This window comes from Streptomyces sp. NPDC101165 (genome assembly GCF_044768135.1).
Classification (GTDB): domain Bacteria; phylum Actinomycetota; class Actinomycetes; order Streptomycetales; family Streptomycetaceae; genus Streptomyces.
The window spans coordinates 110761-456415 of the sequence record NZ_JBIWPG010000002.1; the positions used below are offsets into that span (position 1 = coordinate 110761).

Sequence of the window (345655 nt, forward strand, 5' to 3'; positions counted from 1 at the left end):
GTAGGTCCCTGCGCCCGCCGCCTCCGGGATGTGCACCCCGGCCGTGAGCAGCAGCTCGCCGCCCAGCAGGTACGGGTACGGGTCGGCCATCTCCGAGGTGTGCGCCCAGTGGATCACGATGTCCGGATCCGAGGGCCCGGCGATCTGGCGCAGCGCGAGATCCTCGCGGGCCAGCAGGGCCGAGAGCGGTACCGGTGGGGTCGGTGGGACGGCTGGGGTGATCGCCTCCGGCATGGTGTGCATTCCCTCCATCCCGCCCCGTTCGTATGGATGAAACGTACACTTCGCAGTCGCCTTGCGGCCACCTAGTGTCAAGTCAGCACGGCAGCCGCGGGTACGGGCGGATGTCCCCGCGATCCGCTGCCGGCACCTCCACCCCCCATGTATCTGCACGACACGCCACTGACAGTGCGCGAAGGAGGGCCCCACATGGCCGTTGACTACACAGTGATCGTCCTCTACTTGGCCGGCATGCTGGCCATGGGCTGGTGGGGCATGCGCCGCGCCAAGTCCAAGAGCGAGTTTCTGGTGGCGGGGCGTCGCCTCGGGCCCGCCATGTACTCCGGCACCATGGCCGCGATCGTCCTCGGCGGCGCGTCCACCATCGGCGGCGTCGGCCTCGGCTACCAGTACGGCCTGTCCGGCGCCTGGATGGTCTTCACCATCGGCCTCGGCCTGCTGGCCCTGTCGGTCTTCTTCTCCGCCCGCATCGCCCGCCTGAAGGTCTACACCGTCTCCGAGATGCTGGACCTGCGCTACGGCGGCCGGGCCGGTGTCATCTCCGGTGTGGTCATGTGGGCGTACACCCTGATGCTCGCCGTCACCTCGACCATCGCCTACGCCACGATCTTCGACGTGCTCTTCGACATGAACCGCACGGTCGCGATCATCCTCGGTGGCTCGATCGTCGTCGCGTACTCCACGCTCGGCGGCATGTGGTCCATCACGCTGACCGACATGGTGCAGTTCGTCGTCAAGACCATCGGTGTGCTGCTCCTGCTCCTGCCCATCGCGGTGGTCAAGGCCGGCGGCTTCTCCGAGATGAAGGCCAAGCTGCCCACGTCGTACTTCGACCCGCTGGGCATCGGCGGCGAGACGATCTTCACGTACGTGCTGATCTACACCTTCGGCATGCTGATCGGCCAGGACATCTGGCAGCGCGTGTTCACCGCCCGCAGCGACAGAACGGCGAAGTGGGGCGGCACGGTGGCCGGAACCTACTGTCTGGCCTACGCCCTCGCCGGCGCCGTCATCGGTACGGCCGCCAAGGTCCTCTACCCCAAGCTCGGCAGCCCCGACGACGCCTTCGCGACCATCGTCAAGGACGAGCTGCCCGTGGGCGTCCGCGGCCTGGTGCTGGCCGCCGCCCTCGCCGCCGTGATGTCCACGTCCTCCGGCGCCCTGATCGCCTGCGCGACGGTCGCCAACAACGACATCTGGTCCCGGCTGCGCGGCGCGGTGCGCCGTGACGGCGACGAGCACGACGAGGTCAAGGGCAACCGCGCCTTCATCCTGATCATGGGCGTCGCGGTGATCGGCACCGCGATCGCGCTCAACAACGTCGTCGAGGCCCTGACGGTCGCCTACAACCTCCTGGTCGGCGGCCTGCTCGTCCCGATCCTCGGCGGTCTGCTGTGGAAGCGCGGCACCGTGCAGGGGGCGCTGGCCTCGGTGATCGTCGGCGGCCTCGCCGTGATCGGCCTGATGGCGGGCTACGGCATCCTCGCCAACGAGCCCGTCTACTACGGCCTGCTCGCCTCCCTCGCCGCCTACGTCGCCGTCTCCCTGGCGACCAGGCCCACCGACGAGGCCGTCCTCACCACCTGGCGCGAGCGCCTCGCGGGACGGTCCCCCGAACTCGTGTCCGAACCGGTCCCGGCTCACCAGTAGAGTCATATGGAAAGCAGTACAAGCGCGACGAAGCGCAAGAAAGAAGGCATTTCACCATGAGCAGCAACGAGACGCCCCGCGGCCCCGTCGACTCCTCCCGCATCCCGCGGTACGCCGGACCCGCGACCTTCGCCCGGCTGCCCCGCCTCGACGAGGTCGGCACCGCCGACGTCGCCGTCGTGGGCGTGCCGTTCGACTCCGGCGTCTCGTACCGGCCGGGCGCCCGCTTCGGCGGCAACGCCATCCGCGAGGCGTCCCGGCTGCTGCGCCCGTACAACCCGGCGCAGGACGCCTCCCCCTTCGCCCTCGCCCAGGTCGCGGACGGCGGCGACATCGCCGTGAACCCGTTCAACATCAACGAGGCCGTGGACACCATCGAGGCCGCCGCCGACGAGCTGCTCGGCACCGGCGCCCGTCTGATGACCCTGGGCGGCGACCACACCATCGCCCTGCCCCTGCTCCGCTCGGTCGCGAAGAAGCACGGCCCGGTCGCCCTGCTCCACTTCGACGCGCACCTGGACACCTGGGACACCTACTTCGGCGCCGAGTACACCCACGGCACCCCGTTCCGCCGCGCCGTCGAGGAGGGCATCCTCGACACCTCCGCCCTCTCCCACGTCGGCACTCGCGGCCCGCTGTACGGCAAGCAGGACCTCACCGACGACGAGAAGATGGGCTTCGGCATCGTCACCTCGGCGGACATCTACCGCCGCGGCGCCGACGAGGTCGCCGACCAGCTGCGCCAGCGCATCGGCGACCGTCCGCTGTACATCTCCATCGACATCGACTGCCTGGACCCGGCCCACGCGCCCGGCACCGGCACCCCGGAGGCGGGCGGCATGACCTCCCGCGAGCTGCTGGAGATCCTGCGCGGGCTGGCGTCGTGCAACCTGGTGTCGGCGGACGTCGTCGAGGTGGCCCCCGCGTACGACCACGCGGAGATCACGTCGGTGGCGGCCTCCCACACGGCGTACGAACTCACCACCATCATGAGCCGCCAGATCGCGGCGGCGCGGAAGGACGCGTAAGCGCAGTGACTCACGACCACGACCTGGTACTCCGCCCGACGGCGGCACAGATCTCGACCGCTCTGAACCCGCCCCCCGGGCGCAACGGCGGAGACCTGGTCGTGGAAACGCTGGCCGGTCTCGGCGCGACGACGGTCTTCGGGCTGCCCGGCCAGCACGCGCTGGGCATGTTCGACGCCCTGCGCCGCTCGTCCCTGCGCTATGTGGGCCTGCGGGTGGAGAACAACGCGGGTTTCGCGGCGGACGCGTACGGCCGCATCACCGGCGAGGCGGCCCCGCTGCTGCTCTCGACCGGCCCCGGTGCGCTGACCTCACTGGCCGCGCTGCAGGAAGCCGCCGCCGCCTCCGCCCCCGTCCTGGCGATCAGCAGCCAGATCCCGACACCGGGACTGGGCGGCGGCCGCCACGGCTATCTGCACGAACTCCCGGACCAGGCGGCCTCGTTCCGGGGTGTGGTGAAGTCGGTCCACACGGTCCGCACCCAGTCCCAGATCCCCTCGGCCATCGCGGCGGCCTGGCAGTCGGCGCTGACGGCCCCGCACGGCCCGGTGTGGGTGGAGATCCCGCAGGACGTGCTCCTCGCCGAGACCGCCCTGCCGGTGGTGACGGCGATGGACGCGACCCCGCAGGACCTGGTCCCGCGCCCCGAACTGACGGCGGTGGCCGCGGACCTGCTGTCCCGTGCCGCCCGCCCGGCGATCATCGCGGGCGGCGGAGTCGTACGCTCGGACGCCTCGGGGAAGCTGAAGGCGCTGGCGGAGAAGCTGGACGCCCCCGTGGTCACCACCTTCGGCGGCAAGGGCGCCTTCCCCTGGAACCACCCCCTCTCCCTCCAGTCCTGGCTGGAGGACCGCCACACGACGGACTTCCTCGAGGACGCGGACGTCCTCCTGGTGGTCGGCTCGGGCCTCGGTGAACTCTCCTCGAACTACTACACGTTCAAGCCTCGCGGTCGAGTGATCCAGATCGAGGCGGACCTCGGCAAGCTGGAGTCCAACCACCCGGCCCTCGGCATCCACGCGGACGCCCGCCTGGCCCTCCAGGCCCTGCTGGAGACGGTGGAGGAGCGCACGGACGAGTCGGTGCCGGAGCGCGTACGCGAGGTGCTCTCCCGGGTCACGGCCCGCATCGCCGCCCAGGAACTGACCCTGGAACAGGACGTGCTGGCCTCGGTCCGGCGCGCCCTCCCCGCCGACTCCCCGTCCTTCTGGGACATGACGATCCTGGCCTACTGGGCATGGTCGGCCTTCGACGCGCAGGGCCCGAACACCATGCACTCCGCACAGGGCGCCGGCGGCCTCGGCTACGGCTTCCCGGCGGCGCTCGGCGCGGCCGCCGCGGACCCCGGCCGCCCGGTCCTGGCGGTCTCGGGCGACGGCGGAGCCCTCTACTCGATCGCCGAGCTGGCCACGGCGAGGCAGTACGGCCTCCCCGTGACCTGGCTGATCGTCGACGACGGCGGCTACGGCATCCTCCGCGAGTACATGACGGACGCCTTCGGCGAGGCAACGGCCACGGAACTGACCCGCCCCGACTACGTGGCGCTGGCCGAGTCCTTCGGTGTCCCCGGGGTCCGGACGACCCCGGAGACCCTGGAGGAGGACCTGGCGAAGGCACTCGCGTCCCCCGGCCCCTCGGTCGTCGTACTCCCCGCCGTCCTGCGGATGTTCGCACCGACCCACCTGGGTTAGGGCGCCGACGGACTAGTCGGAGTTCTCCCGGACCAGCACCCCGGGGCCGTCGGGCGTCACGACCGGAACCCACGCCTCGTCGACCTCGGCGAGGCGGGTCAGCTCCTCGTCGAGGCCGCGTCCGAAGAGGGGGATCAGGTAGCCCTCCTGCGCGTACCGGACGCCTCTCCGCCGCCACTATGAGGAACGCCCACTGCAGCCACAGGGCGCCTCACTCGTCGTAGATCTCTCCGGTACCCGCGTCGAGGACCGTGTTCATCGGGTCGCAGCTGCCGCTGTCCTTGTCGGGCTTGCAGTGTGTGTCCACGACACTCACGGACCACACCACGTGCCAGGGGCCCTGCCAGCCCTTGGCGCGTTCGGTCCTCAGCTCGTCGGCGTGGATCCTCAGAGTGTGGAGATCGGCACCGTTCTTCTTCCACTCCTTGGCGGCGATCTCCTCGGCCTGCTTCGCCGACAGCAGCCGGGCCGGAAGGTCCACGTGCTCGGGGCCGAAGTCGACCAGCATCTGGGAGACGCGGCCGGAGCGGTTGATCTGCACGTCGAGGCTGCGCGGCATCGCCACCCCGCGCTCCTTGAACCGCCATGACGTGCGCCACCCGAACTCGGCTTTCCTGCCGACCGATTGCGTCTCGTGGAAGGAAGCCGCATCGGCCCAGGGGTAATGGGCCTTCATGTAGGAGCGGGCGATGCCGTACGCGTCCTCGGCGTCGTGGGGCGTGGCGGCGCCGGGGACCGGGAAGCTCGCCGGTGTCGGGGGCTCGGAGTCCTCGAAACTCACGCTCAGTCGGCGTCCGCCGGGCCACATCAGGTCCGCGGGGAACGCGTCGGCGATCTGTATGGACATCCAGCCGTTGTAGCCGTCGACGCCAGGGCTCACGCGTACCTCGCCCACGTGGTACCGATCGCCGAAGGCCTGACGGACGACGCGCTCGGCGGTCTCCCGCTCGTCGCCGTGCGCGTCACGCACGCTGGAACCGTCCACGTGGTTCGCGGTGATCGCGGTCTGGAAGACGACCGGCCCGGCCACGGCGCACACCAGCGCCACGATCAGCGTGGGCTTGGCCCACGCACGCCACGCGACCCGGCCTCGCACCAGCACCAGCCCGGCAGCCACGCCCAGGACACCGCCACCGGCGTTCATCTCCACGTCGGCACTGTCACAGATACCGCTCACGAACGGGGCGAGGGCCTGGGCGAGTTCGATGAGACAGGGCAGTGCGAGGACACCGACGAGCACGGGAAGCGGACGCCGCAGCGCCAGGACACCGAACAGGCCGAGCGGGACGAACATGGCCAGGTTCCACAGACCCTGCGTGGTGTACAGCGGCTCGGTGATCTCATGGTTGATCACACACTCGGCCCGTCCCGCCTCGCCACCACGCAGCGCGAGGGTGACGCCGAGGACACCGGTCAGACAGAACGCCAGTGGCAGCCACCACACCGCGTGATCCACTTCGCGGCGACGGGCCACGGCCCACGCGGCCGACCCTACGACAGCGGCGACGACGGTGAGCCCGGCCAGGAACCCCATGTCGTCGCCGAAGACAGCTTCGAACAACTTGCTCTTTCCCCCGTGAAGCGCCTCCGGTCTCGCCGGCGGCGCGCGCTCCGACGACCTGGTCAGGGTCTCGGGCGTCAAATTGACCAAACCTTCGAAATCGACCCTACCCTGCGGAAGTTGACCCCGACCCGCCTGGGCGGAGGGGCGGGGTGAGCGGCCGGGGGGCTACGGCCGGGTTCCTCGGGCGACGACCGGGCGGCCACCGTCGTGCGGCAGGACGACGGTGAACCGCCAGGGGCCGTCGTCGACCTGGGCCAGGCCGACCGGCTCGGCTGCGTCGAGCGCCCGGGCTGCGGCCTCCGCGCCGTCGCACAGCGCGTCGATCTCCACGTAGTGCCGCGCCAGGCTCGCGGCCGGACCGTTGATCCACAGCACGACCTCCGCGCCGGTGCGCAACGCGGAGAGCAGGTCGTCACGGATGCTTCCCGGGGCGGCGGCCAGAACCCGGTCGTGCAGACCTTCCTGCGCGGACGGCTGTGGCCGGGCCGCCGCCACGTGCCGACGGCACTCCGGGCACGCGCGGCGGTCGTGGGCGATGAAAAGATGCCGGCCCGCGGCTGCCCGGGATCAGCAGGCGCCGGGGCCCACCCCGTCGATGCGGCCGCCGAAGTCTCCGTAGTACTGGGAGCGCCAGTCGCCGTTGAAGACGTCCCGCTTCTCGGTCGGGTCCCAGTTGATGAAGCAGGCGCGGGTGGAGGCGACGAAGGAGCCCACGTTGTCATGGAGGTTGGGCGGCATGTCGCGGTAGCCGCTGCGGGCCGTCCACTCCCAGTAGTCCCCGCCGAAGCCCTCCCCGCTCCAGAAGCACACCGAGCCGTCGGGACAGGAGGGAGCGGCGGCCTGGGCCGCGGCGGTCTGGGTGGGCAGGAGGAGGGCGGTCAGGGCGAGAGCGGCGGCCAGGGACCAGGAGCGAAACTTCACGAGCCTCTCCAAAAAGGGGAGTTGGGACACCTCGGCGGTCGTGCCGAGCTGCCGCCATGCTCCTGTCCCGCAACGGGGACACGCCCGGACCCAAGATCGACATCACTGGTGTGGGCGAATAAATAGGACTATTGGCGCTGTACGTTTTCCCGCTCGGCCGAACGGCCCCTGACCGGGGGACGGTCAGGGGCCGTTCGACTGTGGAGCCGTGCCGCTCGTGTCAGCTGACGCCCGAGGGGTCCAGTCGGTAGAGCGTCGACTGGTTGCTCTGAGAGGAGGACTTCGAGGAGGCGGAGCCGGAGGACGCGGAGCCGGCGGACGACGACTTCGATGTCGTGCTCTTGCTGTACGCGCTCTCCTTCACCGCCGTACCGTGCTTCTTCACCCACGACGTCACCTCGGAGCTGAGGTTGCTGCCCCCGCCGGGCCCGCCGCCCATGCCACCGCCGCCGACCTGGACGTAGTGCAGCTCGCCCTTCTTCACCAGCTCCTTGAGCTTGGCGACGGTCATCGCGTTGTCGCTGCCGGTGAAGCCCCACATGGAGATGACCGGCACGTTGCTGCTCAGCTCGATCTGCGCGGCACTCTGCGAGTTGGACACCGCGAGCAGCCACTCGGCGCCGTCCTGGTGCTTCTTCAGGTACGAGATCAGCTCGCTGTCGGCCCCACCCATGCCGCCGCCGGGCCCGCCGCCCATGCCGCCACCGCCGAAGCCACCGCTGCCGCCGGGCAGTTCGCCCTGCCCGGTGCCGCCCTCGGCCGTGCCGCCGCTCGTACCGGTGCCGCCCGGCGGGGTGCCGCCCATCTGGCCGTTGCCCCCGGGAGCCTGGCCGCTCTGGCCGTTCTGCCCGCTCGGGGTGCCGGGCAGCTCGCCGTTCCCGCCGCCGGGCATCATCTCGCCGCCGCCCGGGAAGCCGCCGCTCGCCCGGCCGTTCCGGCCGCCCTGCTGAGCGCCGCCCGGCAGCTCGCCGTTGCCGGGGCCGCCGTTGCCGCCCCCGCCCGGCCCACCGCCGAAGCCGCTCCTCGTCGACGGCCCCGCCGTCGGGTTCGTACCGCCCATGCCGCCACCGCCCATGCCGCCACTGCCCGACCCGGCCGGCACCGACCAGGCGTACGCCGCCGGACCGGCCACCGCCGCGACGACCGCAGCGACGACGGAAGCCGCGAGGAGCCGCGCCCGGTTGCCGCTCCGGAAGAGGAGCAGGCCCACGATCGCCGCCGCCATGACCACACCGATCACCGGCCACAGCCAGGTGTTCCAGCCGGAGGCACGGCGCAGCAGCACGATCGCCCAGAGGGCGGTGACGCCGAGCGCGACCGGGAGCACCCATGCCCACCGCCTGTCGTCCCGGAACGCGCGCAGCAGCATGACGCCGCCGCCCCCGCACAGCGCCGCGATGCCGGGCGCGAGCGCGGTCGTGTAGTACGGGTGCATGGTGCCCTCGGCCATGCTGAAGGTCAGGAAGTGCAGCACGGTCCAGCCGCCCCACAGCACCAGCGCGGCGCGGGTGAGGTCGGTGCGCGGGGCGCGGCCGCACAGGATCAGGCCGGCGACGAGCGCGACCGCGGAGAAGGGCAGCAGCCAGGAGATCTGCCCGCCGAGGATGTCGTTGAACATCCGGCCCAGGCCCGCGGAGCCGGAGAAACCGCCGCCTCCGCCGCCCCCGCCCCCGCCGTTGCCCTCGCCGCCGAGGACCCGGCCGAGGCCGTTGTAGCCCATGATCAGGTTCCAGGCCGTGCCGTCCGTCGAGCCGCCGATGTAGGGGCGCTCGGAGGCCGGGACGAGGGAGACCGCCGCCGCCCACCAGAAGCTGGACACCGCCAGGGCCACGCTCGCGAGCAGCAGGTTGACGATCCGCTTCACCAGCGGCAGCCGGGTCGCGTACAGGTACACCGCGAAGACCGCCGGCAGCGCGATGTAGCCCTGCAGCATCTTGGTGTTGAAGGCGAGCCCGAAGCAGACCGCCGAGCCGAGCAGCGGCAGCAGGCGGCCGCCCGTCACCGCGCGCAGGGCCAGGGCCGCGCCGCCGACCATCAGCAGGACCAGCAGCGTGTCGGGGTTGTTGTCCCGGTTGATGGCGACGGTGATGGGCGTCAGCGCCAGGACCAGCGCGGCCAGTGCGGCCGCCCCGTGCCCCCACACCCGCTTCACGGACGTGTGCAGGATCCAGATCGTCGCCAGCGCGGCCACGATCATCGGCGCCATCATCTGCCAGGTGCCGAAGCCGAAGACGCGGCAGGACAGACCCATGACCATGAGGGCGAGCGGTGGTTTGTCGACGGTGAGGAAGTTGCCCGCGTCCAGCGAGCCGAAGAACCACGCCTTCCAGCTCTGCGTACCGCTGAGCACGGCCGCGCTGTAGAAGCTGTTGAGGCTGGAGCCGGAGAGGTTCCAGGAGTAGAGCACCGCCGCCAGGATCATGATCGCGATCAGGGCGGGCAGCGACCAGCGCGGCGCGGCGGCCGGAGCCGCCGCCGCGGGCGGCGGTTCGGCGGTCGCGGTCGTCGGGTGGGCGAGGGGATCGGTGGCTGAGGTCACGGCCGCATCGTGTCGAGCGGGGGTGGGTGAGCGCTGTGCCCCGCCTTGCTCTTCCCTGTGAATAGGCAAAGGGCGGGTCAACCCCGAACGCGTGTGCAACTTTCGGTCGCCTCTGCGTGTCAACACGGGTATGAATCCCCGCACATTCAGTCGCGCCGGTGCGCTCGCAGCCGCTCTCGGCGCCGTGGTGCTCATACCGACCGTCACCGCCGCCACTCCGGCCGCGGCGGCGCCTCCCGCCGTCAGCTGCACGTCCAGCAAGGCGGGCCTCGCCACCAAGCTGCAGAAGGACATCACGACGGCGCTCGCGAACCGCAAGGGCACCGTCGCGGTCGGCCTGTACGACCGCTCCACCAAGACGACCTGCACCCTGCGTGCGACCAGCGCCTACGACTCGGCCAGCACGGTCAAGGTCACCGTCCTCGCCACGCTGCTGTGGGACGCGAAGAAGCACAACCGGTACCTGACGAAGACCGAGCAGTCGCTCGCCACGGCCATGATCACCCAGTCGGACAACGCCGCGACCAGCACGCTGTGGAAGCAGCTGGGCCTGACGAAGATCAAGGGCTTCCTGTCCGCCGCCGGCATGACGAAGACCACGCCCGGCGCGGACGGCTACTGGGGTCTGACCCAGGAGAACGTCACCGACGAGCAGAAGCTGCTCAAGCTCGTCACGGCCAAGAACACCGTGCTGAGCGACAACTCCCGTGCCTACATCCTGAAGTTGATGGGCCAGGTCATCTCCGATCAGCGCTGGGGCACGCCCGCCGGTGCGCCGTCCACCGTGTCCGTGCACGTCAAGAACGGCTGGCTGCAGCGCTCCACGCACGGCTGGCGGGTCCACAGCCTGGGCACCTTCAACGGCGCCGGACACGACTACATGATCAGCGTGCTGACGCAGGACAACAGCACCATGGACTACGGCGTCACCACCATCCAGAACGTCGCCAAGGCCATCCACAAGGACCTGGTGCCGACGACGTCCAGCACCGCCCGCTACACCCCGACCAGCACGCCGAGCGAGGCGTTCGTGGCGGTGCCCCCGCGGGGCTGACGCTTCACAAGACGGTCTCCCGCCGGTCACCGGACCGTCCTGCGGTGGCGCGCATGCGCCTGAGAACCGTACGCGCGACCCTCACCGCCGGCCTGGCGGCGGTCACTTGCCTGACCGCCGCCGGGCCCGCCGGTGCCGCCAACTCCGCGGACGGAAACGCCTGTTCGCCGACCGTCTCCATCGACCGCTTCTCCGACGGGCTCGACAAGACGACGTACCAGGGGACGTTCGTCGGCAACTTCTCCGCGCTCGCGGTGGACCGGGACGGCTCCCTCGTCGCGCTGGAGGACCGCTCCTCCCTCTTCGGCCTGGACCCGAAGACCCTGCAGCCGGCCTCGGCCGTCCACCTCGCCGACGAGAAGGGCGCCGACCTCGACTCCGAGGGGCTCGTCATCGATGGCGACGGCACCCGGCTGATCTCCTCCGAGACCGAGCCGTCCGTCCGCCGCTACTCCCCGGACGGGAAGATCCTCGACCGCCTCCCGGTCCCGTCCTCCCTCCTGGTCGCCCCGGCCGGCCGCGCCACCGCCAACCAGACCTTCGAGGGCCTGACGATGCTGCCCGGCGGCCGCACCCTGCCGGCCTCCATGGAGTACTCGATCTCGGGCGACACCACCGGCATCGTCCGCTTCCAGACCTGAACCCGCCACCACGGCGGCTTCCGGCTCGCCGCCCAGTACGCCTACCGCACCGACGCCGGCCTCGGCGTCCCGGAGGTCCAGGCCACCCCCGACGGCCGCCTCCTCGTCCTGGAGCGCGGCTTCACCCCGGGCGTCGGCAACACCGTCCGCCTCTACGAGGCCGACCTGCGCCACGCCACGGACACCAGCACCGTCGAGATCCTTACCGGCCGGCCGGACGTACAACTGATGAGGAAGACCCTCCTCGCGGACATCGCCACCTGCCCGACCCTCAGACGACCCGGTTCTACTACCTGCGGGTACGTGTCTGACGTCCGCGTTCGTTTGTTGCAGAGGGATGAAATCCGCCCCTGTTGACGTTGGAGCCTTCCGGAAGACCAGATCTCAACGGGAGGCACCGGCGTGGCAGCGCAACGGGGATGGGCACGACGGCTGGCGGCCTACGCCTGGCGGTATCCGAAGGACGTCCTCCTCGCCCTCGGATCCTCCCTGGCCGGCATGGCCGTGCTGGCCGTGGTCCCGCTGATCACCAAGGTGATCATCGATGACGTCATCGGCGACCACAGCCGGTCCATGGCTCCGTGGGCCGGCGCGCTGCTCGGCGCCGCCGTCCTCGTCTACGTCCTCACCTACATACGTCGCTACTACGGCGGCCGGCTCGCCCTCGACGTACAGCACGACCTGCGGACCGAGATGTACGACACCATCACCCGCCTCGACGGCCGCCGCCAGGACGAGCTGTCCACCGGACAGGTGGTCGGCCGGGCCACCAGCGACCTCCAGCTGATCCAGGGCCTGCTCTTCATGCTCCCGATGACCATCGGGAACGTCCTGCTCTTCCTGATCTCCCTGGCGATCATGGCCTGGCTGTCGCTGCCGCTGACCCTGGTCGCCCTGGCCGTGGCCCCGGCCCTCGGCTGGATCGCCCGGCGCAGCCGCAGCAGGCTCCACCCCGCCACCTGGTACGCCCAGGCCCAGGCCGCCGCCGTGGCCGGTGTGGTCGACGGCGCCGTGAGCGGCGTACGGGTGGTGAAGGGCTTCGGGCAGGAGGAGCAGGAGACCGGGAAGCTGCGCGAGGTCGGACGCCGCCTCTTCGCCGGACGCCTGCGGACCATACGCCTGAACAGCAAGTTCACGCCCGCGCTCCAGGCCGTCCCGGCCCTCGGCCAGGTCGCCATGCTGGCCCTCGGCGGCTGGCTCGCGGTCCGCGGGCACATCACCCTCGGCACCTTCGTCGCCTTCTCCACCTACCTCGCCCAGCTGGTCGGCCCGGTCCGCATGCTCGCCATGGTGCTCACCGTCGGCCAGCAGGCCCGCGCCGGCACCGAGCGCGTCCTGGAGCTGATCGACACCGAGCCGACCCTGAAGGACGGCACGAAGAACCTCCCGGCCGACGCGCCCGCCACCGTCGAGTTCGACGACGTGTCCTTCGGGTATGCGCACGAGCGGCCGGTGCTCGACGGGCTCAGCTTCGAGATCCGGCCGGGGGAGACCCTGGCCGTCGTCGGTTCCTCCGGCTCCGGCAAGTCCACCCTCTCCCTGCTCCTGCCGCGCTTCTACGACGTCACCCACGGTGCCGTCCTGATCGGCGGGCACGACGTGCGCGAGCTGACCATGGACTCGCTCCGCGCGGCGATCGGACTGGTGCCCGAAGATTCGTTCCTCTTCTCCGACACCGTCCGCAACAACATCGCCTACGGCCGCCCGGACGCCACGCAGGAGGAGATCGAGGCCGCCGCCCGCGCCGCCCAGGCGGACCGTTTCATCGCCGAGCTGCCCGAGGGCTACGACACCAAGGTCGGCGAGCAGGGCCTGACCCTCTCCGGCGGCCAGCGCCAGCGCGTCGCGCTCGCCCGCGCCCTGCTCACCGACCCGCGCCTGCTGGTCCTGGACGACGCGACCTCCGCCGTGGACGCCCGCGTGGAACACGAGATCCACGAGGCGCTCAAGCACGTCATGGAGGGCCGCACCACCCTCCTCATCGCACACCGCCGCTCCACCCTGGGCCTCGCCGACCGCATCGCCGTCCTGGACGGCGGCCGGCTCGCCGACCTCGGCACGCACGAGGAACTCCAGGAGCGCTCCGCCCTCTACCGCCGTCTGCTGACCGACCCGGACGAGCTGGGCGGGGTCTCCCCGGGCCACGCCCGCCCGGCCCAGCAGCAGGAGGACATGTCCGTCCGCGAGGAGCTGGACGCGGAGTTCGACGCCGAGCGCGGGGTCACCCCGCGACTGTGGACCGGCGACCGTGAGCCCAAGGATCTGGCGCTCTCCGGCACCCCGGCCACCCCCGAGCTCCTCGCCCAGGTCGAGGCGCTGCCCGCGGCCACCGACACCCCCGACATCGACGAGGCCCGCGCGGTACGCCCCGAGGATTCGTACGGCCTGCGCCGTCTGCTCCGCGGCTTCGGCGGGCCCCTGCTCGTCAGCCTGCTGCTGGTCGCCGTGGACGCGGGCGCCGGCCTGCTGCTGCCGGTGCTGATCCGGCACGGCATCGACCAGGGCGTCACGAAGGCGGCCCTCGGCGCCGTGTGGGCGGCCTCCCTGCTGGGTCTGTGCACCGTGCTGGTGCAGTGGGCCGCGCAGATCGGCGAGACCCGGATGACCGGCCGTACCGGCGAACGCGTCCTGTACTCGCTGCGCCTGAAGATCTTCGCCCAGCTCCAGCGGCTCGGCCTCGACTACTACGAGCGCGAGCTGACCGGCCGGATCATGACCCGGATGACGACGGACGTCGACGCCCTCTCGACCTTCCTGCAGACCGGCCTGGTCACGGCGTTCGTCTCCGTCGTCACCTTCTTCGGCATCATGGGCGTCCTGCTGGTGCTCGACGTCCAGCTCGCCCTGGTCGTCTTCGCCACCCTGCCCCCGCTGATCGTCGCCACCTTCTTCTTCCGCCGGGCGAGCGTGAAGGCGTACGAACTCGCCCGTGAGCGGGTGTCGTTGGTCAACGCCGACCTCCAGGAGTCGGTGGCGGGGCTCAGGATCGTGCAGGCGTTCCGGCGCGAGCGGGACGGCGGGCGGCGGTTCGCCGAGCGCAGCGACAGCTATCGCCAGGCCCGTATCCGGGGCCAGTGGCTGATATCCATCTACTTCCCGTTCGTGCAGCTGCTGTCGTCGGTGGCCGCGGCGAGCGTCCTGATCGCGGGCGCGGGCCGCATCGAGGCGGCCACGCTCACCACCGGCGCCCTGGTCGCCTACCTCCTCTACATCGACCTGTTCTTCGCCCCGGTCCAGCAGCTCTCCCAGGTCTTCGACGGCTACCAGCAGGCCACGGTCTCGCTGGGCCGCATCCAGGAGCTGCTGCGCGAGCCGACCTCCACGAAGTCGGCCGACGAACCCCTCGAAGTCCTCGCCCTGCGCGGCGACATCGCCTTCGAGGACGTGCACTTCGCGTACGGCGCCGCCGACGAGGCCGAGGAGGCCCTGACCGGCATCGACCTGACGATCCCGGCCGGCCAGACCGTCGCCTTCGTCGGCGAGACGGGCGCCGGCAAGTCGACGCTGGTCAAGCTGGTGGCCCGGTTCTACGACCCCACCTCCGGCCGGGTCACGGCCGACGGCACCGACCTGCGCACCCTGGACATGACCTCGTACCGGCACCGCCTCGGCGTCGTCCCGCAGGAGGCGTACCTCTTCCCGGGCACCCTCCGCGACGCCATCGCCTACGGCCGCCCCGACGCCACCGACGCCGAGGTCGAGGCGGCGGCACGGGCGGTCGGCGCGCACGAGATGATCGCCACGCTCGACGGCGGCTACCTCCACGAGGTCGCCGAGCGCGGCCGTAACCTCTCGGCCGGCCAGCGCCAGCTGATCGCGCTCGCCCGCGCCGAACTGGTCGACCCCGACGTCCTCCTCCTCGACGAGGCCACAGCAGCCCTGGACCTGGCCACCGAGGCCCAGGTCAACCTGGCCACCGACCGCCTGGCGGGCCGCCGTACGACGCTGGTGGTCGCCCACCGGCTGACCACGGCCGCCCGCGCGGACCGGGTGGTGGTCATGGACCGCGGCCGGGTGGCGGAGGACGGCACCCACGACGAACTCCTCGCTCTGGGCGGCCGGTACGCCGACCTGTGGCGGACGTTCGTGGGCGCGTCCGAACCGGAGGAGCCGGTGGGAGTGACCCGCTGAGGCAGGCCTCCGGTCGCCCGTCCTCCTGACGGCCGTGCAACCATCCGACACATGTCGTGCGTCCGTACATCAGTACGGTCATCGGCCATGCATGACGGCGGTACGGGGAGGACGACAGTGGACAGTGGTGCGATACGCCGACGCCTGGCGATGGGCGCGGCCGTTCTGGCCGGGTCCATCGGGCTCGCACTGGCGGTGCCCGGCACCGCCCTCGCGGCGGTGGACCGCTCCTGCGCCGGGCGCGAGGTGAGAACCATGCCCTTCAGCACCGGTACCGTGCACGTCTTCAAGCGCAACGGCTACGTCTGCGCCGTCACCATCGCCCGGAACCCCGGCGTCCAGCGTGTGATGTCGGTGAGCCTGCAGGCCCGCGGCAACCGCCCGGTCGTGGACAAGGGCCGGTTCAAGCACCGCGCGGGCCCGGTGACGGTCCACGCGGGCCAGCGCTGCGTGTGGGTGAAGGGCACGGTGGGGCGGGATTCGGTCAGCTCTGGCTGGATCCTCTGCTGACCCATGCCCCGAATTCTGTGCTGATCGCGAACACCACTCAATTCCCCCTGGTGTGACGGCAGTTGCTCCGATAGTTTCCGGCGCACATCTGTCTCACAGGGGAGAGTGCGCATGCGCAAGGCGCTCAGATGGCTGCTGGCGCTCGCGGTGTTCATAGGCACGCTGAGCACAGCGGGCGCGGCGACCGCCGCACAGTCCGAGCCCACCGACATCAAGGACCGGCTCCTGTCGATACCCGGCATGAGCCTGATCCAGGAGAAGCCGTACCCCGGCTACCGCTACTTCGTACTGAACTACACGCAGCCGGTCGACCACCGGCACCCGGACCGCGGCACCTTCCAGCAGCGCATCACCGTGCTGCACAAGGACGTGAGCCGCCCCACGGTCTTCTACACCAGCGGCTACAACGTCTCCACGAACCCGTCCCGCCGCGAGCCCACCCAGATCGTGGACGGCAACCAGGTCTCCCTGGAGTACCGCTTCTTCACGCCCTCCCGCCCCGATCCGGCCGACTGGTCCAAGCTGGACATCTGGCAGGCGGCGAGCGACCAGCACCGCGTCTACGAGGCGTTGAAGCCGATCTACTCCGCCAACTGGCTGGCCACCGGCGGCTCCAAGGGCGGCATGACGGCCACCTACTACGAGCGCTTCTACCCCCGCGACATGGACGGCGTGGTGGCCTACGTCGCCCCCAACGATGTCGTCAACGACGAGGACTCGGCCTACGACCGCTTCTTCACCACCGTCGGCACCAAGGAATGCCGGGACCGCCTGAACGCGGTCCAGCGTGAGGCGCTGGTCCGCCGGGAGCCGCTGGAGGCGAAGTACGCCCAGTACGCCGCCGACAACCACTACACCTTCGACACCATCGGCGGCCTGGACAAGGCCTACGAGGCGGTCGTCCTCGACTACGTCTGGGGCTTCTGGCAGTACAGCCTGCTGAAGGACTGCGACTCCATCCCGGCGAACGCGGCGGCTGCTTCCGACGAGGCGATCTGGGACTCGGTCGACACCATCTCGGGCTTCTCGGCCTACACCGACCAGGGCCTGGAGCAGTACACCCCGTACTACTACCAGGCGGGCACCCAGCTGGGCGCTCCGACGATCCACTTCCCGTACATCGAACGGAAGTTGATCCGCTACGGCTACCAGCCCCCGCGCAACTTCGTGCCCCGCTCCATCCCGATGCGCTTCCAGCCCGGGGCGATGCGGAACGTCGACAGGTGGGTCCGCCACCACGCGCAGCACATGCTGTTCGTCTACGGCCAGAACGACCCCTGGGGCTCGGAACGCTTCCGCCTCGGCAAGGGCGCCCGTGACTCGTACGTCTTCACGGCGCCCGGGCTGAACCACGGGGCGAACGTGGCGGGCCTGGTGTCCGACGAGAAGGCACTGGCGACGGCCCGGATCCTGGAGTGGGCGGGCGTCGCCTCGCCCGCGGTCGAGAAGAACCCGTCTGCGGCGAAGCCGCTGGCTCGGTTTGACGCGAAGCTGGATGCGCGGGGCGTGGACAGGGAGCCGGCGCTGCGTCCGTGACGCGCCGGTCCGACAGCTGATGACGGCGGGGTCGGCGTGGCCGACTCCGCCGTCGTGGCCAGGGGGGTGGGCAGGCGAGGCCTGCTGATCGGTCTGGGAGGCCGCACCGGGAAGACGTCACATCCTCCGGGCGCACCCCACCGGCCGCCCCCCGCCCAACTCCACGTACAGCACGGTCGACCCGGGGCACTCGGACCGCACAGCGACCGCATGTGTGATCTCGTACTGCGGTTTCCGGTGCCCCGACCCGTCGCACGCCGTCTCCCGCACCTGACCGTCGCCCGAGTCGTAGACGCAGTCGCCGGGGATCGTGCGGGGGCCGCCGCCGGCGCCCGGGTCGCCGGGGTGCGGTGGCTCCAGGTTGCGCATGCAGGCGTAGCCCCGGGGGATCGCGCCGTCGCCGTCCTCGTCGTCCTGCGGTCGCTGTTCGCTGATGTGCAGGACGAAGTCGGCGGTCGGCGGGCACAGGGGGCCGTCGGTGGTCGTGCCGTCGTAGCGGGCGGCGACGCGGGCGGCGGCCCGCTCGCTGGTGCAGGGGACCTCGGTGAAGCTGGTGGTGCCGAAGGAGCTGCACTCGCCGACCGCGAGGAACTGGGCGCCGTAGCCGGAGGGGAGGGCGGTGGCGGGCCGGGCGTTGCCCACCGGGGCGTCCGCGTGGCTCTGGCAGCCGCTGAGCAGGGCGGCCAAGGTGGCCGCCAGGGCGGCGAGGGCAGGGGTGGGCGGCAGGAGGCGGTACGCCACCCTCGCGGCACCCTTCCCGCGCATCGCCAACCCCCCAGACACCCCCCTGTCCAGGTATCGCCGACATCCCAGACCCATCTGTCCGGGTACTGCCGATCCCCGGACACCCCCGCCCAGCGTGGCCCCGGTGCTGGGGCCACGTCAGGCGAACCGTAGGGTTTCAGCCCATTGGGTGTGTTGTGCCCGGTGTGTGATGTACGGCTAGTACGTCAGTCCGTGACCGAGGGGATACAGCACCTGCGTCGGATCGTCCGCCCGCTGCACCGGCACCGGGAGCCTGCCCCGTGGGTTCACCCGTCCGGCGATCACCCGTGCGGCGGCCCGCAGTTCGACGTCGGTCCAGGAGTAGGTCGCCAAGTAGGCCTTGGCGGAGCGGAGCTGGGCCACGTCGTAGGGGTTGCGGATGGCGACGGCCACCACCGGGGTGCCGGTGGCCACCAGCTGCTCGGCCAGGGTCTGCTGGGTGCTGCCCGCCGTCACGTTGTACGTCCCGACGACCACCGCGTCCGCGTCCCGCGCCGCCGCCACGGCCTTGGCGATGGTCGTCTCGGAGGGTGCGGTCCCGGTGGACAGGGCGGTGGCGGTGAAGCCCAGTTCGGTGAGGGCGGTGGCCAGGACCGAGGTGGGCGGGCCGGTGGTGCCGGACGGGGAGGCCGGGTCGGCGCCGACGACCAGGATCCTGGGCTCGGTGCGGGGGTTCAGCGGGAGGGTGTCGTCCTCGTTGACCAGCAGGGTTGTGGTTCGTTCGGCGATCCGGTCCGCTGTGGCCAGGTGGGATTTCGTGCCCACTGCGCGGTCGACGCCGGACCGGGGGACGTACGCGCCGTCGAGCAGTCCGAGGCGGGCCTTCAGACGGAGGATGCGGAGGATCGATTCGTCCAGGCGGGTCTCGGTCAGCTCACCGTTCCGGACCGCGTTCAGGACCGCGTGCCAGGCCACGTCGATCGAGGGCGGGTTGAGGAGTTGGTCGACGCCGGCCTTCAGGGCCAGCACCGGCACCCGGTCGTCGCCGTACTTGGTGCGCACGCCCTCCATGCCGAGGGAGTCCGTGACCACGACCCCGTCGTAGCCGAGTTCGCCGCGCAGGATGCCGGTGAGGATCGGGTGGGACAGGGTGGCCGGGTCGCCGGAGCCGTCGAGGGCCGGGAACTGGATGTGGGCCGTCATGATCGAGTCGATGTCCGCGGCGATCGCCGCCCGGAAGGGGACGGCGTCCAGCTTCTCCCACAGGTCGCGGCTGTGCGTGATGACCGGGAAGCCGGTGTGGCTGTCGACGGCGGTGTCGCCGTGCCCCGGGAAGTGCTTGGCGGTCGCCGCGACCCGGGAGGTCTGATAGCCCCTCACCTCGGCCGCCACCAGGGCCGCCACCGCGTCCGGGTCGGCCCCGAAGGACCGTACGCCGATGACCGGGTTGGCCGGGTTGACGTTCACGTCGGCGTCGGGGGAGTAGTCCTGGTTGATGCCCATCGCGCGCAGTTCCGCACCCGAGATGCGGCCGAGGGTGCGGGCGTCGGAACGGGAGCGGCCCGCGCCGACCGCCATCGCGCCCGGGAACAGCGTGGCCGGTTTGCCCACCCTGCACACTATGCCGTGCTCCTGGTCGGTGGCGATGAGCAGCGGCAGGCCGCGGGGCAGCGCCAGGGAGGCCTGCTGGATGCCGTTGGACAGGTCGGCGATCTGGTGCGGGTCGCGGGTGTTGTGGGCCCAGGTGAAGTAGATGATCCCGCCGACCCGGTACTTCTCGATCAGCTCGGCGGCCGTGCGGACCCCGATCTCCTTGAGGTTGGCGTCGATGTCGGCCTGGTCGGGGGCGGTGGCGGAGTGGCCGTAAACCCGCATCACGAAGAGCTGGCCGACCTTCTCCTCCAGGCTCATGCGGGAGATGAGGGTGCGGAGTGTGCGGTCGTTCGAGGTGGCGGCGTGGGCGGCGCCGGCCGGTGCGGTCAGCGCGGCGGTGAGGCCCGCGGTCGCGGCGAGGACGGTCCGTCTGGACGGCCGTGCGGTGTTTCCCGTGCTTCCCGTGCGTCCCGTGCTGGTGTCGTGCACGTGCGCTCCTTCCAGAGGAGAACCGCTGAAGGAAACTTCCGAGGAGTCACCAATATCCGGGAAGTTTCTTTCCGTCAAGGGACTGCACAGTAAGCCAGGATGGGGCCGCCATCGGCGCTTGGGAGGGGGGCGCGCCGATGACGGTGGGCTGTCGGGCGTGATGCGGCGGAGAGGGTGCGTCGGCGTTCGCGGCCTGCGGCGAGGGCCGACACCGCACCACGGACTCGTCCGGCAGCTTGCGGGTTGGACGGGTGGCGGGGGCGGCGGGTTCCCGTGCCGGGGGTCAGCGCAGCCCGTGCCGGTCGGCCCAGGCGGAGACGGCCGCCGCGATCTCGGCCGGCCGGTCCTCCGTGGCGTGGTGGCCGGCCGGGCCGCAGTGGACCGTCTCCAGACCCGCCAGGTGGGTGGCGCACCACTCGGCCGTCTCCGGGCCGATCAGCAGGGTCGGCGAGCCCTCGAAGGTCAGCAGCAGCTTGGGCACGTCGGGGCTCTTGGCCAGCCAGGCGCCGTAGGCCTCGATACGGGCCACGAGGTCGGCGGGTTCGCCGCCCAGCGGCAGCTGGCGCGCCCAGGAGAGCAGAGGGCGGCGGCTGTCGCGGGTGGGGTAGGGCGCGAGGTAGACCTCCACCTCGGCGTCGGGCAGGGGAGTGAGGACACCGCCGGTGTAGGCCTGCCGGACGAAGAGGTTCTCGTCCAGCATCCGCTCGCCCTCCGCCGAGCGGATCGTCTCGGAGCGCTTGCGGGCCTGCGGGCTCAGCTCCTGCCAGGCCATCGGCTTGACGATGGTCTCGAAGGAGGCGATGCCGCGCACCCGCTCCGGGTGCCGCGCGCCCCAGTCGAAGGCGAGCGCGCCGCCCCAGTCGTGGCCCACCAGGACCACGTCGTCCAGGCCGAGCGCGTCGAACCAGGCGTCCAGGTGGCGGGCGTGGTCGTCGAACCGGTAGGCGAGGTCCGGCTTGCCCGAGCGGCCCATGCCGATCAGGTCGGGGGCGAGCAGACGGCCGGCGCCGATGCCGGGCAGCACCTTGCGCCAGGTGTGGGAGGAGGCGGGGTTGCCGTGCAGGAAGACGAAGGGAGTACCGCTTCCGGACTCCTCGTGATGGATGGCCGAGTCGAGGACTGGAGTCGTGGGCATGCCGATACTGTACATAGATATTATGTCCATGGCTACTATCTGGCCGGATCGCCCACGCCGCACGCGGTCCAGCCCCTGGACATTCCGCCCCTCCGTCCGTGCGACGGACCATCATGACGGCCATGCCCGCAGTCGACATCCCCGGTTCCAAGTCCATCACCGCCCGCGCGCTCTTCCTCGCGGCCGCCGCCGACGGCGTCAGCACCCTCGTACGCCCCCTGCGCTCCGACGACACCGAGGGCTTCGCGGAGGGCCTGGTCCGGCTCGGCTACCGGGTGGGCCGCACCCCGGACGCCTGGCAGGTGGACGGCCGACCGCAGGGCCCGGCGCTCGCCGAGGCCGATGTGTACTGCCGCGACGGCGCCACCACCGCCCGCTTCCTGCCCACTCTGGCGGCCGCGGGCCACGGCACCTACCGCTTCGACGCCTCCCCGCAGATGCGCCGGCGCCCCCTCGGCCCGCTCACCCGGGCCCTGCGCGACCTCGGCGTCGACCTGCGGCACGAGGAGGCCGAGGGCCACCACCCGCTGACCGTCCGGGCGGCCGGGGTCGAGGGCGGCGAGGTCGTGCTGGACGCCGGCCAGTCCTCCCAGTACCTCACCGCGCTGCTCCTGCTCGGCCCGCTGACCCGGGGCGGCCTGCGGATCCGGGTGACCGACCTGGTCTCGGTGCCGTACGTCGAGATCACGCTGGCGATGATGCGGGCGTTCGGCGTCGAGGTGGTCCGGGACGGCCAGGTCTTCGAGGTCCCGGCCGGTGGCTACCGGGCCACCACCTACGCCATCGAGCCGGACGCCTCCACCGCGAGCTACTTCTTCGCCGCGGCCGCCGTCACCCCGGGCCAGGAGGTGTCTGTCCCGGGCCTCGGCTCTGCCGCCCTCCAGGGCGACCTGCGGTTCGTCGAGGTGCTGCGGCGGATGGGCGCGGAGGTGGACGTGGCCGCGGACCGGACGACCGTACGCGGCACGGGAGTTCTGCACGGCCTGACCGTCAACATGCGCGACATCTCCGACACCATGCCGACCCTTGCCGCGATCGCACCCTTCGCCTCCGGCCCGGTCCGCATCGAGGACGTGGCCAACACGCGGGTCAAGGAGTGCGACCGGCTGGAGGCCTGCGCGGAGAACCTGCGCCGGCTCGGCGTGGACGTGGCGACCGGCCCCGACTGGATCGAGATCCGGCCCGGCACGCCCCTGCCGGACGTCGGGATCAAGTCGTACGGCGACCACCGCATCGTGATGTCCTTCGCGGTGACCGGACTGCGCACGCCCGGGCTGTCGTACGACGATCCCGGCTGCGTGCGGAAGACGTTCCCGGGCTTCCACGAGGCGTTCGCGGCACTGGGCGCGACCACCTGACGGGACGGTGGCCGTTCCTGCTGGACCGGAGGGAAGGGCTCGGAAATCATCGGGCGCATGACCACGCGCTCGTATCTCGTCCTGCACGGCTGGCAGAACCGCCGGCCCGAGGACCACTGGCAGCACTGGCTCGCCGACCGGCTCACCGCCCTCGGGCACCGGGTCACCTACCCGCAGCTGCCCGACCCGGACGACCCGGACCTCGAGGTGTGGCTCGGTGAACTGGCCCGGCACCTGGAGGAGTTGGACGACTCGGGGGACCGGGTCGTCGTGGCGCACAGCCTTTCCGCCGTGCTGTGGCTGCACGCCGCGGCCCGGGGCATGAAGGAACAGCGGCACGCGGACCGGGTACTGCTCGTCGCGCCGCCGTCCGGATCCGTTCTCGTCCGGTACCCGGAGGTGGCGGGCTTCGCGCCTCCCGCCCTCGACTTCGTCCTGCCCGGCCGGACCCGGCTCGTCGCGGGTGACGACGACCCGTACTGCCCCGAGGGCGCCGACCGCCTCTTCGGCGCGCCGCTCGGCATCCCCAGCGACGTCGTCCCGGGCGCCGCTCACCTCGACCTGGACGCCGGTTACGGCTCCTGGCCGGCCGTGCTCGACTGGTGCCTGGCCGGCTCGGCACCGCTCACGGCACGTCCGGAGCAGTAGTACCGTCCGTCAGCTCGGCTCCCCCGGAGCGCAGTTCGGGAGTCGACGCCGCGACCGCCCCCACCGCCAGGACGCACATCAGGCCGCCGGTGACCAGGGAGGTCGCCCCCGAGCTCCAGCCGGCGACCAGGCCACCCCGGACGTTGCCCAGGCTGGGGCCCGCCTGGCCGACGATCGCCTCGGCCGCCGTGACCCGGCCGAGCAGCGCGTCCGGGGTGAGGGTCTGCACGATCGTGGACCGGGAGACGACCGACGTGGCGTCCGCCGCCCCGGCCACGACGAGCAGGGTGAGGCCGATCCAGGGGTCGGTCGACAGACCGAAGGCCACCAGGGCCGCACCCCAGGTGCCGGAGGCGCACAGCATCACCGTGCCCGGCCGGCCGAGCCGGGTCAGCGAGCCGGACAGTGCCGTGGCCGCGACGCCGCCCACGGCGAGGGCCGACAGGAGCAGGCCGAGGGTGCGCGGACTGTTCCCGAACCGCTCGGCGTTGACCAGCGGGAACAGGCTGACCGGGAAGGACAGCACAGTGGCGGCGAGGTCGGTGATCAGCGCGCCCCGCACCACCCGGTGCCCGGCCAGGAACCGCAGCCCGTCCAGCACCCCGTGCAGCCCGGCCCGCGACGGCTCGCCCTCCGGCGGCAGCGCGGGCAGCCCGAAGGCGCCGTAGAAGGCGACACCGAAGCTGAGCGCGTCCAGCAGATAGCAGGCGCCGACGCCCAGCCAGCCCAGCAGCACACCGGCCAGGGCCGGGCCGAGCAGGAACATCGCCTGGCCGGAGATCTGGTTCAGGGCGAGACCGGCGGCCACCTGGTCCTTGGGCAGCAGCCGCGGCACGAAGACACCGGCCGCCGGGGCGCCGAGCGCACCGAAGCCCGACTGGACGGCGACCAGCGCGAGCACCGCCGCCACCGGGACATGCCCGGTGAAGCCCTGCACCGCCAGCAGCAGCGAGCAGACGGACTGGCCCACGGTGGCCGTCAGGAAGATCCGGCGCCGGTCGGCGCGGTCCACCCGGGCCCCCGCGAACAGCCCGAACACCACCAGCGGCAATGCCTGTGCCAGCCCGACCGCACCGGTCCACGCCGTGCTGCGGGTCATGTCCCACACCTGGTACATGACCGTCACCAGGGTCATGGACCCACCGAGCAGTGACACGGTCCGCCCGGCCAGCAGCCGCCGGAAGACGGGCGAGGTACGCAGCGGCCGCACGTCGATGAGCGAGCGGGCGAGGCTCATGAGAGGGAACGGGGGCAGGGGAGGGCACGGAGTGCGGGCTGCGGAATCACCGGGGGAGGGTATGCGGGGCCGCTACGGCCCGGCCAGCGAATTATCCGGGGCCGGGGCCGGCCGGACACCGTTGCCCGGAGCCGGTCCGCCCCGCTCCGCCGAACGGGCTAGGCAGCCTCTCCCAGCAGCCGTACGAGGTGATCCCGGCCCGCGCTCAGCAGGCCCGGAAGCGGGGCCGCCGACTCGTACCACCGCTTCTCGTACTCCCAGCACAGCCAGCCGTCCCAGCCGTGGCGGGAGAGGACGTCCACGCACTCGGTGAGCGGGAGGACGCCCGCGCCGAGCGGGAGCGGGGTGGTGTCCTCGGCCGAGGCGATGTCCTTGACCTGCACGTATCCAAGATGCGGGGCGAGGGCCGCGTAGCTGTCCGAGGGCTGCTCGCCGCCCAGCCAGGTGTGCATCACGTCCCACAGCGCGCCCACCTGCCGGTGGCCGACCGGGCCGAGGACACGGATCGCGTCGGCGCCGGTGCGGTGCGAGTCGTGGGTCTCCAGCAGGATCCGCACACCGAGCGCGGAGGCGTCCTCGGCGGCGGAGCCCAGCCGCCGGGCCGCGACGGCGTCGGACTCCTCGCGGGGCCGGTCCGGGTCGGCGCCGGGGAAGACCCGGACGAACGGGGCGCCCAGGTCGTACGCCAACTGCAGGAGTTGACGGATCTCGTCCAGGACGGGGGCGTCGTCGCCGGGCGCGGCGACACGCGCGTACCCGGCGAGGCCCAGCACCTCGACCCCGGCCCCCTTGAACAGCGCGGCCGTCTCGGCCCGCTCGGCGGCGGCGAGGCCGGGGTGCACCGGCTCCTCCGGATGGGTGCGCAGTTCGACGCCGTGATACCCGTGCGCGGTCGCGAGCGCCAGGACCTCAGGGACGGGCAGGCCGGGGACACCGAGAGTGGAGAACGCCAGCTTCATGCTCGGACCCTACTCGTCACACGCCCGATCCGTGCAGATCCAACCGCCAGTCCTGCCCCACCAGATCCTTGCCGAAGGAGCGGTGCGGCCGCTCGGCGACGAGCACGAAGCCGTGCCGCTGATAGAGGTGCCGGGCGCTGCTGAGCACGTCGTTGGTCCACAGCACCAGGTCGCGGTAGCCGACCCCGCGCGCGAAGCCGACCACGGCCCGCACCAGCCGGTCGCCGATGCCGTGCCCGCGCGCGTCGGGCTCCACCAGGAGCAGCCGCAGCCGCGCGGTGGCCGGAACGTCGTCCCGCACGCACATCACGCACCCCACCGGACGCCCCTCCAGCTCGGCGATCCACACCCGCTCCAGATGCGGGTCGTGGTCCTGGGCGAAGTCGGCGACGATCTTCGCCACCAGCCCCTCGTAGTCGGCGTTCCAGCCGTACTCGGCCGCGTAGAGGGCGGCGTTGCGCTGCACGATCCAGCCGAGGTCACCGGGTTGCGGCTCCCGTAGGACGACCTCACCCGGCGTCGCCTTCCCGCCCCCGAGGATGCCCCGGATGGTCCGCATCGCCTCCGCCAGCCGGGGCCGGTCCTCCTGGGCCACGGTGTCCAGCAGCGTCCCCACCGTCTCCCGCGCCCGCTCGTCCAGCAGCGCGGCGGCCTCGCGCCCGGCCGCGGTGAGCGTGACGCTCCTGCGGCGCGGATCCGCGGCGCTCGGCCCGCGCTCGATCAGCCCCGCCTCCTCGAACTTGTTGAGGATGCGGCTCAGATAGCCGGCGTCCAGCGCGAGCCGGGTGCGCAGGTCGGCCGCGTCCAGATGCCGGTCGTGCGCGAGTTCGTACAGGACCCGGGACTCGGTGAGGGTGTACGGCGCGTACAGGTGACGGCCGTAGTCGAGGGCGCCGATGACGCCGGTGTAGAACCGGTTGAAGGCACGGACGTCCTGGACGGTCATGATCGCCCCCGAATACTTGACTCAGTCAGAGATGCCGTTCCTCCGAGGCTAAGCCCGCAGCACCGCGCCGTCCACCGTCTACGACCGGGCGGCGGGCCGGAACACGTTGACCTGCACCCCGGTCTTCCCGGTCGCCGACGACACCAGCTCCCAGCTCCGCCTGCCCCCGTCCGCCGGGAAGATCGACTTGCCGCCGCCCAGCATCACCGGCATCACCACCAGCTGCAGCTCGTCCACCAGTCCCTCGGCCAGCAGCGCCCGCACCAGCGTGGGGCTGCCCATCATCGCCAGATCCCCGCCCTCGGCGGCCCGCAGCTCGCGCACCTTCCCGACCGCCTCCGCGACCGGCACCCGCACGGAGTTCTCCCAGGTCAGCTCGTCGTCCCCGAGCGTGTCGGAAACGACGTACTTCCGCAGCGAGTTGAGCCGGTCGGCAAACGGATCCCCGGCCCGCTCGGGCCAGGCGGCCGCCATGTTCTGATAGGTACGACGCCCGTACAGCAGCGCCTCCGCCTGCTCCAGCCCCGCGGCAAAGGCCCCGCCGACCACCTCGGGATCGAAGAAGGGGTGCGACCAACCCCCGTGCGCGAACCCGCCGTCGGTGTCCTCCTCGGCCCCGCCGGGGGCCTGGACGACACCGTCGAGGCTGATGAATTCGGTGACGACGAGACGCATGTCGATACTCCTTGGCCGGCGTCCTGGTGGCTTAAGGCTGTAAAGACCATCCCCGCCGCGGAAACTCATCGGCGTGCACATGCCGGACTCAGAAATGTGCCTCCCGTACCGCGACGGCGTCGACCCCGGCCGCCCGCAGCTTCCGCGCGAGCAACTCCGTCTCCGGGAGCGTCCCGCCGTACTCCCCGGCCGCCACCTGCTCCACCAGGGCGCGGATCTCCGTCAGCCCGACGCCGAGTCGCTCCCGAAGCACGCGCATGACGGCCGGCCCGTGCGCCGAGGCGCCCAGCCGCAGAACGGTCCGCCCGTGCTCCGTGAGCATCCGCTCCCGCATCCCGGTCGGCAGGTCCCTCCCGCACCCGGCCGTCCCGCTCCCGCAGGCCGGGCACGCCGTCTCGGTGTCCCACCGCAGCGAGTCGTCGTCCAGCAGCACCTGAACGCCGTGCCACCGCGCGGTGGCACGGCAGGACGGGCAGGGCACCGGGCCCTCGACGGATTCGACGATCACCGGCACCCTTTTCGCTCAGCCCCGCGGCACCCCGGTGGACCCCCGTACCATCAACTCCCCCCGCACCGAGGCGATCCCGCCCGGCGGCGGCTCCTCCCGCCCCATCGCGATACGACCAGCCCGAGCCCCCGCCTCCGACAGCGGCAACCGCACCGTCGTGAGGGAAGGCACCGCGTCGATGCTGAACGGCAGGTCGTCGAAGCCGGCCACGGACACGTCCTCGGGGATCCGCAGCCCCGATTCGCGCAGCGCGGCACACGCGCCCAGTGCGACGGAGTCGTTCGCGGCCACGATCGCCGTCAGGGAGGGGTCCCGGCGCAGCAGCTCCAGTGTGGCCTCGTGACCGGACCTGCGGTCGTAGCGGCCGTGGACCGTCCAGCGAGGGTCGTCTTCTATGCCCGCCGCCGCCAGCGCGGCCCGGTGGCCCTCCAGGCGGTGCCGGGTGGTGGTCCGTTCCTCGGGGCCGGCGATGTAGCCGAGCCGGCGGTGGCCGAGGCCGATGAGGTGGTCGGTGAGTGCGCGGGCGCCCCCGCGGTTGTCGAAGGTCAGCGCTATGGCCTCGGTGTCCGGCGCCGGCGGCCGCCCGCACAGCACCACCCGCGTCCCGGCCTCCGCCAGCTTCCGCAGCTTCGCCGCCACCGCCGCCGCGTGCGGCGCGTTCTCCACGGCCCCGCCGGTCAGCACCACCGCCGCGGCCCGCTGCCGCTGCAGCAGGGTCAGGTAGGTCAGCTCGCGCTCCGGCGAACCGCCCGTGTTGCAGACGACCGCGAGGCGTTCGCCGCCCGCCCGGCCGCCCGGGCCCCCGATCTCCCCCTGGATCGCACTCGCCATGATCCCGAAGAAGGGGTCGGCGATGTCGTTCACGAGGATGCCGACGAGGTCGGAGGTGGCCGCGGCGAGTGCGCTGGCGGGGCCGTTGAGGACGTAGTCCAGCTCGTCCACGGCCCGCAGCACCCGCTCCCGCGTGGAGGCGGCCACCGGGTAGTTCCCGTTCAGCACGCGCGACACCGTCGCGGGGGAGACCTGCGCGCGGGCCGCCACATCCGCCAAGGTCACCGTCATCTGTCGTCCTCCGGTCGCGCATCTGATCGCGCATTGGTGCTCATACGTCCACGTAGACAGGCCGCGCCCGGCCACGGTTCCGTGCGGTGTCGAGCAGACCATAAGGCCAAGGCGCCGAGTTGTTCGCCCCCTCGAACAACTCGAAGAGGACACGGTCTTGTACAGACCACAGTTCAGAGGCTAGCTTCTCTGGATAGAAAGCGCTTGCTGCGCTGCGCTGGACGCTGACGACGCTGCTGATGCCGACCCGGGCGCCCGGCGCCCACGAAGGGGACTGACGTGACACGCAAGACGGTGCGTATCGCCATGAACGGCGTGACCGGGCGCATGGGCTACCGCCAGCACCTCGTCCGGTCGATCCTCGCCCTGCGCGAACAGGGCGGCCTCGACCTCGGCGACGGCACCGTGCTGTGGCCCGAGCCGATCCTGCTCGGCCGCCGCGAGCACGCCCTCAGGGAGATCGCCGACCGGCACGGCCTGGAGCACGTCTCCACCGACGTGGACGCCGTCCTCGCCGACCCGACCGTCGACGTCTACTTCGACTCCCAGGTCACCTCGGCCCGCGAGGAGTCGATCGGGAAGGCGATCGCGGCCGGCAAGCACATCTACACCGAGAAGCCCACCGCCACCGGACTGGAGGGCGCCCTGGAACTGGCCCGCCTGGCCGACGGGAAGGGCATCAGGCACGGCGTCGTCCAGGACAAGATCTTCCTCCCCGGCCTCCGCAAGCTGAAGCGCCTGATCGACGGCGGCTTCTTCGGGCGGATCCTGTCCGTCCGGGGCGAGTTCGGCTACTGGGTCTTCGAGGGCGACTGGCAGCCCGCCCAGCGCCCCTCGTGGAACTACCGCGCCGAGGACGGCGGCGGCATCGTCGTCGACATGTTCCCGCACTGGGAATACGTGCTCCACGAGCTGTTCGGCCGGGTGACCTCCGTCCAGGCCCTCGCCACCACCCACATCCCCCAGCGCTGGGACGAACACGGCAAGCCCTACGACGCGACCGCCGACGACGCCGCCTACGGCATCTTCGAGCTGGAGAACGGCGCGATCGCCCAGATCAACTCCTCCTGGGCGGTCCGCGTCAACCGCGACGAACTGGTGGAGTTCCAGGTGGACGGCACCGAGGGCTCGGCGGTCGCCGGCCTGCGCAACTGCCGTGCCCAGCACCGCGGCGCGACCCCCAAGCCGGTCTGGAACCCGGACATCCCCGCCACCGAGGTCTTCCGCGACCAGTGGCAGGAGGTGCCGGACAACGCCGAGTTCGACAACGGCTTCAAGGCCCAGTGGGAGCTGTTCCTGAAGCACGTCTACGCCGACGCCCCGTACCACTGGGACCTGCTGGCCGGCGCCCGCGGCGTCCAGCTCGCCGAGCTGGGCCTGAAGTCCTCGGCCGAGGGCCGCCGCATCGACGTACCGGAGATCGCGCTGTGACCATCCGACTCCCCGGCCCCGCCGGCGTCCTGCGGACGTACGAGTCCCGGACCGAACCGCTCGCGCCGACACCTGGCATCCCCTTCACCTCCCGCACGGTCTTCTCGGCCGCCCACGTCGTCGCCGACCCGTACGCCGACGTGTCCCCCGACTCGCCCGCCGCCGTCGACTGGGACGCCACCCTCGCCTTCCGCCGACACCTGTGGTCCCACGGGCTCGGGGTCGCCGAGGCGATGGACACCGCCCAGCGCGGGATGGGCCTTGACTGGGCGGGTGCGGCCGAGTTGATCCGCCGGTCCGCGGCAGAGGCGCACGGCGTGGGCGGCCGGATCGCCTGCGGCGTCGGCACCGACCAGATCGCCGGCGGCACCCCGGCCGAGATCCGCGCCGCCTACGAGGAGCAGCTGGCGGTCGTGGAGGAGGCGGGCGCGCAGGCCATCCTGATGGCGTCCAGGGCACTCGCGGCCGCCGCCCGTGGCCCCGAGGACTACCTGGAGATCTACGGCCATCTGCTCCGCCAGGCCGCCGAGCCGGTGATCCTGCACTGGCTGGGCCCGATGTTCGACCCCGCCCTGGAGGGCTACTGGGGTTCACCGGACCTCGACGCGGCCACCGGCACCTTCCTGGAGGTCATCGCCGCGCACCCGGACAAGGTCGACGGCATCAAGGTCTCGCTGCTGGACGCCCGGCGGGAGATCGACCTGCGCCGCCGCCTCCCGCAGGGCGTGCGCTGCTACACCGGGGACGACTTCGACTACCCCGAGCTGATCGCGGGCGACGAGAAGGGCTTCAGTCACGCCCTCCTCGGCATCTTCGACCCGCTGGGCCCGCTGGCGGCCGAGGCGGTACGGGTCCTGGACACGGGGGACACGGACGGTTTCCGCGCCCTGCTCGATCCCACGGTCGACCTGTCCCGCCACCTCTTCCAGGCCCCGACCCGCTTCTACAAGACCGGAGTCGTGTTCCTGGCCTGGCTGGCGGGCCACCAGTCCCACTTCACGATGGTCGGCGGCCTTCAGTCGGCCCGCTCCCTGCCCCACTTCGCCCGCGCCTACGAACTCGCCGACGGTCTCGGCCTGTTCCCGGATCCGAAACTGGCCGAGGAACGTATGAAGAACCTGCTGTCGCTGTACGGGGTGAACCAGTGAGCACCGGACTCGAACGCTTCTCCATCAACCAGATGACGGTCAAGCAACTGTCCCTCCCCGAACTGGTGCACGCTTGCTTGCGGTTGGGCGTGCCGGGAGTCGGGCTGTGGCGCGAGCCGGTCCATTCGTACGGTGTGGAGGCGACCGCCAAGCTGGTCCGTGACGCGGACCTGACGGTGACGACCCTGTGCCGGGGCGGTTTCTTCACGGCGGTCGACCCGGCCGAGCGGGAGCAGGCCCTGGCCGACAACCGCCGGGCGATCGACGAGGCGGCCACGCTCGGCACGGACACCCTCGTCCTGGTCTCGGGCGGCCTGCCCGCCGGCTCGCGCGACCTGCACGGCGCCCGCGAACGCATCGCCGACGCACTGGCGGAGCTGGGCCCCTACGCAGAATCCCACGGCGTACGTCTCGCCATCGAGCCCCTGCACCCCATGTACGTGTCCGACCGCTGCGTGGTCTCCACCCTCGCCCAGGCCCTGGACCTCGCCGAGCGCTTCCCTGCGCACCAGGTCGGCGTGGCCGTGGACACGTACCACATCTGGTGGGACGACCGGGCCCCCGCCCAGATCGCCCGCGCGGGCGCGGCCGGCCGCATCCACACCTTCCAGCTGGCCGACTGGACCACCCCCCTGCCCGAGGGCGTCCTCAACGGCCGCGGTCAGATCGGCGACGGCTCGATCGACATGCGGGAGTGGAAGGGGTACGTGGAGGCGGCCGGTTACACCGGGCCGATCGAGGTCGAGCTGTTCAACGAGCGGTTGTGGGCCCGGGACGGGCGGGAGGTGCTGGCTCAGACGGCGGAGCGGTTCGTGACGCACGTCGCCGGGTGACACCGGATCTCACACCGTGCCGAACCACGCCTCCGCGAGCGAGGGCAGCGTCTCCTCGGCAGGTGCGGGCAGTTCCTTCAGGTACCAGGGGAGATCGCTGTACACGTGCAGCAGCGTGTACGCGAGCAGGTGGGACGGGTCGAAGGCGTGGCCGTACGCCCCGGTCAGCCGGGCCAGCAGCTCCGGATCGGCGCGGGTGACGAACAGGCCGACGCCCACGAAGTCGTACGCACGGTCACCGATCATGGCCGGTTCGAAGTCGAAGAGCCCGGTCAGGCGCCAGCCGTCGGGATCGACGAGGAAGTGCTGCCGCATGACCTCGGTGTGCAGCAGGGAGCGGTGCGGGGTGCGCGGCAGGGAGACCGAGGCGAGGAAGTCCGGGATCTGTTCCAGCCAGGCGTCCGGCAGCCGTTTGGCGCGCTGCTGTGCCACGGCACCGGCCCTCCGGCGGTCCACGAAGGTGCCCCAGTCTCCGGGGCCGAGGACGTCCGTGAGGGGATCGGGGTCGAGGGCGTGCAGCACCGCCAGGGTCTCACCGATCTCGGTGACGAGCCGCTCGCGGTGGCTTCGCGGCACCCGGTCCCACGCTTCGGCCAGGTTCTCGCCACGGAGGCGGGACATCAGGACGTACCGCCAGCCGTTCTCGTAGACGCCGAAGCCACGCACCTGCGGTGTCGGCACCGGCAGTCGGCCCTGGAGGTGGGCGAGGACGCGCCCTTCGGCGGCGCCGTCCCCCGCGGAGGCTCCGGGGAACAGCTTGAGAACGTGCTCGTCACCCACGGCGTAGACGGGCTGTGAGCCCTCCGGGAACCGGGTCAGCGGTGCGCCGGCCAGACCGAGGCGGGCGCAGAGGTCCTCCACTCCCGGGCGCATCACCGTCTCGTCTGGGACGACCGCGTCCCACTCCTCGTCCGTTTCCACCGGAGGCAGCATGACCGGGACCGTAGGCGGACGAGTTCCGGGGAGCAACGGAATTTCAGGGCCCTGTTCCAGGGCCCGGCAGGGCGGAAAAATCTCGCGGGGCCGTACAACCCTTTCCCCACCAGGTGTGTCGTACCGTGCGTCAGGACTTCCGGGGGGATCCCGGGGGGGATCTGGGGGGGTTCTGATACGGAGGGGAAAGCCGAGGGGGCGTACCCGGTCGACGGACCGGGTACGCCCCCTCGAAACGTCGGGCGTCGATGGCTTCAGGGCCGCAGACGTCAGGGCCCGGGAAGTGCCCGTCCAGCAGTGCGGCCGCCGCCGGATTCGCGCCCCGTACCTCCTCCTCCGCTGCCGTGGCCCCTTCCAGCACCAGCTCGGCCAGCGCCCCGGACAGGCTTCTTCACCGGGAGCCGACCTCCGCGGCCGTCGGGTACGACTCCTGGGCGCCCCGCTTCGTCACCGCCGCCGCACCGACGCGGGCCGCGTAGGCCGCGGCCTCGGCCAGGGCGGAGCCCGAACCCAGCTTCCAGGCCAGGGCCGCCGTGAACGCGTCGCCCGCCCCGGTCGTGTCCACCGCGTCCACCTTCACCGACGGCACCCGGGTCACACCGGAGGAGTCGGCCACCAGCGCCCCCTCCGCGCCCAGCGTCACCACCACCGAGCGCGGCCCCTTGGCCAGCAGCAGCCGCGCCCAGTCCGCGGGGTCCTCGCTCACGCCCAGGTCGCCGAGGAGCACCCGTGCCTCGTGCTCGTTGACGATCAGCGGGTCGCAGGCGGCCAGCACCTCCGTGGGCAGCGGGCGCGGCGGGGACGGGTTCAGCACGAACCGGCTGCCCTCGGCGAGGTTCCGTACGACCTCCACGACCGTCTCCAGCGGGATCTCCAGCTGCGCCGACACCACCCGCGAGGTGAGGAGGAGGCTGACGGCGGCCCGGACGTCGGCCGGGGTCAGGCGGGCGTTGGCGCCGGGGGACACCACGATGCTGTTGTCGCCGGCGGGGTCGACGGTGATGAGCGCGACGCCCGTCGGCGCCCCGCCCACCAGTACGCCCACCGGGTCCACCCCGGCCGCGCGCTGCGAGTCGAGCAGCAGCCGGCCGTGGGCGTCGTCGCCGACCCGGGCCAGCAGTGCCGTTCGTGCCCCGAGCCGGGCGGCCGCGACCGCCTGGTTGGCGCCCTTGCCGCCCGGGTGGACGGCGAGGTCGCCGCCGAGCACCGTCTCGCCGGCGGCCGGCCGCCGCTCGACGCCGATCACCAGGTCGGCGTTGGCCGAACCCACGACCAGGAGGTCGTAGTCGTACATGGAATTGACTCCCCTGAGAGATGACCCGCTACGAGCCCGAGCAACGGCCCGGGGCGGGCGGCCGCCACCAACTGTGCACGACCTCCGGCCCGTTCGCCGTAGCCGCTGTCTTCGTCAGCCGCTGAGCGTCTCCGATCAGCTGAGCGATCCCATGTGAACCGTAGGGTCCGACACGGGTTCTGCCCACCTGGGCGGGGCAGCATGAGCGTGGAGGTGGAATCCCGCGCCGAGTGCTGCTCCTCGTGGTTCCGCCGGGCTTCGAGTCCGTCGTGATGACCACGGGATGCCGTCGAACACGGCCGGCGCGATGTCGTCCGGGACGTGCAGCCCGTGCGCGGATCGGGTCCAGGGCACCGAGTGCCATCAGGGGGGCCGGGGCGAAGAGGACCTCGGACGGCGATTCCGACGCCCACGGCATTCTTCACCCTGGCCGAGAGGGCTGCGATCACGGGTGCGCACAGCGACAACGCGTCGTTGTCGCACCCCACCGGTACCGTCGGGTCATGTCCAACCAGGCGGGGAACTCCACGGGTGAACGGCGGCTCGCCGTGCTCGAAGGCGTGCTCGAGCGGATCACGTACGCCAACGAGGAGAACGGCTACACGGTCGCCCGGGTCGACACCGGCCGAGGCGGCGGCGATCTCCTCACGGTGGTGGGTGCGCTGCTCGGAGCCCAGGTCGGCGAATCCCTCCGCATGGAGGGCCGCTGGGGCTCCCACCCCCAGTACGGCAAGCAGTTCACGGTGGAGAACTACACGACGGTCCTGCCGGCCACCGTCCAGGGCATCCGCCGCTACCTCGGATCCGGCCTGGTCAAGGGCATCGGCCCGGTCTTTGCCGACCGCATCACCCAGCACTTCGGCCTGGACACCCTGCAGATCATCGAGGAGGAGCCGAAGCGGCTGATCGAGGTCCCCGGCCTCGGCCCCAAGCGGACGAAGAAGATCGCCGACGCCTGGGAGGAACAGAAGGCGATCAAGGAGGTCATGCTCTTCCTCCAGACCGTCGAGGTCTCCACGTCCGTCGCGGTGCGGATCTACAAGAAGTACGGCGACGCGTCGATCTCGGTCGTGAAGAACCAGCCGTACCGGCTGGCCGCCGACGTCTGGGGCATCGGCTTCCTCACCGCCGACAAGATCGCCCAGTCGGTCGGCATCCCGCACGACAGCCCGGAGCGGGTGAAGGCGGGCCTCCAGTACGCGCTGTCCCAGTCCGCCGATCAGGGCCACTGCTTCCTGCCCGAGGAGCGGCTGATCGCGGACGCGGTCAAGCTGCTCCAGGTCGACACCGGGCTGGTCATCGAGTGCCTCGCCGAGCTGGCCGAACCGGCGGAGGAGGGCGCGGATCCCGGGGTCGTGCGCGAGAAGGTGCCCGGACCCGAAGGGGACGCGGAGCCCGTCACCGCCGTCTACCTGGTGCCCTTCCACCGCGCCGAACTCTCCCTCTCCGCCCAGCTGTTGCGCCTCCTGCGGACGCCGGAGGACCGGATGCCGGCCTTCCGGGACGTGAACTGGGGCAAGGCGCTGGGCTGGTTGGGGTCCCGCACCGGAGCCGACCTCGCCCCCGAGCAGGAGGCCGCCGTCCGGCTCGCGCTGACCGAGAAGGTCGCCGTGCTCACCGGCGGGCCCGGCTGCGGAAAGTCCTTCACGGTCCGCTCGATCGTGGAACTGGCCCGCGCCAAGCAGGCCAAGGTCCTGCTGGCCGCCCCCACCGGCCGCGCCGCCAAGCGGCTCGCCGAACTGACGGGCGCCGAGGCCTCCACGGTCCACCGGCTGCTGGAGCTGAAGCCCGGCGGCGACGCGGCCTACGACCGGGACCGCCCGCTGGACGCGGACCTGGTCGTCGTGGACGAGGCGTCGATGCTGGACCTGCTGCTCGCCAACAAGCTGGTGAAGGCGGTCCCGCCGGGGGCCCATCTGCTGTTCGTCGGTGACGTCGACCAACTGCCCAGCGTCGGCGCGGGGGAGGTGCTGCGCGATCTGCTGGCCGAGGGCGGCCCGGTCCCGGCCGTGCGGCTCACCCGGGTCTTCCGACAGGCCCAGCAGTCAGGGGTGGTCACCAACGCGCACCGCATCAACGCCGGGCAGCATCCGCTCACCGACGGCCTGAAGGACTTCTTCCTCTTTGTGGAGGACGACACCGAGGAGGCCGGCCGGCTCACCGTGGACGTGGCCGCCCGGCGCGTGCCGGCCAGGTTCGGGCTCGACCCGCGCCGGGACGTCCAGGTGCTCGCGCCCATGCACCGCGGCCCGGCCGGCGCCGGCACCCTCAACGGCCTGCTCCAGCAGGCCATCACGCCCGGCCGGCCCGACCTGCCGGAGAAGCGGTTCGGCGGCCGGGTCTTCCGCGTCGGCGACAAGGTCACCCAGATCCGCAACAATTACGAGAAGGGGAAGAACGGCGTCTTCAACGGCACCGTGGGCGTGGTCACCTCGCTCGATCCGGTCGACCAGCGGCTGACGGTGCTGACGGACGAGGACGAGGAGGTTCCGTACGAGTTCGACGAACTGGACGAACTGGCACACGCGTACGCGGTGACGATCCACCGTTCACAGGGGAGTGAATATCCCGCCGTGGTGATCCCCGTCACCACGGGAGCCTGGATGATGCTTCAGCGGAACCTCCTGTACACGGCGGTGACACGGGCGAAGCGACTGGTCGTCCTCGTCGGTTCACGCAAGGCGATCGGGCAGGCGGTGCGCACGGTCTCGGCCGGACGGCGCTGCACGGCACTGGACTTCAGGCTTCAGGGCTCCTGACCGGCCCCTGAGCAGGGGCGGCGGCAGAGGCGGAGAGCCGCATCACAAAAAATGATCGATCAAACGAGTCGCAAAGGTCACAGAGCACTTCCAGATGCCGGTCGGAGGGGGCAGGATGAGCAGGTTGGCGGCACTGAGTGCCGCCAATAGGCCCAATGGTCGACCCCGAGTGCACTCTCCTGAGCCAAATGGGGGATGGTAGAGACAGTCAGGGCACCTCGAAGATGAGGCACTACGTCGGTGAGGGAAGACGTGAGCGACAACTCTGTAGTACTGCGGTACGGCGACGGCGAGTACACCTACCCGGTGGTCGACAGCACCGTCGGTGACAAGGGCTTCGACATCGGGAAGCTCCGCGCCCAGACCGGTCTGGTGACTTTGGACAGCGGTTACGGCAACACGGCCGCCTATAAATCCGCCGTCACCTACCTGGACGGCGAGGCGGGCATCCTCCGCTACCGCGGCTACCCCATCGAGCAGCTCGCCGAGCGCTCCACCTTCCTCGAGGTGGCGTACCTGCTCATCAACGGTGAGCTCCCGACCGTCGACGAGCTGAGCACGTTCAAGAACGACATCACGCGGCACACCCTGCTGCACGAGGACGTCAAGAACTTCTACAAGGGCTTCCCGCGCGACGCCCACCCGATGGCCATGCTGTCGTCGGTCGTCTCGGCGCTGTCCACCTTCTACCAGGACAGCCACAACCCGTTCGACGAGAAGCAGCGCAACCTCTCCACGATCCGCCTGCTCGCCAAGCTCCCGACGATCGCGGCGTACGCGTACAAGAAGTCGATCGGTCACCCGTTCGTCTACCCGCGCAACGACCTCGGCTACGTCGAGAACTTCCTGCGCATGACCTTCTCGGTCCCGGCGCAGGAGTACGACCTGGACCCGGTCGTCGTCTCGGCGCTCGACAAGCTGCTGATCCTGCACGCGGACCACGAGCAGAACTGCTCGACCTCCACCGTCCGCCTGGTCGGCTCCTCGCAGGCCAACATGTTCGCGTCGATCTCGGCCGGCATCTCCGCCCTGTGGGGTCCGCTGCACGGCGGCGCCAACCAGTCCGTCCTGGAGATGCTCGAGGGCATCCAGGAGACGGGCGGCGACGTCGACTCCTTCATCCGCAAGGTGAAGAACAAGGAGGACGGCGTCCGCCTGATGGGCTTCGGCCACCGGGTCTACAAGAACTTCGACCCGCGCGCCAAGATCATCAAGGCTGCCGCGCACGACGTCCTCTCCGCTCTCGGCAAGTCCGACGAGCTGCTGGACATCGCGCTCAAGCTGGAGGAGCACGCGCTCTCCGACGACTACTTCGTCTCGCGCAGCCTCTACCCGAACGTGGACTTCTACACCGGTCTGATCTACCGCGCCATGGGCTTCCCGACCGAGATGTTCACGGTCCTGTTCGCCCTCGGCCGCCTGCCGGGCTGGATCGCCCAGTGGACCGAGATGATCAAGGAGCCGGGCTCCCGCATCGGCCGCCCGCGCCAGATCTACACGGGCGTGGTCGAGCGCGACTTCGTTCCGGTCGAGGAGCGCTGACACCTGCCGGTGAGGGGCGCCGTCGTCTTGGTGCCCCGCCGGTGGGCCCCGCGTGCTTGTTGATGTCGGGCGCGCCTGCCGCGCTGAACGTACTGAGTGTGAGGGCCTGCCCGTCGGGTGGGCCCTGAACCAGTGGTGAGCGGGTCGCGAGGCGAGCCGCTGTCGAGCAGGAAACCAGAAGGCGCCCTGAGCCGTCAGTCCCCCCACGGGCCGACGACCAGGGCGCCTTCCCATGTCCCGGTGCGGATTCCCCCCACGGGATCCGGCCGGGCGCTCGGAGAGGACAGCGCCTGAATCGCTGTCTGAGCACAACGAGCAAAACTCGTCGTACTCCAGTGATGCGGTGCGATCTGCCGGGACAACGCACGCTGGGAGGGCCGCTCAAAGCTTCCCGGTGTGCGTGCCCCGGCAACGCATCTCTGAGGAAGTCCCCCAAGACATCCCCAGATGCCAGTCAGCGCCCCCCAAGACGCTGTTCTGACATCGCCAACTTAGACCTTCGAACCCCTTCGATGGTTACGTTCGCATCACTGTGATCTGCGTCTCTTGCATATGTCCCTTAGGTGCGCAAGAGCCCCGATACGGCGATCGAGGCCCAAGCGTAAGGATGATGCGCGAGCCTTGTGAAGAGCTTATGTGAGGCTCGCGCCCGACTCTAGAGGGACTCTTACTTCAGCTCCACCTAACCCCCGGTAACACGGGGGTACTTCAGCGGAATCGGCGCAGTCGCAGACTGTTGGTCACCACGAAGACCGAGGAGAAGGCCATCGCCGCCCCCGCGATCATCGGGTTCAGCAGGCCCGCGGCGGCCAGCGGCAGCGCGGCCACGTTGTAGCCGAAGGCCCACACCAGGTTGCCCTTGATCGTGGCGAGGGTGCGCCGGGAGAGCCGGATGGCGTCCGCGGCGACCCTGAGGTCCCCGCGGACCAGCGTCAGGTCGCCGGCCTCGATCGCCGCGTCCGTCCCGGTGCCCATGGCGAGCCCCAGGTCGGCGGTGGCGAGCGCGGCCGCGTCGTTGACGCCGTCACCGACCATCGCCACGGCGCGCCCCTCGCGCTGCAGCCGCCGTACGACGTCCACCTTCTCCTCGGGGAGCACCTCGGCGATCACCTCGTCGATGCCGACGGTGCGCGCGACCGCCTCGGCGACCGTCCGGTTGTCCCCGGTGAGCAGCACCGGCGTGAGCCCGAGGGCGCGCAGCTCGCGCACCGCCGCGGCGCTGGTCCCCTTGACCGCGTCGGCCACGGCGAGGACTCCGCGGGCCTGTCCGTCCCAGCCGACCGCGACGGCCGTACGGCCCTCCTGCTCGGCCTGGCGTCCGGCCCGGGCCAGCTCCTCCGGGAGCGCGTCGAACAGCCGCCCCACGACCACCTCACGGCCTTCCACGCGGCCGCGTACACCCCGCCCGGGGACGTTCTCGAAGTGCTCGACCGCGGGGAGGGCGCCGGCCTTCCCCATCTCGGCGCCTGCGGCGATCGCCCGCGCGACGGGGTGCTCGGAGGCGTGCTCCAGGGCTCCGGCGAGCCGCAGCACCTCCTTCTCGTCCTCGCCGTCGGCGACGTACACCGCCTGGAGCGTCATCCGGCCGGTGGTGACCGTGCCGGTCTTGTCCAGGACGACCGTGTCGACGCGGCGCGTGGACTCCAGCACCTCGGGTCCCTTGATGAGGATGCCGAGCTGGGCGCCCCGGCCGGTGCCGACCATCAGCGCGGTCGGCGTGGCGAGGCCGAGCGCGCAGGGGCAGGCGATGATCAGCACGGAGACGGCGGCCGTGAACGCGGCGGAGGTGTCCCTGTCGGCCGCCAGCCAGACGCCGAAGGTGCCGAGCGCGATGAGGATGACGACGGGGACGAAGACGGCGGAGATCCGGTCGGCGAGCCGCTGCACCTCGGCCTTGCCGTTCTGCGCGTCCTCGACCAGCTTCGCCATCCGGGCGAGCTGGGTGTCCGCGCCGACCCGGGTCGCCTCCACCACCAGCCGGCCGCCCGCGTTGACCGTGGCGCCGGCGACCTGGTCGCCGGGGCCCACGTCCACGGGCACCGACTCGCCGGTCAGCATGGCCGCGTCCACCGCGGAGAGGCCCTGGACGACCGTGCCGTCGGTGGCGATCTTCTCCCCGGGCCGTACGACGAACCGGTCGCCCACGGCCAGCGAGGCCACCGGCACGCGCACCTCGTGCCCTTCCCGCAGGACGGCGACGTCCTTGGCGCCCAGCTCCATCAGGGCCTTCAGGGCCGCCCCCGCGCGACGCTTGGAGCGGGCCTCCAGATAGCGGCCGAGGAGGATCAGCGCGACGACTCCGGCGGCGACCTCGAGGTAGATGGTGGAGGCCCCGTCCATCCGCGAGACGGTGAGGCGGAACTCGTCGTGCATGCCGGTCATGCCCGCGTCGCCGAAGAACAGCGCCCACAGCGACCACCCGAACGCGGCCAGCGTGCCGACGGAGACGAGGGTGTCCATCGTGGCGGCGCCGTGCCGGGCGTTGGTCCAGGCGGCCCGGTGGAAGGGCAGGCCGCCCCAGACGACGACCGGCGCGGCGAGCGTGAGGGAGAGCCACTGCCAGTTGTCGAACTGCAGTGCGGGGATCATGGCGAGCAGGACGACGGGGGCGGCGAGCAGCACGGAGACGAGCAGGCGGTGCCTGAGGGCGGTGAGTTCCGGGTCGTGCCCGGCGGTCTCCCGGACCTCGGGTTCGGGCTCCGGCGGTGCGGGCTCCTCGGCGGTGTAGCCGGTCTTCACGACGGTCGCGATCAGGTCGGAGACCTGGACGCCCTCGGCGTAGCTGACCTTCGCCTTCTCCGTCGCGTAGTTCACGGTGGCGCTCACGCCGTCCATGCGGTTGAGCTTCTTCTCCACCCGTGCGGCGCAGGAGGCGCAGGTCATCCCGCCGATGAGCAGCTCGACCTCGGACGTGCTGCCTATCTCGCTCGCTGTCTCTGTGGTGGTGCTGGTCATGTCCGGACTCCAGACATCGGACCGGACCGTGCGGATCCAGTATCAGCTGGTCGGCGCGGCCCGGTCGGTGAAAGTTCTCGGGGCTCGCGCCCGGGATGCGGGGCGGGCCCGGTCGATCGGGTCGTGCGCTCAGGCCCTGCCGGCCAGCTCGAAGCCCGCCTCGTCCACGGCGGCGCGGACGGCCTCGTCGTCGAGCGGGGCCTCGGAGATGACGGTCACCTCGCCGGTCGACGCGACGGCCTTGACCGAGCTGACGCCGGGAATCTGGGAGATCTCGCCGGAGACGGAGCCCTCGCAGTGGCCGCAGCTCATGCCGGTCACCTTGTAGACAGCGGTGACGGAGCCCGAAGTGTCGGTCTGGGCGGTCATGTCGTTACTCCTCGTCGTGGCGTGCGGGGCCGGCGGGGCCCACGGGGGAGCCCCACGTTTCTCAGACTATACCCCTAGGGGGTATTTCTCCAAGAGGTGCCCCGGCGTGCCAGTGACCGCACCCACGTGATGCCGAGCACCGCGACGAGCAGCAGACCGCCGACCGAGAACAGGGTGAACAAGTGCTCCTGCGCGGCGCTGGGCCGCGGGATGTACCCCTGTGCGAACAGCTCCGGTGCCAGGCCGGTGCCCGGCAGCCGGGCCACCAGCCAGATCGCGATGCCGTGGGTGGCGTCCCACAGAGCGTGCAGCACGGAGACGCCCAGCCAGGCGCCGACGACCGGCGCGGCGAGGCGGAAGTGCCCGTTCGGGCGCCGGTGGGCCAGCAGGACGCCACCCGCGACCGCCGTCCACAGGCCGTGCCCGAAGGGGGCGAGCACCCCGCGCAGGAACTCCGTCTCCACCAGTGTCCTGAGGTCGATGCCGTCGGCGGAGGCGGCTGCGTCGAACGCGTACCCGCAACTCTCCAGGGCCGCGAAGCCGAAGCCGACGGCCGCGCCGAGCACCAGTCCGGCCCGCATCCCACGGATGCCGGGCTGCCGCCGCAGCACGAACACCAGCGCGCCGAGCTTGGCCGCCTCCTCGATCAGGCCGACGCCGGTGAACATGCTCAGGGAGGGGCGGAGCAGGTACGACTCCATCAGTGAGGCGCCGAACACGCCGAGCGCGCCGCCGGCCAGGAAGCAGCCGAGGACCGCACTGACGCCCAGGTCCCGGCCGTGCCGCTCGTACGCCCACAGCACGAAGGCGACGGGGACCAGGAAACCGCCGAGCAGGACGAGGGTCGGCAGCAGTGTCGTGGTCCGCGTCGCGTACGTCACCAGCGCGGTCAGCGCCCACAGAGTGAGCCCGCCGACCAGGCAGCGCTTCCACAGGCCGGCGCCGATGCGCGGGTACGGCGGCGGGGGCTGCTGGGGACCGGGAATGCGGGCCCGGGGCATGCCGGGCGGCGGCGAGTGGGTCACGTCGGCCCCCTAGAGCTCCTGCTGGGCGATCTATCCGCACTCTAGGCAGATGTTCCCAGGGGTGCAGTCCGGGGACCGCCGTGGAGTCACCTGGCGCCGAGCCGGTCGCCCACCAGAGGCTGCAGGTAGCGGATCAGGACGTCCTTGATCTCCTGGACGTAGGCCGCCTGCTCGGCACCCTCGTGGGCGAGGACCAGCTCCAGGCCCGCCTTGTAGACGCCGAGGCAGACGTGGGCCGTGCGCGTGACGTCGGCCGGATCCGCCTCGGGCAGGAGGGAGCCGAGCAGGCCCTCGATACGGCCGATCACGGTGGCGTGCAGCTGGTCGTGCGCCTCGGCGATCCTGCCGGGTACGTCGGGGCCGTGCATCAGCGCGAAGAAGACCGGGTGCTCGGTGTTGAAGGCCATGAACCGGTCGACGGCCGCGCCGATGGCCTCCTCCAGTGGCGTGGCGGGGTCGACCGGGGTCAGCACCTCGCCGTACGTCTCCTGCATCTCGTGCATGAGCCGGTCGCCCAGCTCGACGGCGAGCGCCTCCTTGTTCGGGAAGAACTGGTAGAGCGTGCCCGGCGAGACGCCCGCCTCGCGGGCGATGGCGTTGGTGCTGGCGGCGGTGTAGCCGGTGGTGCAGAAGACCCGGGCGGCGGCCTGGAGGAGCTGCGCGATACGGCGTTCACCGCGTGCCTGACGACGGCGCGGCTGCTCCTTCTCCGAGGTGTCGGACACGCGTTATCCCCAGCCCTTCGAAGGCGATTGACAAACGCGAGCGGTCGCTCGCATTCTTGAGAAACGCGAGCGATCTCTCGTGTTTGCCAGTTTATGGCAATGACCGATCCATGCTGCCTGCCTGCACAGACATGGGTCAGGGTGAAGGGGACACCGCACGATGACCGAAGTCAACAAGGCGCCGCACCCGGGGGACGGACCGCCCCGCGTCGGGGGCTGGACACGTTTCGTGACCGCCCGCCCGCGCCTGTCGCTGCTGGTGGCCCTGGTGCTCACCGCGCTCGCCGTGGTGGCCGGCAGCGGCGTCGCGGACCGTCTGGGCAGCGGCGGCTGGGAGGACCCGGCCGCCGAGTCGACGTACGCGACCAAGGCGCTGGAGCGCGAGTTCCCCGGCTCCCAGCCCAACCTGCTGCTCCTGGTGGACTCCGGCCGCGCCTCCGTGGACGACCCGGCGGTCGCCGCCCAGGCCCGCGACCTGGCCGAGCGGCTGGCCACCGAGCAGGGCGTGACCGGCGTCGGCTCCTACTGGCAGTCGAAATCGCCCGCCCTGCGCGCCAAGGACGGGCACGAGGCGCTGATCGCCGCCCGCATCACCGGCGACGAGAACGCGATGGGCAAGACTCTGGACCGCATAGCGCCCCACTACCGGGGCACGCACGGCCCGCTCCAGGTGAAGGTCGGCGGCATCGTCGCGGTGCGGCACGAGATGCAGACGATCATCAAGGAGGACCTCACCCGCGCCGAGATGATCGCCCTGCCCATCACCCTGGTCCTGCTGGTGATGGTCTTCGGCAGCGCGATCGCGGCCCTGCTGCCGCTGGGCATCGGCATCGTCGCCATCCTCGGCACGAACGCGGTGCTGCGCGGCCTGACCTCCTTCACCGACGTCTCCGTCTTCGCGCTGAACCTCACCACGGCCCTCGGCCTCGGCCTCGCCATCGACTACGCCCTGTTCATCGTCCGCCGCTACCGCGAGGAACTCTCCACCGGAGCCGACCCGTTGACCGCCGTGGGCACGACCCTGCGCACGGCCGGCCGCACGGTCCTGTTCTCCGCCCTCACCGTCGCGGTCTCCCTGGCCGCCATGATGGTCTTCCCGCAGTACTTCCTTCGGTCCTTCGCCTATGCCGGCATCGCCGTGGTCCTGCTCGCCGCCGCGGCCGCGCTGATCCTGCTCCCGGCAGCCCTGCTCCTGCTCGGCCACCGGGTCAACTCCCTCGACCTGAGCCGCCTCTTGCGCCGCGGTCGCGAGCCGAAGGCTGCCGGTACCGAAGGCACCGCCTGGGCCCGCGCCGCCACGCTGGTGATGCGCCGCGCCCCGCTCTTCGCGCTCGGTACGACCGCCCTGCTGGTGCTCCTCGGAATGCCCTTCCTGGGCGTGAAGTTCGGCACCGCCGACGACCGTCAGCTGCCCTCGGGCGCCGAGTCGCACGTGGTGCAGCAGCACATCCGTGACGGCTTCCCGGGCACCCCCGGCGGCGGCCTGGAGATCTTTGCCGAGGGCAAGGCCACCCAGACCCAGTACGCGGACTACAAGCAGCGGGTGGCCGCCCTGCCCGAGGTGGTCCGCGTCGACGGCCCGCTGGTCAACGGTGACACGGCCTACTTCACGGTGCAGCCGAGGGGCGAGGCCGTCGACAGCGCCGCCCAGAGCCTGGTCGGCGACCTGCGCTCGCTCAAGGCCCCTTTCGACACCAAGGTGACCGGCACGGCGGCCGTCCTGGTCGACTCCAAGCACGCGATAGGTGAACGCCTGCCCTGGGCCGGCGCGTTCATCGCGATCGTCACCCTGCTGCTGGTCTTCCTGCTCACCGGCAGCGTGCTGATCCCCCTGCAGGCGGTGGTGCTCAACGCGCTCAGCCTGACGGCGATGTTCGGCGCGGTGGTCTGGGTGTTCCAGGACGGCCACCTCTCCGGAGCGCTCGGCTTCACCAGCCCCGGCTCGATCGAGACCACCCTGCCGGTCCTGATGTTCTGCGTGGCCTTCGGCCTCTCCATGGACTACGGCGTGTTCCTGCTCTCCCGCATCAAGGAGGAGTACGAGCGCACCGGAGACCACAACGAGGCGGTCCGCCACGGGCTGCAGCGCACCGGCGGGCTGATCACCGCGGCGGCGGTCATCCTCGCGGTGGTGATGGTCGCCATCGGCACCTCCAGGGTGACCAACACCAAGATGCTGGGCCTCGGCATCGCCCTCGCGGTGCTGATGGACGCGATGGTCGTGCGCAGCCTCCTGGTCCCGGCGATCATGCGGCTCACGGGCCGCGCGACCTGGTGGGCCCCGGCCCCCCTGCGCCGCTTCCACCAGCGGTTCGGACTCAGCGAGGGCGAGCGGGCCGTGGCGGCGGAGGAGGAGAAGGAGCCGGCAGGGGTGTGAGGCCCGTGGCTTCCATGGCAGGGTGACGCGTATGAGAGCCGTGGTGTTCGAGCAGTACGGGGAGCCGGCCGACATACGGGAGGTGCCGGACCCGGAGCCCGCCGAGCACGGGGTGGTGGTGCGGGTCGAGGCGACCGGGCTGTGCCGGAGCGACTGGCACGGCTGGATGGGGCACGACCCGGACATCAGGCTCCCGCACGTGCCGGGGCACGAACTCGCCGGTGTCGTCGAGGCGGTGGGCGCCCGGGTCACCGGCTGGCGGCCCGGCGACCGGGTCACCGTGCCGTTCGTCTGCGCCTGCGGCACCTGCTCCTCCTGCGCGGCCGGCGACCAGCAGGTGTGCGAGCGCCAGACCCAGCCCGGCTTCCACCACTGGGGCTCCTTCGCCCAGTACGTGGCCCTCGACCACGCCGACGTGAATCTGGTCGCGGTCCCGGACGGGATGGCGTACGCCACGGCTGCCGCCCTCGGCTGCCGCTTCGCCACCGCCTTCCGCGCGGTGGTGCAGCAGGGCCGGGTGGCGGCGGGGGAGTGGGTCGCGGTGCACGGCTGCGGCGGGGTCGGGCTGTCGGCGGTGATGATCGCCGCGGCCTCGGGAGCGCGAGTGGTCGCCGTCGACCTGTCGCCCCGGGCCCTGGACCTGGCGCGGAAGTTCGGGGCGGCCGAGTGTGTGGACGCGACCGGCGTGCCCGACACCGCGGCCGCCGTCCGGGAGCTGACCGGCGGTGGTGCCCATCTCTCCCTCGACGCCCTCGGCTCGCCCGCCACCTGCGCGGCCTCCGTCGACTCCCTGCGCCGCCGCGGCCGGCACGTCCAGGTGGGCCTGCTGCCCTCACCGGACGGCACCACTCCCGTCCCGCTGGCCCGCGCCATCGCCCTGGAGCTCGAACTCCTCGGCAGCCACGGCATGGCCGCCCACGCCTATCCCGGCATGCTGGAGCTGGTCGGCTCCGGGGTGCTGCGCCCGGACCTGCTCATCACGCGCACGATCGCGCTCGACGCGGTCCCGGAGGCCCTGGCGGCGATGGGGACGGCGCCGGGCGCGGGCGTGACGGTCATCGAGCCGTGGAGCTGAGCGCCGCCCACTCACGGTCCAGGATCGACATGATCACCTCGTCGGTCCACTCGCCGTCCTGCCGCTGTGTCTCCCGCCGGACCCCCTCGACCACGAACCCGACCTTCTCGTAGACGTGCAGGGCCCGGCGGTTGTGGGCGTAGGCGCCCAACTCGATCCGGTGCAGGCCGAGTTCCCCGAAGCCGTGGGCGACGATCAGCCGGGTCGCCTCGGTGCCGATGCCGCGGCCGCGGCCCCGGGGGCCGATCAGCGTGCGGAAGGTGCAGCTGCGAGCGGCCGGGTCGTACTCGTACAGGACGACCTCGCCGAGGACTTCGCCGGTCGCGGGGTCGGTGACGGCCAGGTCGAGACGGTCGGAGGCGGTGGCCCGGGAGCCGTACCAGGACCGCACCCGCTCCGGGGTCAGGTCGGACGGCTCGTAGGTGAAGCGGACGACCTCGGGGTCTTCGATGATGTCCCACATGACCTGGGCGTCGGCCTCGGTGAAGGGGCGCAGGACGGTCTTGTGGCCGGTCAGGACCGGTTTGACGGAGAAGCTCATGTGGCGACTGTGCCCCACGCGGAAGGTGGGGCACAGGTGATTTTCCGGAGGGCGAGGTCCCGAGGCCAGGCCCGAAAGGCCAAGTCGAAAGACGAGGTCCGAAAGGCCGGGTCCAGGAGGTCAGTCCGCTCTTCTGCCCCGGTTGCCCGGCCGGGAGGCGACCCAGGCGCGGACGGTGTCGGCGTACCAGTAGGGCTTGCCGCCCTCCACGTGGTCGGGCGGAGGCAGCAGGCCGTGCTTGCGGTAGGACCGTACGGTGTCCGGCTGCACCCGGATGTGCGCCGCGATCTCCTTGTAGGACCAGAGCCCTCGGTCGGTCATGAGTTGCACCTCCCTGCGCGCGCCGCGGCGGCGGCCGGGGGGCGGCCGTCGGGGGAGCCGGGCGCTGCGCTGGCGATCACCAAGCCTGTGCCCGGTGAACGACGCAGAGTGACTGCAGGAAAGCGGCTGTTGACCTGGTGTGACCGAGAACCCGCATAGGCGCGACATGTGTGACAGGAAGAGGTTGTTTGTGACACGCCCGCAGCAAAAGGACTGCGCCGGCCCGAACGCCCGGCCGGGCCGACGCCCGCCTGCGGGAGGGTGGACCGGGACCCTTCCCCAATTCTCGGCTTCGCCCGAACCGGGGATACCCCTATCGCCGAGCCCGGTCCGCCGGTCTCCCCGCACCTCCGACGGCTCCTCGCTCCCGGCCGGGCTGCCGGATCCCCCGTGGCCGGCAGCCGAGCCGTCGACGGTCCCGCTTCCCCCGGGAACCGACCGGCCGGGCGATCAGCGTGCCCCTACCGGCTGCCGCGGGTATTGGGAAAAACCGCATTCCGGCCGGGCACGAGAGCCAGGCTCGTCACCTCGCCCGCCATCCGGTCCGGCACCGAGCGCGCCGCAGGCAGGCGCCGGGCCGCGAGGAACTCGCCTGGCGTGCAGCCCGTCATCGCCTTGAACTCGCCGCTCAGGTGCGCCTGGTCGTAGAACCCGCACAGGGCCGCCGTCTCCGCCTGCCCGCGCCCCGCCGTCAGCAGCCGCTTCGCCCGCTGCAGCCTGAGCACCCGGGCCGCGGCCTTCGGCCCGAGGCCGATCTGCTCACGGAAGCGGTTCTCCAACTGTCTTACGCCCCAGCCGACTTCCTCGGCCAGCCGGGGAACTGGGATCGCGCCCCGGCTGTGCCGCAGCAGCGACCAGGCGCGCACCACCCGAGCGGAGCCGGGAACGCCCGCCCGGGACCACCGCAGCAACACCTCGTCCAGCAGGGCGAACCGCTCGGACCAGCCGGGCAGAGCGGCGAGGGCGGCGGCCAGTTCACCCACTCCGGTGCCCAGCGGATGCGGTAACTCGTCCGGATCCAGGGACCGGTTGGCCAGTTCGTACTGGGGCGTGCCGAACAGCGTGAACGCGGCCCAGGGTGCGAGCAGAACCTCGATGCCGGAGAGCCGCCCCGCGTGTTCGCCGAGGGCCGGTGTGGTGGTCAGCCCGTTGACGACGGAGACCAGGGTCGCCGGGGCCCGCCCGGCCCGCGAGATCCGCACGGGCTCCTCGAAGCCGAGCAACAGCGTGGCCGCCCCGATCGGCGTCTCCAGCCGCCGCCGCGGCCGGTCGAGGGCCATGCATATCCCGCGATAACTGATCACACCGGGCCGCAACGCCGGATGGGGCTGTGCGGGAACGACCTCCCACGAGACCCCGTCCGCCATGCGCCCTCCTGCGCTGAGCCGAAGGGCACTCATACTACGAGCAGCAAGGACAACCTCCCAGGGGCGCGGGGCCGTCTCCATACGCGGCTCCGCCGCGTGGGCGCGACAAGCCGCATACGACCTGCACACGCACACGCACAGAACCCGGCACCCCCGTAGGCGCTCTCACGCCCCGCACGACCGAAGAAACGCCCGGGTCCGCCGAGCGATCGGCAGCGGAGCGTCCGGCTCGCAGGGGTACATGTCCTGCTCGACGATCCCGAACAGATCCACGCCCAGCTTCTGCGCGGCCTCCAGCACAGGCCCCAGCGCAGGCACCCCGGACGGCGGCTCACACATCACGCCCTGGGCGACCGCCGGCCCGAACGGCGTCCCCTTGGCGCGCACGTCCGCCAGGATCTCCGGATCGACCTGCTTCAGGTGCAGATACCCGATCCGCTCGCCGTACGTCTCGATCAACTCGACGCTGTCCCCGCCGCAGTAGGCGTAGTGCCCGGTGTCCAGGCACAGCGACACCAGGTCGGAGTCGGTGCCGTCGAGGAAACGGGTGACGTTCTCCGCGCTGTCGATGTGGGTGTCGGCGTGCGGGTGGACCACGATCGACAGGCCGTAGCGCTCCCGCACCTCGTGTCCGAGCCGCTCGGTCAGCGAGGTGAGATTCCGCCACTGCTCGGGGGTCAGCGTGTCGGGCTCCAGCACCTCGCCGGTCTTGTCGTCCCGCCAGAAGGACGGGATGACGACCAGGTGGCGGGCGCCCATCGCCTGGGTGAGGGCGGCGATGCCGGAGACGTGCGACCAGGTCTTGTCCCAGACCGCCGGGCCGTGGTGCAGGCCGGTGAAGACCGTGCCGGCCGACACCTTCAGGCCGCGCCGGGCGGTCTCCTCGGCGAGTACGGCCGGATCGGTCGGCAGATAGCCGTAGGGGCCCAGCTCGATCCACTCGTAGCCCGAGTCGGCGACCTCGTCGAGGAAGCGCTGCCAGGGGACCTGCTGCGGGTCGTCCGGGAACCAGACGCCCCAGGAGTCGGGCGCCGATCCGATCCGGATACGGGAAAGTGAGGAGGGTGACAACGACGTCATGGCCGTCAGCGTGCGGGGCGACGGAAAGCGGTGTCAAGGTCTGGTCCGAATGTCTGGACAAAACATTGACAGGGCTCGGCGGACAGGACTAGAAAGCCGGGGAGAGCCGTGACGAAGGGAAGCCGATGGCGTACGACCTGATCACCATGGGGCGGATCGGAGTGGACCTCTACCCGCTGCAAACCGGTGTCCCGCTCGCCCAGGTGTCGTCCTTCGGCAAGTTCCTCGGCGGGTCGGCGACCAACGTCGCGGTGGCCGCTGCCAGGCTCGGCCGGCGGACCGCCGTGATCACCCGCACGGGCGACGACCCGTTCGGCGCCTATCTGCACGAAGCCCTGCGCGGCTTCGGCGTCGACGACCGCTGGGTCACCCCGGTGCCCGGGCTGCCCACGCCGGTCACCTTCTGCGAGGTCTTCCCGCCGGACGACTTCCCGCTGTACTTCTACCGGCAGCCCAAGGCGCCGGACCTGGAGATCGACGCCCACGACCTGGACCTGGACGCGATCCGCGAGGCAGGCATCTTCTGGGTCACCGGCACCGGCCTGAGCGAGGAGCCCAGCCGTACGGCGACCCTCGCGGCTCTCGCCCACCGCGCGAAGTCGGGCACGACGGTCTTCGACCTCGACTGGCGGCCCATGTTCTGGAGCAGTGACATCAGCGGCTCCCGCCGCGGGCCTGCGTCCGCCCGCCCCTTCTACGCCGAGGCGCTGCGCCACACCACGGTCGCCGTCGGCAACCTGGACGAGGTGGAGGTCGCCACCGGCGTGCGCGAACCCCATGCCGCGGCCCGCGCGCTGCTGGACGCCGGGGTCGAGGTCGCCGTGGTCAAGCAGGGGCCCAAGGGCGTCCTCGCCGTCAACAGCAAGGGCGAGTCCGCCGAGGTCCCGCCGCTCCCCGTCGACGTCCTCAACGGACTCGGCGCCGGTGACGCCTTCGGCGGCTCCCTCTGCAACGGCCTGCTGGAAGGCTGGGACCTGGAGAAGATCATGCGACACGCCAACGCGGCCGGTGCCATCGTGGCCTCCCGCCTGGAGTGCTCCTCCGCGATGCCCACCCCCGACGAGGTGGCCGCCGCGCTCGAGGCCGGAGCGGTCCTGTGAGGGCGGGCAGGGTGGCAGGCACCCACCACGAGGGCGGGGACGGCAGCCGGGCGCCGCGCGTCGACGTCGCCGAGCTGGTCCACACCCGCACCCATCACCCCGAGGCGATCGCCGAGGCCGCGCTGCGCCGGGCCCGCCGCCCGCTGCTGAACGAGAACGGCCGGCTGATGATCGTGGCCGCCGACCACCCGGCCCGCGGCGCACTCGGCGTCGGCGACCGCAAGCTCGCCATGGCCAACCGCGCCGACCTGCTGGAACGTCTGTGCCTCGCACTGTCCCGGCCCGGCGTCGACGGCGTCCTCGCCACCGCCGACATCCTGGACGATCTGCTGCTGCTCGGCGCCCTCGACCACAAGGTCGTCATGGGCTCCATGAACCGCGGCGGCCTGCAGGGCGCCAGCTTCGAGCTGGACGACCGCTTCACCGGGCACCGGCCCGAGGACATCCAGCGCCTCGGCTTCGACGCCGGCAAGCTGCTGCTGCGCATCGACTACGACGACCCGGGCTCCCTGACCACCCTGGAGTCCACCGCCCGCGCCGTCGACGCGATGGCCGCGCACCGGCTCCCGATCTTCGTGGAGCCGTTCATCAGCCGGCGCGGCCCCGACGGACGGCTCCGCAACGACCTGAGCGCCGAGGCGGTCACCAAGTCCATCGCCATCGCCTCGGGCCTCGGCGGCTCCTCGGCCTACACCTGGCTGAAGGTGCCGGTCACCGAGAACCCCGACGACATGGCCCGGGTCATGGAGGCCTCGACCCTGCCGGCCGTGCTGCTCGGCGGCGACATCGGCGACTCGCCCGAGGAGCAGGTGGCCGCGTACGAGAAGTGGCGCGGCGCACTGCAACTGCCCACCGTGCGCGGCCTGGTGGTCGGCCGCTCGCTGCTGTACCCGGCGGACGGCGATGTGACCGCCGCCGTGGACACCGCCGTAGGACTGCTGTGAGGGCCGTATGACCAGCATCGACCTGCACCTGCCCCGGGGCGCCACCGCGAACGCCCAGTACGCCGTCGACATCGACCCGAAGCGGGCCGGCTGGACGCACAGCAGCCTGCGCATCGTGGAGTTGTCACCGGGCGGTACACATACGTTCACCACCGGGGACAGTGAGTGGATCGTGCTTCCGCTGCACGGCGGATGTACCGTGCGAATCGCGGAAGAAGAAATCCAACTCCTGGGCCGGGAAAGCGTGTTCGCGGGGGTCTCCGACTTCGCGTACGTGCCCCGGGACGCCCAGGTCCTGATCGCCTCCGGCGCGGGAGGCCGCTTCGCCCTGGCAGGAGCGAAGTGCGAGCGACGACTCCCCGCCCGCTACGGCCCCGCGCCGGAGGTCCCCGTCGAGGAGCGCGGCAGCGGCACCTGCGCCCGCCGGGTGCGCAACGTCGCCTCTGCCGACTCCTTCGACTGCGACAAGCTGATCGCCGTCGAGGTGATCACACCCGGCGGCAACTGGTCCTCGTACCCGCCGCACAAGCACGACGAGCACCGGCCGGGCGAGGAGTCCGAGCTGGAGGAGATCTACTACTTCGAGATCGACGGCCCGAACGGCTTCGGCTATCAGCGCGTATTCCCCTCGCGCGAGGGCGGGACCGACGTCCTCGCCGAGGTCCGCTCCGGCGACGCCGTCCTCGTCCCCGACGGCTGGCACGGCCCGTCGATCGCCCAGCCCGGGCACGACATGTACTACCTGAACGTCATGTCCGGTCCGGGTGAGACGCGGGAGTGGCGGATCTGCTTCCACCCGGATCACAGGGAGGGTTACCGATGACGACCTCGACGACGAGGCTCACGGTCGCGCAGGCACTCGTCCGCTTCCTCGCCGCCCAGTACACGGAATGCGACGGCCGGCGGCAGCGGCTGATCGGCGCCACCTGGGGCATCTTCGGCCACGGCAACGTGGCCGGCCTCGGCCAGGCACTGATCGAGTACGCGGACGTAATGCCGTACCACCAGGGCCGCAACGAGCAGTCCATGGTGCACGCGGCGGTCGGCTACGCCCGCCAGTCGAACCGCCTGTCCACCCACGCCGTGACCACCTCCGTCGGCCCGGGCGCGACCAACCTGGTCACCGGCGCCGCGCTGGCCACCATCAACCACCTTCCGGTGCTGCTGCTGCCCGGCGACGTCTTCGCCACCCGCCCCGCCGACCCGGTCCTGCAGCAGCTGGAGGTGCCGTACGCGGGCGACGTGTCGGTCAACGACACCCTGCGCCCGGTGTCCAGGTACTTCGACCGGATCACCCGGTCCGAGGCCCTGATCCCGAGCGCCCTGCAGGCCATGCGGGTCCTCACCGATCCCGTGGAGACCGGCGCGGTCACCCTCGCCCTGCCGCAGGACGTGCAGGCGGAGGCGTACGACTGGCCCGAGGAGTTCTTCGCCGAGCGCGTGTGGACCGTGCGGCGCCCGGGCGCGGACCCCACCGAACTCGCCGAGGCCGTCCGGGCGGTCCGGGCCGCGAAGCGCCCGCTCGTCCTCGCGGGCGGCGGAGTCCACCACAGCCGTGCCGAGGAGACCCTCGCCGAGTTCGCGGAGGCCACCCGGATACCGGTCGCCTCCACCCAGGCCGGCAAGGGCTCGCTGCGCCACGACCACCCGCAGGACGTCGGCGGCGTCGGCCACACCGGCAGCGCGACCGCGGACGAGCTGGCCCGCACCGCGGACCTGGTGATCGGCGTGGGCACCCGCTACACCGACTTCACCACCGCTTCCGGCACCCTCTTCGAGAACCCGGACGTGCGTTTCCTCAACCTCAACATCGCGCCCTTCGACGGCCACAAGCTGGCCGGGCTGCCGCTGGTCGCGGATGCCCGCAGCGGCCTGGGCGAGCTGACCGAGGCGCTGGTGATGCACGAGCACCGGGTCGCCGACTCGTACGTCACCGAGTACACCGAGGACAAGGAGCGCTGGGAGCAGCGCGTCGACGCCTGCTTCGAGGCGGACGAGCCGGACATCAGGCCGACCCAGCCGCAGGTCCTCGGCGCCCTGGACGCCCTGGTGGACGAGTCGGACATCATCATCAACGCGGCCGGCTCGCTCCCGGGCGACCTGCACAAGCTGTGGCGGGCGCGCTCGTACGACCAGTACCACCTGGAGTACGGCTACTCCTGCATGGGCTACGAGATCCCGGCCGCGATCGGCGTGAAGCTCGCCGCGCCCGAACGGAACGTGTGGGCGCTGGTCGGCGACGGGACGTACCTGATGATGCCGACGGAGATCGTGACCGCCGTGCAGGAGGGCATCGCGATCAAGATCCTGCTCGTGCAGAACCACGGGTACGCCTCGATCGGGGGTCTGTCGGAGTCCGTGGGCGGCGAGCGGTTCGGCACCGCCTACCGCTTCACCTCGAACGACGGCACCTTCACCGGTGCCCCGCTGCCCGTCGACCTCGCCGCCAACGCGGCCAGCCTCGGCATGCGCGTGCTGCGCGCGAAGACCGTACGGGACCTGCGCGCGGCGCTCGCCGAGGCGCGGGCCGCCGACACTGCCACATGTGTCTACGTGGAGACCGAAACGTCCGACACTGTGTCGGGCGCGCCTCCGGCGCAGGCCTGGTGGGATGTTCCTGTGGCCGAGACCGCGACCCGATCGTCCGCGGTCAAGGCACGTGAGCTGTACGAACGGCACGTCTCGACCCGACGCCGCCATCTGTAAAAGGAGTTTCTGGGCATGACGAAGATCGTCAACCACTGGATCGGCGGCAAGACCGTCGAAGGCGCGTCGGGTACGTACGGGCCGGTCACGGACCCGGCGACCGGCGCGGTCACCACCAAGGTCGCGTTCGCGTCGGTCGACGAGGTGGACGCGGCCGTCGCGGCGGCCAAGGACGCCTTTGTGACCTGGGGCCAGTCCTCGCTGGCCCAGCGCACGTCCATCCTCTTCAAGTTCCGGGCGCTGCTGGACGCCAACCGGGACGCGATCGCGGAGCTGATCACCGCCGAGCACGGCAAGGTGCACTCCGACGCCCTCGGCGAGGTCGCCCGCGGTCTGGAGATCGTCGACCTGGCCTGCGGTATCAACGTGCAGCTGAAGGGCGAGCTGTCCACGCAGGTCGCGAGCCGCGTCGACGTGGCGGCCATCCGTCAGCCGCTCGGTGTCGTCGCGGGCATCACGCCGTTCAACTTCCCGGCGATGGTCCCGATGTGGATGTTCCCGATCGCCATCGCGACGGGCAACACCTTCATCCTGAAGCCGTCCGAGAAGGACCCGTCGGCGTCGATCAAGATCGCCGAGCTGCTGGCCGAGGCCGGTCTGCCCGACGGCGTCTTCAACGTCGTCCACGGCGACAAGGTGGCCGTCGACCGCCTGCTGGAGCACCCGGACGTCAAGGCCGTCTCCTTCGTCGGCTCGACCCCGATCGCCCGCTACATCCACACCACGGCCTCCGCCAACGGCAAGCGCGTCCAGGCCCTGGGCGGCGCCAAGAACCACATGCTGGTCCTGCCGGACGCCGACCTGGACGCGGCCGCCGACGCCGCCGTGTCCGCCGCCTACGGCTCCGCGGGCGAGCGCTGCATGGCGATCTCCGCCGTCGTCGCGGTCGGCTCCATCGGCGACGAGCTGGTGGAGAAGATCCGCGAGCGCGCCGAGAAGATCAAGATCGGCCCCGGCAGCGACCCGGCCTCCGAGATGGGCCCGCTCATCACGAAGGTCCACCGCGACAAGGTGGCGACCTACGTCGAGGGTGCGGCGGCCGAGGGCGCCGAGGTCGTGCTCGACGGCACCGGCTACACGGTCGAGGGCTACGAGGACGGCCACTGGATCGGCATCTCCCTGCTCGACAAGGTGCCCACGTCCGCGAAGGCCTACCAGGACGAGATCTTCGGCCCGGTGCTGTGCGTGCTGCGCGTGGACACGTACGAGGAGGGTGTGGCCCTCATCAACGCCTCGCCGTTCGGCAACGGCACCGCGATCTTCACCCGCGACGGCGGCGCCGCCCGCCGCTTCCAGCTGGAGATCGAGGCCGGCATGGTCGGCGTGAACGTCCCGATCCCGGTCCCCGTCGGCTACCACTCCTTCGGTGGCTGGAAGGACTCGCTCTTCGGCGACCACCACATCTACGGCAACGACGGCACGCACTTCTACACCCGCGGCAAGGTCGTCACCACCCGCTGGCCGGACCCGTCCGAGGCTCCCGCCGGCGTCGACCTCGGCTTCCCGCGCAACCACTGAGGGCTCCACAGCCCCTTGTCAGGCCGTCCGGATACCGGACGGCCTGACATTTTTTTGACGCCCTAGCTGCGATTCTCGTTCTGGCGGGATCAAACGGATGGCGAAGGGATTGACGATAAATGACCTTGGAAAGCAAGGTCGGATTCCGTTACAGCTTGATGGATGCATCTACAGGGCGCCACAGCCTACGAAAGTGATGCCGCGTGAGCCTTGCGTGAACTACGAATTCCGAAGGTAAACAGCCATTGACGCGGCGGTTTTCGTCGGGGTTCTCTATGCAGCGCCGGGAGCGGACGAGACGAACGCAAGACGAGCCGCCGGAGGCGATAGCGCTCCCGACCCCACCCTCAGTCGCACGAGTCGATCGGAACCGCCGCATGACCGACACGCTCCGCCCTGTCGAGACAGCCGTCATAGACGCTTCCGGGGCCCCTGGCAGTCCCCAGAAGCTCAAGCGTTCCATCGGCGTCGTCGGCGGCACCCTGCTGACGCTCTCGTGCGTCACGCCCGCCTCCACGCTGTTCGTGGTCGTCCCCGACCTCTTCGGCTCCCTCGGTACCGCCACCGCCCTGACGATCGCCATCGGCTCCCTCCTCTGTATCGCCGTGGCGTTCTGCTACTCCGAGCTGGGCACCCTCATCCCCAGCGCGGGCGGCGAGTACGCGATGGTGTCGACGATGGCCGGGCGGCTCGCGGGCTGGCTCGTCTTCGTCCTGTCCCTGCTGGTCGTGATGATCGTCCCGCCGGTGATCGCGATGGGCACGGCGGACTACCTCGCCCCGATCGCGCACCTCGACCCGTCGATGACCGGCGCCGGCGTGATGCTGCTCGCCACCCTCGCGGGCCTGCTCGACCTGCGCGCCAACGCCTGGATCACCGGCATCTTCCTGGTTCTGGAGGTCATCGCCGCCGGTGTCGTCGCCCTCCTGGGCTTCACCCACAGCCACCGCGGGGCCGGCAGCCTGGTCTCCATGCAGGTGGCCGGCGAGAACGGCCACACGAACACCGTGACGGCCATGCTGGTGGTCTCCGGGCTCGCCATCGCCCTCTTCGTCACCCAGGGCTTCTCGACCGCCGTCTACCTCTCCGAGGAGCTGGAGCACCCGCGCCGCAACGTCGCCCGCACCGTGCTCGCCACCCTCGCGATCTCCACCGTGATCATCCTGGTCCCGGTCGCCGCGATCACCATGGGCGCCTCCGACCTCAAGGAGCTGACCGGCGGCGACATCAGCTCCATGGTCACCGCCTGGTCCAACTCCGCGGTCGGTACCTTCGTCAGCCTCTGCGTGGCCCTCGCGATCATCAACGCGGGCATCGTCATGGTCATCCAGAACTCCCGCGTCCTGTTCGCCTCCGCCCGCGACAAGGCCTGGCCCGAGCCGGTCAACAACGTCTTCTCCAAGCTCGGCCGCTTCGGCTCCCCCTGGGTCGCCACGCTCGCGGTCGGCGTCCCCGGCGCGCTGCTCTGCTTCGTCAACCTGGACACCCTGTACGGCGTGACGGGCGTCTCGGTGACCGGCATGTACCTGCTGGTCGCGGTCGCCGCCCTGCTGGCCCGCCGCGGCTCCCACAAGCACACGCCGGCTTGGCGGATGCCGCTGTGGCCCGCGATGCCGGTCGTGCTGATCGCGGTCCTCGGCTACATCCTGACCCAGCAGGAGGCGAGCTACCTGCTGTGGACCGGTGGCATCACCGCGGCCGCCACCCTCTACTGGGTCTTCTACCTCCGCCCGCGCCGGGAGACCCGCTGGCTGGTGTCGATCCCGGAGGACGCGCAGGCGTAACGAACCCGCTCGACATCCCCGCGTCCTCGCAGCCCGCACCGTGCCGGGCGGCGAGGACGTCGTCGTACCACGCCTGAAGTACACCGGGGCGGACCCGTACTCCCCAAGGAGGGCCCCGGGTTCAGCCCGGCGGCCGCATCCGTTGTCGGAGGCGGACCGTACCGTTGAGGCATGGATCTTCACCAGCCCCCGGAGGGGCGCGCCGGGGTCGAGGGGGTGAGCACGGTCGCCCCCTCGACCCCGGCTGAGGCGCCCCTCCGGGGGCGAATGGGGCAGGGCAGGCCCGCGTTGCGCGGGCTGCTGAAGGGGCCGCGGCGGCTAATGGCTGCCGCGGCCGCCGTCGTGGTGCTCGCCGGCGCCGGCACGTGGACGGCCGTCGCCTCCGACGACGCGCCGCCGGTGCACCGGAGCGACCGGGTCATGACCATGGGCGACGGCACGCGCATCGACACCTCGTACTTCACGGGCACCGCCGCCGGCCGCCGCCCCGCCGTGCTGCTCGGGCACGGCTTCGGCGGCAGCAAGGACGACGTACGGCAGCAGGCCGAGGACCTCGCCCGCGACGGGTACGCGGTGCTGACCTGGTCCGCGCGCGGCTTCGGCCACTCCACCGGGAAGATCGGGCTGAACGACCCGAAGCACGAGGTCGCCGACGTCTCCCGGCTCATCGACTGGCTGGCGAAGCAGCCCCAGGTACGCCTCGACAAGCCGGGCGACCCCCGCGTGGGCGTGGCCGGCGGCTCCTACGGCGGCGCGATCTCCCTGCTCGCCGCCGGACACGACCACCGCGTCGACGCCATCGCACCGGCCATCACCTACTGGAACCTGGCCGACGCCCTGTTCCCGAACGGCGTGTTCAAGAAGCTGTGGGCCGGCATCTTCTTCAACACCGGGGGCGGCTGCGCCAGGTTCGAGCCGGAGCTGTGCCGGATGTACGACCGGGTCGCCGAGTCCGGCACGCCGGACGCGGCCGCCCGCGAGCTGCTGGAGCAGCGCTCGCCGTCCGCGGTCGCCGACCGCATCAAGGTGCCCACCCTGCTGGTGCAGGGCCAGACCGACTCCCTGTTCACCCTCGCCCAGTCCGACGCCGCGGCGAGGGCCGTCAGGGCGAACGGCGCGCCGGTCGACGTCGACTGGATCGCCGGCGGACACGACGGCGGCGATCTGGAGAGCGGCCGGGTGCAGGGGCGGGTGCGGGCCTGGTTCGACCACTACCTCAAGGGCGACACGTCCGCCGACACCGGCCCGGCCTTCCGCATCACCCGCACGGGAGGCGTCGACGCCACCGACGGCGCCGCCCAACTGCGCGGCGCGAGCGCCAAGAGCTATCCCGGCCTGCACGACCACCGGCGGACCATCGCCCTGACCGGCCGCGAGCAGCGCTTCGCGAACCCGGCCGGCGCCAGCCCGCCCGGGGTCTCCGCCCTGCCCGGCCTCGGCGGGACCGGCGGCCTCGCCCAGCTCTCCGCGCTCGGCGTCGGCATCTCCCTCGACTTCCCCGGCCAGTACGCGAAGTTCGACTCGGCACCCGTGACCGCCGACCTCAGGATCACCGGCTCGCCGACCGTGACGGCCCACGTCACCTCCACCGGCGAGGACGCCGTCCTGTTCGGCAAGGTCTACGACGTCGGCCCCGACGGCACCCAGCAGGTGCTGCCCGCCCAGCTCGTCGCCCCCCTCCGGGTCACCGGCGCCCGCACCGGCAAGGACGTCACGATCACCCTCCCGGCGATCGACCACGAGGTCCAGAAGGGCCACCGGCTGCGCCTGGTCCTCGCCTCCACCGACCTCGGCTACGCCTCACCGGCCGCCCCGGCCACGTACACCGTCGCCCTCCGGGGAGACCTGAGCGTGCCGACGGCGCCCGCCGTCACCACCGCGGCGGCACCCCTGCCCGCCTGGGTGTGGTGGCTGCCTCTGGCCGGAGCCGCGGGTGCGCTCGCCCTGCTGTTCACCGGCCGCCGCCGTACGGCCGCCCCGACGCCCGACCCGGCACTCGCCGAAGTTCCGCTGCAGATAACCGACCTGAGCAAGCGGTACGCCAGGTCCGCCGACAGGTACGCGGTGCGCGAGCTGTCCTTCCGCGTGGAGAAGGGCCAGGTCCTCGGCCTGCTCGGGCCCAACGGCGCGGGCAAGACCACCACCCTGCGCATGCTGATGGGCCTGATCAAGCCGGACGGCGGCGAGATCCGCGTCTTCGGCCACGCCATCCGGCCCGGCGCGCCGGTGCTGTCGCGGGTCGGTGCCTTCGTGGAGGGCGCGGGCTTCCTGCCGCACCTGTCCGGCCGGGAGAACCTGGAGCTGTACTGGCGGGCCACCGGCCGCCCGCCCGAGGACGCGCACCTGGACGAGGCCCTGGAGATCGCCGGCCTCGGCGACGCCCTCGCCCGCGCGGTGCGCACCTACTCCCAGGGCATGCGCCAGCGCCTCGCCATCGCCCAGGCCATGCTCGGCCTGCCCGACCTGCTCATCCTGGACGAGCCCACCAACGGCCTCGACCCGCCACAGATCCGCGAGATGCGCGAGGTGATGATCCGCTATGCGGCCGCCGGCCGCACGGTGATCGTCTCCAGCCATCTCCTCGCCGAGGTCGAGCAGTCCTGCACCCACCTGGTGGTGATGGACCGCGGCCGCCTCGTCCAGGCGGGCCCCGTGGGCGAGATCGTGGGCTCCGGCGACACCCTGCTGGTCGGCACCGGCACACCCGTGGAGGAGCCGGTCGTGGAGAAGGTGGCCGCGCTGCCCGGCGTCGCCTCCGCCGTGCGCACCGAGGACGGGCTGCTGGTCCGCCTCGAACCCGGCGGCACCGCCGAGCGGCTGGTCGTGGAGCTGGTGCGCCTGGAGGTGCCCGTCGCCTCGGTCGGCCCCCACCGGCGCCTGGAAGACGCCTTCCTCACCCTGATCGGAGGTTCCGCATGAGCACGCTCGCCGAGCGCACCGAGACGGCCTCCGGCTACCGCGCGGGCCGCACCCTTCCCCTGCGCGTGGAGCTGATCCGCCAGCTCAAGCGGCGCCGCACGCTGATCATGGGCGGGATCCTGGCCGTCCTGCCGTTCGTGCTGCTCATCGCCTTCGCGATCGGCGGCGACCCGGCAGGACGCAACGGCCGGGTCACCCTGATGGACACGGCCACCGCGTCCGGCGCCAACTTCGCCGCGGTCAACCTGTTCGTCTCCGCGGGCTTCCTGCTGGTGATCCCGGTCGCCCTGTTCTGCGGGGACACGGTCGCCTCGGAGGCCGGCTGGTCCTCGCTGCGCTATCTGCTGGCCGCGCCCGTGCCCCGGGCCCGGCTGCTGTGGTCCAAGCTCGCCGTGGGGCTCGGGCTGAGCCTCGCCGCGATGGTGCTGCTGCCGGTCGTGGCCCTCGCGGTCGGCACGGCCGCCTATGGCTGGGGCCCGCTGCAGATCCCCACCGGCGGCGCGCTGGACTCCGGTACGGCGGCGCAGCGGCTCGTGGTGGTCGTGGCGTACATCTTCGTGTCCCAACTGGTCACCGCGGGACTGGCGTTCTGGCTGTCGACCAGGACGGACGCCCCGCTCGGCGCGGTCGGCGGCGCGGTCGGCCTGACCATCGTCGGCAACGTCCTGGACGCGGTCACCGCCCTCGGCCACTGGCGCGACTTCCTGCCCGCGCACTGGCAGTTCGCCTGGGCCGACGCCGTCCAGCCGCACCCCGAGTGGTCCGGCATGATCCAGGGCACCGCGATTTCCATAACGTACGCCCTGGTGCTGTTCGCCCTGGCCTTCCGGGGTTTCGCCCGCAAGGACGTGGTGTCCTAGGTCACCGGAGGATCACCCGCCGGTCTCGACGGGCCCTCGCCGTGGCCGGTTCGAGACGCATCCGCAACACCCTGGGGCGCACGTTCCGGCACCCCGCGCCGTCACAGTCGGCAGAGGTCGCACAAGCCGACGTCAACCGACGCAGGGGGAACGCGAGATGGAGCGGAACCGGACACAGCGAGCACGACGGATACGCGGCACGCTGCTCGCCCTCACGGCGGCGGGCAGCCTGCTGCTGACGGCCTGCGCGGCGGGCGGCACCGAGGACCACACCAACAGCGCCGACAAACACGGCCTGCCCGCCCCCGCCCCCGGCCGGCACGACCGGGGCGACGCCAAGGGCTTCGAGACGGCCCCGTCCGACGACCACCTCTCCACCTTCGCCCTCGACGTCGACACCGCCTCCTACACCTACGCCCGCCGCACCCTCGCCGACGGCCGCACACCCGACCCGTCGACGGTCCGCCCCGAGGAGTTCGTCAACAGCTTCCGCCAGGACTACCGCCGCCCCGACGGCAACGGCTTCTCCGTCACCGTCGACGGCGCCCGCACCGCCGGGCCGGACTGGTCCCTGGTCCGCGTCGGCCTCGCCACCCGGGCCGCCGAACCGACGCAGAAGCGCCCGCCGGCCGCGCTCACCTTCGTCGTCGACGTCTCCGGCTCCATGGACGAACCCGGCCGCCTCGACCTCGCCAAGCAGTCCCTCGACACCATGACGGACCGGCTGCGCGACGACGACTCGGTGGCCGTCGTCACCTTCAGCGAACACGCCGAGACCGTCCTGCCGATGACCCGTCTCGGCAGCCACCGCGGCGAGGTCCACGACGCCATCGACGGCCTGGAGGCCCAGTCCTCCACCAACCTCGGCGCGGGCGTCGAGACCGGCTACGCCACCGCCGTCGAGGGACTGCGCAAGGGCGCGACCAACCGGGTCGTCCTCGTCTCCGACGCCCTCGCCAACGAGGGCGAGACCAGCCCCGACGCGATCCTGCGCCGCATCGACACCGCTCGCCGCGAGCACGGCATCACCCTCTTCGGTGTCGGCGTCGGCAGCAACTACGGCGACGCCCTCATGGAACGCCTCGCCGACAAGGGCGACGGTCACACCGCCTACGTCTCCGACACCGACGGGGCCCGCGAGGTCTTCTGCGAGCAACTCCCGCAGAACATCGAGCTGACCGCCCGCGACGCCAAGGCCCAGGTCGCCTTCGACCCGGACACCGTCGCCGAGTTCCGCCTCGTCGGCTACGACGACCGCAAGGTCGCCGACGACGACTTCCGTGACGACCGCGTGGACGGCGGCGAGGTCGGCCCCGGCCACACCGTGACCGCCCTGTACGCGGTGCGCACCAAGCCGGGCGCCGACGGCCACCTGGCCACCGCCACCGTCCGCTGGCTCGACCCCACCACCCGGGCCCCGCACGAGGAGACCGGCGCCCTGGAGACCGGCGCCCTCAAGGACTCCGTCTGGGAGGCGAGCCCCCGCTTCCAGGTCACGGCGGTCGCCGCCTACTTCGCCGACGCCCTGCGCGCCGGCGGCACCGACCACGGTCCCGCCCTCCCCGGCGCCCCCGGCCTCACCCGCCTCGCCGCCCGGGCGGCCACTCTGGCCGACGTCACCGAGGACCAGGACGTCCAGGCCCTCGCCGACGCGATCCGGGAGGCGCACGACACGGACACCGGGGACTGAGACACCGCACGTCCCATTGACCCTTCCTTACTTCGGAGTAAGTTGACGTCCCGGCAGGCAGGTTCGAGCCACCACCGGGAGCCGTCATGGGCGTACGCAGGGATCTGAAGCGGGCACAGCGGCGCACCGACCTGGCGGCCCGTGGCTCGGCCGAGATCGTCAGGGACGGGACGGGCGCCGTGCGCGAGGTGCGGGCGGCGCCCCTGGCACCGCCGCTCGCCGTCGGCTCCCTGGCCGATCTGCCGTTCGCGCACGCGGCCGAGACCCCGGACGCGGTGCTGCTGCGCCGCCGTACCGAGGGCGCCTGGCGCCCGGTCACGGCGGCCGCCTTCGCCGCCGAAGTCACCGCCGTCGCCAAGGGGTTGATCGTCGCCGGACTCGAACCCGGCGGCCGGGTCGCCGTGATGTCCCGCACCCGCTACGAGTGGACCGTCCTGGACCTCGCGATCTGGGCGGCCGGCGGCCAGTCCGTGCCCGTCTACCCGACCTCCTCCGCCGAGCAGGTGGAGTGGATCGTCCGCGACTCCGGCGCCCGGTACGTCGTCACCGAGACCGCCGAGAACACCGCAACGGTCACCACCGCCACCGCGAACCACCCCCGGCCGCCACGCCTTTGGCAGCTGACGCCGACATCAGCCTCCCCCACGCTCGAACCTGGCTCGCGCGGGGGGACCCCCATCGCGGCGGGGGGCGCGGTCGCCGACCTCACCGCCCTGGGCCGCGATCTGTCCGACGACGAGGTCGCCAAGCGGCGCGCCGCCCTGACCCCCGACACCATCGCCACCCTCTGCTACACCTCCGGCACCACCGGGCAGCCCAAGGGGTGCGTCCTCACCCACACCAACCTGCACGCCGAGGCCGCCAACACCCTCGAACTGCTGCACCCGGTCTTCCAGGCCGTCACCGGCCGGACCGCCTCCACCCTGCTCTTCCTGCCGCTCGCCCACATCCTCGGCCGCACCCTGCAACTCGCCTGCCTGATGGGCCGGATCGAGACCGGCCACTTCCCGAGCGTCAAACCCGACGAACTCCGGCCCGCGCTCAAGGAGTTCCGGCCCACCTTCCTGGTCGGGGTGCCGTACCTCTTCGAGAAGATCCACGACACGGGGCGCGCCACCGCCGAGAAGATCGGCCGCGGCGCCTCCTTCGACCGCGCCGAACGGATCGCCGTGCGCTTCGGCGAGGCGTACCTGAGGAAGTTCCTCGGCACCGGCAAGGGCCCGGGGCCCGGCCTGTACGCCGCCTGGGCCCTGTACGACCTGCTGGTCTACCGGCGCATCCGCAAGGAGCTGGGCGGCCGTATGCGGTACGCCATCAGCGGCGGCTCCCCGCTGGACCGCGACCTCAACCTGTTCTTCCACGCGGCCGGGATCGTCGTCTACGAGGGCTACGGCCTGACCGAGACCAGTGCGGCCGCCACCATCGTGCCCCCGCTCGGCCCCCGCCCCGGTACGGTCGGCCTGCCGATCCCCGGCGTGTCCGTGCGCATCGCCGACGACGGGGAGGTGCTGATCAGGGACGGGGTGGTCTTCGGGTCGTACTGGAACAACCCGGCGGCCACCGACGCCGTCCTCGCCGACGACTGGTTCGCCACCGGAGACCTCGGCTCCCTGGACGAGGACGGCTACCTCACCATCACCGGCCGCAAGAAGGACATCCTCGTCACCTCCGGCGGCAAGAACGTCTCCCCGGCCGTGCTGGAGGACCGGCTGCGCAGCCGCTCGCCGGTCGGCCAGTGCGTGGCCGTCGGGGACAACCGGCCCTTCGTGGCGGCCCTGATCACCCTTGACCCCGAGGCGGTCGCCCACTGGCTGGCGGTGCGCAGGCTGCCCCCGGACACCCCGCTGACCGAGCTGGTCCATGACGAGCGGTTGCGGGCCGAGGTGCAGAAGGCGGTCGACTACGCCAACCAGGCCGTCTCGCGCGCCGAGTCGATCCGCGCCTTCGCGCTCGTCGAGGGGGAGTTCACCGAGGACAACGGACTGCTGACCCCGTCCCTGAAGGTGAAGCGGCACGCCGTGACGGCGGCCTACGCCGAGCGGATCGAGGAGCTGTACCGGAGGTAGCGCACGCGAGCGGCGGGCCACCGGAGGAACCGGTGACCCGCCGCTCGGGAAGTCTGCTCAGCTGTTGGAGTTGCCGTTCGCCGACAGCGCCGAGATGTCGTCCAGGATGTGTGAAGCCGGCTCGTCGCCCTTGGCCTGGGTCGAGTTCTCCGTGCACTGCTGGTTCTGCGGCGCCGACAGAACCGGGATGTCCTGGACGCCGACGTTCGCGATGAGCGCGGCCACCGACTGGACGTTGACCTTCGCCGGCAGGCCGACGCAGGGCTTGTTCACCGAGCTCTGGACCAGCGACAGCTGCGGGCTCTGGTCGCCGAGCGTGCCGGAGTTGCCGAACGAGGACTGGGCTTCGTTGCCGCTCAGCGCCGTGGTGCCGTGGTCGTTGCCGGTGGCAAGGGCCTGGGGAGCGGCCGCACCCGCGAGACCGGCGACGGAGGCGGCGACGGCCGCGGTTGCCCACAGCTTCTTCATGTTCGTTCCCTTTCGAAAGGCGGACTCCGGGGAGGAGTTGCGTGACCGTCAACTGCCCTGGCCGCGCCGGAGTTGCGGGCTTTGCCTCGATTGGAGCAGCGCAGTCCGATGAGGTAATGAACGCCCTGCCTTTGGTGCATCCGGGTGGGCCGGAACAGGCCGACGGGCCGCCGAGAAGTCGGCGGCCCGTCGGGGAGGGCCCGTGCAGGGCCGGGGTGATCTCCGGATCAGTTGTTGCTGGTGCCGTTGGCGGACAGCGCGGAGATGTCGTCCAGGATGTGCGAGAGCGGCTCGTCACCCTTGGCCTGGGTGGAGTTCTCCGTGCACTGCTGGTTCTGCGGCGCGGAGAGGACCGGGATGTCCTGAACACCGACGTTGGCCAGCGCCAGGATGGACTGGGCGTTGACCTTGGCCGGCAGTCCGATGCAGGGCTTGTTGAACGAGCCCTGGATGAGCGCCAGCTGGGGGCTCAGGTCCCCGCTCGTGCTGGAGTTGCCGAACGACTGAACGGCGTCGTTGCCGCTGAGGGCGGTGGTGCCCGTGTCGTTGCCGGTGGCGAGGGCCGGCGACGCAGCGGTGGCGGAGAAGCCGACGACGGAGGCGGCGACCGCGGCGGAGGCCAGAACCTTCTTGATCACTTGCAATTCCCTTCTGGAGAAACCCCGTCCATCGGAGCGTCCTGGTCAACTGCCCATCACGCGATGGGTTGCTGTCCTTCACTCTGATGGCCTACACGCGGACCGTGAAGCATGCGCAAGGGGTGAACGGCAGGGGAATTCCACCGAATCCACCGAGCTGAACGATCCGATCGGGTGATGCCCCGCAACCAATCGGTTCGGGCGCGGTTGATGCGGGGCAGGAACGTGCGTCTTGGCGAGCAGTGAGGAAAGGAAAGCGAAATGCTGAAGAAGGCAATGGCCGCGGCGGCGGTCGCCGCGTCCGTGGTCGGCATGTCGGCGGCGATGGCCCCCCAGGCGCTTGCCATCGGCAACGACACGGGCACCACGGCCCTGAGCGGCAACGAGGCCCAGGAGGCCTTCGGCAACTCCACCACGGGCGGAAACATGAGCCCGCAGGCCACGCTGGTCCAGAGCTCGCTCAACAAGCTGTGCGTCGGCCTGCCGGCGAAGGTCAACGCCCAGTCCATCCTCGCTGCCGTCAACGTCGGCGCGCAGGACATCCCGGTCCTGTCCGCGCCGCAGAACCAGCAGTGCGCGGAGAACTCCACCCAGGCCAAGGGTGACGAGCCGCTGTCGCACGTCGTGGACGACGTCTCCGTTCTGGCGGGCAACGGCACCGGCAACGGCTGACCCGGTCCGGTCCGAATGGCCGCTCGGATGGCGCGCGGAGTTTCCCGCCGCTGCCCGGGCGGCTTTCGCCGTCTTTCGCGGCCCTTCTCGAAGGAGCGTTTCTCCACGTATACGCCAACATGTCAATTCTCTGGAGGCGTTCGAGTGAATTCCAGGACGACTCGCGTTCCGCAGTTTCTTCCGCTGTCTATCCCTCGTTTTACAACCTGCCGGTCATGGTGCGAGCCGTTCAGGCTGTGCTCGCTCGGTCTTCGGCCGTCATAGGGGCATGACCGCAGAGAAGGGAAAGTCCATGAAGAAGAGCGCTGCCGTCGTTGCCGGCGCCATCCTGGCCCTGGGCGGGGCGGCTCCCGCGTTCGCCGACGCCGGTGCCACCGGTGCGGCGTCCAACAGCCCTGGTGTCCTCTCCGGGAACGTGATCGAGGTCCCGGTTCACGTGCCGGTCAACGCCTGCGGGGACTCGGTCGACGTCATCGGCCTGCTGAACCCGGCGTTCGGCAACGCCTGCGTCAACGGCTGACGCACGTAACGCAACGCACCAGCCACCTGCTGTGCCCTGGCCGGCCTCGGACCGTCGATCCTTCGATCTCTTCGTCCCGAGGCCGGCCTTCCCACTTCTTCGAGCAGGAAGACAACGAGATTGCGACAGACCCTCAGCAAGGGCATGGTCGTGGCCGCCGCCGCGACAGGCATGCTGTCCTTGTGCGGCAGTTATGCGCTCGCCGACACGGGCGCGCAGGGCGCCGCCCAGGGCTCGCCCGGCGTGCTGTCCGGCAACACTGTCCAGGCGCCGGTGAACGTCCCGATCAATGTCTGCGGCAACTCCGTGGACGTGGCCGCCGCGCTGAACCCGGCGTTCGGCAACTCCTGTGCCAACACACACGGTTCGACGAGCGACAACGGCACCGGCGCCCAGTCTTCGCGTAGCGGCGGTGACCACACGACTCCGTCCACGCAGGGCGGCGGCAGCCACACGGCCCCGTCCACGCAGGGCGGCGGTGGCCACACCACTCCGCCTCGCCATGCCGACGAGGATCACAAGACTCCGTCTCCGCACGGCAACGGCGGTCACAAGACTCCGCCTTCGTACGGCGGCGGTGAGCACTCGACCGCGCCTCCCTACGGCGGTGGCGGTCACCCGACTCGGCCCCCCTACGGCGGTGGCGGTCACTCGACTCCGCCTCCCTACGGCGGTGGCGGTCACTCGACTCCGCCCCCCTACGGCGGGGGTGAGCACTCGACTCCGCCTCCGTACGGTGGCGGCGATCACACGCCTCCGCCCCCCTACGGTGGCGGCGACCACACGCCCCCGCCCCCCTACGGCGGTGGCGACCACCACCCGGGGCAGCCCAGCATGGCGCACACCGGTGGTGACGCGCGGGCCATGCTGGCGACCTCGGCCGCCAGTGCCGCGCTGATCGCGGCCGGTACGGTTCTGTACCGACGCGGCCGGACGTCCTCCGGTCGGTAGCGCGCGGGGTGCCGGACCCCAGTGCCCGGCACCCCGCGTCCCTGCCACACGCAGGCGCCCTCCGCAGTGGCGCCGTACCGCATCCTTCAGTGCCGCACCGTCTCCGGCACTTCGCCACGCCGTGCGGCCGGGATCCGCCAGCCCGCCGGCCCCGCGCGCAGCCGACGCCGTACCCCGCGCACCAGCGTGCCCGCCGTGAAGGTCGCGCCGTGCACGAAGCGCATCGCCGGGCCGAAGCCCGAGGCCGTGACCGGACCGGCCAGGAACAGGCCGGGGTACGACGACTCGAAGTCCGTCCCCACCTCCGGGGCGCCGTCGGCCGCCGTTGCCAGCAGCGCGCGCAGCTCGGGGGAGAGCAGCCGCAGCCGGTCGCGGCCGACTCGGAACCCGGTCGCAGCGATGACGTGCCCGGTCTCCAGCGTCCGTGTCCCGCCCCGCCGGGCCACCGTCTCCAGGCGCAGCCCGCCCGGCACCGCACGCGCAGCCGCCACCTCCTGGCCGAGCAGCACCTCCACCCGGCTCTCCACCCGCTCCCGCACCCACCAGGCCCCGGCCGGGCCGAGCGCACCGGCCGCGACCCGGGTCCGGGTCCGCTCCGGGAGCCGCCGGTACAGGCCCGGTTGCTCGGCGTAGAACCAGTTCCGCCAGCCGGGGCCGAGGCCGCTGTGCGGGGCGCGGGCGGTGCGCCACCAGGGGCGCTCCCGGGGCGGCGGCACGTCGTTCCAGCGCAGCCGGTCCGCGCGGGCCAGCACCCGTACCCGGGTGCCCTGTTCGGCCAGCAGCGCGGCCGTCTCCAGGGCCGCCTGCCCGCCGCCGATCACGGTGACGTCCCCGTCCTGGAAGCGGCCGAGGTCGGCGTGGTGGCTGCTGTGGGAGAGCAGCTCCGGCGGGAGGCCGCGCAGCGCCGCCGGGATCTCGGTGAACGGCAGCACGCCCACGGCCACCGCGACGGTCCGTGCCGCCAGCCTCTCGCCGTCCTCGGTGACCACCTCGAACCCCCCGTTGCGGGGAGCCACGCGGGCCACCGTCCGCTCGTCGAGCACGGGTACGGCGTTGCGTGCGAACCACAGTCCGTACTCGGCGAATACGGCCAGCGGGATCGGCTCGGCGTGACGGGCCGTCATGCCGCGGAACGCGCAGAACACGTCGAAACGCCAACGGCCCTCGGGATCGGAGAGGTTGGACGCCCACGGCTCCGACTTCAGGAACATCCCGCGGGGCATGTGGTCACGCCAGGACGCCATGGGTCGCCCGAAGACCCGCACGTTCAGCTCGGCCGCCGCGGCGTGCGAGGCGATCGACAGACCGTACGGGCCGGCGCCCACCACCAGCAGGTCGTACATCAGCAACTGCTCGCTTTCTGGTCGTCGGAGAAGCCGTCGGAGAAGTCGTCGGTGAGGTGCCGGGCGGCCGGCCGGTGCTGCCGCAGGCGCCCGGCGAGGCGGTCCGCCACATGCCGGCCCCACAGCGTCCACAGCGCCCGGCCCGGCGCCCGGTCGTCCGGCGCGTGCCAGGCCAGCTCCCGCTCCCCGGACGCCCGCCGCAGCGCGTGCAGTGGCGCGTAGTTCTCCACCACGAACTCCCGCCCGGGCAGCGGCACCCCGTCCGGCAGCGGACGGTGCGTCAGGTCCAGGTGCAGGGCGCGTACGACGTCCAGGCCCGCGCTGTCGGCGAACAGCCGGAACTGGGCGCCGGGGCGCGGGTTGAAGTCGAGCAGGTGGTAGCGGCCGGTGCTGCCGCAGCGACGGAAGTCCAGGTCGAAGATGCCCCGGTAGCCCAGCTCGCCGGTGAGCCGCTCGGCCAGCGCCTGCACCTGCGGGTTGGGCGTCCACCGGCCGACCGCGGTCAGGCCCGCCCCGCGCGGCCAGGCCAGCTGCTTGCGGCCGGGCCCGCCGGCCCGCACGGCTCCCGAGCGGTCGGCGTACCCGTGGACGAACCAGTCGCGGTCCCGGCCCGGCGGCAGGTAGGTCTGCAGCAGCAGACTGCAGCGCGCCTCGGTGGAGCGCAGGTACAGCTCCCGGGCCGGCCGTGCGGAGTTCACCACGACCGTGGAGCGCAGCCCGATGCCGGCCGGGACCAGCCAGGGCCGGCTCCACTTGGCCACCACCGGCAGCCCCAGCCGCCGGGCGGCCGCCGCCGCGTCCTCGGCGCTGTCCGGGACCAGCGTCACCGGATGCGGGATGCCGGCGGCCGCGCACACCCCGGCCAGCTCCGCCTTGTCGGCCACCCGCCCGGGCAGCGCGCCGGGCTGCTGCGGCAGCAGGTAGGCGGGCGCCAGCTCCTCGCGCAGCCGGCCGGCCGCGACGGCGCTCGCGTCGTCCATCGGGATCAGCACCGCGGGCAGGGCGACCCGGGCCGCCACCCGGCGCAGCGCGGCCGCGATCTCACCCGGGGAGGTGCCGGGTGCCGGCGGGGGATGGATCCGGTGTACGTACCGCGACCTGCGCACCGGGCTTTCCGCGCAGTCGGCGACGAGATGTACCTCCACGCCCGCCCGGCCGAGCGAACGCACGGCGCCCAGGGTGCCGTGGTGAAAGGGATTCCGGTCGATCCGCAGCAGCACCGCGGGGACCCGTTCGTCCAGCAGCGACACGGGCTCTTTCCTTTCGGTTCGTTCGCCCGCGCGGGGGTCCGGGCCACCTGAACGCCGTAGCCGCACTGGCGGAGGTCATGTCGATGTGACTGAGTGTCAATAACAGGAAATGGGCGAGAAAAGAGAGGGAGGGGCAGGCATGGCTCCACAGCGGCCGAGGGCCCGGTTCCGGCGGCTGACCGTGCTCACGGCGGTCGTCACCGCGTCGGTCACCCTCGGGGCCGCTGCCGCGCCCGCCCCGGCGCCCCCGCCCTTCGGTGCCTTCCTCGACTCCGGGCCGGCCGGGGTGACCCGCATGGCCGAGCTGAGCGACTGGCTCGGCGGCACCGAGCTGAAGGTCGCGCACACCTATCTGCCCGGCGGCCGCTGGGCGGACATCGAAGGCCCGCCCGGCTTCCTGGACGCGTGGGCGCAGTGGCGGCGCAGGAAGGCGGACCGGACCCTCGTCCTCAACGTGCCCATGCAGGAGCGCAACGAGGAGCACCTGTCCGACGACCAGGTGCGGTCGCTGCTGCGGCAGGGCGCGGACGGGCAGTTCGACCGGCACTTCCGCACGCTGGCCGAGCGGCTGGTGGAGCTGAGGGTCCCGGACACGGTCATCGTGCTCGGCTGGGAGATGAACGGCATCACCTACACCCACCGCTGCGGACCGGACCCGGCGGCCTGGAAGGCGTACTGGAAGAGGATCGTCAGGACGATGCGCGCGGTGCCGGGCCAGAGGTTCCGCTTCGACTTCACGCCGAGCCGGGGCCGGGACGCCGTTCCGTGGACCGAGTGCTATCCCGGGGACGACAAGGTCGACATCATCGGAATGGACTCCTACGACCAGCCGGCCGGAATGTCGTTCGACGAACAGGTGAAGGAGCCCTACGGCCTGCAGCGGCAGGTGGATTTCGCGAAATCCCACGGCAAGCCCGTCTCGTATCCGGAGTGGGGACTCTTCCGCAACGGCGACAACGCCGAGTACATGCGGCGCATGCTCGCCTGGATCGACGACCACCGGCCGCTGTACAACACGCTGACGGACTACTGCCCTCACGGCGTGTGGCAGTGCTCGGACAACCCCAAGTCGTCCGAGGCCTACCGTTCCGCCCTGTACGGCCGCTATCCCTGATCGCGTCTCCTCCACCGGCGCAGCACCTCCTTGCCCCGCCGCCGGGCGGCCGCGTCGCACAGCGCGGCCGACAGCAGCGGGGCGGTGCGCCGCCGGGCCAGCAGGAGCCGTCGGCTGACGACCGGTTCGGGACGCCAGTGGTGTTTGTACGGCTCGTCGCCGCGCAGCAGGCTCAGCGTGCCGCCGGTGTGTGCGGCGCTCTCGGCGCACGCGTCCAGCAGCATCACGGCCACGTCCGCCCTGCGTTCCCTGAGGCCCGGATGGGCGCCGTACAGATAGCCGCCGGCCAGGCTCCGGGACAGCAACGTCAGGTCGACCGCCACCACGTCGGCGCCGATCCGGAACTCCGTCACGACGGCGTCGCCGGAGCGGACCATCGACCCCACCGCGCGCACCAGGTGTTCCCGGAAGCGCGGATGCAGATGCTCCGTCGTCACCTTCCGCCCCTGCCACTGCAGCCGGTGCAGCTCCAGCAGCCGGTGCAGCGCCGCGTCCACGTCCTGCGGACCGACCACCCGCCGCTCCACGCCCAGCGCCCTCAGCTTGCGCAGCTTGGCGCGCACCCGCTGGGCCTTGTGCGACGACAGCCGGCCGACCAGGTCGTCCATGGGCACGGCGGGCAGCTCCAGGCACACCGAGTCGTCGACCGCGCGGCGCGGCCCGCTCCAGCGGTCGTAGACGCGCTCCACCGCGCCGCCCGGCCGCACCTCGCGGAAGTCGATCAGCGCCGTGCGCGCCGCCTCCCACAGGGCCTCGGTGAGGGCGTCGGCCGCGCGCCCGCCGCCGGCGTCGTCCAGCAGCACGTCCCCGTAGTCGGAGATCGCCCCGCCGAGCGGCACCAGCGCGGGCAGCGGGCGGCGGACCAGCATCAGCGGTGCTGCGGCGACCAGTTCGCCGCCGGCGCGCACCAGCAGCAGCCTGAGCCGCCCCGTGCTGCCGTACGACCGCCACCACGAGTGCAGCCAGGCGTGGTTCTGGAACGGGGTCGCGGTGCCGCACCGCCCGTACAGCCGCCCCCAGTCCGGGGCCAGCTCGGCGAAGGCGTCCCCGTCGGTGACGAGGCCGGCGGTGTACGTCGGGGACGCCGTGTACGTCGCCGTCACAGCTGGCCGCGCGCATCGGCGGCGACCGCGGGTCCGGGCACCGAGGCCGGGCGCAGGGGCTCCTGCTCCGGCCGGCGCCCGGGCCGCCCCAGCAGCACCAGCCCGCCGAGCAGCCCGCCCGCGCTCGCGCCCACCGCGGCGGTCACCCCGGCCGACGCCGAGGACGGCGCGGTCGGCGGCAACGCGAGGGAGAACTGCACGAGTTCGACGTCCGTGTCGGCCTTGGCGGCGTTGGCGTGCCGGGTGAGGGCCCGGGCGACCGCGTCGGCCATGCCGGCGGCCTGGGCCGGGCGGGCGGAGGTGGCGGACACGGCGACCATCGGGGCGTCCGGTGAGGTGGCGGTGCGCACGCTGTCGCGCAGGGTGTCCACGGGCACCCCGGCCGCCACCTGCGCGTCGCCGAGCACCGCGAGCTGGGTGGCGACCCGGCCGTAGGCCTGGGCGAAGCCGAGCGCGGAGGCGGTGTCGGAGTGCTCGGTGGGTACGGCGATGACGTAGCTGGTGGCCGTGTACGTCGGCGTCTTCAGCACGCCGTACGCGCCGCCCAGCAGACCGCCCGCGAGAACGCCGGCCGCCACCAGCGACCAGGGCGGCAGCCTGCGGGCGCGGGCGAAGCGGTCCGGGCGGGGGTACCGGGTGCGGTTCTCGGTCATGGCGAGGTGACTCCCTCGGAGGATCGGGGCTGGGGAAGGGGGCGGGAGAGCGCCGTCGCGTAGACGTCCATGAGCCGGTCGGCGCTGCGGCTGATGCAGTAGTGGCGGGCCGCCTCGGGGGCGGTGCGCGGGCCGGGGCCGGCCGCGCGGACCTCGGCGAGCGCGCGGGCGTAGGCAGCCGCGCCGCCGGGGACCCGCAGGGCGTCCGGGGCGGCCTCGGGCGGCAGGTCCTCGAGCGCCGGGCAGGAGGCGTAGCGCACGGGCAGCCCGGCCGCCAGCGCCTCGACGACGGCCAGCCCGAAGGCCTCCTCCGGGGACGGCGAGGCGAGCACGTCCATCGCCGAGGCCAGCGCGGGCAGGTCCGGACCCCGCCAGTCGTCGCAGACGTACGGCCGCTCGCCGGCGAACAGCACCCGGTCGGCGACCCGGGCCTCGTCGGCGGTCCGCCGCAGGGCGCCCTCCTCACCGCCCCCGCCGACCAGCAGCAGCCTGCAGTCGCCGGGGAGTTCGGCGAGGGCCCGGATCAGGACGTCGAAGCGTTTGCCGGGGTGGAGCCGGCCGATGCCGCCGATGACGAACGCGTCCTCGGGCAGCCCGAGCCGGGCACGGGTGCGCTCGCGTCGTACGGGGTCGAAGCGGAACCGTTCCAGGTCGATACCGTTGGGCACGACCTCGATGCGCGGCCCGGGCACGCCCCAGCGGGTGAGCCGCTCGGCGACCGTGGGGGAGGCGGCGACCGTGGACCGGCCCAGCCGCTCACCGGCCAGATACAACGCGCGCACACCCGCGGTGAGCGGCCGGCCCTCCATCTGCGAGTCGCCGAGGGAGTGTTCGGTGGCGACGACCGCGCGGACCCCGGCGAGCCGCGCGGCGATCCGGCCGTACAGACAGGCCCGGTAGAGGTGGGTGTGCACCAGGTCGTAGCGGCCGTCCCGGATGATCCGGGCCAGGCGCGGCAGCGCGCCGAGGTCACGGTTGCCGCTCATGCCGAGGTGCACCACCCGTACGCCGTCGGCGGCCAGCCCCTCGGCGACCGGCCCGGGGTTGGTCAGCGTCACCACGTCGCACTCCACCGGCAGCTGCCGCAGCAGCAGCCGCAGTTGCTGCTCGGCGCCGCCGACCCCGAGCCCGGTGATGATGTGCAGCGCCTTCATCGCAGCCCCTCGACAGGACGGCGGCGCAGCCGGTGCAGCCGGTGCTTCAGGAACAGGCGTACGGCGGTGTCGTTCTGCCCGACGTGCACCCGCGGCAGGGTGTACGGGCCGCTCAGCGCGCCCGGGTCGATGGCGCAGGCGTAGCCGTAACCGGCCTTCCGCACGGCGTCGACGGCCCGTCGGTCGACCGCGCCGTACGGGTAGCAGAAGCCGGTGACCGGGGTGCCGGTCACCTTCTCCAGCAGCGCGCGGCTCTCGGCGGTCTCGGCGCCGAGGGTGGTGTCGTCGGCGCGGGTGAGGTCGACGTGGGTGAGGCCGTGCGAGCCGATCTCCACGCCCGCCAGGGCGGCGTGCCGGACGCCGGCGGCGGTGAGCAGCGGCTTGCGCGGGCCCAGCGGGTCCCACGCGTTGTCGCCGCCGAGCCGGCCGGGCGGCACGAACAGGGTGGCCGTGCACTCCCAACGGGCCAGCACGGGCAGGGCGTTGTCGAGGAAGTCGGCGTACCCGTCGTCGAAGGTGAGCCCCACCAGAGCGCGTCCCTCGCCCCGGGCGCGGGCGGCGAGCAGCTCGGCCACCGACACGCCCCGCAGACCCCGGCCGCGCAGCCAGCGCAGCTGCCGGTCGAGTCGGCCGGGCGTCACCGTGACCCGGTACGGGTCGTCGGCGCAGTCGCCGACCGAGTGGTACATGGCGATCCACGGGACGGAACCGGGTCCGGTGGCACCGGCGCCGAGCGGGGACTCAACGGAGGACGGCATGGGCGAGCCTTCGGGCGAGGGTGCGGAGGAACTGGAGTGCGGGCGCACATCCCTGGGCGCCCAGGGCCCGGCCGAGCAGGACGAACACCACCGTCACGGTGGCGCCCCCGGCGAGCAGACCGGCGAACGGGCCGGCGGGCCGGCTCGCGACCAGCGCCCCCGCCGGCGCGGCCACCACGGCGGCGGGCAGCGGCCGGCCCACCTCGCGCAGCACACGCCGGACACGGATCGGCACGCTGCGCGGGCCCGTGCCGGACAGCAGCAGGGCGGCGGTGAGCGTGATGCCGACGGCGTTGGCCGCGGCGATCCCGGTGACGCCCCAGGAGCCGACCGTCCAGGCGCCGAGCCAGGAGGTCACGGCGATGCCGGCGGTCATGGCGGCGACCGGGTACCAGGTGGCGCGGCCCGCCGAGAAGTAGGAGCGGACCAGCACCCCGGTCAGCGTCTGGCCGAGCAGCCCGAGCGCGTACACCCGCATCACGCCCGCGGTCGCCGCGGTGTCCTCGGCGGTGAACGCGCCCCGCTGGAACAGGAGGCGGACGAGCTGCGGGGCGCAGGCGACGACGGCCGCGGTGCCGAGCAGCACCAGGCAGCAGGCCACCGCCAGATCGCGCTCCACCCGGGTCCGGGCCCGCTCGGTGTCGCCGTCGGCTAGCGCCCGCGCCACCAGCGGGAAGGTGACCGTGCACAGCATCATCGACAGCGTCATGGGAATCTGCGCGATCTTCTGCGCGTAGTTCAGGTGCGAGATGGCCCCGGCGGGCAGGTTCGAGGCGAGGAACCGCTCGACGAGCACCTGCGACTGCCGGCACAGCGCGAACAGCAGCACGGTGCCTATCAGCACGATGTCCAGGGGCTGCGCGTCGGCGACGTCCCCGGATCCGGCCGTACGGCGGTTGCGCAACTGCCTTACCAGAGAAGGTACTTGGATCGCCACCATCAGGCAGCCGCCCGCCGCGACCCCGAGCGCGGCCGAGCGCACTCCCCAGCGGCCGCCGAGGGTGAACATGGTGGTGACGATGCCGATGTTGTAGACGACGTAGATCGCCGCCGGGATCAGGAAGCGCCGGTGGGCCCGCAGCGCCGCGCTGCAGTACCCGGCCAGCCCGAAGCTGAGCACACAGGTCGCGGTGAGCCGGGTGCAGTCCACGGCGAGCGCGGGGTCGCGCAGGCCGGGTGCGAGGACTCCGACCAGCTGCGGGGCGGCCGCGGCCAGCAGCGCGCCCACCGCGGCGAAGGCCAGCGCCAGCCGGGGCAGGGTGCCGGCAACCAGCGAACGGACGGGGTCGCCGGGGGCACCCTGGGCGCGCCGGGCCAGGGCCATGCTGAACGCCGGGATCAGCGCGAACGCCAGCCCGTCCTCGATGAGCAGCGTGGCCGCGAACTCCGGCACGGTCCAGGCGACCAGGAAGGCGTCGGTGTCCCGCCCGGCCCCGAACAGCCGCGCCAGCGACTGGTCCCGGACCAGCCCGAGCAGCGCCCCCGCGACCGAGAGGGAGGCCGTGACCAGGGTGGCCCTGGCGAGGAACCTCCGCGTGGGCGGGGCGTGTTCGGGGCCGGTCTCCTCGGACGGGACGGTGCGCGCGGCGGACCGGGCCGACGGCAGCACCACCGCGCTGTCGCCGCCGTCCGGACCGGGCACCGTACCGGTCCCTGGGCCGGTCCCCGGGCCGGACCCCGGGGAGGGGATCGCCGTCATCGGAGCGCGGCCTCCCCGGCTACGGCTTCCCGGGCACCGGTGCCCGCGGCGCGCTCGTCGGCGCCGGCGGCGTCAGCGCCCACCAGAGCCCACCACGCCACGAGCCCGAAGCACACCGCGGTCAGGACGGTCGACGGGCCGCCGATGTCGGCGTAGGCGAAGTCCACCAACTGCCAGACCAGCAGCCCACAGGCAGCCAGGGCACACTCCCCGACCCGGCCCGCACGACGGGCCCGCCCCAGGCCCCGCAGCGCGCACACCAGCAGGGCGAGCCAGCCGCCGACCAGGCCGAGCAGCCCGATCAGGCCCTGCTCACCGAGCACCAGCAGGTACATGTTGTGCGGGGACAGGAGCGGCTGCCTGCGGTAGGCGGCGCCCGCGCCCTCCGTGTCGCTGCCCCAGGACAGCGCGAGCGAGGCGTGCCCGTCGCGGTACTCGGGGAAGCCCTTCAACCCGACGCCGGTGAGCGGGTGCTGCCGCCACATGTCGGTGGCCGCCGCCCACATGGTGTACCGGTCGGTGACCGACTGGTCGGGCGCGTCGGTGACCTGCGTGATGCTGTCGATCCGCTCCTGCAGCATCGCGGTACCCACCCCGAGACCGCCCACCAGGACCACGCCCGCGGCCATCACGGCCGCGCCGACCCGCAGCGCCCGGCGCGCCCCGGCCAGCACCAGCTGGACGGTGAGTGTCACGGCGGTGGCGATCCAGGCGCCCCGGCTGAAGGACAGCGCCAGCGGCACCAGGAGGGCGAGGGCGCAGGCGGCCGCGATCCCCCGCTCGCGCACCCGGGTTCGGCCGAGCGCCAGTCCCACCGCGCACACCAGCCCGAAGGACACCACGGTCGCCATGCCCATCACGTCCTGCGCCCCGAACGTGCCGACCGCGCGGATGTCCTCGCCCTGGTAGGAGGCGCCGGTCCCGGTGGCGTACTGCTCGACGCCGACCGCCCCCTGCCACAGCGCGAGCCCCATGAACGACCAGGCCAGCAGCCGGAAATCCCGCCGGTCGCGGATCAGCAGCAGGACGGCGGCGGGCACCAGGACGAAGATCTGGAGGTAACGGCCGAGGCCGCTGATCCCGGCGCCCGGCGACACCGCACCCATCGCGGCGAGCGCGAGGCCGGGCACCGGCAGACCGAGCACCACGGCGGCCGTACGGGACAGCGGGCGCCGCCGCTCGCGCAGGAGTCGTACGACGCAGTGGCCGACGACCAGGGCGGACAGCGCGTCGGCCGGGCCCGCGCCGCCCTCGCCGCCGGGGGAGAGGGGCAGCGCGAGCAGCGCGACCACGGCCACCACCGGCAGCACCGGGGACGGACCGCGCCGGCGGCCGAGCGGCAGGGCGAGGCTCATCGGTCAGCTCCCCGTGGAACGCACGAGCGCGGCCGCGGTGCGCAGCAGGATGCAGATGTCCTGCCACAGCGACCAGTCGTCGATGTAGGCGTTGTCGAAGCGGGCCCGGTCCTCGATGGAGGTGTCGCCGCGCAGGCCGTTGATCTGGGCGAGACCGGTGATGCCGGTGCGCATGCGGTGACGGGCCGCGTAGCCGGGATGGACCCGGCTGAACTGGCTGACGAAGTACGGCCGTTCGGGGCGCGGGCCGACCAGGCTCATGTCGCCCCGGAAGACGTTCCACAGCTGGAGCAGCTCGTCCAGCGAGGTCACCCGCAGGAAGCGGCAGAAGCGTGTCATCTCGCGCTCGCCCGCCACACTCCACCGGGTCGCCGCCTCGTGCTCGTCGACCGGGCGGTGGGTGCGGAACTTCAGCAGGGTGAAGGGGCGCCCGTCCTTGCCGATGCGCTCCTGCCGGAAGACCACCCCGGGCCCGACGGTGAGCCTGAGCACGACCGCGCACACCAGCAGCACCGGGCTGACCAGGACCAGCAGGATCCCGGACAGCATCGCGTCCAGCAGCCGCTTGCCGAGGCTGCCACGCCGCCGGCCGCCCAGGTCCAGACGGCGCACGGAGAACCCGGCGAGCTGGTCGCGCATCTCGTACGACGGGCAGTCCGCGTCCACCTCCCACACCGTGCAGCCCGACTCGGCCAGCGCCCGCAGCAGCGGACCCTGCCGGGTGTGCACGGCCGGGTCGACGGTGAGCACGACCCGCACCCCGTTCTGGATGAGCGCCCGCTCCACCGCCTCGCCGTTGGTGAGCACGGGCAGCCCGCCCCTGCCGTCGGGATGCTCGGTCACGACACCCACCGGCCGGACCCCGCAGCGCGGGTGCCGCAGCAGCGCGGCGGCGACCCGCTGGGCGGTTTCGGCGGGGCCGACGACCAGGGCCGTACGCGGGTGGCGCGCCAGCACCACGCGGCGCCGCCAGTACACGCAGCCGCGCGCCGCGCAGGCCGCCGCCGCGTGCACCGCCCAGCCGAGCAGCAGGGCGCGGGCGGTCAGCGCGCGGCCGGGGCCGTGGGCGGCGAGCAGGGCGGCGAGGGAGAGCCAGGCGACCGCGATCCGGCCGCAGAGGACGGGCAGTTCGTCGAGCACGCCGGGCAGCGGCCGGGGCGCGGGCGGGCGCAGCAGCATCGCCCCCGACACGAGCACGACGACCGGCAGCAGGCGGCGGCCCGCCTCGTCCAGTGTGACCGCGCCCGCCAGCGCGGCGAGCAGGTCGGCGGCGAGCAGCGGCAGGGGCGAGTCGGGTCGCGCGGGCCTCCGCCGTGCGGGGAACCGGAAGCCGCCGGTGGGGCGGGCCGGCCTGACCGAGACGGGCGAGAATCCGTGGCCCCGTGGCTGCGCGCCGGGGGAGGGGACGGTGCTTTCCGCAGTCACGAGTGGATGGACTCCCTGCACTCGGAGGGCACGGACGGGCGTGCTTCCTTGTTCGCCGTCGGGGCGCCGAGAAGCGCGCGGTAGAGGTCCGCGACCTGCTCTGCGGTCTGCCGTACGTCGTGCGTGGACCGGACGTGACGGCGCCCCTGGTCGCCGAGCGACGCGCGCAGCGGAGCGTCGGACAGCAGCGCGGCGACGGCCTCCGCCAGTGCCTCGGCGTCCTGCGGCGGGACCAGACAGCGGGCCGCGAGCGTGGGCGGCAGGCTCTCGCGGGCGCCGTCCACGTCGGTGACCACGACGGGCCGCCCGCAGGCCAGCGCCTCCAGCGGGGCGAGGGCCATGCCTTCCCAGCGCGAGGGCAGGACCACCAGGTCGGCGGCCCGGTACCAGGGCACGGGGTCGGTCACGGCACCGGTGAAGTGCACGGAGGGGTGGGCCTGTCGGACCAGCGCGGCGCGGTCGGGGCCGTCGCCGACCAGCACCAGCCGGGCGTCCGGCACCGCGCGCAGGATGTGCTCCCAGGCCCGCAGCAGCACGTCCTGGCCCTTCTGCCGGCACAGCCGGCCGACGCAGACGACGAGCGGCACCGCCGGGTCGAGGCCGGGCAGCAGGGCGGCGCGGTCGCGGTCGGGTGCCGTGGGCACGGGGGAGGAGCCGGGTGCGGCGGGGGCTGCGGAGAAGCCGGGTGCGGCGGGGGCGGGGGGAAAGCCGGGTGTGGCGGGGGCGGGGGAGAAGCGGTCGAGGTCGATGCCGTTGGGGATCACGGCGTACGCGGCGCGCACCCCGGCGCTCGCTCCGGTCGTGCGCTCAGCCTCGCTGACGCACACCACCCGATCCGCCCACCGCGTCCCCCACCGCTCCCAGCGCAGCGCGAGGGCGGCGGCGGCCCCGCCGACGGCCTCGAACGACCAGGCGTGCGGCTGGAACACGGTGGGTATGCGCCCGCGCACGACGAGCCGGGCGGCGAGTCCCGCCTTGGCGCTGTGGGCGTGCACCAGTTCGGGCCGTACCTCGTCGATCAGCCGTGCGAGCCGCCGCACCTCACCGGCCAGCCCCGGACCCGGCGACCGCCCGGCCCGCCACTCGCGCACGTCGGCGCCCAGGTCCCGCAGGCCCGCGGCGAGTTCGCCGCCGGGACAGCCGGCCGTGACCTGCAGACCGGCCGCGAGCTGGGCCCGCACCAGGTCCCGTACGACCCGGGCGACCCCGCCGTCGACGGGTTGCGCGAGATGCAGGACCCGCGGCCGGAAGTCGGGTGCTGACTGGTGCATTTCGCGGGTTACCTCGCTCACGGGGGGCGCTCGGGGCATACGGGTGGGTACGCGTGTCATGCCCGCGCATCCACGGCGACGGAAGAGCGCGCCGGCCCACGACGCGTCCCGGCTGGGAAACGAGCCGGAAGCCCGGCTGGTCACCGCCGCGTCGCGGCCGCTGCGCGCGACGGTCATGGAGAAACCCGGACATATGTGCTGGAATCGTGAAGGTTTCTTTCTTGCGGGATCACTCCATTGGCGGCACAACCCCAAGGGGTGCCGTGCGTTGACACAGCGCTGGGCATTCCGCCCGGATGTTCGTGTCGATTTCAAGGAGCACCTCTCCATGTCGCGTATCGCGAAGGGTCTGGTCCTGACCTCCGCCGCCATCGCGGCCGTCGCCGGCGGTGCCGGTGTGGCTGCCGCCGACTCCGGCGCGCTCGGCACCGCCGCCGACTCGCCGGGTGTGGCGTCGGGCAACGTCGTCGAGGTTCCGGTCCACGTGCCGGTGAACGTCTGCGGCGACACCGTGGACGTCATCGGTCTGCTGAACCCGGCGTTCGGCAACCACTGCACCAACGACTGACGTCGGGACGCAGCCCTTCGGCCGGCCGTCCGCCCGCGTTTCGTCCGCGGGTGGACGGCCGGTTCAGGTCTCCCCCGGATGGTTCACTCCGGGTGGTCGAGCGGTTGCGGAACGTCATGGCAGGTTCAACGGTGGGCTCAGGCCCCTGCCCCACCGAAAGGAACCCCCATGCGTGTGCTGCCCCCGCGGCGTCTCGCGTCCACCACCCTCTGCGCCGCCCTCCTGGTCGGCGTCGCCGGCCCCGTCGCCGTCGCCGCGGACTCGGCCCGGGAGCGCACCCACGCCGGCTCCCACTCGGCGGTCCCCGGCGCCGATGCACTGCTCGCCCAGGTCAGGTCCCTGCGCAATGTCGACCCCGTGCTCAACCCGGTCGTCGACCTGCTCGACCAGTCCCTCCAGAAGGGCCGGCTGACCCCCGACCAGGCCCGGAAGCTCGGCGACGCGGCCAAGAAGGCCATCGCCGAGGCCGCCGCGGCAGCCCCGACGACGCCGGCGACGCCCACCACCCCGGCGACTCCCACGGCCCCGGCCACGCCCACCACTCCGGCGACTCCCGCGGCCCCGGCCACACCGAATACGGCCGCCTCCCCGAGTGTGTCGGCCTCTCCGAGCCAGCCCGCCGCCCCGTCGCTGCCGGCCAGCCCGAGCGTGGGTGCGCCGACCGTGCCCGCCGCACCGAGCACGCCCGCCGCCGCGGCCGCGCCCCTGCTGACCACGTTCGCCAAGAGTGACGTCAAGGTCCCCCAGGCCCGCGACCTCACCGGCGACCTGCAGAACGCGATCGACGCGCTGCTCCAGGCCGTCACCTCCAACGTCGACGCGGTGCTCGCCACCGTCACCGGAGCCGTGAGCGACCTGATCGACCTGATCACCTCGACCCTCGACGGCCTGCCCCTGCCCCTGCCCCTGCCCCTGCCCGTGCCGCTGCCCAGCCTGCCGGCGGAGCCGGCGCTGCCCACCGGGTGATCCGCGCGACTCCCGCTGCCTCGGCCGTCGTGTCCGCCGTATCCGTCGGGCACGACGGCCGAGCGCTGTTCACCGGCGGGAAGGGGATCTCATATGTCTTCTCGGTGCGGAGTTTCCGGCCCGTAGGGCTCTCGTTAGGCACGGCGTCAGAACTCCCTGGGGTGACCTGAGTTGCCGAAGAAAGGATCAGGATGAAGTCCCTGAAGGCTGCCGCTGTCGTTGCCGGTTCCGTGGCCCTCGCCGGCGTCGCCGCGCCCGCGTTCGCCGCCCACAGCACCGCCGACCTCACGCCCACCAGCCTCAACGGCGCCGTGAACACGCTCTCCAAGGGCGGCCTCACCCTGAACGACGTCATGCCGCTGCAGCACCAGTCGGACGCGCTCAACACCGAGAACAAGGACTCCGTGCTCAGCACCGTCAAGGGCGCCACCGGTGCCCTGAACCAGCGCAACCCCCTGCTCGGCGGCCTGCCCCTGCAGAGCTGAGGTTCGAGGCCCCTTCCCTCGATCGTGTGGAGCGGCCCCGGGCGCTGGTCCGTAAGAGTGAGAAGCCGCCGGGCCGCGCCACACCCCGTCGATAAGGTCGCGCGGTGACCTCAACCTCAGGCGAAGCCCGCCCCTTCCGCGCCGCCGCCCTCGGCACGCTCGTCGTCCTTCCCTGGAGCGGCGAGGCACCCGACGGCAGCGACATGCCCTACCTGCTGGCCTACTCCCTCGGGGACGCCGAGGGCGGTCCGGAGGCCACCGCCGCCGCGGTCGAGCAGCTGCTGGAGGGCAACGGCCTGCCGGTCGGCGGCGACCTGGTCGACGGCACCACCAAGCCGAGCCTGCCCGTCACCCTGCTCGTCGAGGCCGGCCAGGCCGTCCTCAACATGCCGCAGCTGGTCGCCCAGGCCGACGCGCCGCCGGAGTGGCTCGCCGCCGTCGCCCATCGCGGTCACGCCTACCTCGTCTTCACCACCCGTGCCTGGCCCGAGGGCGAGCCCGGCAAGCCCGTCGAGCCCGCCGCGCTGGCCGCCTTCGCCGGTGCGGACGAGACCCTGAAGGCCGCCGCGCACATCGTCCTGCCGGCCCGCAGCCTGCGCCGCTGATGCCCCGGACCCTGGCCGGCGGCAGGGGGTTCGGGCTGCTGCTGGTGATCACCGGGGCGGCCGGACTGCTCGCCTCCTGGGTCATCACCCTCGACAAGTTCAAGCTGCTGGAGAACCCGAACTTCGTCCCCGGGTGCAGTCTGAACCCGGTGGTGTCCTGCGGCAGCGTGATGAAGAGCGTCCAGGCCTCGGCCTTCGGGTTCCCCAACCCGATGCTGGGCCTGGTGGCCTACGGCATCGTCGTCTGCGTCGGCGTGAGCCTGCTGGCAGACGCCCGGTTCCCCGGCTGGTACTGGCTGTCGTTCGAGGCCGGGTGCCTGTTCGGCGTGGGGTTCTGCACCTGGCTGCAGTTCCAGTCGCTGTACCGGATCAACGCGCTGTGCCTGTGGTGCTGTCTGGCGTGGGTCGCCACGATCGTCATGTTCTGGTACGCCACCTCGCTCGTCGTCGGAAACGGCTTCCTGCCCGCCCCCGGATGGCTCAGGACCTTCTTCGCGGAGTTCACCTGGCTGCTTCCGCTCCTGCACGTCGGTGTCGTCGGAATGCTCGTACTGACGCGATGGTGGGACTTCTGGACCAGCTGATGAATGAACGAGCTGATGAATGAACAGCTGACGAGTGACCAGCTGATGAGTGACGAGCCGACAATTGCTGCACCCAGGCGAAATGTGCGCTGACGGCGTTTCCGGCTCGTTACGCGGTACGGACGTCGAACCCTCCGCATCCTGAAAGGGCCCGTACCTGCCATGAAGTCGACCACCCGAGGAACCCTTGCCGCAGTCGTCACGGGCGTCGCGGCCGTCGTAGGAGCCGCCGGCCCCGCCGCCGCGGTCGGTGCGGTCCCCGTCCCCGTGCCGCTGGAAGGCGTCTCCGACTCCCTGAACATGGAGGTGCCCAAGGCCGGTCTGGAGGTACCGCTGCTGACGCCGGGCGCCCCCGAGGCGCCGCGGTACGTCACCGGCCGGCTCCTGCCCGAGCGGGCGCTGCCCCAGCTGCCGGTGACCGGTGCCCTGCCCGGCGCGGACCTCAGGACACCCGTGCCGCACGTCCTCGGTGACGGCTTCGACCACGTCGGCGTGGGCACTCCCGCCTCCGACCTGCACACCCTCGGCCCCGGCCTGGCACTGGACGCCCCCCTGACCCAGCCCGACCCGGACAACTTCGGCCTCCCGGACCTCAAGCTTCCCCAGGCCGGCGTCGTCGCCCCGGCTCTGCGGACCGTCCCCGGCGCCGCCCTGGGCGCGGGCCCGGGCCTGTAGCCGGCGACACGAAGGCTGTCGTACCCACCGGATGGCTCTGTGCCGGTGACCCCGTCCGCGTCCCGACGGTTATCCGTACGGACATCTGATCCCGGACGAGGAGAGAGCGATGGTCGTGGGTGCCGATGGCGTAGCGGTGGGGGCGGAGCAGCAGGTCAGAGTGGGTGCGGGGAGAGTGACGCGGAGGGAGATGACGCGCGGGCTGCTGGCCTCGGCCGCTGCCCTGGCGCTGGCGCCGGTCGTCGCAGCCTCCCGCCCGGTCCCCTCGGCGGAGGGCCCCGAGGGCAGCTCCTTCGACGAGACCTACCGGGGCCGCCGCATCCTGGGCGTCCTGGTGCCGCTCGCCGGCCGCGCCACGCCCCAGAGCGAATGGCAGGTCACCGTCGACGGCCGCCCGCTGCACCTGATGCGCCGGGCCGACGGCACCTGGCTGAGCATGGTCGACCACTACAGCTCGTACCGCACCCCGCTGGAGGCGACCCGCGCCGCCGTCGACGAGATGGGCCCCGGCCAGCGGCTGCGCGACCTCGCCCCGGGCCCGGTCGGCGGGGTGCCGGGGACGGACCACCTGCACATGGGGAGTGCGCATGGCGTACGTGCGTAAGGACGTCAGCACGCTCACCGGCACCGAGCGCCGGCGGTTCGTGAACGCCCTGCTGGAGCTCAAACGGCGCGGTGAGTACGACGAGTTCGTCCGCCAGCACATCGAGTACTACACCGCCGACGGCGAGGACGGCCTGCGCACCGCCCACATGGCCCCCTCCTTCCTGCCCTGGCACCGCAGGTTCGTGCTGGAGCTGGAACGGGCGCTGCGCCGCGTGGACTCCGCGGTGACGGTGCCGTACTGGGACTGGACCCGGGACCGTACGACGACGTCCGTGCCCTGGACGAAGGACCTGCTCGGCGGCAACGGGCGGCGCTCCGACCGGCAGGTGATGACCGGACCGTTCGCCTACTCGGCGGGCCACTGGCCCATCAAGGAGGGGGTCACGGACGGCAGGTTCCTCACCCGGGACCTGGGCCGTTCCGCCGCCCCCATCGCGCTGCCCACCAAGAGCGAGCTGAAGTGGGCCCTCGACGACCCCGTCTACGACGTCCGGCCCTGGGACTCGACGGTCACCCGGGGCTTCCGCAACAAGCTGGAGGGCTGGGGGACCGGCAGCGGCAGCGTCTCCTGGCGCAACCACAACCGGGTGCACCGCTGGGTCGGCGGCGCGATGCTCGGCGGTGCCTCCGTCAACGACCCGGTGTTCTGGCTGCACCACTCCTTCCTGGACCTGCAGTGGTACCGGTGGCAGCGCGCCCACCGCAGCCCCCGCTATCTGCCCGCGGACCCGCCCGGACCCGCCGACCCGCAGCACCGGCGGATCGCCTCCCGGCACCAGAAGCTGCCGCCCTGGAACGTGACGCCGGACGGGCTGGAGGACATGAGCCGGATCTACCGGTACGCGTGAGCCGTGCGACGGCATGGAAAGAGCCCTGGCGCTCGAGGTGCCGGGGCTCTTCCCTGTGTGCCGGCTCAGTTGCCGTAGCCGCTGGGGGTGCCGGGGGTGCCGGGGGTGGTGGGGGTGGTGGGGGTGGTCGGCGTGGTCGGCGTGGTGGGGGTGGTCGGGGTGGTGGGGGTGGTCGGGGTGGTGCCCGGGTTGGCGCAGTTGTTGCCGAAGGCGGGGTTCAGCAGGGCGATGACGTCGACCGTGTTCCCGCACAGGTTCACGGGCACGTGGACGGGAACCTGGACCACGTTGCCGGACAGGACACCGGGCGAGTCGGCGGCCGCGCCCTGGGCACCTGCGTCGGCCAGGGCCAGACCGGCCCCGCTGATCACCACGGCACCGGTGCCGAGAGCGACGGCGGCTGCCTTCGCGATGCGAGACATCACGTTCTCCTTTTATTGCTCGGTGAGTGCGGTGGCAGGACCAGCCACCGCGCAGCCCCTTCAACGGCGCGGCCCGGGGCTGGTCACGGCGATCAGTGGGGGATCACTCTTTCCACAGGGCGTTGACGCGGGCCGGTGTTAATGAGGGGCGCCGGGTGCGGCCGTCCCCCTAACCTCCGGTCATGACCACCGACACCGGTGCCGACGTCGGCACCGACACGACCGAGCGGGCCCGGCAGCTGATCGGGCTGCTGGCCGAGAAGAGCCGGCTCCGCGCCCTCGCCGCCGTGGCACTGGGCGCGGACAGCCCCGAGCGGATCGCCGAGGTGGCCGGACTGTCGGCGAAGGACACGGCGCTGGCACTGCTGCGGCTGCGCGAACAGGGCGTGGTGACGGACGGCGCGCAGGGCGGACAGGCCGTCTCCTACGGCCTGTTCCGCGAGCTGGCCCGGCAGGAGCGGCCGACGCCACGGGCCGGGGACGGGACGGACGCCGTCCTGGACACCTTCGTACGGGACGGGCGCCTGGTGCGGCTGCCCGCCCAGTGGACCCGGAAGAAGCTGGTATTGCGGCACATCGCCGAGCGGACCTTCGAGCCGGGCGTCGAGTACCCGGAGCAGGTCGTGAACGAGCGCCTGCGGGCCTGGTGCGAGGACTCCGACGAGATCGACCATGTGACGCTCCGGCGTCATCTGGTGGACCTCCACCATCTGCACCGGAGCGAAGGGATCTACCGGCGTCCGGAGGCCGATTGACGGAACGTCAAGCGGAGTTGCCCGTTGCCCGCATCGGTCCGGCCGCCGTGTGGCGCGGCCTCAGGGCAGCCGTCGTACCGGGGAACCCGTGAGGTAGGCCTGGATGTCCTCCACCGCCTGACCGTAGTACGTCGCGTAGTTGGCCCGGGACACATAGCCGAGGTGGGGCGTGGCGAGGAGGCGGGGTGCGGTGCGCATCGGGTGGTCCGCGGGCAGTGGCTCGACGTCGAAGACGTCGACACCGGCGCCCGCGATCCGTCCCTCGTGGAGCGCGGCCAGCAGGGCGTCCTGGTCCACGATCGCCGCGCGGGAGGTGTTGACCAAGTAGGCGGTCGGCTTCATCAGGGCCAGTTCGGCGGCGCCGACGAGGCCCCGGGTGCGGTCGCCGAGGGCCAGGTGGACGGAGACGAAGTCGGCGGTGGCCAGCAGGTCCTCCTTGGAGGCGGCGAGTTCCACGCCCACCTCCGCGGCCCGTTCCTCGGTCAGGTTCTGGCTCCAGGCAGCGACCCGCATGCCGAAGGCGAGCCCGACCTGCGCCACCCGGCCGCCGATCTTCCCCAGTCCGAGCAGACCGAGCCGGCGGCCGTGCAGGTCGGCGCCGACGGTGGACTGCCAGGGCCCGCCGGAGCGCAGCGTCCCGCTCTCCTCGACGATCCCGCGGGCCAGGCCCAGCAGCAGGGCCCAGGTCAGCTCCACGGGAGGCGTCGACGCACTCGCCGTACCGCACACGGTGACGCCGTGCGCCTCGGCGGCGGCGTAGTCGATGACGCTGTTGCGCATCCCCGAGGCGACGAGCAGCCGCAGCCGCGGCAGACGGGCGATCAGCGAGCCGGGGAACGGGACGCGTTCGCGCAGGGTGACGACGATGTCGTAGTCGGCGAGTGCCGTGGCAAGGGCGTCCTCGCCGTCGAGGTGCTCATGCAGTGCGACGACCTCCACCTGACCCTCGATCACCGACCAGTCGGCCGACTCGGTGGCCACACCCTGAAAGTCGTCCAGGACCGCGCAGCGAAGTCGCACGTCGTCCCTCCCTTCCCCGCGGCGACTGTACCGGCAGGTCCGGAGCCGGAGCCGGGCGCCCTACACCAGCCAAACGGAACGTGAACTGTTTCTTTCCGCCTGGTGTACAACTCTTCACCCTCTTCTTACGTCGAACTGGTGAACAGCGGCGTTTGCCCCACCACGCGCCTGCCATCCGGGAAGAGGAATCCTGCTCATGATGATCCGTCGGTTGTGTGGTGTCCTGCGCGTGCGCGGGGCGGCCGACCTGCTCCTCGTACTCCTGCTCGGTGCCGGCTTCGCCGCGCTGCCCGTCTTCGCGCTGCTGCCGTCCCTGTGGGGCTTCGCCGCGGCGTCGGCGGTGACGTATCTCGCGGACGAGGTGCTGCATTCCAGGGCTCCGGGCTTCGTGCGCAGGCTGGCGACACTGCAGCTCACCCGCCCGCTGCGGTTCGCCGTCCGCACGGTGATGCTGCTCGCGCTGGCCAGCCGGATGGACGCGCCGGACGAGGTGCTGGTCGCCGCGCTCGCCGTCTTCAGCGCCCACTTCGCGATGATGATGCTGTACACGGCGGTGCATCACGCGATCCGCCGGCGCCGGGTGCTGCCACTGGTCGTGCGCAACCTCGACATGAGCGGGCTGCCCGTCCCGAAGCAGCCGCCCGCCGTCCTCTACCGGCGCTTCCTGCGCAAGCTCCTCCACCTGGACCTGCCGGCCCACGCCGGCCTCCTCGCCGCGCTGGCCGCCGGGACCTGGGGACCTGCGTACATAGGCTTCGCGCTCACCGTCGGTGTCACCGTGGCGGGCGTCCTCGCGCTGCTGGGCCAGTACCGCAGGGTCCGCCGGATGCCCGCCCGGGACGAGGTGTTCGCCGAGGTCAACCGCCAACTCGCCGGATACCGCCCCGAGGTGGCGCTGTACTTCAGCTTCGCCTCCGTCTCCCGGGACTTCATGTACCAGGTCAACATGTGGATCGAGACGCTGGAGCAGCTCGACCTGCGCCCGGTCATCATCCTTCGGGAGCGTGCCTCGTTCCGCTATCTCAGCCGCACCTGGATCCCGGTGGTCTGCGTCCCCAAGGCCGACGACCTGGCCGAACTGGAGCTGTCCGGCGTCCGGGTCGTCCTCTACCCGGGCAACGCGGGCAAGAACGTGCACATGCTGCGGGTGGCCGAGGCCAAGCACGTCTTCATCGGCCACGGCGACAGCGACAAGCTCGCCAGCAGCAACCGGGTCAGCAAGGTGTACGACGAGATCTGGGTGGCCGGCCGCGCGGGCCGCGACCGCTACCAGCGCGTCCGGCACGCCATCAGCGACAGCGCCATCGTCGAGGTGGGCCGCCCGCAGCTCTCCCCGATCCGCCTGCACGCCGAGCACACGCCCGGCCCGCTCCCCGTCGTCCTCTACGCGCCCACCTGGGAGGGCTGGAGCGACGACGACTGCCACACCTCGCTGATCCCGATGGGCGTGCCCCTGATCGAACAGCTCCTCTCGCAGGACGTCCGGGTCATCTACAAGCCGCACCCGCTCACCGGCAAGCGCTCCGCCGAGGCGGCCGCGGCCGACAAGGCGATCCGCGAGCTGCTGCGGGCCGACAACGAGCAGCGCGGCGCCGCGGAGGCGGAGGCCGCGGTCGCCGCCGCGAAGCCCCGGCTGCAGGAGATACAGGCCCGCCTCGACGAACTGGCCGGCCGGATCGGCGGCGACGACGCCGAGCAGCTGCGCGAGGCCCGGGTGCCCGACCGCGCGGGGGCGGCCGAGTGGCAGGAGCTGCGCGCCGAGTGGCACCGGATCTTCTGGGAGAGCCGGGGCCCGGTCCGCCACAACGTGATCCTCAAGCAACTGCCCGCCCTCTACGAGTGCTTCAACCAGGCGGACATCCTCATCAGCGACGTCTCCTCGGTCGTCGCCGACTTCGTGGCCAGCCTCAAGCCGTACGTCCTCACCAATGCCCACGACCTGCCCGACAACGAGTTCCGGGCCGCCTACACCACCGCGGGCGGCGCCTACCTCCTCGACCGCGAGTGCACCCGCCTCCCGGAGATCCTGAACGCGGTACGGGCGCCGTACACCGACCCGATGACTCTCGACCGCCGCACCCTCAAGGAATACGTCCTCGGCCCGGACCACCCAACCTCCATGGAGCGCTTCAACGCGGCGGCGAACGCACTGGCGGCGCTGGCGGCGGCGGAACGCACGGAAGGGGACGAGGGGGACACGGAACTGGCGGCCTGAGTGGAGGCCCAGCCGTATTCGAGACGTCCCCGGGGCGCTCACCGCGTCGCACACGAGGCCGTCGGTGACGGCCGGCAGCAGCCGCGCCTCGACCTCCGGGTCGGGCCGCGGCCCCGGTGCGCCACGGGCACCGCGCTCAGCACCTGCCGCAGCTCGGCATGGGTCGCGGCCACGGCCCGATAGCCTGGCGATCATGGCGGATTGGGAGATACGGCCGGCGTCGATGGCGGACCTCGAGCCGCTGGCCGAGCTGCGGGCCGTGGTGATGCGGGCGGATCTGGAGCGGCTCGGGCGCTACGACGAGCGGCGGGTGCGGCAACGGCTGCGGGACAGATTCACGCCGGCGCACACCTGGGTGATCGAGGCGGGCGGCGTGTTCGCCGGCTGCGTCGCGCTGCGCCCGGCCGAGGACGCCCACTGGCTGGAACACTTCTACCTGGCCCCGCACCTGCAGGGCAGCGGCATCGGCGGGGCCGTACTCCGTGAGCTGCTGGAGCGGTGCGACCGTGACCGCACCCTGGTCCGGCTGCAGGTGCTGCAGGGCAGCCCGGCCCGGCGGCTGTACGAGCGGCACGGCTTCACCCTCGAGACCGAGGACTCGGTCGACGTGTTCATGCTCCGCGAGCCGGCCCCGGCCGCGTCCTGACCCTCCTGGGCGCCCCTGAGCATCCTGAGCTGCGAAAAGCGTCGGCACCGGGGTCGCTCAGTGGCAGCTGAACGACTTGTTGGTGAGACTCGTGCTCAATGTGCAGGTCTGACCGCGCACCGAACCGTCCGTCCGGTGGAAGGTCAGGTCCCAGGTCCCGTTGTTGTGGTGGAGTTGCCCGTAGCCGAAGACTCCCCCGAGGCGTGGCGGAGTGGCCGTGGGAGCCTCTTCCTGGGTGCGCGCATTGTGGACGGTCTGCCCTGGCGTGCCGATTTGCTGTCTCATGGCGTTGCTGTCGATCGGGCCGTCGTCCAGCGGTCCGCCCGAGGAGCCCACGGTCAGCTGGGGCGGGCGGCGGGTGTTGAAATCGAGCATCTGGTAGAGATGGATGTGCCCCGACAGCGCCAGGCGCACATTGTTCGCCAGCCGACCCAGAGAGGTGTGGGCCACGGCGTCGTCGAGGACATGAGTCGCCCATTCCACCGCGCCCTGAGCTTGACCGGCGGCTTTCACCATCCAGACCGGCTTGTGCGTGACCACGAAGAAGTCCTCGGAAGAACGCTGCTGCGCAGCCTGGTTCACGATGTCGAACTGCCGGGCGTAGGTGTTCACCTGCGCCGTGCCGCTGTCGTCGGCGGACGACGAGTCCACGGAGACGAGGTTCAGGGTGCCGGCGCGGATCGTCGCGGGCGGCGGGAAACGGCTGCACGATCCGTTACGGAGTTCGTCGGCGAGGTAGCGGAACCACGCGTCGCCGGCGCCCCCTGGCTGCGTGCAGTCTTCGTGGTTGCCCCGAGTCAACGCGACGGGCGCTGCGGCCAGTAGCGCTTCGGCGGGCCTGAAGAAGTCGGCCACGACACAGGCCCAGCTGCTCGCGTCGGTGCGCATCGTGCAGCCCGGGTTCCTCGCCTTGTCGTCCGCCCTGCCGGGGTCGTTGCGGTAGAGGTAGTCACCGGTGTGGATCACGAGATCCGGCGCCGCGCGGGCGACGCTGTCCGCGATCGGCTTGAAGGGCCAGGCGGTCGCACAGTGCTGTGCCGGGTCTGCCGGGTTCACCGGGAGCTCGCAGCCGGTGTCGCCGATGACATCGATCGTGCCGGGACGTGTGGTCGTGGTCCACGTCGGCAGGGGCAGGTGGCCGCCCGTGGGATGGAGCGTGGCCGCCTGGACCGTCCCCGGCAGAAGGTGCGCGTTGGAGGCCCCGAGGGGCACCGGCGTCTGACTTCCCGACTCGCAGACCGTGGTGGGGAAGTGCGCCCCGACGGGGGTGCTCACCCGCTGCAGGGGGACCGTCATCTGCGTCCCCAAGGTGTAGCGCACGCTGGGACACGTCTGACTCGTGTCGGTGGACACGTAACGGATCTGGGTGCCATGGCTGGTCAGTTGGGTCCACGCCCAGGCCTCGCCACTGGACCCCGTGCCGGGGGGAGGGGTGGGTCTGGGGGGAGGCGTGCGCCCGGGTGGCGGTGGCCCTGCACCGTCCGGCGCCCGTGGGGGAGTCGTCGTGGCCGAGACCGCCGTGGCCGAGACCGCCGTGGCCGAAACCGCGGTGACCAGCACGCTCGCCACGGCGAGGGCGACGATCCGATGCTTCATGTTCTGGTTCCTCCGTCGCACTGTCCTGGGCGCTGACACCTCTCGTCACCGAGGGTCACACCGGGAATCGTCACCGACGCCTTCGAGCTGTGCACCAGCACGAGGACAAACGGGTTAGGCCTGGCACCGGCCGCATACACCTCGGTCGTCCTTTTGGCACGTCACGAGATCCAGTGACGTGTCCCGGGGACGGCCGGCTGTGCCAATGGAGGGCAACGCACGGGCGGACCGGCCGCCCGGCGGTGTGAGAGGAGGACAGCCATGACTGCCCTGAACGGACTGCGCAGGATCATGCTGGTCGCCGTCACGAGTGTCGCGGCGCTGATCGGCGCCGGATCGGCCTTCGCGGCGACCGGGACCAGTGCATCGGTCCCCGACCCCTCAAAGGCCAGGGTCGCGCACAACAGCTACGTGAGGAGCGTGCTCGGCGGTACGAGCTCGCACGCGATGTACTACTACAACGTGGGCGGGTGATCCCATGGCGGCGGCTTCCGGCCGGCTCTGCCCTGAGGCGTCCGGGTTCGGGAACAGGCTTGCCTTCGGGCGGGACGCCCTGGGTTTTCTGCTCCGGCAGCGGGAGTGCGGGGACCTGGTCCGCTTCGACGACAGTCTGTACATCGTCAACTCGCCGGTCCTGGTGGAGCACGTGCTGAAGAACACCAACGGCACCTACGCCATCACCAAGGACCTCTTGGGTGAGGAGACCGACGGAAGCCGCGCCTCGGCGGATCTGGCCCGGTGGATGCAGGCCCGTCGGCTCGCCGGGCGGGGACTGAACCGCGGTGGTCTACGGGCCGCCGGAGACGGGATGGCCGCTGTGGTGGCCCGGCACGCCGAGGGCTGGCGGGCCACCGGCAGGATCGAGGCGACAGCAGCACTGGAGGAACTCAGCGCCCGGCTGATCGCCGAGTTCTGTCTGGGGCCCGAGCCCGGCAGGGTGCCCGAACTCGTGGCCCGGCTCCAGGACGCACGGCTGCCCGCCGCCGTCGCAGGAACCGGCCGGGTCTCCTTCCTCCGCAGACGGCGGCTGCGGCAGGCGGCACGCGACCTGGCGGCGGAGGTGTCACGCCTGGTCGCGGCACGTGACCCGGGAAGGGCGGGGGCGACCCAGGTGGGCGGCGCGACCCCGGTGGTCGCCGATCTGCTGATCGAGGCGTGCACCGACGGCGCCCTCACCTTCGACGGCGCGGTCAGTGTCGTCGTCGCCAACCTGTTCGCCGCGCACGAGACCACCGCCGCCGCACTGGCCTGGCTGTTTCTGCTGCTGGAGCGGCAGCCGCGGCTGCACGGGCGCGTGGTGGACGAGGTCGACCGGGAGCTGGGCGGGCGGCTGCCCACGGCGGCCGATCTGCCGCGGCTGCGGGTCACCGAGGCGGTGGTGAAGGAGACGCTGCGGATGTATCCACCGCTGTGGTACTTGGAGCGGGTCCTGGAGGAGCCGGACGTCCTCGACGGGGTTGCGCTGCTGCCGGGACAACGAGTCGCGGTCAGTCCCTTCGCGCTGCACCGGGATCCGGCGCTCTACGACGAGCCGTTGGCCTTCCACCCGGACCGCTGGATCGACCGCGCCGCGTCCCCGCGGGTGCCCGGATACACGTATGTGCCGTTCGGCGGTGGGCCGCGCATGTGTCTGGGTGCGCACTTCGGGACAGTCGCGATGGTCATCGCCACCGCCACGGTCCTCAGCCGCTACCGGCTCTCTCCGGCGCCGGACTGCACGCCCGTGTTCCACACCCGCACCATCCTGCAACCCAAGGGGCTGGTCCTGGACGTCACCGACCGCTGGACACCCATCCGCCCATGGCGGAACCGTGCATGCCGTGTTTGATGTCGTGCTGTGTCGTGGACACAGCCAAGCCGAGAGCCGACTCCTGTCTCCCCTGGGCGGTCTCCGCACTGTTCGGAGCCGCTATGGGCTGCGTCGCCTGGTCGCTGACCGTCTGGGCGCGCGCGTACTGCGACGCGGGTTACGACGCCGGCGGACGCCTGGAACTCAACTTCTTGCTCCCACTGGTCGTAGGAGCCGAAGCGCTCGTCGGGCTCGTGGCGTGGGCCGCCGGCCGACACCTGGTGCTTCGCGCGCCGACGGCGGTACGCGTCTCACTGCCGACGCTGGCGGTGGTTGGTGCGACGGTGGGACTGGCATGGTGGCTCTTCGCGACCCGAGGGACGCTGGACGGCTATCCAGGCGACTCCGGCCTCTGCCCCGTGAGCAATGTCCCGCCACAGTGGCCTGACTGGATCCCCGCCTGATCAGCCACAACCGACCTGCGGCGGCTGCGACCTGCGGCCGCACAACGGTGAGCATCGCATGAGGAGTTCGCCCCGGGGCCGGACCGCGTCCGCGTCCTACCTGTCGTGTTCGTCAGCCGTCTTCGAAGACGAAGAGCGGTTTGGCGCCGTGCGCGGGTGCTTCGGCGAACGCGATGGCTTCAGTGAAGTGTTCGAGCGGGAAAGGCCGGCCTTGGGGGATGCTCAGCACTTCATCAGCGACGAGACTTCGCACCTCGGACAGTGCGCGCAGCGCATCCGCAGGTGAAGCAGTGCCGAACCAGCGGTTCAACCAGAAGCCACGGACTGTTTTGGTCTCGTAGATGACCGAGCGTGCCTGCAGCGGGATCGTCAGCGCTGCCGGGTCGGTCTGCCGATGGGTGGAGAGAGCGCCGTAGACCACGACCTCTCCTCCCGGAGCCAATGCCTGGGACACCTGGGCACCCACGTCGCCCGCGACACAATCGGCGGCCTTGCGCACACCGGCCGGCCCTGCGAGCTCAGCCACACGCTGCAACACGTCCTCGTCCTCAGTGCAGATGACCTCGTCACCACCGAGCGCTTTGATCTCCTCAACGGCAGCGCGCCGCCGCACGACATTGATCGTGCGCATCCCCAGATGTCTGGCCAGCTGAATGACGAGCCGGCCGACGGTGGAGCCCGCGGCCGTCTGCAACAACCACTCACCGGGCTGTACGTCGAGTTCGCGAGTCACCAGGAGCAGCGCGGTCAACGGGTTGACGGCGAGTTGACAGGCGCTGGAGTCGCTCAGACGGTCGCCGACCGGCAGGAGCCTTCGTGCATCGGCGACCAGGTATTCCTGCCAAGTACCGGCCACCTGCGGCCCGGGTACCGCCGGGACGGCAACGGCCACCACGCGCTCGCCGATCTTCAGTCCCTCGGTGTCCGGGCCCAGGGCCTCAATACGGCCCACGCATTCCATGTGACCCCCGACAGCGGGGAACTCGGGAGAGAAACCGTAGCGGCCCCGCAGCACATGCAGATCACTGGCGTGAATCGGAGTCGCCTTCACGCGGATCAACGCCTGGCCGGCCTCTGGCGTGGGAACAGGCCGGGATTCCAGCCGCAGGACATCGGTCGGCTCGCCCACCATTCCGGCTACGAGCGCGCGCATGGATCGTGGCATGAGTGACCTCGTCTCTCAGCGCCCGACGAACTCGGCGGGCGCTCTGGACAGGACCAATGCCGGCGCCGGCGTCCCCTCTGGGCCTTCACCGACTCGCCCAGCATGATCATGTGAGCGCGCATGCCCTGCGAAGCCCGCCGCACGCACCGCACCCGAGAGCCCCTGGTGTCCCCGACATCACGCTAAGCGCCACCGACAGGCCCTGCAATCCAGCGTCCGACCGCCCCAGCCACAGAGGAGTCCCCCACTTCACTGCTCTCTTCCCCCTGCTTGCGTCACGTGGCCGGAGGGCCGAAGACCGTTCCTTGCGTCTTCGGCCCTCCGGCGGGGTGCGACGGCTGTGCCGGCTACGACGACGGGTGGCAGAGGGTGTGGTCGGCCTCTGCGTCACGGCACAGCCTCCAAGGCGGGCTAGCGGTGGCCGAAGTAACGGTCGTGATCCCGGTGCCGGTCGCTGTACCAGCCGTGGTGCCGGCCCTGGTCCCGGTCCCAGCCCCGGTCCCAGCCCCGGTCTCCGTCCCAGCCCCGGCTCCGGTCCCAGCCTCGGTGCCCGTCCCAGCCTCGGTCCCCGTCCCAGCCCCGGCCCCGGTCCCAGCCCCGGTCGCCGAAGTGATCGTCGTGGTGGTGGCCGCTCCGGTAACTGTGCGAGTAGCTCATCCCGTTGTCGCGGTCATGGTCGCCTCCGGCTGCCAGGGCGGGCATGGCGGCCGCGCCGATGAGGGCGCCCGAAGCCACAAAGGTGGCGATCAGGCGGACCGTCGTACGAGAAACAGACATGAATCTGTCACCTCACGTTCGTGCATACCGACCCTGGTCGGGGCCGGGCGTGCAATCCGGAATTCCCGGCTCGGTGCCGAGGTCCCACACTGTGGCCCTCCACGGCGACACCAGGTCCACGAAAGGATTCGCGTTACAAAGAGCGGATATGTCCGTAACTCTCCCTTGTATGGACCATCGGTACCGGGGGAGGGGTCCGGGTGCCGGGCTGTCCCGGCTCCGAATCATGCTGCGAGCAGGAAAGAGAGCAACTGGCGGTCCGTGACGCGCTCGGCGGTCTCGCCGCCTCAACTCCTTCGAACGGCCCAATGGCTTCCGTAACGACGGGGGGCCTCTGTTCGGGGGACCCGCCGCGGTCGGCGGCGATCCGGTCGATCGGTGGCGGGGTGCCGCCCCCCGCCAGGACTCGAACCTGCGGCCAGGCGCTTAGAGGGCGCCTTCGACACGAGCCATTCTCATCGTGCTGGCGGTGGGGTGGTGCATGCGGATGAATTTCACCTGAGGCGCGATCCAGATTTTTCGGAGTTCGGCGATCTGCGGATGTCGAGAACGTGCCACCGGCTCCGTCCCGGGGACATCAGCGGCCACCATCGGCCGCACGAGGAAGAAGGAGAAACCGGCATGGCGATTCAGCGGATGGACAACGTCGGCATCGTCGTCGAGGACATGGACGCCGCCATCGCGTTCTTCGTGGAACTCGGTATGGAGCTGGAGGGCAGGGCGGAGGTCGAGGGCCTTTTCGCCGACCGGTGCACCGGACTCGACGGCGTCCGCTGTGACATCGCGATGCTCCGGACCCCGGACGGTCACAGCCGGCTCGAGCTGGCGAAGTACCGCAGCCCCGCGGCGATCGGCGCCGGGCCGCGCAACCGGCCGCACAACATTCTGGGCACGCACCGCGTCATGTTCGCCGTCGACGACATCGAGGACACCGTTGCCCGCCTGCGCCCTCATGGCGCCGAACTCGTCGGCGAGATCGCCCGGTTCGAGGACAGCTATCTGCTCTGCTACCTCCGCGGCCCGGAGGGCATCATCGTCGGACTGGCCGAGCAATTGGGCTGAGAAGGAGGAACCGAATCATGCAGCCGAACGAAAGGCATGAGACGGACCTCGGAGCGAGGTGGGGCGGCGATCACTAGTGTGACCTGCGCGTTCCCTGTTCTGAGCGCGCATATGAGTCGCCTTCCGTCGTGACTCCTCACGTGCGGGTCGTTGCGCAGTTGCCTGCCGCCTCGTGATGAGGGCGTTTCACCGCTCGACGTTGGTGCCCATCGGGCACGTGAAAGTCAGAGGAGGCGCCAAGTCCAGCACCACGGAGTCCAGTGGCCGGCGGGCCTCTCCTCGCGCCCTGCCACGCGCTTGATGACCACTTGCTGATCCGTGAGGACGTGCACCTGGTCGCCGGGGGTGAGCATCAAGGGGTGGTCGAGCACGTAGATCGCATCTGGATCGAACCGCAGCTCGTTCAGAAGGATTGCCCTTTCGGCTGTCACCGGCTCACCCTGCAACCTCATGGAGACAGGATGGCGCATCCGAGTCGGGTGGGCACCGCCTTGTGAGTTCGGTCCACGTCCGTAGCCACCCGGTGGCCGTGGGCAGGCAAGGGGACTGGGAGAGCCGGACCGAGGCCAAGGTGCCGGCCCCGGCGGAAAATCTGGCACGAGAGTGGCACGCGAGGGGCCGTCTGCTCCTGACAAGTGGGTCTACTGATCACCGGCCGAGCCAGTCCGCCGTCGCGACCTCATTCAGCGTCCTTCTTCCCGGCCCGGGCCTCGGCGTTCCTGCGTTCCCGGCCGCGGTGGACGGCGCCCACGACGACCTTGATGGCAAGGCCGAAGATGATCAGATCGGTGAGCATCTGCACGGTGACCACCAGCCGCGCCACATCGGACTTGGGCGTGATGTCGCCGAATCCGACGGTGGAGAACACAGTGACGGTGAAATACAAGCTCTCCGTATGGGAGAGATACCCGCCGAAGCTACCGGACGACTGCGCGGCCAGCGTGACATAGGTGGCCGCGAACAGCAGCAGGAAGAACGGGATGCTGCGGGCCAGCGTCTCGACGGCCCGCATGCCCGGATGGGGGGCACGGAGGATCGAGCGGACCTGGCCGACGATCAGGACGACGAATACCGCCAGGCCGACGAGGAGCACCGTGACGGAGGTAGCCGTGGCGAAGCGGTCCAGAGGCAGCAGGTAGTACAGGGCCACCAGTGCGGCGACCGAGCCGACCACACGCAGCGTGCTCCAGACGATCTCGCGGGACGAGGGCCGGGCCTTGGCCTGGTCCCGGCGTGCCGACCCGTTCTGCGCGGTCATGACGCCCGACGCATCTTCGCGTTCGCGGCGCGGACGGACACGCCGCGCTCATGCCGCTTGCTCCCCCTGGCGCCACGCGAATGTGCCGCGTGCTCGTCTCGTGAATCGCCCCGAGCGTCGTGTGTCGTCCGCATGGTGCGCCCTCCTGGCGGTGATCACCGGGATCGGTGATCAGCTGGAGCCCCTCACGCGGCAGTAAGACATGCGTTCGGGGGTGCGGTTCCCTATCAACTGTGGCACCGCTCCCCTGGCCCGATGTAGGGCCGGAAGATCCCGGTGGTGAGAGACAGTGGCGTGCTCGTGCTGCTGGCAACCTACGCCCGGTGCGTGGAGGGGCAGCTGCCTGATGTGAAGCGGCGGCTCGAAGCTGCCGGAGATCTTCCCGAGCTGCCGGACATCGGCTGACTCTCGCGGGCGAGAACTTCGACACGTATTCGACACGGCCACCCGCGAAAACCCGGTGACAGCCGGACGGCCCCGGAGCCTTCCCCTGATCGTCGGGGGAATGCCCGGGGTCTTGTCGTGTCTAGCGAAACGTGCCCTGAACAGCAAAAAGCCCTCCCGAGCGGGAGGGCGAGGGGTGGCGCCCCCGGCAGGACTCGAACCTGCGGCCAAGCGCTTAGAAGGCGCCTGCTCTATCCACTGAGCTACGGGGGCCTGGTGCGGGACAAGGATAAAGCTCCCCGTTCCTTGACCCGGTTGCTTCGCCTCCGTGGCTCGATGTGGAGGTTCGGTGAAGCGGTCCTGATAATCGCAGGCAGGTACGAATCGTGCACCGCTTTTGGCCCCTGACGCACAGGGTGTTGTGCACTCGTTATGCCTGGACTGTGCCCGTGTCCCAGTCATCCCTTACATCCGATGTGTTCCATCGGCGCGCTGAGATGTCCATATGCTTCAGAATTCCCCTAAAATTGGGCATTCTTCGCATGTGGTGACCTTGGACGTAGGGCCTCAGCTGCTCGACACACTCTCCGCGCTGCGCGACCGTGTCGACGCCGCACGCTTTCCGCTGCCCCTGGCCGGGGCCCCACGCGCGCGTGCGAACCGCGAAGAACTACTGGCGCAGCTAGACGACTATCTGCTGCCCCGGCTGCGGGAACCCGAGGCGCCCCTGCTGGCCGTCGTCGGCGGCTCCACGGGGGCGGGCAAGTCGACCCTCGTGAACTCCCTTGTGGGGCGCCGGGTCAGCGAGGCGGGCGTGCTGCGGCCGACGACCCGCACACCGGTGCTGGTCTGTCATCCGGAGGACCATCACTGGTTCAGCAGCATGCGTGTCCTCCCCCACCTCACCCGCGTGTGGGTGCCGGACCAGGAGGCGGGTGACGACCTCCTGCTCTCCGGCGAGAACCGCGCGCGCGTGCTGCGCGTGGAGACCGCCGACACCCTCCCGCGCGGGCTCGCCCTGCTCGACGCGCCCGACATCGACTCCCTGATCGCCGACAACCGTGTCCTGGCCGCCCAGCTGATCTGCGCCGCAGACGTCTGGGTCATGGTCACCACCGCCGCCCGCTACGCCGACGCCGTCCCTTGGCATCTGCTGCGCACCGCCAAGGAGTACGACGCCACCCTGGTGACCGTCCTCGACCGCGTGCCCCACCAGGTCGTCTCCGAGGTCTCCCGTCAGTACGGCGCCCTGCTGACCAAGGCCGGCCTGGGCGACGTACCCCGCTTCACCGTGCCGGAGCTGCCGGAGTCGGCCTGGGGCGGCGGCCTGCTCCCGGCCACCGCCGTGGCAGCCCTGCGGACCTGGCTCGTCCACCACGCCCAGGACGCCACGGCCCGCCAGCGTGTCGTGGCCCGTACGGCGTACGGCCTCCTCGACTCGCTGAAGTCGCGCCTGCCCGAGCTGGCCAGTGCCGCCGCCGCCCAGTACGCGGCCGCCCTCCGGCTCACCTCCGCCGTCGAGACCGCGTACGACAGCGAGCAGGCGCGGGTGCGCGGCCGGCTGCAGTCCGGGGCCGTGCTCGCCGGGGACGCCCTCAAGCGCTGGCGCGCCTTCCCTCTCGACTGCACTCCCGGTGAGCTGCTGGACTCCCTCGTGGAGAGCCTGGCCGCGCTCCTCCTGTGCTCCGTCACCGCCGCCGACGAGCGCGTCGACGAGGCCTGGCGGCGCGAGCCCGCCGCGGGCGCCGCCGGGCTCGCAGGCCGGGATCCCTCCCTGGAGAACGCCGAGCACCGCATCGGACTCGCCGTACGGCGCTGGCGGCGCGAGTTGGAGGAGTACGCCGAGGACGAGGTACGGGAACTCGAACGCAGCATCGCGCCCGACGCCGAGATCGTCGCCGCCCTGGTCGCCACCGCGCTGCTGGGCGGGCGCCGGGCGCGCAACGCGGGCGAGAGGCTCGCCGAGCGGATCAGCGCCCACGGCGCGCTGCGGCTGCGCGACCGGGCCGGACGCCTGCTGACCGAACACGTCGACCGCGTCATGCACGCCGAACGCGAGCGGCGCCTCGCCCCGCTCGACGCCCTGGACGTCCAGGCCGAGCCCCAGGCCGAACTCATCGCCGCGCTGTCCGTACTGCAGAAGGAGAGGTGACCGGTGACCGCCGTCACTGACCACGACCACACGGACCACATGGATCACATGGAACGCATGGAACACGCGGAGGGGGCCGGGGGAGTGGAGCCCGGCCTCGGGGGCAAGGGCGAGCTGGGCGACAGCCTCCCGTCGGCGGGCGGCGGTTCCGGGGACGGCCTTCCGGGACAGGGCGGCACGGCTCCGGAGGGGCACAGTGCCGAGGCGGGTGCCGGCACGGACGCCGAAGCCAAGACCGAGGCCGAGTCCGGGGCCGGGGGCGATGCAGGGGCCGCGGAACGGGACGCCGAGACGGACCGCGGGCTGCACGCGCGCGTACCCGAGAAGCGTACGGAGAGCGACCCGCACGTGCGCGTACCGGAGAAGCGCAAGGAAAGTGAGCCCCCCGCGCGCGTACCCGAGCCGAACGGGGACGGGGAGCCGCACGCGCGCGTGAAGACCCCCGAAGCCGATGCCGGCAGTGGGCCGCGCACCCGCCCCAAGGGCGGCGGCACGCCCGACCCGGACCCCGGCCAAGCCTCCGACGCGGACCGCGACTCCGACCCCGACTCCGAATCCGAGGGCGCCTGGGACGACGGGCTCATCGCCCGGCGCGTGACGGAGAGCACCGCCGCCGCCCTCGCCGGCGAGCGTGCCTCCGTACTGGACACCCCCTCGCGCAACGCGAGCAGTCACATCCCCGCGCCCCTGGCCTACGACGGCCCCCTGCGCTCCCGTCTCGACGCCCTGCGCGAACTCGTCGGCCTCTCCCGCACCCGCCTGGACACCCGCACCCTCGCCGAGGCGGGCCGGGTGCTGGACGAGGCGACCGCCCGCCGCAAGCTCTCCGGGCGGCACACCGTCGTCGCCCTCGCGGGCGCCACCGGCAGCGGAAAGTCGCAGCTGTTCAACGCGCTTGCCGGAGTGGCCATTTCGGAGACCGGCGTTCGGCGCCCGACCACCGCGGCCCCGATCGCCTGCAGTTGGAGCGACGGCGCGGCGAGTCTCATCGACCGGCTCGGTATCCCGGGCCGGCTGCGCAGGCGCCCCGTGCAGAGCGCGGAGGCCGAGGGGCAGCTGCGCGGGCTGGTCCTGATCGACCTGCCCGACCACGACTCCGCGGCCGTGGAGCACCGTACGCAGGTCGACCGGATCCTGAAGCTGGTCGACGCGGTCATCTGGGTGGTCGACCCCGAGAAGTACGCGGACGCCGTGCTGCACGAGCGCTATCTGCGTCCCATGGCCGGCCACGCGGAGGTCATGTTCGTCGTCCTCAACCAGATCGACCGGCTGCCCGGGGAGGCCGCCGACCAGGTGCTGGACGATCTGCGCCGGCTGCTCGACGAGGACGGCGTCGCGCTCGGCGAGTACGGCGAACCGGGCGCCACCGTGCTCGCGCTGTCCGCGCTCACCGGCGACGGCATCATCGAACTGCGCGAGGCGCTCGGCGAGTTCGTGACGGAGCGCGGCGCGCCGGCCCGCCGGGTCGCGGCCGACGTGGACGCCGCGGCGGAGGAGCTGCGGCCCGTCTACGCCACCGGCCGGCGCGTCGGCCTCAGCGAGGAGCATCGGGAGGAGTTCGCCGCCCGGCTCGCGGCCGCCGTGGGCGCCACCGCGGCCGGCGAGGCCGCCGAACGCGCCTGGCTGCGCAACGCCAACCGCGCCTGCGGCACGCCCTGGCTGCGGCTGTGGCGCTGGTACCAGGACCGTGGCGGACCCACGACCGGCCGGGTCCGGGTGCGCGCCCAGACGGACGAGGAGGCCACGGCCCGCCAGCGGGTCGAACAGGCGGTCCGTACGGTCGCCGACCGGGCCTCGGCGGGGCTGCCGACGCCGTGGGCGGCGGCGGTGCGCGAGGCGGCCGCACGCGGCTCCCAGGGGCTGTCCGAGGCGCTGGACGAGCTGGCGGCGCGGGCCGGGATGCCGCCGGGACGGCCGCCGCGCCCGGGGTGGTGGCCGGTGGCCGTGCTGGTCCAGGCGGTCATGACCTTGCTGCAGGTCGTGGGCGGCCTGTGGCTGGCGGGCCAGATCGCCGGGTTCATGGCACCCAACCTGGGGGTGCCGGTGCTGCTGATGGTGTGCGGGATCGTCGGCGGGCCGCTCGTGGAGTGGGGCTGCCGGATGGCGGCCAGAGGGCCGGCGCGCCGGTACGGCTTGGAGGCGGAACGGCGGCTGCGGGAGGCGGCCTCCAGCTGCGGCCGGGCCCGGGTGCTCGATCCGGTGGCGGCGGAGCTGCTGCGGTACCGCGAGGTGCGGGAGCAGTACGGGCGGGTGGTCCGGACCGAGGCCGGGGTGGTGTGAGGCCGGGCGGGGGCGGGTGCGGCCGGCCGGGGGTGGGCGAGGGGGCCGGGGAGCACATGGGCCACTCGTACGGGTGACGAGAGTTTCCACAGGCGGGTGGCCGTCCACAGCGCTCAGCGGGCTCGGCCCGGCGGAGGCAGTCTGGTCCCACGGCGATCGCGCCGCACGTCCGGCGAGTGGAGGGCGGGCGGCGCAGGCGATCGGCGTGGCGCGTGCCGGCGTACCCGGATCGGGTGCGCCGGCACGGCAGACGCAGCCGTACGGGAGGGGCCCGTACGCGTGTCCGTCCGGTCGAAGGGCCGGACGAGGGAGGGGTTCACGATGAACGAGACCGTGGTGTGCGTGGTGGGCAACGTGGCGACGCAGCCGGTGTACCGGGAGCCGGCGGCGGGCCCGTCGGCGCGGTTCCGGCTGGCGGTGACCTCGCGGTACTGGGACCGGGAGAAGAACGCCTGGACGGACGGGCACACCAACTTCTTCACGGTGTGGGCCAACCGCCAGCTCGCCGTGAACGTGGCGGCGTCGGTGGAGGTGGGACAGCCCGTCGTCGTCCAGGGGCGGCTGAAGGTGCGCTCGGAGGTGCGCGAGGGGCAGCAGAACTGGGCGTCGGCCGACATCGACGCGGTGGCCATCGGCCACGACCTGGCGCGGGGCACCGCGCTCTTCCGTCGAGGGGCCAGGCCGGAGGCGTCGGCGGCGGTACGTCCGGAGCCGAACTGGGAGACACCTCCCGCCGAAGCCCCGGCCGATGATCCGGCCCAACAGCGCCCGGAACCAGCGGCGGTGACATGACGTGAGCCGAGCCGCCGGCTCCGTCGACCGCTCCATCGACCGCTTCACCGGCGCTGCCGGCGCCCTGGCCTGCGTCCGGACCGAGCTGCGGCTTGTCGGCACGTCACTCCGAACACCCCCACCGAATCGGTGGATTTGTCGATAAGCCCAGCTCGTATCTCGTCCAGGCGATAACGATTCCGGATCGGATCGGCTATCAGACGATCTGACCGGCAAGGCGAGGTCCGCGTGATCCATAGGATGCCGGGCATGCCCCTCGGGGCCGCCGATTCTGCTGGTGGGACCGTCCCCCACGTCCAACGGGTCCTGCTCGAAGGGGAATTCTGTGCTTGCTGCGTTCTCTGGGTTTCCTCGATCCGCCCAAGTGGCCCGCCTCGGCGCCGTGACGCTGGTGTCCGGCCTGGTGGCGGCGAATGTGCTGGCCGGCTCCGGCGTGGCCGCGGCAGACGAGAGACCGGAGACCCAGGGCGGTGCGACGGCCACGATCAACGGTCTGAAGACCTACGGCGAGGCCGTGATCCACGAGGACGGCGGCGACCAGCGGGTGGCCGCGGGCCTGTTCGAGATGTCCGTGGACGACGGCGGCACCCTGCAGACGTACTGCGTCGACATCCACAACCCCACCCAGCGCGACGCCCGCTACCAGGAGACGCCCTGGAGCGGCACCTCGCTGGGCACCAACAAGGACGCCGGCCGGATCCGCTGGATCCTGCAGAACTCCTACCCCCAGGTCAACGACCTCGCCGCCCTCGCCCGGAAGGCGGGCGCGAGCGGACTGACCGAGCAGGACGCGGCGGCCGGCACCCAGGTGGCCATCTGGCGCTACTCGGACGGGGCGAAGGTCGACGCCGTCGACCCGCAGGCCGAGAAGCTCGCCGACTACCTGGAGAAGAGTGCCCGCGGCAGCGCCGAGCCGCAGGCCTCGCTGACTCTGGACCCGCCCGCGGTCTCCGGCCGCCCCGGTGATCTGCTCGGCCCGGTGACCGTGCACACCAACGCGGACAGCGTGACGGTGGGCCCGCCCACGGACCTGACCGGCAGCGGGGTGCGGATCATCGACAGGACCGGCAAGGTGATCACCTCGGCGAAGAACGGCAGCGAGCTGTACTTCGACATCCCCGAGGGCGCGGATGACGGGTCGGCCCAGCTGAGCGTGCAGGCGTCGACCACCGTGCCGGTGGGCCGTGCCTTCGCCTCCGAGAGCCGCAGCCAGACCCAGATCCTGGCCGGCTCCAGCGAGTCCACGGTCTCCGCGACCGCGAGTGCCACCTGGGCGGACAAGGGCGCCATACCGGCGGTGTCGGCCCGGAAGAACTGCGCCAAGGGCGGCGTGGACATCACCACGGCCAACAAGGGCGACCAGCCCTTCACCTTCGAGCTGATGGGAGCCGAGCACACGATCCCGGCGGGGGCCACCCGCACGGTGACGGTCCCGCTCCAGGAGGACCAGCCCTACGACTTCACGATCACCGGCCCGAACGGCTTCAGCCACCGCTTCACCGGCGTCCTCGACTGCCGGACCCAGGGCGCGCTGACCACCAAGAGCACCCAGACCCTCAGCGAGCCCAGCCCCGCCACGGTCGGCGGCAACACCACCCCGCCGGACACCGACCTCGCCGCCACGGGCGGCTCCGCGATCACTCCGATGATCGCCGGAGTGGCCATCGGTCTGGTGGTGATCGGTGGGGCTGCCCTGGTCATCCTGCGGCGCAAGGAGACGCCCACGGGGGAGTGACGGACCCCGCGGTCTGCCGCGCCCGCCCGGCGACCTGCGGCAGGATTGAGCCGTGCCAACCAAGTCGGACAAGATCGAGCTGAGCGAACACGAACTTCGTGAGATCACGGGTTACGCGGCCGAATGTGCGCGCAGGGCGCTGTCGATCTTCGAAGGAAGCCTTCCTGCCGACACCCGCCCCCGCGACGCCATCGACGCGGCGGACGCCTTCGCCGGGGGCGGCCGGCGCACGGGGGCACTGCGGCAGACCGCCTGGGCGGCGTTCAGAGCGGCTCAGGAGGCCGCTTCGCCCGCGGCGGTCGACGCGGCCCGAGCGGCCTGCCACGCGGCCGGTGCGGCGTTCCTCCATCCCCTGGCGGACGCTCATCAGGTGAAGCACATCCTCGGTGCGGCGGCGCATGCGGCGCGAGCCGAGGAGCTGGCATCCGAGGAACCGGCATCCGAGGACCTGCCCGTCGCCGCGGGGACGCTTGAATGGGCGCGTCGTCACGCACCGGCGGCGGTCACCGAGGTGCTCGGCCGGCTGCCCGCGGCGCCTCCCGGAGGCGGGCGAGTGGGAGAGTTCATCCGCGATCTCGACGCCGCCCTCCGCTCCTGAGAAACCCCCAGGTCAGGGCGATCTGCCCGATCGGACTTCCCCACAGGGTCGGTCGCCGGAGCAAAGCGGGAGAGTGTTCCAGGCCACCCCCGCGGCAAAAGAAGCTGACACACAGGTAAAGTCCGACCACCTATTTGGAGAACATCCGTGTGCATCGGCTTCCAGTCCGCGGTCGTCTGACCGCGCCGGTCAGCAAGTCAGTGCCCAGGGATGTTGAGTTGCCTGGAGCCCGCGAAGTGTCATCGCCCCTGCCCGCTCGGTTGCGTACCGCAGCGGCACGCCTCCTCCTGCCCACGGTGCTCGCTCTGTCGTACGCCGGCCTGGCAGTCGGCGCCTTCCTCCCGAGTGTCCCCCTGCTCGTGGCCTCCGCCGTTGCCGGACTGCTGGCTGACATGGCCATGCACCGTTGGCAGCGGAACATGGCCTCGGCCCTCGGGAAGCTGCACGCGACGGTGTTCGTGCGCCAAGTCGTGCGGGATCTTCTGCTGGTGGCCGGCCTGATCCGGATCGAGGACCAGGACTACGAGACGAAGTACCTGGCTCTCGTCTGCGGTCTGCTGGTCTTCTACTCCCTGCACTTCGCCTGCCAGGCGCTCGCGATTCTCGTCCGCCGGTCCCGCACCCTGCCCGTGGTGACCCGGAACATCGACGCCTCGCCGCTGCGGCTGACGCCCGCCCCTCCGGCGCTGCTGATGAACCGCGCCGGGCAGCGGCTCCTGATGTTCGGTCTGCCCTCGACGGCCGGCCTCCTGGCCACCGCGGCGGGCGCCTCGGCCTGGGCCGCCGCCGCGGGCATCGCCGTGTCCGCCGCCTTCGTGGTGGTGGCCGTCGGCATGCTGCTGGTGCGGCTGCTGCCGGCCCGCAGGCCGGCGACGAGCGAGCAGGCGCTGGAGTGGTTCGAGGCCTGGCTCGCGGAGTACCAGCCGACGGTGGGCATGTACTTCTCCGGCGGTACCAGCTCGGCCTACCAGGCGAACATGTGGCTGGAGCCGCTGGCCCGACTGGAGGGCCGTCCACTGATCGTGCTCCGTGAGCGCTTCATGGTGCGGAAGATCGCGTCGACCGACATCCCGATCGTGTGTCTGCCCAAGGTCGCCGACCTGATGCGGCTGGAGCAGTCCACGCTGAAGATGCTGATCCACCCGTCGAACTCGGGCAAGACCTCGCAGGTGCTGCGGATCCCCACCATCAAGCACGCCTTCGTCAACCACGGCGAGAGCGACAAGCTGTCCAGCTGCAACCCCTACGCGAAGGCGTACGACGAGGTGTGGGTGGCCGGTCCCGCGGCGCGCGAGCGGTACGCCCTGGCGAACGTGGGTGTCGACGACCGGGACGTCGTGGAGATCGGACGCCCGCAGCTGGACGCGATCGCGCCGTACGCCGGTGCGCCGACGGACCCGTACACCACGGTTCTCTACGCCCCCACGTGGGAGGGCTGGGACGGAAACCCGGGCAACACCTCGATCATCGAGGCCGGCGAGAACATCGTCCGCGCGCTCCTGGCCGACCCCGGGGTCCGGCTCCTGTACAAGCCGCACCCGCTGACCGGTTCGGTCGTTCCCCAGGCGGGAGCCGCGAACGCCCGGATCCAGGAGATGATCCGCGCCGCGAACGCCGTCCGCGCCGCGGAACACGCCGGTGAGCGACCGGCGCCCTCCGCGGCGGCTGAGCTCGCCGACCGGACCGCCGAACTCGACCGGCTGACCACGTCCTCGTTCCGGGCGAGCGCGGACGACGCGGAGCGGATGACGCTCCAGTCGGTCCCGGAGCCCGGCCGGGCCGAGGCCGTGGCCGCCGCGACCGCCGCCTGGGAGACCGCGTTCTGGGCCTCGTTCCCCGCGTGGGAGCACCAGATCGTCACCGGGGCGCGACCGAACGTCTACGCCTGCTTCAACGTGGCCGACGTGCTGGTCAGCGATGTCTCCAGCGTCATCTCCGACTATCTGGAGAGCGAGAAGCCCTACGCCGTCGCCAACACCAGCGGCCTTCCCGAGCAGGACTTCCGCGCGGCCTTCCCGACGGTCCGGGCGGGCGCCGTCCTCGCACCGGACGCGGCCGGCATACCGGCCCTGCTGGAGTCCGTGCGCCACCCCGAGAAGGACGCCTACGCCGAGGCCCGCACCGAGCTCAAGCTGCACCTGCTGGGCCCCTCCGACCCGCCGTCCGTCGTCCGCTTCAACGAGGCGGCCCGGGCACTGTGCGCGGAGGCCGACGAACACCGGGCGAGCATGGCGGTGCGCGCCCTCCCGGTGATCCCGACGCAGCGGGACGCCGGGGCGACGCTGGACAGCGAGCACGCCAAGGGCTGAGTCCCCGGAGCGGCTACGCCGGACCATCCGGTCCGAGGGGCCGTCACACCCGCAGACCTGGGGTGTGACGGCCCCTCGGCCGTTCCGGGAAACCCCAGGTCAGCGGCGCCCGCCCGGACTGGTTTCCATCCAGGGCTAGCGGTCAGGCAAGATGGGGTGTATCTGCCCACTGCCAGATTCAAGCTGCCGGACGGTTTCTCTTGGCTGAGTTCATTTACACCATGCGCAAGGCGCGCAAAGCGCACGGCGACAAGGTGATCCTCGACGACGTCACCCTGAGCTTCCTGCCGGGAGCGAAGATCGGTGTCGTCGGCCCGAACGGTGCCGGTAAGTCGACCGTGCTGAAGATCATGGCCGGCCTCGAGCAGCCGTCCAACGGTGACGCGTTCCTGTCGCCGGGCTACAGCGTGGGCATCCTGCTGCAGGAGCCGCCGCTCAACGAGGCGAAGACGGTCCTGGAGAACGTCCAGGACGGTGTCGCCGAGGTCAAGGGCAAGCTCGACCGGTTCAACGAGATCGCCGAGCTGATGGCGACCGACTACTCCGACGCGCTGCTCGACGAGATGGGCAAGCTGCAGGAGGAGCTGGACCACGCCAACGCGTGGGACCTCGACGCCCAGCTGGAGCAGGCCATGGACGCGCTGGGCTGCCCGCCCGGCGACTGGCCCGTCACCAACCTCTCCGGTGGTGAGAAGCGCCGCGTCGCGCTCTGCAAGCTGCTGCTGGAGCAGCCCGACCTGCTGCTCCTCGACGAGCCCACCAACCACCTCGACGCCGAGTCCGTGAACTGGCTGGAGCAGCACCTCGCCAAGTACCCGGGCACCGTCGTGGCCGTCACCCACGACCGGTACTTCCTCGACAACGTCGCCGGCTGGATCTGCGAGGTCGACCGTGGCCGCCTGCACGGCTACGAAGGCAACTACTCGAAGTACCTGGAGACCAAGGCCACCCGTCTGAAGGTCGAGGGCCAGAAGGACGCCAAGCGGCAGAAGCGGCTCAAGGAAGAGCTGGAGTGGGTGCGGTCGAACGCCAAGGGGCGTCAGGCCAAGTCCAAGGCCCGTCTCGCGCGGTACGAGGAGATGGCCGCCGAGGCCGACAAGATGCGGAAGCTGGACTTCGAGGAGATCCAGATCCCGCCGGGCCCGCGCCTGGGCAACGTCGTCGTCGAGGTCGACAAGCTGAACAAGGCCTTCGGTGAGAAGGTCCTCGTCGACGGGCTGAGCTTCACCCTCCCGCGCAACGGCATCGTCGGCGTCATCGGCCCGAACGGCGCCGGCAAGACCACGCTGTTCAAGATGATCCAGGGCCTGGAGACCCCGGACTCCGGCGACATCAAGGTCGGCGAGACCGTCAAGATCTCCTACGTCGACCAGAGCCGCGAGAACCTCGACCCCAAGAAGACGCTGTGGGAGGTCGTGTCCGACGGGCTCGACTACATCAACGTCGGACAGGTCGAGATGCCGTCCCGCGCGTACGTGTCCGCGTTCGGGTTCAAGGGGCCGGACCAGCAGAAGCCGTCCGGTGTCCTCTCCGGTGGTGAGCGCAACCGCCTCAACCTGGCCCTGACCCTCAAGCAGGGCGGCAACCTGCTGCTCCTCGACGAGCCCACCAACGACCTCGACGTCGAGACCCTCAGCAGCCTGGAGAACGCGCTGCTGGAGTTCCCCGGCTGCGCCGTGGTCGTCTCCCACGACCGGTGGTTCCTCGACCGCGTCGCCACGCACATCCTCGCCTACGAGGGTGAGTCGAAGTGGTTCTGGTTCGAGGGCAACTTCGAGTCGTACGAGAAGAACAAGATCGAGCGGCTGGGCCCGGACGCCGCGCGCCCGCACCGCGCCACCTACAAGAAGCTGACCCGGGGCTGATCGATCTTGCGTCACATCTACCGCTGCCCCCTGCGCTGGTCCGACATGGACGCGTACGGCCATGTCAACAACGCGGTCTTCATCCGCTACCTGGAGGAAGCCCGGATCAACTTCCTGTTCCGCCCGGACAAGGAGTTCAAGCAGGGGTCCGTGGTGGCGCGCCACGAGATCGACTACAAGCGGCAGCTCGTCCACCGGCACCACCCGGTGGACATCGAGCTGTGGATCACCGAGATCAAGGCCGCGTCCTTCACCATCACCTACGAGGTGAAGGACGAGGACGTGGTCTACGTACGGGCCTCGACGGTGGTCGTGCCGTTCGACTTCGAGGCCCAGCGGCCGCGCCGGATCACCCAGGAGGAGCGGGAGTTCCTCGAGGAGTACACGGACGCGGCCGACGAGGAGGCCGTCGCCGCATGACGGTGCTGCACCTGGCCGACGAGTCGGAGGCGGCGGACCTCGCCGCCTTCCTCTCCCGGCTGCTCCACTACGACCGTGGAGCCGCGGTGCGCCTGCAGGCGTCCGGGACCGCACTCGCCGTGTTCGGACGTCCGCCGTCCTTCGAGGTGCTGGCGGTCCGCGCGGTGCGCCTCGCGAAGCCGTACGAGAACGGGCTCGACGTCACGCTCGACGTGACCGTCTCCGCCGGTGAACTCCTGGAGTCCGTGGACGAGCGGGCCGCCACGGCCGCCGTCCCGGCCGCGGTCACCGGCCCGCCGTGGGCCGGTGTGCTGCCGCCGCGCGGCGGCTGGCAGCCCGAGCCGGGGCTGCCCGCACCGGACGCGCTGCGTACGACCGTGGCCGAGGCCGTCGCCGAGTTCCGGTCCCGTACCGAGGAGTTGGCGCCGGAGCGGCGTACGCGTACGGAGCTGGACCGGATCGGACGGGACATCTGGTCCCGGGAGATAGGGGAGACCCGGCTGCCGGTGCGGGCCGTGCACGCGGCGCAGTCGCTCGGCTTTCTGCGGCCGGGGACCGGCGCGGCCGAGACCGGGCTGTTCTCCTCCGGGGCGTGGTTGAGGTTGCGCACGCCGTACGGATCCGTCGCGGTGCGGCGCGCCGGGCTCGGCGCGCTCGGCGTCAGCGTGCGCTGACCCGGCCTCCTGCGTCCGCGCTACTTCTCCTCGCTGTCGTCCGGCCACACTCCGATGTGGTCCGGCTCCAGTTCCAGGGCCACCCGGTCGCGCATGTTCAGGGCCCTCGTGTACTCGGCGGGCAGCTGGAGGCGGCCCGCGCGGTCGAGCATGGCGTACTCGCGGGCCACCACGGTCTCGTGGCCGGTCGTGGCGTCCACCTCGCTGCGGCGCAGCACCTCGGTCGAGGTGCGACCGTCGCGGATGGCCACCGTGCGGCGGACCTCACCGGCCACCGCCTGGTCGTGGGTGACGATCACGATGGTGGTGCCGAGCGTCTCGTTCGCGGTGCGGAACGCGTCGAAGATCTGCGCGCCGGTCTGGGAGTCGAGTTCGCCGGTGGGTTCGTCGGCGAGGAGGACCGAGGGGGCGTTCGCGAGAGCCACCGCGATCGCGACGCGCTGCTGCTGGCCGCCGGACATCTCGTGCGGGTGGCGGTCGCGGCAGTCGGCCACCTGGAGCAACTCCAGGAGTTCCAGGGCGCGTTCGGTGCGGGCGCGGCGGCGGGTGCGGGTGCCGGACAGCTGGAGCGGGAGGGCGACGTTCTGGGCCGCGGTGAGGTAGGGGAGCAGGTTGCGGGAGGTCTGCTGCCAGACGAAGCCGACGACCTCGCGGCGGTAGGCGAGGCGGTCCTTCGCGGTCATGGTGAGCAGGTCGCGGCCGGCGACACGGGCGGCCCCCGCGGTGGGGGTGTCCAGACCGGCCAGGATGTTCATGAGGGTGGACTTGCCGCTGCCCGAGGCGCCGACCAGGGCCATCAGCTCACCCTCACGGACGAGGAGGTCGAGGCCCTGGAGGGCCTGAACCTCCACGCCGTCCGCGGAGAAGATGCGGACGAGGCGGTCGCAGGTGATGAGGGCGTCGTGGCCGTAGGCGGGCCGGTTGCGGTTCTCGGCGACCTGGTCGGCGAGGTCGGTGAGGGTGGGTTCGGCTGTCATGGGGTCTCCTGGATGGTTGCCCTGAACGCTCATCGCCCCTCCCCCGCCCGCAGCTCCCGTACCGACCCCCGTCTCCCCGTCCACCACGCCTGGGCCCCCGCAACCCCCACCGTCAGCACCACGACCGTGATCGCCGGTGCCGTCAGTGACCAGATGTCAGGGTGGAGAGCGGCCGCGTCCACGCCGGGCTGGGCCGAGGTCAGGGCGATGGTGGTCAGGTCGATGCCGGGGGACAGGAGGCGGATGGCGGTCCAGCCGGTCAGGGTGCCGCCGGCCGCGGCGAGCAGGGCCTGGGGGAGGGACTCCAGGACGAGAAGGCGGCGGCCCTGGGCGCGGGTGAGGCCCATCGTGCGCAGGCGGGCGAGGAGCGCGGCGCGTTCCGGTGCCGCCCGCAGCAGCGCGAGGAGCAGGGCGAGGACGGCGAAGCCGGCGCCCGCGGCCACCGCCGCCGTGTAGACGTGCCCGGCGCCGGTCTGCAGGGGCGAGTCGGCGTACCGGGACCGCATCTCGGCCAGGGTCTGCACGGTGACCGAGGCGGGGGCCGCGCGGCGCAGCGCGCCCGCGTCCAGATGGGCGCCGGTCAGCAGCAGTGTGGTGGGGCGGACGGCCGCGTCCGGGAGCCCGGTGCGGTTCACGATCAGGAAGTCGGCGCCGGGGACGGCCGGGGTGCGGTCGAGGACGGTGGTGATCCGGACGGTGACCGTGCTGCCGTCCCCCAGCCGTACCAGGAAGGGGCGCCGGGTGCCGTACGCCTGGGCGATGGCGGGGGAGGCGAGGGCGGGGAGCGTCCTCGCGTTCTTCAACTCGCCTGCCGGGAAGGTCCCGAGGCCGGTGTCGGCCGCCAGCCGGCCGTACGCGGCCGGGTCCACCCCGACCAGCGGTACCGTGTCCTCCCCGTCCAGCGGCTTCGCCTCGTACGTGATGCTCGCCGCCGCCACCCCGTGCACCCCGGGCAGCGCGCGTACCCGGGCGGCCAGATGCGCCGGGAGCGCGGCGGTCGCGTCCATGCGGGCGTCGGCCCCGACCGTGAGCAGGGCCGCGCGGTCCCGGGCCTCGGCCACGCCGGTCAGGACCGAGCCGCCGAAGGCCGCCGTGGTCAGCGCGGTCAGCAGCGCCACCAGGGGCAGTACAGCGGAGGCCTGGGCGCGGCCCGCGCGGGCCAGGGACAGATGGCCCACCGCCCCGCGCAGCCGGCCGGCCGGGCGGGCGAGGCGGCGCAGCAGCAGGGGGTGGAGGCGGAGCAGCAGCAGGGCCGCGATGACGCCGGTCAGCACCGGAGCCAGGGACACCAGTTGACCGGCCGACGTGCCACTGCGGCGCAGGGTCGCCACCGCCCCGGCCGCCAGCGCCAGCAGGGTCAGCTCGGCCACCGTGCGGCGCCGGGAGGGGCGTACGGCCGTCACGTCCTCCCGCGCTGCCGTCACCCGTACCGCGCGGTGGGCGAGCGCGGCGCGCAGCGGGAGGGCGGCGCAGGCGGTGAGCGTGACGGCCAGGGCGGCGGCCACGGCGGGACCGGTACGGGCGCCGGGGAAGAGGAGGAGCGCGGCGGCCAGGCCGGCCGCGCCCGCGGGTACGGCGACCACGGCGGTCTCGGCCAGCAGCCGGCCGGTGAGGCCGGGCAGGGAGGCGCCCCGGGCGCGGAGCAGGGCGAGTTCGGTGCGACGGCGGTCGGCGGCCAGGCCGCCCGCCATGAGCAGGACGACGACGGCGACCGTGGCGGTCCCGGCGGCGGCCACCGCGACCAGCGGGGCGATGCGCGAGCGCAGCTGGGAGAACGCGGCGAGGTCGTCGTCCAGGCGGGTGCCGACGTCGGTGCCCTCGCCCGTGATGGTGCGGACGTGCCGCAGGCCGGGGCCGGACTCCAGGGAGGCGACGGTGGACCTCAGGTGGTCCAGGTCGCGGGCGCGCAGACCGCCGAGGTCCGGGGCGAAGTACCAGTAGCGGGAGGGCTCTCCGCGAGTGCCCGGCAGGGCGGGGGCCGCCTCCAGGGGCAGCAGGAGTGCGCCCAGCCAGTAGGTCTGCGGCGGGTCGGGTGGGGGCGTCCGGACCAGGCTGGGCGTGCGCAGCAGCGGGACGGTCGACCAGTAGGCGCGGCCGGGGTCGCGCGGGGTGAGGATGCCGGTGACCCGGACGGCGAGCGGGTCGCGGCCGACGCAGGGCACGTGGATGACCGAACCCACCTTGATGTGCAGGCTCTTGGCGGTGGCGGCGGTGACGGCGGCCTCCACCTCGGGCGAAGCCGCGTCCACCGGGCCCGAGGTGCGCGGGAGCCGGCCCTCGCGGACGTCGGCGTGCCCGGCCAGGCCGCTCTGAGCGACCAGCTGGACATGGGCGAGCAGACCGCTCGGACGCGGGATGAACGGATCGGGCACGGCCGTGTCGGTCTGGGTCGCGATGCCGTACGCGGACTGGCCGCGGTCGACGGACAGCGAGCCGCCGACCGTGCCCATCAGCTTCTCGTACTGCCGTTTCAGTACGTCGGGACGGAGGAGCCTGCCCGGGGCGTCGCCGGACATGTCGTACTGGGGCATCGGCGGGCTCACCCGCAGGGTGGTGCGCTCGGGGCGGGCCTGGTGGAGGGTGTGCACCAGACCCGCGTCCTCGTACCGGTCGACCGCACGCGGAAAGGCCCCCGCCAGACAGGCGGTCACCACGACCAGCAGCGCGAACGCGAGCGCGGCACCGGGCGCGGCCCGCAGCCGGGTGCGCACCCAGGGAGCCACGGCGGGCACGGAACTCACGTCACTCACCCCTCTGTTCGCGCAGTGCCCGGGCCGGGTCCGACCGGCGTACGGTCGCCGTCGCCGCGACCCCCAGCGGAGCCGCGGCGACGGTGGCCAGCAGCAACGCCACGCGGACGGGCGGGAGTTGGACCAGCAGGTCGGGCACGGGCCGGGTGGCGTCACCGGTCAGGACGATCAACGGGAGTACTCCGTGGGCCAGTACGGTGCCAAGAGCGGCGCCGACCGCCAGGGCCAGACCCACCAGGACGGCCTGTTCGGCGGCGACCGTGCGGGCCAGCCGGCGGCGTGGGGCGCCGAGCGCGCGCAGCACGGCGAAGTCCGCCTCGCGCGTCCGCAGCGACCCGGCGGCGCCCACCGCGAAGCCGACCGCGGCGAGGGCCGCCGCCACCACGGCCGCCGCGGCGAACGCGGCCGTGGGCCCGGCGCCGAAGGGATCGTCGCGCAGCTCGGCGGCGATCTCGTCCCGTACCACCACCTGCCCCGGGTCGACGACGTCCGGCAACGCCCGCACCTCGGCGGCGACCTGGGCCGCGTGGCCCGGAGCGGTGCGCAGCCACCACTCGGTGGGCGTGACGCTCTCCCCGTACCGCGCCTGCAACACCCGGTTCGCGGCCCGCAGATCGACCAGTACGGCGCCGCCGTCATGGCTGCCCGAGGTGCCGGTCGTGGGCAGGGCGCGCACCGCCCGGACGATCCGCACCGGGATGCTCTGGTCGCCGATCTGCACGTCCACGCGCTGCCCGGTGCGGGCGCCCGCCGAGTCCAGGAACCGGTCGGTGGCGACGGCCGTCACCTCGGGCGGTGCGGGACGTGCCACCTGGAGCTGGACGGACACGGTGGCGACCGTCCAGTCCCCGTCCGGGAGGTATCCGGTGCGGTAGGAGACGGTCAGCGGCCGGGTGGAGACGATCCGGGGCCGGGTGGGGCTGGTGGCCGGGGTCGTGACGGCCGCACCGCCGGTGTGCACGGCCGTGGTCCAGGAGGTGGGCAGCGCCAGCGGGTGCCGGGTCCCGTCGGTCCCTTCGGCGGTCAGGTCACTGAACGTGAGCCGGTGTTGTTCGGCCCGCGCGGCCGGCTGGGGCAGGTCCAGCTGGAGCGCGGTGAGGAGCGCCGGGCCGGTGACGGAGCCGAGGTCGAAGGTGAGGGTGTGCGGGCGGCCGTCGGCGGGGAGCCGCCCGAACGGCACCTGGTACGGCACCCCGGACCGGTCCTCGAGCCCGGCCGTGACGTCGGCGGTCGTCCCGGATCCCGCGGAGCTGTGCAGGCTCGCCGTGAGCCGCAGCCGCGCGGTGTGCGCCGGCACCCGGGTCCCGGCCGGGGATTCCTTGGGCGTCAGCGCGGCCGGCAGCGACCGCACCGGTACGGCCGCCAGGTCCGGGCGCATCAGCATCGCGTCGCCCGCGTGCGCGGTGTCCACGGCCAGCACGGTCGCCGTACGCTCGCCGGACAGGGGCTCCTCGGCACGCGCGGCGGGGACCACTTCGCGTACCTGCGGCAGCGCCGCGTACATGTCCGTACGGCCGAGCTCTCCGTCCCCGGCGGACAGCACCCGTACCGGCACTCCGGCGCGGAAGTCGGCCTGGTCGTCCTGCGAGCGGTCCCAGGAGGACGCCTGCCCGATGGCCAGCATGCCCAGCGCGACGGCCAGCACGAGCAGCAGCACGGGGCCTGCGGCGCGTGCGGTACGCCGGCTGAACTGCCAGCCGGCCAGCGCCGCCGGCAGCCCCCGCCCGGCCGCCGCCCATCGCTCGGCGAGCCGCGCCACGGGCGGCAGCAGCCGCAGCGTCAGCACGGTCCCGGCGAGCAGCGCCAGCGCCGGCGCGGCCACCAGCAGAGGATCCACCCCGAGCGCCCCCGACCGGTCGGCGGCGACACTCCCCGAGTCCTGCTGCGCCAACTGCCAGTAGGCCACCGCGGCCACGGCGAGCAGGCCCAGGTCGCCCCCGGCGCGGAGCGGGGTGGGGAGCAGACCGGCGCCGGTGCGCCGGGCGCGGGGGCGGGAGCCGGGCGAGCCTCCCGAACGGCCCTTCCCGAAGCGGGAGATGAGCGGTCGTCGAGCCCGGCCCGGCTCCGCCCGCCGTCCGCGCCGCTCCGTCTCCGCCCCCGTCAGCGCCGACGGTGTCACCGTCAGCGCGCAGCCCAGGGCCACGGCGGCGGCCACCAGCCAGACGCCGGGGCCGCCGCCGGGCGGGAGGTCCAGCCGCAGGCCGAGGCGGGACAGTGGGCCGTGGGCGGTCAGCAGGGTGGTGAGCGGTCCGGCGAGCAGGGGCGCGCAGACGGCCGCCGGGAGGGCGAGCAGCAGCGACTCGACCGCGGCGAGGGCCGCGATCCGGGCACGGGAGGCGCCCCGAGCCCTCAGCAGCCTTGTCTCGGCGGCCCGTTCGGCACCGAGCAGCCGGGCCACCAGCAGCAGCGCGTACCCGGCGAGCAGCACCAGCTGGAGCGCGACGATCAGCAGGGTCGAGCGGGAGACCAGCAGCGAGCGGTCGGCCCGGTCCAGGACGTCCGGCAGCGAGGTCGAGGACGCGGTCACCCCGCTCAGGGCGTGGGACGTGCGCAGCGCCGTGCTCCCGGTCCGCGCCGCGTCCCGCAGCGCACCGATCCGCCCGGTCGTCACCGAGCCGAAGTCGGCCGACGCCAGCCAGGCCGTCGGCCCGGCGCTCAGCCGTCCGCCGGCGAGCACCGAGGGGTCGGCGAGCAGCGGCCCGTACGTCGTGAAGCCGGACTCCTTCACACCGCGCCCGAGCAGGTCGTCCAGCTGCCAGTACGGCGCGTTCGCCGACGCGGGCCGGTACAGCCCGCTGACCCGCACCCGGACCGTCCCGTCGCCCAGCCGGTCGGCCAGGGTGAGACGGTCGCCGGGCTTCAGGCCGAGCGGCCGGGCGGCCGCCCGGGGGAGCGCCACCTCGATCTCGCCGCCGGTCCGGCCGGGAAGTCGCCCGGTGACCGCCCGCACCTGCGTGCGGTCCAGTGCGGCGAAGAAGGTCAGATCCGGGTTGCCCGACCGCTCGGCGGGCGGCTGCAGCGAGCGGGGCAGCGCGTACGGGCCCGAGCGGCGCAGCGTCCGCACGGTCACCGGCAATCCGTCGAAGGTCCGGCGCGCGCCCTGTCGTACGGCCGTGTCGGCGGCGGCGCGCCCGGCGGCCGGTACCTCGGCCTTGACGATCAGCGAGGTGGCGGCCGCGTTGCGCGGGTCGTTCAGCACATGGCGCAGCGCCGCGTCCCCGATCGCGCCCGAGTACGCCGTGAGCGTCGCCAGCACCGCGGTGGTGAGCAGCACCGTGAGCAGGGTGGAGCCGAGCAGCAGGCGATGTGCCCGCGCGCGTGCAAAAACGAACCCCGACACCCTGCCCCCGTGTCGTCCGGACTTCCAGAACTTCCAGACCTTTGGGCGATGCTGGCAGAGGTGACGGCTCGTGGGTAAGCGTTTCTCGATCGGTCTATACCGGATCGTGACCGGATTCCGGCGCCGGACGACCGGAATCCGGCGTTCAGCGGGTCATTCGGGAGTGTTCACCATCGACTGGGCCGCGTACGTCAGGTAGTTCCACAGCGTCGTCGCGTGCTCCTCGGAGAGCCCCAGTTCGTCGACGGCCACCCGCATGTGCCGCAGCCAGGCGTCGTGCGCGGCCCGGTCCACGGTGAACGGGGCGTGCCGCATCCGCAGCCGGGGGTGGCCGCGGTTGTCGCTGTAGGTGGTGGGGCCGCCCCAGTACTGCATCAGGAACAGGGTCAGCCGCTCCTCGGCCGGGCCCAGGTCCTCCTCCGGGTACATCGGCCTGAGGAGCGGGTCCTCGGCGACTCCCTCGTAGAAACGGTGGACGAGCCGGCGGAAGGTCTCCTCCCCGCCGACCTGCTCGTAGAAGGTCTGCTCCTGAAGCGTGCCGCGCCGAATCTCTTTCACCCGTCCATGGTCTCAGACGGGGTGACCCAGGACTCGAGGCTTAGGACCGCTCCCGCCGGGACGGCCCCGCCATGGGCGGCGGCAGCCCTACTGTGGACATATGGGCGCCTACGACACCGAGATCGACGTGCTCGCCGCCGTGGCGCGGGCCGCGCTGGTGCGGGAGATCGACGCCGAGGGGGTCTGGGACGAGGACCCGGTGTGGCGGGAGGCGTTCTCGGAGGTGCCCCGGCACCTGTTCGTGCCGTACTACTACGTCGGCGTCAGGGACGGTTACGAGCGCCGTTGGCGGGAGAGCCCGGACCCCGAGGACCGCAGACGCTGGGTGTTCGGCGCCTACGCCGACACCCCGCTGGCCACCCGGCTGCGCGACGGCGAGCTGCTCTCCTCCAGCAGCCAGCCCTCGCTGATGGCCAGGATGCTGGTCGCCCTGCGGGTCGAGGACGGCAACCGGGTCCTGGAGGTGGGCGCCGGGACGGGGTACAACGCGGCGCTGCTCGCGCACCGGCTCGGCGACGACGACCTCGTCACCACCGTCGACCTGGAGCCGGAGATCACCGAGTCGGCCCGGCAGCACCTGACCGTGGCGGGGTACCACCCGGCGGTCGTCACCGGCGACGGTGCGCGCGGGGTGCCCGAACGCGCCCCGTTCGACCGGATCATCGCCACCTGCACGCTGTCCACGGTGCCGCGCGCCTGGCTCGACCAGTGCAGCCCCGGCGCCCGCATCCTGACCCCGTTCGCGACCGGGCTGCTCGCCCTCGACGTCTCCGACGCCGGGCAGGCCGAGGGCCGTTTCCTGTCCACGGCCGCCTACTTCGTGCCCCTGCGGGGCGCGGGCCGGGTGGAACCCGGGGCGGTGTCCCTGCACGGGCTGCCGCGCCCGGCCCACGAGCACGAGCTGTTCCGCTTCCTGCTCGCCCTGACCCACGGCGCCTTCGATCCGCAGGAGGCCTACGCCCTGTGGGAGCGCGAGGGCAGACCGGACCGCGCACGGTACGGCGTCACGGTCAGCGGCGAGCGCGGATGGGCGTGGCTGGACGACCCGGAGGGGCCGTACACCTGGCCCCTCCCCTAGTCGTCCGGCTCAGCCCCGGCGGACGGTGATCGTCGTCCAGGCGCCCACGTGCACCCGGTCGCCGTCCTGCAGCGGCACCGGCACGAACGGCTGGATCGGTTCGTCCGAGCCGTTCACCGTGGTGCCGTTCGTCGAGTTCTGGTCGACGACCGCCCAGGTGCCGTCCGGCTGCTGGACCAGCACCGCGTGCTGGTGCGAGACGCCCGGGTCCTCCGGCGGCACCGCCAGGTCGATGTCGGGGGTGTCGCCGGTGGAGTGCCGGCGGCGGCCGATGGTGACCTGGTTGCCGCTGAGCGTGCGCTGCTGCTCGGGGGAGTACGCGGGCAGGTTCAGACCCGTGGCCTCGGGGCCGGAGCGGTGCATCATCGCCATGAAGTACTCGCGGTCCGGGCCGATGGTCGCGATCCACGTCGTCGGACCCTGCGGCGCCGGCGGGAAGCCGGGGCCGGGCGGGGCCTGGGTGGCGCCGGGCGGCGGGTAGCCGTAGCCGCCGGGGCCTCCGGGACCGCCAGGGCCACCGGGGCTTCCGGCCGACGGCGGGGAGATCACCCAGTCGTCCTCGCCGCCGCCGAAGGCCGGACCGCCGGCCGGGGGCCGACCGGTCTCCCGCGGGAACGCGGGCGGCGCGGGCGGGCCGGACTGCTGGAAGGCCTGCGGCGCACCGCCGGGACCGGCGGGCGGGGTCGGCCCGGGCGGCGGCGGAACCGGACGGGACGGGTCGCCACCGAAGCCGGAGGGGCCACCGGGACCACCGGGGCCACCGGGACCAGAGGGCTCACGACCGAAGGGCGGCGGGCCGGAGGGGCCGCCCTGGCTCTGCGGACCGCCGAAGCCGGACGGACCACCAGGGCCGCCGGGACCCTGTCCCGGTCCGGCACCGAAGCCGGACGGGCCGCCGGGACCGCCGGGACCGCCCTGGCCCTGCGCACCGCCGAAGCCCGAAGGGCCGCCGGGGCTGCCAGGACCGCCCTGACCCTGACCGGGACCACCGCCGAAGCCCGACGGGGGGCCGGAGGGGCGCTGGTTGCCGCCGAAGCCGCCCTGGCCGCCCGCGGTGGGCGGCGGGCCGGACGGGCCGCGCTCGCCGGCGAACGGCGTCGGGCCCGAGGGCTCGCTGCCGAACGACGGGATCGGCTCGGCGGGACGGTTCACCTGCGAGGGCCGCGAGCCCTGGTACTCGTACGAGTCACCGCCGCCGTACGTCGAGCTCGGCGGCTGGAAGCGCGGCTGGGCCTGGCGCGGCGCGGCCGGGGTGTACGAGGTGGCCGTGTTGGTCAGGAAGTTCCACCGGCACTCCTCGCAGAAGGGCGCGCCGCCCTCGCGGGGCGTACGGCACTGCGGGCACAGCTCGGGCTCGGGCGCACCGCCCCCCTGCGGGCGGCCGCCGGCCTGGGTGCCCTGCGGGGGCGGGAAGCCGTAGCCACCGGCGGCCGGTGGCGGCGGCGGGGGCGGAGGTACGGCACCGGCCATGCGGTGACCGCACACCTCGCACCAGTCGTCGGAACCCGACTGGTGTCCGTTCGGGCAGGTCGGCATGTCGGCGCTTCCCCCTCTCCTTCAGGGTCCTACTCAATACTGCTGGGTCACTACTTCTTTACACGAACAGTCTTTGTGGACCGTGTCTCGAGAGTCATCTCGTCGGCCTCCTCGACCTTCGCCTTCAGTCGCACAGTACCTGTCGCTGCATCGACCACGTCCACCACCTTCGCAAGCAGTTTCGCAGTATCGGCGTTCCCGGAGGCACTCGCGAGCTGAACAGCGCGGCCCAGTTTGGCCGTTGCTCCATCGAAATCGCCCGCTTTGCGAAGATCGAGCCCCTGCTGGATGGCTTGTGCCAGTTCGGCCTGCCCGGTGTAGTGCGCGACTTGGGGGTTGATCGAGGTCGAGGCCGCCATGTCGTCGGTCCACACGGCCCGTACGAGCCCCTGGGCACCGAGGTTCTGAACCGTTCCTCCCCCACTCTCGGCTGCGCTCGAGCGGGAGGTGCCCCCAGATTGCGGGACGACCAGCGAGACCCGGGCGGCGAGCATCTCCTGGCCGAGACCGGCCGCCGGGACCTCGACGCACAGGTGGTAGTCGCGGGACTCGTCGCCCCAGGACCCGGTGGGGTAGTCCCCGGCCCGGGGTCCGGCCTCGGTGCGCCGGCCGGTCAACTCCTCCACTGTGGGAGCCACTTGCTTGACGTACTTGATGGTCGTGCCGACCGGGGTCCACACCCGCAGGGCGACGTCGGCGACCTCCTTGCCCATCGCCGCCTCCATCATCTGCGTGAAGTCGGCGGCCAGCCCGGCCGGGTCGGCGACGATGTCGGCGGTGCCGAGCAGCGCGGAGGCGATTCCTGTGACTTCTTTCACTTCCCAGTCGGTGCCCACACCGCGCGCGTCACAGGTGAACCGCCCGGCACACTCGTCCAGCGCGGCCCGCAGGTCCTCCGGCGACTCGTGCTCGTTGCGTCCGTCGGTGAGCAGGATGCCGTGCCGGATGCCCACGTCCGCCGAGGACAGCAGCCGGTCGGCCAGCCGCAGCCAGGTGCCGATGGCCGTACCGCCGCCCGCGCTGAGCCGGCGCAGCGCCTGCTTGGCCTCCTCGCGGGTCCGGGCGTCGGCGACCGCGAGCCGTCCGCTGCCCGGGTAGACCTCCTTGGCGACGTGTGTGCCGCCGATCACCGCGAAGTGGGTGCCGTCGCGCAGGGTGTCGATCGCGGCGGCCGTGGCGTCCCGGGCGTTGCGCATCTTGGTCGGCGGGTAGTCCATGGAGCCCGAGCAGTCGACCATGATCGCCACCGCGGCGGACGGCCCGTGGCCCGGTGCGTACACGGATGCGGCGACCGCGCTCCCGATCGTGCCGCCGCCCGTCGCCGTCACCGTGACGATGGCGTTGACCTCACGGCCGCCCTCGGGCAGGTACTCGTTCTGGTAGACGTCGACCGAGAACTGTGGCACGTGGGACTTCGCGAAATTGGCCATGTTGGTTCAGATCCCCCTCGGACACCCCGCCGAAGCGGAGCAATGCGTGTGGACGGACCGGTCCCCTCCGGTCCGTCGAGGCTTCCCCGTTTTGTACGGCCTCAGGCCGATCCTGCCCCCTGCGGCGGCGTCGGGAACGGCAGGACGGCCACTGTTACGTTGTCGTGGCCCCCGCCGTCCAGGGCGTGGCCGACCAGAACGCGGGCGCTGTGCAGCGGCCGCTCGGCCGCGTCGGCCGGTACGGCCTCGGACATCTCCTCGGCCGTCTCCGCGTAGTTCCACAGGCCGTCGGTGCACACCACGACGACACCGGGCCGGTCCGGCTTGAAGGAGGCAGTGTGCGGCTCCAGTTCGTAGGCGTCCGCGCCGAGCCAGCCGGTGATCGCGTGGGCGCGCTCGTCGGCGTACGCCTCCGCCTCGTTCATCAGGCCGGCCGCGACCATCTGCGCCGCCCAGGAGTCGTCCTCGGTCAGCCGGGCCGCGGGCGCGCCGCGGTCCGCCGGCACCCAGTAGGCGCGGCTGTCGCCGACCCAGCCGACCACGAGCAGCCCGGAGGTGACGATCGCGCCGACGATGGTGCACGCCGGGGCGTTCTGGTGCGGCGCGTGCTCGCGGTCCGCTGCGGGCTCCTCGACGAGCGCGTTGACGGCCTGGGCCGCGGCCACGATGGCCTCGTGCATCGCCTGCTGCGGGTGGGTGCCGCGCGGCAGGGCGGCCAGCAGGGTGTCACCGGCCACCTGGGCGGCCGCCGTCGAGGCCTCGTCCGGGCGGGTCGCCGAGGACACGCCGTCGCAGACGATCGCCAGGGCGGCGGGCGAACCGTCGGGCAGCGCGGTGTGACCGACCGTGAAGGCGTCCTCGTTGCGGTGGTGGCGCAGGCCGCGGTCGCTGACCGCGGCGACCGGGCCCGACTCCCGCTCCATGTGGTCGCGTTCGCGGGGCTGGGCGTGCCCGCAGTTCTCGCAGTAGCCGTCGCTGTCCACCCGGCCCGCCCGGCAGGCCACACAGACCGGCTGGGGCTCCTCCGGCACGGCGGCCGCCGCGCGCGGGTCCGGTGCCTGCAGCGGGTACTCGTCCGGCTCCGGGGGCCGGTCGAAGCGGACGCCGGGCGCGGCCGGCTCCTGGGCGTGCAGCGGCTTGCCGCCCGAGTCGGTGCCGGGCAGATCGGCCGACAGATGCACCTCGCCCGGGGTGCTGCCGGAGCCGGCCGGCTCGGGGGCGGGCCAGTCCACGCCGTCCCCGGGCACGGGGGAGCCGGTCATGGTGAGCGTCGGATGGTCCTGCGGCGGGACGGGTACGACGGAGAGGTCGTATCCGCACGCGCCGCAGAACAGGTCACCCGACTCGAGCGGCTCCGCGCAGCTCGGGCACTTCGACAGTGCGGCCTGCTGGGGCATCTGCGACATCAACTACACCCACGTCCGGGGGCGGTAACGGTTGGCCCGTTCCACCAGTTCGATCCTCTCCTCGCCGCCGGGCGCCAGCCGGGCCAGCGTGCGGTACGCGCGCTCCAGTCCGAAGCGGAGGCCCCGCTCGTCCAGACCGCTGCCGAGCAACACCCGTCCGCCGACGGCGGGTCGGTCGGTGCCCTGGCCTGTGGAGAGTATCCAGTCCAGCGCGCTGCCGAGCACTTCGGCCGACAACTGCTCGCGCCGGGCCGGGTCCAGGCCGTACGCGTCCAGCGCCTCCACCTGGCCGGCGGCGGCCGTCAGGTCGTCCAGGAACGGTACGTCAGCGGCGCTCGCGGTGCGTTGTCTGAGCCGCGCCCGGACCGCGGCGACCCGGGCGGCCGTGTAGTGGATGGAGGACTCCGGCACCGACTCCAGGGTCCGTACGGCACCGCGCCGGTCCCCGGCCGCGAGCTGCACCCGGGCCAGCCCGAAGGCCGTGCTGACGAAGCTCGGGTCGGTCGCCCACACCAGGCCGTAGTACTCGGCCGCGTTGTCCAGCTGGCCCAGCACCTCCGCGCACAGGCCGAGCGCCAGCTTGGGCGCGGCCTCGCCGGGGAAGGCGTCGTAGATCGCGTCGAAGGAGAGCGCCGCGCCCTCGAAGTCGCCGGTGACCAGGGCGGCCACGCCCCGGTACCACACCACCCGCCAGTCGTCGGGCCGTTCCTCGTCCAGCTCGGCCAGCGCCATCAGCGCGGCCTGGTGGTCGCCGCTCTCCAGCCGGGCCCGGATCTGTCGCAGCCGGGTCTCGACGGTCTGCGTGGGCGCCGCGTCCAGCGCGCTGATCAGCTCGGCCGGTGCGGACGCCAGCAGGCCCGCCAGGAAACCGGCGTTGGGATCGCCCGGGTCGACCAGCGGGACGGGCAGGGCGAGGGCGGCGGCGGGGGTCTCGACCGGCTTGACGATCGAGGCCGGGGGCAGCGCGGGGAGGGGCTGGGCGTTGCGTACCTGCCGCGCCCCGAGCGGCGACACGTCCCCGTCCTGCTTGGGGAACAACTCGGTGTCCGTGACCTTCACTTCAGGTCCGAGCAGCGTCGACAGCGCGGGCCGGGCCTGCCCGGTCTGCAGCGAGACGACCTCGCGCAGCACCCCGGTCAGCTGCTCGGCCATCTCCTGCGCGGAGCCGAACCGGCGGGCCGGGTCGGGGTCGGTGGCGCGGACCAGGAGCCGGTAGAAGGACTCGTACCGGTGGAAGACCTCGATGTTGTCGGGGTCGGGCAGGGAGTCCACGAAGACGTTCGTGTAGCCCTGGAAGTCGAAGGTGAGCACCGCGAGCGTGCGGCCCACCGTGTACAGGTCGCTCGCCACCGACGGGCCGACCTCGGCGACCTCGGGCGCCTGGTAGCCCACCGTGCCGTAGATCGCCGACTCGTCGTCGTCCATGCGGCGTACCGCGCCCATGTCGATCAGCTTGAGCTGGTCCTCGGTCTGGATGGCGTTGTCGACCTTGAAGTCGCAGTACAGCAGGTTGCGGCTGTGCAGATGCCCGAGCGCCTCAAGAGCCTCGATGCCGTACGCGCACGCCTGTTCCACCGGCAGCGGATCGCGCCGGCCGTCCGGTGTGCGGCGGGCGTTGGCGATCTCCTTCAGCGACTTGCCGCCGACGTACTCCATGACGATGTAGCCGTCGAGGGAGCCGGTGCGCTGGTCGAGGTGCTCCACGAAGTTGTAGATCCGCACGATGTTGGCGTGCTCGATCTCCGCGAGGAACCGCCGCTCGGAGATCGCGGCCGCCATCGCGTCCTGGTCGCCGGTGTCCAGCAGGCCCTTGAGCACCACCCAGCGGTCGGACACGGCCCGGTCCGCGGCGAGGTAGATCCAGCCCAGGCCGCCGTGCGCGAGGCAGCCCGCGACCTCGTACTGGCCGTGCACGATGTCCCCGGCCTTCAGCTTGGGGACGAACGAGTACGGGTGCCCGCACTTGGTGCAGAACCCCTCCGTGCGGCCCGGCCGGTCACCGCGCGCCCGGCCCACCGGGGCCCCGCAGTCGGACCGCGAGCAGAACCGCTTCCGCTCGGGCACCTCCGGGTTGTCCAGCACCATCGCGCGCGGGTCGGGCCGCGGCACCTGCGGCACCGAGACGAGACCCGCGCCCAGCCGCCCCCGCGAGGAGGCGCCGGAGGAGGAGCCGGAGCTGCGCACGGACACCGAGCGGCCGGTGGACCTGCCCGACAGGGAGCGCGAGAGCCGCCCGGACACCGAGCGCCGCGACCGGGACGACTGCGACGACGTACGCGAGCTGCGCGAACTGCCGCCGCTCGCCGAACCCTTGCCGCCACCGGTGATCCCGGTGGGCGGCGACCCGACCATGCCGGTCGCCGAGACGACGGGGGCGAGGCCGCAGGTGTCGCAGTACAGCTCACCGCCGCCGACGTCCTCGTACGTCCCCTCGCAGCCCGGCCGCTGGCACGCCCGCTGTGCCTGACTCATGACGACTCACTCCTACGGTCCTGAGGTTCGCCCTGCTGGGGGATCCTCGATGCGCCGAGCTGTTCGGCCGCCGCCTGCTGGTAGCGCAGCACGGCCTGCTCGGCCACCCTCAGGTCGCAGGGCGCGCTCCACAGCATGCGCCGGGCGCTGTCGTACCGCTCCGTCAGCAGGGGGTCCTCGGCCAGCCCGTGCCGGGCGACCTTCGCCTTGTACGCGTCCAGGCGGCCGCGCAGCTCGGCGCGGACCGCGAGCGGCGCGGTGACGGCCGTCAACGACTCGCGGGCGCGCAGCAGTTCGTCCTCGGCCTTCTGCTCCAGGGACTCCAGGAGCGGGGAGAGCCGGTGCCACTGCGCCTGCCGCCGGTACTCGGCCGCGGTCGCCAGCTGTTCCTGCAGCGCGGTCGGCGGCCCGCTGACGACGGGCACCTCGGTCGCGGCGATCTTGGCGAGCACCTCACCGCGCGCGGTGCGCGCCTCGGCGAGGGTGCGGTCCGCGCGGGAGAGCACGTCCCGCAGCCGGATCAGCCGGGCCTCCGCGTCCTGGCGGACGGTCAGCACGGCGTCGATCTCCCGGCGTACGTCCTCCAGGGCGCGCGCCTCACGGTCGTACACCGTGGTGTCCGGGCGGCCGCCGCCGGGCGCCGAACTGCCCTCCGCCGGCACCCAGAAGGCGAGCGGGTCCGAGACCACCTGCTCGCGCAGCCTGGTCAGCGTGCGGGTGATGCGCTCCAGGTCGTCGCCGGCCGGGTGCTCGCCGGGGCGCACGCCGACGGAGTGCGCGAGCCTGCGGGTGCGCTGGAGTTCCGCGGCGAGTAAATCGATCCGGGCGGGCAGCGCCGACCAGACCGCGTCGGCGGTGACGACCAGGTCCAGCGAGGACGCGTACAGCTCGTTCATCCGGTCGACCAGGGTGCCGAGCGAGAAGCTCTCGCTGAGCCTGCCGGCGGTCGCGAGCGCGGCGGCACCGCCGGGCACGGTGACGGAGTCGCCGCGCAGCAGTTCGGTCAGCTCCACCAGGTCCTCGCGGCTGGACCAGCGGCGTCGCGCGCGGATCTCCCGGGCGGAGCGCAGCGCGGCCGTGTACGCGTCGAAGTAGGCCCACAGCAGGGTGATCGACGCCTCCGCGGCAGCCCAGCGTTCCCTGGTGACGCCGGTCAGTTCGGCGCCCTCCAGGAGTCTGCGGCCCGCGTGGTCCTGGAGGGCGAGCAGCGAGGTCTCGATCGCCTCGTGCTCGGCGCCGAGCCGCGCCAGCGCACGGTCCACCTCGTCCCGGTCCATCACCGGCCCGGCGGGGTCCGTGACGCCCATCGATCACCTCTCGCTGCTGTGTGGTTGGACTTGGGCGGGTTCTGGTCGGGGGTGGGGGTCAGCTGTTGCGCAGGTACTCCGGGGCCGGCGGCTTGGACGCTCCGGAGTCCTTGCCCAGTGTGGCCGACAGCCATCTGTCGTACGACGCCTGCCAGCCGCTCGCGCGGTAGCCGACCAGGACGCGATTGACCCGGCGTACCAGATCGTCGGCGTCCTTCTTCATCGCCACGCCGTAGTACTCGGTGGTGAACGCCTCGCCCTTCAGCTCGACCGTCGGGTCCTGGGCGGCCTGGCTCGCGGCGAGCGCGCCGTCGGTGACGACCGCGTCGACCTCGCCGAGCTGCAGCCGGACCAGGCAGTCCAGCTGGTTGGGAACGGTGGTGGAGATGTCCGCGGAGGCGGACAGGGTGCCCTTGGCCCGGTCCGCCTTCAGCTTGAGGTAGGCGGTGGAACCGGACGCCGTGCAGATCCTCTTGTGCGCGAGCGTGTCGTTGTACCCCTTGATCGACGAGGACTTGGGCGCCAGCACCTGCTGCCCGGTCTTGAAGTAAGGGGCGGAGAAGGCGACTTCGCCGAGCCGCTGGCAGGTGATGGTCATCGTGCGCACGACCATGTCGACCCGGCCGTCCTGGATGGCGGGGATGCGCTGACTGGTCGGTATCGCCTTGAACTGCACCGCTTCCGGGTCGCCGAGGATGTCGGCGGCGATCCGGTGCACCAGGTCGATGTCGAAGCCCTCCAGCTCCGCGCCCTCGGTGTTCGGGTTGCGGTAGCCCCAGTGGTAGCTGTTCTGGTCGACGCCGACGACCAGCTTGCGCTTGGCGCCCGTACGGGACTTGATGGCGTCGATGGTCGGCCCGTCGGCGCCGGACGGCGACAGCGTCTGCTTCTGCGCGTCCGAGTCCTTGCAGTCCGAGGCCCGGGCCTGAGTGGCCTCGGCCATTCCCGGGCCGGCCGTGCGCCCGTCCTGGCGAGCCTCCTGGGTCCGCGGCAGCAGCAGGACGAACGCCAGCGCCAGGGCGCACAGCACCGCCATCGCGCCGACTCCGCCCCAGCCCCGCAGGGAGGCCCGTGCACGTGCTGCGTACATCGTCCTGCCCCCTGTCACCGGTACTCCGAAAGCCTGCGTCCGATGCCGGCGACCGCGCCCGCGGCACCGAGGACCGCCAGGACGGCTGCGCCGATGGGCAGCCCGGTCATCGCGTCCCGTCCGTCCCCGGCGGCCTGCTGGAACTCGGCCTGCTCGTGGTCGATGGCCAGGGCGAGATTGCGGTCGACGCTGTCGAAGCACTCACCGGTCGCGCCCTTCCCGCCGATCACCATGTCCAGCGCCTGCTGGAAGTTGCCGTTCTCGTCCTCGGTGCGGGCGGAGGTGTGGCGCTTCTTCCACACCGCCATGTTGCCCTCGGCCGCCTTGACCGGCTCGGTGCCCGTCCGGTCGTCGGCGAGCCGGTCGGCCTCGGTGAGGCCCTTGCCGAGCACGGTCATGTCCTTGTCGAAGTCGTAGTAGTACGCGTCGAACGTCTGCCCGCCGACCGTGACCGTCTCGGCGCCGCGCGCCACCAGGCTCAGGTTCTCGTTGCCGCGTGCCTTCAGGGACGCGATCCGCGCGTCGTGCAGGACCTTCAGCGAGCGGATGCCGTGGTCGTACGAGCCGTTGAGGCCCGAGCGCGCGACGGCGTGCCCGACGACCAGCCACAGCAGCACCACCGCGGTGGCGGCGGTGGCGGCGACCAGGCCGTGGTTGAGGACGCGGTTGGTGCGCCGGTACGTGCGGTGCTGGGCCCAGCCGAGCGCGGCCAGCGCGAGCACGCCGAGCGCGATCGCCACCCACGGGTACGGCGTCGCGTGCCCGTAGTCGGCGTCGAGCCGCTGGTTCTCCTTGGTGTAGAGATCCTCCGCGGCCGGGAGCATCTCGTTCTGCATCTTCTCGTTGGCGTACCGCAGATAGGCGCCGCCGACCGGGTACCCCTGCCGGTTGTAGGTCCGGGCGCGCTCGATGAGGCCCTTGTACTCGGGCAGCAGCCGGTTCAGCTTGGCGATGGTCGCCTCGGAGGGGGAGCCCGGCTCCGCGTTGGCGGCGGCCTTGACGAGCCCCGCGGCTGCCGTGCTGATGTCCTTCTCGTACCGGTCGCGCGAGTCCGCGGTCTCCTGCCCGCCGGCCAGGAACCCGCTGGAGGCGGCCGTGTTGGCGTCGGCCAGCGAACGGTAGATGCCGGCCGCGCCGGAACTGAGCGGCTGGCTGCGGTGCAGCACGTCGTCGGCGGCGGCCGCCCGCTCGGAGGCCTGCCAGGCGGTGACCGCGCCGAACGCGACGACGAGCAGCACGAGAACGGCCCCGATGATCCGCAGCCGCCCCGGTTCGGTGGTCGCGGCGGCGCGCACCTGCTCGACACCTTCGGCGAAGGCGGTACGGCGCGGGACCGGGGGCGGACCCACCCGTGCGGGCGAGCCGGGCTGGGAGGGGATCGCGGGCATGGCGGGACCCGCCGGTGGCGGCGCCGCGCTGCTCTTCGGCGGGTGTGTCACTTGACCTCCCCCATGGTCATCCGTTCGCCGCCAAGTATCACCGCCCGGACGGGCATCCGCACCAGCCTTCACTCGATCTTGATCGGATCGCAGCGCAACCCACGGCGTGACGGCGCGGGGCGCCGGCCGCACCACCCCCCGCTGATGAACACGCCGGTCGCGGCGGATCGGTTCCCCCCGGGCCCCCGGCACCGCTTGTACCCTTCGCAGACATGCACGGACGACCGAGCCACGACCCCGGCTCCCCCCGTATGTCGCGCCACGACTGGTGGGGCGTGGTCCTCGAAGCCCCCGACCCCCACGCCCTCGCCCGCTTCTACTCCGAACTCCTCGGCTGGGAGATCGCCGAGCAGGACCCCGACGGTGCGGCCATCACCCCACCGGAAGGCGTGGCCTACCTCGCCTTCCAGCGCGCGGACGACTACGTCCCCCCGGTCTGGCCCGCCCACGACGGCGCCCAACGCATCACCATGCACCTCGACTTCGAGGTGACGAACCTGCCGTCCGCGGTGACCCACGCCCTCGAACTCGGCGCCCGAGAGGCCGACCACCAGCCCCAGACCAACGTCAGGGTGCTGCTCGATCCGGCCGGGCATCCGTTCTGTCTCTACCTGGACGACAGCGACTGATCTCGATGGCGAGCGTGCCGAGGGCCTCCTTGTCGGGTGGGTAGATGGCCCGGATGTTGGCAAGCTGCTGTTCTCGGGTGGCGGTCGGGTTGACGTTCGCTGGTCCCTCGCCGTCGAGCAGGGCTTCGAAGCTCGGATACTCGGTGACGCGCTCGACCTCGACCTCGCAGGTCTCGTCGGTGCCCTTGATGCGGAAGCGGATGGTGTCGCCTGCGGCGAGGTCGGCGAGGTGCGGGTACTTCACCCGCACCTCGATGGTTTTGGCGCCCGAAGTCACGAGGTCGAAGTACTGGCGAAAGAGGCTGAGTTCACGTACGCGGGCGGTGCGGTCGGTCATGAGGCGGGAACGCTCCTGGGCGCTGTTGCGGTCATCAGACGGCCGATCTCGGCGGCCGAGTACGAGCGGAAGAAGTGCCGGGGGTCGGACAGCAGGATCTCGGAGGTGGCCAGCAGCCGGTCGGCGTACTCGGTGACCGTGCCGGGCCAGCGCCGGGTGTCGAGCATCCAGTCGGCGGCACCTTCGGGCAAGAGGGCGCGTCCATCGCGGATCTGCGACTTGGACAGTTTTGACCCAGTGTTCGTGACGACCTGGGGGCAGAACAGGCGGGCGGGAAGTTGGTCCAACAGCGGGTGACTCACATAGCCGCGGGCGAGCCGGGCGATGTCAGCCTCAAGCTGCTCCCTGTACGTGGCGGCCTCCCGGCTGTGCGGGTTGTCGGCTCACGTCTGCCTGGATCTGGGCGCCTACGACTCCGCTGCCACGCACGCCCGTACCGCCCGAGCGTGTGCCGAGGCTGCCGGACACGTGGGCATGCTGGCCTGGGTGCGGGCCGTTGAGTCCCTGATCGCGTACTGGACCGGGCGATTCGACCAGGCGGCCCGGCTGGCACAGTCCGGCCGCCTGCACCGGGCAGGTGGGAGCGTCGCTGCCCGGCTGGCGAGTTTGGAGGCGCGTGCCCTGGCGATGATGGGGAGCCAGGCAGGTGCGATGGCCGCCCTGGAGGATGCCGAGCGGTCCCGCGAGGCAATAGCCGGTCACGACGAGTTTCCGGGCCTCTTCGCCTTCCCCGCCGCCAAGCAGTTCGCCTATGCCGGCACGACTTGCCTTGCCCTCGGTGGACGGAAGTACGTCGAGCAGGCCCTCGTCAGCGCGGATGCGGCGATCCGGCTCTACCGCGGTGCGGAGGACGAAGATCGGTCGGTCGGTGACCTTTTCGCCGCGCATGTCGACCTCGCTCGGGGCCACTTGCTCCTCGGCGATCTGGACGGCACCGAGGCCATGCTCGGCTTCGTTCTCGACTCTCCTCCAGAACGTATGTCGGCCAGCATCGTGCGACGGCTCACCGCTCTGGGTGGGGAGTTGGAAGGGCCGCAGTACGGTGGAGTCGTGCAGGCGGCACACCGGCGCGAACGACTCCAGCACACGGCCGTGCTCGCGGCCTCGACCGCCGCCCACCCTCGGGAGCTGCCGACGTGACCGACCTGTCCGCCGCACACGATGCCGCCGTCACCGACCGGGGCCGCCTCGCCGGAAGCGCCTACAACAGCGATCGGGATCTGGCCGCCCGCCAGTCGCTCTACCAGTGGCAGACGCCCCGTTACGACCTACCGGGCATCGTCGCCGGGAAGTTGAGCGACGTACGCGGGCGCGCGGTCGATGTGGGCTGCGGTAATGGCAAGTTCCTCCAGCGGCTGCGTGCGGACCGGCCCGATCTGGTACTGCTGGGCCTGGACATCGCTCCCGGCATCCTCGCCGGCGTCCCGGGACCGGTCGCCGTGGCGGACGCGACAGGCCTGCCGCTGGCCGACGGAAGTGTGGACGCCGCCTTGGCGATGCACATGCTGTACCACGTTCCCGACATCGCCCACGCCGTCAGCGAGCTGTCCCGTGTCGTCGCTCGTCACGGACTGGTGATCGTCTCCACCAACAGCGATCGGGACAAGGCCGAACTGGACGAGCTGTGGCAGCGGGCCGCGGGCGACGTGCTCGGTACCGAGCGCGGTCCGGGACGCATCTCGCTCAGTGCCCGTTTCTCCCTGGAGAAGGCACCCGCCTTCCTGGGGGCGGAGTTCGGTCGTGTGGAGACGATTGAGCTTCCGGGCACCATCACCGTCCGCGATCCGGAGCCGGTCATCGCGCACATGGCCTCCTATCGGGCCTGGGCGGACCAGCACGATGTGCCGTTCGACGCGACCATCGAGCGGGCCCGCACCATCCTCGAAGACCACATCGCCCGAGACGGTGCCTTCCAGGTCAACTGCATGGGCGGCATCCTGGTCTGCCGCCGCTGAGCAGGCAGACCAGGATGCCGGCGCTCAGTCCCCCCTCTCCCAGTGGGCCCGAGCCCGTTCCCCCGCCCCCACCCCCGCCCCCAGGCGGTCCAGGCCCAGGAGGGTCGCGCCCAGGACGGGGCTGGCCGTCACCACCCGGATGTCGGCCTTGGGGGCGCGGGACGACAGCAGGTCCTGGATGCCGTCGTTCAGTTGGGTGTGGCCCGCGGTCAGGACGCTGCCGCCGAGGAGGACGGGGGTCTCCTCGGTGAGGAGGTCGAGGCGGGTGAGGGCGACCGTGGCCATCGTCGCGACCTCCTCCGCGAGGCGGTGCACGATCGAGCGGGCGACCGGGTCGCCCTGGGCGGCCGTCTCGAAGAGGACCGGGGTCAGTTCGTGGCGGCGGCCGTGTTCGACGTGCTCCAGGTGCAGGGCCTCGATCAGGGCATACATGGAGGGGAGGCCGAAGTGGGCGGGCAGGGTGCGGGACAGCGTGGTGGGCTCGCCCCGGCCGTCCTCGGCGCGGGCCGCGTACCAGAGGGCCTCCTCGGCCAGGCCCCAACCGCCGCCCCAGTCGCCGGAGATGCGGCCGATCGCCGGGAAGCGGGCGGTGCGGCCGTCGGGGCGCATGCCGACGCAGTTGATGCCCGCGCCGCACACCACGGCCACGCCCCGGGGCTCGGCCACGCCCGCCCGCAGGATCGCGAAGGTGTCGTTGCGGACCTCCACCGAGGTGCCCCACGCGCGCGCGTGCAGCGCGGCCGCCAACTGCTCCTCCTCGACCGGCAGATCGGCGTTGGCCAGGCAGGCGGAGACGTGCGAGGCGGCGGGCAGGCCCGCGTCCGAGAGGGCCCGGGCGACCGGGTCGGCGAGGGCGTCCATCGCTGCCGCGACGCCCACCGCCGGCGGGCGGAACCCCCCGCCGCGGGCCGTGGCCAGGACCTCGCCGTCGGCGGTGACCACGGCCACGTCTGTCTTGCTGTTGCCCGCGTCGATGGCGAGGACACTCCCGGATTCAGGTGCGGTCAGGCCCACGCCAGGTGCTCCCGGTTGTGCGCGACGAGCTGGTCGGTGAGGGCGTCGGCGTACTCGTACTGGCCGATCAGGGGGTGGGCCAGCAGCGCTCTGAAGACGCGGTCCCGGCCGCCGCGCAGCGCCGCCTCCAGGGCCAGGTCCTCGTACGTCGTCACGTTCGCCACCAGGCCCGCGTACAGGGGGTCCAGGTCCGGGACCGGCAACGGCACCGGGCCCGTCGGGCCGACCGCCGCCTGCACCTCGATCACCGCGTCGTCCGGCAGGAACGGCAGCGTGCCCTTGTTGAGGGTGTTCACCACCTGGTACGGGCTTCCGGCTCCCGCCCGTCGCCCGCCACCACCCTCAAACGAGGGCCCTGCGGGCCCGCTGCCCTGGTTTCCCAGCAGGGCCGCCGCCAGGTCCACCGCGGCCTCCGAGTAGAAGGCGCCGCCCCGCTTGGCCAGCAGCGCCGGCTTCTCGTCCAGGGCCGGGTCGCCGTACATCGTCAGCAACTCGCGCTCCATCGCGGCGACTTCCTCCGCCCGGGAGGGCTTGGTGCGCAGTTCTCGTACCACCGCGTCGTGTGCGTAGTAGTAGCGCAGGTAGTACGAGGGGACCACGCCCAGGCGGTCCAGGAGGGGGCGGGGCAGCCGCAGGTCGTCGGCGATGGCGTCGCCGTTCTCGGCCAGGAGCTTGGGCAGCACGTTCGCGCCCTCGGGGCCGCCGAGGCGCACCCCCGTCTCCCAGGTGAGGTGGTTCAGGCCCACGTGGTCCAGGTGGACGTCCTTCGGGTCGGTGCCCAGCATCGCCGCGAACTTGCGCTGGAAGCCGATCGCCACGTTGCACAGGCCCACCGCACGGTGGCCCGCCTGGAGCAGGGCGCGGGTGACGATGCCGACCGGGTTGGTGAAGTCGATGATCCAGGCACGGGGGTTGGTGCGGCGGACCCGTTCGGCGATGTCCAGGACGACGGGGACCGTGCGCAGTGCCTTGGCCAGACCGCCGGCTCCGGTCGTCTCCTGTCCGATGCAGCCGCACTCCAGGGGCCAGGTCTCGTCCTGCCGCCGTGCCGCCTGGCCGCCGACGCGCAGCTGGAGCAGTACGGCGTCGGCGCCCTCGACGCCCGCGTCGAGGGCGGAGGTGGTGACGATCCGGCCCGGGTGGCCCTGCCTGGCGAAGATCCGGCGGGCCAGGCCGCCCACCAGCTCCAGGCGTTCGGCCGCCGGGTCCACGAGCACCAGTTCCTCGATGGGCAGGGTGTCCCTGAGGCGCGCGAAGCCGTCGATGAGTTCGGGGGTGTAGGTCGAGCCTCCGCCGACCACGGTGAGTTTCACTGGAGGTTCCCTCGCTTCATGAGGTGCGGGCAGCAGTCATCGGCCGGGGGTCCGGGGGTTGCCCCCCGGGTGAGCACGGCATACGTGGTTAACCCTTCACTCCGGTGAGCGTGACGCCCTCCACGAACGCCTTCTGGGCGAAGAAGAACACGAGGATCACGGGGGCCATGACCAGCACGGTCGCGGCCATGGTGAGGTTCCAGTCGGTGTGGTGCGCGCCCTTGAAGGACTCCAGGCCGTAGGAGAGGGTCCAGGCGCCGGGGTTCTCCGAGGCGTAGATCTGGGGGCCGAAGTAGTCGTTCCAGGCGTAGAAGAACTGGAAGAGGGCGACGGCGGCGATGCCCGGTTTCGCCATCGGCAGGACGACCCGTAACAGGGTCCGCAGGTCACCGCAGCCGTCCACCTTCGCCGCGTCGACGTACTCGTTCGGGATCGTCATCAGGAACTGGCGCAGCAGGAAGATGGAGAACGCGTCCCCGAACGCCATCGGGATGATCAGCGGCCACAGCGTGCCGGACAGGTCCAGCTGCTTCGCCCAGAACAGGTACATCGGGATGATGACCACCTGCGGGGGCAGCATCATCATCGAGATCACCAGCATGAGTGACAGGTTGCGGCCCCGGAAGCGGAACTTCGCGAGCGCGTACGCCACCGGGATGGAGGACACCACGGTCAGCACGGTGCCGAGACCGGCGTAGATCAGGGTGTTCTTCCACCAGGTCAGGAACCCCGGCGTGTCGAAGACCTTCCGGTAGTTGCCCCACTCCCAGGTGTGCGGGATCAGGTCCCGGCTGAGCGCCTGGGTGTCGCTCATCAGCGAGGTCAGGAACACGAACACGAAGGGGAGCGTGAAGAACAGCGCGGCGGCGATCCCCAGGGAGTGGATCGCGATCCATTCGAGCAGCGCCCTGCGGCGGGCGGTCCGCTCCGCCCCGGACACCGGCGGCGCCAGCTTCACCGGCTGGTCCAGTACTTGGGTCATGGTCAGTCACCTGCCTGGATGAGACCGCCCCGGCGCCGCATCAGGAACGCGGTGAACACCATCGACAGGGCGAACAGCACCAGAGCCACCACACAGGCCGAGCCGTAGTCGAAGCGCTGGAAGCCGAGGTTGTAGACGAGCTGGGGGAGGGTGAGCGTGGACTTGTCCGGATAGCCGGGCTCGAACTGGGTGCCCGCTCCCTGGATCACGCCCGAGGCGACCTTCCCCGCGATCAGCGGCTGCGTGTAGTACTGCATCGTCTGGATCACGCCGGTGACCACGGCGAACATTACGATCGGCGAGATGTTCGGCAGGGTGACGTAGCGGAACCGCTGCCACGCCGACGCGCCGTCCAGCTCGGCCGCCTCGTACTGCTCCGTCGGCACGTCGAGCAGCGCGGCCATGAAGATGACCATCAGGTCGCCGATGCCCCACAGTGCCAGCAGGGTCAGGGCCGGCTTGGACCAGGCGGGGTCGTTGAACCAGCCCGGCGCCGGGACGCCCACCTTCTCCAGGATCGAGTTGACCGGTCCCGTACCGGGGTTGAGCAGGAAGGCGAAGGCCATCGTCGCCGCCACCGGCGGGGCGAGGTAGGGCAGGTAGAAGAGGGTGCGGAAGACGCCCGCGCCCGTCTTGATCTTCGTGATGAGCAGGCCCACACCGAGTCCGAAGACGACCCGGAGGGTCACCATCACCAGCACCAGCCACAGGGTGTTGCGCAGGGCGGGCCAGAAGAGCGGGTAGTGCTCGAAGACGTACGTCCAGTTCTTCGTTCCGCTCCATGTCGGCGGCCTGAAGCCGTCGTAGTGCATGAACGAGAAGTAGACCGTCGAGATCAGCGGGTACGCGAAGAAGACCGCGAAGCCGATCAGCCAGGGCGACATGAAGGCGGCCGTCCGCAGTGCCTGTTTCCGCTGCTTCGCAGCGAGGCCAGCCCTGCGGCGCTTAGAGGCGAGCGTGATCGTGCTCATGGCTACTTCGCCTGCGCGATGTCCGTGTCGATCTGCGCGGCCGTCTTCTTCAGACCGGCCTTCAGATCGGTGACCTTGCCGCTCTCGTAGTCGTAGCCGAACTGCTGGATCGTCACCAGGTACACACCGCCGTTGATCGAGGCGGGACTCGTGGTCGAGTTCGGGTTCGCGGCGATGTCCAGGAAGGTTTTGAACCGCGGGTCGTACTTCAGCTTCGGGGACTTCAGCGCGGCCAGCGTGGAGGGCACGTTGTGGATGTCGTTGGCGAAGCCGACCACCGCGTCCGTGTTCGTGGTCATGTACTTCACCAGCTCCCAGGCCGCGTTCTGCTTGTGGCTGGTGGCGGCGATACCGGCGATGGTGCCGGTGATGTAGCCCTTGCCGTACTGGTCGGCCTGGTCGTCCGGTACGGGCAGCGGGGCGACGCCGATGTCGAACTTCGGTTTGGCGTCGAGCGCCATCCCGAGCCGCCACTCGCCGTCCAGCTGCATGGCCACCTGGCCGGTGTGGAAGGGGTGCTTCGGACCCCACTCGTCGCCGAGGGTGGCCCGGAACTTCTCCAGCTTCTGGAAGCCGCCGAGTTCGTCGACGAGCTTCTTCTGCAGGGTGAAGCCCTTCTCGAACGCCGGGTCCTTGGCCACGTCGGACTTGCCGGCCTTGTCGAAGTACGTCGGCGAGAACTGCCCGAAGTAGTGCTCGGTCGTGGACTCCCAGCCGTGGTAGTCCGGCATGAAGCCCAGCTGCTTGTAGCCGTCGCCCTGCGGGATCGTCAGCTTCTTGGCGTCGGCCTGGAACTCCGACCAGGTCTTCGGCGGGGTCGTGATGCCCGCCTTCTCGAACGCCGTCTTGTTGTAGTAGAGGCCGTACGCGTCGCCCAGCAGGGGCACCGAGCAGCGGTTGCCGTCGAACTGGGTGTACTCGTTCATCGCCTTCGGGAAGGCCGTCTCCGGGTCGATGTCCGACTTCTTGAAGAAGGGGTTGAGGTCCACCAGCGCGCCCGAGGAGCAGAACTTGCCCACGTTGTTGGTGGTGAAGGAGGAGATCACGTCCGGGGCCTTGTCGCCGCCGGAGCGCAGCGCCTGGTTGATCTTGTCGTCGGTCATGTTGCCGACGACGTTCACGTGGATGTTGGGATGGGCCTTCTCGAAGCCGGCGACCAGGGACTTGACCGCCTTCACCTCGTTCGGCGCGCTCCACGCGTGCCAGAAGTTGATCGTCGTGTCCTTGGAGGCGTCGTCGGTGGCGCCGGAGGTGGACTGGCCGGTACAGGCGGTGGTGAGCAGGGCGAGCGACGCGGTTACGGCAAAAGCCGCCTTTCGGGCAACTGAGGGTATGACTTCGGGCATGGCGAGGTCTCCCGGGGCAGGGGTGGGTGAGAAGAGGGGGACTGCGGGGGCGGGGCTCAGTGCGAGGTGTCGAAGACCTCGTCGCGGGTGGTCGCGAGCGCGGACTCCAACGCGCCGCGCAGCACGGGGTGTTCACGGACGTCGCCGACGACGAGCCGGGGGCGGGCCGCGGCCAGCTCCTCCAGCTCGGCCTGGACGAGGGCGCGCAGCACCTCGCCGCCGGCCGTCAGGGCGGAGCCGCTGAGAACGACGAGTTCGGGGTCGAGGACGGAGACGAGCGAGGCGAGACCGGTGGCCAGCCGGGTCGCGTAGGTGGCGAGCAGCTCCCGGTGGGGTCCGCTCACGTGGTCGGCGGCACGGGCCAGGAGTTCCGCGGCGGCCTCGGCGTACGGCCCCGGCGGTACGTCCTCGATGCCGAGTTCGCGGGCCAGCTTCGGTACGGCCTGGGAGCCGGCCAGCTCCTGGTAGCCGCCGCTGTTGGCCTTGGTCACCTGGCGCACCAGAGGGGTGCCGGGCACGGGGAGGAAGCCGACCTCGCCCGCGCCGCCGGTCCAGCCGCGGTGCAGCCGGCCGCCGAGGACCAGGGCGGCGCCGAGGCCCTCCTGGTTCCACAGCAGCACGAAGTCGCTGTGGCCCCGGGCCGCGCCGAGCCGCTGTTCGGCGAGGGCGACGAGGTTGACGTCGTTCTCGTACTCGACCGGCATCGGGAGCGCCGCCGCGAGGTCGTCGAGCAGCGCGGGGGAGTGCCAGCCGGGCAGGTGGGAGGCGTAGCGCAGCCGGCCGGTGTTGGGGTCGAAGGCGCCGGGGGTGCCGACGACCAGCCGGTGGACGTCGTCCCGGGCCAGCCCGGCGGACTTCACGGCGCCGTCGAGGGCGTCGGTGACCTGCCGGACGACCGGGTGGGCGGGGCGGCGGCCGGGGGTGGGCAGTTCGTACTCGCCGACCGTGCGGCCGGTGATGTCGGCGACGGCGGCGCGGATGCGGTCCGGGGTGACGTCGATCCCGGCGGCGTGGGCGGCCGTGGGGTTGACCGCGTACAGCTGGGCGTTGGGGCCCGGCCTGCCCTCGCTGATGCCGGTGACCCGGACCAGACCGGCCGCTTCCAGGCGGGCCAGCAGCTGGGAGGCGGTCGGCTTGGACAGGCCGGTGAGCTTGCCGATCCGGGTGCGGGACAGCGGCCCGTGCTCCAGCAGGAGGTCCAGGGCGGCGCGGTCGTTCATGGCGCGCAGCACGCGAGGGGTGCCCGGCGTGCCGGCGGTTCCTGCCATGGGGGTCCACACCTGCCTTTCCAACTGCCCAGCTTCCCAGTGACCTGGTCATGACGTCCAGTCTTGATCAACCGGCTGCCCGAAGATCACTGTTAGGAAACTTTCCTATTCGGGTGGGAGGAACGTAAGCCCAGGACGAAGGGGGCGTCAATAGACAACGCCCCCGAGGCAACAGAGTCGTTACCTCGGGGGCGTGCCGTGAAGGGGTGCCGGCCTGCTCGTGGGGGTGCCGGCTTCAGCGAGTGCCGGTCTACCTGACCGTCACGTGGTCACCGGCGGAGGTCTTGGCCGCGGTGGTGGCCGTACCCGTGAAGACGAAGCGGTAGGTGCCGCTCTTGGTCGCCGTCACCGTGGTGGACAGGGCGCCCCCGGTGCCGGAGGTGATCGCCCTGACGTTCTTGTACGAACCGCCGTCCGCCTTGAACTGGAGCAGGGCCGTCTGGCCCTTGTAGCCGGTGTACTTGCCGGTCTCCCAGTTCGCGCGGGTCAGGCTGCCCTTGACGGTGAGCGTCTTGCCCTTGGTCACGGGCTCCGGAGCGGCGTTCGCGGTCAGCCGGGCGGCGCGCCGCACCGTCAGCGGGGCGAGGTTGCCCCACAGCGACACGTCGGTCTCGTTGTGCAGGTAGTCGTCCGAGACGGTGCCCTCGGCGTGGGCGTACAGGCCGGCGGCCTTCCAGGTGGTGGCGTCCGCGGCCTCCCACAGGGAGTCTCCCGGTTCCACGAGGATCGTCTCGGTGCAGCTCTCGGTGACCGTCGTGTCCGTCGTCGCGGTGGTCGAGCAGGTGGGCGCCGTCTCCGGGTCCAGCTCGTTGCCGATGTTCCGCAGCGTGCCGCGGTAGAGGACGACCGCCTGGAACGTCTTCTTCTGGTCGATGACCAGGTCCTTGGGCCGGGTCAGGCTGTACGTCACCGGCACGCTCACGGCCTTGCTGACACCGACGACGAGCGGCTTGCCGTTGTTCACGCTCACGCCGGCGAAGGTCAGGTCCGGCGTGCCGGACGCGGAGGCGACGGGCGCGGCCAGGCCGGTCAGAGCCAGGGCACCGGACAGGGCGGTGCCTATGGCGAGCTTTCTCATGTATCCCCACATTCGCACACGGGCCCCCGGGCGGCGTCGCGCTCCAGAACAAGGGCCCGTCGTGCAGGCGACACTAAAGGATCACCGGATGCGGAGGGAATACGGGGTTCCTGTGAAGACGATCTGAATCCCGGGCACGTCAAGAGACCGTCACGGAGCTGGTCTCCGCTGGTCAGGGGGGGTGCGTGGCGTCAGATTGCGCGACTCGTCAGTCGTTGACGAAGGGGGCCGTGTCCAGCGTGGGGTAGGGAGCCGGGAGAGGGAGGGCTTCGCCGAGATCGACCTTGGTGTCGGTGTCGTAGTAGGCCTCGGTGGGGTCGTCGCCGGGGAGGATCGGGTCCGTGTAGCAGTGGGCCGTCTTGGAGTGGCGGTCGATGAGCACGTAGACGGGGATGCCGGCGGCGGCGTAGGTGCGGAGCTTGGGGCCGGTGTCGGTCCAGTGGTTCGACGACGTGACCTCACCTACGAGGGCGATCATGTCGGCGGGGTACCAGCCCTTGTTCGCCTTGCGGTACGACTCGTCCAGTTCGGATGCCTTGCGGCGGCGGACGTAGAAGTCTGGGATGAGGAGGCCCAGGGTGCTTCCGTCCTTGCCGACGGCGCGGTAGCCGTTGCCCATGCCTACGAGGCGGAATCCAGCCGTGCGGAACTGGAAGCTCAGCTCCAAGGCGCCGTCGTTGTGATTGTCGTCCGGCTGCGGCGGCACGATGACCGTCCCCTCGACGTACTCCGGTCGAATCGGCGTCGGTGATGCCTCTTCGATCGCGCTCAACAGGTCGCTGGGGTCCACCTGCGTCATAACCGGCTCCATGATCGGTTCGGCGCTCATCGCTGGTTCTCCTTGTCGCACTGATGCCAGGCTATGCCCGCGCCGGGTGCCCAGGCAGAACGATGGGGCACCCGCGGCGCTTTCGGCGCCGGGATGCCCCACCTGTTCACTCGAACGAGCGTGCTGAACCGTTCCGTCCTCGTACGCCCTACTTAGGCGCCGGCCGCTGCTGCGGAGTGATCGGCGAGGCCGCCGTCGACTGGGGCGAGTCCGCGTTGGAGTACACCGAAGGCGCCGCGACCGAGGCCGTCGGGTCCGGGATGTCCCCGATGTCCTCCACGGCCGTCGCCCCGCCCACGATGCGGATGCTGGCCGCGTCGAACGCCCGCTTGATGCGCCAGCGCAGCTCCCGCTCCACCGCCACCGACTTGCCGGGCATGGTCCTGGCCGAGACCCGGACCACCATGGAGTCGATCAGCACGCTGTCCAGGCCGAGCACCTCGATCGGCCCCCACAGCAGCTCGTTCCAGGGTTCTTCCTTGGTCATCTGCTCGGCGACCTCGTCCAGCGTCGCCTTCACCCGGTCCAGGTCCTCGCCCGACCGCACGGTCACGTCGACCCCGGCGGTCGCCCAGCCCTGGGAGAGGTTGCCGATCCGCTTGACCTCGCCGTTGCGGACGTACCAGATCTCGCCATCGGCACCGCGCAGCTTGGTCACCCGCAGCCCGACCTCGATCACCTCGCCGGACGCTATGCCCGCGTCGATCGAGTCGCCGACGCCGTACTGGTCCTCCAGGATCATGAACACGCCGGAGAGGAAGTCCGTGACCAGGTTCCGGGCGCCGAAACCGATCGCCACACCGGCCACACCGGCCGAGGCCAGCAGCGGCGCCAGGTTGATCTTGAAGGTGGACAGCACCATCAGCGCGGCCGTGCCGAGGATCAGGAAGCTCGCCACCGAGCGCAGCACCGAGCCGATCGCCTGCGAGCGCTGCCGGCGCCGCTCGGCGTTGACCAGCAGCCCGCCCAGCGCGGTGCCGTCCACCGACTCCACGGTGCGGTTCATCCGGTCTATCAGCTTGGTGATCGCCCGCCGCACGGCCGCTCTGAGCACGAACGCCACGACCAGGATCAGCAGGATCTGCAGACCCATCGCGAGCCAGGTCGACCAGTTCTGCTCCACCCAGCTCGCCGCGTTCGTCGCGCTCTCCTGGGCGTCCTGAAGGTTCGGCACGGCCGGGGTCGTTGCCCCCGAGGGAGACGGGGTCGGCGTCGCACCGGCGGCCACTAGGACGACGGGCAAGGACACGGCAGGTACCTCCAACGTGCTGCACGGTCCGCTCCGGTGGGGCGGTCAAGGTCACGAAAAGGTCACCGGACGGACAGGACCACCACACTAACGGGGCATTGTGTGTGCACCACGCCGTTCCGCACAGGAGGGCCTCAGGAGAGACGGGTCTCACCCGGGCTTGAACAGGCCATGATCCGGGGGAGGAATCAGGTGTGGTCGAAAACACTCCCAGCCCGTTACCGGGACATGGTGGCGCTTCCACCAGGCATGAGGGGAGACTGACTGCAGATCGTCCCGGCGCGAGCCACGCGCCGCCGACGCCCAAGGAGGCACCCGTGCCGCATGTCCTGGTCCTCAACGCGTCGTACGAGCCGCTCGGCGTCGTACCGCTCCGTCGCGCGCTCGTCCTCGTCCTGGAGAACAAGGCTGTCTCCCTCGAGGAATCCGGCGCCTATATGCACAGCGCAACCGTCACAGTCCCCGCACCCAGCGTGGTCCGGCTCAAGCGATTCGTCCGGGTTCCCTATCGGGGGCCCGTTCCTCTTACCCGCAGGGCGCTGTTCGCCCGCGACGGGGGCCGGTGCATGTACTGCGGTGGCGTCGCAACCAGCGTCGACCACGTCATCCCGCGCAGCCGCGGGGGCAAGCACGTCTGGGACAACGTGGTGGCCTCCTGCCGCCGCTGCAACCACGTCAAGGCCGACCGCCACCTCGTCGAGCTGGGCTGGCGGCTGCGTCACAAACCAGCCCCGCCCACCGGTCTGGCCTGGCGCATCATCGGGACCGGCCATAGGGACCCGCGCTGGCTGCCCTACTTGCAGCCGTACGGCGCGGACGACGCCATGGCCCGGATCGACGGCATCTCAGCCTGACGATCCGGGCCTTCGTGTACCCGGGGCGGCACCCCGGGCACCCGCGTGGTCCGGCCTCGGGGACCCCCGTACCCCGGGGCCGGACGTTCCGGCGGCGGTCAGGCGTAGCGCAGCTCCGCCGGGTGCACCGAGCGGCGCAGCAGGGGCAGCGACGTGGCCGCGGCCAGCAGGCAGCAGGCGTACACGCCCACCGGGACCAGCAGCGCGGCGTACGGCACGGCTTGGACGACGTACTCCTGGGTCAGCGCGCCGTACCAGATGCCGATCGCCATCCCGCCCGCCCCGGCGAGCGCGACCGCGGGAGCCAGCGGCAGCGCCGTCTCCAGGAGCAGCGCCCGGCCGAGCACCGCCCGCGGCACCCCGGCGGCGACCTGTGCGGCCAGGCCGCGGCGGCGGTTCGCCAGGGACTCGGCGGTGCCGACGGCGAGGCCGGAGAGGGTGATCGCGAGGGCGACGAGGATCGCGGCGCCGGTCAGGTCGATGCCGGTCGTGTAGAAGGACACGGGCATGCCGAGGTGGTTCTGGCGGCTCATGGCGTCCAGGTCGGCGAGGAACGCCTGACGGACGCCGACGAAGCCCGTGCCGACGATGGTGACCAGCAGGACGGCCGCGTGGGTGCGGGCCGCGGCCCACGGGTCGTCGCGCAGCCGCTCCGCCGCGATCAGCGTCGCCGCGGACCGGGCGCGGCCCGCCAGCACCCGCCCGACCAGTCCGGCCGTTCCCCCGGCCAGCCACACCGTGCCCGCCCCGACCGCGATGACCAGCCCGAACAACGTCAGCGGTAGCTGCCCCCGCTCGGTGTCGGAGGTGTTCGCGACAGCCCAGAGCGCCAGCAGCAGGACGGCCACTACCCCGCCGACGAACAGCAGCCCCGGCCCCCGCCCGCTGCTGGGCCGCACCCGGCGCACCCATCCGAGCGGCGAGGCCACCACCCGGCGCAGCGCCAGCGTGCCGGTCACCGCACCCAGCACCGGCACCCCGAGGGCGACCAGCGCGAGACCGGCCCAGGCCGCGGCGGTCGGGCTGTCCCACAAGTCCAGCAGGACCGGCACCGCGACGGCGGTGGCGAGGACCGAGCCCAGCAGGCAGGCCAGCCCCGTCTCCAGCGCGGCGATCCGGCGCACCTGGGCCGGGCCGGCGCCGGCCAGCCGCAGCCCGGCCAGCCGCCGGTCGCGGTGCACGGCGCCGATCCGGGCGCACTGCCCGAGGAACCCCAGCACCGGCACCAGCAGAAGCAGCAGGCAGACGATCACCCCCGAGCGCTCGCCGGGGTTGTTCAGCAGACCGCTGCCGAGGGGCACCCGGTGGTACCCCCGGAGCGAGGCCAGGGCGACGGCGGCGAGGGCGAACCCCGTCGCCAGCGCGGCCCCGGCCGCGGTCAGCCCGGCCCGCCACCACTCCTGCCGGTCGGAACCGCGGGTGAGCTGCCAGGCCAGACGCACATCGGCGGTCACGGAGCCGCTCGTACGGGTCGTCACACCGCCACCTCCGCCGGCACCGCGAGCCCGTCGCTCATCCGCGTCTCACGGTCCGCGTAGGCCGCGACCTGGGCGTCGTGCGTGATCAGCAGCACCGCCGTACCCGCCTCGCGGGCCGTGTGCACCAGGGCCGTCATCACCTGCTCGGTCGCCAGCGAGTCCAGGGCGCCCGTCGGCTCGTCCGCGAAGACCACCTTCGGGCCGGTCACCAGCGCCCGGGCCAGGGCGACCCGCTGCGCCTGGCCGCCGCTCATCTCGCCCGGCCGCAACTCCTCCTGCCCGCGCACCCCGAACCGCTCCAGCCACGCGCCCGCCTGTTCCCGGGCTCCGGCGCGGTCGGTGCCGGCCAGCATCAGCGGCAACGCGACGTTGTCCACGGCCGTCAGCTCGGGAATCAGCTGCCCGAACTGGAACACCACACCGAAGTCGGTACGGCGCAGCTCGCTGAGCCGCTTCTCCGACAACTGGTCGAGCCGCTGCCCGTCGTAGGCCACCGCGCCCTCGTCCGGCCGGACGATCCCGGCCAGGCAGTGCAGCAGCGTCGATTTTCCGCTGCCGCTGGCACCGGTCACCGCGAGGATCTCGCCCGCACGCAGTTCGACCGAGGCGCCGCGCAGCGCCTGGGTCCTGCCGTGCGCCTTGACCAGGTCTCGTCCTGCCAGAAGCGGCACCGAGGAGTCCCCCCTGTTGCTCATGCTGCGTCGACCTCCGCGGTCAGAGTGATCAGCCGGGCCGCCGTGGTGTTCATCCAGCGGAGGTCGGCGTCGAGATGGTTGAGGGCGTAGTCCGCCGAGAGCACGGTCGCCAGATCGGCGCCCGGTTCCGTCTTCACGGCCGTGAGCTGCCGCATCCGCTCCATGTGCGCGGCCCGCTGGGCGCGCAGGTAGGCGGCCGGATCGCCGCCGGAGAGGATCGAGACCACGACCTTGGCGAAGATCTCGTTCGCCACGAAGGGCGCGGGCGGGGCGATCTCCCCGGCCCACCGGGCCAGTTCGCTCGTTCCGTCCTGCGTCGACCGGTACAGCGTCCGCTCCGGTCCGCCGTCGGCGTCGGTCCCGTCGATCTCCGCGAGACCGTCCCGGACCAGGCGTTGCAGGGTTGTGTAGACCTGCCCGTAGGCCAGCGGACGAGCCTGGGGGAAGCGTTCGTCATGGCGCCGCTTGAGGTCGTAGCCATGGCTCGGCCCTGCCTCGAGCAGCCCCAGAAGGATGTGCCGGGTGCTCATGGAGATCAGTATGCACTGGATACATGTACTGAGTGAATAGTGAGCGGCGAACGCCTGGCGGGAGGGCGCGGTATGTCGGAAGAAGCACGTTGCCCGGCCGTATAGGTCTGGCATCGCGCCCACTGGGTAGGCCTGCTCTCATCCGCAGATCCGGCAGCACCCGACGTAGTGACAAGGAGGCCCCCGTGGCCGCACCGGCTCATCTCTCGATCCCGGCCCAGTGGAAACCCGTGGCGGAGCCGTCCGCCGAGACCCACGAGGCATCCGTCTGTGTCTTCAGCGCGGAAAGCGCGAGCGCCGAGGCGCCGCTGACCAGCGAGCCGCCGCTGCCCGACGCCGAGCCCCTGACCAGCGAGCCGCCGCTCGCCGACGCCGCCCCGCTGACCAGCGAGTCCGACCCGGTCCCGGACTTCTTCGCCGCGGGGCTGTAGATGGCCGCGGCGCGCGAGGACGAGGAGCTGTCCCGGCTCGCCGGGCTGCACGGCGTCGCCACCTCCTACAGCCCCGCCCCGGACCGTACGGTCGCGGTCTCCGCCTCCGCCGTGGTCGCCGCCCTGGCCGCCCTCGGCGTCGACGCGAGCACCCCGGACGCCGTCCGCACCGCACTCGCCGAACGGGAGCGCGAGCTGCGCGCGCGGCTGCTGCCGCCGACGGTGGTCCGGTGGGCCGCCGCCGAGGGGCCGCCCGCCGCCTTCGCCGCGCTGCCGCCCGGCACCCGGCTGCGCGTCGAGACCGAGCAGGGGGAGGAGCGGGACGGGATCGAGGGGCTGCCCACCGGTGTGCACCGGGTGAGCGCCACCGCACCCGACGGGCGCACCGGACACGCCCACCTCATCGTCGCCCCCGACCGGCTGCCCGCCCCCGCCACCCGCTCCTACGGCCTCCTCGTGCAGCTGTACTCACTGCTCTCCCGGCGCTCCTGGGGCATGGGCGACCTCGGTGACCTCGCCGAGCTGGCCGGCTGGGCCGGGCGCACCGCCGGAGCCGGGTTCGTGCAGGTCAACCCGCTGCACGCGGCCGTACCCGGGACCCCGACCGACCCGTCCCCGTACCGGCCGTCCTCGCGCCGCTTCCCCGACCCCGTGCACCTGCGGATCGAGGAGATCCCCGAGTTCGCGTACATCGAGGACCAGGTCCGGGTCCGCGCGCTGCTGGAGCGCGCCGAGCGGCTGCGCGCCGACGTCCTCGACAAGGGCGCCCTCATCGACCGGGACGCGGTGTGGGAGCTGAAGCGGCAGGCCCTGGAGCTGGTCGTCCGGGTCCCGCTCGGACCGGGACGGCAGGCCGCGTACGACACCTTCCGCGCCGAGGAGGGACAGGCCCTGGAGGACCACGCCACCTGGTGCGCCCTCGCCGAGACCCACGGACCCGACTGGCACGGCTGGCCGGAGCCCCTGCGCGACCCACGCTCCGCCGAGACCGCCCGCGCCCGCGCCGAACTGGCCGACCGGGTCGACTTCCACGCCCGGCTCGCCTGGCTCACCGACGGCCGGCTCCGCGCCGCCCAGCGCGCCGCCCGGGAAGCCGGCATGCCCGTCGGGATCGTCCACGACCTGGCCGTGGGCGTGCACCCCGGCGGCGCGGACGCCTGGGCCCAGCAGGACCACTTCGCCGCCGGCATGTCGGTCGGCGCCCCGCCCGACGCCTTCAACGCCCGCGGCCAGGACTGGGGTCTGCCGCCGTGGCGCCCCGACCGCCTCGCCGCCTCCGGCCACGCCCCCTACCGCCACCTCCTGCGCGCCCTCTTCCGGTATGCCGGCGCCCTGCGCATCGACCACGTGATGGGCCTGTTCCGGCTCTGGTGGGTGCCCCGGGGCTGCCCGCCCACCGAGGGCACCTACGTCCGCTACGACGCCGACGCCATGCTCGCCCTGCTCCTCCTGGAGGCCTCCCGCGCCGGATCCGTGGTGATCGGCGAGGACCTGGGCACCGTGGAGCCGGGGGTGCGCGAGACGCTGCAGCGGCGCGGGGTGCTCGGTACCTCCGTGCTGTGGTTCGAGCGGGACTGGGAGGGCGACGGCCGCCCGCTGCCGCCGGAGCACTGGCGCGCCGACTGCCTCGCCACCGCCACCACCCACGACCTCCCGCCCACCGCCGCCCGGCTCACCGGCGACCACGTCGACCTGCGCGACCGCCTCGGCCTGCTGACCCGCCCGGCCGCCGAGGAGCGCGCGGAGGCGACCGCGGACACCGCGGAGTGGCTCGCCCTGCTGGGCAGCCTGGGCCTGCTCGACAGCCCGGCCGCCGGGCCCCCGGGATCCGACGAGGAGGCGGAGATCCAGGGCGTGTACCGCTTCCTGCTGCGCACCCCGGCCCGCCTGATCGGCGTCTGGCTCCCGGACGGCGTCGGCGACCGCCGCCCGCAGAACCTGCCGGGTACGTGGGACCAGTACCCGAACTGGCGCCTGCCGGTCGCCGACGCGGAGGGCAGGCCCGTGCCCCTGGAGGACCTGACGACCTCGCCTCGGCTGCGGGCACTGCTGGAGGCTCTGAAGGCGGGCGGGCCTTCATAGGGCACCCCGGACGCGCGGCCTTCCTGGGCGTTCGCTAACTTGAGAACGTGGACAAGAAGAACGCCCTGCGCGCCGGCGCCCTGGCCGCCGGTACGACGCTGATGATGCTGCTCATGTCGTCCCCCGCGCTCGCGCTGACCCGCGACGACGGTGACGACCCCGGCACGGGCCTGAGCGTCGGCGCGACGCTGGGCCTGTATGTGCTGCTGCCGCTGGCACTGTTCGCGGTCATCGCCGGACTGGTGATGGTCCTGGACAAGTCCAAGACGCGCGTGACCAAGCCCAGCAAGGCGAAGGCCTGAGCGCGCAGCTGATCTCCGCCGAGGGCGCCGTCCTGCCGCATGTGTGCGGTGGGGTCGGCGCCCTCGGTGCTTCGTGCGGGCCGGGACCTGTCTCGCGGGGCCTGCGAGACCGTCCCTCCAACAGGCCATCTGCTCATGCCGGACATATGCGCACGGCATAGTCTCGACACGGATCACGGATTGTGACCGAGGGGCACGGACAGTGAAATCTCCTCCGTGTCGATCCCCGCACCCCCTGGAGAGCACATGGCCACCTACGCCCCTGCGCCCACCCTCATACCGGAAGGCCTGGGCGCCCCGAGCGAAGCCACCTTCCCGATCGCCGAACTGGATCGCCTGCCCGCCGCGCACCTGACGCGCGGGACCACCGGGCACTGACCCGCCCCGCTCCCCCCGGCCTCCGGCCGCTCACGCAGCCGCGGTTGGTGCGACGTGTGCGAGCCGCGGCTGCCGTCCGTCGTCCCGGCCGGCTAGGCCCGGTGCCGGCTCAGGGGCTGGGTGCCGTCAGGTAGCGCTGCACCGTGGGCGCGAGCCACGCCACGATCTCCTCGGGGCGCAGTGCCACGGTGGGCGGCAGGCGCAGTACGTAGCGGGTGAGGGCCAGTCCGAGCAGCTGTGAGGCGCAGAGCGCGGCCCGCGTGGGCACCTGCTCGGGGTCGGGGCACACCTGCAGGGCCACCGGCAGCAGCTGGTCCCGGAAGATGCCCTGCATGCGCTCGGCCCCGGCCTGGTTGGTGGCGCCGACCCGGAGTACGGCCGTGAGCTCCTCGTTCTCCTCCCAGAGGGAGAGGAAGTGGGTCACGAGGGCCCGGCCGACCTCCTCCCGCGGTACCCGGGTCAGGTCCGGCAGCCGCAGGTCGAGCGCGACGGCCGCGGCGAACAGGCCGTCCTTGTTGCCGAAGTACCGCATCACCATCGACGGGTCGATGCGCGCGTCCTTGGCGATGGCGCGGATGGTGGCCCGCTCGTAGCCGTCGGCGGCGAAGCGCTCGCGGGCGGCGGCGAGGATCGCGGTGCGGGTGGCGTCGGACCGGCGGCGGGCGCCGGGACCGGAATCTGTGCTGCTGCTGTCACTGCCGTTCATGCCAACGAGCGTAGGCCAACATTCGTAGGCCAACAAGCGTTGACACCCCTCGGAGGGCGTGGCTACTCTCGTCAACGAGCGTTGGCAAACAAGCGTTGGCAACTGGAGGCCATCATGAGCGGCATCAACACCGACAGCACCAGCCGCACCAGCAGCACCCCGAGCCCCGTGATCATCGTCGGCTCCGGCCCCACCGGCCTCCTCCTCGCCGGTGACCTCGCCACCGCCGGTGTCCCGGTCATCGTCCTCGAAAAGCGCCCGCACAAGATCAGCAACCTGTCCCGCGCCTTCGTCCTGCACGCCCGCACCCTGGAGCAGCTCGACGCCCGCGGCCTCGCCGACGATCTGGAAGCCGCCGGCCAGGCCCTGGACCGGTTGCGCCTCTTCGGCCGGCTCACCATGGACCTGGGCGGCCTCCCCTCCCGCTTCAACCACCTCCTCGTCCTCCCGCAGTACGAGGTGGAGAAGGCGCTGGAGCGGCGCGCGGTCGAGGCGGGCGTCGACTTCCGGTACGAGACCGAGCTGACCGGCCTCACCCAGGACGCGGACGGCGTGACCGTGCAGACCCGCGGACCCGAGGGCCGGGCGGAGAGCCTGCGGGCCGCGTACGTCGTCGGCGCCGACGGCATGCGCAGCGTCGTGCGGGACGCGATCGGCCTGCCCTTCCCCGGCAAGTCGGTGATCCGCTCCGTCGTCCTCGCCGACGTGCGGCTCGCCGAGAAGCCCCCGACGCTGCTCACCGTCAACGCCGTCGGCGACGCCTTCGCCTTCCTCGCGCCCTTCGGCGACGGCTACTACCGGGTGATCGGCTGGCACCGCGGCCGCAACGTCCCCGACGGGGAGCCGCTGGACCTGGCCGAGGTCAAGGAGATCACCCGCCTCGCGCTCGGCCGTGACTTCGGGATGTACGACGCCCGCTGGATGTCCCGCTTCCACAGCGACGAGCGCCAGGCGCCCGCCTACCGGGTCGGCCGGGTCTTCCTCGCCGGGGACGCCGCGCACGTGCACACCCCGGCCGGCGGCCAGGGCATGAACACCGGGCTGCAGGACGCGGCCAACCTGAGCTGGAAGCTCGCCGCGGTCGTCACCGGCCACGCGGACCCGGAGCTGCTCGACAGCTACCAGGCCGAGCGCCACCCGGTCGGCAAGGCGGTGCTGCGCAGCAGCGGCGGCATCGTCCGCCTCGCCATGGCCAAGCGTCCCTGGACACTGGCGGCCCGCGCCGCGCTCACCGCGTTCCTCAACGCCGTGGGCCCCGCCCGCCGCAAGGTCGCCGGCCAGGTCACCGGCGTCGGCTACCGCTACCCCGCGCCCCGTGGCGCCCACCGCCTCACCGGAACCCGCGTCCCGGACGTCGCCCTGGCCGACGGCGGCCGTCTCTACGAGGCCCTGCGCGGCGGCCGGTTCGTCCTGATCGCTCCGGAGTCGTACGAGGGCCGGCGCGGGGAGCGGCTCGCCGTGGCGCGGTGGGCGAGCGACCGCCGTACGACGGTGCTGGTGCGCCCCGACGGATACGTCGCCTGGGCGGCGGACGCCGCGGACGCGGCGCGGATCGAGCAGGCGGTGGCCGAGTACGTCGGCGGTTAGTCGCCTCGGGGGCTAGTGCTCCGTCCCCTGTGTCCCCGCGAGCAACTCCCTCAGCAGGCCGGCCAGTTGGTCGGCCTGTTCGGCGTCGAAGGAGGACAGGGCCGCCGTCTGGACGGCGAGGCCCGCACCGACCGCCTGGTCAATGACGTCCAGCCCCTTCTCGGTCAGCGTCACCTGGAGCCCGCGGCGGTCGTGGGGGTCGGGGGAGCGGCGCAGCAGGCCGGCCCGTTCCAGCTTGTCGAGGCGGCCGGTCATGCCGCCGGTGGTGAGCATCAGCGTCGCCGAGAGCTGGCGCGGGGAGAGGGCGAACGGCTCGCCGGAGCGGCGCAGGGTCGCGAGGACGTCGAACTCGCCGCGCGAGATGCCGTACGGGGCGTAGGCCTTCTCCATGCGGTCGCCCATGGCGCGGGAGAGGCGGTAGATCCGTCCGAAGACCTCCATCGCCTTCGTGTCCAGGTCGGGCCGCGCCGCCGCCCACTGGTCGATGATCGCGTCGACGGGGTCCCTGTGCTGCTGCCGGCCTGCACTCATGTGCCGAGTATCGCCGTCCGGACGGTCACCCGCAAGAAAGTAGCTTGACGAAAAGTAGCTTAGAGCTAAGCTACTTTCCATCAAATCATTTCGAAGGGGGATTCGTCGTGAAGAGGAAGCGCGGGAAGAGCGAACGCATACCGGGGGAGTGGGCCCTGCCCGTCGCCGCCGCGGTCAACGGTGTCGGCACCGGCATGTACGTCCCGTTCACGCTGGTGTTCTTCCACTACGTCACCGGGCTGTCCTTCACGGTCGTGGGCGCCGTGCTCACGGCCACCGGCCTCGTGGGCATCGGCGCCCTTCCGCTCGCCGGGACGGCCGTGGACCGGTACGGCGCGAAGCGCGTACTGCACCTGCTCTACGGCGTCCGGGTCGTCGGCTTCGCCCTCTTCCCCTTCGCCCACTCCCTCGCCGCCTTCGCCGCCGTGGCCCTGCTCACCGCGGCCGCCGACCGCGCCTTCCCCGCCGCCCAGCAGTCCCTGATCGGCGAGGTGGCCCGCGGGGCCGGGCGGGACCGGCTGCAGGCGTCGACGCGCGCGCTGCAGAACGCCGGCAACGGAGCGGGCTCGCTGCTGGCCACGCTGGTCATCGCCTTCGCGGGCAGCACCGGTTACACCTACGCGGCCTGGGGCAACGCCCTCTCCTTCGCGCTGGCGGCGCTGCTGCTGCGCCCGCTGCGGCCGGTGCGCCCGGCCGACGGGGCCTCGGCCCCGCTCCCGCGCCGATCCGGCGCCGGATACCGGCTCGTCCTCGCCGACCGGCCCTTCCTGGTCGTCACCGGCGCCAACTTCCTGAACGCGCTGAGCTATTCGGCCCTCTCCGTCCTCTTCCCGCTGTTCGTCGTGGAGTGGCTGCACGGGCCCGCGGTGTTCACCGGTGCCGCGTTCACCGTCAACACCGTGCTGTGCGCGGTGGCCGGCGTCTTCGTCGGCGCGCGGGTCCGGCGGACGGGCGCCCGGCGCACCCGGGCCGCGGCGCTGGGCGGAGCCCTGTTCGCCGCCGCCTTCGCCGCCCAGATGGTGCTCGGCACCCTGCGTCCCGCCTCGGGCACGGTCCTGGGCGTCGCCCTGGTCGCCGTGGTCCTCGTCTACACCCTCGGCGAGCTGATCCACAGCCCGGCGGCCGAGGTGCTCGCCGTGTCGGCGGCGCCCGAGACGGTCCGCGGCCGGTACATGGCGGCCTATCAGATGTCCTGGTCGCTGGCGAAGGCGGTGGCGCCGTCCCTGTTCACGTCCCTGCTCGCGCTGGACGGCCGGGCGCCGTGGGCCGTCCTCGTCCTCACCTCGGCGGTGGCCGCCGCCCTGCTGATCCGGGTGGAGCGCCGGCTGCCGGCGGAGGCGGTACGCCCCCGGCCGGTGACTGTGACCCACGGCGGCGCCCCGGCTCCCTCGCCCGTCACGGTGTGACACCCACCTCTCGCGAATCCGAAGGGACTCGGCCATGAAACGCTCCGCGACCATCCTGCTCACCGCCCTCGCCCCCGTCTCCTGGGGCACCACCTACGCCGTCACCAGCCAGTTCCTGCCGCCGGACCGCCCCCTGTTCACGGGCCTGATGCGGGCCCTGCCCGCAGGGCTCGTCCTGCTGGCGCTGACCCGGGTGCTGCCGCGCGGCGTCTGGTGGGCGAAGGCCTTCGCGCTGGGCGCGCTGAACATCGGCGCCTTCTTCCCGCTGCTGTTCGTGTCGGCGTACCGGCTGCCCGGCGGAATGGCCGCCGTGGTCGGCTCGGTCGGACCGCTGTTCGTCGTGGGCCTCTCCGCGCTGCTCCTGGGGCAGCGGCCGGCCGCGCGCTCGCTGGTCGCCGGGATCGTCGCGGCGTTCGGCGTGAGTCTGGTCGTGCTGAAGGGGGCCGGTGCCCTGGACGTGATCGGGGTGCTCGCGGCCGTCGCCTCCACCGCCTCGATGGCCGCCGGGACCGTGCTGACCAAGCGGTGGGGCCGCCCGGACGGGGTCGGCCCGCTGACGCTCACCGGCTGGCAGCTCACCGCGGGCGGCCTGCTCATCGCGCCGGTCGCCTTCCTGGCTGAGGGCGCCCCGCCCGCGCTCGACGGCCGTGCGGCCGGCGGCTACCTCTACCTGGCGCTGGCGAACACGGCGCTCGCCTACTGGCTCTGGTTCCGCGGCATCGGCCGGCTCAGCGCCACCCAGGTCGGCTTCCTCGGCCCGCTCTCCCCGCTGACCGCCGCCGTGGTCGGCTGGGCGGCCCTCGGGCAGGCGCTCACGCCCCTCCAAGTGGCCGGCATGGCGCTGGCGTTCGGGGCGACGCTGGCCGGGCAGCTGGGCGCGGGACGGCGTCCATCGTTCAGTTTGACTGAAAAGACTGCTCGAAAAGATTCGATGGACCTGACAGGTCGGGCATTGCGACGGTAGGTGCACACCCACCACCGAAAGGACCTTCGTGGCCACGGCCTCGCACCAGACCGCCACCACCCCTCTCCCTCACCCCCGGAAGGCCGCCGCCCCCGTGCTCGGCCTCGCCCTCGCCGCCCTCGCCACGGTCGTCTGGTCCGGCAGCTTCGTCACCTCCCGCGGACTGGCCGACAGTGTCCCGCCGATCCAGCACGCCTTCTGGCGCTGGGTGATCGCCCTGGCGGCCGTGGCCCCCTTCGGCGCCCGCCGGGCCTGGCGGCAACGGGCGCTGATCCGACGCCACCTCCGCCACGTCCTCCTGGCGTCCCTGCTCGGTGTCGCCGCCTACAACACCCTCGTCAACCAGGCGGGCCTGACCACCCCGGCCGCCACCATGGGCATGATCATGGCCGCCTCACCGGTCCTGATGGCGGTGTTCGAGCGGCTGGGCGGCGTACGGCTCGGCGCGCGGCGGACCGCCGGACTGCTGACCGCCTGCGCGGGCGTGCTGCTGCTCATGGGCGGCGGCGGGAGCTTCGGCGCCGGCGACCTGTGGATGATCGCCGCGTCCTGCTGCTTCGCCGCCTACAGCGCACTGCTCCGCCGCCGGCCCGCCGAACTGGACGGCACCGGCTTCCTGTTCACCACGTTCCTGATCGGCACGGCCTTCCTGCTGCCCGTACAGGCAGCGAGCGTGGCCGTCCAGGGCGGCTTCGCTCCCACGCCCGCCACGGTGCTGCCTCTGCTGTACGTCGGCGTGGCCTCCTCCGCGATCGCCTTCTTCGCCTGGGGCAGGGCCATCGCCCTGATCGGCGCCGCCCGCGCGGGCATCGTCTACTACCTCCAGCCCGTGTGCGTGGCCGTCCTCTCCTGGGCCCTGCTCGGTGAGAACACCGGCCGGCCCCAACTCCTGTGCATGGCGCTGATCCTGGGCGGGGTCATGCTGGGCGCGGGTTCCCGCAGGTGACGGCGCCGGGCAGCCCGGACCACCGCGCGACGACACTTCCCGCGACGGCGGACCCGGGTCAGCCGACGGTGAAGCCCGCCGCCTTGGTGTCCAGGGTGGTGGTGCCGTCCTCGGCGGTGGCGAGGACGGCGACGCGCCAGCGACCGCGCGGGGACGACGCGGCGTCGGCGCCGGTCACCTCGGTCGTGTAGACGCAGCGCACGGTGTCCTGGCCGGCGGGCTTGCAGGTGGCCGGCTCCGCCGCGGCCATCTCCTCGGCGGTCGGCGCCTTCTCGGCGAGGGAGGACTGCGCCGGCCAGGCCAGTACCTTCAGGCTCTTGACGCCGGAGGACGCCGTGACCTCGGTGGTGAAGGTGAACGAGCCGTCCCGGTGGCCGTCGGGCGCGGTGTAGCGGGCGGTGCCGTGCGCCAGGGCAGGGGGCTGGTTCTCGGCGTGGGCGACGGCGAAGGCTCCGGCGCCTGCGAGGACGACGACACCGGCGGTCAGGGACAGGGCGACACGTCGGGACATGGCAGGTTCTCCGTAACTGTCTCAGTGGTGTGGAACTGGTGCTCTCGGCTGCGCCGTTGCACCGATACTCGCGGCGCGGGGACGGCCCGGACCTGAGCTCGGATACTCAACTCGGCCTAGGCGGATTCGCCCGGCCCGGCTGCCCTTTTCGGCCCTGTAGCGTGTCCGCATGGCCGAGTGGGACCTGAGGAAGCTGCAGATCCTGCGCACCCTCCGGGAGCGGGGCACCGTCACGGCGACGGCCGAGGCCCTGCACATGACCCCCTCCGCGGTCTCCCAGCAGCTCACCAACCTCGCCCGGCAGCTCGGCGTACCCCTGCTGGAGGCGCAGGGCCGCCGGGTCCGGCTGACGGACGCCGCCCGGCTGGTGCTGCGGCACACCGAGCCGGTCTTCGAGCAACTGGAGCGCACCGATGCGGCGTTGGCGGCCTATGCGCAGGGCGAGGCGGGCGAGGTGCGGGTCGGCGCCTTCTCCACGGCGGTGCCCGCCCTCGTCGTACCGGCCGTACGTTCCCTGCGGGCGACCCACCCGGGAGTGACCGTACGCGTCCGGGAGACGGAGGCCGCCGAGGCCTACGACCTCCTGTCCGCCGGCGAGGTCGACCTGGCCCTCTCCCTCGCCGCCGAGGCCCCGAGCGCGGCCGACCCCCGCTTCACCCGCCTGCCCCTCCTGACCGACCCCTTGGACGTGGCCCTGCCCCCGGACCACCCCCGGGCCACCGCCCCGGAGCTGACCCTCACCGACCTCGCCGCCGAACCGTGGATCTTCGGCGGCAGCGGCCCCTGGTCCGACATCACCCGCCGCGCCTGCGAGTCCGCCGGCTTCAGCCCCCACCAGGGCCACTCGGCCTCCGGCTGGACCGCGATCCTGGCCATGGTCGAGGCGGGGATGGGCGTCGCCCTGGTCCCCCGCATGGCCGCGGCCGGCCGCGAGGGCGTGGTGATGCGCGAACTGGGCACCGACCGTCCGGTACGGCACGTGGCGGCGGCGGTGCGGAAGGGGGCGGAGGCGGGAGCGGCGATCGGCAGGGTGCTGGCGGCCCTGCAGGCTGCGGCCGGTCCGTCCGCGGTCACTCGGGCGTGAACTCGGCCTGCGGTGCGCAGAGGTGGCCGGGCTGCACCTTCACGACCGTGCGGGTTGGTCGGCGATCAGCAGGGTGACGCCGGCGGCGCGGAAGCCCAGGCGGGCATAGATGCGTGCGACGCGGTCGTCCGCGTAGGCGAGGAAGACGGTGCGCACCCCGTGGTCACGAGCGTGGCCGGCCAGGGCCGCCGTGACGGCTGCGGCCAGGCCCCGGCGGCGCGCGGTGGGCAGGGTGCCGACGCCGCCGATCTCGGTGGTGCCGTCGGCCGGGTGGTAGTGGCCGGCGGCGAGCGGGGTGCCGTCCTCGGCAAGGGCTGCGATGAGGATCTTGTGCCCGGCGCGGATGCCGGGGCGGGTCGTCTCGACCGTACCGTCCGCGGAGAGTTCCTCGGCCACCGCCGACAGTTCCGCGCCGCCTGCCGCGCCCACCGCGGTGCCCGCCGAGGCGAACGCCAGGCGGGGCAGGGCGAGCGTCGCGGGCAGGGCCGGGTCGTCGGCCGTCAGCACCCGCATCGTCACGCCGTCGGGCAGGGCCTGCGGAGGTACCGGTTGATCCGGGTCGAGGGCCATCAGCGGGCGCTCGTCCACCGGGAGGCCCACGGCCTCGATGCGGGCACGCAGGGTCGGCGCTGCCTCGGCGAGCCACTCGAAGGACTCCGGCACGCCCAGTTCGCGCTGCCTGGCGCGCACCCGGGCGATGTCGGCGACGGTGACGATCCCCGAGCTTTCCGCGGTGGGCTGAGCGTGGCTCGGACCACCGTAGTACGGACTTCCCGGCTCCTTCCGCACGAACAGCCGCAGCGGGCCGAACGCCTCGGCGTCGGCGAACAGCAGGGGCACGGAGGCGTAGTACCGCTCGATTCGAGCAAGCAGCGAGTCGCTCATGCGGCGCATCCCACCACGGAGCAGCGGCGGGCCGCACCCGAAAAACGACCGGCCGGAACAGAGAACGGCTCGCCACGCCTGTCAAGGCCGCCGCACCTCGTACAGGAAGCACCCGAACTCCACCGCCCGCACGTGCACCAGAGCCACCTCGGGATCGGCGAACGCCTCCGCGAACGCGGGCTCGAAGGCGGCCGGGTCCTCGACCAGGCGGCCGCCCAGAATGCGGCCGTCGGTGGAGTAACGGCGCACCGTGCGGCGGGCGTCGGTGAAGGGCAGGGTTTCGGTGTCCGGTCCGGAGCACTCGTCGGCGTGGATGAAGACCGGGCCCTGCTCGTCGTAGGCGCCCGGCTCGGCGCCCGTCTCGGCCGCCCAGCGGCGCAGGGGTGCGTACGAGACCAGGGCGATGCGCTCGCCGGGTGTGCTGCGGCGCAGGCAGCAGCGCAGGGGCGCGTCGCCCTCGTCGTCGGTGAAGGGGTGCAGGGGGCGGCCCGCGTCGTCGCCGGTGCGGAGTTCCTTGAGCACCGGAGGCGTCAGCGGTCGTGCGAGGTAGGTGGTCATGGATTCAGCGTGGCGCGCGGCCGGTCCCGGGTCCGGCGGGATCCGGACATGGCGTTGGCCTCCGTGGCGGTGACCTGACATCGCGGGTCACTCTTGACGGGCCCTGCTCCCGACGCTCCCATGGAACCGCTCAACATCCAGTAGCGGAAGTGGAGTTGACATGGGCTATCCGGGCGTCGACGAACTGGAGCGGCGGGCCCGTGCGCTGGTCGCCGCGGCTCCGGGGGTGCTGCGGCTGCGCGCCGTCGGCGAGAGCCGGGCCGGCCGGCCGCTGTGGCTGCTGTCCGCCGGGCACGGGGAGCGGCAGATCCTCACCGTCGCCGGGGCGCACGCCAACGAACCGGTGGGCGGGGCCTCCGCACTCCGGCTCGCCAGGCTCCTCGCCCACCGGCCGAGGACTCTGGAGGCGCTCGGCTGCACCTGGCACTTCCTGCTCTGTCTGGACCCGGACGGGGCCCGGCTCGCGCACGGCTGGCAGCCGGAGGAACCGGTCCCCTCGCTGAAGGAGTGCCATCGGTACTTCTACCGGCCCGAGTTCGCCTGCCAGCCCGAGTCGCTGCCCGTCCCCGGCTCGGGCCGGGAGCAGCTGCCCGAGTCGGCGGCACTCGTGCGGCTGCTCGACGAACTGCGGCCCGCGGTCCAGTTCACCCTGCACGGCATCGAGGTCGGCGGTGCCTTCACCCTGCAGACCAGGAGGGTGCCCGGTGCCGCGCGCGCCTTCCGCGAGACGGCCGCACTGCTGCGCATCCCGCTCGACCACCGTCCGTACGACGCTCCCGACTGGGAGCCGGACCCGCCCGGCGTCCTGCGGCTCCCGGACGGGAACACCGGGAACGAACGCGACCCGAGCGGCTACGTCGCCGAGAGCACCTGGCTGTACCCGTGGCGCTACGGCACCCTGACCGTCGTCGTCGAGGCGCCGGCCTGGTCCGCCCCCGCGGTGAGCGACCCGCGGCCCGCCCCCGACCCGCGCGGGGAGGTCACCCGGGCGGCCGAGCTGATGCTGGGCCGCACCGGGGAGATCACGGCGCTGGTCGGTGACACCCTGGCCGACGAGGTGCCCGAGGACCTGCTGCCCCTGCGCACCGCCGCCCGGGAGCTGCTGGCCGTGGCGCCTTCGATCGCCGTCATCTGGGAGGAGGAACGCGACGGCTCCCGGGGCCACTTCGCCACCCTCGGCGTGGCCGCCCGCCGTATCCCGCTGCGCGTGGCGGCCATGCTGCGCCGGGCCCTGGCCGGCACCGCCCCCGGGACCGCCTGCGCCCTCACGGAGCTGGTGCACGAGTGGTGCCGGGAACTGGAGAAGACGTACGAGCCACGGTGGATCCCGGTGTCCGCGCAGACCGGACTGCACGTGCGGACCATGCTGGACGTCGCCCACCGGGTGTGCGGCTGAGCAAAGGGAAAGGGCGCCCGGTGCACTCGCACACCGGGCGCCCTCGGCGCCGTGGGACGACTCTGACGGCCGAGCCGGCTGCTACTCGGCCGCCGCGTCCGCCGCCTGGGCCCTCAGCGCCCGCTCGACGCCCGAGCGGGACTCCGAGACCAGCCGGCGCAGGGCCGCGTTGGGCTCGGCCGCGGCCATCCAGGTGTCTGTCTTGGCCAGGGTCTCCTCGGAGACCTGGACCGACGGGTACAGGCCGATCGCGATCTGCTGGGCGATCTCGTGCGCACGGGAGTCCCAGACGCTCTTGACGACCTCGAAGTACCGGTCCGTGTACGACGCGAGCAGCTCGCGCTGGTCGGTCTGCACGAAGCCGCCGATCACGGCCTCCTGGACGGCGTTCGGCAGCTTGTCGGAGTCGATGACCGACGCCCACGCCTCCGCCTTGGCCTCCGGGGTCGGACGGGCCGCGCGGGCGGTGGCCGCGTGGCGCTCACCGGCCGCGGTCCTGTCCCGCTCGTGCTCGGCCGCGATCTCCGCCTCGTCGAAGCGGCCGACCGCCGCGAGCCGCTCCACGAACGCCCAGCGCAGCTCGGTGTCGACGGCCAGGCCCTCGATCGTCTGGGTGCCGTCCAGCAGGCCCTCCAGGAGGTCCAGCTGCTCCGGCGTCCGGGCGGTCGCCGCGAAGGCGCGCGCCCAGGCCAGCTGGTGGTCGCCGGCCGGCGCGGCGGCCCGCAGGTGGGCCAGCGTGGCGTCGGTCCAGCGGGTCAGCAGGGCCTCGCGGGTCGACGGGTCGGCGTACAGGTCGATCGCCAGCTTCACCTGGCGGTGCAGCGACTGCACCACGCCGATGTCGGACTCCTTGGCGATGCCGGACAGGACGAGGGACAGGTAGGCGCGGGCGGGCAGCTCCGCGTCACGGGTCATGTCCCAGGCCGACGCCCAGCACAGGGCACGCGGCAGGGACGCCTCGAAGTCGCCGAGGTGCTCGGTGACGGCCTTCAGCGACTCCTCGTCCAGGCGGACCTTGGCGTACGACAGGTCGTCGTCGTTGAGGAGGATGACGGCGGGGCGGCGCCTGCCGTCCAGCTGCGGTACGGCGGTCAGCTCGCCGTCCACGTCCAGCTCGATGCGGTCGGTGCGCACCAGCTTGCCGCTCGCCTCGTCGAGGTCGTAGACGCCGATCGCGATGCGGTGCGGGCGCAGCACCGGCTCGCCCTTGGCACCGGCGGGCAGGGCCGGGGCCTCCTGGCGGACGGCGAAGGAGGTGATGACACCGTCGGCGTCGGTGGCGACCTCGGGCCGCAGGACGTTGATGCCGGCCGTCTCCAGCCACTTCTTCGACCAGGTCTTCAGGTCGCGCCCCGAGGTCTCCTCCAGGGCGCCGAGCAGGTCGGACAGGCGCGTGTTGCCGAAGGCGTGCCGCTTGAAGTAGGCCTGCACGCCCTTGAAGAACTCGTCCTCGCCGACGTACGCGACGAGCTGCTTCAGCACGCTCGCGCCCTTGGCGTACGTGATGCCGTCGAAGTTGACGAGCACGTCGTCCAGGTCGCGGATGTCCGCCATGATCGGGTGCGTGGACGGCAGCTGGTCCTGCCGGTACGCCCAGGTCTTCATCGAGTTCGCGAACGTGGTCCACGAGTGGGGCCACTTCGAGCCGGGCGCAGAGGCCTGGCAGGCGATGGAGGTGTAGGTGGCGAACGACTCGTTCAGCCACAGGTCGTTCCACCACTCCATGGTGACCAGGTCGCCGAACCACATGTGGGCCAGCTCGTGCAGGATCGTCTCCCCGCGCATCTCGTACGCCGCGTCGGTCACCTTGGACCGGAAGACGTACTGGTCGCGGATGGTCACCGCGCCCGCGTTCTCCATTGCGCCCGCGTTGAACTCGGGCACGAACAGCTGGTCGTACTTCGCGAACGGGTAGGCGCAGTCGAACTTCTCCTGGAACCAGTCGAAGCCCTGCCGGGTGACCTCGAAGATGGCGTCCGAGTCCAGGAACTCGGCGAGCGAGGGACGGCAGTAGATGCCGAGCGGCACGCTCTGCCCGTCCTTCTCGTACACGCTGTGCACGGAGTGGTACGGGCCGACGATCAGCGCCGTGATGTACGACGAGATGCGCGGCGTCGGCTCGAAGGCCCAGACGTCGTCCTTGGGCTCCGGCGTGGGCGAGTTGGAAATGACCGTCCAGCCAGTCGGTGCCTTCACCGTGAACTGGAAGGTGGCCTTCAGGTCGGGCTGCTCGAAGGAGGCGAAGACCCGGCGGGCGTCCGGCACCTCGAACTGGGTGTAGAGGTAGGCCTGCTCGTCGACCGGGTCGACGAAGCGGTGCAGGCCCTCGCCGGTGTTGGTGTAGGCGCAGTCGGCGACGACCCGGAGAACGTTGCGGCCCTCCAGCAGGCCGGGCAGCGCGATCCGCGAGTCCGCGAAGACCTCGGCGGGGTCGAGCGCGTCGCCGTTCAGGGTCACCTCGTGGACCGCCGGAGCGACCAGGTCGATGAAGGACGTGACGCCGTTTTCGGCCACGTCGAAGCGCACCGTGGTCACGGACCGGTAGGTACCGCCCTCCTGCGCGCCGGAGAGGTCGAGATCGATCTCGTACGAGTCAACGGTGAGCAGCGTCGCCCGCTGCTGAGCCTCTTCGCGAGTCAGGTTTGTGCCAGGCACGCGGTCATCTCCTCGTTATGTGTGCGTTCGGCCATCCTTCCACGGGACCTGCACGCAGGGCGACGTCCTGCGGCTGCGCGGCGCAGCCCTAGGGAAAGCCCTATGGGCCGGAAACACAGGAGGGCGGCCACCCGGAGGTGACCGCCCCATTTCAGAGCATTCGCGTTACTTCGAGGACAGCTCGGCCGCCACCAGCTCCGCGATCTGCACCGCGTTCAGCGCGGCGCCCTTGCGCAGGTTGTCGTTGGAGATGAACAGCGCCAGGCCGTTCTCCACCGTCTCGTCGCGGCGGATGCGGCCGACGTACGACGGGTCCTTGCCGGCCGCCTCCAGCGGGGTCGGGATGTCGGACAGGACGACGCCCGGGGCACCCGCGAGCAGCTCGGTGGCGCGCTCCGGGGAGATGGGGCGGGCGAAGCGGGCGTTGACCTGGAGGGAGTGACCGGAGAAGACCGGGACGCGGACACAGGTGCCGGAGACCTTCAGACCCGGGATCTCCAGGATCTTGCGGGACTCGTTGCGCAGCTTCTGCTCCTCGTCGGTCTCGTTCAGACCGTCGTCGACGATCGAGCCCGCCAGCGGGAGCACGTTGAAGGCGATGGGCCGCTTGTAGACCTGCGGCTCGGGGTAGTCGACCGCCTCGCCGTCATGGGTGAGCTTGTCGGCCTCGGCGACGACCTTCTGCGCCTGCCCGTGCAGCTCCGCCACACCCGCGAGACCGGAGCCGGACACCGCCTGGTAGGTCGCGACGACCAGCGCCTCGAGCCCGGCCTCCGCGTGCAGCGGCCGCAGGACCGGCATCGCGGCCATCGTGGTGCAGTTCGGGTTGGCGATGATGCCCTTGGGGCGGTCGGCGATCGCGTGCGGGTTCACCTCGGAGACCACCAGCGGGACCTCGGGGTCCTTGCGCCAGGCCGAGGAGTTGTCGATCACGACGGCACCCTGCGAGGCGACCTTCTCCGCCAGCGCCCTGGAGGTCGCGCCGCCCGCGGAGAAGATCACGATGTCGAGGCCGGTGTAGTCGGCGGTCGTCGCGTCCTCCACCGTCACGCCGTCCAGCACGGTGCCGGCCGAGCGGGCCGAGGCGAACAGGCGCAGCCCGGTGACCGGGAAGTTCCGCTCCACGAGGATCCTGCGCATGACCGTGCCGACCTGACCGGTGGCTCCGACGATTCCGACCCTCACGGCGACTCCCTCTACGTGTCTCTTGCTGTGTGCCTCTGCATGACCGGGGCTTTTCCATCATGCGGCCGACCCCGGTCCACCTGTCCAATTCTTTGCGATGTGTGCCCGAGGAGTGGGACACGATCACCCGGCCGACGGTTCCCGATGTCCGCCGCACCCCCGGCTGAGCTGGAGATGTTCCCTTGCCGAGGGCCGCGTACCGGAAGCTGTGCTGTCCCGCCCCTGCCCGCGCGGCCCCCGGCCACGCACGGTGTGACGTACGCCTCTGCGCAAGGGGTCGAACGTTTCCGCCCCCTGCGGCGTCGTAGGGGCAAACGCAGGAGGGGGTGGCTTGTGCTGCGCGGAGGGGCGCGCCGCGAGCAGGGAGCGTACGCCGGTGGCGGCCAGGCCGGTGACGATCCCCTGGACGCGGCCCAGGAACGCCGGGTGCGGGCGGTGCTCGCGCTCGGTGGCGTGCCGCAGGCGGACCTGCCGGACGGGGTGCAGCAGGTCCGGCTGCGGCTGCTGGAGCGGGCCGCGAGCGGGCGCGAGGCGCCGCGGGACGTGTCGGCGTGGGCGGCGGTGGTCGCCTCCAACCTCGCCATGGACTGGCACCGGGCCAAGCGGCGCCAGGAGCGGCTCGGGGAGCGGCTGGCATCGCTGCGGGAGCCGGTGCACCCCTCCGGCGAGGAGACCAGCCTGCGCTCCCTCGCCGTCGCCCGGGGCCTGGACGAACTGCCCGACGCCCAGCGGCAGGTGGTGATCCTGCGCTTCTTCGCCGATCTGCCGGTGCGCGGGATCGCCGAGGAACTGGGCGTGCCCGAGGGCACGGTCAAGAGCAGGCTGCACACGGCGGTCCGCGCGTTGCGCGAGAGGCTGCACGAGGACGAGGTGGTGTGACGTGACCGCCGAACACGAGGGCGCGGGAGAGTACGCCGGCATGGACGCGCTCATGGCCGCGATCACGGGCGAACCCCTGCCGGAGGAGGCCCGCGAGGACGCCGCCCACCTGAGCGAACACACCGCGGCCGAGGCCGACGTGGCGGTGCTGAAGGAGCAGCTGACCTGGCTCGCGGAGGCGCTGACCGGGGAGGAGCGGACGACGGCACCGGCGGCCGGGGAGACCGGGTCCACGGCGGGCCCCGCCCGCAGCGCCCCGTCCGGGAAGCGTCCCAGGAGCACCACGCGTCCCGCCGCGCCCGCACGCCCGGCCCGTCCGGGGCGCCCGTCCGGCCCGCGCCTGGCCCTGCGCCTCGCACTCGGCACGCTCGTCGGTGCGACGGCTCTCGGCATGGTCTTCGGGCTCGGCCGGCTGGTCACGAACTCCGGGGCGAACGACTCGATGGGCGGCAGCAGCGCCGACGCGAAGAGCGAGGCCCACGCCCCGGCGTACAGCGGCGACGGCGGCCGGCCCTCCGACCCGGCGCTGGCCCTGGCCTGCTACCGGCTGGTCGTGGAGGGCACCGTCACCAAGGTGGAGCCGAAGCCCGAGAACCCCTGGACCCTGGTCGTGCTGAAGGTGAGCCGTTCCTACAAGCCCGCGCACGAACCGGCCGAGGTCAGCTTCCTCCTCGACGGCGGTGCGAAGCCGGCCCCGCACAAGGGCCAGCATGTGCTGGTCGGGGTCGGCCGGGGCCAGGACAACGCCGGCCTGTGGGCTGTGGGGGAGAGCCGGGTGGCCGCCGACCGGGCGTGGATCACCGACGCGCTGCCCGAGGCCCGGCACACCACGTGCCCGTCCGAGGAAGCGCCGACCGACAAACCGTGAGGGGCGGGTGTCCCTCCGGACACCCGCCCCTCACCTCACCTCAGGCCCGCCGCGTCACGGCGTGACCTTCTCGATCTTCACGCTGCCGACGCCCGCGACCGTGCCGCGCGCGTTCACCAGCTGCAGCCGGCCGAAGAACTCGCGGCCCGCGGGGGCCTCGGCGGCGGCCGTGACCTGGCCGGTCACCGTGGCCGAGTCGCCCGTGCCGAGCTTGACCGGGGTCGAGTCGTCGACCGTGACGGTGCCGAGCGTGGCGGAGAAGAACACGTCCCGGTAGTCGTAGTCGGTCGTGCCGGACGGGACCGAGTAGCCCACGACCTTGATGGTGTACGTGCCGGCGGCCGGGGACGGGACGGAGACCGCCTCCTCCGAGTCGCCGTCCGCGGACTGCGCGACCTGCTTGCCGCTCGCGTCGTACACGGTCAGGTCCAGGTCGGCGGCGGCGTCGGAGACGTTGCCGATGGCCACGTCCAGGGACTTGGCGCCGGCCGGGACGTCCACCGTGGTGGTCTGGGTCTCGCCCTCCTTGATCGACGGGCGGGCCGCCTTGGCGGACCCCAGCGGGCCGCCGACCAGCTTGCCGTCGAGCGCCGCGTACTTGTTGGTCACCTTCCAGGAGGCGGCGGCCGGAGTGCCGACCTTGGCCTCGGGCACGGTCACGGTCTCCGGGTCGAAGGCCGCGCCGAGGACGGAGACGTCCAGCTTGTACGGGTTGTCGAGCAGCGGCGAGGTACGGCGCGACTCGACCTCGATCTCCCAGACACCGGCCTGCGGGTCGGTGTAGGAGCGGACGTCCGGCTTGCAGCCGTTGCCGTCGAGGTAGTTGTTGTAGCAGTACGGGGTGCCGGTGTTGTCGACCGGAGTGCCGTACGGGTGGATCGCGATGAACCGGGTCTGGCTCTTGTCCGTCAGCCCGCTCATCGCGACCTCGAGGGACTTGGCGCCCGCGGGCACGTTCAGGAAGTACGACTGCGTGCTGTTGCGCTGCACCGAACCCGACGCGGAGTAGGTGTAGTTCACCGGGGCGGAGACCACGACGGTGGTGAGGATCTGCTTGTCGATCCCCTCGGTCCGCGGGTCGTCGACCTCCAGGATCGCGCTCTTGATGCCCGCCGACCGCGGCGCCGCCAGGACCTTGACGGTCACCGGCTGGTTCAGCGGCAGCCGCACGACGTCGTCGCCGAGGATCCGGAAGGTGTCACCGGCGTTGTTCTCGAAGTGCAGCTCGTGCCAGACGGCCTTGTCCGGGCCGGAGGTACGGGTGATGGTGATGTCGTACGTCTTCTTCTGGCCGGCCTTCAGGCCGCCCTCGCGGTCGTACAGGCCGGTGCCGTAGCCCGGGGTCTTCAGCGCCTGGTCGAGCGCGGTGTCGACCGGGGCCTTCACGGCGTAGTTATTAGGCACAGTGTCGTGCGAGGTCGCGTCGTCGCGGATCGCGTCCCACGCGTCCACGATGTTGATGCGGCCCGCGCCCTCCTCGTACGCCTGCACACCCTTGATGTGGTCGGCGGTCGAGGTCAGCGCCGTGCGCAGGGTGGCGGGCGTCAGGTCGATGCCCTTCTGCTTGGCGGCCGACAGCAGCAGCGCGGAGGCGCCGGTGGCCTGCGGGGAGGCCATCGAGGTGCCCTGGAGCATCGAGTAGCCGGCCGGCAGCGAGTAGCCCGACTCGGCGACCGGGGAGCCAGGCAGCCAGGTCTGGGTGGTGTTGATCGCGGCACCGGGCGCGACCAGGGTCGGCGTGAAGCCGCCGTCCTCACGCGGGCCGCGCGAGGAGAACGGCATCATCGCGTACCGCTTCTCCACCTGCGAGCCGTAGTTGGCGGCCCAGGTCTGCTTCGAGATGGCCGCGCCGACCGAGATCACCTTGTCCGCGAGGCCCGGGTCGCCGATGGTGTTGGCGCCGGGACCGGAGTTGCCCGCGGAGATGACGAGCTGGACGCCGTAGGTGTCGATGAGCCGGGTGTACAGCTCGGCGCGCGCGTTGTTGCCGTCGTTCAGCGCCGGGAGGCCGCCGATCGACATGTTGACGATGTCGACGCCCCGGTTGGTGACCAGGTCGATCATGCCCTCGGTGAGGGCGACGTTGGTGCAGCCGCCGGTCCAGGTGCAGGCACGGGACGAGACGATCTTCGCGCCGGGGGCCGCGCCGTTCATCTCGCCGCCGAACAGGCCGTTGGCGGCGGTGATGCCGGCCACGTGGGTGCCGTGCTCGGACTCGATGACGCCGATGTTGACGAAGTCGGCCTTCTTGCCGACCCAGGACCCGCCGTAGGGGTCCATCGGGACGTCCTTGCGGATCTGCACGACGAACGGCACCCGCTCGACGACGTCCGTCTTGGGGTCGTCGGTGCCGAAGTAGCCGATCTGGTAGCCGTCCTTGTACGGCTTCATCGGCGTGTCGTCGGTGAAGTCGTGGTTGTTGTTCAGGTCGACCGTGACCGTGCCGGCCGCCGCGTCGTACAGGACGCCCCAGCTGTCGGTGGTGTCGCCGTCCCGGTTGAGGTCGCCCTTCTCGTCGCCGCCGGTGGTGGCGGACTCCTTGAAGGTGCTGATCCCGTACGAGCCCGCCGGCGCCGTCCAGGTCTGGCCGCCGTAGCTGAAGCTCGGGCCGGAGACCGAGGTGACCATGGGCCGCCAGGTGGCGTCGCTGTCCAGGATCGGGTCGGTCGCGGTCACCCAGTCGACGATCTTGCGTTCGCCGGTGGTGGTCTTCTGCAGCGCCGGGTGGCCGAGGTCGACGCCGGAGTCGAGGATGCCGATGGTGACGCCCCGGCCGTCCGCCTTCGGGTGCTCGTCGACGAAGTCGACGGCGCCGGTCTCGAAGGACGGGTTGTACGGGTTCTCGGCGGGCGTGTCCTTGCCGGGAGCCGGGTAAGTCGTCGTGGCCTTCGCCGACTTGGCGGTGTCCGCGTTCGGCGTCGGGTCGTCGAGCGCGATCTCCTGGCGCAGGTCGATGGCGTGCACCGAGGACAGCTTCGCGGCGGCCGCGATCGCCGAGTCCGCCTTGGCGGTCGGGACGGTGGCGCGGACGTAGCCGAGCTTGTCGTAGGTGCGGCCCACCGAGCCACCCTTGACCGCGTCCAGCTCCTCGGTGACCTGCTCGGTCTTCCCGGGCGCGGTCGCGATCATCATCGTGACGGTCTTGTCGCCGTCCGCCTTGGCCTCGGCGAGCAGGTCCGCGTCGTCCGAACCGAGCTTGTCGTGAGCGGACTTGACGCCCGGGTCGGTGGCCGTGGCGGGCGGTGCGTCCGAGGCGAGGGCCAGGGGTATCGGCCCGGTCGCACAGAGAGCGGCCACCACGCCCACGGCCAGGCCTATGCGGGCCAGACGTCTGTGGCCGGGTATCGGATCGCGCTCGGGGGTGTGGGTCATCGGCATCCCTTGTAGGTAAAGAATCCAGTGCCGGACGAGGGCACAGCTTTACCCAAGGGCCAGGAATTTGGGACCCGTTGACCGAATCGATATGGATGTATGGGGAAAACCCGCGATGGGGTTTGAGCGGATTGGACCCGTCTGGTTCGGGATTCGCTCAGTTCTCCTTGGAGCGGGCGTAATGACGGGACGCCTTCGCCCGGTTGCCGCACGCGGCCATCGAACACCAGCGGCGGGTGCCGTTCCTGGACGTGTCGAAGAAGTGCAGGATGCACGTCTCATGGGCGCAGGTACGGATCCGGTCCGGGGCCTGCGCCAGCAACTCCAGGTAGTTCCGGGCGGCCAGCCAGGCCGGACCCCAGGCCGGGTCGGCGAACTCGGGCTCCTCGGCCGCCCCCCGCTCGGTCAGCCGGGCCCGGATGCGCCCGTGCGCGAGGACGGCGTCGACGAGCGGTGCCCCCTCGGCCGGTGACCCGTCCACGGCGGCCTTCAGCGCATCCCGTGCCTGGCGCACATGGTCCAGCACGTCCTCGTCGGCCGGGTGGGCGCCGTCGAGCCCGTTGCTCGCGAGCCACACCGCGAGCCCCTCGGTGTCGGCGAGCAGGTCCTGGGTGACGCCCTCCCGGTTCCAGCGGGTGTTGATCAGGTCGAGGGCGAGGGGCTCACCGGTGAGCGGTCGGGGATCGCGGGCGGTGGACATCGGGCACTCCTTCTCGGCTAACCGCTCAAGAGTACGTGACCGGTTGCACCTCCGCCTCTAACCCTCTACCCTGATGTCAACGGTTACAAGACCCGATGGGGGAGCCATGACTCTGCGCACCGGCCACACCGGCCTGAACGTCACCGACCTCGACCGCTCGCTCGCCTTCTACCGGGACGTCCTGGACTTCACCCTGCTCGCCGAGGGCAAGGAGGACGACCGGCGCTACGCGCTCCTGGGCGACGGCGGCGAAGGCCCCGTCCTCACCCTCTGGCAGCAGGCGCGGGAGGGGTACGACAGCGGCCGGGCCGGACTGCACCACCTGGCCTTCGCGGCCGACTCGATGGACCGGGTCCGGGAGTACGAGACGGCGCTGCGCGCAGCCGGGGCGGAGTTCGCCCACGAGGGCGTGGTGGCCCACCGGGAGGGTGCGGCCTCCGGCGGGATCTTCTTCCACGACCCGGACGGCACCCGCCTGGAGATCTCCGCACCACTGGGCGCCGAGACCGCCCCCGCCCCCCACGCATCCGCTCCGACCTGCGGTTTCTTCTAGCCATGAGTGTCTATCACGCCGGTTCGCGCGCCCTGCAGGACCTGGCCGGCGTCCGGGACCGCGCCGACCACGTCGGCCGCTCCCTGGGCCAGGACATCAAGCCGGTCGCGGCGGCCTTCCTGGAGATCCAGCCCCTGCTGGTCGTGGGCGCGGCGGATCCGGAGACGGGGAGGGTGTGGGCGTCGGCGCTCACGGGCGCACCTGGATTTGTCCGGGCCACCGGACCCCGGCAGATGTCGGTCATCACGGACGCCGGTCAGGACGGCCAACCCAAAGGGGCGCGGGGCTCTGTTGGATGTGCGGCTACCGCCGCGTGGGCGCGAGCAACCACGGACAACCCGCAGCCGAACGACGGAGGCCCGCTCGCCACGGCCCTCAAAACCCCCGGCACTCACATAGGCACCATCGCCGTGGATCCCCGTACCCGCCGCCGCATGCGCCTCAATGGCCGGGTGAGGCCGACAAGCCGCGGCTTTGCCGTCACCGCAGAACAGGTCTTCTCCAACTGCCCCAAGTACATCCAACGCCGGGAGTCCTACGAGACCCTCGCCGACCGCACACCAGGCACCCCCCACCGACTGAGCGAACTCACCGACCAGACAGCGGAGTTCGTACACTCGGCCGACACCTTCTTCCTGGCCACCGTGCACCCCGGCGGAGCCGACGTCAGCCACCGCGGCGGCAACCCCGGCTTCGTCCAGGTCCGTTCACCGCACGAGCTGAGCTGGCCCGACTACTCCGGCAACGCGATGTTCCTCACCCTCGGCAACCTGCGCACCGACCCGCGCGCCGGGCTGCTCTTCCTGGACTGGACGACCGGCACGGTGCTGCAGCTCACCGGCGAGGCGCACACCGAGTTCACGGCCGACGGCGAGCGAACGGTCCACTTCACCGTCGCCGAGGCGATCGAGACCCCCGCCGCCCTGCCGCTGCGCTGGTCCGCGCCCGAATATTCACCGGCCAACCCGGAGCCCACCCGCTAACGTCCGTCCATGCGACGGAAGCTGAGGGTGGCGGCCTACGCCGTGTGCGTCCGCGACGGACAGATCCTGCTCGCCCGCTCGCCGGGCCTCGACGGCACCCCCGAGTGGGTGTTGCCGGGCGGCGGCATGGAGCACGGCGAGGACCCGTACGACACCGTCCGCCGTGAGGTGACCGAGGAGACCGGCTACCGCATCCGGGTGACCGGTCTGCTCGGCGTGGACACCAGCAGACGCGTCTTCCGCGGCGGACGTCTGCGCCGCCTCGCCGACCACCAGGGCGTGCGGATCCTCTACGCGGGCGAGATCGCCGGCGGTGACCTCCGCCACGAGGTCGGCGGCTCCACCGACTTCGCCGCCTGGCAGGACCTGGACGCCCTGCCGGGCCTGAACCGGGTGCGTCTGGTCGACGTGGCGCTGCGGCTGTGGCGGGAGCGGCCGGCGGCCGGACACCTGGACCCCGGGGCCCGTCCCGTACCCCGGGAGATGAACGAGGAGTAACCGTCCTCCGGCCACGCGCAATCGACTCCGTGACCGCACCTCTACCCCGAGATCCACGTACGGTGATCGGCGCTGCGCGTTGCTGTCGTGTTCACGCACAGGTCATCCCCGGTGCCAAGCATCCAGAGCGAGCGGGATGTTCGCGAGAGCGATCGCCCGCGACCACTGCCGACGCGTTCGCACTCGGGGAGATCGCGCCATGTCGCGCATACGCTCTGTCGCCACCTCCGCTCTGGGGGTCCACCGCCGTACCGTCCTCGCCGCCGCCGGAGCGGTATCACTCTCCGCGGGCGTCGGCTACGCCCTGCGCCCCACCGACAGCCAGGCCGCCGCCAGAACCGCCGAGGCGCCCGTCGCCCACTCCCGGCAGGCCGCCGCGGCAACCGCACTCGCGCCCTACACCAAGGGCACCACCCTCTCCTCCGTCGCCGCACCCCGCACCAGCTCCGGCTACCGGCGCCTCGGCGACGGCGCGGGGTGGAAGCGGGTCGTGCGCAGCGAGCTGGCGGCCCCCAAGTCGGGCCGCACGTCCCGCCGTACGCCCCTCGCCGCGTTCGTGCAGTTCACCGACCTGCACCTGCAGGACGTCCAGCACCCGTTGCGCCTGGAGTACCTGCGCTCCACCGACCCGCACGCCTGGCGCCCGCAGGAGGCGCTGACCGTCCAGGGCGCCATCTCGCTCGTCGAGCGGGTCAACGCGCTGCGCGGCGCCCCCGTCACCGGCTCGCCGCTCCACTTCGTCATGACCACCGGCGACAACACCGACAACAACGCCCACTCCGAACTGGAGTGGTTCATGAAGGTGATGAGCGGCGGCCGCATCACGCCCAACTCAGGTGACCCGCGGCACTTCGAGGGCGTGCAGAACAGCGGCCTCAAGCTGTACTGGCAGCCCGACTCCACCACCCGTGACGGCGACAAGGCGCTCGGCTTCCCGTACCTGAAGGGCTTCCTGGCCGCCGCGATCCGCGAGGTGCGCAGCCCCGGCCTCAACCTGCCCTGGTACTCCACCGTCGGCAACCACGACGCCCTCCCGCTCGGCTGCTACGGCTCCCACGGCGACCCCTACCTCGCCGAGGCGGCCATCGGCGGCAAGAAGCTGATGAACGTCACCGCCGCCGAGGCCAAGAAGCTCCAGGACGCCATCAAGCAGGCCACCGACCCCAAGGGCGTCGGCTACCGCGACTTCCTCAAGGCCCACGCCCGCTCGATGCGCTCGGTCACCCCGGACGAGAAGCGGGCGCCGTACACCTCCGCGGACTATCTGAAGGCCCACCTGGACCCCGCCCACCAGGGCATCGGTCCGGTCGGCCACGGCTACTCCTCGGCGAACCTGGACGCGGGCACCCAGTACTACGCCTTCCGCATCTCCGAGGACGTCATCGGCATCAGCCTCGACACCACCGACGCCGGCGGCCACTACGAGGGCTCCGTCGGCACCGCCCAGCTGAACTGGCTGAAGAAGACCCTGACGGACAACAAGGACTCCTACGCCGTCGTCTTCAGCCACCACACCAGCAAGACGATGACCAACACCCGCCCCGACCCGGCCCACCCGGGGGAGCGCCGCCACAACGGCGCCGAGGTGGTCTCGCTGCTGTCCGCCCACGCCAACGTGCTGGCCTGGGTGAACGGCCACATCCACAAGAACGTCATCACCCCGCACCAGGCGTCCGGGGGCCGCTCCTTCTGGGAGATCTCCACCGCCTCGCACGTCGACTACCCGCACCTCGCCCGGATCGTCGAGCTGGTGGACAACAAGGACGGCACCATCTCCCTGTTCACCACCCTGATCGAGTCCGCGGCCCCGCACCGCACCGACTTCGCCGACCTCTCCCAGACCGGCCTCGCCGCCCTCTACCGCGAGCTGGCCTACAACGCCCCCGGCGCCAAGACGACCCTCGCGGGTGCCGCGGCCGACCGGAACACCGAACTGGTGCTCAATAAGGGCTGATATTCACTCAACCGGCCTACAGGCAGGCAACCTTCGCAGACCACCACCAGGTCCCTTCCCCCGACCGAACCGAACGGCACAGTTGGGGGAACACATGCGTGCACGTACGACCCTGGTGGGCGCCACCGCCCTGGTCCTGTCGGCGGCCGTGGCGGGCCCGGCCCTCGCGGCCGGCCCCGCCACGGGCGGCCACTCCGCCACGCGCAAGGCGATGGAGGCGGCCGTCCGGGCCGGCGTGCCCGGCGTGACCGCCACCGCGAAGGACACCCACGGCACCTGGTCCACGGCGGCCGGCGTCGGCGACACCCGCACGGGCGCGCCGCGCTCGACGGCCGACCGCTACCGCGTCGGCAGCATCACCAAGACCTTCGTCTCCACCGTCCTGCTCCAGCTGGAGGCGGAGGGCCGGCTGTCGCTCGACGACACGGTGGAGAAGTGGCTGCCCGGGGTGGTGCACGGCCACGGCCACGACGGGAGCCGCATCACCGTCCGCGAGCTCCTCAACCACACCAGCGGCATCTACAACTACACCTCCGACGAGGACTTCGGCCGCACCTACTTCACCAAGGACGGCTTCTACGCACACCGCTACGACATCATCACCCCGAGTGACCTGGTGGCGATCGCGATGAAGCACGAGCCGGACTTCGCACCGGGCACGTCCTGGCAGTACTCCAACACGAACTACGTCCTGGCCGGCATGGTGATCGAGAAGGTGACGGGCCACTCGTACGCCGACGAGATCACCCGCCGCATCATCGCCCCGCTGCACCTGACGGCCACCTCCCTCCCCGGCACACGGGTCACCGTCCCGCGTCCCAGCAGCCGCGCCTACTCGAAGTTCACGGAGACGACGGGCCCGTCGTACGACGTCACGAAGCTCAACCCCGCCATCGGCTCATCGGCCGGCGAGATGATCTCGAACTCCGCCGACCTGGACCGCTTCTACAGCGCCCTCCTGCGGGGCAAGCTGCTCCCGCCCCGGCAGCTGAAAGAGATGAAGACCACGGTGAAGGACACCGGGTACGGCCTCGGCGTGGCGGACATCACGCTGAGCTGCGGTGTTCACGTCTGGGGCCACGACGGCGGCATCCACGGCTCCGTCTCCGCGGCGGTGACGACCGCCGACGGCCGCCACTCCCTGGCGGTCAATTTCAACGGGGACTGGACCGGGGACATGATCGCGGTGGTGGAAGGGGAGTTCTGTTAGTCAACGTTTCATTCGCGTAGTTCTGTGTTAACCCGTACGTAATGTCCGTACCGCCTCATATCGGCTAACCCGCTGTGGACGGGGTTGGCTCGATCTTCTCGATCATTTATGCAAGGCGGGTGGTCGTGTGCGTACGAGGCACGGACTGCGTGTGCTGTCGGTCTACGAGGGCTTCTTCTCCGGAGGGGCCCGGATCGTGCACAGTGACGTCGTACTGGGACTGGCCGAGGGCGGCCAGTCCCACCAGGTACTCAGCATCCATGGTGAGGTCCACCGCGAGGCCACCAGGCAGCGCATGGAGGACGACCACTGCTACCGCGCGCTGACGGCCGGCGAGGTCGGCGTCACGTCGCTGGGCCGCACCGCGGGTCTGGTGGACGGCTCGGTCGCGGCGTCTGTTTTCAGCGGACCGGAGCTGGCCGAAACTGCCCGGGCCATGGCCGGGGCGGATGTGATCCTCTCCCTCAAGGAGCAGCCGCTCGCCCTCCTGAACCAGGCCGGGCTGCCCCGCCGCCCGGTCGTGGTCTGCCTGCACCGCTCCGACCCCGAGAACCAGGGCCCCGCGCTGGACGAGCTGAAGGCGGCGATCGCCGACGGCACGGTGGCGGCGTGCGTGTGCTGCGCCGAGTCGACGCGGGCCGCCTACGAGGCCGCCGGCATCCCGGCCGAGCTGCTGCACGTGATCCCCAACGGCGTCGACCTGCTCCGGTTCCGCCCGGACGCGGCGGCCCGGCTGGCGTTCCGCACGTCCCTGGGCATCCCGGCCGCCGCCCCGGTGGTGGTCTTCGCGGCTCGTTACGCGCACATGAAGAACGTCCCGCTCTTCCTCCGGGCCGCCCGGACCTGGCTGGCCCGCGAGGGCGGCGGCCACGTGGTGATGTGCGGGGCCGGGATGACGGACGCCAACCCCGCCCTGCGGGCGGACCTGGCGGCCGCCTTCGCCGGGGAGCCGGGCCTCGCCGGCCGGGTGCACCTGCTCGGCGTGCGCAACGACATGGAGGCCGTCTACGCGGGCTCCGACGTCGTCGCCCTGACCTCCGTCTCCGGGGAGGCGGCGCCGCTGTGCCTGATCGAGGGCATGATGTGCGGCGCGGTCCCGGTGACGACGGACGTCGGCGACAGCGCGGCGATCGTCACCGGCCACGGCTTCGTCACCCCGCCCGACCCCGGAGCGATCGCCCTCGCCTGGTCGGCCGCGATCGCGGGCCGCGCCGAGCTGGCTCCCGCCCTGGAACGCAGCCGTGAGCGCTTCAGCCGCACCCGCATGATCGCCGCGTACGCCGCGCTGCTCGACGAGGTGTACGCCTCACCGGCGGGCGGGCAACTGGTCGCCGCGCAGCACGCTGTAGGCGACGCCGTCACGCCACTTGCCGTCCCGGAAGACGATGCCGCGCAATACGCCCTCGCGAGTGAAGCCGGCCTTCTCCAGGGCCCGCTGCTCGGCGATGTTCTCGGCCTCGGTGTCCGCCTCGATCCGCATCACGGGGGTGTGGGTGAAGAGATGGCGGACGAGCTCTAGCTGGGCCCGGGTGCCGATCCCGCGCCCGCAGGCCTCGGGCAGCAGCTGGGCGCCGATGTTCCAGCAGTGGGTGGAGGGCGAGACGACGCGCCTGCGCCAGGCGACGAACCCGAGCGGGTCGGCGGCGGCCGCCACCATCAACAGGCCGCCGTCCTCGCCCAGCAGCCCGTTCTCGGCGAAGCGGCGCCGGAACCGCCCGGGGTCCGACCAGCCGTACCACTGGAACGGTCCGGCGGTCTCCGGCTCCAGCAGGAACCGTTCCAGCACGGTCAGGTCGTCCTCGCGAGCGGGACGCAGTACGACGGCTTCATCGCTCATCCCGTCACGGTAACGTGCTTGTCGCCGACGGGAGTTGGACATGAGGAGGGGCCACCGGCGTCGCGCCGGTGGCCCCTCCTCTCCCCTCCTGGTGCGTGCTCCGTCCGTCACTACCGGGGCAGCACCACGACATAGGCGGCCGGGTCGCGGTCGCCGGATGCCATCAGGGCCGTGCGGACGACCGCCGCCTGTTGCTCCAGGGACACCCGGAGCTTCCTGGGGGTGATGTAGACGACCGTGATCCCCAGGCGTTCCAAGTGCTCGCGCTTGCGCGCGTATTCCGACCACAGGGCGTCCTCGTCCTGGCGGGGTGCCCGGGTGTCCAGTTCGACCGCGACCGCCTGCTCGGGCCAGTACGCGTCCACGCCGCCGAGGTGGGGGCCGCCGGGCAGGCGCAGGTCCACGTTCCAGACCGGGTCGGGCAGGCCGTACTCGGCGACCATCCGGTAGAGGCGGGTCTCCGCGATCGCCCGGCCCTCGGCCACCAGCGAGTCCACCGCGTCCACCACGTGCGGGCGGTTCAGCAGCTTGGCCTGGGTCAACTCCTTTACGACCGCTGCCGGTTCGCAGTGGCCGGCGCGTACCGCCTCGGTCAGCAGCCGGCGTACCGCGCCCGCGTCCGTCAGCTCGGCCACCGCGTCCGCCAGCGCGCGTGGCACCGGCGCCACCGGCAGGCCGGTCACCGCGCAGGGGGTGGGCAGGGAGGGGGTGCGCAGGACGCGGACGTACCCGCTGGAGCGCAGCCGGCGCAGGCGCGGGATCAGGACGTCGACGCGGTCCAGCGAGAGCAGCGGCGGGGTGGAGGAGAACCCGTGCAGGGTGAGGGCCGCGAGGCCCGTGATGACGGCGTCCGTGTACACCGGGCGGTGCGGCTCGTCGGCCGTGGGCTGGGCCGGGACGGCCGGGGCCGACTCCCGCGCCGCGTACAGCAGGGCCCCGTGCAGCCGCTCCTCGCTCGTCGCCGGGCCGGGGTGGAGCAGGACCACGCCGGGCAGCAGCTGCTGCCAGGGGCCGCCGGAGCGGCACTGTTCGTTCAGTTCGGCCGTGGAGACGCCGTGGGAGCGGAGCTGGCCCGCCGTCAGAACACGGCGGTGGACCTCGGAGAGGTGACGGAGGGGGCGGGGGGAGAGCGGGGTGTTGTGCGTCATGGCGTCGGGATTCCCGCGCTCTGTCCCCTCTTTAACCGCTGTTACACGGCCGTCGATGAATGCGGACAAGACGGTACTAAAGGACGCGTGTTCGGGTGCCGAGTAGGCGCGGAAAACCCCTGGTCCAATCGGGTGCGGACCAGGGGTTACGGCTGCTATTGCCTGAATTCCGTAACGGTCACCGACCGGGAAAGCTCAGGCCAAGGATCACGCTCCGGCGGCCGCCGAGTCGCACGCCTGTGCGCGCAGCGAGCGCGCCAGGTCGTCCCGCGCCTCCCGCACCAGCCGGCGCAGCGCGGGCGCCGCGTCCGCGTGGGCCGCGAGCCACGCGTCCGTCGCGTCCAGCGTCTCCTGCCGGTCCTGGAAGCCGGGGAACAGGCCCCGTACGACGTCCATGCCGATCTGGATCGACCGCTCCTGCCACACCCGCTCGATCGCCGCGAAGTACTTCTCGGCGTACGGCGCCGTCAGCTCCCGCTGCGAGGGCCGGTCGAAGCCCGCGATCGTCGCCTCCACCAGCGCGTTCGACAGGGCGTCGGACTCCACGACCTGCGCCCAGGCCTGCGCCTTGACCGCCGCCGACGGGCGCGCGGCCAGGCAGCGGACCTGGTGACGCTTGCCGGACGCCGTGTCGTCACGAGCCAGTTCGGCCGCGAGGACGGACTCGTCGGCCACCCCGTGGGCCGCCAGCGGCTCCAGGAACGCCCAGCGCAGCTCCTGGTCCACCTCCAGACCCTCGACCGTCTCCGTGTCGTCGAGCAGGCCCTTCAGCAGTGCCAGGTCCGTCTCGCCGGCGGCGACCGTCGCGAAGAACCGCGCCCAGGCCAGCTGGTGCTCGCTGCCGGGCTCGGCCGCCTGCAGCTCCCGCAGCGCGCCCTCGGCGAGCAGCTCCTCGCCGGTCGCCCGCCACTCGGGGGCCGCGTAGCGCACCAGCGCCGAGTCCGCCCAGGCGTGCAGCATCTGCAGCACGCCGATGTCGGACTCCCGGCCCGCGAACCGCAGCACCAGGTCCACGAAGTCCCGCGCCGGCAGCAGGGCGTCCCGGGTCAGGTTCCACAGCGCCGACCAGCACAGGGCGCGCGCCAGCGGGTCGGTGAGCGCGCCCAGGTGCTCGCGCAGGGTGGCCTGCGATGTCTCGTCGAAGCGGATCTTGCAGTAGGTCAGGTCGTCGTCGTTGACCAGCACCAGCTCCGGGGCCTCGGCGCCGGCCAGCTCCGCCACGACCGTGCGCGGACCCTCGACGTCCGTCTCCACGCGTGCGTACCGCTCCAGGGCGCCCTCGGGCGTACGGCGGTACAGGCCCACCGCGATCCGGTGCGGGCGCTCCTCGGGGTGCGACTCCGGCGCCTCCTGCACCACCGCCAGCTCCGTCACCCGGCCCTTGGTGTCCAGCAGCACCTGCGGGGTCAGCGAGTTCACCCCGGCCGTCTGCAGCCAGGAGCGGGCCCACGCGGACATGTCCCGGCCGCTGGTCTCCGCCAGCACCGACAGCAGGTCGCCCAGGCGCGTGTTGCCGTACGCGTTCCGCTTGAAGTAGCGGCGGGCGCCCTCCAGGAACGCGTCCTGGCCGACGTACGCCACCAGCTGCTTGAGCACCGAGGCGCCCTTGGCGTAGGTGATGCCGTCGAAGTTGAGCTTGGCGTCCTGCAGGTCGCGGATGTCCGCGGTGATCGGGTGCGTGGAGGGCAGCTGGTCGGCGCGGTAGGCCCAGGCCTTGCGGCGGTTGGCGAAGGTGATCCAGGCGTCGGTGAAGCGGGTCGCGCCGACGTTCGCGAACGTGCCCATGAAGTCCGCGAAGGACTCCTTCAGCCACAGGTCGTCCCACCACACCATGGTGACCAGGTCGCCGAACCACATGTGCGCCATCTCGTGCAGGATGACGTTGGCCCGCGCCTCGTAGGAGGCCTGCGTCACCTTGCCGCGGAAGATGTACTCCTCGCGGAAGGTCACCAGACCCGGGTTCTCCATCGCGCCCAGGTTGTACTCGGGCACGAACGCCTGGTCGTACTTCCCGAACGGGTACGGGTAGTCGAAGTGGTCGTGGAAGAAGTCCAGGCCCTGCTTGGTGACCAGGAAGACGTCGTCGGCGTCGAAGTAGGGCGCGAGGCCCTTGCGGCACAGGGCGCCGAGCGGGATCTCCAGCTTCGTCCCGTCCTCGAAGATCCGCTCGTAGGAGTCCGTCACATAGTGGTACGGACCCGCCACCACGCACGTGATGTAAGTCGAGATCGGCTTCGTCTCCGCGAACCGCCAGACGCCGTCGGTGAGTTCCCCGGTGCCGTTGCTCCACACCGTCCAGCCCTCGGGCGCCTGCACCTCGAAGCGGTACGGCGCCTTCAGGTCCGGCTGCTCGAAGTTGGTGAAGACACGGCGGGCGTCGGCCGGCTCGTACTGGGTGTAGAGGTAGACCTCGCCGTCCTCGGGGTCCACGAAGCGGTGCATGCCCTCGCCGGTGCGGGAGTAGGCGCACTGCGCGTCGACCGTCAGCTCGTTCTCTGCGGCCAGGTCCTCCAGCGCGATCCGGGTGCCGTCGAAGACCTCGCCCGGGTCCAGATCCTTCCCGTTCAGCGTGACCGACGTCACGCTCGGGGCGACCAGGTCGGCGAACGTGGACGCACCCGGCTCGTTGCAGCGGAACCTGATCGTGGTCACCGAGCGGAAGGTGCGCGGCTCGCCGCCCCCGTCGCCCACGGCGGAACGCAGGTCCAGCGCCACCTCGTACCCGTCGACGGACAGCAGGGCGGCCCGCTCCCGGGCCTCGTCGCGGGTCAGATTCTCACCGGGCACAGGCGGCACTCCCTCGTGATCGCTTGGATGGGATGGATCAGGACCGATCCTGCCACGCACTCCTGACACGGGACACCGGGGAATGGGGATGGCGAAGGGAATGTTGACCTTTCAAAAGCCCGTTTCGCTGAGGAGAAGCATGTCCGAGACCGTGACCACGAGCGGCAAGACCCCCGTGGACTTCTGGTTCGACCCGCTGTGCCCCTGGGCCTGGATGACCTCCCGCTGGGTGCTGGAGGTGGAGAAGGTCCGTGAGATCGAGGTCCGCTGGCACATCATGAGCCTCGCCGTCCTCAACGAGAACAAGCTGGACGAGCTGCCCGAGGCGTACCGGGAGATGCTCGCCGTCAAGGCGTGGCAGCCGGTGCGCGTGGTCACCGCGGCCTGGCAGAAGCACGGCGCGGACATCCTCGGCCCGCTCTACACCGCGCTCGGCACCCGCTTCCACAACAACGGCGAGGGCGCGACGCTGGAGGCCATCGCCGCTGCGCTCGCGGACGTCGGTCTGCCCGCCGAACTGATCGAGTACGCCGAGCAGAAGGACTTCGACTTCGACGCCGAACTGCGCGCCTCCCACAAGGAGGGCATCGAGAAGGTCGGCCAGGACGTCGGCACCCCGGTCATCGCGGTCCCGGGCCCCGACGGCGAGCAGATCGCCTTCTTCGGTCCGGTCGTCACCCCCGCCCCCAAGGGCGAGGAGGCGGCCCGCCTGTGGGACGGCACCCTCGCCGTGGCCTCCGTCCCCGGCTTCTACGAGATCAAGCGGACCCGCACCAAGGGCCCGGACTTCAGCAACCTGTAAGTCCTGTACCTGAAGCCCTGAATTCCGTACGTCCTGCCGAACGGGCCCGGTCAACGCCGGGCCCGTTCCCGCGCCTCCGCCAGGCGCCCGAGGTGCTCCTCGTACCCCTTCGCGTAGTACGCGGCCCGGTCCGCGTCCGGCTCGACCACACGGGTCGGCTCGGTCCAGGCCGCCGCGTCCAGGGCCGTGCCGAACCGCTCGGCCGCCGCCAGCACCGCGCCCCGCGCGCCCACCTCGCCCTCGACCACCCGCAGCGGGCGGCCCAGCACGTCCGCCAGGAGCCGCATCCAGGCGGGGCTGCGGGTGCCGCCGCCGCACACCGCCAGCGTCCCGGTCAGACCCGCCGCCGCGAGGCAGTGCCGGGCCGCGTAGCCGATCCCCTCGCAGGTGGCGCGGATCAGGTCGGCGGGCGTCGACTCCAGGGAGACACCGGTGAGTTCGGCCCGCAGCCGGGGCTCCACGAAGGGGGCGCGCTCGCCGGAGGGCGCGAAGTACGGCAGCACGCGCACCCCGTGGGCGCCCGGCGGGGTGGCGGCCAGCAGGGCGTCGACCTCCTCGTGCCGCACACCCGTCGTGTTCAGCACCCAGTCCAGGGCCGCCGTGCCGACCATCGCGGGCATCGCGCGCAGCCAGTGCCCGGGCCGGTCGGTCGAGATGTACAGGCCGGCCGGTTCGCCGTCGAGGTCCAGGTCGGTGGTGGCGACCAGCGCGGCCAGACAGGTGCCGACGATCAGCAGGCCGTCACCGGGCGCGGTGACGCCCGCGCCGAGCGCACAGGCCGGCAGATCGTACGGGCCGTTCGCCAGCCGGGTGCCGGGCGGCAGCCCCGCGCCGCGCGCCGCACCCGTCGCCACCGGATCGCTGACCGGCGCGAGCAGGCCCCGGCGATGGGTCAGGCCCAGCAGCTCCACGACCCGGTTGTCGTAGGACCGGGTGCGCGGGTCCAGGAACGGCATCGACGCGTCCGACACGTCCGTCACCGCCCGGGCCGCGCCGGTCAGCCGCTGGAAGACCATGTCCTTGCAGTACACGGCCGCCGCGGCCGCCTCCAGGGCCTTCGGCTCGTACCGGTCCAGCCACGCCAGCAGCGGGCCCGGGCAGCCCGGGAACATCGCGCTGCCGGTGCGCCGGAACACGGTCGCGAAGGTGCCGTCCGCCAGCCACTGGTCGACCAGTTCATGGGCGCGGCCATCCATCCAGGAGGCCGCCTGCCGCACCGGCCGGCCCGCCCCGTCCACCAGCCACACCCCGTCGCCCTGCCCGGTCAGCCCGGCCAGCTCCACCGGCTCCGGCACCCGCGCGGTCAGCGCCCCCAGGACGTCGACGACCGCCCCGTACACCTCCTCCATGTCCTGCTCCACGGCCCCACCGCGCAGATCGAGCCCCACCGGCCGCGCCTCGACACCCAGTTCGCGCCCACCGCCGTCGAACGCGGCGGCCTTCACCATGGACGTGCCCACATCGATCCCGACGAACATGCGGCTCCCCTTTTGTTTGGCTCGTTCACCTCCGGGGCGCTCCAGCCGGTGTCGAGAGACCGACCGTGCTCAGCCCTTCAGGCCTCCGCGCGCTCGGCCCCTCGACACCGGCGCGCCCCTACGGCTCACTCGCGTCTTCACGTCAGACAGTGCGCGAGCGGCTCCCCGCGCACCCAGCGGCCCACCTCGGCGGCGGCGATCCGGGCCGCCTTCTCCGCGACCGCCCGGCTGGCCCCGCCCAGGTGCGGGGTGAGGACGACACGGTCGGCGAGACCGGGCAGCCGGGAGTCCGGCGGGAGCGGTTCGCGGGCGTAGGTGTCCAGGGCCGCCGCCGCGAGCCGCCCGCCCTCCAGCGCGTCGCACAGCGCGTCCTCGTCCAGCAGCGGACCCCGGGCCGCGTTCACCACCACCGCCCCGGGCGGCAGCAGGGCCAGCTCGCGGGCGCCGATCAGACCGCGGGTCTCGGCGGTGAGCCGGGCGTGCAGGGTGACGACGGCGGAGCGGCGCATCAGGTCGTCCAGCGAGGACACCCGCAGCCCGTGCACCTCCCCGCGCACATAGGGGTCGTACACCAGCACCCGCGCCCCGAAGGCGCACAGCACCCGCGCCACCCGGCTGCCCACCGCGCCGTAGCCGACGAGTCCGACCGGCAGGTCCTCCAGCTCCAGGCCGCTGTGCTCGTAGGTGTAGAACGACGATCCGGCCCAACTCCCCTCGCGGGCGAGGAGTTCATGGGCCTGGGGGATGCGGCGCAGGGCGGCGAGGAGCAGGCCGACGGTGAACTCGGCGGTGGCGGCGGCGTTGCGCCCCGGCGCGAAGCACACCCGGACGTCGTGCCGCTCCGCCGCCCCCAGGTTGACGTTGACCGGCCCGCCCCGGCAGACCACGACCAGCCGCAGCTCCGGGCAGGCGCCGAGGACGCGTTCGGTGACCGGGCCCATCTGCGTGACCAGGACCTGCGCGCCGGCGAGGGCGCCGATCAGCTCGTCCTCGGCGTCACTGGCCTCGCTCACCTCCGCGACGGGACCGAAGGGCTGCAGGGGCCAGCCGAGGGTCAACTCCCGCACCTCACAGGCCGCTTCCTTCCCGAGCGCGGCCGTGATGAGGGACGGCAGGACGAAGTGGTCGCCGGCGGCCACCACCCGCACACTGGAGGTCATCGCAGGGTCTCTCCCGTCTCGGCGTCGAAGACATGGGTGAGTCCGGCCGCCACCCGGACCCGCTCGTCGTGCGCGAGGCGGACCTCGGGCCCGGTGAGCACCACCAGGTGCCGCTCCACCCCGTCGAGGGTCAGCGTGGCGATGCCCGACTCCAACAGGGGTTCGTGGGCCACGACCCGGGCGGGGACCGCGTCGGCGGCGCCGGTGAGGCTCAGGTCCTCGGGGCGGATACCGACCACCACGGCCCGGCCCTCGGCCACCGGCACCGGCAGCGCGATCCGCACCCCGGCGGACAGGCGGGCGTGGCCGTCGGCGGTGGCGGTGCCGGGCAGCAGGTTGATCGCCGGCTCGCCGACGAAGTCCGCCACGAAGGCGGAGGCGGGGCTGTCGTAGATCTCGTAGGGCGTGCCGAGCTGCTGGATCACACCGTCCCGCATGACGGCGATCCGGTCGGCGAGGGACAGGGCCTCCTCCTGGTCGTGCGTGACCAGGATCGTGGTGTGCCCCAGATCGCGCTGGATGCGCTTGAGCTCCCGGCGGGTGGTGTCGCGCTGGGCCGCGTCCAGATGGGACAGCGGCTCGTCCAGGAGCAGGACGTCCGGTTCCCGGATCAGCGCACGGGCCAGGGAGACGCGCTGCTTCTGCCCACTGGACAGTCCGGCCGGGCGGGCGTCGAGGACGTCGGTGAGACCGACCCGCTCGGCGATCTCGGCGACCTTGCGCCGCACGTCCCCCCGGAGGCCTCTCCGGCGGGCCCGCAGCCCGAAGGCCAGGTTCTCCGCGACCGTCAGCGGCGGATACAGCGCGTAGTTCTCGAAGGCGACCCCGATGTTCCGCTCCTGCGCCGGACGGCCGACGACCGAGGCACCCCCCACCAGGATGTCCCCGCCGGTCACCGCCTCCAGACCCGCGATCATCCGCAGCGTGGTGGACTTGCCGCAGCCCGACGGGCCCAGCAGCCCGAGCAGTTCACCGGACGTCAGACTCAGGTCCAGGCCCCGGACCGCCTCCACCCCCGGGCGGCCCCGCGACCGGTACGTCTTGCGCAGCTCACGTAACTCCAGCGCGGTCATCGCCCTCCCTCGGATCCGTGGCGCACACCTCGTAACGCACCTTGTGCTCGTCCAGATCGCGCAGCGCGTCCGGCGCCGCCCCGTCGTCCACCAGCAGCAGGTCGAAGCGGGACAGCGGGGCGACCCGGTGCAGGGCGACCCGGCCCAGCTTGGTGTGGTCGGCCAGCAGCACGTTGCGCGCGGCCGCGTCGAGCATCGCCCGCTTCACGGAGACGATGTGCTGCTCCTGGTGGTAGGCGTAGCCGCCGTGCACGCCCGAGGTCGACACGAAGCCCACGTCCACCCGCAGCTGCTCGACCGCCTCCACGCAGGACACCCCGAGGAAGGACGAGTGCAGCTGGTCGTAGTCGCCGCCGAGTGCCATCAGATGGATGCCCCGCCGGCCCGCCAGGAGGTTGATCGCCTCCAGGAAGTTGGTGACGACCGTGAGCGGGGTGATCTCGCCGAGCCGCAGCCGGCGGGCTATCTCCAGGGTGGAGGTGGAGTCGTCGAGGAGGATCGCCATGCCGGGCTCTATGGACTTCAGCGCCCGCTCGGCGAGCGCGGCCTTCTGCGGGCGCATGGTCTTCAGCCGGTACTGCACGTTCGACTCGAACACCCCGGACGGCTGCGCGGTCACCCCGCCCCGGAACTTCCGTACGATGCCCTGCCGTTCGAGTTCGTCCAGGTCCCGGTGGATGGTCATCAGGCTCACCCCGAACCGCTCGGCCAGCTCGGCCGCGGAGGCCGAACCGTCGGCCAGCACGAGTTCGGCCATGGCGGCCTGCCGGGCCGCGGGTCCCTGCTGTGCACCTGTGCTCATCACGTGCTCTTCCCGATCCGTCGTCCTGGACGCCCTGGCCGGTCGGCCTCGAACACCAGCAGGTTCTCAGTCCGGACGGCCGGACGGACCGGTTCGTCGGGACGCAGCCCGGCCGCCTCGCTCCGGGGCGCGACGAGCGACAGGTGCTGCGCGCCGATCCGCACGGTGACCTCGACCGACCGGCCGAGCACCTCGGTGACGTAGACCGACCCGGAGAGCCGGTGGCCGTCCCCGGCCAGCCAGACGTCCCGGGGCCGTACCCCGACCAGCACCTCGCTGCCGGCGGGCGCCCGTACGGGGAGCGGCAGTTCGACCGCGCCGTCCGCCGACCGGAAGGCTCCCGTCTCCGTCACCGCCCCCGGCAGCAGATTGATCCGGGGCCGCCCGAAGGCCCGGGCGACCTCGGTGTCGTGCGGGCGGTACCAGATGTCCTCCCGGGTGCCGGTCTGCACGATGCGCCCGTCCCGGACGACCCCGATCCGGTCCCCGAGCGCCAGCGCCTCGACGGAGTCGTGGGTGACGTACAGCGTGGTGGTGCGCCGGACAGCCCCGATCGCCTTCAGCTCGGCCCGCATCTGCTGGCGCAGCTTGGCGTCCAGGTGAGAGAGGGGCTCGTCGAGGAGGAAGGCGCGGGCCGGGCGGACCAGCACCCGGCCGAGGGCGACCCGCTGCCGCTGCCCGTTGGACAACTGCCCCACGGACCGGTCCAACAGGGCACTGATGCCGAGCAGTTCGGCAGTCGCCCCGACCCGTTCCCGGGCCTCGGCGGCGGGCAGCCGGTGCCGCGGGGAGCGCAGCGGCGAGACGAGGTTGTGGTACACCGAGCGGTGCGGATAGAGGGCGTAGCTCTCGAAGCACATGGCCACACCCCGGTCGTACGGCTCCACGTCCCGCACGTCCCGCCCGTCGATCTCGACGGTCCCCGAGTCGGGCCGCTCCAGACCGGCGACGGTCTTCAGCGTGGTGGTCTTGCCGGCCCCGGACGGCCCGAGCAGACAGAAGAACTCGCCCTCCTCCACCCGGAGTTCGAGTCCGTCCAGGGCGGTCGTCCGGCCGTAGGCCTTGTGGACGTCCCGCAGGGCGACGCTCACGACTTCACCGCCCCGAACGACAGCCCGCGCACCAGATACCGCTGGATGGTCAACGCCAGCAGCAGCGGCGGTACGACGGAGACCAGCGCGGCCGCGGCCGTGAGGTTGTACTTGGGCCGGTCGCCGCCCAGGAAGGACAGCGCGCCCACGGTCACGGTCTGCGCCGAACTGGAGGTGAGGATCAGCGGGAAGACGAAGTTGTTCCAGGCGAAGATGAACGCCAGCAGCGACACGGCCGCGATGCCCGGCTTCACCAGGGGCAGGGCCACCTTGAAGAAGGCCTGCTTGCGGGAGTAGCCGTCGAGCAGCGCGGCCTGCTCCAGCTCAGGGGTGAGATCCGCGAAGTACGACCGCATGATCCACACCACCAGCGGCAGCGTGACCAGCTGCAGCACCCACACCATGCCGACGTACGTGTCGAACAGTCCCAGCTTCTGGTAGAGCACGAACAGCGGGATGATCACGGTGAGTTCGGGCGCGAACCGGAACGACAGCAGCGTGAACATCAGGTTCTCCGAGCCCCGGAACCTCCAGCGCGCCGAGGCGTACGCCGCAGGCAGCCCGACCACCAGCGAGAGCGCGACCGCCCCTACCGACACCACCAGGCTGTTGACGAAGAACCGCACGAAGGGGATGCCCTCGCTGTCGCCCAGCACGGTCCGGTACGAGTCCAGCGTCGGGGTGAACGAGAAGTAGGTGCTGAAGAGCTGGTCGGCCGGCTTGAGGGACAGGATCACCATCCAGGCGACCGGGAAGAGCGCGAAGAGGAAGTAGAGGACCAGGGCGGCATCGGCCAGCCACCCCGACAGGCGCTTCTTGTACGTCACTCGACCTCGGCCGCCTTCCGCTGGATGCGCCCCAGATGCCGGACGAGGACCATCGCGGCCAGGTACACCACGGCCCACAGCACGATCGTGTAGCTGATCCCGAAGGAGTACCGCTGGAAGCGGATCGCCTCCAGATACGCCCGGATCTGCAGGACGACCGTGGAGTCGCCCGGACCGCCCTCCGTCAGGGCGTAGATGATGTCGAAGACCTTCAGCGAGTCCATGAACCGGAAGATCACCGCGACCAGCACGTACGGCCACAGCATCGGCAGAGTCAGCCGCCGGAACGTGTACCACCAGCCGGCGCCGTCCACGGCCGCCGCCTCGAAGGGGGAGGCGGGCAGCGACCGCAGACCGGCCAGCGCCAGAATCGCCACGAACGGGGTGTAGACCCAGACGTCCACGGCGATCGACGACAACAGGGCGCCGGTGGGCGTGTCCGTCCACTGCACTCCGCCGAGCCCGAAGGGCCTCAGCAGATGGTTGACCACACCGACCGACGGCTGGAGCATCAGCTTCCAGATGATCGCGGCGATCACCGGGGCGATCATCAGGGGCAGGATCAGGATCTTCTCCAGGACCCGGCCGACCAGGGACGAGCGGTGCAGCAGCAGGGCGACGGCGACCCCGAGCACGGTCTCCACGGCGGCCGCGCCGACCGCGTACAGCACGGTCACCCAGGCCGAGTTCCAGAAGGCGTCCTGTGTGAAGACCGTCTCGTAGTTGTGCAGCCGGACCATGTCGGGCTGTGGCTTGCTCGCCGAGAAGTCGAACAGCGTGTAGTACAGGCCGAGCGCGAACGGGTACAGAATCCCGCAGGTCAGCAGCAGTGCGGGGACGATCAGGAGGTACGGCCGCAGGGCGACCCGCCGGCTCATCGCCCTCAGCCCACCTTGGACTTGAGGTCGCTCGCCAGCCCGTTCAGCACGGACCCGGCGTCCTTCCCGCCGTAGATCTCCTGGAGCGCGGCGGCCCAGCTCGTGGTGGCGTCGAAGAACTGGGCCTGCGGGGTGAACTGGATCTTCGTCTGGTCGACGACGGTCTCGAAGGTCTCGATGAAGCCGGGCAGGTGCCGCATCTTGTCCTTGTAGGCGCCGTCCTGGCCGACCGACTTCCGCACGGGGTCGATGTGGTTGTTCGTGAGGGCGGCCCGGCGCAGGTGCTCCTTCCCGGTCGCCCACTGCAGGAAGAGCCAACTGGCGCTCTTCCGCCTGCTCCTGGCGTTCATGCCGAGCGACCAGATCCACATGTTGGTGGCGAGCGACCCGTCCGGTCCCTTGGGCCCGGGGTGGAAGGCGATCTTCCCGGAGGCGGGCGAGGCTCCCTGCACGGCCTGGAAGTAGGCGGCCGTGTCCGCGTCGAACAGCATCCCGGCCTTCTTCGCGCCGAGGTCGCTGGAGCACTGGTACCAGGTGTACGACGTCCAGGACGGCGGACCGCCCTGCTTCACCATGCGGGCCCAGTCCTCGGTGAAGGCGACGGCCTTCGGGGTGTTCATGGCGGGGGTGAGCTTCCCGCCCCCGACGGTGAAGTCGTGCAGCCCGTTGCGGGCGTACATGGTCATGAACCCGGGGTGGATGGTGGCCCAGCTACGGGACCCCCGTACGGCGATCCCGTACATGCCGTCGAACCCGGCACCGGGAGCCTTCTTCTTGATCACCCCGGCCAGCTCGCGCAGCTCGTCGAAGCTCTCGGCCGGCTTCAGCCCCAGCCTGCGGAACACCTCGGTGTTGTAGGCGACCACGTTGGTCTCCCAGCCCCACGGCAGCGCGTACTGCCCGCCCCGGCCGAGCGGGGCGCCCGCCTTCAGGGACCACTGGTCGGCCTGGAGGAGGTTCGGGAAGAAGTCGTCCCGGTCCCATTCGGCGCCGGTCGCCGAGGAGTTGCGCATCCACGGCCCGAGGTCCTCCAGCCACCCCGGTGGCCCGTACTGCCACACCATGTAGGCGCCGAGCATGAAGACGTCGTAGGAGGCGCGCCCGCTGGACAGGTCGACGGTGAGCTTGTCGAAGTAGTTGTCCTCGGGGAAGACGTCGTACTTCACCTCGATGCCGGTCTTCTCGGTGAAGGACTTCAGGTCGGCGATCAGGGCGTCGGTGTACGGGTGCTTGTTGAGCAGCGCCTTGACGGTCGTGCCCTTCTCCCGCTTCCAGTCGAAGGCGCCGGTGACGTCGTCGGCGGCCGAACCGTCGCCCTGGTGGCTGTCGTCGCCGCCGAAGCCGGTACCGCAGGCGGACAGCAACGGGGCCGCGGCGGTGGCGGCGGTGAGGGCTCCGGTGAGCGCGAGAAAGCGCCGGCGGTCGTGCACGTGCCTGTTCATCCGTGACCTCCGTCGGTGGGGCGGTGGGGTCGGGCGGGGTTAACAGCGCGAGTCGACTCGATAACAGAGGGTGTAACGGCAAGGGAAGGCCGTCAATCCCTTGTGTACAAGGAAATCAAGGGGAAATATCAGATGTGAGTGGGAAGTTAACGCAACTGCCCGACGGGGCCAGGTGATGCGAACAGTCGTCCTGCATATCACCGGCTTGGGTGACCGCAGAAGAAACGGCGTTCATGTGTGCTGTGGTCGCACTACCGTCCGGATCTATGAAGCTGGTGGTGCAGGTGAAGCTGGTGCCGACGCCCATGCAGGCGTTGGGCCTTGAGGCGACCCTGCGTGCCTGCAACCGGGCCGCCACCTACGCCTCTGCCGTCGCTTTCGCCAAGGACCTGAAGGATCGCAACGGTCTTCAGAAGGAGGTGTATGCAGCCTCGAAGGCGGCTTTCGGGTTGTCTGCGCAACCGGTGGTGCGGGTGGTGAAGAAGGTCGTCGACGCCTACGCGGCCTTGAAGGCCAATCTGCAGGCGGGAAACTTGGGTCCGCCCAGCTCCAAGCGGCACCGCAAGGCAGTTGGTACCCCGATCGTCTTCCGTCCGGAGGCAGCCCAGCCGTTCGACGACCGCTGCCTGTCCTGGCAGTACGACGCGCGCACCATCTCCATCTGGACCGTGGACGGGCGGATGAAGGGGATCCGGTTCGCCTGCTCACCCGATCAGCTCAAGACCCTGGTGCAGTACCGCAAGGGGGAGAGCGACCTAGTGTTCAGGGGCGGCAAGTGGCTCCTGATCGCCACCTGCGACATCCCCGATCCTGAAGCGTATGAGCCGGTCGACTGGATCGGGGTGGACCGGGGCATCGTCAACCTGGCCACGACCAGCGACGGCGCCAACTACCAAGGCCGCCGTCTGGGCCGCTACCGGCGTTGGCAGGCCCGCAAACGCGCCGAACTCCAGGCCAAGGGGACCCGGTCGGCCACCCGCCGGCTGGCCCACCGCGCGCAGAAGGAGAAGCGCCATGCCACGCAGGTGAACCACGAGGTCAGTAAGGAGATCGTGTCCGTCGCGCAACGCACCGGTCGCGGCATCGCCGTGGAGGAACTCGGCGGGATCCGCGAGCGGGTACGGCTTCGTCGCGACCAGCGGGGCACGCTCTCCTCCTGGCCCTTCCACCAGCTCGGACAGCACCTCGCCTACAAGGCGCGCAAGGCCGGGGTGCCGTTCCTTGAGGTGGATGCGGCATACACCTCGCAGCGCTGTCCGCGCTGCGGGTATACCGAGCGGGCCAACCGGCCCACCCGGGACCACTTCTGCTGCCGTCGGTGCGGGCTCGCTGGCCCGGCCGACGTCGTCGCCGGGGTCAACGTGCGCGACCGCGCGCGCTCGGCGTGGGTGTTCGTCACCGCACCCGCACCCTGAACCACAAGGGGGCTGGGTGGATGCGACCCGTGACCGTCCTGTCGTAGGGGGCAGTCGGGAGCGCGACGAGGTGTGAACGACCCGAGTGCACGAGCTCGGTCGTTCACGGCCGAGAAGGTGACAGAGCGGTCCGCTATCTGCGGGAGGTCCGGATGGGGTTGGCGTGGCTCGGGATCGACCTCGGGACGCAAGGGGTGCGCGCCCTGCTCGTGACGGCCGACGGCGGCGTCCTCGGCAGCGGAGCGGCGCCCCTGCGGCGCGGTCGGCGGGACGGGGTGCGGCACGAGCAGGACCCGGGGGAGTGGTGGGAGGCGGTGTGCGCGGCCTGCGGGCGTGCGCTCGACGGGGCGCGGGTGCCCCTGGGCGGGGTCGCGGTGTGCGGGACCTCCGGGACCGTACTGCTCACGGACGACACCGGCCGCCCGCTGAGCCCGGCGCTCATGTACGACGACGGGCGGGCGGCGGCCGAGGCGGGCCGGCTGCGGTCGGCGGGGCTCGCCGTGCAGGACACCTGGGCGCTGCCGAAGGTGCGCTGGCTGGTCGACCGGTACGGCCCCGGCCGGGTGGCGCACCAGCCCGACCTGGTCACCGCGCGCCTCGTCGGCCGGCCCGTCCCCGCCGACTCCAGCCACGCCCTGAAGACGGCCTACGACGTGGAGCGCGACCGCTGGCCGGATCTCACCGGCCTCCCCGCCGGGACCCTCCCGGACGTCGTGCACCCCGGCACCCGGCTCGGCGAGGTCTGCCCGGCCGCCGCCGAGGCCACCGGCATCCCGGCCGGCACCCCGGTCATCGCGGGCATGACGGACGGCTGCGCGGCACAGATCGCCTCGGGCGCGCTGCGGGAGGGCGCGTGGAACTCGGTGCTGGGGACGACCCTGGTCCTGAAGGGAGCCGCCGCGGACCCGGTCCACGACCCGGCCGGCGTGGTCTACAACCACCGTGCACCCGACGGCACCTGGCTGCCCGGCGGCGCCTCCAGCGTCGGCGCCGGTGTCCTCACGGCCCGCTTCCCGGGCGCCGACCCGGCCGCACTGGACACCGAGGCCGCCGCCTTCGAGCCCTCGAACGCGGTCGCCTACCCGCTCGTCTCCCCGGGCGAACGCTTCCCCTTCCGCGCCCCGCGCGCCACCGCCCTCCTCCTCGGCGTCCCGGAGTCGGACGCCGACCTGTGGGCCGCCCTCCTCCAGGGCGTCGCCTTCACGGAACGCCTCTGCCTGGACTACCTCCACCACCTCGGCGCCCCCCTGCACGGCCCGCTCACCTTCACCGGCGGCGCGGCCCGCAGCCGGTACTGGACCCAGCTCCGCGCCGACGTCCTGGGCCGCCCGGCCAGGGTCCCGGAACAGCCGGAACCCGCCCTGGGCATGGCCGCACTGGCCGCCTACGGCACCGGTGCCGCACCCACGCTCGCCGACGCGGCCGAGCGCATGGCCCGCCCCGGCACGACCGTCGACCCGCGCCCGGACCGTTCGGCCCGCTTCACCGAGCCGTACGCCCGGTTGGTGGGCGAGCTGGAGTCCCGGGGGTGGCTGCCGAAGGAGGTCGCCGCACATGCGCGGGCGCGGCTGGCCCGGGATACTCCGGGCTCATGAGTACGACCCTCCTCCTCGCCCGCCACGGCCAGACCGTCTGGCACGCCGAGAACCGGTACGCCGGGGTGAGCGACGTGGCCCTGACCGACACGGGGCGCGCCCAGGCCGAGGCGCTGGGCCGCTGGGCCGCCGCCCACCCCGTGGACGCGATCTGGACCTCGCCCCTGTCCCGGGCGATCGCCACCGCCGAGCCGGCCTGCCGTGCCCTCGGCCTCACCCCGTACCGCGAAGTCGACCTGCGGGAATGCGACTTCGGGGTGGTGGAGGGCCGTACGCTCGCCGAGTTCGAGGCCGAGAACCCGCGGGCGGCGGAGGCCTTCCGCGCCGACCCGGTGGCGCACCCCTTCCCGGGCGCCGAGGATCCCCGCGCCGCCGCAGCCCGAGGCACGGCCGCCCTGCACCGGATCGCCGCCGCGCACCCCGATGAGCGGGTCCTCGTCGTCGCCCACAACACCCTGCTCCGCCTGGTGCTGTGCTCGCTCCTGCACATCCCGGTGGCGGAGTACCGCCGCGTCCTGCCGAGGTTGCGCAACGCGGCGGTGAGCGAGATCCGCCTCACGGAGCACAGCGCCGCGCTGCTGTCGCTCAACATCCCCTGCGAGTGACCGGTCACGGGCGTGGCAGCAGCCCGCGCTCCATCGCGACGACCACTGCCCGCGTGCGGTCGTTGACGTCCAGCTTGGCGAACAGGCGCAGCAGATGCGTCTTGACGGTGGCCTCGGAGATGACGAGCCGCCGGCCGATCTCGGCGTTGGTGAGCCCGTCGGCCACCGCGGTCAGCACGTCGGTCTCGCGGGTGGTGAGCGGATCGTGGACGGGGCGCCGCATCCGGGCGACCAGCTTCTCCGCCACCCGGGGGGCGAGCACGGTCTCGCCGCGCGCGGCCGAGTGGATCGCGTCGACCAGCTGCTCGCGGGTGGTGTCCTTGAGCAGGTAGCCGATGGCGCCGGCCTCGACCCCGCGCTCGATGTCGGCGTCGGTGTCGTAGGTGGTGAGGATCAGCACGCGGGTGCGCGGGTGCCGAGCGGCGATCTCGGTGGTCGTCGCGACCCCGTCCAGCACCGGCATGCGCAGGTCGACCAGGGCCACGTCCGGGTCGTGGCGGGCGACCAGGCCGAGCGCGGCACGGCCGTCGCTCGCCTCGCCGACGACCTCGATGTCCGCCTCCCCGTCCAGCAGGGCGATCACCCCGGCCCGCATCACGGTGTGATCGTCCACCACGACGATCCGGAGCCTGTCGGTCATGCCGCTCCCTCCACCGGGATCACCGCGAGGATCCTGGTTCCGTCCCCGACCGAGCTGGTCACCGTGAGCCGCCCGCCCAGTTCGGCGAGCCGTTTGCGCATCCCGTCCAGGCCGAAGCCGGTGGAGGCCTCGACCACGAATCCGGTGCCGTCGTCCGTGACCTCCAGCTCCACCCCGTGGGGGCGCCGGGCCAGCACCACGCCGACCGTCGAGGCACGGGCGTGTTTGCGCACGTTGGCCAGGGACTCCTGGGTGCAGCGCAGCAGCGCGACCCGGGTCTGCTGGTCGCAGTCCAGGTCGGCCAGCTCGGCGGTCACGCTCAGCCCGGTGTCCTCGGCGAACCGGTCCACGATCCGCTGCAGGGTCTGCGCCACCGAGCCGGAGTGCGCACCGCCCGGCGGCCGCCCCGAGCCGACCAGTTCCCTGGCCTCCGCCAGGTTCTCCCGGGCGGTCGACTCGATCGACACCAGCTGCCGGGCGGTGCGCCCGGGGTCGGTGACGAGCCCGGCGCGGGCCGCCTCGGCCAGCACGACGATCGAGGCGAAGCCCTGCGCGAGCGTGTCGTGGATCTCCCGTGCCATCCGCTCCCTTTCCTCCGCCGCGCCCTGCCGCAGATGCGCCTCGGTCAGTTCCGCCTGGGTGCGCTCCAACTCCTCGATCAGCCGGGCGCGTTCGCTGCTCTGCTCGACCACCGCGCGGGCCCACAGGCCGATCAGGACGCCGACCGCGACCACGATCAGCGTGCCCACCACCGTCTCGCCGAAGAACGCGCCGGACCAGCCCTGCCGCACCCAGGCCCCCAGCAGCGTGCCGGCGGTGGCCAGCCCCAGGAAGGTCAGGGAGATCCTCGGGGTGCGGCCGAACATCCAGTAGTGCGGCAGCGTGACCATGAACAGGGCCGCGTAACTGGTGCGCAGATAGGCGAGTCCGGCGAGGGCGATCACCAGCACCGCGAGGTACCCGTGCGGCCGTACGACGGGGTGGGCGGGGCGCCGGTCCAGCACGGCGAAGCACAGGGCCACGCTGCCCAGCAGGGCGAGGGCCGCGTACCGGTCGGCGCCGTGGCTCAGGGCCGTGATCCCGACCGCCATCGCGGCGAACAGGACCCAGCACACCGCGTTCCAGCGGCGCAGCGAGGTCGCCCACAGGGCGTCGGCGGTCGTGGTCATACCTGTCAACCTACGTCCAGCAGTGCGGGGTTCGGGCCGGGGACGGCGGTCCTCGACGGTCGTACGGGCCACCAGGCGCGCTCGCCGAGGAGCAGCAGGGCCGCCGGCAGGATCAGCACACGCACCACGAAGGCGTCCAGCAGGACGGCCGCGGCGAGCACGAAACCGATCTGCTTCATCTCGATGATGTGCAGGAAGACGAAGCTCACGAAGACGGTCGTCATGATCACGGCCGCGCTGGTCACCACGCTCGCCGACCGCCGGATGCCCTCGACGACCGCCTGCCGGGTCGGCGTGCCGGCGAGCACCGCCTCCCGGATCCGGCTGACCACGAACACCTGGTAGTCCATCGACAGACCGAAGAGGATCACGAGGAGGAACAGCGGCACACGGGAACCGATCGACCCCGTGGAGTGGAAGTCCAGCAGCCCCTCGGCCCAGGTGTGCTGGAAGACCAGCACGAGCAGACCGAGCGCGGCCGCCGCCGACAGCAGGTTCAGCACGACACCGAGCAGGCCGAGCACGACCGAGCGGAACGCGTACAGCGTCATCAGGAACGTCATCAGCAGCAACGCGCCGAGGACCAGGGGCAGTTTGCCGTCCTGATGGGCCGGATAGTCGGTGTAGCGGGCCACGTCGCCGCTCACGCCGTACCGCGCCCCGGTGACCTTGCCCACGGTGGCGGGCAGGTAGGTGCGGCGCAGATGCTCCAGCGAGTCGCTCGCCTGCGGGGAGTTGCCCAGGTACGGCACCCGCAGTTCCAGGGTGCTGGTCCGGTGGTCGGCGGCGGTGCGGATGCGGGCGTAGTCGGTGAACAGCGGGTCGGCGGCGGCCCGGCGGGCCAGTGCCCGCAGCTCCCCGGTGACCTGGGCGGAGCGCTCGGCGGGAGCCTGTACGACGACCTGGTGGACGACCCGCCGCTCCGGGAACTCCGCGTTGAGGCGGTCGTACACCCGCATGGCGGGGATCGCGCGGGAGTGGGTGTCCCGGCTCATCTCGGTGATCTTCAGACCGGTCAGCGGGAGAACGAGGGCGAGCAGGGCGAGGAGCGAGCAGCACAGGGTGGCCAGCGGATGCCGGGCGGCGGGGCGCAGCAGCGCGGACCAGAACCGGCCGTCGTCCCCGCCGCGCAGGCGCCGTGCCGGCTTGCCGTGTTCCGCCCGCCGCCGCGCCCTGCGCTCGGCCCGTCGGCCCAGCACGGCCAGCAGCGCGGGCAGTGCGGTCAGGGAGCTGGCCACCGCGACCAGGACGACCACGATCGTGCCGGTGGCGAGCGAGGAGAAGATCACGTCCGAGGCCAGGTACAGCGTGGCGGTGGAGGCGACTACCGCAAGACCGGAGACCACGACGGCCCGCCCGGACGTGGCGGCCGCCAGCTCCACCAGCGCCTCGGTGCCGAGCCGGCCACCGGAGCGGGCCCGCTCCTCGCGCTCCCGCTTGAGGTGGAAGAGCGTGTAGTCGACGCCGACCGCGAGGCCGATCATGAGGATGACGTTCTTGCCGACACCGGCGTCGGGGGTGAGGTGCGAGGCGGCCATCGCCAGCCCGATGGCCGCCGCGATCGACGACAGCGCGAGCAGCAGCGGTACGGCGGCCATGGTGAGCGAGCCGAACACGAGCAGCAGGGTGACGAGGGTGAGGGGCAGGCTGATCTTCTCGGAGAGGGCCAGGTCGTCGTCGCGCTGCTGGTCGACTCCCCTGCTGACGGAGGGGGATCCGGTCTCCTGCACGAGCAGCTCGGGGTGGGCCCGTTGTACGGCCCGGGTCTGCGCGACGAGGGCGCCGACCTTGTGGTCGGCGTCCAGCTCCTCGCCCTTGAGGGACACCTCGACCATGAGGACGCGTCCGTCGGAGGAGCGTTCCGGGGCGGCCACCTCGGCGACCTCGGGCAGCCGTCGCATGCGTGCGGTCAGCTCGTGCGCGGCGGAGGCGGCGGGTCCCTCGTCCAGGGCACCCGAGGGGGCGGAGATCAGGATCTGCTCGGTGGACGGGCGTTCCAGATGCCCTTCGGCGGCCATGGCCTCGGCCCGGCCGGCCTCGCCCACCCGGTAGTCGGCGGTCTTCGCGTTGTTGGTGCCGAGGGCGCTGCCGACGCCCAGGCACAGCGCCACGAACAGCAGCCAGCCGACGAGCGCCCGCCAGGGGTGCCGGGCGCTCCAGCGCGCCATGCGCACAGTCAGTGAGTTCATGCCCAAAAGCCTTGCTGAACAGGGCATTTGGCGGACACGGGTACCCGGTGGAACTTCGGGTCAGCCGTTCGGTGGACCCTCGGGGTGGGGAAGACCCCCGCAAGTCACGTCCTCGCGGGGGTCTTCTCTCATCCGCCTGCCGACGTGAAGGCTGAGAAGACGATCACGAGGCAGGACGTCTCAGGGGGCGAGCAGGAGCACGTCCGCGCGGGACCTCGCCGCCGCGTACCGCCGGGCCACGTCCTGCCAGTTGACGACCTGCCACATCGCCTCGACGAAGTCCACCTTCTGGTTGCGGTACTGGAGGTAGAAGGCGTGCTCCCAGGCGTCGAAGACCAGGATCGGGGTCGAGCCCTGACCGACGTTGCCCTGGTGGTCGTAGACCTGCTCGACGATCAGCCGCCCGCTCAGCGGCTCGTACGCCAGCACGCCCCAGCCCGAACCCTGGGTGGTGGCCGCTGCCTTGGACAGCTGCGTCCTGAACGCCGCGAAGGATCCGAAGGACTCCTCGACCGCCTCCGCCAGCTCGCCCACCCCGTCCTGCGCCAGCGGCTCGCCGCCCCCGTCCTTCGGGCCGGTCATGTTCTGCCAGTAGATGCTGTGCAGGATGTGGCCGGAGAGGTGGAAGGCCAGGTTCTTCTCCAGACCGTTGACCGCCCCCCACGACTCCTTGTCCCGCGCCTCGGCGAGCTGCTCCAGCGTGTCGTTGGCGCCCTTCACATAGGCCGCGTGGTGCTTGTCGTGGTGCAGCTCGATGATCTCGGGGCTGATCACGGGCGCGAGCGCGGAGTAGTCGTAGGGCAGGTCGGGCAGCGTGTAGACGGGCATGGGGGTCCCCTCCGAAGCTCTTATTGCAAAGGACTTGCAACTACAAGCTAGCAACAAAAAGACCCCCGCGGGTGCACCGCGGGGGTCTTTCGGGAAGCACTCGAAGAGGAGGGCGAGGTCAGGACCTGGCGCGCACCCGCTGCCACCCGTACCCCACAGCCGCCAGGAGCAACGTCATCCCACCGGTCGAGTACAGCTGAATCCGAGTCCCCTGCTCCCGGGCCATCAGCACGAAGATCGCCGCCATGCCGGCCAGGGCGACCCACGTCAGGAACGGGAACGCCCACATGCGGACGACCAGCTTCTCCGGCGTCTCCCGCTCCACGCGCCGCCGCAGTAGCAGCTGGGAGACCGCGATGAAGATCCAGACGACCAGGATGACCGCGCCGATCATGTTCAGCAGCCAGGGGAAGACGTCGTCCGGCCGCCAGTAGCTGAGCAGCACGCACACGAAGCCGAAGACGGAGGAGGTGAGGACGGCGATGCGCGGGACGCCGCCGGAGACCTTCGCCAGGACCTGGGGACCCTGACCGCGCTCCACCAGCGAGTAGGCGATGCGCGAGGAGCCGTAGATGTTGGCGTTCATCGCGGAGAGCAGGGCGACCAGCACGACGACCTTCATCACCTGGCCGGCGCCGGGAATGCCGAGCTGGTCGAGGGCGGCGACGTACGGGCCCTTGTCCGGGTTCGCGATGTCCTTCGAGTCCCACGGGACCAGCGTGACCACGACCGCCATCGAGCCGACGTAGAACAGCGCGATACGCCACATCGCCGTACGGACCGCGCCCGCCACGCCCTTGACCGGGTTCTTGGACTCGGCGGCCGCGATCGTGACCGTCTCCAGGCCGCCGTAGGCGAAGACGGAGGCGAGCAGACCGGTGACCAGACCCTCGCCGCCGTGCGGGAAGAAGTCGGTGAGGTGGGAGGTGCCCGGGCTGTCCGTGCCGGGGAGCACGCCGGCGATGGCCAGCCCGCCCAGGACCAGGAACAGGCTGATCGCGCCGACCTTCAGCGCCGCGAACCAGAACTCGAACTCGCCGAAGTTCTTCACCGCGGCCAGGTTCGCCCCGCAGAACACCAGCATGAACAGGGCGACCCAGGCCCACTGCGGGGTGCCCGGCAGCCAGCCGGTGACGATCTTCGCGGCGGCGATGCCCTCCAGGCCGACGGCCGTGCACAGCAGGACCCAGAAGGACCAGCCCGCCGTGAACCCGGCCCAGGGGCCCATCGCCCGCTCGGCGTGCGCGGAGAAGGAGCCCGAGGACGGGTGGGCGGCGGACATCTCGCCGAGCATCCGCATCACCAGCATCACCAGGAGGCCGGAGAGAGCGAAGGCGATCACGATGGACGGTCCGGCCGCGGCGATACCCGCGCCGGAGCCGACGAACAGGCCCGCGCCGATCACACCGCCGAGGGCGATCATCGACAGGTGGCGCTGCTTGAGACCGTGGGAGAGGGAGGCACCGTCCAGTTGCTGCGGGGGCGTCTCGGTGGTGGTGTTGCTGGGCATGGGCGCGGCTCGTCCAGTCCATGAGGGTGGCAAAAACGCCCACAGTCTGGGCGGCCCGTCCGCTCACGCGGACAGGCGGCCCAGTATGCGGACACCCACTTTACGCAGAGTGAGGCCTCGGTTACGCGGCCACGGGCGTGTAGTGCGAGGCGTCGCCCTCGATCGAGTAGCTCTCCTTGCCCTCGATGCCGACCGGGATGTCACCGGCGACGGTCACTCGGTGCAGACGGCGCGGCCGGCCGTCGTAGTTGTCGATGGCGTAGTGCTGGGTGATGCGGTTGTCGAAGAGGACGAGCTGGTTCTCGGACCAGCGCCAGCGCAGGATGTTCTCCGGACGGGTGACGTACGACTGGAGGAGGTCCAAGAGCTTGCGGGACTCGCCCACCGACAGGCCGACGATCCGCTGCGCGAACCCGCCGATGAACAGACCGCGTTCACCGGTCAGCGGGTGGACGCGGACCACCGGGTGCGCGGTGCGGTACGTGATGGACGTGAACCGGGCGCGCTCGGCGGCCTTCTCCTCGTCGATCTCCTCGGCCGGCACCGCGTAGTCGTAGTCGTTGGTGTGCTCGGCCCACAGGGTGTCGGCGAGCCGGCGCAGCGGCTCGGGCAGGTCGCGGTAGGCGGCCGCCGCATTGGCGATCAGGGTCTCGCCGCCGTACGGCGGGACGGTGATCGAGCGCAGGGTGCTGGCCTGTGGTGGGTTGAGGACGAAGGTGACGTCCGTGTGCCAGTGGTTGGCGCGGCCCCGCTCGCTGTCCACGGGCAGCACGTTCGGAGCGCCCTCGACGGCGCCGACCGTCGGGTGGGCCGTGGTCAGGTCGCCGAGGTGGCGGGCGAAGGCCTGCTGGCCCGCGTCGTCGAGGTTCACGTCGTCGAAGACGAGCGCCTTGTGGACGTTCAGGGCCTCGCGGATCGCGGCGACCTGCTCGGGGGCGAGCGGCCCGGAGATGTCGACGCCGGAGACCCGGGCGCCGATGCGTGCGGTGACCTTGGTGATCTCGATGGACATGTCGGCTGGTCCTTTCACACGAGGGATGCGGTGTACTGGTTGGCGGGGCGGGGGAGGCCGTAGCGCTCCCGCAGGGTCTGGCGGCCGTCGTACTCGGTGCGGAGCAGGCCGCGGGTGCGCAGGAGCGGTACGACGTGCTCGACGAACGCCTCCAGACCGGAGGGCAGCACGGCCGGCATGATGTTGAAGCCGTCGGCGGCGCCCTGCGTGAACCAGGTCTCGATCTGGTCGGCGACCTGCTCGGGCGTCCCGGCGAAGGTGAGGTGCCCGCGTCCGCCGCCGAGCCGCCCGATCAGCTGCCGTACGGTCAGCCGCTCGCGCCGGGCCAGCTCCACGATGAGCGTGTAGCGGCTCTTGGCGCCCTCGACCGCGGACTCGGGCGGCAGGTCGGCCGGGAGCTGTGCCTCCAACTCCAGGGTTCCGGCGGGAAGTTGCAGCAAGTTCTCCAGACGGCCCACCCCGTGGTCGTACACGATGTGGTCCTCCAGCAGCCGCTCGGCGGCCCGCGCCTCGGCCTCCGTCGAGCCGAGCACCGGGACGATGCCGGGCAGTACCTTGATGTGGTCGGGGTCCCTTCCTTCCTGCGCGGTACGGGTTTTGAGATCGCGGTAGAAGGCCTGTGCGTCCTGCAGTGTCTGCTGGGCGGTGAACACCGCCTCCGCGTACCGGGCCGCGAACCGCCTGCCGTCCTCCGAGGAGCCCGCCTGCACGAGCAGGGGGTAACCCTGGGGTGTGCGCGGCACGTTGAGCGCGCCCTCGACGCTGAAGTACGTGCCCTGGTGCCGGGGCGGATGGATCTTGGCGTCGTCGCCCCAGACCCCGGCCGCCTTGTCGGCGACGATCGTGTCGTCCTCCCAGCTGTCCCAGAGCTTGAGGGCCACGTCGAGGAACTCGGCGGCGCGGGCGTACCGCTCGGCGTGCGCGGGTTCGCCGTCCAGGCCGAAGTTGCGGGCGGCCTCGGTACCCGCGGTGGTGACGATGTTCCAGCCCGCCCGGCCGCCGCTGATGATGTCCAGCGAGGCGAACTTGCGGGCCAGGTTGTAGGGGGAGTTGTAGGAGGTGGAGGCGGTGGCGATCAGACCGATGTGCTCGGTGGCCGTCGCCAGGGCCGTGAGCAGGGTGAGCGGTTCCAGGGCGCCGGCCGGGCGCTGGGCGACGCTGCCCCACAGGTGCGGGCCGTCGGCCAGGAAGAGGGAGTCGAAGGTGCCGCGCTCGGCGATGCGGGCGAGCCGCACGTAGTGGTCCAGCTCGACGTGCGCGTACGGGTCGCTCTCCGGCAGCCGCCAGGACGCCTCGTGGTGGCCGGTGTTCATCAGGAACGCGTTCAGGTGGAGCCGGCGGGTCATGCGTGGTCCTCCGTGACACCGAGCGCGGCCAGCAGCCGCTCGCGGTATTCGGTCAGCACCGGCTCGCGGTAGGAGCGCGGGTGCGGGCGGTCGATGGGCAGATCGAGACCGATCCGGCCCCGGTCCAGGACGAGGACCCGGTCGGCGAGCACGATCGCCTCGTCCACGTCGTGGGTGACGAGCAGCACCGAGGGCCGGTGGCGCTCCCACAGCTCGCGCAGCAGGTGGTGCATCCGGATCCGGGTGAGCGCGTCCAGCGCGCCGAACGGCTCGTCGGCCAGCAGGAGTTCGGGTTCACGGACCAGGGAGCGGGCGAGTGCGGCCCGCTGTGCCTCGCCCCCGGACAACTCGCCCGGCCAGGCCCGCTCCCGGCCCTCGAGGCCGACTTCGGCCAGCGCCGAACGGCCACGCTCGACGGCGTCCTTTCCGTTCAGGCCGAGGAGTACGTTGTCCAGCACCCGGCGCCAGGGCAGCAGCCGGGAGTCCTGGAACACGACCGACACCCGCTCGGGCGCGGTGAGCCGGCCGCTGCCGGCGACCCCGTGGTCGAGTCCCGCGACGGCTCGCAGCAGGGTGGACTTGCCCGAGCCGCTGTGCCCCAACAGGGCCGTGAACTGGCCGGCGGGCAGGTCGAGGTCGATGCCGTCGAGGACCGTGCGCCCCTCGAACGACCGGGTCAGGCCCCGCAGCCGGACGGCGGGCCGGGTCAGCTGCTCAGTGTGCGGCGCCACGACAGCACCCTCCGTTCGATCAGGCGGACCACGCTGTCGGAGACCAGGCCGAAGACGCCGTAGATCAGCAGGCCGACCAGGATGACGTCGGTCTGGCCGTAGTTCTGCGCCTGGAACATCAGGTAGCCGAGGCCGCTGGTGGCGTTGATCTGTTCCAGGACCACCAGGCCCAGCCAGGAACCGGTGACGGCGAGCCGGAGCCCCACGAAGAATCCGGGCAGCGCCCCGGGGATGACGACCTGCCGGATGAAGGTGAACCTGGACAGGCCCTGCACCTCGGCGAGTTCGACGTACCGGCTGTCGATGCCGGACAGGGCGGCGTGGGTGTTCAGGTAGAGGGGGATGTAGACGACGATCGCGATGATGGCGATCTTGAAGGTCTCTCCGATGCCCAGCCAGAGGATGAACAGCGGGATCAGACCGAGGGTCGGGATCGCCCGGTTGAGCTGCACGGTCCCGTCGATCAGCGCTTCCCCGGCCCGGCTGAGCCCGGCGGCGAGCGCGAGGGCGACCCCGGCGGTCAGACCGATCGCGAAGCCGTACGCGGCCCGCGTCAGCGAGGTCAGGATGTCGGTGGGCAGCGTGCCGTCGGTCCACAGGCGGACGCCCGTTCTCAGCACCGTCCAGGGCGCCGGGATCGCACCCGGGTCCAACTGTCCGGCCGCCGAGGCGGCGGCCCACAGGGCGAGCAGCAGCAGTGGGCCGGCCAGCCGGGCCGCGGGCAGGCGGCGGCCCGGGGAGAGGCGGCGGCGCCGGCGGACCTGGGGGAGTTCCCCGGTGCCCGTGGCCGTGGCCGCCACGGCGGTCGTCGTCGTGGTCACGGCGCTCACCTCCGGTACTCCGCCGGTACGGCCTTGGCGGCGAAGGACTCGAAGCGGTGGTCGAAGAGCGAGGAGACGTCGAACTTCTTCACGAAGCCGCCCTCGGCGAGCAGGTCGGCGGTCTCCTGTTCCCACTTGATCGCCTCGTCCCAACTGGGTGGGAACAGCGGCTTGTTGGCGAGCTCGGAGATGCCCCGGGCCTGCTCCGGGGTCAGGTTCTGCGTCTTGACGTAGAACTCCTCGTTCCACACGTCCGGGTGCTCGTACTGCCACACCTGGCCCTTGGCCCACTGCGGGATGTACGCGGCGATCGCGGCGGCCTTCGCCGGGTCGGCCAGCACGGAGACCGGCGCCCACAGCAGGTTGAGCAGGTCGACGACGTCGGTGGGGATGGTGTGGGCGCCCTTGCCCTCGTACTGCTTGAGGTAGGCGGGTGCCTGGCTGTTGGCGAGCGGGGCGATGTCCACCTGCCCGGACTGCAGCGCGGTCAGGAACTGGTTGCTGGTCAGCGGGACCAGCTTCACCTCGTCGTACTTCAGACCCGCCTGCTTCAGCGCCCGCAGGAGCACGACACCCTGCGCCTGCCCCTGGGAGAAAGCGAGCTTCCTTCCCTTGAAGTCCGCGACCGTACGGATGTCGCTGCCCGGCTTGGTGGCGAAGAGGTAGTTGGGCTTGCGGGTGATGTTGATCGCCACGATCTTGGCGTCGAAGCCCTGGTAGTGCGCCTGGATCGGTGGAATGCCCGCGTTGTTGGCCAGATCCAGGGACTTGGCGCGGAAGGCGTTGATGACATCGGGACCGGCCCCGATGTTCACCCAGCTCGACACCGTGAACGGCAGGGCGGGCAGCCTGGCCAGTCTGAACTGGAGCTGCTGCACACCCTGGTACGAGGCGACCTTCAGGCTGGTGCCGGGCGGCACCTTGTCGGCGAGCGGCTTCGTGGCCGCGCCCTCGGTGTCGGCGGCGGCGCTGCCGTGTGCGCAGGCGCTGAGACCCGCCACGGCGGCGGACGCGCCCAGCACGGAGGTGAGAAAGAGACGACGGTGCATGGGAGTACTCCCCTGAGGAAAAGGGCGGAAAGGCAGGCAGAAATCCGGGTGGGGGCAGGCCGGAAAAGAAAGAACTCACGCAACGGAAACACGCGCTTCATGCGCGGCAACGTGTCAGCAACAGAGGGTGCGACAGCTCGTGTGCGGGTTCATGACCAGCATGTTCCCGGCCATGCTCGCCCCTGTCAACATTCGGAGTTTCTGAATTAAATAGCCTCAGGTGATGCACTCAACGGGTCCCGGTACAGCACGTCGAGAATCACCGATCCACCCGCCGTCGCCAGTACGGAATCGGGGAAACTGGTCGGATGGACAGCCGTCGCACGGCTGATTCCGGCCGCTTCCCTGAGAGCGTGCAGGCAGTCCGTGAAGTGGATGACACCTACCTCGGTCACCACGACGGTCTCCGGGTTGAGCACATCCAGCAGCAGCCCGGCCGCCCGTCCGGTCGCCCGGGCCCGCTCCACCAGCAGTCGCCGGGCCACCGCGTCCCCAGCCGCCGCAGCGGCCACCACCTGCATCGGGTTCACCCCGTCGATCACCCCGGCCTCCCGGGCCCGCCGGCACAGCGTCCGCTCGCTCAGCTCCACCTGGAGGCAGCCGGTTCGCCCGCAACCGCACGGCTCGGTGCCGCCCGGCACCGGAAGATGGGCGATCGCACCGGACTGGGACCGGGGCCCGTGGTGCACCTCGTCATGGGTCGCGAACGCCGCGTCGACCACGTTGCCGACGAACAGATGCAGCACGCTGCGGCTGCTCCGGACCCGCCCGAACAGCCGCTCGCCGTTGACCAACGCCCGTGCGTGCCCGTCCACCTGGACCGGCAGCCCGGTGCGGGCGCCGAGCAGGTCCCGCACCGGCACCTCGCGCCAGCCCAGCAGCTCGTGCTCGACGACGGTGCCCGTCTCCCGGTCCACCCAGCCGCCGACGGCGACCCCGACCCCCAGTGGCCGGCGGCCCGGCACCTGCGCGAGCAGGGCCTCCAGTCCCTCGGCGGCCCGGGCCGACACCCGGCCCGGATCGGTCCGTTCGTGCTTCAGCTGCCGCTCGGCCACCACGCGGCCGCGCAGGTCCAGCAGCGCGACCGTGGTGTACGGCACGGCCACGTGCACCCCGCCGACCACGAACAGGTCTCGGTCGAGGTCGACCGGCACGTGCGGCCGGCCGACCCCGTTCGAACGGCGGGGTGCCGCCTCCTCACGGATCAGCCCGAGCCCGGCCAGCCGGGCACAGTGCTCGGTCACCGACGCGGGTGACAGCCCGGTCAGCCGGGCGATGGTGCTGCGTGCCACCGGTCCGTGCTCCAGCACGGACCGCAGCACGACGCTGGCACTCGTACGCCGCCGGTCGCAGTCGGCGGCGCGGGGAACGGGGGAGACAAGGGTGGATGCCGCGGTACGGGGCATGGAGGACCGTCCTCGGGAACGGGGCCGACACGTCTCGGAGAGGAGCGGCACACCGCAAGGCGCCGCTACCCCGGGCGGCGACAGATGGCCGTGCCTTGGCGTCGCAGGTCGACATAGCGACGCGACGTGAAGTACCGGGCCTGGGCAACCATGCGTTCGAAGCTAGCAAAGCGCCCCCGCGCTGCCCAGACGGCGACCGACGGGCGAGACGGCCACCGGGGCATTGGTGGAACCCTACAGACGAGGCGTCAGGTCCCCCCGTACCATGCACCACTTCACCTCAGTGACCGGTATCACGCCGTACCCGGTGTAACCTGCACCCTTTGTTCGGAGCCCACCAAGGGCCGGTTCCCGCCTTTGTCGAGCACCGACGGTGATCAGCGTGCGGCGGCCGGGATAGCGTCACGGTGTTCCCACGTGCCCACACCATTCGCGGAGTCCCCATGAGCACCGCCACCGTCGCCGCCCGCCCCGGCGCCGTACTCGCCGACCTCCTTCCCGCGTCCCGCGTGCGCGACGCCGCCCTCGTCCTCGGCGGCGCCGTGCTCACCGGTCTCGCGGCCCAGCTGTCGGTTCCGGTGCCCGGCTCCCCGGTGCCGGTGACCGGCCAGACCTTCGCCGCGCTGCTCGTCGGCACCTCGCTCGGTGCCCGTCGCGGCTTCCTCTCGCTGGCCCTGTACGCCGTCGCGGGTGCCGTCGGCGTGCCGTGGTTCGCGGGCGGCACCTCCGGCTCGGGCGCCGTCTCCTTCGGTTACATCCTCGGCATGCTGCTCGCCTCCGCGCTGGTGGGCGCGCTGGCCGCCCGCGGCACCGACCGCTCGCCGCTGCGCATGGCGGGCACGATGATCCTCGGCGAGGCCGTCATCTACGCCGTCGGCGTCCCCTACCTGGCCGTGGCCGCCGGCATGTCCGCCTCCCAGGCGATCTCCCTCGGCCTCACCCCGTTCCTCATCGGCGACGCGCTGAAGGCCGCCCTGGCGATGGGCCTGCTGCCCACCGCCTGGAAGTTCGTCAGCAAGCGCTGATGCCGTAGTTCTCATGCGGAAGAGGTTCGCCGGGTCGTACCGCTCCTTGAGCCCGGCGAGCCTCTTTCGTGTCTCCGGGGCGCACAGCCCCGCATTCCGTGCCGCTCAGGCCTCCTGCCGCCGGCGCTGTGACCACCACACCCCGGCCACACCGGCCGCGATGAGTGCGGCGCCCGCGGCGCCCAGGGGCAGTACGTCACGCCCCACACCGGTCTTCGGCAACTCGTCGCCGCCCGGTGCGACCGGCTTGTTGTCGGTGCCGAGGAGCAGCGGGGTGGCCGGGGCGTTCGGCGACGGGTTGGTCGTGCCGAAGGGCACCGGGCCCTGCTGCCAGAAGGTCTTCTTCCCGTCCGTGGTCTGCACGGGCAGACAGATCTTGCCGGCCTTGCTCAGGTCGTAGGTGGCCTGGACCGCGTACGACTTGGACTGCCCGGCCGCGAGCGTGCCGACCGGGCAGCTGAAACCGCTGTTCGAACCTTCCGGCAGGTCCTTTTTCGCGATGGTCGAGCAGCCCTGAACGCCCGTGATCTTCAGCGCGTCGAATCCGACGACCAAAAGCCGAATGTCACCGCTGCTCTTGGTGCCGTCGTTCTTCACGGTGGCGGTAATCGCCGTCTTTTTCGAACTGTTGTCGACCGAGATCTTCTCCGGCAGGAGCGTGCGCAGCTTCACGCCCGCCGGTGCCGTGTCGACCGCCTTTCCTCCCTTGTCGCTGCCCGTTCCCTGGTCATCGGCGGCGGCCGTGCAGGCGAGGGCCAGCACGGCCGAGAAAGATGCCATGACCAGCGATCCCGCGATGCCCGCCCTACGACGAGAACTCATGTTCGCCCCCCTTGCAACCCCCTGGACTGCGCCTGAATTCGCAGTACTTGAAGAGGTACCACAAGATTTCCCCGCACTATGCTGGTACGGCTCGAAGTGTGACCGTTGTGTTTCAGCAGAGACGGTCGTTGAGGGGGGTGCGAGGCATTGCCGGGAAATATGGGGGAAGCGGGAGGGCCGGGGGCCGGCGGGATTCCGGGGCTGCTGGTGAACGCACGCTATCGGCTGGTCGAAAGCATCGGGCAGGGGGGAATGGGGCGGGTGTGGCGGGCCGTCGACGAAATGCTCGACCGGCTGGTCGCGGTGAAGGAGATACGCGTCGACGGGCAGGCCGCGGAGGACAGCCGCACACACCGTGAACGCACCCTGCGCGAGGCCCGGGCGACGGCCCGGATCGACCACCCCAACGTCGTGCGCGTGTACGACGTGGTGGACGAGGGCCAACGCCTCTGGATCGTCATGGAGTTGGTCACCGGCCGCTCACTGGAGCGGATCATGACGGAGGAGGGCCCGCTGAGCCCGCGCGAGACCGCGCGCATCGGCCTGGGCCTGGTGGCCGCGCTCCGCCAAGTGCACGCCGGCGGCGTCCTGCACCGGGACATCAAGCCGGGGAACGTCCTGGTGGAAACGGGAGCGGGCCGGGTCGTCCTCACCGACTTCGGCATCGCCGCGATCCAGGACGCCAAGGCCCTCACCATGGTCGGCATGCTCGTCGGCTCCCCCGACTACATGGCCCCGGAGCGCATTTCCGGCCACCGCCAGGGTCCGCCGTCCGACCTGTGGTCGCTCGGCGCGACCCTCGCCGCGGCCCTGGCGGGCAACTCCCCGTTCACCCGCGACACCACCCTGGCCACCCTGCACGCGGTCCTCTACGAAGAACCCCGTCTCCCCCCGGCAGCAGGCCCACTGCACCCCCTTCTCGCCGCCCTCCTGACAAAGGACCCGTCGAACCGCCCCGGCCTGAGCGAGGTCGAGCGGGCCCTGAGGCTGGTGGTGTATCCGTCGCCGACCCCGACGGTTTCCATGGGGGAGGTGCCGGTACCGGGGGAGGGACCGGTGAGGACCGGGGCTGCGGGTACCGAGCCGATGGGCGCCGGATCAGCAGCCGGAGCCGAGCCGGTGGCTCCCGGACCTGCGGAGACCGGGCCGCGTGGCGCCGGGGCGGCGGGGCCCGACTCGGACGGTCTCCACTCGGGGGGTTCTGCGCTGCGCGGAGCCCGTCCGGCGGAAGCCGACCCGACGGGCCGGGGGGCGGGAGCGGCTCCCACTGGACCGGCGGAGACCGGGCCGCGTGGAGGGGGGACGGTGGGGCCCGACTCGGGCGGTCTGCCCTCGGGGGGTCTTGCGCCGCCCGGAGCCCGGCCACCGGGAGACGGGCCGATGGGGCGGGGGGCGGGCGGGGCTCCCACTGGGCCGGCGGAGACCGGGCCGCGTGGAGCCGGGGCGGTGGGGCCCGACTCGGGTGGTCTGCCCTCGGGGGGTTCTGCGCTGCGCGGAGCCCGGCCGGCGGGAGACGGGCCGGCCGGAGCCGAGCCGATGGGCCGGGGGGCGGGCGCGGCTCAGGCCGGGCAGGGACCCACCCCCTCCACACGGCCGTCCCAGGACGCGCTTGGCGGCCGATACGGCCCCATCGGTGTCGGCGGCGGCCTCGGCCCCGTCGGCGGCGTCCCCGTTCCCGGCGGCAGGGGTTCCGCCGGTGTCGGTGGCGGTGATGCCCCTGGCGACCGCGGTCCTGCCCGTGTCGGCGACGGCCCGCGCCTCAGTGACCCTGGCCCACCCCCTGTCGGCCTTGGTCCGGGCGGCCCCGGCCCTGCCCCTGTGAGCGGCGGTCGTGCTGCCCCCGACCATGGCCCCGCCCCCGTCGGCAGCAGCTCAGGCCCTGCCGGTGACCGTGGCGGACTCCTCGCGGCTGCTGATGAAGCCGGGGTGCCCGGGGACGGTCCGGCGCAGCAGTCCGCCGGGGCTCTCGCGCGGGCCGGTGCGGCGACCCGGCGTCGGGTGGGCGCACCGTTCGAGTCGGCCGGGGCGCCCGAAGAACAGGACGGCCCGCACTTCCGTCGTACCGCGCTCCAGGCCGTTCTCGGGGTCGTCGCCGTCGGTGTCGTGATCGCCGTGCTGGTCGTCACCTCCGGCGGGGGCGGGCGGCGGGAGGGGGCCCAGGGCGGGACCGCCACGGCTACTTCGCCCAGGGCCTCGGACTCCGAGGCCGCCGCCCCGACCAACTCCCCGACCGTCGACGGGACATCGCGGCCGCACAGCCCGCCGCCCGGCTCCAGGACGGAGGCGGGCGGGTTCGCGTGGATCCCGCCGCAGGGGTGGCGGCGGGACGTGAAGACCGGGGCCGAGGTGCACTACACCTCGCCCGACGGCCGGCAGGAACTCGTCGGCAAGTCCTCGCTGGCCCGGGGCGACCTCATGGACACCTGGAAGCGCTCGGAGGAGAACGCCCAGCAGGGACGCGACTACGTCAAGATCCGGCTGGCGGAGACCAGATTCCAGGGCTACCCGGCGGTCGTCTGGGAGTACACCTTCACCCTCAGGGGCACCCCCTGGCACGCCCGCCTCCTCGGCTTCGACGCGGACGGGAAGTCGTACCAGATCAACACCTGGTACCAGCCGGAGATCGAAGCACAGGCCCTGAAGACGTACAGCACGGTGAAGGAGACCTTCACCGTGCTGTGAGCCGTAAAGCAGCTGGAACCAGTCGGACGTCAGCCCGTGGTGACCTTGTCGGCCACCTCGGCCTCGGCCGCGGGCACCTCGGTCCCGCGGCCCGCCGTCACCTTCTGCTTGACGAACGCGACCACCAGCACGAGCGCCGCGACCAGCAGCGACAGCAGCACCGTCTCCTGCCCGTCATGCTCCGTGTCGAAGAGCATGTACACCAGGACGGACACGATCAGAGCGGCCGTCGCCCAGGTCAGGTACGGGTACAGCCACATCTTCACGACGAGCTTCTCCGGCGCCTCCCGCTGGATGATCTTCCGCATCCGCAGCTGCGAGGCGCAGATGACCAGCCACACGAACAGCGCGACCGCACCGGACGAGTTGACCAGGAAGAGGAAGATCGTGTCCGGGAACTTGTAGTTGAAGAAGACCGCGACGAAGCCGAAGAGCACGGAGGCGATGATCGCCGCCATCGGCACGCCCCGGGACGTCGTACGGGCGAACGCCTTCGGCGCGTCACCGCGCTGGCCGAGCGAGAACGCCATCCGGGAGGCCGTGTACAGGCCCGAGTTGAGGCAGGACAGCACCGAGGTCAGAACGATGAAGTTCATGATCTCACCGGCGTGCGCGATGCCGAGGGAGTTCAGGGCGGCGACGTACGAGCCGTCCTTCGCGATCGAGGGGTCGTTCCACGGCAGCAGCGCGACGACGACCAGGATCGAGCCCAGGTAGAAGACGCCGATACGCCAGATGATGCTGTTGGTCGACTTGGTGACCGCCTTCTGCGGGTCCTCCGACTCGCCGGCCGCCAGCGTCGCGATCTCGCTGCCCATGAAGGAGAAGACGACCAGCAGCACACCGGTGAGGATGGCGCCGGGTCCGTGCGGCAGGAAGCCGCCGTGCGAGGTCAGATTGCCGAAGCTCGCCTTGTCGGCGTGCACGCCGGGCAGGACACCGAGGATGGCCAGCAGGCCGACGACGATGAACGCGCCGATCGCCACGACCTTGATACCGGCGAACCAGAACTCGAACTCGCCGTAGGAGCTGACCGAGACCAGGTTGGTCGCGGTCAGGACGGTCATCACGATGAGCGCCCAGCCCCACTGCGGTACGGCCGGGATCCAGCCCTCGAGGATCTTCGCGCCGGCGGTGGCCTCGACGGCCAGCACGACGACCCAGAAGAACCAGTAGAGCCAGCCGATGGAGAAGCCGGCCCAGCGTCCGAGCGCGCGGTCGGCGTGCGCGGAGAAGGAACCGGAGGTCGGGTTGGCGGCGGACATCTCGCCGAGCATGCGCATCACCAGCACCACGAGCGTGCCGACGAGAGCGTACGACAGGAGGATGCCCGGTCCCGCGGTAGCGATACCGGAACTGGAACCGACGAAGAGGCCGGCTCCGATGACGCCACCGATCGCGATCATCGTCAGATGGCGGTTTTTGAGTCCTGCTTGGAGGCCCGAACCAGGGGTCATGGACGGATTTCCTTTACGCCAGGGGGAGCAGCCCGCACGAGCGGTGTACGAGCCGGTCCAGTGAAACCGAGGCGAACGAATCCGGGAACCTCTGAATCCAGATCGTTACTTGAGGTTTCCTTGAGGTTCTATGGGTTCAGCCACATTTTCTGGGCTCGACACCCGAAGCTGCTGCCCTGAAACAGGCGTGTCACACTCGTCCCATGCGCGTGTATCTCGGCTCCGACCATGCGGGCTACGAACTCAAGAACCACCTCGTCGAATGGCTCACGGCGGCGGGGCACGAGCCCGTCGACTGCGGGCCTCACATCTATGACGCCCTGGACGACTACCCGCCCTTCTGTCTGCGTGCCGCGGAGAAGGCGGCCGCGGACCCCGAGGCTCTCGGCATCGTGATCGGCGGCTCCGGCAACGGGGAGCAGATCGCCGCGAACAAGGTGAAGGGTGTGCGGGCGGCTCTCGCGTGGAGCGAGGAGACGGCGACGCTGGGGCGGCAGCACAACAACGCGAACGTCGTGGCCGTGGGTGCGCGGATGCACAGCACGGAGGAGGCGACCAAGTTCGTCGAGGTCTTCCTCAACACGCCGTTCTCCGGTGACGAGCGTCACCAGCGCCGCATCGACATGCTGTCGGCGTACGAGACGACGGGCGACCTGCCCCCGATCCCGCCCCACCACCCGCAGCAGTAACCCCGGGGGCTCCGCCCCAGGGCCCCGCTCTGCCCACCCACCCGACTCGGTCGGCTGAGATGAGGCGGGTGGGCAGAGCCTGTGCACCCACCCACCCGCCTGCCGACCGAGACGGGTGGGCGGGTGGGAAAGTCACGGCAGGAAAGGACACCTCAGCCTTGCCAGAAGGGCACACCATCCACCGGCTGGCCCAGGACTACGCCGAGCGCTTCCAGGGCACCGCCCCACGGGTGACCAGCCCCCAGGGCAAGTTCTCGGACGCGGCCGACCTGCTGAACGGCGCCCTCCTCACCGGTACCGAGGCCCACGGCAAGCACCTCTTCCTCCGGTTCCGCGACACCGACTGGGTCCACATCCACCTCGGCCTCTTCGGCAAGGTCGGCTTCGGTCCCACCCCCGCACCCCCGCCCACCGACACCGTCCGCCTCCGCCTCGCGAACGACACCGCGTACGTCGACCTGCGCGGCCCGACGACCTGCGCGCTCATCACGGACGACGAGAAGCGGGCGATACACGACCGCCTCGGCCCCGACCCCCTCCGTGCGGACGCCGACCCGGGCGCGGCACACCGGAGGATCTCCCGCAGCCGTACGACGATCGCCGCACTGCTGATGGACCAGAAGATCATCGCCGGTGTGGGCAACGTGTACCGCGCCGAGGTCCTCTTCCGGCACCGGATCGACCCGTACCGCGCGGGCCGGGACATCACCCCGGCCGAGTGGGACGCCATCTGGGCCGATCTCGTCGCGCTCATGCGGGAGGGCGTGCGCAACAACCGCATCGACACGGTCCGCCCCGAGCACACCCCGGAGGCGATGGGCCGCCCGCCCCGCGTGGACGACCACGGCGGCGAGGTCTACGTCTACCGCCGGGCCACCCTGCCCTGTCACCTCTGCGGCACCGAGATCCGCACCGCCGACCTCGCCGCCCGCAACCTCTTCTGGTGCCCGACCTGCCAGCAGCCCTGAGCGGGAGCCGTCAGAAGCCGTGCGGCAGCCACGGGACCACCGGTGAGGCGAACGCCACCGACGCCTCCGTCAGCGCCCCGCCCCGCAGTTCCCGTACCCGGCCGGCCGCCGCCAGCGACAGCAGGCTCACGCCGCCGAGGTAGGCCGCGCTCAACTCCCGTACGGACAGGGTGAGATCGGCGGCGTCGGTCGTACGCTCGCAGGACGCGCCCTTGGTGTCGCCGGTCAGCCGCCAACGCCCCGCGTTCCAGGGGCAGAAGTCGTCCGCCACCTCGAACACGACGTCCACCGGCGCCTGATAGGTGCGCGCCGCCAGTGCCGCACCGACGTCGACGAGACGGAGGTAGCACGAGTCCCGCAGCCGCGGCACGCAACGCCGGATGTCGGAGACCAGGTACTGCCACGCGTCGTCGACCGGACGTCCCCGCACCGTCAGGTTCGTCATCAGGTCGATGTCGCACAGGAAGCGCCACAGCGCCGCATCGGTCGCCGGGTCCCGTGCGGCGAGGTCCTCCAGCGACACCGTGCCGTTGTGCCCGGTCGGCCCCCAGCCCAGCTTGGTGCGGAAGCGGGCGTACCCGGTGACCTCGCCGTCCCGCTCGGCGACCACGCACTGCAGTGCGGACGCGCCCTCCCGCTCGCTCTCCGGGTCGAGCAGCGCCACCCGCTCCCAGCCGGGCTGCCGGGCCAGCATCCCGGGCCGGCGCGGCACCAGCGTCGCGTACACCGCCTCGCACTCGGCGAGGACGTCGGCGGGCTGCGCGTACCGCAGCCGTATCTCCTCGGTGCCGGCGGGCAGGGCCAGCCTCACCCGGCTCGTGTCGATCTCGGCGTGCACCTGGAAGGTGGCGGCGCCGTACCCGAAGCGGCCGTAGATGGCCGGCTCGGAGGCCGTCAGCACCGCCAGCGGCTCGCCCAGGGCGCGCACGTCGTCCAACTGGCGCCGCATCATGGAGGTCAGCACGCCGCGCCGCCGGTGCGTGGCGGCGACGCTCACCATGGTGACGCCCGCGGCGGGCACCAGGGACCCGCCCGGCACGGTCATCCGGAAGCTGAACGCCCCCGCCGTGCCCACCAGCACGTCCCCGTCCCAGGCGGCCAGGGAGCGGTCGAACTCGGTGAGCGATTTGTCCAGTTCACGTTCCTCGGGCGAGGCCGGACCCGCGCCGAAGGCACGGACCAGGTTGTCCCACCACCGGTCCCACTCCTCGGGGCGCAGCACCTTCAACTCGGTCGTACCGTCAGTCGCCATGAGCCATGCCTATCAGGGCATTGCGGGACGAGCCAGTGAATTTCTCCCGGGCGGCGGCACGCTTGCACTCCGTGCCGTTCACTGTGAAGTTGAACTGCGAAGTTAAGCCTCTCACGGGGGACAAGTGGGACCTCCCGTGCCAAGGGGCTGGTCCGATCGATAGGGTCCCGAACTAATGGCAGCAGGACGAGAGCGGCGCGCGAAGGCCGAGACGTTCACGGCCCGGTGGAAGATGCAGTGGCACCGGGTCCGCGTCGGCCTGCGCAGAAGCGCCGTGGACTACTTCCGTGGCGACGGCTCGGACTGGATCGCGCTCGTCGGTCTGCTGCTCACCATCCCCGTCCTCGCGGCCATGACCCTCGCCAACTCGGTGTGGTGCTCCCCGGGCACCCTGGTGCTGCCGGTCGTCGCGGGGGGCCTGCTGCTGCGCCCGGCGAGCCTGCTCGGCCTGTACGCGGCGGCGGCCACCGCGCTGATCGTGGAGTCGGTGCGGCTCGGCCCGTACACCGAGGGGCCCTCGCGGGTCACCCCCGGTGTGGTCCTGGTGGTCGCCGCGTGCGGCTTCTTCGGGCTGCTGACCGCGCAGTTCCGCAGCCGGGTCGGCGTGCCCTGGCGGCGCGGCGGCACCATGCTCTTCGACCTGCGCGAGCGGATCCGGGTGCAGAGCAAGCTGCCGAAGCTGCCGCTGGGCTGGCACCACGAGATGGCGCTGCGCCCGGCGGGCGGCCAGTCCTTCTCGGGCGACTTCGTCGTCGCGGCCCGTACGAACAGCGGCCGCACCCTGGAGGTCGTGCTCACGGACGTGTCCGGCAAGGGCATGGACGCGGGATCGCGTGCGCTGCTGCTGTCGGGCGCGTTCGGCGGACTGCTGGGCTCCCTCGCCCCGCACGCCTTCCTCCCGGCCGCCAACGGCTACCTGCTCCGCCAGGACTGGGACGAGGGCTTCGCGACCTCCATCCACCTGGTGCTGGACCTGGACTCCGGGGACTACGAGCTGTACTCGGCGGGCCATCCGCCGGGGCTGCAGCTGAGCGCGGGCAGCGGCCGCTGGGAGGAGAAGGCGGCCGAGGGCCCGCTGCTGGGTGTGTACGACGGCGCCCAGTTCGACCCCGTGAAGGGCTCGCTGCGCCCCGGGGACGTGCTGATGCTGTTCACGGACGGACTGGTGGAAACCTCCGACCGCGACATCGTGGAGGGCATCGACCGCCTCACCGGAGAGGCCGACCGCTATGTCGCCGGCGGCTTCCACGGCGCCGCCTGGCACCTCATCGAGGCGGTGGCGAGGGACGTCAACGACGACCGGGCCCTGCTCCTGATCTGCCGCCAGACAGCGCCGGCGACGGCCCGCTGAGACACCCCCGGGCAATGCCGGGGGTGGGGTTTTCCCCCGCCCTGATCCGCCAGCCGTCCGCATGGTCCGGCCACCCTCCGTATCCGTACGGTCGAGACACGTCACCGAACGCCCACGGACCGGAGGGACCCCCATGCCAAGCGACTGGGCCGTAGAACTGCACGGAGTCACGCGCCACTACGGCCGCGGAGGCTCCGCCGTGCACGCCCTGCGCGGCATCGACCTGGCCCTTCCCTCCGGCACCTTCACCGCGGTGATGGGGCCCTCCGGCTCCGGCAAGTCCACGTTCCTGCAGTGCGCGGCGGGCCTGGACCGCCCCACCGCGGGCCGGGTCGTGCTCGGCGGCACGGACATCACCGGGCTGAGCGAGAACAAGCTGACCGCACTGCGCCGCACCCGCCTCGGCTTCGTCTTCCAGGCCTTCAACCTCCTCCCCTCCCTCACGGTCGAACAGAACGTCGTCCTGCCCGTGCGGCTGGCCGGCCACCGTCCCGACCGCCGCCGCTCGGCCGAGGTGCTCGCCCAGGTCGGCCTCGCCGACAAGGCCCGGCGCCGCCCGAGCGAGCTGTCCGGCGGCCAGCAGCAGCGCGTGGCCGTCGCCCGGGCCCTCGTCGCCCGCCCCGACGTCGTCTTCGCGGACGAGCCCACCGGCGCCCTGGACACCAGCACCGCCGCCGAGATCCTCGCCCTGCTCCGCGACGCCGTGGACTCCCAGCGCGCCACGATCGTCATGGTCACCCACGACCCGACGGCCGCCGCCTGGGCCGACCGCGTCCTGTTCCTGGCCGACGGCCGACTGGTCGACCACCTCGACCGAGCCCCCGCAGCCCACATCGCATCCCGCATGACGGCCCTCACCACCCACGCCACCCACACCCGCCCGGCCGCCTGACCCCGAGCCACCGCCAACGAGCACACCTACAGGGCTCCCCCGCACCCGCCGACGGCGAATCCGTCCCACAAGGGCCACCCGCACCCGACGACGAAAGAGGTACGGGTGGTGCGAGCGGGAAACACAACCCTGCGGCTGATCGGCTCCACGCGGCGGCAGATCCTGCGCATGATCCGCTGGGAGGCCCTGCTGGTCACCCTCGCGGGCATCGCGCTCGGCACCGCCATCGCGGTGGCCACGCTGGTGCCGATGACGAACGGGCTGACCGGACAGGGCCCGTGCATCCCGCCCGTGGTCTACGGCGCCTTCGCCGGCGGCATCCTGCTGCTCGGGCTGACCGCGGTCACCGTCCCGGCCCGCGCGGCACTGCGCCGGGAGACACTGGACGGGTGACCGAGACACCACTCACCCTGGCCGAGGTCGAGAGCCTCGCCCGCACCGCGCACGCGGGGCAGACCGACAAGGCGGGACGGCCGTACGCGGAGCACCTCGCGGCCGTCGCCGACGGGGTGCGCGCCCGCGGCGGGGACGCCGAGCAGATCGCGGCGGCCTGGCTGCACGACTCCGTCGAGGACGACGCGTTGAGCGAGGAGTGGCTGACGGCGGCCGCCCTGACCCCGCGCACCAAGGCCATCGTGCGTGCCGTCACCAAGCGGACGGGGGAGGAGCCGGAGGCGTACGCGCGCCGGATCCTCGCCACCCCGGGCGCGCTGCTGGTGAAGCAGGCCGACCTGGCGCACAACGCCGACCCGGAGCGGCTCGCGGTCCTGGACGAGCCGACCCGGAAACGACTGACCGAGAAGTACGCACGGATGCGCGCACTTCTCGGTCCGGAACAGCGGGGCCGGACGCTCGGACAGCGGAGCTAGACGCCGACCTTCTCGCGCTCGCGCTCCTTCTGCTGGCGCTCGCGGGCCAGTTCGGCCGCGTCCTGCTTGAACGCCCACTCCATCTTCGGCTCCATCGCGAACCGGAAGATTCGCTGCACGGGCCGGGTGCAGAGCAGTGTGACGACGGTGGCCGCGACGACGGTCACCGCGATCTCGCCGAGCGGGTGGTGCAGCCGGGGGTGGTCGAACCAGCCCCGGTAGTCGGCGAACTTCACCAGGAAGCCGTGCAGCAGATAGCCGTACAGGGTGCCCGCGCCGAGCGCCGTGAACCACATCCTCCGGCGCGGCACCCAGGCGAAGAAGCAGGCCGTCAGCACCAGCGAACAGCCCAGCATCGCGAGCACCATCACCGGGCCGCACCACCACGGCGCGCCCAGTTCCTGCGCGGAGTCGCGGTGGTAGAACCACGCGGTGTTCATGCGCGGCACCGCCCACCAGCCGATCGCCAGCGCGACGGCGAAGACGGGCACCGAGGCGATCCGCACCGAGCGGCGGCGCACCAGCTGGAAGTGCTCGGGCTTCATGCACAGGCCGAGCACGAAGTACGGCAGGAACTGCAGGACGCGCTGGAGGTCGAGGTCGTCACCGATGCTCGGCGTGATGCTGGCCAGCATGGCGAGGCCGATGGCCAGCGGCAGCGGCCAGCGCACCAGCTTCCAGATCGGTGTCGTCAGCCGCCAGACGAACAGCGCGACCAGGAACCAGGTCAGGTACCAGGGATCGAGAAGGCTGATCGGCTCGTGCGAGCCGTCGACGGCGTTCTTGAAGAGCGGGTACGCGGTCTCGAAGAGGACGTACGGCACGGCGACACCGGTGATGAGCCGCTTCAGCCGGTCCGGGCGCATGTCGAAACTGCGCGAGAAGAAGCCGGAGATGATGATGAACGCCGGCATGTGGAAGGTGTACACGACGGTGTACACGGCCTCCAGGATCCGGCTGTCGCCCTTCAGCGGTTCCCAGGCGTGCCCCATCGCGACGAGCACGATCGCCAGGTACTTGGCGTTGTCGAAGAACGAGTCGCGCTGTTTGCCCGGTCTGTCCGCGGGCGGCTGCCGCTTCTGCGCACTCATCGGAGCACGCGGACTGGGCACTCCGTCCGCCGGCGACTGTGCCGGGGGGAGCGGCCTGCGGCTGTGGCCGGGGGACGAGGCGGCGTCAAACATCTCAGGCACCCTAGCGTCGACTGTGGGATTTCGTAAAACCCCCGTGGTCATTCCTGGTTATCGCCTTCGGGTACCCAGTGATTTACATGTGCCGCCTCCCCTGTCCACGTGATGATGGGCACAACCAAGACCTCCGTTCAGCCTCAATGTCCCGATTCATCCCGACTAATTGGGGCATAGTGCGCCCCTGTGTCATGAATTCGAATTCCCTGCGCACATGATGTGTGGGCACCGAAACGAAGCTGCGCAATTCCCTGTGGAGTCCGGCGCGGGTGTCGCGTCGAATTACTGTGCGGGGCGTCGCCCGCCGCGGATGCTTGTCCAACGTTGCGTCACGAACCGCATACAGCGGCTGGGTTGGTGGCACGATGGTTCTGGCGGGGGTGCGGGGCCGTACCCCCGGGCCGGGAGAGCGGACCGACCGAGGGTGTGATCAGTTGTGGCCATTTCACTGTCTGTGGTGCTGCTGTTGGCGATCATCCTGGTGGTGCTGATCCGAGGCGGGAGCATCAAACCGGGTCCGGCCATCGTCGCCGTCCTCTTCGGTTTCTTCCTCGCCTCCACCGGCATGGCGCCCTCCATCAACCGGTTCCTGAACTCGATAGCGGAGACCATCAACCAGATCAGGTTCTGACGCCGGCGGGGGCCGGCAGCGCTGGACAACTGAAACAACGGGGGGATGTACGGGGATGGCGCTGCGCGACTCGGATCCGCGGGAAGTGGGCGGCTACCGGATCGAGGACCGTCTCGGCAGCGGCGGCATGGGAGTGGTCTACCTGGCCCGCTCCGCCTCCGGCCGCCGGCTCGCCGTGAAGGTCGTCCACGGCCAGTACGCCGACGACGACGAGTTCCGCATCCGCTTCCGCCGCGAGGTGGCCGCCGCCCGTCAGGTCAGCGGCGCCTTCACGGCACCCGTGGTGGACGCAGGCGCCGACGCGCCGCGGCCCTGGATGGCCACGCTCTACATCCCCGGCGAGGACCTCGGCACCCACGTCCGCCGCCACGGCCCCCTGCCGCCCCACCGGCTGCGCGCACTCGCCGCCGGCCTCGCCGAGGCCCTGCGCGACATCCACCGCGCCGGCGTGGTCCACCGCGACCTGAAGCCGGCCAACGTGATGCTCGCCGACGACGGCCCCCGGGTCATCGACTTCGGCATCTCCCGCGCGGCCGAGTCGGCCGCCGCCGACGCCCTCACCCAGACCGGGCGCGTGATGGGCACCCCGCCCTTCATGTCGCCGGAGCAGTTCTCCTCCCCGCACGAGGTCGGCCCGGCCGCCGACATCTTCTCCCTCGGCGCGGTCCTGGTGTACGCCGCCACCCGGCACGGCCCCTTCGACAGTGCGAGCCCCTGGGAGACGGCCACGAAGGTCGTCGAGGGCGAGCCCGAACTCGACGGCCTCCCGGACGATCTGCTCCCGTTCATCCGGCTCTGCCTGGAAAAGCACCCCAAGTCCCGGCCGACCCCCGACGAACTCCTGACCCTCCTGCGCGAGGGCCGCCTGCCGGACCCGCGCCCGGAGCCCGAGCGGCAGGAGCGCACGCCCACCCGCTCGCGCACCCGGCGCCGCAAAATCTGGCCGGCCGCGACCGCGGGTGCCCTGGTGCTCGCGGCGGCGGCCTCCGCGACCGCACTGCGCCTGACCGGGGGCGAACACGGCCCGCCCGGCGACCTGCCCCCGGGCTGGCACGCCTGGCAGGCCCACGAGACCGACAAGAAGACCACCCCCGGCGGGGCATTCACCTCCTGCACCGCGCTCGACGGCGGGCTGGTCTGCGCCGGCGACAACCTCAAGGCCGTCCGCTTCTCGCTGGCCACCGGCAAGGTCGCCTGGAGCCTCCCGGAGCAGGATCACCCCGACCGGAGCAGCAGCGGCAGCGAATACCCCGACAGCGGAGTGATCGGCACGCACGGACACGACGTCTACACCCTCGCCGACACGAGGGGCCACTCGGACCAGAACAGCCACTTCGTCTTCCAGGCCGTCGACGCCCGCACCGGAAAGATCCGCTGGAACAGGCCCCTCGGCGAGGTGAGGCCCACCGCGGTGGAGGGCACGGTGACGGTCACCGACGACGGGCCGATCGTCACCTACGGCAAGGACGGCAGGACCTACTCCCTGCTGGACACCGCCCGCGGCACCCCCCGCTGGAAGCGCACCATGCCCGCGAACGACACCTGCGGGCTGCGCAGCGCGGACGGGAACGGCTACCTCGTGTGCGTCGACGGCAACAGCACACACACCACGATCACCCGGATCGACCCCGCCCACGGCACGGCCCGCTGGACCGCCGAGGTGGCGGGCCCCCTCACCCTGGCCGGCCAGACCGACGACCGCCTGGTCCTCATCACCTCCTCGGACTCCCCGGTGGGCCCGGACGAGTCCGAGATTCCCCCCTACCGCCGCGTCACCCTCCTGAACCTCGCCGACCGCTCACCCCACGTCGTCCCGCTGGACCGCTCCGTGCCCTCGGCCGCCACCCCCACCATGGCCGACGGAACCCTGTACTTCGTCCTCGACAGCGGCGAGGTCCGCGCCGTCGCCCCGACCACCGGCCACACCCTCTGGGACACCCCCTCCTCCGTCGAACGCCCCGGCGCCCCCGCCGTCTCCGACGCCTACGTCCTCCTCGCCTCCCCGGGCGGCCGCCTCGCCGCCCTGGACCGCCGCACCGGCAAGGAAATCCACAGCGTCCCCGGCCGCGCCACCGGCCTGGAACCCTTCACCAGCTACGCGGGCACACCCCCGGTCCTCCAGGGAGACGCCGTCTACGTCGCCTACGGCACCCGCTCGGTGTACAGCGTGAACATCAGGACCCTGTGACAGGTGGCGGTCGTGGACGCTCGGGAGCGGAAGATCGCGTATGCGGACCGGGGCTGAGCCGGTGAGACGCTGACCTGCGCGTTCCTGGGGTGCTCGCCGATGTTCCCCGCTGTTCCCCGTCGCTTGCCGTCCGATCGGGCACGTGGGGGACACGCTGGTCCACTCTCTGCCGGGCACCCCTGCCAGTCCAGCCATGACTGTCAGCAGGCGGGGCTGCCGGACACCTGGGACGCCGGAAGCAGAACGGGTGCGGGCGCCGTGCGGGCGATGTGGAGCCGGCGGCTCAGGTGGAGGACCACCCACGCGTACAGTGCCAGCGCGACCGCTCCGGCCACCAGCAGTTGCCAGGTGCCGTCCGCGGCGGTGCGGTGGTCGGCGACGCCGCCCGCGGTGGTGGCGCCGAGGAGCATGAGCACCAGGTTGGTGCCCACGTGGAAGGCAACGGCCGCCTCCAGGCCACCGGTACGGATCACGAGGAAACTCAGGACGAGACTGAACAGGATCAGGTCGGCGAAGCCCCACGGGGTGCCCAGTCCGTGAGCCAAGGCGAAGAGCAGAGCGCCGACGATGCTGCCGACCCAGGGGGTGCGCAGGTAACAGCCGAAGACCTGGGGGATCCAGCCGCGGAAGACGTACTCCTCGGCGGCGGCCTGGAGCGGCACCAGCAGGACGAACACTGCGGCGGAGGCCAGGAACGTCGGCCAGCCCAGCCATGCGTCGGACACCGAACCGTCCATGCCGGCCCCGAACATGAGAGTGAGGGCGGCCGACAGGATGACCAGGAGCACTGCCGCGGCCAAGGCCACCCCCAGGCAGACCAGCAGCCAATGCCAACGCGCCCGGCCGGTCACCGAGGACAGGCTGCCGGCCGGCCGGCGCTGCACCCGGCGTGCGGCGAGCAGCACCATCGGGAGCATGAGGGCCAACATGAGCAACAAGGCGGCGTCGTCCCACAGGGGGTCGGCGAACAGCGTGTCCTGGGGACCGCCCAGCTCGACTCCGGCCAGCGCGGCCGCCACGCCCAATATGAACCCCAGCGGGAACATGGACAGCCACCAGCCTGCCCCGGCGACCAGCGTGGCGACCAGTGGCTGCCACCAGCGGTACCGCTCGGTCCGCGCCAACCGGTGGTAGGACGATCCGGCCGGCGCGGCGATCACGTGCGAGTCCTGTGCGGGGGCCGGGCCGCCGTCACGTTCCGTCGTTTCGCTCGGTACGTGATTCTGCGTGCTCATGGGATCCCACCTCGATCTCGTAGGTCCTGCGGGGCCGCTGCCCTTTGCTTCGATGCGGCCTCGGAACCAGGAGACAAGAAATGGATGATTTCGGTCATGTCACATCAACACGTGACTTGACCGGACTGCGTGTCGTTCGTTAGTGGAAGACTGAGAGGCCCCGGGAACGACCGAAGGCCCAGGTGAGAGGAGAACCACCTCTCACCTGGGCCTTCGGCCATCAGAGCGGGCGACGGGAATCGAACCCGCGTAGCTAGTTTGGAAGACTAGGGCTCTACCATTGAGCTACGCCCGCAACAGTGCGCCGCAGGTCGGTGACCTCGGCACTGCTGAGCATCGTAGCGGGTCGCCCGCCGCGGAGGCCAACGTGTTCGGACTGCGGCGATGCCACGCGCACGGCAGTCGTCAAAGCGGCCGACGGATCCGGCCGGGGCATGTACCCTACGTGTCGCACCAGACGGGGTGTGGCGCAGCTTGGTAGCGCGTCCGCTTTGGGAGCGGAAGGCCGTGGGTTCAAATCCCGCCACCCCGACCACCGGCTCACGGCACCACGGTGATCGCCTTTTGGGGCGCTGACCGGCTCCGGTTACTATGCAAGCTGCGCGCCCGTGTGTCCCGGCCCACTCGGCCTACGAACTCCTCCGGGCGGCGAAATCCGCCGGACCAGTCTGGCTCCGGCAGAACCCAAGAAGTCAGCCACAAGGAGACCGAACCGTGAAGAGCGCCGTGGAGACCCTGAACCCGACCCGGGTTCGGCTCACTGTCGAGGTGCCCTTCGAGGAGCTCAAGGACAGCCTCGACGCGGCGTACAAGAAGATCAACCAGCAGGTCACGGTGAAGGGCTTCCGCAAGGGCAAGATCCCGGCCCGCGTCATCGACCAGCGGTTCGGTCGCGGTGCGGTGCTGGAGGAGGCCGTCAACGACGCGCTCCCGAAGTTCTACACCGAGGCGGTCAACGAGGCCGAGCTGAGCCCGCTGGGCCAGCCCGACGTCGACATCACCGAGCTGAAGGACGGCGACACGCTGAACTTCACCGCCGAGGTCGACATCCGCCCGGCCCTGGAGATCCCGGACTACTCCGGCATCGAGGTCGAGGTCGACGCCGTCGAGGTGACCGACGAGGACATCGAGAAGTCGGTCGAGCAGCTGCGTGAGCGCTTCGCCTCCACCTCCCCGGTCGAGCGCGCCGCCGAGGACGGCGACGTCGTCACGATCGACCTGCAGGCCAAGGTCGAGGGCGAGGTCCTCGAGGACGGCGTCGCCGAGGGCGTCTCCTACACCATCGGCTCCGGCGAGCTCCTCGACGGCATCGACGACGCCGTGAAGGGCCTGGAGACCGGTGGCGAGGCCACCTTCACCTCCGAGCTCAAGGGCGGCTCGGCCGCGGGCAAGGAGGCCGAGGTCACCGTCAAGGTCACCCAGGTCGCCGCCCGTGAACTGCCCGAGCTGGACGACGAGTTCGCGCAGCTCGCCTCCGAGTTCGACACCCTGGACGAGCTGAAGGCCGACAGCCGCAAGCGTCTGGCCAACATGAAGCAGTTCGACCAGGCCACCCAGGCGCAGGAGCGCGTCCTGGAGAAGCTCCTCGAGCTGGTCGAGGTCCCGGTCCCCGAGAAGCTGCTCGAGGACGAGATCAACACCCGCAAGCACAACCTGGAGCACCACCAGCTCGGCCAGATGGGCCTCACCCTCGAGAAGTACCTGGAGATCCAGGGCAAGACCGTCGAGGAGTTCGAGACCGAGACCCGCGAGGCCGCGGTCAAGGGCATCAAGACCCAGTTCGTCCTCGACGAGCTGGTCAAGAAGGAGAACCTCAACGTCAACCAGGAGGAGCTCACCGAGCACCTCATGCGGCGTGCGGCCTCCTCCGGCATGTCCCCCGACCAGTTCGCCCAGGCCGTCGTCGAGGGTGGCCAGGTGCCGCTCCTGGTCGGCGAGGTCGCCCGTGGCAAGGCCCTGGCCGTCGTGGTCGAGGCCGCCACGGTGAAGGACACCAACGGCGAGGTCATCGACCTGGACGACGAGGACGAGACCGAGGCCGCCGTCGAGACGGTCGAGGCCGTCGAGGGCACCGAGGACGCCGCCGAGGAGAAGGCCGAGGGCTGAGCCCCACGGCGTCTCTGACGGCGTAGACGGGCCCCTGGGGACTTTTCTCAGGGGCCCGTTTGTCGTACCGGCCCGTACCGGCCAACCTGAAGGGGTACGGGGCTGCATCCATACCCGGCTCCCTGAGGCTCCGCCGCGGGATGCGACCAGCCCCCCGGCACCCGCAGCCCGACGATCTCCGCACCACCCCCCACAAACCGCACCGCCAAACCGGCGGAGCCCTCCGCTACGCCCCCGGCGAACACCCGCTTCTCCGGGATTCCTCGAAGCGGCCTGAGCGTTAGGGTCCATGAGTACGAGGGCAAGCTGGAGTTCCCGCTAAGCCCCGGCAGGACTACGTGAGACGGCCCGGCGCCGTCGCAAGACGAGCAGGTGGATACGTGACGAATCTGATGCCCTCCGCCGCCGGCGAGCCTTCCATCGGCGGTGGCCTCGGCGACCAGGTCTACAACCGGCTGCTCGGCGAGCGGATCATCTTCCTCGGCCAGCAGGTTGACGACGACATCGCCAACAAGATCACCGCTCAGCTGCTGCTCCTTGCGGCCGACCCCGACAAGGACATCTACCTCTACATCAACAGCCCCGGCGGCTCGGTGACGGCCGGCATGGCGATCTACGACACCATGCAGTACATCCCGAACGACGTGGTCACGATCGGCATGGGCATGGCGGCCTCGATGGGCCAGTTCCTGCTCACCGGCGGCACCGCCGGCAAGCGCTTCGCCCTGCCGCACACGGACATCATGATGCACCAGGGCTCCGCCGGCCTCGGCGGTACGGTCTCGGACATCAAGATCCAGGCCCAGTACCTGCTGCGCACCAAGAAGACCATGTCCGAGCTGACCGCGCTGCACTCCGGCCAGACCGTCGAGACGATCGTCCGCGACGGCGACCGCGACCGCTGGTTCACCCCGGAAGAGGCCAAGGAGTACGGTCTCATTGACGAGATCATCACGCACGCCTCGGGTGTTCCGGGAGGCGGCGGCACCGGTGCCTGACCGGCCCGGCCACGCCAAGCACCGCCGAGACCCCAGCCCCCCGAACGCCACCAGGACGGTGAACCCCATGAGCAACTTCCACGGCGCCGCCAGCGGCATGTACGAAGGGCCCCGCCCCGACAGCCGCTACGTCATCCCGCGCTTCGTCGAGCGCACCTCTCAGGGCATTCGCGAGTACGACCCGTACGCGAAGCTCTTCGAGGAGCGCGTGATCTTCCTCGGCGTCCAGATCGACGACGCCTCCGCCAACGACGTCATGGCGCAGCTGCTGTGCCTGGAGTCGATGGACCCCGACCGGGACATCTCGATCTACATCAACAGCCCCGGTGGTGACATGACGGCCCTCACGGCCATCTACGACACCATGCAGTTCGTGAAGCCCGACATCCAGACGGTGTGCATGGGCCAGGCGGCGTCCGCCGCGGCCATCCTGCTCGCCGCCGGTACGCCGGGCAAGCGCATGGCGCTGCCGAACTCGCGCGTGCTGATCCACCAGCCCGCCGGCTCCACCGGCCGCGGTCAGCTCTCCGACCTGGAGATCATCGCCAACGAGTTCACCCGGATGCGTGACCAGCTGGAGAACATGCTGGCCAAGCACTCCAACCGGCCGATCGAGAAGGTCCGCGAGGACATCGAGCGCGACAAGATCCTCACGGCCGAGGAAGCGCTCGAGTACGGCATCGTCGACCAGATCATCTCCACCCGGAAGATGAACAACGGCACGGTCCGCTGACGCGGGTCGACGTCTTCGTCGACGTATTCTCTGCCCCTCTTGGCACGGTGCACGTCAAAGTGAACCCTGCCAAGGGGGGCCCGAACACAGGGCCCGGCAAGGTACCGTCGGACATAAGGCAGCACCAGGAGCCGCTGGATTCGAAAGCGTCCAGGCGTCTCCCAGGCGAAGGGGAAGCACACCGTGGCACGCATCGGTGACGGCGGCGATCTGCTCAAGTGCTCGTTCTGCGGCAAGAGCCAGAAGCAGGTCAAGAAGCTCATCGCAGGGCCCGGTGTGTACATCTGCGACGAGTGCATCGATCTCTGCAACGAGATCATCGAGGAGGAGCTCGCCGAGACGAGCGAGGTGCGCTGGGAGGAACTCCCGAAGCCCCGCGAGATCTACGAGTTCCTGGAAGGCTACGTAGTCGGCCAGGAAGCGGCCAAGAAGGCCCTCTCCGTCGCGGTGTACAACCACTACAAGCGGGTCCAGGCAGGCGAGAACGGCGGCGCCCAAGGCCGCGACGACGCCATCGAGTTGGCGAAGTCCAACATCCTTCTGCTCGGCCCCACGGGCTCCGGCAAGACCCTCCTCGCGCAGACCCTGGCCCGCATGCTCAACGTCCCGTTCGCCATCGCCGACGCGACGGCGCTGACGGAGGCGGGCTATGTGGGCGAGGACGTCGAGAACATCCTGTTGAAGCTGATCCAGGCGGCGGACTACGACGTCAAGAAGGCCGAGACGGGGATCATCTACATCGACGAGATCGACAAGGTCGCGAGGAAGAGTGAAAACCCTTCCATCACCCGCGACGTCTCGGGCGAGGGCGTCCAGCAGGCCCTGCTGAAGATCCTCGAGGGCACCACGGCCTCCGTCCCGCCCCAGGGCGGCCGTAAGCACCCTCACCAGGAGTTCATCCAGATCGACACGACGAACGTCCTGTTCATCGTGGGCGGTGCCTTCGCGGGCCTGGAGAAGATCATCGAGTCCCGGGCCGGCGCGAAGGGCATCGGCTTCGGCGCGACGATCCGCTCCAAGCGCGAGCTGGAGGCCAAGGACCAGTTCGAGGACGTCATGCCCGAGGACCTGGTCAAGTTCGGCATGATCCCCGAGTTCATCGGCCGCCTCCCTGTCATCACCTCGGTCCACAACCTGGACCGCGAGGCCCTCCTCCAGATCCTCGTCGAGCCCCGCAACGCGCTCGTCAAGCAGTACCAGCGCCTCTTCGAACTCGACGGCGTGGAGCTGGACTTCGAGCGCGAGGCCCTGGAAGCCATCGCCGACCAGGCCATCCTCCGCCAGACCGGCGCGCGCGGCCTGCGCGCCATCATGGAGGAGGTCCTCATGTCGGTGATGTACGAGGTCCCGTCCCGCAAGGACGTGGCGCGGGTCGTCATCACGGCGGATGTCGTCCACTCGAACGTGAACCCGACCCTGATCCCGCGGGACGCCCGCGGGCGGGGCTCGGGGGAGCAGAAGACGGCCTAGCCGCCGTCACGGGCGTACACGAAGGGCCCCGGTCGGGATCGACCGGGGCCCTTCGCCGTCGTGCTGTACGCCGTCAGGACTTGACGCGCACGTCGTTGCGGAGCTTGGCGGCGAGCTCCGCGGTGTCGGCGATCGTGCCGCCGTCACCGGAGGCGAGGCTGGCGAAGCTGAACGCCGTGACCCGGGCGGTCGTGCTGTGGTCGGCCCAGATGCAGACCGGCACCTTGACCGTCTTCGCCCCGGCGGTCGAGCCGGACGCGCCGGTGTTGTCGAACTCGGCCACCTGGCACTTCATGACGCCGTTGGAGAAGCCCGACGGGTTGACCGTCTCGGGGCTGCCGATCAGCTTGCCCTTGTCGTCCTTCAGGGACTCCGTCTTGGCCTTGGCGAAGGCCGCGTCGATCAGCCCCTCGGGGTCGTCGATCGTGCCGTACACGCCGGAGAAGGAGAGACCCTTCTTGGTCAGCCCCTCGCCGTTCTGGTAGGCGGCGCTGACGCCCTTGGGGTTCTTGACGCCCGCCTTCTCGAAGTCCTGCAGGTCGGAGTCGCTGACGCTGTCCGAGCCCGAGTTCGCCGCCTTCGTGTACGTCCCGTTGATCACCTTCGACGGAGCCGTCAGCTTGTGCGGGCCGTCGTCCGCGACGCTGCTGCTCCCGCTGAGCACGAAGTACGCCCCCACCGCGATCGCCGCGACGACCGCCACGGCACCGATGATCAGACCCGTCTTCTTCTTGCCGCCGCCCGCGGCCGGCGGCTGCGGGACGCCGTAGGGCTGCTGGCCGTACGGCTGCTGCTGGCCGTACGCGTTCGGCTGCTGCGGCACACCCTGCTGGGGGTAGCCGTACCCGGGCTGCGGCGGGGCCGGAGGGGCCTGCTGGGGGTAGCCGTAGCCGGGCTGGGGTGCCTGCGGCTGCTGGCCGTAGGGACCCGGCTGGCCGTAGGGACCAGACTGCCCCGGCTGGCCGTAGGGCGGCTGCTGGCCGTACGGGCCCGGCTGGTTGTTGCTCATTTCTGGGTTCCCCTCCAGATGCTTATGTGTTCCTGACATCCTGGACCAGGCACAGGAAGCACACGGCACCGGGGGCCGCACCGTTACACAACAAACGCGTTTCGGGACCACCCCGTGACACCTCTAAACTGACCCCCGTGACCGAGAACGCTCAGCAGCAGCCACCCGCGCCCGACACCGAACTGCCGACCCAGTACGCGCCGGCCGATGTAGAGGGGCCGCTGTACGAGCGCTGGGTAGAGCGGGGTTACTTCGAGGCGGACGCGAAGAGCGACAAGCCGCCGTACACGATCGTCATCCCGCCGCCGAACGTCACCGGCAGCCTCCACCTGGGCCACGCCTTCGAGCACACCCTCATCGACGCCCTGACCCGCCGTAAGCGCATGCAGGGCTACGAGACGCTGTGGCAGCCCGGCATGGACCACGCCGGCATCGCCACGCAGAACGTCGTCGAGCGCGAGCTGGGCAAGGAGGGCAAGTCCCGCCACGACCTCGGCCGCGAGGCGTTCGTCGAGCGCGTCTGGCAGTGGAAGGGCGAGTCCGGCGGCCAGATCAGCGGCCAGATGCGCCGTCTGGGTGACGGTGTCGCCTGGTCCCGCGAGCGCTTCACCATGGACGAGGGCCTCTCCCAGGCCGTCCAGACCATCTTCAAGCGCCTGTACGACGACGAGCTGATCTACCGCGCCGAGCGCATCATCAACTGGTGCCCCCGCTGCCTGACGGCGATCTCCGACATCGAGGTCGAGTACCAGGACGACGACGGCGAGCTGGTCTCCATGAAGTACGGCGAGGGGGACGACACCATCGTCGTCGCCACGACCCGTGCCGAGACCATGCTCGGTGACACCGCCGTCGCCGTTCACCCCGACGACGAGCGGTACAAGCACCTGATCGGCAAGCTGATCCGCCTGCCGCTCACCGACCGCTCCATCCCGGTCGTCGCCGACACGCACGTCGACCCCGAGTTCGGCACGGGCGCCGTCAAGGTCACCCCGGCCCACGACCCGAACGACTTCGAGATCGGCCAGCGCCACAACCTGCCGTCGCTCACCGTCATGGACGAGCACGCGGTCATCACGGCCCACGGCCCCTTCCAGGGCCTGGACCGCCTCGAGGCCCGCTCCGCCATCGTCGCCGCGCTGCGTGCCGAGGGCCGGATCGTCGCCGAGAAGCGGCCCTACGTCCACAGCGTCGGCCACTGCTCGCGCTGCAAGACCACCATCGAGCCTCGCCTGTCCATGCAGTGGTGGGTCAAGGTCGGCCCGCTGGCGAAGGCCGCCGGTGACGCCGTCCGCGACGGCAAGGTCAAGATCCATCCGCAGGAGATGGAGAAGCGGTACTTCGACTGGGTCGACAACCTCCACGACTGGTGCATCTCGCGGCAGTTGTGGTGGGGTCACCGCATCCCCGTCTGGTACGGCCCGAACGGCGAGGTCGTCTGTGTCGGCCCCGACGACGAGGCCCCCACCGGCGAGGGCTGGCACCAGGACACCGACGTCCTCGACACCTGGTTCTCCTCCGGCCTGTGGCCCTTCTCCACGCTGGGCTGGCCCGAGCAGACCGAGTCGCTCGCGAAGTTCTACCCGAACTCCGTCCTGGTCACCGGCTACGACATCCTCTTCTTCTGGGTCGCCCGGATGATGATGTTCGGCCTGTACGCGATGGACGGCACCCCGCCGTTCCACACCATTGCCCTGCACGGCATGGTCCGCGACCAGTTCGGCAAGAAGATGTCGAAGTCCTTCGGCAACGCGGTCAACCCGCTGGACTGGATGGACAAGTACGGCAGCGATGCCCTGCGCTTCACGCTCGCCCGTGGCGCCAACCCGGGTGTCGACGTCCCGATCGGCGAGGACTGGGTCCAGGGCTCCCGCAACTTCGCCAACAAGATCTGGAACGCGACGCGCTTCGCGCTGATGAACGGCGCGACGGTGGACGGCCCGCTGCCGGACGCCTCCGCCATGTCGGCGACGGACCGCTGGATCCTCTCCCGCCTCAACTCCGTCATCGCCGAAGTCGACGCGCTCTACGACGACTTCCAGTTCGCCAAGCTGTCCGACGCCCTCTTCCACTTCGCGTGGGACGAGGTCTTCGACTGGTACGTCGAGCTGTCCAAGACGACGTTCCAGGCGGGCGGCGAGGCTGCCGAGGCCTCCAAGCGGGTCCTCGGTGAAGTCCTCGACGTCACCCTCAAGCTGCTGCACCCGATCGTCCCGTTCGTGACGGAGACCCTCTGGACCACCCTCACCGGTGGCGAGTCGGTCGTCATCGCCGACTGGCCGACCGACAGCGGCTTCCGTGACGCGGCCGCCGAGCGCGAGATCGAGTCGCTCCAGTCGGTCATCACCGAGGTCCGCCGCTTCCGCGCCGACCAGGGCCTCCAGCCCGGCCAGCGCGTCCCGGCCCGCCTCACCCTCGACGGCACGGCCCTCGCCCCTCACGAGGCCGCGATCCGTCAGCTGCTGCGCCTGCAGCCGGAGGGCGAGTCCTTCACGGCCACGGCCACCCTGCCGGTCGCCGGTGCCGAGGTCGCCCTCGACCTCTCCGGCACGATCGACGTGGCCGCGGAGCGCAAGCGCCTAGCGAAGGACCTGGCCGCCGCCGAGAAGGAGAAGGCCCAGGCCACGGCCAAGCTCGGCAACGAGGCGTTCCTGGCGAAGGCCCCGGACCAGGTGGTCGACAAGATCCGCGGGCGCCTGTCCAAGGCCGAGGAGGACATCACCCGCATCCAGTCCCAGCTGGAGAAGCTGCCGCAGGCGTAGCCGTTCGTACGGCGACGAAGGCCCCGGAACCACGAGGTTCCGGGGCCTTCGCGTACCCGGGCCGTATCGATATGCGGCTCCGCCGCGTGGGCGCGACCAGCCGCAGCGGACCGCAGCCGGTGGACAAGACAAGCCACCCCATACCGGCGCCGCGAAGCCACCGCCCGCTCCGTAGACTGGCCCTGTGAGCGACCTCCCGCACGAAAACGACCAGCCCGACCCCCTCGACGCCTTCGAAGAACTCATCGCCGAAGAGACCGACCGCGACCCCGACCTCGCGGTGATCGAGGCGGGCAGCCGTACCCTGCGCACCCAGGGCGGCCCGTCGCAGGCCGACGTACCCGCACGGCCGGAGGACCCCGAGGTCGACCGGGCCCTGCGCGAGGTCGAGACGGAGCTGGCGGGCCGCTGGGGCGAGACCAAGCTGGAGCCCTCCGTCAGCCGTATCGCCGCGCTGATGGACGTGCTGGGCGAGCCGCAGCGGTCGTACCCCTCGATCCACATCACGGGCACGAACGGCAAGACCTCCACCGCCCGCATGATCGAGGCCCTGCTCGGCGCCTTCGAGCTGCGCACCGGCCGGTACACCAGCCCGCACGTGCAGTCGGTCACCGAGCGGATCAGCCTGGACGGCGCCCCGATCTCCGCCGAGCGGTTCATCGAGACGTACCAGGACATCAAGCCGTACATCGAGATGGTGGACGGCCTGCAGGAGTTCCGGCTGTCGTTCTTCGAGGTCCTCACGGGCATGGCGTACGCCGCCTTCGCGGACGCCCCCGTCGACGTCGCCGTCGTCGAGGTCGGCATGGGCGGCAGCTGGGACGCGACGAACGTGATCGACGGCGACGTCGCGGTGGTCACCCCCATCGCCCTCGACCACACCGACCGGCTCGGCTCGACGCCGGGCGAGATCGCCGGTGAGAAGGGCGGCATCATCAAGCAGGACGCGACCGTGATCCTGGCGCAGCAGCCGGTGGACGCGGCGCAGGTGCTGCTGAAGAAGGCCGTTGAGGTCGACGCGACCGTGGCCCGGGAGGGGCTGGAGTTCGGCGTCGTGGCCCGGCAGGTCGCGGTCGGCGGGCAGCTGATCACCCTGCGCGGCCTGGGCGGCGAGTACCCCGAGGTGTACCTGCCCCTGCACGGCGCCCACCAGGCGCACAACGCGGCCGTGGCGCTCGCCGCCGTGGAGGCGTTCTTCGGCGTCGGCGCGCTGCGCGCGGAGCCGCTGGACATCGACACCGTGCGCAAGGCCTTCGCGGCCGTGTCCTCGCCGGGCCGGCTGGAGGTCGTACGGCGCTCTCCCACGATCGTGCTGGACGCGGCGCACAACCCGGCGGGCGCCGAGGTCACCGCCGAGGCCGTGCGGGAGGCGTTCGACTTCACCCGGCTGATCGGTGTGGTCGGGGCGAGCGCCGACAAGAACGTACGGGGGCTGCTGGAGGCTTTCGAGCCGATCTTCGCCGAGGTCGTTGTCACGCAGAACTCCACGCACCGCGCCATGGACGCGGACGAGCTGGCCGCGATCGCCGTGGAGGTGTTCGGCGAGGAGCGGGTCCAGGTGGAGCCGCGGCTGCCCGAGGCTCTGGAGGCCGCGATCACGCTGGCCGAGGAGGAGGGCGAGTTCGCGGGCGGCGGGGTGCTGGTCACCGGTTCGGTCATCACGGTGGGCGAGGCCCGCCTGCTCCTGGGGAAGGGCTGAGGTTCCGTCGTGCGTACGCTCTGTTCATCGACGCTGATCGGCGAGTTCTGCATCATCGGGTTCGCGGGACTCGTGGCCATGAAGGACCCGGACCTGTCCACGTCGACGGTGTGGCTGGTCAGCGGTATCGCCATGGTCCTGTGCGTGCTGCTGTGCGGCATGGTGACCCGGCCGGGCGGCGTCGCCCTCGGCTGGGCCCTGCAACTCGCCCTGATCGCCTCCGGTGTCTTCGTCCCGACGATGTACTTCATGGGCGCGGTCTTCGCGGCGCTGTGGTGGGCGTCGGTGCACTACGGCAGAAAGGTCGACGAGGCCAAGGCCCGTTTCGCGGCGCAGGCCGAGTCCTCTACACCTGACGCTGCGTGACAGCAACACGGACACGCCCTGTAACCTCGTCCCACCGCACACGTCAGTCGTAAGGAGCCCCCGTGAGCCAGCGCACCCTCGTCCTGCTCAAGCCCGACGCCGTCCGTCGTGGCCTGACCGGCGAGATCATCAGCCGTATCGAGCGCAAGGCCGGCTGGCAGATCACCGCGCTGGAGCTGCGCACCCTGGACCAGGACACGCTGGAGCAGCACTACGGCGAGCACAAGGGCAAGCCCTTCTACGAGCCGCTGGTGGAGTTCATGGCCTCCGGCCCGGTCGTCGCGCTGATCGTCGAGGGTGAGCGGGTCATCGAGGGGCTGCGCGCGCTCGCCGGCCCGACCGACCCGATCGCCGCCGCGCCCGGCTCCATCCGGGGCGACTACGGCGTGATCGTCCGCGAGAACCTGATCCACGCCTCCGACTCCGAGGAGTCCGCCGAGCGCGAGGTGAAGATCTTCTTCCCGGGGCACGCCTGAGCACCATCCCGCGGATTTTCCGCTAATTTTTCTGAGGGAGTGTCAGCTCCTCTCGGAGTCCTGACCAGGGGCGGCCGCACGTTTTCGGCCGTCCTTTGGCATATGCGTTGCCGATCGGGGGAACGTGTGCCCCCGATGGGCCGTCTCCACAAGCGAGGCGGCGCGCCATCTGCTGACAATGGCGAAGACCCTCGCGCAGTGTTCGTGCAGGCGCGTTTACGATGGAAGCCTTCACGTCACAGCACCCGCCTCGCCGACCTGATATGCCCTCAAAAGCTTCGGAAGGCCAGATGAATCCGGATGGGGAACTCAATGTCGTTCATCGGCCGTGACATGGCTGTCGACCTCGGGACCGCCAACACGCTGGTGTACGTCAGGGGTCGCGGGATCGTGCTCAACGAGCCGTCCGTCGTCGCGATCAACACCAACACCGGTGGCATCCTCGCGGTCGGTGCCGAGGCGAAGAAGATGATCGGCCGCACGCCGGGCAACATCGTCGCCGTGCGTCCGCTCAAGGACGGCGTCATCGCCGACTTCGAGATCACCGAGCGGATGCTCCGTTACTTCATCCTGAAGATCCACAAGCGCCGGTATCTGGCCCGGCCCCGGGTCGTCGTCTGTGTTCCCTCGGGCATCACGGGCGTCGAGCGCCGCGCGGTCATCGAGGCGTCCTCCCAGGCGGGTGCCCGCCAGGTGCACATCATCGAGGAGCCCATGGCGGCCGCCATCGGCTCCGGCCTGCCGGTCCACGAGGCCACGGGCAACATGGTGGTGGACATCGGCGGCGGCACCACGGAGGTCGCGGTCATCTCGCTCGGCGGCATCGTCACCGCCCAGTCCATCCGCGTCGCGGGCGACGAGCTGGACAACGCGATCATCCAGTACATCAAGAAGGAGTACAGCCTCCTGCTGGGTGAGCGCACGGCCGAGCAGATCAAGATCACGATCGGTTCGGCGTACGACCTCGACGCCGACGAGCACACCGAAGTCCGCGGCCGGGACCTGGTTTCCGGGCTGCCGAAGACCGTCGTCATCTCGGCCGCCGAGGTCCGCAAGGCGATCGAGGAGCCGGTCAACGCGATCGTCGATGCGGTCAAGACGACCCTCGACAAGTGCCCGCCGGAGCTGTCCGGCGACATCATGGACCGAGGAATCGTTCTGACCGGCGGCGGAGCGCTGCTGCGCGGCCTGGACGAGCGGCTGCGCCGGGAGACCGGCATGCCGATCCACATCGCCGAGGACCCGCTGGACAGCGTGGCGCTCGGATCCGGAAAATGCGTCGAGGAGTTCGAGGCGCTCCAGCAGGTCCTGGATGCCCAGCCGCGCAGATGACGTAACTCTTCGATTCCGCCGTACGAGCTGATCTCCTCTCGTACGGCGGATCGTTGGTATAGAGGCATAAGCTCCCACAAATGGGCCCCTTGGGTTTGCGCTTCGCCAGTGGCGCCTTGAGGGGTCCCCGAATTCCTACTGAGGAAGGGCACGGCCGCCGCACGTGAGGGACACGAAAGAGAGCCGGCTGCTCCTGGTCCTGCTGATCGCCATCGCGTTCGCGTTGATCACGGTGGACATCCGTGGAGGCCGGAACTCACCGGTCGACGGTGCCCGGCAGGCCGCGGCAACGGTGTTCGGTCCGATCGAGAACGGGCTGTCCTCGGCGGTCGATCCCGTCGGCGACGCCGTCTCCGCCGTCCGTGACTCCGGCAGCCGCCACGACCGGCTCGCCGCGCTGGAGAAGCAGAACGCGGCCCTCAAGGCGAAACTCGGCAGCGACGACCGCAACCGCAGTCGCCTGGGGCAGCTCGACAAGATGCTGAAGATCTCCGCCGAGGGCCAGTACGGCATCAAGGGCGCGCAGGTCATCGCCATAGGGTCGGCGCAGGGCTTCTCCTGGACCATCACCATCGACGTCGGTGCGAACGACGGCATCAAGCGGGACATGACCGTCCTCAACGGGGACGGCCTCGTCGGCCGCGTGACCACCGTCGGCCCCGACACCTCCACCGTCCTTCTCGCCAACGACCCCGACTTCACCGTCGGCACCCGCATGGAGGGCAGCGACGAACTCGGCTTCGCCTCCGGGCAGGGCGACCGCCCGCTGCGCGTCGAACTCCTCAACGGCAAGGCCGAGGTGAAGAAGGGCGACCGGCTCGTCACCTTCGGCTCCCAGGCCGACAAGCCCTTCGTGCCGGGCGTGCCGGTCGGCGTGGTCTCCCGCGTCGACCCCTCCGGCGGTGGCCTCACCCGCACGCTCTACGTCACGCCGTACGTCAGCTTCACCCAGCTCGACATCGTCGGCGTGGTCGTCGAGGCCCCGAAGAAGGACCCGCGCGACGAGGTCCTGCCGACCAAGCCCAAACCGACACCGACACCGACGGTGACCGTCACGGTCACACCGTCCGCCGCCGCGAACGCCACCGACGAGCCGCAGCAGTAGGAGCTGAATCCCCATGCGTGTCAACCGGATCCTGCTCTCCAGCGCGCTGGTCGTCGTCGCCCTGGTGATCCAGGTGAGCGTCCTCGCCCGCCTGCACCTGCCCGGTGCCGTCCCGGACCTGCTGCTGCTCACGGTCCTCGGCCTGGCCATGGTGTACGGCCATGTGGGCGGCGCCCTCGTCGGCTTCGGCGCCGGTCTGCTCGCCGACCTCGCCCCACCCGCCGACCACGCGGCCGGCCGCTACGCCCTCGTGCTGTGCGTCATCGGCTACGGCGCCGGACTCATCAAGCCGGAGAACGGCCGCCTGAAGTCGGCGACCGGCCCGATGGCGGTCGTGGTCGCCGCCGCCGTCGGCTCCACCCTGCTGTACGCCGGCGTCGGCGCCCTGGTCGGCGACACCGCCGCCCGCCATGTCGGCCTGACCGGGCTGCTGTTCTCGGCCGCCCTGTACGACCTGCTGCTCGCGCCCTTCGTGGTTCCAGGGATCATGTGGCTGGCCCGCCGCTCCGACAACGACCCGCTCGCCGAGACCGGTCCCGCCGCCAAGGCCGGCAACATCTCCTCCGGCTGGCTCTCCTCCGGCACCGGCCTGCGCATCGGCAGCCAGCGCGGCGGCCTCGGCGCCCTCAAGGCCAAGGCCCGCACCCGTTCGACCCGGGTCGGTCGCATCAAGGGGGTCAAGCGGTTGTGAGCGCACGGGAGTTGCTCAGGGGCACGCACAGCTTCGTCGTATATGACACGTACACGTACTGAGAGGGGGAGACAGCCGCAGTGACCAATATTCCCGAGACCGGACGGACCCCACGGGTCCAGATCCGGCTGGTCGTGATCCAGATCCTCGTCCTCTCCCTGCTCGGCACCCTCGGCGGACGCCTGTGGTACCTGCAGATCCGGGAGGGCGCCGAGTACCAGAAGGAGGCCTCCGGGAACCACGTCCAGCAGGTCGTCGACCCCGCCGTGCGCGGTGACATCCTGGACGCCCGGGGCGTGCCGCTCGCCGACAACGAGACCCGTCTGGTCGTCTCGGCCTCCCGCACCGACCTGCTCAAGCAGAAGGACGACGGCAAGGCCGTCCTCGCCAAGCTGGCCGGCGTCCTCGGCATGAAGCCCGAGGAGGTCAGCCAGAAGGTCCGGCTGTGCGACGCCAAGACCCCGCAGCCCTGCTGGAACGGCTCGCCGTACCAGCCGATCCCGATCACCGACGAGGCAACGCCCAAGCAGGCCCTGCAGATCCGTGAGCGCGCCGAGGACTTCCCCGGCATCACCGCCGAGCCGGAGGCCGTGCGCCGCTACGCGGGCCCCGGCAAGTCCAACAGCGCCCAGGTCCTCGGCTATCTCTCGCCGGTCACCGACGACGAGATCCAGAAGGCCAAGGACACCGACTCGCCCTATCTGCGCTCCGACATGGTCGGCCGCTCCGGCCTCGAGCGCCAGTACGACAAGGTGCTGCGCGGCAAGGCGGGCGTGACGCGGTACGAGGTGGACAACCTCGGCCGGGTCATCGGCAAGGCCAGGTCGGACGCCGCCGAGTCCGGCTCCAACCTGGTCACCAGCATCGACTCCCGGGTGCAGCGGGTCGCCGAGTACGAACTGGACAAGGCCATGAAGAAGGCCCGTCAGCAGTTCGACAAGATCACCGGCGAGAACTACAAGGCCGACTCCGGCGCCGTCGTGGTGATGGAGGCCAAGACCGGCCGGATCGTCGCCATGGCCTCCGCCCCGACCTACGACCCGAACGTGTGGGTCGGCGGCATCTCCGGCAAGGACTACAAGGCCCTCACCGGCAAGGACAGCGACTACCCGCTGCTCAACAGGGCCATACAGGGTCAGGCCGCGCCCGGTTCGACGTTCAAGGTGGTCTCCACGGCCGCCGCGGTCCAGGCCGGCTACGAGTGGGACGGCGGCTATCCGTGCACCAGCTCGTACTCGGTCGGCGGCCAGGTCTTCAAGAACTTCGAGGGCGAGAGCTTCGGCCCGATCTCTCTCGGCCGCGCCCTGGAGGTCTCCTGCGACACCGTCTTCTACGGCCTCGCGGACCGCGAGTGGAAGAGGGACGGAGGCATCAACCCGAAGAAGGGCCAGCCGAAGGACTGGTTCTTCAAGACCGCCCACCAGTTCGGCCTCGGCAAGGAGACCGGCCTCGACCTGCCCAACGAGGTCACCGGCCGCGTCCCCGACCGCCAGTGGAAGCTGAACTACTGGAAGGCCAACAAGGACGCCTGGTGCAAGTCCGGGAAGAAGGACGGCTCCTACGTCGAGAAGATCGCGTACGAGAACTGCCTCGAAGGCAACAAGATGCGCGAGGGTGACGAGATCAACTACTCCATCGGCCAGGGCGACACGCTCGTCACGCCGATCCAGGAGGCCGTGATCTACGGCGCCGTCGCCAACGGCGGCACCATGTACCACCCGACCATCGGCAAGGCGGTCATCAGCGCGGACGGCAAGACGATCACGCCGATCAAGCCGAGGAAGTCCGGGAAGCTGCCGGTCACCCAGGCCACCCTGAAGGGCATGAACGACGCCTTCGCGGGCGTCATCACCCGCGGTACCGCCGCCTGGAAGTTCGGCGGCTGGCCGCAGGACAAGATCGCGCTGCACGCCAAGACCGGTACCGCGGAGGTCTACGGCAAGCAGACCACTGGCTGGCTGGCCACGTACACCAAGGATTACTCGGTGATCATGACGATCGCCCAGGCCGGTACGGGTTCCGGTTCCTCCGGTGAGGCCGTGCGCAACATCTACAGCGCGCTCTACGGCGTCCGGGGCGACGGCTCGATCGACAACAAGAAGGCCCTGCTGCCCGAGCCCCAGAAGGGCCTGCCGAAGGTCCGCACGGACGGCACGATCGCCGCCCCGAAGGTCACCGGCGACCCGGGCAAGGACGTCGAGGCCGCCCAGCAGGACAACCCCACCAACGACGACACCCAGCAGCCCGCCACCAGCCCCTCGCCCAGCACGGGCAACAGCAACACCCGCAGGCGGCAGCGCCGGAGGGGAAGCCGGAGGACGCTCGTATGACCGGCAACAGCTTCTCCGTCTCCGGGTACGGGCCCGAGCGGGCCGGCTGGACCAGGATCTTCGCCCGCGACTCGCTGGCCCGCCGGCTCGACTGGCCGATGCTGCTGGCGGCCCTCGTGCTGTCGCTGCTGGGCTCGTTGCTGGTGTACTCCGCGACTCGTAACCGTACCGAGATCAACCAGGGCGACCAGTACTACTTCCTGGTCCGCCATCTGATGAACCTCGGCATTGGACTCGCCCTGATGATCGGCACGATCTGGCTCGGCCACCGCGCCCTGCGCAACGCCGTGCCGGTCCTCTACGGCATGTCGCTGCTCGGGGTGCTGCTGGTGCTCACCCCGCTCGGCGCCACCATCAACGGCAGCCGCAACTGGATCGTGTTCGGCGGCGGCTTCTCGCTCCAGCCCGCCGAGTTCGTGAAAGTCTCGATCATCCTGGGCATGGCGATGATACTGGCGGCCCGGGTCGACGCCGGGGACAAGCCGCACCCCGACCACCGCACGGTCGTGCAGGCGCTGGGCCTGGCCGCCGTGCCGATCCTGATCGTGCTCCTCATGCCCGACCTCGGCACGGTCCTGGCCATGGTGGCCATCATCCTGGGCGTGCTGCTCGCCTCCGGCGCCTCCAATCGCTGGATCTTCGGCCTGCTCACCGCCGGTGTGATCGGCTGTGTCGCCATCTGGCAGCTCCACATCCTGGACGAGTACCAGATCAACCGCTTCGCGGCCTTCGCCAACCCCGACCTGGACCCGGCGGGCGTCGGCTACAACACCAACCAGGCCCGCATCGCGATCGGCTCGGGCGGCCTCACCGGCGCCGGGCTCTTCCACGGCTCGCAGACCACCGGCCAGTTCGTGCCCGAGCAGCAGACCGACTTCGTCTTCACGGTCGCGGGGGAGGAGCTGGGCTTCGTCGGCGCCGGTCTGATCATCCTCCTGCTGGGTGTGATGCTGTGGCGTGCCTGCCGTATCGCCCGCGACTCGACCGAGCTGTACGGCACGGTCGTCGCCGCCGGCATCGTCGCCTGGTTCGCCTTCCAGGCCTTCGAGAACATCGGCATGACCCTCGGCATCATGCCGGTCACCGGTCTGCCCCTGCCGTTCGTGTCGTACGGCGGATCGTCGATGTTCGCGGTGTGGGTGGCGGTGGGACTGCTGCAGTCGATCAAGGTGCAGCGGCCGATGTCCGCGTGAGGACGTTCGCCGGGCGGGCGGGGGCGTTCACCGGATGGATGACGGGAGTTTTCCCGCCATTCACCCTGGTTGGCCCCTGCCCTCCCGACCGTTCTGCCACTAGATTCAATTCATGGCGGATGCGAAACGCGAGATCGAGCGCAAGTACGAATCCGACGACAGTGGCCTGCCCGACCTGACCGGCGTCGGCGGGGTGGCGGACGTCCTCGACAAGGGCCTCGTCGAACTGGACGCCACCTACTACGACACCCCGGACGAGCGGCTGGCCGCAGCCGCCCTCACCCTGCGCCGCCGCACCGGAGGCTCGGACGCGGGCTGGCACCTGAAGTTCCCGGTCGCCCCCGGCGTCCGCGACGAGATCAGGGCGCCGCTGTCCGACACCGTCCCCGACGAGATCGCCGCACTGGTCCGCTCCCGGGTCCGCCACACCGAACTGGTCCCCCTTGTCCGGCTCCGCTCCGCCCGCGACGTACGCCACCTCGTGGACGCCGACGGCGCGCTGCTGGCCGAGGCGAGCGTGGACGGCGTGACCGCCGAGCGGCTCTCCGGAGACGGCGGAACCGCCCAGTGGACCGAGATCGAGGTCGAGCTGGCGGACGACGGGGATCCGGCCTTTCTCGACAAGGTGGAGAAGCGGCTGCGCAGGGCGGGCGTACGGCCCTCCAAGTCGCCGTCGAAGCTGGCCCGGGCGCTGGAGCAGACCGGCGGCAGGCGGCCCGGATCCGGACGGCGCGCCAAGCCCGTGACCGCCGGCGACCACGTCCTCGCCTATGTCCGCGAACAGCGCGAGGCGATCCTCGGGTACGACCCGGGCGTCCGCCGGGACGTACCGGACTCCGTCCACCAGATGCGGGTGGCCACCCGCCGCATGCGCAGCACCCTCCGCACCTTCGGCACCGTCCTCGACCGCGCCGTCACCGACCCGATCGCCGCCGACCTGAAGTGGCTAGCGGGCGAGCTGGGCGTGGGCCGCGACCAGGAGGTGCTGGCGGAGCGCCTGATCGCCCGGCTCGACACCCTGCCGCCCGCCCTGGTGTCCGGCCCCGTGCGCAAACGCCTCACCACCTGGGCGACCGCCAAACACGAGAGCGCCCTCAGCCACGTCGTCGCGATCCTGGACTCCGACCGGTATCTGGCCCTGCTCGACACCCTGGACACGCTGCTCGCCGACCCGCCACTCAGGAACAAGGCGGCGGGCAAGCCGGCGAAGGTGATCGCCAAGGCCGTACGCAAGGACCTCGCGAAGGTCTCCCGCCTGGTCACCGAGGCCCTGGACCAGCCGCCCGGTGAGCAACGCGACACCGCCATCCACGAGGCCCGCAAGAAGGCGAAGCGCACCCGGTACGCGGGGGAGGCGGCCATCCCGGCCCTGGGCGGCTCCGCCCGCTCCCTGGCCAAGTCCATGAAGTCCCTGACCAGCCTGCTCGGCGAACACCAGGACAGCGTCATGGCCCGCCACACCCTGCGCGAGCTGTCCGCGGTGGCGCACGCGGCGGGGGAGAGCGCGTTCACGTACGGGCTGCTGTACGGCAGAGAAGAGGCGGCCGCGGCGGCGGTGGAGGGGGAGCTGCCGGGCCTGTGGCGGGAGATCAAAACCGGGGTATCCGTCTGAGCGTACGGGGCAGGCCCGCGATCAGGTTACGCTTGATGGTCACCCCTGCCAGCTCACGAAGGTAATCCCCGCGATGTCTGTCGAGTCGGTCTTCCCACAGCTCGAAGCTCTGCTCCCGCATGTGCAGAAGCCGATCCAGTACGTGGGCGGCGAGCTGAACTCCACCGTCAAGGAGTGGGACAGCTGCGACGTCCGCTGGGCGCTCATGTACCCGGACGCGTACGAGGTCGGCCTGCCCAACCAGGGCGTCATGATCCTCTACGAGGTACTCAACGAGCGGGAGGGCGTCCTCGCCGAGCGCACCTACAGCGTGTGGCCGGACCTGGAGGCCCTGATGCGGGAGCACGGCGTCCCGCAGTTCACGGTGGACAGCCACCGCCCGGTGAAGGCCTTCGACGTGTTCGGCCTGTCCTTCTCCACGGAGCTGGGCTACACGAACATGCTCACGGCCCTGGACCTGGCCGGCATCCCCCTGGAGTCCAAGGACCGCACCATCGACGACCCGATCGTGCTGGCGGGCGGCCACGCGGCCTTCAACCCGGAGCCGATCGCGGACTTCATCGACGCGGCGATCATCGGCGACGGCGAGCAGGCCGTGCTGGACATGACGAAGATCATCCGCGAGTGGAAGGCGGAGGGCCGCCCCGGCGGCCGCGAGGAGGTCCTCTTCCGCCTCGCGAAGACGGGCGCGGTGTACATCCCGGCGTTCTACGACGTCGAGTACCTCCCCGACGGCCGCATCGGCCGCGTCGTCCCCAACAAGTCGGGTGTCCCGTGGCGCGTGTCGAAGCACACCGTCATGGACCTGGACGAGTGGCCGTACCCCAAGCAGCCGCTCGTCCCCCTGGCCGAGACGGTCCACGAGCGCATGTCGGTGGAGATCTTCCGCGGCTGCACCCGGGGCTGCCGCTTTTGCCAGGCCGGCATGATCACCCGCCCCGTCCGTGAGCGCTCGATCACCGGCATCGGCGAGATGGTCGACAAGGGCCTCAAGGCGACCGGCTTCGAGGAGGTCGGCCTCCTGTCCCTGTCCTCCGCGGACCACTCGGAGATCGGCGACATCGCCAAGGGCCTGGCCGACCGCTACGAGGAAGACAAGATCGGCCTGTCCCTGCCGTCGACGCGGGTGGACGCCTTCAACGTCGACCTGGCGAACGAGCTGACGCGCAACGGCCGCCGCTCCGGCCTCACCTTCGCCCCCGAGGGCGGCTCCGAGCGCATGCGCAAGGTCATCAACAAGATGGTCTCGGAAGAGGACCTGATCCGGACGGTCTCGACGGCCTACGGCAACGGCTGGCGCCAGGTGAAGCTGTACTTCATGTGCGGCCTGCCGACGGAGACCGACGAGGACGTGCTGCAGATCGCCGACATGGCGATGCACGTCATCCAGAAGGGCCGCGAGGTGTCGAAGTCCAACGACATCCGCTGCACGGTCTCGATCGGCGGCTTCGTCCCGAAGCCCCACACCCCCTTCCAGTGGGCCCCGCAGCTCTCGGCCGAGGAGACGGACGCCCGCCTGGAGAAGCTCCGCGACAAGATCCGCGGCGACAAGAAGTACGGCCGCTCGATCGGCTTCCGCTACCACGACGGCAAGCCCGGCATCGTCGAGGGCCTGCTGTCCCGCGGCGACCGCCGCATCGGCGCGGTCATCCGCGCGGTGTACGACGACGGCGGCCGCTTCGACGGCTGGCGCGAGCACTTCTCGTACGACCGCTGGATGGCCTGCGCCGACAAGGCCCTCGTCCCCTTCGGCGTCGACGTCGACTGGTACACCACCCGCGAGCGCACCTACGAGGAGGTCCTCCCCTGGGACCACCTCGACTCCGGCCTGGACAAGGACTGGCTCTGGGAGGACTGGCAGGACGCCCTCGACGAGACCGAGGTCGAGGACTGCCGCTGGACTCCTTGCTTCGACTGCGGCGTGTGCCCGCAGATGGACACCCACATTCAAATCGGCCCGACCGGCAAGAAGTTGCTGCCGCTGACGGTCAAGAACGCAGGTCCGACGCCAGCCGCGAGTGGTCACACCCACTGACGTGAGCGAGGCACTCGATCGGGTGGTTGAGGCGCTGGCGGGTGCGTGTGAGGACGAGGTGACGGCTGCGCTGTCTGCGCTTGGAGTCTCGCGTCCTCGCCCTTCGGTGCCGGCGGTGTCTTCTCGGACGCCGCTGCCGGGCCCTAGGGAGGCTTCGGGGGTCGTCTCCGAAGTGGAGGCCGCTCCAGGCTCGCACGTGACTCTGCGGCCGGTTGAGCCCCTCTTCCCTGCCAGGAAGGGGGCTCGGTGGTTTCTGGCGGGTCGGGATCCTTGGGCCGCGGAGCCCGCGGGACACCGGCTGAGTTACAACCTTCTCTAATGGTTCAAGCCCCGGCTGCGCTCCGCTCCGCCGGGCGGCCTCCCGGCGCCGCTCGGGGCACCGCTCCTGCCTCCGGCCCGCTCCGCCCCGGCTGCGCCGACGCCCGCCCACATGTGGATAGGCCCGGAGGTCATGAGTCGAGCACCCGACGTTCGCGGCCTGCAGTCACAGATGATGCCTCCGGCGGGGGATCGGCCGGCACCGGGTGGGAGGGGGCGCCGTCCCCGGCCGCAGGTACATCGTGGCGAGCGTGGTGGGCTCCCATCCCGCCCGCCATCGACCCAGGCAGAGCCGAGCAGACGCGGCCCAGGGCGTCAAGGTCGTTCGTACAGTGGCGCGCTCCACCTTGACGCCCTGAACCACGTCCGCTTCACGGTGTGTGGGTCGACGGCGGACGGGATGGGAGCTGGGCGTGGGGAATGGGGGCAGGTTGGACGCCGGGTGCACCTGAGTACGTTGGCAACCTCAAGTCGACAGTGGGGTGGGCCCGTGCAGATCGCCGGAGTGGACTTGTACGTCAACAATCCGATCATGGCTTTCGGGTACCCGGACGGGCGTCCGTAACCCGAGGTAGCCCACACCACACATCTATGCGAATCTTTGGGCGGGTCGGTGCACCGCTCGACCGCAGCCGCGGAGCCGGGAGGGCACCAACCAATGGCGGATTCCGATCTGACCCCAGGCGGGCCACCCGGCCCATACAGGGGCCCAGAATGGCATGTCGCGTCCGGCCCTTACCTCTCGCCCGGCGAACCAGTGCACTCGCCGACAGTATGGAACGGTGCAGCCATCGCCGCACTGGTCCTCTCGCTGATGTCGTTGCTGTTGCTTCTCGGTCTCGGCGTCCTAGGGCTGCTTGTGTCGTTCCTCGTCTTCTCGCCGCTGGCACTCGGTTTCAGCATCACCGCCAGCATCCAGGTGGCCCGACGGGGCCAGCGCGGCCTGGGCCTGGCCGTCATGGGATTCCTCCTCGTGCTACCAGGATGGCCGATCACCGCTTTCCTGTTGTGGTGATCGCGCTCTCCCTGCCGAGGGAAAAGGACCGGTTGAGCCCCCTTCCCTGCCAGGATGGGGGCTCGGTGGTTTCTGGCGGGTCGGGATCCTTGGGCCGCGGAGCCCGCGGGACACCGGCTGAGTTACAACCTTCTCTAATGGTTCAAGCCCCGGCTGCGCTCCGCTCCGCCGGGCGCGCTCCCCGGCCCCGCTGCCTGCTGCGCTCCTGCCTTCGGCCCGCTCCGCCCGTGCTGGGCCGACGCGCGCCCACAGGTGGGTAGGGCCGATGGCCATGAGTCGATCACCGTATTCGCGGGCCCGGCCAGAACGATGCCTCCGGCGGGGGATCGGCCGGCACCGGGATGGGGGGCATCGCCGACCGCGGGTCCGTCGTGGCGGATGCTGGGTGCTCCCATCCCGCACGCCATCGCCCCAGGCAGAGCCGAGCAGACGCGGCCCCTGGGGTCCGGGTCGTTCGTACAGTGGCGCGCTCCACCTGGACGCCATGAACCACGCCTGCTCCACGGTGTGTGGTTCGACGGCGTGTGGGATGGGAGCTGGGGTGAGTGGTGAGCTGATGACCGCCTAGACCGAATCCGACCGGAGGCCGATGCTCCGTCGCATGACCCGGCGCATCTCGCTGAGCTGATCCCAGGTCGCCACAATTTGAGCGTGGACCTGCTCCAAGGACTCGCCCTCCCGGCGCGGCGGGAAGCCACCGTCGAGACGCTTTAGGACACCGTACATCCGGTTCAGGCCGCGATAGACCTTGTCGACGGTGGTCAGCACGTCGTCCGCGGCGCGCATCTGCGCCTCGGAGTACTGCGCACGATGCTCACGCCGCGCCTCATCCAGGCGTGACCTCTGGTCATCGGTAACACGACCGTCCCGCAGGGCGTACCAGAAGTTGTTCAGCTCGGAGTGGTAGTCCAGAGAAGCGGTGGTCAGCATGACGTAGCAGGCTCGAAGGGCCTCCACCGTCGCGTGCTTCGTCTCGTACTGCCGCTCGTCGGCGCGCTGCCGCTCGGAATGATCCAGCTCTCTGGACTTGACCTTCTCGGCCAGCCGTTGCGTCATGAGTCCTGAGAGGAGCGTGCCGACGATACCCAGAAACGCGATCACCAACGGAACCAGCGTGCTGCTCACCTGGTATCACCCTCTCCTCACTCCGACCCGGCAGGCTGATGTAAGCGTGTCCCCCGCGTGCCCGAAGCGGCGAGCATCAACGGGGAACACCGGGTAGTCACGGGCCTGGCGACATGAAACCCGAGGTCAGCTCTACCCCAGTTCGGGGGCCCACCACGTACGCGATCTTCCAAACCAGGGCATGGCCTTCAGGTGACCGGCTACTGATCGCAGTTGCCGGCGCTTGCCACACCCATTGAGACTCCACCGACCTCAACGCGCCATGCACTCAGGGGGTTGGCAAGGGTCTGTTAGTGACATGCGGACGACGCGGCTATCCAGCGGGCTCAGCTCTCCGGCCCCGATCCAGGCGCGCGGCCCACAGCCCCAACGCCACTGTGGTCACCACGCCCCACACCCCCCAGCCGAGCGATTGGGCGAAGCGGTCCTTCATACTGGTGTCGATGGCGTCGCCGAACGCCACGCCGAGCCATAACCCGCCGTTGAGGTAGAAGGCGATACGGAGCCTTCGGGCCCCAGCGGACCGCAGCTCATAAAGCAGTAACGCCCGCTTGAGCCGATCCCCGATCGGCGCGCGCGCTCCCCGGCGGGTCTCGTCGAGCAGGGCCCCGACCTCACGCAGCACGGTATCCAGTGAGCCAGCCACCTCTTCTCGCGTCCGGCTGATTTCGGCCCTCGGCCTGACCTCCTCGTAGGTACTCAACCACTGGCCGAGAAAGGCCAGATAGGCCGTCGCCTCCTCGATCCCGCGCTTGCGCCGGACGTGCGCGCTACGCCGGGCCAGCCGCTCCTGGACCACCAGCGCCACGGCCCCGCCGATGGCGGTCACTCCGGCGGCCAGCGCCGCACTCGCCGCGCTCCCCCATGGCCCTGCGGCCATCCCGTACGCCATGGACGCATGGTGGCACCACCCCCGGACGCGTACCAGGGTGCCCACGCCACCGAACCAGACGGGCAAGTGCGCGTGGTCGGCACGCGCTGAAAGTGCTGTCCCCGTGCTCCTCCCGGTCCTCCTCTTCGTATGCCCCCAGCGTGCCCCATTGAGCGGCGGCCAGCAGGGAATGCCGGCGAGCGATCCAAGAACCCGCAGGTCATCGCCTCACCAGCTCAGCGCCCATCCGCATGCGATCTTCCAAACTGGCACCCCAGGACCCACGCACAAGCGCTTGCCTGGGTCATTGAGACTCCACCGACCGCGTCGTTATGCGACGGAACCACCCGGCCAGCCTTCTTGCCAGGTCACCCGGGTGAGTGAGCCAGTTCCGGACCTTTACCTTCCGCATGCCGGTCGCCCCGTCTTGCCTGCACCGATGACTCTCTAGGACGCATGACCGATTCGCCGGTGCCGAGGGCGACACCAGAGGGCGAGGATGTCTCGCTGTGGTGACTCAAAGTATTCGTCAGGATACTCACCGTCACGCGCGCAGGTGTGGAGTCGGTGGAACGCGGCGATCCTCGCAACACGCCAGTCAGTCCGAACTGCCATGAAATACCGGCCAGTTCACACACAGGCGAAACCCAACCCCCCACCGACGAGGAGTTCACATGAGCACGCCGCCGCAGGGATCCTCCTTCCGCATCGCAAACGCCTCGAACATCAACTACGCGAAGTGGGACGCCGAACGCTTCGAGACCACCAACACCGCGTGGACCGACCTCCCCGGCGCATCGATCGACCTGCGCCTGGGACAGGGAGCCCCCTCCTACGGCGCGATCTTCGTGGCCACGTTCTCCGCCGAAGCCCTCTGCTCCGACCAGAACGGCAACGGGCAAGGCCTCCTGCAGGCGACCGTCTTCTTCGGCAGCGAGCAGGCCGAACCGCTGAGCAACAACCACCGCTACATCACCGCACGCGGCAACCCGGAGTGGTCCAGCCACACCTTCCTTCGTGTGGCCAGGTTCGAGCCCGAGTTCACCGTCCGTGAGGTCAACGCCCAGGTCAAGCTCAAGGTGAGCAGCGGGGACTCGGGCGGCGTGCAGAACTGGGTCCTGAAGATCGAGCGCTACAACCTCTGACCACCCACGGGCAGGCCGCGGGCACCGCCCTCGCGGCCTCCCGCCGCGCCTCGTTCGGCGTGCAGCAGCGAGGCTCCCCGTGCGCCTTCCGCGTCCGCCGGAACGGCGAACCGCCGGGAACACCAGGCAGCCGGCGCGCGCGACAACGATCCGACAGCGGTGTGGGACGTCTCGCGAGCTGACGCTGCTTCGCAGGCACTGTCAGCATCCAGAAGGGAGCATCACGTATGGCCATGATCCAGACGGGTCGGCTCGACCTGTCATCCACCAACCCCACTGAGACCAGCGGCGGCGACACCTCCACCTTCACCCAGGTCACCTTCCCCACCCCGTTCCCGCCCAACTCCGAAGTCATCGTCTTCGCCCAGGTCCAGACGTTCCTCGGTCCGGACACCCCTGGTCTGCGCATCCACGGCGTCAACGTCAACGGGTTCAAGATCCGACTCAACGAACTCGTCGGCAACGGTGCGGCCCTGGCCGACGGCAAGCACACCGCCGAGTCCGTCGGCTGGATCGCCACCACCGTCAACGGCTGACCGACCCCTCTCAACAGCCTTGGGCGCGTGCCGTCGGTGACGGTGCGCGCCCTCGTGCCACTCCCGTGCCGGACCCAGCGGGAAGCCGCAGGGAACACCAGGCAGTAACGGCAACTGGACATGAGAACGACCCCGGACCGAACACCCAGGTCGGGGGCAGTTGTCGCTGCTCTCAGCGCGGAGGCGGTGGGACCCCTACGAACGCAGCAAGGTCGCCGCCGAACGGCTGGTGCTGGCCGCCGCGGACGACTTCCCGGACGGATCCTGCGGCTCCCGCGCGGATGAAGTCCCGCCTGGCCGTGACCGCCCCGGACAACGCCGTCGCCCGGCGTGAAGACGTCGACGGATGCATCCTGCACAGCGATCGCGGATCGCAGTTCCGGGCCCGGAAATTCGTCCGGGCGCTCGACCGCCACCGGATCGCCGGATCGACAGGGAGAGTCGGGGCAGCCGGCGACGACGCTGCCGTGGAGTCGTTCTTCAGCCTGCAGCAGAAGAACGTCCACGACCGCCGGAGCTGGACCACCCGCGAGGAACTGCGGATCGCGTGCTGGCGGGGGGGTGAGCGAGGACGAGGTGGCTGCTGTGTTGGCTGCGGCCAGCGCTTCGGTTCCTTGCTCGTCGGCTCCGCCGATTTCCCCACGGACGCCATTGCCGGTGCCGGGGGAGTCCTCGCGGATTGTCTCCGAGATGGAGTGGATCCAAGCGCTTGACGATGTGGCTGGCCTGAGCCCCTTCCCTGTCAGGGAGGGGGCTCAGTGTTCGGCGGGTTCAGTTTGAGGCGCTGGTCGGCCCATTGGGCACCGCCGGAGTTACGCGAACAAGGCCACGGTCAGAGCGATGCCTCCGGCGGGGGATCGGCCGGCACCAGGACGGGGGGCGCCGTTCGCGGCTGCGTGTCCAAAGTGGCGTGCGCGGCGCGACCTTGCAACTGCCCTCGACTGTCGCGTCAGCTGTCACCCTGCTCGATGTTCAGATGGAGTGGACCGCGAAGGACGGGGCTGGGCCGGTACGGGGGTGGGTCGGTGGCCAGTCGGGGTCGGTCGAGGCGGCGTACCAGTTCGGTGAGTGCGATCTGGGTTTCCAGTCGGGCCAGTGGGCCGCCGAAGCAGAGGTGGATGCCGCTGCCGAAGCCGAGGTGCTGGTTGTCCCGGCGGTCGGGGTCGAAGCGGTCGGGTTCGTGGAAGCGGTTCGGGTCGCGGCTGCCCGAGGCCAGCATGAGCATGATCTGCGCGCCTTTGGGGATGACGGTGTCGGCGACGGTGATGTCGCTGTAGGCCGCCCGCCAGGGAATGATGTGCACGGGGGGCTCGTAGCGCAGCAGTTCCTCGACCAGCGGGACCACCAGACCCGGTTCGTCGCGCAGTCGCTGGAGCACCTCCGGGTGGCGCAGCAGCGTCAGCATGCCGTTGGTGATGAGATTGACGATGGTCTCGTGGCCGGCGATCAGCAGCAGTTTGGCGGTTGCGACGATTTCGGCGTCGGCCATCCGACCGTCGGGCCCGTCATCGTTGGCCAGCCGGCTCAACAGATCGTCGCCCGGCCGACCGCGGCGCTGTTCCACCAACCTGCCGAGGAACTGGCGCAGGTCCGTGCGGGCCTGCACGCCCTTGTCCAGTTTCTCCTTCGGGTCGGTCTTGGGGTTGTAGTCGACCGAGTTCATGATGTCGTTCACCCAGAGGTGGACCCTCGGTTCGTCCTCGCGTGGCACGCCGAGCAGGTGACAGATCACGGTTACGGGGAGAGGGAAGGCGAAATCGTCGACGACGTCGATCTGCTCCTTGCCCATCAGGCCGTCGATCAGGCTGCCGACGGTGGCGGTCAGGAAACCTTCAAACCCGGTCACCAGCCCCGGGGTGTGCGGGGGGCCGAAGTGGCGCATCGCCGTACGTCGCAGGCGGTCGTGCTCGGGAGGGTCCATGTGGATGAACGACGACGTGGCCCCTCCCTCGGCTGAGGGCGGACGCGACAGATTGCGCAGGTCGGAGCTCAGATGCGGGTCATTCAGTATGTTCGTGATCTCGCGGTAGGTGCTGATGACGTAGCTGCCGTCCTCCTGCCGGGCCACCGGCGTCTCCCGCAGCTCGGCGTACAGCGGGTACGGGTCGGCCCGAGCGGAATAGTCGAAGATCCGTTGCAGCGTGCCGCGCGTCCCGGGCGGGGGCATCTGGTCTTCCTCCCGCCGATGCTGGTGCACGGCCGTGACGTGGCGCTCACCCGGGTCATGGCCTGTGACGACCACGGTGGCGCCCTGGGCGAGCAGGGTCGGGCCGGGAAAGTCGACGGGCACCGGTTTCATGTCGGCCGGCTGGTCCGGCGTGGGGCAGGGGGGCGGGAAGGGTGCGGCCGTCTCGATCAACCGTCGGAAGTGGTCCAGCCACCTGGCGTTGTTGAAGCTCACGGCAGCCGTGACGCGGCCCCGATAGCCGTATGCGGTGAGGAAACGGTGGTCGTCCAGCGATCCATGGGTGACGACCACCTCGTCGGCGAAGGTCGGTACGCCGACGGACTTGATGTTGACGCCGAACTGGATCGACCAGAACACCGGGATGGACAGGTAGGGCCGGCGGCCCGCCTGACCGCTGACCATGTTGTGCGCCGCGACCTCGGCCTGCTCCACGGCGTTGGCCCAGTGCTCCAGCGAGATGAGCCGGTACTCGTAGATCGGGTTCGGGCAGCGTGCCACGCCTCCCGCGGCGAAGACGTCGTCGGTGACGCGGCCGTTGATGTCGAGGGCGCGGCAGCCCGTGTCGCAGGTGATTCCCCACACGCCCGCCGCCAGTCCTGATTCCCGCAGCCACTCGGTGTTGCGGATGCTCCCGAGTGCCACCACCGCCACGTCGGCGTCGATGGTGCTGCCGTCGTCGAAGTGGGCGCGGCGAAACCGTCCCTGTGCGTCGCCCTCCAGCCGGGTGACCTTGACGCCGCAGCGCAGGTCGACGCCGTGAGCGCGCTGCATGTCCGACGCGACCTCACCGATCACGGCACCGAGCGCCCCGGCCAGCGGGGCCGCCCCGAGTTCGGCGACGGTCACGGGGATGTCCCGCTCGCGGCAGATGGAGGCGATCTCGGAGCCGGTGAATCCCGCACCGATGATCAGAACGCGGGAAGGCCCGGCCGCGAAGGCTCGCTGCAGGCTCTCGGCGTGCTCGCGCGTACGTACGACGAACACCCCGTCCAGGGCCCCCTCGGACTCGACGAACCACGGCCGGGCCCGTACCCCGGTGGAGATCAGCACCCGGTCGAAGGGAACCTCGCGTCCGTCGGCCAGTCGCACGACGTTGGTCGCCAGATCCAGCCCGCTGGCGGGCACGCCCAGCAGCCACTCCGCATCGATGCCACGGCGGCGGGGCAATGCGGTGCCCCCGGCCGGCACCCACCCGGTCAGCACTTGCTTGGACAGGGGAGGCCGGTCGTAGGGCTCGCCCAACTCGTCGCCGATCATGGTCAACGAGCCGGTGAAACCCTCGTCCCGCAGCGCCTCCGCGGCCCGCAGTCCCGCCAGTGACGCCCCGACGACCACGATGCGGCCGTCGCGCTTGAACGCCTGCAGATTGTCGGCACTGGTCATGACGGCGATGCCACCTATCGAGATGCTGCTTTGCGGGAGGTGTCGCATGCGTGAAGTGATACGAATGCGACGCTCGATGGGATTGCATCCGCGCCACGGACAGGAACACGTAATGACTTTCCCAAGCTTCGCTGAAGCCGAGCTTTCGCCGCTTGTAAGGCAAGCCTTGCCTGCCTTACGTTCTGGGCGCTTCCTGTGCACGTCAGACCGGAGTCCCCATGTCCAGCAGCAGCATCGCCCTGCTCGGAGCCATCGCAGGCTTCACCATCTACCTCGGCCTCCCCCTCGGCCGCCTCCGCACGCCCACGCCCCGGCTCAGGGCCGGCCTGAACGCCGTTGCCATCGGCATCCTGATCTTTCTCGTCTGGGACGTACTGACCCACGCCTGGGAGCCCATCGACGAAGCGCTCGGCAAGCACACCTGGGGAACGGTGGCGTCCGGGGGCTTCACTCTGGCCGCCGGCCTGACCATCGGGCTCGCCGGGCTGGTCCACTACGACGGCTGGATCGCCCGCCGCCGCGAAGCCGCCGCTCGGACCACGGGCCCCGGCGCCGCCGCCACCGCCGAACTGGCGCCGAAGCCCCGCAGCCAGGCGGGCTCGCTCGCGCTGATGATCGCCACCGGCATCGGCCTGCACAACTTCGCCGAGGGCCTGGCCATCGGCAATTCCGCCGCCCAGGGCGAACTCTCCCTGGCCCTCCTGCTGATCATCGGCTTCGGCCTGCACAACGCCACCGAGGGCTTCGGCATCGTCGCCCCGCTGGCCGCGGAGGGCGAACGCCCGTCCTGGTTCACCCTGCTCTGGCTCGGCCTGATCGGCGGCGGCCCCACCTTTCTCGGCACCCTCGTCGGCCAGCACGTGGTCAACGACACCCTGTCGATCGCCTTCCTCGGCCTCGCCGCCGGTTCGATCCTCTACGTCGTCATCGAGCTGCTGGCCGTCGCCCGCAAGACCGGCCTGAAGACCCTCACCACCTGGTGCATCCTTCTCGGTCTCCTGCTCGGCTTCGCCACCGACGCCATCGTCACGGCCGCAGGCGCCTGAGCCGGGGTCGTACAACCGGGGCCGAAGCAGCCTACGAAGCATTGGCCCCATGTCGGACGGGCCTCCGCCGGTGGCTGCCAGCGGCCGTCGATGACCCCTGGAGCAGCGTCCTGGACCGCAATGGCCGTCCAGCCGATAGTTCGAGACGAAGAGGTCAGATGGACACGCACATTCAAATCGGCCCGACCGGCAAGAAGTTGCTGCCGCTGACGGTCAAGAACGCCGGTACGACGCCTGCTGCGAGTGGTCACGCGCACTGAGGTGGGCGAGGCGCCTCGATCGGGTGGTCGAGGCGCCGGCGGGGGTGAGCGAGGAGGAGGTGGCTGCGGCGCCGGCTGCGGTCGTCGCTTCGCCCCCTCGCCCGTCGGCGCCGCCGACGTTCTCTCGGCTCGTTCCAGGCTGATGCGAGGCTGTGTGGTTCTTTGAGCCCCTTCGCGACTCCAAGAGGCAGGCACACAGTGCATGAGGTCAGAACCGTCGTGGCTGGGACGGTCGGCCGCACCACGACGGTGCATGTGCGGAACGCGGTGGGTCAGGCCGGGGTGTCGGCGTCAGGCATGGAGGCCGCGAACGCCTCGGGGCCCTGCTCCACCGCCGCCGGGTCCATCCACATGACCTGCCAGCCGTGGCCGTCGAGGTCGAAGAAGCTGCGTGAGTACATGAAGCCGTAGTCCTCGGCGTCATCCGCCTTGGAGCCGCCCGCCGCGAGGGCAGCGGCGCTGACCGCATCGACTTCGTCGCGGGACGACACGCTGAAGCAGTACAGCGCCAGCGTGTGCGTGGTCGGATCGGCCATCGGCAGTTTCGCGAACTCCGCGAACTTCTCGCGGCTGAGCAGCATGACGAAGGCGTGCTCGCCGACCAGCATGCAGGCGGCGGTCTCGTCGGTGAACTTCGGGTTGAAGCTGAACCCGAGCTTGGCGAAGAACGCCTTGCTGAGCTCGAGGTTCGCTACGGGGATGTTCACGAACAGCATGCGGCCGGGGTGTGCGGGATTGGTCATGGTGGGTCTCCACTCGGTGGCTCGATGGCGTACGTCCTGGTAGACCGGCCCGGTCGGCGGAACTCATCGGTGGATCTCGGCCAGGTCGCAGTCGCAGCGTTGATCAAGTCCACAGCCGCAGCTCAGAGATCCGGCCCTGCACTTCATCGGTTCCTGGTGGAGGTTGCGTGCCCGTTCCGGCGGGACGCAGCGGGCGGTGTGATGCGGCCTGTGTCGTGTCCGTGCAGGTACTTCCGCCTCCTGCCTATCTGACCGGCCGTTCCAGGGTTGTGCACGCCTATATGGCCCCTGAGCCCCCTTGCCTGGTCGGGAGGGGGCTCATTGCCGTGTCCCCCGTAGCGGGCGGTGAGGCGTTCGAGGGCGCCCTGGGTCTGCCCCGCGGCGCGTTGTCTTGCTCACGCAGTGGGCCGTTGCTAAGCCTTGGGAACTCAACGCCAGGGAGCAGGCTGTGCATCGAGAGCCCCCTCTTCCCGTTCCTCCGCGTTCCCGTGTCCGGGCGTTCATCTGCGCCGTCGCGGCCGTCGCCCTCGTGACGCTGACTGCTGCGACAAGTCCCGCCGACGCGGACACCCGGACCGCGGCGGACCCGGCAGCCGTGGTCCGCGAGTGGAACGCCATCACCACCGACACGATCAAGGCCAGCCTCGGCCCACGACCCTCCGGGCAGGTGGCGATCTGGGAAGGGTTCGTCTCCGTCGCCGTGTACAACGCCGTGGTGGGGATCGAAGGCGGCTACGCCCTGTACAAATGGCACGAGCGCGGTCCGGCCAAGGCATCCTCCGCGGCGGCCGCCGCCACCGCGGCCCACGACGTGCTGCTCACCTACTTCCCTGCCTTCAAGGAGCGGCTCGACACCGCCTACGCGGACTCGCTCGCCGCTCTTCCGGCCGGTCAGGCGAGAGACCGGGGCGTGGACTACGGAAAGCGCGCTGCCGCCCGCATCATCGAACTCCGGGAAGGGGACGGCAGGTTCGCGGACGTTCCGTTCACCGCTTCCCCGGCACCGGGGGTCTGGCGGCCCACCCCGCCCGCGTTCCAGCCCTTCATCGACACCTGGCTCGCCAGGCTCCGCCCCCTCCTGCTCACCTCCCCGCAGCAGTTCCGCCCCGGCGGACCACCCGCCCTCTCCTCGGCCGCTTACGCAGAGGATGTCCAGGAGCTGAGGGCCATGGGCGCGAAGACCGGCTCGGGCAGGAGCGCGCAGCAGACCGAGACCGCCCTCTTCTTCAGCGGCAACCTGGTCGCACAGGTCCAGACGGCCGTACGAGACCACGCCGCCCGGCACCGGCTCGGCATCGCCGAGACGGCCCGGCTGTTCGCCGCGGTGAACGCGTCGGCGACCGACGCCGTCGTCACCGCATGGGACGCCAAGCTCCACTACGGCTCCTGGCGGCCGATCACCGCCATCCGCCTCGCCGACACCGACGGCAACCCCGCGACGACGGCAGACCCGGCCTGGGAGCCGCTGCTCCTCACCCCGCCGCACCCGGACTACGTCGCCGGCCACACGACCGTCACCGAGGCCGTGCTACGAGCACTGACCGGCGTCCTCGGCACCTCGCACATCGATCTCTACGTCCCCTCCGAGGTCACCGGCACCACGCGGTTCTACGGGTCCGCCGACGACCTCAACCGGGACGTCGTCGACGCCCGTGTGTGGGGCGGCGTCCACTCCCGCACGGCGGACGTGGCCGGCTGCCGGGCCGGCACCCGCGTGGCCGCCTGGGCGCTGGACCACTACTTCCAGCCGGTCGCCAAGGGCGGCACCCAGTCGTCCCCGTCGACACGATCGGTTCGGCAGGACAGGTCCGCCGAGCCGAAGTGCGGCGACGACTCCGACTGAACCACAGAGCCGAAGCGGACCCGGCGTCGAGCTGGGGAGGCGCCATGCCTCCCCAGCGGCAGGTCGACCCGTTCGTGGGACCCCTCGCCGGTCCGCAGCGTCTCGTCGTCGCCCGGAGAGGACCGTCCTGGTGCCCTGGACCGGAGATGCCGGCTGTAGCCGCACGCGTACTACCGGAGGTCGCTGGTGCCCACGACCCCGTGCTCCTGGCCCGTTCCACCGGCAGTGGATCTGCGCGACGGGGGGTGTCGGGAATAGCCTGGAAAAAGCGACTTCGGGGTGGGACTGACCCTCCTGAGGTGCTCAAAACGTCGAGGGGGGACGCGGAGCAGGGAGGAAGAATGCCCTGGAATCTGAGCGGCACGTACCTGGAGAGCTGCAACTGTGACGTGGTGTGTCCCTGCACCACCTCGGGCCTCACCGCACCGGCCGACCAAGAGCGCTGCCAGGTGACTTTCGCGTTCCACGTGGACAGCGGGACCGTGGACGGCGTGGACGTCTCCGACCGTAATGTCGCCGTTTTCATCGACGCACCCCGGGTGATGGCCGAGGGCGGCTGGCAGGTCGCGCTCTACGTCGATGGTTCGGCGGACGAGAGTCAGGCGGAGGCGCTGGGCAAGGTCTTCTCCGGCCAGGCCGGCGGGCCGATGGCGGCGCTCACCCCGCTCATCGGCGAGGTCCTCGGAGTGGAGCGCGTCCCCATCGACTACCGCGACGACGGCCGCCGCCACGCCGCTCGGGTGGGCGACGCCATCGACATCGAGATCGAGGACCAGGTCGCCCCGCAGTTCGGCGAGGACGGCCCGGTGATGGGCCTGACCGGCATGTTCCACCCCGTGAACAGCACGCTGACGATCGCCCGGTCCACCCGGGCGACGGGCGAGGGCGTGTACGGCCGGTCCTGGGACTTCACCGGCGGCAACGGACACTCGGCGCCCTTCGTGTGGTCCGCATGACCGATGGGCCGGTCACCGGCCGCCGCAGGGCGCGCCCTGCCGGGCTTCTGCTGGTCGCCGCGGCCATCGCCTGGATCTGGATGGCGACGCGCTGGGGAGGCATGCAGGCGACGGTCGGCACCATGGGCCTGGGACTGCCCGCTTTCCTGGTCGTGTGGACGCTGATGATGGCCGCGATGATGCTGCCCTCCACGGCGCCCGTCGCCGGGCTGTATGCACGCACCATCACCGTGCACCGGTCGAGGCGCATGGTCGCTTTCACTGTTGCCTACCTGCTCGTCTGGGCCACGGCCGGGCTGCCGGCGTACGCGCTGGCCGTGGGCCTGGGCCGGACGGCGACCCTCCCCGCCGCGGCAGGGACAGCAGTGGCCGCGGTCGTGTTCGCGGTCAGCGGCGTCTACCAGCTCACGCCCCTCAAGGACCGCTGTCTGGCGAGGTGCCGCTCGCCGATCGGACTGATGCTTCGCTACGCCTCGTACCCGGGGCCCTCTCGCGATCTGCGTGCCGGAGCCCACCACGGTGCCTTCTGTCTGGGCTGCTGCTGGTCGCTCATGCTGCTGTTGACGGCGTTCGGTCTGATGAACCTGTGGGCCATGGTGGTGCTGGCCGCCGTGATCACCGCTGAGAAGCTCGCTCCGGCCGGCCGCCTGGTGGCCCGTGCCGTGGGCGTCGCCTCCATCGCGCTGGCCGTCGCCGTCTTCTGGGTCCCGGCGCTGGCTCCGGGTCTCACCGGTGGAGGTATGAGCGGCATGTGAAGGATTCCGTGCCCGCGGCGGGATGGCACGCCGGGTGCACGGGAGGGTGTGCGCACGGGCGTCCTCTCGGACGCCGCTGGCGAACGCCGGCACGGACGATGACGACGATGACGACGAGGACGAGAAGGGCCTCTCTCAAAGTCCGGCTCATGTGATCTTGTGGCAAGATCGCGGGATGCTGCGACTGACCGACTTCATCATCGATTGCCCGGACACGATGAAGCTGGCAGCCTTCTACTCCGAGGTGACGGGGCTCCCGGTCAAGGAGGGCAGTAACGAGAACTGGGCCGGTATCCAGTTCGGCGAGATCGAACTGGCCTTCATCCAGGTGGAGGACTACCGCGCCCCGCAGTGGCCCGACAGCGAGCACCCCAAGCAGTTCCACCTCGACTTCGAAGTCGACGACATCGAGGCCGAACAGCGCCGCGTCCTGGCCCTCGGCGCGACCCTGCAGCGGGACTGCATCGGCCCCGACGGCTACGGCTTCCGCGTCTACACCGACCCCATCGGCCACCCCTTCTGCCTCTGCCGCAACAAGGGTGTCATCTGGACCGATCAGGGCCTCATCTGGCCCAAGCGCGACCAGTAAGGGCTCTGTCCCCCGTTGGCCAGTTGGTCACGGTCCCGCGAGATGGGGATGACCGCTGCGGGGTTCTCTGCCGGAGACCGGCACCCTCGTCCTGACCGATCCTGAGCCGCTGTTCGAGCACAGCCTCCGCGACATGGCGGTGTGTCTGCGGTGCCGCACCGGGCGGGTGTGGCTTGATCGGCGGGCGGCCCGCGCAGAGGCCCGAGTGCCGAACGGGGCCCGCGGCGTTCTCCGGGCGCCGCAGCCCTTGTCGAGGAGTTCCGATCGTGCGACCGATCCCGCAGCCTGTGGCATTTCCCGGACACGGCGCCGGGGGCGGGTGGCCGCGGCGCCCGGTCCCCCGTACCGCTGCCCTGCTCGCCATGGCGGCACTGCCGGCCGCGCTGCTGGTGGTGCCGATGGCCACGGCCGCCGTTGCCGCGCCCGTGACGGTCACCTTCAGCTCCGGCGCCGACCAGCCCTTCACCGTTCCGGCCGGTGTCACCCGACTGACCGTCACTGCCACCGGCGCGGCTGGTCGGAGCGGGGCCGACGGCGGTGGCCAGGGCGGTAACAGCGCCACGGTCACCGGCACCGTCGCTGTGCCGTCCGGCACCACCACCCTCTACGTCAACGTCGACACCGGGGGAGGAGCCGGCGGTCCAGGGGTGGGCCAGGGGGGAGCCGGCGGTGGTTCCAGCGACGTGCGCACCTGCAGTTCGGCCACAGCAGGCTGCACCCTGACCGGCGTTCCCGGTACCGATCCCCGCCTCGTCGTCGCGGGCGGTGGAGGTGGCGGCGGAAGCGGCGGCTCGGTGTCCCCGAACCCTGAGGCCACCGGCGGAGACGCCGGAGTCGTCGGACTGCCCGGCGGTGACAGACAGGACAGCGGCAAGGGCGGTGGCGGCGGAACCCGGACGGCCGGCGGTGCGGGCGGAGCCGCCTGCCCCATCGGCGGGACAGCCGGCGCCTCGGGCACCGCCGGTGCCGGCGGCAGCGGCGGAGGTCCCTTCGCGGCCGGTGGCGGAGGCGGTGGCTGGTTCGGTGGTGGCGGAGGCTGCATCGCCATCACCGGCGGACCCACTCCCAGTCAGGGGCCGGGTGGCGCCGGCGGTGGGTCGAACCTCGTCCCGCCGGGTGGTACGTCCGCACCGGCGGCGGGAGCGGCCCAGGTGACCATCACCTACGAGCAGGTCCGAGCGACCTGTGCGACCGCCAGGCCCACCCTCGTCGGCACCGACCGCAACGACGTCCTGACCGGCACCCCGGGCGACGATGTGATCTTCGCTCTCGCCGGGAACGACACGGTCGACGGCCGCGGCGGCAACGACCTCGTCTGCGGCGGCGACGGCAATGACCGGCTGTCCGGCGGCGACGGCGACGACCGAGTCGAGGGGGGCAACGACAACGACTCCGTTTTCGGCGGCGCCGGCAACGACACCCTCTTCGGCGGCAGCGGCAACGACACTCTCGACGGCGGTCCCGGTACCGACACCAACGACGGCGGATCCGGTCACAACAACTGCACCGACCCGTCCACCGGAGCAGGCTGCGACACCTGAGGATATGGATCTTCCGGGTGCGCAAGTGCTGTGCATATGTCTTAGATGTACGAGAAGTGCACATGTGCACGGGCCGGACGGAAAACGGGTGCCGAAGTGGTGGAAGAGGCTACGCCGGGCTCCGAGGGCAAAGAGGACTCGGTTGCCCTCGGGGGCTATCAGCAGGAGCTGAAGCGGACGCTCGGCTCCTTTCAGGTGTTCGCGATCTCGTTCGCGTTCATCTCGGTGGCGGTCGGCATCTTCTCGACGTACGACGACGTGCTGCAGAACGCGGGGCCGGTGGGGATCTGGCTGTGGGGCATCGCGACGGTGGGTCAGGTGCTGGTCGCCCTGGTGGTGGCACAGCTCGCGGGGCGCATCCCGCTCAGCGGCTCGTCCTACCAGTGGGCCTCACGGCTGGCCAACCCGAAGGTCGGCTGGGGGTTCGGCTGGCTGAGCTTCTGCTTCCTGGCCATCGCGGTGGTGGCGATCGACAACGCGCTCGCGAGTCAGGCGTTCATGCCGCTCGCCGGTATGAGTCCGGACGAGGACACGGCGCGGGTGATCACCCTTGTGGTTCTGCTGGTCCAGGCCGTGGTCGTGGTGGCCTCGACGCGCCTCGTCAGCCTGCTCAACACGACCGCGGTGACGCTGGAACTGGCGTTGGTCGTGGTGGTGGCGCTCGCCCTTGCCATCGCGGTGGCGGTCACCGGCCGTGGCGCGGTCGGCAACCTGACCTCGCGCGGCATCACCGAGCACGCCCCGCACTACTTCGACGTCGGCGGCGGGCTGATGATCGCGATGATCATGGGCCTCGCCACGCTGGTCGGCTTCGACTCCGCGGCGAACCTGGCCGAGGAGGCCAAGGACCCCTTCCGCAGCGTTCCGCGCGCGATCGTGGGGTCCGTCGTGGCCGCCGGTGGGCTGGGGATCGCGTTCCTGATCTGCCTCACCGTCGCGATCGAGGACATCCCACGGATCACCGCGAGCGAGTCGCCCGTCGCGGCGATCATGCGTGAGCAACTGGGGCCGCCGATGGAGAGAGTGCTCCTCGTGGCCATTGCGATCGCGTTCTTCGGCGCCGGCACGGTGGTGATGACCGCGTGCTCACGGATGGTCTTCGCGATGTCGCGCGACGGGCGCTTCCCTGCCCACCGGCTCATGCGTCGGGTCAGCCCTCGCACGCAGACGCCGGTCCCCGCGACGGTGCTGATTCTCGCGGTGGGGGTCGTCCTGATGGTCGCGTTGCCGGGCGCCGCGCTGCTGAAGCTGATCACGGCGTCCACGATCCTTCCGGCGATCATCTACGGCGCGACGATCACCCTCTACCTGGCCGTCCGTCGGCGACTGGACCGCAAGAAGGGCGCGTTCGACCTCGGGCGGTTCGAGCTGCCGGTCGCCATCTGCGCGCTGGTGTGGACGCTCGCGTCCCTGTTCGTGCTGGTGTCGCCGGCCGAGGCGCTCGTTCCCGTGCTGATCGTGGTGGGCCTGCTCGTCGTGGGTGGGTTGTTCTTCGCCGGCTTGCTGCTGTTCAATCGCCAGGCGCTGGAGACCGAGCCCGGAGATGTGAGTGTCTTCGAACACTGACGTGGTCGGTCAGCAGAACGCGGGCGGGATGCTCTGCTCGTACTGGAACACGTTCCGCGGGTCGTACTTCGCCTTGACGATGCGCAGCCGGTCGAAGTTGTCCCCCCAGTAGGCGGTCTCCCAGTTCTGCATCCCGATGTTCGGAACGTTGACGTAGGCACCGTTCACGTAGGGCCGCAGCGCCTGGCCGAACTCGGCGATCCAGGCCTGGGCCTGCGGAGTCAGTTCGTCGCCGCTGCCCGGTACACCGCGTTTTCCCCAGCCGGCACCGGGCTCGGAGTAGAAGAGCGCGTCGCGATGGGGGAACGACGTACCACCGCGGGGGCTCTTCCTGACCGCCCCGCCGAAGGCTTGGGTGAAGAAGTTGCTGTCATCCGTGGGTGCGTCACGCATGAACGAGGCGATCACGTCGATCGCCGTCCTCGGGAACGGTGTGTCGGTGAACTGCGAGCAGAACTTCCAGTTCGCGGGCTCGTCCTCGGTCGGGATCTGGAACGCCGCATACACGTCGCCCCAGTTGCCGACCTGCACCGTGACATCAGGGCTACCGACCGACAGGATCGGAGCCAGCAGCTGCTTCGCCTCCGTCGGGGTTCCTTCCGCGAGGACTGCGAACAGCAGGGTCTGGTTCCTGCGGCATTCGAGCTGGGTGCCGAGGCGGTCGTCGGCGACCGGCGCCGTGCTCTGCCATGCCTCGAAGACCCCTTGCAGGTCCCCGATGCCGTCCCACGTCGCTTGCAGGTAGGCGACGCTCTTCAGCGGAGTCACCTCGTAGGTCAGGGACGTGACGATCCCGAAGTTGCCGTTGCCTGCCCCGCGGAGGGCCCAGAGCAGGTCGGAGTGGTTCTTCAGGTCGACGGTGAGCACCTCGGCGCAGTCGGTGCCTTCCGCTACGACGATCTCGGCGCCGATCAGACTGTCGCAGGCCATGCCGAGGTAGCGGGTGAGGAGGCCGAAGCCGCCTCCGAGCGTCGCGCCGGACAGGCCCACGCTGCCTTCCGTTCCGGTCGACACCGCAAGGCTCTTCTTTGCGAGCGCGGTCACCGCTTCCAGTTGGCTGAGCCCGGCGCCGACCGTCACCGTGCGGGCGGTGGTGTCGATGTGAGCCGACTTCAGTTCGCTGACATCGATGACGATGCCGTTGTCCACGTTCGACCAGCCCTCAAGGCTGTGGCCGCCGCTCCGCACCCGTAGCGCAACGTCATGCTGCCGTGCCCAGGTAAGGGCGTTGACCACGTCCTGAGTCGTCCGGGCGTAGACGATGACCAAGGGATGGCGGACGAACAGCTCGTCCCAGCCCAGACTCGCCTCGGCGTAGTCGGGGTCGTCGGGACGAACGATGCGACCGGTCAGGCTCGCCGGTGGACACTTCACGCTCTCGGTTCCTTCGCTCGCGGCACTCACGCCCGGGCCGTTGCCTTGAACAGTCCGCGAGGAGCGGAGTCGTTCACGGTCCGTGTCCTCTCGGCCCTCGGCTCACGCGAATCGGACCTTCATGGACGATTTGGGCGAGGCGGACAGTGGCAAGGGTGAGTACGGCAGGGGGTGCCGACACGCTCGCCGCCATGGCCCCAGGCGCTCGGAGTCGCCGGGGGTGGGGGCACCCCGCTGCAGCGTCACCGTCACGATGGCGCGGCTGTGCGGTCGATGGTGATGAGCCACTGGCTGACGATGGTGTCGATGAACTCGTCGGTGGCTTCGGCCCGGTCGAAGAAGAGGCGGGCGAGCAGGGGGCCGTAGAGCAGGGTGTACTGCTCGGAGGTGATCTGCAGGCCGGACGGCTCCAGGAGCTTGTTCAGTGCGGCGAGGCGGTCCTCCATGATCCGGGCCATGGCCTGGGCGCTGTCGGCGTCATGGTCGGCTTCGGCGGCGATGGCCAGCGCGGCCGTGCGGGTGGCGGGGACGGTGATGCCGGCGCGCAGGCTGATCATCCAGGCGGTGGCGACGGCGCGTACGTCGGTGCCGGGTTCGGGGTAGCCGACGTCGGGGCCTTGCAGGGTGACGTCGGAGAGCAGGGCGGCGCGGTTGGGCCAGTGCCGGTACAGGGTCTGGCGGGTGACGCCGGCGCGCTCGGCCAGGAGAGCGGTGGTCAACCCGGTCAGTCCGACCTCGGGCAGCAGCTCGCGGGCGACAGCCAGGATGCGGGCGCGGGTGCGCTGGACGCGGGGGTTGCAGGGATTCGGCTGGCGGCGGTGGACGGGCGGCTTGGACGGCATGGAGTCCATCCTACCCAGTAATCACACACGGCGTGTGACGTACGCAACCCAGCGCTGACTTCGCAATTCACACGGACTGTGTGATACACCGGAAGGGCAATCACACAGACTGAATGATTTCAGCCTGTGGCCCGCCTCCTCTTCCCCTGGAGTTCTCGATGTCCACCGCGATCACCTACTCCCGCTACGGCGGCCCAGACGTGCTCACCCTCACCGAGGTCGACACCCCCGAGCCGGGTCCGGGCCAGGTCCGGATCAAGGTCCGGGCGACCGCCGTCAACCTGATCGACCTGAAGGTCCGCTCCGGGATGATGGACGGCGTCTTCCCGGTCGAGTTCCCGATGCTGCCCGGCTGGGACGTGGCCGGGGTCGTCGACAAGGCCGGCGAGGGCGCCACCGCCTCGGTCGGCGACGAGGTCTTCGGCGCTGCCTCGGTAGGCGGCTACAGCGAGTACGCGCTCCTGGACCAGCCGGTCGCCAAGCCCGAAGGGGTCTCCTTCGAGACCGCCGCCGCCCTGGTCACCGTGGGGGAGACCGCCTACCGCGGCCTGCACCACCTGGGGGTCGCGGAAGGCGACACCCTGCTGATTCACGGCGCGGGCGGCAGCGTCGGCACGATCGCCGTCCAGCTCGCCGTCTCCCGGGGCATCACCGTGGTCGGCACCTCCGGCGAGGACGACACCGAGCGCGTCACCAAGCTCGGCGCCACCGCCGTGACGTACGGCGAGGGCTGGGTGGAGCGGGTCCGGGCCGCCGCCCCGCAGGGTGTGGACCACGTCTTCGATGCCGCCGGCGCGGGTGTGCTGCCGGAGTCGACAGCTCTGGTCGGCGATGCGGCCCGGGTGATCACGATTGCCGACATGTCTGCCGCGCAGCACGGGGTGCGTTTCACCGGCGGGGATCCGGCCGACCGGTTCTGGCAGGCCCTGCCGCAACTGGCCGATCTCGCCGCCGTCGGCAAGCTCGACGTTCCCGTCTGGCGCACCTACCCGCTCGCCGAGGCCGCCCAGGCCCACGCCGACATCGAGGCCCGCCGCGCCCGGGGCAAGGTCGTCCTCCTGCCCTGACCCCCGGGACCACAACCGGCACCGACCCCCGGCCGACCACCGCCCATCCGCTTCGGCGAACTGCACGCCGGCATGCGCCGCGTCAGTTCCGAGATGCTCGCCGACCGGTTGCGTGCACTCGTCCACGCCGGGCTCGTCACCCACGGCGGGCCCCCACCCGGCCCGCCACCTACACGCTCACCGCCGACGGCCGGGCCCCCGTGCCCGCCCTGGAGCAGATCCGCTCCTGGTCGCATCACCGCACCTGACAACCCGCGCTACACCTCGGAGAACGGAACCCTCATGTCCGCACGCACCCTGCCCGAAGCCACCTTCGCCCGTACCGTCCTGGGCTCCGGTCCCGGCCTCGCCCTCGCCCACGGCGCCGGCAGCAGCGTGGCCGGCACCTACGGCCCGATCCTGGAAGGCCTCGCAGCCCGCCACACCGTCGTCGGCATCGACTACCCCGGCAGCGGCGACACTCCCCGCGCCACCACCCCGCTGCAGCTGGACGACCTGGCCGACCAGCTCGTCGCCGCCGCCGTCGCCGAGGGGCTGGACACCTTCGCCCTGTCCGGCTACTCCCTCGGCGGCCCCGTCGCCATCCGCGCCGCCGCCCGCCACCCCGAGCGCGTCACCGCCCTCGTGCTGACCGCGACCTTCCCCTATCGCGACAACCGGCTCGTTCTCGCCACACCGATCTGGCGGAAGCTGGCCATGTCGGGCGACCGCGAACTGCTGGCCGAGTATCTGACGATGATGGCCCTGGGCGCCGACGCGCTGGAAGCGCTGCCGGACGAGCAGCTCCAGCAGGCCATCGCGTTCACCGCCGCCAGCATCGCCGACGGCACCCCCGAACACGCCGACCTGGCTCCCCGGGTCGACGTCCGCGACGACCTCGCGCGCATCGAGGCGCCCACTCTCGTCATCTCCACCACGCAGGACTGGTTCACCTCCACCCGTCTGCACCACCAGCTCGCCGACACCATCCCCGGCGCCCAGCTCGTGGAGATCCGCACCGGCCACCTGCCCATGGTGGAGCGCCCCGAGGAATGGCAGCAGCTCATCACCGACTTCCTCGCCCGGCACAGCGCCTGAGCACACCAGTGGGCGGGTCCGTCTCGCATGCGTCGCCGTGATATCCGGTGCAGGCTGGTGCTGCACCACCCCCAGGGAGACCGCGGCGAAGAGGGCGGATTCATGAGCGTGAGCGACGTCGACATGAAGGTGGAAGTGCTCGTCGTACCGGTGTCGGACATCGACCGGGCGAAGGAGTTCTACGGCCGCCTCGGGTGGCGGCTGGACCGGACGCCACCCGGAATCGTGCAGCTCACCCCGCACGGCTCCGCGTGCTCGGTCCAGTTCGGCACGGACCTGACGTCGGCCGCGCCCGGTTCGGGCAAGGCGTATCTGATCGTCTCCGACATCGAAGCCGCCCGTACCGCGCTGGTCGCCGCCGGCATCGAGGTGAGTGCGGTCTTTCACCCCGGGCCGGACGGTCCGGTCGAGGGCCTCGACCCGGAGCGACGCAGCTACTTCTCGCGCGCCACGTTCGTCGACCCCGACGGGAACACCTGGCTGCTGCAGGAGGTCACGGCCCGGCTCCCCGGGCGCGTCGATCCCGGGCCGACGTCCTTCGACTCCGTGACCGATCTGGCGAGTGCGATGCGACGCGCGTCCGCCGCCCACGGTGAACACGAGAAACGCATCGGCCAGGAGGATCCGGACTGGCCCGACTGGTACGCCCAGTACATGGTCAGCGAGCAGACCGGCGCCGAACCGCCCGAGTAGGGCCGGTGCAGGGAGGAACCATGGCCGAGACCTACGATCCCCGCCGCACGGCCGTTCTGCTGATCGACCCGTACAACGACTTCCTCTCGGAGGGCGGCAAGGTCTGGCCGCGGCTGGAGCCCGTTGCCGACGACGTCGGTCTGCTGGACCATCTGCGCTCTGTGATCGCCTCGGCCCGTGCGATCGGTGTGCGCGTGGTGTTCGTGCCGCACCGCCGCTGGGAGCCGGGTGACTACGAGACGTGGGACCATCCGACCCCCTCGCAGCGGAAGATCCAGCAGGCCCACCACTTCGCCAGGGGGTCCTGGGGCGGCGAGTTCCGCCCCGACTTCCAGCCGCGGCAGGGCGAGTTCGTCGCTCAGGAGCACTGGGGGTCGAGCGGGTTCGCCAACACGGACCTGGACATGCAGCTCAAGCAGCACGGCATCACCCACGTGGTTCTGGTCGGCGTGCTGGCCAACACCTGCGTCGAGGCCACCGCTCGTTTCGCCATGGAGCTCGGCTACCACGTGACGCTGGTCCGCGACGCCACCGCGGCCCTCGGTCCCGAGATGATGCACGCCGCTCACGAACTCAACGGCCCCACCTACGCCCAGGCCATTGTCACCACGAACCAACTCGTCGCCGCATTCGACGGATCCCGGCCATGACAGTCGGGCGCGTCCGTGTCGAGGCTGAAGAAGTGGTGCACACGAGCCCCCTTCCCCGATGGGGAAGGGGGCTCGTCGGTGTTCGGTGGCGTGTGCGTCCGTGAGCCCGTGGGCCCGACGCGGGCCTTCCTACCAGGCCACCGGCAGCTCCAGCGGAAACCGCCTGATCGTCTCCGTGTCCCACCGCAGCTCCTCCGGCGGCACCGCGAGCCGCAGGCCGGGGAACCTCTCCACAAGGCGGCCGATGGCCAGTTCGAGCTCCGCCATGGCCAACGGCATCGCGATGCACCGGTGTCCGCCCCAGCCGAAGGTCATGTGCGGAGCGATGGGGCGGTCGAGGTCGATGTCGTGGGGGGCCGGGTAGCGCTCCGGGTCACGGTTGGCCGTCAGGTACGACACATGCACGAAGTCGCCTGCCTTGATCCGCGCGCCGTCCAGCTCCACGTCCTCGAGAGCCACGCGGGGGATTCCGACCCCCTTGCGGAACGGGATGCAGCGGAGCATCTCGTGCACGACGTCGGTCACGCTCTCGGGCCGGCGCCTGAGGTGCTGCATCAGCTCGGGACGTGTCAGGAGCAGGTAGGTGATGTCGCTGATCTGGCAGGTCGCCGTGTCCTGGCCGCTGAGCGCCAGCGTCAGTGCCATGACCGCCAGTTCCTTGTCGTCGAGCTGTTCCTCGCCCTCCCGCGCCGCGGCCATCGCGCTGATGATGTCGGGGCCGGGTGAGTTCCGGCGCTGTTCGACGAGTTTGGCGAAGTAGGCCGTCAGATCGGCCTTGGCCGTCGCGGCGGCCTCCTTGGTGCCCGCGCCGACGACGAGCAGTTGGTGCACGGACTCCTCGATCCGGGGCCATTCCTCCCGTTCGATACCGAGGAGGTCCAGGATGGCGTGCTGGGGGAGCCTGTTGGAGAGGTGCTGGACCACGTCCGCCGGCGGTCCCTGTTTCTCCATGTCGTCCAGCAGGCGGTCCGTGAGCCAGATGATCCGCTGCCGCATGCCGTCGACCTGCTGCTGCGTGAAGGCCTGCGAGGCCAGGTGGCGGACGCGGCTGCTCTGCGGTGGGTCCATCACGTTGATCGATTCCGGCGAGACGATGGGCTCCGGCGTCATCCGGGGGTAGTCGTGACCGATGATGCCCGCCCTGCTGAACCGTGGGTCGGTGGTCACCTGCTTGACGGCGTCGAAGCCGGTGATCAGCCAGGCATCCGCATCGCCGTAGCGAAGCCGGATGCGGGCGGGGGAGCGGCGCTGCATCAGGTCCGCGAGCGCGGGGTCGAAGTCGAGTGCTTCGCTGAAGTTGAACGGGCAGGTGACTGTCTCGTGGTCCGCGGCCATCAGCCGGCTCCTCCAGGCATGGGTACGACGTTGGTGACGTCCACGGCCCGGCGAACGGCCTGGGCGAGCCTGACGGCATCGCCGACAGCCCAGTAGTGGACGAAGAACAGGCGTGGTTCGTCGGTGAGGTTGTGGTGGTGCACCTCGACGAGTTCGACCCCACCGCGTCGCAGGGCCGTGAGGGCGGGCTGGACCTCGTCGGCGATCATGACCAGGTCGCCGCTGAGGGCGGCCCTTCCGCCGCCCAGCGGCTGGAAGTTGACGGAGGTGGTGGAGCCCAGTCCCGGAGGCAGGGCCAGACGGCCGTCGGCGACGGTCTCGCGGCGGACGTAGGTGGACTTGTAGATCCTGCCGTCGGCGGAGCCCTTGACGCCGATCGCGGCGTCGATGGCGGCGGTGTCCAGGTCGACGGGCGGCGCGGGGGTGGCGGGTGCGGCGGGTGGGGTGCCGGTGCAGTCGAATGCCGCGCGCAGACCACGGGCGACGGTGACCGGATCGTGGCCGTGCGCGTGCAGATGGACCCACCAGACATCCGGCTCGTGGGCGAGCAGGTGCTTGTGGATGGCGGTCTGCATGATCCCGTGCTCCTGCAGGACGTCGCAGAAGTGCTGCAGTTCGCGTTCGGTGACCACGGCGTCACCCATCAGGAGCGTGCTGTGGTCTGCGTATCGCACGAAGGACACGTGCGTACCGAGGGCGAGCGCGGGGTCGATCAGGATGCCGCGCGAGTAGACCCTGAGGTCCTGACGCGGCAAGCCCGTGTGGTACATGAATCGCCTCATGTCACCGGGCCGGCCGAGAGACGCGCCCACGTCTGCCCAGTCCGTCAGCTTGGTCATCACCGGTTGGACCAGGGCGCGGTCCGTCGGTCCGGCGGACAGGGCGCCGGCCCGGGCCGGCACACCGGCCACTATGGGCGCCAGGGCGGCCGCCGCCAGCACACGACGCCGGGACGCGGAGAGTCGGGAGCGGGTGTCTTGCTGTCTCTCGTCAGTCATGTCATGGGCCTCCAGGCAGGATGCAAGCACGGGAGACCGCGCCGACCGCTGATCGGCACAGCTGCACCCGGCCAGGTGGGCTAATACGGAGTGCCCGACGCCCAACGGAGCACCTTGACTTGCCGCTGTCCGTGCGAGCAGGACGCTGGTGGTAGGTACACGCCGAAGCCGCCCCAGTAGGGCTCAGGCCCCGTTCTCGGCGGACGGGGTCCGAGCTCTCCAGTAGGCCATGGCCTCCGCGCCGAAGCCGGCCACGACGAGCAGGCATCCCAGCCAGAAGAGCGATGTGATCTGACGCTCCACGCCGCCGAGCAGCACCACGACCATGCCGAGGCCGGGCAGAAAGGTCGAGGCGGCCCTCCACCACTGGCCCTTACGGGCTTGGACGACCGCGGAGGCCGACCCGAGCACAAAGACCAGCGCCATCACTGTCATCGCTATCCGCATGACCGCACTCTGCCGTGTCCTCCATCCGATCTCGCTGGTCCGTCAGGTAGTCCCCGTGGCACCCGTAGGCCCAGGTCCCGCACAGCACAGCCTCAATGGTGACGAAGGGTGAGCTGATGTCACATACGGTGCATTGATGAGGACGGTTCCCCAGAGCAGATGAAATCACCTAAGTTATTCCGATTAGGATGTATTGGACGGATGTAGATCGTTGCAGGTCCACATTCGATCACTTGCAGCCCAGCGGGTGAGCGGAGGCGACAGTCGACAGTGGTGAACACCAGCGGTGGCGAACCGCACAGCACCGACCCGTCCATGCCCCACGTCCCCCATTCGCTGCACCAGCCGCAGGGCCTGGGGACCCTGCCGACCGCACGGCCCTCGGAGGCACACCGCATACGGATGCGGCTGCTCGACGCCGTGGACGAGGACCGGCGCGATGTCGAGGTGCTGCTGACCGCGCTCCAGCAGGCGGTGGCCGAGGTGCACGGCCTGGGCGGCATGGTGCATCTCCCGGGCGGCGGCATGAGCGGCATCCTCTACCTGGTCGCCGACAGCGGCCTGCCGGAGTCGATGACCAGGCCCTGGCTGATCATCCCGGTACGAGGCACGGCCCCGCCCAGCAGGGCCACCCTCAACGACACCATCACCTGGCAGCCCGATCTGGCCCCGCCCGACCCGGTGCCCGGCAGGGACCCCGCCGCCCTCTGGCCCTCCCGGCTCCCCGTCGGCATCGGTCACCTGGCCGTCCCCATTCCGAGCGGTGGCGGGCGCCGCGGCGCGCTCTCCGTCCTCTTCGCCCCGGGCGACGAGCCCGGTGCGGCGGAGTGTGCGTTTCTGGACGAGGTGGCGGCCTGGATGTCCGGGAGGCTCGGGTCGTCCGGGATCCTCAATCCGTCCCCCACCCTGCTGCGCGCCCTGGAGAACGAGCCAGGACCGCGGGAGGCCGCCCCTCCGTGGGACATGGAAGGGGAGCCCGTCACGTACACCTGGGACCTGCGTACCGGCGAGCTGACCTCCGACCGGCCCGTCGAGGAGGTGCTGGCCGGCATCGATCCGGAGGTGATGAGCGGGGGCATCGAGGCGTGGGCGGCGCTGATCCACCCGGACGACCTGCCATCGGCGGTAGCCGGCTTCGACACGGGCATCCAGCTCCGCGGCGGCTTCCAGAACGAGTACCGGGTCCGGCGCCAGGACGGCACGTACCTGTGGATCGAGGCCCGTGCGCGGACGATCACGGACGAGGACGGGGCGCCGGTGAAGGTGATCGGCACCCTCCGGGACAGCAGCGAAACACATGCCGCCGCCGAGTCGGTGGGGCGGGCGCTGCGGCACATGAGCGACGGCTTCGTCTCCCTGGACACCGACTGGCGCATCGGATTTCTCAATCAGGCCGCCGAGCGGTTCCTCGGCGCCGCGGGAGACGTGGCCGGAGCCCTGCTCTGGAACATCCCCGCGGTACGTGCCGTGCCGGGGCTGGAGCAGCGGTGCCGGGAAACGGTGGCCGAGGGCCAGCCCGCCGGATTCGACGTACCGGGGCCGGACGGGACGTCCTGGTACCACCTGCGGCTGGTGCCGGTGCCGGAGGGCCTCACGCTCTACATCACCGACACCACCGAGCGGCATCTGCGCGAGACCGAGCGAGCCGCCGCTGAGCGGGCGTCCGCCGAGCGCGCGGCCCTGGTGCAGCGGATCACGCGGGAGCTGGCCGAGGCCGTCACGGCCCAGGATGTGATGGCGGCGACGGCCGACGGCGTGATGACACCCCTCGGGGCCACGGGACTCATCATGCTCGGCGTGGTCGGCGACCGGTTGAACGTGGTCGGCTCCCGGGGATACACGGAGCGCTTCACCCGCATTCTGGACGGGCTCTGGACGGTGCGGGACACCATGAACCCTGTGGGAGACGCCCTGCACACCCGCACCCCCCTCTGCATCTCCTCCCAGGAGGAGTTCCTGACGCTCTACCCGGGGACCGAGACCCTGATCCGGGAGAGCGACAAGCAGGCGTGGGCCTTTCTGCCGCTGGCGGTGTCGGGGCGCGCGATCGGCGCGGCGGTGATCTCCTTCAGCCGGCCGCGGATCCTGGACGACGACGAACGCACGCTGCTGACCGCGCTCAGCGGACTGATCGCGCAGGCCCTGGAACGAGCCGGGCTCTACGACGAGGCGACGACCCGGGCCCGCACCCTCCAGCGCAGCCTGCTGCCACAGGCACTGCCCGAGCTGCCCGAGGTGACGACGGCGGCGCGCTACCAGCCGGCCAAGCAGGGATCCGACGTCGGCGGCGACTGGTACGACGTCATCCCCCTCTCCGCGGCCCGGGTGGCCCTCGTGATCGGCGACGTCATGGGCCACGGCATGGCCGAGGCCGCCACCATGGGCAGGCTCCGGACAGCCGTCCGCACCCTCTCGGAGCTGGAGCTGCCGCCCGACGAGATCCTCGGCCACCTCAACGACATCGTCGGCGAGCTGGGCAACGACGCCTTCGCGACCTGCCTCTACGGCATCTACGACCCGGTGAGCCGGTGTCTGTCGTACGCCAGCGCCGGTCAGCCGCCCCCGGCGGTGGCCCACCCCGACGGCACCGTCACCTTCCTGTCCATGACCCCGGACCCGCCCCTGGGGGTGGCCGCTCCGCCCTTCGAAACGTTCGAGACCCCACTGCCCGCCGGCAGCCTGCTCGCCCTCTACAGCGACGGCCTGGTCGAGAGCAAGGACAGGGATGTCACCACCGGCATGAACCACCTGGCCGAACTCCTCCGCCAGTCCGTGCACGCCCTGCCGGCCTCACCTTCGGACGCGTCCGACCTGGACGCCCTCTGCGCCACCCTCACCTCCGCTCTCCTCCCCGCCCACGGCGCGCTGACGGACGACGCCGCCCTGCTGCTGGCCCGCACACACCCGCTGGACGCGGAGAACGTCGCCGAGTGGCCGTTGCCGGAGGATCCGGTGGCGGCGGGCCGGGCCCGCGAGCTGGTCCGCGCCCAGCTCACCGACTGGGACCTGGCGGACGAGGACCTGCTCATGACCACCGAACTCCTGGTCAGCGAGCTGGTCGGGAACGTCATCCGGCACGCCTGCGGCCCGATGCGGCTGCGTATGCTCCGCAGCCGGGCACTGATCTGCGAGGTCTCCGACGCCAGCCTGACCACGCCGCACATCCGCCACAGCTCCGCCACCGACGAGGGCGGCCGTGGCCTGCAGCTCATCTCCGCACTCTGCCAGCGCTGGGGCACCCGCCACACCCGCACCGGCAAGGCCATCTGGACCGAACAGCCCCTCCCTGTTTGATCGTCACGGGAAGGGCGGGAGAGGGCTCGTCGGTATGCGAACCGAGCGAATGGGCTCTGGACGACCTGGCCGACACCGCCGAGCTGCTGGTGAGCGAACCGGTCGCCGATGCGCTGCGTCATACGCGAGGCCCCTCGGGCTCAACAGGAAACCGGCCGATGCGGCGCGCCCTGGCCGACCCGCCCGAGCGGTACGGGTCACGGAAGGCGTCTGCTCGCGGAGTCATCCGCCTTCACCGTGCCATCCGACGCCGGCCGCGTGGGGGCGGGTTCGTTGTCGGGGGTGGGGTGCCATTCGACGAGGACGATGGTGGCGTCGTCGCGGAGCCGGCCCCGGTGGTGGTCGAGGATGGTGTGGATCAGGCGCCTCAGTGCTTCAGGGGCGGGTTCCCCGGCCGACAACGAGCGGGTGACGAAGTCGGCCAGGCGTTGCTCACCGAACAGTTCTCCGGTCAGAGACCGGGCTTCGGTGACGCCGTCGGTGTGGATCAGGATGCGGTCACCGGGTTCCAGCTGGGCCTGGTGGACGGTGAGGGTGTCGCGGTTGCCTTGGCCGAGGCCCAGCGGCAGCTGGCTGGGGGCCTCGAGGGCGTGGGGGATGATGCGGTGGCCGCGGATGAGCAGCGGCGGGGGGTGGCCGCAGTTGACCCAGGTCAGCCGCCCGCTGTCGAGGTCCAGGTCGGCGAAGACGCCGGTGAGTATGCGGTCGGGCAGCCAGTGGTCGAGTTCGGCGTCGACCTGCTCGGCGATGTCGGTGAGTGTGCCGTCGGCCAGGCGGGCGGCGCGGCAGGTGGCCAGCGCGACCGCGGAACACAGTCCAGAGGCGAGGTCGTGTCCCATGGCATCGACGACGGTCAGGTACAGCCGGGAGTCGTGCAGGCTGTGGTCGAACGCGTCGCCGCCGATCTCGTACGCGGGCTCCAGCACCGCGGTAGAGGTGACCTGGTGGGTGCCCAGGGTGCGCGGGGGCAGGAACGCCCAGACCATCTCGGCGGCGGTCGTCATCGGCCGCCGTCGCGTGGTCAGGGCGTACAGGTCGCTGAACCCGCTCTTGCCGACCACGATGACCGCGGCGACCGAGGCCAGGATCTCCGCATGGTCGAGCAGCCGAGCGGTCAGCTGGCCCGCGGTCACCTGAAGCACGCCGATCCGCTCCACGCCGTCGACCAGCGGCAGCCACAGGGCCAGCGCCCCGTGCCGTGACAGCCGCGCCGATTCCGTTCGGTACGCCCATCCGGCCACGGTGCCCTCGATCGGGATCGGCTCCGGGGTCCCGCCGCCCCACGTGCCGGGACTGCGGGGGAGCGGCACCAGCAGCCTCTGCTGGACATCGGCCAGATACAGGAGCGCCGCGTCCATTCCCAGGGCTTGGGCCGCGGAATCCACCAGCCCGGCCACCTCCAGCGGCGTCGCCTGGTGCGACCGCGTCACCAGATCGGCGAGCACCTCACCGAGCACGTCCGCCATGACCACCACCATGGCACCGCAACGGTGACCCCGCACGGCGGAAGACGGGACCGAACGGCTCATGCGGCCGTACAAGTCGGTCCGACCGGCAAGAAGTTGCCGGCCTCTGACGGTCAAGCACGCTGTGCCGGTGCCCGCTTCGAGTGGTCACGTGCACCGAGGTGAGCGAAGCGCTCGATCGGGTGTCGGCGCTCGCGTCAACCGTCCCCCTGCTCGACCTGCAGATGTATCGGACCGCGAAGAACGGGGCTGCGCCGGTACGGCGGTGGGTCGGCGACCAGCCGGGGTCGGTCGAGGCGGCGTACCAGTTCGGTCAGCGCGATCTGGGTTTCCAGCCGGGCCATCGGGCCGCCGAAGCACAGGTGGATGCCGCTGCCGAAGCCGAGGTGCTGGTTGTCCCGCCGGCCGGGGTCGAAGCGGTCGGGATCGTGGAAGCGGTTCGGGTCCCGGCTGCCCGAGGCCAGCATGAGCATGATCTGCGAGCCCTGGGGGATGACGGTGTCGGCGACGGTGATGTCACTGTACGCCGCCCGCCAGGGAATGATGTGCACGGGGGGCTCGTAGCGCAGCAGTTCCTCGACCACCGGGACGACCAGACCCGGTTCGTCGCGCAGTCGCTGGAGCACCTCCGGGTGGCGGAGCAGCGTCAGCATGCCGTTGGTGATGAGGTTGACAGTGGTCTCGTGGCCGGCGATCAGCAGCAGGTTGGCGGTGGAGACGATCTCCTCGTCGGTCATCCGCCCGTCCGGCCCGTCATCGTTGGCCAGCCGCGACAACAGGTCGTCGGTCGGCCGACCGTGGCGTTGCTCCACCAGCCCGCCGAGGTACTGGCGCAGGTCCTTGCGGGCCTGTACGCCCTTTTCCAGTTTTTCCTTCGGGTCGGTCTTGGGGTTGTAGTCGATCGCGTTGATGAGGGCGTCCACCCAGACGTGGAACCGCGCTTCGTCCTCGCGTGGCACGCCGAGCAGGTGGCAGATCACGGTTACGGGGAACGGGTAGGCGAAGTCGTCGACGATGTCGATCTGCTCCTTGCCCGCGAAGTCGTCGATCAGGCTGCCGACGGTGGCGGTCAGGTCGCTTTCCATGCCCGTCACCAGTCCCGGGGTGTGCGGGGGGCCGAAGTGGCGCATCGCCGTACGCCGCAGGCGGTCGTGCTCGGGCGGGTCGAGGTTGATGAACGCCGGCGTCGTCTCCCCCTCGTGCGAGGGCATCGGATGCGACAGATTGCGGACGTCGGAACTCAGGTGCGGGTTGTGCAGGAGGTCCGTGAGCTCGCGATAGGTACTGATGACGTAGCTGCCGTCCTCCTGCAGAGCCACCGGCGTCTCGCGCAGCTCGGCGTACAGCGGGTACGGGTCGGCCCGGGAGGAGTAGTCGAGGATCCGGAGCAGTGTGCCGGGCTTCTCGGTCGTGGTCATCTCGCCTTCCCCCTTACCGGTGGTGCTGCTGGATGGACGTGACGCGCCGCTCACCCGGGTCATTGCCGGTGACGACCACAGTGGCTCCCTGGGCGATCAGCTCGGGGCCTGGGAAGTCGACGGGCACCGGCTTGTTGTCGACGGGCTGGTCGGGCGTGGGGTTGGGCGGCGGGAAGGGTGCGGCCGTCTCGATCAGCTGCCGGTAGTGGTCCAGCCACTTCGCGTTGTTGAAGCTCACCGCGGCGGTGACGCGGCCCTGGTAGCCGTATGCGGCGACGAAGCGGCGGTCGGACACCGACCCCTGGGTGACGACGACCTCGTCGGCGAAGGTCGGCACGCCGACGGACTTGATGTTGACGCCGAACTGGATCGACCAGAACAGTGGGATGGTCAGGTGGGGCCAGCGGTCCGCCTGGGCGCTGACCATGTTGTGCGCCGCGACCTCGGCCTGCTCCACGGCGTTGGCCCAGTGCTCCAGCGAGATGAGCCGGTACTCGTAGATCGGGTTCGGGCAGCGTGCCACGTCTCCGGCGACGAAGACGTCGTCGGTGATCAGGCCGTTGAGGTCGAGGGCGCGGCAGCCCGTGTCGCATGCGATGCCCCAGACACCCGCCGCCAGGCCCGAGTCCCGCAGCCACTCGGTGTTGCGGATGCCCCCGAGTGCCACCACCACCACGTCGGCGTCGAGCGTGCTGCCGTCGTCGAAGTGAGCACGGCGGACGTGCCCCTGCGCGTCGCCCTCCAGCCGAGTGACCTTGACGCCGCAGCGCAGGTCGACACCGTGAGCGCGCTGCATGTCCGACGCGATCTCACCGACCATGGCACCGAGCGCCCCCACCAGCGGGGCCGGCGCGAGTTCGGCGACGGTCACCGGGATGTCCCGCTCACGGCAGATGGAGGCGATCTCGGAGCCGGTGAATCCCGCACCGATGACCAGCACGCGGGAGGGCCCGGCGGCGAGGGCTCGCTGCAGACCCTCGGCATGCTCGCGCGTACGCACGACGAACACTCCGTCCAGGGCCGCCTCGCTCTCGACGAACCACGGCCGGGCCCGTACGCCGGTGGCGATCAGCACCCGGTCGAAGGGAACCTCGCGTCCGTCGGCGAGACGCACGACGTTGGTCGCCAGGTCCAGCCCGCTGGCGGGCACGCCCAGCAGCCACTCCGCATTGACGTCACGGCGTCGTGGCAGCTTGGTGCCGTCGGCCGGCACCCACCCGGTCAGTACCTGCTTGGACAGGGGAGGCCGGTCGTAGGGCTCGCCCAGCTCGTCACCGATCATGGTCAACGAGCCGGTGAAACCCTCGTCCCGCAGCGCCTCCGCGGCCCGCAGTCCCGCCAGTGACGCCCCGACGACCACGATGCGGCCGTCGCGCTTGAACGCGCGCAGGTTGTCGGCGCTGGTCATGACTTCGACGCCTCCGCCGGCACGTCCCGTCCCTCCAGCTGGTCGACCAGAATCGCTTGGACCGGGCAGGCCGCGGCGGCGCGCAGCACCTGGTCGCGCCTGGCGTCGTCGGGGTTCGGGTCGTACATCAGGGCTTCCTCGCCGTGCATCCGGAACGCGTCCGGAGCGAGGAACGCGCACTGCGCGTACCCCTCACATCGGGAAAGGTCCACGACAATTCTCATCCCGACCTCCACAGGGACTGCAGGCTGCGGACCCTGAAGCCGGTGCCCCTCCGGCACGCACAGCGCGAGACAGGCTTCGAGAGAAGGGATTCCGCCGTTGCCCACCCCTGGAAAGTGCGAGGGGATGCACCGCGCTCGTCGGGTCTCAACAGAAAGAACTGAACGTCGCGCATAAGGCGACCGGCGTCTGTGATCCGCCCAGAGAACCTGACCTTGTGGTCAAAAGCCTATCCCGCGTACACATCACCCGCACCCGGGGAACCAGGGCATCCGTGAGGGCTATTCACTCGCGTGCCGCGCGCCCATGCGGCAAGGACCGTGCGCTGTCGTTGATTCTTTACGCATGGGTGAAGTGTTGGGCGATGTGCTCGGCTTGGCCGCCGGTGTCGCCGTCAGTCCTCTTCCGATCGTCGCCATCATCATCGTGCTGGCCACGCCTCGGGGACGCGTGAACGGCCTGGTGTTCGCCACCGGCTGGGTGGTGGGGCTGTCGGCCTTGGGCGCGGTGATGCTGGCCATCGGCGGCCAGGAGAGTGCCGCCACCCACGGGCAGCCGGCCGACTGGGTGGGGGCTCTCAAACTCGCGTTGGGCGTGGCACTGGCTCTCTTCGCGGTGCGGCTCTGGCGTCATCGCCCTACCGACGTCACGCAGGCACAGCTGCCGAAATGGATGGCGGCCGTCGACCGCTTCACACCGGGGAAGATCTTCCTTCTCGCCCTCGTGCTGTCGGCCGGGAACCTGAAGAACGCCCCACTGACCATTGCCGCGGCAGCGACCATCAGCTCGTCGGGGCTGCCGGTCGGAGAGCAGATCGCCACGCTGGCGATCTTCGTCTTCATCGCTTCCATCGGGCTGCTGACTCCACTGGGGGTCTTCCTGGTCATGGGTGAACGGGCGAAGAACATGCTGGGCAACTGGAAGGAATGGGCGGCGCGGCACAACATGGCCGTCATGGCGGTGCTGTTCTTCGTGTTCGGGCTGAAGCTGCTGGGCGACGGCATCGGCGTTCTGATCTCCTGACCGTGTCGGCGCCCGCGCCGATGCCGATCGCGCAGGGTTCAGCCGTCGCCGGTGCCCGGGCCGTAGAGCGCGGCGATGTCCTCGGACGTCGCCCACCGGCTGTACGTGGGCGCCTGGGGCCAGCCCTCCGGCGAGTCCTGCCATTCCTCCTGCCGCCCGTACGGCAGGACATCGATCAGCGCGAAGGTGTGACTGAGCTGCTCGGTACCCCGGCCGTTCGTGTGCCAGGTGCGGTAGACGGTGTCGCCGTCGCGCAGAAACACGTTGACCGCGAAACCTCCGTCGGGCGGTGCGCCGACGTCGGCCCCGAACGAGCTGTCGGCAGTCGAATACCACGCCATCTGGTTGCCGACCCGCTGCTTGTAGGCGAGTGCCTCTTTGACCGGACCCTGGGTGACGACGACGAATCGCGCGTCGTAGGCGTCCAGGAACTCCAGGCGGGTGTACTGCGAGGTGAACCCCGTGCAGCCCGGGCACTGCCATTCCTTGCCGGCGAACCACATGTGGTTGTAGACGATCAGTTGCCTCTTGCCTTCGAAGATGTCCGCCAGTCGAACGGGGCCGTCCTCGCCCTCGAGGACGTAGTCGGGCATCTCGACCATCGGCAGGCGACGACGCTCGGCGGCGATGGCGTCGAGCTCCCGCGTCGCGGCCTTTTCCCGGGCCCGCAGTGCCTCCAGTCGGCGCTCCCAGGTCGCTGCGTCGACGACGGGCGGTAGTGCGTGAGTGGTCATGGTCCCTCACAGAGTTTGTGTGCGGCTTTCGCTTGTGCAGAGGCAGACTCCACCGGGCTCCGGAACTCATCGGTCGACGGCCGACGAGGCGGGCCGAGTCGTGGGTGCCGGCCGACTTCTCGATCACGGACCGGCGGGTGCGGTGTCCCGGCTACTCGCCTCTCTGCAGGACGTACGTGCTGCGCGAGTCCGGGTCGCCGAAGAAGAAGTACAGCTCGAGTGCCTTCTTGTCGTTGCGCCGCAGCTCGAATGTCCAGGTGTAGGACTTGGGGGGCGGGGGGATGTCCGTCGTCGGGGCGGGTGGGTCGTCCGGCTCCGGTGCTCGTGTCGCCACCGCGGTGCGTGCGGTGAGAGTCAGTCGGACGTGCTGGCCGTCGTTCCACCCGGTCCGCTCGTCGGTCAGCTTCCAGGTTCCGGTGCCTGACAGGCGCCACCTGTCGGCGAAGTCGAATTCCTGTCCGTCCAGGAGGCGGATGTCGGCCTTGCCGTCGGGCCGGAAGGCGACGTTCGTCCGGTCGTGGCCGAGCCACGAACCCGGCACTTCTGCCCGCTTCACGTCCTGCAGCGCGGGCACGTCGTCATACATGTGGGGATTGCATCCCGTGAGCGCGAACAGGCAGGCGGCGAACACCGCTTGCCGCCCTCGGGTGAGGCTGGACGAGTGGCGCAGCATCAGCCCCCCAAGGGAACGGCAGTATCAAAGGCCGTCGTGATGCGACGGCTTGCCGGTCGCGGCCCCGTCATGCTGGCAGCATTTCTGAACATGTTCAACTCCAGCGCCGCGGCCAGTGGTGTCGGCTTCGCCGGGGCCCGAGCCCCGAGCCGTGATCGCGGCGAAATTCGTCTGCCGGCCGGCCCCGGGGTGTCCTACCGTTCGGCGTATGACTCCGATCGGTCCCGAGAACCCGCTGACCTCAGAAGGCGCCCAGGCCCTGCTTGCCATGCTCCCTGCCCGAGTCGAGCTCGAGCCGGGTATGAGCGAGCGGGAACTCGATCGCGTCGAGGAGCGCTGGGGGTTCCGTTTCGCTCCGGAGCACCGGACCCTCCTGGGTGCGGGACTGCCGACCGGGGGTCGTAACTGGCCCGACTGGCGCGACGGCGACCCGGAGGACCTGGCGGAACGGCTCGCCTGGCCGGTGGACGGAGTGCTGTTCGACGTGGAGCGCAACGGTTTCTGGCATCCGGACTGGGATCTGAGGCCGACGGGCATGCAGGACGCCCTGGAGGTGGCTCGCACGTACCTGGCCAAGGTCCCGGTCATGGTGCCGATCCACTCGCACCGGTACCTGCCGGCGGATCCCGACCGCACGGGCACACCGGTGTTGTCGATGTACCAGACCGACATCATTTACTACGGCACTGATCTGGTCGACTACTTCCACCACGAGTTCGGCCGGCCCGTGCCCACACCCGAAGGTCATCAGTACGCCACGATCCCGTTCTGGTCCTACTTCCTGGACTGAACGGCCGACAGCGACGACTGATGCACGGGCAGCCGTCAGCGGGACTCGGTCGTCGCCGTGGGGGCCTCCTCCTGTGCGGGTGCACCGCGGCCGACGGTCATCGACCAGCGCACGGATGAGGGAGCCTCGACGGAGACGACACCGCTGCGATCCACGCCGCTGACAGCCAGCTGGTTGTAGGTGGTGCTGACCTGGTCGGCGAGGCACTCCAGCGGGAAAGAGGCGTGTGCGGGCCGCACGGCGACCTTGATCTTGCCTGTGCCCTGGCAGCGGACCGCGACGATCAGGGCGTCCCCCTTCTTGCCCTTGCCGAAGGCGAAGCTCGCGTTGCCGGTGGTCGCCTTCCGTCGGCCGGCGAGTGTTTCGTCGGCGTCCAGTTCCGGGGGCTGTTGGGCCGAGGGCTGTCCACTGCTGCCCGGAGTGGCCGTCACCTCTGCCGAACCCGGATCGGACGAACGTGAGGGCTGCGCAGGCTTCTTGGCCTCGGTGTGGTCCGAGGTGCAGGCGGTCAGCGGAGCGAGCAGCGCGGCACACACGATGCTCAGTCCTGCGAGGGTACGCAAAGCCCCATTGGATGTGTGCATGACATTTCTTCCTTGGTTCAGGGTGGTGACGCGCGGGGATCGACTGATCACTCGCGGCTGATCATGTCAGCGGCGAGGGGCGGAACGTCGGCTTCCGTGGATCTTCTGAGCAGGATGTGAGCTTCACATGGCGCGTGCGGCACGGAGTCCGGGTCGCCCGTCCGGGCCTCGCGGGATGCGCCTGTGCCCTGCGCGGCGTCGACTTGAACGGCGGGGGCGTGAGGACGCGAGGTTTCCTACGTCGACTCCTGAAGGCCCGCCCCGGGACTCCCCGTAACTGACCGGTACACGCGGCCCGGGTGCGGAGGGGACCCGGCGGTGACGCCCCCGCGCTGTTGCGGAGGGCAGTGGCCCGGCGTTGGAATCAAGTGTGAGGCACTTTGGCGGCGTCGAGTCCGTCGGCCGCCCCGCGCCCGGGACGGGAGTCGGCCGGAAAGGGCTCAGGAGCAACGCCCTGGGCATGTTCTCCTCGGTGGTCATGGGCCTGGCCTCCACCGGCCCGGCGTACAGCATCGCCGCCACGCTGGGCATCATCGTGGCCGGAGTCGGACTGCAGGCCCCGATCGTCACCATGCTGGCCTTCATTCCGATGCTGCTGGTCGCGTACGCCTTCCGGGAGCTCAACGCGAGCAACGCCGACTGCGGGACCACCTTCACCTGGGCCACCCGCGCCTTCGGACCGCGCACGGGCTGGATGGGCGGCTGGGGCCTCATCGTCGCCAACATCATCGTCATGGTGAACCTCGCCGAGATCGCCGGTGTCTACGGCTTTCGGCTGGTGGGCCTGGACGCACTGGGGGAGAGCCGGCTGTGGACCACGGTGGCCGGCATCGTCTGGATCATCCTGCTGACCGCGATCTGCTACGTCGGCATCGAGTTCTCTGCGGCCGTCCAGCGCTGGCTGCTCTGCCTGGAAGTGCTGATGCTGATCCTGTTCGCCGTCGCCGCGCTGGTCAGGGTGTACTCGGATCCTCCCGCGACGGCGATCCACGTCTCCGCCTCCTGGTTCAACCCCTTCGAGGTGACCTCTTCACGGGCCCTGACCTCGGGCGTCCTCGCGGGCGTCTTCATCTACTGGGGATGGGACACCGCCTTCTCGGTCAACGAGGAGACCGTCGACAGCACACGCGTCCCCGGGCGCGCCGCGGTCCTGTCCACCGTGCTGCTCCTGGTCATGTACGGGCTCGTGTCCACGTCGGCGCAGGCGTTCGCGGGAGTCGGCACCACGGGCATCGGGCTGGGCAACCCGAACAACTCGGACGACGTGTTCTCCGGACTGGGCGATGCCGTCTTCGGGAGCCACGAAACGGGGCTGGTCCTGTCGAGACTGCTGATCCTGATGGTGCTGACCTCGGCGCTGGCCTCCGCCCAGACCACCATCCTGCCCCTGGCCAGGACCGTCTTCTCCATGGCGGTCCACAAGGCCGTCCCCGCCCGGTTCGCCCGCATCCACCGCAGGTTTCTCACCCCGACCTGGGGAACCATCGGCATGGGAGCGGTCTCGATCGCCCTGCTGATCCTGCTGACGTCGTTCAGCCAGAACGTCGTGGTCGACTCGATCGACTCGGTCGGGCTCGCGATCGCGTTCCAGTACGGACTGACCGGCTTCGCCTGCCTCTGGTACTACCGCAAGGTCCTCACCCGCAGTGCCCGGGACATGGTCTTCAAGGGCGTGTTCCCGGCGCTCGGCGGGCTGATCATGCTCCTGCTGTTCCTGTACGCCACGTTCGTCGTCTACGCGAACCCGCGGTACGGCACGACCAGCGTCGACCTGCCGCTGATCGGACCGACCGGCGGGGTCACCGTCCTCGGCCTGGGCGCCCTGCTGATCGGTTTCCTGCTGATGCCGGTGGTCACCCGTGGCCACACGGTGGCCCTCAAACTCCAGCGGAACCTGCTTCCGCGCCATCTGCCGGAGCACACCGCCGTGGACTCGGCGGCCCGCTATCAGCCCGCCGACAGCGGGTCCGGAGTGGGCGGCGACTGGTACGACGTCATCCCCCTGTCGGGCAGCCGGGTCGGCCTGGTCGTCGGGGACGTGCTCGGCCACGGTCTGCGGGCCGCCGCGACCATGGGGCAGCTGCGCACGGGGGTACGCGTCCTGGCCCGCCTGGACCTGAGCCCGGACGAGCTGCTGTCCCGCCTGGGCGACCTCGCCGAGCAGACCGCGCGGGAGCGCAGGACCGGACACGGTCCCGGCCACCTGAGGCCGCGGACCGCCGCGGTCATGGGCGTGGCCTGCCTGTACGCGGTCTACGACCCCGCTTCGGGCAAGTGCCGTCTGGCGCGGGCCGGGGACTCGGTGCTGGCGGCCGTCGTACCGCACCCGGGTGTCGTCGAGTGCCCGGAGCTGCCGTCCGGGCCGCCGCTGGGAGTCGGTGGCCCGCCCTACCAGAGCACGGAACTGGAGTTCCCGCCGGGCAGTGTCGTCGCCCTCTTCACGGGCGGCCTCCTCCAGGCGGCCGACGACCGTGCGGCCGGGCTGGCGCAGCTGTCCCAGGTGCTCGCCGGCGACTGCAGGTCCCTGCAAGGGCTGTGCGACACGGTGGTGGACACCCTGCTGCCCGGCGCGGTGGACGTGGACGCGACCCTGCTCACGGTCCGCACCCGCATGCTCGACCGGAACCAGTTCGCCCAGTGGGCCCTGGTCTCGGACCCGGCGGCGGTGGCCACCATCCGTTCCGCCGTCGCGAAGCAGCTCGGCGACTGGGGACTGGACGACCTGGCGTTCACCAGCGAGCTGATCGTCAGCGAACTGGTCACCAACGCCATCCGCTACGCCGGCGGCGGCCCGATCCAGGTACGCCTGATCCGCGACCGGAACCTGATCTGCGAGGTCTCCGACACCGGCCACACCACGCCCAACCTGAAGCACGCGGAGAACGACGACGAGGGGGGCCGGGGCCTGTTCATCATCGCCCAGATGACCCACCACTGGGGCACGCGCTACACCCCCACCGGCAAGACGATCTGGACCGAGCAGGACCTGCAGCCGGCGGACGGCCAGTAGCGCCTCGCCCGCCGAATGCTTCTCCGGAGCAACCACCCGCGGAGGGTGAGGCCGGCCCCGCCGATCGGTTCGATCCTGTCGGGAAGGCGCCCCGGCGCGAGGCCGGGCCGGCGGGTCGGGCCAGGGCGGAAGGCGGGCGGATGATGGCCGATGACAGGGCCGAACGCATAGCGGAGTTCATCAGGCCTCTGCGGGTCGAGCCCGGCAGGAGGGTGCATCTGGCGGAGGACTTCGATCCCCGCTACAAGGCGGGTATCCGGAAGAAGAAGGAGGGCGTCGAGCTGCTCCGCACCGGCGTCGAGCTGCTCGCCGACTACCAGCGGCGGCTGGCGGCCCAGGACACCTATGGAGTGCTGGTGTGCCTGCAGGCGCTGGACGCCGGCGGCAAGGACGGGACGATCCGCCATGTGATGAGCGGCGTCAATCCGCAGGGGGTGCGGGTGTCCAGCTTCAAGGTGCCCTCGGCCGAGGAGCTGGATCACGACTATCTGTGGCGCTACACCTGCCGGCTGCCGGGGCGCGGCGAGATCGGCATCTTCAACCGGTCCCACTACGAGGAGGTCCTGGTTGTACGGGTGCGCCCGGAGAACCTCGACCGGCAGCGGCTGCCGGACTCGGTGCGCGGACCGGACGTGTGGGAGAGGCGGTACCGGGCGATCAACGACTGGGAGCGTCATCTGACCGACAACGGGTTCCGGATCGTGAAGCTGTTCCTGAACCTGTCCAAGGAGGAGCAGCGGATCCGCTTCCTCAAGCGCATCGATGTTCCCGAGCGCAACTGGAAGTTCTCGCCCGCCGACGTCCGGGAGCGGGGCCGGTGGGACGACTATCAGCGCGCGTTCTCGCAGATGCTGTCCGCCACCAGCACGGAATGGGCGCCCTGGTACGTCGTACCTGCCGACCGGAAGTGGTTCGCACGTGTCTGCGCGGCCGCGGTGGTGGCGCACACGCTGATCGAGATCAATCCCCAGTACCCGCAGGTCAGCGACGAGACCCGGCGCGGGCTGGCCGAGGTCAGGCGGGAGCTGGAGCGCGAGGCGCCCAAGGGTGCCGCGCCCGACCCGTACGCCGAGTTGGTTTCCAAAGGCAAATCAGACAACGGGAAGCCCGGCAAGAAGGGCAAGCACTCCGGCGGGAACGGCTGACGGACACGGCTGACGGGAACGGCTGAGAGGAGGCGCGTGCCATGACCGCGCAGACGGATGCCCCGCACGAGGGGGCGACGGACGACCGGGCCTGGTATGCGCGCTCTGTGGAGGAGGTCGCCGCCGGGTTCGAGGTGGATCCGGCCGTGGGGCTGTCCTCGGCGAGGGTCGCGGAGCTGCTGCGGACGAACGGTCCGAACGCGCTGCCGGAGGAGAAACCCCTGCCGGGCTGGCGCCGCTACCTGGCCCAGTACCGCAGCTACATGCAGCTGGTCCTGGTCGCCGCCGCCGTGGTGTCGTTCCTGATCGCGGAGTGGAGCACGGGCATCCTGCTGGTCGTGCTGACGATCCTCAACGCGGTCGTCGGCATGCGGCAGGAGGGCAAGGCGGAGAGCGCCATGAACGCGCTCAAGTCGATGCTGAAGGCGACCGCCCGGGTGCGCCGGGACGGGACGGAGTCCGAGATCCCGGCCGAGGACGTGGTCGTCGGCGATGTCGTCCTCCTCACCGCCGGGGACGAGGTCCCCGCCGACGGCCGAATCATCGCGGCCAGCGCCCTGCAGATCGACGAGTCGGCGCTGACGGGCGAGAGCGTGCCCGCCGCCAAGGACGCGACGACCCTGGCCGGCGCCGACCTGGGCCCCGGGGACCGGACGAACATGGCGTTCATGAACACGCCGGTCACGCACGGCAGCGCGACGGTGATCGTCACGGCCACAGGCGCCGGCACCGAACTCGGCCGCATCTCCGGGATGCTGTCGGCGACACCCCGCGAGGCCTCCCCACTGGACCAGGAGCTCAACCGGCTCACCCTGTGGATCATGGCTGTGGCCGGACTGACGATGATCGTGATGTTCGCCCTGGGGCGCAGCCGGGGCGAGGCGTGGGACGCGCTGTTCGTGAGCGCCGTCTCGCTGGCCATCGCCGCCATCCCGGAGGCCCTGCCCACGGTGACCCAGACGATCCTGTCGATCGGCGGGGTGGACCTGGCCCGGCGTCAGGCGATCGTGAAGGACCTGCCGTCGGTGGAGTCGCTGGGGTTCACCTCGGCGATCAACTCCGACAAGACCGGCACGCTCACCATGAACCAGATGACCGTCGTGGAGGTCATCGATCCCGGCGACCGCTACACCGTCTCCGGCACCGGTTACGGCCTGGAGGGCAAGGTCCATCACGCGGTCGGCAGCACGCCCGGCATCGAGGACGCGATCCTGCCCTACGTGGTCGCCAGCGACGCCGGGCTCGTGGACGGCAAGGTCGTCGGTGACCCCACCGAGGGCGCCCTGCTGGTGCTCGGCCACAAGGCCGGGCTGGACATCGACGCCACCCGGGAGCGTCTGCCCCGGCTGGCCACGCTGCCGTTCGACCCGTCGTACAAGCTGATGGCCACCTTCCACTCGGCCACGGACGCGACCGGCCGTCCCGTCGTGCGGTGCTTCGTGAAGGGGGCGGCACCCGCGGTCATGGCCCGGGCCGCCACCGCGCTGCGCGACGGTACGACCGTCCCCTGGGACACGGAGCTGCGCGAGCGGGCCCAGACGCACGTCGAGCGCATGGGCGGCGAGGGGCTGCGGGTGATGGCCGCCGCGCGCCGCGACCTCGACCCGGCCGCCTTCGATCCGGGCGGGGACCTGCTCGCCCACGTCATCGACCTGCAGATGACGAGCCTGGTCGGCATGGTCGATCCGCCCCGAGCGGAGTCGCGGGCCGCCGTGGCCGACGCGCAGGCCGCGCACATCCGGGTGCGGATGGTGACCGGCGACGACGTCGTCACGGGCGCCGCCATCGCCCGGCAGCTGGGCATCGAGGGCGAGGCGCTCCTCGGCGCCGAGTTCGCCGCGCTGCCGGAGAGCGAGCGGCTCGCCCGGATCGACGACATCGGGGTGGTCGGCCGCGTCGCCCCCGAACACAAGGTGCTGCTAGCCGACACGCTCAAGAAGAAGGGCGACGTGGTGGCCATGACCGGGGACGGCGTCAACGACGCCCCGGCCATCAAGGCGGCCGACATCGGCATCGCCATGGGCTCCGGCACGGAGGTCGCCAAGAACGCCGGGCGGATGGTGCTGTCCGACGACAACTTCGCGACGATCGTCTTCGCCGTCGAGCAGGGCCGCAAGATCTACGACAACCTCACGAAGTACATCCGCTTCGTCCTCGTGCTCCTCGTGGTGTTCGTGCTGACCTTCCTCGGCGCCACCCTGTTCAACATCGCGGCGGGTGAACCCTTCAGCCCGGCCCAGGTGTTGTGGATCCACTTCTTCGTCAACGCGGCCTTCGGCTTCGCGCTCGGCTTCGACCGGCAGAGCCCCGGACTCATGGAACGCCGACCGCGTCCGCGTGGTGAACCCGTGCTGACCAGGAGCGTGATGGTCACGGTCGGGCTGTCCGGGCTGGTGATCACGATCAGCCTGCTCGCCCTGATCAAGCTCGGCGAGTCGCACTACGGCAGCACCGCGGTCGGCCAGTCCATCGCGTTCACGTCCTTCGCGCTCTGCCTGATCGTGGCCGCGCTCGAATGCCGCAGCGAGACGGAGACCGTCCTGACCACCGCCAGCTTCGACAGCAAGCAGATGAACTGGGCGATGCTCGTGGAGTTCGTCCTCGCGGTGCTGGTCACGCAGATGGACGGGTTCCGGCGGCTGCTGGGCACGACACAGATCAACGTGCGGCAGTTCGGCTGGGCGCTGGTGCCGGCGCTGGTGCTGCTCGGGCTGTGGGAGCTCGGCAAGTTCGTCGCCAGGCGGGCCATGAGGACGTGAGAGGCCTCAGATGGCGCGGCACACCATCGCACGGGTACTGACCCGGCTGCGGGCCGTTCCCGGGGTCCGCGCCGTGTCGTCCTACCGGCGCGAGTGGCTGGCCAAGGACCTGGTCGCCGGAGTCGTCCTGACGACACTGCTGGTGCCGCAGGGCATGGCGTACGCCGAACTCGCGGGCCTGCCGCCGATCACCGGCCTGTACACGTCGATCCTGTGCCTGCTGGGCTACGCGGTCTGCGGACCGTCCCGGATCCTGGTGCTGGGCCCGGACTCCTCGCTCGGGCCGATGATCGCCGCCACCGTGCTCCCGCTGGCCGGGGCGGGCGGAGACCCCGAGCGGGCCGTCGCCCTGGCCTCGATGCTCGCCCTGATGGTCGCGCTCGTGATGATCCTGGCCTCGGTGGCGAGGCTCGGCTTCGTCGCCGACCTGATCTCCAAGCCCACGATGATCGGCTACATGAACGGGCTGGCCCTGACCATCCTGATCGGACAGCTGCCCAAGCTGCTCGGCTTCAAGGTCGAGGCGGACACGCTGCTGGGGGAGTGCGTCGGCCTCGTGGAGAAGCTGGCCGCCGGGGCGGTCGTACCGGCCGCGGCCGCGGTGGGCATCGGCGGGGTCGTGCTGCTGCTGGTGCTGCAGCGCCGGCTGCCGAAGGTGCCCGCGGTGCTGGTGATGGTGGTGCTGGCGATCGGCGCCGCCGCCGTGTTCGAGCTGGGCGAGCACGGGGTCGGCCTGGTCGGGGTACTGCCGAAGGGCTTCCCGCCGTTCACCCTGCCCGACGTCCGGCTCGACGACCTCGGGCCGCTGACCGCGGGCGCCCTGGGCATCGCCGTGGTCTCCCTGGCCGACACCATCTCCAACGCGTCGGCCTTCGCGGCCCGCACCGGTCAGGAGGTCCGGGGCAACCAGGAGATGGCCGGGATCGGGGCCGCCAACCTGGCCGCGGGCTTCTTCCAGGGCTTCCCGGTGAGCACGAGCGGCTCGCGCACGGCGGTGGCGGAACGGGCGGGCGCGCGGACCCAGTTGACCGGGGTCGTCGGCGCGGTCCTGATCGTCCTCATGCTCCTGCTGGTCCCGGGGTTGTTCCGGAACCTGCCCCAGCCCGCCCTGGCCGCCGTGGTCATCGTCGCGTCCCTGTCCCTCGCCGACCTCCCGGGGACCGTACGGCTGTGGCGGCAGCGCCGCGCCGAGTTCCTGCTGTCGCTCGCGGCCTTCCTCGGCGTCGCGTTCCTCGGCGTGCTGCCCGGGATCGCGGTCGCGGTCGCCCTGTCCGTCCTCAACGTCTTCCGCCGCGCCTGGTGGCCGTACGACGCCGTGCTGGGCCGGGTGCCCGGACTGGAGGGCTTCCACGACATCCGCTCCTACCCCGGCGCGCAGCGGCTGCCCGGCCTGGTGATCTACCGGTTCGACGCGCCACTCTTCTTCGCCAACGCCAGGACCTTCCGCGACCAGGTCCGCCGGCTCGCCCACGGGGACCCGCGGCCGAGCTGGATCGTGGTCGCGGCCGAGCCGATGACCGACGTGGACACCACCGCCGCCGACGTCCTGGAGGACCTCGACGAGGCGCTCAACGCCGACCACGTCCATCTGGTGTTCGCCGAGCTCAAGGACCCGGTGCGGCGGAAGATCGAACGCTACGGGCTCACCCGCACCATCGACCCGGACCACTTCTTCCCCACGGTCGAGGCCGCCGTCGCCGCCTACCGCCGGCGCACCGGCGCCCGGTGGACCACCGGCGCCGGGTGACCTCACCTGCCCAGCGCGAGCCGCGCCACCCGTGGCCAGTCGGCGGCCGGCCGGGCGACCGGTGAACCGGGGCGGCGGCGCGGCACGCGGACGCGCAGGGCCCCGGCGTCGATCCGGCACACGACGGGTACGGGCAGCACGACGTGCTCCCCGTCGATACCGGCCGGGACGGTGGGCGCGTCCGCCTCGACGACGACCTCCCGCGCGGTCAGCCGGGTCAGCCCCGGTGAGTGCGGGCCGCGCAGCAGCCGGGCCGCCTGCGCGGTGCTGCCGACGCGCACGCACAGCACGCCGAGCCGCCCGGAGTTCAGGCAGACCCTGCGTCCCGGGTGGTCGACGTCGACGGCACGCCGATAGGGGTTGTTGCTGACGAGCAGCGCCTGCAGGCCCGAGGCCCGCGACCGGCCGGCCCGCATGCGCAGGCTGGGGGCCTTGTCGCCGGTGAGGAGATCGGGCAGCTCCCGCAGGGCCGTGCGGACCTTCTGGTCCCGGTAGGCGGGATTGGCCACCACGACCGCGTACGTGCCGAAGGAGACGTTGTTGACGAACACCCGGTCGGCGGCGAACCCGAGGTCGACGCGGAACTCGTCGGCGTCGGTCAGCGCCTCCAGGGCGGCCGCGGGATCTTCCCGGTCCAGGCCGAGGTCCAGGGCGAAGTGGTTGCGGGTGCCGGCCGGGATCACGACGAAGGGCAGTCCGTGCCGGGCCGCGACCTCGGCGACCAGGGCCTGTGTGCCGTCCCCGCCGGCCACCCCCAGCAGGTCGGCGCCGTCCGCCACCGCTCGCCGGGCCAGCTCCGCCACGTCCTGATGCCGGGTCGGGTCCAGCAGGACGACCTCGGCGCCCGCCGCCCGTGCCCGCTCCGCCAGCTGGCAGCGGGCCACCTTGCCGCCGCCGGAGTTCGGGTTCATCAGGACCCACGGGCGGCGCGGCGGCTCGACGGGGCCCCGGTCACGGTGGCGCGCGGAAGCACCCGGGGACGTCAGAGCGATCCGCGCGGCCACCACCGCCAGCACCCACAGGCCCAGCGAGAGGGAGACCGCCCACAGCAGGTCGTGCGCGGCGTACAGCGCGAGGACCGCCAGGGGCGCGGCCACCGACAGCAGCGTTCCCACGGCCCGGACGACTCCGGTGTGCGCGAGGGCCCACCAGACCCCGGCGGCGGTGAGGGCCAGCCCCGCGACCCCGATCAGCACCCACAGCACGCTCTTCAGCCCGGCGACGACCAGCGGAACCGTCACACTGCCCAGCAGGGCGAGCAGCGCCGCACGGGCCCAGTGGGCGGAAGCCGGGCCGGAAGCCGATCTCACTGTGTGCGTGGCACACCTCGGGAGGAGTCGCAGGAGCCGTCGTCGCGTTCAGCTTGGGCACGACGGGTGCCGGAGGGCTTCACCCGACGCGGGTGAACGCGATCGCCGAGGTCACGGGCCGCAGGGTCACGCCCGGCGCCCGGCGGCGCCCTCGCGGAAGCGCAGGTAGCGGTCGACCGACCGGTCCAGGACCTCGTTGCCGTCGGCCGTCACCACCCGGTTCCACCAGCCGCCGTAGATCCGGTCGAAGCGGTGGCCCCGCAGGAGGCCGGCGGCGGTGCGTACGGCCTCGGGGCGCTCGGGGATGTGGTTGGCGTAGCTGTACATCAGGGTGACCCAGCGGGGGTCCGGGCAGACGTGCACGACGTCGCCGGTGAACAGGGCGCCCCGGCCCGCGCTCCAGTGCGGTACGGCGCTGCCCGGGAAGTGGACGCCGAGGTTCATCAGCGTCAGTTCGTCGGTGAGCCGGTGGGTCTGTCCGGACCAGAAGCACAGCGCGGGGTCGGGGCGGCCGACCCAGCGGCGGTCCGCCTCGTGCAGGTACACGGGGCGTCGAAGGCGTGCGCCCGCGCGCTCGACCTGGGGCACTGAGGCACGGCCCACCACTGGTTCCTCCAAGAAGCGCTCGCTAGTCCGATTTATTGATCTATCAGCGTGTTTCTTCCGTTTCGCGCCAGTGCTCCGGCTGCCCAGGCCAAGCTCACTCGGACTCGGGGACACCCGAACCTCTAGGAACAAGGAGCACCCACATGAGTCCTGAGCGCAGGACGACCCCGCTACTGGGGTCAGCGCCTCAAGGTGGCGGCGGCAGGGTCCGCAGGCTCGCCGCGATCGCGACGGCGGTGACGGTCGCGGTGGCGACCCCGGCGGTGGCGGTGGCCGCCGGCATGAGCTCTCAGACGCGCACTACGTACACCTACTCCAGCGACCCCCACGACCAGTGCGACCACCAGAAGCCGGGCAGCCGTGCAGGTGGTGGCGACGACGACTGCGAGACCAAGCACCCCAAGCCCACCGTTACGGTGACAAAGACGGCGACTGCGACCGCGACCGTGACCACGACCGCGACGGTGACCGCGACCGCAACGGCGTGTGGCACCGGCGTCGATTCGACGAATCCGAACGGCAATGAGCAATTTCTCGCCGCGCTCGTCGGTGGGGTGCCGTTCGCCGGCAGGCGCCCCAGCATCGCCCCGTCCCCCGACAACCCGAACATCGTGTCGGGCCCGAACAACGATCCCGGCTGGACCGACCTCAGCACGATCAACGGCTTCCCCAAGGAAACGGTCTGCGGCGTCTCGGTCGACGCCCATGGCGGCGACGCGTTCTACAAGATCATCACTCAGGGCGGCGACGTCTACACCCTGCACTGCGCGGCCACCCAGAATGCCACCCTCGTGTGTCCCGCTCCGGCGTCGGGGAACGACCCGCAGTCCCAGTGGGTCGCGGTGAATCCCCAGCCCTGACCGACGCTGGTCGCACCGTAGGCCCCCGGAGGGGGCCGAATGAAGCGGCCCCTGCCCGGCCAGGCGGGGCAGGGGCCGCCAAGCGCCTGCCGCGCAGGTGTCAGCACCCCGTCACACAGCTCCGGAACCCTCTCCCGGTACACGGGAAAGGCCCGCCGGAGAACTCCGGCGGGCCTTTTCGCTGACGTCGGCTCAGTGGGCCGGCGCGTACTTCGGGTTGGGGCCGTACTGGTTCGGCTCCGCCTTGCCCTCGGTGGCGAGGAAGACGATCAGGATGATCGTGCCCACCAGCGGGATGAGGGAGATGAGGATCCACCAGCCGGAGCGGCCGGTGTCGTGCAGGCGGCGGACCGTGACACCGAGGCCGGGGAGCAGGACGGCGAGGGTGTAGATGAGGCTGATGACGTTCGAGCCGATGGCGCGGTCGACGACCGTCAGCACAATGCTGATGATCAGGTTGAACAGGAAGAACATCCAGTATTCCTGCCGCCGCGCGCGGCCGCTGAACACCGCGTACTTCTTGAGTACGTCCACGTACCAGTGCATTTTCTCGTCCCCCCTGGGATTCGCGTGATTGCTCCCCCATCGAATCAGTCAGGGTGACTGGAAACCATGGTTTTGGCGTGCGCGGGTCAATGTGTTACCCGGCCGCTGCCGTTCGGTGATCAGACCCCGACGTCGGCGGCGAGCCGGGCGTCCAGCCAGTCGAAGACGCGCTGTTCGAACAGAGCGCGGCCCATCGGCTCGCAATGCCGGTGCGCCCCCTCCGCCTCGGTGAAGCGGACCAGGTGCTTCGGGCCGGTCAGGGCTTCGTGCAACTCCCTCGAAGCGCCTGGCCAGAAGTGCTCGCCGTCCGGGTCGGTGATCAGCAGCGGGGTGGTGATCCGGTCGACGACCGGCATGACGTCGTACCGGGAGATCTCGGTGACGAGGTCGAACGGTGAGTCGATGCCGTACGGCTTGGCCCGCCAGCGCCAGGTCGCGGCGAGTGGCCCGTCCTGGGTGAGGGCGTCCTCGACGATGCGGTCGAAGGCGGCACGGTCACCGGACTCCCACAGGTAGCGCAGATCGCTGCCGAGGTGGTGCCACCAACTGTCCACCACGCGGGTCACCCCCGGGTCGGCGACCGCGGCCGCGATCCGGTGCTCGAAGGCGAGCGCACGCGGGACCCAGTAGCCGGCCTGGCTGATGCCGGCCAGGACGATCCGGCGGGGGTCGACGTCGGTCCGGGAGAGGAGGAAGTCCACCACCGGGGTGATGACGTTCTCCCAGTCGGGCCGGAAGGTCACGCCCCGTTCGAAGAGCATCGACTGCTGGCCGGGGCCGTCGAAGAGCAGTACGCGGTATCCGCGGGCCACGGCCGGTGCGCCGAGCAGCGTCCAGGTGGTGCTGAGCGGGCCGTCGCTGCCGTTGTTGGCGATCAGCGTGGGAAGCGGGCCGGAGGCGCCGGGCGGGCTGACGAGGTAACCGGGCAGAGGCGTCTTCTCGTACGGGATGGTGACCGGCTCGGCGGGTGGGTCCCAGGCCGTCAGGAAGCGGTCCAGGCAGGCACGATGCTCCGGGAACACCTCGGCCAGCCGCCTTTCGGGATCGGCGACCGCGTCGACGCCCACGAGAGCGGTGCCGAAGTAACCGGCGGCGCGCAGCAGGGCGTCCCGGGCACTCACCGTCCGCCCCGCGGCCGCGCTGTGGCCGGCCTGATCCCGGACTCTGCGGGCCAGCTCGACCCAGGCGGTGAACCAGGCCTCGCCGTCGCCGTCCGCCACGGCGGCAGCGGTCGCCAGCACCTCGCCCACGTCGGCACCCCGCCGCCATGCGGCGCCCAGGGCGAGCAGGATCTCGTAGTCGAACTGGTCGTTCTCGTTGAAGCGGTAGGTCATGGCGGCTCCCGGCATCGTTCATCCGTTCCGGGAGGCGTCCCGAACCCGAGAGCGAGGTTGCCGCTCGTACGCCCGGACTGAGCGTGTGTCACGTCGGAACTCGCCGCTTTATCCATTGATTGGACCAACATCCGTGGATTGGACCAACAGACGACTGCATCCGTAGGAGCTGCTCGGGCGTCTACCTCGGTATGGATCTCCAGAAGCCCCCGCCCGAGCCGCAGTATCCCGACGGATGCCTCGCCGTCGCGATCCGCATTCCCGTGCGCATCGTCGTGCTCGTGCTGGTGCTGCCCGTGCGCATGGCGTGGGACGCGCTGGTGGTCTGCGGTCGGTTCCTCACCGACACCGTGCTGCGGCCGCTGGGGCGCGCGCTGCTGTGGATCGGCCGGGCGGTCTTCGTGTGGCCGTGGGTGGCGCTGTGGCGCTACGTCCTCGTGCCCGTCGGGAAAGCGCTCGGATGGCTCGGGCACGTCCTCGTCGTCGTACCGCTGCGGTGGCTGTACACCTATGTACTGACGCCGGTCGGGCGTGCCGTCGCCTGGGTCGCGCGGGGGATCGGGGCCGGCCTGGAGTGGCTGTACGCGCGCGTGCTCGCGCCGGTGGGCCGGGGGATCCTCTGGCTGCTGAAGGGTGTGGGCTTCCTGCTCGCCGCCGCCGGGGCGGGCGTGTTCGCCGCCGTGGCCTGGCTGGTGCGACACCTGCTCGTCGTCCCCGCGCGGTGGCTGTACGAGTGGGTCCTCGCCCCGGTCGGGCGAGCGGTGGCGTGGGTCGCCGGCGCCGTGGTCACCGCGATCGGTGCGGTCCTGTACTGGACCACCCGCATCCTGGTCGTCCTGCCCGCCCTCGCCCTGTGGCGCTGGGTCCTCGCGCCCGTCGGCCGGTTCCTCGCCGTCGTCGCGCGCGAGGTGGGTGAGGCCCTCGGGCACGCCTGGCGGGTCGCGGGGCGGATCTCGCGCGCGGTCGGCAGGGCGCTCGCGACCCTCTTCCGGTGGATCTTCGTGGAGCCGCTGCGCTGGGTGTACCGCACGGTCCTGACCCCCGTCGGGCACGTCGTACGGGACTTCGTCCTGCGGCCCGTCGCCGAGGCCGCGCACGTGGTGGGGCGGACCGCGCGGCAGGCGCTGACCACAGCCCGCGACACCGTGCGGCAGGCCCGCGCGGACCTGAGGCGGATGCTCTTCGGCCAGCCCCGGCAGCCGGTCGCGGTCGACCGGCGGGCACCCACGGGACCCGGGACACGTACTCTTGGTAGCAGTACGACCGCTCTCACGAAGGACTAGGACACTGGGCAAGCGACAGCCCGAAGGCCCGCCGCCCGCACCCGCGGTGCAGCGCATCCGACTGCGCTACACCAAGCGCGGCCGCCTCCGGTTCACCAGCCACCGTGACTTCCAGCGCGCCTTCGAGCGTGCGCTGCGCCGCGCCGAGGTGCCCATGGCGTACTCGGCGGGGTTCACGCCGCACCCGAAGGTGTCGTACGCCAATGCCGCACCCACCGGCACGGGCAGTGAGGCGGAGTACCTGGAGATCGCGCTGACCGCGTCGCGCGACCCCGAGACCCTGCGTGACCTGCTCGACGAGTCGCTGCCCACCGGGCTCGACATCGTCGACGCGGTCGAGGCACGGACCTCGGGCCTCGCCGACCGGCTCACGGCCTCCGTCTGGGAGTTGCGGCTGGACGGAGTCGACCCGGTCGACGCACAGCGTGCGGTCGAGGCCTTCACCGAGGCCGACACCGTCGAGGTGCAGCGCATGACCAAGAACGGCGTCCGCACCTTCGACGCCCGCCCTGCGGTCGTGCACCTGGAAACGCACAGTTCGACGCCCGATGCACGCATCGGCTCCACCGGAGCGGCTGACGCCGCGCACCTTGCTGGGCCCAGCGACCAGCCCTGTGCGATACTGCGGCTGGTTGTTCGGCACGTGACGCCTGCCGTACGACCCGACGACGTCCTGTCCGGTCTCCGCGCCGTGGCCGACCTGGCGCCGCCGGTCCCCGCAGCGGTGACCAGGCTGGCGCAGGGGCTGCTCGATGAAGAGACCGGCACGGTGACCGACCCGCTCGCGCCCGACCGCGAGGCAGCCGAGGCCCTGACGGCCCAACCGGTTGCCGCCGCGACGGCGCCGACGCCGGAAGGTTCCGCGTAGGGACGGACGTCGTAGCGCCGCCCTCGTACTCGGGAGCCACCTGGGTCGGGCAGCGCACCGACCAGAAGACTTTCGCCAGGCCGTACCGACAAGGCGTACGGAACCGGCGAGACAGGACACAGAGTGCTCCCGTGCGGCGCCCGCGCCCCGGACGGCGGCCACAGCGCATCGCGCGGGCCGCGGACGTCAACGGCGGACGGTCCTTGGAGACCGACGCCGGACCAGGTGCGGCGCCCGGGAGCCTGACGGGAGAAACGCCCGCATGCTCGAGCCGACCGAGCCCCTCGAGGGCTCCGAACTGAACACTCCGAGCGACACCCTGCCGCCGCGCAGGCGTCGCCGTGCCTCTTCCCGCCCGGCGGGTCCGCCCGTCGCGGCCGAGGCACCCACCGAGGTCACCGTGCCGGCCATACCGGCAGCGGAGGCCGACGAGATCGCCGAGGAGCAGGCCGAGGCCGTCGAGGCGCCCGCCGCCGTCGAGGAGCCCGCGCCTGCCGCTCGTACCCGCCGCCGCGCCACGCGGCGTGCGTCCGCACCCGTCGGGACACCCGCGGCTGCCGAGGCCGTCGAGACGGTCGTTCCGGCTGACACGGCCGTGACGACCGCTGCCGCCGAGGCCGTTGAGCAGACCGAGGCCGTCGAGGCGGCTGAGGCCGTCGAGACCGCCGAAGAGGCCGCGCCCGCACCCCGTACCCGCCGCCGTGCCCCCCGCCGCGCCTCCGCGCCGGCCGGAGCTCCGGCCGCGGCCGAGGCCGAGGAGAAGACCGAGGTGAAGGCCGAGGAGAAGGCGGCGGCCGAGACCGCGCCCGCCGTCGAGGCGGAGACCGCACCCGCCGCCCGTCCGCGCCGTCGTGCCACCCGCCGCGCATCCGCGCCCGCCGGTGCGCCGCAGGCCACCGAGGCGCCCGAGACCGCGCCCGCCGCTGAGGCGCCGGTCGCCGCAGCCGCCACCGCCGTGGAGGTTCCCGTGGCCGAGGCCGCGCCCGCCGTCGAGGCGGAGGCCGCACCGGCCGCTCGTACGCGTCGTCGTGCCACCCGCCGGGCGTCCGCGCCGGCCGGCGCCCCGGCCGCCGAGGCTGCCGAGACCGTCGTGCCGGCCGCTGCCGCCGAGCCCGTCGACGAGGCCGTGGAAGAGCCCGCGGCTGCCGAGACCGTCGAGGCCGCTGAGGCCTCTGTGGCCGCCGAGGTCGCTGAGGAGGCCGCGCCGCGCCGTACGCGTCGTCGCGCCACCCGTCACGTCTCGGCGCCCGTCGGTGCTCCTGCGACCGAGGAGGCCCCCGCGGCCGCCGAGCAGGTCGCCGCCGAGGAGGTCGAGATCGCCGAGCCCGTCGCCGTCCAGGCTGCGGCCGAGGCCCCCGCCGAGGGTGCGCCGCGCCGTCGCCGCCGGGTCGTGCGGCAGGCCGCGAGCGGGTTCTCCGCGCCCGCGCACTCCAAGGCCGCCGAGTCCGAGGCCGAGTCCGACGCACCGCGGCGCCCGGCCCGCCCCACCGTGGCCGTGTTCCAGGCGCCGGTGTTCGCCGAGCCGAAGTTCCAGACCCCCGAGCGCGCCGCCGCCGAGGCCGCTGCCGAGGCCGCAGGGTCCGAGGAGACCGAGGAGCCCACGGAGACAGTGGAGACCGGGACGTACGCGGAGGAGCGCGCCGATGCCGGTTCGCGCCGTCGCCGTCGCCGCCGTGGCGCCGCCTTCGCCGAGGAGCCGCAGGCCGTCGAGGCCGCCCCCGAGGACGAGGAGCCGGAGGAGGCCGAGGAGGCCGCCGCCGAGGACCTCGCCGAGGGCGACGAGGCCGAGGGTGCCGAGGAGGCCGGTTCGCGCCGTCGCCGCCGTCGGGGCGGCCGTCGCCGTCGCCGCGGTGACGCCGTCGAGGGCGAGGCCGGTGAGGGCGCGGACGCCGAGGCCGACGAACTGGCCGCCGAGCAGGCCGCCCAGGACGCCGAGGACACCGCCGAGCAGGAGGAGGAGGACGCCGAGGACGCGCACGACGAGGCCGGCTCCTCCAGCAGCCGTCGCCGTCGTCGCCGTCGTCGTCGCGCCGGTGAATCCTCCGTCGACACCGAGCCCGGCGAGGGCGACCCGGAGCGCACGGTCGTCAAGGTCCGCGAGCCCCGCGAGCCCCGCAAGCCCGCCGAGCCGTCCGACGAGGTGCAGTCCATCAAGGGCTCGACCCGTCTGGAGGCGAAGAAGCAGCGCCGCCGCGAAGGCCGTGAGCAGGGCCGCCGGCGCGTTCCGATCATCACCGAGGCCGAGTTCCTGGCCCGCCGCGAGGCCGTCGAGCGCGTGATGGTCGTGCGCCAGCACGGCGAGCGCACGCAGATCGGCGTCCTCGAGGACGATGTGCTGGTCGAGCACTACGTCAACAAGGAGCAGGCCACCTCGTACGTCGGCAACGTCTACCTGGGCAAGGTCCAGAACGTGCTGCCGTCGATGGAGGCCGCCTTCATCGACATCGGCAAGGGCCGCAACGCCGTCCTGTACGCCGGTGAGGTCAACTTCGAGGCGCTGGGCATGGCCAACGGCCCGCGTCGCATCGAGTCCGCCCTGAAGTCCGGCCAGTCGGTCCTCGTCCAGGTGACGAAGGACCCGATCGGTCACAAGGGCGCCCGTCTGACCAGCCAGGTCTCCCTGCCGGGCCGTTACCTCGTGTACGTCCCCGAGGGCTCGATGACCGGCATCAGCCGCAAGCTGCCCGACACCGAGCGCGCGCGTCTGAAGACCATCCTCAAGAAGATCGTCCCCGAGGACGCGGGCGTCATCGTGCGCACCGCCGCCGAGGGCGCGAGCGAGGAGGAGCTGCGCCGGGACGTCGAGCGGCTGCAGGCGCAGTGGGAGGACATCCAGAAGAAGGCGAAGAGCGGCAACGCTCCGACGCTGCTGTACGGCGAGCCGGACATGACCGTCCGGGTCGTGCGCGACATCTTCAACGAGGACTTCTCCAAGGTCGTCGTCAGCGGTGACGAGGCCTGGGAGACGATCCACGGGTACGTCTCCCACGTGGCCCCGGACCTGGCCGAGCGGCTGTCGAAGTGGACCTCCGAGGTCGACGCCTTCGCCACCTACCGGATCGACGAGCAGCTCGCCAAGGCGCTGGACCGCAAGGTCTGGCTGCCCAGCGGTGGTTCGCTGGTGATCGACCGGACCGAGGCGATGGTCGTCGTCGACGTCAACACCGGCAAGTTCACCGGCCAGGGCGGCAACCTGGAAGAGACGGTCACCAGGAACAACCTGGAGGCGGCCGAGGAGATCGTGCGCCAGCTGCGGCTGCGCGACCTCGGCGGCATCATCGTCATCGACTTCATCGACATGGTCCTGGAGTCGAACCGGGACCTGGTGCTGCGCCGCCTGCTGGAGTGCCTGGGCCGCGACCGTACGAAGCACCAGGTCGCCGAGGTGACCTCGCTGGGTCTGGTGCAGATGACCCGCAAGCGGGTCGGCCAGGGCCTGCTGGAGTCCTTCTCCGAGACCTGCGTGCACTGCAACGGCCGTGGCGTCATCGTCCACATGGAGCAGCCGACCGCGGTCGGCGGCGGTGGCGGCGGCAAGCGCAAGAAGCGCGGGCGCGGCGGTGACGGGCAGCTGCCCGAGCACGAGGTCGCCGCGGTGGCCGTGGAGACGGGCGAGGCCGTCGAGCCGGCGGCGGAGACCGTCGTCGAGGTCGCCGCGGAGCTGGCCGAGCCGGTCGCCCTGCCCGCCCCCGACTTCGCGCCGGACGAGGAGCTGTACAGCAGCGTCGCCGAGGCGGAGGCGGCGGCCGGCCGTGGCCGTTCGCGTCGCCGCGTCAGCCGTCGGGCCTCGGCTCCGGCCGGTGCGCCGAAGGCCGAGCGCCGGAAGGCCGCGAAGGCCACCGAGGCCGTGGAGGTCGTCCCGCCCGCCGAGGAGGCCGTGCTGCCCGCGCAGCCGGAGCCGGAGCCGGTGGTCGAGGCGCAGGCCGAGCCGGTCGCCGTGGCGGCCCCGGAGCCCGCTGTCGAGGAGGCCGCGCCCAAGGGCCGTACGCGTCGTCGGGCGACCCGGAAGGTGTCGGCGCCGGCCGGTTCCCCGGCGGGCGCCGAGGCGGCCGTGGTGACGGTCGCCGAGACCGCGCCCGAGGCGCCGGTGGAGCAGCCCGAGGCCGAGGCCCCGGCTGCGGTCGAGGAGGCGCCCGCCGAGAGCGTCGCCCCGGCCCGCCCGCGGCGCCGTGCCGTGCGCAAGGCCACCGCGCCGACCGCGTCCGAGGAGACGGCCGTCGTGGTCGTCCCGGCCACCGCCGAGGCGCCCGCTGCCGAGGCTGCGGAGGAGGCGGTCGAGGAGGCCGTGCCGGCCAAGAAGACCGCCCGCACGGCGGCCAAGAAGGCCACGGCGAAGAAGGCCGCCACCAAGAAGACCGCGGCCAAGAAGACGGTCGCCAAGAAGACGACGGCCAAGAAGGCGGCCAAGACCGCCAAGACGGCCGCCGCCAAGTCGACGGCGAAGAAGACCACCACGGTCTCCGCGGCCGCCGACGAGGGCTGAACCCGCTGAGCGGTGTGCGGCCGGTCCGTGTGACCGGCCGCATACCGGTGGGGCCCAGCCCGGTTTGACCCCTTCGGCCGTGGCCCCGTAACCTTGACCGTCGGCGTGTCCACTGAACACGCCACATCCCCGTAAACCTCTTCCTCCCGGGCACACGGTTGGCCGGGAGAGGTCGTTCCTGCTGTTCCTGGGCGGCTGGCCTTCGGGGGTGCCGTTTCTTCGAGCGAAAGAGAGATCCGCGTGTACGCCATCGTGCGCAGCGGTGGTCGCCAGCACAAGGTTGCTGTCGGCGACATCGTTGAGGTTGACAAGATTTCCACTGCCAAGGTTGGCGACACGGTCGAGCTCTCGACCCTGCTCGTTGTCGACGGCGACGCTGTGACCAGCGACCCGTGGGTGCTGGCCGGCATCAAGGTCCAGGCCGAGGTCGTGGACCACCACAAGGGCCAGAAGATCGACATTCTGCGCTACAAGAACAAGACCGGCTACCGCCGTCGTCAGGGCCACCGCCAGCAGTACACGGCGATCAAGGTCACGTCGATCCCCGCGGCTGCGAAGTAAGGGACTGAGGAGACATGGCACACAAGAAGGGCGCATCGTCCACCCGGAACGGTCGCGACTCCAATGCCCAGCGGCTCGGCGTGAAGCGCTTCGGCGGTCAGGTCGTCAACGCTGGTGAGATCCTGGTCCGTCAGCGCGGCACCCACTTCCACCCGGGCGCGGGCGTCGGCCGTGGCGGCGACGACACGCTGTTCGCGCTGCAGGCCGGTGCGGTGGAGTTCGGTAGCCACCGTGGTCGCAAGGTCGTGAACATCGTTCCGGTCGCCTGACCGAACGTTCACTTCGCGAGGCGGACCTCACTTCCCGGTCGGGAAGGCGGGTCCGCCTTTCGCTTGTTTCTAATGGAACACAGCAAGCAGAGAAACACCTGTACTTACTGGAGGCACTGAACCATGACCACCTTCGTGGACCGCGTCGAGCTGCATGTCGCCGCGGGTAACGGAGGTCACGGCTGTGCCTCCGTTCACCGTGAGAAGTTCAAGCCGCTCGGCGGCCCGGACGGCGGCAACGGCGGCCGTGGCGGTGACGTCATCCTGATCGTGGACCAGTCGGTCACCACGCTCCTGGACTACCACCACTCCCCGCACCGCAAGGCCACCAACGGCAAGCCCGGAGAGGGCGGCAACCGCTCCGGCAAGGACGGCGAGGACCTGGTCCTGCCGGTGCCGGACGGCACCGTCGTCCTGGACAAGGCGGGCAACGTGCTCGCCGACCTGGTCGGTCACGGCACCTCGTACATCGCGGCGCAGGGCGGCCGGGGCGGCCTCGGCAACGCGGCGCTGGCGAGCGCCCGCCGCAAGGCGCCGGGCTTCGCGCTGCTGGGCGTGCCCGGGGACCTGCAGGACATCGTCCTGGAGCTGAAGACGGTCGCCGACGTGGCCCTGGTGGGCTACCCGAGCGCGGGCAAGTCCTCGCTGATCTCCGTGCTCAGCGCCGCCAAGCCGAAGATCGCGGACTACCCGTTCACGACCCTCGTCCCGAACCTGGGCGTGGTGACCGCCGGCTCGACCGTCTACACCATCGCCGACGTGCCCGGTCTGATCCCGGGCGCCAGCCAGGGCAAGGGCCTCGGCCTGGAGTTCCTGCGGCACGTGGAGCGGTGCAGTGTGCTGGTGCACGTGCTGGACACCGCGACCCTGGAGTCCGACCGGGACCCGGTCTCCGACCTCGACATCATCGAGGAGGAGCTGCGGCAGTACGGCGGCCTCGACAACCGTCCCCGCATCGTCGTCCTGAACAAGATCGACGTGCCGGACGGCAAGGACCTCGCCGAGATGGTCCGCCCCGACCTGGAGGCGCGTGGCTACCGCGTCTTCGAGGTGTCCGCGGTGGCGCACATGGGGCTGCGGGAGCTGTCGTTCGCCCTCGGTGACCTGGTCGGCAGGGCGCGCGCCGCGAAGCCGAAGGAGGAGGCGACGCGGATCGTCATCCGGCCCAAGGCCGTGGACGACGCGGGCTTCTCGGTCACGCGCGAGGAGGCCGAAGGCGAGCCGCTGTTCCGGGTGCGCGGTGAGAAGCCGGAGCGCTGGGTCCGCCAGACCGACTTCAACAACGACGAGGCCGTCGGCTACCTCGCCGACCGGCTCAACCGCCTCGGTGTCGAGGAGCGGCTGATGAAGGCGGGCGCCCGGGCCGGCGACGGCGTCGCCATCGGCCCCGAGGAGAACGCGGTCGTCTTCGACTGGGAGCCGACGGTCATGGCGGGCGCGGAGATGCTCGGCCGGCGTGGCGAGGACCACCGCCTCGAGGAGCCGCGACCCGCGGCGCAGCGCCGCCGCGACAAGCAGGCCGAGCGGGACGAGACGCAGCGCGAGTACGACGAGTTCGACCCGTTCGAGTAGTCCTCGCACCACCCGAGCCGAGAAGGTGAGCGCCGGGCACCGCGCCTGCGGTGTCCCGGTGCCGGGCACACCTGCGGCGAATGGCCGGATCGGCTCGGGATTCGCCCGCTAACTCCCGTTACCGTAGGCATCTCCTGACATGCAGTGAGACCCGTTGCGGCAAGGTCACGTTCCATCCGTGGTTCCTGTGTCGCGGCGGGTCTTCTGTTGTCTGCCTGTTTGTCATGCACGCGAATGCTCTCGTTCAGCGGGCGGGACGTCCGGCCGTGGGAGCTTCCGAAGGTCCGAGCCCAAGAGGCCTCCGTGGCAAGGGAGTCAGCGAATGACCGGAGCATTACCGCCCGACCGACGCCGCTTTCTGACCGCCGGTGCCGCCGTCCTCGGCGCCGCGGCCTCCGCCCAGCTCTGGCTGCCGGCCACTGTGGCCCGGGCAGCCGAAACCCCGCTGCCCGACGGGGTGTTCACCCTCGGCGTGGCCTCCGGCGACCCGCTGCCCGACGGCATCGTGCTGTGGACCCGGCTCGCCCCCGACCCGCTCCACGGCGGCGGCATGCCCGACACGGCCGTCCCCGTGGAGTGGGAGATCGCCGAGGACGAGCGGTTCGCGAAGACCGCCCGCAGAGGCACCGCCGAGGCCCGGCCCGAGTACGGGCACAGCGTTCACGTGGATGTACGAGGACTGCGCCCGGACCGCCCGTACTGGTACCGCTTCCGCGTCGACGGCCAGGTCTCGCCCACCGGCCGCACCCGCACCGCACCGCACCCGCACCGCAGGGGCGGCTCGCTGCGCGTCGCGCTCGCGTCCTGCCAGAACTGGCAACACGGCTACTTCACCCCGTACGCCGACATGCTCGCCCAGGACCCTGACGTCGTGCTCTTCGTCGGCGACTACATCTACGAGTCCAAGCCCTCCGCCACCGCCGTACGCCGGCACGAGGGCGGCGACGAGCCGTACACCCTGGTCCAGTACCGCAACCGCTACGCCCAGTACCGCACCGACCCCGACCTCGCCGCGATGCACGCGAACGCGCCCTGGGTGGTCACCTTCGACGACCACGAGGTCGACAACGACTTCGCCGGCGAGATCCCGCAGGACCCCGACAAGCAGTCGCACGACGCGTTCGTGGCCCGGCTGACCGCGGCCTACCAGGCGTACTACGAGCACATGCCGGTCCGTGCCACCGCGATCCCGAACGGCCCGCACATCCAGATGTACCGCCGGCTGGAGTTCGGCCGCCTGGCCCGGCTCAGCGTCCTCGACACCCGGCAGTTCCGCACCGACCAGGCGACCACGCAGGACGGCGCCGGGAGCCCGTCGATGACCATGCTCGGCGCCGGGCAGAAGCAGTGGCTGCTGGACGGGCTGCACGACTCCCCGGCCCGCTGGAACCTGATCGCCTCCCAGATCATGATGGCCGAGACCGACCTGCTGCTCGGCGAGGGCAAGCTCTGGTACTACGACGCCTGGGACGGCTACCAGGTCGAGCGCAACGCCCTGCTGGAGGAGTTCGCCGACATCCGCAACCCGGTCGTGCTCAGCGGCGACCGGCACCTGACGATGATCAGCGACCTGAAGGAGGACTTCGCCGACCCGGACTCCGACGTGGTCGGGGCGGAGTTCGTCGGCACCTCCATCTCCAGCAACGGCGACCAGGACCAGGCCGCCTTCCACGCCCAGTGGGATCCGCTGATGGCGGACAACCCGCACTGGAAGGTGATCGACGCCCACCGCGGCTACCACCTCTTCGACATCCGCCGCGACGGCATCGACGCCCAGGTCCGGGTCGTCGACACGGTGGTCCGGCCGCAGGCCGCGGCGAGCACGCTGGCCCGGCTGCGGGTGGAGTCGGACGAGCCGGGCGTGCGCCTCGTCTGACAGGTGAGACCCAGGTAAGTCTCTTACCGTCCGTTGACCATGGAGACGGACCGCACGAAAGAGACCCTGCCCGCCGGGACCCGCCTGCTGCACATAGGCCCGCACAAGACAGGGACCACGGCCGTCCAGGGGGCGCTGTTCGCCGCGAAGGAGAGACTGCCGGAGCACGGCGTCGCCTTCCCGGCGCACAGTCGCCACCCCATGGAGGCCGCCCTCGCCGCCTGTACCCGGCCCGCGAAGATGGGCGACACCGCGCCGACGGACCGGCACTGGACCCGGCTGCTGGAGCAGGTGCGGGCCACCGGGACGCAGACCTCGGTGATCAGCAGCGAGTTCTTCGCCGACGCCCCCGACGACGGGACGATCACCCGGATCGTCGAGCAGCTCGGCGGCACGGCGAGGGTGCACGTCCTGGTCACGTTGCGTCCGCTGGCGAAGATCATGCCCTCGCAGTGGCAGCAGTACGTGCAGAACGGGCTGCGCATGGGCTACGAGGACTGGCTGGAGCACATGCTCCGCAAGCCGCCCTACGAGCAGCCGAACCCCAGCTTCTGGCAGCGGCACCGGCACGACCGGCTCGTGGAGCGCTGGGCCCGGACCGTCGGACCGGAACGTGTCACCGTCGTCGTGGTGGACGACCGCGACCGCGGCGGTTTGATGCGCACTTTCGAGACACTGCTCGGGTTGCCGGTAAATTTTCTTCATCCGGCCGCGGACACCGTTAACCGCTCTCTTACCTTGGCCGAGACCGAGATGCTGCGGAATCTCAATGTGGAATTCCGCGGCAATGGACTCCCCGAGGAGCTGTATTCCCGGCTTGTCCGCAACGGTGCCGTGCTGCATATGAAGAACTCGTGCAGCCCCACGCCCCGGGACGTGAAGATCCCGACTCCCCGCTGGGCGGTCGAGGCGGCCGGTGCGATCGGCGCGGAGATGGCCGAAAGGATCCGTACGCTCGGCGTGCGCGTCATCGGCGACCCGGCTCTGCTCTCGGCGGTGCCCGAACTGCCGTTGCCGGCCGGGCCGGAGCCGTGGATCTCCCCGGAAGCGGCGGCCAGGGCCCTGTACGGCGCGCTCGCCGCTGCGGCCTCGGCACCCCGCGGTGCGAACCCTGCCCGGACCGTGCACCAGACGTCGTCGAAGGAGCTGGTCAGGGTGCTCGGTCACCGCTGTCTGAAGCGGCTCGGGCGGCGCTGAGCACAGGCTGTGTACTTACTCACAAGAATTTCACGGGCGTACGCGGCAACCATGTCCAACCGGCCGGGGTCCAAGGTGAATGAAGGGTTGCGCTCACATGGGTAGGGGATGTCGTCCGCCTTGCACCCCGCTTATCGCAAGTGAGAGCATTTCACGGTTCCCTGTCGTCCCAAGGTAGGTCAGCCTGTGTCACAGCACATAGCCAAGCCCCGAACCACCGCAGTGATCCTGGCCGGTGGCACCGGTCAGCGGGTGGGTCTGTCGATTCCCAAGCAGCTGCTGAAGATCGCCGGCAAGGCAGTCATCGAGCACACCCTGACCACCTTCGAGAACGCCGAGTCGATCGACGACGTCATCGTGCTGATGGCGCCGGGCTATGTGCCGGACATCGAGAAGATCGTCGCCAAGGCCGGGTTCCAGAAGGTCAAGAAAATCATCGAGGGCGGCTCGACCCGCAACGAGACCACCGAGCGCGCCATCGAGGCCCTCGGCGAGGGCCTGGCCGAGGGCGAGGACCTCAACGTCCTCTTCCACGACGCCGTCCGCCCCCTGCTCTCGCAGCGCGTCATCGACGACTGCGTGACCGCGCTGGAGCGCTTCCAGGCCGTCGACGTCGCCATCCCGTCCGCGGACACCATCATCGTCACGCGCACGCACGGCGAGGACGGCGAGTTCATCACCGAGATCCCGGACCGCTCCCGGCTGCGCCGCGGTCAGACGCCGCAGGCCTTCAAGCTGTCCACGATCAAGCGGGCCTACGCGGTTGCCGCCGGCGACCCCAACTTCCAGGCCACGGACGACTGCTCCGTCGTCCTCAAGTACCTGCCGGACGTGCCGATCCACGTCGTCGCGGGCGACGAGTACAACATGAAGGTGACGCAGCCGGTCGACGTCTTCATCGCCGACAAGCTGTTCCAGCTCGCCTCCACCGCCACCCCCGAGCAGAACGGCGAGGAGGCCTACCGCGAACTCCTCACCGGCAAGACCGTCGTGATCTTCGGTGGCTCCTACGGCATCGGCAAGGACATCGCCGAACTCGCCGAGTCCTACGGCGCGAACGTCTACGCGCTGGGCCGCTCCACCACCGGCACCCACGTGGAGAACCCGGAGGAGGTCGACGACGCGCTGTCCAAGGCGTACGCGGAGACCGGCCGGATCGACTACGTCGTCAACACCGCGGGTGTGCTGCGCATCGGCAAGCTCGCCGAGACCGACAACGCCACCATCGAGGAGGCGCTGAAGGTCAACTACCTGGCCCCGGTGCAGATCGCCCGGTCGTCGTACAAGTACCTGGCCGAGACCAAGGGCCAGCTGCTGCTCTACACCTCCAGCAGCTACACCCGCGGCCGCGCCGAGTACAGCCTGTACTCCTCGACCAAGGCCGCCATGGTGAACCTCACCCAGGCGCTGTCCGACGAGTGGGCCGGCGACGGCATCCGCGTGAACTGCATCAACCCGGAGCGCACGGCCACCCCGATGCGCACCAAGGCCTTCGGTCAGGAGCCGGCGGGTTCGCTGCTCTCCTCCGAGGCCGTGGCCGGCACCTCCCTGGACGTGCTGCTGTCGGAGCTGACCGGTCACGTGATCGACGTCCGCCAGCAGGACCCGACGGCGGGCGCCGCCAAGGCCTCCGGGTTCGAGCAGGCGCTGGCCTCCGTTCTGGACCGTCAGGACGGCATGTAATAATTGCGGCTAAATAGCTTTTAGGAATTCAGGCCTCTACGGTCGCCCATTCGCCGGGCGTTCGCAGAGGCCTGAATCCGTACACCTCGCGAAAGCACCGCCACCACCGGCAATACCGAACAAAACCGGCACTCTCCCTCCCAGAGCAGGTTTCTCTGTGATATCCACCGCTATTCGCGTCGCCCGGGTGGGCAGCCTGGCAGAGCTGGCCGCGGCGGCCCTCGTGATGCTGGGCTTCCCGGCGCTCATGCTGGCCGCGCTCGTCCCGAGCGTCTACGCCTTCGCGGCCGTTGCCGCCGTGACGTACCTGGCGGACCACTATCTGCACCGCAAGGGCAGCTACCTGATCAACCGCCTCAGCAAGGTCCGGGCCGGTCTGTCGATCCGGTTCCTGATCCGGCAGCTGCTGCTGATCCTGCTCCTGGCCCGGCTCTCGCACGCGGACGACCTGATCTTCTACGGCGCGGTCGCCTGCTTCATCGCCTTCTACGGCCTGCAGGCCCCGCACGGCGCGCTGGTCACCCTCATCCGCAACCGTCGCCGGATGCCGGTCGCCACCCGCAACGTGGACCTGAAGTCCCGCATCCGCATCCCGGACGCCCCGCCGCGCCGCCTGTTGCACCGCTCCGCGGAGAAGATGCTCCACCTCGACCTCTTCGCCGTCGTCGGCATCGTGGTCTCGGCGATCGTGGACTCGGCCGTCGCCGGCTTCGTGGGCATCGGCCTCACCGTGGGCCTCGGCTGCCTGTACGTCCTGGTGCTGGTGCCGTACGTGCGCGGCCGGAAGATCCCGCCGAAGGCCGACGTCGTCCTCGCCGCGGTCGACGAGTGGCTGGGCGGCTACAAGCCGGAGACGGTCCTGTACTTCTCCGGCTCCAAGGACTCCGCGTACCAGGTCAACATGTGGCTGGAGACGATGGAGCAGCTGGAGACCCGGCCGCTGATCATCCTGCGCGAGCGGGCCATCCTGAACAACCTGGCGCCCACCACGGTCCCCGTCATCTGCGTGCCCGGAGGGGTGCACCTGATGAACCTGGACCTGTCGACCGTGCGCGTCGCCCTGTACGCGGCCAACGTCGGCAAGAACATCCACCTGCTGCGCGTGCCCACCATGAAGCACGTCTTCATCGGCCACGGCGACAGCGACAAGCTGGCCAGCGTCAACCCGTACAGCAAGGTGTACGACGAGGTCTGGACCGCCGGCCGGGCCGGCCGCGACCGCTACGCCATCGCCGACGTCGGTGTCCGTGACGACGACATCGTCGAGGTCGGCCGCCCGCAGCTGGCGCCCATCCAGAGCCGGCAGGGCGTGCCCGAGGGGCCCCGCGACGGAGCCGCTGACGGACACTGCCCGACTGTTCTCTACGCCCCCACCTGGGAGGGCTGGGACGGCAACCCCGGCAACACCTCGATCGTTCTCGCCGGCGAGAACATCGTGCAGAAGCTGATCACGGCCGACCCGCCGGTTCGCGTTCTGTACAAGCCGCACCCGTTCACCGGCACCGTCAGCAAGGACGCCGGCGCCGCGCACCAGCGCATCACCGCCCTGGTCGAGAAGGCCGCTGCCGAGCGGGCCACCGATCCGCGCTTCACCGCCGACAAGGCCGCCCAGGCGAAGGCGAAGTCGGACCTGGACCGGATCGAGGCCCGGATCGCCGAACTGACCGGCAAGGGCGGCGTCAGCGGCGACGAGGCCGAGGCCAGCCGCGACGGGGTCGTCGACGTCCAGAAGCACACGGAGATCGCCCGGCTGCGCACCGAGTGGAACGACGTCCACTGGCGCTCCTTCCCCTCGTACGAGCACCGCGTCGTCACGGGCGCCGAGCCGCGCCTGTACGACTGCTTCAACGTCTCTGACGCGATGGTCTCCGACATCTCCTCCGTGGTCTCCGACTTCATCGCGAGCGGCAAGCCGTACGCGGTGACGGACTCCGCCGAGCTGGGTGTGGAGGAGTTCAAGCGGCAGAACACGGCCGTGCGCGCGGCGACGATCCTGTCCAACAGCGCGGCCGAGCTGGGCGGCCTGCTGGACGCCGTACGCGACCCCTCCGCCGATCCGCTGGCCGAGGACCGGGGCGAGCTGAAGCGGTACCTGCTGGGTCCGGACGAGCCGAAGTCCATCGACCAGTTCAACACCGCGGTCGCCGATCTGGCCCTCAAGGCCCAGGCCCGCAACGTCGGCCAGGAGTCCCGGCCGGCCGCCGGGAACGCCGACCCCGCCGAGCTGACCAACGCGGTACCGGGTCAGCGCGGGGCGTCCGCCGGTGAGACGGACGGCGTGACCGCGGGCTGACCCGCCACCCTGCACACCCTGCTACGGCCCCCGAGGAGCACTCCTCGGGGGCCGTAGCCGTGTCCGGCCGTCTTGCGCGGCTCTTAACCGCTGCTGAACCGCTCTTACTCCGGCTGCGTACTGTCTCGTACCGCCCGCTGTGCTCCGTGTCTGTCCGTTTCCTGTGAGGGCGCATGAGTGTGATGTGCACCACTGATTACCCGCTGTGAGGCAACCGCTTCCCATGGGTGCCCGTCTATCAGGTTGCGAATGAGGCGATACGGGGGAAATGTTCCGTTGACCAGCGGGAAAGCAGCAAGGGGGAAACGTGACCGTCGTGACGCAGCCTGATGTCACCGTGATCATCGGGGCGTACGAGGCGATGCCGTACCTGGTCGAGTGCCTGGCATCCGTCGAGGTACAGACCATCGACCCGGCACGTATGGAGGTCATCGCGGTCGACGACGGCTCGACGGACGGCACCGGGGAGTACCTGGAGGAGTTCGCGGACCGCGCCCCCATGCCGGTCACCGTCATCCGCCAGGACAACTCCGGCGGCCCCAGCGGACCGCGCAACGTCGGCCTCGGCAAGGCGGCCGGACGCTACGTCTTCTTCCTGGACGCCGACGACCGGCTCGGGCCCGAGGCCCTGGAGCGCATGGTCGCCATGGCCGACAAGAACGGCACCGACGTGGTGCTCGGCAAGGTCGAGGGCATCAACCGCATCCCGCCGAAGTCCATGTGGGGCAAGACCCTCGACCGGACCGACGTCTTCTCGTCCAACATCAAGTTCACGCTCAGCGCGCAGAAGCTGTTCCGCCGGGCGCTGCTGGAGAAGCACGGCATGCGCTTCGACGAGTCCCTGTGGACCGGCGAGGACGCGCTGTTCACGATGGAGGCCTATCTGCGGGCCGACGGCGTCTCGGTGGTCGCCGACTACCCCTGCTACTACCTGGTCGGCCGTGAGGACGGCAAGCACGTCACGAAGACCGGCAGCTACACGCTCCGCTTCGACTCCGCGCGCGCCCTGATGAAGCTGATCGCCGACATGGTCCCGGCGGGCGCCAAGCGCGACACCCTGATGATCCGGCCGTTCCTCATCACCCTGCTGCCGCAGTTCGGGCCGAAGTTCGTGACGGACGACGAAGAGGTCCGCCGGCACAAGTTCGAGCTGGCCCAGCCGCTGATGGACGCCTACTGGACGCCCGGGGTGGCCCGCCGGCTCAAGGTGCACGAGCGGCTGCGGCTGCACCTCGTGGCCGTGCGGCGGCCCGAACTGCTGCTGGACGTCGTGAAGTTCGTCAAGGCGAAGAAGCAGGCCGCCGCGATCCTGGAGAAGCGCGGCACCCGCGTCTACCTCGTCTACCCGCACTTCCGGTCCAAGGAGGCCGGCATCCCCGACCAGGTCTTCCTGGCTGAACCCCGCGAGGCCCGGGCCTTCGAGGGCTACCGGGAGGCTGCCGCCAACTCCTTCCTGCGGCGGGCGCTCAGGAAGATCCGGCGGATGCTCCCGAGCGGAGGGTTCGGCGCGGCGGCGGCCTGAGGGCCCCCGCCGGCCGGGGGAGTCACTGCTTGCCGGACTGCAGCGCCCGGCGCAACGGCCGGCCCACCACACGGCGGGCGCGCCGGTAGACGGATGCGGTGGGCGCGGGCACGCCGTCCTTGGCCTTCCGCGCCCGCGCCAGCTCCCGGCGCAACTGGGTGTTGTCCTGCGTCAGTTCGCTGACCTGGGTGTGCAGCCAGCCGAACCGGCTGCTGAGCGAGGCGAGGTCGGTGTCGTTCCAGGGGCGCACACCCGGCGGGAACGACAGCGAGTCCATCTTCTTCTCGAAGGCGGCGCCGCCGTCGCCGTGCGTGAAGGTGTTCTGCAGCCCGTTTCTGTCCAGGAAGCCGACGAACCGCTCGAAGCGCTCCCGGTGGTTGCCGGCCAGCCCGCCGAAGTCGGCCTGCTCGTACAGCCGCGCCGGGTCGGCCGCCTCCGGGTCCTTGACGACCTTGTCGAGCCGCTGGTGCGGGATCTCGAAGTACCGGCACAGCTCCAGCGTGCGCGAGTCGCCGCACAGCACGGTCGCGGGCGTCCCCGCGAGCAGGGCCGCGATGTTGCCGTGGATGCGCGAGCCGAAGGAGAAGTCGAAGGGGCGCAACTCGTCGATCCAGGTGACCGGGTCGACGTAGACCCGCACCTTGTCCTCCCGGTACATCGGGTGGTCCGGGTGCGTCGGGATCGCGGTCACCGCGGCGTTCGGGTCGCTGAGGTCCCGCCAGTGCAACTGCCGTGCGTCGCTGAGGTTCTGGCCGATGAAGCGCAGGTTCGGGTACCGGTCGTGGGCGCGGGTGATGATCCGGCCGAGGCCCTGCTTCTTCACCGCGCTGTGCGAACCGTTGACCGCGATCCGCGACTCGGCGGTCAGTCCGGGCACCCGCTTGCGCACGTCGAGTTCGCTGCCGTACAGGAACAGCGACGGGCAGCCGATGACCTCCACGTCCCGGAAGCCCATGTCCCGCAGGTACTGCTCGGTGAACTCGCCCCGCACCCCGATCGAGGCGCTGCGCTCCAGCACCGCCGCGCAGAACTCGCGCACCGTCGGCTCGATGCTCTTCAGCCGCGCCGAGTCGTAGCTCACCCCGGTCTGGGCGCCGACGCCGAGCACCACGACCGGGATCCTCAGCCGGGTGATGAGCCGGGTCAGGCGCTTCAGCGCGGTCTCGAAGGACGGCCGGAAGGCGTTGGCGAGCGGCACGACGAAGGCGTCGTACTCCGCGTTGATGCGCGCGGCCGCGGCCACCTCGGTCCGTCCGCCGTTCGAGACGACCTCGGTTCCCGGGACCTCGAGGATCTTGTGTGCCGCGTCCTGGAAGATCAGGTTGCCCGCGTTGGTGGCGATCACGTCCTGGTGGAGAGCCTCCTCCACGGTGAAGACGTCGTAGGGGCTCTTGCCGGAGCGGAGGAGTATGCGCCTCGGTCGGCGAACGTTAGGTGACACGAAGGTCAAATTATGTTTGTCAGGGATTTAATTTCTATAGGCAACCAGTACAACCTTTTTACCGTACGCAAACAGTGATCGACCGGTTACGCCCCGCCTGTCCGGACGCTGGACCGGTGCGCAACGCGCGGCCCCCTTCGCGTAGATTGCCGCACAGCAGCCGGAACCGGGCGAGGGGACAGCAGGCAAGGTGGCAAGGGCAAGGCAGGCCGTGGGCGAGGCCCGCAGGATCGTCGTCAAGGTGGGCTCCTCGTCGCTGACCACCGCCGCGGGCGGCCTGGACGCCGACCGCGTCGACGCGCTGGTCGACGTCCTCGCCAAGATCCGCAGCGGGGGAGAGAAGGAGATCGTGCTGGTCTCCTCGGGTGCCATCGCCGCGGGCCTCGCTCCGCTGGGCCTGCGCCGCCGTCCCAGGGACCTGGCCCGCCAGCAGGCCGCCGCCAGTGTCGGGCAGGGACTGCTCGTCGCCCGCTACACCGCCTCCTTCGCCCGCTACGGCGTGCGCGTCGGACAGGTCCTGCTCACCAGCGACGACATGAGCCGCCGCGCCCATCATCGCAACGCCTCCCGCACCCTGGACAAGTTGCTGGCCATGGGCGCCTTCCCCATCGTCAACGAGAACGACACCGTCGCCACCGACGAGATCCGCTTCGGCGACAACGACCGTCTCGCCGCCCTCGTCGCCCACCTCGTCCACGCCGACCTGCTGGTGCTCCTCTCCGACATCGACGGCGTCTACGACGGCGACCCCAGCAAGCCGGGCACCTCGCGGATAGCGGAGGTGCGGGAGCCCGCCGATCTCGAAGGGATCGAGATCGGCAGCGCGGGCAAGGCCGGCGTCGGCACCGGCGGCATGGTCACCAAGGTCGAGGCCGCCCGGATCGCCGCCGCCGCGGGCATCCCGGTGGTGCTCACCAGCTCCGTCCACGCCGCGGAGGCGCTGAGCGGCGGCGACACCGGGACCTACTTCCACCCCGCCGGCAGGCGCTCCGCCGACCGGCTGCTGTGGCTTCAGCACGCCTCCACCCCGCAGGGCTCCCTCACCCTGGACGACGGCGCCGTCCGGGCGGTCGTGGAGCGGCGCAAGTCGCTGCTGCCCGCCGGAATCGCCGCCGTGGAGGGCGAGTTCAGCGCCGGCGATCCCGTCGAGCTGCGCGACGGCACCGGCCGCGCGGTGGCCCGCGGGCTCGTCAACTTCGACGCCAAGGAGATCCCCCAGCTGATCGGGCGTTCGACCCGGGAGCTGGCGCGCGAACTGGGCCCGGCGTACGAGCGCGAGGTCGTACACAGGGACGACCTGGTGCTCCTGCACCCGTAAAAACGGGGCGTAACGACGGCCCCCGGTGGGGGACGTTCCGTAAAACCGCCCCGCGAAGCCGTAGGGCCTGCTCAACTTTGTCTCAGGAGTACGTTCCCGAGCGCTGCGTGAAGGAGGCTGTCGTGAGACGAGTGCGCCCTGGGGCGGCGGCGTCCCGTGGTGCTCTGACGAGCGTCGCGGCCGGGGGCACCTACGAGGAGCCCAGGGACCTGCCCCGCCTGTGGCACGTCACCCTCAGCGTCTCCGGGCAGGAGGTCCCCCTCAAGGATCTGCGGCGCGCCCTGGAACAGCTGGCCCATGACCACCCCTTCCTGCTGACGAGCAGATACGCGAACGACCACGCGGAGATCCGCTACTGGGAAGAGGCCCGCGACCTGCACGACGCCGCCGCCGTCGCCCTGCGTCTGTGGGGCGAGCACCGCCAGACCGCCGGACTCCCCGCCTGGGAGATCGTCGGCCTGGAGGTCATCGACCGGGAGACCTACCACCAGCGCATCGCCGAGGGCTACGGGCCGCCGCCCGCGACCCCGGTAGGGGTTCATCCCTTCTGACGCCGTACAGGTGTTTCCGCCCTCTTGATCCCGTCTCGGGGTGTGGAACGAGCGATGGGCGGCCCCGTTCGGCGCACTACCCTTCCCTCATGACCACGCTCTCGCCGTACGACTCCATGTCCCCGGTCACCCAGGCCGCCTACCGGGCCAAGGCCGCCGCCGCCGACCTCGCGCCGCTCCCGCGCGCCGTGAAGGACGACGCGCTGCTCGCCATCGCCGACGCCCTGGAGGTCCGGACCAGCGAGATCGTCGAGGCCAACGCCAAGGACGTGGCCAAGGCCCGGGAGAACGGCACCAGTGAGGCCATCGTCGACCGGCTCACCCTCACCCCCGAGCGGGTCCGCGCCATCGCCTCCGACGTCCGCGACGTCGCGAAGCTGCCCGACCCGGTCGGCGAGGTCGTCCGCGGCTCCACCCTCCCCAATGGCATCGACCTGCGCCAGGTCCGCGTCCCGCTCGGCGTGGTCGGCATCATCTACGAGGCCCGGCCGAACGTCACCGTCGACGCCGCCGCCCTCTGCCTGAAGTCCGGCAACGCCGTCCTGCTGCGCGGCTCGGCCTCCGCCTACGAGTCCAACAGCGCCCTCGTCCGGGTGATCCGGGACGCCGTCGGCGGCGCCGGGCTGCCCGCCGACGCCGTCCAGCTGGTGCCCGGTGAGAGCCGCGACTCCGTCCGCGAGCTGATGCGCGCCCGGGGCCTCGTCGACGTGCTCATCCCGCGCGGCGGCGCCTCCCTGATCCAGACCGTGGTCAACGAGTCCACCGTCCCCGTCATCGAGACCGGCACCGGCAACTGCCACGTCTACGTCGACGCCCGGGCCGACATCGACATGGCGATCGAGATCCTCATCAACTCCAAGGCCCAGCGGGTCAGCGTCTGCAACGCCGCCGAGACCCTCCTGGTCCACCAGGACATCGCCCCCGAGTTCCTGCCGCGCGCCCTCGACGCCCTCGCCGAGGCCGGCGTCACCGTCCACGCCGACGAGCGCGTCATGGCCTACGCCAAGGACTCCAAGGCCACCGTGGTCGAGGCCACCCCGGAGGACTGGGAGACCGAGTACCTCTCGTACGACATCGCCGCCGCCGTCGTCGACTCGCTGGACAAGGCCGTCGAGCACATCCGGCTGTGGACCTCCGGCCACACCGAGGCGATCGTCACCACCTCCCAGCAGGCCGCCCGCCGCTTCACCCAGCTGGTCGACTCCACCACCGTCGCCGTGAACACCTCCACCCGCTTCACCGACGGCGGCCAGTTCGGCTTCGGCGCCGAGATCGGCATCTCGACCCAGAAGCTGCACGCCCGCGGCCCGATGGGCCTGCCGGAGCTGACCAGCACGAAGTACATCGTCACCGGCGACGGTCACGTGCGCCGCTGACGGCCCTGGCGAAAAGGCGTCTCAGCAGGCGGATGAATTTCCATACCGTCTGCCCAAATTGACCCCCCAGGTCTACTCTGGATCCGTGCCGGAGGACGTGGGGGGCACGCCGTTCCCTGACGGCTGGGAGCCCGACGACGACCACGACCACGGGGTGTCGGACGAAGAGTTCGCCTCCGTGGTCTTCGACGAGGCCTTCGTACAGGCGGCCGTGGTGCACGAGCCGACCGCCGTCGAACGCCTCCTGGCCGCCGCACAGGCAAGAGCCGAGGCCTCCGAGGCAGAAGCCCGCCGCGCCCACGGCAGAGGCGAGCGCTACGACGACGGGTACGGCCCCGAGGGGACCGATTTCGGTCATGATCGGGACGACGACGAACTGGACGACACCTACGTCCTCGGCGACGGCAGCGGCTTCTTCGGGACCCACGGCAAGCAGGTCCGCTGGCACCGCCCCGTCGCCTGGGTGCTCGCCCTCGTGATGGGCATCGGCATGGTCGCGCTGGCCTTCGCCGCCGTCTACCGGGGCGCCTCCTCGAACACCCGCGACCGGGTGCCGTCCCCCGCCGCGACCGGCCTGGAGCAGGGCGCGGCCTCGCCGCCCTCGGCCTCCGCCGACTCCAACCCGCCGGCCGTCTCGGCTTTCCCGCGGACTCCCTGAACGCCCGTACGGGCACCTGTTGAGAACCTGTCAGAAGTTGTCGTGCAGCGGGGCGTTTACCCGAGGCGCACGAGACCTACTCTGAAAGTATGGGCGGGCCTGGAGACCCACCTGAGGGGACACCCGAGGGCGGCCCCGGAGGTGGAGAGGACGAGTACCGATCCGTCGTCTTCGACGAGTCGTTCGTCCGCGCTGCCCGCCTCCAGGAGTACTCCGCGCAGGAGCGCATGGGCGACCACGCGCCCGCCGTGCGCCGCCGCCCGCCCCTGCGCCGAGGACTCACCCGGCAGCTCCTGATCCTCGCCCTGCTGCTCGCCGTCGCCTTCGGCACCGCGATCTACATGGGCGTCCGTCACCCGTACAGCTCCCCGCAGGCCCGGCGCTCCGCCGAGGCCCTGCGGATGACCGTCATCCCGCTCTCGCCCCAGGGCAAGGTGCCCGGCGCCGCGGACGCCGAGCTGCTCTACGCGCACAGCCCCGCCGCCCAGTTCGAGGTCGGCGCCGCCGGGATCCCGCTACCGGCCACCCGCAGCACCCCGCACTTCTCCGACAGCCAGGTCACGGCCGCCCTGAGCATCGCCAGGACCTACCTGGTCCGCTCCTCCCTCGACCCGGACGTGCTCACCGGCCGCCAGGTCCGCCCGGCCCGGGTCCTCCTCGACTCCGAGCAGCTCGACCAGTTCGACCAGAGCTTCGACCACCCCGCGGCGGACGGCCGCCACGCACCCACCGGCTGGCTGGTCCGCCTCGACCCCTCCCGCGCGCAACTGGCCGACGACCGGATCCGCGTCCAGGGCACCCTGCAGGCCGACGAGGCCGACGCGGCCACGCTGGAGGTCAGCGCCGACACGATCTTCGTCTACGCCCTGCGCCGGACCGGCGCCCCCGCCGACGCACCCGTGTCGCTGTTCACGGTCCGCCGTGAGACGACCTTCCACTTCGACAGCGACGACCTGCGCGTGGGCCAGGTCCGGCTGGTCACCTCCTACGCCCAGGCCGGCCCCATGTCCTGCGCGGAGGACGCGACCTCCTACCTGCACCCCCTGCTGGCCGGGGAGACCGCGCGGACGGGCGGGCCGGCCGGGACCGACCCCTATGCGACGGACAGCGCCACCGCGCTGTGCGGGACGCTGGCCGCTGGGGGGCAGCCGACGGGGTGACCAGTTACTCCTCGTCGCTGGGCGGCGTGTCCTTCGGTCCTTCATGGGACGGCGGCGGGCTCTTGAAGCCGTCGAAGCCCCGGCGGACTCGGCCGCCCAGGCCCGCCGTGCCGCCCGCCAGGTCCGTGACGAGCTTCATCAGCGGGTCCTTGGAGGTCTTCACGTCGTCCGCGTAGCTGGCGGCGGACTCACGGAAGGAGTCGCTGACCGAGGTGTCCTTGTCCTCGGAGCGCCGCGGGTAGTGGCCGTCCATGATCCGCTGGTAGTCCCGGGACTCGGCCCACTTCTTCAGCTCGGCCGCCCGGATGGTGGCGAAGGGGTGCGAGCGGGGGAGCACGTTGAGGATCTTCAGCACGGAGTCGCGCAGATCGCCGCCGGCCTCGTACTCCTCCGCCTGCTCCAGGAACGCGTCCACGTTCATCTCGTGCAGGTGGTTGCCGCCCGCGATCTTCATCAGACCGCGCATGGAGGCCTTCGGGTCCTGCCCCACCAGCAGCCCGGCCCGGTCCGCGGACAGCTCCGACTTGCGGAACCACTCCCGCAGCGCCGCCACGAGCGCCATGATCGCGAAGTTGCCCAGGGGTATCCAGGCGACCTTCAGCGCCAGGGTGGTGAGGAACAGCAGGATCGTGCGGTAGACCGCGTGCCCGGACAGGGCGTGGCCCACCTCGTGCCCGACGACCGCCCGCATCTCCTCCTCGTCGAGCAGCTCGACCAGCCCCGTGGTGACCACGATGATCGGCTCGTCGAGGCCGATGCACATCGCGTTCGGCTGCGGGTCCTGGTTGACGTACATCGGCGGGACCTTCTCCAGGTCCAGGATGTAACAGGCGTCCAGCAGCATGTCGTGCAGATGCTTGAACTGCCGCTCGGAGACGCGCACCGAGTCGGACAGGAACAGCAGCCGCAGGCTCCGCTCCGGAAGCAGCCCGCTGAGCGCCTTGAACACCGTGTCGAAACCGCTCAGCTTGCGCAGCGCCACCAGGGCCGACCGGTCGGCCGGGTGCTCGTACGCGCGCGAGGAGATCCCGGGGAAGCGCCTGCGCTGCCTGCTCGGCACGCGCTCGTGCCCCGTCTGCTCGCGGCCGTCGTCGGACATGTCTTCCCCCATGTGCGTATGAGTGCCTCACTGTGCCCCCGAGGCAGGAGCCAGCCTAGGCGGAGATACCGTGGACGGGCAGTACAGCCGAAGGAGTCCACGTCATGGAACACCACCCCGCAGCCGCCTGGCTGACCGAGGCCGCCGGCAGCGCCGTCCAGCAGCATGGTTCGGGGAATCTGCTCCGGGTCGTCCTGATCGTGATGTTCCTCGGCTGCGCACTGACCGCGTGGTTCCTGCTGCGCGGCTACAAGCGGAAGGACGACTGACCGCCCGCGAAAGTTCCCTCGCCGACGGTCGAACCGCCCCCGCGCCCGCACCAACGGCGGAGTCGGGGTGATCGCCGCCGGGCCGCCCGCATACGATGAGCCGACGTCTTTATCCCGCCCACACGCGATAGGTCCTGACGAAGATGAGCCTCCACAGCGCCGCTGCCCAGTTGGTCACTCTCGCCGCCGAGGGCGGGGAGCACGGCGGCAACCACGAAAGCCTGAACCCCGCCGTCACCGGCGGCAGCGCCCTCGTCATCCTGCTCCTGCTCCTGTGGATCACCACCCGCTTCAACCGGGACCGCTGACCCGGGACCCCGTCCCCCGCCGGGGCCCTCAGATGGGGCCGGTAGGGTCTGCACGCATGGGAGAGCAGGACATGCCTACCGGCCCGGCGCACGAGACGGCCGCACCCGCGGCCGCCGACGCCGTCCAGCATGCCGAAACGGCGGCAGGCACGGTGAAGACCCCGGCGTACGGCCCGGGCAGCGGCCCCGCCCACTCGGGCAAGCGCCGCCTCGGCGTCATGGGCGGAACGTTCGACCCGATCCACCACGGACACCTGGTGGCGGGCAGCGAGGTCGCGGCGCAGTTCCAGCTGGACGAGGTGGTGTTCGTGCCCACCGGCCAGCCGTGGCAGAAGTCCGACCGCAAGGTCTCCCCGGCCGAGGACCGCTACCTGATGACGGTCATCGCGACCGCCGAGAACCCGCAGTTCTCCGTCAGCCGCATCGACATCGACCGCGGCGGCCCCACCTACACCGTGGACACCCTGCGCGACCTGCGGGCCCTCAACCCCGACACGGACCTCTTCTTCATCACCGGCGCCGACGCCCTCGCCCAGCTGCTGACCTGGCGCGACTCGGAGGAGCTGTTCTCCCTGGCGCACTTCATCGGCGTCACCAGGCCCGGCCACCACCTGACCGACCCCGGCCTGCCGGAGGGCGGTGTCACACTCGTCGAGGTACCCGCGCTCGCCATCTCCTCGACGGACTGCCGTGCGCGAGTCGCCAAGGGCGAGCCCATCTGGTACATGGTGCCGGACGGAGTCGTGCGCTACATCGACAAGCGCGAGCTGTACCGCGGCGAGTGAGCCGAGAGGGGCACCGGTGAACGACCGATACGACGCGGGGTACGGAGAGGGCCAGTACGAACTCGTCGGCTACGACGAGTACGGCCGGCCGGTGTACCAGCAGGTCCCGGCACAGCCGTCTCCGCAGCAGCCCTACGATCCTTACGCCCAGCAGGGCTACGGCTACGACCCGTACGCCACCGGGCAGCAGCCGGCCCAGCCCTACGGCACCGGCAACCAGCGCCCTGCCCCGTCCTACGACGCGTACGACACCGGCCACCAGACGCCCGCCTCCTCCTACGACACCTACGGCGGCAGGGGCGCGGCGAACGCGTACGACCCGTACGGCCGGACCGCGACCAGCGGGCAGCACCCGCGCGTCGCCGAGCAGACCGCCCACATCCCGCAGCAGGCCGGCCCGGCCGGGGAGCCGGAGCCCCAGGCCGGCCCGGAACGCGACTACCACACCGGGCAGTTCGCCTTCGTCGAGGAGCCGAGCGACGACTCCGAAGACGTCATCGACTGGCTGAAGTTCACCGAGAACCGCACCGAGCGCCGCGAGGAGGCCCGCCGCCGCGCCCGCAGCCGGATCGTCGCCCTGCTCGTCGTCCTCGCCCTCGTCGCCGTGGGCGGTGTGGGCTACCTCTGGTACGCCGGAAAGCTGCCCGGCCTGCCCTCCTCCGGCTCCAAGTCGGGCACGGCGACGCCGGCGGCCGCCCAGAAGCGTGACGTGATCGTCGTCCACCTGCACAACACGGGCAAGGGCGGCACCTCCACGGCGCTGCTGGTCGACAACACCACCACCGAGCAGGGCACGACCGTCCTGCTGCCCAACTCCCTCGCGCTCACCGGCGACGACGGCAGCACCACGACCCTCGCCAAGTCGGTCGACGACGACGGCGCCTCCGGCACCCGCGACCAGCTCGACACCGTCCTCGGCACCAACATCCAGGGCACCTGGCGCCTGGACACCCCGTACCTGCAGAACCTCGTCGACCTGGTCGGCAACGTCGACATCGACACCAACACCGACGTCCCCGACCCGGACGCCAAGAAGAAGGGCACCTCACCGCTGGTCCACAAGGGCAAGGCCCAGACCCTCAGCGGCAAGGCAGCCGTCGCCTACGCCACCTACCGCGCCTCCGGCGAGGCCCAGAACGCCCAGCTGGAGCGGTTCGGACAGGTCATGCAGGGCGTGCTGCGCAAGATCTCCTCGGACGCGCAGGGCGCCACGGTCACCGTGCAGACCCTCGCGCAGATCCTCGACCCGCCGCTGACCGACAAGGACCTCGGCGCCTTCCTGGCCAAGCTCGCCGACCTCGCCAAGGGCGGCGACTACAGGACGGCCCTGCTGCCCGTGCAGTCCGACGGCACGCTGAGCGCCCGGACCAGCGACAGCGTGGTGAAGGACATCCTCGGCGGCACCGCCAAGAGCCCCGACGCGGGCTCCGCGGTCCGGGTCTCCGTCCAGAACGCCACCGGCGTGAAGGACGACACCGAGAAGGCCCGCGTGGTCCTCCTCAACGGCGGCTTCACCTTCCTGGAGGGCGGCACCGCGTCCGCCGCCCAGGCCACCTCGAAGGTGCGCTACGCCGATGCCGCCGACAAGGCGAACGCCGCCGAGGTCGCCAAGACCCTGGGCCTGCCCGCCGGCTCCGTGACCAAGGGCACCGTCTCCTCCGGCGCCGACGTCTCGGTCGTCCTGGGCAGCGACTACAGGCCCGCCTCCTCCTGACAGCGGCAGGGGCACCCCGTGTGATCCGTTAATCACATGGGGTGCGCCCGGCGGTCCGTGAGACCCTTGGTGTCAAGTGACCCCTTGACGGAAAGCCATGTAGTGACCGCCACTGATCGTTCCCTTGAGCTCATCAACACCGCTGCCCAGGCGGCGGCCGACAAGCTCGCCCACGACGTCATCGCCTACGACGTCAGCGACGTACTGTCGATCACGGACGCCTTTCTGCTGGCCTCCGCGCCGAACGACCGCCAGGTCAGGGCGATCGTCGACGAGATCGAGGAGCGCCTGCTGAAGGAACTCGGCGCCAAGCCGGTACGCCGCGAAGGAGACCGCGAGTCCCGCTGGATCCTGCTCGACTACGTCGACATCGTCGTCCACGTCCAGCACAGCGAGGAGCGTGTCTTCTACGCCCTGGAGCGGCTGTGGAAGGACTGCCCCGAGCTCGAGCTGCCCGCCGACGCCAAGGCCACCCGAGGCAAGGCCGAGGAGCACGCCAAGCTGCAGGCCGCCGACGCCGCCGACGAGCCGGGCGGGGAGTGGTGATGACCGCCACCGGCGAGGTGAGCGATCGCAAGGACCGGGGCCGCCGCATCATCCTGTGGCGGCACGGCCAGACCTCGTGGAACGTGGAGCGCCGTTTCCAGGGCACCACGGACGTCGAGCTGACCGAGACCGGCCTCGGCCAGGCCCGTCGGGCCGCCCGGCTGCTCGCCTCCCTCGGCCCCGACGCGATCGTCTCCTCGGACCTCCAGCGGGCCGCGAAGACGGCCGCCGAGCTGGCCACCCTCGCCGGCCTCGACATCGTCCGCGAGGAGGGCCTGCGGGAGACCTACGCGGGCGTCTGGCAGGGCCTGACGCACGAGGAGATCATCGCCCGGTACGGCGAGCAGTACGCCGCCTGGAAGCGCGGCGAGGCGGTCCGTCGCGGCGGCGGCGAACTGGAGACCGAGGTCGCCGACCGCGCCGCCCCCGTCGTGCTGCGGCACGCCGAGAAGCTGCCCGAGGACGGCACCCTCGTGGTGGTCAGCCACGGTGGCACGATCCGCACCACCATCGGCCGGCTCCTCGGCCTGGCGGCCCAGGACTGGGAGAGCCTCGGCGGCCTCTCCAACTGCTGCTGGTCCGTGCTCGGCGAAGGCGCCCGCGGCTGGCGGCTGCTGGAGCACAACGCGGGTACCCTCCCGGAGCCCGTCCTCGGCGACGACGACTGACCCCTGCCCCCGGATTTCACTTTCTGGCAGGTCACAGGCTAAAGTTCTTCTTGTTCGCCCCGCTGAGCGGGAAGAACACCAGGGGCTATAGCTCAGTTGGTAGAGCGCCTGCATGGCATGCAGGAGGTCAGGAGTTCAATTCTCCTTAGCTCCACTGATCGACACTCGGTCGAGTTGTCAAAGATCGGTGAAGAGGATCCCGTCCCCTCAGGGGGCGGGATTTTCTGTGTTCACCCTTGAGTCGGTCGGGGCCCTGTGGGCGTATAGCTCTGCGGAGACGTTGTCGGTGTGCCCGTGGGTGCGGCACGGATCGGCCGGAGTGGGGGCCGTGTCCGGACTGGTACTGAGGCGTCGCTGACCGTATTGGCCCGGCCGTGGCAGAATCAAACGGCCGGAAGGGGGCGCGGCCCGACGGGAGGAGTAGCGATGCCTGCGAGCATCCTTGAGGAGGGCGGCCACCTCCTCGGTGCGGCGTTGATACGGGACACGGCGACTCGGCTCAGCTGCCCTTCCTGCGGTTCCGCGCGTGTCGCCCAGGTTCTCGGGGACAACGGCGGAATCTCCTACGTGTGCACGGCCTGCGGCCACAGCTGGAGCTGATCGATGGGTGCACACAGGCGAAAGTGCGACTGGTGCGGCAGCGGTACGCCGATCGTCCGTGACATGGAACCGATCAATCCCGACTACCAGTACTGGTGCGAGGAATGCGCGCGGGCGCTGATCATAAAAGGCGACCCGATCGAGACCTACCGCGAGCTGGAGGGCGAGCCGATCTACGGCCGGCTGCTCGAGGAGCACTGCACGCTCAAGAGGTTCTACTCCTTCGTGACCGCTTGACGCGCCGCTGACCGCGGCCGGGGGATCGGCAACGATGTCCGGGCCAGCGCGAGGAACAGCGCGGCGGACCCTCCGTAGAGGGCCGACAGCGTCAACTGGACTCCCGTCTGATGCAGTTCGGGCCGGCCGGGGCCGTGCGGCACCCACCACGGGGCGTACGAGCAGAAGACCAGTGCCGTCCCCAGGGCGGCCGCCCGGTGTCCGCGCGTCCACAGCAGCAGCACCAGGGGCACGCACCACACCCAGTGGTGCGTCCACGACACCGGACTGATCAGCAGCGCCGTGACCGCGCAGGCGCACACCGCCCAGGGCCGCATCCCCCGCAACTCCGCCGTCACCGCCACCGTGAGCCCCAGGACGGCCGCCACGGCCGCGACAGCGACCCAGAGGGCTCCCGGGTCGGGTGTGTGCAGCAGACGGGCCAGAACGCCGCGCAGGGCCTGGTTGGCGGTGGCCTCGACGTACCCGGCCCGGTCCGTGCGGAACACCATGTCCGTCCAGAACCGCCACGAGTCGTACGGCAGCGCCGCCGCCGCGAGGAGTGTCGCCCCGGCGAACGCGGCGGCAGCCCCGCGCGCGTGCCGCAGCCAGGACCCGCCTTCCCCGCCCCCGAGCCGGGCCACGACACCCGTGGCGAGCAGGAACAGCGGGAACAGCGCGGGGGTCAGCTTGACCGCGGCGGCGAGCCCGAGCCCAGCCCCGGCCAGACGGCCGTACCCGCCGGCGGGACGGCGGGTCAGATCCCACAGCACCAGGGCGGCGAGCAGCAGGTTGACCTGGCCGTAGCGCAACGTCGTCCACACCGGCTCGCACCAGACGGCCACCGCCGCGACCCACCAGACGCTCTCCGCGCGTGCGTGGCCGACGAGTTTCAGCGACAGCCGTACGAACACCACGAGCAGGGCGAGATTTCCCGCCGTCGCCAACACCCGCAGCGTCAGGGGGTCCGGCAGGGTCAGCGCGGTGAACAGCAGGGCGGCGAACGGCGGGTAGGTGGAGGGCAGGTGCGTGGCGGTCGCCCGCAGCGCGTACAGGTCGCCTCCCGAGCGGACGGCGGCCCCCTCGGCCCGGTACACCATCAGGTCGATCATCGTCACGTGCGCGGCCCGCTGTGCCAGCCAGAACGCGGTGAACGACACCAGGCACGCACCCACGGCCAACGGCACCCGGCGCCGGGCTCCGGAGAACGCGATCAGGGTCACGAATGCAGACATTAGCCCCCGTACGAGGGCAGAGCGGAAACCGATTTGGTGCTGCACCCCGGGGACCGTGTAATGTTGGCGTCGCCGCCGGGGGAACCGGGCGGAACACCGCAAGGGGCTATAGCTCAGTTGGTAGAGCGCCTGCATGGCATGCAGGAGGTCAGGAGTTCAATTCTCCTTAGCTCCACAGAAGTCGAAGGCGGATCATCCGAACGGATGGTCCGCCTTCGGCGTGTTCCACGTTGCTCACGGCTTCACGGGCTTCCTGGCCTTTCCGGGTTGTCCGGAACGAGCAGACCGAAGGCGGTCACCCGGCTCGGGTGACCGCCTTCGGTTTCGCTCAGCGTCCGAGGGCGCGGCGGCCGCGTCCCTGGGACAGGACGGGCAGGTTGCGCGAGGGCGCCTGCCCGCGCGTGTCCTCCTCGATGCGCAGCGCCAGTGCCGGGCAGCGGCGCACCGCGCGCAGCGCCTTCGCCTCCGCGTAGCGCGGCACCTGCGCCTGGGCCACGGTCGGGAAACCGTCCGCGCCCAGTTCGAAGACCTCCGGGAGGATGTCGGCGCAGAGACCGTGCCCCCGGCACAGCGTCCAGTCGACGTAGATCTTCTGGCGGCTGGAGCCGCTCTCCTCGGGCTCTGCGCCGCCCGGGATGCCCGCAGGGGCCCTGCCGCCCTCGAAGAGCGGCAGAACGCCCTCCACGGGCCGTCCGCAGCCGTTTCCGAGGACGTGTGCGGCCAGGTCGTCGGTGAACGCCTTGATGGTCGACTCGAGGAACATCGCGGAGCCGTCGGGGTGCGAACACGCCCCGCGCCGCTTCACGTTCTTCGCGACCTGCTTCAGCGCCTCCAGGGCGGCGGGTCCGCCGCCGTTGAGGATGTCCTCCATGCCGCGCGCGGCGGCGGGCAGTCCGAGGTAGCAGGGGCCGCACTGGCCGGCGCTCTCCTCGGCCAGCCACTGGGCCACCCGCAGCGACTCGCCCAGCGGGCAGGTCTCCTGAGTGATCGGCAGGATCGCGCCCGCGCCCAGCGCACCGCCCACCGCGTCCAGGGAGTTGCGGGAGACGATCGCCTCGTTGACCGTGGCCGCGTCGATCCACTTGCCGTGGTAGCCGCCGGTCAGCACGCCCTGCGGCACCGGCGGGGCGCCGGCCAGCTGCAGGACGTAGCGCAGCGGCACGCCCGTGGGGACCTCCAGCACCATCGGGCGGGCGACCGCGCCGGAGACCGTGAGCATGACGGTGCCGGGCTCGTCGTACAGGCCGGTGTTGCCGTAGCGCTCGGGGCCGATGCGGGCGGCGATGGCCAGCTGCGCGAACGTCTCCGCGTTCGACAGCAGGGTGGGTGCCCCGCCGACGCCGGACTGCGAGGCGCTGATCTTGCGGCCGGGCGGGATCGCCGGGCCGCCGTCGACCGAGCGGATCAGCGACGCGGCGGCGCCGGTGACCATGCGCACGGGGTTGCGCTGCACCCACGCGCGCAGTGCCGATCTACGGCTGTTGCTCAGGCCGCGCTCGGCGAGCGCGGCCTCCATGGAGCGCTGGGTGGACTCCCGGGTGACCCCGATCACGAGTGTGCGGGCACCGAGGGCCTCGGCGCACAGCAGGGCGCCGTCCAGGATGAGGTGCGGGGCACGGTTGATGAGCACCGTGTCCTTGCGGCAGGCCGGTTCGTCCTCACTGCCGTTCACGACGACGACCGGCCGCACCCCACGCTTGATGGCGGACTCGGCGACCGATCGCAGCTTCTTGTGGAAGGGGAAGCCCGCGCCGCCGCGGCCCTTGAGGTTGATGGCCTCGGCGAGTTGGGCGAGTTTCTCGCCGCTCAGCGGGTCGAGCGGCCCGTGCACCTTCAGGTGCATGGGCAGATCGAGCCGCTCCACAAGGTCGAAGCCCGACGTGAGCTGCGGAAGTCCGACCACGCGGACTTCGGGTACGTCGGGCAGGGCCTCGTTCACCTATAGCCTCCGGAAGGCATGTTCCAAGGTTCGCCCGAACCCGGCGTCTCGTACGAGGTGCCGGGGTTTGGTTCTGTGGCGGGACCGCTGTTGTACGTGTCACCCGAGTTGTACGTGCCATAGAGGTTGTTCGTCTCACCGGTGTCGTACATGTCACTTCCGCTGTATCCACCGGTGCCCGTATTGCCGTAGACCGGGATGGTGTATCCCGTGTCCTGGAGCGGGTCGTACGCCGACGGCGGGGCCTCGCCGACCGGCGGCGGGGACGGGATCGGCCAGCTCCCCGAGGTGCTGGACGGGCCGTCCATGCGTGGCATCGCCTCCGTGGCCTGCATGTCCAGCGGCAGATCCATGCGTGTGGTCTGGCCGGTGGCGAACTGCTGCTGGCCCGGAGCGGACCCCGGAGTGGACACCGCGCGGTAGGCCGCGGCGAAGCCGGACGCGGGCTCGGCTGCCGGGCTCGCGGGGGTCTGGTACAGCGACGAGGCGGCGGGGGCAGACCTCTCGGCCGGTGCGGCCTTCGGCTCGCGCCGGCCCTCGAAGCCGGACTCGGCGACCCGGGAGCGGCTCGCCTCCAGGCCCTCGAGCCCCTGTCGCTCCTCGCTGCCGATGAGCGCGACGATCCGGTCGGCGACCTTGCGCTTGAACGGGCGCGGCGCGGCCCGCAGCGCGAGCGCCGCCATGATGCCGACCAGGCACAACTCGTACGAGATCATGAAGAACGGCTTCGCCGCGCGCCCGGCGAACAGGCCGTGGATCAGCGCCGCGCACAGGGCCGGGTAGGCCAGCATGTGCATGGCGCGCCAGCGCGCCGCCACCGGAGCCGGGGAGGCGAACTGGTTGCGCAGCGCGCCGGTGACGCCCACGAAGATCATGAGCAGGGCGGCCAGCGAGCCGAGGCCGATCAGTCCCCCGCTGCCCGCGACGCCGAGGCTGAAGGGGATCAGCGCGGCGATCAGGACGGTGTGTCCCAGGGCCAGCTTGATCGTGATGTGCACCAGGAGGAACGCGATCGAGGCCACCGCGAGCACCCGGTGGATGGCTTGGGCGACGATCCGCTGACGGGTGTTGAGGATGAGCCGGTCCTGCGTGACCAGACCCCAGATCACCGAACTGGTGAGGCTGACGAGCGACAGGACGCCCGCACCGAAGTTCAGGAAGTCCTGGAGCCAGCCGCCTCCGTACACCACCACCACGGGTATGAGCAGCAGGACGACAGCAGTCGCCACCCCATAGGCCGACCGGCCCGCTTTGGGGAGTGAGCTGTTACTACGACGAGGGTTCATGGGGGCAACTCCGAGCAGTTTCGGGAAGGCGGTCCCGCTGCCGAACTTTAGGTGGCGCCATACCGATCAGTACGAGGTTTGAGTTATTGCGTTGTTATCAAAGGACAATGCGACTGTGTCGATGTCCCTTAGCGGGTGTTACGCGAAGTAATCTTTGACCTTCGTTCAGTTCTGGTCGGGTTCGTGGCATGTCCACAAGGCATACGGATGATCGTCGCCCCTTGCTCAAGGGCTGCGGTACCCTAGCGCCATGCGTGCCGTACGCCTTCTGCTTAGCGGGCCGCGCTGATCAGTACCGACCCCCGGTCGAGCCGGGCGGGTCGGCATCGGCGCGGCGTCCCCTCCTGTGCGAGGGGTTTTTTCGTTTCTCAAGGACACAGCCGCAGGCAGAGACGATCGATGGAGCTTTGAGGATCATGAGCGAGACGAACCCCGCTGCCCCCGCCGAGGTGGCCGCGCCGCACCGCTACACGGCCGCCCTGGCTGCCGAGATCGAGGCACGCTGGCAGGACTTCTGGGACGTCGACGGCACCTACGCGGCGCCGAACCCGAAGGGTGACCTGGCCGGCGACGCCGAGCTGGCCGCCCGGCCCAAGAAGTTCATCATGGACATGTTCCCGTACCCCTCGGGTGCGGGCCTGCACGTCGGCCACCCCCTGGGCTACATCGCCACCGACGTCTACGCCCGGTTCCAGCGCATGACCGGCCACAACGTCCTGCACACCCTGGGCTTCGACGCCTTCGGCCTGCCCGCCGAGCAGTACGCCGTGCAGACCGGCACGCACCCGCGCGTGTCCACCGAGGCCAACATCGAGAACATGAAGGCCCAGCTGCGCCGGCTGGGCCTGGGTCACGACAAGCGCCGGTCGTTCGCCACGATCGACCCGGACTACTACAAGTGGACCCAGTGGATCTTCCTGCAGATCTTCAACTCCTGGTACGACGACGAGGCCCGCAAGGCCCGCCCGATCTCCGAGCTGATCGCCCAGTTCGAGTCCGGTGAGCGCGCCGTACCGGGCGACCACGGGCGCGCGTGGAACCAGCTGACCGCCACCGAGCGCTCCGAGGTCCTGAGCGAGTACCGCCTGGCCTACGCCTCCGACGCGCCCGTCAACTGGTGCCCCGGCCTGGGCACCGTGCTGGCGAACGAGGAGGTCACCGCCGACGGCCGTTCCGAGCGCGGCAACTACCCGGTCTTCAAGGCCAAGCTGCGCCAGTGGAACATGCGCATCACCGCCTACGCGGACCGGCTGCTGGACGACCTGGAGGAGCTGGACTGGCCCGAGGCCATCAAGCTGCAGCAGCGCAACTGGATCGGCCGCAGCGAGGGCGCCCGCGTCGACTTCCCGATCGACGGCGAGCGCATCACGGTCTTCACCACCCGCCCGGACACCCTGTTCGGCGCGACCTACATGGTGCTGGCCCCCGAGCACCCGCTGGTCGACAAGTTCACCCCGGCCGCCTGGCCGGAGGGCACCCACGACGTGTGGACCGGCGGCCACGCCACCCCGGCCGAGGCCGTCGCCGCCTACCGCGCGCAGGCCGCCTCGAAGTCCGACGTCGAGCGCCAGGCCGAGGCCAAGGACAAGACCGGCGTCTTCATCGGCGCGTACGCGACCAACCCGGTCAACGGCGACCGGATCCCGGTCTTCATCGCCGACTACGTCCTGATGGGCTACGGCACCGGCGCGATCATGGCTGTCCCGGCGGGCGACCAGCGCGACTTCGAGTTCGCGCGCGCCTTCGAGCTGCCGATCCGGTGCATCGTCGAGCCGACCGACGGCCGGGGCACCGACACCTCGACGTGGGAGGACGCCTTCGGGTCGTACGACGCGAAGATCATCAACTCCGCCAACGACGAGATCTCCCTGGACGGCCTGCCCGTCGCCGAGGCCAAGGCGCGCGTCACCGAGTGGCTGGCGCGCAAGGGCATCGGTGAGGGCACCGTCAACTTCCGCCTGCGCGACTGGCTGTTCAGCCGCCAGCGCTACTGGGGCGAGCCCTTCCCGATCGTCTACGACGAGGACGGCATCGCCCACGCGCTGCCCGAGTCGATGCTGCCGCTGGAGCTGCCGGAGGTCGAGGACTACTCGCCGCGCACCTTCGACCCGGACGACGCCGACACCCAGCCCGAGACGCCGCTGTCGCGCAACGAGGAGTGGGTCGACGTCACCCTGGACCTGGGCGACGGGCCGAAGAAGTACCGGCGCGAGACCAACACCATGCCCAACTGGGCCGGTTCCTGCTGGTACGAGCTGCGCTACCTGGACCCGCACAACAGCGAGAAGCTGGTCGACCCCGAGATCGAGCAGTACTGGATGGGCCCGCGCGAGGGCCAGCCGCACGGCGGTGTCGACCTGTACGTCGGCGGCGCCGAGCACGCCGTGCTGCACCTGCTGTACGCGCGCTTCTGGTCCAAGGTCCTGTACGACCTGGGGTACGTCTCCTCCGCCGAGCCGTTCCACAAGCTGTTCAACCAGGGCATGATCCAGGCCTTCGTCTACCGCGACAGCCGCGGCATCGCCGTGCCGGCCGCCGAGGTGGAGGAGCGCGACGGCGCGTACTACTACGAGGGCGAGCGGGTCACCCGGCTGCTGGGCAAGATGGGCAAGTCCCTGAAGAACGCGGTGACTCCGGACGAGATCGCCGCCGAGTACGGCGCGGACACGCTGCGCCTGTACGAGATGGCGATGGGCCCGCTGGACGTCTCCCGGCCCTGGGACACGCGCGCGGTGGTCGGCCAGTTCCGGCTGCTGCAGCGGCTGTGGCGCAACATCGTCGACGAGAACACCGGCGAGGTCACCGTCACCGACGCCGAGCCCGACGAGGACACGCTGCGTGCCCTGCACAAGGCGATCGACGGCGTGCGCCAGGACCTGGAGGGCCTGCGCTTCAACACCGCCATCGCCAAGGTCACCGAGCTGAACAACCACCTGACCAAGGGCGGTGGCGCGGTGCCGCGGTCGGTGGCCGAGCCGCTGGTCCTGATGGTCGCGCCGCTGTCCCCGCACATCGCCGAGGAGCTGTGGCGCAAGCTGGGCCGCACCGACTCGGTCGTCCACCAGGACTTCCCGGTCGCCGACCCGCGGTACGTGGTGGACGAGACCGTGACCTGCGTCGTGCAGATCAAGGGCAAGGTCAAGGCCCGTCTGGAGGTGCCGCCGGCCATCTCCGAGGAGGAGCTGGAGAAGGTGGCGCTGTCCGACGAGAAGGTCGTCGCGGCGCTGGACGGCGCGGGCATCCGCAAGGTGATCGTGCGGGCGCCTAAGCTGGTCAACATCGTTCCGGCCTGAGACGAGGTCTGAGCAGACGTCCGAGTACCGGAACGCCCGGGGGCCCCGGACGCCGGGGGAATCCGGCGTCGGGGTAGTCCCCTACGGGCAGGTTCGGGGTTTTTCTGGAACTCCGGGCCTGCCCGCTGCGTTTACCGTGGAGAACACAGCGGCTCGTGCCGCATCCGGCGGAGGAGGAGCGTCATGGAAGCAGTGATCACCGTGTTCGCCCTGTTCTTCCTGCTCTTCGTCGGCCTCGGAGCCTTTGTCACGATCAAGGCGTTCGGCGCCGCCAAGCGCGGAGTGGACCGTACGATCGCGCAGGCCAGACGCACGGTCGAGGACCACACCCTGCGTGCCAAGTCCTTCGCCCAGGTCGGCCCGGCCGGAGAGATCGCCCAGCTGCGGCTCACGCTGCGCACCTCGATGCGCGCCACCCAGGAAGCCCTGTACGCGGGCGTGCCCGAGGACGAGTCGCTGAAGGAGTCCCTCGGCCTCTTCGAGCGGCTCAGCACGCACGGCCGCGAGCTGGACGCCGACCTCAAGCGTCTGGAGTCCGAGCCGGACCGGGCCGCGCTCGCCGCACGGCTGCCCGAGCTGCGCAGTCGCACCGAGCGCATCACCAAGTCCGCCGACTCCCTGCGCTGGGCCGCCCGCGACCGGGCCCGCCGCTTCTCCGAGGACGACCTGGACTCGCTCAGCGCCCAGATCGACGTCGAGGCCGGTGCCCTTCGCCACTGGACGCGGGACGAGCCCACACCGGCACCCCCGCCGTGGCCCGCCGCCCCGGCCGCCGCCGACGGCCCCGAGGCCCAGCAGCAGACCTGGCAGGAAACACCCGGCTCCCGCACCGCCGATGAGCCGGCGGCCCGGGCGATCACCCCGCCGACGCAGCGCCCTTCCTACCCCTGGCAGAAGAAGCCGCGCCCCGAGAGCACCACATGACCGGTCCGCTTCCGGACCGGTAGACAGGGGCTGGGCTGCCGCGTGAGCGCTACGGCAGGTAACCTCCAGCTCATGTCCCGCCATGTCGCTATCGTCACCGATTCAACGGCCTACCTGCCGCCGCGGACGATGGAGCGTCACGGCATCACAGCGGTGCCCCTGACCGTGGTCCTCGGCGACCAGGCGCTCGAAGAGGGCACCGAGATCTCGACCCGTTCCCTGGCCCAGGCGCTGCAGAAGCGGCGCCCGGTCACCACGTCCCGCCCCAGCCCCCAGATGTTCGCGGAGACCTACCGCAGGGTCGCCGAGTCCGGCGTGAGCGGCATCGTCTCCCTGCATCTGTCCGCCGAGCTGTCCGGCACCTACGACGCGGCGGTCCTCGCGGCGCGTGAGGCTCCGGTGCCGGTGCGGGTGGTGGACACCGGGATGGTCGCGATGGCGCTGGGCTTCTGCGCGCTCGCCGCGGCCGAGGCCGCGGAGGCCGGCGGCACGGTGGACGAGGCCGTGACGGCGGCCGAGAAGCGGGCCGCGGGCACCTCCGCCTACTTCTACGTCGACACGCTCGACTATCTGCGCCGCGGCGGTCGCATCGGCGCCGCACAGGCCCTGCTCGGTTCCGCACTGGCCGTCAAGCCGCTGCTCCAGCTGGACGGTGGCCGCATCGAGCTGCTGGAAAAGGTCCGTACGGCGTCCAAGGCGATCGCCCGTCTCGAGGAGATCGCGGCCGACCGGGCGGGCGGCGCCGAGGTCGACATCGCCGTCCACCATCTCGCCGCCCCCGAGCGGGCCGCCGCCCTCGCCGAGCGGCTGCGGGAGCGGGTGCCCGGACTGGCCGACCTGCATGTCAGCGAAGTCGGCGCGGTGATCGGGGCGCACACCGGGCCCGGGCTGCTGGGGGCGGTCGTCTCGCCGCGCTGACGCCCGTGCTTCCCGGGCTGCTGTCACTCGTGCGAGTGGTGGAGTTCTCCACAACCGGGCGGTAATCCCCGGGAATTGACCAAGATCATCGTGAAGTGGCGAGATGTTCCATCCTCGTCGCATGGCACTTCGATCACGCTCACGCACCGCCACCCCGACCAGCGGACCGGGTCGTGGCCCCACCTCCGACGGGCGCATCCGCCGCCACCCCACCGACCGTAGCCGCGCCCGTCACCGCGTGCCCGCACCCGCGGAGGAGCTGCGCCGCCGTGCGGAGCTGCTCTTCGGCGAACGAGCCGTGCAGTGGCGGGAGTCGGGCAACGCGCCGCCGGAGAGGCAGCTGTCGGCGCGTACGGCGACGGGGGTGGGGGCGGCGCCTGGATCGAGGACCGCGTTGCCCGAACTCGCCGGGGCTCGCGTGCTGTCCACCGAGCCGGGGCCGGATGCGGTGCCCGAGGAGCAACTGGAGCGCCCGGCAGGCCATTCGGTGACTGCGGAGCCTGTCGCGCCGGGCCTGCGGGAGCGGGCCGGGCTCGCTCTGCGGGAGCGGATGCCGGTGTGGTTGCAGGTGCGGTGCGGGGTGGAGCGGCGGGGAGTGGTCGCGCTCACCGTGGTGCTGGTGGTGGCCGCCGTGTTCGCCGTCCAGCACTTCTGGGCCGGGCGGACGCAGACCGTGAGCGCTCCCCAAGTGGTGCGTGCCGGGGCGCCGTTCGCCGGGAAGGAGGACGGCGCGAAGTCCGGGGGTGCCGTGAGCGCATCGGCGAGGCCGGGTGGGGAGATCGTCGTCGACGTCAGCGGCAAGGTGCGCAGGCCGGGGATCCGGCGGCTGCCGGCCGGCTCGCGGGTGGCGGACGCGTTGCGGGCGGCGGGCGGAGTACGGCCCGGTGTGAGTACCGAGGGGCTCAACCGGGCCCGCTTCCTGGTGGACGGCGAGCAGGTCCTGGTCGGCGCGTCCGCAGGAGCGGCGGCCGTCCCGCCCGGCCCCGGCGCCGGTGCGGGTTCCGGACCGGCGGCGCCGGTCTCCCTCAACACGGCCACCGCGGACCAGCTCGACACCCTGCCCGGAGTCGGCCCCGTGCTGGCCCAGCACATCATCGACTACCGCACCCGCCACGGCGGCTTCCGCTCGGTGGACGAGCTGCGCCAGGTCAACGGCATCGGCGACCGCCGCTTCTCCGACCTGCGGACCATGGTGCAGCCATGAGCGGCCTCTCCGAGCAGCCGCCGCCGCCCCCGACCGACCTCCGTCTGGTGCCCCCGGCACTCGCGGCCTGGGCGACGGCTGCCCTGGTCCTCGATGCTCCGCCGGGCTGGAGCGCCGGCATCGCCCTCGCCTGTCTGCTCGCCGGAGCGGTCCTGCTGTCGGCCCGGCGGTGGGGGAGGCCGGTCGGGCCGCCCGTCCGGTTCGCCTGGGCCCGTGCCCCGGTCGCCGCCGTGCTCCTGTGCGTGGTCGCGGCCGCCGCCTCCGCCGGGCTGCACGGGGCGGATGTGCGGCGCGGGCCGGTGCCCGAGCTGGCGCGACGGTTCGCGACCGTGACCGCCGAGGTCGAGCTCACCGGCGACCCCTGGCTGAGCAGGCCACGGGTGCGGGGTGATCACGCGGCGCCCGTGGCGGTGCTGGCCAGGGCGGAGGTGCGGCGCGTGGAGGCGGGCGACGGGTCCGGGGTACGGACGCGGACTCCCGTGCTGATGGTCGTCGACACGGACGTGCCCGCGCCACGCGCACCTCCCACGAGGGACGTGGCCGGCGTGCGGGGCACGAGCGGTGCGCGCCCGGGATGGCTCGGGCTGTTGCCGTCCACCCGGCTGCGGGTGAACGCCCGGCTGGCGCCCGCGCTGACGGGTGGCGACCGGACAGCGGCCGTGCTGCGGGTGCGGAGCGAGCCCGTGCCGGAGGTCGTCGCGGGGCCGAGCGGGCCGCAGCGGCTGGCGGGACGGCTCAGGGCCGGGTTGCGGGAGGCGACCGAAGGACTGCCGGCGGATGCTCGGGCGCTGCTTCCCGGGCTGGTCGTCGGCGACACCTCGCGGATCACACCCGAACTGGACGACGCCTTCAAGGAGGCGGACCTGGCGCACACGCTCGCCGTCTCGGGCAGCAATCTCACGATCCTGCTCGCGTTGCTGATCGGGCCGCCCGGTCTCGCCCAGCGCGTCGAGCGCCGGGGACTCGCCCCGCGCCTGGGGCTCTCGCTGCGGGCCACCGCCCTGCTCGCGGGAGCGCTCACGCTCGGTTTCGTGATCGTGTGCCGGCCCGACCCCAGCGTGCTGCGGGCCGCGGTCTGCGGCGCGGTCGCCCTGCTCGCGCTGGCGACGGGGCGCCGCAGATCGCTGGTCCCGGCGCTGGCCACGGCAGTCCTCCTGCTGGTGCTGTACGACCCCTGGCTGGCCCGCAGCTTCGGCTTCCTGCTCTCCGTGCTGGCCACCGGTGCGCTGCTCGTGCTCGCGCCGGGCTGGAGCGAGGCGCTGCAGCGGCGCCGGGTGCCCGCCCGGCTCGCCGAGGGGCTGGCCGCGGCCGCCGCCGCACAGGCCGTGTGCGCGCCGGTCGTGGCGGTGCTGTCGGCCCGGGTGAGCCTGGTGGCGGTGCCCTGCAACCTGCTGGTCGAGGTGGCGGTCGCTCCGGCCACCGTGCTGGGGTTCGCCGCGCTCGCCATGGCGCCGGTGGCGATGCCGCTCGCCAAGGTGCTGGCCTGGTGCGCCGGTTGGCCCGCCGGTTGGATCGCGCAGGTCGCCCGGACCGGGGCGGCGTTGCCCGGCGCGGGAGTGGACTGGCCGGGGAGCTGGCCCGGGGCGCTGCTGCTCGCGGCGGTCACCGTGGCGGTCGTCCTGGCCGGCCGGCGCCTGCTGCGGCACCCCTGGTGGTGCGGTGCGCTCGGTGTGCTGCTTCTGCTGGTGGTGGTGCGGCCGGCGCCGCTGACCCGGGTGATCACGGGCTGGCCGCCGCCGGACTGGCGGTATGCGATGTGCGACGTCGGGCAGGGCGACGCGACCGTGCTGGCGGCCGGCGAGGGGGCCGGGGTGGTCGTGGACACCGGACCCGACCCCGCACTGGTCGACCACTGCCTGCGGGAGCTGGGCATCACCCGCATTCCCCTGGTCGTCCTGACCCACTTCCACGCCGACCACGTCGCGGGGCTGCCCGGTGTCCTGCGCGGCCGCTCGGTGGCCGCGATCGAGACCACGGACTTCGAGGAACCGGCCGACCAGGTCGCGTTCGTACGGAAGGAGGCGGCCGAGCGGCACATCCCGCTCTCCCAGGCCGCAGCAGGAGAGGAACGGCGCACCGGACCGGTGAGCTGGCGGGTGCTGTGGCCGCCGGCCGCCCCCGTACCGGGGCAGATCCCGGCGGTGGAACCGGACGGACCGAACGACGCCAGTGTGGCCCTGCTGGTCCGGACCGGCGGACTGCGGCTTCTGCTGCTCGGGGACCTCGAACCCCCGTCCCAGCAGGCCCTGGCGCACTCACCGGCCGCGGCCGGGCTGGCGGGGGTGGACGTGCTGAAGGTGGCCCACCACGGCTCCGCCTACCAGGACCCGGACCTGATACGGCTGGCCGCTCCCCGGGTGGCGCTCATCTCCTGCGGCGCCGACAACCCCTACGGCCACCCGGCACCGGCGACCGTGGCCGCGCTGCGGGCGGGCGGGGCGACGGTCCTGCGCACAGACCGGGACGGAGCGCTCGCGATCGGCGGAGGCGGAGGCGGGGCCGGGGGCAGAGGCGGCAGCGGTAGCGGCGCGGCGGACCGGGAGGTGCGGGTGACGAGAGACTGAGCGTGAGCCTGCGGCTGGCCCCGAGCCCGAGACCGCCCCTGGCACCACCGACACGCCACGAGTTCGCCGAGACTAGGGGTATGAACTCAGCACAGGCAGGCGCCTATCTCCGCCGGCTCGGTGCCACCCGCCCGCCGCACCCCACCACCGAGGCCCTGCGCGAGCTGCATCTGCGCCATCTGCGGACCGTGCCGTTCGAGAACCTGTCCATCCACCTCGGAGAGGAGATCGTGCTGGAGGAGAAGCGGCTGCTGGACAAGGTGGTCGAGGGGCGGCGGGGCGGGTTCTGCTACGAACTCAACGGCGCGTTCGGGGCGTTGCTCGCCGCTCTCGGATACGAGGTCCGGCTGCTGGCGGGGCGGGTGTACGGGGACGAGGGGCGCCTCGGCATCCCGTACGACCATCTCGCGCTGCGGGTGCGGACGGCGGACGGCGGCGACTGGCTCGCCGACGTCGGGTTCGGGGCGCACAGCCACTGGCCGCTGGCCTTCGCGGAACGCGGGGAGCAGCCGGACCCCGGCGGGGTGTTCCGGGTGGCGGAGGCCGGTCCCGACGACGCCGGGGTGCTCGGCGGCGGCGAGGCGGACCCGGCCGACGGCGCGGACCTGGATGTCGTGCGGGACGGCAGGCCGCAGTACCGGCTGGAGACGCGGCCGCGCGCCCTCGGGGACTTCGCGGCGGGCGCCTGGTGGCACAGCACCTCGCCGCAGTCCCACTTCACCCGCTCGCTGGTCTGCTCGCGGGTCACGGAGGACGGCGGGCGGATCACCCTCGCCGGGCGGACGCTGACGACGACGGCGCCCGGCGGCCGGAAGGAGGCGCGGGAACTGGGCACGGACGAGGAGGTGCTCACGGTGTACCGGGACCGGTTCGGGATCGAGCTCGACGGGGTCCCGGCCGTGCGGAGCCGCGACCGGGGAGGGGTGCGGATCACGTGAGCCCGGCCGATGCGGGCCCGGGCCCCGGGGCCCGGGCGGGGCGGCCGGGGGGGGGGCGCGGGGGGCCCCCCCCCGGTGGGGGGGGGGGTTGGGGGGGGGGGCCCCGCCCCCCGCCGCGGGGCCCGGGGGGGGCC

286 protein-coding genes, 5 tRNA genes and 6 pseudogenes (1 of these 297 cut by a window edge) are annotated in these 345655 nt (G+C 71.4%); 163 read left to right on the forward strand and 134 right to left on the reverse strand.

Annotation, left to right across the window (positions count from 1 at the left end):
- A protein-coding gene (locus tag ACIRVH_RS04065) for a PucR family transcriptional regulator ligand-binding domain-containing protein (RefSeq protein ID WP_403947988.1) crosses the window boundary here: on the reverse strand, positions 1 to 252 show its beginning. Its footprint begins 1497 nt before the window's first position; the window shows 252 of its 1749 coding nt (coding positions 1-252); the start codon lies at positions 250 to 252; its stop codon lies beyond the left edge, outside the window.
- Between the two features lie 177 nt (positions 253 to 429).
- Here ACIRVH_RS04065 and ACIRVH_RS04070 point away from each other — a divergent pair, with 177 nt between their 5' ends.
- The 3 genes from ACIRVH_RS04070 to ACIRVH_RS04080 are packed head-to-tail and all read left to right on the forward strand — an operon-like array spanning position 430 to position 4609.
- Positions 430 to 1890: a sodium:solute symporter gene (locus ACIRVH_RS04070; protein WP_403947990.1), complete on the forward strand. Its 1461-nt coding sequence runs from the start codon at positions 430 to 432 to the stop codon at positions 1888 to 1890.
- A 56-nt stretch (positions 1891 to 1946) separates the two neighbouring features.
- The gene (gene speB / locus ACIRVH_RS04075) at positions 1947 to 2918 is read left to right on the forward strand and encodes an agmatinase (protein WP_067314783.1); all 972 of its coding nucleotides are present in this window, start codon (positions 1947 to 1949) and stop codon (positions 2916 to 2918) included.
- Positions 2919 to 2923: 5 nt separating this feature from the next.
- Positions 2924 to 4609, forward strand: coding sequence for a thiamine pyrophosphate-binding protein (locus ACIRVH_RS04080; RefSeq protein WP_403947991.1), 1686 nt, complete (start codon positions 2924 to 2926; stop codon positions 4607 to 4609).
- Between the two features lie 12 nt (positions 4610 to 4621).
- On the opposite strand, the gene ACIRVH_RS04085 is transcribed toward ACIRVH_RS04080, so the two are convergent.
- From ACIRVH_RS04085 to ACIRVH_RS04105, 5 genes are all read right to left on the reverse strand, one after another.
- A complete protein-coding gene (locus tag ACIRVH_RS04085) occupies positions 4622 to 4747 on the reverse strand; it encodes a DUF6210 family protein (RefSeq protein WP_403948728.1) in 126 nt (41 codons plus the stop codon).
- 73 nt (positions 4748 to 4820) lie between these two features.
- On the reverse strand, positions 4821 to 6170 hold the full coding sequence (locus tag ACIRVH_RS04090; RefSeq protein ID WP_403947993.1) for a VanZ family protein: 1350 nt from the start codon (positions 6168 to 6170) through the stop codon (positions 4821 to 4823).
- A gap of 168 nt (positions 6171 to 6338) precedes the next feature.
- Positions 6339 to 6668: a hypothetical protein gene (locus tag ACIRVH_RS04095; protein WP_403947994.1), complete on the reverse strand. Its 330-nt coding sequence runs from the start codon at positions 6666 to 6668 to the stop codon at positions 6339 to 6341.
- Positions 6669 to 6740: 72 nt separating this feature from the next.
- A complete protein-coding gene (locus tag ACIRVH_RS04100) occupies positions 6741 to 7094 on the reverse strand; it encodes a peptidase inhibitor family I36 protein (RefSeq protein ID WP_145878095.1) in 354 nt (117 codons plus the stop codon).
- A 220-nt stretch (positions 7095 to 7314) separates the two neighbouring features.
- Positions 7315 to 9633, reverse strand: a complete 2319-nt coding sequence (locus ACIRVH_RS04105) for an ArnT family glycosyltransferase (protein WP_403947996.1) — start codon at positions 9631 to 9633, stop codon at positions 7315 to 7317.
- A gap of 130 nt (positions 9634 to 9763) precedes the next feature.
- On the opposite strand from ACIRVH_RS04105, the gene ACIRVH_RS04110 reads away from it, so the two are divergent.
- From ACIRVH_RS04110 to ACIRVH_RS04130, 5 genes and pseudogenes are all read left to right on the forward strand, one after another.
- On the forward strand, positions 9764 to 10687 hold the full coding sequence (locus ACIRVH_RS04110; protein WP_403947998.1) for a serine hydrolase: 924 nt from the start codon (positions 9764 to 9766) through the stop codon (positions 10685 to 10687).
- Positions 10688 to 10740: 53 nt separating this feature from the next.
- Positions 10741 to 11601, forward strand: a pseudogene (locus ACIRVH_RS04115) (esterase-like activity of phytase family protein); the annotation flags it as partial.
- Between the two features lie 129 nt (positions 11602 to 11730).
- Positions 11731 to 15459 (forward strand): ABC transporter ATP-binding protein, encoded by a 3729-nt coding sequence (locus ACIRVH_RS04120; protein ID WP_403948000.1) that lies wholly within the window; start codon positions 11731 to 11733, stop codon positions 15457 to 15459.
- A 117-nt stretch (positions 15460 to 15576) separates the two neighbouring features.
- On the forward strand, positions 15577 to 15969 hold the full coding sequence (locus tag ACIRVH_RS04125) for a hypothetical protein (protein WP_403948002.1): 393 nt from the start codon (positions 15577 to 15579) through the stop codon (positions 15967 to 15969).
- A 111-nt stretch (positions 15970 to 16080) separates the two neighbouring features.
- Complete coding sequence (locus ACIRVH_RS04130) at positions 16081 to 17505, forward strand: S28 family serine protease (RefSeq protein ID WP_403948004.1); 1425 nt, start codon at positions 16081 to 16083, stop codon at positions 17503 to 17505.
- 117 nt (positions 17506 to 17622) lie between these two features.
- Here ACIRVH_RS04130 and ACIRVH_RS04135 read toward each other — a convergent pair whose 3' ends face one another.
- The 3 genes from ACIRVH_RS04135 to ACIRVH_RS04145 form a co-directional block, all read right to left on the reverse strand.
- Positions 17623 to 18270, reverse strand: coding sequence for a hypothetical protein (locus ACIRVH_RS04135; RefSeq protein ID WP_403948005.1), 648 nt, complete (start codon positions 18268 to 18270; stop codon positions 17623 to 17625).
- A gap of 177 nt (positions 18271 to 18447) precedes the next feature.
- Complete coding sequence (locus tag ACIRVH_RS04140) at positions 18448 to 20292, reverse strand: glycoside hydrolase family 3 protein (RefSeq protein WP_403948007.1); 1845 nt, start codon at positions 20290 to 20292, stop codon at positions 18448 to 18450.
- A gap of 283 nt (positions 20293 to 20575) precedes the next feature.
- Positions 20576 to 21442, reverse strand: coding sequence for a haloalkane dehalogenase (locus ACIRVH_RS04145; RefSeq protein WP_403948008.1), 867 nt, complete (start codon positions 21440 to 21442; stop codon positions 20576 to 20578).
- Positions 21443 to 21549: 107 nt separating this feature from the next.
- Between ACIRVH_RS04145 and aroA the strand changes: the two genes are divergently transcribed.
- Both aroA and ACIRVH_RS04155 read left to right on the forward strand, forming a co-directional pair.
- On the forward strand, positions 21550 to 22785 hold the full coding sequence (gene aroA, locus ACIRVH_RS04150) for a 3-phosphoshikimate 1-carboxyvinyltransferase (protein WP_403948010.1): 1236 nt from the start codon (positions 21550 to 21552) through the stop codon (positions 22783 to 22785).
- 57 nt (positions 22786 to 22842) lie between these two features.
- Positions 22843 to 23433 (forward strand): alpha/beta hydrolase, encoded by a 591-nt coding sequence (locus ACIRVH_RS04155; RefSeq protein WP_403948012.1) that lies wholly within the window; start codon positions 22843 to 22845, stop codon positions 23431 to 23433.
- On the opposite strand, the gene ACIRVH_RS04160 is transcribed toward ACIRVH_RS04155, so the two are convergent.
- The 6 genes from ACIRVH_RS04160 to ACIRVH_RS04185 all read right to left on the reverse strand — a co-directional run bounded on the left by ACIRVH_RS04160 (position 23411) and on the right by ACIRVH_RS04185 (position 28820).
- Positions 23411 to 24670, reverse strand: coding sequence for an MFS transporter (locus ACIRVH_RS04160; RefSeq protein WP_403948014.1), 1260 nt, complete (start codon positions 24668 to 24670; stop codon positions 23411 to 23413). The genes ACIRVH_RS04155 and ACIRVH_RS04160 overlap by 23 nt on opposite strands.
- A gap of 158 nt (positions 24671 to 24828) precedes the next feature.
- Positions 24829 to 25629 carry a sugar phosphate isomerase/epimerase family protein gene (locus tag ACIRVH_RS04165; RefSeq protein WP_403948015.1) on the reverse strand — a complete coding sequence of 267 codons (801 nt, stop codon included), beginning with the start codon at positions 25627 to 25629 and terminating at the stop codon, positions 24829 to 24831.
- A gap of 16 nt (positions 25630 to 25645) precedes the next feature.
- Entirely contained in the window at positions 25646 to 26575 is a 930-nt protein-coding gene (locus ACIRVH_RS04170; RefSeq protein ID WP_403948016.1) for a GNAT family N-acetyltransferase, read from the reverse strand.
- Positions 26576 to 26653: 78 nt separating this feature from the next.
- The gene (locus tag ACIRVH_RS04175) at positions 26654 to 27250 is read right to left on the reverse strand and encodes a dihydrofolate reductase family protein (protein ID WP_403948018.1); all 597 of its coding nucleotides are present in this window, start codon (positions 27248 to 27250) and stop codon (positions 26654 to 26656) included.
- Positions 27251 to 27338: 88 nt separating this feature from the next.
- A complete protein-coding gene (locus ACIRVH_RS04180) occupies positions 27339 to 27758 on the reverse strand; it encodes a hypothetical protein (RefSeq protein WP_403948020.1) in 420 nt (139 codons plus the stop codon).
- Between the two features lie 15 nt (positions 27759 to 27773).
- Entirely contained in the window at positions 27774 to 28820 is a 1047-nt protein-coding gene (locus ACIRVH_RS04185; RefSeq protein WP_403948022.1) for a LacI family DNA-binding transcriptional regulator, read from the reverse strand.
- A gap of 279 nt (positions 28821 to 29099) precedes the next feature.
- On the opposite strand from ACIRVH_RS04185, the gene ACIRVH_RS04190 reads away from it, so the two are divergent.
- Genes ACIRVH_RS04190 through ACIRVH_RS04200 form a run of 3 tightly spaced genes read left to right on the forward strand, consistent with a single transcriptional unit; the run spans position 29100 to position 32232 of the window.
- On the forward strand, positions 29100 to 30251 hold the full coding sequence (locus ACIRVH_RS04190) for a Gfo/Idh/MocA family protein (protein ID WP_403948024.1): 1152 nt from the start codon (positions 29100 to 29102) through the stop codon (positions 30249 to 30251).
- A complete protein-coding gene (locus ACIRVH_RS04195; protein WP_403948026.1) occupies positions 30248 to 31399 on the forward strand; it encodes a dihydrodipicolinate synthase family protein in 1152 nt (383 codons plus the stop codon). The genes ACIRVH_RS04190 and ACIRVH_RS04195 overlap by 4 nt, the downstream gene beginning before the upstream one ends.
- Before the next feature lie 32 nt (positions 31400 to 31431).
- A complete protein-coding gene (locus ACIRVH_RS04200) occupies positions 31432 to 32232 on the forward strand; it encodes a sugar phosphate isomerase/epimerase family protein (protein WP_403948731.1) in 801 nt (266 codons plus the stop codon).
- Positions 32233 to 32241: 9 nt separating this feature from the next.
- On the opposite strand, the gene ACIRVH_RS04205 is transcribed toward ACIRVH_RS04200, so the two are convergent.
- Positions 32242 to 33165 carry a phosphotransferase family protein gene (locus ACIRVH_RS04205; RefSeq protein ID WP_403948028.1) on the reverse strand — a complete coding sequence of 308 codons (924 nt, stop codon included), beginning with the start codon at positions 33163 to 33165 and terminating at the stop codon, positions 32242 to 32244.
- A 391-nt stretch (positions 33166 to 33556) separates the two neighbouring features.
- Positions 33557 to 34459 (reverse strand): ribokinase, encoded by a 903-nt coding sequence (locus tag ACIRVH_RS04210; RefSeq protein WP_403948029.1) that lies wholly within the window; start codon positions 34457 to 34459, stop codon positions 33557 to 33559.
- A 503-nt stretch (positions 34460 to 34962) separates the two neighbouring features.
- On the opposite strand from ACIRVH_RS04210, the gene ACIRVH_RS04215 reads away from it, so the two are divergent.
- Positions 34963 to 37218: an ATP-dependent RecD-like DNA helicase gene (locus tag ACIRVH_RS04215; RefSeq protein WP_403948031.1), complete on the forward strand. Its 2256-nt coding sequence runs from the start codon at positions 34963 to 34965 to the stop codon at positions 37216 to 37218.
- Between the two features lie 252 nt (positions 37219 to 37470).
- On the forward strand, positions 37471 to 38760 hold the full coding sequence (locus tag ACIRVH_RS04220; protein ID WP_403948033.1) for a citrate synthase: 1290 nt from the start codon (positions 37471 to 37473) through the stop codon (positions 38758 to 38760).
- A gap of 708 nt (positions 38761 to 39468) precedes the next feature.
- Here the strand turns inward: ACIRVH_RS04220 and ACIRVH_RS04225 are convergent.
- The 4 genes from ACIRVH_RS04225 to ACIRVH_RS04240 form a co-directional block, all read right to left on the reverse strand.
- The gene (locus ACIRVH_RS04225) at positions 39469 to 41715 is read right to left on the reverse strand and encodes a heavy metal translocating P-type ATPase (protein ID WP_403948035.1); all 2247 of its coding nucleotides are present in this window, start codon (positions 41713 to 41715) and stop codon (positions 39469 to 39471) included.
- Between the two features lie 129 nt (positions 41716 to 41844).
- On the reverse strand, positions 41845 to 42084 hold the full coding sequence (locus tag ACIRVH_RS04230) for a heavy-metal-associated domain-containing protein (protein WP_403948037.1): 240 nt from the start codon (positions 42082 to 42084) through the stop codon (positions 41845 to 41847).
- A 74-nt stretch (positions 42085 to 42158) separates the two neighbouring features.
- Positions 42159 to 43109, reverse strand: coding sequence for a PrsW family intramembrane metalloprotease (locus tag ACIRVH_RS04235; protein ID WP_403948039.1), 951 nt, complete (start codon positions 43107 to 43109; stop codon positions 42159 to 42161).
- Positions 43110 to 43195: 86 nt separating this feature from the next.
- Entirely contained in the window at positions 43196 to 43834 is a 639-nt protein-coding gene (locus ACIRVH_RS04240) for a TetR/AcrR family transcriptional regulator (protein ID WP_403948041.1), read from the reverse strand.
- Between the two features lie 160 nt (positions 43835 to 43994).
- Here ACIRVH_RS04240 and ACIRVH_RS04245 point away from each other — a divergent pair, with 160 nt between their 5' ends.
- Both ACIRVH_RS04245 and ACIRVH_RS04250 read left to right on the forward strand, forming a co-directional pair.
- Positions 43995 to 46211: an MMPL family transporter gene (locus ACIRVH_RS04245; protein WP_403948043.1), complete on the forward strand. Its 2217-nt coding sequence runs from the start codon at positions 43995 to 43997 to the stop codon at positions 46209 to 46211.
- Between the two features lie 31 nt (positions 46212 to 46242).
- Positions 46243 to 47286 carry a zinc-dependent alcohol dehydrogenase family protein gene (locus ACIRVH_RS04250; protein ID WP_403948045.1) on the forward strand — a complete coding sequence of 348 codons (1044 nt, stop codon included), beginning with the start codon at positions 46243 to 46245 and terminating at the stop codon, positions 47284 to 47286.
- Here ACIRVH_RS04250 and ACIRVH_RS04255 read toward each other — a convergent pair.
- From ACIRVH_RS04255 to ACIRVH_RS04270, 4 genes are all read right to left on the reverse strand, one after another.
- Entirely contained in the window at positions 47267 to 47827 is a 561-nt protein-coding gene (locus tag ACIRVH_RS04255; protein ID WP_403948047.1) for a GNAT family N-acetyltransferase, read from the reverse strand. The genes ACIRVH_RS04250 and ACIRVH_RS04255 overlap by 20 nt on opposite strands.
- 120 nt (positions 47828 to 47947) lie before the next feature.
- Entirely contained in the window at positions 47948 to 48148 is a 201-nt protein-coding gene (locus tag ACIRVH_RS04260) for a helix-turn-helix transcriptional regulator (RefSeq protein WP_403948048.1), read from the reverse strand.
- A 461-nt stretch (positions 48149 to 48609) separates the two neighbouring features.
- On the reverse strand, positions 48610 to 49515 hold the full coding sequence (locus ACIRVH_RS04265; RefSeq protein ID WP_403948050.1) for a helix-turn-helix domain-containing protein: 906 nt from the start codon (positions 49513 to 49515) through the stop codon (positions 48610 to 48612).
- A gap of 165 nt (positions 49516 to 49680) precedes the next feature.
- Positions 49681 to 50595 carry a sugar phosphate isomerase/epimerase family protein gene (locus tag ACIRVH_RS04270; protein ID WP_403948052.1) on the reverse strand — a complete coding sequence of 305 codons (915 nt, stop codon included), beginning with the start codon at positions 50593 to 50595 and terminating at the stop codon, positions 49681 to 49683.
- 125 nt (positions 50596 to 50720) lie between these two features.
- Here ACIRVH_RS04270 and iolC point away from each other — a divergent pair, with 125 nt between their 5' ends.
- From iolC to ACIRVH_RS04320, 10 genes are all read left to right on the forward strand, one after another.
- Positions 50721 to 51695, forward strand: coding sequence for a 5-dehydro-2-deoxygluconokinase (gene iolC, locus ACIRVH_RS04275; protein ID WP_403948054.1), 975 nt, complete (start codon positions 50721 to 50723; stop codon positions 51693 to 51695).
- Positions 51696 to 51706: 11 nt separating this feature from the next.
- Positions 51707 to 52639: a deoxyribose-phosphate aldolase gene (locus tag ACIRVH_RS04280; protein WP_403948056.1), complete on the forward strand. Its 933-nt coding sequence runs from the start codon at positions 51707 to 51709 to the stop codon at positions 52637 to 52639.
- A 7-nt stretch (positions 52640 to 52646) separates the two neighbouring features.
- Positions 52647 to 53462 carry a 5-deoxy-glucuronate isomerase gene (gene iolB, locus ACIRVH_RS04285; protein ID WP_403948057.1) on the forward strand — a complete coding sequence of 272 codons (816 nt, stop codon included), beginning with the start codon at positions 52647 to 52649 and terminating at the stop codon, positions 53460 to 53462.
- Positions 53459 to 55345 carry a 3D-(3,5/4)-trihydroxycyclohexane-1,2-dione acylhydrolase (decyclizing) gene (gene iolD / locus ACIRVH_RS04290; RefSeq protein WP_403948059.1) on the forward strand — a complete coding sequence of 629 codons (1887 nt, stop codon included), beginning with the start codon at positions 53459 to 53461 and terminating at the stop codon, positions 55343 to 55345. Before iolB ends, iolD begins: the two co-directional genes overlap by 4 nt.
- 15 nt (positions 55346 to 55360) lie before the next feature.
- The gene (gene mmsA / locus ACIRVH_RS04295) at positions 55361 to 56863 is read left to right on the forward strand and encodes a CoA-acylating methylmalonate-semialdehyde dehydrogenase (RefSeq protein WP_403948061.1); all 1503 of its coding nucleotides are present in this window, start codon (positions 55361 to 55363) and stop codon (positions 56861 to 56863) included.
- A gap of 377 nt (positions 56864 to 57240) precedes the next feature.
- On the forward strand, positions 57241 to 58647 hold the full coding sequence (locus ACIRVH_RS04300; RefSeq protein ID WP_403948063.1) for an APC family permease: 1407 nt from the start codon (positions 57241 to 57243) through the stop codon (positions 58645 to 58647).
- A gap of 267 nt (positions 58648 to 58914) precedes the next feature.
- Positions 58915 to 61566, forward strand: a complete 2652-nt coding sequence (locus ACIRVH_RS04305; protein WP_403948733.1) for a CocE/NonD family hydrolase — start codon at positions 58915 to 58917, stop codon at positions 61564 to 61566.
- A complete protein-coding gene (locus ACIRVH_RS04310) occupies positions 61563 to 62426 on the forward strand; it encodes an ABC transporter permease (RefSeq protein WP_403948064.1) in 864 nt (287 codons plus the stop codon). The genes ACIRVH_RS04305 and ACIRVH_RS04310 overlap by 4 nt, the downstream gene beginning before the upstream one ends.
- 157 nt (positions 62427 to 62583) lie before the next feature.
- Positions 62584 to 64116, forward strand: coding sequence for a von Willebrand factor type A domain-containing protein (locus tag ACIRVH_RS04315; protein ID WP_403948066.1), 1533 nt, complete (start codon positions 62584 to 62586; stop codon positions 64114 to 64116).
- An 86-nt stretch (positions 64117 to 64202) separates the two neighbouring features.
- Complete coding sequence (locus ACIRVH_RS04320; RefSeq protein ID WP_403948068.1) at positions 64203 to 66182, forward strand: AMP-dependent synthetase/ligase; 1980 nt, start codon at positions 64203 to 64205, stop codon at positions 66180 to 66182.
- A gap of 57 nt (positions 66183 to 66239) precedes the next feature.
- Here ACIRVH_RS04320 and ACIRVH_RS04325 read toward each other — a convergent pair whose 3' ends face one another.
- A complete protein-coding gene (locus ACIRVH_RS04325) occupies positions 66240 to 66650 on the reverse strand; it encodes a rodlin (RefSeq protein WP_403948069.1) in 411 nt (136 codons plus the stop codon).
- Between the two features lie 227 nt (positions 66651 to 66877).
- On the reverse strand, positions 66878 to 67288 hold the full coding sequence (locus ACIRVH_RS04330; RefSeq protein WP_403948070.1) for a rodlin: 411 nt from the start codon (positions 67286 to 67288) through the stop codon (positions 66878 to 66880).
- Between the two features lie 261 nt (positions 67289 to 67549).
- Between ACIRVH_RS04330 and ACIRVH_RS04335 the strand changes: the two genes are divergently transcribed.
- The 3 genes from ACIRVH_RS04335 to ACIRVH_RS04345 all read left to right on the forward strand — a co-directional run bounded on the left by ACIRVH_RS04335 (position 67550) and on the right by ACIRVH_RS04345 (position 69431).
- Positions 67550 to 67960 (forward strand): rodlin, encoded by a 411-nt coding sequence (locus ACIRVH_RS04335; protein WP_403948071.1) that lies wholly within the window; start codon positions 67550 to 67552, stop codon positions 67958 to 67960.
- A 268-nt stretch (positions 67961 to 68228) separates the two neighbouring features.
- The gene (locus tag ACIRVH_RS04340; RefSeq protein WP_403948073.1) at positions 68229 to 68480 is read left to right on the forward strand and encodes a chaplin; all 252 of its coding nucleotides are present in this window, start codon (positions 68229 to 68231) and stop codon (positions 68478 to 68480) included.
- Between the two features lie 120 nt (positions 68481 to 68600).
- Positions 68601 to 69431: a chaplin family protein gene (locus tag ACIRVH_RS04345; protein WP_403948075.1), complete on the forward strand. Its 831-nt coding sequence runs from the start codon at positions 68601 to 68603 to the stop codon at positions 69429 to 69431.
- An 86-nt stretch (positions 69432 to 69517) separates the two neighbouring features.
- Here ACIRVH_RS04345 and ACIRVH_RS04350 read toward each other — a convergent pair whose 3' ends face one another.
- Both ACIRVH_RS04350 and ACIRVH_RS04355 read right to left on the reverse strand, forming a co-directional pair.
- Complete coding sequence (locus tag ACIRVH_RS04350) at positions 69518 to 70774, reverse strand: FAD-dependent oxidoreductase (protein WP_403948077.1); 1257 nt, start codon at positions 70772 to 70774, stop codon at positions 69518 to 69520.
- Positions 70774 to 72024: an ATP-grasp domain-containing protein gene (locus ACIRVH_RS04355; protein ID WP_403948079.1), complete on the reverse strand. Its 1251-nt coding sequence runs from the start codon at positions 72022 to 72024 to the stop codon at positions 70774 to 70776. Before ACIRVH_RS04355 ends, ACIRVH_RS04350 begins: the two co-directional genes overlap by 1 nt.
- 139 nt (positions 72025 to 72163) lie before the next feature.
- Here ACIRVH_RS04355 and ACIRVH_RS04360 point away from each other — a divergent pair, with 139 nt between their 5' ends.
- Positions 72164 to 73138, forward strand: coding sequence for a glycoside hydrolase family 26 protein (locus ACIRVH_RS04360; RefSeq protein ID WP_403948080.1), 975 nt, complete (start codon positions 72164 to 72166; stop codon positions 73136 to 73138).
- On the opposite strand, the gene ACIRVH_RS04365 is transcribed toward ACIRVH_RS04360, so the two are convergent.
- Genes ACIRVH_RS04365 through ACIRVH_RS04400 form a run of 8 tightly spaced genes read right to left on the reverse strand, consistent with a single transcriptional unit; the run spans position 73129 to position 82556 of the window.
- Entirely contained in the window at positions 73129 to 74241 is a 1113-nt protein-coding gene (locus ACIRVH_RS04365) for a GNAT family N-acetyltransferase (protein WP_403948082.1), read from the reverse strand. The two genes, ACIRVH_RS04360 and ACIRVH_RS04365, sit on opposite strands and share 10 nt — an antisense overlap.
- Positions 74238 to 74894: a lipopolysaccharide biosynthesis protein gene (locus ACIRVH_RS04370; protein WP_403948083.1), complete on the reverse strand. Its 657-nt coding sequence runs from the start codon at positions 74892 to 74894 to the stop codon at positions 74238 to 74240. The genes ACIRVH_RS04365 and ACIRVH_RS04370 overlap by 4 nt, the downstream gene beginning before the upstream one ends.
- The gene (locus ACIRVH_RS04375) at positions 74891 to 76048 is read right to left on the reverse strand and encodes a glycosyltransferase (RefSeq protein WP_403948084.1); all 1158 of its coding nucleotides are present in this window, start codon (positions 76046 to 76048) and stop codon (positions 74891 to 74893) included. Before ACIRVH_RS04375 ends, ACIRVH_RS04370 begins: the two co-directional genes overlap by 4 nt.
- Entirely contained in the window at positions 76045 to 76806 is a 762-nt protein-coding gene (locus tag ACIRVH_RS04380; protein WP_403948086.1) for a polysaccharide deacetylase family protein, read from the reverse strand. The genes ACIRVH_RS04375 and ACIRVH_RS04380 overlap by 4 nt, the downstream gene beginning before the upstream one ends.
- A complete protein-coding gene (murJ, locus tag ACIRVH_RS04385) occupies positions 76790 to 78505 on the reverse strand; it encodes a murein biosynthesis integral membrane protein MurJ (RefSeq protein WP_403948088.1) in 1716 nt (571 codons plus the stop codon). Before murJ ends, ACIRVH_RS04380 begins: the two co-directional genes overlap by 17 nt.
- On the reverse strand, positions 78502 to 79860 hold the full coding sequence (locus tag ACIRVH_RS04390) for an O-antigen ligase family protein (RefSeq protein ID WP_403948090.1): 1359 nt from the start codon (positions 79858 to 79860) through the stop codon (positions 78502 to 78504). Before ACIRVH_RS04390 ends, murJ begins: the two co-directional genes overlap by 4 nt.
- Before the next feature lie 3 nt (positions 79861 to 79863).
- Positions 79864 to 81285, reverse strand: coding sequence for an exopolysaccharide biosynthesis polyprenyl glycosylphosphotransferase (locus ACIRVH_RS04395; RefSeq protein ID WP_403948091.1), 1422 nt, complete (start codon positions 81283 to 81285; stop codon positions 79864 to 79866).
- Positions 81282 to 82556, reverse strand: coding sequence for a glycosyltransferase family 4 protein (locus ACIRVH_RS04400; protein WP_403948093.1), 1275 nt, complete (start codon positions 82554 to 82556; stop codon positions 81282 to 81284). The genes ACIRVH_RS04395 and ACIRVH_RS04400 overlap by 4 nt, the downstream gene beginning before the upstream one ends.
- A 328-nt stretch (positions 82557 to 82884) precedes the next feature.
- On the opposite strand from ACIRVH_RS04400, the gene ACIRVH_RS04405 reads away from it, so the two are divergent.
- The 8 genes from ACIRVH_RS04405 (at position 82885) to ACIRVH_RS04440 (ending at position 87893) form a co-directional block, all read left to right on the forward strand.
- Entirely contained in the window at positions 82885 to 83124 is a 240-nt protein-coding gene (locus ACIRVH_RS04405) for a chaplin (protein WP_403948095.1), read from the forward strand.
- 168 nt (positions 83125 to 83292) lie between these two features.
- Positions 83293 to 84090 carry a hypothetical protein gene (locus tag ACIRVH_RS04410; RefSeq protein ID WP_403948096.1) on the forward strand — a complete coding sequence of 266 codons (798 nt, stop codon included), beginning with the start codon at positions 83293 to 83295 and terminating at the stop codon, positions 84088 to 84090.
- A 191-nt stretch (positions 84091 to 84281) separates the two neighbouring features.
- Positions 84282 to 84575, forward strand: a complete 294-nt coding sequence (locus ACIRVH_RS04415) for a hypothetical protein (protein WP_403948098.1) — start codon at positions 84282 to 84284, stop codon at positions 84573 to 84575.
- Between the two features lie 104 nt (positions 84576 to 84679).
- Positions 84680 to 85180 carry a DUF5949 family protein gene (locus tag ACIRVH_RS04420; protein ID WP_403948100.1) on the forward strand — a complete coding sequence of 167 codons (501 nt, stop codon included), beginning with the start codon at positions 84680 to 84682 and terminating at the stop codon, positions 85178 to 85180.
- Positions 85180 to 85764, forward strand: coding sequence for a vitamin K epoxide reductase family protein (locus ACIRVH_RS04425; RefSeq protein ID WP_403948101.1), 585 nt, complete (start codon positions 85180 to 85182; stop codon positions 85762 to 85764). Before ACIRVH_RS04420 ends, ACIRVH_RS04425 begins: the two co-directional genes overlap by 1 nt.
- 162 nt (positions 85765 to 85926) lie before the next feature.
- Positions 85927 to 86439, forward strand: coding sequence for a hypothetical protein (locus ACIRVH_RS04430; RefSeq protein WP_403948103.1), 513 nt, complete (start codon positions 85927 to 85929; stop codon positions 86437 to 86439).
- 109 nt (positions 86440 to 86548) lie between these two features.
- Positions 86549 to 87043, forward strand: coding sequence for a tyrosinase family oxidase copper chaperone (locus tag ACIRVH_RS04435; RefSeq protein WP_403948104.1), 495 nt, complete (start codon positions 86549 to 86551; stop codon positions 87041 to 87043).
- A complete protein-coding gene (locus tag ACIRVH_RS04440; protein ID WP_403948106.1) occupies positions 87027 to 87893 on the forward strand; it encodes a tyrosinase family protein in 867 nt (288 codons plus the stop codon). Before ACIRVH_RS04435 ends, ACIRVH_RS04440 begins: the two co-directional genes overlap by 17 nt.
- A gap of 65 nt (positions 87894 to 87958) precedes the next feature.
- Here the strand turns inward: ACIRVH_RS04440 and ACIRVH_RS04445 are convergent, their stop codons facing one another.
- On the reverse strand, positions 87959 to 88315 hold the full coding sequence (locus ACIRVH_RS04445) for a chaplin (protein WP_403948108.1): 357 nt from the start codon (positions 88313 to 88315) through the stop codon (positions 87959 to 87961).
- A gap of 182 nt (positions 88316 to 88497) precedes the next feature.
- On the opposite strand from ACIRVH_RS04445, the gene ACIRVH_RS04450 reads away from it, so the two are divergent.
- Positions 88498 to 89070 carry a DUF2087 domain-containing protein gene (locus ACIRVH_RS04450; protein ID WP_403948109.1) on the forward strand — a complete coding sequence of 191 codons (573 nt, stop codon included), beginning with the start codon at positions 88498 to 88500 and terminating at the stop codon, positions 89068 to 89070.
- A gap of 60 nt (positions 89071 to 89130) precedes the next feature.
- Here ACIRVH_RS04450 and ACIRVH_RS04455 read toward each other — a convergent pair whose 3' ends face one another.
- On the reverse strand, positions 89131 to 90090 hold the full coding sequence (locus tag ACIRVH_RS04455; RefSeq protein ID WP_403948110.1) for a D-2-hydroxyacid dehydrogenase family protein: 960 nt from the start codon (positions 90088 to 90090) through the stop codon (positions 89131 to 89133).
- Between the two features lie 196 nt (positions 90091 to 90286).
- On the opposite strand from ACIRVH_RS04455, the gene ACIRVH_RS04460 reads away from it, so the two are divergent.
- The gene (locus ACIRVH_RS04460) at positions 90287 to 92305 is read left to right on the forward strand and encodes a hypothetical protein (protein WP_403948111.1); all 2019 of its coding nucleotides are present in this window, start codon (positions 90287 to 90289) and stop codon (positions 92303 to 92305) included.
- Between the two features lie 193 nt (positions 92306 to 92498).
- Positions 92499 to 92951 (forward strand): GNAT family N-acetyltransferase, encoded by a 453-nt coding sequence (locus ACIRVH_RS04465; protein WP_403948112.1) that lies wholly within the window; start codon positions 92499 to 92501, stop codon positions 92949 to 92951.
- A gap of 57 nt (positions 92952 to 93008) precedes the next feature.
- On the opposite strand, the gene ACIRVH_RS04470 is transcribed toward ACIRVH_RS04465, so the two are convergent.
- Entirely contained in the window at positions 93009 to 94547 is a 1539-nt protein-coding gene (locus tag ACIRVH_RS04470) for a metallophosphoesterase (protein WP_403948114.1), read from the reverse strand.
- 261 nt (positions 94548 to 94808) lie between these two features.
- On the opposite strand from ACIRVH_RS04470, the gene ACIRVH_RS04475 reads away from it, so the two are divergent.
- Genes ACIRVH_RS04475 through ACIRVH_RS04485 form a run of 3 tightly spaced genes read left to right on the forward strand, consistent with a single transcriptional unit; the run spans position 94809 to position 96800 of the window.
- On the forward strand, positions 94809 to 95021 hold the full coding sequence (locus ACIRVH_RS04475) for a hypothetical protein (protein ID WP_403948116.1): 213 nt from the start codon (positions 94809 to 94811) through the stop codon (positions 95019 to 95021).
- A gap of 4 nt (positions 95022 to 95025) precedes the next feature.
- Positions 95026 to 96375, forward strand: coding sequence for a cytochrome P450 (locus tag ACIRVH_RS04480; RefSeq protein WP_403948117.1), 1350 nt, complete (start codon positions 95026 to 95028; stop codon positions 96373 to 96375).
- Positions 96376 to 96389: 14 nt separating this feature from the next.
- The gene (locus ACIRVH_RS04485) at positions 96390 to 96800 is read left to right on the forward strand and encodes a hypothetical protein (protein ID WP_403948119.1); all 411 of its coding nucleotides are present in this window, start codon (positions 96390 to 96392) and stop codon (positions 96798 to 96800) included.
- Between the two features lie 112 nt (positions 96801 to 96912).
- On the opposite strand, the gene ACIRVH_RS04490 is transcribed toward ACIRVH_RS04485, so the two are convergent.
- Together ACIRVH_RS04490 and ACIRVH_RS04495 are read right to left on the reverse strand one after the other, a co-directional pair.
- A complete protein-coding gene (locus tag ACIRVH_RS04490; protein WP_403948120.1) occupies positions 96913 to 97953 on the reverse strand; it encodes a zinc-dependent alcohol dehydrogenase family protein in 1041 nt (346 codons plus the stop codon).
- A 423-nt stretch (positions 97954 to 98376) separates the two neighbouring features.
- Complete coding sequence (locus tag ACIRVH_RS04495; RefSeq protein ID WP_403948121.1) at positions 98377 to 98742, reverse strand: hypothetical protein; 366 nt, start codon at positions 98740 to 98742, stop codon at positions 98377 to 98379.
- Between the two features lie 621 nt (positions 98743 to 99363).
- Here ACIRVH_RS04495 and ACIRVH_RS04500 point away from each other — a divergent pair.
- Positions 99364 to 99804: a VOC family protein gene (locus ACIRVH_RS04500; protein WP_403948123.1), complete on the forward strand. Its 441-nt coding sequence runs from the start codon at positions 99364 to 99366 to the stop codon at positions 99802 to 99804.
- 224 nt (positions 99805 to 100028) lie between these two features.
- Here the strand turns inward: ACIRVH_RS04500 and ACIRVH_RS04505 are convergent, their stop codons facing one another.
- The 3 genes from ACIRVH_RS04505 to ACIRVH_RS04515 all read right to left on the reverse strand — a co-directional run bounded on the left by ACIRVH_RS04505 (position 100029) and on the right by ACIRVH_RS04515 (position 101719).
- Positions 100029 to 100256: a hypothetical protein gene (locus tag ACIRVH_RS04505; protein WP_403948125.1), complete on the reverse strand. Its 228-nt coding sequence runs from the start codon at positions 100254 to 100256 to the stop codon at positions 100029 to 100031.
- A 227-nt stretch (positions 100257 to 100483) separates the two neighbouring features.
- On the reverse strand, positions 100484 to 101062 hold the full coding sequence (locus tag ACIRVH_RS04510; RefSeq protein WP_403948127.1) for a potassium channel family protein: 579 nt from the start codon (positions 101060 to 101062) through the stop codon (positions 100484 to 100486).
- Positions 101063 to 101643: 581 nt separating this feature from the next.
- Positions 101644 to 101719, reverse strand: a tRNA-Arg gene (locus tag ACIRVH_RS04515).
- Positions 101720 to 101990: 271 nt separating this feature from the next.
- On the opposite strand from ACIRVH_RS04515, the gene ACIRVH_RS04520 reads away from it, so the two are divergent.
- The 9 genes from ACIRVH_RS04520 to ACIRVH_RS04560 all read left to right on the forward strand — a co-directional run bounded on the left by ACIRVH_RS04520 (position 101991) and on the right by ACIRVH_RS04560 (position 114271).
- Entirely contained in the window at positions 101991 to 103598 is a 1608-nt protein-coding gene (locus tag ACIRVH_RS04520) for a dynamin family protein (RefSeq protein WP_403948128.1), read from the forward strand.
- Positions 103599 to 103637: 39 nt separating this feature from the next.
- Positions 103638 to 105878, forward strand: coding sequence for a YfjP family GTPase (locus tag ACIRVH_RS04525; RefSeq protein ID WP_403948735.1), 2241 nt, complete (start codon positions 103638 to 103640; stop codon positions 105876 to 105878).
- Between the two features lie 321 nt (positions 105879 to 106199).
- Positions 106200 to 106670, forward strand: a complete 471-nt coding sequence (locus ACIRVH_RS04530) for a single-stranded DNA-binding protein (protein WP_403948130.1) — start codon at positions 106200 to 106202, stop codon at positions 106668 to 106670.
- 325 nt (positions 106671 to 106995) lie between these two features.
- On the forward strand, positions 106996 to 108405 hold the full coding sequence (locus ACIRVH_RS04535; protein WP_403948132.1) for a Cys-Gln thioester bond-forming surface protein: 1410 nt from the start codon (positions 106996 to 106998) through the stop codon (positions 108403 to 108405).
- Positions 108406 to 108457: 52 nt separating this feature from the next.
- Positions 108458 to 109003, forward strand: a complete 546-nt coding sequence (locus tag ACIRVH_RS04540) for a putative immunity protein (protein ID WP_403948133.1) — start codon at positions 108458 to 108460, stop codon at positions 109001 to 109003.
- Between the two features lie 236 nt (positions 109004 to 109239).
- Positions 109240 to 111312 (forward strand): hypothetical protein, encoded by a 2073-nt coding sequence (locus tag ACIRVH_RS04545; RefSeq protein ID WP_403948135.1) that lies wholly within the window; start codon positions 109240 to 109242, stop codon positions 111310 to 111312.
- 200 nt (positions 111313 to 111512) lie between these two features.
- Positions 111513 to 113177, forward strand: coding sequence for an energy-dependent translational throttle protein EttA (gene ettA, locus ACIRVH_RS04550; RefSeq protein ID WP_403948137.1), 1665 nt, complete (start codon positions 111513 to 111515; stop codon positions 113175 to 113177).
- A 6-nt stretch (positions 113178 to 113183) separates the two neighbouring features.
- On the forward strand, positions 113184 to 113597 hold the full coding sequence (locus ACIRVH_RS04555) for an acyl-CoA thioesterase (protein WP_403948138.1): 414 nt from the start codon (positions 113184 to 113186) through the stop codon (positions 113595 to 113597).
- Positions 113594 to 114271: a hypothetical protein gene (locus tag ACIRVH_RS04560; RefSeq protein WP_403948140.1), complete on the forward strand. Its 678-nt coding sequence runs from the start codon at positions 113594 to 113596 to the stop codon at positions 114269 to 114271. The genes ACIRVH_RS04555 and ACIRVH_RS04560 overlap by 4 nt, the downstream gene beginning before the upstream one ends.
- A 20-nt stretch (positions 114272 to 114291) precedes the next feature.
- Here the strand turns inward: ACIRVH_RS04560 and ACIRVH_RS04565 are convergent, their stop codons facing one another.
- From ACIRVH_RS04565 to ACIRVH_RS04580, 4 genes are all read right to left on the reverse strand, one after another.
- Entirely contained in the window at positions 114292 to 115248 is a 957-nt protein-coding gene (locus tag ACIRVH_RS04565; RefSeq protein ID WP_403948141.1) for an ABC transporter ATP-binding protein, read from the reverse strand.
- Between the two features lie 29 nt (positions 115249 to 115277).
- Positions 115278 to 117989, reverse strand: a complete 2712-nt coding sequence (locus tag ACIRVH_RS04570) for an FtsX-like permease family protein (protein ID WP_403948142.1) — start codon at positions 117987 to 117989, stop codon at positions 115278 to 115280.
- 1 nt (position 117990) lies between these two features.
- Positions 117991 to 121338: an FtsX-like permease family protein gene (locus ACIRVH_RS04575; RefSeq protein ID WP_403948144.1), complete on the reverse strand. Its 3348-nt coding sequence runs from the start codon at positions 121336 to 121338 to the stop codon at positions 117991 to 117993.
- Between the two features lie 153 nt (positions 121339 to 121491).
- On the reverse strand, positions 121492 to 121896 hold the full coding sequence (locus ACIRVH_RS04580) for a globin (RefSeq protein ID WP_403948145.1): 405 nt from the start codon (positions 121894 to 121896) through the stop codon (positions 121492 to 121494).
- Positions 121897 to 121996: 100 nt separating this feature from the next.
- On the opposite strand from ACIRVH_RS04580, the gene ACIRVH_RS04585 reads away from it, so the two are divergent.
- Entirely contained in the window at positions 121997 to 122974 is a 978-nt protein-coding gene (locus ACIRVH_RS04585; RefSeq protein ID WP_403948146.1) for a methyltransferase domain-containing protein, read from the forward strand.
- 9 nt (positions 122975 to 122983) lie between these two features.
- On the opposite strand, the gene ACIRVH_RS04590 is transcribed toward ACIRVH_RS04585, so the two are convergent.
- From ACIRVH_RS04590 to ACIRVH_RS04620, 7 genes are all read right to left on the reverse strand, one after another.
- Entirely contained in the window at positions 122984 to 124510 is a 1527-nt protein-coding gene (locus ACIRVH_RS04590) for an FHA domain-containing protein (RefSeq protein WP_403948148.1), read from the reverse strand.
- A gap of 50 nt (positions 124511 to 124560) precedes the next feature.
- The gene (locus tag ACIRVH_RS04595; protein WP_403948150.1) at positions 124561 to 125940 is read right to left on the reverse strand and encodes a VWA domain-containing protein; all 1380 of its coding nucleotides are present in this window, start codon (positions 125938 to 125940) and stop codon (positions 124561 to 124563) included.
- Positions 125941 to 126041: 101 nt separating this feature from the next.
- Entirely contained in the window at positions 126042 to 127346 is a 1305-nt protein-coding gene (locus ACIRVH_RS04600; protein WP_403948152.1) for a protein phosphatase 2C domain-containing protein, read from the reverse strand.
- 3 nt (positions 127347 to 127349) lie between these two features.
- Positions 127350 to 129818: a tetratricopeptide repeat protein gene (locus ACIRVH_RS04605; RefSeq protein WP_403948153.1), complete on the reverse strand. Its 2469-nt coding sequence runs from the start codon at positions 129816 to 129818 to the stop codon at positions 127350 to 127352.
- Positions 129815 to 131125 (reverse strand): hypothetical protein, encoded by a 1311-nt coding sequence (locus ACIRVH_RS04610; protein WP_403948155.1) that lies wholly within the window; start codon positions 131123 to 131125, stop codon positions 129815 to 129817. The genes ACIRVH_RS04605 and ACIRVH_RS04610 overlap by 4 nt, the downstream gene beginning before the upstream one ends.
- A gap of 58 nt (positions 131126 to 131183) precedes the next feature.
- Positions 131184 to 132215 carry a glutamate ABC transporter substrate-binding protein gene (locus ACIRVH_RS04615; protein ID WP_403948157.1) on the reverse strand — a complete coding sequence of 344 codons (1032 nt, stop codon included), beginning with the start codon at positions 132213 to 132215 and terminating at the stop codon, positions 131184 to 131186.
- Between the two features lie 14 nt (positions 132216 to 132229).
- Positions 132230 to 133603, reverse strand: coding sequence for a hypothetical protein (locus ACIRVH_RS04620; protein ID WP_403948738.1), 1374 nt, complete (start codon positions 133601 to 133603; stop codon positions 132230 to 132232).
- 263 nt (positions 133604 to 133866) lie between these two features.
- On the opposite strand from ACIRVH_RS04620, the gene ACIRVH_RS04625 reads away from it, so the two are divergent.
- Entirely contained in the window at positions 133867 to 134283 is a 417-nt protein-coding gene (locus ACIRVH_RS04625; protein WP_403948158.1) for a VOC family protein, read from the forward strand.
- On the opposite strand, the gene ACIRVH_RS04630 is transcribed toward ACIRVH_RS04625, so the two are convergent.
- Complete coding sequence (locus ACIRVH_RS04630) at positions 134222 to 134620, reverse strand: ASCH domain-containing protein (RefSeq protein ID WP_403948160.1); 399 nt, start codon at positions 134618 to 134620, stop codon at positions 134222 to 134224. The genes ACIRVH_RS04625 and ACIRVH_RS04630 overlap by 62 nt on opposite strands.
- A pseudogene (locus ACIRVH_RS04635) lies at positions 134617 to 134901 on the reverse strand (hypothetical protein); the annotation flags it as partial. The pseudogene ACIRVH_RS04635 and the gene ACIRVH_RS04630, both read right to left, overlap by 4 nt.
- A gap of 43 nt (positions 134902 to 134944) precedes the next feature.
- Here ACIRVH_RS04635 and ACIRVH_RS04640 point away from each other — a divergent pair.
- Positions 134945 to 135760 (forward strand): hypothetical protein, encoded by an 816-nt coding sequence (locus ACIRVH_RS04640; RefSeq protein WP_403948162.1) that lies wholly within the window; start codon positions 134945 to 134947, stop codon positions 135758 to 135760.
- Positions 135757 to 136575 carry a class I SAM-dependent methyltransferase gene (locus tag ACIRVH_RS04645; RefSeq protein ID WP_403948164.1) on the forward strand — a complete coding sequence of 273 codons (819 nt, stop codon included), beginning with the start codon at positions 135757 to 135759 and terminating at the stop codon, positions 136573 to 136575. The genes ACIRVH_RS04640 and ACIRVH_RS04645 overlap by 4 nt, the downstream gene beginning before the upstream one ends.
- Before the next feature lie 24 nt (positions 136576 to 136599).
- Here ACIRVH_RS04645 and ACIRVH_RS04650 read toward each other — a convergent pair whose 3' ends face one another.
- The 9 genes from ACIRVH_RS04650 to ACIRVH_RS04690 form a co-directional block, all read right to left on the reverse strand.
- The gene (locus tag ACIRVH_RS04650; RefSeq protein ID WP_403948166.1) at positions 136600 to 137589 is read right to left on the reverse strand and encodes an N-acetylglucosamine kinase; all 990 of its coding nucleotides are present in this window, start codon (positions 137587 to 137589) and stop codon (positions 136600 to 136602) included.
- Positions 137580 to 138902: a 6-phospho-beta-glucosidase gene (locus tag ACIRVH_RS04655; RefSeq protein ID WP_403948168.1), complete on the reverse strand. Its 1323-nt coding sequence runs from the start codon at positions 138900 to 138902 to the stop codon at positions 137580 to 137582. Before ACIRVH_RS04655 ends, ACIRVH_RS04650 begins: the two co-directional genes overlap by 10 nt.
- An 88-nt stretch (positions 138903 to 138990) precedes the next feature.
- Positions 138991 to 139884, reverse strand: coding sequence for a carbohydrate ABC transporter permease (locus tag ACIRVH_RS04660; RefSeq protein WP_403948170.1), 894 nt, complete (start codon positions 139882 to 139884; stop codon positions 138991 to 138993).
- A 2-nt stretch (positions 139885 to 139886) separates the two neighbouring features.
- Positions 139887 to 140855 (reverse strand): carbohydrate ABC transporter permease, encoded by a 969-nt coding sequence (locus ACIRVH_RS04665; RefSeq protein WP_403948172.1) that lies wholly within the window; start codon positions 140853 to 140855, stop codon positions 139887 to 139889.
- A gap of 2 nt (positions 140856 to 140857) precedes the next feature.
- Positions 140858 to 142201, reverse strand: coding sequence for an ABC transporter substrate-binding protein (locus tag ACIRVH_RS04670; RefSeq protein WP_403948174.1), 1344 nt, complete (start codon positions 142199 to 142201; stop codon positions 140858 to 140860).
- A gap of 56 nt (positions 142202 to 142257) precedes the next feature.
- The gene (locus ACIRVH_RS04675; protein WP_403948175.1) at positions 142258 to 143469 is read right to left on the reverse strand and encodes an ROK family protein; all 1212 of its coding nucleotides are present in this window, start codon (positions 143467 to 143469) and stop codon (positions 142258 to 142260) included.
- 250 nt (positions 143470 to 143719) lie between these two features.
- Positions 143720 to 144547 (reverse strand): hypothetical protein, encoded by an 828-nt coding sequence (locus ACIRVH_RS04680; protein WP_403948176.1) that lies wholly within the window; start codon positions 144545 to 144547, stop codon positions 143720 to 143722.
- Positions 144548 to 144755: 208 nt separating this feature from the next.
- Entirely contained in the window at positions 144756 to 145376 is a 621-nt protein-coding gene (locus ACIRVH_RS04685) for a Uma2 family endonuclease (protein WP_403948178.1), read from the reverse strand.
- Positions 145377 to 145524: 148 nt separating this feature from the next.
- Positions 145525 to 146625: a mechanosensitive ion channel family protein gene (locus ACIRVH_RS04690; protein ID WP_403948180.1), complete on the reverse strand. Its 1101-nt coding sequence runs from the start codon at positions 146623 to 146625 to the stop codon at positions 145525 to 145527.
- A gap of 317 nt (positions 146626 to 146942) precedes the next feature.
- Between ACIRVH_RS04690 and ACIRVH_RS04695 the strand changes: the two genes are divergently transcribed.
- Complete coding sequence (locus ACIRVH_RS04695) at positions 146943 to 147479, forward strand: HNH endonuclease (RefSeq protein WP_070027169.1); 537 nt, start codon at positions 146943 to 146945, stop codon at positions 147477 to 147479.
- A 98-nt stretch (positions 147480 to 147577) separates the two neighbouring features.
- Here ACIRVH_RS04695 and ACIRVH_RS04700 read toward each other — a convergent pair whose 3' ends face one another.
- The 3 genes from ACIRVH_RS04700 to ACIRVH_RS04710 are packed head-to-tail and all read right to left on the reverse strand — an operon-like array spanning position 147578 to position 150182.
- Positions 147578 to 148957 carry an ABC transporter permease gene (locus tag ACIRVH_RS04700; protein ID WP_403948182.1) on the reverse strand — a complete coding sequence of 460 codons (1380 nt, stop codon included), beginning with the start codon at positions 148955 to 148957 and terminating at the stop codon, positions 147578 to 147580.
- Positions 148954 to 149652: an ABC transporter ATP-binding protein gene (locus ACIRVH_RS04705; protein WP_403948184.1), complete on the reverse strand. Its 699-nt coding sequence runs from the start codon at positions 149650 to 149652 to the stop codon at positions 148954 to 148956. The genes ACIRVH_RS04700 and ACIRVH_RS04705 overlap by 4 nt, the downstream gene beginning before the upstream one ends.
- On the reverse strand, positions 149649 to 150182 hold the full coding sequence (locus ACIRVH_RS04710; RefSeq protein WP_403948186.1) for a PadR family transcriptional regulator: 534 nt from the start codon (positions 150180 to 150182) through the stop codon (positions 149649 to 149651). The genes ACIRVH_RS04705 and ACIRVH_RS04710 overlap by 4 nt, the downstream gene beginning before the upstream one ends.
- Before the next feature lie 185 nt (positions 150183 to 150367).
- Here ACIRVH_RS04710 and ACIRVH_RS04715 point away from each other — a divergent pair, with 185 nt between their 5' ends.
- The 4 genes from ACIRVH_RS04715 to ACIRVH_RS04730 all read left to right on the forward strand — a co-directional run bounded on the left by ACIRVH_RS04715 (position 150368) and on the right by ACIRVH_RS04730 (position 153375).
- A complete protein-coding gene (locus ACIRVH_RS04715) occupies positions 150368 to 150613 on the forward strand; it encodes a hypothetical protein (protein ID WP_403948187.1) in 246 nt (81 codons plus the stop codon).
- Entirely contained in the window at positions 150614 to 152695 is a 2082-nt protein-coding gene (gene malQ / locus ACIRVH_RS04720; protein WP_403948189.1) for a 4-alpha-glucanotransferase, read from the forward strand.
- 47 nt (positions 152696 to 152742) lie between these two features.
- Positions 152743 to 152997: a hypothetical protein gene (locus ACIRVH_RS04725; RefSeq protein WP_403948190.1), complete on the forward strand. Its 255-nt coding sequence runs from the start codon at positions 152743 to 152745 to the stop codon at positions 152995 to 152997.
- Positions 152998 to 153243: 246 nt separating this feature from the next.
- Complete coding sequence (locus ACIRVH_RS04730) at positions 153244 to 153375, forward strand: hypothetical protein (RefSeq protein WP_403948191.1); 132 nt, start codon at positions 153244 to 153246, stop codon at positions 153373 to 153375.
- Positions 153376 to 153484: 109 nt separating this feature from the next.
- Here ACIRVH_RS04730 and ACIRVH_RS04735 read toward each other — a convergent pair whose 3' ends face one another.
- Positions 153485 to 154081 carry a TetR family transcriptional regulator gene (locus ACIRVH_RS04735; protein WP_403948192.1) on the reverse strand — a complete coding sequence of 199 codons (597 nt, stop codon included), beginning with the start codon at positions 154079 to 154081 and terminating at the stop codon, positions 153485 to 153487.
- Between the two features lie 114 nt (positions 154082 to 154195).
- Between ACIRVH_RS04735 and ACIRVH_RS04740 the strand changes: the two genes are divergently transcribed.
- On the forward strand, positions 154196 to 155668 hold the full coding sequence (locus ACIRVH_RS04740; RefSeq protein ID WP_403948193.1) for an FAD-dependent monooxygenase: 1473 nt from the start codon (positions 154196 to 154198) through the stop codon (positions 155666 to 155668).
- Positions 155669 to 155680: 12 nt separating this feature from the next.
- On the opposite strand, the gene ACIRVH_RS04745 is transcribed toward ACIRVH_RS04740, so the two are convergent.
- Positions 155681 to 156199 (reverse strand): MarR family winged helix-turn-helix transcriptional regulator, encoded by a 519-nt coding sequence (locus tag ACIRVH_RS04745; RefSeq protein ID WP_403948194.1) that lies wholly within the window; start codon positions 156197 to 156199, stop codon positions 155681 to 155683.
- Between the two features lie 107 nt (positions 156200 to 156306).
- Here ACIRVH_RS04745 and ACIRVH_RS04750 point away from each other — a divergent pair, with 107 nt between their 5' ends.
- From ACIRVH_RS04750 to ACIRVH_RS04760, 3 genes are read left to right on the forward strand one after another with little or no spacing between them, the layout of a single operon-like run.
- Positions 156307 to 157605 carry an MFS transporter gene (locus ACIRVH_RS04750; protein ID WP_403948196.1) on the forward strand — a complete coding sequence of 433 codons (1299 nt, stop codon included), beginning with the start codon at positions 156307 to 156309 and terminating at the stop codon, positions 157603 to 157605.
- Between the two features lie 34 nt (positions 157606 to 157639).
- A complete protein-coding gene (locus ACIRVH_RS04755; RefSeq protein ID WP_403948198.1) occupies positions 157640 to 158569 on the forward strand; it encodes an EamA family transporter in 930 nt (309 codons plus the stop codon).
- 28 nt (positions 158570 to 158597) lie between these two features.
- Positions 158598 to 159515, forward strand: a complete 918-nt coding sequence (locus ACIRVH_RS04760; protein WP_403948199.1) for a DMT family transporter — start codon at positions 158598 to 158600, stop codon at positions 159513 to 159515.
- Between the two features lie 58 nt (positions 159516 to 159573).
- Here ACIRVH_RS04760 and ACIRVH_RS04765 read toward each other — a convergent pair whose 3' ends face one another.
- Positions 159574 to 160026 (reverse strand): DUF5707 domain-containing protein, encoded by a 453-nt coding sequence (locus tag ACIRVH_RS04765; RefSeq protein ID WP_403948201.1) that lies wholly within the window; start codon positions 160024 to 160026, stop codon positions 159574 to 159576.
- Positions 160027 to 160195: 169 nt separating this feature from the next.
- On the opposite strand from ACIRVH_RS04765, the gene ACIRVH_RS04770 reads away from it, so the two are divergent.
- Complete coding sequence (locus ACIRVH_RS04770; RefSeq protein ID WP_403948203.1) at positions 160196 to 161110, forward strand: LysR family transcriptional regulator; 915 nt, start codon at positions 160196 to 160198, stop codon at positions 161108 to 161110.
- Between the two features lie 39 nt (positions 161111 to 161149).
- Here the strand turns inward: ACIRVH_RS04770 and ACIRVH_RS04775 are convergent, their stop codons facing one another.
- The gene (locus ACIRVH_RS04775) at positions 161150 to 162004 is read right to left on the reverse strand and encodes a GNAT family N-acetyltransferase (protein ID WP_403948204.1); all 855 of its coding nucleotides are present in this window, start codon (positions 162002 to 162004) and stop codon (positions 161150 to 161152) included.
- A 72-nt stretch (positions 162005 to 162076) separates the two neighbouring features.
- Complete coding sequence (locus ACIRVH_RS04780; RefSeq protein WP_403948205.1) at positions 162077 to 162553, reverse strand: DUF1203 domain-containing protein; 477 nt, start codon at positions 162551 to 162553, stop codon at positions 162077 to 162079.
- 160 nt (positions 162554 to 162713) lie between these two features.
- Between ACIRVH_RS04780 and ACIRVH_RS04785 the strand changes: the two genes are divergently transcribed.
- Positions 162714 to 163949, forward strand: coding sequence for a M14 family zinc carboxypeptidase (locus ACIRVH_RS04785; protein ID WP_403948207.1), 1236 nt, complete (start codon positions 162714 to 162716; stop codon positions 163947 to 163949).
- 81 nt (positions 163950 to 164030) lie between these two features.
- Here the strand turns inward: ACIRVH_RS04785 and pepN (ACIRVH_RS04790) are convergent, their stop codons facing one another.
- Both pepN (ACIRVH_RS04790) and ACIRVH_RS04795 read right to left on the reverse strand, forming a co-directional pair.
- Entirely contained in the window at positions 164031 to 166604 is a 2574-nt protein-coding gene (gene pepN / locus ACIRVH_RS04790; protein WP_403948209.1) for an aminopeptidase N, read from the reverse strand.
- Between the two features lie 165 nt (positions 166605 to 166769).
- Complete coding sequence (locus tag ACIRVH_RS04795) at positions 166770 to 167789, reverse strand: aspartate-semialdehyde dehydrogenase (RefSeq protein WP_403948211.1); 1020 nt, start codon at positions 167787 to 167789, stop codon at positions 166770 to 166772.
- A 333-nt stretch (positions 167790 to 168122) separates the two neighbouring features.
- Here ACIRVH_RS04795 and ACIRVH_RS04800 point away from each other — a divergent pair, with 333 nt between their 5' ends.
- Both ACIRVH_RS04800 and ACIRVH_RS04805 read left to right on the forward strand, forming a co-directional pair.
- On the forward strand, positions 168123 to 168668 hold the full coding sequence (locus tag ACIRVH_RS04800) for an RNA polymerase sigma factor (protein ID WP_403948213.1): 546 nt from the start codon (positions 168123 to 168125) through the stop codon (positions 168666 to 168668).
- 1 nt (position 168669) lies between these two features.
- Positions 168670 to 169536 carry a hypothetical protein gene (locus ACIRVH_RS04805; RefSeq protein ID WP_403948214.1) on the forward strand — a complete coding sequence of 289 codons (867 nt, stop codon included), beginning with the start codon at positions 168670 to 168672 and terminating at the stop codon, positions 169534 to 169536.
- A 54-nt stretch (positions 169537 to 169590) separates the two neighbouring features.
- Here the strand turns inward: ACIRVH_RS04805 and ACIRVH_RS04810 are convergent, their stop codons facing one another.
- Entirely contained in the window at positions 169591 to 172908 is a 3318-nt protein-coding gene (locus ACIRVH_RS04810; protein ID WP_403948216.1) for a S8 family serine peptidase, read from the reverse strand.
- A gap of 157 nt (positions 172909 to 173065) precedes the next feature.
- Entirely contained in the window at positions 173066 to 173608 is a 543-nt protein-coding gene (locus ACIRVH_RS04815) for a CGNR zinc finger domain-containing protein (protein ID WP_403948218.1), read from the reverse strand.
- Positions 173609 to 173714: 106 nt separating this feature from the next.
- Between ACIRVH_RS04815 and ACIRVH_RS04820 the strand changes: the two genes are divergently transcribed.
- The 6 genes from ACIRVH_RS04820 (at position 173715) to ACIRVH_RS04845 (ending at position 180325) form a co-directional block, all read left to right on the forward strand.
- Positions 173715 to 174161 carry a VOC family protein gene (locus tag ACIRVH_RS04820; RefSeq protein WP_403948220.1) on the forward strand — a complete coding sequence of 149 codons (447 nt, stop codon included), beginning with the start codon at positions 173715 to 173717 and terminating at the stop codon, positions 174159 to 174161.
- A gap of 2 nt (positions 174162 to 174163) precedes the next feature.
- Positions 174164 to 175144: a pyridoxamine 5'-phosphate oxidase family protein gene (locus ACIRVH_RS04825; RefSeq protein WP_403948222.1), complete on the forward strand. Its 981-nt coding sequence runs from the start codon at positions 174164 to 174166 to the stop codon at positions 175142 to 175144.
- Positions 175145 to 175153: 9 nt separating this feature from the next.
- The gene (locus ACIRVH_RS04830) at positions 175154 to 175642 is read left to right on the forward strand and encodes an NUDIX hydrolase (protein WP_403948224.1); all 489 of its coding nucleotides are present in this window, start codon (positions 175154 to 175156) and stop codon (positions 175640 to 175642) included.
- Positions 175643 to 175841: 199 nt separating this feature from the next.
- The gene (locus ACIRVH_RS04835; protein ID WP_403948225.1) at positions 175842 to 177596 is read left to right on the forward strand and encodes a TIGR03767 family metallophosphoesterase; all 1755 of its coding nucleotides are present in this window, start codon (positions 175842 to 175844) and stop codon (positions 177594 to 177596) included.
- A gap of 94 nt (positions 177597 to 177690) precedes the next feature.
- Positions 177691 to 178806 (forward strand): serine hydrolase domain-containing protein, encoded by a 1116-nt coding sequence (locus ACIRVH_RS04840; protein WP_403948227.1) that lies wholly within the window; start codon positions 177691 to 177693, stop codon positions 178804 to 178806.
- 151 nt (positions 178807 to 178957) lie between these two features.
- Positions 178958 to 180325: a glycosyltransferase gene (locus ACIRVH_RS04845; protein WP_403948740.1), complete on the forward strand. Its 1368-nt coding sequence runs from the start codon at positions 178958 to 178960 to the stop codon at positions 180323 to 180325.
- Here the strand turns inward: ACIRVH_RS04845 and ACIRVH_RS04850 are convergent.
- The 3 genes and pseudogenes from ACIRVH_RS04850 to pepN (ACIRVH_RS04860) form a co-directional block, all read right to left on the reverse strand.
- Positions 180275 to 180685, reverse strand: a pseudogene (locus tag ACIRVH_RS04850) (GNAT family N-acetyltransferase); the annotation flags it as partial. The gene ACIRVH_RS04845 and the pseudogene ACIRVH_RS04850 sit on opposite strands and share 51 nt — an antisense overlap.
- Before the next feature lie 68 nt (positions 180686 to 180753).
- On the reverse strand, positions 180754 to 181791 hold the full coding sequence (locus ACIRVH_RS04855) for a hypothetical protein (protein ID WP_403948229.1): 1038 nt from the start codon (positions 181789 to 181791) through the stop codon (positions 180754 to 180756).
- Between the two features lie 207 nt (positions 181792 to 181998).
- Positions 181999 to 184578: an aminopeptidase N gene (gene pepN, locus ACIRVH_RS04860; RefSeq protein ID WP_403948230.1), complete on the reverse strand. Its 2580-nt coding sequence runs from the start codon at positions 184576 to 184578 to the stop codon at positions 181999 to 182001.
- 139 nt (positions 184579 to 184717) lie between these two features.
- On the opposite strand from pepN (ACIRVH_RS04860), the gene ACIRVH_RS04865 reads away from it, so the two are divergent.
- Positions 184718 to 185380, forward strand: a complete 663-nt coding sequence (locus ACIRVH_RS04865) for a DsbA family protein (protein ID WP_403948232.1) — start codon at positions 184718 to 184720, stop codon at positions 185378 to 185380.
- Positions 185381 to 185430: 50 nt separating this feature from the next.
- Here ACIRVH_RS04865 and ACIRVH_RS04870 read toward each other — a convergent pair whose 3' ends face one another.
- The 8 genes from ACIRVH_RS04870 to ACIRVH_RS04905 all read right to left on the reverse strand — a co-directional run bounded on the left by ACIRVH_RS04870 (position 185431) and on the right by ACIRVH_RS04905 (position 194131).
- Positions 185431 to 186858: an FGGY family carbohydrate kinase gene (locus ACIRVH_RS04870; RefSeq protein ID WP_403948234.1), complete on the reverse strand. Its 1428-nt coding sequence runs from the start codon at positions 186856 to 186858 to the stop codon at positions 185431 to 185433.
- A 137-nt stretch (positions 186859 to 186995) separates the two neighbouring features.
- Positions 186996 to 188018, reverse strand: coding sequence for a 2-hydroxyacid dehydrogenase (locus ACIRVH_RS04875; protein WP_403948235.1), 1023 nt, complete (start codon positions 188016 to 188018; stop codon positions 186996 to 186998).
- Positions 188015 to 189091, reverse strand: coding sequence for an ABC transporter ATP-binding protein (locus ACIRVH_RS04880; protein ID WP_403948236.1), 1077 nt, complete (start codon positions 189089 to 189091; stop codon positions 188015 to 188017). The genes ACIRVH_RS04875 and ACIRVH_RS04880 overlap by 4 nt, the downstream gene beginning before the upstream one ends.
- The gene (locus ACIRVH_RS04885) at positions 189069 to 189893 is read right to left on the reverse strand and encodes a DeoR/GlpR family DNA-binding transcription regulator (RefSeq protein WP_403948238.1); all 825 of its coding nucleotides are present in this window, start codon (positions 189891 to 189893) and stop codon (positions 189069 to 189071) included. Before ACIRVH_RS04885 ends, ACIRVH_RS04880 begins: the two co-directional genes overlap by 23 nt.
- The gene (locus tag ACIRVH_RS04890; RefSeq protein ID WP_403948239.1) at positions 189893 to 190984 is read right to left on the reverse strand and encodes an ABC transporter ATP-binding protein; all 1092 of its coding nucleotides are present in this window, start codon (positions 190982 to 190984) and stop codon (positions 189893 to 189895) included. The genes ACIRVH_RS04885 and ACIRVH_RS04890 overlap by 1 nt, the downstream gene beginning before the upstream one ends.
- Positions 190981 to 191811, reverse strand: coding sequence for a carbohydrate ABC transporter permease (locus tag ACIRVH_RS04895; protein WP_403948240.1), 831 nt, complete (start codon positions 191809 to 191811; stop codon positions 190981 to 190983). Before ACIRVH_RS04895 ends, ACIRVH_RS04890 begins: the two co-directional genes overlap by 4 nt.
- On the reverse strand, positions 191808 to 192689 hold the full coding sequence (locus ACIRVH_RS04900; RefSeq protein WP_403948242.1) for a carbohydrate ABC transporter permease: 882 nt from the start codon (positions 192687 to 192689) through the stop codon (positions 191808 to 191810). The genes ACIRVH_RS04895 and ACIRVH_RS04900 overlap by 4 nt, the downstream gene beginning before the upstream one ends.
- A gap of 5 nt (positions 192690 to 192694) precedes the next feature.
- Positions 192695 to 194131, reverse strand: a complete 1437-nt coding sequence (locus tag ACIRVH_RS04905; RefSeq protein WP_403948244.1) for an extracellular solute-binding protein — start codon at positions 194129 to 194131, stop codon at positions 192695 to 192697.
- Between the two features lie 266 nt (positions 194132 to 194397).
- On the opposite strand from ACIRVH_RS04905, the gene ACIRVH_RS04910 reads away from it, so the two are divergent.
- The 3 genes from ACIRVH_RS04910 to ACIRVH_RS04920 all read left to right on the forward strand — a co-directional run bounded on the left by ACIRVH_RS04910 (position 194398) and on the right by ACIRVH_RS04920 (position 197746).
- Positions 194398 to 195546 (forward strand): RNA-guided endonuclease InsQ/TnpB family protein, encoded by a 1149-nt coding sequence (locus ACIRVH_RS04910; protein ID WP_403948246.1) that lies wholly within the window; start codon positions 194398 to 194400, stop codon positions 195544 to 195546.
- 152 nt (positions 195547 to 195698) lie between these two features.
- Positions 195699 to 197141: an FGGY-family carbohydrate kinase gene (locus ACIRVH_RS04915; protein WP_403948247.1), complete on the forward strand. Its 1443-nt coding sequence runs from the start codon at positions 195699 to 195701 to the stop codon at positions 197139 to 197141.
- Positions 197138 to 197746, forward strand: a complete 609-nt coding sequence (locus ACIRVH_RS04920; RefSeq protein WP_403948249.1) for a histidine phosphatase family protein — start codon at positions 197138 to 197140, stop codon at positions 197744 to 197746. The genes ACIRVH_RS04915 and ACIRVH_RS04920 overlap by 4 nt, the downstream gene beginning before the upstream one ends.
- 4 nt (positions 197747 to 197750) lie before the next feature.
- On the opposite strand, the gene ACIRVH_RS04925 is transcribed toward ACIRVH_RS04920, so the two are convergent.
- The 11 genes from ACIRVH_RS04925 to ACIRVH_RS04975 form a co-directional block, all read right to left on the reverse strand.
- Positions 197751 to 198386 (reverse strand): response regulator, encoded by a 636-nt coding sequence (locus tag ACIRVH_RS04925; RefSeq protein ID WP_403948251.1) that lies wholly within the window; start codon positions 198384 to 198386, stop codon positions 197751 to 197753.
- On the reverse strand, positions 198383 to 199555 hold the full coding sequence (locus tag ACIRVH_RS04930; protein WP_403948253.1) for a sensor histidine kinase: 1173 nt from the start codon (positions 199553 to 199555) through the stop codon (positions 198383 to 198385). Before ACIRVH_RS04930 ends, ACIRVH_RS04925 begins: the two co-directional genes overlap by 4 nt.
- A 5-nt stretch (positions 199556 to 199560) precedes the next feature.
- Positions 199561 to 201744, reverse strand: coding sequence for an MMPL family transporter (locus ACIRVH_RS04935; RefSeq protein WP_403948255.1), 2184 nt, complete (start codon positions 201742 to 201744; stop codon positions 199561 to 199563).
- Between the two features lie 180 nt (positions 201745 to 201924).
- Complete coding sequence (locus ACIRVH_RS04940) at positions 201925 to 202572, reverse strand: superoxide dismutase (RefSeq protein ID WP_403948256.1); 648 nt, start codon at positions 202570 to 202572, stop codon at positions 201925 to 201927.
- Between the two features lie 118 nt (positions 202573 to 202690).
- On the reverse strand, positions 202691 to 204082 hold the full coding sequence (locus ACIRVH_RS04945; protein ID WP_403948258.1) for an amino acid permease: 1392 nt from the start codon (positions 204080 to 204082) through the stop codon (positions 202691 to 202693).
- Between the two features lie 121 nt (positions 204083 to 204203).
- Entirely contained in the window at positions 204204 to 205094 is an 891-nt protein-coding gene (locus ACIRVH_RS04950) for a TauD/TfdA dioxygenase family protein (RefSeq protein WP_403948259.1), read from the reverse strand.
- 14 nt (positions 205095 to 205108) lie between these two features.
- Positions 205109 to 206440 (reverse strand): LLM class flavin-dependent oxidoreductase, encoded by a 1332-nt coding sequence (locus ACIRVH_RS04955; protein WP_403948261.1) that lies wholly within the window; start codon positions 206438 to 206440, stop codon positions 205109 to 205111.
- Complete coding sequence (locus tag ACIRVH_RS04960; protein ID WP_403948263.1) at positions 206437 to 207171, reverse strand: ABC transporter ATP-binding protein; 735 nt, start codon at positions 207169 to 207171, stop codon at positions 206437 to 206439. Before ACIRVH_RS04960 ends, ACIRVH_RS04955 begins: the two co-directional genes overlap by 4 nt.
- Positions 207147 to 208001, reverse strand: a complete 855-nt coding sequence (locus ACIRVH_RS04965) for an ABC transporter permease (protein WP_403948265.1) — start codon at positions 207999 to 208001, stop codon at positions 207147 to 207149. The genes ACIRVH_RS04960 and ACIRVH_RS04965 overlap by 25 nt, the downstream gene beginning before the upstream one ends.
- Positions 207998 to 209041: an ABC transporter substrate-binding protein gene (locus ACIRVH_RS04970; protein WP_403948267.1), complete on the reverse strand. Its 1044-nt coding sequence runs from the start codon at positions 209039 to 209041 to the stop codon at positions 207998 to 208000. The genes ACIRVH_RS04965 and ACIRVH_RS04970 overlap by 4 nt, the downstream gene beginning before the upstream one ends.
- A 206-nt stretch (positions 209042 to 209247) precedes the next feature.
- Positions 209248 to 210447 (reverse strand): ROK family protein, encoded by a 1200-nt coding sequence (locus tag ACIRVH_RS04975; RefSeq protein ID WP_403948269.1) that lies wholly within the window; start codon positions 210445 to 210447, stop codon positions 209248 to 209250.
- A gap of 443 nt (positions 210448 to 210890) precedes the next feature.
- Between ACIRVH_RS04975 and ACIRVH_RS04980 the strand changes: the two genes are divergently transcribed.
- Positions 210891 to 211472 carry a biotin transporter BioY gene (locus ACIRVH_RS04980; protein ID WP_403948271.1) on the forward strand — a complete coding sequence of 194 codons (582 nt, stop codon included), beginning with the start codon at positions 210891 to 210893 and terminating at the stop codon, positions 211470 to 211472.
- A gap of 105 nt (positions 211473 to 211577) precedes the next feature.
- Here the strand turns inward: ACIRVH_RS04980 and ACIRVH_RS04985 are convergent, their stop codons facing one another.
- Positions 211578 to 212294, reverse strand: coding sequence for an LPXTG cell wall anchor domain-containing protein (locus ACIRVH_RS04985; protein WP_403948272.1), 717 nt, complete (start codon positions 212292 to 212294; stop codon positions 211578 to 211580).
- Positions 212295 to 212546: 252 nt separating this feature from the next.
- Here ACIRVH_RS04985 and ACIRVH_RS04990 point away from each other — a divergent pair, with 252 nt between their 5' ends.
- The gene (locus ACIRVH_RS04990) at positions 212547 to 214976 is read left to right on the forward strand and encodes a protein kinase (protein ID WP_403948743.1); all 2430 of its coding nucleotides are present in this window, start codon (positions 212547 to 212549) and stop codon (positions 214974 to 214976) included.
- Between the two features lie 29 nt (positions 214977 to 215005).
- Here ACIRVH_RS04990 and ACIRVH_RS04995 read toward each other — a convergent pair whose 3' ends face one another.
- Entirely contained in the window at positions 215006 to 216433 is a 1428-nt protein-coding gene (locus ACIRVH_RS04995; RefSeq protein WP_403948274.1) for an amino acid permease, read from the reverse strand.
- A 203-nt stretch (positions 216434 to 216636) separates the two neighbouring features.
- Between ACIRVH_RS04995 and ACIRVH_RS05000 the strand changes: the two genes are divergently transcribed.
- Together ACIRVH_RS05000 and ACIRVH_RS05005 are read left to right on the forward strand one after the other, a co-directional pair.
- Complete coding sequence (locus ACIRVH_RS05000) at positions 216637 to 217122, forward strand: ribose-5-phosphate isomerase (protein WP_403948275.1); 486 nt, start codon at positions 216637 to 216639, stop codon at positions 217120 to 217122.
- Positions 217123 to 217280: 158 nt separating this feature from the next.
- On the forward strand, positions 217281 to 218090 hold the full coding sequence (locus ACIRVH_RS05005) for an Fpg/Nei family DNA glycosylase (protein WP_403948277.1): 810 nt from the start codon (positions 217281 to 217283) through the stop codon (positions 218088 to 218090).
- Between the two features lie 10 nt (positions 218091 to 218100).
- Here ACIRVH_RS05005 and ACIRVH_RS05010 read toward each other — a convergent pair whose 3' ends face one another.
- On the reverse strand, positions 218101 to 219342 hold the full coding sequence (locus ACIRVH_RS05010) for a GNAT family N-acetyltransferase (RefSeq protein WP_403948279.1): 1242 nt from the start codon (positions 219340 to 219342) through the stop codon (positions 218101 to 218103).
- Between the two features lie 175 nt (positions 219343 to 219517).
- Between ACIRVH_RS05010 and ACIRVH_RS05015 the strand changes: the two genes are divergently transcribed.
- The 4 genes and pseudogenes from ACIRVH_RS05015 to ACIRVH_RS05030 all read left to right on the forward strand — a co-directional run bounded on the left by ACIRVH_RS05015 (position 219518) and on the right by ACIRVH_RS05030 (position 222454).
- The gene (locus ACIRVH_RS05015) at positions 219518 to 220693 is read left to right on the forward strand and encodes a PP2C family protein-serine/threonine phosphatase (RefSeq protein WP_403948280.1); all 1176 of its coding nucleotides are present in this window, start codon (positions 219518 to 219520) and stop codon (positions 220691 to 220693) included.
- Between the two features lie 133 nt (positions 220694 to 220826).
- On the forward strand, positions 220827 to 221585 hold the full coding sequence (locus ACIRVH_RS05020) for an ABC transporter ATP-binding protein (RefSeq protein WP_403948282.1): 759 nt from the start codon (positions 220827 to 220829) through the stop codon (positions 221583 to 221585).
- A gap of 126 nt (positions 221586 to 221711) precedes the next feature.
- Positions 221712 to 221978 (forward strand): annotated as a pseudogene (locus tag ACIRVH_RS05025) (FtsX-like permease family protein); the annotation flags it as partial.
- Entirely contained in the window at positions 221975 to 222454 is a 480-nt protein-coding gene (locus tag ACIRVH_RS05030; protein WP_403948284.1) for an HD domain-containing protein, read from the forward strand. The pseudogene ACIRVH_RS05025 and the gene ACIRVH_RS05030, both read left to right, overlap by 4 nt.
- On the opposite strand, the gene ACIRVH_RS05035 is transcribed toward ACIRVH_RS05030, so the two are convergent.
- Entirely contained in the window at positions 222451 to 223545 is a 1095-nt protein-coding gene (locus ACIRVH_RS05035) for an acyltransferase family protein (RefSeq protein WP_403948286.1), read from the reverse strand. The two genes, ACIRVH_RS05030 and ACIRVH_RS05035, sit on opposite strands and share 4 nt — an antisense overlap.
- Positions 223546 to 224077: 532 nt before the next feature.
- Between ACIRVH_RS05035 and ACIRVH_RS05040 the strand changes: the two genes are divergently transcribed.
- The gene (locus tag ACIRVH_RS05040; RefSeq protein WP_403948288.1) at positions 224078 to 224272 is read left to right on the forward strand and encodes a hypothetical protein; all 195 of its coding nucleotides are present in this window, start codon (positions 224078 to 224080) and stop codon (positions 224270 to 224272) included.
- A 55-nt stretch (positions 224273 to 224327) separates the two neighbouring features.
- Positions 224328 to 226460, forward strand: coding sequence for a PQQ-binding-like beta-propeller repeat protein (locus ACIRVH_RS05045; RefSeq protein WP_403948290.1), 2133 nt, complete (start codon positions 224328 to 224330; stop codon positions 226458 to 226460).
- 200 nt (positions 226461 to 226660) lie between these two features.
- On the opposite strand, the gene ACIRVH_RS05050 is transcribed toward ACIRVH_RS05045, so the two are convergent.
- On the reverse strand, positions 226661 to 227695 hold the full coding sequence (locus ACIRVH_RS05050) for a lysostaphin resistance A-like protein (protein ID WP_403948291.1): 1035 nt from the start codon (positions 227693 to 227695) through the stop codon (positions 226661 to 226663).
- 224 nt (positions 227696 to 227919) lie between these two features.
- A tRNA-Gly gene (locus tag ACIRVH_RS05055) sits at positions 227920 to 227990 on the reverse strand.
- 163 nt (positions 227991 to 228153) lie between these two features.
- Between ACIRVH_RS05055 and ACIRVH_RS05060 the strand changes: the two genes are divergently transcribed.
- The 5 genes from ACIRVH_RS05060 (at position 228154) to clpX (ending at position 233002) form a co-directional block, all read left to right on the forward strand.
- Positions 228154 to 228230, forward strand: a tRNA-Pro gene (locus ACIRVH_RS05060).
- A 179-nt stretch (positions 228231 to 228409) separates the two neighbouring features.
- Positions 228410 to 229801, forward strand: coding sequence for a trigger factor (gene tig, locus ACIRVH_RS05065; protein WP_403948292.1), 1392 nt, complete (start codon positions 228410 to 228412; stop codon positions 229799 to 229801).
- Between the two features lie 392 nt (positions 229802 to 230193).
- A complete protein-coding gene (locus ACIRVH_RS05070; RefSeq protein ID WP_094221271.1) occupies positions 230194 to 230799 on the forward strand; it encodes an ATP-dependent Clp protease proteolytic subunit in 606 nt (201 codons plus the stop codon).
- Between the two features lie 67 nt (positions 230800 to 230866).
- Positions 230867 to 231532, forward strand: coding sequence for an ATP-dependent Clp protease proteolytic subunit (locus tag ACIRVH_RS05075; protein WP_403948293.1), 666 nt, complete (start codon positions 230867 to 230869; stop codon positions 231530 to 231532).
- A gap of 183 nt (positions 231533 to 231715) precedes the next feature.
- Positions 231716 to 233002 carry an ATP-dependent Clp protease ATP-binding subunit ClpX gene (gene clpX / locus ACIRVH_RS05080; protein WP_067003552.1) on the forward strand — a complete coding sequence of 429 codons (1287 nt, stop codon included), beginning with the start codon at positions 231716 to 231718 and terminating at the stop codon, positions 233000 to 233002.
- 73 nt (positions 233003 to 233075) lie between these two features.
- Here the strand turns inward: clpX and ACIRVH_RS05085 are convergent, their stop codons facing one another.
- On the reverse strand, positions 233076 to 234011 hold the full coding sequence (locus tag ACIRVH_RS05085; RefSeq protein WP_403948296.1) for a hypothetical protein: 936 nt from the start codon (positions 234009 to 234011) through the stop codon (positions 233076 to 233078).
- Between the two features lie 137 nt (positions 234012 to 234148).
- Between ACIRVH_RS05085 and ACIRVH_RS05090 the strand changes: the two genes are divergently transcribed.
- The 12 genes from ACIRVH_RS05090 to ACIRVH_RS05145 all read left to right on the forward strand — a co-directional run bounded on the left by ACIRVH_RS05090 (position 234149) and on the right by ACIRVH_RS05145 (position 250945).
- Entirely contained in the window at positions 234149 to 236773 is a 2625-nt protein-coding gene (locus ACIRVH_RS05090) for a valine--tRNA ligase (protein WP_403948298.1), read from the forward strand.
- A 184-nt stretch (positions 236774 to 236957) separates the two neighbouring features.
- Positions 236958 to 238472, forward strand: coding sequence for a bifunctional folylpolyglutamate synthase/dihydrofolate synthase (locus ACIRVH_RS05095; protein WP_403948300.1), 1515 nt, complete (start codon positions 236958 to 236960; stop codon positions 238470 to 238472).
- Positions 238473 to 238481: 9 nt separating this feature from the next.
- Positions 238482 to 238838 carry a DUF4233 domain-containing protein gene (locus ACIRVH_RS05100; RefSeq protein ID WP_403948302.1) on the forward strand — a complete coding sequence of 119 codons (357 nt, stop codon included), beginning with the start codon at positions 238482 to 238484 and terminating at the stop codon, positions 238836 to 238838.
- 62 nt (positions 238839 to 238900) lie between these two features.
- Complete coding sequence (gene ndk / locus ACIRVH_RS05105; protein WP_403948304.1) at positions 238901 to 239314, forward strand: nucleoside-diphosphate kinase; 414 nt, start codon at positions 238901 to 238903, stop codon at positions 239312 to 239314.
- A 312-nt stretch (positions 239315 to 239626) separates the two neighbouring features.
- Positions 239627 to 240646, forward strand: a complete 1020-nt coding sequence (locus ACIRVH_RS05110) for a rod shape-determining protein (protein WP_031158632.1) — start codon at positions 239627 to 239629, stop codon at positions 240644 to 240646.
- A 163-nt stretch (positions 240647 to 240809) separates the two neighbouring features.
- Positions 240810 to 241751 carry a rod shape-determining protein MreC gene (gene mreC, locus ACIRVH_RS05115; RefSeq protein ID WP_403948306.1) on the forward strand — a complete coding sequence of 314 codons (942 nt, stop codon included), beginning with the start codon at positions 240810 to 240812 and terminating at the stop codon, positions 241749 to 241751.
- Positions 241752 to 241764: 13 nt separating this feature from the next.
- Complete coding sequence (gene mreD, locus ACIRVH_RS05120) at positions 241765 to 242442, forward strand: rod shape-determining protein MreD (protein ID WP_403948307.1); 678 nt, start codon at positions 241765 to 241767, stop codon at positions 242440 to 242442.
- An 80-nt stretch (positions 242443 to 242522) separates the two neighbouring features.
- Positions 242523 to 244772, forward strand: a complete 2250-nt coding sequence (gene mrdA, locus ACIRVH_RS05125) for a penicillin-binding protein 2 (protein WP_403948309.1) — start codon at positions 242523 to 242525, stop codon at positions 244770 to 244772.
- Complete coding sequence (gene rodA / locus ACIRVH_RS05130; RefSeq protein ID WP_403948310.1) at positions 244769 to 245965, forward strand: rod shape-determining protein RodA; 1197 nt, start codon at positions 244769 to 244771, stop codon at positions 245963 to 245965. Before mrdA ends, rodA begins: the two co-directional genes overlap by 4 nt.
- Before the next feature lie 112 nt (positions 245966 to 246077).
- Complete coding sequence (locus ACIRVH_RS05135) at positions 246078 to 247577, forward strand: CHAD domain-containing protein (protein ID WP_403948312.1); 1500 nt, start codon at positions 246078 to 246080, stop codon at positions 247575 to 247577.
- Between the two features lie 73 nt (positions 247578 to 247650).
- Complete coding sequence (locus ACIRVH_RS05140; RefSeq protein WP_403948314.1) at positions 247651 to 249612, forward strand: TIGR03960 family B12-binding radical SAM protein; 1962 nt, start codon at positions 247651 to 247653, stop codon at positions 249610 to 249612.
- Between the two features lie 1132 nt (positions 249613 to 250744).
- Positions 250745 to 250945 carry a hypothetical protein gene (locus tag ACIRVH_RS05145; protein WP_403948316.1) on the forward strand — a complete coding sequence of 67 codons (201 nt, stop codon included), beginning with the start codon at positions 250745 to 250747 and terminating at the stop codon, positions 250943 to 250945.
- 564 nt (positions 250946 to 251509) lie between these two features.
- Here the strand turns inward: ACIRVH_RS05145 and ACIRVH_RS05150 are convergent.
- Complete coding sequence (locus tag ACIRVH_RS05150; RefSeq protein ID WP_403948318.1) at positions 251510 to 252070, reverse strand: hypothetical protein; 561 nt, start codon at positions 252068 to 252070, stop codon at positions 251510 to 251512.
- A gap of 313 nt (positions 252071 to 252383) precedes the next feature.
- Positions 252384 to 252962, reverse strand: coding sequence for a hypothetical protein (locus ACIRVH_RS05155; RefSeq protein WP_403948320.1), 579 nt, complete (start codon positions 252960 to 252962; stop codon positions 252384 to 252386).
- Between the two features lie 653 nt (positions 252963 to 253615).
- Between ACIRVH_RS05155 and ACIRVH_RS05160 the strand changes: the two genes are divergently transcribed.
- The 3 genes and pseudogenes from ACIRVH_RS05160 to ACIRVH_RS05170 form a co-directional block, all read left to right on the forward strand.
- Positions 253616 to 254086, forward strand: a complete 471-nt coding sequence (locus ACIRVH_RS05160; RefSeq protein WP_403948321.1) for a hypothetical protein — start codon at positions 253616 to 253618, stop codon at positions 254084 to 254086.
- Between the two features lie 227 nt (positions 254087 to 254313).
- On the forward strand, positions 254314 to 254622 hold the full coding sequence (locus ACIRVH_RS05165) for a hypothetical protein (protein WP_403948323.1): 309 nt from the start codon (positions 254314 to 254316) through the stop codon (positions 254620 to 254622).
- Positions 254623 to 254897: 275 nt separating this feature from the next.
- Positions 254898 to 255170: pseudogene (locus ACIRVH_RS05170) on the forward strand (IS3 family transposase); the annotation flags it as partial.
- Between the two features lie 401 nt (positions 255171 to 255571).
- On the opposite strand, the gene ACIRVH_RS05175 reads toward ACIRVH_RS05170, so the two are convergent.
- On the reverse strand, positions 255572 to 256789 hold the full coding sequence (locus ACIRVH_RS05175; RefSeq protein WP_403948746.1) for a cytochrome P450: 1218 nt from the start codon (positions 256787 to 256789) through the stop codon (positions 255572 to 255574).
- A gap of 33 nt (positions 256790 to 256822) precedes the next feature.
- Positions 256823 to 258193, reverse strand: a pseudogene (locus tag ACIRVH_RS05180) (NAD(P)/FAD-dependent oxidoreductase); the annotation flags it as partial.
- A 218-nt stretch (positions 258194 to 258411) separates the two neighbouring features.
- Between ACIRVH_RS05180 and ACIRVH_RS05185 the strand changes: the two are divergent.
- A complete protein-coding gene (locus ACIRVH_RS05185; RefSeq protein WP_403948325.1) occupies positions 258412 to 259239 on the forward strand; it encodes a ZIP family metal transporter in 828 nt (275 codons plus the stop codon).
- Between the two features lie 532 nt (positions 259240 to 259771).
- On the opposite strand, the gene ACIRVH_RS05190 is transcribed toward ACIRVH_RS05185, so the two are convergent.
- Positions 259772 to 260242: a VOC family protein gene (locus ACIRVH_RS05190; protein ID WP_403948327.1), complete on the reverse strand. Its 471-nt coding sequence runs from the start codon at positions 260240 to 260242 to the stop codon at positions 259772 to 259774.
- Positions 260243 to 260771: 529 nt separating this feature from the next.
- Between ACIRVH_RS05190 and ACIRVH_RS05195 the strand changes: the two genes are divergently transcribed.
- The 6 genes from ACIRVH_RS05195 (at position 260772) to ACIRVH_RS05220 (ending at position 267492) form a co-directional block, all read left to right on the forward strand.
- Positions 260772 to 262085, forward strand: a complete 1314-nt coding sequence (locus ACIRVH_RS05195; protein WP_403948329.1) for a vanadium-dependent haloperoxidase — start codon at positions 260772 to 260774, stop codon at positions 262083 to 262085.
- A 341-nt stretch (positions 262086 to 262426) separates the two neighbouring features.
- Positions 262427 to 263041: a DUF1326 domain-containing protein gene (locus ACIRVH_RS05200; RefSeq protein ID WP_403948331.1), complete on the forward strand. Its 615-nt coding sequence runs from the start codon at positions 262427 to 262429 to the stop codon at positions 263039 to 263041.
- Entirely contained in the window at positions 263038 to 263796 is a 759-nt protein-coding gene (locus ACIRVH_RS05205; RefSeq protein WP_403948332.1) for a DUF2182 domain-containing protein, read from the forward strand. Before ACIRVH_RS05200 ends, ACIRVH_RS05205 begins: the two co-directional genes overlap by 4 nt.
- A gap of 175 nt (positions 263797 to 263971) precedes the next feature.
- A complete protein-coding gene (locus ACIRVH_RS05210) occupies positions 263972 to 264385 on the forward strand; it encodes a VOC family protein (RefSeq protein ID WP_403948333.1) in 414 nt (137 codons plus the stop codon).
- Between the two features lie 362 nt (positions 264386 to 264747).
- Positions 264748 to 265926, forward strand: a complete 1179-nt coding sequence (locus ACIRVH_RS05215) for a calcium-binding protein (RefSeq protein WP_403948334.1) — start codon at positions 264748 to 264750, stop codon at positions 265924 to 265926.
- A gap of 96 nt (positions 265927 to 266022) precedes the next feature.
- Complete coding sequence (locus tag ACIRVH_RS05220; protein WP_403948335.1) at positions 266023 to 267492, forward strand: APC family permease; 1470 nt, start codon at positions 266023 to 266025, stop codon at positions 267490 to 267492.
- A 9-nt stretch (positions 267493 to 267501) separates the two neighbouring features.
- On the opposite strand, the gene ACIRVH_RS05225 is transcribed toward ACIRVH_RS05220, so the two are convergent.
- Positions 267502 to 268866 (reverse strand): FAD-binding oxidoreductase, encoded by a 1365-nt coding sequence (locus ACIRVH_RS05225; RefSeq protein WP_403948336.1) that lies wholly within the window; start codon positions 268864 to 268866, stop codon positions 267502 to 267504.
- Between the two features lie 248 nt (positions 268867 to 269114).
- A complete protein-coding gene (locus ACIRVH_RS05230; protein WP_403948337.1) occupies positions 269115 to 269708 on the reverse strand; it encodes a TetR/AcrR family transcriptional regulator in 594 nt (197 codons plus the stop codon).
- 158 nt (positions 269709 to 269866) lie between these two features.
- Between ACIRVH_RS05230 and ACIRVH_RS05235 the strand changes: the two genes are divergently transcribed.
- The 4 genes from ACIRVH_RS05235 to ACIRVH_RS05250 all read left to right on the forward strand — a co-directional run bounded on the left by ACIRVH_RS05235 (position 269867) and on the right by ACIRVH_RS05250 (position 273195).
- Complete coding sequence (locus ACIRVH_RS05235; RefSeq protein ID WP_403948338.1) at positions 269867 to 270775, forward strand: NADP-dependent oxidoreductase; 909 nt, start codon at positions 269867 to 269869, stop codon at positions 270773 to 270775.
- Between the two features lie 282 nt (positions 270776 to 271057).
- A complete protein-coding gene (locus ACIRVH_RS05240) occupies positions 271058 to 271852 on the forward strand; it encodes an alpha/beta fold hydrolase (protein WP_403948340.1) in 795 nt (264 codons plus the stop codon).
- A 102-nt stretch (positions 271853 to 271954) separates the two neighbouring features.
- The gene (locus ACIRVH_RS05245) at positions 271955 to 272545 is read left to right on the forward strand and encodes a VOC family protein (protein WP_403948341.1); all 591 of its coding nucleotides are present in this window, start codon (positions 271955 to 271957) and stop codon (positions 272543 to 272545) included.
- 20 nt (positions 272546 to 272565) lie between these two features.
- A complete protein-coding gene (locus ACIRVH_RS05250) occupies positions 272566 to 273195 on the forward strand; it encodes an isochorismatase family cysteine hydrolase (protein ID WP_403948343.1) in 630 nt (209 codons plus the stop codon).
- A gap of 129 nt (positions 273196 to 273324) precedes the next feature.
- Here the strand turns inward: ACIRVH_RS05250 and ACIRVH_RS05255 are convergent, their stop codons facing one another.
- The 3 genes from ACIRVH_RS05255 to ACIRVH_RS05265 all read right to left on the reverse strand — a co-directional run bounded on the left by ACIRVH_RS05255 (position 273325) and on the right by ACIRVH_RS05265 (position 275975).
- Complete coding sequence (locus ACIRVH_RS05255; RefSeq protein ID WP_403948345.1) at positions 273325 to 274530, reverse strand: cytochrome P450; 1206 nt, start codon at positions 274528 to 274530, stop codon at positions 273325 to 273327.
- Positions 274530 to 275528, reverse strand: coding sequence for a DUF1259 domain-containing protein (locus ACIRVH_RS05260; protein ID WP_403948347.1), 999 nt, complete (start codon positions 275526 to 275528; stop codon positions 274530 to 274532). The genes ACIRVH_RS05255 and ACIRVH_RS05260 overlap by 1 nt, the downstream gene beginning before the upstream one ends.
- Before the next feature lie 183 nt (positions 275529 to 275711).
- Complete coding sequence (locus ACIRVH_RS05265; RefSeq protein ID WP_403948348.1) at positions 275712 to 275975, reverse strand: hypothetical protein; 264 nt, start codon at positions 275973 to 275975, stop codon at positions 275712 to 275714.
- Between the two features lie 273 nt (positions 275976 to 276248).
- Between ACIRVH_RS05265 and ACIRVH_RS05270 the strand changes: the two genes are divergently transcribed.
- Positions 276249 to 279269 carry a SpoIIE family protein phosphatase gene (locus ACIRVH_RS05270; protein ID WP_403948350.1) on the forward strand — a complete coding sequence of 1007 codons (3021 nt, stop codon included), beginning with the start codon at positions 276249 to 276251 and terminating at the stop codon, positions 279267 to 279269.
- A gap of 197 nt (positions 279270 to 279466) precedes the next feature.
- Here ACIRVH_RS05270 and ACIRVH_RS05275 read toward each other — a convergent pair whose 3' ends face one another.
- The 4 genes from ACIRVH_RS05275 to ACIRVH_RS05290 all read right to left on the reverse strand — a co-directional run bounded on the left by ACIRVH_RS05275 (position 279467) and on the right by ACIRVH_RS05290 (position 283785).
- Positions 279467 to 280735: a PP2C family protein-serine/threonine phosphatase gene (locus ACIRVH_RS05275; RefSeq protein ID WP_403948351.1), complete on the reverse strand. Its 1269-nt coding sequence runs from the start codon at positions 280733 to 280735 to the stop codon at positions 279467 to 279469.
- A 197-nt stretch (positions 280736 to 280932) separates the two neighbouring features.
- Positions 280933 to 282153, reverse strand: a complete 1221-nt coding sequence (locus ACIRVH_RS05280; RefSeq protein ID WP_403948352.1) for a cytochrome P450 — start codon at positions 282151 to 282153, stop codon at positions 280933 to 280935.
- 13 nt (positions 282154 to 282166) lie between these two features.
- Positions 282167 to 283561 (reverse strand): NAD(P)/FAD-dependent oxidoreductase, encoded by a 1395-nt coding sequence (locus ACIRVH_RS05285; protein WP_403948353.1) that lies wholly within the window; start codon positions 283559 to 283561, stop codon positions 282167 to 282169.
- Entirely contained in the window at positions 283558 to 283785 is a 228-nt protein-coding gene (locus tag ACIRVH_RS05290; RefSeq protein WP_097254680.1) for a ferredoxin, read from the reverse strand. The genes ACIRVH_RS05285 and ACIRVH_RS05290 overlap by 4 nt, the downstream gene beginning before the upstream one ends.
- Positions 283786 to 284128: 343 nt before the next feature.
- On the opposite strand from ACIRVH_RS05290, the gene ACIRVH_RS05295 reads away from it, so the two are divergent.
- Entirely contained in the window at positions 284129 to 284806 is a 678-nt protein-coding gene (locus ACIRVH_RS05295; RefSeq protein WP_403948354.1) for a GAP family protein, read from the forward strand.
- 38 nt (positions 284807 to 284844) lie between these two features.
- Here ACIRVH_RS05295 and ACIRVH_RS05300 read toward each other — a convergent pair whose 3' ends face one another.
- Together ACIRVH_RS05300 and ACIRVH_RS05305 are read right to left on the reverse strand one after the other, a co-directional pair.
- A complete protein-coding gene (locus tag ACIRVH_RS05300) occupies positions 284845 to 285540 on the reverse strand; it encodes a DUF899 domain-containing protein (protein ID WP_403948356.1) in 696 nt (231 codons plus the stop codon).
- 151 nt (positions 285541 to 285691) lie between these two features.
- Positions 285692 to 286126, reverse strand: coding sequence for a hypothetical protein (locus ACIRVH_RS05305; protein WP_403948358.1), 435 nt, complete (start codon positions 286124 to 286126; stop codon positions 285692 to 285694).
- 295 nt (positions 286127 to 286421) lie between these two features.
- On the opposite strand from ACIRVH_RS05305, the gene ACIRVH_RS05310 reads away from it, so the two are divergent.
- Positions 286422 to 287003, forward strand: coding sequence for a hypothetical protein (locus ACIRVH_RS05310; protein WP_403948359.1), 582 nt, complete (start codon positions 286422 to 286424; stop codon positions 287001 to 287003).
- A gap of 35 nt (positions 287004 to 287038) precedes the next feature.
- Here the strand turns inward: ACIRVH_RS05310 and ACIRVH_RS05315 are convergent, their stop codons facing one another.
- Positions 287039 to 287566, reverse strand: coding sequence for a hypothetical protein (locus ACIRVH_RS05315; protein WP_403948361.1), 528 nt, complete (start codon positions 287564 to 287566; stop codon positions 287039 to 287041).
- Positions 287567 to 287957: 391 nt separating this feature from the next.
- Between ACIRVH_RS05315 and ACIRVH_RS05320 the strand changes: the two genes are divergently transcribed.
- The 4 genes from ACIRVH_RS05320 (at position 287958) to ACIRVH_RS05335 (ending at position 296248) form a co-directional block, all read left to right on the forward strand.
- On the forward strand, positions 287958 to 290597 hold the full coding sequence (locus tag ACIRVH_RS05320; protein ID WP_403948363.1) for an amino acid permease: 2640 nt from the start codon (positions 287958 to 287960) through the stop codon (positions 290595 to 290597).
- Positions 290598 to 290740: 143 nt separating this feature from the next.
- Positions 290741 to 291742 carry a polyphosphate kinase 2 family protein gene (locus ACIRVH_RS05325; protein ID WP_403948364.1) on the forward strand — a complete coding sequence of 334 codons (1002 nt, stop codon included), beginning with the start codon at positions 290741 to 290743 and terminating at the stop codon, positions 291740 to 291742.
- A 41-nt stretch (positions 291743 to 291783) separates the two neighbouring features.
- A complete protein-coding gene (locus ACIRVH_RS05330) occupies positions 291784 to 294501 on the forward strand; it encodes a cation-translocating P-type ATPase (RefSeq protein ID WP_403948366.1) in 2718 nt (905 codons plus the stop codon).
- Between the two features lie 10 nt (positions 294502 to 294511).
- A complete protein-coding gene (locus tag ACIRVH_RS05335) occupies positions 294512 to 296248 on the forward strand; it encodes a SulP family inorganic anion transporter (protein WP_403948368.1) in 1737 nt (578 codons plus the stop codon).
- Between the two features lie 2 nt (positions 296249 to 296250).
- On the opposite strand, the gene ACIRVH_RS05340 is transcribed toward ACIRVH_RS05335, so the two are convergent.
- Together ACIRVH_RS05340 and ACIRVH_RS05345 are read right to left on the reverse strand one after the other, a co-directional pair.
- Positions 296251 to 297558, reverse strand: a complete 1308-nt coding sequence (locus ACIRVH_RS05340; RefSeq protein ID WP_403948370.1) for a diacylglycerol/lipid kinase family protein — start codon at positions 297556 to 297558, stop codon at positions 296251 to 296253.
- Positions 297559 to 297684: 126 nt separating this feature from the next.
- Complete coding sequence (locus ACIRVH_RS05345) at positions 297685 to 298161, reverse strand: hypothetical protein (RefSeq protein ID WP_403948371.1); 477 nt, start codon at positions 298159 to 298161, stop codon at positions 297685 to 297687.
- Positions 298162 to 298307: 146 nt separating this feature from the next.
- Here ACIRVH_RS05345 and ACIRVH_RS05350 point away from each other — a divergent pair, with 146 nt between their 5' ends.
- Positions 298308 to 299024, forward strand: coding sequence for a hypothetical protein (locus tag ACIRVH_RS05350; protein WP_403948372.1), 717 nt, complete (start codon positions 298308 to 298310; stop codon positions 299022 to 299024).
- 192 nt (positions 299025 to 299216) lie between these two features.
- Here the strand turns inward: ACIRVH_RS05350 and ACIRVH_RS05355 are convergent, their stop codons facing one another.
- Both ACIRVH_RS05355 and ACIRVH_RS05360 read right to left on the reverse strand, forming a co-directional pair.
- A complete protein-coding gene (locus ACIRVH_RS05355) occupies positions 299217 to 299570 on the reverse strand; it encodes a DUF805 domain-containing protein (protein ID WP_403948374.1) in 354 nt (117 codons plus the stop codon).
- Positions 299571 to 299689: 119 nt separating this feature from the next.
- Positions 299690 to 300904, reverse strand: coding sequence for an alpha/beta hydrolase family protein (locus ACIRVH_RS05360; RefSeq protein ID WP_403948375.1), 1215 nt, complete (start codon positions 300902 to 300904; stop codon positions 299690 to 299692).
- Positions 300905 to 301095: 191 nt separating this feature from the next.
- On the opposite strand from ACIRVH_RS05360, the gene ACIRVH_RS05365 reads away from it, so the two are divergent.
- The 11 genes from ACIRVH_RS05365 to ACIRVH_RS05415 all read left to right on the forward strand — a co-directional run bounded on the left by ACIRVH_RS05365 (position 301096) and on the right by ACIRVH_RS05415 (position 318511).
- Positions 301096 to 302187: a hypothetical protein gene (locus ACIRVH_RS05365; protein WP_403948377.1), complete on the forward strand. Its 1092-nt coding sequence runs from the start codon at positions 301096 to 301098 to the stop codon at positions 302185 to 302187.
- A gap of 46 nt (positions 302188 to 302233) precedes the next feature.
- The gene (locus ACIRVH_RS05370; RefSeq protein WP_403948379.1) at positions 302234 to 303055 is read left to right on the forward strand and encodes a TIGR03936 family radical SAM-associated protein; all 822 of its coding nucleotides are present in this window, start codon (positions 302234 to 302236) and stop codon (positions 303053 to 303055) included.
- 262 nt (positions 303056 to 303317) lie between these two features.
- A complete protein-coding gene (locus tag ACIRVH_RS05375) occupies positions 303318 to 307538 on the forward strand; it encodes an Rne/Rng family ribonuclease (protein WP_403948381.1) in 4221 nt (1406 codons plus the stop codon).
- Between the two features lie 240 nt (positions 307539 to 307778).
- Positions 307779 to 308099 carry a 50S ribosomal protein L21 gene (rplU, locus tag ACIRVH_RS05380; protein ID WP_030749991.1) on the forward strand — a complete coding sequence of 107 codons (321 nt, stop codon included), beginning with the start codon at positions 307779 to 307781 and terminating at the stop codon, positions 308097 to 308099.
- A gap of 14 nt (positions 308100 to 308113) precedes the next feature.
- On the forward strand, positions 308114 to 308368 hold the full coding sequence (rpmA, locus tag ACIRVH_RS05385; RefSeq protein ID WP_061922958.1) for a 50S ribosomal protein L27: 255 nt from the start codon (positions 308114 to 308116) through the stop codon (positions 308366 to 308368).
- A gap of 123 nt (positions 308369 to 308491) precedes the next feature.
- Positions 308492 to 309940: a GTPase ObgE gene (gene obgE / locus ACIRVH_RS05390; RefSeq protein ID WP_403948383.1), complete on the forward strand. Its 1449-nt coding sequence runs from the start codon at positions 308492 to 308494 to the stop codon at positions 309938 to 309940.
- Between the two features lie 322 nt (positions 309941 to 310262).
- Positions 310263 to 311816, forward strand: coding sequence for an alkaline phosphatase D family protein (locus tag ACIRVH_RS05395; protein WP_403948385.1), 1554 nt, complete (start codon positions 310263 to 310265; stop codon positions 311814 to 311816).
- Between the two features lie 39 nt (positions 311817 to 311855).
- Positions 311856 to 313013, forward strand: coding sequence for a hypothetical protein (locus ACIRVH_RS05400; protein WP_403948386.1), 1158 nt, complete (start codon positions 311856 to 311858; stop codon positions 313011 to 313013).
- Between the two features lie 186 nt (positions 313014 to 313199).
- Positions 313200 to 314696 (forward strand): D-ribitol-5-phosphate cytidylyltransferase, encoded by a 1497-nt coding sequence (locus ACIRVH_RS05405; protein ID WP_403948387.1) that lies wholly within the window; start codon positions 313200 to 313202, stop codon positions 314694 to 314696.
- Positions 314697 to 314883: 187 nt separating this feature from the next.
- Positions 314884 to 316989 carry a hypothetical protein gene (locus tag ACIRVH_RS05410; protein WP_403948749.1) on the forward strand — a complete coding sequence of 702 codons (2106 nt, stop codon included), beginning with the start codon at positions 314884 to 314886 and terminating at the stop codon, positions 316987 to 316989.
- 307 nt (positions 316990 to 317296) lie between these two features.
- Positions 317297 to 318511, forward strand: coding sequence for a glycosyltransferase family 2 protein (locus ACIRVH_RS05415; protein ID WP_403948389.1), 1215 nt, complete (start codon positions 317297 to 317299; stop codon positions 318509 to 318511).
- 22 nt (positions 318512 to 318533) lie between these two features.
- Here the strand turns inward: ACIRVH_RS05415 and ACIRVH_RS05420 are convergent, their stop codons facing one another.
- Positions 318534 to 319952 (reverse strand): polysaccharide pyruvyl transferase family protein, encoded by a 1419-nt coding sequence (locus tag ACIRVH_RS05420; RefSeq protein WP_403948391.1) that lies wholly within the window; start codon positions 319950 to 319952, stop codon positions 318534 to 318536.
- Positions 319953 to 320163: 211 nt separating this feature from the next.
- Between ACIRVH_RS05420 and proB the strand changes: the two genes are divergently transcribed.
- From proB to ACIRVH_RS05445, 5 genes are all read left to right on the forward strand, one after another.
- The gene (gene proB, locus ACIRVH_RS05425) at positions 320164 to 321270 is read left to right on the forward strand and encodes a glutamate 5-kinase (RefSeq protein WP_403948751.1); all 1107 of its coding nucleotides are present in this window, start codon (positions 320164 to 320166) and stop codon (positions 321268 to 321270) included.
- A gap of 122 nt (positions 321271 to 321392) precedes the next feature.
- Positions 321393 to 321821: a hypothetical protein gene (locus ACIRVH_RS05430; RefSeq protein ID WP_389174566.1), complete on the forward strand. Its 429-nt coding sequence runs from the start codon at positions 321393 to 321395 to the stop codon at positions 321819 to 321821.
- 89 nt (positions 321822 to 321910) lie between these two features.
- The gene (locus ACIRVH_RS05435; protein WP_393465088.1) at positions 321911 to 323197 is read left to right on the forward strand and encodes a glutamate-5-semialdehyde dehydrogenase; all 1287 of its coding nucleotides are present in this window, start codon (positions 321911 to 321913) and stop codon (positions 323195 to 323197) included.
- A gap of 85 nt (positions 323198 to 323282) precedes the next feature.
- A complete protein-coding gene (locus ACIRVH_RS05440) occupies positions 323283 to 323855 on the forward strand; it encodes a hypothetical protein (protein ID WP_403948393.1) in 573 nt (190 codons plus the stop codon).
- 89 nt (positions 323856 to 323944) lie between these two features.
- On the forward strand, positions 323945 to 325015 hold the full coding sequence (locus ACIRVH_RS05445; protein WP_403948394.1) for a hypothetical protein: 1071 nt from the start codon (positions 323945 to 323947) through the stop codon (positions 325013 to 325015).
- A gap of 4 nt (positions 325016 to 325019) precedes the next feature.
- Here the strand turns inward: ACIRVH_RS05445 and ACIRVH_RS05450 are convergent, their stop codons facing one another.
- The gene (locus tag ACIRVH_RS05450; RefSeq protein ID WP_403948395.1) at positions 325020 to 326114 is read right to left on the reverse strand and encodes a M48 family metallopeptidase; all 1095 of its coding nucleotides are present in this window, start codon (positions 326112 to 326114) and stop codon (positions 325020 to 325022) included.
- Positions 326115 to 326218: 104 nt separating this feature from the next.
- On the opposite strand from ACIRVH_RS05450, the gene ACIRVH_RS05455 reads away from it, so the two are divergent.
- The 9 genes from ACIRVH_RS05455 (at position 326219) to ACIRVH_RS05495 (ending at position 331241) form a co-directional block, all read left to right on the forward strand.
- Entirely contained in the window at positions 326219 to 326383 is a 165-nt protein-coding gene (locus ACIRVH_RS05455) for a hypothetical protein (protein WP_403948397.1), read from the forward strand.
- A gap of 143 nt (positions 326384 to 326526) precedes the next feature.
- Positions 326527 to 326691 (forward strand): hypothetical protein, encoded by a 165-nt coding sequence (locus ACIRVH_RS05460; RefSeq protein WP_403948398.1) that lies wholly within the window; start codon positions 326527 to 326529, stop codon positions 326689 to 326691.
- Positions 326692 to 326747: 56 nt separating this feature from the next.
- Positions 326748 to 327476, forward strand: coding sequence for a nicotinate-nucleotide adenylyltransferase (nadD, locus tag ACIRVH_RS05465; RefSeq protein ID WP_403948400.1), 729 nt, complete (start codon positions 326748 to 326750; stop codon positions 327474 to 327476).
- A gap of 16 nt (positions 327477 to 327492) precedes the next feature.
- Positions 327493 to 329190 carry a LytR C-terminal domain-containing protein gene (locus ACIRVH_RS05470; RefSeq protein ID WP_403948402.1) on the forward strand — a complete coding sequence of 566 codons (1698 nt, stop codon included), beginning with the start codon at positions 327493 to 327495 and terminating at the stop codon, positions 329188 to 329190.
- A 102-nt stretch (positions 329191 to 329292) separates the two neighbouring features.
- Positions 329293 to 329736: a ribosome silencing factor gene (gene rsfS, locus ACIRVH_RS05475; RefSeq protein ID WP_403948404.1), complete on the forward strand. Its 444-nt coding sequence runs from the start codon at positions 329293 to 329295 to the stop codon at positions 329734 to 329736.
- Positions 329736 to 330404, forward strand: coding sequence for a histidine phosphatase family protein (locus tag ACIRVH_RS05480; protein ID WP_403948406.1), 669 nt, complete (start codon positions 329736 to 329738; stop codon positions 330402 to 330404). Before rsfS ends, ACIRVH_RS05480 begins: the two co-directional genes overlap by 1 nt.
- An 81-nt stretch (positions 330405 to 330485) precedes the next feature.
- Positions 330486 to 330558: transfer RNA gene (locus ACIRVH_RS05485), tRNA-Ala, on the forward strand.
- A gap of 272 nt (positions 330559 to 330830) precedes the next feature.
- Positions 330831 to 331004: a hypothetical protein gene (locus ACIRVH_RS05490; protein WP_386571858.1), complete on the forward strand. Its 174-nt coding sequence runs from the start codon at positions 330831 to 330833 to the stop codon at positions 331002 to 331004.
- Positions 331005 to 331007: 3 nt separating this feature from the next.
- Positions 331008 to 331241 (forward strand): hypothetical protein, encoded by a 234-nt coding sequence (locus ACIRVH_RS05495; RefSeq protein ID WP_006136074.1) that lies wholly within the window; start codon positions 331008 to 331010, stop codon positions 331239 to 331241.
- On the opposite strand, the gene ACIRVH_RS05500 is transcribed toward ACIRVH_RS05495, so the two are convergent.
- Positions 331220 to 332455 carry a glycosyltransferase 87 family protein gene (locus tag ACIRVH_RS05500; RefSeq protein WP_403948408.1) on the reverse strand — a complete coding sequence of 412 codons (1236 nt, stop codon included), beginning with the start codon at positions 332453 to 332455 and terminating at the stop codon, positions 331220 to 331222. The genes ACIRVH_RS05495 and ACIRVH_RS05500 overlap by 22 nt on opposite strands.
- 102 nt (positions 332456 to 332557) lie before the next feature.
- Between ACIRVH_RS05500 and ACIRVH_RS05505 the strand changes: the two genes are divergently transcribed.
- A tRNA-Ala gene (locus ACIRVH_RS05505) sits at positions 332558 to 332630 on the forward strand.
- A 153-nt stretch (positions 332631 to 332783) separates the two neighbouring features.
- Here ACIRVH_RS05505 and ACIRVH_RS05510 read toward each other — a convergent pair.
- Together ACIRVH_RS05510 and ACIRVH_RS05515 are read right to left on the reverse strand one after the other, a co-directional pair.
- The gene (locus tag ACIRVH_RS05510) at positions 332784 to 334394 is read right to left on the reverse strand and encodes an NADH-ubiquinone oxidoreductase-F iron-sulfur binding region domain-containing protein (protein ID WP_403948410.1); all 1611 of its coding nucleotides are present in this window, start codon (positions 334392 to 334394) and stop codon (positions 332784 to 332786) included.
- A complete protein-coding gene (locus ACIRVH_RS05515; RefSeq protein ID WP_403948412.1) occupies positions 334391 to 335623 on the reverse strand; it encodes a cytochrome b/b6 domain-containing protein in 1233 nt (410 codons plus the stop codon). The genes ACIRVH_RS05510 and ACIRVH_RS05515 overlap by 4 nt, the downstream gene beginning before the upstream one ends.
- 473 nt (positions 335624 to 336096) lie before the next feature.
- On the opposite strand from ACIRVH_RS05515, the gene leuS reads away from it, so the two are divergent.
- The 6 genes from leuS to ACIRVH_RS05545 all read left to right on the forward strand — a co-directional run bounded on the left by leuS (position 336097) and on the right by ACIRVH_RS05545 (position 345521).
- The gene (leuS, locus tag ACIRVH_RS05520) at positions 336097 to 338973 is read left to right on the forward strand and encodes a leucine--tRNA ligase (protein WP_403948414.1); all 2877 of its coding nucleotides are present in this window, start codon (positions 336097 to 336099) and stop codon (positions 338971 to 338973) included.
- A gap of 183 nt (positions 338974 to 339156) precedes the next feature.
- Positions 339157 to 339897, forward strand: a complete 741-nt coding sequence (locus tag ACIRVH_RS05525; RefSeq protein WP_403948415.1) for a hypothetical protein — start codon at positions 339157 to 339159, stop codon at positions 339895 to 339897.
- 72 nt (positions 339898 to 339969) lie between these two features.
- Positions 339970 to 340815, forward strand: a complete 846-nt coding sequence (locus tag ACIRVH_RS05530; protein ID WP_403948416.1) for a DegV family protein — start codon at positions 339970 to 339972, stop codon at positions 340813 to 340815.
- Between the two features lie 121 nt (positions 340816 to 340936).
- Complete coding sequence (locus ACIRVH_RS05535) at positions 340937 to 342019, forward strand: helix-hairpin-helix domain-containing protein (protein WP_403948417.1); 1083 nt, start codon at positions 340937 to 340939, stop codon at positions 342017 to 342019.
- Positions 342016 to 344583, forward strand: coding sequence for a ComEC/Rec2 family competence protein (locus tag ACIRVH_RS05540; protein ID WP_403948418.1), 2568 nt, complete (start codon positions 342016 to 342018; stop codon positions 344581 to 344583). The genes ACIRVH_RS05535 and ACIRVH_RS05540 overlap by 4 nt, the downstream gene beginning before the upstream one ends.
- Before the next feature lie 80 nt (positions 344584 to 344663).
- Positions 344664 to 345521: an arylamine N-acetyltransferase gene (locus tag ACIRVH_RS05545; RefSeq protein WP_403948420.1), complete on the forward strand. Its 858-nt coding sequence runs from the start codon at positions 344664 to 344666 to the stop codon at positions 345519 to 345521.
- Positions 345522 to 345655: the final 134 nt, after the last annotated feature.

Excerpts from the sequence above, each read along its gene's own strand:
- ACIRVH_RS04070 (WP_403947990.1), top strand. The coding sequence starts at position 430 with ATGGCCGTTGACTACACAGTGATCGTCCTCTACTTGGCCGGCATGCTG.
- speB (WP_067314783.1), top strand. The coding sequence starts at position 1,947 with ATGAGCAGCAACGAGACGCCCCGCGGCCCCGTCGACTCCTCCCGCATC.
- ACIRVH_RS04110 (WP_403947998.1), top strand. The coding sequence starts at position 9,764 with ATGAATCCCCGCACATTCAGTCGCGCCGGTGCGCTCGCAGCCGCTCTC.
- ACIRVH_RS04130 (WP_403948004.1), top strand. The coding sequence starts at position 16,081 with ATGCGCAAGGCGCTCAGATGGCTGCTGGCGCTCGCGGTGTTCATAGGC.
- ACIRVH_RS04135 (WP_403948005.1), bottom strand. The coding sequence starts at position 18,270 with ATGCGCGGGAAGGGTGCCGCGAGGGTGGCGTACCGCCTCCTGCCGCCC.
- ACIRVH_RS04145 (WP_403948008.1), bottom strand. The coding sequence starts at position 21,442 with ATGTACAGTATCGGCATGCCCACGACTCCAGTCCTCGACTCGGCCATC.
- aroA (WP_403948010.1), top strand. The coding sequence starts at position 21,550 with ATGCCCGCAGTCGACATCCCCGGTTCCAAGTCCATCACCGCCCGCGCG.
- ACIRVH_RS04155 (WP_403948012.1), top strand. The coding sequence starts at position 22,843 with ATGACCACGCGCTCGTATCTCGTCCTGCACGGCTGGCAGAACCGCCGG.
- ACIRVH_RS04160 (WP_403948014.1), bottom strand. The coding sequence starts at position 24,670 with ATGAGCCTCGCCCGCTCGCTCATCGACGTGCGGCCGCTGCGTACCTCG.
- ACIRVH_RS04165 (WP_403948015.1), bottom strand. The coding sequence starts at position 25,629 with ATGAAGCTGGCGTTCTCCACTCTCGGTGTCCCCGGCCTGCCCGTCCCT.
- ACIRVH_RS04170 (WP_403948016.1), bottom strand. The coding sequence starts at position 26,575 with ATGACCGTCCAGGACGTCCGTGCCTTCAACCGGTTCTACACCGGCGTC.
- ACIRVH_RS04175 (WP_403948018.1), bottom strand. The coding sequence starts at position 27,250 with ATGCGTCTCGTCGTCACCGAATTCATCAGCCTCGACGGTGTCGTCCAG.
- ACIRVH_RS04185 (WP_403948022.1), bottom strand. The coding sequence starts at position 28,820 with ATGACGGTGACCTTGGCGGATGTGGCGGCCCGCGCGCAGGTCTCCCCC.
- ACIRVH_RS04200 (WP_403948731.1), top strand. The coding sequence starts at position 31,432 with ATGACGGTCAAGCAACTGTCCCTCCCCGAACTGGTGCACGCTTGCTTG.
- ACIRVH_RS04205 (WP_403948028.1), bottom strand. The coding sequence starts at position 33,165 with ATGCTGCCTCCGGTGGAAACGGACGAGGAGTGGGACGCGGTCGTCCCA.
- ACIRVH_RS04210 (WP_403948029.1), bottom strand. The coding sequence starts at position 34,459 with ATGTACGACTACGACCTCCTGGTCGTGGGTTCGGCCAACGCCGACCTG.
- ACIRVH_RS04215 (WP_403948031.1), top strand. The coding sequence starts at position 34,963 with ATGTCCAACCAGGCGGGGAACTCCACGGGTGAACGGCGGCTCGCCGTG.
- ACIRVH_RS04225 (WP_403948035.1), bottom strand. The coding sequence starts at position 41,715 with ATGACCAGCACCACCACAGAGACAGCGAGCGAGATAGGCAGCACGTCC.
- ACIRVH_RS04230 (WP_403948037.1), bottom strand. The coding sequence starts at position 42,084 with ATGACCGCCCAGACCGACACTTCGGGCTCCGTCACCGCTGTCTACAAG.
- ACIRVH_RS04245 (WP_403948043.1), top strand. The coding sequence starts at position 43,995 with ATGACCGAAGTCAACAAGGCGCCGCACCCGGGGGACGGACCGCCCCGC.
- ACIRVH_RS04250 (WP_403948045.1), top strand. The coding sequence starts at position 46,243 with ATGAGAGCCGTGGTGTTCGAGCAGTACGGGGAGCCGGCCGACATACGG.
- ACIRVH_RS04255 (WP_403948047.1), bottom strand. The coding sequence starts at position 47,827 with ATGAGCTTCTCCGTCAAACCGGTCCTGACCGGCCACAAGACCGTCCTG.
- ACIRVH_RS04260 (WP_403948048.1), bottom strand. The coding sequence starts at position 48,148 with ATGACCGACCGAGGGCTCTGGTCCTACAAGGAGATCGCGGCGCACATC.
- ACIRVH_RS04265 (WP_403948050.1), bottom strand. The coding sequence starts at position 49,515 with ATGGCGGACGGGGTCTCGTGGGAGGTCGTTCCCGCACAGCCCCATCCG.
- ACIRVH_RS04270 (WP_403948052.1), bottom strand. The coding sequence starts at position 50,595 with ATGACGTCGTTGTCACCCTCCTCACTTTCCCGTATCCGGATCGGATCG.
- iolC (WP_403948054.1), top strand. The coding sequence starts at position 50,721 with ATGGCGTACGACCTGATCACCATGGGGCGGATCGGAGTGGACCTCTAC.
- iolB (WP_403948057.1), top strand. The coding sequence starts at position 52,647 with ATGACCAGCATCGACCTGCACCTGCCCCGGGGCGCCACCGCGAACGCC.
- iolD (WP_403948059.1), top strand. The coding sequence starts at position 53,459 with ATGACGACCTCGACGACGAGGCTCACGGTCGCGCAGGCACTCGTCCGC.
- mmsA (WP_403948061.1), top strand. The coding sequence starts at position 55,361 with ATGACGAAGATCGTCAACCACTGGATCGGCGGCAAGACCGTCGAAGGC.
- ACIRVH_RS04300 (WP_403948063.1), top strand. The coding sequence starts at position 57,241 with ATGACCGACACGCTCCGCCCTGTCGAGACAGCCGTCATAGACGCTTCC.
- ACIRVH_RS04305 (WP_403948733.1), top strand. The coding sequence starts at position 58,915 with ATGGGGCAGGGCAGGCCCGCGTTGCGCGGGCTGCTGAAGGGGCCGCGG.
- ACIRVH_RS04310 (WP_403948064.1), top strand. The coding sequence starts at position 61,563 with ATGAGCACGCTCGCCGAGCGCACCGAGACGGCCTCCGGCTACCGCGCG.
- ACIRVH_RS04315 (WP_403948066.1), top strand. The coding sequence starts at position 62,584 with ATGGAGCGGAACCGGACACAGCGAGCACGACGGATACGCGGCACGCTG.
- ACIRVH_RS04320 (WP_403948068.1), top strand. The coding sequence starts at position 64,203 with ATGGGCGTACGCAGGGATCTGAAGCGGGCACAGCGGCGCACCGACCTG.
- ACIRVH_RS04325 (WP_403948069.1), bottom strand. The coding sequence starts at position 66,650 with ATGAAGAAGCTGTGGGCAACCGCGGCCGTCGCCGCCTCCGTCGCCGGT.
- ACIRVH_RS04335 (WP_403948071.1), top strand. The coding sequence starts at position 67,550 with ATGCTGAAGAAGGCAATGGCCGCGGCGGCGGTCGCCGCGTCCGTGGTC.
- ACIRVH_RS04340 (WP_403948073.1), top strand. The coding sequence starts at position 68,229 with ATGACCGCAGAGAAGGGAAAGTCCATGAAGAAGAGCGCTGCCGTCGTT.
- ACIRVH_RS04350 (WP_403948077.1), bottom strand. The coding sequence starts at position 70,774 with ATGTACGACCTGCTGGTGGTGGGCGCCGGCCCGTACGGTCTGTCGATC.
- ACIRVH_RS04360 (WP_403948080.1), top strand. The coding sequence starts at position 72,164 with ATGGCTCCACAGCGGCCGAGGGCCCGGTTCCGGCGGCTGACCGTGCTC.
- ACIRVH_RS04370 (WP_403948083.1), bottom strand. The coding sequence starts at position 74,894 with ATGACCGAGAACCGCACCCGGTACCCCCGCCCGGACCGCTTCGCCCGC.
- ACIRVH_RS04375 (WP_403948084.1), bottom strand. The coding sequence starts at position 76,048 with ATGAAGGCGCTGCACATCATCACCGGGCTCGGGGTCGGCGGCGCCGAG.
- ACIRVH_RS04380 (WP_403948086.1), bottom strand. The coding sequence starts at position 76,806 with ATGCCGTCCTCCGTTGAGTCCCCGCTCGGCGCCGGTGCCACCGGACCC.
- murJ (WP_403948088.1), bottom strand. The coding sequence starts at position 78,505 with ATGACGGCGATCCCCTCCCCGGGGTCCGGCCCGGGGACCGGCCCAGGG.
- ACIRVH_RS04390 (WP_403948090.1), bottom strand. The coding sequence starts at position 79,860 with ATGAGCCTCGCCCTGCCGCTCGGCCGCCGGCGCGGTCCGTCCCCGGTG.
- ACIRVH_RS04400 (WP_403948093.1), bottom strand. The coding sequence starts at position 82,556 with ATGCACCAGTCAGCACCCGACTTCCGGCCGCGGGTCCTGCATCTCGCG.
- ACIRVH_RS04405 (WP_403948095.1), top strand. The coding sequence starts at position 82,885 with ATGTCGCGTATCGCGAAGGGTCTGGTCCTGACCTCCGCCGCCATCGCG.
- ACIRVH_RS04410 (WP_403948096.1), top strand. The coding sequence starts at position 83,293 with ATGCGTGTGCTGCCCCCGCGGCGTCTCGCGTCCACCACCCTCTGCGCC.
- ACIRVH_RS04415 (WP_403948098.1), top strand. The coding sequence starts at position 84,282 with ATGAAGTCCCTGAAGGCTGCCGCTGTCGTTGCCGGTTCCGTGGCCCTC.
- ACIRVH_RS04425 (WP_403948101.1), top strand. The coding sequence starts at position 85,180 with ATGCCCCGGACCCTGGCCGGCGGCAGGGGGTTCGGGCTGCTGCTGGTG.
- ACIRVH_RS04430 (WP_403948103.1), top strand. The coding sequence starts at position 85,927 with ATGAAGTCGACCACCCGAGGAACCCTTGCCGCAGTCGTCACGGGCGTC.
- ACIRVH_RS04435 (WP_403948104.1), top strand. The coding sequence starts at position 86,549 with ATGGTCGTGGGTGCCGATGGCGTAGCGGTGGGGGCGGAGCAGCAGGTC.
- ACIRVH_RS04440 (WP_403948106.1), top strand. The coding sequence starts at position 87,027 with ATGGCGTACGTGCGTAAGGACGTCAGCACGCTCACCGGCACCGAGCGC.
- ACIRVH_RS04445 (WP_403948108.1), bottom strand. The coding sequence starts at position 88,315 with ATGTCTCGCATCGCGAAGGCAGCCGCCGTCGCTCTCGGCACCGGTGCC.
- ACIRVH_RS04450 (WP_403948109.1), top strand. The coding sequence starts at position 88,498 with ATGACCACCGACACCGGTGCCGACGTCGGCACCGACACGACCGAGCGG.
- ACIRVH_RS04460 (WP_403948111.1), top strand. The coding sequence starts at position 90,287 with ATGATGATCCGTCGGTTGTGTGGTGTCCTGCGCGTGCGCGGGGCGGCC.
- ACIRVH_RS04465 (WP_403948112.1), top strand. The coding sequence starts at position 92,499 with ATGGCGGATTGGGAGATACGGCCGGCGTCGATGGCGGACCTCGAGCCG.
- ACIRVH_RS04470 (WP_403948114.1), bottom strand. The coding sequence starts at position 94,547 with ATGAAGCATCGGATCGTCGCCCTCGCCGTGGCGAGCGTGCTGGTCACC.
- ACIRVH_RS04475 (WP_403948116.1), top strand. The coding sequence starts at position 94,809 with ATGACTGCCCTGAACGGACTGCGCAGGATCATGCTGGTCGCCGTCACG.
- ACIRVH_RS04480 (WP_403948117.1), top strand. The coding sequence starts at position 95,026 with ATGGCGGCGGCTTCCGGCCGGCTCTGCCCTGAGGCGTCCGGGTTCGGG.
- ACIRVH_RS04490 (WP_403948120.1), bottom strand. The coding sequence starts at position 97,953 with ATGCGCGCGCTCGTAGCCGGAATGGTGGGCGAGCCGACCGATGTCCTG.
- ACIRVH_RS04495 (WP_403948121.1), bottom strand. The coding sequence starts at position 98,742 with ATGTCTGTTTCTCGTACGACGGTCCGCCTGATCGCCACCTTTGTGGCT.
- ACIRVH_RS04500 (WP_403948123.1), top strand. The coding sequence starts at position 99,364 with ATGGCGATTCAGCGGATGGACAACGTCGGCATCGTCGTCGAGGACATG.
- ACIRVH_RS04505 (WP_403948125.1), bottom strand. The coding sequence starts at position 100,256 with ATGAGGTTGCAGGGTGAGCCGGTGACAGCCGAAAGGGCAATCCTTCTG.
- ACIRVH_RS04510 (WP_403948127.1), bottom strand. The coding sequence starts at position 101,062 with ATGACCGCGCAGAACGGGTCGGCACGCCGGGACCAGGCCAAGGCCCGG.
- ACIRVH_RS04525 (WP_403948735.1), top strand. The coding sequence starts at position 103,638 with ATGGATCACATGGAACGCATGGAACACGCGGAGGGGGCCGGGGGAGTG.
- ACIRVH_RS04530 (WP_403948130.1), top strand. The coding sequence starts at position 106,200 with ATGAACGAGACCGTGGTGTGCGTGGTGGGCAACGTGGCGACGCAGCCG.
- ACIRVH_RS04560 (WP_403948140.1), top strand. The coding sequence starts at position 113,594 with ATGACGGTGCTGCACCTGGCCGACGAGTCGGAGGCGGCGGACCTCGCC.
- ACIRVH_RS04565 (WP_403948141.1), bottom strand. The coding sequence starts at position 115,248 with ATGACAGCCGAACCCACCCTCACCGACCTCGCCGACCAGGTCGCCGAG.
- ACIRVH_RS04585 (WP_403948146.1), top strand. The coding sequence starts at position 121,997 with ATGGGCGCCTACGACACCGAGATCGACGTGCTCGCCGCCGTGGCGCGG.
- ACIRVH_RS04590 (WP_403948148.1), bottom strand. The coding sequence starts at position 124,510 with ATGCCGACCTGCCCGAACGGACACCAGTCGGGTTCCGACGACTGGTGC.
- ACIRVH_RS04595 (WP_403948150.1), bottom strand. The coding sequence starts at position 125,940 with ATGGCCAATTTCGCGAAGTCCCACGTGCCACAGTTCTCGGTCGACGTC.
- ACIRVH_RS04600 (WP_403948152.1), bottom strand. The coding sequence starts at position 127,346 with ATGTCGCAGATGCCCCAGCAGGCCGCACTGTCGAAGTGCCCGAGCTGC.
- ACIRVH_RS04605 (WP_403948153.1), bottom strand. The coding sequence starts at position 129,818 with ATGAGTCAGGCACAGCGGGCGTGCCAGCGGCCGGGCTGCGAGGGGACG.
- ACIRVH_RS04610 (WP_403948155.1), bottom strand. The coding sequence starts at position 131,125 with ATGGGCGTCACGGACCCCGCCGGGCCGGTGATGGACCGGGACGAGGTG.
- ACIRVH_RS04615 (WP_403948157.1), bottom strand. The coding sequence starts at position 132,215 with ATGTACGCAGCACGTGCACGGGCCTCCCTGCGGGGCTGGGGCGGAGTC.
- ACIRVH_RS04620 (WP_403948738.1), bottom strand. The coding sequence starts at position 133,603 with ATGCCCGCGATCCCCTCCCAGCCCGGCTCGCCCGCACGGGTGGGTCCG.
- ACIRVH_RS04625 (WP_403948158.1), top strand. The coding sequence starts at position 133,867 with ATGCACGGACGACCGAGCCACGACCCCGGCTCCCCCCGTATGTCGCGC.
- ACIRVH_RS04630 (WP_403948160.1), bottom strand. The coding sequence starts at position 134,620 with ATGACCGACCGCACCGCCCGCGTACGTGAACTCAGCCTCTTTCGCCAG.
- ACIRVH_RS04640 (WP_403948162.1), top strand. The coding sequence starts at position 134,945 with ATGTCAGCCTCAAGCTGCTCCCTGTACGTGGCGGCCTCCCGGCTGTGC.
- ACIRVH_RS04660 (WP_403948170.1), bottom strand. The coding sequence starts at position 139,884 with ATGACCCAAGTACTGGACCAGCCGGTGAAGCTGGCGCCGCCGGTGTCC.
- ACIRVH_RS04665 (WP_403948172.1), bottom strand. The coding sequence starts at position 140,855 with ATGAGCACGATCACGCTCGCCTCTAAGCGCCGCAGGGCTGGCCTCGCT.
- ACIRVH_RS04670 (WP_403948174.1), bottom strand. The coding sequence starts at position 142,201 with ATGCCCGAAGTCATACCCTCAGTTGCCCGAAAGGCGGCTTTTGCCGTA.
- ACIRVH_RS04675 (WP_403948175.1), bottom strand. The coding sequence starts at position 143,469 with ATGGCAGGAACCGCCGGCACGCCGGGCACCCCTCGCGTGCTGCGCGCC.
- ACIRVH_RS04680 (WP_403948176.1), bottom strand. The coding sequence starts at position 144,547 with ATGAGAAAGCTCGCCATAGGCACCGCCCTGTCCGGTGCCCTGGCTCTG.
- ACIRVH_RS04685 (WP_403948178.1), bottom strand. The coding sequence starts at position 145,376 with ATGAGCGCCGAACCGATCATGGAGCCGGTTATGACGCAGGTGGACCCC.
- ACIRVH_RS04705 (WP_403948184.1), bottom strand. The coding sequence starts at position 149,652 with ATGAGCAACAGGGGGGACTCCTCGGTGCCGCTTCTGGCAGGACGAGAC.
- ACIRVH_RS04710 (WP_403948186.1), bottom strand. The coding sequence starts at position 150,182 with ATGAGCACCCGGCACATCCTTCTGGGGCTGCTCGAGGCAGGGCCGAGC.
- malQ (WP_403948189.1), top strand. The coding sequence starts at position 150,614 with ATGGCCGCGGCGCGCGAGGACGAGGAGCTGTCCCGGCTCGCCGGGCTG.
- ACIRVH_RS04730 (WP_403948191.1), top strand. The coding sequence starts at position 153,244 with ATGGCCACCTACGCCCCTGCGCCCACCCTCATACCGGAAGGCCTGGGC.
- ACIRVH_RS04735 (WP_403948192.1), bottom strand. The coding sequence starts at position 154,081 with ATGAACGGCAGTGACAGCAGCAGCACAGATTCCGGTCCCGGCGCCCGC.
- ACIRVH_RS04740 (WP_403948193.1), top strand. The coding sequence starts at position 154,196 with ATGAGCGGCATCAACACCGACAGCACCAGCCGCACCAGCAGCACCCCG.
- ACIRVH_RS04745 (WP_403948194.1), bottom strand. The coding sequence starts at position 156,199 with ATGAGTGCAGGCCGGCAGCAGCACAGGGACCCCGTCGACGCGATCATC.
- ACIRVH_RS04755 (WP_403948198.1), top strand. The coding sequence starts at position 157,640 with ATGAAACGCTCCGCGACCATCCTGCTCACCGCCCTCGCCCCCGTCTCC.
- ACIRVH_RS04765 (WP_403948201.1), bottom strand. The coding sequence starts at position 160,026 with ATGTCCCGACGTGTCGCCCTGTCCCTGACCGCCGGTGTCGTCGTCCTC.
- ACIRVH_RS04770 (WP_403948203.1), top strand. The coding sequence starts at position 160,196 with ATGGCCGAGTGGGACCTGAGGAAGCTGCAGATCCTGCGCACCCTCCGG.
- ACIRVH_RS04775 (WP_403948204.1), bottom strand. The coding sequence starts at position 162,004 with ATGCGCCGCATGAGCGACTCGCTGCTTGCTCGAATCGAGCGGTACTAC.
- ACIRVH_RS04780 (WP_403948205.1), bottom strand. The coding sequence starts at position 162,553 with ATGACCACCTACCTCGCACGACCGCTGACGCCTCCGGTGCTCAAGGAA.
- ACIRVH_RS04785 (WP_403948207.1), top strand. The coding sequence starts at position 162,714 with ATGGGCTATCCGGGCGTCGACGAACTGGAGCGGCGGGCCCGTGCGCTG.
- ACIRVH_RS04810 (WP_403948216.1), bottom strand. The coding sequence starts at position 172,908 with ATGACCCACACCCCCGAGCGCGATCCGATACCCGGCCACAGACGTCTG.
- ACIRVH_RS04815 (WP_403948218.1), bottom strand. The coding sequence starts at position 173,608 with ATGTCCACCGCCCGCGATCCCCGACCGCTCACCGGTGAGCCCCTCGCC.
- ACIRVH_RS04820 (WP_403948220.1), top strand. The coding sequence starts at position 173,715 with ATGACTCTGCGCACCGGCCACACCGGCCTGAACGTCACCGACCTCGAC.
- ACIRVH_RS04825 (WP_403948222.1), top strand. The coding sequence starts at position 174,164 with ATGAGTGTCTATCACGCCGGTTCGCGCGCCCTGCAGGACCTGGCCGGC.
- ACIRVH_RS04830 (WP_403948224.1), top strand. The coding sequence starts at position 175,154 with ATGCGACGGAAGCTGAGGGTGGCGGCCTACGCCGTGTGCGTCCGCGAC.
- ACIRVH_RS04835 (WP_403948225.1), top strand. The coding sequence starts at position 175,842 with ATGTCGCGCATACGCTCTGTCGCCACCTCCGCTCTGGGGGTCCACCGC.
- ACIRVH_RS04840 (WP_403948227.1), top strand. The coding sequence starts at position 177,691 with ATGCGTGCACGTACGACCCTGGTGGGCGCCACCGCCCTGGTCCTGTCG.
- ACIRVH_RS04855 (WP_403948229.1), bottom strand. The coding sequence starts at position 181,791 with ATGACGCACAACACCCCGCTCTCCCCCCGCCCCCTCCGTCACCTCTCC.
- ACIRVH_RS04865 (WP_403948232.1), top strand. The coding sequence starts at position 184,718 with ATGTCCGAGACCGTGACCACGAGCGGCAAGACCCCCGTGGACTTCTGG.
- ACIRVH_RS04870 (WP_403948234.1), bottom strand. The coding sequence starts at position 186,858 with ATGTTCGTCGGGATCGATGTGGGCACGTCCATGGTGAAGGCCGCCGCG.
- ACIRVH_RS04875 (WP_403948235.1), bottom strand. The coding sequence starts at position 188,018 with ATGACCTCCAGTGTGCGGGTGGTGGCCGCCGGCGACCACTTCGTCCTG.
- ACIRVH_RS04880 (WP_403948236.1), bottom strand. The coding sequence starts at position 189,091 with ATGACCGCGCTGGAGTTACGTGAGCTGCGCAAGACGTACCGGTCGCGG.
- ACIRVH_RS04885 (WP_403948238.1), bottom strand. The coding sequence starts at position 189,893 with ATGAGCACAGGTGCACAGCAGGGACCCGCGGCCCGGCAGGCCGCCATG.
- ACIRVH_RS04900 (WP_403948242.1), bottom strand. The coding sequence starts at position 192,689 with ATGAGCCGGCGGGTCGCCCTGCGGCCGTACCTCCTGATCGTCCCCGCA.
- ACIRVH_RS04905 (WP_403948244.1), bottom strand. The coding sequence starts at position 194,131 with ATGAACAGGCACGTGCACGACCGCCGGCGCTTTCTCGCGCTCACCGGA.
- ACIRVH_RS04910 (WP_403948246.1), top strand. The coding sequence starts at position 194,398 with ATGAAGCTGGTGGTGCAGGTGAAGCTGGTGCCGACGCCCATGCAGGCG.
- ACIRVH_RS04915 (WP_403948247.1), top strand. The coding sequence starts at position 195,699 with ATGGGGTTGGCGTGGCTCGGGATCGACCTCGGGACGCAAGGGGTGCGC.
- ACIRVH_RS04920 (WP_403948249.1), top strand. The coding sequence starts at position 197,138 with ATGAGTACGACCCTCCTCCTCGCCCGCCACGGCCAGACCGTCTGGCAC.
- ACIRVH_RS04925 (WP_403948251.1), bottom strand. The coding sequence starts at position 198,386 with ATGACCGACAGGCTCCGGATCGTCGTGGTGGACGATCACACCGTGATG.
- ACIRVH_RS04930 (WP_403948253.1), bottom strand. The coding sequence starts at position 199,555 with ATGACCACGACCGCCGACGCCCTGTGGGCGACCTCGCTGCGCCGCTGG.
- ACIRVH_RS04935 (WP_403948255.1), bottom strand. The coding sequence starts at position 201,744 with ATGAACTCACTGACTGTGCGCATGGCGCGCTGGAGCGCCCGGCACCCC.
- ACIRVH_RS04940 (WP_403948256.1), bottom strand. The coding sequence starts at position 202,572 with ATGCCCGTCTACACGCTGCCCGACCTGCCCTACGACTACTCCGCGCTC.
- ACIRVH_RS04945 (WP_403948258.1), bottom strand. The coding sequence starts at position 204,082 with ATGCCCAGCAACACCACCACCGAGACGCCCCCGCAGCAACTGGACGGT.
- ACIRVH_RS04950 (WP_403948259.1), bottom strand. The coding sequence starts at position 205,094 with ATGTCCATCGAGATCACCAAGGTCACCGCACGCATCGGCGCCCGGGTC.
- ACIRVH_RS04955 (WP_403948261.1), bottom strand. The coding sequence starts at position 206,440 with ATGACCCGCCGGCTCCACCTGAACGCGTTCCTGATGAACACCGGCCAC.
- ACIRVH_RS04970 (WP_403948267.1), bottom strand. The coding sequence starts at position 209,041 with ATGCACCGTCGTCTCTTTCTCACCTCCGTGCTGGGCGCGTCCGCCGCC.
- ACIRVH_RS04975 (WP_403948269.1), bottom strand. The coding sequence starts at position 210,447 with ATGCCCCGTACCGCGGCATCCACCCTTGTCTCCCCCGTTCCCCGCGCC.
- ACIRVH_RS04980 (WP_403948271.1), top strand. The coding sequence starts at position 210,891 with ATGAGCACCGCCACCGTCGCCGCCCGCCCCGGCGCCGTACTCGCCGAC.
- ACIRVH_RS04985 (WP_403948272.1), bottom strand. The coding sequence starts at position 212,294 with ATGAGTTCTCGTCGTAGGGCGGGCATCGCGGGATCGCTGGTCATGGCA.
- ACIRVH_RS04990 (WP_403948743.1), top strand. The coding sequence starts at position 212,547 with ATGGGGCGGGTGTGGCGGGCCGTCGACGAAATGCTCGACCGGCTGGTC.
- ACIRVH_RS04995 (WP_403948274.1), bottom strand. The coding sequence starts at position 216,433 with ATGACCCCTGGTTCGGGCCTCCAAGCAGGACTCAAAAACCGCCATCTG.
- ACIRVH_RS05000 (WP_403948275.1), top strand. The coding sequence starts at position 216,637 with ATGCGCGTGTATCTCGGCTCCGACCATGCGGGCTACGAACTCAAGAAC.
- ACIRVH_RS05010 (WP_403948279.1), bottom strand. The coding sequence starts at position 219,342 with ATGGCGACTGACGGTACGACCGAGTTGAAGGTGCTGCGCCCCGAGGAG.
- ACIRVH_RS05015 (WP_403948280.1), top strand. The coding sequence starts at position 219,518 with ATGGCAGCAGGACGAGAGCGGCGCGCGAAGGCCGAGACGTTCACGGCC.
- ACIRVH_RS05020 (WP_403948282.1), top strand. The coding sequence starts at position 220,827 with ATGCCAAGCGACTGGGCCGTAGAACTGCACGGAGTCACGCGCCACTAC.
- ACIRVH_RS05035 (WP_403948286.1), bottom strand. The coding sequence starts at position 223,545 with ATGAGTGCGCAGAAGCGGCAGCCGCCCGCGGACAGACCGGGCAAACAG.
- ACIRVH_RS05045 (WP_403948290.1), top strand. The coding sequence starts at position 224,328 with ATGGCGCTGCGCGACTCGGATCCGCGGGAAGTGGGCGGCTACCGGATC.
- ACIRVH_RS05050 (WP_403948291.1), bottom strand. The coding sequence starts at position 227,695 with ATGAGCACGCAGAATCACGTACCGAGCGAAACGACGGAACGTGACGGC.
- ACIRVH_RS05070 (WP_094221271.1), top strand. The coding sequence starts at position 230,194 with ATGCCCTCCGCCGCCGGCGAGCCTTCCATCGGCGGTGGCCTCGGCGAC.
- ACIRVH_RS05075 (WP_403948293.1), top strand. The coding sequence starts at position 230,867 with ATGAGCAACTTCCACGGCGCCGCCAGCGGCATGTACGAAGGGCCCCGC.
- ACIRVH_RS05085 (WP_403948296.1), bottom strand. The coding sequence starts at position 234,011 with ATGAGCAACAACCAGCCGGGCCCGTACGGCCAGCAGCCGCCCTACGGC.
- ACIRVH_RS05110 (WP_031158632.1), top strand. The coding sequence starts at position 239,627 with ATGTCGTTCATCGGCCGTGACATGGCTGTCGACCTCGGGACCGCCAAC.
- mreD (WP_403948307.1), top strand. The coding sequence starts at position 241,765 with ATGCGTGTCAACCGGATCCTGCTCTCCAGCGCGCTGGTCGTCGTCGCC.
- rodA (WP_403948310.1), top strand. The coding sequence starts at position 244,769 with ATGACCGGCAACAGCTTCTCCGTCTCCGGGTACGGGCCCGAGCGGGCC.
- ACIRVH_RS05135 (WP_403948312.1), top strand. The coding sequence starts at position 246,078 with ATGGCGGATGCGAAACGCGAGATCGAGCGCAAGTACGAATCCGACGAC.
- ACIRVH_RS05140 (WP_403948314.1), top strand. The coding sequence starts at position 247,651 with ATGTCTGTCGAGTCGGTCTTCCCACAGCTCGAAGCTCTGCTCCCGCAT.
- ACIRVH_RS05145 (WP_403948316.1), top strand. The coding sequence starts at position 250,745 with ATGTCGTTGCTGTTGCTTCTCGGTCTCGGCGTCCTAGGGCTGCTTGTG.
- ACIRVH_RS05155 (WP_403948320.1), bottom strand. The coding sequence starts at position 252,962 with ATGGCGTACGGGATGGCCGCAGGGCCATGGGGGAGCGCGGCGAGTGCG.
- ACIRVH_RS05160 (WP_403948321.1), top strand. The coding sequence starts at position 253,616 with ATGAGCACGCCGCCGCAGGGATCCTCCTTCCGCATCGCAAACGCCTCG.
- ACIRVH_RS05165 (WP_403948323.1), top strand. The coding sequence starts at position 254,314 with ATGGCCATGATCCAGACGGGTCGGCTCGACCTGTCATCCACCAACCCC.
- ACIRVH_RS05175 (WP_403948746.1), bottom strand. The coding sequence starts at position 256,789 with ATGCCCCCGCCCGGGACGCGCGGCACGCTGCAACGGATCTTCGACTAT.
- ACIRVH_RS05185 (WP_403948325.1), top strand. The coding sequence starts at position 258,412 with ATGTCCAGCAGCAGCATCGCCCTGCTCGGAGCCATCGCAGGCTTCACC.
- ACIRVH_RS05190 (WP_403948327.1), bottom strand. The coding sequence starts at position 260,242 with ATGACCAATCCCGCACACCCCGGCCGCATGCTGTTCGTGAACATCCCC.
- ACIRVH_RS05200 (WP_403948331.1), top strand. The coding sequence starts at position 262,427 with ATGCCCTGGAATCTGAGCGGCACGTACCTGGAGAGCTGCAACTGTGAC.
- ACIRVH_RS05205 (WP_403948332.1), top strand. The coding sequence starts at position 263,038 with ATGACCGATGGGCCGGTCACCGGCCGCCGCAGGGCGCGCCCTGCCGGG.
- ACIRVH_RS05210 (WP_403948333.1), top strand. The coding sequence starts at position 263,972 with ATGCTGCGACTGACCGACTTCATCATCGATTGCCCGGACACGATGAAG.
- ACIRVH_RS05215 (WP_403948334.1), top strand. The coding sequence starts at position 264,748 with ATGGCGGCACTGCCGGCCGCGCTGCTGGTGGTGCCGATGGCCACGGCC.
- ACIRVH_RS05230 (WP_403948337.1), bottom strand. The coding sequence starts at position 269,708 with ATGCCGTCCAAGCCGCCCGTCCACCGCCGCCAGCCGAATCCCTGCAAC.
- ACIRVH_RS05235 (WP_403948338.1), top strand. The coding sequence starts at position 269,867 with ATGTCCACCGCGATCACCTACTCCCGCTACGGCGGCCCAGACGTGCTC.
- ACIRVH_RS05240 (WP_403948340.1), top strand. The coding sequence starts at position 271,058 with ATGTCCGCACGCACCCTGCCCGAAGCCACCTTCGCCCGTACCGTCCTG.
- ACIRVH_RS05245 (WP_403948341.1), top strand. The coding sequence starts at position 271,955 with ATGAGCGTGAGCGACGTCGACATGAAGGTGGAAGTGCTCGTCGTACCG.
- ACIRVH_RS05250 (WP_403948343.1), top strand. The coding sequence starts at position 272,566 with ATGGCCGAGACCTACGATCCCCGCCGCACGGCCGTTCTGCTGATCGAC.
- ACIRVH_RS05255 (WP_403948345.1), bottom strand. The coding sequence starts at position 274,530 with ATGGCCGCGGACCACGAGACAGTCACCTGCCCGTTCAACTTCAGCGAA.
- ACIRVH_RS05260 (WP_403948347.1), bottom strand. The coding sequence starts at position 275,528 with ATGACTGACGAGAGACAGCAAGACACCCGCTCCCGACTCTCCGCGTCC.
- ACIRVH_RS05265 (WP_403948348.1), bottom strand. The coding sequence starts at position 275,975 with ATGCGGATAGCGATGACAGTGATGGCGCTGGTCTTTGTGCTCGGGTCG.
- ACIRVH_RS05275 (WP_403948351.1), bottom strand. The coding sequence starts at position 280,735 with ATGGCGGACGTGCTCGGTGAGGTGCTCGCCGATCTGGTGACGCGGTCG.
- ACIRVH_RS05280 (WP_403948352.1), bottom strand. The coding sequence starts at position 282,153 with ATGACCACGACCGAGAAGCCCGGCACACTGCTCCGGATCCTCGACTAC.
- ACIRVH_RS05285 (WP_403948353.1), bottom strand. The coding sequence starts at position 283,561 with ATGACCAGCGCCGACAACCTGCGCGCGTTCAAGCGCGACGGCCGCATC.
- ACIRVH_RS05290 (WP_097254680.1), bottom strand. The coding sequence starts at position 283,785 with ATGAGAATTGTCGTGGACCTTTCCCGATGTGAGGGGTACGCGCAGTGC.
- ACIRVH_RS05295 (WP_403948354.1), top strand. The coding sequence starts at position 284,129 with ATGGGTGAAGTGTTGGGCGATGTGCTCGGCTTGGCCGCCGGTGTCGCC.
- ACIRVH_RS05300 (WP_403948356.1), bottom strand. The coding sequence starts at position 285,540 with ATGACCACTCACGCACTACCGCCCGTCGTCGACGCAGCGACCTGGGAG.
- ACIRVH_RS05305 (WP_403948358.1), bottom strand. The coding sequence starts at position 286,126 with ATGTATGACGACGTGCCCGCGCTGCAGGACGTGAAGCGGGCAGAAGTG.
- ACIRVH_RS05310 (WP_403948359.1), top strand. The coding sequence starts at position 286,422 with ATGACTCCGATCGGTCCCGAGAACCCGCTGACCTCAGAAGGCGCCCAG.
- ACIRVH_RS05325 (WP_403948364.1), top strand. The coding sequence starts at position 290,741 with ATGGCCGATGACAGGGCCGAACGCATAGCGGAGTTCATCAGGCCTCTG.
- ACIRVH_RS05330 (WP_403948366.1), top strand. The coding sequence starts at position 291,784 with ATGACCGCGCAGACGGATGCCCCGCACGAGGGGGCGACGGACGACCGG.
- ACIRVH_RS05335 (WP_403948368.1), top strand. The coding sequence starts at position 294,512 with ATGGCGCGGCACACCATCGCACGGGTACTGACCCGGCTGCGGGCCGTT.
- ACIRVH_RS05350 (WP_403948372.1), top strand. The coding sequence starts at position 298,308 with ATGAGTCCTGAGCGCAGGACGACCCCGCTACTGGGGTCAGCGCCTCAA.
- ACIRVH_RS05355 (WP_403948374.1), bottom strand. The coding sequence starts at position 299,570 with ATGCACTGGTACGTGGACGTACTCAAGAAGTACGCGGTGTTCAGCGGC.
- ACIRVH_RS05360 (WP_403948375.1), bottom strand. The coding sequence starts at position 300,904 with ATGACCTACCGCTTCAACGAGAACGACCAGTTCGACTACGAGATCCTG.
- ACIRVH_RS05365 (WP_403948377.1), top strand. The coding sequence starts at position 301,096 with ATGGATCTCCAGAAGCCCCCGCCCGAGCCGCAGTATCCCGACGGATGC.
- ACIRVH_RS05375 (WP_403948381.1), top strand. The coding sequence starts at position 303,318 with ATGCTCGAGCCGACCGAGCCCCTCGAGGGCTCCGAACTGAACACTCCG.
- rpmA (WP_061922958.1), top strand. The coding sequence starts at position 308,114 with ATGGCACACAAGAAGGGCGCATCGTCCACCCGGAACGGTCGCGACTCC.
- obgE (WP_403948383.1), top strand. The coding sequence starts at position 308,492 with ATGACCACCTTCGTGGACCGCGTCGAGCTGCATGTCGCCGCGGGTAAC.
- ACIRVH_RS05395 (WP_403948385.1), top strand. The coding sequence starts at position 310,263 with ATGACCGGAGCATTACCGCCCGACCGACGCCGCTTTCTGACCGCCGGT.
- ACIRVH_RS05400 (WP_403948386.1), top strand. The coding sequence starts at position 311,856 with ATGGAGACGGACCGCACGAAAGAGACCCTGCCCGCCGGGACCCGCCTG.
- ACIRVH_RS05435 (WP_393465088.1), top strand. The coding sequence starts at position 321,911 with ATGACCACGCTCTCGCCGTACGACTCCATGTCCCCGGTCACCCAGGCC.
- ACIRVH_RS05445 (WP_403948394.1), top strand. The coding sequence starts at position 323,945 with ATGGGCGGGCCTGGAGACCCACCTGAGGGGACACCCGAGGGCGGCCCC.
- ACIRVH_RS05450 (WP_403948395.1), bottom strand. The coding sequence starts at position 326,114 with ATGTCCGACGACGGCCGCGAGCAGACGGGGCACGAGCGCGTGCCGAGC.
- ACIRVH_RS05455 (WP_403948397.1), top strand. The coding sequence starts at position 326,219 with ATGGAACACCACCCCGCAGCCGCCTGGCTGACCGAGGCCGCCGGCAGC.
- ACIRVH_RS05460 (WP_403948398.1), top strand. The coding sequence starts at position 326,527 with ATGAGCCTCCACAGCGCCGCTGCCCAGTTGGTCACTCTCGCCGCCGAG.
- nadD (WP_403948400.1), top strand. The coding sequence starts at position 326,748 with ATGGGAGAGCAGGACATGCCTACCGGCCCGGCGCACGAGACGGCCGCA.
- ACIRVH_RS05480 (WP_403948406.1), top strand. The coding sequence starts at position 329,736 with ATGACCGCCACCGGCGAGGTGAGCGATCGCAAGGACCGGGGCCGCCGC.
- ACIRVH_RS05490 (WP_386571858.1), top strand. The coding sequence starts at position 330,831 with ATGCCTGCGAGCATCCTTGAGGAGGGCGGCCACCTCCTCGGTGCGGCG.
- ACIRVH_RS05495 (WP_006136074.1), top strand. The coding sequence starts at position 331,008 with ATGGGTGCACACAGGCGAAAGTGCGACTGGTGCGGCAGCGGTACGCCG.
- ACIRVH_RS05500 (WP_403948408.1), bottom strand. The coding sequence starts at position 332,455 with ATGTCTGCATTCGTGACCCTGATCGCGTTCTCCGGAGCCCGGCGCCGG.
- leuS (WP_403948414.1), top strand. The coding sequence starts at position 336,097 with ATGAGCGAGACGAACCCCGCTGCCCCCGCCGAGGTGGCCGCGCCGCAC.
- ACIRVH_RS05525 (WP_403948415.1), top strand. The coding sequence starts at position 339,157 with ATGGAAGCAGTGATCACCGTGTTCGCCCTGTTCTTCCTGCTCTTCGTC.
- ACIRVH_RS05530 (WP_403948416.1), top strand. The coding sequence starts at position 339,970 with ATGTCCCGCCATGTCGCTATCGTCACCGATTCAACGGCCTACCTGCCG.
- ACIRVH_RS05535 (WP_403948417.1), top strand. The coding sequence starts at position 340,937 with ATGGCACTTCGATCACGCTCACGCACCGCCACCCCGACCAGCGGACCG.
- ACIRVH_RS05540 (WP_403948418.1), top strand. The coding sequence starts at position 342,016 with ATGAGCGGCCTCTCCGAGCAGCCGCCGCCGCCCCCGACCGACCTCCGT.
- ACIRVH_RS05545 (WP_403948420.1), top strand. The coding sequence starts at position 344,664 with ATGAACTCAGCACAGGCAGGCGCCTATCTCCGCCGGCTCGGTGCCACC.